At 45.6% G+C, this 461,373-nt stretch carries 463 protein-coding genes, 4 tRNA genes, 1 other RNA gene and 4 pseudogenes (2 of these 472 cut by a window edge); 306 read left to right on the top strand and 166 right to left on the bottom strand.

Going from position 1 to position 461,373, the window contains the following annotated elements; all coding sequences use genetic code 11:
• The 9 genes from VC159_RS09380 to VC159_RS09340 form a co-directional block, all read left to right on the top strand.
• Nucleotides 1–135, top strand: partial view of an MAPEG family protein gene (locus VC159_RS09380; protein WP_216264140.1) — the end only. 237 nt of this gene lie to the left of the window's left edge; only the last 135 of its 372 coding nucleotides appear in the window; its start codon lies off the left edge, out of view; its stop codon occupies nt 133–135.
• A gap of 50 nt (nt 136–185) precedes the next feature.
• Nucleotides 186–938 carry a GTP cyclohydrolase I gene (gene folE / locus VC159_RS09375; RefSeq protein WP_323473402.1) on the top strand — a complete coding sequence of 251 codons (753 nt, stop codon included), beginning with the start codon at nt 186–188 and terminating at the stop codon, nt 936–938.
• Between the two features lie 4 nt (nt 939–942).
• Nucleotides 943–1,881 carry a hypothetical protein gene (locus VC159_RS09370; protein ID WP_323473401.1) on the top strand — a complete coding sequence of 313 codons (939 nt, stop codon included), beginning with the start codon at nt 943–945 and terminating at the stop codon, nt 1,879–1,881.
• Complete coding sequence (locus VC159_RS09365) at nt 1,878–2,105, top strand: hypothetical protein (protein ID WP_323473400.1); 228 nt, start codon at nt 1,878–1,880, stop codon at nt 2,103–2,105. Before VC159_RS09370 ends, VC159_RS09365 begins: the two co-directional genes overlap by 4 nt.
• Before the next feature lie 174 nt (nt 2,106–2,279).
• Nucleotides 2,280–2,879, top strand: a complete 600-nt coding sequence (locus VC159_RS09360) for an outer membrane beta-barrel protein (protein WP_323473399.1) — start codon at nt 2,280–2,282, stop codon at nt 2,877–2,879.
• A 259-nt stretch (nt 2,880–3,138) separates the two neighbouring features.
• The gene (locus VC159_RS09355; RefSeq protein ID WP_323473398.1) at nt 3,139–3,447 is read left to right on the top strand and encodes a high-potential iron-sulfur protein; all 309 of its coding nucleotides are present in this window, start codon (nt 3,139–3,141) and stop codon (nt 3,445–3,447) included.
• A 127-nt stretch (nt 3,448–3,574) separates the two neighbouring features.
• Nucleotides 3,575–4,189, top strand: a complete 615-nt coding sequence (locus VC159_RS09350; protein ID WP_323473397.1) for a helix-turn-helix domain-containing protein — start codon at nt 3,575–3,577, stop codon at nt 4,187–4,189.
• Between the two features lie 4 nt (nt 4,190–4,193).
• A complete protein-coding gene (locus VC159_RS09345) occupies nt 4,194–4,778 on the top strand; it encodes a PIN domain-containing protein (RefSeq protein WP_323473396.1) in 585 nt (194 codons plus the stop codon).
• Nucleotides 4,779–4,843: 65 nt separating this feature from the next.
• Nucleotides 4,844–5,386, top strand: a complete 543-nt coding sequence (locus VC159_RS09340) for an HPP family protein (protein WP_323473395.1) — start codon at nt 4,844–4,846, stop codon at nt 5,384–5,386.
• A 27-nt stretch (nt 5,387–5,413) separates the two neighbouring features.
• Here the strand turns inward: VC159_RS09340 and VC159_RS09335 are convergent, their stop codons facing one another.
• Nucleotides 5,414–5,563 carry a hypothetical protein gene (locus tag VC159_RS09335; protein WP_216264144.1) on the bottom strand — a complete coding sequence of 50 codons (150 nt, stop codon included), beginning with the start codon at nt 5,561–5,563 and terminating at the stop codon, nt 5,414–5,416.
• 248 nt (nt 5,564–5,811) lie between these two features.
• Between VC159_RS09335 and VC159_RS09330 the strand changes: the two genes are divergently transcribed.
• The 17 genes from VC159_RS09330 to VC159_RS09250 all read left to right on the top strand — a co-directional run bounded on the left by VC159_RS09330 (nt 5,812) and on the right by VC159_RS09250 (nt 24,052).
• On the top strand, nt 5,812–7,326 hold the full coding sequence (locus tag VC159_RS09330; protein WP_323473394.1) for a mannose-1-phosphate guanylyltransferase/mannose-6-phosphate isomerase: 1,515 nt from the start codon (nt 5,812–5,814) through the stop codon (nt 7,324–7,326).
• A gap of 32 nt (nt 7,327–7,358) precedes the next feature.
• Entirely contained in the window at nt 7,359–8,339 is a 981-nt protein-coding gene (locus VC159_RS09325) for a GDP-mannose 4,6-dehydratase (RefSeq protein ID WP_323473393.1), read from the top strand.
• A 27-nt stretch (nt 8,340–8,366) separates the two neighbouring features.
• Entirely contained in the window at nt 8,367–9,497 is a 1,131-nt protein-coding gene (gene gmd, locus VC159_RS09320; protein WP_323473392.1) for a GDP-mannose 4,6-dehydratase, read from the top strand.
• 28 nt (nt 9,498–9,525) lie between these two features.
• Nucleotides 9,526–10,506 (top strand): GDP-L-fucose synthase, encoded by a 981-nt coding sequence (gene fcl / locus VC159_RS09315; protein ID WP_323473391.1) that lies wholly within the window; start codon nt 9,526–9,528, stop codon nt 10,504–10,506.
• Nucleotides 10,499–11,389 (top strand): DUF6492 family protein, encoded by an 891-nt coding sequence (locus tag VC159_RS09310; protein WP_323473390.1) that lies wholly within the window; start codon nt 10,499–10,501, stop codon nt 11,387–11,389. The genes fcl and VC159_RS09310 overlap by 8 nt, the downstream gene beginning before the upstream one ends.
• Before the next feature lie 243 nt (nt 11,390–11,632).
• Entirely contained in the window at nt 11,633–13,033 is a 1,401-nt protein-coding gene (locus VC159_RS09305; RefSeq protein ID WP_323473389.1) for an O-antigen ligase family protein, read from the top strand.
• Between the two features lie 205 nt (nt 13,034–13,238).
• A complete protein-coding gene (locus VC159_RS09300) occupies nt 13,239–14,075 on the top strand; it encodes a Wzz/FepE/Etk N-terminal domain-containing protein (RefSeq protein ID WP_323473388.1) in 837 nt (278 codons plus the stop codon).
• 115 nt (nt 14,076–14,190) lie between these two features.
• Nucleotides 14,191–15,357 (top strand): nucleotide sugar dehydrogenase, encoded by a 1,167-nt coding sequence (locus VC159_RS09295; RefSeq protein WP_323473387.1) that lies wholly within the window; start codon nt 14,191–14,193, stop codon nt 15,355–15,357.
• A 26-nt stretch (nt 15,358–15,383) separates the two neighbouring features.
• Complete coding sequence (locus VC159_RS09290) at nt 15,384–16,346, top strand: UDP-glucuronic acid decarboxylase family protein (protein ID WP_323473386.1); 963 nt, start codon at nt 15,384–15,386, stop codon at nt 16,344–16,346.
• Nucleotides 16,339–17,643: a flippase gene (locus tag VC159_RS09285; protein ID WP_323473385.1), complete on the top strand. Its 1,305-nt coding sequence runs from the start codon at nt 16,339–16,341 to the stop codon at nt 17,641–17,643. The genes VC159_RS09290 and VC159_RS09285 overlap by 8 nt, the downstream gene beginning before the upstream one ends.
• Nucleotides 17,644–17,651: 8 nt before the next feature.
• Complete coding sequence (locus VC159_RS09280; RefSeq protein ID WP_323473384.1) at nt 17,652–18,704, top strand: hypothetical protein; 1,053 nt, start codon at nt 17,652–17,654, stop codon at nt 18,702–18,704.
• A 336-nt stretch (nt 18,705–19,040) separates the two neighbouring features.
• Nucleotides 19,041–19,862, top strand: a complete 822-nt coding sequence (locus VC159_RS09275) for a hypothetical protein (protein ID WP_323473383.1) — start codon at nt 19,041–19,043, stop codon at nt 19,860–19,862.
• A 106-nt stretch (nt 19,863–19,968) separates the two neighbouring features.
• Nucleotides 19,969–20,415 (top strand): hypothetical protein, encoded by a 447-nt coding sequence (locus VC159_RS09270; protein WP_323473382.1) that lies wholly within the window; start codon nt 19,969–19,971, stop codon nt 20,413–20,415.
• Nucleotides 20,415–21,272, top strand: a complete 858-nt coding sequence (locus tag VC159_RS09265) for a hypothetical protein (RefSeq protein WP_323473381.1) — start codon at nt 20,415–20,417, stop codon at nt 21,270–21,272. Before VC159_RS09270 ends, VC159_RS09265 begins: the two co-directional genes overlap by 1 nt.
• 3 nt (nt 21,273–21,275) lie before the next feature.
• A complete protein-coding gene (locus VC159_RS09260) occupies nt 21,276–22,097 on the top strand; it encodes an EpsG family protein (protein ID WP_323473380.1) in 822 nt (273 codons plus the stop codon).
• Nucleotides 22,094–23,041, top strand: a complete 948-nt coding sequence (locus VC159_RS09255; RefSeq protein WP_323473379.1) for a hypothetical protein — start codon at nt 22,094–22,096, stop codon at nt 23,039–23,041. Before VC159_RS09260 ends, VC159_RS09255 begins: the two co-directional genes overlap by 4 nt.
• Nucleotides 23,042–23,230: 189 nt before the next feature.
• Nucleotides 23,231–24,052: a glycosyltransferase family 2 protein gene (locus tag VC159_RS09250; RefSeq protein ID WP_323473378.1), complete on the top strand. Its 822-nt coding sequence runs from the start codon at nt 23,231–23,233 to the stop codon at nt 24,050–24,052.
• Nucleotides 24,053–24,145: 93 nt separating this feature from the next.
• Here VC159_RS09250 and VC159_RS09245 read toward each other — a convergent pair whose 3' ends face one another.
• Nucleotides 24,146–25,225 carry a glycosyltransferase gene (locus tag VC159_RS09245; protein WP_323473377.1) on the bottom strand — a complete coding sequence of 360 codons (1,080 nt, stop codon included), beginning with the start codon at nt 25,223–25,225 and terminating at the stop codon, nt 24,146–24,148.
• A gap of 313 nt (nt 25,226–25,538) precedes the next feature.
• Here VC159_RS09245 and VC159_RS09240 point away from each other — a divergent pair, with 313 nt between their 5' ends.
• Nucleotides 25,539–25,844, top strand: a complete 306-nt coding sequence (locus VC159_RS09240; RefSeq protein ID WP_323473376.1) for a hypothetical protein — start codon at nt 25,539–25,541, stop codon at nt 25,842–25,844.
• Between the two features lie 16 nt (nt 25,845–25,860).
• Here VC159_RS09240 and VC159_RS09235 read toward each other — a convergent pair whose 3' ends face one another.
• Complete coding sequence (locus tag VC159_RS09235) at nt 25,861–26,373, bottom strand: hypothetical protein (RefSeq protein ID WP_323473375.1); 513 nt, start codon at nt 26,371–26,373, stop codon at nt 25,861–25,863.
• A gap of 32 nt (nt 26,374–26,405) precedes the next feature.
• Nucleotides 26,406–27,029: a hypothetical protein gene (locus VC159_RS09230; protein WP_323473374.1), complete on the bottom strand. Its 624-nt coding sequence runs from the start codon at nt 27,027–27,029 to the stop codon at nt 26,406–26,408.
• A 92-nt stretch (nt 27,030–27,121) separates the two neighbouring features.
• Between VC159_RS09230 and gspG the strand changes: the two genes are divergently transcribed.
• From gspG to VC159_RS09145, 17 genes are all read left to right on the top strand, one after another.
• Nucleotides 27,122–27,628, top strand: a complete 507-nt coding sequence (gspG, locus tag VC159_RS09225) for a type II secretion system major pseudopilin GspG (protein ID WP_416350445.1) — start codon at nt 27,122–27,124, stop codon at nt 27,626–27,628.
• Entirely contained in the window at nt 27,555–28,277 is a 723-nt protein-coding gene (locus tag VC159_RS09220; protein ID WP_323473373.1) for a prepilin-type N-terminal cleavage/methylation domain-containing protein, read from the top strand. The genes gspG and VC159_RS09220 overlap by 74 nt, the downstream gene beginning before the upstream one ends.
• Nucleotides 28,274–28,702, top strand: coding sequence for a type II secretion system minor pseudopilin GspI (gene gspI / locus VC159_RS09215; protein ID WP_323473372.1), 429 nt, complete (start codon nt 28,274–28,276; stop codon nt 28,700–28,702). The genes VC159_RS09220 and gspI overlap by 4 nt, the downstream gene beginning before the upstream one ends.
• Before the next feature lie 214 nt (nt 28,703–28,916).
• Nucleotides 28,917–29,561 (top strand): DUF6088 family protein, encoded by a 645-nt coding sequence (locus VC159_RS09210; protein ID WP_323473371.1) that lies wholly within the window; start codon nt 28,917–28,919, stop codon nt 29,559–29,561.
• On the top strand, nt 29,561–30,502 hold the full coding sequence (locus VC159_RS09205; RefSeq protein ID WP_323473370.1) for a nucleotidyl transferase AbiEii/AbiGii toxin family protein: 942 nt from the start codon (nt 29,561–29,563) through the stop codon (nt 30,500–30,502). The genes VC159_RS09210 and VC159_RS09205 overlap by 1 nt, the downstream gene beginning before the upstream one ends.
• Nucleotides 30,503–30,604: 102 nt before the next feature.
• A complete protein-coding gene (locus VC159_RS09200; RefSeq protein ID WP_323473369.1) occupies nt 30,605–30,838 on the top strand; it encodes a hypothetical protein in 234 nt (77 codons plus the stop codon).
• Between the two features lie 203 nt (nt 30,839–31,041).
• Nucleotides 31,042–31,821 (top strand): PulJ/GspJ family protein, encoded by a 780-nt coding sequence (locus VC159_RS09195; RefSeq protein WP_323473580.1) that lies wholly within the window; start codon nt 31,042–31,044, stop codon nt 31,819–31,821.
• On the top strand, nt 31,818–32,792 hold the full coding sequence (gspK, locus tag VC159_RS09190) for a type II secretion system minor pseudopilin GspK (RefSeq protein ID WP_323473368.1): 975 nt from the start codon (nt 31,818–31,820) through the stop codon (nt 32,790–32,792). Before VC159_RS09195 ends, gspK begins: the two co-directional genes overlap by 4 nt.
• A 145-nt stretch (nt 32,793–32,937) precedes the next feature.
• Nucleotides 32,938–33,912 carry a hypothetical protein gene (locus VC159_RS09185; RefSeq protein WP_323473367.1) on the top strand — a complete coding sequence of 325 codons (975 nt, stop codon included), beginning with the start codon at nt 32,938–32,940 and terminating at the stop codon, nt 33,910–33,912.
• A gap of 13 nt (nt 33,913–33,925) precedes the next feature.
• Complete coding sequence (locus VC159_RS09180; protein WP_323473366.1) at nt 33,926–35,329, top strand: type II secretion system protein GspL; 1,404 nt, start codon at nt 33,926–33,928, stop codon at nt 35,327–35,329.
• Nucleotides 35,326–36,072, top strand: coding sequence for a hypothetical protein (locus VC159_RS09175; RefSeq protein WP_323473365.1), 747 nt, complete (start codon nt 35,326–35,328; stop codon nt 36,070–36,072). Before VC159_RS09180 ends, VC159_RS09175 begins: the two co-directional genes overlap by 4 nt.
• Before the next feature lie 11 nt (nt 36,073–36,083).
• Entirely contained in the window at nt 36,084–36,914 is an 831-nt protein-coding gene (gene gspN / locus VC159_RS09170; protein ID WP_323473364.1) for a type II secretion system protein N, read from the top strand.
• Between the two features lie 8 nt (nt 36,915–36,922).
• On the top strand, nt 36,923–39,256 hold the full coding sequence (gene gspD / locus VC159_RS09165) for a type II secretion system secretin GspD (RefSeq protein WP_323473363.1): 2,334 nt from the start codon (nt 36,923–36,925) through the stop codon (nt 39,254–39,256).
• A 46-nt stretch (nt 39,257–39,302) separates the two neighbouring features.
• The gene (locus VC159_RS09160; RefSeq protein WP_323473362.1) at nt 39,303–40,730 is read left to right on the top strand and encodes a GspE/PulE family protein; all 1,428 of its coding nucleotides are present in this window, start codon (nt 39,303–39,305) and stop codon (nt 40,728–40,730) included.
• A gap of 33 nt (nt 40,731–40,763) precedes the next feature.
• On the top strand, nt 40,764–41,984 hold the full coding sequence (gene gspF, locus VC159_RS09155) for a type II secretion system inner membrane protein GspF (RefSeq protein ID WP_323473361.1): 1,221 nt from the start codon (nt 40,764–40,766) through the stop codon (nt 41,982–41,984).
• Between the two features lie 20 nt (nt 41,985–42,004).
• Nucleotides 42,005–42,919, top strand: a complete 915-nt coding sequence (locus VC159_RS09150; RefSeq protein WP_158009037.1) for a M23 family metallopeptidase — start codon at nt 42,005–42,007, stop codon at nt 42,917–42,919.
• Nucleotides 42,920–42,923: 4 nt separating this feature from the next.
• Nucleotides 42,924–43,739 (top strand): hypothetical protein, encoded by an 816-nt coding sequence (locus tag VC159_RS09145; RefSeq protein WP_323473360.1) that lies wholly within the window; start codon nt 42,924–42,926, stop codon nt 43,737–43,739.
• Between the two features lie 15 nt (nt 43,740–43,754).
• Here VC159_RS09145 and VC159_RS09140 read toward each other — a convergent pair whose 3' ends face one another.
• Nucleotides 43,755–44,774: a calcium:proton antiporter gene (locus VC159_RS09140; protein ID WP_216263915.1), complete on the bottom strand. Its 1,020-nt coding sequence runs from the start codon at nt 44,772–44,774 to the stop codon at nt 43,755–43,757.
• Nucleotides 44,775–44,844: 70 nt separating this feature from the next.
• Between VC159_RS09140 and VC159_RS09135 the strand changes: the two genes are divergently transcribed.
• From VC159_RS09135 to VC159_RS09125, 3 genes are all read left to right on the top strand, one after another.
• Nucleotides 44,845–45,213, top strand: coding sequence for a CbiX/SirB N-terminal domain-containing protein (locus VC159_RS09135; protein ID WP_323473359.1), 369 nt, complete (start codon nt 44,845–44,847; stop codon nt 45,211–45,213).
• Nucleotides 45,214–45,275: 62 nt separating this feature from the next.
• Complete coding sequence (locus tag VC159_RS09130; protein ID WP_323473358.1) at nt 45,276–45,617, top strand: toxin-antitoxin system TumE family protein; 342 nt, start codon at nt 45,276–45,278, stop codon at nt 45,615–45,617.
• Nucleotides 45,614–45,988: a hypothetical protein gene (locus VC159_RS09125; RefSeq protein WP_072583222.1), complete on the top strand. Its 375-nt coding sequence runs from the start codon at nt 45,614–45,616 to the stop codon at nt 45,986–45,988. Before VC159_RS09130 ends, VC159_RS09125 begins: the two co-directional genes overlap by 4 nt.
• A 5-nt stretch (nt 45,989–45,993) precedes the next feature.
• Here the strand turns inward: VC159_RS09125 and cobA are convergent, their stop codons facing one another.
• Genes cobA through VC159_RS09110 form a run of 3 tightly spaced genes read right to left on the bottom strand, consistent with a single transcriptional unit; the run spans nt 45,994 to nt 49,094 of the window.
• Nucleotides 45,994–46,809, bottom strand: coding sequence for a uroporphyrinogen-III C-methyltransferase (cobA, locus tag VC159_RS09120; protein WP_323473357.1), 816 nt, complete (start codon nt 46,807–46,809; stop codon nt 45,994–45,996).
• An 18-nt stretch (nt 46,810–46,827) separates the two neighbouring features.
• The gene (locus VC159_RS09115) at nt 46,828–47,394 is read right to left on the bottom strand and encodes a DUF934 domain-containing protein (protein WP_323473356.1); all 567 of its coding nucleotides are present in this window, start codon (nt 47,392–47,394) and stop codon (nt 46,828–46,830) included.
• Nucleotides 47,391–49,094 carry a nitrite/sulfite reductase gene (locus VC159_RS09110; RefSeq protein WP_323473355.1) on the bottom strand — a complete coding sequence of 568 codons (1,704 nt, stop codon included), beginning with the start codon at nt 49,092–49,094 and terminating at the stop codon, nt 47,391–47,393. The genes VC159_RS09115 and VC159_RS09110 overlap by 4 nt, the downstream gene beginning before the upstream one ends.
• Nucleotides 49,095–49,273: 179 nt before the next feature.
• On the opposite strand from VC159_RS09110, the gene VC159_RS09105 reads away from it, so the two are divergent.
• The 3 genes from VC159_RS09105 to VC159_RS09095 all read left to right on the top strand — a co-directional run bounded on the left by VC159_RS09105 (nt 49,274) and on the right by VC159_RS09095 (nt 51,276).
• Complete coding sequence (locus tag VC159_RS09105; protein ID WP_323473354.1) at nt 49,274–50,551, top strand: serine hydrolase domain-containing protein; 1,278 nt, start codon at nt 49,274–49,276, stop codon at nt 50,549–50,551.
• A 133-nt stretch (nt 50,552–50,684) separates the two neighbouring features.
• Entirely contained in the window at nt 50,685–50,963 is a 279-nt protein-coding gene (locus VC159_RS09100) for a type II toxin-antitoxin system RelE/ParE family toxin (RefSeq protein ID WP_323473353.1), read from the top strand.
• 10 nt (nt 50,964–50,973) lie between these two features.
• Complete coding sequence (locus tag VC159_RS09095) at nt 50,974–51,276, top strand: HigA family addiction module antitoxin (protein WP_323473352.1); 303 nt, start codon at nt 50,974–50,976, stop codon at nt 51,274–51,276.
• Between the two features lie 80 nt (nt 51,277–51,356).
• Here VC159_RS09095 and VC159_RS09090 read toward each other — a convergent pair whose 3' ends face one another.
• Genes VC159_RS09090 through VC159_RS09075 form a run of 4 tightly spaced genes read right to left on the bottom strand, consistent with a single transcriptional unit; the run spans nt 51,357 to nt 53,916 of the window.
• Nucleotides 51,357–51,728: a hypothetical protein gene (locus VC159_RS09090; RefSeq protein WP_323473351.1), complete on the bottom strand. Its 372-nt coding sequence runs from the start codon at nt 51,726–51,728 to the stop codon at nt 51,357–51,359.
• 2 nt (nt 51,729–51,730) lie between these two features.
• Nucleotides 51,731–51,955 carry a hypothetical protein gene (locus VC159_RS09085; RefSeq protein ID WP_215362693.1) on the bottom strand — a complete coding sequence of 75 codons (225 nt, stop codon included), beginning with the start codon at nt 51,953–51,955 and terminating at the stop codon, nt 51,731–51,733.
• Between the two features lie 49 nt (nt 51,956–52,004).
• On the bottom strand, nt 52,005–52,934 hold the full coding sequence (locus VC159_RS09080; protein ID WP_323473350.1) for an amidohydrolase family protein: 930 nt from the start codon (nt 52,932–52,934) through the stop codon (nt 52,005–52,007).
• Nucleotides 52,921–53,916 (bottom strand): tripartite tricarboxylate transporter substrate binding protein, encoded by a 996-nt coding sequence (locus VC159_RS09075; RefSeq protein WP_323473349.1) that lies wholly within the window; start codon nt 53,914–53,916, stop codon nt 52,921–52,923. Before VC159_RS09075 ends, VC159_RS09080 begins: the two co-directional genes overlap by 14 nt.
• A gap of 90 nt (nt 53,917–54,006) precedes the next feature.
• Here VC159_RS09075 and pcaD point away from each other — a divergent pair, with 90 nt between their 5' ends.
• The 7 genes from pcaD (at nt 54,007) to VC159_RS09040 (ending at nt 60,942) form a co-directional block, all read left to right on the top strand.
• On the top strand, nt 54,007–54,822 hold the full coding sequence (pcaD, locus tag VC159_RS09070) for a 3-oxoadipate enol-lactonase (RefSeq protein WP_323473348.1): 816 nt from the start codon (nt 54,007–54,009) through the stop codon (nt 54,820–54,822).
• A 57-nt stretch (nt 54,823–54,879) separates the two neighbouring features.
• Nucleotides 54,880–55,458, top strand: a complete 579-nt coding sequence (locus VC159_RS09065) for an HdeD family acid-resistance protein (RefSeq protein ID WP_323473347.1) — start codon at nt 54,880–54,882, stop codon at nt 55,456–55,458.
• 49 nt (nt 55,459–55,507) lie between these two features.
• Nucleotides 55,508–55,678 carry a hypothetical protein gene (locus tag VC159_RS09060; RefSeq protein WP_323473346.1) on the top strand — a complete coding sequence of 57 codons (171 nt, stop codon included), beginning with the start codon at nt 55,508–55,510 and terminating at the stop codon, nt 55,676–55,678.
• A 61-nt stretch (nt 55,679–55,739) separates the two neighbouring features.
• A complete protein-coding gene (locus VC159_RS09055; protein ID WP_323473345.1) occupies nt 55,740–57,869 on the top strand; it encodes a TonB-dependent receptor in 2,130 nt (709 codons plus the stop codon).
• Between the two features lie 109 nt (nt 57,870–57,978).
• On the top strand, nt 57,979–59,217 hold the full coding sequence (locus VC159_RS09050; protein WP_323473344.1) for a PQQ-dependent sugar dehydrogenase: 1,239 nt from the start codon (nt 57,979–57,981) through the stop codon (nt 59,215–59,217).
• Nucleotides 59,214–59,813 (top strand): c-type cytochrome, encoded by a 600-nt coding sequence (locus VC159_RS09045; RefSeq protein WP_323473343.1) that lies wholly within the window; start codon nt 59,214–59,216, stop codon nt 59,811–59,813. The genes VC159_RS09050 and VC159_RS09045 overlap by 4 nt, the downstream gene beginning before the upstream one ends.
• A gap of 40 nt (nt 59,814–59,853) precedes the next feature.
• Nucleotides 59,854–60,942, top strand: a complete 1,089-nt coding sequence (locus tag VC159_RS09040; protein ID WP_323473342.1) for an acyltransferase — start codon at nt 59,854–59,856, stop codon at nt 60,940–60,942.
• Here VC159_RS09040 and yjgA read toward each other — a convergent pair.
• Nucleotides 60,939–61,466 carry a ribosome biogenesis factor YjgA gene (gene yjgA, locus VC159_RS09035; protein WP_323473341.1) on the bottom strand — a complete coding sequence of 176 codons (528 nt, stop codon included), beginning with the start codon at nt 61,464–61,466 and terminating at the stop codon, nt 60,939–60,941. The genes VC159_RS09040 and yjgA overlap by 4 nt on opposite strands.
• Before the next feature lie 129 nt (nt 61,467–61,595).
• On the opposite strand from yjgA, the gene VC159_RS09030 reads away from it, so the two are divergent.
• The 6 genes from VC159_RS09030 (at nt 61,596) to VC159_RS09005 (ending at nt 69,161) form a co-directional block, all read left to right on the top strand.
• On the top strand, nt 61,596–63,221 hold the full coding sequence (locus VC159_RS09030; protein WP_323473340.1) for a GMC family oxidoreductase: 1,626 nt from the start codon (nt 61,596–61,598) through the stop codon (nt 63,219–63,221).
• On the top strand, nt 63,214–64,131 hold the full coding sequence (locus tag VC159_RS09025) for an EamA family transporter (RefSeq protein WP_215359279.1): 918 nt from the start codon (nt 63,214–63,216) through the stop codon (nt 64,129–64,131). Before VC159_RS09030 ends, VC159_RS09025 begins: the two co-directional genes overlap by 8 nt.
• Nucleotides 64,132–64,266: 135 nt before the next feature.
• Nucleotides 64,267–65,451: an ABC transporter substrate-binding protein gene (locus VC159_RS09020; protein WP_323473339.1), complete on the top strand. Its 1,185-nt coding sequence runs from the start codon at nt 64,267–64,269 to the stop codon at nt 65,449–65,451.
• Between the two features lie 141 nt (nt 65,452–65,592).
• Complete coding sequence (locus VC159_RS09015; protein WP_215359283.1) at nt 65,593–66,471, top strand: branched-chain amino acid ABC transporter permease; 879 nt, start codon at nt 65,593–65,595, stop codon at nt 66,469–66,471.
• Between the two features lie 2 nt (nt 66,472–66,473).
• Entirely contained in the window at nt 66,474–68,402 is a 1,929-nt protein-coding gene (locus VC159_RS09010) for an ABC transporter permease subunit (protein WP_215360301.1), read from the top strand.
• 30 nt (nt 68,403–68,432) lie between these two features.
• Complete coding sequence (locus VC159_RS09005; protein ID WP_215359285.1) at nt 68,433–69,161, top strand: ABC transporter ATP-binding protein; 729 nt, start codon at nt 68,433–68,435, stop codon at nt 69,159–69,161.
• Between the two features lie 161 nt (nt 69,162–69,322).
• Here VC159_RS09005 and VC159_RS09000 read toward each other — a convergent pair whose 3' ends face one another.
• Nucleotides 69,323–70,138: a sulfite exporter TauE/SafE family protein gene (locus tag VC159_RS09000; RefSeq protein WP_215359287.1), complete on the bottom strand. Its 816-nt coding sequence runs from the start codon at nt 70,136–70,138 to the stop codon at nt 69,323–69,325.
• Between the two features lie 3 nt (nt 70,139–70,141).
• The gene (locus VC159_RS08995) at nt 70,142–71,386 is read right to left on the bottom strand and encodes an NAD(P)/FAD-dependent oxidoreductase (protein ID WP_215359289.1); all 1,245 of its coding nucleotides are present in this window, start codon (nt 71,384–71,386) and stop codon (nt 70,142–70,144) included.
• Nucleotides 71,387–71,532: 146 nt separating this feature from the next.
• On the opposite strand from VC159_RS08995, the gene VC159_RS08990 reads away from it, so the two are divergent.
• Together VC159_RS08990 and VC159_RS08985 are read left to right on the top strand one after the other, a co-directional pair.
• Nucleotides 71,533–72,393 (top strand): MBL fold metallo-hydrolase, encoded by an 861-nt coding sequence (locus tag VC159_RS08990; protein ID WP_323473338.1) that lies wholly within the window; start codon nt 71,533–71,535, stop codon nt 72,391–72,393.
• A gap of 5 nt (nt 72,394–72,398) precedes the next feature.
• The gene (locus VC159_RS08985; RefSeq protein ID WP_215359293.1) at nt 72,399–72,719 is read left to right on the top strand and encodes an ArsR/SmtB family transcription factor; all 321 of its coding nucleotides are present in this window, start codon (nt 72,399–72,401) and stop codon (nt 72,717–72,719) included.
• A 24-nt stretch (nt 72,720–72,743) separates the two neighbouring features.
• Here the strand turns inward: VC159_RS08985 and VC159_RS08980 are convergent, their stop codons facing one another.
• Genes VC159_RS08980 through VC159_RS08960 form a run of 5 tightly spaced genes read right to left on the bottom strand, consistent with a single transcriptional unit; the run spans nt 72,744 to nt 75,677 of the window.
• A complete protein-coding gene (locus VC159_RS08980; RefSeq protein WP_323473337.1) occupies nt 72,744–73,169 on the bottom strand; it encodes a hypothetical protein in 426 nt (141 codons plus the stop codon).
• Entirely contained in the window at nt 73,166–73,987 is an 822-nt protein-coding gene (locus VC159_RS08975; RefSeq protein ID WP_215359297.1) for an FAD:protein FMN transferase, read from the bottom strand. Before VC159_RS08975 ends, VC159_RS08980 begins: the two co-directional genes overlap by 4 nt.
• A 2-nt stretch (nt 73,988–73,989) precedes the next feature.
• Nucleotides 73,990–74,547, bottom strand: coding sequence for an FMN-binding protein (locus VC159_RS08970; protein ID WP_215359299.1), 558 nt, complete (start codon nt 74,545–74,547; stop codon nt 73,990–73,992).
• A gap of 23 nt (nt 74,548–74,570) precedes the next feature.
• Nucleotides 74,571–74,750, bottom strand: coding sequence for a hypothetical protein (locus tag VC159_RS08965; protein ID WP_215321555.1), 180 nt, complete (start codon nt 74,748–74,750; stop codon nt 74,571–74,573).
• Between the two features lie 12 nt (nt 74,751–74,762).
• Nucleotides 74,763–75,677, bottom strand: coding sequence for a DUF6662 family protein (locus VC159_RS08960; RefSeq protein ID WP_215359300.1), 915 nt, complete (start codon nt 75,675–75,677; stop codon nt 74,763–74,765).
• A gap of 151 nt (nt 75,678–75,828) precedes the next feature.
• Between VC159_RS08960 and VC159_RS08955 the strand changes: the two genes are divergently transcribed.
• Nucleotides 75,829–76,071 carry a DUF3820 family protein gene (locus VC159_RS08955; protein ID WP_215359302.1) on the top strand — a complete coding sequence of 81 codons (243 nt, stop codon included), beginning with the start codon at nt 75,829–75,831 and terminating at the stop codon, nt 76,069–76,071.
• On the opposite strand, the gene VC159_RS08950 is transcribed toward VC159_RS08955, so the two are convergent.
• Nucleotides 76,063–77,085: a DNA/RNA non-specific endonuclease gene (locus tag VC159_RS08950; RefSeq protein ID WP_323473336.1), complete on the bottom strand. Its 1,023-nt coding sequence runs from the start codon at nt 77,083–77,085 to the stop codon at nt 76,063–76,065. The genes VC159_RS08955 and VC159_RS08950 overlap by 9 nt on opposite strands.
• A gap of 509 nt (nt 77,086–77,594) precedes the next feature.
• Between VC159_RS08950 and VC159_RS08945 the strand changes: the two genes are divergently transcribed.
• Complete coding sequence (locus VC159_RS08945; protein ID WP_215359306.1) at nt 77,595–78,587, top strand: transglycosylase SLT domain-containing protein; 993 nt, start codon at nt 77,595–77,597, stop codon at nt 78,585–78,587.
• Between the two features lie 82 nt (nt 78,588–78,669).
• On the opposite strand, the gene VC159_RS08940 is transcribed toward VC159_RS08945, so the two are convergent.
• Complete coding sequence (locus VC159_RS08940; RefSeq protein WP_215359308.1) at nt 78,670–79,017, bottom strand: FKBP-type peptidyl-prolyl cis-trans isomerase; 348 nt, start codon at nt 79,015–79,017, stop codon at nt 78,670–78,672.
• An 87-nt stretch (nt 79,018–79,104) separates the two neighbouring features.
• Here VC159_RS08940 and VC159_RS08935 point away from each other — a divergent pair, with 87 nt between their 5' ends.
• Complete coding sequence (locus tag VC159_RS08935; RefSeq protein WP_215359310.1) at nt 79,105–80,121, top strand: DUF6352 family protein; 1,017 nt, start codon at nt 79,105–79,107, stop codon at nt 80,119–80,121.
• On the opposite strand, the gene VC159_RS08930 is transcribed toward VC159_RS08935, so the two are convergent.
• On the bottom strand, nt 80,118–81,314 hold the full coding sequence (locus VC159_RS08930; RefSeq protein WP_215359312.1) for an MFS transporter: 1,197 nt from the start codon (nt 81,312–81,314) through the stop codon (nt 80,118–80,120). The two genes, VC159_RS08935 and VC159_RS08930, sit on opposite strands and share 4 nt — an antisense overlap.
• Before the next feature lie 235 nt (nt 81,315–81,549).
• Here VC159_RS08930 and VC159_RS08925 point away from each other — a divergent pair, with 235 nt between their 5' ends.
• The 5 genes from VC159_RS08925 to VC159_RS08905 all read left to right on the top strand — a co-directional run bounded on the left by VC159_RS08925 (nt 81,550) and on the right by VC159_RS08905 (nt 86,816).
• Nucleotides 81,550–83,784 (top strand): NADP-dependent isocitrate dehydrogenase, encoded by a 2,235-nt coding sequence (locus VC159_RS08925; RefSeq protein WP_215359314.1) that lies wholly within the window; start codon nt 81,550–81,552, stop codon nt 83,782–83,784.
• A 100-nt stretch (nt 83,785–83,884) separates the two neighbouring features.
• Nucleotides 83,885–84,292, top strand: coding sequence for a BLUF domain-containing protein (locus VC159_RS08920; RefSeq protein ID WP_215359316.1), 408 nt, complete (start codon nt 83,885–83,887; stop codon nt 84,290–84,292).
• 56 nt (nt 84,293–84,348) lie between these two features.
• Nucleotides 84,349–85,311 carry a protein-methionine-sulfoxide reductase catalytic subunit MsrP gene (gene msrP / locus VC159_RS08915; protein ID WP_215359317.1) on the top strand — a complete coding sequence of 321 codons (963 nt, stop codon included), beginning with the start codon at nt 84,349–84,351 and terminating at the stop codon, nt 85,309–85,311.
• 44 nt (nt 85,312–85,355) lie between these two features.
• The gene (locus tag VC159_RS08910; RefSeq protein WP_323473335.1) at nt 85,356–85,874 is read left to right on the top strand and encodes a lipocalin family protein; all 519 of its coding nucleotides are present in this window, start codon (nt 85,356–85,358) and stop codon (nt 85,872–85,874) included.
• 18 nt (nt 85,875–85,892) lie between these two features.
• Entirely contained in the window at nt 85,893–86,816 is a 924-nt protein-coding gene (locus VC159_RS08905) for an MBL fold metallo-hydrolase (RefSeq protein ID WP_215359321.1), read from the top strand.
• An 18-nt stretch (nt 86,817–86,834) separates the two neighbouring features.
• Here VC159_RS08905 and VC159_RS08900 read toward each other — a convergent pair whose 3' ends face one another.
• Nucleotides 86,835–86,969 (bottom strand): hypothetical protein, encoded by a 135-nt coding sequence (locus VC159_RS08900; protein WP_323473334.1) that lies wholly within the window; start codon nt 86,967–86,969, stop codon nt 86,835–86,837.
• A gap of 57 nt (nt 86,970–87,026) precedes the next feature.
• Nucleotides 87,027–87,551: a hypothetical protein gene (locus VC159_RS08895; RefSeq protein WP_215359325.1), complete on the bottom strand. Its 525-nt coding sequence runs from the start codon at nt 87,549–87,551 to the stop codon at nt 87,027–87,029.
• Between the two features lie 137 nt (nt 87,552–87,688).
• Here VC159_RS08895 and VC159_RS08890 point away from each other — a divergent pair, with 137 nt between their 5' ends.
• Entirely contained in the window at nt 87,689–88,459 is a 771-nt protein-coding gene (locus VC159_RS08890) for an SDR family NAD(P)-dependent oxidoreductase (protein WP_215359327.1), read from the top strand.
• Here the strand turns inward: VC159_RS08890 and VC159_RS08885 are convergent.
• Nucleotides 88,456–88,998: a DUF2889 domain-containing protein gene (locus VC159_RS08885; RefSeq protein ID WP_215359329.1), complete on the bottom strand. Its 543-nt coding sequence runs from the start codon at nt 88,996–88,998 to the stop codon at nt 88,456–88,458. The two genes, VC159_RS08890 and VC159_RS08885, sit on opposite strands and share 4 nt — an antisense overlap.
• A 102-nt stretch (nt 88,999–89,100) precedes the next feature.
• On the opposite strand from VC159_RS08885, the gene VC159_RS08880 reads away from it, so the two are divergent.
• A complete protein-coding gene (locus tag VC159_RS08880) occupies nt 89,101–89,826 on the top strand; it encodes a pseudouridine synthase (protein ID WP_215359331.1) in 726 nt (241 codons plus the stop codon).
• A 15-nt stretch (nt 89,827–89,841) separates the two neighbouring features.
• Nucleotides 89,842–90,129, top strand: coding sequence for a 4a-hydroxytetrahydrobiopterin dehydratase (locus VC159_RS08875; RefSeq protein WP_215359333.1), 288 nt, complete (start codon nt 89,842–89,844; stop codon nt 90,127–90,129).
• Here the strand turns inward: VC159_RS08875 and VC159_RS08870 are convergent, their stop codons facing one another.
• The gene (locus VC159_RS08870) at nt 90,130–90,345 is read right to left on the bottom strand and encodes a hypothetical protein (RefSeq protein ID WP_068322043.1); all 216 of its coding nucleotides are present in this window, start codon (nt 90,343–90,345) and stop codon (nt 90,130–90,132) included.
• Nucleotides 90,346–90,488: 143 nt separating this feature from the next.
• On the opposite strand from VC159_RS08870, the gene VC159_RS08865 reads away from it, so the two are divergent.
• From VC159_RS08865 to VC159_RS08850, 4 genes are all read left to right on the top strand, one after another.
• Entirely contained in the window at nt 90,489–90,986 is a 498-nt protein-coding gene (locus tag VC159_RS08865; RefSeq protein ID WP_215359335.1) for a (2Fe-2S)-binding protein, read from the top strand.
• A 10-nt stretch (nt 90,987–90,996) separates the two neighbouring features.
• Nucleotides 90,997–93,228 carry a xanthine dehydrogenase family protein molybdopterin-binding subunit gene (locus VC159_RS08860; RefSeq protein WP_215359337.1) on the top strand — a complete coding sequence of 744 codons (2,232 nt, stop codon included), beginning with the start codon at nt 90,997–90,999 and terminating at the stop codon, nt 93,226–93,228.
• An 83-nt stretch (nt 93,229–93,311) separates the two neighbouring features.
• Nucleotides 93,312–93,917, top strand: a complete 606-nt coding sequence (locus VC159_RS08855; protein ID WP_215359339.1) for a sulfite oxidase heme-binding subunit YedZ — start codon at nt 93,312–93,314, stop codon at nt 93,915–93,917.
• 30 nt (nt 93,918–93,947) lie between these two features.
• Nucleotides 93,948–94,274: a hypothetical protein gene (locus tag VC159_RS08850; RefSeq protein ID WP_251367766.1), complete on the top strand. Its 327-nt coding sequence runs from the start codon at nt 93,948–93,950 to the stop codon at nt 94,272–94,274.
• Here the strand turns inward: VC159_RS08850 and VC159_RS08845 are convergent.
• Nucleotides 94,271–94,891, bottom strand: a complete 621-nt coding sequence (locus VC159_RS08845) for an SOS response-associated peptidase (RefSeq protein WP_215359341.1) — start codon at nt 94,889–94,891, stop codon at nt 94,271–94,273. The genes VC159_RS08850 and VC159_RS08845 overlap by 4 nt on opposite strands.
• Before the next feature lie 84 nt (nt 94,892–94,975).
• Here VC159_RS08845 and VC159_RS08840 point away from each other — a divergent pair, with 84 nt between their 5' ends.
• Nucleotides 94,976–95,818: a peptidylprolyl isomerase gene (locus tag VC159_RS08840; RefSeq protein ID WP_251367767.1), complete on the top strand. Its 843-nt coding sequence runs from the start codon at nt 94,976–94,978 to the stop codon at nt 95,816–95,818.
• A gap of 66 nt (nt 95,819–95,884) precedes the next feature.
• On the opposite strand, the pseudogene VC159_RS08835 reads toward VC159_RS08840, so the two are convergent.
• The 5 genes and pseudogenes from VC159_RS08835 to fdxA form a co-directional block, all read right to left on the bottom strand.
• Nucleotides 95,885–97,245: pseudogene (locus VC159_RS08835) on the bottom strand (IS3 family transposase).
• Between the two features lie 67 nt (nt 97,246–97,312).
• A complete protein-coding gene (locus VC159_RS08830; RefSeq protein WP_215359343.1) occupies nt 97,313–97,801 on the bottom strand; it encodes a dihydrofolate reductase in 489 nt (162 codons plus the stop codon).
• 11 nt (nt 97,802–97,812) lie between these two features.
• Nucleotides 97,813–98,607 (bottom strand): thymidylate synthase, encoded by a 795-nt coding sequence (locus tag VC159_RS08825; protein WP_215359345.1) that lies wholly within the window; start codon nt 98,605–98,607, stop codon nt 97,813–97,815.
• Nucleotides 98,608–98,652: 45 nt separating this feature from the next.
• Entirely contained in the window at nt 98,653–99,699 is a 1,047-nt protein-coding gene (locus VC159_RS08820) for an NAD(P)/FAD-dependent oxidoreductase (RefSeq protein ID WP_215359347.1), read from the bottom strand.
• A 20-nt stretch (nt 99,700–99,719) separates the two neighbouring features.
• Nucleotides 99,720–100,043: a ferredoxin FdxA gene (gene fdxA, locus VC159_RS08815; RefSeq protein ID WP_215359349.1), complete on the bottom strand. Its 324-nt coding sequence runs from the start codon at nt 100,041–100,043 to the stop codon at nt 99,720–99,722.
• Nucleotides 100,044–100,162: 119 nt separating this feature from the next.
• Between fdxA and VC159_RS08810 the strand changes: the two genes are divergently transcribed.
• Nucleotides 100,163–101,179 carry a 2-hydroxyacid dehydrogenase gene (locus VC159_RS08810; RefSeq protein ID WP_215359351.1) on the top strand — a complete coding sequence of 339 codons (1,017 nt, stop codon included), beginning with the start codon at nt 100,163–100,165 and terminating at the stop codon, nt 101,177–101,179.
• Nucleotides 101,180–101,241: 62 nt separating this feature from the next.
• Here the strand turns inward: VC159_RS08810 and VC159_RS08805 are convergent, their stop codons facing one another.
• From VC159_RS08805 to VC159_RS08785, 5 genes are all read right to left on the bottom strand, one after another.
• Nucleotides 101,242–101,535: a hypothetical protein gene (locus VC159_RS08805; RefSeq protein ID WP_072583151.1), complete on the bottom strand. Its 294-nt coding sequence runs from the start codon at nt 101,533–101,535 to the stop codon at nt 101,242–101,244.
• 12 nt (nt 101,536–101,547) lie between these two features.
• Nucleotides 101,548–102,864, bottom strand: coding sequence for a gephyrin-like molybdotransferase Glp (gene glp / locus VC159_RS08800; RefSeq protein ID WP_215359353.1), 1,317 nt, complete (start codon nt 102,862–102,864; stop codon nt 101,548–101,550).
• A complete protein-coding gene (gene mobA, locus VC159_RS08795) occupies nt 102,861–103,466 on the bottom strand; it encodes a molybdenum cofactor guanylyltransferase MobA (RefSeq protein ID WP_215359355.1) in 606 nt (201 codons plus the stop codon). The genes glp (VC159_RS08800) and mobA overlap by 4 nt, the downstream gene beginning before the upstream one ends.
• Nucleotides 103,466–104,593, bottom strand: a complete 1,128-nt coding sequence (gene moaA / locus VC159_RS08790) for a GTP 3',8-cyclase MoaA (protein WP_215359357.1) — start codon at nt 104,591–104,593, stop codon at nt 103,466–103,468. The genes mobA and moaA overlap by 1 nt, the downstream gene beginning before the upstream one ends.
• 93 nt (nt 104,594–104,686) lie before the next feature.
• Nucleotides 104,687–107,311 (bottom strand): Rne/Rng family ribonuclease, encoded by a 2,625-nt coding sequence (locus tag VC159_RS08785; RefSeq protein ID WP_215359359.1) that lies wholly within the window; start codon nt 107,309–107,311, stop codon nt 104,687–104,689.
• 464 nt (nt 107,312–107,775) lie between these two features.
• Here VC159_RS08785 and VC159_RS08780 point away from each other — a divergent pair, with 464 nt between their 5' ends.
• The 3 genes from VC159_RS08780 to sppA are packed head-to-tail and all read left to right on the top strand — an operon-like array spanning nt 107,776 to nt 110,441.
• The gene (locus VC159_RS08780; protein WP_215359361.1) at nt 107,776–108,792 is read left to right on the top strand and encodes an RluA family pseudouridine synthase; all 1,017 of its coding nucleotides are present in this window, start codon (nt 107,776–107,778) and stop codon (nt 108,790–108,792) included.
• Between the two features lie 8 nt (nt 108,793–108,800).
• Nucleotides 108,801–109,481, top strand: a complete 681-nt coding sequence (locus tag VC159_RS08775; RefSeq protein ID WP_215359363.1) for an HAD-IA family hydrolase — start codon at nt 108,801–108,803, stop codon at nt 109,479–109,481.
• Between the two features lie 12 nt (nt 109,482–109,493).
• A complete protein-coding gene (gene sppA, locus VC159_RS08770) occupies nt 109,494–110,441 on the top strand; it encodes a signal peptide peptidase SppA (protein ID WP_215359364.1) in 948 nt (315 codons plus the stop codon).
• 18 nt (nt 110,442–110,459) lie between these two features.
• On the opposite strand, the gene VC159_RS08765 is transcribed toward sppA, so the two are convergent.
• The gene (locus VC159_RS08765; protein ID WP_215359366.1) at nt 110,460–111,230 is read right to left on the bottom strand and encodes an SAM-dependent methyltransferase; all 771 of its coding nucleotides are present in this window, start codon (nt 111,228–111,230) and stop codon (nt 110,460–110,462) included.
• 41 nt (nt 111,231–111,271) lie between these two features.
• The gene (locus VC159_RS08760) at nt 111,272–111,880 is read right to left on the bottom strand and encodes a Maf family nucleotide pyrophosphatase (protein ID WP_215359368.1); all 609 of its coding nucleotides are present in this window, start codon (nt 111,878–111,880) and stop codon (nt 111,272–111,274) included.
• A gap of 42 nt (nt 111,881–111,922) precedes the next feature.
• Here VC159_RS08760 and VC159_RS08755 point away from each other — a divergent pair, with 42 nt between their 5' ends.
• The 17 genes from VC159_RS08755 (at nt 111,923) to nagZ (ending at nt 127,292) form a co-directional block, all read left to right on the top strand.
• Nucleotides 111,923–112,498, top strand: coding sequence for a DUF177 domain-containing protein (locus VC159_RS08755; protein ID WP_323473333.1), 576 nt, complete (start codon nt 111,923–111,925; stop codon nt 112,496–112,498).
• 105 nt (nt 112,499–112,603) lie between these two features.
• Entirely contained in the window at nt 112,604–112,783 is a 180-nt protein-coding gene (gene rpmF / locus VC159_RS08750) for a 50S ribosomal protein L32 (protein ID WP_011902241.1), read from the top strand.
• A gap of 83 nt (nt 112,784–112,866) precedes the next feature.
• Nucleotides 112,867–113,880 carry a phosphate acyltransferase PlsX gene (plsX, locus tag VC159_RS08745; protein ID WP_323473332.1) on the top strand — a complete coding sequence of 338 codons (1,014 nt, stop codon included), beginning with the start codon at nt 112,867–112,869 and terminating at the stop codon, nt 113,878–113,880.
• The gene (locus VC159_RS08740; RefSeq protein ID WP_323473331.1) at nt 113,877–114,863 is read left to right on the top strand and encodes a beta-ketoacyl-ACP synthase III; all 987 of its coding nucleotides are present in this window, start codon (nt 113,877–113,879) and stop codon (nt 114,861–114,863) included. The genes plsX and VC159_RS08740 overlap by 4 nt, the downstream gene beginning before the upstream one ends.
• 82 nt (nt 114,864–114,945) lie before the next feature.
• On the top strand, nt 114,946–115,881 hold the full coding sequence (gene fabD, locus VC159_RS08735; RefSeq protein WP_215359375.1) for an ACP S-malonyltransferase: 936 nt from the start codon (nt 114,946–114,948) through the stop codon (nt 115,879–115,881).
• Nucleotides 115,882–115,931: 50 nt separating this feature from the next.
• The gene (gene fabG, locus VC159_RS08730) at nt 115,932–116,675 is read left to right on the top strand and encodes a 3-oxoacyl-ACP reductase FabG (protein ID WP_215359376.1); all 744 of its coding nucleotides are present in this window, start codon (nt 115,932–115,934) and stop codon (nt 116,673–116,675) included.
• A 101-nt stretch (nt 116,676–116,776) separates the two neighbouring features.
• Nucleotides 116,777–117,016, top strand: a complete 240-nt coding sequence (gene acpP / locus VC159_RS08725; RefSeq protein ID WP_011902246.1) for an acyl carrier protein — start codon at nt 116,777–116,779, stop codon at nt 117,014–117,016.
• Nucleotides 117,017–117,037: 21 nt separating this feature from the next.
• The gene (gene fabF / locus VC159_RS08720) at nt 117,038–118,285 is read left to right on the top strand and encodes a beta-ketoacyl-ACP synthase II (protein ID WP_215359378.1); all 1,248 of its coding nucleotides are present in this window, start codon (nt 117,038–117,040) and stop codon (nt 118,283–118,285) included.
• Between the two features lie 50 nt (nt 118,286–118,335).
• On the top strand, nt 118,336–119,784 hold the full coding sequence (locus tag VC159_RS08715; protein WP_215359380.1) for a DegQ family serine endoprotease: 1,449 nt from the start codon (nt 118,336–118,338) through the stop codon (nt 119,782–119,784).
• A gap of 136 nt (nt 119,785–119,920) precedes the next feature.
• A complete protein-coding gene (lepA, locus tag VC159_RS08710; protein ID WP_215359382.1) occupies nt 119,921–121,726 on the top strand; it encodes a translation elongation factor 4 in 1,806 nt (601 codons plus the stop codon).
• Nucleotides 121,726–122,532, top strand: coding sequence for a signal peptidase I (gene lepB / locus VC159_RS08705; RefSeq protein WP_323473330.1), 807 nt, complete (start codon nt 121,726–121,728; stop codon nt 122,530–122,532). Before lepA ends, lepB begins: the two co-directional genes overlap by 1 nt.
• A gap of 5 nt (nt 122,533–122,537) precedes the next feature.
• Nucleotides 122,538–123,329 (top strand): ribonuclease III, encoded by a 792-nt coding sequence (gene rnc, locus VC159_RS08700; protein ID WP_215359385.1) that lies wholly within the window; start codon nt 122,538–122,540, stop codon nt 123,327–123,329.
• Between the two features lie 44 nt (nt 123,330–123,373).
• Nucleotides 123,374–124,267: a GTPase Era gene (gene era / locus VC159_RS08695; protein WP_251371595.1), complete on the top strand. Its 894-nt coding sequence runs from the start codon at nt 123,374–123,376 to the stop codon at nt 124,265–124,267.
• A 6-nt stretch (nt 124,268–124,273) separates the two neighbouring features.
• Nucleotides 124,274–125,008 (top strand): DNA repair protein RecO, encoded by a 735-nt coding sequence (gene recO, locus VC159_RS08690; RefSeq protein ID WP_215359390.1) that lies wholly within the window; start codon nt 124,274–124,276, stop codon nt 125,006–125,008.
• 12 nt (nt 125,009–125,020) lie between these two features.
• Nucleotides 125,021–125,764: a pyridoxine 5'-phosphate synthase gene (gene pdxJ / locus VC159_RS08685; RefSeq protein ID WP_323473329.1), complete on the top strand. Its 744-nt coding sequence runs from the start codon at nt 125,021–125,023 to the stop codon at nt 125,762–125,764.
• Between the two features lie 28 nt (nt 125,765–125,792).
• On the top strand, nt 125,793–126,185 hold the full coding sequence (gene acpS / locus VC159_RS08680) for a holo-ACP synthase (RefSeq protein ID WP_215359394.1): 393 nt from the start codon (nt 125,793–125,795) through the stop codon (nt 126,183–126,185).
• A 30-nt stretch (nt 126,186–126,215) separates the two neighbouring features.
• Nucleotides 126,216–127,292 (top strand): beta-N-acetylhexosaminidase, encoded by a 1,077-nt coding sequence (nagZ, locus tag VC159_RS08675; RefSeq protein ID WP_215359396.1) that lies wholly within the window; start codon nt 126,216–126,218, stop codon nt 127,290–127,292.
• 62 nt (nt 127,293–127,354) lie between these two features.
• On the opposite strand, the gene efp is transcribed toward nagZ, so the two are convergent.
• Together efp and earP are read right to left on the bottom strand one after the other, a co-directional pair.
• Nucleotides 127,355–127,915: an elongation factor P gene (gene efp, locus VC159_RS08670; protein WP_072583128.1), complete on the bottom strand. Its 561-nt coding sequence runs from the start codon at nt 127,913–127,915 to the stop codon at nt 127,355–127,357.
• Nucleotides 127,916–128,002: 87 nt separating this feature from the next.
• Complete coding sequence (earP, locus tag VC159_RS08665) at nt 128,003–129,073, bottom strand: elongation factor P maturation arginine rhamnosyltransferase EarP (protein WP_215359398.1); 1,071 nt, start codon at nt 129,071–129,073, stop codon at nt 128,003–128,005.
• Between earP and uvrC the strand changes: the two genes are divergently transcribed.
• From uvrC to VC159_RS08640, 5 genes are all read left to right on the top strand, one after another.
• Entirely contained in the window at nt 129,072–130,982 is a 1,911-nt protein-coding gene (uvrC, locus tag VC159_RS08660; RefSeq protein ID WP_323473328.1) for an excinuclease ABC subunit UvrC, read from the top strand. The two genes, earP and uvrC, sit on opposite strands and share 2 nt — an antisense overlap.
• Before the next feature lie 33 nt (nt 130,983–131,015).
• On the top strand, nt 131,016–131,591 hold the full coding sequence (pgsA, locus tag VC159_RS08655) for a CDP-diacylglycerol--glycerol-3-phosphate 3-phosphatidyltransferase (protein WP_215359402.1): 576 nt from the start codon (nt 131,016–131,018) through the stop codon (nt 131,589–131,591).
• Nucleotides 131,592–131,707: 116 nt separating this feature from the next.
• Nucleotides 131,708–131,783: transfer RNA gene (locus VC159_RS08650), tRNA-Gly, on the top strand.
• Nucleotides 131,784–131,832: 49 nt separating this feature from the next.
• A tRNA-Cys gene (locus tag VC159_RS08645) sits at nt 131,833–131,906 on the top strand.
• Nucleotides 131,907–131,999: 93 nt separating this feature from the next.
• Nucleotides 132,000–132,461: a hypothetical protein gene (locus VC159_RS08640; RefSeq protein WP_215359404.1), complete on the top strand. Its 462-nt coding sequence runs from the start codon at nt 132,000–132,002 to the stop codon at nt 132,459–132,461.
• A 68-nt stretch (nt 132,462–132,529) separates the two neighbouring features.
• Here the strand turns inward: VC159_RS08640 and lexA are convergent, their stop codons facing one another.
• Entirely contained in the window at nt 132,530–133,249 is a 720-nt protein-coding gene (gene lexA, locus VC159_RS08635) for a transcriptional repressor LexA (RefSeq protein ID WP_215359405.1), read from the bottom strand.
• 59 nt (nt 133,250–133,308) lie between these two features.
• Between lexA and VC159_RS08630 the strand changes: the two genes are divergently transcribed.
• The 6 genes from VC159_RS08630 to dnaB all read left to right on the top strand — a co-directional run bounded on the left by VC159_RS08630 (nt 133,309) and on the right by dnaB (nt 137,463).
• On the top strand, nt 133,309–134,385 hold the full coding sequence (locus VC159_RS08630; RefSeq protein ID WP_215359407.1) for an asparaginase: 1,077 nt from the start codon (nt 133,309–133,311) through the stop codon (nt 134,383–134,385).
• 134 nt (nt 134,386–134,519) lie between these two features.
• Complete coding sequence (gene rpsF, locus VC159_RS08625) at nt 134,520–134,894, top strand: 30S ribosomal protein S6 (protein WP_072583121.1); 375 nt, start codon at nt 134,520–134,522, stop codon at nt 134,892–134,894.
• A gap of 59 nt (nt 134,895–134,953) precedes the next feature.
• The gene (gene priB / locus VC159_RS08620; RefSeq protein ID WP_072583120.1) at nt 134,954–135,247 is read left to right on the top strand and encodes a primosomal replication protein N; all 294 of its coding nucleotides are present in this window, start codon (nt 134,954–134,956) and stop codon (nt 135,245–135,247) included.
• A 13-nt stretch (nt 135,248–135,260) separates the two neighbouring features.
• Nucleotides 135,261–135,533, top strand: a complete 273-nt coding sequence (rpsR, locus tag VC159_RS08615; protein ID WP_011902267.1) for a 30S ribosomal protein S18 — start codon at nt 135,261–135,263, stop codon at nt 135,531–135,533.
• Between the two features lie 13 nt (nt 135,534–135,546).
• Nucleotides 135,547–135,999 (top strand): 50S ribosomal protein L9, encoded by a 453-nt coding sequence (gene rplI / locus VC159_RS08610; RefSeq protein WP_072583119.1) that lies wholly within the window; start codon nt 135,547–135,549, stop codon nt 135,997–135,999.
• A 24-nt stretch (nt 136,000–136,023) separates the two neighbouring features.
• Nucleotides 136,024–137,463 carry a replicative DNA helicase gene (gene dnaB / locus VC159_RS08605; protein WP_416350434.1) on the top strand — a complete coding sequence of 480 codons (1,440 nt, stop codon included), beginning with the start codon at nt 136,024–136,026 and terminating at the stop codon, nt 137,461–137,463.
• A 94-nt stretch (nt 137,464–137,557) separates the two neighbouring features.
• Here dnaB and VC159_RS08600 read toward each other — a convergent pair whose 3' ends face one another.
• Nucleotides 137,558–137,824: a hypothetical protein gene (locus tag VC159_RS08600; protein WP_215360307.1), complete on the bottom strand. Its 267-nt coding sequence runs from the start codon at nt 137,822–137,824 to the stop codon at nt 137,558–137,560.
• Between the two features lie 191 nt (nt 137,825–138,015).
• Here VC159_RS08600 and VC159_RS08595 point away from each other — a divergent pair, with 191 nt between their 5' ends.
• A complete protein-coding gene (locus tag VC159_RS08595; RefSeq protein WP_323473327.1) occupies nt 138,016–141,258 on the top strand; it encodes an autotransporter outer membrane beta-barrel domain-containing protein in 3,243 nt (1,080 codons plus the stop codon).
• A 33-nt stretch (nt 141,259–141,291) separates the two neighbouring features.
• On the opposite strand, the pseudogene VC159_RS08590 reads toward VC159_RS08595, so the two are convergent.
• From VC159_RS08590 to VC159_RS08545, 10 genes and pseudogenes are all read right to left on the bottom strand, one after another.
• A pseudogene (locus VC159_RS08590) lies at nt 141,292–141,675 on the bottom strand (C40 family peptidase); the annotation flags it as partial.
• A 127-nt stretch (nt 141,676–141,802) separates the two neighbouring features.
• Nucleotides 141,803–143,464: a PhoH family protein gene (locus VC159_RS08585; protein WP_215359413.1), complete on the bottom strand. Its 1,662-nt coding sequence runs from the start codon at nt 143,462–143,464 to the stop codon at nt 141,803–141,805.
• 232 nt (nt 143,465–143,696) lie between these two features.
• Entirely contained in the window at nt 143,697–144,164 is a 468-nt protein-coding gene (locus tag VC159_RS08580; protein WP_215359415.1) for a peroxiredoxin, read from the bottom strand.
• Between the two features lie 32 nt (nt 144,165–144,196).
• Entirely contained in the window at nt 144,197–145,114 is a 918-nt protein-coding gene (locus VC159_RS08575; RefSeq protein WP_323473326.1) for a polysaccharide deacetylase family protein, read from the bottom strand.
• Nucleotides 145,115–145,133: 19 nt separating this feature from the next.
• Complete coding sequence (locus VC159_RS08570) at nt 145,134–146,180, bottom strand: bifunctional UDP-4-keto-pentose/UDP-xylose synthase (protein WP_323473325.1); 1,047 nt, start codon at nt 146,178–146,180, stop codon at nt 145,134–145,136.
• Between the two features lie 47 nt (nt 146,181–146,227).
• Nucleotides 146,228–147,097 carry a formyltransferase gene (locus tag VC159_RS08565; protein WP_216189348.1) on the bottom strand — a complete coding sequence of 290 codons (870 nt, stop codon included), beginning with the start codon at nt 147,095–147,097 and terminating at the stop codon, nt 146,228–146,230.
• The gene (locus VC159_RS08560; RefSeq protein ID WP_323473324.1) at nt 147,098–148,060 is read right to left on the bottom strand and encodes a glycosyltransferase; all 963 of its coding nucleotides are present in this window, start codon (nt 148,058–148,060) and stop codon (nt 147,098–147,100) included.
• 41 nt (nt 148,061–148,101) lie between these two features.
• Complete coding sequence (locus tag VC159_RS08555) at nt 148,102–149,256, bottom strand: DegT/DnrJ/EryC1/StrS aminotransferase family protein (RefSeq protein WP_323473323.1); 1,155 nt, start codon at nt 149,254–149,256, stop codon at nt 148,102–148,104.
• Nucleotides 149,257–149,267: 11 nt separating this feature from the next.
• Nucleotides 149,268–150,950, bottom strand: a complete 1,683-nt coding sequence (locus VC159_RS08550; protein ID WP_323473322.1) for a glycosyltransferase family 39 protein — start codon at nt 150,948–150,950, stop codon at nt 149,268–149,270.
• Nucleotides 150,950–151,327, bottom strand: coding sequence for an Mth938-like domain-containing protein (locus VC159_RS08545; RefSeq protein ID WP_323473321.1), 378 nt, complete (start codon nt 151,325–151,327; stop codon nt 150,950–150,952). The genes VC159_RS08550 and VC159_RS08545 overlap by 1 nt, the downstream gene beginning before the upstream one ends.
• 79 nt (nt 151,328–151,406) lie before the next feature.
• Here VC159_RS08545 and VC159_RS08540 point away from each other — a divergent pair, with 79 nt between their 5' ends.
• The 8 genes from VC159_RS08540 to oxlT all read left to right on the top strand — a co-directional run bounded on the left by VC159_RS08540 (nt 151,407) and on the right by oxlT (nt 159,501).
• Nucleotides 151,407–152,663: a pyridoxal phosphate-dependent aminotransferase gene (locus VC159_RS08540; RefSeq protein WP_215359429.1), complete on the top strand. Its 1,257-nt coding sequence runs from the start codon at nt 151,407–151,409 to the stop codon at nt 152,661–152,663.
• Nucleotides 152,660–153,970: a homoserine dehydrogenase gene (locus VC159_RS08535; RefSeq protein ID WP_323473320.1), complete on the top strand. Its 1,311-nt coding sequence runs from the start codon at nt 152,660–152,662 to the stop codon at nt 153,968–153,970. The genes VC159_RS08540 and VC159_RS08535 overlap by 4 nt, the downstream gene beginning before the upstream one ends.
• A gap of 19 nt (nt 153,971–153,989) precedes the next feature.
• Entirely contained in the window at nt 153,990–155,432 is a 1,443-nt protein-coding gene (gene thrC, locus VC159_RS08530; RefSeq protein ID WP_323473319.1) for a threonine synthase, read from the top strand.
• A gap of 38 nt (nt 155,433–155,470) precedes the next feature.
• Entirely contained in the window at nt 155,471–156,709 is a 1,239-nt protein-coding gene (gene glp, locus VC159_RS08525; RefSeq protein ID WP_323473318.1) for a gephyrin-like molybdotransferase Glp, read from the top strand.
• A gap of 18 nt (nt 156,710–156,727) precedes the next feature.
• Nucleotides 156,728–156,985, top strand: coding sequence for a molybdopterin converting factor subunit 1 (gene moaD, locus VC159_RS08520; protein WP_323473317.1), 258 nt, complete (start codon nt 156,728–156,730; stop codon nt 156,983–156,985).
• Nucleotide 156,986: 1 nt separating this feature from the next.
• Nucleotides 156,987–157,442, top strand: coding sequence for a molybdopterin synthase catalytic subunit MoaE (gene moaE, locus VC159_RS08515; RefSeq protein ID WP_323473316.1), 456 nt, complete (start codon nt 156,987–156,989; stop codon nt 157,440–157,442).
• A 41-nt stretch (nt 157,443–157,483) separates the two neighbouring features.
• A complete protein-coding gene (locus tag VC159_RS08510) occupies nt 157,484–158,020 on the top strand; it encodes a hypothetical protein (RefSeq protein ID WP_323473315.1) in 537 nt (178 codons plus the stop codon).
• A gap of 212 nt (nt 158,021–158,232) precedes the next feature.
• Nucleotides 158,233–159,501, top strand: a complete 1,269-nt coding sequence (gene oxlT, locus VC159_RS08505) for an oxalate/formate MFS antiporter (protein WP_323473314.1) — start codon at nt 158,233–158,235, stop codon at nt 159,499–159,501.
• 75 nt (nt 159,502–159,576) lie between these two features.
• On the opposite strand, the gene ggt is transcribed toward oxlT, so the two are convergent.
• Both ggt and VC159_RS08495 read right to left on the bottom strand, forming a co-directional pair.
• Entirely contained in the window at nt 159,577–161,175 is a 1,599-nt protein-coding gene (gene ggt / locus VC159_RS08500; RefSeq protein ID WP_323473313.1) for a gamma-glutamyltransferase, read from the bottom strand.
• A gap of 105 nt (nt 161,176–161,280) precedes the next feature.
• Nucleotides 161,281–161,532 (bottom strand): GIY-YIG nuclease family protein, encoded by a 252-nt coding sequence (locus VC159_RS08495; RefSeq protein WP_323473312.1) that lies wholly within the window; start codon nt 161,530–161,532, stop codon nt 161,281–161,283.
• Nucleotides 161,533–161,623: 91 nt separating this feature from the next.
• Here VC159_RS08495 and clpB point away from each other — a divergent pair, with 91 nt between their 5' ends.
• Together clpB and VC159_RS08485 are read left to right on the top strand one after the other, a co-directional pair.
• Nucleotides 161,624–164,227, top strand: a complete 2,604-nt coding sequence (gene clpB / locus VC159_RS08490) for an ATP-dependent chaperone ClpB (protein WP_323473311.1) — start codon at nt 161,624–161,626, stop codon at nt 164,225–164,227.
• A gap of 52 nt (nt 164,228–164,279) precedes the next feature.
• Nucleotides 164,280–165,512 (top strand): MFS transporter, encoded by a 1,233-nt coding sequence (locus tag VC159_RS08485; protein ID WP_323473310.1) that lies wholly within the window; start codon nt 164,280–164,282, stop codon nt 165,510–165,512.
• On the opposite strand, the gene VC159_RS08480 is transcribed toward VC159_RS08485, so the two are convergent.
• Both VC159_RS08480 and VC159_RS08475 read right to left on the bottom strand, forming a co-directional pair.
• Nucleotides 165,509–166,228: a 5-oxoprolinase subunit PxpA gene (locus tag VC159_RS08480; protein WP_323473309.1), complete on the bottom strand. Its 720-nt coding sequence runs from the start codon at nt 166,226–166,228 to the stop codon at nt 165,509–165,511. The two genes, VC159_RS08485 and VC159_RS08480, sit on opposite strands and share 4 nt — an antisense overlap.
• Nucleotides 166,228–167,970: an urea amidolyase family protein gene (locus VC159_RS08475; protein WP_323473308.1), complete on the bottom strand. Its 1,743-nt coding sequence runs from the start codon at nt 167,968–167,970 to the stop codon at nt 166,228–166,230. The genes VC159_RS08480 and VC159_RS08475 overlap by 1 nt, the downstream gene beginning before the upstream one ends.
• A 107-nt stretch (nt 167,971–168,077) precedes the next feature.
• On the opposite strand from VC159_RS08475, the gene VC159_RS08470 reads away from it, so the two are divergent.
• The 9 genes from VC159_RS08470 (at nt 168,078) to VC159_RS08430 (ending at nt 176,294) form a co-directional block, all read left to right on the top strand.
• Nucleotides 168,078–169,340: an MFS transporter gene (locus VC159_RS08470; protein ID WP_323473307.1), complete on the top strand. Its 1,263-nt coding sequence runs from the start codon at nt 168,078–168,080 to the stop codon at nt 169,338–169,340.
• Between the two features lie 10 nt (nt 169,341–169,350).
• Nucleotides 169,351–170,217 (top strand): amidohydrolase family protein, encoded by an 867-nt coding sequence (locus tag VC159_RS08465; protein WP_251367769.1) that lies wholly within the window; start codon nt 169,351–169,353, stop codon nt 170,215–170,217.
• A gap of 260 nt (nt 170,218–170,477) precedes the next feature.
• A complete protein-coding gene (aceA, locus tag VC159_RS08460; RefSeq protein WP_215359457.1) occupies nt 170,478–171,776 on the top strand; it encodes an isocitrate lyase in 1,299 nt (432 codons plus the stop codon).
• A 103-nt stretch (nt 171,777–171,879) separates the two neighbouring features.
• Entirely contained in the window at nt 171,880–172,320 is a 441-nt protein-coding gene (locus VC159_RS08455) for an HIT family protein (protein WP_215359459.1), read from the top strand.
• A 62-nt stretch (nt 172,321–172,382) separates the two neighbouring features.
• Nucleotides 172,383–173,054 (top strand): 3-oxoacid CoA-transferase subunit A, encoded by a 672-nt coding sequence (locus tag VC159_RS08450; protein WP_215359461.1) that lies wholly within the window; start codon nt 172,383–172,385, stop codon nt 173,052–173,054.
• Nucleotides 173,051–173,713 carry a 3-oxoacid CoA-transferase subunit B gene (locus tag VC159_RS08445; protein ID WP_215359463.1) on the top strand — a complete coding sequence of 221 codons (663 nt, stop codon included), beginning with the start codon at nt 173,051–173,053 and terminating at the stop codon, nt 173,711–173,713. Before VC159_RS08450 ends, VC159_RS08445 begins: the two co-directional genes overlap by 4 nt.
• Nucleotides 173,710–174,693 carry a tripartite tricarboxylate transporter substrate binding protein gene (locus tag VC159_RS08440; RefSeq protein WP_215359465.1) on the top strand — a complete coding sequence of 328 codons (984 nt, stop codon included), beginning with the start codon at nt 173,710–173,712 and terminating at the stop codon, nt 174,691–174,693. The genes VC159_RS08445 and VC159_RS08440 overlap by 4 nt, the downstream gene beginning before the upstream one ends.
• Before the next feature lie 24 nt (nt 174,694–174,717).
• Nucleotides 174,718–175,887, top strand: a complete 1,170-nt coding sequence (locus VC159_RS08435; protein ID WP_215359467.1) for a thiolase domain-containing protein — start codon at nt 174,718–174,720, stop codon at nt 175,885–175,887.
• Nucleotides 175,887–176,294 carry a Zn-ribbon domain-containing OB-fold protein gene (locus tag VC159_RS08430; RefSeq protein WP_215359469.1) on the top strand — a complete coding sequence of 136 codons (408 nt, stop codon included), beginning with the start codon at nt 175,887–175,889 and terminating at the stop codon, nt 176,292–176,294. Before VC159_RS08435 ends, VC159_RS08430 begins: the two co-directional genes overlap by 1 nt.
• Before the next feature lie 101 nt (nt 176,295–176,395).
• On the opposite strand, the gene VC159_RS08425 is transcribed toward VC159_RS08430, so the two are convergent.
• Nucleotides 176,396–177,385 carry a tripartite tricarboxylate transporter substrate binding protein gene (locus tag VC159_RS08425; RefSeq protein WP_323473306.1) on the bottom strand — a complete coding sequence of 330 codons (990 nt, stop codon included), beginning with the start codon at nt 177,383–177,385 and terminating at the stop codon, nt 176,396–176,398.
• A 472-nt stretch (nt 177,386–177,857) separates the two neighbouring features.
• Between VC159_RS08425 and VC159_RS08420 the strand changes: the two genes are divergently transcribed.
• Nucleotides 177,858–178,643, top strand: a complete 786-nt coding sequence (locus VC159_RS08420) for a substrate-binding domain-containing protein (RefSeq protein WP_323473305.1) — start codon at nt 177,858–177,860, stop codon at nt 178,641–178,643.
• Nucleotides 178,644–178,659: 16 nt separating this feature from the next.
• A complete protein-coding gene (locus tag VC159_RS08415; RefSeq protein WP_215359475.1) occupies nt 178,660–179,622 on the top strand; it encodes a Bug family tripartite tricarboxylate transporter substrate binding protein in 963 nt (320 codons plus the stop codon).
• Here the strand turns inward: VC159_RS08415 and VC159_RS08410 are convergent.
• Genes VC159_RS08410 through VC159_RS08390 form a run of 5 tightly spaced genes read right to left on the bottom strand, consistent with a single transcriptional unit; the run spans nt 179,619 to nt 183,945 of the window.
• On the bottom strand, nt 179,619–180,044 hold the full coding sequence (locus VC159_RS08410) for a DUF1841 family protein (protein WP_215360314.1): 426 nt from the start codon (nt 180,042–180,044) through the stop codon (nt 179,619–179,621). The genes VC159_RS08415 and VC159_RS08410 overlap by 4 nt on opposite strands.
• Nucleotides 180,037–180,693, bottom strand: a complete 657-nt coding sequence (gene nth, locus VC159_RS08405) for an endonuclease III (RefSeq protein ID WP_323473578.1) — start codon at nt 180,691–180,693, stop codon at nt 180,037–180,039. Before nth ends, VC159_RS08410 begins: the two co-directional genes overlap by 8 nt.
• A complete protein-coding gene (gene rsxB / locus VC159_RS08400; protein WP_215360316.1) occupies nt 180,693–181,379 on the bottom strand; it encodes an electron transport complex subunit RsxB in 687 nt (228 codons plus the stop codon). The genes nth and rsxB overlap by 1 nt, the downstream gene beginning before the upstream one ends.
• 54 nt (nt 181,380–181,433) lie before the next feature.
• Complete coding sequence (locus VC159_RS08395; RefSeq protein WP_215359477.1) at nt 181,434–182,714, bottom strand: polyhydroxyalkanoate depolymerase; 1,281 nt, start codon at nt 182,712–182,714, stop codon at nt 181,434–181,436.
• Nucleotides 182,715–182,745: 31 nt separating this feature from the next.
• The gene (locus tag VC159_RS08390; protein WP_323473304.1) at nt 182,746–183,945 is read right to left on the bottom strand and encodes an amino acid aminotransferase; all 1,200 of its coding nucleotides are present in this window, start codon (nt 183,943–183,945) and stop codon (nt 182,746–182,748) included.
• A 168-nt stretch (nt 183,946–184,113) separates the two neighbouring features.
• Here VC159_RS08390 and uvrB point away from each other — a divergent pair, with 168 nt between their 5' ends.
• From uvrB to fdx, 8 genes are all read left to right on the top strand, one after another.
• Complete coding sequence (gene uvrB / locus VC159_RS08385; protein WP_416350433.1) at nt 184,114–186,267, top strand: excinuclease ABC subunit UvrB; 2,154 nt, start codon at nt 184,114–184,116, stop codon at nt 186,265–186,267.
• 151 nt (nt 186,268–186,418) lie between these two features.
• On the top strand, nt 186,419–186,988 hold the full coding sequence (locus tag VC159_RS08380) for a Fe-S cluster assembly transcription factor (RefSeq protein ID WP_215321639.1): 570 nt from the start codon (nt 186,419–186,421) through the stop codon (nt 186,986–186,988).
• A gap of 28 nt (nt 186,989–187,016) precedes the next feature.
• On the top strand, nt 187,017–188,276 hold the full coding sequence (locus VC159_RS08375) for an IscS subfamily cysteine desulfurase (protein ID WP_371743864.1): 1,260 nt from the start codon (nt 187,017–187,019) through the stop codon (nt 188,274–188,276).
• Between the two features lie 37 nt (nt 188,277–188,313).
• Nucleotides 188,314–188,700: a Fe-S cluster assembly scaffold IscU gene (gene iscU, locus VC159_RS08370; RefSeq protein ID WP_068322308.1), complete on the top strand. Its 387-nt coding sequence runs from the start codon at nt 188,314–188,316 to the stop codon at nt 188,698–188,700.
• Between the two features lie 29 nt (nt 188,701–188,729).
• Nucleotides 188,730–189,053 carry an iron-sulfur cluster assembly protein IscA gene (gene iscA / locus VC159_RS08365; protein WP_215359479.1) on the top strand — a complete coding sequence of 108 codons (324 nt, stop codon included), beginning with the start codon at nt 188,730–188,732 and terminating at the stop codon, nt 189,051–189,053.
• Nucleotides 189,031–189,558: a Fe-S protein assembly co-chaperone HscB gene (hscB, locus tag VC159_RS08360; RefSeq protein ID WP_323473302.1), complete on the top strand. Its 528-nt coding sequence runs from the start codon at nt 189,031–189,033 to the stop codon at nt 189,556–189,558. The genes iscA and hscB overlap by 23 nt, the downstream gene beginning before the upstream one ends.
• A 27-nt stretch (nt 189,559–189,585) precedes the next feature.
• A complete protein-coding gene (hscA, locus tag VC159_RS08355; RefSeq protein ID WP_323473301.1) occupies nt 189,586–191,451 on the top strand; it encodes a Fe-S protein assembly chaperone HscA in 1,866 nt (621 codons plus the stop codon).
• A gap of 59 nt (nt 191,452–191,510) precedes the next feature.
• Complete coding sequence (fdx, locus tag VC159_RS08350) at nt 191,511–191,849, top strand: ISC system 2Fe-2S type ferredoxin (RefSeq protein ID WP_215348652.1); 339 nt, start codon at nt 191,511–191,513, stop codon at nt 191,847–191,849.
• A 207-nt stretch (nt 191,850–192,056) separates the two neighbouring features.
• On the opposite strand, the gene VC159_RS08345 is transcribed toward fdx, so the two are convergent.
• The 6 genes from VC159_RS08345 to VC159_RS08320 form a co-directional block, all read right to left on the bottom strand.
• Nucleotides 192,057–193,400 (bottom strand): sulfate adenylyltransferase subunit 1, encoded by a 1,344-nt coding sequence (locus VC159_RS08345; protein WP_416350432.1) that lies wholly within the window; start codon nt 193,398–193,400, stop codon nt 192,057–192,059.
• The gene (gene cysD, locus VC159_RS08340; RefSeq protein ID WP_215359485.1) at nt 193,400–194,323 is read right to left on the bottom strand and encodes a sulfate adenylyltransferase subunit CysD; all 924 of its coding nucleotides are present in this window, start codon (nt 194,321–194,323) and stop codon (nt 193,400–193,402) included. Before cysD ends, VC159_RS08345 begins: the two co-directional genes overlap by 1 nt.
• Nucleotides 194,324–194,364: 41 nt before the next feature.
• Nucleotides 194,365–195,093, bottom strand: coding sequence for a phosphoadenylyl-sulfate reductase (locus VC159_RS08335; RefSeq protein ID WP_323473300.1), 729 nt, complete (start codon nt 195,091–195,093; stop codon nt 194,365–194,367).
• The gene (locus VC159_RS08330; RefSeq protein WP_216189379.1) at nt 195,090–195,884 is read right to left on the bottom strand and encodes a sulfite exporter TauE/SafE family protein; all 795 of its coding nucleotides are present in this window, start codon (nt 195,882–195,884) and stop codon (nt 195,090–195,092) included. The genes VC159_RS08335 and VC159_RS08330 overlap by 4 nt, the downstream gene beginning before the upstream one ends.
• A gap of 15 nt (nt 195,885–195,899) precedes the next feature.
• A complete protein-coding gene (locus tag VC159_RS08325; protein WP_215360502.1) occupies nt 195,900–196,064 on the bottom strand; it encodes a hypothetical protein in 165 nt (54 codons plus the stop codon).
• A 112-nt stretch (nt 196,065–196,176) separates the two neighbouring features.
• Nucleotides 196,177–196,953 (bottom strand): ferredoxin--NADP reductase, encoded by a 777-nt coding sequence (locus VC159_RS08320; RefSeq protein WP_215359491.1) that lies wholly within the window; start codon nt 196,951–196,953, stop codon nt 196,177–196,179.
• A 168-nt stretch (nt 196,954–197,121) separates the two neighbouring features.
• Between VC159_RS08320 and VC159_RS08315 the strand changes: the two genes are divergently transcribed.
• On the top strand, nt 197,122–197,598 hold the full coding sequence (locus tag VC159_RS08315) for a disulfide bond formation protein B (protein WP_323473299.1): 477 nt from the start codon (nt 197,122–197,124) through the stop codon (nt 197,596–197,598).
• 106 nt (nt 197,599–197,704) lie between these two features.
• A complete protein-coding gene (cysK, locus tag VC159_RS08310) occupies nt 197,705–198,676 on the top strand; it encodes a cysteine synthase A (protein ID WP_323473298.1) in 972 nt (323 codons plus the stop codon).
• An 83-nt stretch (nt 198,677–198,759) separates the two neighbouring features.
• Here cysK and lysS read toward each other — a convergent pair whose 3' ends face one another.
• From lysS to VC159_RS08290, 4 genes are all read right to left on the bottom strand, one after another.
• Entirely contained in the window at nt 198,760–200,310 is a 1,551-nt protein-coding gene (gene lysS / locus VC159_RS08305; RefSeq protein WP_215359497.1) for a lysine--tRNA ligase, read from the bottom strand.
• Between the two features lie 31 nt (nt 200,311–200,341).
• A protein-coding gene (gene prfB / locus VC159_RS08300) for a peptide chain release factor 2 (RefSeq protein ID WP_323473297.1) occupies nt 200,342–201,446 on the bottom strand; the annotation gives its coding sequence in 2 pieces (ribosomal slippage) (nt 200,342–201,373 and nt 201,375–201,446; 1,104 coding nt in all).
• A gap of 45 nt (nt 201,447–201,491) precedes the next feature.
• Nucleotides 201,492–203,252 (bottom strand): single-stranded-DNA-specific exonuclease RecJ, encoded by a 1,761-nt coding sequence (gene recJ / locus VC159_RS08295; protein ID WP_215359500.1) that lies wholly within the window; start codon nt 203,250–203,252, stop codon nt 201,492–201,494.
• An 18-nt stretch (nt 203,253–203,270) separates the two neighbouring features.
• Nucleotides 203,271–204,230: a hypothetical protein gene (locus tag VC159_RS08290; protein ID WP_323473296.1), complete on the bottom strand. Its 960-nt coding sequence runs from the start codon at nt 204,228–204,230 to the stop codon at nt 203,271–203,273.
• A 67-nt stretch (nt 204,231–204,297) separates the two neighbouring features.
• On the opposite strand from VC159_RS08290, the gene VC159_RS08285 reads away from it, so the two are divergent.
• From VC159_RS08285 to VC159_RS08265, 5 genes are read left to right on the top strand one after another with little or no spacing between them, the layout of a single operon-like run.
• Nucleotides 204,298–205,560 carry a lipoprotein-releasing ABC transporter permease subunit gene (locus VC159_RS08285; protein ID WP_323473295.1) on the top strand — a complete coding sequence of 421 codons (1,263 nt, stop codon included), beginning with the start codon at nt 204,298–204,300 and terminating at the stop codon, nt 205,558–205,560.
• Complete coding sequence (locus VC159_RS08280) at nt 205,553–206,263, top strand: ABC transporter ATP-binding protein (protein WP_323473294.1); 711 nt, start codon at nt 205,553–205,555, stop codon at nt 206,261–206,263. The genes VC159_RS08285 and VC159_RS08280 overlap by 8 nt, the downstream gene beginning before the upstream one ends.
• 11 nt (nt 206,264–206,274) lie before the next feature.
• Complete coding sequence (locus VC159_RS08275) at nt 206,275–207,111, top strand: TatD family hydrolase (RefSeq protein WP_215360324.1); 837 nt, start codon at nt 206,275–206,277, stop codon at nt 207,109–207,111.
• Between the two features lie 55 nt (nt 207,112–207,166).
• Nucleotides 207,167–209,590 carry a DNA internalization-related competence protein ComEC/Rec2 gene (locus VC159_RS08270; protein WP_323473292.1) on the top strand — a complete coding sequence of 808 codons (2,424 nt, stop codon included), beginning with the start codon at nt 207,167–207,169 and terminating at the stop codon, nt 209,588–209,590.
• Nucleotides 209,591–209,613: 23 nt separating this feature from the next.
• Nucleotides 209,614–209,985 carry a glycine zipper family protein gene (locus tag VC159_RS08265; RefSeq protein ID WP_215359508.1) on the top strand — a complete coding sequence of 124 codons (372 nt, stop codon included), beginning with the start codon at nt 209,614–209,616 and terminating at the stop codon, nt 209,983–209,985.
• A gap of 98 nt (nt 209,986–210,083) precedes the next feature.
• On the opposite strand, the gene VC159_RS08260 is transcribed toward VC159_RS08265, so the two are convergent.
• A tRNA-Met gene (locus tag VC159_RS08260) sits at nt 210,084–210,160 on the bottom strand.
• Nucleotides 210,161–210,417: 257 nt separating this feature from the next.
• Between VC159_RS08260 and VC159_RS08255 the strand changes: the two genes are divergently transcribed.
• The 3 genes from VC159_RS08255 to radA are packed head-to-tail and all read left to right on the top strand — an operon-like array spanning nt 210,418 to nt 214,169.
• The gene (locus VC159_RS08255) at nt 210,418–212,259 is read left to right on the top strand and encodes a potassium transporter Kup (RefSeq protein WP_416350444.1); all 1,842 of its coding nucleotides are present in this window, start codon (nt 210,418–210,420) and stop codon (nt 212,257–212,259) included.
• A 44-nt stretch (nt 212,260–212,303) separates the two neighbouring features.
• Nucleotides 212,304–212,765 carry a hypothetical protein gene (locus VC159_RS08250; protein WP_251367773.1) on the top strand — a complete coding sequence of 154 codons (462 nt, stop codon included), beginning with the start codon at nt 212,304–212,306 and terminating at the stop codon, nt 212,763–212,765.
• Between the two features lie 39 nt (nt 212,766–212,804).
• Nucleotides 212,805–214,169, top strand: coding sequence for a DNA repair protein RadA (radA, locus tag VC159_RS08245; protein WP_215359514.1), 1,365 nt, complete (start codon nt 212,805–212,807; stop codon nt 214,167–214,169).
• Between the two features lie 24 nt (nt 214,170–214,193).
• On the opposite strand, the gene prmB is transcribed toward radA, so the two are convergent.
• The 3 genes from prmB to dapD all read right to left on the bottom strand — a co-directional run bounded on the left by prmB (nt 214,194) and on the right by dapD (nt 217,140).
• Nucleotides 214,194–215,090 (bottom strand): 50S ribosomal protein L3 N(5)-glutamine methyltransferase, encoded by an 897-nt coding sequence (prmB, locus tag VC159_RS08240; RefSeq protein ID WP_215359516.1) that lies wholly within the window; start codon nt 215,088–215,090, stop codon nt 214,194–214,196.
• Between the two features lie 61 nt (nt 215,091–215,151).
• Nucleotides 215,152–216,303, bottom strand: a complete 1,152-nt coding sequence (dapE, locus tag VC159_RS08235; protein ID WP_323473291.1) for a succinyl-diaminopimelate desuccinylase — start codon at nt 216,301–216,303, stop codon at nt 215,152–215,154.
• Nucleotides 216,304–216,312: 9 nt separating this feature from the next.
• Nucleotides 216,313–217,140 carry a 2,3,4,5-tetrahydropyridine-2,6-dicarboxylate N-succinyltransferase gene (dapD, locus tag VC159_RS08230; protein WP_216189393.1) on the bottom strand — a complete coding sequence of 276 codons (828 nt, stop codon included), beginning with the start codon at nt 217,138–217,140 and terminating at the stop codon, nt 216,313–216,315.
• Nucleotides 217,141–217,314: 174 nt separating this feature from the next.
• On the opposite strand from dapD, the gene smc reads away from it, so the two are divergent.
• The 5 genes from smc to VC159_RS08205 are packed head-to-tail and all read left to right on the top strand — an operon-like array spanning nt 217,315 to nt 225,641.
• A complete protein-coding gene (smc, locus tag VC159_RS08225) occupies nt 217,315–220,836 on the top strand; it encodes a chromosome segregation protein SMC (protein ID WP_323473290.1) in 3,522 nt (1,173 codons plus the stop codon).
• On the top strand, nt 220,837–221,907 hold the full coding sequence (locus tag VC159_RS08220; protein WP_323473289.1) for a cell division protein ZipA C-terminal FtsZ-binding domain-containing protein: 1,071 nt from the start codon (nt 220,837–220,839) through the stop codon (nt 221,905–221,907).
• A gap of 9 nt (nt 221,908–221,916) precedes the next feature.
• Complete coding sequence (gene ligA, locus VC159_RS08215; protein ID WP_323473288.1) at nt 221,917–223,932, top strand: NAD-dependent DNA ligase LigA; 2,016 nt, start codon at nt 221,917–221,919, stop codon at nt 223,930–223,932.
• 20 nt (nt 223,933–223,952) lie between these two features.
• Nucleotides 223,953–225,137, top strand: a complete 1,185-nt coding sequence (locus VC159_RS08210) for a hypothetical protein (RefSeq protein ID WP_323473287.1) — start codon at nt 223,953–223,955, stop codon at nt 225,135–225,137.
• Between the two features lie 6 nt (nt 225,138–225,143).
• Nucleotides 225,144–225,641: an NUDIX hydrolase gene (locus VC159_RS08205; RefSeq protein WP_323473286.1), complete on the top strand. Its 498-nt coding sequence runs from the start codon at nt 225,144–225,146 to the stop codon at nt 225,639–225,641.
• Here the strand turns inward: VC159_RS08205 and VC159_RS08200 are convergent.
• Together VC159_RS08200 and map are read right to left on the bottom strand one after the other, a co-directional pair.
• Nucleotides 225,638–228,235 carry a [protein-PII] uridylyltransferase gene (locus VC159_RS08200; RefSeq protein ID WP_323473285.1) on the bottom strand — a complete coding sequence of 866 codons (2,598 nt, stop codon included), beginning with the start codon at nt 228,233–228,235 and terminating at the stop codon, nt 225,638–225,640. The two genes, VC159_RS08205 and VC159_RS08200, sit on opposite strands and share 4 nt — an antisense overlap.
• A gap of 4 nt (nt 228,236–228,239) precedes the next feature.
• A complete protein-coding gene (gene map, locus VC159_RS08195; protein WP_323473576.1) occupies nt 228,240–229,139 on the bottom strand; it encodes a type I methionyl aminopeptidase in 900 nt (299 codons plus the stop codon).
• A gap of 205 nt (nt 229,140–229,344) precedes the next feature.
• Between map and rpsB the strand changes: the two genes are divergently transcribed.
• The 17 genes from rpsB to VC159_RS08110 all read left to right on the top strand — a co-directional run bounded on the left by rpsB (nt 229,345) and on the right by VC159_RS08110 (nt 246,220).
• Entirely contained in the window at nt 229,345–230,094 is a 750-nt protein-coding gene (gene rpsB / locus VC159_RS08190) for a 30S ribosomal protein S2 (RefSeq protein ID WP_215359531.1), read from the top strand.
• Nucleotides 230,094–230,978 (top strand): translation elongation factor Ts, encoded by an 885-nt coding sequence (gene tsf, locus VC159_RS08185; protein WP_323473284.1) that lies wholly within the window; start codon nt 230,094–230,096, stop codon nt 230,976–230,978. The genes rpsB and tsf overlap by 1 nt, the downstream gene beginning before the upstream one ends.
• A 185-nt stretch (nt 230,979–231,163) precedes the next feature.
• The gene (gene pyrH, locus VC159_RS08180; RefSeq protein WP_215359535.1) at nt 231,164–231,874 is read left to right on the top strand and encodes a UMP kinase; all 711 of its coding nucleotides are present in this window, start codon (nt 231,164–231,166) and stop codon (nt 231,872–231,874) included.
• A 24-nt stretch (nt 231,875–231,898) separates the two neighbouring features.
• Complete coding sequence (frr, locus tag VC159_RS08175; RefSeq protein ID WP_215359537.1) at nt 231,899–232,459, top strand: ribosome recycling factor; 561 nt, start codon at nt 231,899–231,901, stop codon at nt 232,457–232,459.
• A 25-nt stretch (nt 232,460–232,484) separates the two neighbouring features.
• The gene (locus tag VC159_RS08170; RefSeq protein ID WP_215359539.1) at nt 232,485–233,258 is read left to right on the top strand and encodes an isoprenyl transferase; all 774 of its coding nucleotides are present in this window, start codon (nt 232,485–232,487) and stop codon (nt 233,256–233,258) included.
• Nucleotides 233,259–233,286: 28 nt separating this feature from the next.
• Nucleotides 233,287–234,114 carry a phosphatidate cytidylyltransferase gene (locus VC159_RS08165; RefSeq protein ID WP_323473283.1) on the top strand — a complete coding sequence of 276 codons (828 nt, stop codon included), beginning with the start codon at nt 233,287–233,289 and terminating at the stop codon, nt 234,112–234,114.
• The gene (gene ispC / locus VC159_RS08160) at nt 234,114–235,310 is read left to right on the top strand and encodes a 1-deoxy-D-xylulose-5-phosphate reductoisomerase (RefSeq protein WP_323473282.1); all 1,197 of its coding nucleotides are present in this window, start codon (nt 234,114–234,116) and stop codon (nt 235,308–235,310) included. Before VC159_RS08165 ends, ispC begins: the two co-directional genes overlap by 1 nt.
• Nucleotides 235,298–236,431 carry a M50 family metallopeptidase gene (locus VC159_RS08155; RefSeq protein ID WP_323473281.1) on the top strand — a complete coding sequence of 378 codons (1,134 nt, stop codon included), beginning with the start codon at nt 235,298–235,300 and terminating at the stop codon, nt 236,429–236,431. Before ispC ends, VC159_RS08155 begins: the two co-directional genes overlap by 13 nt.
• Nucleotides 236,428–238,776, top strand: a complete 2,349-nt coding sequence (gene bamA / locus VC159_RS08150; RefSeq protein ID WP_371743866.1) for an outer membrane protein assembly factor BamA — start codon at nt 236,428–236,430, stop codon at nt 238,774–238,776. The genes VC159_RS08155 and bamA overlap by 4 nt, the downstream gene beginning before the upstream one ends.
• Before the next feature lie 18 nt (nt 238,777–238,794).
• On the top strand, nt 238,795–239,322 hold the full coding sequence (locus tag VC159_RS08145) for an OmpH family outer membrane protein (protein ID WP_215359547.1): 528 nt from the start codon (nt 238,795–238,797) through the stop codon (nt 239,320–239,322).
• Between the two features lie 5 nt (nt 239,323–239,327).
• Entirely contained in the window at nt 239,328–240,395 is a 1,068-nt protein-coding gene (lpxD, locus tag VC159_RS08140; protein WP_323473280.1) for a UDP-3-O-(3-hydroxymyristoyl)glucosamine N-acyltransferase, read from the top strand.
• A gap of 46 nt (nt 240,396–240,441) precedes the next feature.
• Complete coding sequence (fabZ, locus tag VC159_RS08135) at nt 240,442–240,891, top strand: 3-hydroxyacyl-ACP dehydratase FabZ (RefSeq protein WP_072583028.1); 450 nt, start codon at nt 240,442–240,444, stop codon at nt 240,889–240,891.
• Nucleotides 240,891–241,688 (top strand): acyl-ACP--UDP-N-acetylglucosamine O-acyltransferase, encoded by a 798-nt coding sequence (gene lpxA, locus VC159_RS08130; RefSeq protein WP_323473279.1) that lies wholly within the window; start codon nt 240,891–240,893, stop codon nt 241,686–241,688. Before fabZ ends, lpxA begins: the two co-directional genes overlap by 1 nt.
• Nucleotides 241,648–242,904 carry a lipid-A-disaccharide synthase gene (gene lpxB, locus VC159_RS08125; protein WP_323473278.1) on the top strand — a complete coding sequence of 419 codons (1,257 nt, stop codon included), beginning with the start codon at nt 241,648–241,650 and terminating at the stop codon, nt 242,902–242,904. Before lpxA ends, lpxB begins: the two co-directional genes overlap by 41 nt.
• Nucleotides 242,901–243,494: a ribonuclease HII gene (rnhB, locus tag VC159_RS08120; RefSeq protein ID WP_323473277.1), complete on the top strand. Its 594-nt coding sequence runs from the start codon at nt 242,901–242,903 to the stop codon at nt 243,492–243,494. Before lpxB ends, rnhB begins: the two co-directional genes overlap by 4 nt.
• Nucleotides 243,495–243,497: 3 nt before the next feature.
• Nucleotides 243,498–244,322, top strand: a complete 825-nt coding sequence (locus VC159_RS08115) for an RNA methyltransferase (RefSeq protein WP_323473276.1) — start codon at nt 243,498–243,500, stop codon at nt 244,320–244,322.
• Between the two features lie 149 nt (nt 244,323–244,471).
• Complete coding sequence (locus tag VC159_RS08110; protein ID WP_323473275.1) at nt 244,472–246,220, top strand: hypothetical protein; 1,749 nt, start codon at nt 244,472–244,474, stop codon at nt 246,218–246,220.
• A gap of 57 nt (nt 246,221–246,277) precedes the next feature.
• Here VC159_RS08110 and VC159_RS08105 read toward each other — a convergent pair whose 3' ends face one another.
• Nucleotides 246,278–247,105 carry a pyruvate, water dikinase regulatory protein gene (locus VC159_RS08105; RefSeq protein WP_072583021.1) on the bottom strand — a complete coding sequence of 276 codons (828 nt, stop codon included), beginning with the start codon at nt 247,103–247,105 and terminating at the stop codon, nt 246,278–246,280.
• 106 nt (nt 247,106–247,211) lie between these two features.
• Here VC159_RS08105 and ppsA point away from each other — a divergent pair, with 106 nt between their 5' ends.
• Nucleotides 247,212–249,617 (top strand): phosphoenolpyruvate synthase, encoded by a 2,406-nt coding sequence (gene ppsA / locus VC159_RS08100; protein ID WP_323473274.1) that lies wholly within the window; start codon nt 247,212–247,214, stop codon nt 249,615–249,617.
• An 89-nt stretch (nt 249,618–249,706) separates the two neighbouring features.
• Here the strand turns inward: ppsA and VC159_RS08095 are convergent, their stop codons facing one another.
• From VC159_RS08095 to smpB, 5 genes are all read right to left on the bottom strand, one after another.
• Nucleotides 249,707–250,603: a peptidase gene (locus tag VC159_RS08095; RefSeq protein WP_323473273.1), complete on the bottom strand. Its 897-nt coding sequence runs from the start codon at nt 250,601–250,603 to the stop codon at nt 249,707–249,709.
• Between the two features lie 56 nt (nt 250,604–250,659).
• Entirely contained in the window at nt 250,660–251,457 is a 798-nt protein-coding gene (locus VC159_RS08090; protein ID WP_323473272.1) for a transglutaminase family protein, read from the bottom strand.
• 12 nt (nt 251,458–251,469) lie between these two features.
• Nucleotides 251,470–252,447, bottom strand: a complete 978-nt coding sequence (locus VC159_RS08085; RefSeq protein ID WP_215359565.1) for an alpha-E domain-containing protein — start codon at nt 252,445–252,447, stop codon at nt 251,470–251,472.
• A gap of 26 nt (nt 252,448–252,473) precedes the next feature.
• Nucleotides 252,474–253,886 carry a circularly permuted type 2 ATP-grasp protein gene (locus tag VC159_RS08080; protein WP_215359567.1) on the bottom strand — a complete coding sequence of 471 codons (1,413 nt, stop codon included), beginning with the start codon at nt 253,884–253,886 and terminating at the stop codon, nt 252,474–252,476.
• 132 nt (nt 253,887–254,018) lie between these two features.
• Complete coding sequence (gene smpB / locus VC159_RS08075; protein ID WP_046330447.1) at nt 254,019–254,471, bottom strand: SsrA-binding protein SmpB; 453 nt, start codon at nt 254,469–254,471, stop codon at nt 254,019–254,021.
• Nucleotides 254,472–254,496: 25 nt separating this feature from the next.
• Here smpB and VC159_RS08070 point away from each other — a divergent pair, with 25 nt between their 5' ends.
• From VC159_RS08070 to VC159_RS08050, 5 genes are all read left to right on the top strand, one after another.
• Nucleotides 254,497–254,928, top strand: coding sequence for a type II toxin-antitoxin system RatA family toxin (locus tag VC159_RS08070; RefSeq protein ID WP_215359568.1), 432 nt, complete (start codon nt 254,497–254,499; stop codon nt 254,926–254,928).
• On the top strand, nt 254,921–255,271 hold the full coding sequence (locus VC159_RS08065) for an RnfH family protein (protein ID WP_215359570.1): 351 nt from the start codon (nt 254,921–254,923) through the stop codon (nt 255,269–255,271). The genes VC159_RS08070 and VC159_RS08065 overlap by 8 nt, the downstream gene beginning before the upstream one ends.
• A gap of 26 nt (nt 255,272–255,297) precedes the next feature.
• A complete protein-coding gene (gene guaB / locus VC159_RS08060) occupies nt 255,298–256,761 on the top strand; it encodes an IMP dehydrogenase (protein WP_323473271.1) in 1,464 nt (487 codons plus the stop codon).
• A gap of 25 nt (nt 256,762–256,786) precedes the next feature.
• The gene (guaA, locus tag VC159_RS08055) at nt 256,787–258,394 is read left to right on the top strand and encodes a glutamine-hydrolyzing GMP synthase (protein ID WP_323473270.1); all 1,608 of its coding nucleotides are present in this window, start codon (nt 256,787–256,789) and stop codon (nt 258,392–258,394) included.
• Nucleotides 258,395–258,555: 161 nt separating this feature from the next.
• Nucleotides 258,556–259,836, top strand: a complete 1,281-nt coding sequence (locus tag VC159_RS08050; protein WP_323473269.1) for a tyrosine-type recombinase/integrase — start codon at nt 258,556–258,558, stop codon at nt 259,834–259,836.
• Between the two features lie 192 nt (nt 259,837–260,028).
• Here VC159_RS08050 and VC159_RS08045 read toward each other — a convergent pair whose 3' ends face one another.
• Together VC159_RS08045 and VC159_RS08040 are read right to left on the bottom strand one after the other, a co-directional pair.
• Nucleotides 260,029–260,211, bottom strand: a complete 183-nt coding sequence (locus VC159_RS08045) for a hypothetical protein (protein ID WP_323473268.1) — start codon at nt 260,209–260,211, stop codon at nt 260,029–260,031.
• Nucleotides 260,212–260,382: 171 nt separating this feature from the next.
• Nucleotides 260,383–260,829, bottom strand: a complete 447-nt coding sequence (locus VC159_RS08040; RefSeq protein WP_323473267.1) for a DUF6641 family protein — start codon at nt 260,827–260,829, stop codon at nt 260,383–260,385.
• A gap of 1,002 nt (nt 260,830–261,831) precedes the next feature.
• On the opposite strand from VC159_RS08040, the gene VC159_RS08035 reads away from it, so the two are divergent.
• The gene (locus VC159_RS08035; protein ID WP_323473266.1) at nt 261,832–262,413 is read left to right on the top strand and encodes a site-specific integrase; all 582 of its coding nucleotides are present in this window, start codon (nt 261,832–261,834) and stop codon (nt 262,411–262,413) included.
• 6 nt (nt 262,414–262,419) lie between these two features.
• Here the strand turns inward: VC159_RS08035 and VC159_RS08030 are convergent, their stop codons facing one another.
• The 3 genes from VC159_RS08030 to VC159_RS08020 are packed head-to-tail and all read right to left on the bottom strand — an operon-like array spanning nt 262,420 to nt 263,365.
• Complete coding sequence (locus VC159_RS08030; protein ID WP_323473265.1) at nt 262,420–262,635, bottom strand: hypothetical protein; 216 nt, start codon at nt 262,633–262,635, stop codon at nt 262,420–262,422.
• A gap of 36 nt (nt 262,636–262,671) precedes the next feature.
• Complete coding sequence (locus tag VC159_RS08025; RefSeq protein WP_323473264.1) at nt 262,672–263,100, bottom strand: N-6 DNA methylase; 429 nt, start codon at nt 263,098–263,100, stop codon at nt 262,672–262,674.
• Nucleotides 263,081–263,365, bottom strand: coding sequence for a hypothetical protein (locus tag VC159_RS08020; RefSeq protein WP_323473263.1), 285 nt, complete (start codon nt 263,363–263,365; stop codon nt 263,081–263,083). Before VC159_RS08020 ends, VC159_RS08025 begins: the two co-directional genes overlap by 20 nt.
• 129 nt (nt 263,366–263,494) lie before the next feature.
• Between VC159_RS08020 and VC159_RS08015 the strand changes: the two genes are divergently transcribed.
• The 10 genes from VC159_RS08015 to VC159_RS07970 all read left to right on the top strand — a co-directional run bounded on the left by VC159_RS08015 (nt 263,495) and on the right by VC159_RS07970 (nt 273,775).
• Entirely contained in the window at nt 263,495–266,308 is a 2,814-nt protein-coding gene (locus VC159_RS08015; RefSeq protein ID WP_323473262.1) for a DNA methyltransferase, read from the top strand.
• A gap of 9 nt (nt 266,309–266,317) precedes the next feature.
• Complete coding sequence (locus tag VC159_RS08010) at nt 266,318–267,184, top strand: hypothetical protein (RefSeq protein WP_323473261.1); 867 nt, start codon at nt 266,318–266,320, stop codon at nt 267,182–267,184.
• Nucleotides 267,185–267,472: 288 nt separating this feature from the next.
• Nucleotides 267,473–268,270, top strand: coding sequence for a ferritin-like domain-containing protein (locus tag VC159_RS08005; RefSeq protein WP_323473260.1), 798 nt, complete (start codon nt 267,473–267,475; stop codon nt 268,268–268,270).
• Nucleotides 268,271–268,278: 8 nt separating this feature from the next.
• Nucleotides 268,279–270,177 (top strand): B12-binding domain-containing radical SAM protein, encoded by a 1,899-nt coding sequence (locus tag VC159_RS08000; RefSeq protein ID WP_323473575.1) that lies wholly within the window; start codon nt 268,279–268,281, stop codon nt 270,175–270,177.
• Between the two features lie 108 nt (nt 270,178–270,285).
• Nucleotides 270,286–270,546, top strand: coding sequence for a hypothetical protein (locus VC159_RS07995; protein ID WP_215359578.1), 261 nt, complete (start codon nt 270,286–270,288; stop codon nt 270,544–270,546).
• 28 nt (nt 270,547–270,574) lie between these two features.
• The gene (gene queE, locus VC159_RS07990) at nt 270,575–271,228 is read left to right on the top strand and encodes a 7-carboxy-7-deazaguanine synthase (RefSeq protein WP_323473259.1); all 654 of its coding nucleotides are present in this window, start codon (nt 270,575–270,577) and stop codon (nt 271,226–271,228) included.
• A 35-nt stretch (nt 271,229–271,263) separates the two neighbouring features.
• Complete coding sequence (queD, locus tag VC159_RS07985) at nt 271,264–271,728, top strand: 6-carboxytetrahydropterin synthase QueD (protein WP_216232852.1); 465 nt, start codon at nt 271,264–271,266, stop codon at nt 271,726–271,728.
• Nucleotides 271,729–272,187, top strand: a complete 459-nt coding sequence (tadA, locus tag VC159_RS07980) for a tRNA adenosine(34) deaminase TadA (RefSeq protein ID WP_323473258.1) — start codon at nt 271,729–271,731, stop codon at nt 272,185–272,187.
• The gene (locus VC159_RS07975) at nt 272,184–273,128 is read left to right on the top strand and encodes an LD-carboxypeptidase (protein WP_323473257.1); all 945 of its coding nucleotides are present in this window, start codon (nt 272,184–272,186) and stop codon (nt 273,126–273,128) included. The genes tadA and VC159_RS07975 overlap by 4 nt, the downstream gene beginning before the upstream one ends.
• On the top strand, nt 273,128–273,775 hold the full coding sequence (locus VC159_RS07970; protein WP_323473256.1) for a heme-binding protein: 648 nt from the start codon (nt 273,128–273,130) through the stop codon (nt 273,773–273,775). Before VC159_RS07975 ends, VC159_RS07970 begins: the two co-directional genes overlap by 1 nt.
• Here the strand turns inward: VC159_RS07970 and VC159_RS07965 are convergent.
• The 5 genes from VC159_RS07965 to VC159_RS07945 are packed head-to-tail and all read right to left on the bottom strand — an operon-like array spanning nt 273,772 to nt 279,329.
• Nucleotides 273,772–274,659 carry a 23S rRNA (adenine(2030)-N(6))-methyltransferase RlmJ gene (locus VC159_RS07965; protein ID WP_323473255.1) on the bottom strand — a complete coding sequence of 296 codons (888 nt, stop codon included), beginning with the start codon at nt 274,657–274,659 and terminating at the stop codon, nt 273,772–273,774. The genes VC159_RS07970 and VC159_RS07965 overlap by 4 nt on opposite strands.
• Nucleotides 274,660–274,665: 6 nt before the next feature.
• A complete protein-coding gene (locus tag VC159_RS07960) occupies nt 274,666–275,457 on the bottom strand; it encodes a phosphatase PAP2 family protein (protein ID WP_323473254.1) in 792 nt (263 codons plus the stop codon).
• A gap of 5 nt (nt 275,458–275,462) precedes the next feature.
• Complete coding sequence (locus VC159_RS07955) at nt 275,463–276,722, bottom strand: glycosyltransferase family 9 protein (protein WP_323473253.1); 1,260 nt, start codon at nt 276,720–276,722, stop codon at nt 275,463–275,465.
• Nucleotides 276,723–276,739: 17 nt separating this feature from the next.
• Nucleotides 276,740–277,783 (bottom strand): lysylphosphatidylglycerol synthase transmembrane domain-containing protein, encoded by a 1,044-nt coding sequence (locus tag VC159_RS07950; RefSeq protein WP_323473252.1) that lies wholly within the window; start codon nt 277,781–277,783, stop codon nt 276,740–276,742.
• A gap of 49 nt (nt 277,784–277,832) precedes the next feature.
• A complete protein-coding gene (locus VC159_RS07945) occupies nt 277,833–279,329 on the bottom strand; it encodes a glycosyltransferase family 39 protein (protein WP_323473251.1) in 1,497 nt (498 codons plus the stop codon).
• A 47-nt stretch (nt 279,330–279,376) separates the two neighbouring features.
• On the opposite strand from VC159_RS07945, the gene VC159_RS07940 reads away from it, so the two are divergent.
• Nucleotides 279,377–280,174, top strand: a complete 798-nt coding sequence (locus VC159_RS07940; protein ID WP_323473250.1) for a DUF3047 domain-containing protein — start codon at nt 279,377–279,379, stop codon at nt 280,172–280,174.
• 50 nt (nt 280,175–280,224) lie between these two features.
• On the opposite strand, the gene VC159_RS07935 is transcribed toward VC159_RS07940, so the two are convergent.
• Nucleotides 280,225–282,492, bottom strand: coding sequence for a heavy metal translocating P-type ATPase (locus VC159_RS07935; protein ID WP_323473249.1), 2,268 nt, complete (start codon nt 282,490–282,492; stop codon nt 280,225–280,227).
• 51 nt (nt 282,493–282,543) lie between these two features.
• Here VC159_RS07935 and VC159_RS07930 point away from each other — a divergent pair, with 51 nt between their 5' ends.
• The 14 genes from VC159_RS07930 to VC159_RS07865 all read left to right on the top strand — a co-directional run bounded on the left by VC159_RS07930 (nt 282,544) and on the right by VC159_RS07865 (nt 295,263).
• The gene (locus VC159_RS07930; protein WP_215359601.1) at nt 282,544–282,738 is read left to right on the top strand and encodes a heavy-metal-associated domain-containing protein; all 195 of its coding nucleotides are present in this window, start codon (nt 282,544–282,546) and stop codon (nt 282,736–282,738) included.
• A 67-nt stretch (nt 282,739–282,805) separates the two neighbouring features.
• Nucleotides 282,806–283,453: a DUF47 domain-containing protein gene (locus VC159_RS07925; RefSeq protein ID WP_215359603.1), complete on the top strand. Its 648-nt coding sequence runs from the start codon at nt 282,806–282,808 to the stop codon at nt 283,451–283,453.
• Between the two features lie 80 nt (nt 283,454–283,533).
• Nucleotides 283,534–284,475 carry an inorganic phosphate transporter gene (locus VC159_RS07920; protein WP_370623997.1) on the top strand — a complete coding sequence of 314 codons (942 nt, stop codon included), beginning with the start codon at nt 283,534–283,536 and terminating at the stop codon, nt 284,473–284,475.
• A gap of 130 nt (nt 284,476–284,605) precedes the next feature.
• Entirely contained in the window at nt 284,606–285,694 is a 1,089-nt protein-coding gene (apbC, locus tag VC159_RS07915) for an iron-sulfur cluster carrier protein ApbC (protein ID WP_323473248.1), read from the top strand.
• Between the two features lie 32 nt (nt 285,695–285,726).
• On the top strand, nt 285,727–286,242 hold the full coding sequence (locus tag VC159_RS07910) for a DUF3305 domain-containing protein (RefSeq protein WP_251367778.1): 516 nt from the start codon (nt 285,727–285,729) through the stop codon (nt 286,240–286,242).
• The gene (locus tag VC159_RS07905; protein WP_323473247.1) at nt 286,242–286,808 is read left to right on the top strand and encodes a DUF3306 domain-containing protein; all 567 of its coding nucleotides are present in this window, start codon (nt 286,242–286,244) and stop codon (nt 286,806–286,808) included. The genes VC159_RS07910 and VC159_RS07905 overlap by 1 nt, the downstream gene beginning before the upstream one ends.
• 11 nt (nt 286,809–286,819) lie before the next feature.
• Nucleotides 286,820–288,910, top strand: coding sequence for a 4Fe-4S binding protein (locus VC159_RS07900; protein ID WP_323473246.1), 2,091 nt, complete (start codon nt 286,820–286,822; stop codon nt 288,908–288,910).
• Complete coding sequence (locus tag VC159_RS07895) at nt 288,907–289,557, top strand: molecular chaperone TorD family protein (protein ID WP_323473245.1); 651 nt, start codon at nt 288,907–288,909, stop codon at nt 289,555–289,557. The genes VC159_RS07900 and VC159_RS07895 overlap by 4 nt, the downstream gene beginning before the upstream one ends.
• Nucleotides 289,558–289,672: 115 nt before the next feature.
• Nucleotides 289,673–289,894, top strand: a complete 222-nt coding sequence (locus VC159_RS07890) for a hypothetical protein (RefSeq protein ID WP_216263680.1) — start codon at nt 289,673–289,675, stop codon at nt 289,892–289,894.
• A gap of 66 nt (nt 289,895–289,960) precedes the next feature.
• Complete coding sequence (locus tag VC159_RS07885) at nt 289,961–292,939, top strand: formate dehydrogenase subunit alpha (protein WP_323473244.1); 2,979 nt, start codon at nt 289,961–289,963, stop codon at nt 292,937–292,939.
• A 27-nt stretch (nt 292,940–292,966) separates the two neighbouring features.
• A complete protein-coding gene (gene fdh3B, locus VC159_RS07880; protein ID WP_072582988.1) occupies nt 292,967–293,623 on the top strand; it encodes a formate dehydrogenase FDH3 subunit beta in 657 nt (218 codons plus the stop codon).
• A complete protein-coding gene (locus tag VC159_RS07875) occupies nt 293,623–293,859 on the top strand; it encodes a hypothetical protein (RefSeq protein WP_323473243.1) in 237 nt (78 codons plus the stop codon). The genes fdh3B and VC159_RS07875 overlap by 1 nt, the downstream gene beginning before the upstream one ends.
• A gap of 47 nt (nt 293,860–293,906) precedes the next feature.
• Entirely contained in the window at nt 293,907–294,962 is a 1,056-nt protein-coding gene (locus VC159_RS07870; protein ID WP_323473242.1) for a formate dehydrogenase subunit gamma, read from the top strand.
• Nucleotides 294,963–294,972: 10 nt separating this feature from the next.
• Entirely contained in the window at nt 294,973–295,263 is a 291-nt protein-coding gene (locus VC159_RS07865) for a hypothetical protein (RefSeq protein WP_215359625.1), read from the top strand.
• Here the strand turns inward: VC159_RS07865 and VC159_RS07860 are convergent, their stop codons facing one another.
• Nucleotides 295,264–295,959 carry an ATP-binding cassette domain-containing protein gene (locus tag VC159_RS07860; RefSeq protein WP_323473241.1) on the bottom strand — a complete coding sequence of 232 codons (696 nt, stop codon included), beginning with the start codon at nt 295,957–295,959 and terminating at the stop codon, nt 295,264–295,266.
• A 4-nt stretch (nt 295,960–295,963) separates the two neighbouring features.
• Nucleotides 295,964–296,659 (bottom strand): ABC transporter permease, encoded by a 696-nt coding sequence (locus tag VC159_RS07855; protein WP_215359629.1) that lies wholly within the window; start codon nt 296,657–296,659, stop codon nt 295,964–295,966.
• Between the two features lie 66 nt (nt 296,660–296,725).
• On the opposite strand from VC159_RS07855, the gene VC159_RS07850 reads away from it, so the two are divergent.
• The 3 genes from VC159_RS07850 to cls are packed head-to-tail and all read left to right on the top strand — an operon-like array spanning nt 296,726 to nt 299,153.
• Nucleotides 296,726–296,926 (top strand): hypothetical protein, encoded by a 201-nt coding sequence (locus VC159_RS07850; protein ID WP_323473240.1) that lies wholly within the window; start codon nt 296,726–296,728, stop codon nt 296,924–296,926.
• Nucleotides 296,926–297,678 (top strand): endonuclease/exonuclease/phosphatase family protein, encoded by a 753-nt coding sequence (locus VC159_RS07845; protein WP_323473239.1) that lies wholly within the window; start codon nt 296,926–296,928, stop codon nt 297,676–297,678. The genes VC159_RS07850 and VC159_RS07845 overlap by 1 nt, the downstream gene beginning before the upstream one ends.
• A complete protein-coding gene (cls, locus tag VC159_RS07840; protein ID WP_323473238.1) occupies nt 297,675–299,153 on the top strand; it encodes a cardiolipin synthase in 1,479 nt (492 codons plus the stop codon). The genes VC159_RS07845 and cls overlap by 4 nt, the downstream gene beginning before the upstream one ends.
• Here cls and VC159_RS07835 read toward each other — a convergent pair.
• Nucleotides 299,150–300,334, bottom strand: coding sequence for a CaiB/BaiF CoA transferase family protein (locus tag VC159_RS07835; protein ID WP_215359638.1), 1,185 nt, complete (start codon nt 300,332–300,334; stop codon nt 299,150–299,152). The genes cls and VC159_RS07835 overlap by 4 nt on opposite strands.
• Before the next feature lie 12 nt (nt 300,335–300,346).
• Complete coding sequence (locus tag VC159_RS07830) at nt 300,347–301,516, bottom strand: acyl-CoA dehydrogenase family protein (RefSeq protein WP_215359640.1); 1,170 nt, start codon at nt 301,514–301,516, stop codon at nt 300,347–300,349.
• A gap of 160 nt (nt 301,517–301,676) precedes the next feature.
• Here VC159_RS07830 and VC159_RS07825 point away from each other — a divergent pair, with 160 nt between their 5' ends.
• A complete protein-coding gene (locus VC159_RS07825) occupies nt 301,677–302,180 on the top strand; it encodes a YqaA family protein (RefSeq protein WP_323473237.1) in 504 nt (167 codons plus the stop codon).
• Here the strand turns inward: VC159_RS07825 and VC159_RS07820 are convergent.
• The 8 genes from VC159_RS07820 to VC159_RS07785 all read right to left on the bottom strand — a co-directional run bounded on the left by VC159_RS07820 (nt 302,177) and on the right by VC159_RS07785 (nt 309,324).
• Nucleotides 302,177–302,881 (bottom strand): ABC transporter ATP-binding protein, encoded by a 705-nt coding sequence (locus VC159_RS07820; RefSeq protein ID WP_216263696.1) that lies wholly within the window; start codon nt 302,879–302,881, stop codon nt 302,177–302,179. The two genes, VC159_RS07825 and VC159_RS07820, sit on opposite strands and share 4 nt — an antisense overlap.
• A 14-nt stretch (nt 302,882–302,895) precedes the next feature.
• Nucleotides 302,896–303,651 (bottom strand): ABC transporter ATP-binding protein, encoded by a 756-nt coding sequence (locus VC159_RS07815; RefSeq protein WP_215292728.1) that lies wholly within the window; start codon nt 303,649–303,651, stop codon nt 302,896–302,898.
• Complete coding sequence (locus VC159_RS07810; RefSeq protein ID WP_323473236.1) at nt 303,651–304,610, bottom strand: branched-chain amino acid ABC transporter permease; 960 nt, start codon at nt 304,608–304,610, stop codon at nt 303,651–303,653. The genes VC159_RS07815 and VC159_RS07810 overlap by 1 nt, the downstream gene beginning before the upstream one ends.
• A 14-nt stretch (nt 304,611–304,624) precedes the next feature.
• The gene (locus tag VC159_RS07805; protein ID WP_215359648.1) at nt 304,625–305,509 is read right to left on the bottom strand and encodes a branched-chain amino acid ABC transporter permease; all 885 of its coding nucleotides are present in this window, start codon (nt 305,507–305,509) and stop codon (nt 304,625–304,627) included.
• Nucleotides 305,510–305,596: 87 nt separating this feature from the next.
• Nucleotides 305,597–306,832, bottom strand: a complete 1,236-nt coding sequence (locus tag VC159_RS07800; protein WP_251367780.1) for an ABC transporter substrate-binding protein — start codon at nt 306,830–306,832, stop codon at nt 305,597–305,599.
• A 75-nt stretch (nt 306,833–306,907) separates the two neighbouring features.
• Nucleotides 306,908–308,149 (bottom strand): FAD binding domain-containing protein, encoded by a 1,242-nt coding sequence (locus VC159_RS07795; RefSeq protein ID WP_323473235.1) that lies wholly within the window; start codon nt 308,147–308,149, stop codon nt 306,908–306,910.
• 9 nt (nt 308,150–308,158) lie between these two features.
• Entirely contained in the window at nt 308,159–308,617 is a 459-nt protein-coding gene (locus tag VC159_RS07790) for a VOC family protein (RefSeq protein ID WP_323473234.1), read from the bottom strand.
• A gap of 14 nt (nt 308,618–308,631) precedes the next feature.
• On the bottom strand, nt 308,632–309,324 hold the full coding sequence (locus VC159_RS07785) for a TetR/AcrR family transcriptional regulator (RefSeq protein ID WP_323473233.1): 693 nt from the start codon (nt 309,322–309,324) through the stop codon (nt 308,632–308,634).
• A gap of 112 nt (nt 309,325–309,436) precedes the next feature.
• Here VC159_RS07785 and VC159_RS07780 point away from each other — a divergent pair, with 112 nt between their 5' ends.
• The 6 genes from VC159_RS07780 to VC159_RS07755 all read left to right on the top strand — a co-directional run bounded on the left by VC159_RS07780 (nt 309,437) and on the right by VC159_RS07755 (nt 315,420).
• On the top strand, nt 309,437–309,913 hold the full coding sequence (locus VC159_RS07780) for a CoxG family protein (RefSeq protein ID WP_072582970.1): 477 nt from the start codon (nt 309,437–309,439) through the stop codon (nt 309,911–309,913).
• Between the two features lie 76 nt (nt 309,914–309,989).
• Complete coding sequence (locus VC159_RS07775; protein WP_215359656.1) at nt 309,990–310,844, top strand: FAD binding domain-containing protein; 855 nt, start codon at nt 309,990–309,992, stop codon at nt 310,842–310,844.
• A gap of 42 nt (nt 310,845–310,886) precedes the next feature.
• Nucleotides 310,887–311,396 (top strand): (2Fe-2S)-binding protein, encoded by a 510-nt coding sequence (locus VC159_RS07770; RefSeq protein WP_323473232.1) that lies wholly within the window; start codon nt 310,887–310,889, stop codon nt 311,394–311,396.
• Between the two features lie 20 nt (nt 311,397–311,416).
• Entirely contained in the window at nt 311,417–313,813 is a 2,397-nt protein-coding gene (locus VC159_RS07765; RefSeq protein WP_215359660.1) for a xanthine dehydrogenase family protein molybdopterin-binding subunit, read from the top strand.
• Between the two features lie 129 nt (nt 313,814–313,942).
• Nucleotides 313,943–314,719 carry a 3-hydroxybutyrate dehydrogenase gene (locus VC159_RS07760; protein WP_216265030.1) on the top strand — a complete coding sequence of 259 codons (777 nt, stop codon included), beginning with the start codon at nt 313,943–313,945 and terminating at the stop codon, nt 314,717–314,719.
• A 107-nt stretch (nt 314,720–314,826) separates the two neighbouring features.
• On the top strand, nt 314,827–315,420 hold the full coding sequence (locus VC159_RS07755; protein ID WP_215359664.1) for a urate hydroxylase PuuD: 594 nt from the start codon (nt 314,827–314,829) through the stop codon (nt 315,418–315,420).
• Nucleotides 315,421–315,496: 76 nt separating this feature from the next.
• Here VC159_RS07755 and VC159_RS07750 read toward each other — a convergent pair whose 3' ends face one another.
• From VC159_RS07750 to VC159_RS07740, 3 genes are read right to left on the bottom strand one after another with little or no spacing between them, the layout of a single operon-like run.
• Nucleotides 315,497–316,666, bottom strand: a complete 1,170-nt coding sequence (locus VC159_RS07750; RefSeq protein WP_323473231.1) for an NAD(P)/FAD-dependent oxidoreductase — start codon at nt 316,664–316,666, stop codon at nt 315,497–315,499.
• Between the two features lie 53 nt (nt 316,667–316,719).
• Entirely contained in the window at nt 316,720–316,887 is a 168-nt protein-coding gene (locus VC159_RS07745; protein WP_068321654.1) for a rubredoxin, read from the bottom strand.
• A 60-nt stretch (nt 316,888–316,947) separates the two neighbouring features.
• Nucleotides 316,948–317,493: a rubrerythrin family protein gene (locus VC159_RS07740; RefSeq protein ID WP_416350431.1), complete on the bottom strand. Its 546-nt coding sequence runs from the start codon at nt 317,491–317,493 to the stop codon at nt 316,948–316,950.
• A gap of 84 nt (nt 317,494–317,577) precedes the next feature.
• Here VC159_RS07740 and VC159_RS07735 point away from each other — a divergent pair, with 84 nt between their 5' ends.
• Nucleotides 317,578–318,483, top strand: a complete 906-nt coding sequence (locus VC159_RS07735) for a hydrogen peroxide-inducible genes activator (RefSeq protein ID WP_215321764.1) — start codon at nt 317,578–317,580, stop codon at nt 318,481–318,483.
• 71 nt (nt 318,484–318,554) lie between these two features.
• Nucleotides 318,555–319,655 (top strand): alkene reductase, encoded by a 1,101-nt coding sequence (locus VC159_RS07730; protein WP_215359672.1) that lies wholly within the window; start codon nt 318,555–318,557, stop codon nt 319,653–319,655.
• A 56-nt stretch (nt 319,656–319,711) separates the two neighbouring features.
• Here VC159_RS07730 and VC159_RS07725 read toward each other — a convergent pair whose 3' ends face one another.
• From VC159_RS07725 to VC159_RS07705, 5 genes are all read right to left on the bottom strand, one after another.
• Nucleotides 319,712–319,888 (bottom strand): hypothetical protein, encoded by a 177-nt coding sequence (locus VC159_RS07725; RefSeq protein ID WP_215359674.1) that lies wholly within the window; start codon nt 319,886–319,888, stop codon nt 319,712–319,714.
• A 1-nt stretch (nt 319,889) separates the two neighbouring features.
• Complete coding sequence (locus tag VC159_RS07720) at nt 319,890–320,426, bottom strand: cytochrome b (RefSeq protein ID WP_215359676.1); 537 nt, start codon at nt 320,424–320,426, stop codon at nt 319,890–319,892.
• 95 nt (nt 320,427–320,521) lie between these two features.
• A complete protein-coding gene (locus VC159_RS07715; RefSeq protein ID WP_215359678.1) occupies nt 320,522–320,713 on the bottom strand; it encodes a hypothetical protein in 192 nt (63 codons plus the stop codon).
• Between the two features lie 23 nt (nt 320,714–320,736).
• The gene (locus tag VC159_RS07710; RefSeq protein ID WP_251367781.1) at nt 320,737–321,489 is read right to left on the bottom strand and encodes a hypothetical protein; all 753 of its coding nucleotides are present in this window, start codon (nt 321,487–321,489) and stop codon (nt 320,737–320,739) included.
• A gap of 48 nt (nt 321,490–321,537) precedes the next feature.
• Nucleotides 321,538–322,683 (bottom strand): alpha-hydroxy acid oxidase, encoded by a 1,146-nt coding sequence (locus VC159_RS07705; RefSeq protein WP_072582955.1) that lies wholly within the window; start codon nt 322,681–322,683, stop codon nt 321,538–321,540.
• 148 nt (nt 322,684–322,831) lie between these two features.
• Between VC159_RS07705 and VC159_RS07700 the strand changes: the two genes are divergently transcribed.
• Together VC159_RS07700 and VC159_RS07695 are read left to right on the top strand one after the other, a co-directional pair.
• Nucleotides 322,832–323,734 (top strand): DMT family transporter, encoded by a 903-nt coding sequence (locus VC159_RS07700; RefSeq protein WP_323473230.1) that lies wholly within the window; start codon nt 322,832–322,834, stop codon nt 323,732–323,734.
• A gap of 115 nt (nt 323,735–323,849) precedes the next feature.
• Complete coding sequence (locus VC159_RS07695; protein WP_323473229.1) at nt 323,850–324,998, top strand: aminotransferase class V-fold PLP-dependent enzyme; 1,149 nt, start codon at nt 323,850–323,852, stop codon at nt 324,996–324,998.
• Between the two features lie 78 nt (nt 324,999–325,076).
• Here the strand turns inward: VC159_RS07695 and VC159_RS07690 are convergent, their stop codons facing one another.
• Nucleotides 325,077–325,706: an FABP family protein gene (locus tag VC159_RS07690; RefSeq protein WP_323473228.1), complete on the bottom strand. Its 630-nt coding sequence runs from the start codon at nt 325,704–325,706 to the stop codon at nt 325,077–325,079.
• Between the two features lie 81 nt (nt 325,707–325,787).
• On the opposite strand from VC159_RS07690, the gene VC159_RS07685 reads away from it, so the two are divergent.
• Nucleotides 325,788–326,066, top strand: a complete 279-nt coding sequence (locus tag VC159_RS07685) for a protein tyrosine phosphatase (RefSeq protein ID WP_323473227.1) — start codon at nt 325,788–325,790, stop codon at nt 326,064–326,066.
• A gap of 20 nt (nt 326,067–326,086) precedes the next feature.
• Here the strand turns inward: VC159_RS07685 and VC159_RS07680 are convergent, their stop codons facing one another.
• Together VC159_RS07680 and VC159_RS07675 are read right to left on the bottom strand one after the other, a co-directional pair.
• Nucleotides 326,087–327,064: a DMT family transporter gene (locus VC159_RS07680; protein WP_323473226.1), complete on the bottom strand. Its 978-nt coding sequence runs from the start codon at nt 327,062–327,064 to the stop codon at nt 326,087–326,089.
• A gap of 6 nt (nt 327,065–327,070) precedes the next feature.
• Nucleotides 327,071–327,955 carry an NAD(P)H-hydrate dehydratase gene (locus VC159_RS07675; RefSeq protein ID WP_323473225.1) on the bottom strand — a complete coding sequence of 295 codons (885 nt, stop codon included), beginning with the start codon at nt 327,953–327,955 and terminating at the stop codon, nt 327,071–327,073.
• Nucleotides 327,956–328,019: 64 nt separating this feature from the next.
• On the opposite strand from VC159_RS07675, the gene VC159_RS07670 reads away from it, so the two are divergent.
• Nucleotides 328,020–329,435, top strand: coding sequence for an MBL fold metallo-hydrolase (locus tag VC159_RS07670; RefSeq protein ID WP_323473224.1), 1,416 nt, complete (start codon nt 328,020–328,022; stop codon nt 329,433–329,435).
• Between the two features lie 14 nt (nt 329,436–329,449).
• Here the strand turns inward: VC159_RS07670 and VC159_RS07665 are convergent, their stop codons facing one another.
• Both VC159_RS07665 and VC159_RS07660 read right to left on the bottom strand, forming a co-directional pair.
• Nucleotides 329,450–330,187: an ABC transporter substrate-binding protein gene (locus VC159_RS07665; RefSeq protein ID WP_323473223.1), complete on the bottom strand. Its 738-nt coding sequence runs from the start codon at nt 330,185–330,187 to the stop codon at nt 329,450–329,452.
• A gap of 139 nt (nt 330,188–330,326) precedes the next feature.
• The gene (locus VC159_RS07660; protein ID WP_323473222.1) at nt 330,327–330,521 is read right to left on the bottom strand and encodes a hypothetical protein; all 195 of its coding nucleotides are present in this window, start codon (nt 330,519–330,521) and stop codon (nt 330,327–330,329) included.
• A gap of 166 nt (nt 330,522–330,687) precedes the next feature.
• Here VC159_RS07660 and VC159_RS07655 point away from each other — a divergent pair, with 166 nt between their 5' ends.
• From VC159_RS07655 to VC159_RS07645, 3 genes are read left to right on the top strand one after another with little or no spacing between them, the layout of a single operon-like run.
• Nucleotides 330,688–331,545: an LOG family protein gene (locus tag VC159_RS07655; RefSeq protein ID WP_323473221.1), complete on the top strand. Its 858-nt coding sequence runs from the start codon at nt 330,688–330,690 to the stop codon at nt 331,543–331,545.
• Nucleotides 331,546–331,571: 26 nt separating this feature from the next.
• Entirely contained in the window at nt 331,572–332,084 is a 513-nt protein-coding gene (locus VC159_RS07650) for a hypothetical protein (RefSeq protein WP_323473220.1), read from the top strand.
• A 3-nt stretch (nt 332,085–332,087) separates the two neighbouring features.
• Nucleotides 332,088–333,305: an NAD(P)/FAD-dependent oxidoreductase gene (locus VC159_RS07645; RefSeq protein ID WP_323473219.1), complete on the top strand. Its 1,218-nt coding sequence runs from the start codon at nt 332,088–332,090 to the stop codon at nt 333,303–333,305.
• Nucleotides 333,306–333,325: 20 nt separating this feature from the next.
• On the opposite strand, the gene VC159_RS07640 is transcribed toward VC159_RS07645, so the two are convergent.
• Together VC159_RS07640 and VC159_RS07635 are read right to left on the bottom strand one after the other, a co-directional pair.
• Nucleotides 333,326–334,087, bottom strand: a complete 762-nt coding sequence (locus VC159_RS07640) for a TerC family protein (RefSeq protein ID WP_323473218.1) — start codon at nt 334,085–334,087, stop codon at nt 333,326–333,328.
• 80 nt (nt 334,088–334,167) lie between these two features.
• Nucleotides 334,168–334,557, bottom strand: a complete 390-nt coding sequence (locus VC159_RS07635; protein ID WP_323473217.1) for a group II truncated hemoglobin — start codon at nt 334,555–334,557, stop codon at nt 334,168–334,170.
• A 104-nt stretch (nt 334,558–334,661) separates the two neighbouring features.
• Between VC159_RS07635 and VC159_RS07630 the strand changes: the two genes are divergently transcribed.
• Complete coding sequence (locus VC159_RS07630) at nt 334,662–335,189, top strand: hypothetical protein (RefSeq protein WP_323473216.1); 528 nt, start codon at nt 334,662–334,664, stop codon at nt 335,187–335,189.
• Nucleotides 335,190–335,240: 51 nt separating this feature from the next.
• Here the strand turns inward: VC159_RS07630 and VC159_RS07625 are convergent, their stop codons facing one another.
• On the bottom strand, nt 335,241–335,462 hold the full coding sequence (locus VC159_RS07625) for a TIGR02450 family Trp-rich protein (RefSeq protein ID WP_215359706.1): 222 nt from the start codon (nt 335,460–335,462) through the stop codon (nt 335,241–335,243).
• 473 nt (nt 335,463–335,935) lie between these two features.
• Between VC159_RS07625 and VC159_RS07620 the strand changes: the two genes are divergently transcribed.
• Complete coding sequence (locus VC159_RS07620; RefSeq protein WP_323473215.1) at nt 335,936–336,985, top strand: fumarylacetoacetate hydrolase family protein; 1,050 nt, start codon at nt 335,936–335,938, stop codon at nt 336,983–336,985.
• A gap of 39 nt (nt 336,986–337,024) precedes the next feature.
• Here the strand turns inward: VC159_RS07620 and VC159_RS07615 are convergent.
• A pseudogene (locus VC159_RS07615) lies at nt 337,025–338,613 on the bottom strand (rhodanese homology domain-containing protein).
• A 360-nt stretch (nt 338,614–338,973) separates the two neighbouring features.
• Here VC159_RS07615 and VC159_RS07610 point away from each other — a divergent pair.
• Nucleotides 338,974–339,162, top strand: a complete 189-nt coding sequence (locus VC159_RS07610; protein WP_072582937.1) for a hypothetical protein — start codon at nt 338,974–338,976, stop codon at nt 339,160–339,162.
• 81 nt (nt 339,163–339,243) lie between these two features.
• Here the strand turns inward: VC159_RS07610 and VC159_RS07605 are convergent, their stop codons facing one another.
• Nucleotides 339,244–339,537 (bottom strand): DUF1330 domain-containing protein, encoded by a 294-nt coding sequence (locus tag VC159_RS07605; protein ID WP_251367782.1) that lies wholly within the window; start codon nt 339,535–339,537, stop codon nt 339,244–339,246.
• A 57-nt stretch (nt 339,538–339,594) separates the two neighbouring features.
• Between VC159_RS07605 and VC159_RS07600 the strand changes: the two genes are divergently transcribed.
• Together VC159_RS07600 and mmsB are read left to right on the top strand one after the other, a co-directional pair.
• Nucleotides 339,595–339,864, top strand: a complete 270-nt coding sequence (locus tag VC159_RS07600; RefSeq protein ID WP_215359714.1) for a cupin — start codon at nt 339,595–339,597, stop codon at nt 339,862–339,864.
• Nucleotides 339,865–339,889: 25 nt separating this feature from the next.
• Nucleotides 339,890–340,768 (top strand): 3-hydroxyisobutyrate dehydrogenase, encoded by an 879-nt coding sequence (gene mmsB / locus VC159_RS07595; protein WP_416350430.1) that lies wholly within the window; start codon nt 339,890–339,892, stop codon nt 340,766–340,768.
• A 13-nt stretch (nt 340,769–340,781) separates the two neighbouring features.
• Here the strand turns inward: mmsB and selD are convergent, their stop codons facing one another.
• The 7 genes from selD to VC159_RS07560 form a co-directional block, all read right to left on the bottom strand.
• Complete coding sequence (gene selD / locus VC159_RS07590) at nt 340,782–341,852, bottom strand: selenide, water dikinase SelD (protein WP_323473213.1); 1,071 nt, start codon at nt 341,850–341,852, stop codon at nt 340,782–340,784.
• 34 nt (nt 341,853–341,886) lie between these two features.
• Entirely contained in the window at nt 341,887–342,438 is a 552-nt protein-coding gene (locus VC159_RS07585; protein WP_323473212.1) for a TlpA disulfide reductase family protein, read from the bottom strand.
• 19 nt (nt 342,439–342,457) lie between these two features.
• A complete protein-coding gene (locus VC159_RS07580) occupies nt 342,458–343,567 on the bottom strand; it encodes a transglutaminase-like domain-containing protein (RefSeq protein ID WP_323473211.1) in 1,110 nt (369 codons plus the stop codon).
• A 53-nt stretch (nt 343,568–343,620) separates the two neighbouring features.
• Nucleotides 343,621–344,901: a DEAD/DEAH box helicase gene (locus tag VC159_RS07575; protein WP_323473210.1), complete on the bottom strand. Its 1,281-nt coding sequence runs from the start codon at nt 344,899–344,901 to the stop codon at nt 343,621–343,623.
• Nucleotides 344,902–345,036: 135 nt separating this feature from the next.
• Nucleotides 345,037–345,615, bottom strand: coding sequence for a hypothetical protein (locus tag VC159_RS07570; protein WP_323473209.1), 579 nt, complete (start codon nt 345,613–345,615; stop codon nt 345,037–345,039).
• A gap of 20 nt (nt 345,616–345,635) precedes the next feature.
• Nucleotides 345,636–346,070: a YbgC/FadM family acyl-CoA thioesterase gene (locus tag VC159_RS07565; protein WP_215359727.1), complete on the bottom strand. Its 435-nt coding sequence runs from the start codon at nt 346,068–346,070 to the stop codon at nt 345,636–345,638.
• Between the two features lie 11 nt (nt 346,071–346,081).
• Nucleotides 346,082–346,513 (bottom strand): GNAT family N-acetyltransferase, encoded by a 432-nt coding sequence (locus VC159_RS07560; protein ID WP_251367784.1) that lies wholly within the window; start codon nt 346,511–346,513, stop codon nt 346,082–346,084.
• A 162-nt stretch (nt 346,514–346,675) separates the two neighbouring features.
• Here VC159_RS07560 and VC159_RS07555 point away from each other — a divergent pair, with 162 nt between their 5' ends.
• Nucleotides 346,676–347,257: a hypothetical protein gene (locus VC159_RS07555; RefSeq protein ID WP_251367785.1), complete on the top strand. Its 582-nt coding sequence runs from the start codon at nt 346,676–346,678 to the stop codon at nt 347,255–347,257.
• A gap of 85 nt (nt 347,258–347,342) precedes the next feature.
• Here VC159_RS07555 and VC159_RS07550 read toward each other — a convergent pair whose 3' ends face one another.
• Nucleotides 347,343–348,158, bottom strand: a complete 816-nt coding sequence (locus VC159_RS07550; RefSeq protein WP_371743887.1) for a substrate-binding domain-containing protein — start codon at nt 348,156–348,158, stop codon at nt 347,343–347,345.
• Between the two features lie 85 nt (nt 348,159–348,243).
• Here VC159_RS07550 and VC159_RS07545 point away from each other — a divergent pair, with 85 nt between their 5' ends.
• Together VC159_RS07545 and modA are read left to right on the top strand one after the other, a co-directional pair.
• Nucleotides 348,244–349,266: a substrate-binding domain-containing protein gene (locus VC159_RS07545; protein ID WP_215359732.1), complete on the top strand. Its 1,023-nt coding sequence runs from the start codon at nt 348,244–348,246 to the stop codon at nt 349,264–349,266.
• A 49-nt stretch (nt 349,267–349,315) separates the two neighbouring features.
• Nucleotides 349,316–350,074, top strand: coding sequence for a molybdate ABC transporter substrate-binding protein (gene modA, locus VC159_RS07540; protein ID WP_215359734.1), 759 nt, complete (start codon nt 349,316–349,318; stop codon nt 350,072–350,074).
• A gap of 7 nt (nt 350,075–350,081) precedes the next feature.
• Here the strand turns inward: modA and VC159_RS07535 are convergent, their stop codons facing one another.
• The 3 genes from VC159_RS07535 to VC159_RS07525 form a co-directional block, all read right to left on the bottom strand.
• Entirely contained in the window at nt 350,082–350,708 is a 627-nt protein-coding gene (locus tag VC159_RS07535; protein ID WP_215359736.1) for an FMN-binding negative transcriptional regulator, read from the bottom strand.
• A gap of 68 nt (nt 350,709–350,776) precedes the next feature.
• A complete protein-coding gene (locus tag VC159_RS07530; RefSeq protein ID WP_215359738.1) occupies nt 350,777–351,541 on the bottom strand; it encodes a hypothetical protein in 765 nt (254 codons plus the stop codon).
• Entirely contained in the window at nt 351,538–351,879 is a 342-nt protein-coding gene (locus VC159_RS07525; protein WP_215359740.1) for a cupredoxin domain-containing protein, read from the bottom strand. Before VC159_RS07525 ends, VC159_RS07530 begins: the two co-directional genes overlap by 4 nt.
• A gap of 91 nt (nt 351,880–351,970) precedes the next feature.
• On the opposite strand from VC159_RS07525, the gene VC159_RS07520 reads away from it, so the two are divergent.
• From VC159_RS07520 to VC159_RS07510, 3 genes are all read left to right on the top strand, one after another.
• The gene (locus tag VC159_RS07520) at nt 351,971–352,216 is read left to right on the top strand and encodes a FeoA family protein (protein ID WP_215359742.1); all 246 of its coding nucleotides are present in this window, start codon (nt 351,971–351,973) and stop codon (nt 352,214–352,216) included.
• The gene (feoB, locus tag VC159_RS07515) at nt 352,209–354,122 is read left to right on the top strand and encodes a ferrous iron transporter B (protein ID WP_323473208.1); all 1,914 of its coding nucleotides are present in this window, start codon (nt 352,209–352,211) and stop codon (nt 354,120–354,122) included. Before VC159_RS07520 ends, feoB begins: the two co-directional genes overlap by 8 nt.
• A gap of 97 nt (nt 354,123–354,219) precedes the next feature.
• Nucleotides 354,220–355,263 (top strand): fumarylacetoacetate hydrolase family protein, encoded by a 1,044-nt coding sequence (locus VC159_RS07510; RefSeq protein WP_323473207.1) that lies wholly within the window; start codon nt 354,220–354,222, stop codon nt 355,261–355,263.
• 52 nt (nt 355,264–355,315) lie between these two features.
• On the opposite strand, the gene VC159_RS07505 is transcribed toward VC159_RS07510, so the two are convergent.
• Entirely contained in the window at nt 355,316–356,203 is an 888-nt protein-coding gene (locus VC159_RS07505) for a fumarylacetoacetate hydrolase family protein (protein WP_215359747.1), read from the bottom strand.
• A 113-nt stretch (nt 356,204–356,316) separates the two neighbouring features.
• Here VC159_RS07505 and VC159_RS07500 point away from each other — a divergent pair, with 113 nt between their 5' ends.
• The 3 genes from VC159_RS07500 to VC159_RS07490 are packed head-to-tail and all read left to right on the top strand — an operon-like array spanning nt 356,317 to nt 358,919.
• The gene (locus VC159_RS07500) at nt 356,317–357,303 is read left to right on the top strand and encodes a tripartite tricarboxylate transporter substrate binding protein (protein WP_323473206.1); all 987 of its coding nucleotides are present in this window, start codon (nt 356,317–356,319) and stop codon (nt 357,301–357,303) included.
• Nucleotides 357,303–358,100 carry a class II aldolase/adducin family protein gene (locus VC159_RS07495; RefSeq protein WP_215359751.1) on the top strand — a complete coding sequence of 266 codons (798 nt, stop codon included), beginning with the start codon at nt 357,303–357,305 and terminating at the stop codon, nt 358,098–358,100. Before VC159_RS07500 ends, VC159_RS07495 begins: the two co-directional genes overlap by 1 nt.
• Nucleotides 358,101–358,121: 21 nt before the next feature.
• Entirely contained in the window at nt 358,122–358,919 is a 798-nt protein-coding gene (locus VC159_RS07490; protein ID WP_323473205.1) for a transporter, read from the top strand.
• Between the two features lie 12 nt (nt 358,920–358,931).
• On the opposite strand, the gene VC159_RS07485 is transcribed toward VC159_RS07490, so the two are convergent.
• From VC159_RS07485 to VC159_RS07465, 5 genes are all read right to left on the bottom strand, one after another.
• Nucleotides 358,932–359,363, bottom strand: a complete 432-nt coding sequence (locus tag VC159_RS07485; RefSeq protein ID WP_215359755.1) for a DUF6152 family protein — start codon at nt 359,361–359,363, stop codon at nt 358,932–358,934.
• Between the two features lie 33 nt (nt 359,364–359,396).
• Entirely contained in the window at nt 359,397–360,224 is an 828-nt protein-coding gene (locus VC159_RS07480) for a hypothetical protein (protein ID WP_323473204.1), read from the bottom strand.
• A 17-nt stretch (nt 360,225–360,241) separates the two neighbouring features.
• A complete protein-coding gene (locus tag VC159_RS07475; protein ID WP_215359759.1) occupies nt 360,242–360,748 on the bottom strand; it encodes a DUF6644 family protein in 507 nt (168 codons plus the stop codon).
• A gap of 33 nt (nt 360,749–360,781) precedes the next feature.
• Nucleotides 360,782–361,267, bottom strand: coding sequence for a DUF6644 family protein (locus VC159_RS07470; RefSeq protein WP_215359761.1), 486 nt, complete (start codon nt 361,265–361,267; stop codon nt 360,782–360,784).
• Nucleotides 361,268–361,542: 275 nt separating this feature from the next.
• Nucleotides 361,543–362,544, bottom strand: coding sequence for a Bug family tripartite tricarboxylate transporter substrate binding protein (locus VC159_RS07465; RefSeq protein ID WP_215359763.1), 1,002 nt, complete (start codon nt 362,542–362,544; stop codon nt 361,543–361,545).
• A gap of 106 nt (nt 362,545–362,650) precedes the next feature.
• Between VC159_RS07465 and VC159_RS07460 the strand changes: the two genes are divergently transcribed.
• From VC159_RS07460 to VC159_RS07450, 3 genes are read left to right on the top strand one after another with little or no spacing between them, the layout of a single operon-like run.
• Nucleotides 362,651–362,932 carry a SemiSWEET transporter gene (locus VC159_RS07460; protein ID WP_215359765.1) on the top strand — a complete coding sequence of 94 codons (282 nt, stop codon included), beginning with the start codon at nt 362,651–362,653 and terminating at the stop codon, nt 362,930–362,932.
• A 35-nt stretch (nt 362,933–362,967) separates the two neighbouring features.
• On the top strand, nt 362,968–363,660 hold the full coding sequence (locus VC159_RS07455) for a fumarylacetoacetate hydrolase family protein (protein WP_323473203.1): 693 nt from the start codon (nt 362,968–362,970) through the stop codon (nt 363,658–363,660).
• 21 nt (nt 363,661–363,681) lie between these two features.
• Entirely contained in the window at nt 363,682–364,731 is a 1,050-nt protein-coding gene (locus tag VC159_RS07450; protein ID WP_323473202.1) for an alpha/beta hydrolase, read from the top strand.
• A gap of 14 nt (nt 364,732–364,745) precedes the next feature.
• On the opposite strand, the gene VC159_RS07445 is transcribed toward VC159_RS07450, so the two are convergent.
• Nucleotides 364,746–365,525, bottom strand: coding sequence for an enoyl-CoA hydratase/isomerase family protein (locus VC159_RS07445; RefSeq protein ID WP_323473201.1), 780 nt, complete (start codon nt 365,523–365,525; stop codon nt 364,746–364,748).
• Between the two features lie 87 nt (nt 365,526–365,612).
• Between VC159_RS07445 and VC159_RS07440 the strand changes: the two genes are divergently transcribed.
• The 7 genes from VC159_RS07440 (at nt 365,613) to VC159_RS07410 (ending at nt 371,362) form a co-directional block, all read left to right on the top strand.
• Entirely contained in the window at nt 365,613–365,771 is a 159-nt protein-coding gene (locus VC159_RS07440) for a DUF5993 family protein (protein WP_158009030.1), read from the top strand.
• Between the two features lie 6 nt (nt 365,772–365,777).
• Nucleotides 365,778–366,341: a disulfide bond formation protein B gene (locus tag VC159_RS07435; protein ID WP_323473200.1), complete on the top strand. Its 564-nt coding sequence runs from the start codon at nt 365,778–365,780 to the stop codon at nt 366,339–366,341.
• A 34-nt stretch (nt 366,342–366,375) separates the two neighbouring features.
• Nucleotides 366,376–367,374 (top strand): tripartite tricarboxylate transporter substrate binding protein, encoded by a 999-nt coding sequence (locus VC159_RS07430; protein ID WP_323473199.1) that lies wholly within the window; start codon nt 366,376–366,378, stop codon nt 367,372–367,374.
• Nucleotides 367,375–367,466: 92 nt separating this feature from the next.
• A complete protein-coding gene (locus tag VC159_RS07425; RefSeq protein WP_323473198.1) occupies nt 367,467–369,278 on the top strand; it encodes a hypothetical protein in 1,812 nt (603 codons plus the stop codon).
• 11 nt (nt 369,279–369,289) lie between these two features.
• Nucleotides 369,290–369,646, top strand: coding sequence for a YcfL family protein (locus VC159_RS07420; protein ID WP_215359777.1), 357 nt, complete (start codon nt 369,290–369,292; stop codon nt 369,644–369,646).
• A gap of 46 nt (nt 369,647–369,692) precedes the next feature.
• A complete protein-coding gene (gene lpoB / locus VC159_RS07415; RefSeq protein ID WP_323473197.1) occupies nt 369,693–370,283 on the top strand; it encodes a penicillin-binding protein activator LpoB in 591 nt (196 codons plus the stop codon).
• 35 nt (nt 370,284–370,318) lie between these two features.
• On the top strand, nt 370,319–371,362 hold the full coding sequence (locus tag VC159_RS07410; RefSeq protein ID WP_323473196.1) for a hypothetical protein: 1,044 nt from the start codon (nt 370,319–370,321) through the stop codon (nt 371,360–371,362).
• A 20-nt stretch (nt 371,363–371,382) separates the two neighbouring features.
• On the opposite strand, the gene VC159_RS07405 is transcribed toward VC159_RS07410, so the two are convergent.
• From VC159_RS07405 to trxA, 5 genes are all read right to left on the bottom strand, one after another.
• A complete protein-coding gene (locus VC159_RS07405) occupies nt 371,383–372,774 on the bottom strand; it encodes an MATE family efflux transporter (RefSeq protein WP_323473195.1) in 1,392 nt (463 codons plus the stop codon).
• Nucleotides 372,775–372,777: 3 nt separating this feature from the next.
• Entirely contained in the window at nt 372,778–374,496 is a 1,719-nt protein-coding gene (locus VC159_RS07400; protein ID WP_323473194.1) for a hypothetical protein, read from the bottom strand.
• Between the two features lie 89 nt (nt 374,497–374,585).
• A complete protein-coding gene (locus VC159_RS07395) occupies nt 374,586–374,933 on the bottom strand; it encodes a type B 50S ribosomal protein L31 (protein WP_072582141.1) in 348 nt (115 codons plus the stop codon).
• Nucleotides 374,934–375,089: 156 nt separating this feature from the next.
• Nucleotides 375,090–376,352: a transcription termination factor Rho gene (rho, locus tag VC159_RS07390; protein WP_011903147.1), complete on the bottom strand. Its 1,263-nt coding sequence runs from the start codon at nt 376,350–376,352 to the stop codon at nt 375,090–375,092.
• A gap of 234 nt (nt 376,353–376,586) precedes the next feature.
• On the bottom strand, nt 376,587–376,913 hold the full coding sequence (gene trxA / locus VC159_RS07385; RefSeq protein WP_062309025.1) for a thioredoxin TrxA: 327 nt from the start codon (nt 376,911–376,913) through the stop codon (nt 376,587–376,589).
• Nucleotides 376,914–377,023: 110 nt separating this feature from the next.
• On the opposite strand from trxA, the gene VC159_RS07380 reads away from it, so the two are divergent.
• Nucleotides 377,024–379,990 carry a PD-(D/E)XK nuclease family protein gene (locus tag VC159_RS07380; protein WP_323473193.1) on the top strand — a complete coding sequence of 989 codons (2,967 nt, stop codon included), beginning with the start codon at nt 377,024–377,026 and terminating at the stop codon, nt 379,988–379,990.
• Complete coding sequence (locus VC159_RS07375) at nt 379,987–383,520, top strand: UvrD-helicase domain-containing protein (RefSeq protein ID WP_323473192.1); 3,534 nt, start codon at nt 379,987–379,989, stop codon at nt 383,518–383,520. Before VC159_RS07380 ends, VC159_RS07375 begins: the two co-directional genes overlap by 4 nt.
• Nucleotides 383,521–383,524: 4 nt before the next feature.
• On the opposite strand, the gene VC159_RS07370 is transcribed toward VC159_RS07375, so the two are convergent.
• The 4 genes from VC159_RS07370 to VC159_RS07355 all read right to left on the bottom strand — a co-directional run bounded on the left by VC159_RS07370 (nt 383,525) and on the right by VC159_RS07355 (nt 386,464).
• Nucleotides 383,525–383,872 (bottom strand): BrnA antitoxin family protein, encoded by a 348-nt coding sequence (locus VC159_RS07370; protein ID WP_215359789.1) that lies wholly within the window; start codon nt 383,870–383,872, stop codon nt 383,525–383,527.
• On the bottom strand, nt 383,853–384,125 hold the full coding sequence (locus VC159_RS07365; protein WP_215359791.1) for a BrnT family toxin: 273 nt from the start codon (nt 384,123–384,125) through the stop codon (nt 383,853–383,855). The genes VC159_RS07370 and VC159_RS07365 overlap by 20 nt, the downstream gene beginning before the upstream one ends.
• A 312-nt stretch (nt 384,126–384,437) precedes the next feature.
• Nucleotides 384,438–385,400 carry a tripartite tricarboxylate transporter substrate binding protein gene (locus tag VC159_RS07360; RefSeq protein WP_215359794.1) on the bottom strand — a complete coding sequence of 321 codons (963 nt, stop codon included), beginning with the start codon at nt 385,398–385,400 and terminating at the stop codon, nt 384,438–384,440.
• Nucleotides 385,397–386,464, bottom strand: a complete 1,068-nt coding sequence (locus VC159_RS07355) for a tartrate dehydrogenase (RefSeq protein ID WP_323473191.1) — start codon at nt 386,462–386,464, stop codon at nt 385,397–385,399. The genes VC159_RS07360 and VC159_RS07355 overlap by 4 nt, the downstream gene beginning before the upstream one ends.
• Before the next feature lie 230 nt (nt 386,465–386,694).
• On the opposite strand from VC159_RS07355, the gene VC159_RS07350 reads away from it, so the two are divergent.
• The 3 genes from VC159_RS07350 to VC159_RS07340 are packed head-to-tail and all read left to right on the top strand — an operon-like array spanning nt 386,695 to nt 388,695.
• Complete coding sequence (locus tag VC159_RS07350) at nt 386,695–387,186, top strand: LexA family protein (protein ID WP_215359798.1); 492 nt, start codon at nt 386,695–386,697, stop codon at nt 387,184–387,186.
• Nucleotide 387,187: 1 nt separating this feature from the next.
• On the top strand, nt 387,188–388,504 hold the full coding sequence (locus tag VC159_RS07345) for a Y-family DNA polymerase (RefSeq protein ID WP_323473190.1): 1,317 nt from the start codon (nt 387,188–387,190) through the stop codon (nt 388,502–388,504).
• Nucleotides 388,505–388,563: 59 nt separating this feature from the next.
• Entirely contained in the window at nt 388,564–388,695 is a 132-nt protein-coding gene (locus tag VC159_RS07340; protein ID WP_255407106.1) for a hypothetical protein, read from the top strand.
• A gap of 67 nt (nt 388,696–388,762) precedes the next feature.
• On the opposite strand, the gene VC159_RS07335 is transcribed toward VC159_RS07340, so the two are convergent.
• Together VC159_RS07335 and ffs are read right to left on the bottom strand one after the other, a co-directional pair.
• Nucleotides 388,763–389,422 (bottom strand): putative quorum-sensing-regulated virulence factor, encoded by a 660-nt coding sequence (locus tag VC159_RS07335; protein ID WP_323473189.1) that lies wholly within the window; start codon nt 389,420–389,422, stop codon nt 388,763–388,765.
• Between the two features lie 279 nt (nt 389,423–389,701).
• Nucleotides 389,702–389,800: signal recognition particle sRNA small type (gene ffs, locus VC159_RS07330), an RNA gene on the bottom strand.
• Between the two features lie 32 nt (nt 389,801–389,832).
• On the opposite strand from ffs, the gene dnaX reads away from it, so the two are divergent.
• The 14 genes and pseudogenes from dnaX (at nt 389,833) to rlmD (ending at nt 405,433) form a co-directional block, all read left to right on the top strand.
• Nucleotides 389,833–391,503 carry a DNA polymerase III subunit gamma/tau gene (gene dnaX / locus VC159_RS07325; RefSeq protein ID WP_323473188.1) on the top strand — a complete coding sequence of 557 codons (1,671 nt, stop codon included), beginning with the start codon at nt 389,833–389,835 and terminating at the stop codon, nt 391,501–391,503.
• 52 nt (nt 391,504–391,555) lie between these two features.
• Nucleotides 391,556–391,879 (top strand): YbaB/EbfC family nucleoid-associated protein, encoded by a 324-nt coding sequence (locus VC159_RS07320; RefSeq protein WP_323473187.1) that lies wholly within the window; start codon nt 391,556–391,558, stop codon nt 391,877–391,879.
• Nucleotides 391,880–391,912: 33 nt separating this feature from the next.
• A complete protein-coding gene (gene recR, locus VC159_RS07315; protein WP_323473186.1) occupies nt 391,913–392,527 on the top strand; it encodes a recombination mediator RecR in 615 nt (204 codons plus the stop codon).
• A gap of 128 nt (nt 392,528–392,655) precedes the next feature.
• A complete protein-coding gene (locus tag VC159_RS07310; protein ID WP_216264083.1) occupies nt 392,656–392,922 on the top strand; it encodes a type II toxin-antitoxin system RelB/DinJ family antitoxin in 267 nt (88 codons plus the stop codon).
• Complete coding sequence (locus VC159_RS07305; RefSeq protein ID WP_323473185.1) at nt 392,909–393,193, top strand: type II toxin-antitoxin system YafQ family toxin; 285 nt, start codon at nt 392,909–392,911, stop codon at nt 393,191–393,193. The genes VC159_RS07310 and VC159_RS07305 overlap by 14 nt, the downstream gene beginning before the upstream one ends.
• A 222-nt stretch (nt 393,194–393,415) precedes the next feature.
• Complete coding sequence (locus VC159_RS07300) at nt 393,416–394,831, top strand: carbohydrate porin (protein ID WP_323473184.1); 1,416 nt, start codon at nt 393,416–393,418, stop codon at nt 394,829–394,831.
• 186 nt (nt 394,832–395,017) lie between these two features.
• Nucleotides 395,018–396,547 (top strand): TolC family protein, encoded by a 1,530-nt coding sequence (locus VC159_RS07295; RefSeq protein ID WP_323473183.1) that lies wholly within the window; start codon nt 395,018–395,020, stop codon nt 396,545–396,547.
• A gap of 9 nt (nt 396,548–396,556) precedes the next feature.
• The gene (locus VC159_RS07290; RefSeq protein ID WP_323473182.1) at nt 396,557–397,828 is read left to right on the top strand and encodes an efflux RND transporter periplasmic adaptor subunit; all 1,272 of its coding nucleotides are present in this window, start codon (nt 396,557–396,559) and stop codon (nt 397,826–397,828) included.
• Nucleotides 397,829–400,915: a CusA/CzcA family heavy metal efflux RND transporter gene (locus VC159_RS07285; protein ID WP_323473181.1), complete on the top strand. Its 3,087-nt coding sequence runs from the start codon at nt 397,829–397,831 to the stop codon at nt 400,913–400,915.
• A gap of 11 nt (nt 400,916–400,926) precedes the next feature.
• On the top strand, nt 400,927–401,715 hold the full coding sequence (gene surE, locus VC159_RS07280; RefSeq protein WP_215363112.1) for a 5'/3'-nucleotidase SurE: 789 nt from the start codon (nt 400,927–400,929) through the stop codon (nt 401,713–401,715).
• Nucleotides 401,716–401,744: 29 nt separating this feature from the next.
• Nucleotides 401,745–402,368 (top strand): annotated as a pseudogene (locus VC159_RS07275) (protein-L-isoaspartate(D-aspartate) O-methyltransferase); the annotation flags it as partial.
• A 37-nt stretch (nt 402,369–402,405) separates the two neighbouring features.
• Nucleotides 402,406–403,167, top strand: coding sequence for a peptidoglycan DD-metalloendopeptidase family protein (locus VC159_RS07270; RefSeq protein ID WP_323473180.1), 762 nt, complete (start codon nt 402,406–402,408; stop codon nt 403,165–403,167).
• A gap of 24 nt (nt 403,168–403,191) precedes the next feature.
• The gene (locus VC159_RS07265; protein ID WP_323473179.1) at nt 403,192–404,013 is read left to right on the top strand and encodes a 3'-5' exonuclease; all 822 of its coding nucleotides are present in this window, start codon (nt 403,192–403,194) and stop codon (nt 404,011–404,013) included.
• Nucleotides 404,006–405,433, top strand: coding sequence for a 23S rRNA (uracil(1939)-C(5))-methyltransferase RlmD (gene rlmD, locus VC159_RS07260; protein WP_323473178.1), 1,428 nt, complete (start codon nt 404,006–404,008; stop codon nt 405,431–405,433). The genes VC159_RS07265 and rlmD overlap by 8 nt, the downstream gene beginning before the upstream one ends.
• A 349-nt stretch (nt 405,434–405,782) precedes the next feature.
• Here the strand turns inward: rlmD and VC159_RS07255 are convergent, their stop codons facing one another.
• Entirely contained in the window at nt 405,783–406,484 is a 702-nt protein-coding gene (locus VC159_RS07255) for a Bax inhibitor-1 family protein (RefSeq protein WP_323473177.1), read from the bottom strand.
• Between the two features lie 260 nt (nt 406,485–406,744).
• Between VC159_RS07255 and ndk the strand changes: the two genes are divergently transcribed.
• The 15 genes from ndk (at nt 406,745) to VC159_RS07180 (ending at nt 423,759) form a co-directional block, all read left to right on the top strand.
• On the top strand, nt 406,745–407,170 hold the full coding sequence (gene ndk, locus VC159_RS07250) for a nucleoside-diphosphate kinase (protein WP_071465494.1): 426 nt from the start codon (nt 406,745–406,747) through the stop codon (nt 407,168–407,170).
• A gap of 46 nt (nt 407,171–407,216) precedes the next feature.
• A complete protein-coding gene (rlmN, locus tag VC159_RS07245; protein WP_323473176.1) occupies nt 407,217–408,449 on the top strand; it encodes a 23S rRNA (adenine(2503)-C(2))-methyltransferase RlmN in 1,233 nt (410 codons plus the stop codon).
• 29 nt (nt 408,450–408,478) lie between these two features.
• Nucleotides 408,479–409,747: a flavodoxin-dependent (E)-4-hydroxy-3-methylbut-2-enyl-diphosphate synthase gene (ispG, locus tag VC159_RS07240; protein ID WP_323473175.1), complete on the top strand. Its 1,269-nt coding sequence runs from the start codon at nt 408,479–408,481 to the stop codon at nt 409,745–409,747.
• Between the two features lie 17 nt (nt 409,748–409,764).
• On the top strand, nt 409,765–411,093 hold the full coding sequence (gene hisS / locus VC159_RS07235) for a histidine--tRNA ligase (RefSeq protein ID WP_323473174.1): 1,329 nt from the start codon (nt 409,765–409,767) through the stop codon (nt 411,091–411,093).
• Nucleotides 411,094–411,141: 48 nt separating this feature from the next.
• Entirely contained in the window at nt 411,142–411,801 is a 660-nt protein-coding gene (locus tag VC159_RS07230) for a tetratricopeptide repeat protein (protein WP_323473173.1), read from the top strand.
• A complete protein-coding gene (bamB, locus tag VC159_RS07225) occupies nt 411,801–412,958 on the top strand; it encodes an outer membrane protein assembly factor BamB (RefSeq protein ID WP_323473172.1) in 1,158 nt (385 codons plus the stop codon). Before VC159_RS07230 ends, bamB begins: the two co-directional genes overlap by 1 nt.
• Nucleotides 412,955–414,319: a ribosome biogenesis GTPase Der gene (gene der / locus VC159_RS07220; protein ID WP_072582172.1), complete on the top strand. Its 1,365-nt coding sequence runs from the start codon at nt 412,955–412,957 to the stop codon at nt 414,317–414,319. Before bamB ends, der begins: the two co-directional genes overlap by 4 nt.
• Nucleotides 414,320–414,501: 182 nt before the next feature.
• Nucleotides 414,502–414,744 carry an RNA chaperone Hfq gene (gene hfq, locus VC159_RS07215; RefSeq protein WP_068321135.1) on the top strand — a complete coding sequence of 81 codons (243 nt, stop codon included), beginning with the start codon at nt 414,502–414,504 and terminating at the stop codon, nt 414,742–414,744.
• Nucleotides 414,704–415,978 (top strand): GTPase HflX, encoded by a 1,275-nt coding sequence (gene hflX, locus VC159_RS07210; protein WP_256441486.1) that lies wholly within the window; start codon nt 414,704–414,706, stop codon nt 415,976–415,978. The genes hfq and hflX overlap by 41 nt, the downstream gene beginning before the upstream one ends.
• Nucleotides 415,968–417,467 carry an FtsH protease activity modulator HflK gene (gene hflK, locus VC159_RS07205; protein ID WP_323473171.1) on the top strand — a complete coding sequence of 500 codons (1,500 nt, stop codon included), beginning with the start codon at nt 415,968–415,970 and terminating at the stop codon, nt 417,465–417,467. Before hflX ends, hflK begins: the two co-directional genes overlap by 11 nt.
• On the top strand, nt 417,467–418,336 hold the full coding sequence (gene hflC, locus VC159_RS07200) for a protease modulator HflC (protein ID WP_323473170.1): 870 nt from the start codon (nt 417,467–417,469) through the stop codon (nt 418,334–418,336). Before hflK ends, hflC begins: the two co-directional genes overlap by 1 nt.
• Before the next feature lie 20 nt (nt 418,337–418,356).
• Entirely contained in the window at nt 418,357–419,520 is a 1,164-nt protein-coding gene (locus tag VC159_RS07195; protein ID WP_323473169.1) for an ATP phosphoribosyltransferase regulatory subunit, read from the top strand.
• A gap of 60 nt (nt 419,521–419,580) precedes the next feature.
• Nucleotides 419,581–420,921, top strand: coding sequence for an adenylosuccinate synthase (locus VC159_RS07190; protein WP_215359848.1), 1,341 nt, complete (start codon nt 419,581–419,583; stop codon nt 420,919–420,921).
• Between the two features lie 60 nt (nt 420,922–420,981).
• Nucleotides 420,982–423,198 carry a malate synthase G gene (locus VC159_RS07185; RefSeq protein WP_323473168.1) on the top strand — a complete coding sequence of 739 codons (2,217 nt, stop codon included), beginning with the start codon at nt 420,982–420,984 and terminating at the stop codon, nt 423,196–423,198.
• Between the two features lie 69 nt (nt 423,199–423,267).
• Complete coding sequence (locus VC159_RS07180) at nt 423,268–423,759, top strand: hypothetical protein (RefSeq protein ID WP_215359851.1); 492 nt, start codon at nt 423,268–423,270, stop codon at nt 423,757–423,759.
• Here the strand turns inward: VC159_RS07180 and VC159_RS07175 are convergent.
• On the bottom strand, nt 423,746–424,120 hold the full coding sequence (locus VC159_RS07175) for a hypothetical protein (protein WP_323473167.1): 375 nt from the start codon (nt 424,118–424,120) through the stop codon (nt 423,746–423,748). The genes VC159_RS07180 and VC159_RS07175 overlap by 14 nt on opposite strands.
• A gap of 259 nt (nt 424,121–424,379) precedes the next feature.
• On the opposite strand from VC159_RS07175, the gene VC159_RS07170 reads away from it, so the two are divergent.
• From VC159_RS07170 to VC159_RS07155, 4 genes are read left to right on the top strand one after another with little or no spacing between them, the layout of a single operon-like run.
• Nucleotides 424,380–425,585, top strand: coding sequence for an MFS transporter (locus tag VC159_RS07170; protein ID WP_215360350.1), 1,206 nt, complete (start codon nt 424,380–424,382; stop codon nt 425,583–425,585).
• A gap of 25 nt (nt 425,586–425,610) precedes the next feature.
• Nucleotides 425,611–426,297, top strand: a complete 687-nt coding sequence (locus tag VC159_RS07165) for a dienelactone hydrolase family protein (RefSeq protein WP_323473166.1) — start codon at nt 425,611–425,613, stop codon at nt 426,295–426,297.
• A 5-nt stretch (nt 426,298–426,302) separates the two neighbouring features.
• Nucleotides 426,303–427,112, top strand: a complete 810-nt coding sequence (locus VC159_RS07160; RefSeq protein WP_323473165.1) for a hypothetical protein — start codon at nt 426,303–426,305, stop codon at nt 427,110–427,112.
• Nucleotides 427,113–427,129: 17 nt separating this feature from the next.
• Nucleotides 427,130–427,630, top strand: a complete 501-nt coding sequence (locus tag VC159_RS07155; protein WP_323473164.1) for a hypothetical protein — start codon at nt 427,130–427,132, stop codon at nt 427,628–427,630.
• Here VC159_RS07155 and VC159_RS07150 read toward each other — a convergent pair.
• Both VC159_RS07150 and VC159_RS07145 read right to left on the bottom strand, forming a co-directional pair.
• A complete protein-coding gene (locus VC159_RS07150) occupies nt 427,616–428,926 on the bottom strand; it encodes an APC family permease (RefSeq protein WP_323473163.1) in 1,311 nt (436 codons plus the stop codon). The two genes, VC159_RS07155 and VC159_RS07150, sit on opposite strands and share 15 nt — an antisense overlap.
• An 86-nt stretch (nt 428,927–429,012) precedes the next feature.
• Nucleotides 429,013–429,099 (bottom strand) — tRNA-Leu (locus VC159_RS07145).
• A 155-nt stretch (nt 429,100–429,254) separates the two neighbouring features.
• Between VC159_RS07145 and rnr the strand changes: the two genes are divergently transcribed.
• Genes rnr through VC159_RS07130 form a run of 3 tightly spaced genes read left to right on the top strand, consistent with a single transcriptional unit; the run spans nt 429,255 to nt 432,628 of the window.
• On the top strand, nt 429,255–431,639 hold the full coding sequence (gene rnr / locus VC159_RS07140) for a ribonuclease R (protein ID WP_323473162.1): 2,385 nt from the start codon (nt 429,255–429,257) through the stop codon (nt 431,637–431,639).
• Between the two features lie 20 nt (nt 431,640–431,659).
• The gene (rlmB, locus tag VC159_RS07135) at nt 431,660–432,427 is read left to right on the top strand and encodes a 23S rRNA (guanosine(2251)-2'-O)-methyltransferase RlmB (protein ID WP_323473161.1); all 768 of its coding nucleotides are present in this window, start codon (nt 431,660–431,662) and stop codon (nt 432,425–432,427) included.
• 15 nt (nt 432,428–432,442) lie between these two features.
• Nucleotides 432,443–432,628 (top strand): DUF2892 domain-containing protein, encoded by a 186-nt coding sequence (locus VC159_RS07130; RefSeq protein ID WP_323473160.1) that lies wholly within the window; start codon nt 432,443–432,445, stop codon nt 432,626–432,628.
• On the opposite strand, the gene tal is transcribed toward VC159_RS07130, so the two are convergent.
• Nucleotides 432,629–433,606, bottom strand: coding sequence for a transaldolase (gene tal, locus VC159_RS07125; protein ID WP_216191249.1), 978 nt, complete (start codon nt 433,604–433,606; stop codon nt 432,629–432,631).
• A 93-nt stretch (nt 433,607–433,699) separates the two neighbouring features.
• Here tal and rpiA point away from each other — a divergent pair, with 93 nt between their 5' ends.
• Complete coding sequence (gene rpiA, locus VC159_RS07120) at nt 433,700–434,410, top strand: ribose-5-phosphate isomerase RpiA (protein WP_323473159.1); 711 nt, start codon at nt 433,700–433,702, stop codon at nt 434,408–434,410.
• Nucleotides 434,411–434,682: 272 nt separating this feature from the next.
• Here rpiA and VC159_RS07115 read toward each other — a convergent pair whose 3' ends face one another.
• Both VC159_RS07115 and argA read right to left on the bottom strand, forming a co-directional pair.
• Nucleotides 434,683–434,955 (bottom strand): oxidative damage protection protein, encoded by a 273-nt coding sequence (locus VC159_RS07115; RefSeq protein ID WP_215359870.1) that lies wholly within the window; start codon nt 434,953–434,955, stop codon nt 434,683–434,685.
• Between the two features lie 41 nt (nt 434,956–434,996).
• Nucleotides 434,997–436,361, bottom strand: coding sequence for an amino-acid N-acetyltransferase (argA, locus tag VC159_RS07110; protein WP_323473158.1), 1,365 nt, complete (start codon nt 436,359–436,361; stop codon nt 434,997–434,999).
• 53 nt (nt 436,362–436,414) lie between these two features.
• Between argA and hrpA the strand changes: the two genes are divergently transcribed.
• The 14 genes from hrpA (at nt 436,415) to VC159_RS07040 (ending at nt 457,739) form a co-directional block, all read left to right on the top strand.
• Complete coding sequence (gene hrpA / locus VC159_RS07105) at nt 436,415–440,449, top strand: ATP-dependent RNA helicase HrpA (RefSeq protein ID WP_323473574.1); 4,035 nt, start codon at nt 436,415–436,417, stop codon at nt 440,447–440,449.
• 69 nt (nt 440,450–440,518) lie between these two features.
• Entirely contained in the window at nt 440,519–441,556 is a 1,038-nt protein-coding gene (locus tag VC159_RS07100; protein WP_323473157.1) for a cytochrome D1 domain-containing protein, read from the top strand.
• A gap of 8 nt (nt 441,557–441,564) precedes the next feature.
• Nucleotides 441,565–442,353 (top strand): polysaccharide deacetylase family protein, encoded by a 789-nt coding sequence (locus VC159_RS07095; protein ID WP_323473156.1) that lies wholly within the window; start codon nt 441,565–441,567, stop codon nt 442,351–442,353.
• 3 nt (nt 442,354–442,356) lie between these two features.
• A complete protein-coding gene (locus VC159_RS07090) occupies nt 442,357–443,328 on the top strand; it encodes a sterol desaturase family protein (protein WP_323473155.1) in 972 nt (323 codons plus the stop codon).
• A gap of 29 nt (nt 443,329–443,357) precedes the next feature.
• Nucleotides 443,358–444,227, top strand: a complete 870-nt coding sequence (locus tag VC159_RS07085; RefSeq protein WP_323473154.1) for an EI24 domain-containing protein — start codon at nt 443,358–443,360, stop codon at nt 444,225–444,227.
• Nucleotides 444,220–445,080: a competence/damage-inducible protein A gene (locus VC159_RS07080; RefSeq protein ID WP_323473153.1), complete on the top strand. Its 861-nt coding sequence runs from the start codon at nt 444,220–444,222 to the stop codon at nt 445,078–445,080. The genes VC159_RS07085 and VC159_RS07080 overlap by 8 nt, the downstream gene beginning before the upstream one ends.
• Nucleotides 445,081–445,279: 199 nt before the next feature.
• On the top strand, nt 445,280–446,695 hold the full coding sequence (glnA, locus tag VC159_RS07075; protein ID WP_216232696.1) for a type I glutamate--ammonia ligase: 1,416 nt from the start codon (nt 445,280–445,282) through the stop codon (nt 446,693–446,695).
• 26 nt (nt 446,696–446,721) lie between these two features.
• Entirely contained in the window at nt 446,722–447,843 is a 1,122-nt protein-coding gene (gene glnL / locus VC159_RS07070; RefSeq protein ID WP_416350443.1) for a nitrogen regulation protein NR(II), read from the top strand.
• A complete protein-coding gene (gene ntrC, locus VC159_RS07065) occupies nt 447,840–449,291 on the top strand; it encodes a nitrogen regulation protein NR(I) (RefSeq protein WP_323473151.1) in 1,452 nt (483 codons plus the stop codon). The genes glnL and ntrC overlap by 4 nt, the downstream gene beginning before the upstream one ends.
• Complete coding sequence (gene xth, locus VC159_RS07060) at nt 449,284–450,132, top strand: exodeoxyribonuclease III (protein WP_323473150.1); 849 nt, start codon at nt 449,284–449,286, stop codon at nt 450,130–450,132. Before ntrC ends, xth begins: the two co-directional genes overlap by 8 nt.
• 119 nt (nt 450,133–450,251) lie before the next feature.
• Nucleotides 450,252–451,928, top strand: coding sequence for an efflux transporter outer membrane subunit (locus VC159_RS07055; RefSeq protein WP_323473149.1), 1,677 nt, complete (start codon nt 450,252–450,254; stop codon nt 451,926–451,928).
• Complete coding sequence (locus tag VC159_RS07050; protein WP_323473148.1) at nt 451,925–453,178, top strand: efflux RND transporter periplasmic adaptor subunit; 1,254 nt, start codon at nt 451,925–451,927, stop codon at nt 453,176–453,178. The genes VC159_RS07055 and VC159_RS07050 overlap by 4 nt, the downstream gene beginning before the upstream one ends.
• 2 nt (nt 453,179–453,180) lie before the next feature.
• Entirely contained in the window at nt 453,181–456,312 is a 3,132-nt protein-coding gene (locus VC159_RS07045; RefSeq protein ID WP_323473147.1) for an efflux RND transporter permease subunit, read from the top strand.
• 110 nt (nt 456,313–456,422) lie between these two features.
• Nucleotides 456,423–457,739: a lipase family protein gene (locus tag VC159_RS07040; RefSeq protein WP_323473146.1), complete on the top strand. Its 1,317-nt coding sequence runs from the start codon at nt 456,423–456,425 to the stop codon at nt 457,737–457,739.
• Nucleotides 457,740–457,809: 70 nt separating this feature from the next.
• On the opposite strand, the gene VC159_RS07035 is transcribed toward VC159_RS07040, so the two are convergent.
• The 3 genes in view from VC159_RS07035 to VC159_RS07025 are tightly spaced (at most 52 nt apart) and all read right to left on the bottom strand, a layout consistent with a single transcriptional unit that may run on beyond the window.
• Nucleotides 457,810–459,936 (bottom strand): M3 family metallopeptidase, encoded by a 2,127-nt coding sequence (locus VC159_RS07035; protein ID WP_323473145.1) that lies wholly within the window; start codon nt 459,934–459,936, stop codon nt 457,810–457,812.
• 52 nt (nt 459,937–459,988) lie between these two features.
• A complete protein-coding gene (folD, locus tag VC159_RS07030; RefSeq protein ID WP_323473144.1) occupies nt 459,989–460,843 on the bottom strand; it encodes a bifunctional methylenetetrahydrofolate dehydrogenase/methenyltetrahydrofolate cyclohydrolase FolD in 855 nt (284 codons plus the stop codon).
• Between the two features lie 14 nt (nt 460,844–460,857).
• Nucleotides 460,858–461,373, bottom strand: the 3' portion of a protein-coding gene (locus VC159_RS07025; RefSeq protein ID WP_323473143.1) for a response regulator transcription factor. 132 nt of this gene lie beyond the right edge of the window; the window shows 516 of its 648 coding nt (coding positions 133–648); the start codon falls outside the window, past its right edge; it ends in the stop codon at nt 460,858–460,860.

The raw sequence follows: 461,373 nt of genomic DNA, 5'->3' as shown, positions 1-461,373 counted from the left end.
GATCTCCTGGCAATCGGCTTTGTGATTGCGCGTATTGCTTACCTAGCTTGCTATATCGCTGATTGGCCTACTACCCGCTCCACAGTTTGGCTATTTGGCATGATTTGCGTAGTAGCCTTGTTCTTCCAGATTTAATTACAAAAAATACAGAACTGATTCTGAAAATATTCGAGACAAAAATTTATATGCCCATTAAAAAAACACCATCCAAAAAAGTGGCTAGTAAAGCTGTGACGAAAAAAGTAAGCAGCAAAGAGGATGTGGGCACTCCACTATCAGTGGTGATTCGTCGTCGTATTGAGGCTCAAAAAGCGCGCTTTCATGCGAATGACAATATCTCTGCATTTATTAAGCCAGGTGAGTTGGAGGGTTTGGTGGATGAAGTTGCTGAGAAGATGCAGGCTGTTCTAGAAAGTCTCGTGATCGATACTGAAAATGATCACAACACTCAAAATACTAGTCGTCGTGTAGCAAAGATGTATGTCCAAGAGGTCTTTAGTGGCCGCTATGTAGATCAGCCAACCTTAACAAAATTCCCTAATGTGAGCCGTTTAAATGAGCTCATGATTATTGGGCCTATTACGGTCCGGAGCGCCTGTTCGCACCACTTATGCCCCATCATGGGTCGCATTTGGATTGGAGTATTACCTAGTAAAGACTCTGCTTTGATTGGGCTTTCTAAATACTCGCGCTTGACTGAGTGGGTAATGTGTCGCCCCCAGATCCAGGAAGAGGCAGTTGTAGAGCTGGCCGACATGCTCGAGAAAAAGATTAAACCGATTGGCGTTGCTGTTGTGATGGATGCTGATCACTTCTGTATGCAATGGCGTGGGGTTAAAGATCGCGACTCCAAGATGATCAACAGCGTCATGCGCGGTGCTTTCTTGAAAGACTCTAATTTGCGTCGTGAGTTCTTGGCCCTGATTGACCGAAAATAGGCCAATGAAAAAACTCCTCATTCTGTTAATCGTCTCGCTGGTTGGTTGCACAGTTGGCCCTCAGCGACAGGATTATCAAACGGCCATGAATGAAGAGGTGGAGTCGCCGTTCTTTTACATTCCGGCGCTGAATCAAAAAGATTTTGCAGATCGCACTTGGATTCTTTTGGTGGAATCGCAATCCAAAATCTGGTTTTATGACCCCTACACCTTAAGTGAGGATGAAGAGGGTATTGTTACTTTTGATGCATTCTTTTCTCCGCGAGAGAAAAATACTTTAGCTCCCTATAACGCTACTATCGTTGGCCCTTATCGCCAAAAGATAGATTGTTTCGCTAATTACCAGTGGTCAGAAACTCTCTATACCCAGAACATGATTTCTAAAACCCCTTTGGTGGGCGATACCAAGCCGGCAAATGGTTCTGGCTGGGTCAAGATCGCCCCAAGAACGGCAATGGCTTATATGCGCTCCCGAGTATGTGGCAGAAAATTTATTGATGATCAAAACATCAATTATTTTTTGTACCAAGATAGTTCATTGCCAGCCCCCACTGCAAAGAAAGCCCCTGTAGAGATATTTGATGAGAAGCTCAATAAGCAGATGGCACCTCTTATGGAAGATGTGGTCGTTGAATCGGTCGATACAAGGTCACCGCTTTTTTATGAAGTTATTAACAATGAAGTCACTATCGTTGATGCTAAGAAAGACATTCGCCAATTGAGGTTGAGCTCTTACTTATTAAACAAAGACTTTCCTAAGCAGGCAGACTATCTGTTCACAGCCAATTGTCAGGGTAATTCGTATTCAATTACCCCTCAGGTGGGCGGTGAAAAGTCCGGCAGCACATTAGGCGCAAAAGACTCTTTAGCAGCTGTGGCCTTTAATCGCGCCTGCGGAGATCATGGTGTCTATATGAAGTTATCTAGCAAGGGCGGTAGATGACAAAAGCATTATTCAGGACAACACAAACCTTCTTGATTATTTCAATACTGGGAACGCTGATCTCTTGCTCCAGCTTTCCTTCTGTAAACCAGGATCCCGCTAAGAACAATAAGGCGAGCTATAACAAGGACCTTAAAGACTGCCAAGAGGATTACCCGGAATCCGGTTCGGGCGTCCATATTCGTCAATGGATTAATTGCATGAATCTTAAGGGCTGGAAATAGCCTTTTATTGAGGTTTTAGCTTAATCAGGCCATTTTCCTTGGCTATTTAGCCATTTTTTGAATTAATTTCAGATAAATGTGTTGTTTACGCACTACTAATGTGCACAAATCCTTCTATTTTCTATATATTCTGCTCTGCCTTAAGGGGTAATTTATATATAAAGAGGATTAAACATGTCTAAAAAATTATTAGTTGCATCTTTGTTGTCAGTAGCTGCTACTGGCGCATTTGCACAAGCAAACGCATTCGAAGGTTTCTCTGCTGGCGTTAAAGTGAGCTCAGCTGGTTCAAGCACAACCCTCAATGACTCCACTCCAGGTAATAACTTTTCTGCAAACGTTGGTCAACAATCTATTGTTCCAACTGTTGAACTCGGTTACACATACGGCTTAAACAAAGAAATCGCTTTGGGCTTGACAGCTACTTATGACTTGGCTGAAACTAAGCTAGGTACTGTTGATAACTTGAACTTCAAAGGTTCTAACCACTACAGCTTGAACTTCAAGCCTGGTTATGTATTCAACAACACAACTATGATCTATGCAATTTTGGGTTACAACAGCATGACTGGTAAAGCCAATGCTAGCGGTTACTCAGCTTCCCATACATTCAATGGTTTTGGTGCTGGTGCTGGTGTTCAAGTATTGCTTACAAAGAACATCTATGTTCAAGCTGAAGCTCAACAAATTACTTACTCAGGTATTACTGACAAGACTTTGAAGTTCACTCCAAGTGAGACTTTGGGCACTATCGGTGTTGGCTACAAGTTCTAATTTAGTTTCCTTAAATTAGTTCTCATGGAAAGCCACTCTTCGGAGTGGCTTTTTTCTTTTTGAGGCGCTTATTTCGGCTTTCAATTACGAAGTAATCTTGCAATGCAATATTTGAGAATAATTCTCATCTATATCTTTATATAAATCATGTACTTACGGGGTGGGTAGCTTGATTAATCCTTCTCCACTATGATCACCTCTAGTTTTTAGGGTGCATTGTTATTGCACAACATTCGCTGTTTTATTTTTTGGAGAATCCATGAAAAATAGTCGTCGCCAATTTATGATTTTGTCTGCTGCTGGTGCTTGTACATTGGCTTTGAACGGTAAAGTTCAAGCTCAAGCTATGGTTGCAGAAACTGATCCACAAGCTGCTGCATTGGGCTACAAGGCTGATGCCTCCAAGGTAGATAAAGCAAAGTACGCAAAGTACGCTGCTGGACAGCAATGCAGCAACTGTGCATTGTTCCAAGGTAAAGCTGACGCAGCTGCAGGTGGTTGCTCCTTGTTTGCTGGCAAGCAAGTTGTTGGCAAAGGCTGGTGCTCTGCTTACGCTAAGAAGGCTTAATTCAAAGCTCTCAAAGCCAATCGGTATCCCGAGGATTAAAAATGACCGCTTAGGCGGTCTTTTTTTTGCCAAAAGGGACTTCATTTAAGCGGCACTATCGTCCAAGGGTAGTCGCAGCCTGTTTCTTGTGGTCATATTGAAAAACTATCCTTTAAGTACAGTTATTTCATTTGTTTCACTTATTACAGTAGTTGCATTACACTACATGCAGATCTTCAAAGAAAGATTGCAACTAGATACCCTCACATATGGAGTAAAAATGCCTGCAACATTGGATAGAAATATTGAAGAGCCAATATTGAATGATTCAGAGTCTGAGCTTGTGCGCTCTGCCACAAGATGCATGATGATGGCGCTTGATCACTCCAAAGCAAATAAGATTGCATTGCTTACTGAAAAAGAAAATTCTATCGGAGTGGATACACCCATCTTGGAGCTGCCGCCAAAAGTGTTGCGCTTAATAGCAAATGTGCTTGGCTCTATGGCGGAGAAAAAGCCTATTTTTCTAGTGCCTCAAGGCCACTTGTTAACGACTGTTGAGGCGGCTCAAATCTTAAATGTTTCTAGACCATTTCTTACCAAGCTTTTAAAAGATAAGAAAATAAGATTCACGATGGTGGGATCTCATAGAAGAGTGGCGTATGAGGATTTATTGGAATACAAATCTAAGATGAGGTTTGAGCAAGAGGTTGCCATGCAAGAAATGGCTGATCAAGCTCAAGAATTAAACTTAGGCTACTAAATCGATGGCGGGTACGGCGAGATACACGGCAATACTGGATGCAAATGTAATGTATCCAGTCAATGTGTTTGACATCCTTGCGCAGTTTTGTATTGAGGGTTTATTCACCGCAAAATGGTCTCAGGATATAGACGAAGAATGGACACGAAACCTGCTTCTCGATAGAGGTGATTTAACGCCAGAGCAGGTTCTTAAGAGGTGCAATAGACAGAGGGTGGCTATTCCCGACTGGGAAGTAGAAAAAGAAAAGTATCAATCTTTAATTGAGGCCCTTAATCTACCTGACATGGATGACAGACATGTTTTAGCTGCTGCAATTGCTGGGCATGCTGATAGCATTGTCACCTTCAATGTCAAAGATTTTCCAAGTCACTTATTGGATCAATACGATATTGAGGCAATTCATCCTGATGACTTTATTTGCCATCAATTGGACCTCATACCCTATCAAGCGTTAACTGCCATTAAACATATACGCTTAAGATTAAAAAATCCCCCATACTCTGCGCAAGAATTGCTCGATAGTTATGGGAGATCAGGTCTAACATCAACGGCAGCAAAACTAAAAGAAGCAATAGAGCTCATTTAAGCGCTCAAGAGTGTAGAAATTCAGTGTTTAATGAATTACAGAATTAAAAGGGTGAATGTAAAGAAATGAAAAATACCGTTCGGAATCTGGCGAGGCGCTATTCCTTTTATTTGGGTGGCGATCAACCGCCTGTGACCTGGTATGAGCGTTTTCGTTCAGCTATTGGGGCTTTTATAGGCCTGATGTTAGTGATCACTATTGCTATGTACCTTAGAGAGCTTAGTGGTATCGATGAATGGCTGATGGCCTCATTAGGAGCAAGCGCTTTATTGGTTTTTGTCTTGCCTGGCAGTCCAATGGCTCAGCCTTGGGCTGTTATTGCTGGCAATACCCTGTCTGCCATGGTTGGCGTGAGTTGTGCAATCTTGTTTTCAAGCCCATTACTGGCTCTACCAATGGCTGCTGCACTCTCTATTTTGGGAATGTTTATGCTGCGCTGCTTGCATCCGCCAGCGGCGGCAGTGGCTTTAATTGCAGTATTGGGAGGCATAACGCATTACCGCTATGCCTTTTTCCCGGTGATGGTGGATTCAGCGCTCTTGATATTGGCTGGGGCGGTTTACAGCAATCTGACCGGTAAACCTTACCCCAATAGGCCGCCTAAATAACAGGCAGCTCTAACTCAAGACAAGTCTTTATTTGCTGATTCTGCCGGCTGCGATTGAGGCTTTGCAGTCCTTAATGGCGTAGTTTTGGTATTTGCCGGCATTTTCTTTGCGAATGGATTGGCCGCATTCAGTCAAAGAGTTGCGTAAGTTGATTTTTGGGATATTGCCTGTTGTCATGATTGACTCCGTAATAAGTGGTTTTCATTGTGAATTTAAGCCCCAAGGACCCTCATTAAGATCTAGGCTTTGGGCTTAATAGCGCTATCTTGCGCTGCTGATAATTCTAGTGATTTTTTTGGGTTCAGGGGTAATCATGGGTTAAATGAAGTTAAATCCATTGTTAACCCCTAGTTTCATGAAAATAGCTGCTTAAAACCTTTAAAATCACCGGATATTTACAAAAAGCATAAATGCTTTGCTAATTGATGAGCTTAACCAAACTGTCAGCTAATACCGTTATCCCGGTCATCCTTTGTGGTGGATCTGGAACACGCCTATGGCCGTTATCTCGCGCAGGATTTCCGAAGCAGTTTTTGGTGTTGTCTGGTGATGACTCTGGCAAGAGCTTATTTCAGCAGGCGGTAGAGCGTTTAAATACGCTCTCTAAGAATGATATTGGACCCACTTTAATTGTGACCAATGAAGAGCATCGTTTCTTGGTGCTTGATCAATTAAGAGAAATGCCCAGCATTAAAGCAACTTTGCTTTTAGAACCAGAGGGGCGTAATACGGCACCAGCATTAAGCTTGGCCGCTTTGTACGCTAGCGAGCAAAAAGATGGCAGTGGCAACCCCATTGATCCGATCTTGGTCATTACACCGGCAGATCAAACCATCCAAAATGGTGCGGCGTTTACTAAAGCACTCAATGAATGTGTCGAAGTTGTAAAAGCGGATTCCAGCGCAAAGACGATTGCCATCTTAGGTATTACAGCAAGCGCCCCGGAAACGGGTTACGGCTATATCAAGAAAATGGGCCAACAAGGATCCCATGGTGAATACACCGTTGAGCAATTTGTAGAAAAACCGGATGCCAAGACTGCGCAAAGTTATTTGGATGATGGAAATTACTTTTGGAATGGCGGCATGTTTGTGCTGCGCGCCAGCACTTGGCTTGCTGCTTTGAAAGAATTTCGTTCCGATATTTATGGTGCAACCGAGACTGCTTGGGTTGCACGTAAGGTAGATCGCGCGGGTGATACCGAGTTTGTTCGTCCCGATAAAGATATCTTTAAAACAATTCCGAGTGAATCGATTGACTACGCAGTTATTGAAAAATGTCCCGGTAATGCAAGCAGTCAATTCAGCATCAAGATGGTCGAACTCAATGCGGGCTGGAATGATTTAGGTGCTTGGGATGCGGTATGGCAGGTAGGTAAAAAAGATGATCAAGGTAATGTTACCTCTGGCGATACCCTACTTAGCGATGCGAGTAACTCTTTGGTGCATGCGAGTAGTCGTTTAGTAAGTGCAGTGGGCGTGGATAACTTAGTCATTATTGAAACTGCCGATGCTGTATTGGTTGCGCACCGCTCTAATAGCCAAGATGTGAAACACATCGTTAATCAGCTAGAAAAACAAAAGCGTGAAGAGAAGAATCTTCACCGCAAGGTAGCAAGACCCTGGGGTTGGTATGACAGCGTGGATGAGGGTGAGCGCTTTAAGGTGAAGCGCATTCAGGTAAAACCAGGCGCTAGCTTGTCATTGCAGATGCATCACCATCGTGCCGAGCACTGGATTGTGGTTAAAGGTACTGCTGAAATTACCAATGGTGAAAAAGTCATTTTGCTCTCTGAAAATCAAAGTACCTACATACCGCAGGGCCAAACTCATCGCCTTGCCAATCCAGGAAAAACTCCATTGGAGATCATCGAGGTTCAGTCTGGTAGCTATTTGGGTGAAGACGATATTGTCCGCTTTGAAGATAACTACGGACGCTAAATAGCTCAGTCACTAAATCACCCACTAAGTCAATGAATCAATCAATCAATTCAACCCAAACAGGTAAGCGCGTTGCACTTATATGTGGGGTTAGCGGTCAGGATGGCAGTTATTTAGCCAAGCTACTACTAGATAAGGGTTATGAAGTCTTCGGCACTTCGCGTGATGCGCAAGGCTCATCTTTCGGCAACTTGAAAAAATTAGAAATAGCAGATCGTATTCAATATCTTTCTATGGTGCCTGAGGATTTTCGTAGTGTCTTGATGGCGTTACGAAAGAGTAATCCTGATGAGATCTATTACCTCGCAGGACAATCATCTGTTGGCTTATCTTTTGAGCAGCCTGCAGAAACGATTCAAAGTATTACGATAGGCACCCTCAATATTCTTGAGGGTTGTCGCATGATGGATAAGAAGATCAAGATCTATCACGCTGGTTCAGGCGAATGCTTTGGTGATACTAAGGGCGAGCCTGCAACTGAAACTACTCCGTTCTATCCGATGAGCCCCTATGCGGTTGCTAAAACTTCGGCATATTGGTTGGTAAATAACTATCGTGATGCTTATGGCTTATTTGCTTGCACGGGAATTCTGTTTAACCACGAATCCCCATTGCGCCCAGAGCGTTTTGTAACGCAAAAAATTATTCACTCAGTTAAGCGTATTGCACAAGGTGGCCAGGACAAGCTCAGCTTGGGGCGTTTGGATATTTCTAGAGATTGGGGCTGGGCCCCAGAATATGTAGAGGCAATGTGGCTCATGTTGCAACAAGATACGCCACAAGACTTTGTTATAGCCACTGGCACCACAATTACCTTGGAAGAGTTTGTAAAAGCAGCATTTGATCAGGCCGGCCTCAATTGGAAGGATCATGTAGTTCAAGATCCAAGCCTCTTCCGCCCAACAGATTTAGCGATCGGTCGCGCTGATCCAAGCAAGGCATTTAAAGAGTTTGGCTGGAAAGCGTCAACCACTGGAATTAATGTAGTAAAAAAAATGTATCAATCAATTTAATTAATAGAAACACTAATTCACGACACTATGAATACGAAATCAAAAGTTGCTCTCATTACAGGTATTACTGGACAGGATGGATCCTATCTTGCTGAGTTCTTATTAGAAAAGGGTTATATCGTTCATGGTATTAAACGCCGTGCATCATCGTTTAATACTGATCGTATCGACCATCTCTATCAAGATCCTCATATGAATCACCCAAATTTGATTTTGCATTATGGTGACTTAACTGACACCAGTAACTTAGTGCGCATCATTCAAGAGAGTCAGCCAGATGAAATTTATAACTTGGGCGCGCAGTCTCACGTTGCAGTTTCTTTTGAGTCTCCTGAGTACACGGCTGATGTAGATGCAATGGGGCCATTGCGTATCCTGGAAGCTATTCGTATTTTGGGTCTAGAAAAGAAAACCCGTTTCTATCAAGCATCTACTTCTGAGCTCTATGGCTTGGTTCAAGAAATTCCGCAAAAAGAGACCACACCTTTCTATCCAAGAAGCCCATATGCTGTTGCAAAGTTATACGCTTACTGGATTACCGTGAACTATCGCGAAGGTTATGGCATGTATGCCTGTAATGGTATTTTGTTTAATCATGAGTCTAAGCGTCGTGGTGAGACTTTTGTGACTCGCAAAGTGACTCGTGGTTTAGCTAACATTGCGCAAGGTCTTGAAAAATGCTTATTTATGGGCAATATTGATGCCCTGCGTGACTGGGGTCATGCTAAAGATTACGTACGCATGCAATGGTTGATGCTTCAGCAAGATAAGCCGGATGACTTTGTGATTGCCACTGGTGTGCAGTTCACAGTGCGTGAATTTATTACTCGTAGCGCTAAGCAACTTGGTATCACTATGCGTTTTGAGGGTGAAGCAGAAAAAGAAAAAGGTATCGTTGCAGCCATCGAAGGCGACAAAGCCCCGGCATTAAAAGTGGGTGATGTGATTGTGCAAATCGATCCACGCTACTACCGTCCTACAGAGGTTGAAACTCTGTTGGGTGATCCAACGAAGGCTAAAGAGAAATTAGGTTGGGTTCCAGAAATCACTCTGGATGAAATGATTGTGGAGATGGTGGCCAATGATTTGGATCAAGCCAAGCAACATGCTTTATTACAGAAACATGGCTACTCAGTAGCAGTTGGTAAAGAAAATTAATAGAAATAGTTTGTATGAGGTTTAACGTATGACTCTCGAAAGCAATCCGAAAATTTATGTAGCTGGACATCGCGGTATGGTGGGGTCTGCCATTCTGCGTGATTTAAAGGCTAAAGGATTAACAAATATTGTTACGCGTACTCATGCGGAGCTAGATCTTACGAACCAAGCAGCAGTCGCTGATTTCTTTGCTGCTGAAAAGCCTGATCAGGTCTATTTAGCTGCTGCAAAAGTAGGTGGTATTTACGCCAACAATACTTTTCCTGCGGAGTTTATTTATGACAACTTGATGGTGCAGAGCAATGTCATTCATCAAGCATTTTCAAATGGCGTGAAGAAGTTGTTGTTCTTGGGTTCAAGCTGTATTTATCCGAAATTAGCGCCTCAGCCGATGAATGAAGATGCTTTGTTAATGGGTAAGTTAGAGTCTACCAATGAGCCTTATGCCATTGCAAAAATTGCTGGCATCAAGATGTGTGAAAGTTATAACCGCCAGTATGGCCAGTCACATGGAGTGGACTACCGCTCAGTAATGCCTACTAACCTCTATGGTCCTGGCGATAACTACCATCCTGAAAATAGCCATGTGATTCCGGCTTTAATTAGAAGATTTCATGAGGCTAAAGTTGGCAATGCTCCAGAAGTATTGATTTGGGGTACTGGCACACCTAAGCGTGAGTTTTTGTATGTTGATGATATGGCTGCTGCATCGGTATTTGTCATGAATCTAGATAAACAGATTTACGATCAACATACCGAGCCGATGCAAAGTCATATTAATGTGGGTTTCGGTAGTGATATATCTATTGCTGAATTGGCAAATGCGTTAAGCCAGGCGGTTGGCTATCAAGGCAAGATTGGTTTTGATGTTACTAAGCCTGATGGCACTCCACGTAAGTGGATGGATTCATCCAGATTAAATGGTTTGGGCTGGGCTCCAAAAGTTCAGTTAACTGAAGGCCTAAAACAGGCTTACACAGAATTTTTGCTGGGACATAGGGATGCCTGAGGTATCTCCAGTGATGCCTCCTGTGGTTCCAGTAATCGATGAGGTAATTTCCGTCTGCTCAATTAAGGATATTGATGTTTGGACGGTTGCAGCAAAGAATATTGTGCGATTTATCTCAGCCAACCATTACACCGTTATTGTTCCCGATGCTCAAGTGCAGATGTTTACCGCCGTTACTAAGACGCCATACCAAGTTAAGGCAGAATCACGTTTTGTTGGCAATCTAAAAGAAAAAATAGCTCAGACCTTAACGCCAGAGAATCAAGATCGGGTGGGTTGGTATTTGCAGCAGTTTGTCAAAATATCCGCTGTATTGAAGCACGATGATCGAGATGTAGTGCTTATCTGGGATGCAGACACAGTGCCCCTAAAGAAGTTGGAATTTATAAACTCCAATGGGCAATTTTCTTATTACAAGGGTGATGAGTGTCGTAAGTCTTATTTCGACTTTATCGAACGCGCCTTAGGCCTAAAGCGCACGCAAAACTTTTCCTTTATTGCGCAGAGCTTAATTTTGAAGGTCAGTTGGGCACGTGAATTAACAAATGCATTAGCTCAAAGTGCTCAACTTCCTTGGATTGATGCGGTCTTATCATTTTTAGACAAGGCAGAACCCGCAGGCTTTGCTGAATTTGAAACCTTGGGAACCTGGATATGGAATCATCATAACGACGAAATAATGATTAGTGGGCGTCCTTGGTATCGTAATGGCTTAAGTTTGGTTGGAAATCCATTAAAACTATCACAATCCGTATGGAATGGTTTATCTAAATCTTATGATTTTATTAGTTTTGAAGGTTGGGATATGAAGGCTGGGATTCGAAATGGGATTAGGAGGGCATATCGAAGAATAAAACTAGGTCTAGAAGGTAAGTTCATCTGAAAGTATTTGGAGTATTGACTGCTTTTAATTAGGCGCTCTATGGGTGACCCATCAGAGTTACTTCTTAAAAATACCTCGCCACTCTTATTTAAAACCAGTTTTAGGAATAATGATTCTCATATAACCTTCAATAATGAGTTTAAATTTTTACGAATGCTATGAATATAGTTGTCTTAGGGTGGTATCGATCTCTAGCAAATAGCTTCTGTAATTCGGCGTTAATTTTGTTAAATAAATGAGTATATGGATAGCCAAATTTCTCAATCACATCCGCAGCGTACCATGCAAAAAATTCCTTACGGGATTGTTTTGATGATGTGTGTTTTATTCGCGCTTTTGTATGGTGTCTGGATACTTCCCCATACAGTCTTTATAAGACACTTTGCAATGGGATTGGGTAGTCTTTTAGGGCTTTGGGTGATTTACCAGAATCGTTTTTTGCTTTGGCAAAAAAGAGCATTGCCAACAGCATTAATCTTCTTATTATTAATTTGGGTCACTATTCACTTGTTTTGGATTGGAAGAGATTATCCACTACAAAGTTTGGAGTACGCCAAGATTTGGAAAAAAATCGCTCTTAGTTTGCCCTTTGCTCTTGGCCTTGGCCTTGCAATTGCCAGTAATTACTCTGATTTAAGAAAGTCTCGTCGGTATTGGCAAATTATCTACCTAGGATTTTGTTTGCCAACCATAATTTATTTTGGCAAGTTTGCCTACGCCAAATTGGCAGGTGCTTATGGCTACCCAATTCCCAGCTATCTATTGCTAGTTCCCTATGGAGGTGGTGAGCAACCTTTTGGTATCCCGCGGGCATGGTATGTGCTTTTCTGTTTGCCTGCCTTTGCCATTGCTCTGGGAAGAATTGTTCAGTTCATAGAGCAAGGTAATTTTGGCTTACGTAATAGTTGGTTTTATTTAGCGATCCTACCTCTGACGGTTGCCCTGTTCTTTATTGAGACAGATCGGTTTGGAATGGTGTATGTGATGATTTTCCTAGCCCTATCACTTGGCATCATTCTCTTCAAATATTTCAAACGGCTTTCTTGGAGTGGAGGGGTGATATTGCTATCGGTTGCTGCGGTGTCTTTGGGCTTGGTCAGTTTAAGTGTTAGCAAAAATCCCCAATGGCAAACGCTCGTAGCCGACTCAAAGGTTGCCGCCCAAATTGACCGCTACGACAACTGGAAAAATCGGAACAAGGGATATCCCATTAATGAGCTTGGCCAAGTTCCGTCAGACTCAAATTATAGTCGTCTTGCCTGGGCTACTGTGGGCTCACGCCTATTAATAGAAAACCCTTTGGGCTATGGATTGATGAGTCTTTCTTTTGCCGCCTTAGGTAAGGAAAAGTGGCCGGATTCTGACTTGAGTTGGACGCATAGCGCTTGGTTGGATTTTGGCTTGGGCTATGGGTTACCCGGTCTACTTCTTCTAGTGCTCGCTGTAATATCGGGATGGTTCTATAGCATTCACTCAAAAGCTCCATGGAGCTTGATTGGTCGCTGGGGGTTGGCTTCAATGGCCCTGGTGATGACCACAAAGGAGGTGTCAGCCGAATCTGGAATCAATGCCATTATTTTCCTGGTTCTTTGGGTAAGCGCATTAAGTATTAATAATAGCAACCCAGATGCTATCCCCAAGTAAGGATTTGGGGGATGGCTAGTGCCCATTTCTTTTAGGAAAATTAGTGTATTGCCTTAGAGTGTAGGGCGGTAAATAAAGTAGCAAGCAATACCCTATGAAATAAAGGGCATGCAGATCACAAAGTACCAAATTTTTTAGGCGTTTTGCTGGACCGAAACTGCTACAATGGGTTTGAATTTTATAGCTTTTTAGGGGTTATAGGCTTATGCAGCACTCTTACTTGCAGGAAGATGGGCAGAAAATTTCCCTGTTAGAAATAGTTGATTTTATTAAAAAGTCCTGGAAAATCATTGGATTATCATCTTTTTTGGGCCTAATTTGCGCTGTTAGTTATATTGTGGTGACTCCACCCATGTTTGAGGCCACTGCCCAGATTCGCATGGCGCAAATTTCACAAGTCAACCCCTCAAACCCCTTTGGCACAGCCGTAGAGGATCCTTTCTCCCTGATTTCAAGGATGCAGTTCCCCACCAATTATTCCCCGAAGGTCATTGGCGATTGCGGTTATCAAGATCAACCCCAAGCGGCTTTAGCCCTATCCAAAGGGGCTAAATTTTCGATCCCCAAGGGTGTTACTAATACAGTAGAGCTAAAGATTCTGGCGCCCAGCCCTGATCTGGCTGCAAGCTGTGCTCAGGCAATTTTTGTGCAAATTTCTCAGATGCAAGAGCGGCTTTCCAAAGTTTTTGTTGAAGAGGCCGAAAGCAAGCTTGCATCCGATAATGAGCATATTGAGGGCGCCAGAAAATTAATTGCAAAAGCAGATCAATCAGGAAGCGCCATGTCGGCAGCCTATTTATCTGCGCGCGATGAGTTGACCTATTTTTTAACGGATCGTGAAAAGATGGTCGATCTGATTAAATCGGTCAAAAGCAGGGGTACCCGCCTAGATTCACCGATTTATGTTTCAGAGCGACCCGTCTCACCTAAAAAGACAATGAGTTTAGCCGCAGGTTTGGTGGTAGGTTTTTCCCTGGGAATACTTTTCGCATTAGGTCGAAAATTTCTCCAGCAGTCAAATCTGGCGAAGGGGTCAAAATAATGGCGACCTTGAGATAATCATGGGCGCGAGATCGGGCGCTAGCGGGCTTAATACTTTATTGAGTATTTAATAAATTAAAAAAATAGCTATCAGCACTTATTCACAGAAAGTCCTCATGAAGATTGCAGTTGTTGGAACCGGATATGTTGGACTATCCAATGCAATTTTGCTCTCTCAATCGCATGAAGTTGTTTCTTTGGATATTGCTCCTGAGCGCGTTGATTTCCTAAGCCGCCGAGTGTCCCCCATTACAGATGTGGAGATCGAAGATTATCTTCAAACAAAAACTCTCAACTTAAAAGCTACCCTTAATAAAGAAGAAGCTTATATCGGAGCTGACTTTGTCATCATTGCGACACCTACTGATTACGATGAAGCTACGAACTATTTTAATACGGGTTCAGTTGAGGCGGTAGCGCGGGATGTGATAGCTATTAATCCCAAGGCGGTGATGATAATCAAATCAACTATTCCGGTTGGATATGTGGAGCAACTGCGCAAGAAACTCAATTGCCAAAGTATTATTTTTTCTCCTGAGTTTTTAAGGGAGGGTAAAGCGCTTTACGATAATTTGCACCCTTCACGGATCGTGGTGGGTGAGCGGTCCGAGCGAGCTAAAGTCTTTGCGGATCTTCTTAAAGAGGGTGCCATTAAGAAAGACATTCCAACGCTCTTTACGAACCCGACAGAAGCTGAGGCTATTAAGCTTTTTGCCAATACCTATTTAGCGATGCGGGTGGCTTACTTTAATGAGTTAGATACCTATGCGGCGATCCATGGTTTGGATACCCGGCAGATTATTGAGGGTGTAGGCTTGGATCCTCGCGTCGGATCCCACTACAACAACCCTTCCTTTGGTTATGGCGGCTATTGTTTGCCAAAGGATACTAAGCAGTTATTGGCCAACTATCAAGATGTGCCGCAGAACCTCATGCAAGCGATTGTGAATTCCAACTCAACGCGCAAGGATTTTATTGCGCAGGATATTTTGAAGCGAAAGCCTAAAGTAGTCGGAATCTACCGCCTCATCATGAAGGCGGGATCTGATAACTGGCGTGCCTCTAGTATTCAGGGGATTATGCAGCGACTCAAAGCGAAGGGCGTTGAGGTGATTGTGTATGAGCCTATTTTGGAGCAAAAGGAATTTTTTAACTCTGAAGTACTCGATAACTTGGTTGAATTCAAAAAGCGAGCCGATATTATCGTAGCTAACCGTTTAGTTGATGAATTAAATGATATGGCAGCTAAAGTTTATACGCGCGACTTATTTGGAGGGGATTGATCTCCCAAGTTCAAAAAATAAAAATTATGCAAAATTACAATCAAAGTAACAAAATCCTCATCACTGGTGGCGCAGGCTTTTTAGGTTCCCACCTCACTGAGAAGCTCCTCAAAGAGGGTAATGATGTCTTGGTAGTAGATAACTATTTCACAGGTACCAAAGAGAACCTGGCCCACTTACTCTCAAACCCTAAGCTAGAGCTCATGCGTCACGATGTAACCTTTCCGCTATATGTAGAAACCAATCAGATCTATAACCTCGCTTGCCCAGCATCTCCGGTCCACTATCAATATGACCCAGTGCAAACCACTAAAACGAGTGTGCATGGCGCCATTAATATGCTGGGCCTAGCCAAAAGAACTAGGGCTAGGATTTTGCAAGCCTCTACTAGTGAAGTCTATGGTGATCCAGAGGTGCATCCTCAGCCAGAAGAGTATTGGGGCAAGGTCAACCCTATTGGTATTCGGTCTTGCTACGATGAAGGCAAGCGCTGTGCTGAAACCCTCTTTTTTGATTACAACCGCCAGCACAATCTAGATATCAAAGTCGTACGTATCTTCAATACCTATGGTCCTCGTATGCACCCCAATGATGGCCGTGTTGTCAGCAACTTTATTGTTCAGGCATTACAAGGCAAAGACATCACGATTTATGGTGATGGTCAGCAAACTAGAAGCTTTTGCTATGTTGATGACTTGATTGATGCCATGGTCAAAATGATGAACTCAGAACCAGGCTTTACTGGGCCAGTCAACATTGGCAACCCTGGTGAGTTCACTATGCTGCAGTTGGCTGAAACAATTCTTAAGCTCTCTGATAGTAAATCAAAGATCGTTTATCAGCCTTTACCGTCTGATGATCCAAAGCAGCGTAAACCCAACATCGAATTAGCTAAGGACAAGCTGGGTTGGGAGCCAAAGGTAAATCTTGAGGATGGTCTTAAAGAGACTATTGCCTACTTTAAGAAGCAATTGCATAAAGATGTTTAATAATTTTTATTTTTTAAACAGAATTATTAATAAAAATAAATCAGTAATTAAGAATTCTTTTTGGTTATTTCTAGAGAAGTTAATAAGAGTCGTTTTTGGGCTCCTCGTCGGAGCGTGGGTTGCAAGATATCTGGGCCCCCTTGAATTTGGTGAATTAGCATACACATTGGCGTTGGTTAATTTACTCCAAGCAATTGCAATTATGGGATTAGAAGGGATAGTAGTTAGAGATATTGCTGTAGATAAGAGTAAAGCAGCAGAAATATTGGGAACTGCTGTTGCAGTGCGCTTTATATGCGGAGCTTCCATTTGGTTAGTTGCTATTTTGATAACCGCATACTTAGATGGTTTTGATAGCCGCTCAACAATCCTAATGGCATTGATAGGAACATCATTACTCTTTCAATCGGCGGATGTTATTGATTTATGGTTCCAAAGTCAAAGTCAAAATAAAAGAGGAGTTTTTTCAAGGATTACTGCACATATAGTGACGAATGGATTCAAAATAATCCTAATAATATTAAAATTTGAACTAATTATGTTTGCATGGTTGATTGCTTGTGAGAGCTTGATAATCGCTATGTTGCTAATATATGCTTACAAAAAGTATCCATGTAAATATACAATTTTCGCAACCATAAATATGGCTAAAAAATTAGTCAATGAGGGGTGGATATATATGGCAAGTGGTATATCAATAATAATTTATATGAGAATTGATCAACTAATTATTAAAAAATACTTAGGCACATATGAATTAGGGGTATATGCAGCCACAATTCAACTGGCAACCGCATGGCAGTTCTTTCCAATCGCCATTTCAGGAGTGCTTGCCCCATATTTAGCAAGCTTAAAAATAAATAGCGAAGAAGGGTATCGGTCGAGCATTAGAAAAATATTTTCAGCATTCTCACTTATGGGTTGGATAATAAGCATATTCGTGTGTTTGACATCAAGTATTATTGTTGAATTACTTTATGGAGCGAAGTATGAAAGTGGAATAAATGTTATTAGAATATATGCCTTTACAAATTTATTTATATGTCTTGGAGTTGCTCAAGGACTATGGATTATGAATGAAAGAAAGGCATTGATGGGATTGTATAAAACAATTATTGGTGCAACTATATGTATTGTTGGAAACATTATATTAATTCCTATGTATGGATTAATTGGTGTAGCAATAGTTGCCGTATTATCGCAGGCTGGATCTGCCATACTTTCAAATATAATATTTTCTAAGAAAATATTATATTTGCAATTAAAATCAATAATTGCCCCCTATAGATTTCTATAAAAAATTTTATGAAAAAAACACTAGTTATAATATTAGGCCAAGCAAGAGCTGATAAGTTGACATGGGATAACTTTAATAAATATGTTTTGAATGAATTAGATGCTGACTTAGCTTTATGTATTGGTGAGTCAGATTTAAATAGTGAAAAAAATAATTTTTGGAAAAATGCTGAATTTAAATGGGTTCATACAGAATATCAGGATTATGGAATTGCATATGATGAATTACAGAAAAAAATAATATCAGATACTAGTATAAATCTTCCGAATTGGAGGAGGTTGATGAGGATTGGCAGTGATTGGTTGGGGAGCATAAAAGATGTGAATGAGCAGCCCGGATCCTCTGGATTATTGTTATATTTCAAATGGCATTTAATGAACCATCTAATGGATGAGGAAATCCTTGAGAAATACGATTGGTTTGTTATTACTAGGTCAGATTTTATATGGGAGTTACCGCACCCTCCAATAGCCTTCTTTAAAAATCATGAAATTGGCTTGCCTTATGGAGAGCATTATGGAGGGTATTCCGACAGACATGTTGTAATGAAGAAAGAGACAATAAAAGGGTATTTTGGAATAATAGAGCCGATATTAAAAAACCCGGAAAAATTATACTCAGAAATGGAATTTTATAACAAGTGGAACCATGAAAAATATATATACCATAGAATAAAAACAGACTTAGCTATGCTTAAAATAAAATATATGCCCTACATGATGTATTCGGTTAGAGAGTTTGATACGCATACAACATGGTCTCATGGAAAATTTTCAGAGCATATGGGGTTATATATAAAATATGATTCTGAATATTACAGCGCGTCAACATCCAAAAAAATAATGAAAATTTGTAGAAATTGGAATAATTTATTTGCTACTATTTTATTTAGTAATATAATTATTAGGATAATATTTATAATTAATAGACCATATGAAGACCTTAGATTTAGAGTCTCATACTTCTTAAATAAAAAAAATAAAAAATATTTGAATATTTTTAATAAAATTTATAATTTAATACAAAAATTCTATCATTACTCAAAAAATTTAATCACATAATTAATATATGAAAATCCTTAATTATTTTTTAATTGCATCTAAAATTAATTAACTTAAGATTGCATTAATTTTATGTATAATTATATCAAAAAAAATTCACCTGAAAAAGCACTTGTTGAAGATAATTCTGATGATGGCAGTAGTTTAAAAATTCAAACCGCCCACCCAAATATTCGAATTAAAAAAATTAATAAAAAAATTGGGTTTGTTAGTAAAAATAATATACATCCCAATATATTTACTTTGAAGTTATGGAATAAGTGGTCAGAAGATAGTTACATGGAGTCCTACTTTAAAATTCGGAAGAGCGCATTTGAGGGCTTTAAATGGAGGTAAATGATGTTAGTTAAGCTTTTGAAGTATCTTCCCAAGGTATTTACAAAAATTGTTACGAGAGTAGATAGAGTGCGCTTTAGGTTCTTACGGCAATCTGCTCGTGGTGTTAGGGCAATAGACCCAAATAAAAAACTAACTATTTTTTATAGAATTAGCGACGCAGGCTACCCCAAATTAAAGGCAAGCTACATTAACAATGAAAATTGCTTGAAAAATGCCCTGCATACTTTTCCATTGATTAGATGTAATTGGAATGTTGTAGCTGATAATTGCTCAACGGAAACCTTGGGGATGATTCGGCGATATATTCCTGAAAAGTCAATAAAAGAGGTATCTATTGGGCATGGGGCAGGAACTTTTAATCTAACCTTGGATATGGCATCTAAATTAGATAATGAAGAACCAGTATACTTTTTGGAAAATGATTATATGCATAGGCCTGAATCTCTCGACGCAATTATCGAGGGTTTGACAATTGCAGATTACGTTACGTTATACGATCATCCTGATAGATATAATGTAAATTGCTTGATAAATTATCAGGCTAAGAGTCAAATATCGGTTACATCCAAATCCCATTGGAGAAAGATTTTTTCAACAACTATGACTTTCGCTACGCTCGCCGGTCAAGTGAAGGTTGATAAAGAGATTTTTTTAAAATGGACAAAATCTAAACATCCCTATGATGAAGAAATATTTAATGACTTAAACTTTCTAGGTAGAACTCTTGTATCCCCTATGCCATCTTTATCTACCCATGGTGATATTGATTACTTGGCCCCGTTAATTGATTGGGATAGCCACCATAAGAAAGTAGTATGAAAAGTTTAGCTAATGCGAATGATTTCAGGATTGTGATTATCGCTCCTCCCAAGATTGTTATCCCAGGCAGAAATATTGCAATTTATATCGGAATGTGGCTTCAATTATGATGTACTTGATGCTTCTGAGCTGCGAGCCTATTATCTTCAGTGAAAGAACGCGGGTTCAATATTTCTTTTCCATTGAGGGTGATGTCAGTTATCTTATTAAGTTTGCTGCTAATCTATTAGCAGCAGGAGGCTTTTTCAGCAATAGGCCAAATGAGAAATTGTTAGCAATTAATGAGCTTACTGAACTTATAGCTACAAAATTGAATATTGATCTGAAGCCCATCTTGGTGGATGGCATGACTCGAGTAATTAAATATGCAACAAACTCTGAAAATAAAATTAGAGATATATTCTGCTATAAAACATCTTTAACATTAGACGGAGCAATCGATCCAATGATTGACTATATTCAACATAGGAGGACTAGAAAATTTAATTACAACTTACCGATTGAAATTTTTTCAAGCAGAACTCCTAAAACTAGGTCACAAAAGATTTTCTAATGTTTTATTTTATCCATCAGCAAGTTGGCGAATACAGCGAACAAGTAAATTTAAAGTTTCTCTCTTGGATTGGTAATGAGTGCTTTAATGGTAATTTTAAAGTTATTATCACGGATAATACAATTCAAAAAAATATCACTAATCAAAATTATATAAAGCTAAGTTCAGGAAATGAATATCGCGAATTTAGTGGATGGATTACTGGGCTAGAATATTTAAAACTGAACACAAGTTCAAAAGAGATTTCTGGAATAGTTTTATCAAATCAAACCATGTTGAGCAATAGAGCGTTTGATATTCCAATGAGAAATGCAATTAGAGCCGGGATCTTTATGGCCCAGGAATTTGAAACCCCAGTTATGTTTGGTGATCTTGATTTAATACGCAGTCAAGGGCCTTACTTTTACAAATCTATTGATAGTTACTATATTTCCACTTATTTTATTTTTTTAAATAAATCAGCTTTAGACTTTATAAATGTATTAAACCCTGATGATAATTTATATAAATTATTTAATAAAACACCAAATTGTAGTAGCGTCTTATTAGGTGAGTATAAAGATATTGAATACTATAAAGTAATTGAGGGATGGTTGTACAAAAATCATGGTGGTCCAAAATGGTATTTGCATGAAAAATTATCACTAGAAAATTATAATTATTTTTCCAAAAAATTATTCTCCATATTAACGGAGCATGGTATATCTCAGAGGTTTGTTAATCGGGGAGGACGATTGATTGGCTATAAGCAATTTATAAATAGAACTATTATTGAAGAAATAATTTTTTTTATGAAAAGAGTTAAATATTCTTTAGGTTGGAGAATAAAAAAATATAAGAAATTTGGGTTTTTCTAAAAGATGATTTGGGTTGAAAAAAATCAAGACTATGAAGCCTATAGGGATCTATGGAATGGAAATAATTTAGGATATTTTGATCCAGCCTACCAGCTCCTTGTTGATGCTATAAAGTTTTTTACTGATAGTTTCGAGTATGGCTTTGTAGTAATGTCAATGCTTCCAATATTGGTATTGCTATGTTCAATTAAGAGACTGGGCGTTAATTGGTTTACCACCTTATTGATAATCGTTTCACTGATTCCTGCTTATGGATATGGTCCCGTGAGGCAGGCCTTAGCAAACTCTATTTTATTGCTAGCATTCTCGGTTAAACGTTTCTCATTTCTAATTGAGATAGTTTCAATATTAACCCACTGGACTGCAGGGTTACCTTCAGCTTTGCTTATGATAACCCATCTAAAGCCTAATTTAAAAGTCCTCGGATTGATACTCAGTATAGGCTTACTTTATTTGCTTGGAGTAGATTGGCTTGAAGCTCGCCTAAATATTTTTTTTGAGCCCGGGAGTTATATATCGTGGACTTCAATAATATTTAAATTGGCTATCTTAGCAGGATTAATGCATGCCAAAAAGAATAAAGTTATTAAATTTTATTTAATAACTAAGATTGCATTAATTTCTTCAATCATCATAAATTTCATGGGGTTTTTTGGATTCGGGCAAAATATTGTTCAGCGTATCGGCATGTCACTAGATATATTCGCAATATATGCATTATCGGTAATATTCATTTACTCTTCACCCTTTATTAAACGTTTTTGGGTTCTAGCATTATGCATTAAGTCAATAGTATCCTTCTATGCTCTTGGAGTAGCTCAATGAATATTGGCATTGGTTTATATCAAGGTTTTGGGGATTTATTTAGTTTAACTCTAATCTCTCAAGGCCTCAAATCTAAATTGCATGTTTACTCTTTTATTGAATGCCCGGAAATACTTACAAGGATATCGAAAAATAACTTAATTATTAGAAAGCTAGATAAAGCTGGTCTATTATCAGGCTCATATCGATTTATAAAGCAATTAAAAAATGATAAGCTTCAGGCTTACATTATTTCTGATTTTTCATGTACTAGATTTACCAAGTCAAAGCTTCTACAGTTAATAGCGTGTAGGGTTCTTGGAATAAAGGTTATAGGTTCTAGAGGCGATAAATTAGCGTTTCTTTATGATGAAAAATTAGAAGATTTGAGAGATGTTGAGCTTATAAAGAAAGACTACACCTGGATATCGGGAATTCTTCCTATTGAGCCATATGATCAATGTGTCAATGAATTTAAAGCTAATTTTCAGCCCGAATTTACTTCTCATAAATTTATTTTTCATGTTGGGGCATCAACCTTAAATAAAAAGTTTACGCCTAACCAGGTCATAAACTTTGTTAAGAGATTCGATAAGAGTGACATTTTAATAATTGGTTTGAAAAGTGATTTTTTAGGTCTTGAGATCCTTTCTGATGCAGGTTATATCCTTAAGGAGACTCTTTTTTCTGAAATGATTTCACTTATTGCTGGAGCTAAGCATTTGATATGTTTTGATAGCTTAGCAGCAAATGTCGCCAATGCTTTCGGTATCAACTGTAATATTATTTCTGGTCCAGTGATTACTGAATATTTTTTTAAGGAAAGTATTAGCATTTCCATCTTCAGGTCTACTTCTGATTGCACAAAATGTGGTTCTCCAGCTTGTATCAGAGGCGATGCTAAATGTATGAGTGATTTTGATATGAATACTTTATTTTTTCAAATTACAAAAATAAAAAATTGAAAATATTATTTAATTTTTCCTACAAGATTTTTTTAGGCTAGATGCCGAGGAGATAATTGTGAATACTGGGTTCAACATAGTTTATTTTAAGCAGAATACTGCAGCTAAAACTTTGAAAGTAAAGACGGCCATCTACCTTTCTTTGTTGGACGTCAATGTGTTTAAAAATATGTTTATTTGTAGTCTCAAATGAATCCAAGAATTTCTATCGGCTTGGTTCTTTATAAAACCCCGCTTGAGTTGGTTCAGCGTGTTTTGATAAATGTTCTTGAGTCTTCTGCTTGCGTTGAATGTATCGTCTTAGATAATTCTCCAACCCCAAACGATAGTCCTTTATTAAAATTAGAGCGTATCAGATATATTCATTCAGAAACGAATCTAGGTTTTGGTGGTGGACACAATAAAATATTTTTTGATTTTTGTAAAGATTCAGATTTTCATCTTATTTTGAACCCCGATATCAGTTTTTCTAGTCAGGTCTTAGGGGATCTTTTAAGTTATTTTGATGCCAAAAATAAAATCGTCGCTTTAATGCCATCGGTATTGAACCCGGATGGATCATCTCAGAACCTTTGTAAGCTTTTACCAACCCCTATCGATTTAATTGGTAGAAGATTTTTTCCTTCTAATTTTACGAATAAGTTTATCAATAGCAGTTATGTTTTGAGTGATCTACCAACCGACAGGCCATTAGAGGTGCCTATGCTTTCCGGATGTTTTTTGTTGGTTAGGTCCGCCAATTTTCGAGCTATTGGTGGTTTTGATGAGCGTTTCTTTATGTATATGGAAGATGTCGATCTCATTAGGCGGTTGAGTGAATTAGGCAGGGTGCTATATATACCAATGGTTAATGTTTTTCACGATTATGCTAAAGGTTCTTATAGAAATATGAAGTTACTAATTTTTCATATATTTTCAGCAATAATTTACTTTAATAAATGGGGATGGTTTTTTGATTCAAAGCGACATCGTAAGAATCATCAATTTTTAAAAACACTTAACCAGCAATAATTTTTCCTTAATGGAAAAATCGGTCGATAAAAGTAGCTTATCTAAGGTGTATGAATTAATACTACTGGCTTTTGGCACCTTTTAGAGTTGAACTTATGAGTCTATATGCATCCAGCTTGGTGTTTTGAATTTAACTATTCTAGAGTAAATCCAAACATATGAGATGACGAAAAGAAGGCATGCACCCATAAGCATGGGGGTAGAGTGCCACCATAAAATACTAGGCGCAATAGTCATTCCAGCTAGCACCCAGAGATATGGTGCCGTTCTAGCATTTGCAGAGAACCAGTTTTCATTTTGATGGTGAGGGCTAAGAATGCGGCGATAAATCAAGGTGTGGAAGTGTATGCCATCAGGTTGCCCAGGACTTTTTCCTTGATGAATTTTTCTTCTATAAATTGTAAAAAGTGTTTCAATAATAGGATAACCATTAATCAAGAGTGCAAACCAAGGCGATACTTCTTGATGTCTTGATATGAGAAGAATACTTGAGGCTGCAATCCAAAAACCAATAAGATACGCGCCTCCATCCCCCAGAAAAATTAAACCTCTAGGGTAATTCCATATAAAGAAGCCTAAGATAGCGCCTGCCATCACTAGGGCTAGGTAGATGATGGTAGTATCCATAAGGACATAGCCAATATAAGCAATTGCAAATAGGGTGATGATTCCTACCATGCTCGAAAGGCCATTAAAGCCATCAATGATGTTATAAGCATTGGCCAGGCCCGTTATAGCAAAAACCATAAAGACTACTCCAACCAAGGGGAAGGTAAATACATAATCTAGATAAGGGACGTCTAATCTAGATATGGAAACTTGTAGAAAATACGCGACCAATATCGCTGAAAGCAGTGTAAAAAATAAGCGCATGCGAACGCTAATTTTTTTTGTAAGATCCTCGGTCAGGCCGATGGCAAAAGTGGGGATTGAGCAAATTAAGAGCGTTAGCTCTAGCTTGGCATCAGGAATATTTTTGAGTCTAAATAAGATTGCAAAAAATAAACCAATTGCTATTGATAGCCCTCCTATTCTAGGAACAATTTTTTTATGGAATTTTTGCGGCCCAGAAAGGTCAAAATCTGATGATATGCGGCTATGCAAATGCTTTGATCTAATAATCAACAAGGTCACTAAAAATGATGAGAAGAAAGCAGCAAGTACACCAGACATAGGCCTATTGTAAAGGGAGCTATTAAATTCCGGTATTTTTAATGCTGGCAATTCCAGCCTTTTCTCAATTTAGAACACAAGCTAAGAGCCCTCACTGGTCTAGAAGGCATTTAGAGCTGGCCTGATTTGTAGTGATTTAATTTTGTCTAGATGTTGTGGACTTTAGGTTTTGCAAGCTTTTGGTTGATATCTAATGCGTTAAACGGTATTGGCGGCCTTAACCTGTATTTTTTGGCCAATCTAGCACTTTTTGACTTTCGAGTGAATACCCTGATGTAGGTGATTTTCAGTAGTTTCTGGGCGCCTTTTAGATATGTTATCGGTAGGCTATCAGTTTATTAGCCGCGATTTACCAGCTAAATCAATTGTTTTGCCGGTTACCGATGGCCGCTCCTTAAAGACCTACACTCTAGTTCGAGGTGAGCTTTGGGATTTTCCATTTGATGGTGGCAAGGTTAAGGCCGTTCGATATTACAAAACCACCTCTAGAGGCGATACTACCACCTTTGAGATTTGGTTTTCCGAAAAAGATCATATTCCTTTGCGTTCGGTTATTGGCCTTAACGCTCAGTACGGCGCGACTATTCAAGTGGATTTAAAAAAGATTCCAACCCTTTAAGTTTGGCCGTTTTAATTTAGTACCAGGTCTGATCAAATACTTTTACTTTTAGTTGTAGAGAAATAGCCCCATGTACTCGATCGCCAATCGTCGGAATCACAAAGATGTTTGCCCCAACCCAGTCGCCTTCCCAAGTTAGCGCGGGTAGCGCAGCTGCAAACCAACCGCCATTGTTCGTGGTGGGGTAACCATTGAAGCCTCCAATAACTGCACCAATCTTGATTGGGCCAATCGCTATAGGTTGGTAGTAGACGCCAGCATAGTTTGAATAAGCGCGATCACTGTTATAAAAGCGTCCCGCAGTTACTGATGCAACAGTATTGAATCGATACTCTAATCCCGCACCCCAATTGCCGTTGTTGAAATTCTTATCCTGCTGGAAGTGATAAGAGGCCATGCCTGGGTTGATCCAGAGTTGGCTCTTGGGTTCTTCTGGAACAATGCTGATTGGATTTCTGGTGTCCTCAGCAAAGCTGTTGACTGAATGGAGTAATCCACTTAGTGCAATGGCGCTAAATAGCGCCACCATAAGCTTTTTTCTAATACACACTCTCATGCAGATTACTTCTTGTTTGTTGTGTCTGCTTTAGTGCTGCCGGATTTATCGCCCTTATCTTTAGTGGGCTTGCTGAGTTTGAAACTCAGCTTCTGACCTTGATAGAGTAGGGTGGCAGATTCATCACCAATGCTTTGCAGGCTCAAGCCTTTGCCAATCGTTTCACCAACGCTAATTGCATTAGTAGGCTTGCCATCAATCTCAAAAATAGCAAAGCCATCAAGTGAGCCATCTGGATTTTTTGAGGTTGCCACAACGCCACGCAGATAAATATTCTCAGTTACCAGTGGCTTACTACCAAACAAAGCATAGCCAGCGGTTGCATCCTGGTTCGAATATAAAGTTTGGCCTTTAGAAATTCCATTAGCTGATTGAGCAGGCGTTCCTGGAATCTGCAGAATTCTCATCAACCAATAGGTGACTGAGATGGCGCATGCAAGCATCAGGAGATAGGTTATGAACTTCGTGAGATTGGCTGGGCTAGTAGGGATCAATCGGTTTAAGGAAATTGCCAAGGCACCTTGAGCATAGTTTGGCTTACCTGATTTTGAGGCAGCGTCAGGTTCTTGCTTCAGGGCCTGTTTAGAGCTCTTTAGCCTGTCCTGTATTCGTTTGATAAATTCGCTCAAAGTGACAAAATACCTATAAAATTTAATTCAGTTTAAATCATTGAAAGCGCCACCATATGTCTCATCACAGGTCTAACTTAGTTGCCCGCTTCATGTCTGCCAGTAAGCCTGCTTTTTTGACTCAAAAGTCTCCCTCAAAAGCCTCTGGAGCTATTCGTTTTGCTACCTCCGCACCGAAAAAGGGTGGAGATGCTGGATTTACCTTAATTGAGATCATGGTAGTGATTGCCATTATTGGTATCTTGGCGACCTTAATTGTTCCTAAGATCATGGGGCGTCCAGATGAGGCACGTGCAACCGCTGCTAAACATGATGTAGGTACCCTGGTGCAGGCATTCAAGCTCTATCGTCTTGATATTGGTCGATACCCAACAACCGAGCAAGGTATCAGAGCCTTGGTAGAAAAGCCCACTTCAGAACCCGTTCCGCAGAACTGGAAAGCCGGCGGTTATTTAGATTCCATTCCAAAAGATCCATGGGGTAATCCATATCAATATGCCAACCCAGGTACTCATGGCGAAATCGATGTCTTTAGCTATGGCTCAGATGGTAAGCCAGGCGGAACCGGAAACGATGCCGACATTGGCAATTGGCAGTAAGTCTTTAGTTGCGCCTAAGCTTATTCGGTTCAATGTAGAGGCGAAGAGTATGTTGGTAAGCTCTTCCTCAAAAATTCGAAGAGCTGCAGACGCTGGCTTTACCTTAATCGAGTTACTCGTCGCCATTGCCATCATGGCAGTGATGCTGGGTGTGGCTGTTCTCGCTATTCCAAATCATGATGAGCGTTATTGGAAAGACAATCTTGATCAACTCGTTTCATCACTCAATCTTGCGCAAGATGAGAGCGCCATGTCTGGTACTCCGATGATTGCGCAGATTGATTCAGCGGGTTGGCGATTTTTTGTTCCTAATACTAACGGCGCCTATGGTTCTCAGGGATCTGCAGGGTCTATGGGCTCTAGCTCTAACGCATCAGGCGGACAAGCTATTTCACTTGCTGGCAATGGAAGTAGCGGTGCTGTAAGTCCAGTCAACAATCCTTCAGGTCTAATGCCTGATGTCTATCGTCCTCAATCTTGGTACAAGCCTGTGGAGATTGCTCCTCTGCAACTCACTTTAGGTGGTGAGCAAGTGGCGCAAGTTTTTCAAATTCCGATTAAGCAAGTTACCGGTAGTGGCACTCAAGATACCAGGCAAGCAATATTGATCCGCAATCGTAATGGCCGGTTTAGTTGGACGAAGTTATGAGTGCATCTGATCGCACTCAGCAAGCTCTGCACCATCGCAATGGCTTTGCACTTATCGAAGTGTTAGTGGGTTTAGCAGTTTTAAGTATTGCCATGCTGGCAGGCTTGCGAGCAATAGCCAATGGTGCGGATACGCAACTTGCAGTCTCACAAAGAACAATGGCTTTATGGAGTGCTGACAATACCCTCATGGATTTACGTATGAGTCGCACTTGGCCAGAACTAGGAACATCTACGTTTAGCTGTCCTCAAGCGACGTATGTTTTTGTTTGTCAACGTAAAGTGCTTAGCACCCCCAATCCAGCCTTTCGAAGAATTGAAGTCACTGTCTACTTGTCTAGCCCGAGCAGCACAGATGTAGCCAGTGGCCCCCGTTTAGCTTGGTTGACCACCGTGGTCTCGAATCCGTCTGGTGGTGTGATGTAATCCTGCTAGCGCAGTAATTTGCCTTGTTGCAAATAAGATGCACCCCTATTGGGAAAGCTTTCTGTGGGTGAGAGAAGCATTACTTCCTAAAATCCTCCCTATAGTCTTAAAAAGCCGACCTCAGATGGTATTGGGTGATATATGGCTAGGGACAATCTTGGTTGCAGTTTTGTAGGTGATACGCTAAAATTGCATGAAATTTCAATAAAAAATCATGCAAAAAGAGCCGGTAAAACCCTCCTTGAGTGCCTCACCTGAGGTGCGCGATAGCCCATTGGGTAGACTTCGCTCGCATTTAAAGAGTGGCCATGTCTATAGAAGAGAAGACTTTTTAAGTGACTCTAATGCGGTTGATCGCCATTTAAAGCAATTAGTTGATGCGGGTGATTTAGAAAAGCTTGCCCAAGGACTGTATTACTCGCCCAAGTCCTCAGCGTTTGGTAGGGTGCCTCCAAAGGACGAAGATCTAGTCGAAGCTTTTTTAAAAGATGAGAACTTTTTATTGCTTTCACCCAATAGCTATAACTCTTTAGGTCTAGGAACAACCCAGCTCTATAACAAGACCGTGGTGTACAACCATAAGCGTCACGGCATCTTTAAATTAGGCAATAGAAGTTTTGAATTTCGAGTAAAGCCGCGCTTCCCCAAAAAAGTGGATAAAGAATTCCTGTTGGTAGATCTATTGAATAATCTAGATTCGCTTGCCGAGAATAAAAGTGACGTATTGGCTATGGCAGAGAAACAATTAAATAAGTTTGAAACTGCTAAGTTGCAAAAAATGGTTAGTACTTATGGTGCAGGCAGAACTAAGAAGCAGGTTTCATCTTGGTTGCGTGCCCCCCAGAAAGCGAGTACTTAATGCTATTGCATGACCACAAGGACTTCAGGGATCTGATTGCAGCAGTATCAGATGCTATGGGTATTGATCCTACATTGGTTGAAAAAGATTACTGGATCATGCATTGTCTGTGGGGAGTGCAGCAACAAGGGTTCGCATTTGAATTAAAAGGCGGAACTTCATTATCCAAAGGGTTTGGACTCATCCATCGCTTTTCCGAAGATATTGATATTCGTATTGAGCCGCCAGCAGGCATGGATGTTAAGACTGGAAAAAATCAAGATAAAGAAGTGCACATCAAATCTCGCGCAGACTATTACGATTGGGTTGCCAGTGAGCTTAAGATTTCTGGCATACAAGAAGTTATACGAGATCATGCATTCGATGATCAAGAAAAAATGCGCAGTGGTGGGATTCGCTTAAATTACCTATCTACAACACCATTGCTTAGTGGTTTAAAGGATGGCGTTTTATTGGAATTGGGTTTTGACGATACAGCACCAAATCAAGCGGTAGATATTTCATCATGGGCATACGATTATGCGATTAAGTACGTCAAAGGGCTTAATGACAATAGAGCTAAAGACGTCCTTTGCTACCTGCCAGAATATACATTTGTAGAGAAGCTGCAAACCATTACTACAAAGTATCGTCAATACAAAGAAGGGAAGATATTTCCTAAGAATTTCTTAAGACATTACTACGATCTATATTGCCTCTTAGACTGTCCATCAGTGTTAGGCTTTATTAAGACTGATAGGTATCAGACTAGAAAGATAGAGCGTTTTCCTAAGTCCGATTACTTAGTCATTTCTCAAAACCCAGCTTTTCTTCTGAGTGATTCACAAGATCGAAAGTTATTTGAATCTGAATATCTAAAGGTAGCTAGCCTGTATTACCAAGGGCAGCCAAGTTTTGGCGATCTACTAAATCGCATTGGCCAGCATATACATAGCCTCTAAACATCAGCTTTTTAAATCAAGGACTGCTAGCAAAAATAAGTTTGCGAAATTCCGCCATGCCTATCAAAGAAGATATCATTCATTTATCAAGAGGAGTAGATCATGGATGCAGCTCACATCTTTAAAACTGGCCAAAGCCAAGCGGTAAGTTTTTCCAAGGAATATCGCCTAACTGAATCAGAGGTCGCTGCTCAGCATTTTGGCGGTGGACTTCTCCTTTCGCCCAAAAGTAGCCTCTTTACATTTATTTCTGCTTCTTTAGCTAGTTTTGAGCCGGGCTTGCAATTAATACGCGAGCAGCCAGAGCAACAAGGCCAGTCGGAGATTGCCTCTTGATTTTGCTAGATACAAGTTTGGTATCTACATCACCGATCAAAAACTTTCCTCTGTTTTGGAGCGCTTTAAGGGATTAAGCTCTAGTCACTAATATCAAAAAGAGTTTTCAATAGTGCCAGGATTGAGACCGGAAAAATAGGTTTGAGAGAGGTGAAAATTATGTCAAATCAACTCAGTCTTGCTAGATTATTTTATTGCGCAATATGATTAATCTAAAGCCGAATAAACAAGGGCTAAATTCACAAGAGCATGGCTTCGCTTTACTAGAAGTCATCGTTGCGCTCGTCATCATGGCTTTAGTAGGCTTAATGGCATGGCGCGGTATGGATGCCATGATTCGGGGGCGTGAAGTGATTGATAGACGCGCAAATCAAGACGCGGATTACTCACAACTTGTACGCCAGTTTGAAAAAGATTGCCAATCCGTTTTAGTACGTGATGAGCTTAGTAGTTTGGCAAATTCTCAAGCGGGCGCTAATGCAAATGGTGGCGCTGTTTCTGCTGTGGCATCTGGCGCTAAAAACATTTGGTTCTTGCGTCGTTATCGTGCTGATAACGTAGACGCTTGGTTGATTGCTGGCTATGGCATGGGACCTACTGGGCTGCAACGCTGGACTAGTAAGCCTTTATTGCAAAGATCGGATGCTGGCGCATTGTGGTTTGGCATCTCTCGTGATCCTGATTTGGCATCAAGTGATTTGCTGTTAAGCCTGGAAGTCCCCACAGTAGTGCGCCAAGCCTTTCAAGTGCAGACTTCGGTGCTCAGTGGTGCCGGTACCAGTGGCATTAGTGCCTCTGGTACAGGAAGCCCTAACGCTACTACTAACACCTCTGCCACCACTTCCTCCACCAATCCTCCTGCTAACACTGCTCCCAATGTAAGCAATTTACTTCCTGAGCAACAGGGGGTTGTCATACAGTGGTGGATTAAAGATGTTGCCTTACCCATTACAAGATCATGTTTAATGGGAGGTGCGCTGTGACATCTTTAAGAATGCGTTCCTTACTTCCTATTTCCCCTGCACCTCATCATGAGCGTGGCTCAGCAACAGTGACTGCATTGATTGTGGTGGGTGTAGCTGCAGTACTTTTAGCTGGCTTGATGTGGCGTCAGCAAATTCAGATTCGGACTCTTGAGAATGCACGTGATCAAGTGCAAGCGCAGTGGTTGCAGCGTGCCGCAATTGATTTTGCACGTTTGGTCTTAGTTGAAGATCAACGCAACAGTCAGATTGACCATTTGGGTGAGGCTTGGGCATTGCCCCTTGCCGATGGAAAAGTAGCGGATTTCTTAAAAAATACTGATGTACCAGATGAGATAGCTGCAGTCACTTTGCAGGGGCAACTCATCGATGCTCAAAGTCAGTTCAATTTAGCCAATCTCTGGGATAAGAGCTTTAAAACAATCAATCCTCCTGGGGTCCAGGAGTATGGGCGCCTTTTAGACGCTTTAGGCTTAGATAAAAACTTGGCTCAGCAGACCGCCCAGGGTGTTTTGCAGCTGGATATGCCAATTTATGACCTAGAAGGCCTATTAAAGCTGCCATCCTATAGTCCTGCTATTTTGGAACAGATAAAGCCTTTTGTAACGATTTTACCGATTTTAACGACAGTTAACGTCAATACTGCCTCTGCAGAGGTATTAATGGCAGCTATTCCGGGGCTTTCTAGGTCGGCGGCGGGGGCTTTTGTGCAGCAAAGGGCTTCAACCCCCCTCAAAAGCGCTGATGAAATCACCACCCTCTTAAATAAGATGGGGGCAAGCCAAGGCATTACTTTGGACGCCTCCCTGGTAGATGTGCGCTCCCAATTTTGGCTCGCTCGTTCAGAAATACGCATGGGTAGGGGCTTATTTGTGAGTTCGGCCCTGATTCAGAGATCTCAAAACCCCTTGCCAAGTGGCAATTTCACGCAAGTGATCTGGAGTAAGACTGGGAAAGTGCTGGCCGACTAAGTGCTATTTTGGGCTGCGTGATCAAAACGTGGACAAATTGGGGCTTATTAGTATTCAGAAGCGATGCCTATGTCATTTATCATTGATTTTTAACATTGAGAGATCGTTTTCTTTGAAAAACCCCATCCGCATAGACCATCTCTTGATGCGACTCATTTTTGGTCGCCGATGGCGCGATAAGCTTTGGATTACTAAAAAAGACAAAGCAGAAATCGTCGGCCGAATTGCTATGGCTTCTGCAAAAGTCTTGACGGATGTGTACGACTTAAAGCCGCTCAAGATTGCTACAGTTGGGAAGAACCCATCAGTGAATCCCGGTTTACTCCAAACGGACACCGGTTATTTAATGATTGCGCGTTCATCGCGTCTGCGCTGCTATAACGATGTGGACTACATTGAAAACAAAGCGGGTATTGATGACATTAATTACCTCTATACATTAGATAAAGAGTTTCAGGTCATTTCTCATGCAGCCTTAGATGAAACCTTGTTGCGTGAAAAAGGCTATTGCATCCGGCATTGCATGAGCGATAGTCGACTGTTTTATTGGAATGAGCAGGTATGGGCAATTGGCGCAGCGCTTCGCCTTAAGGATGGTAAAGAAATTGTTTCGCAAATCATGTATCGCATTGAAGGTGCGGTAGTAGTCGATGCGATTGCATTTGACTCTCCTACAAAAGATATCCATGAGAAGAATTGGACTCCCGTATTAAAAGAGGGGGTCTTAAGATTTATCTATAGCTATCTTCCCCCAAATATATTGAGAGTAGATGGTCGCGATGTTGTTTTAGAGGGCCCGCTGCGCAAGATTCAAGGGCATGACGCTCGGGGCGGCACTCCTTTAGTGGAGTATGCCAATGGCTATCTCTGTTTGGTACATCAAGCGCCTAATATGTGGAATGGCAAACGCTCTTATACCCACAGTTTTGTTTACTTCAGCAAAGATCTGGAGTTGCTAGAAGTAAGCGAGCCTTTTTATTTGCAACGTCGTGGCCTAGAGTTTGCCGCAGGCATTGCCAAGGTTGATGGCGGAATTGTGGTTTCTTATGGTGTTGCTGACCGGGCTTGTATGGTTTTACAAATCCCTGACCGAGTCATGCAGCGCTATTTAATGCTTTAACTAAAAAGATATTTTGAGTTTATTAATCGTTCGCTGTCCGCTTAAGCCGTTTACTGGCGCTGGATCCACAGGGGATACTGCTCGTGAGTGGTCAGAGCTCAATTGCGCTGAACATTTTGAATGGTGCCTGGTTGACGGCGAGGATCTATCGAATGCTTCAATTGAAACGGGCATTGGCGCTCCTGAGTCGATGCCTTATGCGGATGAAGTATTGGTTTTGATGCCTACGATCGATGTGCGTCTTATTGAAGCAAAAGTGCCATTGGCGAACGCTAAAAAACTGCAGCAAATATTGCCAAACCTCATTGAAGAGTATGTACTCACTGGAGCTCAGTCTCTTGCAGTGCAAGCATTGCCACCGATGCCCGGCAAACCTGCAATGCAAAGGGTGATTGCCTTAATTGATCGAGCATGGTTTGCATGGCTTACTAAACAGCTAGAAGGTTTAATTAGTCAGAGAATTCGTCTCATTCCGGAATGCTTGCTCTTGGCAAACTCTGACATAGATGGTGAAGATTCTAAATTCCCCGCGATCGCATATCAGCGCAGTGAAGAGGCTCTGGTTATTACTCGACGAACTGGTGTTCAGTTGGGTGTAGCTTGGATTGAGAGGGCGGTAGATCAAGCTGGAGATACTGTTGCCTTACCTAAGGCATTGCAGAATTCATCAGTTGGAGAGTTTTCCTGGGATTGGTTGGCTCTTAGTGCAAAGCAGTTTTTAAAAGATAACGCATCATCCAAGTCAGCCAATTACTCTCTTAATTTACTACCTAAAACTTTTAGACGCGAAGCAGGAAAAGGTTTATCAAATCTATCTAATTACCTAAAGCGTCAACGCGTAGATGGAAGCCAAGCGGTTAGTGCTAGCGCAACTTGGATAGAACCAGCAATCTGGCGTCAGCCCGCACAGTGGTCAAAGTATTTAATCGTCAGCATTGTTGCTGGATATCTCTTGCACTTGGGTTGGTTGGTAGTGGACAACTGGCGGTGGGGTAACCAAATTGAAGTCTTGGCAGCCCAATCATTAACCCCATCTTCCATAGCAAAACTGAATCAAGACAAATCGCAAGATAAAGCCATAGGTATAAGCGGCTCATCTAGCAATGCCGTAATCACTGCGTTCACTCACCAAGTGACTCAAGACCAAAGGCGCCAAGGACTGGTATCTGATGCAGACTTTGCGTCAATGGCTGCCAAGCTACAGCAACTCAAGGCTGCCTTTGGGCCAGAGGTTTTGCAAAAGCTTGATTACGATGGCTACGCTATCGATTTTGAATTTAAGCCCGGCGTGCTGAAAGGATCAAATCAGCAGACCAGCGCTGAAGTCATGCAAAAAGCCCGCTCACTAGGCTTAATGGTTAAAGCACTAGGCGCTAATCGCTATCGCTTGGAACCGTATTCAGGGCTTGGACAATGAATCAAAGTCCACTAAATCAGTTCTCTCAAAAGTTATTTACTTTCTTGAAGAAGGTAAAGGCGCTATTGAGTAAAGATTATTCAATGCAAGATTTGAAGAATCTCAAATCTTTACCTAAAACACTACAGCAGAGGTTTTCTGAAGCACAGCATGGTCTGGGTAAAGCATCTACAAGTGCAGTGCTAGCTTCATCATCCTCAAAGTTTGATATCAAGCAATTGCCAGATCTAGCGCGTCGCTTTGTAATTGAGAAACGCAAAGCATTTGTAATACTGTTCGCGATGTTGATTTTGTTGCTTCTGAATTCTTTCGTGATCGCTCCTTATGGACAACGCGTCCAAAATCAATTGGATATGCGTCCTGCACAATGGTCGCAATTGCAAAGCTTAATTAAGCTGGCTAAATCCTCAAGCTCCTCCGCCTCTCAGGCACCATCCTATAGCCCTGGAGTTGCGACTGTAACTTTGCTGGATGACATGGAGCTGCAAAAGATTCGGAGCGTATTGACTGCGCGCGGCTTAAAGCCAAACATCCTTCGTTTAACAGCTGATAATCCGCCACGTATTGAGTTTCAATCAAGCGATGCCATGTTCTCAGTATTGCTTGATGCGCTAGATGAGTTGCGTACTACTTGGCGTTTATATCCAGAGCAACTGAATGTCATCTCCACTAGTGGGGCAGGTATGGTCAATATTAGCGGCGTATTAATGCAATACGGCGGTCAAGCGGGTATCGCTAGATAGATGACTATTTCATGAAACTCGTCCTCGACTTTACTCATCCTAAGTTGCCTAAGTTATTTTGGGCTGCTTTGGTATTTGCTTGCCTGGTGGTGATTGTTCGCCAAATGCCCATCAGTTGGGTGAGTGGATCTCTGGCATCCCAAACAGGTTGTCGCGTCATGTTGCAACAACCGATTGGAACGATTTGGCAAGGTAGTGCCGCATTGGCATTTTCTGAGCCCAATGCCACGGAAGGTGGATGCCGTGATCCTATGTCCGTTACCGAACGCTTCCATTGGTCTACTGGCTGTAAGCTCTTATCCATGACCTGCAATACCGAGCTGCAGTTTGCTGCCTTCGAGCAACCTCAATTGATTGGTTGGAGCTTGAGTAAAACCCAAATTGCCGCTAATGAAATCAAGCTGCCGGCCAATGTTTTGGAGGGCTTGGGTAACCCTTGGAGTACTTTACGCCCTCGCGGGGAGCTTGGGGCACGCTGGACCGATATCAATTTAGTGGGCTTAATGGCTAACTTACCGGTTTTCGGGGCTGGAAATACCCCATCTTCAGGAGTTATTCGAATTATCATAAGTAACCTGACAAGCCCAATTAGCCCTGTAAAACCGTTAGGTGGTTATGAAATATCGGCCAATATTGCTGATGGGGGTATGAATTGGACTCTATCGACCACGAGTGGCCCGCTCTTATTAAAAGGGCAGGGAGAATTTAGCAATAAGGCTGGTAGCAAAGCAATGCAATTTTCCGGTGAAGCAAGTGCCTCACCGGAGTCACAAGAATCCTTAATTGGGTTGTTGTCACTATTGGGTAAAAAAGAAGGTGATACGTATCGCCTGAAGTTTTAAGTTTTTAGATGAACTTACAAGTTAAAAATAGCGGTAATAAAGAAAACGGTATGCAAAAAGTATTCAGTCAACTGCAGATGAAACTGCAACTCAACTTTAAGAAGCGCTTAGCGCTCTTGGTTGTTATTTGCTTTGTCGGCGAGAGTGTCGTCATGCCTTTGGCTTACGCGCAAGCAAATCGCGCACCTTCTGTTAATGGCACTGTGCCTGATGAGGGCGCTGTTACTTTATCTTTCTCAAATGCCGATATTGAATCTGTTGCTAGCGTTTTAGCCAAGGCAACTGGCCAAACTATTTTGGTTGACCCTAAAGTTAAGGGCACTATTAACTTGATCAGTAATAGGCCGCTTACTAAGGCAAAAGCCATTGATGCCTTCTCTACGGCCCTGCGTACTTCAGGCTTTGCACTAGTAGATGTGAATGGCGTCTACCGCGTGGTGCCTGAGGCTGATGCCAAGTTGATCAGTAATTCGGTAACGACTGGTAAGAGTAAGCAAGAAGGTGACCAGATCATTACTCGTGTATTCAAGCTTAATTTTGAATCTGCCAATAATCTCTTGCCTGTATTGCGTCCATTGGTTTCACCAAATAACACTATCAACGCCTATCCAGGTAACAACACCATTGTGATTACTGACTACGCTAGCAATATTCAGCGTATTGGGCAGTTGATCGAATCGATAGATGCGCCAACATCCAGTGATGTACAAAGCATCAAACTCAACTACGCCATTGCTACTGATATGGCAACAATCTTAAGTAAGGTATTGGATACTGCTTCTACTGGTGGTGCAGATCCTTCACTCAAAACCATGATTTTGGCTGAGCCACGGAGCAACTCTATTTTGGTTCGTGGTGCTAGTGCAGAGCGGATTCGCCAAATTGGGGTATTGGTTGCGCGCCTTGATGTGCCTACTGCTAATAACGGCAACATTTGGGTGGTTCCCCTCAAGAATGCAGAAGCAGTTAAATTGGCGGTTACCTTACGTGCAATTGTGGCCGCCGATGCTTCTTTGTCAGCACAAGTAGGCAGCACTCCGGGTCAGCCAGGTGCCGTCAATCCTGCAGCCAATCTCAATCAGCAGACCGCTAATCAACAAGCCAGCACGGCTCCTGGTGCTTCAGGATCTTCTGCTGCTACTTCGGCTTTAACGAGTTCAAGCAACCCAACTACCGGCGGCATTATTCAGGCAGAGCCAGCTACCAATTCCATCATCATTACTGCTAGTGAGCCTTTGTATCGCAATCTGCGTCATGTGATTGAGCAACTAGATCGTCGTCGTACTCAGGTCTACATCGAGTCTTTGATTGCTGAAGTGAGTTCAACCAATGCTGAGGAGTTGGGTATTCAGTGGCAGGGCTTGGTTGGCTCTGGTAACCAAAACGTGGGCTTTGGTGGTACTAACTACACGAATGCTGCAGGGCAAGCAGGTTCCAATATTGTTGGTCTTGGATCAAACGTCAACAATATTCTCAATCCAAGTGGCGCAACAAATGTTGTTATTCCGCCTGCTCCTGGTTTGAACTTAGGTCTGCTTACCAAATTCAATGGCACTTATGGCATGTCAGCCTTGATTACTGCTTTGGCAACAACCCAAGGCACGAACATTCTGTCAACGCCAAACCTCATTACTTTGGACAACGAAGAAGCTCGTATTGTGGTGGGTCAGAACGTACCGATCATTACTGGTTCTTACGCGCAAACTGGCTCAACTAGCACCGTGACGCCATTCCAAACCTATACTCGTCAAGACGTAGGTCTCACATTGCGTGTGCGCCCACAAGTTTCTGATAACGGTATTGTGAAGATGCAGATTTATCAAGAAGTGTCTTCAATCTATAACCAAAACTTTGCTTCTGGCATTATTTTGAATAAACGCAACATAGAATCCAATGTATTGGTCGATGACGGCCAGATCATTGTGCTCGGTGGTTTGATTGAAGATAAGTACAACGACGGCTCCAATGGTGTGCCATTCTTAAAAGATATTCCGATTATTGGAGCGTTATTTAGGTCTGATGCAAAGACTCGCACCAAAACCAATTTACTCGTTTTCATGCGTCCTTATATCCTGCGTGATAAAGACCAAGCTGCCGACATCACTACGAATCGTTTGAATTTGGTCCAGCAAACTGAAACTGCATTTAAGCAAGCGCCAATGCTCTTGCCTAAAGAAGATTTGACGAAGATGTCAGATATTGAGCCGCCATTGATTCCACCAGGTAAACCAGTGAATCAGACACCAAACAATCTGCCGTCTTCTGGATTGACTAAGCCGATTCCAGTTCGTCCATCGAATGCACCGGCTTCTGCTGCACCAGTGCCCATCACAATTCAATAAGACGATTCAATAAGACTATCCAGTAAGAAGAACTTACACAGAAGCCATGCAGCATCTTCCTCGCGTTCCCTTTAGCTATGCCAAAGCAAATCAGATTTTGCTGATTAAGGGCGCGGTGAGCGAGGATGGCGAGGAAAGTGCTCCAACCTTAATTCATAGCGCTGAGACAGACCTTTCTGTCTTGCAAGAGATCTGCCGTTTAGTGGGCCCCATTCGTCGTATTGAGCAAACGAGCGAAGAAGTATTAGAAGCGCTGAATGCTGCTTACTCTGAAGGTGATCTCAATGCATCCCAAGTGGTGGATGAGGTAGAAGAGGCCGTAGACTTATCTCGCCTCTTACAAGAAATGCCTGTCTCTGAAGACTTGCTGGAGATGAATGATGATGCTCCAGTGATTCGGATGATTAATAGTTTGCTCAAGCAGGCTAGCCGTGATGGGGCATCGGATATTCATCTAGAAGCATTTGAGCGTAAGTCCGTTGTCCGCTTTCGGGTGGATGGCAATTTGCGCGACATCGTGGATATGCGCCGAGACCTCCATGCTGCCTTAGTTTCTCGTATCAAGATCATGGCCTCACTCGATATTGCTGAGAAGCGCATGCCACAGGACGGTCGCATCTCTTTGCGAGTCGGTGGACGCGCGATTGATGTGCGCGTATCAACCTTACCAACCTCACATGGTGAGCGAGTAGTGCTTCGTCTATTGGAGAAGAATTACGATCGTTTGGATCTGCGTGCTTTAGGTATGGCTGAGGACACGTTCAATCAGTTTGATCAACTCATTCATCGTCCGCACGGCATTGTTCTGGTGACCGGACCAACGGGTAGCGGCAAGACCACTACCTTATATGGCGCATTACTCCGTCTACGTAACAAGATTAATAACATCATGACGGTAGAAGACCCAATCGAGTACAACCTCGATGGCATTGGGCAAACCCAAGTCAACTCCCGTATTGATATGAACTTTGCCAGGGCCTTGCGCGCGATCTTGCGCCAAGATCCGGACATTGTGATGATTGGTGAGATTCGTGATTTAGAGACTGCGCAGATTGCTGTGCAAGCTTCTTTAACAGGCCATCTAGTATTAGCAACATTGCATACCAACGATGCCCCTTCAGCAGTTACGCGTTTGATTGATATGGGTATTGAGCCATTCTTACTCTCATCCACTTTGTTGGGTGTGCTTGGTCAGCGTCTCATTCGAATGAGTTGTTCGGCTTGTGGCGGCAAAGGTTGCCCAACCTGTGGTGACTCTGGTTACAGTGGCCGTGCCGGTATTTATGAGTTGATGACCACGAATGAAAAGATTCGGGAACTCATTCATCAGCATGCAGCTGAGAGTGATATTCGTAAGCAAGCCTTAGTAGGTGGCATGCGTACCTTAGCTGATGATGGCAAGCGCTGGGTAACTGAAGGCAAAACCACACCAGAAGAAATTCTGCGTGTTACCGGCACAGTAGAAATCGACTAAGCAAATCGACTAACTCAATCAAATTAATGAACCATGCCACGCTATCGATTTGAAGCCCTAACTTACGCAGGTAAGAGTGAGCGCGGTAGCGTTGAAGGTGAAAGCGTACGTGCAGTCCGTCAGGCATTGATGGCCAAGCAATTGGTGCCAGTCACGATTGATCTCGAAACCGAGTGGGGCAAACAACGTTTTTGGAATAAATGGTTTTCAGAGAACAAGCCACTCAGTCGGGCAGATCTCGCATTGATTACAAAGCAGGTAGCAATTTTGGTGAGATCTGGCGTACAGATCGATGAAGCACTCTCCGTATTGGCTGAAGAAGCAAGCCAAGCCCATGTCAAAACAGTTCTACAGGCGGTGGTTGCTGAGCTTCGTGCCGGCTTGCCTTTATCTAAAGCAATTGCAGGCCAACCACTTTCATTCGATCCTTTGTATCAAGGGGTGGTAGGCGCAGCAGAGCAGTCTGGCAAGATGGGGCAAGTGCTTACTCAGTTAGCTGATTTCTTGGAGAAGCGTCAAGCCCTCAAAAACAAGGCAATGGGTGCCTTGGCATACCCGGCCATGCTGACGGGTGTGGCATTCATGATCGTATTGTTCTTAATGACTTATGTAGTTCCGCAAATTGCGAGAGTGTTTCAGAGTACAAAGCAGGCACTACCATTTTCCACTCGCTTCATCTTGGGTTTATCCGAGTTCATTGTGAACTGGGGTTGGTTGTTGGTGATATTAGTTGCCGCCGCTATCTTTTATGGACGTCGTGCACTCGCTAAAGAAGATATTCGTTTAAAAGTGGATCGTGCCTTGCTGAATGCACCCTTATTAGGTCCGCTACTTTTGGGTTTTGAGACAGCGCGCTTTGCCAACACGATGGCAATGTTGGTTTCTGCCAATGTGCCTATCCTGACTGCCCTACACAGTGCTCGTAGCACCTTAGGTAACTCAGTCTTGCGTGCGGCGATTGATTCAACAGAAGTCAGATTACGTGAAGGTACGAGTCTTTCTAGGGCTTTAGGTAGCCAAGGGGTGTTCTCACCAATCTTGATCCACTTGATTCGTTCAGGTGAGGCATCTGGCAAGTTAGACGAGATGCTGAAGTACGGGGCTGAGAATGCCGAGCTCGAATCTGAGCAAAAAACCAAAATATTTACCAGTTTGCTCGAACCTTTATTAATATTGGCTATGGGCTTAATGGTTTTAGGAATCGTAATGGCAGTGATGCAACCAATCTTGGAAATGAATTCAGGGGTAAGGTAATAAAAATGCAAATATTAATAATGACTGGACCGCACAGCAAGGTAAGAGAGATTTCTCTTACGGCTCGCCATTTGGTTTTCGGTGGCGCACTCAGCTTAGCTTTGCTTGTAGGCGCAAACGTTGCTATTAACGACGTTACCAATGAGACCAAAGATATCTTGCATGCGATGGAGAAAAAAGATCTCTTGGAGAAGCGCTTCATTGCCAACTCAGAAGATGACTACGAGACCAAGCTCATGGAGCTTCAAGCTAGATTAGATGAAGCACAGCGTAACCTGGCTCAGCTAGACGATTTGCGTATGCAGTTAGCAAAAACCAATGGTGTGAATTTAGCTAGCAACTCAAGCAACTCAATTAACTACGGCAACAATGTAGTGGATCTCGGTAATGCTCAAGGTGGCCCACTTAGCCCAGCAAATGCGGTGATTAACTTAGGCAATCAAGGTGAGCAGTATGGCGCTCGCTTAGATCGCACCGTACAAGACTCCATCGCACTGAGCAATCGCGTGCAAGAAGTACAAAAATCCCTGACGCAAAGTTGGGATGTATCAAGCTCAATTCCTACGGCTTCACCATTGCCGCTCATGCCTCAAGCTTCCAGTGGCCTAGGCTATCGCATCGACCCTATTACGCAACAAACTGCTTGGCATGAAGGCACAGACTTTCCTGCGGCATATGGCACACCAATTCTAGCTACTGCCGAGGGTGTAGTAATCCGCGCAGCCTGGGATCAAGAATATGGCTATGTAGTAGACGTGCAGCATAAGAATGCAGTGGTAACAAGATACGCCCATGCTCAAGAGATCTTGGTAAAGCAGGGTGATTTTGTAAGGCAATCCCAAGCGATTGCTAAGGTAGGCTCAACCGGAAGATCGACTGGACCCCACTTGCACTATGAGGTCTTGAGGGACGGAGTAACGCTAGGTAAGAACTAATTTTATGAGCAAGTTGCCGTTTCTCCCTCTGACGATGCTTGCTCTTGCATGCAATGTTTATGCTCAAGATTCCTCGGTCAACATCGCGACCCAATCCGGTAACAGTCTCGGACTAACTCTATCTGGTTACCAATACAAAGAGCCCAGTCTGGATGTAGTGATCAATTCCGCTTTGGTTGGCATTGATTACACAGGTACTTATGCATTTGGCAACGATTGGTTTGTTCGGGCTGATGCACGTTATGCGTATGGTTCTGCTAAATATACCGGTAGCGGAACTCAAAGCAATATTCCTTATTCTTACTACGATCTGCGTGGCCTATTCGGCTACGACTTCAGTTTTTCTAAGTTAGGCGGTTTTGTTCTTGCCCCTTACGCTGGTATTGGATATCGCTATCTTTTTGACAATCAGGCGGGGCAAACTACATCAGGCGCTAATTCGTACAATCGCTCCAGTAATTATGTATATCTGCCGATTGGTATTACGCATCGCATGAAGATTAATGATGTTCACAAGCTTGAGACTGCTTTTGAGTACGATTATCTGATTCAGGGTACGCAGGTTTCACATCTTTCCCAAGCAGCGCCCTACCTGCCTGACGTAACCAATCAACAATTTCGAGGTTATGGTTTGCGCCTCTCATCTATGTACCAATTTAGTGAGTGGTCAGTCGGTCCCTACATCACTTACTGGAATATCCAGAACTCCAACGTAGTAACGCAACCAATTACTGTTGGAAAAACGGTTTATAGGCTCTCAGCGCAAGAGCCTGCTAACACAACTGTTGAGGCAGGCATCAAGGTCTCTTACTCTTTTTAATCCGCCCCTTATTTCTTAAGGAACTAAGCTTAAGAAGAGATACTCTAAGAAGATGATGATATGAACTACGCCTTGCAAGAGGGTAGTTCTACCAATCGCTAGAGTGAGTGCACCAATAAAGAATGACAAATACATCAATGTCATATTGAGATCGCTAATACCTAGGCTGAGCGGAAGATTGAAGAAAATCGCAATCGCCGCTACTGTTGGAATGGTTAAGCCAATGCTGGCTAAAGCAGAACCCAAAGCCAAGTTCAAGCTGCTTTGCAAGCGATTGGCCTTAGCCGCTCTCACAGCCGCAAAGCCCTCTGGCATTAATACCAACAGTGCAATCGCAATACCTACAATGGTTTTGGGTGCGCCTGCAGCCGCAACACCGCGCTCAATGGCCGGACTAAGAAGCTCTGCAAGACCCACTACAGTAATCAGGGATAGTAATAATAGAGCGCCACTAACTGCCGTCTTCAGCCCGCTAGGCTTTTGAGCATGAACATTACTATCTGTTTTCTTATCTTCCCTCTTCGGCAGGTAGTAATCGCGATGACTGACTGTTTGGAAGAATAAAAATGCAATGTAGAGTGCAAATGAAGCGATGCCTGCAAAGGCTAATTGACTCTTTGTGAAGTCAGGACCAGGTGTGCTGATAGTCACAATTGGCATGACCAAAATAAAAGTAGCCAATGCAGTTAATACTGCTAATGCCGAATTAGTTCCTTCATTACGAAAGCTCATTTCATGATGGGTTAAGCCACCCATAAAAATACAGAGGCCAATCACACCGTTGATCACAATCATGACCGTCGCAAACACTGCATCTCTGGCAATGAACTCAGATCCTTCATGACCAGTGAGCATCATCGAAATGATGAGGGATACTTCAATAATGGTGACGCTAATAGACAGTATCAAGGTGCCAAATGGTTCACCGGTTTTATGGGCAATCACTTCAGCATGGTGAACGGCTGAAAGAACTGCTCCAATCAGCGTGACGCTCATGAGTGCGATGAACCAAGTTTGGCTGAGTAAGTTAGTCATAGGCTATCTGATCTTCAAAATAAGGTTAAGCTATCGGTTAAAGCATATTAATGAGAGTGTATAGCCATCCATGAAAGCCATTATCTTATTTGGGCACGGTGCCCGTGATAGCCGCTGGCGTGAGCCTTTTGATCGCCTGGCTACCCTATGGCAAGAGCAGCATCCCAGCACACCTGTAGAGTTGGCTTTCTTGGAAATGATGCAGCCTTCACTAGAGGAGGCGGTTGCTAGCCTGAGCGCTAAAGGCGCTACTGAATTGACTATCGTGCCAGTTTTCTTTGGACAGGGTGGCCACTTACGAAATGACTTCCCAGTTTTACTGGAAGAGTGCCGGGGTAAATTCCCCAACGTTCAATTAAGCGCGACGCCTGCTGTTGGTGAGGATTTGGCGGTCTTGCAGGCTATTGTTGATTTTGGGAGTCGAAATATAGGGTTGTAGTCATTAGCCATGCTTGTAATACAGGTATGTAATATAATTACATACCTGTATTACAATGAGCCATGACAAAAAAAGTTAGGCCTAAACTTGAATCCTTAATTGAACGAGAAACATTTAAGTTAAAGGCAAGTAGCGGTGGCGGTGTTTTGAGCTTTGAAGTTTGGGGTTATATCAGTGAGGGTAAAACAGTAGTGACTCGCTATAACCTGGCATATATCAATCGGTTGATTTGCCAAAAAGATAATGGCAGAGTGCTTGGATTTGACAATGCTCATGACTATCACCACAAGCACTACATGGGTAAGGTGACCCCAGTATCTTTTGTAAGTTATGAAAAAACATTAGAACGTTTTGAAAAAGAGTGGCAAGAAATTATCAAGGAAGTAAAAAAGGGTAAAAAATGACAAAGATGATAATTCGTACCGATACCGTTGAAGGCTTCTTTGATCGCGCTAAAAAGGCCGCCCAAAAAAGTGATCGTGGAGAGGCGCTCAAGAAATCGGCCACCTTTTCGTTTGAAGACCCGCAAGAGATGTTTATGGTGCTATCTGAGGCGCGTAGACGTCTAATGCTGGAGGTGATGAATGAGCCCAAAACTATTACGCAATTAAGTCATAAATTGCACCGTGATCGCTCTGCTATCAATAAAGATATTGGGATGTTAGAAAAGATTGGCCTTTTGGTGTCACAAAAGATTAGTAACCCAGGGCATGGTATCGAAAAGATGGTTCAAACAGTTGCGCCCAAGATTGAGATGATTGCAACTTTAGGGTAACCCTTTTAGCCTGCTTTCTGCAGGCATTCATCAATTTTTTCCTCAGCAGTATCTGAGGCTAATGTGATAGAGGTTCTCAAAGCCTCACCAATCATAATAAGTGCAGGTGAGGCGCTATCAAACCATTGATCTGCTTTGCCAGCAGCCAACTCTTCCAGAGTGCTTGTCCATAAGCGCTCGCGTGCCGTGCTCACTGCTTCCAAGATTTGCACCGGCGTGTTGCTATGTTGATTGGGACTTTGTTCAATGAGTTGTTGCGCAATGCGCGCCGCATCTTTGCGACCCATGTAATACACCAGGGTGTCAGCGGAAGGATTTGAAATGGGCTGACCTGGAGCGACATTCTCAGCGCCTTGAGCTAAGGTGACAAACGCCACGCTACGGGATACTCCACGCAATGTCAGTGACTGCTGAATACTTGCTGCGCCAGCAAGGGCGGCAGTAATACCAGGCACAACCTGAACTTCAATCCCAGCGGCTTTGAGGGTCTGGATTTCTTCATCGGCACGACCAAAGAGCATCGGGTCGCCACCTTTGAGGCGCACAATCACTCGATGCTTTTGTGCGGCATCCACTAAGCGCTTATTAATAAACTGCTGTGCTGAAGACAGTTTGCCGCAACGTTTACCGACTTCGATCTTCTCGGCTTGTGGACATAGCGCCAGCATCTCAGGATCAACCAAGGCGTCATAGAAAACAATGTCCGCTTGTTCCAAAAGTTTGGCGCCACGAACTGTAATCAGATCCACGGCACCAGGTCCGGCACCCACTAAATACACTTTTCCAAGCGGATTGTTGTTATTGGTAGGTGTTGTTTTCATAGTCACGGAATCTATTTCCTAGGCGCTTAATGTTGAACGCTGATCACGCCAGCTATTTTGGGTGGTGACTGTATACAAATCAAACTGTTTTAAGGCGACATCCAGTTTTTGATCGGGACGTAAGCCAAAGCTATCAAAGCCAACACGAGCGCCCTGTAGGAGCTGATCAATCAACACATCACCAATAGCGCGGATCTCACCTTGCCAAGCAAAACGGTTACGCAATAAGGCGGCAGTGCTAAAGCTGCGACCATCTCTAAAAATGGGGAAGTGTGCTGCCACTAAGGGCCAGACCTGTTTGCCTGCTTCAATCACATCGGCGTGTTTCAGAATGTCATCATCAGTGGCAAACCACACACCAATCTGACCATTCTGGGTTTTACTAATCACATCTGCTTCATGATGATGTTCAAGCCACCATGTAAACGGCACCAATACTTTGTGGGCACCATGCTCCAAGTCAGGTAAACCACCTTCGTCTTGGCTGCCGCTCCATACTTGCCATTCATTTGGAGCGAGGGTGGGTTTGCCACCTTTAGGGAAATGCAAAATCTCTTGATGGGAGGTGATATTCAGTTGACTCATGCAACACCCCCTTCAGCCGCTCTCTCTTTTTTCTTAGCGTTCTTGTATGCTGCTTCTTTAAAGGGTGCTACTCCAATGCGACGATAGGTTTCAATAAATGGCTCATCGCCACTACGCTCGCCTACATAGGTATTGATCACATTAGTGATGACATCTGGGATTTCATCGGCGTAGAAAGAAGGGCCAATGACTTTACCAATTGAGGCATCACTGCCTTGCTCGCCACCCAATGTGATCTGATACCACTCTTCACCGTCTTTATCGACACCGAGCACGCCAATATTGCCCACGTGGTGGTGGCCACAGGAGTTAATGCAGCCAGAGATGTTCAGGCTGATGTTGCCCAAATCAAATAAATAATCCAAATCATCAAAGCGCTCTTGAATCGCTTTGGCAATCGGCAAGGACTTGGCATTTGCTAATGAGCAGAAGTCGCCGCCAGGACAGGCAATGATGTCAGTCAACAAGCCAATGTTTGGTAGGGCGACTTTTTGCTTCTTGGCCTCTTGCCAGAGTTCAAATAACTTGGCTTGCTCAACATCGGCTAATACTAAGTTTTGCTCATGGGTAGCACGCAGTTCACCAAAACTGTATTGATCTGAAAGGTCGGCAATAGCAAGCATCTGTGCGGTAGTAGCATCACCAGGTGCTACTGTGCCATGCGGTTTGAGTGACAGAATGACGCTGGCATAACCTGGGATCTGATGTGGCTTGACGTTACGTTCAATCCAACGAGCAAATGCAGCACGCTCTACTTCTGGGGCGCTAGCTAAAACTTGTTCAGCGCTCAATGCAGGCAAGCTCTTGTATACCGGCTTTGTGAAATGCTGCGCAACACGATCCCATTCCGCTTGAGTGAAGTTGTCATCGCTATTTCTGATGTGAGCCCATTCACCCTCGACTTGACGAGCGAATTCTTCTGGACCCAAGGCTTTGACCAAAATCTTGATACGAGCCTTGTAAAGATTATCTCTTCTGCCGAAACGGTTATAAACACGTAGCAGGGCGGTGAGATAGCTTGGTAGTACATTCCAAGGAAGTCCTTGTTTAATCAGGGATCCAAGGATCGGGGTGCGACCCATGCCGCCACCAGCATAGATGTCAGTAGTTAATTCTCCAGCAGTATTTTTCTTGAGCTCAATACCAACATCGTGGCAAAGCAATACAGTGCGATCTTCTTTGGCGCCATTGACTGCAAACTTAAATTTACGCGGTAAGTGTGCAAACTCTGGATGCAGGGTTGACCATTGGCGCAAGAGTTCACAAATGGGACGAGTGTCGACATACTCATCCGCAGCAACCCCAGCAAAGGCATCACTTGTAATGTTACGAATGCAGTTTCCAGAAGTTTGGATTGCATGCATTTCTACTTTAGCAAGCTCTGCCAAAATATCTGGAGTGTCTTCTAACGTTACCCAGTTGTATTGAATATTTTGACGTGTAGTGAAATGACCATATCCACGGTCATACTTTTCAGAGATGAGTGCCAGCGTGCGTAATTGCTTTGCACTAAATAAACCGTAAGGAATGGCAACGCGCAGCATGTAGGCATGCCGTTGGTGATACAAACCATTTTGGAGTCGTAGCGGACGGAATTCTTCTTCGGCAAGAGTGCCGTCTAAGCGACGAGCAACCTGGTCGCGGAATTGGGCAACCCGTTGATCTACAAGGGTTTGGTCAATGGCATCGTATTTATACATAAGGAGGCTATTGTCATATTTGACAGATATTTCTACAAATAATTAAAAGTTGATCCTATATATCTAAATACATATAAAGATGCTGAATTTGATCGTTATTTAAAAAGTCTGCTTCAATAGGCTCAGAGGGATAAAAAGCCCCAAGAATTGCATTAGATAAACAATAGCGGAGACAAAAGATGAAGAAATTAAGGGCGATCAGCCTTATTGCTGGATTATTAGCCAGTACAACCCTGTTTGCAGCGGATACCTCAAAAGCACCATTGCCTTTGAGCGCCACCCCAGGGCAAGGATTTAGCCAAGAAGGTCTCAAGAGAATCGATGCGTTCTTTGCGGATCAAATTGCCGCCAATAATATGGCTGGAGCCGTTCTAGCGGTCTCTAAAAATGGCAAGCTCACGATCTTTAAACCTTATGGCTATTTAGATAAGGCCAACAACAAGCCGATGACTACGGATGCTATTTTCAATTTGGCATCGATGACCAAAGTGATGTCCTCAGTGAGTGCCTTAACTTTTTACGAGGAAGGCAAACTTCCCTTAAATGCGCCGATCTCTAATTGGCTGCCGCAATTTAAGGATATGAAAGTAGGCCAAGTTGATAGCGATGGAAAGCTCAATTTAGTGCCAGCTAAAAATCCGATTACTGTCCAAGATCTCATGCGCCATACCAATGGCTTAACGTATGGCGGCCGTGGTGCTACACCAGTGCATAAGACATATCCAGCTGGCTCTGCGCCAGCAGCAGTGCAATACACAGCAGCAGAATTTATCGATAAGTTAGCAAGCAACCCATTGTTGTATGAGCCTGGTACTGCCTGGGATTATGGTTTTGGTTTAGATGTGCTTGGCATTATTGAAGAAAAAATTGCCAGCAAATCATTGGGCGCGATCATGCAAGAGCGAATTTGGAATAAGGTTGGTATGCCGAACACCACCTTTGATCTTGCCGAGAAAGACCGTCCGCGTTTAGCGCAGCCGCTCCCACTGGATCCATTGACTGGCAAGCCACAGAAGGTGGATATTCATTCGCAGAAAGTGAAGTTTGATTGCGGTGGTTCCTGCGCTTATTCCACTGCGGGTGATTACATTCGTTTTGGACAAATGTTGCTGAATGGCGGCAGCTTAGAGGGTAAGCGCGTGCTTGGCCCGCAGACTGTTGCGTTCATGACATCAAACCATCTCAATAAAGATATTAAGAACAATGTGAGTGGTACTGAGCCAGGACGTATGGGTTATGGATTCGGCTTGGGTGTAGCAGTGCGTACGGATAGAGGCTTATCAGCCATTAACGGTAACGTTGGCGACTTCACTTGGAACGGCGCTTACGGAACCATCTTCTGGGCTGATCCCAAAGAGCAGATGGTTGTTGTGATGATGGGTGTTGCACCAGGAGAAATTCGTAAGGTGCATCGTGAGCAACTTAACGCAGTAATTTATGGGGCGCTAGAGAAGTAATTCAGTCTCTCGCTTAAAGATAAAAAGCCCCAGTTGTTTGGGGCTTTTTTCTTGGGTGGTCTTGGAGCTGTAGGGCTAGTAAAGTGCTAAAAGTTCTATTTGACAGATTCTGTTATACGGAATAAAATAAGGCATGATCCGCTCATTTTCTTGTGAACTTACCAAGGATTTATTTGAAAGCAAGGCTACTAGAAGGTTTGTAAATATCGAGAGGGTGGCAAGGCGCAAGTTATTGCAGTTGCATGCTGTGGTTAGCTTATTGGACTTAAGAATACCCCCGGGGAATATGCTTGAGGCTTTGAGTGGAAAGCGCAAGGGGCAACATAGCATTCGAATTAATAATCAATGGCGCATTTGTTTCGTTTGGCGAGAAGATGGTGCTTATAACGTAGAGATTGTGGATTACCACTGAGGATATGACGATGACAAAATTACTTGATGAAATTCATCCTGGCGAAATATTGTTAGAGGATTTTATGAAGCCAATGGATATTACTGCCCGGCAATTAGCTGCTGATATTGACGTTTCGCCAAGCCGCATCAGTGAGATTGTGAATGGCGCTCGGCCAATTACTGCCGATACTGCATTACGCCTGGGATTATTCTTCTCTATGGAGCCGCGTTTTTGGCTTAACTTGCAGTCGGAATATGACATGCGAATTGCAAAAAGAACTTTACAGAAGGAAATTGAATCCCGTATTCGGGTATTTCAAACGGCTGCCTAAGCGCTTTACTCGAAAAATAAAAAAGCCCCAGTTGTTTGGGGCTTATTGTTTTGCTGAATTTGGTGGTAATGGCTATCTCATTACAGCCCATATTCCCGATAGTGTCTGTACAGATTAGCGATAGATGCAAAACCAAGAACCACAATCAGTACGGCAAATAAGTATTCAGTTGTGAGATAAGTAAAGATTCCCAGGTGAATCAAGATGGCTGCGCCTATAAAGGCGGTAATCGATCCAAATGCCACGAGTCTGAAATTGGGGATAAAGGCACCCAAGGTAATGGCGACAAATACTAAATAGAGTTCAGATACCAACTGATCGGCAGTTACAAAAATAGTATTGGTGAGCTCTGGGTTGGTAAATTTCCCTAAAACGGCGATGATCAAAATAGAAGCTAAGATCGCAAAGTTCAGTTGCGCTTTAACTAGGACTTCTTTCAGTTGGATGCTCATTTTTATGAAGCGCTACCATTAAATACAAGGCTCATACCAATCCACAAAATGACAAAGGCAACTAAAACGGTGGAGCCAATCTTCTTGAGAAAGTACTCGAGAGTATCCATGTAGGCTTCATCACCCCTGCCGAAGTAATGGTCAAAGCGTTTCCAGAAAAGGCGACCTACAACCAGAGGCAGAAGTATGGCAACAATGCCTAAGATAACGGTGAGGGTATTGTCCATATTTGTTTGTAATCTTTCTGACTAATTGCAAAAGTGGCGACCTGTATTTCTAAGGATTGAGGCTATTTGGCTTATTGAAAGCCGGGAAGTCATATAGGATACAGGGGTTATTGACCAAGATCGAATTTCTGAGGTTTTCATCATGCACCCACTCCCCAAGGAGGTCGCATAAGTCGGCGTCGTGCGGCATTTGCTTCTTGACCATAACATGGGGCCAGTCGCTTCCCCAGATGAGACGGCTAGGATTTGCATTAATCACGGCATCTGAGAATGGGCGCATATCAACATAAGGAAGATCGCCATCGCAGATACGATATGGCCCAGTCATCTTGACCCATGCGCGTTGGTTTTTCATTAACTCGATAAGTCCCTGAAACCCCTTATCGTTAACGCCATGTTTTGCATGGGCATAACCAAAGTGACCGAAAACCAAATCCACTGGAAAGTCTGCGAAAGTTTTAGCAAGACTGGGATACTCATTAACATGCATCAACAACTCTAAGTGCCACCCAAATGCCTTGATACGGTTCGCTAAATTTCGAAGTTGTTCAATGGGTAGTCCGGCAGACTTATCGGCGATATCGACAATGTTGCAACGTAAGCCGCGAACTCCGGCAGCATGTAAGTTAGCAAGGTCTTCATCAGTTACTGTCTTGGGGTCACTGGAAATAACAGCAACGCCACGAAACTTTTGTGGATGCGAATTCAGTGCGGCTAGCATCGCACTGTTATCTGTGCCATAAACGCTAGGTTGCACTAGAACAGCTCGGTCTACTTTCAGCATGCTTAAGAGCGCTTGATAACTTTCTAGCGTGGCATCCGGTGGCGTATAGATGCGTTCTTGTGAATAAGGAAACTGAGTGGCAGGTCCACAAACATGAGCATGGCAATCCACGGCCCCAGCCGGAAATTCGATCTGTGGAGACCGTATTTCCGAATTTGGCGCTTGGCAAAGGGGCGCTGTATTACTGGGGCTCAATTGCAGCTTCTTTAGCGATCTTTTGATACTTGCCCATCTCTTCACGGACAAACTTAGTAAATTCTGCTGGGCTCATTGGTGTTGCCTTAATACCTTTAGTCTCGTATGCAGTTTTGACTTCAGGATCTTGCATGGCTTGATTAATGTCTTTGTTAATCTTTTTTACAACTGCTGGCGGTGTTGCAGCGGGCGCCCAAACTCCAAACCACAAACCAATTTCAAAGTTGGCATAGCCTTGTTCGGCAACACTTGGGATGTCTGGGATAGCGGGATTACGAGTTTTACTGGTAACACCTAGGGCGCGGAGTTTGCCGCCTTTGAGTTGACCAATAGCGGTATCTAAAGGTGCCATATAAAAAGCGGTGCGGCCAGACATCGTATCCTGAATAGCTTCGGGCGATCCCTTGTAGGGAACATGAATGAGTTTGATGCCCATCATTTGATTGAAATATTCTGCTGCCAGATGTGTTGAGCTACCAACGCCAGCGGAGGCGAAAGTTATTTCATCAGGTTTAGATTTGGCAGCAAGCACTAGATCGCGAATAGATTGGTATGGACTATCTGCCGCGGTAATCATGACATAAGGCGTTTGACCCAAAATCGCAACATCAACCAAACTCTTGAGCGGGTCGTAAGGAAGCTTCTTATAAATTGCAGGGTTGGCTGCGTAGGAGGCTGACTGAACTAATAAGGTATATCCGTCTGGATCTGAGTTCACAACTACTCCGGTGCCAATCAGCCCACCAGCACCAGGCCGATTTTCAATAATGACTGGTTGTTTCCACGTTTCTGTGAGACTTTTTGCTACAACCCGTCCAGCAATATCGGCGCCAGAGCCTGTAGTGAGAGGGACAATCATTTTTACGGTGCGGTTGGGGTAGCTTTGTGCGAAAGCAAGGCTCACCCCAAAAGTAAGGCCAAAGGTGAGGATAAGGCGATTGAGCTTATGGGCACCTCGCCCACATCTGAGTGTTGTAAACATATTGTCTCCTGAGTATTTTTATAGTTTCGTTGGATAATCTAACATGCTCTGAGAAATAGATAAATAGAGTTTGAGATAAGGTGGAGATAAATGACTCAAATGCAGGATCAGAAAATTATTAAAGTAAACGGTGTCGATATTGCCTATCGTTTTGATGGCCCACAAGACGCCCCTGTTTTGCTGGTAGCAAATAGTTTGATGGCTAATGGCAGTATGTGGGATGGCAATATCCCTGCATTAGCAGACCGCTATCGCGTATTACGCTACGACAAAAGAGGGCACGGCGGTTCTGGCCTTAGTGCTGGCCCTTGCACCATTGCCCAATTAGCGGATGATGCAATCGGTCTATTGGATGCTCTTGGTATACAGAAGGCTCACTTTATGGGCCTATCTATTGGTGGCATGATTGGTCAGCAATTAGGAGCACGCTTCCCTGATCGAATTCTCTCATTGTCACTTTGCAATACCGCTTCAGAAATGCCACCACGGAGCTTATGGGAGGAGCGTTTTGAAATTGCCCGCTCACAAGGTATCGCCGGATTGGTTGATGGCACGATTAAGCGCTGGTTTACTGCGCCATTTATTGAACGCGCTCCTCAAGAAATCGAAAAGGTACGCCAAATGATTTTGGGTACCAGCGTTGACGGCTATATGGCTTGCGGCAGTGCAGTACGTGATATGACACAAAGTACAATGTTGCTAAAGATTAAGACTCCCACCCTAGTATTATCCGGGCGATCTGATCCAGCCTGTACTGTTGAGCAAGGCATTGTTTTAAATCGTTTAATAGATAACTCCAAAATGGTGATACTGGAGGAAGCGGCTCACTTATCGAATATTGAGCAGCCGGAAGCCTTTAATAAGACGGTACGACAATTCATCGATTCCGTTGCTGACACTTTGTAATTCGTTTGTATTATTTGGATGTATTAAAAGCATAGATTAAGAAAAGAAAGAACCTTTATGACCGAATTATCTAACGCTCAGATTCAAGAGCTCCGTGCAAAAGTATTGGGTGCAGCTGCTAAGGTTCCTGGCGCTTTAATTGGGCTTGGAATTTTATTCATCGTGCTTGGCATGATTGGTATCGCAGGTCAAACACTGTTTTCTTTTATCTCAGTCAATATTCTGGGCATCTTCTTGTTTGCTGGAGGTTTATTGCAAGGCGCCCATGCTTTAAAATCACATGGCTGGAAAAGTGTCGGAGTGCAACTTGTTTTGGCTGCCCTTTACATCGCAGCTGCAATATTTACCTGGGCCTTTCCAATTCCGGCGCTTGAAGCAATTACCTTATGGCTTGCTGCCATCTTTTTTGTAACGGGCGCTTTACGCTTAATCTCAGCATTTCAGCATCGTCATTTCCGTGAATGGTTCTGGTTAGTGCTGTCTTCAGCAATCTCTATCTTGATGGGCGTGCTGATTATGAATGGCTATCCAGAGTCTAGCCTTTGGCTTCCTGGCATGTTGATCGCCATTGAGCTTTTGCTGCAAGGTTGGTCATTGTTGTTTATGGGCTTAGCAGCTCGCTCATTAATTAAGTAATGCGCTAAGCTTAATTAGTGCGCTAGAGTAGAGAGTCCTAATTATGACCATGAAAAAAACAGACCTGTATAAAAACCTAGCTTTGGCAACTGCGCAGCAGATGAAGAACGCCGCCAAGACTCCTAAGCTAGGCGCAGCTGATAAGGCTAAATCCAAAAAAGAATTAGTAAGTGCTAATCCCTTGCTGGTTTCTTTGATGGGTAAGGCTAAATCTAAGTAGTTGTTTGCTTATGTGTAGAGAGACATTGGACATACGTCAGAGGGCGCCCCTCAAATCTTGCGTGTCGACACTGATTTTGCTTGCTGTATCCAGCGCAGTAGTTGCACAAATTCAACCTCCACCAGATTACGATCAAAAACTCAGCGATGTCGTAGTAAGCGCAACCCGCTCTGGCACACCTCTTGATCAGATGTCTTTGAATACAACGATTCTGACAAAAGAGGTTCTAGAGTCTTCGCCCGATCAAACCATTGATCAAGTCCTGAAGAATGTGCCCGGGGTTTTCTTAAACGACGTACCGTATTACCAAAAAGACCCAACAGGTCAGAGTATTAACGTGCGTGGCTTGGGCTATGGCCGCACCTTGGTGTTAATTGATGGCTTACCAGCGAATGATGCCTTCTATGGAACGGTGCAGTGGAATTTGGTTCCCATGTCATCGATTGAGTCAGTGGAATTTGTACGTGGTGGGGTTTCTAGCTTATGGGGAAACTATGGGATGGGCGGTGTGATTAATATCAACACCAAGACCCCTAAAAACAGTGGTCAAGATGTCTCGGCTAGTTATGGATCATTTTCTACAGGCAATGTCGCGGCTTCAAAGGACTTAATTGTTTCAGATGCGCTGCAGATGCGTTTCTCGGCAGACTACTTTTCTAGTGAAGGCTTTCAGAACTACGCCACGATATCTCCAGGATCTCCCAGCAATATTAAAAATGGCATGGGTACTGATGCCGTTAAGAATACTAATATCCGCCTCCAAAATTACTTTAAGCCCACGCAAGACACGAATGCTTTCTTGAGATTGGGCTACAGCACAATGGCGGATTTAAGCAATAACTATGCCATTGCGCCTAACTTAATTCAGATGGCAGACGTTGCGGGTGGATCTACTACTAATTTGGATGTAAATAAAAAAGTACAGGTTAATGTGTACTATCAGAACACTAATTTCTACAAGCAAACTGCAAACAATTTAAGTAAGGCGCCCAATAACCCTTATATCAATGCGAACTACACCGATCCTTATTCAACTGTAGGCGCCTCAGCGCAATACACCCATGACCTAAAAGTGGCAGGGATTGATCAGTACATCGTTGGGGTGGATGCCAGAAATATTTCAGCATCAAACCAAACCAATAATCTTGCTACTACTGGTGCCGTGAACTCTGTGAGTTATGCACAAGGTCAGCAAAATTTTTATGGCCTTCTTGGCCAAATCAAATCTAGTGCCAGCGCTATACCTCTGGAAGCAACATTGGGCGCGCGAGTTGATTCATGGAATAGCCAAACGCCAACATCCTATAACGCGGGCACGAATGGCGTAAATCCTCTGTATCAAGCCGTCCCCAATCAAAGTAAGACACAGTTGAGCCCATCCTTGGGGTTGCTTTATAAGGCAACGCAAAATTGGGATTTACGTAGTGCAGCCTATCAAGCCTTTCATGCACCCAGTATGAATAACACACTACGTAGTTATGGAAATTCAGTGAGTGGCTATTCTTTGGCTAATCCTAACTTAACGCCTGAGACGATGACGGGGTATGAAGTTGGAACAGACTATCGATGGAAGAGTGGTTTTGCGCAACTAACGGCTTTCAATAATTACATTCAGAACGCTATTGCGAGCTACAGAATCACCAATGCGAATGCTGCTTCCGCTACTAGCCTTTGTGCTACTGCGGGTATTTCGGGTTGTAGCGCAAGTACGGGTGGCTACACAAATGTTAGCTACTACACTAACCAGCAGAATCTCTTAAGTAGAGGTATTGAGCTGCAGTATCACCAAGATGTAAATGCGCAATGGGCTCTTGATAGCGGTTATAGCTATACAAATACCATCCTGACTTGGACCGCAACAACTGATCCAATTAATGCGCAGGTGGGCGGTGTTCCTAAACATATGGCCAATGCTGGAATAACTTATTACCCAGTTCCGCAGGCAAGCATAAGTACATCGGTTCGCTATGTAGGCAATTCCTGGATGTCGACTGGCTCATTGCCTGTGCCTGCTTATGCGATTGTTGGTCTTAGAGCTAATTACCAGTTGACACAGCAGGCCTCTGTTTTTGCATCGGTGGTGAACTTATTTAATCGTCAGTACGTTACCTTCAATATTGCCTCTCAAGCGTCAGCTTATCAAGCAGGCATGCCGCAAGCAATTACCGTGGGGGCGCGCCTTCAGTTTTAAGTAAGCGATTTGTTGCGCTGCAATAGATTGAATAGGTTAAATTAGATGTACAAAAATGCTATAGCATTGTCTTATTAATAAAAATAAACAAGATTATGGGAGATTCAGAATGAAGCAGAACATGAAGCACAACACACTTCAAGCACTAATGTTTGCTGCCGGCATGGCAGTCGTTAGTATTGCCGGCGCACAAGCTCCTGCTGCTGCACCAGCTAGCGGTATTCCACCAACCTGGGCACAAGGCAGAACTGCGGATGGCATGAATCCTTCATTGGCTCCCAATCCTCCTGGCATCTCTGCTATGCCTGCGGATGAGATTCCAGTAAGCAAGTTAAAAGTGCCGGCTGGATTTAAGGTAGAGCTGTGGGCATCCGGTATGCCTAATGGCCGCTCAATGACAGAGTCTCCAAGTGGCACTGTTTATGTAGGTACTCGCTTTACTGGCAATGTTTATGCGGTGGTGACTAAAGACGGCAAGCGCGAAGTGAAGACTATTGCCAAAGGCTTGCATCGTCCCAATGGCGTTGCCTTTGTGAATGGCTCGCTTTATGTGGCCGAACTCTCACGCATTATTCGTTATGACAATATTGAGAAGAATTTAGATAACCCACCAGCACCAGTGGTGGTGTTCGATGCGCTTCCTAAAGACGAGCCACATGGCTGGAAGTTCATGAAGCTGAGCCCTGATGGCCAATATTTGTATTTCCAAATTGGTACGCCTGCGAATATTGTTGTGCAACCAGTGACTCATGCCACGATCGTAAGACTGAACCTAAAAACCAATATTTTAGAAACAGTAGCATCTGGCGTACGTAATAGTGTGGGCATGGACTTCCAGCCCGGAAGCAAAGAGCTCTGGTTTACAAACAATGGACGTGACTGGGCTGCTGAAGATAAGCCAGGCGATACTTTGAACCGCTTGGTGCGCCCTAAAGGGATGAACTTTGGTTATCCGTTCTGCCATCAAGGCGACTTTTTGGATCCTGAGTTTGGTAAGGGTCGTTCATGCGAGGAGTTTGATAAGCCTGTGTACAACTTAGGCGCTCATGTAGCAGCATTGGGTATGCGTTTTTATAACGGCAAACAATTCCCGGCAGACTATAAAGGCAATATCTTTATTGCTGAACATGGCTCTTGGAATAAGACCCAGCGCGTAGGCTATCAAGTTGTTCGCGTGGTCTTAGATTCTCAGAATAAAGTTGTTAAGTCTGAGCCGTTTGTTACAGGCTGGCTTGAGGGTGATAAGTTCTGGGGTCGTCCAGTAGATGTGCAAATGCTCAAAGACGGTTCTATGTTGGTATCCGATGATGAGACCGGTGCAATCTTCCGCGTGTCTTACGGTAAATGAAATTTGTAATCAGCACTAAGGCCATCCTTGGGGTGGCCTTTTTTACTACCCTTTGTTTATCACCGGTTATCTATGCAGCACCTCCTGATGCAGCAGCTGGAAAAGTAAAAGCGCAAACTTGTTTTGCTTGTCATGGTGAGGATGGCATCTCCATATCACCAGATATCCCTAATCTTGCAGCGCAGCCACCGCTATCCATTACTTATCAGTTGATTCAGTTTAGAGGGCAGCAGCGTAAGGGTGGGGCAATGGAGGCTCTTGCGGCACCACTCAGTGATCAAGATATGCGAGACATCGCTGCTTACTTTGCTAGCTTGCCTGCGCCGCCTGCAAAATCAGGTAACGCTGATCAAATTGCCAAAGGCCAACAAATCTCTAGTACCCAGTATTGCAACTCCTGTCATGGTCCACAGCTTCAAGGACAGAAACACATTGCACGTTTGGCTGGGCAATCCAAGGAATATCTCATTACTCAGCTAAAGAATATTCGATCTGGTGCGCGAATTGATATGGATGGCACAATGGGTAGTGCAGCACGCGGCCTCAGCGATGATGATATTGATGCCTTGGCTGCCTATGCTGCTTCTTTGAAGTAGTTCAAGCGGCCCCCGATCAACCCTTTATTCAATATTTTCATTGCAGTCCAAAAACCATTTTCTTCTCGTCGATTTTTTAAAGACATTCGCAGCCTTAACAATTATTCTTCACCATTTTTCGAGTTATGGCCAAATTGCAGAAGATGTACGGCTGCTACTCCCGGGGGTAATGTCTTGGTTGTTTGAGTATGGTCGTTACGCAGTGCAAATCTTTTTAGTGATGGGTGGCTATTTGGCTGCCCAATCACTGACCCGTTCGACTGATCTGAAGAATGCCCGTAATGTGTTGAAAGTCATCTTTAATCGTTACTTGCGATTATTTGCGCCCTATGTAGTGGCGCTCATTCTTACGATTTTGTGTGCTTGGATTGCACGCTTTTGGGTTCAGGATGAATTTGTTGGTGAATCAGAAACCCTGGGTCAGTTCTTAGCCCATTTATTTTTTCTCCAAGGCATCTTAGGCTTAGATTCAATTTCTGCTGGCGTTTGGTATGTGGCGATTGATTGGCAGCTGTATGCCATTCTGGCAATCATGTTGGGGATGTTTCCTGGTTTTCGCTCCCTGATATGGATGCTGTTGGTACTCTGCGTTGCATCCTTGCTATTTTTTAATCGCTCTGGCGCTTATGAAAACTACTTCATTTACTTTATAGGAGCCTATGGACTGGGTGTGCTGGCACAACTCTGCAAGAATTATCCTGACTCCACGGTAAATCGATTTGCCAAAATCATGTTTGTAGGGATTGGTCTAGTCATTGTTGTTTCAAGCTTTCACCAAGTTTGGCTCAGAAACATATTGGCCTATTTAGTTGCCATTGCTCTCATTCTTTGGGGAGACTCGGCTTACAAAGATCAGAAGCAAGACCACAAACGCCCTCAACATCAGTCCAGAAAACACAAGCTGGTCAATGTCATTCTCTGGGGGAGCAGAAGATCGTACTGCGCTTTCCTAATCCATTTCTCGTTTGTATTGCTGGCAAATACGCTATATATCGCTTGGGGAATGAGCGGCTTGCATGATGGTGTCATGGCGCTTGCCTTGATGTTGGTTGCTGTAGTTGCTAGCTGGGTGACGGCAACCTATCTTTATCGCTGGGTAGAAGTGCCTGCTCGTAAGATCAAGCTTTAAAGACCCATATCTTTCAGAACGCGAAAAATTTCGCGGTAAGCCTTGGGTGGCTTGTTTTGTTCTTTCTCACGACGCGCGTTCCGAATTAAGGTGCGCATATTCTGAATATCCATATCGGGATATTGTTCAATCATCTTGGTGAAGGCTTCATCATTCGCAATAAGTCTATCGCGATAGCTTTCTAAGAAATGTAGCTTTGCAGTCTCGGCTTTGCTTATACCTTGAATCGCATCCAAGCGCTTTTGGATCGCGTCTAATTCTTCTTCATCTAAGAAGCGCATGAGTTTGCCAAGATATTGCTTATGGCGACGAATCGCTTCAAAACTCTTAATTTTGTTGGTTTCCGCAATAGCGGCTTTGATTGCCTCATCAAGAGGAATCGTTTTTAAGGCATCACTGCTCAAAGCCGCCAAAACTTCAGCCAATTTCTGGCGCTCAGTCATTTGGCGCTTTAACTCTGACTTGCTGGGCCCATCATCAGGGTCAGCTAGCTTGGGAGTGCGATTCTTCTCATTAATATGCATATGGCTATTTTAGACGGGTATTCAAGTAATTCCTGAAGATGCCTTATTTTCTAGTTTGGTAAATAATAGGCATCAACACTGGAGAATCACTGGTAATCATTGAATAACGCACTATTTGACTTAAAGAACATGACTCAAGCAAATACTTACGATTACATCATTATTGGAGCAGGTAGTGCTGGCTGCATGCTGGCTAAGCGCTTGACTGAGAACCCTAGTAAAAAAGTCCTGCTGATTGAAGCGGGTAAGAATGACAATTACATCTGGATCCATATTCCAGTTGGATACTTATATTGCATTGATAACCCAAGGGCAGATTGGCGTTTTAAAACAGCTGCTGAGAAAGGCTTAAACGGACGATCTTTGTTATATCCGCGTGGCCGTGTTTTGGGCGGATGTTCATCCATCAACGGCATGATTTATATGCGTGGTCAAGCGGGTGACTACGAGTCTTGGGTGCAGGCAACTGGTGACGATTCTTGGTCTTGGGAAAATGCGCTTAAGCGTTACAAGTCATTTGAGGATTACCATAGCGCTGCAAATGAGTGGCATGGTAAGGGTGGTGAGTGGACTGTTTCAAAGCAGCGCTTACGTTGGCCCATCATGGATCGGTTTAAAGAGGCTGCAGTTGAAGCAGGTATTCCGGCTTCAGAGGACTTTAATTGTGGTGATAACTTTGGCGTGGGTTACTTCGATGTCAGTCAGCGCGCTGGTTGGCGCTTAAATACTTCCAAAGCTTTTTTAAGGGATGCAGCAAAGCGACCCAATCTCACAGTATTAACTCAAGCCATTGTGACCAAGCTCAAAATTGATCCTGCCACTAAAAATTGTCTTGGAGTTGAATACATCAAGGATGGTCAACCCTGCGAGGCATTGTGTGCCATCGAGCAGGGTGGAGAAGTATTGCTCTGCGCTGGTGCAATTGGTAGCGTGCAAATTCTAGAGCGCTCCGGTGTTGGCGCTTCTGCACATCTCAATCAATTGGGCATCCCAGTTATCGCTGATCTCCCAGGCGTTGGCGAAAACTTACAGGATCATTTACAGCTGCGAATGGTTTACAAGGTGAATGGCATTAAGACCTTGAACACTAAAGCCAATACGCTTTTAGGAAAGATGATGATAGGCTTGGAGTATCTCTTCAAGCGATCTGGCCCAATGTCGATGGCGCCATCACAGTTAGGCGTATTTGCGTATAGCTCGCCAGAACAAAAGAGTGCCAACGTTGAGTATCACGTGCAACCTTTGTCTCTAGAAAAGTTTGGTGAAGATTTGCATTCATTTAACGCCTTCACAGCAAGTGTTTGTAATGTACGCCCTACCTCGCGGGGAAGTGTTCACATCAACTCGACCGATCCCGAGGCGCCACCAGTGATTAGTCCAAATTATTTGTCGACGGATGAAGATCGTAAGGTGGCAGTAGAGTCTTTACGCTTAACTCGTAAGATTGCCCGGCAGGCCGCACTGGGTCCTTATGCGCCAGAAGAATATAAACCAGGTATGCAATATCAAACGGATGATGAGTTGGTTAAAGCGGCAGGAGATATTGGAACTACCATCTTCCATCCGGTAGGTACATGCAAGATGGGGCGCGCAGATGATCCGATAGCCGTGCTTGATTCTGAATTGCGTGTGAGGGGCATTCATCATCTGCGTGTGGTTGACGCTTCGGCCATGCCTACGATTACCTCTGGCAATACTGCCGCTCCTACAATGATGATCGCTGAGCGTGTGGCGGAATTACTGACGCGTGCCTAAGACTTCACAGAAAAGCTATTCATTACCCGCTAGTCATTTATTGCTAGCGTTGGCTATTGTGGCGGTATGGGGCACGAACTTTGTAGTCATTAAATTGTCACTCGCAGCTTTTCCACCATTTTTGTTCGCTGCACTGAGGTATACCTTTGCATTTCTTCCTTTGGTCTTCTTTGTGCCAAGACCCAAAACATCTTGGGTCAATCTTTGTATTTATGGTTTGGCAGTAGGTGTGGGACAGTTCGGAGTTCTGTACTTTGCGATCGATGGCCGAATCTCCCCGGGCCTAGCTTCTCTGGTGATCCAAACTCAGGTATTTTTTACTATCGGCTTTGCAATGTTTTTTGCCAAAGAGCGTTTGCGTACTTACCAAATGCTGGCGGTATTGGTTGCTATGACCGGATTAGGGATTATTGCCCTGCATACAGATGCCACAACCACCTTCTTGGGGCTTGCCTTGGTGGTATTTACCGGCTTTTCTTGGGGGGTTGCCAATACGGTTAGTCGAAGGGCAGGTTCCATCAATATGCTGGCTTACGTGGTTTGGGCGAGCGCTTTTGCGATTCCTCCCTTATTTGCAATTTCCTTCCTTTTTGAGGGCGGGTGGGAGCATATGAGCACTTCTTTAACCTCAGCACCAGTAGGGGCATGGGCTGGTGTTCTTTGGCAGTCTTGGGGAAACACCATCTTTGGTTATTCGGCTTGGGCCTGGCTTCTTTCCAAGCATCCAGCGGCAGTGGTGGCACCTGCGCCTTTGCTGGTGCCTGTTTTTGGCATGGGGGCAGCAGCCTATTTCCTGGGGGAGTCTTTGCCTCTCTGGAAGATCCTGGCAGCAGGCTTGGTGATCGTTGGGCTAATCATCAACCTTTTTTGGCCAAACATTGAACGCAGCCTGAAACGGCAATTTTTATAAGCCTCTAGAGCTAATGTAAAACCCTAATACAAAGCCCTTTTTTTGCCTTTGTATTAACAGTAAGATAACTGTTCGTTTCGGTTTTACCTATAAAAAAGTATTTATTAATTAGCAATTTTTAGTCATGGAGACTTTATGAACATTCGTCATCACATTTTTGCAGTAGCCGCTGCTGCAATGTTTACAACCGGCGCTTATGCTGCCGATATCAAACTTGGTGTTGCAGGTCCGTTTACTGGTGGTTCATCCTCAATGGGTGTCAGTATGCGTGACGGTGTTCGCCTTGCTGCAAAAGAAATTAATGCTGCTGGTGGTATCAACGGCAACAAAATCGTTTTGGTTGAGCGCGATGATGAAGCGAAAAACGAGCGTGGTGTTCAAATTGCACAAGAATTGATTAACAACGAGAAAGTAGTTGCTACTTTGGGTTACATCAATACCGGTGTTGCATTGGCTTCACAACGATTTTATCAAGAAGCAAAGATTCCAGTATTTAACAACGTTGCAACTGGCACATTGATTACTCATCAATTCCCAAATGCTGCTGAAAACTATGTTTTCCGTAATGCTGCAGCTGACAATATTCAAGCGCCAATGATCGCTAAAGAAGCGGTTGAGAAGCGTGGCTTGAAGAAGGTAGCAATTTTGGCTGACTCCACTAACTACGGTCAGTTAGGCCGCGAGGACTTAGAGAAGGCATTGAAGGGTTATGGCGTTACTCCAGTTGCAACTGAGAAGTTCAATATTGGTGACGTGGATATGACTTCACAGTTGCTCAAAGCAAAAAATGCTGGTGCTGATGTTGTTTTGACATACGCAATTGGACCTGAGTTGGCACAAATTGCTAACGGTATGGCGAAGTTGGGTTGGAAAAAACCAATGATCGGTAGCTGGACATTATCTATGGCTAGCTTTATTGATACAGCCGGTAAAAATGGTGATGGCGCAACAATGCCAGAAACTTTCATTCAACAGCCTGCAACAACTCCAAAGCGCAAAGCTTTCGTTGAGGCTTACTTGAAAGACTTCAAACCTAAGAATGGCATCATTGCTTCCCCAGTTTCTGCTGCCCAAGGGTATGACTCTGTTTATTTGTTGGCTGCCGCTATCAAGCAGGCAAACAGCACAGAGGGACCAAAGATTTTGGCAGCATTGCAAGATCTCAAGACTCCAGTTGAAGGCGTTGTGATTACTTACAACAAGCCATTTACTGCAACTGACCATGATGCTATTAAGGCAAAAGACGTGGTTATGGGCGTAGTTGAAAGCGGTCGCGTCCAGTTCTTGAATGCTGAAGACGCAACAGCGAAAAAGAAGTAATTTAAGCTCTAGGGCAGGTAATCTAAATAATTATTTTGCACTGCAGCATTAGATAAAGCAAAACGCCGCCTACAAGCGGCGTTTTGCTTACAATGTCGGATTCGTTAATAAAACAGTTTTTAGAATATTTAGGCCAATAACATGGACATGTTTGCACAAATCCTCTCGAGCGGCATAGCGGTGGGGATGATCTACGCGGTCATCGCTTTCGGCTTTCAGCTCACATTTGCCACATCTGGCACCTTGAACTTCGGTCAGGGTGAGGCGCTGATGTTAGGTGCTCTTGTAGGTTTAACTTGCGTAGATACCTTTGGCATGAACTACTGGGTGATGATTCCAGTCGTTTGCTTATTCGGAATGATTCAAGGTAGCTTTGTTGAGCTGATCGGTGTGCGTCCTGCAATCAAGATTAAATCTGAGTTTGGTTGGATTATGTCTACTATCGCGCTCGGTATTATTTTCAAGAACGTGGCTGAAAATATTTGGGGTCGTGATGCATTGCCATTTCCATCGCCACTACCAATGGAGCCAATGAGTTTCTTGGGCGCAAATATTCTCCCAATGGAAATCTTGGTAGTCGTTGGCGCATTGGTGATGATGTTGTTGGTAGAGTTCTTTAACCGCAAAACTATTTACGGTAAGGCGGTTGTTGCTACAGCAAACGACCGTGATGCTGCTGGCTTGATGGGTATTAATACCAGCGTAGTCATTACCTTCTCTTATGCACTTTCTTCTTTAACAGCAGCGTTCGCGGGCGTATTGATTGCGCCGTTAACCTTGACTGGAGCAACCATGGGTGGTGCGCTAGGCTTGAAGGCTTTTGCTGTAGCGATTATTGGCGGCTTATCTAGCGGCCTTGGCATTATTGTTGGTGGCTTGATTCTCGGAATCGTAGAAACAGCAACTGGTTTTTATATCTCTACTGGTTACAAAGATGTGCCTGGTTTGATTTTGTTATTGCTCGTGTTGGCGTACAAACCATCTGGTCTCTTCGGCAAATCTGCGATTAAGAAAGTTTAATGATGAAATTGAAGTCTCTAGTACCTATATTGATTGCGATTGCGGGCCTGATTTGTTTGCCCCTCTTTGTTCATAACCCTTACTACATTCACTTAGTTGAAACAATTCTGATCTACACCATTTTGTTATATGGTTTGGATATCGTTGTAGGTTATGTTGGTCAAGTTTCATTGGGGCATGCAGCCTTATTCGGAATTGGATCGTATACCGCTGGTGTTTTGTATTTCCACTTTGGCATGCCAATCTGGGTCAATATCCCAGCCGCCATTATTGTTACCGCAATCTTCGGTGGAATCCTAGCGCTACCAGCCTTGAAAGTCATTGGCCCTTATTTGGCGATGGTGACCTTGGCGTTCGGTACGATTGCGCAGATTCTAATCAATGAGATGACTTGGTTAACCGAAGGTCCTTTGGGCATCAAGATTCCAAAGCCAGAGTTAATGGGTATTCCAATGACTAAGGCCGAATTCTTCTGGTTAGTTTCCGCAGTTTTGATCATTTCTCTGATCGTAGTCGATCGTTTTGTGAAGTCCCAAATTGGCCGAGCATTCGAAGCATTGCGTGATAGCCCAATTGCTTGTGACTGTATGGGGGTATCTGTATATCGCTTTAAGGTGATCGCATTTGTGATTAGCGCTGGCTTTGCTGGTTTGGCTGGTTGCCTATATGCCTATTCAGAGCAATACATTTCACCAAACACTTATAACAATGAATTGGCTGTTCTCTTCTTACTCGGCATCATCATGGGCGGACGTAAGTCTCGCTTGGGTGCATTGCTTGGTGCTGCCATCATCGTTTTGTTGCCAAAACTCTTGGACGATATCAATCTATTCCGCATCGTTGCCTCGATTATTGCTGTTGTGGTGGTGGTAGGTGCTGGTATGGCTTTGTCTAAACAGGTAACTACTCCAAGGCGTGTAGCTGTTCCGATTGCTGGTGTAGTCGGTTTGGCAGCATTTTCATTCTGGTTGAATAGCATCTCTGATTGGCGCCTCAGTATTTTTGGCTTTATGATTTTGTTGGTGGTGTACTACTTGCAAAACGGTATCGTTGGTTTTGCGAAGAGCTTCTATCAATCTATTGTTGGCAAAGCAAAAACTACTCGTGGCGGTGACGCTGAAGTGGTGGATGATTCCATTAGCTTCATTAGTACCGTTGCTAATCAAAATACGGGCGCTGAGCTCCTGAAAGTCGACTCTGTATTAATGCAGTTCGGTGGCTTAAAGGCATTGAACAATGTTGATCTCAGCATCAAGCGCGGCACTATTCATGGTCTGATCGGTCCTAATGGATCTGGTAAGAGCACGATGATGAACGTATTGACTGGTATTTACGTACCTACGGCTGGTAACGTTCTTTACTCTGGCGAAAGTGTTGTTGGTAAGACTTCTTCTGACATCGCACTATCAGGTATCGCACGTACTTTCCAAAACGTTCAGCTCTTCGGTGAGATGACTGCTATCCAAAACATTTTAGTTGGCTTGCATCACACTTTTAAATCAAACATGGTTGAGATTGCTTTGCATCTACCGCGTTACAAGAAGGAAGAGGCTGAAGCGCACGCTCGTGCGATGGCATTGCTCAAGTTCGTTGGCTTGGATGATTTGGCGAATGAAGAGGCGCGTAACTTGCCTTACGGCAAACAGCGTTTACTCGAGATTGCCCGTGCCTTGGCGTTAGATCCTGAGTTGCTCCTCTTGGATGAGCCAGCTGCAGGTTTGACAGCTCCTGATATTAAAGAGCTCTTGCGCATTATTCGTAAGATCCGCGATAGCGGTATTACCTTCATCCTGATTGAGCATCATATGGATGTGGTGATGTCAGTTTGCGATACCGTTTCTGTATTGGACTTTGGTCAGAAGATTGCAGAAGGTAAACCAGCTGAAGTTCAGGCAGACGAGAAGGTGATTCATGCCTACTTGGGTACTTAATCACTAGAACATATTGAATCGGTAAATACCATGTTATCTATTAAGAATCTTGAAGCAGGCTACGGCAAAGTTAAAGTCCTCCATGGCATCAATATTGATGTTCCCAAAGGCCAGGTGATTACTTTGATTGGCTCCAACGGTGCTGGCAAAACTACCACCATGCGCGCTATTACCGGCATGATTAAGCCAACAGCTGGCGAAGTCACATTAGGCGGCGAAAAAATTGACGGCTACGACTCTCATAAAATCGCCCGCCTAGGTTTGGCTCACAGCCCTGAGGGTCGCCGCGTGTTTACAACGATGTCCGTAACTGACAACTTGTTGCTTGGCGCGTTTCCACGCTTCACAGGTAGCCGCCCAAAAGGTGACATCAAGCATGACTTAGAAAAGTCTCTTGAAATGTTCCCACGTCTCAAGGAACGTCGCAATCAATTGGCTGGTACTTTGTCTGGTGGTGAGCAGCAAATGTTGGCAATGGCTCGTGCCGTGATGCTGAACCCAGAGATCATTCTTTTGGATGAGCCATCTATGGGCCTAGCCCCAATCTTAGTTGAGGAAGTATTTAGAATTATTTCTAACCTCAAGTCACAAGGCGTCACCATGTTGCTAGTTGAACAGTTTGCTGCTGCTGCTTTAAATGTAGCTGACTACGGTTATGTTCTAGAGAACGGCAAGATCGCTACTCACGGACCTGCTGCAAAGCTCAAGGACGATCCTGCTGTGAAAGCGGCTTACTTGGGTGGTGCTGGTGGTCACTAAGTAGTTTTCGAAGTTGAAGAAAATAAAAAAGCCCTTAGCAATAAGGGCTTTTTCTTCTGGAGATGTAAGCTACCCCGATTTAGTTTGATAAGCGCTTTATAGCCTCTCAAATCTTTAAGCACCGAGGCTGGAGGTCTTTTGAGTGCCGCCAAAATATGGCATCAATGATTTATTGTCTTGATCATTAAGCTCACGGCAATGATTAATGTAAAGACTGCAAATATTTGCTGAATTCTAGGGCCGCTTATTTTTTTCTCCAATACTTTTCCTAGCAGGAGTCCCAATAGTGAACCGCAGGCAAAAGGAATTGCAATGGTCGTATTCAGGGTTCCAGATGCAAGGGAGATAAAGGCGCCCCCAGCAGAAACAATTGCGAGCACACCAAGTGAGGTGGCAACAATTGATTTCATCGGCAAGTCAGTGAATTTATTTAAAGCAGGAACTAGAATAAACCCCCCGCCAACACCTAGTAGACCCGATAGAAATCCAGCAGTGGCCCCAGATATCATTAGTGCACGCGCACACGGTACTGTCCAAATCAGTTTTCCGATCGATGAGTCCAGTTGACAGGGCGGACTTTTAATTTGTGGAAGGGGTTTTCCAGAAAGATTTCTGGCTACCTGTAAAAGCATCCGAATAGAAACGTACATCAACACCAGGCTAAAGAGTATTAGTAGCGGAGTGTTCGGTACCTTCTGGGCTAGCCATAAACCAACCGGGGATAAGGCCAAGCCAAAAATCGCCATCAACATAGCTGCTTTATAGCGAAGTGCTTTGGCCTTGAATCCAATAACAGCGCCTGCAAAAGCCGAAATAGTAATTGCTGTTAATGCTATCGGCCCTGCCTCTGCCATTGGCAGATGCAGAAGAAACACCAGTAAGGGTACTGATAAGATGCCGCCCCCAGCTCCCGTCAGGCCCATTAAGACACCAACAAATGCACCAATTGCTAAGGTTAGGTAGGGCAAAAAGTCCATCAATTAATTTTCAAATGGACGCGCTAACCACTCTCTTCCCTTGAGCATTGCATTCCAGTAAAGCCAAGGAAGAACATCTTTCTTTAGAATCCAAGCGAGTCTTGTGGCTTTAAGTGGATTAATGAGCCAAGGAAAAGTGGGTAAGAGTTTTCCACCAAAACCAAACTCTGCCAAAACAATTTTTCCGTTTTCTACCGTCAGTGGGCATGAGCCATAACCATCGTATTTAGTTGGCAGTGGTTTGTTGTGTTTTGCTGCTAATAAGTTCTCTGCGACGACCACAATTTGTTTTCTGGCTGCAGCAGCAGTTTTAGAGTTTGGCGACGAACAGCAATCACCAAGTCCAAAGATATTCGGGTAGCGAGTATGTTGAAGGGTAAATTGGTCTACATCTACAAAGCCATCGGCATTGGAAACGGGGCTTCCCTTGAGGCAATCTTGAGGGCCTTGTGGGGGTACTACATGTAGCATGTCAAACGATTTTTCAACCTGCGTAACATTTCCATCTGCACCTTTGACTGCAAAAATCGCTTTTTTAGATGGACCATCTACGGAAATAAGATTGGTATTGAAATTGAGTTTGGCATTGTATTTTTTGACATATTCCATAAGCGGCGGGACAAAGTCGGCTACACCAAAGAGTGCGGCACCCGCATTGTCTAATTCAACCTCAATATTTTTTAGGCTACCTTGTTGCTGCCATTCATAACAGGATAGATACATTGCCTTCTGAGGTGCTCCAGGACACTTGATTGGCATAGGAGGTTGAGTAAAAATCGCTTTTCCAGACTTCAGGCCTTGAACAAGCTCCCAGGTATACGGAGAGTACTCATAACTATAGTTAGAGGTCACCCCATTTTTACCAAGTGTTTCCTTGAGCCCGGGTATAGCATCCCAGTTTGTCTTAATGCCTGTTGCAATTGCTAGTTGCTTATATTTAACTGCAGCACCATTACTAACCAGAACTTCATTGGCCTCTGGATTGAAGCCCACAATCTTCTCTTTAATCCAGCGCACTCCTGATGGAATGAGATCTTTAGTTTGACGACGACTATTTTTGACGTTAAATGCACCGCCGCCCACTAGCGTCCAAGAGGGTTGGTAATAGTGCTCTTCAGAGGGCTCAATGATTGCGATATTTAGAGAGTGGTCTCTGGATTTCAGGCTAGCAGCTAAGCCTATGCCAGCAGCGCCACCGCCTGCAATTACTACGTCAAATACATTGGAACTCGAGTTTGCTGAAGTCATGCTATCTCCACCTCTATGTTTTATTAGATCTAGGTCAATAAAATAGCTTGAATTATAGTGATTGGCTATCAGGGTTTATGATTAGTCTACATTTTTATATAGTATTTATCATAAAATAAATTATTTACAGCCAACTGGACAAATACATGAAACCGATTGTTAAGGGATTTTTTGACCCGGATACCTGGACCGTAACTTATGTGGTTTATGAGAAACCGGGTTCACCATGTTTAATCATTGATTCAGTGCTTAATTATGACCATAAGTCAGGGCGTACTAAAACGAAATCAGCCGATGAAGTGATTGAGTTCGTCAAGGCTAATAACCTAGCTACAGAATGGATTTTAGAAACCCACGCACATGCAGATCATGTTTCAGCAGCACCGTATCTAAAATCGAAATTAGGCGGCAAGATTGCCATAGGTGATCATATCTCGGTGGTGCAGGGGGTATTTAAAAAAGTGTTTAATTTGGAAGAGGCATTTAAAGCGGACGGCTCTCAGTTTGATGACTTGCTTAAAGATGGGGAAGAAATTCACTTTGGAAATCTAAGCTTTAAGTCCCTCTTTGTTCCCGGTCATACGCCAGCCTGCATGGCATATCAAGTAGGTGATGCCATTTTTGTAGGCGATACCATGTTTATGCCTGACGTTGGAACTGCCCGATGTGATTTTCCAGGCGGTGATGCACACACGCTTTATAAGTCGATGCAAAGGATTTTGAGTTTTCCTGGTGCGACTAGATTATTTATGTGCCACGACTATCCGCCAAATGGGCGTCCAGTAAATTACGAAACAACAGTGGCCGAGCAGAAGAAATCGAATATACATATGCATGATGGTATTACTGAGGATGAGTTTGTTCAGATGCGCAGTAAGCGTGACGCCACATTAGATATGCCGGTACTTATTTTGCCTTCGATCCAAATTAACATTCGCGCAGGTGATATGCCTCCGAAGGAAAGCAACGGGATTTCATATTTAAAGATTCCCCTTAACGCACTGTAATTTTCATGTTGAGCGAAAAAAAGCGAATTGCTGAGCTTAAGAAGATGCAGTCTTCTGCCACAAAGGCTTGCGAGTTCTTAAAAGTACTTTCAAACCCGAGTCGACTGATGTTGTTGTGTGAAATCGCTGTTGAGGAGCGGTGCGTTGGGGACCTGGAGGAATCAACCGGAATACATCAACCAACCTTATCGCAACAGCTGACAGTACTACGTACTAAAAAGTTGGTTAAGACACGCAGAGACGGTAAGCAAATTTATTATTCTCTTTCCAGTGACATAACGTTATCGGTCATGAACTTGCTCTACAGTCATTATTGTAAAAAATAAACCTGTTTTTACCGCTCTCACAATTTAGTTAACAATTGTTTTTGGCTTCCTAATGGCGGTTAGGTGTAATAAAAAGATAACAGCGAACAGCAGGCCAATAATCCAGTGGGTGCTAATTACTCCATCGCAGATTTCCTCTGGCCCGTAATAAAGCATTCCGCCGGTAATGAGAAGTGCAAATAGAAAGCCCAGTTGGCCAAAGCCACTCCACAACTGCTTTCTGGACTTATAGCCTGCCTTGATATGAAATGGCATTACTGATCCAAGAGCTAAGGTAGCCAGCATTGCAGCAATGCCATGAGCTGCGAGAATGCTATGGGTGCCAAGAGTAGATCTTTGGATCTGAAATTCATGCCCCAGAAGATACATCAGGCCAGTGATTGAACAAGCCATCATGCCGCAGATGACAAACGTTCTTTGCCAGCTGGACATCCTCCCAAGGCGGCTCATGCGACTATCCTCAGTGCTTGCGCTGAGAAATGGCTGAAGCACGGGTGATGCTCATTATTGGATAGGGCTAAAACCTTGGTGAGTGCATCAGCATAAACACACTCTTTTGCAAGAATGGAGAATGATCCAGCAATCTCCACATGAACCTCAGAAAAATTCTGGGCTAGAGGATTGATAATATGACTCTTCTGGCCATCTCTTTTTGCAAAGTAAAGACTGCTTGTGGCAATAGCCCCATCTTTCAAAGAACCAATATCAATTAACTCCCCAGATCTCTCAGGATGGCGCACTTGAATTGGGAGGGAGGTATTCCCAAATACCCGCAGGTCGCCACCAGCATTCACTGAACCGGATGCGATGCCTTCTGATATTAAGACTCTGACCGCCATATCTACTGCAAACCCCTTGGCGATTCCGCCCAGATCCAGGCAGACTGGGCGGGAAGACTGAATCAAGTCGGGCGCTAAGAAGTGCATATCTTCAACGCCACCAAGCTCATGATTAGAGAAGTTGATATGGCGGGGCAATAATCCTGCAGCAACCAGACGGTGACCGATTCCACAATTAAATAGGCCATCGGATTCAATATGAACTTCTTTCGCTATTCGGATAACTTGTGCAGTCCAAGGATGAATCTCAACTGCTTCCATGTGGGCACTTCGATTGATTTGGCTTAGCTCACTTTCAGGATCATGAAATCCCATGAGGTCATGAATATTTTGAATGGCTGCAAAAGCATTATCAACAGCCGCTTGCCCATCATCTTGATGTATGGAGATCTCTACAAAGGTGCCAAGAAGTGGTTTGCAACGAAGCATTGTTACTTTCCGAGGCTGGGTTTTGAATGGGTGTTCTTCAGGGCTAGGTCATATAAAACCGTTACCCGCTTCACTCCATCAGTAAGGTGTTTGCAAGAAAGTGTTGCGCCACCAATATTCTGAATATCTTGATTAAGCTTGATGGGGTCATTTACGGTCTTACCTACAAACTGTTTACGCCATTGCGCTTCTGCTACTTCATAACCATAAGATTCAATATATTCCAAAACTTCGATACCAGCGATGCCACCATTTGGGTTGATGGCAACGGCATAAGTAATCATTTCATGTTTTCCTATGACTTCGTCAACCACAAACCAGCTACCATCAGCTGCCCTCCAGATGCGCTCGCCCTGAAAGGGGTAACGAATGCTGGATGCGATACGCATCTTTTCTTGCAAATCATCCGTAATGATGACGGGATTCTTCGTCAGTATTTTGTTAGGGAAAAGAATTTTTAGAGCTTGCTCTGCAGAAACATAAATTTTTGCATGGGCAATGATTGGTGCGCTCATCATTGCTATGCCAATAAGAGCTAAGGGGTTAGGTTTCCAGATCATGGGGTGATATCTAGGTAATGTATTTAGGCAGTAAGTAATTCATTCGCTTCATTACAAAGTGCTTGAATTTCTGGGTTGATGCCTTGGACATTTGAGAGTTTGTCAAACATCATCAACGCTCTTTTCTTGGCTGTTTGACATTGGGTGGCTTGAAACTTCAGCAAATGAGCTAAAGCTGCAACTAATAGATTCTGAATTTCCATAATTTCTTTCGCTTAATTAAGTGGGAAGCCAACTTTGACAATGAATTCATTTACTGAGTGACTATCCCAGACGCGAGCATCTGAGCATTCGGCCTCTCCACCACCCATGCAGGAGCCGCCTGCAAGTTGATAGCGCCAAGCGCCAGTAACCCACCAGTCTTTGGCTGCGTAGTGCATATTGGGGCCTACAAAAGTGGCTCTTTGAACTTGATTGCGTAAATTGAGCTCTGAATAATCATTATGAAAGCGAGCCTCTACACCGGCTGACCATTTCGGGGCAAAGCGATAGCTAGCACCCACAAGGAAATCGAGCATCGATTCAGGAACATTGCCGTTCTCAATAAACTTTAAGCGCTCATTCGCGGCTACAACGTTACCTGCCAAAATCAATCGGTCATCAATAAAGTTCGATTGAAGTAAAAGTCTCGCCTCGATCTCATCTTTATTTCTTCCCCATGTCGGTTCTAAGTAAAGCCCTACACCCACAGGTGAAGTCACTGGATTAGTGATGCGATAAATCGCTTCTAGAGAGCCGCCTTCAATGCCACTTTTCTTATACGCTGTAGAGGGGTCATGCGAAGAAGGAACACCGTAACCGCCGGTACAGGTTGGGGTATCTCCGCATGCTTCTGGATTGGTGTAATTTTGATTTGCATTAGTGTAGTAAGAGTTGATATAGCCGGCAACTTGCAAGTCGTTAGTTAAACCGTATTCCAGTTCTGTCCTGGCAGTTAATGCATCGTAAGTTCCTGCTGCTTGCTGTTGATTGAGTTGCAGGCGCTGCTCAAACTCCAGCTTGCCCTTAGGCTGCAAATCTAAGGTGTAAATCCAGCCAAACACTCCCTCGCCTGCATGGGCTAAAGAAAAGTGAAGTGTGGCAACTAAGAAGAGGCTAAAGGCAAGAAGTCTATTAATGGTCAATTTCATGGTCCCTTGAGGTTGGTGGTTAGCAATCTAAATGAGAATGGTTCTCAATATAGCATTGGATGAGAATGATTCTCAACTAAATAAAATAACCATCACCTAAGAAGTGACGAAATCTATAGGCCTATTCTTTTTTACTTGTAAGATTTCCCCAATGAACGCTGAGTCCTTGGAAAAATTGGTTTTAATGAAGATGCCTTTTGGTAAGCACGCAGGGCGTGCCTTGGCTGACTTGCCGGGGAATTATTTGGCGTGGTTTGCTCGCGAAGGTTTTCCTAAAGGCGAGCTTGGTGAATTATTGGAATTAATGCATACCCTAGACCATAATGGTTTGCGTGGACTCTTGGCGCCAATCCAGCGGGCACACGGCCTACAAGCAAAATCTAAATTACTTTGAGCGAACAATCAGCGTAACGCGATTTCGTTCGTAAGTCACTGTTGACGATTCTGGAGGGCTACTTTGAATTGGGCTGACTTTTAACTTGGTCTGAGATTCAATTTGAGAGGCTATCTGTTTTGCAAGAGATTCATTGTGGTCATATTGAATTTGAATGCTCGCCACCTTGCCTGACTTGATGTTGTTGACGACATCATTGAGTTTATTTAGGGAGTAATCGTCAAAAAATATGGGATACCAACCACCTACGAGATTCTTTTGTCTCATGATTTCATGGGCCTCCGTCGATATGCTGCTCGTTTTATTGCCTTCACCTACGGGTAAGTGAAAGTCAATTCCTGTCTTTTGTATTAACTCTTGATAAGAGATGGGCGGGTTCATAGTTGCTTCATTGGTGTTTTCAATCCAATAGGCCCAAGCAGTATTTTTGTTGGAGTCATATACCAACTTGTATAAATGGCTGGGAATCGTTACGCGACTTTTGCCAATACTGCCGCGGTTTCCAATCGATCCCGTGAATACGTAAATGTCGCCAGCAGCTCTTTTGACATAAGCCCTCGTCGGCTCCTCGATATTCTTAGCCCAGATTCCCTGATTATTTTGCCTGGCCTGGGGCATCATATTGGCCAGTGAGAAAGATTGAGCCATTGAGCGTTCGTTACTCATGTCGCCTGCTGGGGCGTTATGACCCCTATCAAAGCCGCTTCCGCGGTAATCTGAGAGCAGAGCCCGTTCGGAGAAGGGTAGTCTGGCTTCTTCATAAAACTGATTACTTCTTCGAGGGTGTGTGGCAGAGAGCTGCTCCCGACTGAGCTTCTCAACGGTATAGATTGGCTTTTTATCCTGAGGGGAGTAGTAGATGGCAAAACTATCAAAACAAAGATCACGCCCCACTTGTGGACTTGTGGGTATTTGCTGGGCCGGGAACAGATCTTTGCATTCCTCAAAAGCCGCCTGCGCATTTAATGAGACTGAAACCGCTACAAGGGCAAGAAGGTGACGAAGAAATTTCATGGGCTCTTAGTGTATGGCCTTCGCTTTTCGAGCGCATCTCTTTTTATCTTGCGCTAGCTCCAGAGCTAATAAGAATCAGTGCCCCCTCAATGTTTTTCTGTCCATCAAAATGCATTTTTTCTTAAGGGATACTCTATTAATAGCGCTTGGCAATAAATACCGCCTTGCTACTACCCCTAGAAAATTACGGAGACGAAAGCACTAGATGTATGATTTTTTTTGGTTGAATTTTTGGCTAAAAACATAAAAAAGTCCCGTTTAAGCCAATTTTTTATAGAGTGAAATTAGTGCTTCCTAACTTCTATAAGATATTGATTTTATTGACTTATATATGCTTATGGAGATCCATATACGGGATCTCCCGGATTCCTAGATCAATAAGTTATTGATTTCCACTTCTTTATTCTTGACTTGATATAAGAAACTTCTTAGGATGACCCATGTTTTTTAGATATTGCAATGCAGCATAGAACGGTAGTCTAGTTTTTTTGAGGCCTTGCAAACAATGAATGAGTAAATGTTTAGCTAACAATTTGAGCGATATGCAGAATGCACAGTCAAGCACTTTGACTGCTAAAGAGCTGCTAGCTCACGCCATGGCTCCGGTCTATAGGGTCATCAATGGCCTACTCGTTTTAACTGTGTTCATGGTGGTTGGGTTTTGGCTTTCAGGCAACGGCACTAATGCTGGCGCCTTTGACCTTGCTCGTATCCTTGTTCCTGATGAAGCGCGTCACATGGTTTGGAGTAACGGCTTTGGGATGATCAATCAATATAAAGAGTCCAATGAAGTATCAGCTGCCCAGGCCGCTGATACTGAGATCGCCGCTGTGATCTATGGCAAGTCTAAGATTCCTGCTTCAGTTGGTTTGACTAGCGCCAAGCAGCAGACCGTGGCTTTGTTAATGCCCTCTGTGGCGCAAATGCAGGTGAAATCCATTTCTCATCTGTCTGATCGCATCCCCACATCTAAGATGGACCCTCAGGCTTTAGATAGCAACTTAATGGGCTCAATTCAGAATCAACGTGCCGTAGCTGACTTCTTTGAGAAGAAATACAGTCTCGATCGCTCAAAGATTGAAGAGTACGTTTCAAACACGATTTTGATTGCAAAAGAGGTCAACATCGACCCAGTGCTTTTGTTGGCAGTAATCTCGGTGGAATCTAATTTCAACCCAAACACTAAGAGTCACGCCGGTGCGGAAGGCCTCATGCAGGTGATGACTTCAGTACACAAAGATAAGTATGCAATCTTTGGCGGAACTTCTGAGGCCGCTAAGCCTGAAGTCAATATCCGTGTTGGCGCCTATATTTTGAAATACCTGATTGCTACGGCTGGTTCATTGCGTAATGGCCTGAAGTACTACGTTGGCGCTGCGAATGCTGAGGATGATGGCGGCTACGCGGACAAAGTGATGGCCGAAAGAAATCGCCTGATTGGGTTGTGTCAAAACCGTTCGTCTAATCGCTTGACATTGAACGGCAAGGATCTGCGCTCTTAAGTTTTTAGATCTTAAGTAGATCAAGCTATATAAAAAGCCACCCACAAGGGTGGCTTTTGTTTTGCTGCTGAATACGCGAGCCTTAGTTAACGCCGTGGAGCTCCACATCAAATACTAGGGTGGCATTTGGAGGAATAACACCCCCTGCACCGCGAGGGCCATAGCCCATCTCAGAAGGAATGATGAGGGTGCGTTTGCCACCAATTTTCATACCAGCCACGCCTTCATCCCAGCCTTTGATGACATGTCCAGCACCCAAAGGGAAACTAAAGAGTTGCCCGCGATCTAAGGAGCTATCAAACTTTTGACCTTTGTGATCAGTAGCCTTCTCGTCATAAAGCCAGCCGGTGTAATGCACGTCTACATGATTACCTGGTGCAGCTTCTTTTCCGTCGCCCACAACAGTATCGATTTTTTTGAGTTCACTCATGATGTTTTCCTATTTCACACAAATTGATTGGCTAGTATATTCTGAGCTCTGTAAATCTCTTCGGTAATGATGTTTTAGCTCAAACGTATGACAAATTATTGGCCAAATTCTGCATATAACACTCTGACAATCAGTTCTGATGATCAGTTGTTGGTGACAGACGACTTTTTGCGTACTTATATGCAGAGGCCTGAGCTCAAGCTGGTTCCTGAATCCTGCGCTATCGAACGTTCACTTCACCAGCGTTTAACTGACAACCCTCGTGCAGATGTTACTGATGATGAAATCTCGGCGATGGCTGATGAGGATATTCAGGAGAACTATCGGGTTTGGCTGCGCTACCGAAAGCGTTTATTAGCGGCCAGCTCCCTAGAGAACTTTTATATGAGTTTATTTAAAGGCGAGGGCGTGGACGTACCACCTTTATTTATTGCTCAACTCGCCCAAATTTTCATTAGACATATTCTGGGTAATGATTCGCATCCATTGGAAGTGCGAATGGGAGAACTTTTTTTCAGAACTCAAAAGATTACCGTTATTGATGATGGCATCGTCATGGGGGCGGACGATGAGGTGGTTGCTCGCAACGCCCAAGCCAGTGATACGGGAAACATCATGGATTTGCTCAAAGGCAGGTCAATGACGATGCGTTCAGCCGATCTGGATGTACTGCATGAAGACAACGCTGATACCTATTGGTCTCGCAACGAAGATTTTGATTTAGCAGTTCAGTTAAATTTTGGGCATGAGCCTATTAATCATTTTTGTCGCGTCTTAGAGAAATGGATAAAACATTTCCTCGGAGTTAGTGTGCGCATTACCCCCATGCAGCAAATTACCGATCCTAAGTGGTCATGGCATGTTGGCTTAGATGCAGTTGCTACTGAAATACTCAATAAGCTTTACAACCAAGAATTGGTTGAGGCAGATGAATTGCAGAAAGTGATTTGTTTATTTCGCCTAGACTTTATCGATGAGGCTGCTGTTGCTAAGGCCCAGGCTGGTAAGCCGGTATATATGGCTATTGCCATGAACGACCAGCATCAGCTGAAGTTAAAGCCACAAAACCTTTTGTTTAACTTGCCGCTAGCTAAAGCCTCTTAGGTCATCACTCGCGGTTGTCTCCGTTGCTGAGCAAGCCAGAAAATCGCAAGACCGCTTACTACAACGGGGATGAGTGATCCCCAATTGAGGATGCTCCAACCATGTGAGGTGACTAGGGCGCCTGACCCAAAAGAAGTGAAGGCCATAGTTCCGAAGACGAAGAAATTAATGGCAGCCTGTGCTTTGTCCCGCTCATTGGGTTGATAGGCAGTCATCGCCAAAGAGGTGGCGCCAGTAAATAAAAAGTTCCAGCCAACGCCGAGTAAAAATAAAGCGATAAAGAATTGATGGAGATCGGTTCCGGTAAGAGCGATTGCAATGCAGATGAAGTTCAGAAACACCCCGGTCCCCATTATCTTTAATACCCCATATCGTTGGATGAGTGATCCTGTAAAAAATCCAGGAGCAAACATGCCAATCACATGCCACTCCAGTACTAAAGCGGTGTCCGAAAATGGTAGCCCACAGATTTGCATTGCCAAAGGTGTGGCAGCCATGAGTAGATTCATAACCCCATACCCTAATGCTGCACCAATGATGGCAACCATAAAGACGGGTTGCTGGAGGATGACTTTTAAAGGGCGTCCATCGGTAAGTGCATGCTGCGCCTTGAGTTCTTGTGGAAAGCGAATGAACTGCATCACGAAGATGCCAATGAACCCGGCAATGGATAGAGTGAGATATGCCCCCAGAAAGGCGGTATCAAATAGATCTCGCGTCCAGGAGGCTAGATTGGGTCCAATGACTGCACCAAGAATGCCACCAGCAAGTACCCAAGAGATCGCCTTATCGCGTTGACTCTGGTCTGTCAGTTCTGCTGCAGCAAAGCGGTAGAGCTGCCCATTGGCGCTGTAATAACCCGCAATAAAGGTCCCCAAGACTAAAAGCCAAAAGTTTCTTGTAATGGCGGCGTACGCGCATAGAAGTGCTGAGAGCATTGCTACTAGCAAGCCTAGCTGGAAAGAGACTCTGCGCCCAAAGTAGTTTTGAGATTTGGCCACAATGGAGGTGGAAAAGGCGCCCCCGACAACATAGCCCATGACGGGTAGGGTGGCCATCCAGCTGGCTGGTGCTAGGCTAAGCCCTACCAACCCGTTGATAGCGATAAACGTCACGTTATTGGTGAGGAATAGTCCCTGACAAATGATCAGCAGCACCAGGTTTTTGTTGAGTAAAGGATGTTTGCGGGTCATAGCTTGCAGTGTACGGCGAATTTAGAGCCTCTGCAGCCTTGGTGGATTCCCTTAAATTGCCCTTTATCGGGCGCTTTAAGGTGCAAAACCGGCATTTTTGCCAAGTCCGATGATTTAAAATGGAGCTCTCGCCTCATTGGCAAAAGGTGCGCTAAAAGCGACTTGCAAAATGTGGATTTGAGGGCGGCAGGGTAAAAACCTGACTCTGTAATTTTTCAATATTGAGGAAACATTCATGGCTTCAGAGAAATCAAAGATTATTTATACGCTGACAGATGAGGCGCCACTTTTGGCCACTCGTGCATTTCTGCCAATTATTCGTACTTTTGCAGCTCCTGCTGGCGTGGAGATCGTGACGAGTGATATTTCAGTTGCAGCGCGTATCTTGGCTGAGTTTCCTGATTGCCTGACGCCTGAGCAGCAAGTTCCGAATAACTTGGCTGAGCTAGGCAAAATGACCTTATTGCCCGATACCAACATCATTAAGTTGCCCAATATCAGCGCCTCTGTGCCCCAGCTGCTCGCCGCCATTAAAGAGCTACAAACTAAAGGCTACAAGATTCCTGATTTTCCTGAAGATCCAAAAACAGATGAAGAAAAATCCATTCGGACCCGTTATTCCAAATGCTTGGGTAGCTCAGTAAACCCAGTATTGCGCGAGGGTAATTCCGACCGCCGCGCTCCTCCCGCTGTAAAACGTTACGCCCGCAAGAATCCACACTCAATGGGGGAGTGGAGTCAGGCGTCGCGCACCCACGTTTCTCATATGCATGGGGGTGATTTTTACGCTGGTGAGAAGTCGATGACGATGACTAAGGCCTGTGATGTGAAGATGGACTTGGTGACGAAGAGTGGCAAGACTATTGTTCTCAAACCCAAAGTCTCTTTATTGGCTGGCGAAATTATCGACAGTATGTACATGAGCAAAAAAGCATTGTGCGAGTTCTACGAGAAAGAAATCGAAGACGCTTATAAGACCGGCATGATGCTTTCCTTGCATGTCAAGGCAACGATGATGAAGGTTTCCCATCCAATTGTGTTTGGTCATGCGGTAAAGATTTTCTATAAAGACGCTTTTGCAAAGCACGCTAAGCTATTTGAAGAGCTGGGCGTGAATGCCAATAACGGAATGAGCAGTCTGTATGAAAAGATCAAAGCCTTGCCAGAATCTAAGCGCGAAGAAATCATTCAAGATCTGCATGCCTGCCACGAACATCGTCCAGCATTAGCGATGGTGGATTCTGCTAAAGGTATTACTAACCTCCATTCTCCAAGTGATGTGATCGTTGATGCTTCTATGCCGGCAATGATCCGTGTAGGCGGCAAGATGTGGGGTGCTGATGGTCGTTTGCATGATACGAAGGCGGTCATTCCTGAAAGTACCTTTGCCCGTATTTATCAAGAAATGATCAATTTCTGTAAGACGCACGGTAACTTTGATCCAACAACGATGGGTACAGTACCGAACGTCGGTTTGATGGCTCAACAGGCTGAAGAGTACGGTTCACATGACAAGACCTTTGAAATTCCTGAGGCTGGTGTGGCCCGTATCGTTGCTGATGATGGCACTGTATTGCTTGAGCAACATGTGGAAGAGGGCGATATCTGGCGTATGTGTCAGTGTAAAGATGCGCCAATTCGTGACTGGGTGAAGTTGGCTGTGAATCGCGCGCGTCTTTCCAATACTCCAGCAGTATTTTGGCTCGATGAGTACCGTCCACACGAAGCTGAATTAATTAAGAAGGTAAATACCTATCTCAAAGACTACGATCTGAAGGGTGTAGATATTCAGATCATGTCTCAGACACGTGCAATGCGTTACACCTTAGAGCGCGTGATTCGTGGCAAGGACACCATTTCTGTGACCGGTAATATCTTGCGTGACTACCTCACGGACTTATTTCCAATTATGGAGTTAGGTACTAGTGCGAAGATGTTATCCATCGTGCCTTTGATGGCTGGTGGCGGTCTGTTTGAAACGGGCGCGGGTGGTTCAGCCCCTAAACACGTTCAACAGTTGGTAGAAGAAAACCATTTACGTTGGGATTCACTTGGTGAGTTCATGGCTTTAGCCGTATCTCTTGAGGATATCGGTGATAAGACTGGCAACAATAAGGTGAAAATCTTAGCTCGCACTTTGGATGATGCGACTGGTAAGCTGTTAGATAACAATAAGTCACCTTCACCGCGCACTGGCGAGTTGGATAACCGTGGTAGCCAGTTCTACTTAGCAATGTACTGGGCTGAAGCGTTAGCCGCTCAAACGGAAGATAAAGAATTACAAGCGCACTTTGCTCCTTTGGCAAAATCTTTGATTGAGAATGAGCAAAAGATTGCAGCCGAACTCAAAGCGGTGCAAGGTAAGCCAGCAGATATTGGTGGTTACTTTATGCCTGATTCTGAGAAGTTTGAAGCAGTAATGCGTCCTAGTGCTACCTTGAATGCAGCTTTAAAGGCAGCAAACGCGTAATAGGTGTAAGCGATAAGTACCTAATTTTTTAGATTAGGTTTAGCATTCAAAGGCAAACTTTCGGGTTTGCCTTTTTTCATTTGCCTCACCTATTTTTTTTATGTCTAAACCAAAAGACCTGGTTGAATTGAGTTATCTGAGTGAAGCTCTCTCGGATATGTCTTTTCTTGGCTTAATGCGCTTGCTCGAGTCGGCGCGCGCGTTTAATCAAAAACATAGTGTTACCGGCATTCTCTTTTACGATAACCAGCAGTTTGCTCAGGTGATTGAAGGTGAGCGTGCCAATATTATGAAGGTATGGAAGAGAATCCAGGATGATAAACGGCATCATCGTATTGAATTATTAGAGATTAAAGAAATTTCCAATAGAAGCTATCCAGATTGGCTACTCCGCTTTTATGGCGGCGAATCTTTAGTTAGAGACTACCCAGACTTGGCTGAAATGGTTGGCGGCATGGATAAATATAATCTCGCTTTGATGAACCAGATGCGGGCAAGTCAGTTTTAAGCAAGAAATTACCATCGGTAGCAAAATAGGTTGATTACATTCCTTAGGGGCGCGTTATGGGTTTTACCGATAAGACCATCCTTGCTAGCGATATCACTCCAAAAGCGGTTTTTGAAAACCGTAGGACCATTATCAAAACTGCGGCTGCAGGGGGTTTTGGAATGGCGCTGGCTCCATGGTTCTCTAGAGAAGCCCTTGCCGCAAACCCAGAAAGGCTGGCAGCCACCCTAAACCCTGCTTTTGCAGATAAAGACGGTCTAACCCCGCTTAAGTTTGTCACCGGCTATAACAACTTTTATGAATTCGGTACGGATAAGGCGGATCCAGCTGCGCATGCTGATAGCTTGCAAACTCGTCCCTGGACAATATCGATTGAGGGTTTGGTCAAAAAACCAATAACACTGGATATTGATGCACTCCTTAAATTAGCACCAATGGAAGAGCGCATTTACCGGATGCGCTGTGTTGAAGGTTGGTCTATGGTGATTCCTTGGGATGGCTACTCACTCTCTAAGTTGATTAATAAAGTGGAGCCACTGAGCTCGGCTAAGTATGTGGAATTTATTTCCTTGGCAGATCGCAAACAAATGCCGGGGGTGAAGAGCAACATTATTGACTGGCCTTATCGTGAAGGTTTGCGTATGGACGAGGCTATGAATTCATTAACGCTTCTCACATTTGGCTTATATGGCGAAGTCCTGCCAAATCAAAATGGCGCTCCGGTCCGTCTCGTGGTGCCCTGGAAGTATGGTTTTAAGAGTGCCAAGTCGATTGTCAAAATTCGTTTTACAGAAGAGATGCCCAAGACCAGCTGGAATCAATTTGATGCCCGTGAATATGGTTTCTATTCCAATGTAAATCCTCAGGTAGATCACCCGCGTTGGAGTCAAGCAGTAGAGCGCCGTATTGGTGATCCCAAAGGAATGTTTGCGCCTAAGATTAAAACCCAAATGTTTAATGGCTATGGTGAACAAGTGGCTGGTATGTATGCAGGCATGGATCTGAAGAAGTACTATTAGTAATGAGGAAAATTTATCCAATATTTTTTAGCGCTTGCATTTTGTTGTTTAACTTTTCTGCATACGGGCAGGGAAGTGATGCGCCGGTAAAGACGATTCAATCCCTTGATGTGCAGCGCTATCTGGGAGTCTGGTATGAGATTGCCAAATACCCAAACTGGTTTCAGAGGAAGTGCATTAGCAATACGAAGGCGGTCTATTCGGCTAGGGCTGATGGCACTCTCAAAGTGCTCAATAGCTGCAAAACTGCCGAGGGCGAAATATCGGAGGCCGAGGGTACTGCAAAGCAGATTGGGGCAAAAGACTCACCTAAGCTTGAAGTGCGATTTGCGCCTGCGTGGCTGGCCTTTATCCCTTTGGTTTGGGGTGATTATTGGGTGATTGATCTGGATGCTCAGTATCAAGTGGCTGTAGTAAGCGATCCTCGTCGTGAATATCTGTGGATTTTGTCCAGAACTCCACAGATAGATAAAAAAGTATATGAAGACACCTTAACGCGCATACAGGCGCAACAGTTCGATACACGTAAGTTAGAGCTAACTCCACAAGCAACTACCAAGTAAACACAAAGCCACTCAGTCATGACTACGCATTTGCTACCTCCAGGGATTGAAGTCTTTGAAAGAGGCTGGCTCTCTGCCAATAATATTTTTCACTTTGGTGAAAATGATGTTTCTTTGGTGGATTCTGGATATTGTGCTCACCAAGATCTGACTATCGGTTTGGTTCAGAATGCATTGCAAAAGCATCGTCTATTGAAATTAAATAGGGTGGTTAATACCCATCTGCATTCAGACCACTGTGGTGGCAATGCGGCTTTGGTAAAAGCATTTCATAGCGAGGTATGTATTCCGGCTGCTGAAGCGATAGCAGTTCAAAACTGGGATAGCGCTTTATTAAGTTATGACAACTTGGGTCAAGAGTGCCCTCAGTTTCCGCATCACGGTGTATTGATCCCGGGTGAGGAAATACTGTTAGGAAGATATCTCTGGAAGATATTGGCAGCACCAGGACATGATCCGCACTCTGTTATGTTGTACCAGGCAGATCACCGTATATTGATTTCAGCTGACGCCCTATGGGAAGAGGGTTTCGGAGTGATTTTTCCTGAGCTTTGGGGTGAAGTGGGTTTTGAAGAGGTGGCACAAACCTTGGATTTGATTGAGACATTGCCAGTCAATCTGGTGATCCCTGGGCATGGCGCACCTTTTACGGATGTTTCCAAATCTCTTGCTACAGCAAGATCGAGATTAGATTATTTGGCCTCTGATCCAGATCGGAATGCCCGACATGGCGCTAAAGTATTGTTGAAATACCGCCTCTTAGAATGGCGCAGCCGTGACATTGCACATGTGAATGAATGGATTGCGAATACACCTGCATTAATTAGTGCAGCAAAACTGCTCAACATGAGTATGGATGAATTTACGCAGTGGTTGCCTAAAGCCTTGATCAAGTCGGGTGCAGCAAAACTGGATAATCAAATGTTGGTTGATCTTGCCTAATGTTTTTTATCACTTATTTTAAAAGCTCAGCACAATTTTTCCATACACAGACCAGTTAGAGAGTTGGTAGGTTTGAACAACTTGTTTCGCACCGCCAATCGCTACCAAAAGATTTTTATTGATTCGTTGGGTCACCATCGCATCAATCGGCACAAACCAGCCTCCACCCGCGGCGTTAAAGACCGCGCCGTTCTCATCCCAAAAGCGAATCTAGGTGCTGGGACTTAAGTTCAAGCCGATAGTTGGATAAAGCTCAAGCTGACTTGTAATAGGAGGTAAGCTGGTGCCAGCAGGCGCCTTTGGATTGAAACCAAACATATACCTGGCTAGCGGTGAAGTATCTGAAAGGATATTTTTCTCACTACCAGCGGGTTTAAAAGAAGTGCTCACTTGAGGGCCGGCTAACCACTGGCCTGAATTGCTTAGTGGGGCGTATACCCGAGCTCCAATATTACCCAGCCAGCCTACTTGACCACCCCAAATAGTGAGCATGGCATTGTTAGGTGAAAAGCCGTCTGTGCCTTGTGCCGATTGTTGGGGTCCATAGCTTGCGGTGTAGGCGGTATCGAGTCGCATAGTGCCGTGCCAGTCTCCCAGATTAAGTGGGTTGTAGTAACGCAACTTGAGGGTATCGAGATAATTCTGAGATCCCTGGTAGTTATGGTAGCCCCAGAATTTCAGTATGTGATCTTGAGATCTCTCTTGGGGGGTATTAATGAGCCCTAAAATAGACACGGGAGAATATTGCTCGGCGGTACACACCAAACTAGTAGGAATGCAAAAGAAGGACAAGGTCAGCGCGCGCAGGAATCCCATATAGGCATTAATATTAAATTACAAACCACTATTTACTTAAGATTTGAAGAGGAAGCATGGAACATACCGTATTAGTTACTGGCGCTACCGCAGGATTTGGAGAGGCAACTGCCCGACGATTTTTAGCTCATGGGCATAAGGTTGCAGCTGTTGGTAGAAGAGCTGAGCGTTTAGAGGCGCTAAAAAGTTCCTTGCCTGCTGAGCAGCAGAAAAAACTTCTCACCATGGTTGTGGATGTTTGCGATAGTGCTCAGGTTGACTCTTTGGCAAGTGCGCTGCCAGCAGAATTTTCAAAGATAACTGTTTTGGTAAACAATGCTGGGCTTGCTTTGGGCTTAGAGCCAGCTCATAAAGCATTTTTGAGTGATTGGGATCAAATGATTGATACCAATATTAAGGGACTTGTGCATATGAGTCGCGCCTTCTTGCCCGGTATGGTCGATCGTAAGTGTGGCCATATAATTAATTTAGGCTCTGTTGCTGCAAACTATCCTTACCCAGGCGGCAATGTGTATGGGGGCACCAAAGCATTTGTTAAGCAATTTAGTTTAAATTTACGCGCCGATCTGATTGGCACTCCAGTACGAGTAACTTGTATAGAGCCCGGTATGTGTGCTGGTACAGAATTCTCCAATGTTCGCTTTAAGGGTGATGATGACAAAGCGGGGAAGGTATATACCGGTGTTCAGGCCTTGAGTGCTGACGATGTTGCTGAAGCAATTTATTGGTCAGCCACTTTACCGAGTCATATGAATATCAATGTCTTAGAGGTGATGCCCGTTCAGCAAGCTTTCAATGCATTCAATGTGCATCGTGGCGAGTTTTAAGTTTTAGTTTTATTCCACTGATAAAACTTGGGATACACGCGCATCACTACAGGACCATCAAAGTCCCAAGATTTGCATGTACCCAAGTAAAGTGGTGGCTTATCACCAGCTGGATCGAAGAATGCTCCTGGAATGGATTGATAGGCGGCAGTAGCAAGGCTGGAGAGAAGCTCGCGCAAATGCGTGCAGCCTTTAATCCCGCCAAGGTGGGTGTCAATCGTCTTGCGCCAGCCCTTCCCTAGTCGCGACCCAATTAAAGCATCCATTGGTGGAAGCGCTGCCGTACATTCTGCATGGGGGTGTCCATCCATTGCCGCCTCAATGTCTTTGATGACAAAGTCGCGGTCTAGCGTGATACGCACCCACATGTCATGAAAGGCCTCGCCTGGTTGCCAAGTCTTTGCGCTCGTCTGAAAAGGATTTGTCTTGAAGTCCTTTAAATGGCCTTCGATATCCCACAAGCCATCTTCTCTTATGTAGCCCTGAAAAGTAATTTCTCGGGTATGTAAAAGAGAGCGTGATGTTGGGGTGGAGAGCATGGTGATAGAGCTATTTAGTAGTGAGTATTCTAATGATAATGAATTGCGGCATAGGACTGACTCACTCAAGGTGGGCTTGCTCTGTAGTATGCTCTGCAACATATGGCAAAACCCATCTCCCTCGAAAAAATTCTTTTTAGCCAAGGCTTTGGCACCCGTCGCTATTGCGGTGATTTAGTGTATGCCGAACTGGTAAAGGTGAATGGTGTGCTGGCTGAAGATCCAGAGGAGAGAGTTGCTACTGAAAGCCTGATCCTCAATATAGAAGGCAAAGACTGGGAGTATCACGAGAAGGCTTACCTTGCTTTTAATAAGCCGGCAAATTACGAATGCTCACATAAAACGACGCATCATCCTAGTGTTTATAGTTTGTTACCCAGCCCCTTTGTCGAGAGAGGGTTGCAATGTGTGGGCCGCCTAGACTACGACACTACTGGCTTACTCTTAATATCGGATGATGGTCAGTTTATTCATAAGATGACGACTCCGAAGAAAAACATTGGCAAGGTTTATGAAATCACTACACCTGAGCCCATTACGCAAAAACAAATCGATCATTTAATGAATGGTGTTGTGTTAGATGACGATCCTAAACCTTGCTTTGCTTCGGCATGTAAGCTAATTTCTGATCATGTGTTGGCGATGACGATTGTTGAAGGACGCTATCACCAGGTAAAACGCATGATGGCGGCAGTTGGTAATCATGTGGCTAAATTACACCGCACCGAAATTGGCGCATACCGTACGCCTGCAGATTTGAATGAAGGCGAATGGCGCTGGCTTTATCCAGAAGATTTAAAGCAACTTTCCCAAAGTGTTTCTTCTTAAAGGTAATCAATTTTGATGGTCGATAGCTTCGATTTGGAAAAAGAAGTTCCCTTATGGTCCTTGGACGCCAGTGGAAAAAGAATTGCGAGGGAGTTTGCCTTTGCAGACTTCAAACAGGCTTTTGAATTTATGACTCTTTGCGCTCAATATGCGGAAGAAATTAACCATCACCCGGATTGGTCAAACTCTTGGAATAAGGTCGCTGTGGAATTGAGCACACATTCAGCTGGTGCTTTAACTAAACTAGATATTCAGTTGGCAAAGGCAATGGATGCCTTTGCCTTCCAGGTGAAACAAGACTAATTAGTGCTCGTCGCCTTCATGTTCTTCTTCATTCATGCTCATGAGGATGGTGGCGAGCAAGCCATAAACCACCTCGGTGGAGATCATGCCATCTTCATCTAGCTCATCAATTAAGTCGTTTAATCGATCTTCTGTAGGTTCGTTGAGCAAGGTCATTGCACACTCGCACCCATAGTCAAAATCTTCATCGTTCTGGGTTTGGTTCTCTTCGGTCATATTTATCCTTAATTGAGCTTTCAGGATAGCAAATTACTGCCTAATTCGATAGGGTTTTGCCCTAGGCTGAGCCATTTATGTGCGAGCGCAAAAAGTCTAGAATGATTTATAGTCTTTTGAAAAGAAAAACCATAGGAGACAACATGCAATTAGATATTAATGGTCAGATTCAGAATATTGATGTGGAGCCCAATATGCCCTTGTTATGGGCTATTCGAGAAGTGGTCGGGCTCACTGGTACGAAGTACGGCTGTGGTGTCGCTCAATGTGGGGCGTGTACTGTCTACCTCAATGGCGAGCCAGTCCGTTCTTGTTCAATTCCAGTGTCTGCTATTGGTAGTGCCAAAATCACTACTATTGAAGCGCTCTCAAAAAATAGTACGCATCCAGTACAACAAGCTTGGATTGCACTTGATGTTCCTCAGTGTGGTTATTGCCAATCTGGTCAGATCATGGCCGCTGCAGCGCTGTTAAAGCGAAACCCAAAGCCTTCTGATGCTGATATCGATAATGCAATGGGTAATCTTTGTCGTTGCGGAACCTATCAAAAGATTCGTGATGGGATTCATGTTGCTTCCGGTCAAAAGAAATTGGCAGATGTCTTGGCGCAATACAACGCCACTCCTGCAACCCGTGGTTAAGGAGAAAAATATGACTATCAAAAATAAAGCCTCCCATTTAGATAATTCTTCCCGCCGTGATTTCATCATCAAGGGCACAATGCTTGGCGGTGGGTTGATGTTGGGTATAGGGGTCCTTCCGGATTCAGTATATGCACAGGCTGGCCCTAAATATGATCCTAATACACCAACGCAGATTGGCGAGGCGGAAGTAAATGCTTGGGTCAGCATTAAGCCGGACGATGCTGTCTATATCAGAATCGCTCGATCCGAGATGGGGCAAGGAACACGCACAGGCCTTGCTCAGTTGGTCACAGAAGAGCTTGAGTGCAATTGGAAGAAGGTTAAAACTCAGTCAGCTACACCAGGGCAAAGTTTGGCGCGTAAGCGCGTTTGGGGTGAGCATGGTACTGGTGGTAGTCGTGGCATCCGGATTTCTGAAGACTATGTGCGTCGTGGTGCAGCCGCCGCACGCATCATGCTCATGCAAGCAGCTGCCAATCAATGGAGTGTGCCCGTTTCAGAATTGACTGTAGATAAAGGTGTGATTACTCATGTATCAACAGGACGTAAAACAACCTACGGCAAAGTGGCTGAGTTAGCTTCTACCTTAACGCCCCCTGACCCAAAGTCGATTACCTTACGGGATCCAAGAAATTGGAAAGTTGCCGGACAACCATATGCACGCTTGGATACGGCAAACAAAGTGAACGGATCTAAAGTCTATGGTGTTGATTTGCAACTTCCTGGCATGCTTTGCGCATCCGTAAAAGCTTGCCCAGTCTTTGGCGGAAAATTAGTAAGCTATGACGAAGCCAAGATCAAGGGTATGCGTGGGGTGAAGGGTGTGGTCAAGATTGATGACAGCACCCTTGCAGTAGTTGCTGATACCTGGTGGCATGCTAATAGTGCGCTACATGCTATGCCGATTGTTTGGGATGAAGGCAAGGCTGCTAGCGTTTCACAAGATGGCATCAATAAAATGCTGCGTGACGGCTTAGACGAGCAAGGAGATTTTTGGCAGCGTAAGGAGGGCGATGCACCTGCAGCCATCAATAGTGCTACTAAGAAAGTAGAGGCCATTTATTACACGCCTTATCGTGCGCACGTCACGATGGAGCCTATGAACGCTACTGTCAAAATCACAGGCGATCGGGCGGAGGCATGGGTTCCCACCCAAAATGGTGAGGGCTCACATGCCGCCTTATCAGAAGCGACTGGATTGCCACTGGCTAATTGCGAGGTATATAAATTAGATTCGGGTTGCGGCTTAGGTCGTCGTGGATCTATGCAAGATTTCACGACCTATGCAGCTAAAGTTGCACAAAAATTTCCTGGGATACCAGTCAAGGTCATTTGGAGTCGTGAAGAAGACATGACTCATGATTATTACCATCCTATTGCGATGGCAAAAATGACTGCTGGTATTGATAGTTCTGGCAACGTAACTGGCATGCATATCAAGGTTGCAGGCCAGTCGATTAATGCCACGTTGGCACCGCAGGCCATTAAAGATGGCAAAGATGAGCGTCAGCTCCAGGGCTTCTACGAGAAGGGCCCCGATGCTCAACTCGGCTATACCTTCCCCACGCTCTTGACTGAGTATGTAATGAAAAATACCCATGTGCCGGTTGGCCCATGGCGTGGCGTAAACACGAACCAGAACGGCATCTTCATGGAATGCTTTATGGATGAGTGTGCTAAAGCAGCAGGCAAGGATCCTGTGAAATTTAGACAGGCACTCATGCAAAGTCATCCAAAACATTTGGGTGTTCTTAATGCTGCCGCAAAAAAAGCGGATTGGGATAAGCCGTTGCCAGCTGGAACGTACCGTGGTGTTGCCCAGTTTATGGGTTATGCCAGCTACTCCGCTTGCGTTGCTGAAGTAACCGTGCAGAATAATGTGGTGAAAGTTACTCGCTTAGTATTTGCCTTAAATTCTGGCCATGTTGTTAATCCTTACTTAACACGTGAGCAAATTGAAGGTTCTGTAGCAATGGCATTGGGAGCCATTTTCTTGCCAGAGATCTCTGTAGAAAATGGCCGCATCAAACAGCAGAATCTCGATACCTACCCATTACTAAAACTATCTGCAACTCCAAGAATTGAAACAGTCTTGGTTCCTAGCTTTGACTTTTGGGGTGGAGTAGGTGAGCCAACAATCTGTGTGGTTGGCCCTGCTGTTGCAAATGCAATTTCTGCCGCAATTGGCAGGCCAGTGCGGAACTTCCCGTTGAGTAAGGAAGGGCTGAGTTTGGCTTAGGCTTCGCTTAAGTTTTAATCTGGTTGCAGTTTATAAAATTGACCCCATTGATTCTGAATTAATGGGGTCGTTTAATATGTCTTATGAAGTTTATTAAGACAACTGTCTTTCTGTTATCTCTTATACCTCTAGGTCGCTTGATGTGGCTGGGGGCTTATGAGGGTTTGGGTGCCAATCCGATTGAATTTATCACCCGCTCTACCGGTACATGGGCGCTAGTTTTTCTGTGTATTACACTGGCGATGACTCCTTTGCGCTTAATGACAGGTTTGATGGTTTGGATCAAGCTGCGTCGCATGGTAGGGCTCTTTTGTTTTTTCTACGCTGCCATCCACTTTTCGATTTGGTTCTGGTTGGATCAGAACTTAGATATTTGGTTCATGTGGAGCGATGTTGTAAAGCGCCCTTTTATTACGATGGGCTTTCTAACTTTGGTATTACTAACGCCCTTAGCATTGACATCAAATCAGTGGGCCGCGCGTCACTTGGGTAAGCGTTGGACAATATTGCACAAGCTTGTGTACTTGATCGCATGTACTGCCATCGTTCACTATTGGTGGCATAAGGCAGGTAAAAATGATTTAGGAACAGTCTCGATTTATGGGGCAGTTATTTTTCTATTGCTGATGTGCCGTATCCCAGCAGTCAGAAATGTTCTCCAGAGTTACCGAAGGAATTCGCTTGGATGAAGTAATGACTGCTGCCATACAATGGGCCTTATGAATACATTCTTCTCGAGGTTAAGTTCAGTTCTGTTATTGATGGGTGTTTTGGCTTGTTCTCAAACCCCTCCCCAGCCCCCTGGGTCTGATACTTTTTCCCCATATACCCCCCAGCAGATCCAGGGCTTTAATAAGCAAGCTCTGTCGCCGGTAGAGGGGCCATTTGGCCCGGTCGATCCAAGAGCAGAAGATGCTCGTATAGCTAAAGAGCGTGCATCGGATGCGAAATTTTACAATCAACCACAGGGTGAAGAAGAGGCTGAGACGCTAGAAACGCAATCAGTCGACCCCAATCAAGCCACGAAACCAGTCATTACTTTCTAGGCTAGGGTTAGCTTGGGAATAGAGTCTATTTGCAATAGCACTTGCGCTTCTTCAGGCGTGGCATTGAGCCATGCATTGAAGAGTTCGGGCCGCAAGGGAACTACAGTGCGTTTTTCATCTTCCGGTTTATGCATATGTTGCATCAATGGATGATTGCTAGCATCAATAGTGAGCATGGAAAATGAAACGATCAGTTCACCAGTTTCCGATTCAGTCCAGGTGTCCCAGATAGAGGCAATCGCCATTGGTTCGTGATTAGCTTGCTTGATAGCGGTTCGGACTGCTTTACCAGATTCATAATAAGGCTCATAAAAAGTATCCGCCAAGGCTAAGGCGTAATGCCGCTTTGTCCAGGCAAGCTTATAAGAAGGCTTTTCGGCTACCGTTTCAACTCTAGCGTTATAGGTTTTTCTGCCGAAGGTTTCTTCTTTAGCCCATGACGGCAATAAGCCAAAGCGTGCCAAACCAATTGCGGTGCGATCAGTATTGTGACTTTTGAGGACGATGGGTCCTGGATAAGTTGGGAATACATCATGAGCCGTTGATATCGGTAAATCGAGATCAAAGTGAGTTTTTACCCAATCAGTATTTACGGTAGTGAGGTATTGAACGCACATAGGCCTATTTTACTGTGGCTTATTCCAAATTGACCCATGCCTGCTGGTACTATTGAGGCTAAATTTTAGAAAGATATCCCCCTTATGAAACCTTTTGCTTCTGTATTAAATCCAATGTTAGCGCGCTTTATTGTTGCTGGCATGTTAACAAGCGCGCTTGTAGGTGGTGCCTATGCGCAGCAAAGTGGTTTGCCAATTAATGCAGCGGCATCTGTGAACGGAACCATCATTACTAACGACATGGTGGAGCAAGGAATTAAGGTTGCCGTTTCTCAGGGGCAAAAGGATTCTTCAGAATTGCGCAAAGTAGTGATTGAGAAGTACATTGAAGTGCTCTTACTTTCGCAGCAAGCGGAAAAAGATGGTTTAGCAAATTCAGAAAAAGCCAATACTCAACTGATGATGATCCGTCAGAACTATTTGGCAGATCTCGAGCTATCAACTTATATGGCTAAAAACCCAATCACTGACGCAGATGTCCAAGCTGAATACAACAAAGAGGTGTCTTCCTTAGGTCCTCAAGGCATGATTGTCGAATACAAGTTGAGCGATATTGCAGTGGCTAGTGAGGCAGATGCTCAAGCAGCGTTAGCGCGCATTAAAAAAGGCGAGCCATTTGATAAGGTTGCCAAGAGCGTCTCCTTAGCTCCGAATAAGGTGCAGGGCGGTGCTGTAGGTTGGGTTCAGCCTGGTCAGGTGGCCCCAGAATTAGCCTCCGTGTTGATAACCCTTTCTAAAGGCCAGGTTTCACCTGCGCCAATTCAGATGCAGCAAGGCTGGTTTTTAATCAAGTTGGAGGACAAAAAATCGAGCAAGCCACCAGCATTCGAACAAGCCAAGGCTGCTATTCGTGCAGGCATGACACAAAGAAAGCAATACGAGTTCTTGGGTCAGATTGCAAAAGATGCAAAGATTGTCGTTCAGTAAAAGAACAATGCTTTCCTGTGAAAAAGGACTCTTAGTGAACTGCACCCCAAAAGTTGGACAGTTTGGTTAGGTTAGCACGAGGGATTGAGTTCGGTATTGCACTGGACTTAATCCCTTTTTTTTGCTTGATTCGATCGTGGTTGTAGTAGCGGATATATGCATGCAGCCCTTGTTTAAATGATTCAATGGTCTCAAACCTCTTCCGATAGAAGAACTCGGTTTTCATAATCCCAAACCAGTTCTCCATCACGGCGTTATCTAAGCAATTACCTTTTCTAGACATGCTTTGAGTAATGCCTTGCTTCTTTAGGGCTTGTTGATAAAACCCCATCTGATATTGCCAGCCCTGGTCTGAGTGCAGCAGCGGTTTATCAGCCTGCTTGAGATGCTTAAAAGCACTACTAAGCATGGTAGTCACCATACTCAGTTGAGGCTGATCACCAATCTCATACGAGACGATCTCTTGGTTGTAGAGGTCTAGGATGGGTGAGAGATAGACCTTTTGCCCTCTGATGCTGAACTCCGTCACATCAGTGACCCACTTTTGATTGGGCTTGCTAGCTGCAAAGTTGCGCTCTAACAAGTTGGGCGCTACTTTACCCACAGACCCCTTATACGAGCGATATCGCTTAGGGCGTACAGTCGATTTGAGTCCTAGTTGCCCCATGAGCTTTTGCACGGTCTTGTGGTTTAAGTATTCATGTTGATTGCGTAGCTCTAAGTGGACTCGCCGATAGCCATAGCGTCCTTGGTGAGCATTAAAGATGGCATTGATCTGGGTTTTGGTATCAGCATAGGGATCAGCCTGACTGCCGGCTTTTTGCCAGTAGTAATAGACGCTTTTAGGCATTTGGGCTGCAAGCAAAATAATTTGCAATGGATGGTGCTGCCTTAACTCAGTAATTACTTGGGCTTGTTCTTGCTTGCCAAGTGCTTTTGCTGGGCTAAGGCTTCGAGCTTTTTTAGATAAGCGTTCTCCACTTCTAAATACTGCGCTTTGCGCAGTAACTCTTCATGTGTGAGTGAAGTTAAGGGCTTGGCAAGCAAGGCCTTAATATCGCTAGGTTTTGACATGGGCGGCCGTCCCTTGGGCTTAGGTTCTAGGGCTGTGATACCGCCTTCATTGTAGAGGCGTTGCCATACTAGTACCGAGCTTGGGGCTGGGATATTAAAGTGGGCTGCAGTTTGGTTCACCGAGAGCTGGTGTTGCTCCATATGCTGCAAGACTGATAGCTTAAAACCACTTGAGTACTGGATGTAACTCTTATTGAGACTCTTTTGCCCATGGGCCTTAAAAAAGCATGAACCCATTTGCGAACGTAAGCGTATTTAACACCATACTGATCTGCAATGGCTTTAAAACCGCCTTTATCAGATAGATAATGCTCAATGACTGCTAGCTTGAACTCTTTGCTGTATTTGGACATGAAAACTGCACCTTAGAGGGTTGGACGAATGTCCAACTTTTGGGGTGCAGTTCATAGGAGTCCTTTTTTATTTGCGCTCTAGTGTAATGAAGCTAAAGGTAATATTACCTTCTGATCCAGGAGTGCGTTCTACTTCTTTCCAATCTGATGCATTGGGAACCGTAAAGAAAGTATCACCACCATCAATGTCCATATCAATCTCAGTAATATAGAGTCGGTCTGCTTTCGGAAAGGCCTGCGTGAAGAGTTGCTCACCACCAATGACAAAAACACGTGGGAACTCACTTAAGCTATTCAGGGCTTCATCGAGTGATCCAACTAATTCACCACCAGTAGCTTGATAGGTTGCATTGCGGCTCACTATGATGTTGCGACGTCCAGGAAGTGGGCGTCCAATGGATTCCCAAGTTTTACGACCCATGATTACTGGATGCCCCATGGTGACGCGCTTAAAGAACTGCAAATCAGCCGAGATCTTCCAAGGCATTTGATTGTCGCGGCCAATTACGTGATTGCGTGAGCGTGCAACAATCATAGAAATAGTAGGTTGAGTCATGATTACGATTCTTAAATGGCTACAGGAGCTTTAATGTGAGGATGAGATTCATAGCCGTCGATTTCGAAGTCTTCAAACTCGTAATCAAAGATTGAATCAGGCTTACGCAAAATATTAAGCTTAGGCAAAGAGAAAAAATCTCTCGATAGCTGAAGTTCTACTTGTTCAAGATGATTGCTATACAAGTGACAGTCACCACCAGTCCAAATGAAGTCTCCCACCTCCAGATTACATTGTTGCGCCATCATGTGCGTCAGTAAAGCGTAGCTAGCAATATTAAATGGCACGCCTAAAAAAATATCAGCGCTGCGTTGATAGAGTTGGCAGGACAATTTGCCATCGGCAACATAGAACTGAAAGAAAGCATGGCAAGGTGCTAAAGCCATGCGGGGAATATCTGCTACGTTCCACGCAGAAACAATAATGCGACGTGAGTCTGGATTCTTTTTGATCGTCTCAACCACCTCAGAGATTTGATCGATGTGCTGACCATTCGGCGCTGGCCATGAGCGCCACTGATAACCGTAGATAGGACCTAAATCACCATCGGGTGCTGCCCATTCGTTCCAGATAGATACGCCGCGCTCTTTCAGCCAGTTATTGTTCGTGCTGCCTTTGAGGAACCAGAGTAATTCATAGATGATGGACTTCAGGTGAAGCTTCTTGGTGGTTACCATGGGGAAACCATCGGCCAAGTTAAAGCGCATCTGGTGTCCAAATACGGAGACCGTGCCAGTTCCAGTTCTGTCGGACTTTTGAACCCCCTTGGCGAGGACTTCTTTCATGAGATCGTGATATTGATGCATATGGATTGGCTAAAAGTGGTTATGTATTAACGAATTAAGGATAGCTTACTCGAATGTGGGCGACTTCACCCCGAGAGCCTTGTGAAGCTTGGGGGAAGTAGTCGTATATTGCAGTTGAATCTGCTTTTCTGGGTTCAGGTACGAAGCTGCTGCAAAGGCAGCCAGGGCGGCCTCATGAAAGCCTGACAGAATTAGCTTCTTCTTGCCTGGGTAAACATTGATATCACCAACGGCATAAATTCCAGGGATGCTGGTTTGAAATTTTTCTGTATCAACACAGATTTGTTTGCGATCGATATTCAGGCCCCACTCTGCAATCGGACCCAGCTTAGGGGAGAGTCCGTAAAACACCAAAAGATCATCGAGTGGGATCTGTTTTGCTTCGCCATCAATATTGGTGAAGGTGATCTCAGAAAGCAGGCTATCTTTCGCTTCAAAAGCGCTCACCTGACCAATCAACAGTTGCATCTGGTTGCTAGCGCAAAGTTCACGCATTCTCGCAATCGATTTTGGCGCAGCCTTGAAGTCATCGCGACGATGAATCAATGTGACGCTAGAGGCAATCTCAGAAAAATGAATCGCCCAATCTAGTGCTGCATCGCCACCACCACAAATCACAATTCTTTTGTCTGTAAATTGCTCAGGATTTTTAGCGTGGTAGAAAACCTGCTTTCCCACAAAGGCATCAATGCCTTCAAGGTTGATGGTACGGGGCTGGAAGGCCCCTACGCCACCAGCAATAAAGACAGTTTTACTGAGGAAGTGATTGTCTAGTGAGGTGCAAACAAGAAAGCGTCCATCAGCCTGACGTTCAAGCTTGCTAACTTCTTGACCCAGATGAAATTGAGCGTTGAAGGGTTCAATCTGTTTGAGTAAATTATTGGTGAGTTCGCGTCCAGTGCACACTGGAATAGCAGGAATATCGTAGATGGGTTTATCTGGATAAAGTTCAATGCATTGACCACCAATCTCTGGGAGTGAATCAATGACATGCGTTTTAATTTCCAGGAGACCTAATTCAAAAACCTGAAAGAGACCCACGGGACCGGCGCCAATGATGACGGCATCAGTTTCTATGGGTGTATTCGACACAAATTTCTTTGGTTAGAAAATTACTTTACTAGCTGATCAAGTTTGTTTTTAACGTCTTTCCATTCTTCAGCATCTGGAAGAGCAGCTTTGGACTTGGTAATCGATGTCCAAGAAGGAGAGAGATCTGCGTTCAATTTGATAAATGTCTGTTGATCACCAGGTACGTCGTCTTCAGCATAAATTGCATTTACTGGGCACTCGGGTACACAAACCGCGCAGTCAATACATTCGTCTGGATCAATGACTAAAAAATTGGGGCCTTCGCGAAAGCAGTCAACTGGACAAACATCAACGCAGTCGGTGTATTTGCAACGGATACAAGCTTCGGTAACAACGTAAGTCATGGCGGTTTTGTTTCAAGAGCCCCAAAAAGCTGGGTGCTAAGTTATAAAAACTCAATTTTAGCTGAAATAGCCTATTTTTCAGGCGAAAGGGTCTATTTAGTTGAGGTAAAGTTCCCACTATGAATACCCAGTCAAATAAGCACGCTAGCAAGCAAAAACCCAGAATCCTGGTTGCAAGAGCCATTTTCCCAGAGGCTTTGGCTAAATTAGAGGAATCTTATCAGGTTCGGTCCAATCAAGAGGATAGGATTTTTAGTCCCGAAGAGTTGCAAAAAGAACTCTCTGGGGTTGTAGGGGCTTTAGTTGCTGGTAGCGAAAGAATTGATGCAAACGCCTTAATGCATGCCAAAGATCTAAAAATTGTGGCCAATATTTCTGTGGGCTATAACAATTTTGATGTGCCGGCAATTACTGCTGCAGGTGTGATGGCTACGAATACTCCGGATGTATTAACAGACACTACCGCTGATTTTGGTTTTGCGTTACTCATGGCAACAGCAAGACGTATTACTGAATCCGAGCATTGGGTGCGTGCAGGTCAGTGGGATAAGTGGTCGATTGTGAATAATCCACTTGGTATGGATTTGCATCACAGCACAGTGGGCATTATTGGTATGGGGCGTATTGGCCAAGGAATTGCTAAGCGTGCTTTAGGTTTCGGAATGAATGTGATTTATCACAATCGCAGCCATTTATCTGAGGCTGATGAAAAGGCCTGTGGCGCTAAATATGTTTCTAAAGAAGAATTACTTCGCACCGCTGATCACGTAGTTCTAGTGTTGCCTTATAGTGCCCAGAGTCATCATACAATTGGCGCTAAAGAAATTGCACTCATGAAGCCGACTGCAACCCTGATAAACATTGCCCGTGGTGGCATTGTGGATGATGCGGCGCTGGCTCAAGCTCTCAAGGAGAAGCGAATCTTTGCTGCTGGCTTAGACGTGTTCGAAGGAGAGCCTAAAGTACATCCCGAACTATTGAAATTGAGCAACGTTGTGCTTGCTCCACACATTGCTAGCGCCACAGAAAAAACACGTAGAGCAATGGTGGATTTAGCAGTGGATAATTTACGTACAGCGCTTGATGGAAAAAAACCACCTAGCCTCATTAATGCAGAAGTCTATGCAGTTAAGTAAAAAATAAAGCCGAGTCATACTCGGCTTTATTGCTTGAAGGTTAGCTTCGAATCTTGAGGCGCTTATTCAGCGTCAATTTCTTCTGGCAATTCGCGTAACGCTAATTCAATACCGCCAAATTTTCCAGCAACCCAGTTATAGACTTTGCAGGCAATCCACAACAACCCAAATCCGAGTAGGGCGTTAAGAATGAGTGCTGACAGCACAGTAAATCCAGGGATTGCGCCGTCACGTATGAAGGCTACAAAGAGGGCCAGCAACACGATTGGTACAGAGAAGCAGAGGTAAACCAAAACCAAGGTTTTGGCAGTGTGCATAGGGTCTAGAAAGACGAGTTCTTTTTTGCTAAGTTTCATGATGACGCAATCTTAAAGCAGTCCATCAAAAAGCGCTATATCTACCCAGTCTCCAGCGGCAACATTTCCTTGTTCATGACCTAGGATCACAAAGCAATTAGCCTCACTCATCGAGCGCAAAATTCCGGCACCTTGGCTGCCAGTTAGTCGTACTGTTGGCTTGCCATCAGCCCCACGCCCCAGAATAGCGCGTTGAAATTCTGTTCGACCTGGCTTTTTCCGAATAGGAGCTTCGGCAATAGCTTGGGTAAGAGGCGGTTCAGTTTGATTGGCGCCATTGAGCTGCAGAAGTGCTGCACGGACAAATTGATAGAAGGTCACCATCACTGCTACGGGATTCCCGGGCAGACCAAAGAAAAGGGTTTTACGAGCAGGGGAATTTCCAGCTACTGGCTTAAGAACTCCAAAGGCCATGGGACGTCCTGGGCGCATGGCGATTTTCCAAAAGCCGACATCGCCCAACTCTTGCATGATCTGTTTCGTGAAATCTGCTTCACCAACCGAAACGCCCCCAGAAGAAATCAATACATCTGCTTTGCTAGCTGCCTCGATAAAGGCTTGCTTCAAAGAGGCGGGGTCATCGCGCACAATGCCGCAGTCAATGATTTCTAAATTCAGGCGATTGAGTAAACCAGTAAGGCTGTAGCGGTTGCTGTCATATATGCTGCCTGCATCCAATGCTTGACCAAGCGCACGCAACTCATCACCTGAAGACAGAATAGCCACCTTAAGTTTGCGCCTTACGGGTAAGGGGGTAATACCCAGTGACGCGGCTAAGCCCAGATCAGAAGGGCGCAGTAAGCGTCCAGCGGCGATTGCAGGCTTACCTTTTTGAAGATCTTCGCCACGCAGACGACGATTCTCGCCAGGCTTTAATTGATCTTGCCTAAACTCAATCGTAAGCTCATCTTTTGTGGCTGTGAATTCTTGTGGAATGACGGTATCGCAACCAGTAGGCATCAGAGCGCCGGTCATGATCTTCAGGCATTCTCCAGCTCCAATACTGCCGTCATAAGGCTTGCCTGCAAGCGCTGTGCCAACCACTCTTAATGAAATAGATGGATTGCTTGTATCGAGGCATTTGCCATCAAATGCATAACCATCCATCGCAGAATTGTCGGCAGCCGGAACATCGATGGGTGAAAGTAAGTCAGCCGCCAATATCCGATTAATCGCCTGATCCAATGGAGCGGTTTCAATATCTGCGGAATCATTCATTGCTGCAGCTTCTTGAATGAGATCCTCTACTAATGCAGCAATTGCCTTACGCGCATCATCAACATGCAGCGACGAGGTCAAAAGAATTGGTTGGTTTGGGGAGCGACTCATGCCGATACTTCTTCTAAGGACTTTAGCTCTTCAGGTGTATTTACATTGGCAAAAGCTTGAGAGTCATCAAATATAACGGTGCTGCTCCGTAACTCTTTAAACCAGCGATCAATTTTGAGATCTTCTTTTTGGAGAAATTGATTCAATGCATCCTGTAAGTTACTCTGCATGAGGCAAAAAACAGGCTGCGCCCATACCTTGCCATTGATCTCTTTGGTGGAGGCGTACACCAACTGAAAATCACCCCGCTCCATCTCGGCAATTAATGACTCTGCGAGATGATTGGGTAGCAAAGGTGAGTCGCAAGGCGAGGTAAGGAGGTAAGATGTCTTGCAGGCCTTCAGGCCTGCGGAGAAGCCTGCTAGCGGCCCTGAAAAATCTGGCGTCTCATCCATGATCACTGGGTATCCATAGCTCGCATACTTTGTGATGTTGCGATTGGCATTAATCACAATGGTTTGCACCTGTGGCTTAAGCTTTGCAATAGCTGACTCAATGAGTGGTTTGCCGTGAAAAGGAATCAGTCCCTTATCAATGCCACCCATACGTTGCGCACGTCCGCCAGCAAGTATGAGTGCAGTGATGTCTTTAGTGGAAATCATTAACCACCAATATAAGACATTTCAACCTTGCGGTTGCCGGATAACAGATTCGCGGTATGTGAACCCCGAATTTCGGAATAGTGATCGTCGCGAGTGGACCAGGTATTCATTACCGCGTTGGCAATTTCTAAATCACTCATGCCAGAGCGTAATAAGGTTTTGAAATCAAAACCTTCATTGGCAAAGAGGCAGAGATACATTTGTCCATCAGTCGAGATACGAGCTCTAGAGCATTCATGACAGAAAGTTTGGGTAACGCTGGAGATCACGCCAATCTCACCTGAGCCATCGACATAACGCCAGCGCTGTGCGACTTCACCGGTGTAGTTAGCCTCTACTGGCTCTAAAGGAAAAGCTTCATGAATTCTGGCAATCACTTCTTTAGACGGAAGTACCTGTTCCATATTCCAGCCATTAGAGCTGCCCACATCCATAAATTCAATAAAACGCAGAATGACGCCACTGCCTTTAAAGTGCTTAGCCATCGCAACAATCTCATGATCGTTGGTACCTTTTTTCACCACCATATTGACTTTGATATTTTGGAAGCCCGCTTCTTGGGCTGCGGCAATGCCATCGAGCACATCGGCAACTGGGAAGTCAACATCATTCATTTTTTTGAAGATGGCGTCATCTAGACCATCGAGACTGACTGTCAATCTTTGCAGGCCGGCAGTTTTTAGTGCAGCAGCTTTCTTGCGCAAGATGCTGCCGTTAGTAGTGAGGGTGAGGTCGAGTGCTTTATCTTCTGGAGTGCGCACTTTGGCCAACATCTCAATAAGTACCTCTAAGTTCTTGCGCAGCAAAGGCTCGCCACCAGTCAGTCTAATTTTTTCAACGCCCAAAGCAGCGAAGATAGAGGTGAGGCGAGTAATTTCTTCAAAGCTCAGTAATTCTTTATGAGCTAGGTAGGGATAGTTTTGATCGAATACTTCCTTAGGCATGCAATAGGTGCAGCGAAAGTTGCAGCGATCGGTCACGGAGATACGCAGATCTCTTAGGGTGCGCCCCCGAGTATCTTTGGTATGACTATGCGGCGTGATGAGTTGGGCGCCAATAGATGGCGTCAGGCCTTTGCCTTCATCAATGCGTATCGGAATTACTTTAGGGTTTACTTTTTCAACCATGCTCTCAATTATGGCTGTGAAACGGGGTTTCTGCCAAACCGCCAAATATCCTTTTGGGATAAATGGCGGTCTGGAGAAAAGCTTAAATAAGCGTTAAACCGTTTTTTCTTGGCCGCCGGTTTCAACTAAAACCATTGGGCCATCAGGAAGGCTTGCAGCCGGTTTAGGTGCTCTGCCCAAGTTATGAGCAACAGGCTCTGCCTGAATCTGGCTTTGAGCGTCAGCATGCTTTGAAGAGTCGGTAGCGACCCAAATCATGCCGGCTGATTGCACAACGCTATGCAACGAAGTTTCTTCAAGCGCCTGGAAGGCAACTTTAGGAAGTTCTGGTGCAGGTTTAGCGATGACCTCTAACGGAGCAGCCGCAACAGCGACTGGAGCTGGAGCAGATGCAGGAGCAGAGTTTTGTGCGGGACGATTTGATTGACGTGGAGCACGTGGTGCGCGCTCTGGCCTTTCTTGTTTCTCTACTGCAGGTTTTGCGTTGCCAAAGCTGTTCGCGATGTTCTGAATTGGCATGCTTGCTGATGCGCCAGCCATTCCTACAGGAGGGCCTGCAAATGGACTTGCGGACACAGCAGTTGCAGGTGTGTTGGTAACATCATTGCCGCCTTCTGTGCGTTCACCACGTTGACCGCGACCACGACCGCGACGATTGCGACCACGACCGCGACGCTCTTCACCATCGGTGCCTGGAGTAGTTTCGCTACCAGGAGCGGCTTCAGTTGCAGGAGTTACTGCTGCTGGATTGGCTTGATTGCGGTTCCCATCTTGACGTTCTGGCTTTGGACCATTTTGATTGCCTTGATTGCGGTTGCCGTTTCGATTGTTGCGGTTACGGTTGTTGTTAGCGCCTTCTGCCGGAGCACCTTCGGCTGCAGCAACTGCTGGGCGCTCAGTACGCTCACCACGACGGTTGCGACCGCGATTGCGATCGTTGCCATTACGACCTTGATTACGGCCACGTGGATTGCTTGGCGCGGGCTTTTCTTCAACTGCTGGAGCTGAGGCGAAAAGCTTCTTAATAAATCCAAAGAAGCCGCCAGAACTTTCAGTCGCCACTTTTTCAGTACGTGCAGGACGTGGCTGGCTAACTGGCGCAGGTTGTGTTGGCGTGATTCCCTTGACCGCTGCTTCTGGACGTACTTTTACATCGGCATCTTTTTTGCTAACTGTCGTGTCTGTCTCGAGTTCGCGAGCAGCCTCTTCCGCCATCACATAACTAGCTTTTTGATCGTCAAGACGAGGATCGTCATGGCGCAAACGCTCAAGCTTGTAATGTGGAGTTTCTAAATGCTTGTTAGGAACCATCAAGACGTTCACTTTGAAGCGAGTCTCGATCTTGATGACTTCAGCACGTTTTTCATTCAAAAGGAAGGCAGCCACTTCGACTGGTACCTGTGTATGAATCGCTGCTGTGTTTTCCTTCATTGCTTCTTCTTGGATGATGCGCAGAACTTGCAATGCAGAAGATTCAGTATCGCGAATGTGACCAGTGCCGTTACAACGTGGGCAGGTTACATGGCTACCTTCAGACAATGCAGGGCGCAAACGCTGACGTGACATTTCCATCAAGCCAAACTTGGAGATCTTGCCCATCTGAACGCGCGCACGGTCATGACGCAGAGCATCACGCAAACGATTCTCAACATCTTTCTGTGCTTTGCTCGATTCCATATCAATGAAGTCGATCACGATCAAGCCACCCAAGTCACGTAAACGTGCTTGACGAGCGATTTCATCGGCAGCTTCTAAGTTGGTACGAGTAGCAGTCTCTTCAATATCAGAGCCACGGGTTGCGCGTGCCGAGTTAACGTCCACTGAAACCAAGGCTTCAGTGTGGTCGATCACGATTGCGCCGCCAGATGGCAGTGGCACAGTGCGTGAGTAAGCAGTTTCAATTTGATGCTCAATTTGGAAACGAGAGAACAAAGGCACATCATCTTGATAGCGCTTTACTCGTGGCAAATTGTCAGGCATCACTACAGACATAAATGCTGCAGCTTGTTCGTAGATGTCATCGGTATCGATGAGGATCTCACCAATATCAGGCTGGAAGTAATCGCGAATTGCGCGAATCACCAAGCTGGATTCGAGGTATATCAATAGTGGAGCAGAGTTGCCTTTGGCAGCTTCATCAATCGCTGTCCACAACTGCATGAGATAGCTTAAATCCCATTGCAATTCAGTAGCGTCGCGACCAATACCGGCTGTACGAGCAATGATGCTCATGCCATCTGGTACTTGTAATTGGGACATTGCTTCACGGAGTTCTTGACGGTCTTCACCTTCAATACGGCGGGAAACACCACCTCCACGTGGGTTATTTGGCATTAATACCAAATAACGGCCCGCTAAGGAGACAAAAGAGGTGAGGGCAGCGCCTTTTTGGCCGCGCTCTTCTTTTTCTACCTGAACAATGATTTCTTGGCCTTCGCGCAAAGCATCCTTGATGGAAGCATTGCGAACGTCAACACCTTCTTTAAAGTAGGTACGGGCAACTTCTTTAAATGGCAGGAAGCCATGGCGTTCTTCGCCGTAATTTACAAAGCAAGCTTCGAGCGAGGGCTCAATGCGAGTAATAACACCTTTGTAAATATTGCCTTTGCGTTGTTCACGACCGGCAGCTTCGATATCAATATCGATGAGTTTTTGACCATCGACGATGGCAACTCGCAACTCTTCTTGTTGAGTTGCATTAAACAACATGCGTTTCATAACACTCTCCTATGGGGGAGGGCGTCGTTGCGCGCTGCGTTAGGGGACAAGTTAGATGCCGCTTAGGACTAAGCCCAAGGCGGTATATGAGTGTGGATCATGCAAATCTAGGCATTTTTTGCCTAGTTCACCAGCTTAACTGTTGGTTAATTTGGTGCCACACTTGACGATCGCCGCAGAGACCTCCTTTAGGTCATCAATGCAGGCGCGCGCCTGAAAACTGTCTTCTAATCGCGGGTCGCGGCATACGGCACACCAACCCTGCGCCTCATTACAACGGGGGAGGGGCAACCCCGGGAGTCTTTTAAAGGGCGACTCCAAGCTCCACGATTCAAACCTGACTTCAGGTTGGTCTCGGGCCAATAAATTGGCTAGAGCGTTGATTATACGGCACAAGTTGCGTGACAATGGGGTATTGTTGAGTCCCTTGTCATCCCCTGGTGGGGTCACAAGAGAGATAAATCATGAAATCCGAACCCATTTCCAAGCCTTTAATGGTAAAAACGCCCTCTACTTCAGTGCCTGCTGCAGTGCATCTTCAGACCATTGGTCCCGAAGAGGCCGGTCAGCGCTTGGATAACTATCTATTACGCTGGGCCAAAGGGGTTCCTAAAAGCCACGTTTATCGAATCATTCGATCTGGCGAGGTTCGGGTCAATAAAAAGCGGGCTGAGCCAACCACCCGTCTGATTGAGGGTGATGTGGTCCGCCTCCCCCCAGTTCGAATTGCTGAACCAGCCCAAATGGCTGCGGTCAATAGTGCTCAAACTAAATCTCGGGCGCATGGCTATTCAGACAAAATGCCCATCCTTTTTGAGGACGAAGCCCTCTTAATAGTGAATAAGCCAGCAGGTTTAGCAGTGCATGGTGGCTCAGGTATCGCCCTTGGGGTAATTGAGACTCTGCGCATTACCCGCCCCGAACTCAAGTTTTTGGAATTGGTTCATCGTTTGGATCGTGATACGTCAGGAGTTTTACTCTTGGCTAAAAAACGGAGCGCTTTAGTGGAATTGCACCGTCAAATTCGTGAGGGACAAACTGACAAGCGCTATTACTTACTTGCACATGGCGAAATCGTGCAAGGCGCTCAAACCATGCAACTCAAATATCCATTGCATAAATACCTGCTGCCTAACGGCGAGCGCCGCGTTCGGGTTGATCCAGATGGCATACCAAGTCACACTTCTTTAAGGGTGACTAAAGCGCTCAAGCGTGAGGGCGCGTCAATCACGCTGGCTGAGGCGCAACTGAAGACAGGGCGCACTCACCAAATCCGAGTTCATTTGCAAAAGCTGGGTCACGCAATTTTGGGTGATGATAAATATGGCTTTGAGGATTTGGATAAGGTGGTTAAATCCAAACGCTTATATCTACACGCTCATTTGGCTGGTTTTACACACCCACGTACTGGCGAAAAGATGCGGATTGAATCGCCATTACCTGCAGAATTTGCGGCCATGATAAAAACCTTTGAGCAGTAAATATCAGAATGTCTCAAGTAAATAAATCAAATCGACCTTATGACCTGATTGTGTGGGATTGGGATGGAACCATCATGGATTCCACGCCAACCATCGTGCATTGTATTCAGCAAGCCTGTCGCGATTTAGGATTTAAGGCTCCTGATGACACGTTAGCCAGTTCAGTAATTGGTTTAGGAATTCAGGATTCATTGCGCAGAGCAGTGCCATGGATAGAGCCGGCCCATTTTCCAAAACTGACAGAGCGTTTTCGTTATCACTACTTAGCAAAAGATCATGAGCTTGATTTATTTGTTGGCATTCGAGAGCTCTTAGAAGAGCTGCATGCTAAACAATATTTATTGGCTGTTGCCACTGGGAAGTCGCGCGTCGGATTAGATCGCTCGCTCGGGCATCATCAGATCGGCCATCTCTTTCATGAGACTCGTACGGCTGACGAATCTTTTTCTAAGCCTCATCCAGCAATGTTGTTGGAGCTATCGGATGTCACCCAGGTGCCGACCCGTCGTATGCTCATGATTGGCGATACGACCCATGACTTAGATATGGCAGCGAATGCTGGAGTAGATGCGGTAGCGGTAACTTATGGTGCCCACCCGCCCGATACTTTAAAAGCCTCGCCATCATTGGCGCATGTGGATGATGTCGCGCAACTTTCTCAATGGCTTAAAAATAACCTGCAACACTAAGAAAGTAAAAAGATGGAAAACAACCCAAATCCCAATTGGGAACGTCAAGCTCTCGAACATCTCTTATTGGAGAATTTAAAGGAGACCCGTAAGGCACGTCGTTGGAAGGCGGTATTGCGAGTACTTACTTTGCTAGTCATTGTTGGTGCACTACTTTCAATATTTGACTTTCATCTTCCAGGCAAGGGCATGGGGGTTGAAAAACACACCGCCTTAGTAACTCTTGAGGGGGAAATTTCTTCCAGCTCGATGGCTAATGCGATGGATATCAATTCATCCCTACTATCTGCATTTGAAAATGAACATAGTGCCGGAGTTGTATTGCGCATCAATAGTCCTGGGGGCTCTCCAGTTCAAGCCGGCATGATCAATGATGAGATTCACCGCTTACGCAAGCTTTATCCCAAGAAGCCGTTTTATGTCGTAGTTGAAGACATTTGCGCGTCTGGAGGTTACTACGTTGCAGTAGCTGCAGACCAAATCTTGGTTGATAAAGCCAGTCTGGTGGGTTCGATTGGCGTGATTATGGAAGGCTTTGGTTTTACAGGCCTAATGGATAAGTTGGGTGTGACTCGTCGCATGATTACTTCGGGCTCTAATAAAGGCATGATGGATCCGTTTAGCAAAGAAAACCCAAAGCAGGTTGAAATGGTCAAGACCATGATTGATGAGATTCACCAGCAATTTATTGCGGTTGTGAAAGAGGGTCGTGGCGATCGCTTAAAAGACGTGCCGGATTTATTTTCTGGTCGCATCTGGAATGGCGAGCAAGCTGTGAAAATTGGCTTGGCCGATGGTTACGGTACTGTCGATACAGTTGCGCGCGATATCTTTAAAGCGCCCGATATTCTGGACTACACCATGAAAGAGAATTTCGCGGAGCGTGTTGCTAAACGCTTTGGTGCGGAGGCTGGTGCAGCTGCTGGTAAAGCTTTAGTGAAGACACCAGACTTAAAGTAAAAATAAAGTATTGAAAAGCTAGGCTAATAGTAGAAATACTGTTGGCCTATTTTGTAGTGAGGCACAAGCAGCTTCATTCGGGTAGCGTTTGCGCCAATCCGCAATCGAAAGGGTGACAATCATTTCTGATGGCAGACTAAGATCCACTCCAAGACAGAGCAGGCTTTGTGGCGCTAACGAATTGATACAAGCCATGAGCATGGCAGTATTTCGATAGGGCGTCTCAATCCAAATTTGAGTTTGTTGTAATTTACGAGACTCAATTTCGAGTTGCTTAAGTTTGGCAGTGCGCTCATGGGTGTCATGAGGCAAGTACCCCTGAAATGCAAAACGCTGACCATTGAGTCCACTTGCCATTAGGCCTAACAAGATCGAGCTCGGTCCAACGAGTGGCTTCACTTGGGCGCCTAGTTTGTGAGCTGCCAGCACCAACTCAGCGCCAGGATCCGCAACGCCTGGGACTCCTGCTTCAGACATCAAGCCCATATCATTTCCAGCAAGCAAAGGTTTGAGTAAATCAGCCGGTTTGACAGCATCGCCATACTTTGCATTGCGTGCAGCACCACGCCATTCACTCATTTGCATTTCTTGAATAGTGCATGCCAATGGAGAAGCAGAATCGATTGCTTTTAATAGTGCGCGCGCTGTTTTGGCGTCTTCCACAATCCAGTGCTTTAGCTTGGCTGTTTGCGCAATCGTTTCGGATGGAAGAACCCAAGGCAATTGCTCAGCGCGACCATCATCACCGAGAGTGTTTGGAACTAAATAAAGAGTACCGAGTTTGCTCATGAATTATTTTTTTTTAATGATGCTAGTTATTAATTTTCGTTTTATGTTTTTGCTGGAATTACAAACCCAGCATCGCGCAGTAAGCCGGCTAATGCAATGAGTGGTAAGCCAATTAAAGCGGTTGGGTCATTACTCTGGATGGACTCTAGTAGGCTAATACCAAGGCCTTCAGACTTAGCGCTGCCGGCACAGTCATAAGGCTCTTCGGCAAGTAAATAGGCCTCTAATGCGCTGTCTGGAAGTTTGCGAAAGGTGACTTCAGTGGGAACGCATAAAGTGGTTTGGGTGTCACCCTTCATCAAGCACAGTGCCGTTTGAAAAGTCACTATTTGACCGCGCATCAGTTGTAGTTGCACTAATGCCCTTTCAAAATTACCTGGCTTACCAATCGCTGCACCACAAAGATCGGCAACTTGATCAGAGCCAATGACCCAAGCATCAGGATGTTGTTTGGCAACTGCAGCTGCTTTGGCTTGAGCAAGTCGAAGCGCTAAAGCAAGAGTGCTCTCGCCGGTGAGTGGGGTTTCATCTACCTTTGGTGAGATGACTTCAAAGGGGATGCGTAGGCGCTCTAAAAGTTCACGGCGGTATACCGAAGTGGATGCCAAGATGAGTCTTGGATTTTGAGGTGTATTTGTGGAGGTACTCATTTTTGCTGTGCTTTCTAAGGCGCCTTCATTTAGACTGATGCCATGAATCGTAATCAAGTTTTACCTCAAGTCGAACTATCTTCCGAGCCTAGCGCCTTAAAGAGGGTAGATTTTTGTGCCCCCCAATCTTATGCGGGGTCTGGTTTTTTAAGCATGTCAGATATGCCAAGAGTGGCTGAGGAGGCTTCAACCGTCAATCCGGCCGACGGCTTCAATTGGTCGGTGAAGACCCATTTTCAGGATTCCCCAGGTAGTGAGCCTCATCAAATCCTCGAATTGGGTCTAAAGGGTCGTTTGCACCTGGTATGCCAACGCTGTTTACAAGATTGCGCGGTAGATTTGGATGAAAAACGCCGATTTATTCTGGTTTTGACGGATTTTGAGGCTGATGAATACCCTGTTGAGGATGAGGAGCAAGAGCCCCTGGTCGTAAATCAGCATTTCAACCTCTTAGAAACCATTGAGGATGAGGTTCTATTGTCTTTACCCCTGATTCCAAAGCATCCAGATGGGTTTTGTGAACCCCATGCATCTACCTTTGGGGATGGCGGTGATGAGGAGCCATCAAATGAGCGGGAAAATCCCTTTAACATATTGAAAAATATGAAGAAAAACTGAAATTAGGGGTCTTATTTCAGTTGTTGTTTTAAGTATCTTTTGTCAATAAATCAAGCGTTTAGGCTTATTTCCATGCTAGAATATCGCCTTGCTTAGGAGTTCAATATGGCCGTTCAACAAAACAAAAAATCACCTTCCAAACGTGGCATGCATCGTGCGCACGACTTCTTGACCGCACCTGCTACGGCTGTTGAAGCCACAACTGGTGAGGCTCATTTGCGCCACCACATTTCACCTAACGGCTACTATCGTGGTCGTAAAGTTGTTAAAACTAAAAACGACTAATTTTTTAGTCTAAACAGATAGAAGCGGCTCCAGTAAAAGCCGCTTTTTTCTTGGATAAATCACTTGCAGCAATCAATGAGCTTATGAGCGTTACTCTTGCTATTGATGCCATGGGCGGAGATCATGGAGTCGTCGTGACGGTTCCGGCTGCCTGCGATTTTTTAGAAAAACATGCTGATGTGAAGATCACCCTTGTTGGTGATTCTGATTTAATCAAGCAAGCATTGAGTAAATCTCCCAAAGCTCCGATGGAGCGAATTCAAATTATTCCCGCTAGTGAAGTTGTCTTGATGGATGATCCCATTGAGATTGCTCTGCGTCGCAAAAAAGATTCCTCTATGCGCGTTGCCATCATGCAAGTGAAGGAGGGCGCTGCTGATGCAGTGATCTCTTCTGGCAATACTGGCGCACTCATGGCAATCTCTCGCTACATTCTCAAAACGCTTGATGGCGTTGATCGCCCTGCGATTGCTACCGCCATACCCAATGAATTAGGGCGCGGGACAACTATGCTGGATCTTGGCGCAAATGCCGACTGCGAGCCAATGCACTTGGTGCAGTTTGCCCAGATGGCAAACGTGATGGTGCAAGTGGTGGATGGCAAACAAAACCCTTCAATTGGCCTTCTCAATATTGGTGAGGAAGTGATTAAAGGTAATGAGGTTGTTAAGCAAACCAGCGAGTTACTTCGCCAAACCTCTTTAAACTTTTACGGCAACGTAGAAGGTAATGATATTTTTAAGGGCACTACGGATATCGTGGTGTGCGATGGTTTTGTTGGCAACGTCGTTCTGAAAGCCAGTGAAGGTTTAGCAAAAATGATGAGTGGTTTGATTCGCCAAGAATTTAATCGCTCATGGCTTACCAAGTTGATGGCGATCTGTGCAATGGTGCCATTGCTAAGAGTTCGTAAGCGGGTTGATCATCGTCGTTATAACGGTGCAGTATTGTTGGGTTTACGTGGTTGTGTAATTAAGAGTCATGGTTCTGCTGATCGCTTTGCTTTTGGCTTTGCCTTGGATCGCGCCTATGAGGCAGCTAAGAACCGCATGGTAGAGCGCATTGCTGCAGCCTTTGTGGTGGAGACAAAAGTATGAGTATTTTTGCAAGAGTAGCGGGTACCGGAAGTTATCTTCCTGAGTTGCGCTTAACTAATCAAGACTTAGTGGAGCGTCTGGCTAAAACTGGCCTGGAGACCAGTGATGAGTGGATTAAAACGCGTAGCGGTATTTCTGCGCGCCACTTTGCTGCTGAGAACGAATTAACTAGTGATCTAGCAGTGAAGGCTGCACAAGCTGCTTTAACTAGCGCCGGTATTACCTCTGAAGATTTGGACCTCATCATTTTGGCCACTTCTACCCCAGATCATTTGGGCGGCTTTCCAAGTACTGCTTGCGTAGTACAAGACAAATTAGGCGCGCACACTGCTTGTGCGGCTTTTGATGTGCAAGCAGTCTGTGCTGGCTTTACTTATGCGCTTGCTATTGCAGATGCATTTATTCGTTGTGGCTCATACAGAAAAGTATTGGTCATTGGCGCAGAAACATTCTCCCGTATTCTGAATTTCCAAGACCGTGGCACTTGTGTCTTGTTTGGCGATGGTGCTGGAGCTGTTGTGCTGGAGGCTTCTCAAGAGGCGGGCATTCTCTCTACTGCATTACATGCTGATGGTAGTCAACGCGATATTTTGTGTGTTCCTGGGCGTGCTGGTAATGGCGAAGTGCATGGTTCCCCATTTATGACCATGGATGGTCCAGCTGTCTTTAAGCTTGCTGTGAAGGTTTTAGAACAAGTAGCTCACGAGGCACTCGAAAAAGCAAACCTCAAGGCTGAGCAAATCGACTGGCTAGTACCGCATCAAGCCAATATTCGCATTATGGAAGGCACGGCTAAGAAGATGGGTATGTCCATGGATAAAGTCATTGTTACTGTGCATGAGCATGGCAATACTTCGGCTGCATCCATTCCGTTGGCATTAGATGCTGGCGTGCGCTCTGGGCAGATTCAGCGTGGACAACATCTCTTGCTAGAGGGTGTTGGCGGCGGGTTCGCTTGGGGTGCGGTCACTATAAAGTATTAACGACGGGTAGAAATACGCCTCACAAAATCGATTCACTATTTCTATTCATTTCTTTAATTATTTAAATTAGCGAATTAATCACATGACATTTGCATTTGTATTTCCAGGTCAAGGCTCTCAATCCGTTGGCATGCTCAATTCCATTTCTGAGCGCCCGGAAGTGCGTGCAACATTGCAAGAGGCTTCTGAGGCATTAGGTGAGGACGTTGCAAAGCTGATTTCTGAAGGCCCTGCAGAGGCGCTGTCATTAACCACGAATACTCAGCCTGTGATGTTGACTGCGGGCGTTGCCTTTTATCGAGCCTGGTTGGCAGCAGGTGGATCTGCGCCCAAGGTAATGGCAGGTCATAGCCTTGGTGAGTACTCTGCCTTGGTTGCGTCTGGCGTTATTTCTTTTAAAGATGCTGTTCCATTGGTGCGCTTTCGTGCTGAAGCAATGCAAACTGCTGTACCGGTAGGTACAGGCGGTATGGCTGCGATTCTCGGCTTGGATGATGCAATCGTGATTCAGGTTTGTGCTGAAGCAAGCGCTGCTTCTGGCGGTGTTGTTGAGGCCGTCAACTTCAATGCCCCTGGTCAAGTAGTGATTGCTGGTGCAAGTGATGCCGTTACTAAAGCATGTGAATTATTGAAGGCTGCTGGCGCTAAGCGTGCCTTGCCGTTGCCAGTATCTGCACCATTCCATTCTTCTTTACTGCAACCAGCCTCTGAAAAACTCAAAGGCTACTTAGCCAATATTGAATTTAAAGCGCCAACCATTTCCGTTATCAATAATGTGGATGTTGAGGTATTGAATGACCCTGCAGCTATTAAAGATGCCTTAGTGCGTCAAGCTGCCAAGCCTGTTCGTTGGCAGGAAACCATTCAGGCTATCGCTTCTCAAGGTATTACTCAGGTAGTGGAGTGTGGTCCTGGCAAAGTATTAGCAGGCCTTACCAAGCGTATTAACGATCAAGTGACTGGTGTACCAGTATTTGACGAAGCTAGCTTGAATGAAGTTCTAGCAAGCCTGAAATAAAATCCAGATTAAATAAAATTAAGAAGTACTCAAAACAGCGGAAGACAAATATGAATCTCGACTTAAGCGGACAAATTGCTTTAGTAACTGGCGCCTCACGCGGTATTGGTCAGGCAATCGCGGATGAGCTAGTTAAGTGTGGCGCCAAGGTAATTGGAACGGCTACATCCGAGAGTGGAGCTAAAGCGATTGATGAGCGTTTAAAAGCTTCAGGCGGTGCTGGCAAAGTATTGAATGTGACTGCCCCAAATGCTTGTGAAGAAATTATTGATCTGATCGTCAAAGAGTATGGCGGCATCAATATCTTGGTGAATAACGCTGGCATCACTCGTGACAATTTAGCAATGCGCATGAAGTCTGAAGAGTGGACTGATGTGATTGATACCAACCTGAGTTCAGTCTTCCGTCTTTCTCAAGCAGTGATGCGTCCTATGATGAAGGCTCGTGGTGGCCGCATTATTAATATCACTTCAATTGTCGGCCATATGGGTAATCCTGGTCAGGCAAATTACGCTGCTGCAAAGGCGGGGGTTTCAGGTATGACTCGTGCTTTAGCCCGTGAGATCGGTAGCCGTAATATCACTGTGAATTGCGTAGCTCCTGGATTTATTGATACTGATATGACCCGTGCCTTGAGCGAAGAACAGCAAAATGCCCTAAAAGTGAACATTCCTTTGGCGCGTTTGGGTAGTCCTGAGGATGTCGCCCAAGCGGTGGCCTTTTTGGCCTCTCCAGCTGCTGGTTATATTACGGGTAATACCCTCCACGTCAATGGCGGACTCTATTTAGCCTAACGGCAAAGCCAGGATTTGGTCATTTTTAGGCGAATTTGCTAATTCGGTCCGCCAAACTGATAAAATCCTCTCATCGTTTTTTACAACCCCTGGGGAAATTAATGGACAACATCGAACAACGCGTTAAGAAAATCGTCGCCGAGCAATTGGGCGTCGCTGAAGGAGACATCAAGAATGAATCTTCTTTTGTGAACGACTTGGGCGCTGACTCTCTTGACACTGTTGAGCTGGTTATGGCTTTGGAAGATGAATTCGGCATCGAAATTCCTGATGAGGAAGCTGAAAAGATCACCACAGTTCAGCTCGCGATCGACTTCGCTACATCAAAAGCTCAGGGTTAATTCCCTAGCCTAGGTATTACTGTGTCAGCATCAAATGGCCGACGCCGGGTAGTAGTTACCGGCCTTGGTCTTATCTCACCTGTTGGTAATTCGGTTGATGTAGCTTGGTCTAATTTGCTTGCGGGCAAATCAGGTATTGCTACCATCACCAAGTTTGACCACACTCCGCTTAGCGTTCATTTCGCTGGAGAGGTGAAAGATTTCAATGTCGAGGAATATGTTTCTGCCAAAGAGGCGCGCCATATGGATACCTTTATCCATTACGGCATTGCCGCTGGTACGCAAGCCATTCGCGACAGTGGTTTAGAGATTACCGAACAAAACGCTGAGCGCATTGGCGTCATGGTTGGCTCCGGTATCGGTGGCTTGCCAATGATTGAGGCAACGGGTGCTGAGTTGTTGGCTCGCGGCCCCCGTCGTATTTCACCGTTCTTTGTTCCAGGCTCCATCATCAATATGATTTCTGGGCACCTCAGTATTTTGTTTGGCCTTAAAGGTCCAAACGTTGCTGCGGTAACTGCGTGTACTACTGGATTGCACAGCATCGGTTTAGCTGCTCGCTTAATTCAGTATGGCGACGCGGATGTGATGGTTGCTGGTGGTGCTGAATCAACTATCTCTGCATTAGGCGTTGGCGGCTTTGCTTCTGCAAGAGCGCTTTCTACCCGCAACGATGATCCTGCTACTGCGTCACGCCCTTGGGATAAAGACCGCGATGGTTTTGTTCTGGGTGAGGGCGCAGGTGTTGTTGTGATTGAAGAGTATGAGCACGCTAAAGCTCGCGGAGCAAAAATCTATTGCGAATTACTGGGCTTTGGTATGAGTGGTGATGCTTATCATATGACTGCACCAAATATGGATGGCCCCCGTCGTTGCATGGTGAATGCAATGCGTGATGCCAAACTCAATCCAGATCAAATTCAGTATTTAAATGCTCACGGAACTTCTACGCCTTTGGGCGACAAGAATGAAACCGAAGCGATTAAAGCGGCTTTGGGCGATCATGCCAAAAAGGCTTTAATAAACTCTACCAAGTCGATGACTGGCCACCTTTTGGGCGGCGCCGGTGGCTTGGAGTCTGTTTTCACGATTTTGGCCCTTCATAACCAAAAATCACCACCTACTATCAATATCTTCAATCAAGATCCTGAGTGCGACCTGGACTACTGCGCCAATACCGCTAGGGATGTGAAGATTGACCATGCAGTCAAAAACAATTTTGGCTTTGGGGGTACTAACGGTACCTTGATTTTTGGCAAACTGACCTAATATTCTTAATATCTTCTTTGTTGGTTTTCACCAAGTAGGTCTATAGCATTATGAAAAAGTATTTAATTGCGCTCTTGGCTATCTTTGGTCTGGGGCAAGTTGCGTTTATTCCACCTGCGTTAGCTCAAAATCCTCGAGTCACCATTCCTGACTTTGCGGATTTGGTTGAACGCGCTAGTCCTGCGGTCGTCAATATTCGTACTACTGAAAAAGTAGTAGTGCAGCAAGTGCAAGGTGGCATACCTGGGATGCCAGAAGATCAGGCGGAATTTTTCCGCCGTTTCTTTGGCGTACCTATTCCGGGAATTCCAAACGGACCTAAACCAGCGCAACCTAATCCAGGCAAGCCGCAAGAAGCAGATCGTGGCGTAGGCTCTGGTTTCATTATTGAATCCAATGGTTTGATTTTGACTAATGCTCATGTTGTTGAGGGCGCCACCACTATTTATGTAACCCTGACTGATAAGCGCGAGTTCAAAGCAAAGTTACTTGGCATGGATAAGCGTACCGATGTTGCAGTCGTCAAAATTGAAGCGCGTGATTTACCAAAGCTACCTTTAGGTGACTCATCCAAGGTGCGAGTAGGTGAGTGGGTCCTGGCAATTGGCTCCCCGTTCGGCCTTGAGAATACGGTGACTGCAGGTATTGTGTCGGCGAAGAGTCGCGATACAGGTGACTACTTACCCTTTATTCAGACTGACGTAGCTGTGAATCCTGGAAACTCTGGTGGCCCACTTTTAAATACTGCTGGTCAAGTGATTGGTATCAACTCACAAATATTTAGTCGCTCTGGTGGCTATATGGGGATCTCTTTTGCAATTCCGATTGATGAGGCAATGCGTGTTGCAGATCAATTGCGTACATCCGGAAAGATTTCTCGCGGGCGCATTGGTGTTGCTTTGGGTGAGATGACGAAAGAGGTAGCTGAGAGTTTAGGCTTAGGCAAACCACGTGGTGCTTATGTTCGTAACGTTGAACCAGGTGGCCCTGCAGCCGCCGGTGGAATTGAGGCGGGCGATGTGATTCTGAGCTTCAATGGCAAAGATATTTCTAAGTCCACCGATTTGCCTAGAGTCGTAGGTGAAACCAAGCCAGGCACTTCTGTGCCAGTACAAGTTTGGCGTAAAGGCGGAGCCCGTGATTTAACGGTCACTGTAACTGATACCGAATCTACTCAGGCGGCTAATAAAAAGGCAGATGCCCCTGCGGCAAATGGCAATAGCGCCAATACCCTGGGAGTTGTTGTTGGTGAACTATCGGATGCCAAAAAGAAGGATTTGAATATCAAGGGCGGGGTTGAGGTGACCGGGTTAGGGGATGGCCCTTTGGCAAAAGCGGGGATTCGACCAGGTGACGTCATTATTCGGGTGGCAGATGCCGATATTACGAGCGTTAAGCAGTTTGAGGCTCTAGTTAAGGGTTTGGACGCTAATAAGGCTGTACCGGTCTTTATCCGCCGCGCTGACAGCACTTTAGTCGTTCCTGTAAGGCCTAAATAACCCCATTTTGGGCCTAAAAAAGGGGTTTGGCGCCTTTTAGGCGCCACCCATTACAATCACTTTAAGACGACTTTTTGCAGCGCATCATCGTGGTGCGTTCTGACAAGGCGTTTTTTGAATGACCTATTAAGACGCTATGGATTTAATCCGCAATTTTTCTATCATCGCCCATATCGATCACGGCAAATCGACGCTTGCTGATCGCATTATTCAACTCTGCGGCGGTCTCTCTGATCGTGAAATGGAAGCACAAGTTCTAGACTCAATGGATATTGAGCGTGAGCGCGGCATCACTATTAAGGCGCAAACCGCAGCGTTAAATTACAAAGCCAAAGACGGCAAGATTTACCACATCAACCTGATTGACACCCCAGGACACGTTGACTTCTCTTATGAGGTCAGTCGCTCTTTGTCTGCCTGTGAAGGTGCCTTGTTAGTCGTAGATGCCAGTCAAGGTGTTGAAGCGCAAACAGTTGCCAACTGTTACATGGCGCTTGAGTTAGGTGTTGAGGTTGTACCAGTACTCAACAAGATAGACTTGCCGCAAGCCGATCCTGAGCGCGCCAAAAAAGAAATTGAAGACGTCATTGGTATCGATGCTTCTGAGGCCGTCACCTGCTCAGCCAAAACAGGTTTGGGTGTTGCGGATGTCATCGAGGAAATGATCGCCAGAGTGCCGCCGCCAAAGGGTAATGCAGAAGATCCATTGCAAGCCTTGATTATTGACTCCTGGTTTGACAATTACGTAGGCGTTGTCATGTTGGTGCGCGTTGTGAATGGCACTCTAAAACCAAAAGAAAAAATTACCTTGATGGCCAATGGTTCAAGCCATTTAGTCGAGCATGTAGGTGTGTTTAGTCCGAAGTCAGTAGATCGTCCAGAGTTATCTGCTGGTCAAGTGGGCTTTGTGATTGCCGGCATTAAAGAATTAAAAGCTGCCAAGGTTGGCGACACCGTGACACATACTCCCGGGCAGCAAGGGCGCGTTCCTGCGGCTGAGCCACTACCTGGTTTTAAAGAAGTGAAGCCCCAAGTTTTTGCTGGCCTATATCCAGTAGAAGCGAGTGAATACGATCAGTTGCGCGAATCCCTTGAGAAGCTCAAGCTAAATGATGCTTCACTCTTGTATGAGCCAGAGGTATCTCAGGCTCTTGGTTTTGGATTCCGCTGCGGCTTCTTAGGTTTGTTGCACATGGAGATTGTGCAAGAGCGTTTAGAGCGTCAGTACGGCATGAATCTCATCACGACTGCTCCAACGGTGGTGTATCAAGTGGAGCAGTCTGATGGCACGCTCATGATGGTGGATAACCCGTCGAAGATGCCTGAGGCCAGCAAGATCAATACGATTCTTGAACCTATCGTGACCGTTAATTTATACATGCCGCAAGAGTATGTGGGGGCGATGATTACCTTGTGCGTAGGTAAGCGTGGTATTCAGATGGATATGAACTACTTAGGTCGTCAGGTCAAACTCACTTACGAGTTGCCGATGGCCGAGATTGTTTTGGACTTCTTTGACAAAATGAAATCCATCTCACGCGGATATGCCTCAATGGATTACGAGTTCAAAGAATATCGCCCAGCAGATGTTGTTAAGGTCGATATCCTGATTAATAGTGAGCGGGTAGATGCCCTCTCTGTGATTGTTCACCGCAGTAATAGTCAACATCGTGGGCGCGAAGTGGTGGCCAAGATGCGCGGCATTATTCCTCGTCAAATGTTCGATGTGGCTATTCAGGCAGCGATTGGTAGCAATATTGTTGCGCGTGAAAACGTCAAGGCATTGCGCAAGAACGTGTTGGCAAAGTGCTACGGCGGTGACATCTCCCGTAAGCGTAAGTTATTAGAGAAGCAAAAAGAAGGTAAGAAACGTATGAAGCAAGTAGGTAACGTGGAAATTCCACAAGAAGCCTTCTTGGCTATTCTGCAGGTGGAGGATTAATGAACTTTGCTCTAGTCCTTTTTATTTTGGTGATTGTTTCTGGAATCGCTTGGGTTGCTGACAAATTGCACTTTGCCCCGCAAAGACGTTTGGCTGGTATTGACCGTATGCCTTTGTGGCTTGAATACACCGCAGGCTTCTTCCCAGTTATTTGTGCAGTATTTGTATTGCGCTCTTTTATTGCTGAGCCTTTCAAGATTCCTTCCGGCTCAATGATTCCTACATTACAAATCGGTGACTTCATTTTGGTAAATAAATTTACCTATGGAATTCGTTTGCCGGTGCTCAATCAAAAAGTCGTTGATTTGGGTTCGCCTAAGCGTGGCGATGTTGTCGTATTTCGCTACCCCCGTGATGAATCGGTGGATTACATCAAGCGTGTAGTGGCATTGCCAGGCGATGAAATCACTTATGAAAATAAGCGCTTGATTATTAATGGGCAGCCCTTGCAATATAGTGGCGGTGAGCCGTATCTCGATCCTGAGAATATGCGCTATGCCAAACGTTTCACAGAAACCTTCCCGGCAGATTTAGGTGGCAATCGTCATGACATCCTCAATGACCCAGATCGTCCAGCCACCGTATTTCCGACTGAGCGTTTTCCGGGTTCTGAGTTCTGCCAGTACCAACAGTCAGGCGTGACTTGCAAGGTGCCCGCAGGGCATTACTTTGCGATGGGTGATAACCGTGATAACAGCGCAGACTCACGTTACTGGGGCTTTGTACCGGATAAAAACATTGTTGGCAAAGCCTTCTTTGTTTGGCTTAATCTAGGCAATCTTGGCCGCATAGGCGGATTCGAGTAAATATTATGAATGCGCGCGCCGTTATCGAAACTGGACCGCTGCAAGAGCGCCTTGGCTACACCTTCAAGAAGTCGGAGCTACTAAATCAAGCATTGACTCATCGCAGTCATAGCAAGAAAAATAACGAGCGCTTGGAGTTTCTGGGTGACTCTATTCTGAATTGCGTTGTTGCGGAAATGCTCTATGAGCGTTATTCGGACCTAGATGAGGGCGACCTCTCTCGCGTACGTGCAAACTTAGTAAAGCAACAAGCTTTATACGAAATTGCCCAAACTTTATCCTTGTCTGATTACTTGCGCCTGGGCGAAGGTGAGTTGAAGAGCGGTGGCTTCCGTCGTCCCTCTATTCTTGCTGATACCTTAGAGGCAGTAACTGGTGCGATCTTTATGGATGGTGGTTTTGAAGCAGCTAAGGCCAGCTTACGTAAGCTGTATTCCATTATCTTGGCACACGTTGATCCTAAAACCTTAGGTAAGGACGACAAAACTTTATTGCAAGAATGCTTGCAAGGCTATCAATTGCCATTGCCGACCTATAACGTTACTGGCACTACTGGCGCTGCACACAACCAGCAGTTTGAAGTGGAGTGTTTGATCCCTAGCCATAAAGTGGCAGTCAAGGGTGAGGGTGCCTCGCGTCGTGCTGCTGAGCAAGCCGCAGCAAAGTTGGCTTTGATTGCAATGCTCAAGGCTTTGCCGCAAGAATCTCGTAAACCCAAGAAGACTCGGTCGGCCAAGAAGAAGGCGGCCAAAAAAGAAGTGACTGAAGAGCAGTTCAATCTTAAGCTGAAGGGCTAATCGTGTTTAGATGCGGCACCATCGCCATTGTTGGGCGTCCTAATATGGGTAAATCAACCCTTCTGAATGCGTTGGTTGGTCAGAAGATCAGCATTACCTCTCGCAAGGCTCAAACGACACGCCATCGTATTTTGGGTATTCAGAATCGCGAAGAAGCGCAGTTCATCTTTATCGATACCCCAGGCTTTCAGACGCGTTTAATGAATACTTTAAACAAGGCGTTAAATCGTACTGTCACTACCGCCTTGCAAGACGTGAATGTGGCTTGCTTTGTAGTTGAGGCAGGTTACTTTGGTGAAGATGACAAGAAGGTATTGAAGCTGCTGCCAGATGACCTACCGGTTGTACTGGTCCTAAATAAATTAGATTTATTTAACAGTCGTTTTCAGACGCCATCCGAGCGCGATCAAGCCCTACTGAGTTTCATTAAAGAAATGGCTCGCCCTTGGTGCGAACTAGGTGGTCACGAAGATCAGAAGTGTGAGTTTGCTGAGATCGTGCCAATGAGCGCTAAGAGTCCTGGCGATATTGAAAGATTACTGGATGTACTTGAGGGCTATTTACCTGAGGCGCCAGCTGTCTACGATGGTGATACCATCACTGACCGTAGTGAACGCTTCCTGGCTGCTGAGATTCTGCGTGAAAAAGTATTCCGCTTTACTGGTGAAGAACTGCCTTACACCAGCACGGTAGTCATCGACCAGTTCAAGATGGATGGCAAGATGCGTCGCATTGCCGCAACCATTTTGGTTGATCGCGATAGTCACAAGGCAATGATCATTGGTCAAAAGGGTGAGCGTCTCAAGAAGATTTCAACTGATGCTCGCATCGATATGGAAAAGCTCTTCGATGGCAAAGTTTTTTTAGAGACTTGGGTGAAAGTCAAACGTGGCTGGGCAGACGATCGTGCCGAACTTCGGGCCCAAGGACTGGAATAAGTTCCGATGGCCTCGATTCGCATTGCTGACGAGCCTGCTTTTGTATTGCATAGCATTCCCTATAAAGAGACCAGCTTAATTCTGGATGTCTTTACTCGGCAATATGGTCGTATGGCTTTGATTGCCAAGGGCGCCAAGCGTCCACACTCCACACTAAGACCAGTATTGCAGCGCTTTCAACCGCTGCTAGTCTCTTGGAGCGGTAAATCAGAGTTGCGTACCTTAACGAAGTCGGAGTGGGTGGGGGGTATGCCTTCTTTGGTTGGCGATGCTTTGCTCTGCGGCTTCTATCTCAATGAATTACTCGTCAAGTTTTTAGCGCGTGAAGATGATTACGAAAGGCTTTACGATCGCTATTCCGAGACTATTAATGCTTTATCAAATCTGGAGTTCGAGTCTAAGGGCTTAGAAGAGATTTTGCGTCCATTTGAATTGGCACTCTTGCAAGAGACGGGTTATGCGGCTGCCTTGGATCGCTGCGTTGAAACCAATGAAGCGCCCCTGGCTCAAGAGCAGTACATCTATCAACCAGAGCGGGGTGTTCGCCCAGTTCAAGTGGATGATCCAGGACATTGGCCCGTTCTCACTGGGAAATCTCTTTTAGCGATTGCGGCGGGGGATTTCTCTGATCCCGAGACATTGTCTGAGAGTAAGCAATTGATGCGCTTTCTGCTTGGCCTGCATTTACAGGATCAAGTCTTAACAACCCGCCAAATTTTGATTGATTTGAAGAAAATCTAGTAATCTACAGAGATGAGCAGCCATCCAAGCCTTGAACTGGGTATCAATATCGATCACGTTGCCACTTTGCGTAATGCACGCGGCACCGTCTATCCTGATCCATTAAGGGCGGCAGCTCTGGCTGAGGAGGCGGGAGCAGATCTCATTACCCTGCATTTACGAGAAGATCGTCGACATATTAAAGATGCGGATTTATTAGCACTGCGTCCACTAATTAAAACGCGCATGAACTTAGAGTGTGCGGTAACGCCCGAGATGATTGATATCGCATGTAAGGTTAAGCCACACGATGTTTGCTTAGTTCCGGAGAAACGGGAAGAGGTCACAACGGAAGGTGGACTGGATGTCTTGGGACATTTTGAGGCAGTGAAATCCGCTACAAAAAAATTAGTTGATGCTGGTATTCGGGTATCTCTATTTATTGATCCAGAAGAAAAACAAATCCAAGCAGCTAAAGAAGTTGGTGCAACCGTAGTGGAATTGCATACAGGTTGTTACGCCGATTTGTCTGGAGCTGAGCAAGCAAAAGAGTTGGAGCGTATTCGTAAGGCTGCGATATTTGGAAAAAGTATCGGCCTGAGAGTGAATGCGGGTCATGGCTTACATGAAGGTAATGTCAAACTAGTAGCTGCCATTACTGAATTATCTGAACTCAATATTGGCCATGCGATTGTTGCTGAGGCCTTATTTAAGGGCTGGCAAAAAGCAATCATCGACATGAAAGCCTTGATGGCTCAGGGCAGAGCCATCACTTAAGAGTCAATAATAAAAACTACTGACATCCATGATCATCGGCATCGGCACAGATATTCTGCAGATTGAGCGCTTACAAGCAGCTTACGATCGCACCAATGGCCGTCTAGCTGAAAAAATTCTGGGACCAGATGAAATGCTGGTATTTAAACATCGCCTTGCCAGAAATCATAAGCGCGGGATTGCATTCTTAGCTACGCGTTTTGCCGCTAAGGAGGCCTTTTCAAAAGCGATTGGGCTTGGTATGAGAATGCCGATGACCTGGCGTTCACTTCAAACCCTAAATGAGCCTAGTGGCAAACCAATCACTTCTTACTTAGGAGCTTTGGCACTATTTATGAAAGAAAAAAATTGGGAAGCTCACGTTACTGTGAGCGATGAACAAGATATGGCAATTGCGCATGTCATCGTTACTCAAAAGTAAGTAAAAAATACAGTTGAAATAGAGGAATAAATGAGTACTTTAACCATGGTCCCTGGCCCAGTCACCCTGGATGTTGTTGGTCTGGAATTAAATGTCGAGGATCGTCGACGCATCTTGCATCCCCTGACTGGCGGCGTCATTTTATTTGGTAGAAACTTCGCCAATCGTCAGCAACTCACCAAATTAACCGCTGCCATTAAGAAGCTGCGCCCCGATGTGCTTATATCCATTGATCATGAGGGCGGTCGAGTACAGCGCGCTAAATCCGATGGCTTTACCCATTTACCAGCAATGCGCAAATTGGGTGAATTGTGGGGAGCCAAAAATAAATCCACTCACGCTGCAGAATCTGCTGCTATCGCAATGGCTGCAGCAACAGCCTGTGGGTATGTGCTTGCCGCTGAGTTGCGTGCCTGTGGTGTTGACTTTAGTTTTACCCCGGTACTGGATTTAGATTTTGGTCGCAGTGGAGTGATTGGCGATCGATCTTTTAGTCGTGATCCACAAATAGTCTTTGCTCTAGCAAAAAGTTTAAATGAAGGTTTGCGTCTTGCTGGCATGGCCAACTGTGGCAAGCACTTCCCTGGACATGGCTGGGCTGAGGCGGATTCGCATGTAGCCATTCCGGTAGACGAGCGCTCCTTAAAAGAAATCTTGAATGATGATGCTAAGCCGTATGAGTGGTTGGATTTGAGTTTGGCTTCAGTCATGCCGGCACATGTGATTTATCCGAAGGTGGATAAGAACCCAGCAGGATTTTCAAAGATCTGGCTCCACTCCATTCTGCGTCAAGAATTAGGCTTTGAAGGTGTGATCTTTAGCGACGACCTATCCATGGAAGGCGCTAGTGTTGCTGGATCGGTAGTGAAGGGCGCAGAGATGGCGCTAGAGGCTGGTTGCGATGCGGTATTAATTTGTAATCGTCCTGATTTGGCAGATCAGCTACTCTCTAAATTGAAGGTATCAAAAGCCAAGCTCAGCGAATCTAAAGCTCGTTTAAATCGCTTGATGCCAACTGCTGTAGCGCCTAATTGGGAAGTCCTTCAAGGCGAAGTTGAATATCAACATGCAAAAGGCTTGCTTGAGCAGTTAAAGCTGATTGCATAAAATAATTGCTGCGATAAAAAAAGCCCGGCATGCCGGGCTTTTTAACTTTCGTAGTTCGCTAATTAGTTAGCGCGGCTACGGTATTCACCAGTGCGAGTATCGATCTCGATTTTGTCGCCAGTGTTGCAGAACAATGGAACTTGCAATTCATAGCCGGTAGCTAATTTTGCGTTCTTCAATACCTTGCCTGAGCTGGTATCACCTTTAACTGCTGGCTCTGTGTAAATGATTTCACGAACCAATGAGTTAGGCATTGCTACTGAGAGTGCTTTACCTTCGTAGAACACTACTTCGCATGGCATGCTTTCTTCGAGGTAGTTCAATGCATCACCCATGAACTCAGCTTCAACTTCGTACTGGTTGTATTCAGTATCCATAAATACATACATTGGATCTGCGAAGTAAGAGTAAGTACATTCTTTCTTATCGAGAATCACAACATCAAACTTGTCATCCGCTTTGTAAACGCCTTCGTTTGGCGCACCAGTTAACAAATTCTTAAATTTCATTTTCACAACAGAGGAGTTGCGGCCAGAGCGGCTGTATTCGGCCTTTAAAACGACCTGGGCATCAGTACCAATCATGACTACGTTACCAACGCGGAGTTCTTGTGCTGTTTTCATCTTGCTATTCCTGGGGGCAGAGCTAATTTTCTGCGGTTTTTATCAAAAACAAGATTGTAACCGCCCGCAAGCCTTTATTGCTTGGGATTAGGCGACAAAGCGGATTAAACGCGCTGGCAAGCCGCCATCCGCGTGTTTTTCCAGTAAATGGGTGCGCCAGTGCTTGGCATGTGTATTCCAACTGTTTAGGTCCTTAAACCATTCGCTGGGCATTGCCCAGGTCATGGCGGCAATCGTAGCTAGCCTTAACCCTTGGCTAGCCTCCTCCAGGTAGAGGTCCAGAAAAGCCGCTAATTTCACCTCATGGGCACGATCTTCTTGTGGGTAGATATGCCAAATGAATGGTTTTCCCGCAAGCTGAGCACGTACAAAAGAATCTTCTCCCCGCACAATGTTGAAGTCGCATTGCGATAGCACCCAGTCATATTCATCCTGAGATACGAATGGCATCGAGAGCAACTGGATATTGTTGGGCAGAGAGATCGGTTGCTCCCCATAAAGGCTGAGTTGCTCAGCATGACCATGGGCAAGCAAGACATCAACATCTTCACCAAGACGTCCTAAGTCAGCTAGCCATTTTTTGAGAGGAGCGCCGGGGTAGCAAAAGATGCTGATCCGTTTTGCACCAGGACGCAACTTGGACCATGTAGCCTTCAGGTCGCCAGGAATATTTTTTGCCACAAGATGATCTTCTGGTGGGATGGGATCCAGTAATAGCCCACCCACCTCATTCTGAAAGCCGGGAAAGAAAAAATATTTCGGAATGCCGTGTGACTGGGGTGACGCTTTGCCATGAAAATCAATTACCCAGGGCTCTGCGCTCAAGTATTCCAAGTTAATGATGATGGGTTTGATTGGAGCAATGAATAGGCCTGCCAAGTAACGTTCTGGCAATTCACAGCCAAAAGCCTCAATCACAACATCGGGCATTTGTACTGGGTGACGAGCGTTAGCGTAGCTAGCTTCCCATGGCTGGAAATCAATTTTTTGCTTTATGGATGGATCTACTCCTGATGCGAGTAAATTAAGGGTTGGCAGGTCATCGCAAAAAATACGGACCTCTTGCCCATGAATGCTTGATAAGCTTCGGGCTAGACGCCAGCAAACACCGGCATCACCATAGTTATCAACGATTTGGCAGAAAATATCCCAACGCATGAGTAATTCGCTTTTCGAAACCCTTCAGCAGGATGTTAAACGGCTACCCGGATTGCCGGGGGTATATCGCTTTTTTGATGAAGCGGGGCATATTCTGTATGTAGGCAAAGCTCGCAACCTCAAAAAGCGTGTCTCAAGTTATTTTCAGCGTACCCAGTTATCACCACGTATCGAACTGATGGTGGGCAAAATTGCCCGCTATGAGACAACGGTAACACGGACTGAAACTGAAGCTCTTATTCTAGAGAACAATCTCATTAAAGAGTTGGCTCCACCATTTAATATTTTGTTTCGTGATGACAAGTCTTATCCGTATGTCATGTTAACGGGGCACCAGTTCCCAAGATTGGCTTCATATCGCGGTAAGGTGGATAAGCGCAATCATTATTTTGGGCCATTTCCGAATAGTTGGGCAGTACGCAATAGCGTGCAGATACTTCAAAAAGTATTCCGCCTAAGAACTTGTGAGGATTCCGTATTCAAGAATCGCAGTCGTCCTTGTCTCTTGCATCAAATTCATCGCTGTAGTGCCCCTTGTGTCGGCCGTTTGAGTGTTGAGCAATATGGGCAAGACGTCGCTCAAGCTACTCGATTTTTAAAGGGTGATCATAGCCAGGTACTATCCGAACTTGAAAAAGAAATGCACAAGCATAGTGAGGCTATGGAGTTTGAAATGGCAGCGGTATTACGTGATCGCATTGCAGATTTATCTAGTGTGTTGCAGCAACAATCGATGGATACCGTTGCTGAAGGTGAGGGTGATGTGGATGTGATTGCATTAGCGCAAATGGAAGGTATGGTTTGCGTGAACTTAGCAATGATTCGCGGCGGTCGTCACCTGGGTGATAGAGCGTATTTCCCTAAAGGTTTGCGCTCTACCTCTGGTGAGTTGCCGTCTCCAGCAGAAATACTGGAAGCCTTTATTACTCAGCATTATTTAGAAGAGCATGCAGATGAGACTGCTGCCAATTTAATTCCACCAGTGCTGGTTCTCAATCATGCCCTGCAATCAGCAAGTGACGATCTTACTCAGCTTAATGAAGCTCCCCCAGAAGATTTATACGAGTTATTAAATGCACAAGCTGGTAGAAAAATTACCTTCCTGCATCAACCGCAAGGTCAAAGACGTCACTGGCTTGGGATGGCAGAAGGTAATGCCAAAATTGCTTTGACCAAGCGTTTGGTTGAGACGGGCGGGCAGTTAGCTAGGGCGCGTGCATTAGCTGATATCTTAAGTCTAGAACTAGAAAGTCTTGAGCAGTTGCGCGTTGAATGTTTTGATATTAGTCACACTTCTGGTGAAGCGACCCAAGCATCTTGTGTGGTGTACACCAAGAATGCCATGCAGTCGAGTGAGTATCGTCGCTTCAATATCAATGACATCACCCCAGGCGATGATTACGCAGCCATGCGCCAAGTCTTGCAGAGACGCTATGCCAACTTTCAAGAGTTGCCTGTAGAAAAAATTCCTCAAGTGATTTTGATTGATGGCGGCAAAGGCCAGGTTGAAATGGCAAGACAAGTTCTTACTGAATTTGGCATGGACATTGGATTGATTGTTGGTGTTGCCAAAGGTGAGGGGCGCAAGGTTGGACTGGAAACCCTCATTTTTGCGGATGGACGTAAGCCCTTGGAGTTGGGCATAGATAGTGCGGCATTGCTATTGGTAGCCCAAATACGGGATGAGGCGCACCGCTTCGCCATTACCGGCATGCGCGCTAAACGCGCTAAGGCTAGGACAATCTCCCGTCTAGAGGAGATTGAGGGCATTGGTGCCAAGCGTCGTCAAAAGTTGCTGGCTCGTTTTGGTGGCTTAAAGGGTGTCTCCAATGCCAGCATCGAAGAGATCGCTAGTGTTGAAGGCGTCTCTTTAACGCTCGCTGAGCAGATATATCGTCAGCTTCACTAGGAGCAATGACCGTTCTTGGTTTATGCTTATCGAATGCCTTTTAATCTACCGATCGCCCTAACCTGGTTGCGTGTTGCAGCGATTCCGCTGTTGGTAGCTATTTTTTACCTTCCCAATTCTTGGCTTACTCCGTTTGATAAGAATCTGATTGCCGCAATCATCTTTATCTCTGCCGCTATTACTGATTGGTTAGATGGTTTCTTGGCCCGCCGTTTAAAGCAAGAATCTGCATTTGGTCAGTTCTTGGATCCTGTTGCAGACAAGCTGATTGTTGCTGCCGCTTTATTGGTTTTATTAAACATGGATCGCGTCCAAGTTTGGGTTGCACTCATCATCATTGGTCGTGAAATCACGATCTCCGCCCTGAGAGAGTGGATGGCTTTATTGGGAGCCGGAAAAAGCGTGGCAGTTCATATGGTTGGCAAGCTCAAAACAACTGCTCAACTCGTGGCCATTCCCTTCTTATTGCTCAATGACACCTTATTTGGTTGGTTAAATTGTGCGCAAGTAGGTACCTGGTTAATTTGGATTGCCTCATTTTTAACGCTTTGGTCGATGTTCTATTACATGAAAAAGGCTTTGCCGCAGTTGGCTGGAAAAATCGATTAAGCGTTATAAAGCCCAGCCAGTTAAGCCTCTAGGGGCAATTGGATTCCCTCCATTTTTATGTTTTACAAGGAATAATGCTTTCTTCCCGATTGTTTGTTAAACTACTGCCCTGTTATGCGGGAATAGCTCAGCTGGTAGAGCGATACCTTGCCAAGGTATAGGTCGGGAGTTCGAACCTCCTTTCCCGCTCCAAGTTCGATGGGAAGCCCTCAAAAGCTTCCCATTTTTGATTCAAAAGTATGGCGCGTTGGCCGAGTGGTTAGGCAGGAGCCTGCAAAGCTTCGTACGGGGGTTCGATTCCCTCACGCGCCTCCAGTAATTTGTCTTGACGAATTAGGTGCATCACCTAAAATACTTTTAACTATCGTAAGTAAAAAGCGTCAACTACCTTAATCAAATGCTACACACATGATCACAATTCAAACTTTAAAAGTTAGTGCCCTCGCATTATTTTTAACAGCGCTCTTGGGTGCATGTGCCAGTTCAGGAGATTCTCCTACCGGTACAGCAGAAGAGATTCAGGAAGTGCAATCACAACTTTTGGGTGATATGCCTTTGCCGCAAGGTGCACGTCTGTCTGGTGGCGATTCCATCATTATTGGTCGTGGCAATGAGTGGGTTGGTAGAGCGGTTGTGAATGCACTGCAAGGCGCAACGGATGTCTACGCATTTTTCCAGTCAGAATATCCAAAGGGTGGCTGGACTACTGTTACTGCAGTGAAAGCAAAAACAAGTATTTTGGTTTTCACTAAAGGCGATAGAACTGCTACTGTTGAAATCGTTGATGGATCTCTCGGCGGTCCTAAGTCAGTCATCATCGTGACTTCTTCACCAAAGAATGCAAACGTAGTTGCCCCAACTCGTAAATAAGGTTACTGAGTAAAGTGGTAAATAAAAAAGGCCTCTAACAAGAGGCCTTTTGCTTGGGCGGCTCTAGACTAGAGCCCTTCAGCCCTGATCAAGCCAACTGCCTGGCCTTCAATTGCAAAGTTGGGTTGACGATCATCCACCAAAATGTTTTTGAAGTCTGGGTTCTCTGCTTGGAGTTCGATGACCATACCGCTCGCAGTTTTCTTTTGCTGCCAACGCTTCACAGTCACCTCATCATCAAGGCGAGCAACAACAATGTCACCGTTGCGAACTTCGGTTGTCTTTCTGACGGCTAAATAATCACCATCCAGGATGCCGGCATCGCGCATGCTCATGCCTTTTACTTTTAATAAGTAATCGGCACCTTTACTAAATAAATTGGGGTCAACCGGAACATGCTTTTCAATATGCTCCACTGCCATGATCGGAGATCCGGCGGCAACGCGACCAATCAATGGCAATGTGAGTTGTTGTAAGGCGCCTGACGGTAAAGATAGTTGGCGATATTTATTACTGTTGTGTGATTGATTGAATCTTTGTGGAATGCGAATGCCGCGTGAAGTGCCAGGCGTTAATTCGATATAACCTTTTTTGGCAAGTGCGCGCAAATGTTCTTCGGCGGCGTTGGCAGAAGCAAATCCGAGTTGGTTAGCGATCTCTGCACGAGTTGGCGGCAGGCCACTCTCATCGATGGCTTTAGTAATCAACTCCAAAATCTCATTCTGGCGTGGAGTGAGCTTGGGGAGGGCAGTCAGCTCCTCTGGAAAATCGACTGTGTTTATGTCCATACTGGGATTGTATACAGCAGTATTTGATAGATCAAGCTATTTAAGGGGGATAATGGGGTATGAGCTCTCAACAAAATACTCCTGAAACTTCACCCCATATCTTGGTGTTGGGTATGGGTGGCACGATTGCCGGTTTGGCGCCGAGCCCAGCTGAAAATCCTATGCAATATGAAGCTGGCCAGGTCGAAGTGGCCTCGTTGCTTGCCCATATTCAGTCCGCCGTTCCAGAAGGTATTCGCTTAGTTTCAAGGCAGGTTGCCAATATCAATAGCCGCAACCTGACAGAATCTTTATTGACCTTACTGGGCGAGACTGTAAGAGAGGCCCTTGCTAATTCCTTGGTCAAAGGAGTAGTGGTCACTCACGGAACTGACACGATTGAAGAAACGGGTGTCTTTTTGCAGTTGACTTGTGGCAAATATGCTCAAAATTTAGGCAAAAGAGTCATCTTGACTGGCGCTATGTTGCCGTCCAATGCCCCTAAGGCGGATGGCCCATCGAACTTGCTAGATGCCATTCGTTGGGCATCTACCCCGATAGATAACTGCCCGGGTGGCGTTTATGCGGTCATGGATGGCAGAGGCTGTTTGGCTATGGATCTGGCAAAACGCCATGGTAGCGCCCTCAATGCACCCATCCAAGCTTCTCCTAGTAGCTCAGTTGGGTTGATTAATCCATCTTGGCTGTCAGGTGTTAAGGCGGTTCAGGCCCTTTGGAGTGAAGATTTGCCCATTCCCAAAGAGGGTGAGTGGCCTTGGGTAGAGATATTGACTAGCCATGCTGGCGCTCGCTCAGAAACGATTACCCATTGGCTGAACTCCAAAGTAAAGGGCTTGGTCCTTGCGGGCTCTGGCATGGGAGGCTTTCATGATGCCTGGAGGGATTCTCTGGGTGCAGCGGTAAAGCATGGAATTGCCTTGGTCAGAACCACCAGAACCGGCGCGGGTGAAACCTTGCCCGATTTGCCTGAAAAGGACATTGGCGGTTGTTTAGCATCAGGCAGCCTTACTGCTCCTAGGGCAAGAATTGCACTCCAGCTAGCGCTGAATGCCGAAAAACAGTCTCAAATAGCTGGTAAATCCCTGACTTGGCAGGATTTTTTTGCTAGAATAGCGGTCTTACCTGTAATCCGGTAAGTGCTGAAAAGCAGCTGTAAAAGTGTTGTAAGCAGTACCTACAATTTGTTACTACCTTGTCACACTGGCGCTGAGTTCACAACCATCAGAACTTAGCAAGACGCCCAGGTGACTTAATCCTTAAGGAGTGTTAGATGCGTCATTATGAAATCGTCTTTATCGTCCATCCGGACCAAAGCGAGCAAGTGCCAGCGATGATCGATCGTTACAAAGCTACATTAGCAGCTGCGGGCGGCAAAATTCATCGTATGGAAGACTGGGGTCGTCGTCAGATGGCTTACATGATCGACAAGCTTGCTAAAGCCCATTACGTTTGCATGAACATTGAGTGCGACCAGAAAACTCTGGAAGAGCTTGAGCATGCGTTCAAATTTAACGATGCTGTTTTGCGTCACCTCATTATCAAGACTAAGAAAGCTGAAACAGAGCCTTCTATCATGATGAAAGAAGTGCAACGTGAAGAAGCGCGTAAATCTGCTCAAGCCGACGCTCCTGTAGCGACAGCCTAAGTTAGAAATTTGAAGAGGAATACACAGACTAGAAAACGTATCAGAGAAGCGGAGCGGCGTTGAATCATTTCACCCTCACTGCAATCTTGGTATCTAAAGACGCGATTCGATTTACACCAGCAGGAATACCGGTGATGCATTGTCAGCTAGAGCATAGCGGCCAAGCAAACGAGGTAGGAGTGGCAAGGAAAATTCAGATGAACGTTGAAGCCATCACAATCGGTCCGATACAAAAGGACTTAGAGCGAATGGATTTAGGAACTGAGGCAGTGTTTGAGGGATTCTTAGCACCCAAGACTCTACGTAATCAAAGACTTGTTTTCCATATTACCCATATTCAATTGAAAAATTAAAGAGGAAATCATCATGGCGTTTGGAAAGAAACCCGATTTCAAAAAGAAACCAGCTCAGAACCCATTGTTCAAGCGTAAGCGTTATTGCCGTTTCACTGTTGCTGGCGTAGAACAGATTGATTACAAAGATGTAGATACATTGAAGGACTTCATTGGCGAGAACGCCAAGATCACTCCTGCTCGTTTGACAGGCACAAAAGCAAAGTATCAGCGTCAATTAGACACTGCTATCAAGCGTGCTCGTTACTTGGCTTTATTGCCATTCTCCGATCAACATAAGAAATAATTGGGAGCCCTCAATGCAAATCATTCTTTTAGAAAAAGTAACTAACCTGGGCAACCTTGGCGACGTAGTTCGCGTTAAAGACGGTTTCGCTCGTAACTTTTTAATCCCACAACGCAAAGCCCGTCGTGCAACTGAAGCAGCGATTGCTGACTTCGCAGTTCGTCGTGCTGAGTTGGAAAAATTGGCTGCTGAGAAATTGGCTGCTGCTGAAGTAGTTGGCGCAAAGCTTAAGGACTTGGTTCTCGAAATCGGTCAAAAAGCGGGTGTTGACGGTCGTTTGTTTGGTTCTGTAACCAACCATGATATCGCTGATGCTTTGAAAGCTAAAGGCTTCACAATTGAGAAGTCTTCAGTTCGTATGCCTACTGGCCCATTGAAAATGGTTGGTGATCACCCTGTAGCGGTTGCTGTTCATACCGACGTAGTTGCAGACATCACTATTCGTGTAGTTGGCGAGCAAGCTTAAGTTTTAGATCTGTAAACTAGCCACATGGCTGAATCCCGTTCACGTTCCGTTACGCTGAATCCCGGCATGATGGGTTCTGGGGATGCAGTCGTGCAGGCTTTAAAAGTCCCGCCGCATTCTGTAGAAGCCGAGCAATCTTTGCTCGGCGGTCTACTGATCGATAACTCTTCTTGGGATAACCTGGGTGGAGTATTAAACGATAAAGATTTCTATCGCCCCGAACATGCTTTGATCTACAAAGCGATTGCCCGTTTGGTTGGCGACAATCATCCCGCTGACGTTATTACCGTTCATGATGCAATTAAATCAGAGCAAGGTGGCGACTTAGTTGGTATTGATTACCTAAATTCATTAGCGCAAAACACTCCCAGTGCAGCGAACATTAAAGGCTATGCTGATATTGTTCGTGACCGCAGTATTTTGCGTCGCTTGATTGAAGTGTCAGACAGCATTGTTAATTCTGCATTCGTTCCTGAGGGACGCACTGTTAGAACGCTGTTGGATGAAGCTGAGTCACGCATTCTTCAGATTGGTGAAGAAGGTAGTCGCAAAGCTGACTATCTTGAGATTGAGCCTTTGCTGAAAGCTGTTGTTGCCCGTATTGATGAGCTCTATAACCGCCAAGGCGGTAGCGACATCACTGGTATTGCAACTGGCTTCATAGATTTAGATAAGCAAACTAGTGGTCTGCAAAAAGGTGACTTAGTGATTGTTGCGGGAAGACCCTCAATGGGAAAGACCGCATTCGCATTAAATATTGCCGAGAACGTTGCGTTGGCTGAAGGTTTGCCTGTTGTGGTGTTCTCGATGGAGATGTCAGGCGAACAATTGGCTGCCCGTTTGCTGGGGTCAGTAGGGCGCGTAGACCAAGGTCGTATGCGTACCGGTAAGTTACAAGATGATGAGTGGCCACGTGTCACTGATGCAATTGCTCGCTTAAGCAATACCCAAATTTTGATTGACGAGACTGGTTCTTTATCAAGCTTAGAGTTACGCGCACGCGCGCGTCGTATCGCCAGAAACTTTGGCGGTACCCTTGGCTTAGTAGTAATTGACTACTTACAGTTGATGAGTGGTTCTGGTTCTGAAAACCGCGCAACCGAGATTTCTGAAATCTCACGCTCACTCAAATCACTTGCAAAAGAATTGCAGTGCCCTGTAGTGGCGCTCTCTCAGTTAAACCGTGGTCTTGAGCAACGCCCTAATAAGCGTCCGATCATGTCTGACTTGCGTGAGTCAGGCGCTATTGAGCAAGATGCCGACTTAATTATGTTCATCTATCGTGATGAGGTGTATCACCCTGATACCACTACCGATAAAGGTGTGGCAGAAATCATCATCGGTAAGCAGCGTAACGGTCCAATCGGTACAGTGCGCTTAAGCTGGCAAGGTCCATATACCAAGTTTGATAACTTAGCGATGGGCTCTGTTGGATATTCATCTGGTGGATACGAGCCGTTCTAAATAAAACAATAAACAGATAAAGAAAAAGCCTCACACTGTGAGGCTTTTTTAATGCAGAAAATTTATCGGATCAAAACAGAGGAAATAACTAATCTTATTTACCGCCTTCACATTTCTTAATTGAGGCTGCTTTAGCTGCACCATACAGTGGCTTACCATCTTTGCTAATTGCTTTAGCTTCACAATCGTTCGGCTTGGCATCACCCATGCACTTCTTAATGGAAGCATCTTTAGCTGCGCCATACAGCGGCTTTCCTTCTTTGCTCACTGCCTTGGCTTCACAGGCTGCTTGATCAGCAAAAGCGTAAGTAGGAAGCGCAAAGCTCAGGGCAATACTTAAAGCGATGATGATTTTTTTCATGCTCATTCTCCAGGTGGGTGATTAGGCTCAAGCTTACTTTAGTTCTCAAAACAATTATTGATGATTATGTAAGTTGGAAGTATTAGCCCTAAGGTTAATAGATATTAACTATATGGGTAATTATTATTAACCCTATTAATATCAGTGGCTTAGCCACTTCTTTTATATCTAAATCCGCTAGAGCAAGCCCAATGAAAAGCAAGATTCTGTTTCGCAGCCTATTAAGTTTTGGAGTTACTTACATGCTCCTAGGTTTCTCATCATTCTCGATCGCAGCAGGTAGCTGTGATAACTACACTCCGGATATAAACGGAACTGTAGTGACGTGTACTGGAGTCGGTAGCACATCAGCAGGCGTTATTTCGACTCAGTCAAATACAACAGTGGGCAATAGCGTTACTGTAAACATTAACTCTGGTACTTCATTAATCATCAATGGCTCTACAGTGGGCATTGGTAGTGCAGCCACAGTGGTTAATGATGGAAATTTAAATACCAGTGCATTTTATTTTGGCTATGGTATTTCATCAGGAGTTAACGGAAGATCTCAGGCAGGTGGCAGCAGCATTACTAACAACGGCACTATTTACACGGGTGGTACGAGCGCATCAGGCATTTACATCAGTGCAACTAATGCTGGTTCTGCGGCTAATACGATCATCAATACTGGCTCCATCACAACAGCGGGCTCTGGTGCAAATGGTATTCAGGTTGTTAATGGTGGAGCAATCACTGCCATTAATAACTCGGGAGTAATTTCTGCTCAAGGGGCTAATTCAAATGGAATTCAAGTAACGGGCGCAGCAAATATCACTAACTCAGGAACCATATGCCCATCAACGGTTGTTGGCAGCAATTGCGCTGCAAGTGGCGCGGGTAGTGGCAACGGCATCCAAATTGATAACAATGCCAATGCCAATCGCACTACCATCACCAATACATCATCCGGCTTAATAGGTGCTCCTACAGCAGCAAATTACGCAATCTACAGCGCTCAGCAACCTGGGGTGGATGTATATAACTACGGAAAAATTATTGCTGCAAGTGCTGCCGCTACTGCAATTAATTTTGCTGGCTCGACAACGGGCGGATCTAATAACACTGTTACTTTATATGGCGGCTCTACTTTGTTAGGCGGCATTAGTTTTAATAAGGGCAACACACAAGAAACCCTGAGCTTTAACGGGCTTTCAAATACAAACTTCAGTAATGCCGTAACTGGTCTGAATATCATCAACGCCACTAATAACTCTAACGTAGTGATGAATAGCTCCTCCGGATATGAATTAGTGTCTGGAAAAGTTGCTGTTGACGGTACTTCTAGCTTGGCTATCTCTGGGGTGATTCAGGATCAAACTAGCCCAAGCGCTGCTGCCTCTAGTATTGAGAAAAGTGGGGCTGGAGCTTTAGTTTTATCCGGTGCTAATACTTACACGGGTGGCACAGTGTTGAATGCGGGAACCATTGCGGTTGCCAATAATACAGCCCTCGGTACTGGTTCTGTAACGATGGCAGGTGGCACAACCCTGCAAGCAAACTCTTCAGTAAATCTTGCTAATAATGTTGCTTTATCTGGTGCGAGCACTATCAACACCAATGGAAATAACATGGGCCTGTCAGGGAATATGGCGGGATCTGGTGGATTTACAAAAATAGGTGCTGGCACCTTAACCCTCTCCGGTACCAATGCCTATAGTGGTGGTACTACCGTTTCAGCAGGCACGTTGGCCGGTAATACCTCAAGTATTCAAGGTAACGTAGTTAACAATGCAATCCTTAATTTCAATCAGTCTGCCAATGGCGCATATGCTGGCGTGATGAGTGGATCAGGTAGTCTGGTTAAAGATGGCTCTGGCACCGTAACAATTTCTAAGGTCAATACTTACACCGGCGATACAAACATTAATGCGGGTAGTCTCATAATAACTGGCTCGACTACATCAAATACTTCTATTGCTGCCAGTGCTAACTTGCAAGGCAGTGGTGTTATTAATGGCAACGTAACTAACTCAGGAACAATTACCCCATCATTTAACGGTACTGCAACCAACCTGACAGTTAACGGAAACTACGTTGGTAATAATGCTGCCTTTGTTGGTGGTGTATACGCTCCAGTTGCTTCACCTGTTGCAGATACCTTGACTGTAACTGGCAACACCACAGGTTCTACTGGACTCACTATTACTGATAAGGGTGGTCTCGGTAATCGCACAACTGGCAATGGTATTCCGGTGGTGATTGTGAATGGAGCTTCCACATCCAATGCCTTTGCATTAACTCAGCGTGTTGCAGCTGGTGCCTATGAATACCAGTTATACAAAGGTGGTACATCTGGAGTGGGAAATTCTTGGTACCTGTTTACTCAAGCACCAGCTCCAGCATCCACACCTGGCTCTGGCGGCTCAACGCCAGCTCCTGTTACTCCAGCCGTTCCTGCAGCCCCAGTCATCACTCCAGCGGCTGGTGAGCGTATCGAGGTTGCTGTTTATCCAGCTGTACCTTCATTAGTCCAGTTGTATGCGCAAACTGCGGTTGATACATTAGATCAACGTCGTGGCGATCTGAATTTGGTTGACCCGCAAAGCGGCTCTAAGAAGAGCTCAAATGATTGGGCGCGCATTATTGGTAAGACTGGTACATCTACTCCCTCGACTGTAGATAATGGTCCGAAGATGAGCTTCAATGCTTATGCCTTGCAACTTGGCGTTGATCTATATCAGAATGAAGAGCAGGGTGGATCAAGATCTTATGTCGGTCCTTACGTAACGATTGGTAGCGCTAATGCAAATACCTCCAGCCAGAGCGGCGGGATCTCTACTGGTAGCATCAATGGGATGCAAGCTTACTCTTTAGGTTTTTATGGAACTCATTTTGCAGCCAATGGCTTGTATGTAGATGCACTTGCTCAAGGTACTCGTTACCTCAATGCTGGCGCTAGTTCAGTCCAGGGCGCGCAGCTTAGAACCCAAGGGTCAGGCTTTACTGGATCCCTGGAGGGTGGCGGTCGCTGGAACTTCGATAAGTTCTTAATTTCTCCGCAAGCTCAAATCGTGTATGACGCCATTGGCATGAATAATGCTACTGATGCCTACGGTCAAGTGAACTTTAATAAAAGTGAGATGACTCGTGGCCGTTTAGGTTTATTAGCTGGTCATAAGGATGTTGTTGGTAGCACTCCCATCTTTGCGTATTTGCGTGCCAGCTATTGGAGTATCTTTAATGCAGGCACCAGCACGACTATGGCTTCGCTCTATGGTGTTAATCCGATCACTTTTCAGTCGCAAGCAAACTCACGCTGGATGACTGTAGATGCTGAATTAAATGCACGCATCACAAAAGACACTAATCTGTTTCTGAACTTAGCTGTTGATAACTCCTTAGTGGGAACTTATCAGGCTTACTCCGGAAGAATTGGTCTGCAGACTCGTTTCTAAAGCAGACCTGATATAACCCTTGCGCGATTACTGAGGTACTACGCGACGTGCTTCAGTAAACTTTGCCGCCCAATAGGGTGAAGTGATGTAATCGAGACGCACCGTTCCGCCTGCACTCGGGGCATGCACAAATCTGCCTTGCCCCACATAGATTCCAGCATGAGAATATTTCTCACCAGTGGTATTGAAGAATACTAAATCACCTGGTGCGGGAGGTTGCCCTTCAATGCTTCTACCTTTGGTGCTCATTAATTGAATAGTGCGCGGTAGTTTTACCCCGGCCGCTTTGTTATAGACATACATAATCAGCCCACTGCAATCAAAACCACCTTTTGGGGTATTGCCACCATATCGATAGGGCACGTCCACTAAGCCTACGGCTGCAATGGAGATATCTTCAGTGCCAACACTAGTATCTTGTTTGAATTGAGAAACTTTTGAAGAGGATCCTGATTTACCGCTGAATGTGCTGCATCCGCTTAGGATGAGTAAGCTACAAATAAAAATGCCGCACCCAAGAAGAGTGCGGCATGAGAGGGATTGCTTAGAGTGCGTCAGCAGCATGATCCGCAAGGCGTGAGCGCTCACCGCGAGCCAATGTCACATGACCGCCGTGACGCCAGCCTTTGAAGCGATCCACCACATAAGTTAAACCAGAGGAGCCTTCTGTTAGGTAAGGCGTATCAATCTGAGCGATATTACCCAAGCAAATGATTTTGGTTCCAGGACCTGCACGGGTTACCAAAGTCTTCATTTGTTTAGGGGTTAAGTTTTGCGCCTCATCAATGATGACAAACTTGCTGACAAAAGTTCTGCCGCGCATGAAGTTCATGCTCTTTACTTTAATACGGGAGCGAATCAACTCTTGGGTTGCAGCGCGACCCCATTCACCGGGACCGCCATCTTCGTTGCGCTGTAATACCTCGAGATTGTCGTCAAATGCACCCATCCAAGGTTGCATCTTTTCTTCTTCGGTACCAGGTAGGAAGCCAATATCTTCGCCTACAGGCACTGTGGCACGAGTAATGATGATTTCGTTATAGCGTTTGCTATCGAGAACCTGCTCAAGTCCGGCAGCCAATGCTAACAAGGTTTTACCAGTTCCTGCCTGACCCAATAAAGTCACAAAATCCACATCCGGATTCATGAGCAGATTCATGGCAAAGTTCTGCTCGCGGTTGCGTGCAGTAACACTCCAAACATTGTTCTTTTGATGAGAGAAGTCTCTGAGTGTTTGTAAGAGAGCAGTTTTGCCATTAATTTCTCTAACCTGTGCGTAGAAAGGCGTGGAGCCATCAGGATTTTCTTGATAGACAAACTGATTGACCAGCATGCTTTGTACGGATGGCCCGGTAACTCGATAAAACATCGTGCCGGATTTAGAATCAGCCCAGCTTTCCATATCCTTGCCATGTTTAGGCCAGAAGTCTGCATTCAGTTGCATGACTCCGGCATACATCAAGTCACGATCTTCTAAAACTTGGTCATTGAAATAGTCTTCAGCCGGTAAGCCAAGTGCGCGGGCTTTGATGCGCATATTGATATCTTTCGATACCAACACTACTTCTTGCCCTTTGCGAGTTTTTTGCAGCTCACTGACTACTGCCAAAATCATGTTGTCGCCCTTACCTTCGGGCAAGCCCTCCGGTAATGCTTGTGTGGAGAATTTAGTTTGGAAGAAGAGGCGACCGGTGACATCTTGGTTGCCTAACTTATTCAGTGGAATGCCTTCATCTAATGTGCCACTTGTTCCGGCAATCAGTTGATCCAATGATCTACTAACTGTACGAGCATTGCGGGCTACCTCGGTCATACCTTTTTTGTGATTGTCCAGCTCTTCAAGAGTGGTCATTGGCAGATAGAGATCGTGCTCGGAGAAACGGAATAGCGAGCTTGGATCATGCATCAATACGTTGGTATCGAGAACAAATAAGCTCGGCGGTCCAGTACGAATTACACGTTTAGGTTTTGCGGGTGTAGGTGCTTTACTTTCGTTTCGTGCGCTCGAAGTGGGGCGATGATCCGCTTTGATCTTTTCAAGAGCTACTTCTGCAGCAGATAAATCTTCCTCTGCGTCATTAGTCCAATCAACGGCTTCCACTACCACTGGTTTTGCTTGAGCAGGGCGTTTCTTTAAGTCGGGAGTATCTTTGCGACTGAGTTTGACTTGATCAGCAATTTGAGTGGGGATTGGGGGCAGTGGCATGGACTCTCCTAAAAGAAAAAACCACCAAGCGGATTGCATTGACGGTTTATTACGAAACTGGTTGTATTAAGGTCTGAAAAACGGAGGGGGTTGCTCCCCGTACCTGATCTGAGATATTCAGGTTTCTGATTCAAACGGATTGTCAGACTTTCCCGTCGTTTACGGTGCATATGAATCACTTTACCCCAAATTTTGGGGTTTGCAAGCACCTCAGATCAAATTGTTGTAAAAATTATTTAGTGGCTTGAGCAGCTTGTAATACCTCTGTCACATGACCCGGAACCTTCAGGCCGCGCCACTCTTTTGCGAGTTTGCCGGCGGAGTCAAATAGGAAGGTGCTGCGCTCGACGCCACGGACTTGTTTGCCATACATATTCTTCATCTTCATAACGCCAAAGATCTGGCAAAGCTTTTCTTCCGTGTCAGCAACTAGCTCAAACGGGAGTTCTAGTTTGCTCCGGAAATTGTCATGTGACTTGAGGCTATCTCGGGATACACCTACCACCAGAGTATTGGCTTTAGTGAATGCTTCAATGTTGTCTCTAAATTCTCCGGACTCAGCTGTGCAGCCTGGGGTCATATCTTTAGGGTAGAAGTAGAGGACCAGCTTTTTACCTTTTGCAGACGCAGGTGAAAACATTAATCCAGAAGTTGCTGGAATCGCGCACTGTGGCATAGGTTGACCGATGGCTACTGTCATGATGATCCTTTGTTGGTTATTGTCTCTGAGGTCTAGTTATTTTGAATGATTAAGTCGCCGCTGCGATTGGGTATTTCACCCCAAGTCAGTGGCAGTACCGCTATTTTATCGAGTTGCTTGGTAGCTTCCCAAGATTTGTGCAGGTCGCCCATAGTGACTAGGTCGTGACCTTGATCTAGCCATCCGGCTATTAGCTTCTCAAATGCAGGCAATAGCTTTTGTCCCTCTAGTTCAGCATGGAGCGTGAAGACTTGGTCATTTGGATTGCTTTGGGTGATCTCTAATAACTTTTTGACTACGCCAAATTCATCTGCGCCATCGATGCCAATAAGTTCATCAAAGGTCGGGAGTGTTGTTGGGTACTGAACATGCTTCGCTTTTCCTGAAGGCAGTGCAAGGCGATAAGGCATGAGATTGGGTTCAGCTCTACCGTCAGAGGAGTAAGCAATGCCCCATTGATCGAGTTGCTCAAAGGCGGCATCGTTCATTTGCCAACCAGCAGCACCATAAGTTACTGGCGCATGCCCAAAGATTTCTACAAAACGATCCCAACTTTTTTGCATCATCGTTTTTGTCCAAGGTGCATCTTGATTACGAACTGCGTCTTGCCAGGCAACGTGATCCCAAGTATGAATACCTGTTTCATGACCTGCTTTGTCAATTGCACGCATTTCTGCGGCAGCTTTTTTTCCAATGTCTGGCCCAGGAAGAAGGACTCCGTAAAGCAAAGTCTTAATGCCGTAATGCTCGACAACGGAAGTGCGGCTTACTTTCTTTAGAAAGCCTGGGCGAAAGACACGCTTTAAAGCCCAACCGGTGTGGTCAGGCCCAAGGCTAAACAGAAAGGTGGCTTTGAGGCCAAAACGCTCCAAGGTACGAGCAAGATTGGGTACGCCTTCTTTAGTGCCGCGTAAGGTATCTACATCAACCTTGAGAGCTATCTTAGCCATGTACCTTTGACTTGCTTACTTATTCTTTGTCGACTAGGTGACGTGCTTTTTCTACGTCTCCACGATAGGCTTCAAAAATATTCTTGAGCGCATCGGACATCGTAGTGGTTGGCTTCCAACCCAATTCACTCATCGTGTTGTCAATTGCAGGAACACGATTTTGTACGTCTTGGTAGCCTTCACCGTAGTAAGCGCCGGAAGTAGTCTCAACAATTTTCACTTCATTCGCATTCTTTGCATACTCAGGAATGCTGCGAGCGATTTCCAACATCTGATTAGCAAGTTCGCGAATAGAGTGATTGTTCTTTGGGTTGCCGATGTTGTAGATTTTGCCGTTGGCAACACCATCTTTGTTGTCGATGATGCGCATTAAAGCATCGATGCCATCGTCAATATAAGTAAAGGCGCGTTTCTGGGCGCCACCGTCAACAACGTTAATGGATTCACCACGAACGATGTGACCTAAGAACTGAGTCACAACGCGGGAAGAGCCTTCTTTTGGTGTGTAGATGCTATCTAAGCCAGGGCCAATCCAGTTAAATGGGCGGAAGAGGGTAAAGCGTAAGCCTTCCATGCCATAGCCCCAGATCACACGGTCCATCAATTGTTTAGAACAGGCGTAGATCCAGCGTGGCTTGTTGATTGGGCCGTAAACCATATTGGATTTAGACGGATCGAATTCGGCGTCTTCACACATTCCATATACTTCAGAAGTTGATGGGAATACCAAATGCTTTTTGTATTTCACTGCAGAGCGCACGATTGGTAGATTGGCTTCGAAATCGAGTTCAAATACTTTAAGTGGCTGCTGTACATAAGTAGCTGGAGTTGCAATCGCAACTAAAGGCAAGATGACATCGCATTTACGGATGTGATATTCAACCCATTCTTTATTGATGGTGATGTCACCTTCAAAGAAATGCATGCGCGGATGATTGATTAAGTCACCAAGACGATCGTTTTGCATATCCATGCCATAGACATCCCAATCGGTTGTCTCGAGAATACGCTTAGAAAGGTGGTGACCAATAAAACCGTTAACACCAAGAATGAGTACTTTTTTCATCTTTACTGCCTCGTTTTAATCTAATTAGATACTGCTCAATTCGTTACTTAGTTGCTTGCTGGAAACCATTCCAAGATTTCTACTGCTTGGTGGTCGCCGCAAATGCCGAATACCCGATTATCAACCACTTGGACGCCACAAACCTCAAGATTGAGCTGGGCTGGAAATGACCCTTTTAGGCTGGTGCGGGCCACAATCATGGCTTTGCCCTGATGATCCGTAAAGGCGCCTGGATAAGGGGGTGCAACCGCCCTAACTAGGTCATGGACCTGTTTAGCAGTCTGATTCCAATGAATTTGCCCGTCCGCAGGCTTGCGACCCCCAAAATAGCTCCCTTTTTGAAGTTCATTCGGTTGGCGGGGCACGATTCCCTGTAATAGGCTGGGTAAGACTTGGTCAATGACGCTTACAGCCGCATGACTTACTTTCCCAAAAACATCGGTAGCAGTTTCATCGGGGTCGATGCTCACGGCTACCTGCCCAACGATATCTCCCGCATCTGGTTTTGCTTCCATTACATGCAAAGTTGCGCCAGTTTCAGTTTCGCCATGCAGGATGGCCCAATTGACTGGCGCACGACCACGATACTTTGGCAGTAGTGAGCCGTGCATATTCAAAGCCGCAATTTTGGCGCAAGCCAAAACCTGCGCTGGAATCATGAATCGATAGTAGAAGGAGAAAATGTAATCGGGGGCCAGTGCTTGAATCTTGGGAATTAAACTCACCAACTCATTAGCTTTTGGCGTAATGAACGGAATATTTTTCTCTGCGCATAATTTAGCGACACTCCCAAACCAAACATTTTCGTTTGGATCATCTTCATGGGTAACAACTAAATCAATTTGGATGCCTGCGCTGATAAGTGCCTTGAGGCAGTTGACGCCAACGTCGTGATAAGCAAAGACGACTGCGTGCAATTATTTTTTCTCTAAAACGGTTTGCACTACATAGCGTGGGCGCTTGCGGATCTGTTGATAGATGCGGCCAATATACTCGCCTAAAAGACCGAGTCCAAAGAGCATGACGCCAATCAGGAAGAAGGTCAGAGCAAAGAGGGTGAATACACCCTCAACCTCAGCACCCAGAAGGAATCGACGCACTAGCAGGTAGACGAACAAGCTACCAGCAGCAAGGGATAGCAGCATGCCAAGTATTGAGAAGATCTGCAACGGCATGACGGAGAAACCAGTGACTAAGTCAAAGTTCAAGCGAATCAATTGGTACAAGCTGTATTTGGATTCACCAGCAAAACGCTCTTCGTGTTTGACGGTAATTTCTACTGGGTTTGCAGAAAAAGTATATGCCAGTGCCGGGATAAATGTATTGCTTTCATCACATTGGCGGACTAAGTCAACAATGCGACGGCTATATCCACGCAACATACAACCTTGATCAGTCATCGTGATGCGGGTAATGTTTTCGCGTAAGCGATTCATAGCCCGTGAAGCAAATTTTCTGAAGAAACTATCACGGCGATCGGCGCGAATAGTGCCTACGTAATCATGACCTTTTAATAGCTGCTCAGTCAATGCATCAATTTCTTCAGGAGGATTTTGTAGGTCTGCATCCAAAGTAATGATGTGTTCACCTTTGGCGTATTCAAAGCCAGCCATGATGGCCATATGTTGGCCAAAGTTACTGTGAAATAAAACTGCACGAGTTACATCAGGACGTAACTCCACTTGCTTGGAAAGAATGCCGGCAGAACGATCTTTGCTGCCGTCATTCACAAATACGATCTCGTAGGTGACCTTGCGTTTGGCAGCCAGGGCATCCAATGCCGGATAAAGGCGATCAAATAGAGCCTGAAGACCATCTTCCTCGTTGTAAACGGGAATAACAATGCTGAGTGTTGGGTTGGCAACTAAATTTGCAGTCATGCTGCAATTTTGCCTGATTCTTTGGGTTTAACCCAGGAACGCTAGTTTTTGCGGTATTTCTGCAGAATTCCGACCAATCCACTGGCTATACAGCCAATATCTTCATCTGCCATTGCCGGAAATAAGGGAAGAGTCAGAATGGATCGACCAATGCGTTCGGCTATCGGAGTGTCTGAAGTTTTGTAGCCCTGGTATTTATAGAGAGTGAACCCAGTGATTGCGGGGTAATGAACGCCAGTGCCAATACCAAGATCTTTTAATTCTGTCATCACTTGGGCGCGATCCGTGTTGAGCTGCTCAAGTGGCAGAACAACTTGAAACATATGCCAGTTACTATCGGTGAAGTTTTCTACTGGGAGTTCTAATTTCAAATCTTCCAATCCAGCAGATTTTAATTTGGCACGCAGCACATCAAAGTATTGGCGCGCGAGTTCAGCGCGACGTGTTTGATAAGAGGGAAGTTGCTTGAGCTGTTCAAGGCCGATAGCTGCATTCACATCGGTCAAGTTATCTTTGCCACCCAATACGTCTACATCCATGCCATCCATGCCTTGACGAGTTAATCCTTGGAGGCGGAATTTCTCAGCCAGTTTTGCTTCATCGAGATTATTGAGAACAAGGCAGCCACCCTCAACAGTGGTGAGGTTCTTGTTGGCCTGGAAGCTAAAGCTCACCAGGTCACCAAAGCTACCAATCTTCTTGCCTTGCCACTGTGAGCCAAAAGCCTGTGCTGCATCCTCAATCACGCGAAGTTTGTATTGTTTGGCTAATGCGTAGAGCTGATTCATATCAACGGGCAGACCTGCCAAATAGACAGGCATGATCGCGCGCGTCTTAGGTGTGATTGCGGCAGCAACTTTATTGAGATCAATATTGCGTGTAACGGGATCGATATCCACAAATACTGGTTTTGCACCAACACCCAAAATCACATTAGAAGTTGCCACCCAAGAAATTGGGGTGGTGATGACTTCGTCACCATTGCCAATGCCAGCAACTTGTAGGGCGATTTTCATGGTTGCGGTGCCATTGGCAAAACAGCGTACCGGACGACCGCCAAAGTATTGGCTTAAAGCAGCTTCAAACTCGGCCAATTTCGGTCCAGATGTCACCCATCCTGAACGCAATACCTCTGAAACAGCATCAATGGTTTCTTGATTGAAGCTAGGGCGCGTGAAGGGTATGAAGTTTGACATGGTGTCCTATATTACTGCGAGATATCTGGATGCTTGACGATGACCCTGCGTGAATCACGATCGACCTCCTGCATTGGGAAGCCCTGGGTCTTAAGCGCATCAAATTGCTCTGGAACCATGATGGCGTAGGCCGTTTGATCTTCTTGCCAGCGGGCAATAAAGGCATCCAGGGTTGGCATCCAGAGGTCTGGCTCTTGATTAACGCCAAACTCAAGTTCATCGGGTGATTCCACCATGATCATTGTTCTGCCTAAATAGAAAGGTACAGTGTGATCTAGAAGACGCACTGAATAGAAGTTCACTTTATCTGGAATAGAGGCTTTGATTCGCTCTACTAGATCGACACCAGAAACTGCGCGACCCAATGTCTCGTGACCTGTTCCCGCGATGATGGCACAGAGAAAGAACCCACCAGCAAAACTGACGATACTTTGAATGCCATTGCGTTTGCTTTGCCATGCTGCGTAAGCACTAAAGCTGACAAGCGCTACTAATGCAGCAATTACCCAATAGATATATTGCGCATAAGCTTCAATCTCATCAGGCCTTGCTTGTTTGCCGATGGCGTCTAAAAAGAAAAATCCAATACACCCTAAAATTGCAAAGCAAAGTGTCTGTAATTTCCATGGCAATGCCATGGTGTTGGTGTGACCAAGTAAGCGATCTAAACGATTGCCAATAATTAAAGCGAGCGCTGGGAAAACGGGGATGATGTAACCCGGTAGCTTGGAGTGCGATACGCTAAAGAATGCAAAGATCACGGCAAACCAGCAAACTAATAACCAGCCTGCTGAGAACTCACGACGGCGCTCGCTCCATGCTTGTGCAATGGCCCCGGGGACCTGTAGAAACCAGGGGAGTAAGCCAATCAGGAGTAACGGTACAAAGTAGTAAATCGGGCCAGTTCTGCTGTGATCATCTTGTGTGAAGCGCTGCAGATGTTCGTGAATAAAGAAGAACTCTAGAAACTCGGGATTGCGTTGCGCAACCAATACAAACCAAGGGGCAGTGATAGCTAAGAACAAAATAGTTCCGCTAAATAAACGTAAGCGCGCCCAGATTTTCCAGTCCCATGTACTGATGGAATAAGCAATAAAAACCATTGCAGGAATCGCTGCACCAATAACGCCTTTGGATAGCGTTGCTAGCGCCATAAAAATCCAGCAAGCCCACATCCAGTTGCGACAATTAATTTTGTTATGAGAAGTTTGTGCAAGCAAGAGACTACATAGGGCTCCCACTAAAAATGAGGACAAACCCATGTCGAGCGAATTGAGGTGACCACTGATAATCCACATTGGGCTCGATGCCAATACAACAGCAGCCAACCATCCTGCTCTCGGGTTGAAGATGCGCGCACCAGTAAAGCCGACCAAAAGAATAGTTAGGAAACCCGTTAGCGCTGTCCAAAGGCGTGCTTGCCAATCGCCAATACCAAATGCCTGAAATGCGGCGGCAGTTGCCCAAGCCTGAAGAGGGGGTTTTTCAAAATACTTGTAACCGTTGTAACGCGGGGTAATCCAATCGCCAGTAACCAGCATTTCCCGGGCTATTTCTGCATAGCGGCCTTCGTCGGATGGAATGAGGTGCCGGTAATTGAGGGTGCCAAACCAAAGCAAGCCATAAATAATGACCAGCAGCAAAATTTTGCCTGGGTGCAGTGCTGATGACTGCCGAATTTGGCCAAATTGCATTAAGTGGGTTCCACAATCAGGGCAAGCATGACCTGACGACCCTCGCCGACTAGGATGTTGTAGGTGCGGCAGGCGGCCTGGGAATCCATGATTTCAAAGCCAATTTTGGCTTCAATCAAGGACTTAAGGAGTTCTGGCTTGGGAAAGCGCTGGCGGCTACCGGTCCCGATGAGGATTAATTCCGGTTTTAAATCAACCATTTGCGCGAAATGACTGGCTTCTAAGCTATCAAATGTTTGCGCAGACCAGTTAGAGATGGCGCCGTCGGAGCTGAGTAAGACCGCATGGTCGTAAGGGATCTTATTGATCTCTACGTAGCCATCGCCATAGCCAGTGATCGTATTCGCTCCGGAATGGGGGTCAGATTGAAGCTTCAAGTGGACTCTCTGTCATAATTATGTGGATTATAGCTAGCTGTTTTTTCTCATATTTCAAGAACTTACCCTTAAATTTATTGTGAAACCGATCCTAAAGTCCCAAAAGCTCGATAACGTCTGTTATGACATACGTGGGCCGGTGCTTGAGCTTGCTCAGCGCATGGAGGAAGAGGGCCACAAAATCATCAAATTAAACATCGGAAACGTAGGGGTTTTCGGTTTTGATCCCCCTGAAGAGATTCAGTTGGACATGATTCGCAATTTAAGCAACGCGTCAGCTTATTCGGATTCCAAGGGAATTTTTGCTGCTCGCAAAGCCATCATGCAGTACTGCCAAGAAAAGGGCATTCAAGGCGTGACCCTGGATGATGTCTATACCGGCAATGGCGTGTCTGAGCTCATCGTTCTGTCGATGAATGCACTCTTAAATGATGGTGATGAGGTATTGGTCCCAACACCAGATTACCCGCTTTGGACTGCTGCAGTCAGTTTGTCGAGTGGCACACCAGTGCACTATCTTTGTGATGAATCCAAAGAGTGGGCGCCAGATTTAAGCGATCTTCGTAAAAAAATTACACCGCGTACCAAAGCGATTGTGGTGATTAATCCAAACAATCCTACTGGTGCGATTTACTCTAAAGAAGTATTGCTTGAGTTAACTCAAATTGCTCGTGAGCATGGTTTGATTTTGTTTGCGGATGAGATTTACGACAAGATGCTGTACGACGGCGAGAAGCATCTCTCATTAGCTTCTTTGTCTACCGATGTAGTCATTATTACCTTCAATGGCCTTTCTAAAAATTACCGTTCCTGCGGCTACCGTGCTGGCTGGATGGTGGTTTCAGGCGATAAAGAAATGGTCCGTGACTATATCGAGGGCCTCAATATGTTGGCCTCAATGCGCTTGTGTGCGAACGTGCCAGGTCAGTATGCGATTCAAACAGCATTGGGTGGTTACCAAAGTATTAATGATTTAGTGGGTGAGGGCGGTCGCCTTGCAAAGCAACGTGATCTTGCATGGAAACTCATAACTGATATTCCAGGCGTGACTTGCGTGAAACCAAAATCTGCTTTGTATTTATTTCCAAAGCTAGATCCTGAGGTTTATCCAATTGAAGATGATCAACAATTTGTTGCTGATCTTTTAAAAGAAGAAAAAGTATTGTTAGTGCAGGGCTCCGGTTTTAACTGGGGCAAACCTGATCACTTCCGTGTAGTGTTCTTGCCTCACGAAGATGTGCTCAAGGAGGCTATTAGCCGCCTTGCTCGTTTTCTGGAGCGTTATCGTAATAAGCACAGCCGTAAGGCTTCTTCAACTGCAGCAAAGGCATCATGAAACCGATTCAAGTAGGTCTGTTAGGTATTGGCACTGTTGGTGGTGGCGTATTCACTGTTCTCGAGCGTAACCAAGATGAAATTACTCGTCGTGCTGGGCGCGGCATTCGCATTAATACAGTTGCTGATTTAAATGTAGAACGTGCCAAAGAATTGGTTAAAGACCGCGCACAAGTGGTAAGTGATGCCCGTGCCGTGATCAATAACCCAGAGATCGACATCGTTGTTGAGCTTATTGGTGGTTATGGCGTCGCTAAAGACTTGGTTCTTGAGGCAATTGCCGCAGGTAAGCATGTAGTTACAGCTAATAAAGCATTGATTGCTGTTCACGGTAACGAAATCTTTAAGGCTGCGCATGCTAAAGGCGTGATGGTTGCCTTTGAAGCTGCTGTTGCAGGCGGTATTCCGATTATTAAAGCCTTACGTGAAGGCTTAACGGCTAACCGTATCGAATGGATTGCCGGCATTATTAACGGTACAACCAATTTCATCTTGTCAGAGATGCGCGACAAAGGTTTGGATTTCGCAACAGTACTTAAAGAAGCGCAACGCCTAGGCTATGCAGAAGCAGATCCGACTTTTGACATCGAAGGTGTTGATGCTGCTCATAAAGCGACCATCATGAGTGCGATTGCATTTGGTATTCCAATGCAGTTTGAAAAAGCACACATCGAAGGCATCACTAAATTAGATGCAATTGATATTAAGTATGCAGAGCAATTAGGCTATCGCATTAAGTTGCTTGGCATTGCCAAGAAAACATCAACTGGTGTTGAGTTGCGCGTGCACCCAACATTGATTCCTTCCAAGCGTTTGATCGCAAACGTTGAAGGTGCCATGAATGCCGTGCAAGTATTTGGCGATGCCGTTGGAACGACTTTGTATTACGGCAAAGGGGCAGGCTCTGAGCCAACTGCTTCTGCAGTGATTGCTGACTTGGTGGATATCACTCGTTTGCTAAGCGCTGACGCTGAACATCGCGTACCTTACTTGGCCTTCCAGCCAGATGCTGTCCATGACACACCAGTGCTCCCTATTGGCGAGATCACTACTAGTTACTATCTGCGCTTGCGTGTAGCTGATCAAGCTGGCGTATTAGCTGATATCACTAAAATTTTGGCTTCGCATGGCGTCTCCATTGATGCACTCTTGCAAAAAGAAGCTGATGAAGGTGAAAGTCAAACTGATTTAGTTGCCTTGACTCACGAGACCAAAGAAAAGAACATGCTTGCCGCGATTAAAGAGATTCAAGCGCTCAAAACCGTCGCTGGCGAAGTGGTGAAGATCCGTTTAGAAAACCTGTCTTAAGTAAAACTCAGCAAAATATATGCGTTACCAATCTACTCGTGGCAATAGTCCACAACAATCCTTCTTAGAAATTTTGTTGGGTGGATTGGCGCCTGATGGCGGCTTGTATTTACCTACTCAATACCCGCAAGTCACTGCAGCGCAACTAGATTCTTGGCGTGGCTTGTCATATGCAGATCTCGCTTATGAAGTATTGAGTCTGTATTGCGACGATATTCCCGAAGCAGATTTGCGTGCAATCTTGCGTAAAACGTATACCGAGCAGGTCTACTGCAATGGCCGTGCACAAGATGACGCTAAAGACATCACGCCTTTGCATTGGCTTGGCGAAGAGCAGGGAGCACGCATTGGGCTATTGAGTCTTTCAAATGGCCCAACGTTGGCTTTTAAAGACATGGCTATGCAATTGCTGGGTAATCTTTTTGAGTACGCCTTAAAGAAAAAAGGGCAGCAGCTCAATATTTTGGGTGCTACTTCTGGTGATACGGGTAGTGCTGCTGAGTATGCAATGCGTGGTAAAGAGGGTGTGAAAGTATTTATGCTGTCACCGCGTGGCAAGATGAGCGCCTTTCAGTCGGCGCAAATGTATTCCTTGCAAGACCCCAATATTTTTAACTTAGCAGTAGCTGGCGTCTTCGATGACTGCCAGGATATTGTTAAGGCAGTCAGCAATGACCATGCCTTTAAAGCGAAGAACCAAATTGGTACAGTGAACTCTATTAATTGGGGTCGTGTTGTGGCTCAGGTGGTGTACTACTTCCAAGGCCATCTATTGGCTACTAAGTCCAGCTCTGAAAAAGTCTCATTCACGGTGCCTTCCGGCAACTTCGGTAATGTCTGTGCTGGCCATATCGCCCGCATGATGGGTTTACCTATCGAGCATCTTATTGTTGCCACCAACGAAAATAATGTGTTGGATGAATTCTTCTCCACAGGCGTTTATCGTGCCCGCAAGTCCGCTGAGACATTGCATACTTCCAGCCCTTCGATGGACATCTCTAAAGCTAGTAACTTCGAGCGCTTCGTATTTGATTTCATGGGTCAAGATGGTAAAGCGACTGCTGCTATGTTTAAGCAGGTTGATGAAGCGGGTGGGTTTGATATCTCGAAAGAATCCATCTTTAAAGAGCTTGGTAAATACGGGTTCCAATCTGGTCGTAGCACGCATGAGAATCGCCTAGAAACGATTCGTGATATTGACAAGCGCTACGGTGTAATGATTGATACCCATACCGCTGATGGCGTAAAAGTGGCTCGTGAGCATTTGCAAGCCGGAATCCCGATGATCGTGCTCGAGACAGCGCTCCCCATAAAGTTCGAAGAAACGATTGAAATTGCTTTAGGCCGACCAGCTGAATGCCCACCAGCATTTAAAGATATCAAATCAAAGCCACAGCGCGTAGAGAATATCGATGCCGATGTAAATCAAGTTAAAGCTTTTATTACTAAACATCTAAGTTAATTTTTAACCTAGAAAATTCAGGCATTAAAAATAATCTTATGACAAAGCCACCAATGTTGACTGCGCAGCAGGCTTTAGATCATTTACTCTCGCATGCTCAAACTGTTGGTGAGAGTGAGAAGGTTGCCATGCAGGCTGCATTGGGCCGAGTGCTCGCTGAAAACGTCAATAGCCTAGTGGATGTACCTCCGCTCGATAACACTGCGATGGATGGATATGCGGTTCGCTCTGCTGATACCGCCACTCCAGGGAAAACACTCAAGATTGCTCAACGTATTCCGGCTGGATCGATGGGAGCCCCGTTGGAGTCCGGCACTACTGCCAGAATTTTTACGGGAGCCCCTGTGCCTCCAGGTGCTGATGCAGTCGTGATGCAAGAGGATTGTTCGCTAGAGGGTGAAGGCGGTCAAGTGATTATCAATATTACTCCAACAGCAGGTCAGTGGATTCGTCGCAAAGGCGAAGATCTCACGGCTGGAAAAACTGCTCTCACTGCAGGTGTTTTCTTGCGCCCACAGGAGTTGGGTGTGGCTGCTTCAGCAGGTTTGACTCACTTAAGCGTTAAACGTCGCGTTAAGGTGGCTGCCTTTTTTACGGGTGACGAGTTAGCTCTTCCGGGCGAGCCTCTAAAGCCAGGTGGCATTTACAACTCGAATCGAGATACCTTGTTGGCTTGCCTAAAATCCTTGGGATGCGATGCGACTGATTTAGGTATTGTCCCGGATCGCCTGGATGCGACACGTGATGCATTGCGTAAAGCTAGCAAAGATCACGATTTAATCATCACTTCTGGTGGTGTATCGGTTGGCGAAGAAGACCACATCAAGCCTGCAGTGACAGCTGAAGGAAGATTAGATTTATGGCAGATCGCTATCAAGCCTGGTAAGCCGCTCGCCTTTGGTGCGGTACGTAAATCAGATGACCCTAAAGATGGTGAGGCCTGGTTTATTGGTTTGCCAGGCAATCCTGTATCCAGCTTTGTCACCTTCTTGTTATTTGTACGCCCTTTTATTCTCAAATTGCAGGGACGCGAAGCCAGGCTTCCACAGTCCTACTTCATGCGAGCAGATTTTGATTGGTTGAAAGCTGATCGACGCAATGAGTTCTTACGCGTCAAATTGAATAGCAATGGGGGGCTTGATTTATTTCCTAATCAAAGCTCTGGCGTTCTCACTAGTGCTTCCTGGGGTGATGGCTTGGTGGATTGTCCGCCAAATCAGCCAATTAAAGCTGGTGATCTGGTGAAGTACATCCCTTTTGATGCGCTCCTCAAATAATCGGTTTACGATTAGTTTATGAAACTCGAATTACGATTCTTTGCCTCACTACGTGAAGCGCTTGGTGTCTCGCAAGAGAGCGTTACCATCCCGGTAACAGTAAAAACCATTGCTGATCTTAGGGTTCATCTGATAGGGCGCGGTAATCCTTGGGCCGAAGTATTGGCAGATGGCAAAGTATTGCGTTGCGCCTTAAACCAGCATATGGTTGATGCAAATACAGCATTGCAAGATAGTGCTGAAGTAGCTTTCTTTCCTCCGGTAACTGGGGGCTGATATGTCAATCAAAATCCAAGAGAGCGATTTTGATGTCAGTGCAGAAATATCGGTATTGCGTAAAGGTGATCCGCGAGTAGGTGCGGTAGTTTCTTTCTTGGGTACTGTACGGGATATGAATGACGGTAGCCAAGTAAAGGGTATGACGCTTGAGCATTACCCCGGTATGACTGAAAAAGCACTCCAAGAAATTCTGGATCAAGCTAAAGCGCGATGGGATATTTTCCAAACGCTAGTGATTCATCGTGTTGGGCCTTTGTTGCCCGAAGATCAAATCGTATTAGTGGCTGTTACCAGCGCACATCGCGGTGAGGCCTTCTCTGCCTGTGAATTCATCATGGACTACCTCAAGACTGCAGCCCCCTTCTGGAAAAAAGAAGATACCCCCGAAGGTTCTCGCTGGGTTGATGCCCGCGTGACTGATGAAGCGGCGCTATCTAAATGGAAAAAGCAATGAAAAAACATATAAGGAGAAACCTCTTTATTTGCCTATCAATAATGCTTATAGGCGGACTATCTGGTTGCGGTGCTGGTGATGGTGTGCAAGCGCAATCAACCCCATCCACTTTAGCAACCAAAGATCTTTCTGCTTTTGTGGATACCTATTGGTACGTGCCTACAGATTATTTGTTGGCCTATGCCTATAGTTCTTCCGGAAATCCAAAAACTAGCGCGGTCAACGATCAGACTATTTGGCATATCACTTCTGTAAATCAGGGGTTTTTATTGGGCTGCTCTTTTGCTAGCACTAACAATGGTGCCACTTGGTCTGCATCAACAATAGTCGGGTCCGTAACAGCCAATAATTCAGTGTCTATTGGTTTTTATGGGTCATCTCTAACCGTTGGCTCTGGGCAGTTAACTACATCTAGCGGCCAACCTGTATTTTTGATGCAGATGTCAACCGGCAATGGAGCAGCTGGCCTTACACACTGGGCTTATATGTTGCCTGTAACCTCATCTAATCCTGCCTGGTCCAGTTTGCCTGGTACCAATAGTGTGAGCGTTCCTACGGCAACTGCTTCGGGGTGCTAGATCAAAATTCGTTTTATATAAGCGGTCTCCTATTTGAAAAGATGAGCCACCTCCAGGGGTGGCTTTTTCTTTATTGGTGCATCCAGCAGCATCAAAATAAGCGCTTCTGCACCATCTTAGGGAATTCCTTAGTAATTACCCGCCAATTTAGATCAAAATGCATGTACAAAAGTATTTAGAAATTTTGATTCAATAACAAACCGGAGATTCGTATGACTTCAGCTGTAATGGGTGCGGAAAGCACCAGTAAGAACCCCCTAAAGTCGAAGTGGGTTCAATTGGCTTTAGGTGTCATTTGTATGATGTCCATTTCTAGTCCGCAATATGTATGGGCTTTATTTACCAAGCCAATCATGGGCCAACTTGGCGTTACTTTGACAGAGCTGCAAATCACATTTTCGATCCTGATTGTGTTGCAGACTTTCTTCTCGCCGTTTCAGGGTTACTTGGTTGATAAATTTGGCCCTCGTCTTTTGTTGTCCATTGGTACTATTCTGACGGGCGCAAGCTGGGTTCTGTCGGCTAACCTTACTACCGTATCCAATCTCTACCTCACCTACGGTGTGTTAGGCGGCTTGGGTACCGGCATTGTTTACATCGGCGTTGTTGGTTTGATGGTTCGCTGGTTTCCAAATAATCGTGGATTTGCTGTGGGCATGGTTGCTGCTGGTTATGGCATCGGTGCATTGCTAACTACTTTCCCAATTTCTACTAGTTTGACTGAGACCGGTATTCAGGGCACGTTGACATTCTTTGGTTACATCATTGGCGCTGTTGGTTTATTGGCTGCACAAGGTATTCGTGTGCCGCACGCTGACCGCGTGCAAACAGCCGATCAAAAAGAGGCCGCTGCATCGGGAGTTGCACCAAAGACAATGTTAAAGACACCAGTTTTTTGGCTCATGTTTTTGATGATGTCCATGATGTCTACATCAGGGTTGATGGTGATCTCTCAAATGGGTGCATTTGCAAAAGACTTTGGTATTACATCAGCCATGGTTTTTGGTATGGCCGCCTTGCCTTTGGCTTTAACAATTGATCGTGTTACTAACGGTTTAACTCGACCAATCTTTGGTTGGGTATCTGATCGTATCGGACGTGAATACACTATGACGATTGCTTTTGGTTTAGAGGCAGTTGCTATGTTTGCTTGGGTAATGACACGTTCAGATCCTGTCATGTTCGTATTGCTCTCAGGCATTGTGTTCTTTGGTTGGGGTGAGATTTTCTCTTTATTCCCATCTACTTTGACTGATACGTTTGGTCAAAAGCACGCCACTACAAACTATGGTTTCTTGTATATGGCTCAAGGCGTTGGTTCCATTATCGGCGCTCCAGTTGCAGCCTATATTCATGGTGTGACTGAAAGCTGGATACCTGTATTTGCCATCATGATCGTATTGGATGCTACTGCAGCCATCCTGGCATTCTTCGTACTACGCCCAATGCGTGCTAAGTATATGAAGACACTTGCTGCATAAGTTGTAAAAACCTGTATAGAAAAAAGGCTACCAATTCGGTAGCCTTTTTTAATGTCACAAGATAATGATTCAGAACTAGAACGAGCTCACCGCGCCATCGCTTCTAGGATCCCATCCCCCTTGCAATATTCCAGACGGATCACGAATAATGCAACCTGCATGACCAACGGTTTCATCAAAGGCGTCTAGCATTTCAATTTCATGGCCTAAAGCATGAAGTTCTTTTGCGACTTCTGTACCAAAGCGGGATTCTAGTTTTAAGCTATCACTCGTTTGTCCCCAGGTGCGACCAAGCAACCAGCGTGGGCGACTGATAGCGTCTTGCGGATTAAGGCCATAAGTTGCTGTACGGGTAAATACTGCGCACTGGGTTTGAGGTTGACCATCTCCACCCATCGTTCCATAAACCATTGAGCGACCATCTTTAAATAAAGCCATCGCTGGGTTAAGGGTGTGAAAAGGCTTACGATACGGCTCAAGGTGATTGAGTGTGTTTGGGTCGAGAGAAAAACTGCAGCCGCGGTTTTGCCAGTTGACACCTGAGGTGGGGAGGACGATGCCAGCGCCAAACTCATGATAGATGCTTTGAATGAAGGAAACGCAATTACCATCACCGTCAATGACGCCCATCCAAATGGTATCTGCAGGGCCTTTACCTTGACCCCATGGAAGCGCTTTATTAGGGTCAATATTCTTGGCTAACTTTTTAAGGAATGCAGGGTCCAAGAATGATTGCGCATTCTTTGTCATGTACGCGGGGTCTGTTACAAATTGATCGCGAATCTTAAATGCTTGCTTGGTGGCTTCAACGCAGTGATGAACGTATTCCGGACTATCCACTTTGAAGCGTTTTAAGTTCAGTTGATCTAGGATACCGATAATCATCAACGAGACAACGCCTTGTGTGGGTGGCGTCATGTTGTAGACATTGCCCGTACTATGTTTGAGCTCAAGAGGGTCTATGAGTTTTGCCTTGTGACGGTGTAGGTCATTTAATCTCAGCGGACTTCCCAGCTCGGCAAGTTCTTTTGCTAGTGATTCAGCGAGTTCCCCGCGGTAGTAATCATTTGTACCTTTTTTGGCAATTTGACGTAAGGTTTTGGCAAGACGTTCTTGCTTAAAGATACTGCCGACGGCGGGCGCTTTGCCATTCACTAAAAAAGTCTCTGCGAAGCCTGGGATTGGACTTAGCTCTTGGCGCTTCTTTTCTGTGAGGCTTGACTGGCTGAAGGTAACCGGTGTCCCGGCCTCTGCATAGTGAATCGCATCAGCTAATAGGCGTGAAAGTGGGAGTTTGCCGCCTAGTCCTTGCTTGGAAAGTTGGTGTGCTGCACCCCAGCCAGAAATGGTGCCGGCAACCGTATTGGCTGCTACAGCACCGCGAAATGGAATGGCTTTGGTAATACCACGTTCTGCGTACCATTGCTTTGTTGCTAAACCAGCGGCTGCGCCACAGGCATCGATTCCGCCCATAGCTTTACCTGGGGAGTGAATCACCCAGAAGGAGTCGCCGCCTATGGAGTTCATATGAGGGTAGACCACTGCAATAGTTGCAGCAGCAGCCACCATTGCTTCTAAGGCGTTGCCACCTTCTCGTAAAACAGCTAAAGCAGATTCTGATGCTAGAGAGTGTGGCGCTACCGCCATTCCTCTGGTTCCCCATTTTGGTTGCATGATTATTGTCCGGTTAAATGATAGGTTTTGTTATGGCTATATTGTATTGCTGGCCAAAATATTGTTCAGACTATCTATGCCCAATTTTGGTTGATATGGTGCGTATTACTTTGTGGTGATCTCAAAAAATGCTAGCTTTTCAGACCTCGGTAGACGTTTTAAGCGGAGCTCCGCTTTAGAGGCTTCAGAACGGTCGGGGTGTTCTTGTGTTGCTAAGAGGACAACTGGACTGCGTGATCTTGTATAACGAGCGCCTTGCCCCGAATTATGGGCGTCTAGGCGATGCTCTAAACGATTGGTAATGCCGGCATAGTAGGTGCCATCTGCACACTCAAGTAGGTATACAAGCCAGGTCAAAATAGATCAAATTTGGGTTAAAAGTGCGTTGGATGCTTGAAATTATCATTAATGCCCTTATATTCTATAGATAGATATATGGAGTGCAAAAATGAGAATAGATAAATTAACAACCAAGTTTCAGGAGGCCTTAAGTGAGGCCCAAAGCATCGCTTTAGCCAAAGATAATCAATATATTGAACCTGTCCACGTATTACTGGCAATGTTGCGTGATTCTGATGGTGGCGCCAAGAGTTTATTGACCCGAGCAGGGGTGAATGTCTCTGGTTTGGAAAAAGGCGTAGAGAAGATCATTGGCAATCTCCCTGAAGTGCAAGGCACCGGCGGAGAAGTGCAGGTCGGCCGTGATTTAAGTAACTGGCTCAACCTATGTGAAAAAGAAGCCAATAAGCGCAGTGATCAATTTATTGCAGGCGAATTGTTCTTGCTTGTAGTGGCTGATGATAAAGGCGAGCTCGGTAAAGTGGCTCGTGAAAATGGATTAAATCGTAAATCGTTAGAAGCGGCTATTGATTTAGTGCGCGGAGGAGAATCAGTGAATAGTGCAGATGCTGAAGGCCAACGTGAAGCCTTAAAGAAATACACAGTGGATTTAACTGAGCGTGCTCGTATGGGTAAACTCGATCCAGTAATAGGTCGCGATGATGAGATTCGTCGCACCATTCAAATTTTGCAGCGTCGTGGCAAAAACAATCCGGTGCTCATTGGAGAGCCTGGGGTAGGTAAGACCGCTATCGTTGAAGGCTTAGCGCAGCGCATCGTCAATGGTGAAGTTCCTGAGACCTTGAAAAATAAGCGTGTCTTGGTCTTGGATATGGCTTTGTTATTAGCTGGTGCCAAGTATCGCGGTGAATTCGAAGAGCGTCTCAAGGCTGTTCTGAGTGATGTCGCCAAAGATGAAGGTCAAACCATTATCTTTATCGACGAGATTCATACGATGGTTGGTGCAGGCAAGGGAGAGGGCGCGATGGATGCCGGCAATATGCTCAAGCCCGCCTTGGCTCGTGGTGAATTACATTGCATTGGTGCAACTACCTTAGATGAATATCGTAAGTACATCGAAAAAGATCCAGCGCTGGAACGTCGTTTCCAAAAAGTGATGGTGGAAGAGCCTACCGTCGAGGCAACTATTGCCATCTTGCGAGGCCTTAAAGAGCGCTATGAACTACATCATGGTATCGAAATTACTGATCCAGCTATTGTTGCGGCTGCTGAGTTATCGCATCGCTACATTACGGATCGTTTCTTGCCAGATAAGGCGATCGACCTAATTGACGAAGCGGGTTCGCGCATTCGGATGGAGATTGATTCTAAGCCTGAGGTGATGGATAGGCTGGAGCGTCGTCTGATTCAATTAAAGATTGAGCGCGAAGCGGTTAAGAAGGAGAAGGACGATGCTTCGCAAAAACGCCTAGGTCTCATTGAGGATGAAATTAAACGTCTAGGCGCTGAATATGCTGATTTAGAAGAGGTTTGGAAAGCGGAGAAGGGCGCTGTATTAGGCGCAGCTCAGCTGAAAGAGGAGATTGAGAAAGTAAGGGTAGATATTGCAAAGTTACAACGCGATGGCAAGTTGGAAAAAGTTGCGGAGTTGCAGTATGGTAAGTTGCCTGAGCTTGAGGCTAAGTTGAAGTCTGCTGCTGCAGCCGAAGCTAAGGGTGATAAAGATGGCGTAGTGAAGAACAAGTTACTTCGCACCCAAGTTGGCGCCGAAGAAATTGCTGAAGTGGTTTCTCGTGCGACAGGTATTCCGGTATCGAAGATGATGCAGGGCGAACGCGATAAATTACTCAAGATGGAAGAGTTGTTGCATAAGCGTGTGGTTGGTCAAGAGGAGGCGATTCGTGCGGTATCAGATGCTATCCGTCGTTCCCGTGCTGGTTTGGCTGAAGAGAATCGTCCTTATGGATCCTTCTTATTCCTTGGGCCTACAGGGGTCGGTAAAACCGAGCTCTGTAAAGCGCTGGCCGGCTTCTTATTTGATAGCGAAGATCACCTCATTCGTATTGATATGAGTGAGTTTATGGAGAAGCATAGCGTTGCGCGTTTAATCGGCGCGCCTCCTGGTTACGTTGGCTACGAAGAGGGTGGTTATTTAACCGAGCAAGTTCGTCGTCATCCATATAGCGTGATCTTGTTTGATGAAATCGAAAAAGCGCATCCAGACGTATTCAATGTGCTCTTACAGGTGCTTGATGATGGTCGCTTGACAGATGGTCAAGGTCGCACCGTGGACTTCAAGAATACCGTCATCGTCATGACCAGCAATATTGGTTCGCATTTAATTCAGTCAATGGTGGATAAGAAGCAAGCAGAAATTAAAGAAGCGGTATTTGAAGAGCTAAAGAATCATTTCCGCCCTGAGTTCTTAAACCGTATTGATGAAATCGTAGTGTTCCATGGTCTAGACAAGGGCAATATTGCGAGTATTGCGAAGATCTTGCTGAAGAACTTGTCAGATCGTTTGGCAAAAGTGGATATGCAGCTTGAGGTCAGTGATGCAGCCTTGAATAAGATTGCCGAGGTGGGTTTTGATCCAGTCTTTGGAGCAAGGCCACTTAAGCGGGCGATTCAGCAGCATATTGAAAACCCAGTATCTAAGATGATTTTGGAAGGTAAGTTTGGACCCATGGATGTAGTGCCTGTCGATGTTGATAAAGCCGGTGACTTTAGCTTTAGCCGTCAGGTCCATTAAGTAGTCAAAATATAGTTCAGCAGGAATATTCCTGCGCCAGTAAACTTGGTACATGACTGTTGCGCTTAGTAGGCGTGCCAGTGATGTCCGGGTTATTGGTCTCATTAGCCTAGCTCACGGCAGCTCCCATTTCTTTCATTTAGTGCTTCCTCCCATGTTCCCATGGTTGAAGGATGCTTTTGCATTGAGTTATGCCGAACTCGGTTTACTCATGTCGGTCTTCTTTGTTGTGTCTTGTGTAGCTCAGGCTACATCTGGTTTTTTAGTGGACCGTATTGGAGCTCGGCCAGTTTTATTTAGCGGCATAAGCATGCTTGTCATTGCAGCACTGGTGTATTCCCAAAGTAATGGTTATGCCATGCTCTTATTGGGGGCGGTCATTGCTGGTTGCGGTAACGGTATTTTTCATCCTGTTGACTACACACTCATCAATCACAAGGTGTCGCCACCCAATCTTCCATATGCCTATTCAATGCATGGTGTCACAGGGTACTTGGGGTGGGCAGCTGCGCCAGCCTTCATGGTGGCGATTGCTCAATTGGCCGATTGGCGTATTGCATTCTTATCTGCAGTACTACTGGAGGTTTGTGTCTTAGCGATTCTTTGGATCAATAGAAATTATCTTTTAGACAATGTTAAAGAGCGTCATGAGAATACGCATGCAAGTACTCAGGCTGCTAATCCTGGCATTGCTCAGGAGAGCCCATTCGCATTCTTGAGGTTGCCAGCTGTTTGGTTATGTTGGGCCTTCTTTTTCTTCAGTATGGCCTCCACCTCGAGCTTACAATCTTTTGCGCCAAGTGCACTTTTTAGTATTTATGAAGTTCCTTTAAATGTAGGTAGTTACTACATTACGCTTTTGGCATTGGGGAGTGCTGGAGGAGTTTTATTTGGGGGCTACTTGGCGGCAAAGTTGCAGGCACCAGAAAGAATTGTCTCCATATGCCTCTCTATTACGGTAGTAATGTGCTTGCTGTTATCTACAGGATTCATTTCAATTGATCTCATTCCTATCATCTTCTTTGCGCTGGGATTCGGGTATGGAGTGGTGGCACCTTCGCGAGATCTATTGGTGAAAAAGGCAACACCTCAAGGCGTAGCTGGACGCGTATATGGAATCGTCTATTCAGGAATTGATTTGGGTGCCGCAGTTGGCCCATTTATTTTTGGCTTCTTTATGGATGTTGGATTGCCAAAGGCGCTATTTCTTGGGATTGTCGTGTTCCAGCTCATGATTATTCCAACTGTCTTTAAGGTAACCTCAAAGAATCGGCAAGCAGCTTAAACTAGAGCCGCTTTAATCCTTTTTGCAAATTCAACCGCATGCGGATTATCACCATGAATGCATAAGGTGTCGGCCTGGAGTTTGATTTCACTGCCATCAATCCCGATGACCTTGCCATTCTTTGACATGCTAATCACTTGATTAAGTGCTTCCGCTTCATCTTCAATTACTGCACCCGCTTGAGTGCGCGGGACCAGAAAGCCTTCTTTGGTGTATCTGCGATCCGCGAATACCTCTTGCCAGACCGGAACATTTAGCTCTTTGGCAGCATCGATCAAGCAACTGCCTGCAAGGCCGTACAAAATAACTTCGGACCCTAAATCTTTTACAGCCTGTGCAATACCTCGTGCGAGTTTGATGTCTTTAGCTGCCTGGTTATATAGAGCTCCATGCGGTTTGACATGATGAAGCTTATTTCCAATTGCATCCACAAAAGCTTTTAATGCGCCAGCCTGGTAAAGAACATAATTGTAGGCATCTTGTTCTGATATGGCCATCTCACGTCGCCCAAAGCCTTCTAGATCTGGAAGGCCTGGATGTGCGCCAATATGAACCCCTTTTTTACTTGCCATTTCAACTAACTTTTTCATACGCGCTGGATCGCCAGCGTGCCACCCGCAGGCAATATTGGTCGATGTAATGTAGTCAAGCAATAACGCGTCATTGCCCATATCCCAGGCGCCAAAGCCTTCGCCCATATCGCTATTAATATCCATTACGAATTTCCACTGGTTTGAATAATTGTTTGAATTGAGTTAATTGTTGATTCTTCTAACTTTAATGCTTCTGCATTTAAACGGTCTGCCTCTTCAATATCTATTGGAATAAATCGTATTTTTGAGCCGGGTTTAACTTGTGCCAATTTAATGAGGTTGGAATGAATTACCTCGGCTAAGCGTGGGTATCCGCCAGTGGTTTGGTGCTCTGCAAGCATCACAATAGGTTCATGTGAGGGTGGAAATTGCACAGTTCCAAAAGTAATCGCTTGTGATGGAATATTAGGCAAATTCTTTTTAACCTTAAACTCGCCTTGTAGACGTAGACCCATACGATTGCTTTGGTTGCTCACAGTCCAAACGGTCGACCAAAATAACTCTCGCTCTTTAATCGATAAAAAGGGTAGGTGAGGCCCTGCCAAGCAATAGATTGGCGTGATTGCTGCCAATGGCGTGAAAGGTGACTTGATATGCCATTTTGCGAAACATGGCAAAGCATCTTCTTTAAGGAGTGACTTTAAGAAAGGCGACTGCAAAGGTGATTGGGGGTTGATGAGCGATAAGAGCTGCCCCTTTTCAAGGCGTTTTGGTCCCATATCAGCGCTGATGTGTGAGCCTGAGCGGCCCAAGATTTTAGGTAATTGCAGCCCGCCACCAATAGCCAAAAGCGCTCGAAACCCAGGATTAAGCGGCGAAAATTTGAGCACGCTGCCTTTTGCCAACCATACGGGTCTATTGCCTGGGATGCGTTGATCATCAACAATGCCGTCACAGTGTGCGCCAACCCAGGCTACACAAGTTGCTTGATGAAAGAGGAGGCTTGGACCGCTGGAGGTTATCTCTATGGCGGCCATGTCTACTGAGTTGCCTACCAAAGCATTTGCTAGATGAAGAGATGATAAGTCGCAGGCTCCACCAGGACCAACCGCCCAATGAGAAAGGCCAGATCTTGGCTCATCCTGAATAGTGCTAAAGGTTCCAGACTGTAATACTTCAATCGATGCTTTGTTATTAACCTTATCTAATGCGTGAATAATTTCTTGGTGAGCGTTCTTTTGATCTTGTTTGTAAAACTCATCCAATGTAATTTCTTCAATCTGCATTTGATCTCCAGCCATAAATAATCCTGGTGGTTGATTTTGGATGTCAAACATTTGATTGGGTGAGCGACCAATTAGATTCCATCCACCTGGCGTGGTTCGAGGGTAAATTGCAGTTTGTAATTCTGCAATCGCAACGCTACCTTTTGGGACTGCTGGTCGAGGAGAGGGTAGGCGAGGTAGGCGTAACTTAGGGTCAAGGCCACTAAAGTATGCAAACCCAGGCATAAAGCCCAGAATATCTGCCGTATAAAGATTTTTCTTATGAAGATGAATTGTCTCTTCAATAGACAGTTGGCAGGCCTTAGCAATGGCGTGTAGATCTAACGCAACATCAGGGTGATAACAAACTTGAATCCGGTGAATCTTAGCCGGATAAGTTGAGCGCTTCTTTTGTTTTGCCAGCTGATGCTGAATTTTCTCTAGTTCTGCAAATGCTTGTTGACGCGTTAGATTTGGTCCTTCATGCGTATATTGCAATTGGATGACCAGCGAATCTAGACCAGGAACGATTTCAGCGGCCCATAAGGGTTTGTTGGCTAACAGTAGCTTGCTTAGCTCATGAATATCTTTTAAGGCATCTGATGATTTGGAGAAATCAATCAATATGCTGTGGTCGCCAATTAGTGTGCAATGCATCATGATGGAGTCTTAGGGGTTTTCTCTAGTATGTGCTTTAGCGGGAATAATTGGGTTATAAAGATGGTACTCATTCATTAATTTAAAGCCTAAAAAATAAAGGAGACAAAATGAGTCAACAACAAGATACCAGTCTGACTGGTTTTTATAAGGTCATGAACCCCAGGGAAAAGAAAACTTTTTGGGGTTGTTTCTTAGGCTGGGCATTAGACGGCATGGACTTCATGATTTACCCCTTGGTGATTGGAACCATTATTGCAGTATGGCAGGTTGACCGTGGTATGGCCGGCCTGGCTGTAACAGGTACTTTATTGGCTTCTGCATTTGGTGGATGGTTTGCGGGTTATTTAGCTGATCGAATCGGTCGCGTACGCACTCTTCAGTTCACCATTCTTTGGTTCTCTAGCTTCAGTTTAATTTGCGCATTCACGCAAGACTTTAACCAGCTCATGATTGCTCGCGCACTCTTGGGTTTTGGTTTCGGTGGTGAGTGGGCAGCTGGTGCGGTACTGATGGGCGAGACGATTCGTGCTGAATATCGTGGTCGCGCTGTAGGAAGTGTGCAATCCGCGTGGGCGGTAGGTTGGGGCGCTGCTGTACTCCTGCAAGCTATTATGTTTAGCTTGCTTCCTGCTGATATGGCATGGCGCGCAATGTTTGTTGTGGGCTTCTTCCCTGCATTACTCTTACTCTACATCCGTCGTAATGTAGAGGAGCCTGAGATTGCGAAGATTGCTCGTGAAAAAGTTGTAGCAGCTGGTGACTCACCATCAATCTTTGAGATTTTCAAACCGGGTATCTTGAAAACCACAATCTTGGCATCTTTGTTAACCATGGGTGCGCAAGGTGGTTACTACGCAATTACTACTTGGGTACCAACCTTTCTAAAGGCTGAGCGTAAATTAACAGTGGTTGGCTCTACCGGTTATTTGGCATTCCTGATTGTTGGAAGCTTTGTTGGTTATCTAGTTGGTGCTTGGATGGCTGACCGCTTTGGTCGTCGAAAACTCTTTATGACTTTCTCGCTGGGTGCAATTGTTTTAGTCTTGGCATACACCCAGTTAGAAATTACGAACGAGATGATGATGTGGCTTGGCTTCCCCCTCGGTTTTTTTGCCAGCGGTTATTTCTCAGGCATGGGCGCATTCTTGACTGAACTCTTTCCAACTCGTTTGCGTGGATCTGGTCAGGGCTTTTGCTATAACTTTGGCCGCGGTATTGGTGCTTTATTCCCCGCTTTGGTTGGTTATTTCTCGGCTCAGTATGGATTAGCCATGGCGATTGCAATCTTTGCTGTGATTGCTTATGGTGTTTTCTTTATAGCTGCTGTGATTCTTCCTGAAACCAAAGGACGCGAATTGCAGGCTAATTAACGGCTTCTCTGTGTCACCAAAAGAAATTCCGTTTTGCCCAGGACCGCCCGATCATCAGGGTGGTCCCTTTTCTTTTAAGATGCCTTTCGGCGCAGTGGATACGCATGCGCATGTCATTAGCGCAGCCAGTTTTGTACCTGATCGTTCCTACACCTCTCCAGAGGCAACCGAAGAGCAATATATTCAAATGCTTGATGAGGTTGGTATGACCTACGGTGTGCTGATTCAAGTTAGCGTGAATGGCCAAGACAATGAGCCTATGCTTAAGGCGTTAAGGAATCATCCGCAGCGATTGCGTGGGGTTGCTGTGCCGCTCCTTGGTCAAGTAGATTCTTATTATCAAAAGATGAAGGATGCTGGTGTAGTTGGTGTTCGTATGAACCTCATGTTCTCTGGAGGTGGCTTAGATATTTCGAAGCTTGAAGAGTGCGATGCTCTAGCAAGAGATTGGGGTTGGCATATTCAATTTTTGTTAGATGCAAATGATCTTCCAATGCTAATGCCGCGTATGCAGAAGTTAAAGTCCATATTAATGATTGATCACATGGGCTACTTAAGAGCTTCTGTTGGTTTGGATTCGCCTGGTTTTAAAGCGCTCGTTGATTTGGTACGAGAGAGGGCATGGGTCAAAGTATCGGGCGCCTATCGTTTAACTGATCAAGCGCCTCCTTATGAAGATGTGGTTCCTTATGCACAAGCATTAATTGATGCCGCACCTGAGCGATGTGTATGGGGCTCCGATTGGCCGCATGTTGCTAATTGGGGTGTTATGCCATCAGTAGCGCAGCTACTTGAAAGTCTTGCGTTATATGCGCCCGCTGAAGCACTACGCAATCGAATTCTTTGCTCCAACCCACAAAATCTATATTTTTCATAATATGAAATGTCATTACGCTGCGTAAAATGCAGTGCAGTATGCGGTTGATCTTTTCATTCCAAGCAGTGAATAACTATTTCACATAGTAAAAATACAAATATAAGTTATTGAATTTAAATAACTAAATATTTTTAAAAATATCATAAATTTCCCTTGATTGCTTTTTTGAACTGTCTAAACTCTTATATAAGACATAAGACTTGAATGGGTCTTAAAGATCCTCAAATTTTGAAGTACTTGTTTAACTTAGGGAGAAAAACATGGCAGATCGCAAAGCAGAAATCGCAGCACTACAAAAAGACTGGGATACCAATCCACGCTGGAAAGGTATTACTCGTGGCTATACAGCCGAGGACGTAGTACGTCTTCGTGGTTCATTGAAGATTGAGCACACTTTAGCTAAGCATGGCGCTGAGCGTCTTTGGGAATTGGTAAACAACGAGGCCTACGTAAACTGTTTAGGTGCCTTGACTGGTGGTCAAGCAATGCAACAGGTTAAAGCTGGCGTACAAGCAATTTACTTGTCGGGTTGGCAAGTTGCTGCCGATGGTAACTCTTATGCAGCCATGTATCCAGACCAATCTTTGTATCCAGTAGATTCAGTTCCTAAAATGGTTGAGCGTATTAATAACTCATTCCAACGTGCTGATGAAATTCAAACAGCTAAAGGTATCAACAAAGGCGACGCTGGTTATATTGAATATTTTGCCCCAATCGTTGCTGACGCTGAAGCTGGTTTCGGTGGTGTATTGAATGCATTTGAATTAAGCAAAGCACTGATCAAGCAGGGCGCTGCTGGCGTTCACTTTGAAGATCAATTATCTTCCGTTAAGAAGTGTGGTCACTTAGGCGGTAAGGTATTGTTACCTACTGCTGAGTCAGTTCAGAAGTTGATCTCTGCACGTTTGGCTGCTGATGTGATGGGTGTTTCTACTATCATTTTGGCCCGTACTGATGCTGAAGCCGCTGACTTGTTGACTTCTGATTATGACGCGAATGACAAGCCATTCTTGACAGGCGAGCGCACACCAGAAGGTTTCTACAAAACACGCAAAGGCTTGGATCAAGCGATCTCACGTGGTTTGGCATATGCTGCTTACGCCGACATGGTTTGGTGTGAAACTGGTACCCCTGATCTTGATTTTGCTCGTCAATTTGCTGAAGCAATTCGTGCGAAGTTCCCAGGCAAGATGTTGGCCTACAACTGCTCACCTTCTTTCAACTGGAAGAAGAACTTAGATGACGCAACTATTGCTAAATTCCAACGTGAATTAGGTGCAATGGGTTACAAGTATCAGTTCATCACATTGGCCGGTATCCACTCTATGTGGTACAACATGTTCGACTTGGCTCAAGACTACATGCAGCGCGGCATGACTGCATACATCGAGAAAGTGCAAGAGCCAGAATTTGCTGCTCGTGACCGTGGTTACACATTCGTTTCACATCAGCAGGAAGTTGGTACTGGTTACTTCGATGATGTAACGACTGTTATCCAAGGTGGCAAGTCTTCTGTAACGGCATTAACGGGTTCTACTGAAGAAGAGCAGTTCCATTAAGAATCCCTAAGTAGTACGTTGTAAGCAGTGGCACCATACTGCCGCGGCACCTAAATGACCCCACAAGGGTGACTTAGGTGCCGTTTTCGTTTACATTCTTCAGATGACTAATTGCGTACTCTGTAAAGACAAACTCAAGCCCGAAGAGGGTCAACTCATATGGCGTGGAGATGACTGTCGAGTCATCTTGGTAAATGATGCTGATCTACCTGGATTCTGCAGGGTGATTTGGAATCGCCATGTGGCTGAGATGACCGACCTTACCCATGGCGAGCGGGAGCATTTAATGGCCCTTGTGTTTGCTGTAGAGGAGGTAATGCGCGACGTCATGCAGCCCGATAAGATTAATCTTGCTGCTCTTGGGAATGCGGTTCCACATATTCATTGGCATGTCATTCCGAGATATGTCGATGATGCCTTCTTTCCCGGGTCAATATGGTCAGTAAAAACGCAGCAAACATCAAATGTAATACTGGCTGCGAGAAGGCAAAGAGCGCTTGAATTGCCGCCGGCAATTCGGGTGGCAATTTCAGGATTATATTAAAGTGGTGATTTGGCTCAAAAGCCAAATAGCAGTACTTATAATAAAAATAGACGGAGACTTTTGTGATTCAAAAAATAATGCCTAGCGTAGTTGAGGCCTTGCGAGATATCGCTGATGGTTCGACTATCCTCGTTTCTGGATTTGGTGGTGCCGGCCTACCCATTTTTTTATTGGATGCGCTCCATGAACAAGGCGCTAAAGACTTGACCATAGTTAGTAATAACGCGGGTAACTCAGGAGTGGGAATTTCTAAATTGATAGGGGCTGGGCGCGTCAGAAAAATGGTGTGTTCTTTCCCTCGTCAGCCAGAGTCTGGTGCATTCGATGATCTCTATCGTGCTGGCAAGATTGAATTAGAGCTTGTTCCACAGGGAACTCTGGCCGAACGGATTCGTGCTGGTGGTGCTGGTATTGGTGGTTTTTATACGCCTACTGGTTTTGGTACTGAGCTGGCCAAGGATAAAGATATTCGTGAAATAGATAGCGTTAATCATATTTTTGAGAAGGCTATTAAGGCAGATTACGCATTAATTAAGGCCGATAAGGGTGATCGCTGGGGTAATCTCACTTACCATGCCACCGGCAGAAATTTCGGTCCAATTATGGCTACAGCGGCACTTTGCACTATTGCTCAGGTAAATCAAGTGATTGAGCTTGGAAAGCTTGATCCAGAAAACATTGTGACACCCGGAATCTTTGTGAAGCGTGTTGTGAAAGTGGAGGCGTCATCATGATTGATCTTTCTAAAATCAAAAAACGTTCAACAGCAGATATTGCTAAGAGGATTGTTCAGGATATTCCTGATGGCGCTAGCGTGAATTTAGGCATTGGCCAGCCAATGACTATTTCCAATTACTTGCCAGAGGATCGTGAGATCTTGTTGCATAGCGAGAATGGTTTGCTTGGGATGGGGCCCTTAGCTACTGGCGATGACATTGATGAGGAATTAGTGAATGCAGGTAAGCAGCCAGTAACCATGCTTCCTGGTGCGTCGATTTGTCACCACGCTGATTCGTTCGTAATGATTCGTGGTGGACATCTTGATATTTGTGTCTTAGGGGCTTTTCAGGTTTCGGTAAAGGGTGATATTGCTAACTGGCGAACTGGCGACCCAATGGCTATACCAGCAGTGGGCGGTGCCATGGATTTGGCTTTAGGTGCCAAGAAGTTGTTTGTGATGATGGAGCATCTGACTAAATCAGGTCATTCCAAGTTGGTTCAGGAATGCACATATCCGCTAACTGCCCTTGCTGCAGTAGATTGCATCTATACCGACTTAGCAACTATCGAAGTGACGCCAAGTGGATTGCGTGCAGTAGATTGGGTGGATGAATTGAGTTTTGAGGAGCTGCAAGAAATCAGCGGGGTCCCACTGTTGAATGCAAGGCAATGAGCCGAATCTTTATTTCTCTGATTTTGCAGTCGCTACTATTGGGTGTGAGTATTTCTACTCTCCATGCGGCGAATCAAGAGGGGGTATATCCCAGTAAGCCGATTCACCTAGTTGTTGGTTTTTCTCCCGGCGGTTCTGCTGATACTGTTGGTCGCGCTTTGGCGGAGGGGCTTTCCACTCGACTTGGACAACCTGTGATTGTTGAGAATAGAGCTGGGGCAAATGGAAACATTGCTGCAGAAATGGTCGCACGAGCTGCCCCCGATGGATACACGATTTATTTTCCATCGATTGGGCATGCGGTCAATGCATCTCTATATAAAAAATTGCCCTATGACCCAATTAAAGATTTCACGGCAATTGGCGGAGTATTTTCCGCCCCTAATATGTTAGTAGTGCCGCTGAATTCGCCTTATAAATCTGTTGCCGATGTCATTAGTGCGGCTAAAGCTAATCCGGGCAAGCTAACCTTTGCTTCTAGCGGTAGTGGTACCTCTGTGCATCTTTCGGCTGAGCTATTTGAAAAGATGGCTAAGATTGAGATGATTCACATACCTTATAAGGGGACTGGTAGTGCAATGCCTGATGTTATTTCGGGGCAGGTTGATATGAGTTTCCCAAATTTGCCGAGTGCTGTACCGCAGGTAAAGGCCGGTAATCTGCGTGCTTTAGGTGTTACCACTGCAAAGCGATCTGCTGCTGCCCCAGGTATCCCAACGATTGCTGAATCCGGTTTGCCTGGTTATGAAATGGCCACATGGTATGGATTACTAGCCCCGGCAAATTTACCGGTAGGCATCCGTAATCGCTTGAATAAAGAATTACAAAGTATTTTGGCGGATCCAAAATTTAAAGATAAATTAATTGCACAGGGCGCTGACCCAATGCCAGGAACGCCAGAGCAATTTTCTGGATTGATTAAAAGCGAAATTGAACGTTGGCAAAAATTAATTCTGCAATCAAAAATTACCATTGAGTAGTCTATTTATCCCTAAGGAAAGTCTATGTCTTTTTCTAAAAATGCCTGTATCGCTGGAATTTATGAGCATCCCCTTCGGGTTGCCCCCAATCATACGGTTGCTCAATTGCATGCTGAAGTTGCCCATGGCGCTCTACAAGATGCTGGTTTGACATTAAACGATGTTGATGGCTATTTTTGTGCGGGCGATGCTCCAGGAATGGGGCCTGTTTCAATGGCTGATTACTTGGGATTAAAGAACTTAAGTTACTTGGATTCAACTGATACAGGCGGATCGTCGTATTTAACTCATGTAAATCATGCGGCTCGAGCTATCAGTGCTGGGCAATGTCGTGTAGCCTTAATTACTTTGGCCGGCCGCCCAAAGTCAGAGGGCTCTAGTGGCACCCAAGTGCGTAGTCAATATGCTAGCGCTCCAGATTTTGCTTTTGAAAAACCGTATTCCCCGGCACCATTAAATACTTATGCCATGTGTGCCATGCGCCATATGTATGAATTCGGAACTACTAGTGAGCAACTGGCCTGGATTAAAGTGGCTGCTTCGCATCATGCACAGCACAATCCCAATGCGTTATTAAAAGACGTTTTAACTGTTGAAGATGTCTTGAATTCTCCAATGATTGCAGATCCATTACACCGTGCAGATTGTTGTGTGGTCACCGATAGTGGTGGTGCTCTAGTAGTGGTACATCCTGATATTGCTAAAACATTGAAGAAGCCTGTGATTACGATGATGGGCGCTGGCGAGTCCACCAAAGGCCAAATGGGTGGTAAGGTTGATTTAACCTATTCCGGTTTAGCATGGGCTGCCCCGCGTGCGTTTGAGGAGGCGAAGTTAACGCCTGACCAGATTCGATATGCATCCATTTACGATAGCTTCACTATTACCGTTCTGATTCAACTTGAGGATCTGGGGTTTTGTAAAAAAGGCGAGGGTGGTCGCTTTGTTGAGGATGGGCAGTTGATTTCCGGGAGGGGGAAGCTGGCTTTTAATACCGATGGCGGGGGCCTTTGCAATAACCACCCCGCAAATCGTGGCGGCATGACCAAGGTTATCGAGGCAGTAAGACAGCTCCGGGGTGAGGCTCATCCTGCGGTGCAGGTGCCTAATCTTGAATTTGCTTTGGCATCCGGTATTGGCGGCGCCCTAGGGACACGTCATGGTGCCGCAACTCTTATTATGGGGAGGTTGTAATGTTAAAAGGAAATCAAGTGGTTCATCGTCTGCCTAGTCCAATCATTAATCCAGAAAATCAGGCTTTTTGGCAAGCAGCCCAAGATGGTAGGCTGGTATTAAAAGCGTGCAACTCTTGCAAGGAAGTGCACTACTACCCCCGAACAATTTGCCCTCACTGCGGCGGTAATGACACTGCATGGCTTGATTCCGAAGGTGTTGGTGAAATCTATTCATACACGGTCATGAGGCGTGGAGTAGAAGTTCCTTTTGCAATGGCCTATGTTCTTCTTAAAGAAGGCATCTCTTTGCTGACGCACTTATGCAATTGTGATTTTGATGCAATTCGCATTGGGCAAAAGGTTCGGGTAGTATTCCAAGAAACTCAGGACGGTCAGAAGACACATCTATTTGAGCCCTTGGCTTAACTTAATAAGCTAGGAAAGCTGACTACATTCCCTCAGAAACCAATAGGGGGACCACTATGAGTCCCCCTATTGGTTTTTACCGCGGCTAAGTACAGTTCAAATTATTCAGCTTCAATTTTCGCCTGTTGAGCAACTAACTCCCACTTCTTCTTTTCTGCAGCAATAAAAATTTTGGTATTGGCTGGTGTATCACCCACAGCCCAGCCACCTAGATCTTTCCAGCGCTGCTTGATTTCTGGAGTTTCTAGCGCCTTCTTAACAGCTAGGTAGAGCTTATCAATGATAGGTTTGGGGGTGCCGGCAGGTGCGAATAGGCCGAACCAAGCGGTTACCTCAAAGTTGGGATAGCCTGATTGAATCATTGTGGGAACATCAGGCAACTCCGCAACGCGATTTTTGCTGGTAACCGCTAAAGCGCGTAATTTTCCAGCTTTAATGTATTGCATAGAGCTGGGTAGATTGTCTACCATCATACTAGTCTGGCCAGCCAGTAGATCTGCCAGTGCGGGGCCGGCTCCCTTATAGGGCACATGAATAATGTCAATGCCAGCCTGTGTTTTGAACAGCTCCCCGGACATATGGATTGACTGACCGCGGCCAGATGATGCAAACGAATACTTGCCGGGATTCGCTTTGGCTAATGCCACAAGCTCGGCTACCGTTTTAGCGGGAACCTCTGGATTAACTACCAATACATTTGGATTGGCAATCACAATCGTTATCGGCTCCATATCTTCCATTTTGTATGGGAGATTTTTATAGAGACTGTAGTTGATCGCATTTGGACCAATATTACCCATCGCTATCGTATAACCATCTGCTGGCGCGGAAAGTAGCGCTTGAATGCCAATAATGCCTGCTCCACCCGCTTTATTTTCCACAATCACGGTCTGACCAAGCTCTTTACCTAGAATATCAGACAGCGCACGCGAGGCAATGTCGGTCGTTCCGCCTGGAGCCGCAGTCACAATAATTTTGATCGGCTTATTAGGAAAGGGTTGGGCGAGGGCTGATTGACTCGCCAATATGGGGGCTACAAATAAGGCAGCACTAAATAAACATGCACGTCTAACAAAATTAAGTCTAAACATAGTCGTCTCCAACGCGGGTCGGTGTAATAGTAATAACGCGATCTTGAAAGCCCGCTAGCTCAATATTAAACACATATGGCTATTCATTCAATCCTCCGACAATATCTTTTCTAGGTGCGGCGGTAGAAAAATTACCTTAAGCACTATTGAGTCAGCGCTTCTCAGGCTGACTCAGTCCTCGCTGAAATGCATTATTTCCTAAAGATAGTTTTTGGACTGGCGACATTGTGGCATTGACCAATTCCATGTAATAAAACATATCTAGAATAGTTCAATCGTTGAGTGCTGTAATCTAGACCGCCGTTAAAACGCGTACCTAAGCAATAGGGAGGTTCATTGCTGGCAGAAAATCGATCATCCTAGAATTTTTGGGACTGGATTGGAAGATTTAATGGAGGCCTCAGAGGTAGTGCGTGCCAATGAACTACTATCCTCATTTAATGCTACGATTATTCTTTTTCATTTTAAATTCATGCGTAAATTATTTTGCACCTCTTTAATACTAGCAATTAATGTTTTGCTGGTGAGCCTTTCTTATGCGGCTGATATTCAGGTAATTACATCCGGTGCCTTTGCTGAAGCATTAAAAGATCTAGCCCCTGAATATGAAAAGCAATCCCCCAATAAAGTCATCATTTCATATGGGTCGTCAATGGGCGCTGCACCCGACTCAATTCCATCGAGACTGGCTAGAGGCGAGCAGTTTGATGTCTTAATTTTGGCTGCACCTGCATTGGATGGCTTTGTAAAGAGCGGGACTGTTCAATCGGGGACCAAGGCTGATTTAGTTGCTTCGGTCATGGGTGCGGTAGTCAAGGCAGGTGCACCAAAGCCTGATATCAGCACTATGAATGGATTGAAGTCGGCTCTATTAAACGCGAAGTCGGTTGCTTATTCAGCAAGTGCTAGCGGCGTTTATTTATCAACTGAACTTTTCCCAAAAATGGGAATCTCCGAGCAGATGGGTAAAACTGCACGAAAAATTTATAGCGAGAGAGTTGCCTCAGTTGTAGCCAGAGGAGATGCTGACTTGGGCTTTCAGCAAGTAAGTGAGTTGCTGCCTATTCCTGGGGTAGACTTTATTGGTGAGTTGCCGCCAGAAGCGCAAAAGACAGTGCTATTTTCTGCAGGCATTACTAGCGATACACAGAATCTCGCTGCATCAAAAGACTTGATCAAGTATTTAGCTTCAAAAAAAGCAGTTGCAACGATTCAAAAGGCTGGATTAAAACCGGTGTTGCCAGCATTACCTTGGTAGGATAAGGATTATATAAATGAAGTGTTTTGCTAAAGCTGTTCTGATTACATTCTTATCTTTAGTATTTGGATCGGCGTTTGCTGCGGATCCTTGGCCTAATCACCCCATTAAATTTGTAGTTGGGTTTGGTCCTGGCGGTGCTAACGATACTGTTGCTAGAGTGGTTGCTGAGGCTGCATCTAAGCAACTAGGTCAACCAATCATCGTAGAAAATAAACCAGGCGCTGGATCTATATTGGGCGCAGATTTTGTTGCAAAGAGCGCGCCAGATGGCTATACCTTCTTTGTAAGTGCCGGTGGAATCGTTACTAACCCAATGATTAAGCCATCCATGCCATACAAGGAAGGCGATTTAGTGCCCGTTGGGATGCTTGCTATAAGCCCATCTATTATTGTCGTTTCAGCAGACTCCAAAATTAATAATATGAAGGATTTGCTGGTGCTGGCCAAAGATCCTAAGGGGCTTAACTTTTCGACTGCCGGTACCGGGAGTACCCCGCACTTCGTAGCGGAGATGTTGAAAGTAAAAGCAGGCGGTAAATATGAAATCATTCCTTACAAGAGCGGTTCCGAAGGAATGGTAGCCGTTATCTCCAATCAAGTTGATGCAACCTCAGAGGCAAGCGTTGTTGTCATTCCGCAGATTCAAGGCGGCAAATTAAAAGCAATTGCTTCCACCTGGAATAAAAGAATTGCTGCTCTGCCTGATGTTCCAACAACCAAAGAGCAGGGATACCCCGAGGTTCTGATTGGACACTGGGCGGGCGTCTTTGCTCCTAAGGGAACGTCTGATGCTATCTTGGAGAAAATGAATCAAGCAATTAATGCAGGCCTGAAGACCGCTGCTGTTCAAAGCCGTCTAACGCCACAGGGCATTGAACCGTCACCTGGAACTCGAGCTGCTTTTACTAAATTCCTCGCGGATGAAAAAGCTAGACTAGAGCCAATAGTAAAGCGCGCCAATATGAAAGAGGATTAAGCTAATTTTTTAAGGGCTTCTAAATACTTCTCTGGGTTGAGTGGCTGACCTTCACGCTGCGCCTCCCACATCACTTGCCCTAGGCATTCCATCATGACGTGTTGTGCTTCATGTACTGAGCCGAGTTTTTGCGATAGTTTGTCTGCGATTTCTTTGATTCCTGGCGGCTGATTTATTGAGATCTGCTCACTGATTGACAGATGCATTGATAGATGCAGGAATGGATTGGTTTCGCCTCGTTCTGGCGTGTAATCTTGGCTTAGGGCGCCTTCTGGATCGGCAAGTAAGTCGTGATATTCAGGATGCTCAACCATCCAATCGCTTGCCAATGTCTCCATGGGGTCAAGGATATGATTCTCGGTCTTCTTTATCCAGGTATCGCAGAAAAAGCGACGCACTTCTTCACGGGTTGGATTAAATATCGCCACGAACTTTTCCTTTACCAGTCTTTTGTTTAAAGCCGCATAGGGGCTCTACGATGCATTGTGCGCAATCAGGGTTGCGTGCCTCACAAGTATATCGACCATGCAGAATTAGCCAGTGATGTGCATCTAACAGGTATTCTTTTGGCACACGCTTAAGTAATTGCTGTTCTACCTTGAGCACATCCTTGCCTGGCGCTAGGCCTGTTCGGTTAGATACTCTAAAAATGTGAGTATCCACAGCCATGGCGATTTGTCCAAAGGCGGTGTTGAGGATGACGTTGGCTGTTTTTCTGCCAACACCTGGAAGAGCTTCTAATTCTTCACGTGTTTGAGGAACTTCTCCCCCATGTTTTTCTAGGAGCAGTCGACAGGTTTCCTGAATATGTTTGCCTTTAGAGTTAAACAAGCCAATATGCTGAATATAGGGCCTGACACCTTCTTCGCCAAGATCTAAAAGGGCTTGCGGGGTATTGGCCACCTTGTAGAGCTTGCGCGTTCCCTTGTTGACTGAGATATCGGTTGCTTGTGCTGATAGTAATACTGCAATTAATAACTCAAATGGCGAGTTGTATTCCAACTCCGTTTTTGGGCTGGGGTTGTTTGCTTTGAGTTGCTCAAAAAAAGCACGACGCTTTTCTAGATTCATCATTTCTTTTGTTGGGCTCGCGCAATTGCTGCTGCAATGATGGCACGCTTACGCTCTTGTTCTTTTAACTCATCAGCAGATGAAGGGCTTTCTGCATTGACTGCAGTTAGTTTCGCGGCAGCCTTTTTGGCCAGGCGACCATCATTATCTTTTTGTTCTCTATCTAGTCTGATTTCTCGATCGTGATAGCGCTGACGGGAAATATCTGCCAACTCTTGGGACCAAGCATCCCAGCCAGTTTTATTTTTGGTGACATCAATCATGCTGATGCAATCAACCGGGCAGGGCGGAATGCAAAGATCGCAACCAGTACACCACTCAGTTAGAACCACATGCATTTGTTTAGAGGCGCCAACGATCGCATCAACAGGGCATGCCTGAATGCAGAGTGTGCAGCCAATACACTTTTGCGGGTCTATAAAAGCAACTGGTCTGGGGCGCTCAACTCCACACTCTGGATCTATGGTTGGATGAAGCTCAAATGCATCTTGGGGGTATATGGGTATCAGAACCTTGCTCAGGCGCTCAATACCCTCAACCCCACCAGGCGGGCAGCGATTTGGGAGCGCTTCACCAGAGGCCATTGCCTGGGCATATCCACGGCAATCTGGATAGCCGCATTTAGTGCATTGGGTTTGCGGAAGAATATCCTCAAGTTGGTCGATGAGGTTATTGGCTTGGCTCATGGAAATGGCTGATTGCATTCTTCTTAAAATTAAAGGCTCCGAAGAGCCCTTAATTTATGCAGACTTGGTAGTCCGTGTAGCAGTTTTCTTCGTGTTTTGATGCTCACGAATAAACGTCTTAATCTTTGGATAAACCTTCTCACGCCAACGACGACCAGCAAAGATGCCATAGTGACCTGCACCCATCACTTCGTAGTGATCCTTATCCTGCTTTGGGATGCCTGCGCACAAAGCATGTGCAGAGCGCGTCTGACCACTTCCAGAGATGTCATCAAGCTCGCCTTCAATGGTGAGGAGGGCAGTTTTTTTAATATCTTGTGGTTTTACAAGCTCACCAGAAACTTCCCAAGTGCCATTCGGCAATGAGTAGTCTTGGAAAACAGTCTTAATAGTGTCGAGATAAAACTTAGAGTCCAAATCCAATACTGCGTTGTACTCGTCGTAAAAACGAATATGTGATTCCGCATCTTGTTCGTCGCCACGCACTAAGTTTTGGAAGTAATCCCAATGAGACTGTAAGTGGTTCTGTGGGTTCATGGCGATAAAGCCAGTGTGTTGCAAGAAGCCTGGGTAAACACGACGACCAGTGCCTGGATAGTTAGGAGGCACGTTATAAATCACGTGACTCTCAAACCACTCAAAGGACTTCTGATCCGCTAGGTTATTTACCGCAGTTGGTGACTTGCGTGCATCAATTGGGCCGCCCATCATAATCATGGAGGCTGGCGTTGCTTCACCAGCAGAAGCCATCAATGAGATTGCGCCTAAAGTTGGAACGGTAGGTTGGCAAACGGAGATCACATGTAAATCTTTAGCGCCAATGGTGCGAATGAATTCTTGCACGTAATGAACATAGTCATCAAGACCAAAGTCACCATCTTCAATCGGTACCAAACGAGCATCAATCCAATCGGTGATGTAAACCTTATGGTCTTGCAAGAGGGTGCGTACTGTGTCACGCAGCAAAGTGGCATGGTGACCAGACATTGGAGCAACAACTAGTACGGTTGGGTCTTCTTTGAGGCTCTTGATGGTTTCGACATCATCAGAAAAGCGCTTAAAACGAATCAGATTACAGAAAGGTTTTGCGATGATCGTTCTTTCATGAATCGCAACTTCGTGACCATGTGCTTTAACAGAGCGAATACCAAACTCCGGTTTTTTATAGTCCTTACCTAAGCGATAAAGGAGTTCATAGCTAGCAGCCAATCGGTCTGAACCTGGCACCTTAGAGGCGGGGTTGGAAGAATTAATAAAAGCTTCTGAAGCAGCACGTGCCCAAGAACTAACTGGTTGAAGTAAGGCTTTTTGAAACTCATGTAACTGATATAGCATGGTACCTCCGGTAATTCAGTGTATCCGCTTATTACGCCAATACGCGGGCGATTGCTTTAGCCACTTTATCAATATTTTTGGTATTGAGGGCTGCAACACAAATGCGTCCAGTCGAGAGGGCATAAATGCCATCCTCTTTCTGTAAGCGATCAACTTGCTCAGCTGTTAAGCCTGAGTAAGAAAACATGCCACGTTGCTTCTCGATAAAAGCAAAATCTTGCTTTACACCAGCAGCAACGAGTTTTTCAACCAGGCCATGACGCATCGCTTTAATGCGGTCACGCATTTCTGCCAACTCATCTTCCCAAAGTTTGCGTAATTCTGGTGAATTCAAAACGGCCGCAGCAATGGCAGCGCCGTGAGTTGGAGGATTGGAATAGTTAGTGCGAATGACGCGCTTCAATTGTGAAAGCACGCGAGTCGATTCATCTTTGCTTTGTGTGACGATAGACAATGCACCAACACGCTCACCATAGAGCGAGAATGATTTCGAGAAAGAGCTGGATACGAAGAAAGACATCCCTGAATCAGCAAAGAGGCGAACTGCAATGCCGTCCTTCTCAATCCCATCAGCAAAGCCTTGGTAGGCCATATCTAAGAAGGGGATGAGGCCTTTGTTCTTGCAGATGTCAATCACTTGGCGCCATTGCGCTTCAGTAATATCTGCGCCGGTTGGGTTGTGGCAGCAAGCGTGCAACAACACGGTAGTGTTCTTTGGGAAGGACTCTAAAGACTTCACCATGCCGTCAAAATCTACACCACGAGTTTTACCATCGAAGTAGGTGTACTCGATAACATCAAAGCCAGCAGATTCAAAAATGCCGCGATGGTTTTCCCAGGTTGGGTTGCTAATCGCGCAAGGCGCATTGAGGTTCAAGCGCTTGATGAAGTCCGCACCAACGCGCAGTGCGCCGGTACCACCAAGACACTCGGCCGTTACAACGCGACCGTCTTTAATAAGTGCGGAGTCAGCGCCAAACAATAAATTTTGCACTGCACTGTTATATGGGTTTGGTCCTTCGATTGGAATGTAGCTACGTGGCGAGTGCTTTGCAACAATCGCCTCTTCAGCTTTAATCACAGCCTTAAGAAGTGGCACCTTGCCTTCGTCCGTGTAATACACGCCAACACCTAAATTTACTTTGTCAGCGCGCTGGTCTGCAACGTAGGCTTCTGTGAGGCCAAAAATAGGATCTTTAGGGGCTAGCTGGACTGAGGCAAACAGGGTCATTTGAGGTCGAAAGTGATGGTTAGAGGGTAATTGGGGGCGGTTTTATGGGTTGTTGACGTTAAATTCAGTTTAATTGTCGGTTTTGAAGCCAGAATCAACTATTTCCTAAGAAAAACGGCAAAATCATTGTTTGTACAAAATTCGCTGTGAAGAAGTCTCACAGGTGAAATGATAGCCGAGATGCCCCCTAAGTTGCCCAAAACTGGTTCAAAAGCCGAAGTAAAAGAAGTGCCAAAAACCCCTGTGGCAGATCCCTTGGGTGAGGCTGGCCACGACCTCGATCCAGCCAAATTTGTAACCTTCCCGGACTCCCCTTATCAGCTCTATCAGCCATTTCCTCCTGCTGGGGACCAACCTCAGGCTATTGATGCCCTGGTTGAGGGGGTTGAGGATGGATTGACCTTTCAGACGCTCCTGGGGGTTACGGGATCCGGTAAGACCTTCACGATGGCTAACGTCATCGCTAGAACAGGCCGTCCAGCAATCATTTTTGCCCCCAATAAGACCCTGGCTGCCCAACTTTATAGTGAATTTAGGGAGTTTTTCCCAAGAAACGCCGTTGAGTATTTCGTCAGCTACTACGACTACTACCAGCCAGAGGCCTATGTTCCTCAGCGCGATCTCTTCATCGAAAAAGATTCCTCTATTAACGAACACATCGAACAGATGCGTTTGTCTGCAACCAAGAGTTTATTAGAGCGTCGAGACGTCATTATTGTTGCGACCGTGTCTGCAATTTACGGCATTGGTAATCCTGGCGACTATCACAGCATGGTGATGACATTACGCCCTGGCGACAAGATGAGTCAGCGCGATATTTTGATGCGCCTCATTGCGATGCAGTATGACCGCAACGAAACCGATTTCAAGCGCGGTGTATTTCGAGTGCGTGGCGACACCATTGATATTTTCCCAGCTGAGCATAATGAGTTAGCAGTGCGCGTTGAACTCTTTGATGATGTGATTGAGAGTTTGCAATTTTTTGATCCGCTGACTGGAAAGATTCGCCAAAAGATTCCACGCTTTACTGTATACCCAAGCTCACATTACGTTACACCACGCGATACTGTTTTAAAGGCAATTGAAACCATCAAGACGGAGTTGCGTACTCGCTTAGATGAGTTTGTGAAGGATGGCAAACTGGTTGAGGCGCAACGCCTTGAGCAGCGCACGCGTTTTGATTTAGAGATGCTTAATGAGTTAGGTTTCTGCAAGGGCATTGAGAATTACTCTCGCCACCTCTCCGGAGCCGCTCCTGGCGAGGCACCGCCTACGTTAGTGGATTATCTGCCTAACGATGCTTTGATGTTCCTCGACGAGAGCCATGTACTGATTGGGCAGCTCAATGCCATGTATAACGGGGATAAATCTCGCAAACATACTTTGGTGGAATTTGGGTTCCGTTTGCCTTCGGCGATGGATAACCGTCCACTCAAATTTACTGAGTTTGAAACCAAAATGCGTCAAACCATTTTTGTTTCTGCAACGCCAGCTGATTATGAGAAAACACATCAAGGTCAAGTAGTCGAGCAAGTAGCAAGACCAACTGGTTTGGTTGATCCAGAAATTGAAGTATTACCAGCAAGTACACAGGTTGATGATTTGTTGGATCAAATTCATGCACGCGTCAAAGTACATGAGCGAGTTCTGGTTACCGTATTGACGAAACGAATGGCGGAGCAATTAACAGACTATCTTTCAGACAATGGCGTGAAGGTGCGTTATGTTCACTCCGATATCGATACTGTTGAGCGTGTAGAAATTTTGCGTGACTTACGTTTAGGGGTCTTTGACGTATTGGTCGGTATTAATTTATTGCGTGAAGGTTTGGATATTCCTGAGGTATCTCTCGTGGCCATTTTGGATGCCGATAAAGAAGGCTTCTTGCGTTCAGAGCGCAGTTTGATTCAAACCATTGGCCGTGCTGCTCGTAACGTTCGTGGCAAAGCGATTTTGTATGCCGATCGGATTACCGACTCCATGAAGCGCGCAATGGGGGAGACTGAAAGACGTAGAACTAAGCAGGTTGCCTTTAATAAGCTTCATGGGATTGAGCCTAAGGGAGTACAAAAGCGCATTAAGGACATCATTGATGGCGTCTATGACGTCAAAGAGAAGCGTCAGGAGATGCAGGTTGAGCAGGAGCGGGCTCACTATGAAGATATGGGTGAGAAGGACTTGGCGGCCGAAATTAAGCGTCTGGAGAAGCAAATGAACGCTGAAGCCAAGAATTTGGAGTTTGAAAAGGCTGCCGGCACCCGCGATAGGCTGACAAAGGTCAAGGAAATGGCCTTTGGGGCTAGGTCTAGGGACTCTGTCTAAGGATTGATCAGCTAATTCCTGGCTTGCATTGAGGTTTTTTGGGATAATTCCCGAGCAGTTTGCTAGGTTATATGGTAAAGTTGAGCGGAATGGTCGGGTATTACCCGCCCGACTGTTAGCTGTCCATAACAATCCATTACCAAGGTGACATATGAGACTTACAACCAAAGGTCGTTTTGCAGTAACCGCAATGATTGATTTAGCCCTGCGTGAAACGCATGGCCCCGTAACTTTGGCCGGAATTAGCCAAAGACAAAAGATTTCCCTTTCTTACCTCGAGCAATTGTTCGGCAAATTACGCCGTTTCAATATCGTGGAGAGCACACGTGGTCCTGGTGGTGGTTACACCTTGGCACGTCCGTCCTCTGAGGTGAGTGTGGCTGACATTATTGTTGCTGTTGATGAACCTCTCGATGCAACCCAATGTGGTGGCAAAGGTAACTGTCATACCGACGAAGAAAATCATGGCCGTTGTATGACGCATGATCTCTGGAGCAATCTCAATTCCAAAATGGTTGAGTACCTGAGTTCGGTGAGCTTAAAAGATTTAGTTCATCAGCAAGAAGGGCGCGGCATTGTGATTCAAGATATGCGTCAAAAGAAAATTAAAGTTGAAAGCTCTAAAGCAGATAAGCCTGCTACAGCACTTGCAGCTAAAAAAGAAGTAGCGCCCAAGGCGCCATTAGTGAATTCCGTATTCAATTTGGCGCGACAAAGTTAATAACGCATTACCTACCGATAAATAAACCATGAACGCACCACAAGACCTTCCAAAGCAACCGGTTCCAATGTTTAGCCCTAAGCACTTCCCGGTGTATATGGACTATTCAGCTACAACGCCGATTGATCCACGCGTGGTCGACAAAATGTTGCCTTATCTGCGTGAGCAGTTTGGTAACGCGGCTTCCCGTAGTCATGCTTATGGCTGGGCTGCAGAGGAAGCGGTTGAGTGGGCGCGTTCAGAAGTTGCTCAGTTGGTACATGCTGACCCTAGAGAAATTGTCTTTACTAGCGGCGCCACTGAAAGTATTAACTTAGCATTAAAAGGCGCAGCGCATTTTTACAAAGATCGTGGCAATCACATTATCACTGTTAAAATCGAGCACAAGGCAACTTTAGATACTTGTCGTGAATTAGAGCGCGAAGGTTACGAAGTAACTTACTTGGATGTGTTGCCAAATGGTTTGATTGATTTTGCTCAACTTGAGGCTGCAATGAAGCCAGGTACGATTTTGGCTTCAGTCATGTATGTCAACAATGAGATTGGTGTTGTGCAAGATATTCCTGCCATTGGTGAGCTGTGCCGTTCACGTGGCGTGATTTTGCATGTAGATGCAGCGCAAGCAACTGGCAAAGTAGATATTGACCTAGAAAAGATCAAGGTGGACTTGATGAGCTTTTCTGCGCACAAGACTTATGGCCCTAAAGGTATTGGCGCCTTGTTTGTACGTCGTAAGCCACGTATTCGTATTGAGGCACAGATTCATGGCGGTGGTCATGAGCGCGGTATGCGTTCTGGAACCTTGGCTGTTCACCAAATCGTTGGCATGGGCGAAGCTTTCCGCATTGCTCGTGTTGAGATGATCGAAGAGAATAATCGTATTCGTGGACTGCGTGATCGCTTACTCAATGGTTTGAAAGATATTGAAGAAGTCTATGTCAACGGTGATATGGATGATCGTGTTCCGCATAACCTCAACATTAGTTTTAACTATGTTGAAGGCGAGTCCATGTTGATGGCGTTGAAAGATTTAGCGATTTCTTCTGGTTCAGCCTGTACCTCAGCATCCTTAGAGCCTTCTTACGTATTGCGTGCCCTAGGTCGCAACGATGAGTTGGCGCATAGCTCTATTCGCTTTACCTTGGGTCGCTTTACGACTGAAGAAGAAGTAGACTTCACTATCAAGTTAGTAAAAGAAAAGATTGCTAAGTTGCGTGAGTTATCTCCGCTCTGGGAAATGTATAAAGACGGAATCGATATCAGCACGATTCAATGGGCTGCACACTAAAAATATTTAAAGATAAAGAAATTTAAGAGGAAATACCATGGCATATAGCGAAAAGGTCATCGACCACTACGAAAATCCCCGCAACGTTGGCTCATTTGAGAAGGGCGACGACAGCGTAGGTACCGGCATGGTTGGAGCCCCAGCCTGCGGCGACGTAATGAAATTACAGATTCGCGTGAATGATCAAGGCGTGATCGAAGATGCAAAGTTCAAGACTTATGGTTGTGGTTCTGCGATCGCTTCATCTTCTCTGGTAACAGAGTGGGTTAAGGGTAAGACATTGGATCAAGCGCTAGAGATTAAGAATTCACTCATTGCTGAAGAGTTGGCTTTGCCTCCTGTAAAAATTCACTGTTCTATCTTGGCTGAAGATGCCATCAAGGCAGCGGTGGCGGATTACAAAGAAAAGCATCCAGCGAAGTAAGAGTAAAAAAGAAAAAGAAGTAGATAACTATGGCAATTACCTTAACTGATAAAGCAGCTGCGCACGTAAATCGCAACCTAGAAAAGCGCGGCAAAGGTTGTGGCTTGCGCTTGGGTGTGCGCACAACAGGTTGCTCCGGCTTGGCTTATCAACTTGAATATGTTGATGAACCTGCAGCTGAGGACCAGGTATTTGAGTCCAATGGCATTAAGGTATTTATAGATCCAAAAAGCTTGGCTTACTTGGACGGTACAGAGCTAGACTTTGTGCGTGAGGGTTTGAACGAGGGATTTAAGTTTCAAAATCCAAACGTAAAAGATGAGTGTGGTTGTGGCGAATCCTTCCGCGTCTGACGATTACTTCCGCTTCTTTGGTTTAAATCAGCAATTCAAAATCGATTTGCCTGCTCTAGAGCAGGCATACCTGGCGATTCAAAAAGAAGTGCACCCTGATCGCCATGCTCGTGGCAGTGATGCAGAGCAACGCCTTGCGATGCAAATGGCAACCCTCGCCAATACTGCATTGCAAACTCTTAAGAACCCGATTCAGCGCGGCCTTTACATTTGCCAGCTTCATGGCGTGGATGCAAAATTAGAAACCAATACTGCAATGCCTGCCGCTTTTTTGATGAGGCAGATGGAGTGGCGTGAAAGTCTCGATGAACAAGCGGAAGATTTGCCCGCTTTAGAGGCTTTGATGGCCGAGGTAGAAGAATCAAAGGCAGATACCCTAGCTGAAATCGCCCAGGCTATTGATGGGGCTAAAAATTATCAGCGCGCAGCAGAATTGCTACGTGGTTTACTTTTCATTGATAAGTTTGCGGTTGAACTTGATGACACCATTGCGGCCTTAATCTAGTCTCAATCAAGCTAAACTCTATCTCCTATGGCCTTATTACAAATCTCTGAACCCGGTAAATCGTTAGCGCCCCATCAGCGCCGCATTGCCGTGGGCATTGATTTGGGAACTACGAATTCATTGGTAGCGATTGTGCGTGATGCCTTGCCTAAGGTCTTGCCAGATGCGCAGGGTAGAGAGCTACTTCCATCAGTCATCCGTTATCTGCCAAATGGCAGAACTCAAGCGGGCTTTGAGGCGCTTGAGAGCGTCGTAATTGATCCTAAGAACACGATTGTTTCCGTAAAGCGTTTCATGGGCCGTGGCTTGCTGGATGTGGAACATATTGAAAGTGCTCCCTATGACTTTGTTGATCAGCCAGGAATGCTTAAGCTGAGAACCGTTGCTGGCGATAAGAGTCCTATTGAAGTTTCCGCAGAAATTCTGGCGCGTTTACGTCAGTTGGCAGAAGATTCTGTCTCCGATGAAATCGTGGGAGCAGTAATTACTGTTCCCGCTTATTTTGATGATGCGCAACGTCAAGCCACAAAAGATGCTGCCAAGTTAGCAGGCATTGAAGTGCTGCGCTTACTGAATGAGCCTACAGCTGCCGCAATTGCTTATGGACTAGATAACGCCTCAGAAGGCGTCTATGCCGTCTATGACTTAGGTGGCGGAACATTTGATATCTCGATACTGCGTATGAGTCGCGGTGTCTTTGAAGTGCTTTCTACTGGTGGTGATTCCGCTTTAGGTGGTGATGACTTTGATCATCGTTTGTATTGTTGGGTAATTGAACAAGCCAAGCTTCCACCGCTATCGATTCATGATCATGCAACGCTCTTGCAGGCTTGTAAGCACGCCAAAGAGCAGTTGAGTCACAACCCTCTGGCGCGCGTTCATGAGACCCTTGCTGATGGCACGGTGGTCAATGTTGGCGTAAGCCAGGCACAGTTCTTTGAGATTACTCAGAATTTAGTAACCAAGACTTTGATGGCTTGTAAAAAAGCTTTGCGCGATGCAGGCTTAAAAGCCGAGGATGTTAAAGGCGTAGTAATGGTCGGTGGTTCAACACGTATGCCGAATGTACAGCGCGCAGTTGGTGAGCTCTTTGGCACACAGCCATTAAATAATTTAAATCCTGATCAGGTAGTCGCCTTAGGCGCTGCGATGCAAGCCGACCTGTTGGCCGGCAATCAAAGTAAAGATGATGAATGGTTGCTCTTGGACGTCATTCCGTTATCACTTGGTGTTGAAACCATGGGTGGCTTAGTAGAAAAAATCATTCCACGTAATACACCGATTCCAGTCGCTAGAGCACAGGATTTCACAACCTTTAAAGATGGTCAGACTGCGCTAGCAATACAAGTAGTCCAGGGTGAGCGTGAGTTGGCTCAAGACTGTCGGTCTTTAGGTAAGTTTGAGCTGCGCGGTATTCCGGCGATGGCCGCAGGTGCTGCGCGTATTCGAGTGACCTTCCAGGTGGATGCCGATGGATTGCTCTCAGTTAGCGCAACCGAGCAAGGCTCCGGCGTAAAAGCCTCGATTGATATCAAGCCTTCCTACGGTTTGACCGATGCCGAAATTACTCGCATGCTGCAAGATGGTTTTTCATCTGCAAAAGAAGATTTGCTTTCTAGATCATTGCGTGAAGAGCAGGTTAATGCACAGCGCCTTCTAGATGCGGTGCAGACCGCGCTTACAAGCGATCGTGCTTTATTGAGTGCAGATGAGCAGAAGGTCATTGATCAAGAGATGGCAACGCTTCAAAAGATCTTAAATGATGAAGCAGATAGCGCGGTGGTTCGTAAAGCAGTGGATCATGCAGCAAAAGCAACCGATGACTTTGCGCAAAAACGGATGAACGCTAGTATTCAGAAGGCTTTATCTGGCAAGAATGTTGCTGAGATTTAAAAATATATAACCCAAGAACGAATTCAAAAAATTCAAACTGAACCCAATAGAAAAGAATCATGACTCAAATCGTCGTACTACCGCATAGTGAGTATTGTCCTGAAGGCGCAGTGGTTGAGGTTGCTCCGGGCACGTCGATTTGTGAGGCTTTATTAGAGAATGACATTCCAATTGAACATGCTTGCGATATGGTGTGTGCTTGTACTACCTGCCACGTGATTGTGAAAGAGGGCTTTCAGAGTTTGAATCCTCCTGATGAGAATGAGGAAGATATGTTGGATCGTGCATGGGGGCTAAATCCTCAGTCTCGTTTGTCTTGCCAGGCTATTGTGGCAAAGCAGGATCTAGTGATTGAAATCCCCAAATACTCAATCAATCATGCCAAAGAGAACCATTAACGCACCAAAATGAAGCATTAATGCCTGCAATCATGCAAATGACACAAGGCAGAGGTTTCTAGAGGATTAATATGAATTCGTAGTTCATTCTTTAGGTAGTACCTCCAAAAAAATCTTTTAAGCCATCCTTCGGGGTGGCTTTTCTTTTTGGTAAATGAAAAGGCCCCGCATCGCGAGGCCTTTTGTTCCTTAATGCAGATTTAGCAATTACTGTGCTGTGGCCTCACGAATCATTCCGGCTGCCACTGTGTGATTGGTAGCTTCATCGATCAAGATAAAGGCACCAGTACGCTGGGATTGATCAAACAAGTCTGCAACAATTGGTTTTTGCAGAATGAAATCAACACGGCCAATCTCATTGGTGGAAAGTGCATGCACATCACTAGCTTGAGACAAGGTTTGAATATCTAAAACTTGTTGAATGTTCTTCACTTTTGCACTAACGGTATTGGTGGTGTGTCGTAAAGCATATTTACGACTCAATGAGAGTGGTTCGCTATCTAACCAGCATAAATCAGCAGAAAGTTGCTTGCTCAATACTGGTGGATGACTATCTTCAGCGCTAATAAATAAAGAGCCGCGCGATATATCAATATCTTCAGATAATTGAATAGCTACCGCTTGACCCGTTTCAGCAGATTCCACCGCATTGTTTCCATTGGTTTGCTTGTCGCTTGAGCGATTGCCTAAATAAATCTCGGTAACAGTTGCCTCAGAACCGCTTGGCAGAACTTTAATCTTTTGGCCCTTGCGGATGCTGCCGGACTCTATTTCTCCAAGGTAGCCACGGAAGTCATCGGAAGCACTGCCATCTTGGCGTGCAACATACTGGACTGGGAAGCGGAGCGCTAGCTTTTCGGACTCGGGGCTGGTATCTAAACTCTCAAGCCACTCTAAAAGAGTAGGCCCTTTATACCAAGGTGTATTTTTGCTGGCAGTAACAACATTCGCGCCGAGCAAAGCTGAGATTGGAATCAAAGTTGGCTTTGGTAACCCAATTTTTTGAGTCAGATCTTCAATCGCAATCTTGATGGTATTGAAGACTTTCTCGTCAAACTCATATAAGTCCATCTTATTGACGGCAAATACCACATGACGCAGACCCAATAAATGCACAATCGCCGCATGACGTTTGGTTTGCGCCAATAGAGTGGCTGGAGTGGTGTTGAGATCAACGCGTGTTGCATCAACCAAAATGACTGCAACATCAGATTGAGATGCACCAGTTACTAAGTTGCGAGTGTATTGCTCGTGACCTGGAGCATCAGCAACAATAAATTTACGCTTTGGCGTAGAAAAGTAGCGGTAAGCCACATCAATCGTAATGCCTTGCTCGCGTTCAGCTTCTAAGCCATCGGTGAGGAGAGCCAAATCAACGCCTGCATCAGATGAGGTGACGCGTGCATGTTTCGTTTTGGAGAGTGACTCCAATTGGTCCACCAAAATGGATTTGGTGTCATAGAGTAAACGTCCAATTAAAGTGCTCTTGCCGTCATCTACGCTACCTGCAGTGATAAAGCGAACAACGTTTTGATTTTGATTGATAGTCATCAGAAGTAACCTTCTTTCTTGCGGCGCTCCATGGAGGCCTCATTAGTTTGGTCGTCCATACGGGTTGCACCGCGCTCAGTGATTTCGGTAATGGCGGTTTCGGCAATGATCTCTAGTGGAGTTGCAGCAGTGCTTAAGACTGGGCAGGTACAGCTGATATCACCAACGGTACGGAATCGAACACTCAGAACTTCACTAACATCCCCGGGTGCCTTAGGTGTTACATCCGTTACTGGAACGAGTAAGCTATTTTTCTTCACTACTTCACGCTGGTGTGTGTAGTAGATGCTTGGTAGCTCCAATTTCTCACGTGAGATGTATTGCCAGATATCGAGTTCTGTCCAGTTAGAAATTGGGAATACGCGCATGTTCTCGCCTTTGGCGATGCGGGCGTTATAGAGGTTCCAGAGTTCAGGGCGCTGAGCCTTAGGATCCCATTGGCCAAATTCATCGCGGAAGGAGAAGATACGCTCTTTAGCGCGGGCTTTTTCTTCATCGCGACGTGCACCACCCATCAGAGCATCAAATTCATGCTCTGCGATGGCTTCTAGCAAGGTAACGGCTTGAGCAGCATTGCGTGAATCTGTTTCTTTACGTAAACGTACAGTCCCCTTTTTGATGGAGTCTTCAACGTGACCCACAATCAACTTCACACCAGTTTTCTCTACAACAGCATCGCGATAGGCGATTACTTCTGGGTAGTTGTGGCCTGTATCAATATGCAAAATTGGGAAAGGCAATTTCACCGGGCGATCTCCAAATTGAAATGCCTTGCGCGCCAAATGGAACATCACAATGGAGTCTTTGCCGCCAGAAAACAGCATGGCCGGGTTAGAGCACTGGGCTACCACTTCACGAATGATGTAGATCGATTCGGCTTCAAGCCAATCTAAGTGATCATCAAGTAATTTTTGTTCTGACATTCTGTAAGTTATTTCTACTAAGTATTGATATTGAATTCGAATTATTTATTAACGTGCAAGCCACATTCTTTACTATCGCTTTGCAACCACCACCAGCGACCAGCGCGAATGTCCTCACCCTTCTTCACCTGACGGGTGCAGGGCTCGCAGCCAATGCTGGGGTAGCCCTTAAGGTGCAGAGGATGAATAGGAACGTTTTCTTGTTTGATATAGGCCCAGATATCAGCTTCAGTCCAATCGAACAGGGGGTTGAATTTGGCGATACCTCTTGCATCGTCCAACTCTTCTAAATTAAGTTCAGTGCGTGTAGTAGATTGTTCACGACGCTGGCCGGTGATCCATGCATCCGCACCAAGTAATGCGGCATTAAGCGGTTTAATCTTGCGCGCGCCACAACAAGCCTTCTTGGGCTCTTCACCATCGTAAAAACCATTCATGCCATATTGCTCAATAAAAGCTTGAACATCGCCTTCTTGAGGGTAGACCTTTTCAATCGAAACGCTATAGCGATCTTCAGTGGTCTTCACCATATCTACAGTCTCTTGGTGTAAGCGACCGGTCGCTAATGTAAATAACTTAATCTTGGCGCCAGCCTTAGCAATAGCATCGGTAACCACCATGTCTTCTGCAGCGAGGCTGGTTGCAAAGCGAACATCAGAGAAGCGTGAGGAAATGTCAGCTAAACGCTGCTTTAAAACGGCAGACTTTTCGGCAAGCTCCGCAGGAGTAAGGGTGCTTAATGGAGTGGACCAAAATTCTGGAGTAATCATGATGAAACTAACTTGATTCCAACCAAAAATAGGGTTACGGCAAGGGTATTTCTAGTTGTTCGCTCTGAAAGAGTGCTTGAGAGTCTTGCGCCCAGCCAGATGGCGGGAACGGATCCCAGCAAGAGGCCAAAAAGCAAGTCAAAGTGAACATTACCAAGCCACCAATGCCCTATTCCAGCAAGAGCAGTAAGAGGAACGGCATAGGCAATATCGGTACCAGCCACTTCTGCAGGTTTGAGATGTGGATACAGAATCAATATCAAGGTTGCGCCAATTGCACCTGCACCGATTGAGGATACTGTTACTAGAACGCCAATTACAGCACCTACAACAATGGTTGCTGCTTTTAAGTTTGAGCCGCTGGGTAAAAAATTTGGGTTTGCTTGAACCCATTTCAAGATCTTTGCTCTAAACAGTAACGAAACAGCAGTTAATAGAACGGAAACGCCAATGGAGATGCTAATAAAGTGATTAAAGTTTTTTGAAACGGGGCCAATGATCTTTAGTGCCAATATAGAAATAATGGCAGTAGTAATGCTGCCAATGCAAAGTAATTTGACGATATCCCAGCGTACGTTCCCATGTAGGCGGTGTGCTGCAGTACCAAAGCCTTTTGTAATAGCAGCAAATGCCAAATCAGTTCCGACCGCCGTTGTTGGAGCGACGCCAAAAATAATTGTTAACAAAGGAGTCATCAACGATCCTCCGCCAACGCCTGTCATTCCAACCAGCAAACCCACTAAGGCGCCAGAAATAATAAATTGGGAAGAGTCTTGAAAAAATTGCAACATGATCTATATCCCTAATTAGGCGAATGACTGCTCAAACTCTTCGAGTTTGATGGCGTTCATGAGAAATAGAATTTGACGCTGAAAGCTTTTGCGCTCTGCGACCTTTTCGTGGGGGAGTCGGTCATGCTCACGCAATAATTGGGTGATTACAGGGTTGTAATGCTCTCGAACGGGGGACATCAAAATTCCTTGGTAAATATCTCGTTAAGGCGAATTTACCAAGCCGCCTATATATCCACAAGGAATATATAGCGATATCTAAATGACTTTTAGATATATAGAACTAAACTGATTATTTTTCTACGAAAGCGCGTTCAAAGACATAGTCACCCATTTGACCAAGGCTTGGTGAGACTTTAAAGCCTTTGGCATCAAGCATCTCAGAGGTTTCTTTTAGCATAGAAGGGCTACCGCAAATCATGGCGCGATCCACTGCTGGATCAAGCGGTGGCAAGCCAATATCTTTAAAGAGTTGACCAGATTCAATCGCAGTAGTGAGGCGGCCTGTGTGTTTGAAAGCCTCACGTGTCACTGTTGGGTAATAGATGAGTTTTTCACGAATGAGCTCGCCCAAGAATTCATCTTGAGTGAGTTCATCGCGAATGTAATCTGCATAAGCTAACTCGCTTACTAGACGCACTCCATGAATCAACACAACCTTCTCGAACTTTTCATAAGTCTCTGGATCACGAATGATGCTCATAAAGGGGGCTAGGCCAGTACCGGTACTAAACAAGTAAAGATGCTTACCTGGATTTAAGTCATCCAACACCAGGGTGCCAACAGACTTCTCGCTGACGAGAATCGGATCGCCAACCTGAATCTTCTGTAGGCGTGAAGTTAAAGGACCATCTTGAACCTTGATACTTAAAAACTCGAGATGCTCTTCATAGTTTGGGCTGGCAACGCTATAAGCACGAACCAATGGCTTACCTTCAACTTCTAGACCAATCATCAAGAAGTGACCGCTACGAAAGCGTAAGCCTTTGTTGCGAGTAGTAGTAAAGCTAAATAGAGTGTCGTTCCAGTGGTGAACGGTGAGGACTGTTTCGGTGTTGTATGCGGCCATAAAAGCGTATTAATTAGGTGATAGCAAAAGGGTGATTATCCCATTCTTAGGGCGCTAAATTGAGGCTAATCCCTCAAAAAATAGGACTCTGTAGTGATATAGATCAGACTTTTAGTAATAAAGAAGCGACTTACTAGCTCAGTTATGCCTATTAGCTATCATCTAGATATGAAAAAAAGCCATTACTTACTTTTATCGCTTCTAAGCTTTGGCTTGGTGGCGTTTGCTGTTGTTCTTCAGCAGGTAGGGTATCAGGGGGTCAGTTTTTTGCCATGCCCACTCTGTGTTTTGCAAAGAGTGGGTTATTTAGGTGTCGCTATTTCATGTCTTTTAGCTGCCGGCATTCCTCCGTTGAGAAAGTGGTTTCATAGTCTGGCAATATTACCTGCTGGATATGGGGTGGCAGTAGCCGGGCATCATGTTTGGCTTTTATCTCATCCAAGTGAATCTTGTGGAATAGACCCTTTAGAAACCTGGATTAATCAGTTTCAATTTGTACAAAACCTACCTTGGTTATTTAAGGCAGACGGCTTATGTTCTGCAAAGCTCCCAGCTATTTTGGGTCTGCAAGTTCCGGAATGGTCCTTGTTATGGTTTGTGGCGCTCACACTAGTATTGTTGGTAACCTTTTTTAAGAAACCCTAATCTATAGACGCTGAGATTGTTAGTAAATAACAATTACATCTTTTACAAGTCCCGCCTTAACCCATAAGATCTCTATCAAACCCATTTTTTGCACTAAGGAATATTGATGACTTACTTTGCTGATAACTCACTAACCATTGGTAAGACACCATTGGTGCGTCTTAACCGCGTAACCGACGGTGCAAAGGCGACCGTTCTGGCCAAGATTGAAGGCCGCAATCCTGCTTATTCGGTTAAGTGCCGTATTGGCGTTGCGATGATTAATGATGCTCAAGAAAAAGGGCTCTTAGGTCCTGGTAAAGAGCTTGTTGAGCCTACCAGTGGTAATACCGGTATTGCTTTGGCCTTCGTGGCGGCAGCTCGTGGTATTCCGCTGACGCTCACCATGCCGGAGACTATGAGTATGGAGCGTCGTAAGTTACTCACGGCTTTGGGTGCCAAGATTGTGTTGACCGAAGGCCCCAAGGGTATGAATGGCGCAGTTGCTAAAGCGAAAGAGATAGCTGAATCTGACTCTAAATATGTTTTGCTTCAGCAATTTAGTAATCCATCCAATCCGGCGATTCATGAAAAGACAACTGGCCCAGAAATTTGGGAAGACACCGATGGCAAGATTGATGTGTTTGTTGCCGGCGTAGGAACTGGTGGAACAATCTCTGGTGTTGCTCGTTACATTAAGAACGTTAAGAAAAAGAATATTGAAGTGGTTGCGGTTGAGCCAACTACTAGTCCTGTGATCACACAGAAGTTAAATGGCGAAGAAATTAAACCTGCCCCACATAAGATTCAAGGTATTGGCGCTGGGTTTATTCCGGATAACCTCGATTTATCGGTGGTGGATAAGGTGGAGCAAGTCAGCAACGAAGAAGCAATTGAGTTTGCCCGCCGTATTGCCAAGGAAGAGGGTATTTTGGTGGGCATTTCCTGTGGTGCAGCTGCTGCAGTAGCGGTACGTCTGGCTAAGAAGCCTGAGTACGCTGGAAAAACCATCGTGGTGGTTCTACCTGATACTGCTGAGCGTTACTTGAGCTCTGCCTTATTCGAGGGAGTGTTCGATGAAAAAGGTTTGCCAGCATAAGCGCCGTTATAAGCACAGCTACTTTTAAATAGGTTGGCAATAAAAAAGGCACCCTAGGGTGCCTTTTGATATTTCGAGAATGCTTACTCTTCTTCGCGACGCAAATGCGGAAAGAGAATCACATCACGAATGTTGGGTGCATCAGTAAGTAGCATTACTAAGCGATCGATACCAATGCCGCAGCCGCCAGTTGGAGGCATGCCGTACTCGAGGGCACGGATGAAGTCATGGTCAAAGTACATCGCTTCTTCGTCGCCCGCTTCTTTTTGCTCTACTTGCTTGCGGAAGCGATTTGCTTGGTCTTCCGCATCGTTTAATTCTGAGAAACCATTAGCGATTTCGCGACCGGTGATAAAGAGCTCAAAACGCTCAGTAATGCCTGGGCGGGTATCGGACTCTCTAGCGAGTGGGCTGACTTCGATTGGGTAATCAATGATGTAAGTTGGCTCCCACAGATGTTCTTCAGCAACCAATTCAAAGAGGGCGAGTTGGAGTGCACCAATGCCGGCATTCTTAAGGGTAGGGGCATCTGGATTTTCGCCGCCCTTTTTCAATTCAGCGCGAATGAAGTTGATGTCATCCAATTGAGCGGCTTCATAGTTCTTGCCTGACTGACCGCAGTACTTGAGGATTGCCTCCGTAATAGTCAAACGCTGGAATGGTTTGCTCAGATCGAGTTCGCGACCTTGATGTGTCAATACCGCAGTACCTTGGGCATCAATAGCTGCCGCACGAATCAAGCCTTCTGTGAAATCCATTAGCCAACGATAGTCTGTATATGCCGCATAAAACTCCATCATTGTGAATTCTGGATTGTGACGTGGGCTTACACCTTCGTTGCGGAAGTTGCGATTGATTTCAAAGACACGCTCAAAACCACCAACCACTAAACGCTTGAGATAGAGCTCAGGTGCAATACGCAAGAACATTTGCATATCAAGTGCGTTATGGTGAGTGATGAACGGCTTAGCTGCTGCGCCACCAGGAATCGGATGGAGCATCGGTGTTTCCACTTCCATGAAGTCGGCATCCAACATATGGCGACGTAAGGATGCGATTGCGTTACTACGTGCCTTGAAGGTATTGCGACTTTCTGGATTAACAATGAGGTCCACATAACGCTGGCGATACTTAGTCTCTAAGTCTGATAGACCGTGGAACTTATCTGGTAATGGGCGCAATGACTTACTAAGGAGGCGCAAGTTGCTGCACTCAACAGACAGCTCGCCTTTATTGGTCTTGAACAGGTTACCTTCAGCAGAGATAAAGTCACCCATATCCCAATGCTTAAAGGCGCCATGCACATCAGCACCGCTAAGTTCGTCATTGATGTAGAACTGAATCTGGCCACTACGGTCTTGAATGGTTGCGAAGCTTGCTTTACCCATCACACGCTTAAGTACCATACGTCCAGCTACTTTGACGTGAACTTTCTTGGCGGCTAATTCTTCTTTAGTAAGACTGTCATAGTGAGCATGTAAATCTGCTGCCAAATGTGTTGGCACAAAATCATTTGGGAATGCGACTCCGCCAGCACGAAGCTTGGCAAGTTTTTCACGGCGCTCTGCAATGATGTGATTCTCATCAACTACTTCAGTAGCTGGGGCTGTGTCTAAATTGGTTTTATCGTTCATATCTATAGTGACGCGGTAATGGGTGTTAGTTTTATACGCCTTGTTTCAGGCTAGCTTCAATAAAGGCATCGAGATCGCCATCCAATACTTTTTGGGTATTCGAAATCTCAACGTTAGTGCGTAAATCTTTAATACGGCTTTGATCCAATACATAGGAGCGGATTTGATGACCCCAGCCCACATCAGTCTTGCTGGCTTCTAGTTTGTCCTGCTCAGCGCGACGCTTTTGCATCTCGTGTTCGTAGAGACGTGACTTAAGCATGCTCATTGCTTCAGCGCGGTTACGGTGTTGACTGCGGTCATTCTGACACTGCACCACAATCCCAGTGGGGATGTGGGTTAAACGAACTGCAGAGTCGGTTTTATTAATGTGCTGACCACCCGCACCAGAGGCGCGGTAGGTGTCGGTGCGAATATCGGCTGGATTAACGTCGATCTCAATTGAGTCATCAATCTCTGGGTAGACGTAGATAGAGGCAAATGAAGTATGGCGTCCATTTGAAGAGTCAAAAGGTGATTTACGTACTAAGCGGTGCACACCAGTTTCTGAGCGGAGGTGGCCGTAAGCATATTCACCATCCACTTTAATGGTTGCACTCTTAATGCCAGCAACGTCACCATCAGATTCTTCAAGAATTTCAGTTTTATAGCCTTTGCGTTCGCAATACTTGAGGTATTGACGATAGAGCATGCTGGCCCAGTCGCAGGCTTCAGTACCGCCAGCGCCTGCTTGAATATCAATAAAGCAATTGCACGAGTCCATCTCATTGTGGAACATGCGGCGGAACTCGAGGTCGCCAACAATCTTGCTGTAGTTCTCAACATCCTGCTCGATAGCAGCGATTGTTTCAAAATCGCTTTCTTCTTTAGCCATGTCAAACAGCTCAAGAGCGCTAGTAATGTTGGTATTGAGATCAGTAAGAGTGGCAACTACGCCATCGAGCAATTTCTTTTCTTTGCCGAGTGCTTGTGCTTTCTTTTGATCATCCCAAATCGTGGGATCTTCCAGAATTGAATTAACTTCAGTAAGGCGACGTGACTTTACTTCGAAGTCAAAGATACCCCCGAAGAGCTTGCTCACGAGTGAGCAGGTCGGACAAGGTATTTGAAATAGTGTTTAGTTGTTCAGCTTCCATCCCCTAATTATAAGGGGGTTATTGTCCCGAACCCTTAGGCGCTGCTCAGTTGCCAGGACCCTCATCATGGGCTTCAATCATCAGCTGCACGCGGGCTTGACCTTGGTAGCGGTCAGTCACGAGGCGGTAGGCCAGCCTGGCTTTGGCGGGCAGGCTTTGTGTGCGGTTAAACCAAACAGCGGTGATTGGTTTATTGCTCGCTTTGAGCTCAGAATCGCCGATCGGGCGGACCATGAGACGCAAATGCTTTTCTTTCATGAGGCTTTGCTGGGCAATCTCAAATTCCCCATAGAAAACCGGCTGAGGGAAGCCTTGGCCCCAGATTTCTTCGGCTAGTAAGTCACCAATTTCAGGGGTGAATTCAGAAAGCTCCAATGCGCCGTCATGTGCATGGCGACGTTCAAGTAATTCATCTGTGAGTAGACTGCTCGCTACTTCCTGAAAGCAGGTATCAAACTTTTCAAAATCACTTTTACGTATGGTTAAGCCTGCAGCCATTGCATGACCGCCAAATTTGAGAATGAGCCCAGGCTCACGTTTAGAAACAAGATCTAAAGCATCTCTCAAATGAAAGCCAGTGAGTGAACGACCGGAGCCCCGTAATTCTTCGCCCGTGCTGCCATCGGCAGGCGCAAACACAATCGCTGGACGATTGAAGCGTTCCTTTAAGCGTGAAGCAACAATACCAACGACTCCTTGATGCCACTCTGGATTCCATAAGCAAATACTGGTGCGCTCTGCCATAGTGCCCGCTAATTGATCTTCAGCAAGATGAGAGAGGGCGGTTTCCTGCATGCCTGTTTCAATTACACGGCGTTCGCGATTAATGCGGTCGAGTTCGTGAGCTAAATTTAAGGCTTCATCAGCGTTATCAGTAAGAAGTAAGCGAATACCTAAGGTCATATCCGCTAGACGCCCAGCAGCATTGAGTCTGGGGCCAATCGCAAAACCTAAATCAAATGTATTAGCCTTGCGTGGATCTCGGGTTGCCGCCTGAAACAGCGCTTGAATACCGGGCTGTGAGATACCTGCGCGAATGCGTTTTAAACCATTGGAAACTAATACGCGATTATTGCGATCAAGTTGAGCAACGTCCGCAACTGTTCCTAAAGCAACGAGGTCGAGAAGATTTTCTACCTTAGGCTGAGTCTCATTGGTAAATTTTCCGCGCTTACGAAGTTCTGCACGCAATGCAACGAGCATATAAAACATCACGCCAACACCAGCAAGTGCTTTACTAGGAAAGCTGCAGCCTGGTTGATTGGGATTAACGATTGCTAAAGCCTTGGGTAAGCTATCTCCGGGCAGGTGATGGTCGGTCACAATGACTTCCATTCCTAACTCACGGGCGCGATCAACACCAGCTTCACTGGCAATCCCGTTATCTACGGTAATGAGGTATTTCGGTTTTGGGTTTTGTTGTGCAGCTAGCTCCACTACCTCTGGCGTCAGACCATAGCCCATCGTGAAGCGGTTTGGAACTAGAAACTGAATTGGGGTCTCAGGCCCGCCCAGCATGCGTAAGCCCCGTACGCCAACGGCGCAGGCAGTCGCACCATCGCAGTCGTAGTCCGCAACGATGAGCATTGGCTCTTTTTTCTCCAGAATATCTGCAAGCAGTGTTGCCGTGCTGATGCAATTTTTGAGCTCAACAGGTGAAAGTAGTTGCTTTAAATCGAGCGAGAGTTCTTCAGGAGATTGCAGACCCCTTGCGGCATAGAGTCGAGCTAGTAATGGATGTAATCCACTCTGTGCTAACCAAGTGGCAGTGCGTTCTGAGAAAGGGCGTTGAGAAAATAGACTCATATAAAGCTCATGCACCACTCATAGCTGAGTAATTTCTTTCCAAGTTAGCAGCTCTGCTTTTTTCCAGAAGGCCCAAGATTTTTTGGAAAGGTTTTTAGCGGTAAATGTTCGCTCACGCACTTTACCTTTTGGAAAGTCGATGATGACTACTTCATCTAGCTGTTTATCAAGCAGGGCTGCGCTTAATTGTGGCCAAGCCAGTTGAGGCTGCTCCAGCCACGCAAAGGCGCCGACTAAGTTTTTCTCATCTAAAGTGATTTCATGGGGAAGGCTTAATAGCTTTGCCAGGCCAGCTAGCATAGGATGCGGGCCAAAGAGGCGCTGCGATTGCTTTAATGGTGTTGGAACTTGCACATCATTGAGTTTGCCAATGCCGCTAATCCAAAGTGAGTTAATGCTGGGCATTCTACGCTCTGCTCGTTCTTCATTAACCGAACCAATATGCCAAAGCATTTGGATTTCATTTTGAAGTTTTCGCCATCGTTTGGCGATACCTTCTTCTTTGGAATCGCGTGGCATCCACCAGTCAATATTACGACCATGGGCTTGATCAACGCTGTAACTTTCTAAGCTCGCAAAAGGTCCTGCAGGAATAAACCAATAGTGTTGATTCTGAAATAAAACAACACTCTGAAAATCTTCTTCGATAAAAGGAAGGGCTGCGTTAAGAAGTTCGGATGACTCTTTTTCCGTCAGATCAATCTGACTTTGTCCCATCAAAATGAGGTGATCACGTGTGGCATGCAGATGAACTGGCTGTAGGCAGGCAATTATTTCATTTGGGTTGACTGCTAGATTGGATTGCCCCAGAAGTAAAACGGGGGCAAGCGGCACCTTTTCTCCCAGCAGAAAACGTTCATGAGGAAGTCCTTGCTGAGGGCTATCTCTGGTTTCAAGCTCATCTAAGGCATCTTCCCCAGATAGCATCAGGGTAAAGCGGCGCGGCAAAGCTCTAGAAGGGGTGGAATTGACAGTCATTCCCCTGATTTTAGGTGGCATTTGGGTAATCCGCCCGCATGCCTGTGTGATTCACTAAACTGTGAGTATGTTGAGACTTCCTATTGAGCTAGAAATTGGCCTGCGCTACACCCGATCTAAGCGTCGCAAGACGGTAGGTAAGCGCGATGGCTTCCTTTCCTTTATTTCTGGTATTTCCACTGCGGGCATCGCTTTAGGCGTTGCCTCGCTAATTGTGGTGCTTTCTGTCATGAATGGCTTTCAGAAGGAGGTACGTGATCGCATGTTGTCCGTCCTTTCTCATGTGGAAATCATTTCTCCAGATGGGTTGGTAAATTGGGAGCCGCTGGCACTGAAAGTGGCGCAGCAACCACACGTCGTTGGTGTAGCACCAATGGTGAGTTCACAAGGTTTGTTAAGTCGCGACAACATGATGCGTGGCGTATCTATTCGGGGCATCTTACCAAGTGAGGAAGGCAGGGTTTCCGATCTGCCTAAACAATTTGTTGCGGGAAGTATTGAAGACTTAAAGCCTGGAAGCTTTGGTGTTGCCCTAGGAGCACAACTTGCTGCGATTGTTGGCGCACACGTTGGCGATCGCATTAACTTGATTGTTCCTGAAAGTGACTTAACGCCAGCGGGTGCAATGCCGCGTATGCGTATGCTTCAGGTAGTGGGCATTGTCGATAGCGGTCATTATGAATATGACAGTTCTTTAGCCATCATGCATTGGAAAGATGCTGCAGCCTTACTACGCTTGCGTGACCCGTCTGGCCTACGTGTCAAGGTGGATGATATGCAGCGGGCCCCTGAGGTTGCTAATGAGTTAGCGGCAATTGTTCCTCAGGCACTTTGGGTGACTGATTGGTCAAGATCAAATCGCAATTGGTTTGCAGCTGTTCAGACCGAAAAGAAAATGATGTTCATCATTTTGACTTTGATTATTGCGGTGGCTGCTTTTAACTTGGTCTCTACCTTGGTGATGACAGTCAATGAGAAACAGGCTGACATAGCGATTTTGAGAACGATGGGTGCGAGCCCTGGACTCATTCAGAGAATATTTTTAATTCAGGGGCTGGCAATTGGTTTATTAGGTTCTTTAGCTGGAGTGCTGCTGGGTTTATTGATTGCACTCAACATTGATGTGATTGTTCCAGTGATTGAAGCGATCTTCCGTGTGCAGTTTTTGCCACGTGAGGTGTATTTCATTAGTGAGTTGCCATCCGACGTGAGGGCAAATGACGTGCTGACAGTGGGTTTAATGGCTTTTGGCCTCTCAGTATTAGCTACGCTGTATCCAAGTCGTCGTGCCGCTAAGGTGCAACCAGCGGAGGCCTTGCGCTATGAATAACTTAGATACGAATAATTTAGATAAGTTAGTGCTTAAGGCCAGAGGCCTTGCTAAGACTTATGGTCAAGGACCTACTGCGGTTGAGGTTCTGAAAGCGATTGATTTGGATGTAGCTCCCTCAGAAAAGGTGGCTATTGTTGGGTCATCTGGATCCGGCAAGAGCACCTTACTTCATTTATTAGGCGGCCTAGATAGTCCAAGTGCTGGTTCAGTCATTTTGGCTGGCTCTAATTTGAGTGACTTGTCAGTAAAAAAATTGGATCAACTACGCAACCATAGTCTTGGCTTTATTTATCAGTTTCATCACCTCTTGGATGAATTTAGTGCTGCAGAAAATGTAGCATTGCCCTTACGTATCCGTGGCCTTAGTAATGATGAGTCTATGGATCGTGCTAGCAATATGCTTAAAGCGGTAGGCTTGGCTGCACGCGAGTTGCATACTCCTGGCGAGCTCTCCGGCGGAGAGCGTCAGCGTGTTGCGGTAGCCCGCGCCTTAGTTGGTAATCCAGCTTGCGTTCTAGCGGATGAGCCAACGGGTAACCTCGATACTGAAACTGCCGATGGTGTATTTGATTTGATGCTTGATATCGCTCGTGATCAAGGTACCGCCTTTGTGATCGTGACGCATGATCCAATTCGCGCTAAACGTTGTGATCGTATTTTGCATTTAGAGCGTGGAGTATTAAAGACATTTTCAGCATGAGTGGGCATCCCATGTGGATCGATACCCATTGCCATCTAGATGCTCCTGAGTTTGAAGGCTCGCTGGATGCAGTTATCCAAAGAGCTTCAGATAAGTACGTCAAGGCTATTCTGTTGCCGGCTGTAAAAGCGGCAGACTGCGCTTCCGTCAAAGCACTATCTCATCAATACAGTCAGCAAATTCCTGGCCTGGTCTACACCCTCGGAATACATCCGCTATATACCAATCAAGCTCAAGAAGGTGACATCCAAATCCTGGAGAATCATATTGTTGATTCACTTTCTGACTCTCGCTTTGTTGGTGTTGGTGAAATTGGCCTAGATTATTTTGTAGAAGACTTAGATCCCCATCGGCAAGAATACTTTTTCAATGCGCAATTAGATTTGGCCCAGAAATACCAGCTACCCGTAATCTTGCATGTTCGTAGATCGCAAGATGCCATTCTGAAAGCGTTGCGTCGTCGTAATATCCCCAGTGGAATAGCGCATGCTTTTAATGGCAGCTTTCAGCAGGCAGAGCAATTTATCGAGCTTGGTTTTAAGTTAGGCTTTGGTGGTGCAGCGACTTATGAGCGTGCGCTGCAAATCCGTAGGCTACTTAAAGAGTTGCCGCTCGATAGCATCGTTACCGAAACAGATTCGCCGGATATCCCGCCAGCATGGCTCAGGGGAGAAGGCATTGTATTTAATGAGCCTGCTTTTCTACCTCGGGTTGTCAAGGAGCTTGCCTTAGTTCGAGGCATTAGTGATGCTGAGTTTGCTTCAGCCGTATGGCGTAACGCCATGCAAGTATTGCCGCGTTGGTCTGCATTATGTGCAGACATTCCTAGCCACAACCTAGCCCCTTAATTCATTGCGCTTAGCTATTACGGCGTTTATCGCCGGGGGATCGCTCCTTTTCTTTTTGCCGAAAGTTCCCGAATATTGGTTATATGCCTGCATAGCTACAGCTGTAGTGTATTTATTCACAATTTGTTTTTCTCGTAACTATGGCATTTCTAAAAAACTGGCAATCATTGGCTTGCTGTTTACGATGGGCTTTGCATGGAATGCGCGCTATGCCGAAAATCGCCTAGAGAATATTCTTCTTATAGACCTAGAGGGTAAAGAATTTTCTCTTGAGGGTAGGGTAGCTGCACTACCGCAAAGTAATTCATCTGGTGCCAAGTTTGCATTTGAGGTGGATCGTGCTAGCGCGGGTAGAGAAAATCTTGATCGCTTTCCAAAGCGTATTTATTTAAGTTGGCAGCCCGCCTGGAGAAATCCTCAAGACATTCCCGAAGTCATTCCTGGTCAGCGTTGGAGGTTTAAGGCAAAGCTCAAGCGACCCTATGGCTCTCTAAACCCTCATACGTTTGATTTTGAGCGCTGGTCTTTTCATCAAGACTTTGGCTCTAGTGGTTCAGTCCGATCGGGTGAGTTATTGATCGATAGAGATATTGCTTGGGATGAGTTTGAATTGCGTATGGAGCTTGCGCGCTGGCACTTGCGCAAAAAGATACGGTCAATGTTGTCGGAGGATGCGAGATATGTAGGTGTATTGATTGCATTGGTGATGGGGGATCAAAATGCGATTAATCAAGATGACTGGCAAGTATTTAATGCAACAGGAATTGGACATCTCATTTCAATATCGGGACTACATGTAACCATGTTGGCAGGTATTGGTGCTTCATTAGCTGCTTTTATTTGGCGTCGGCGTACATGGCCCCTCATTGCGCCAGTGAGCAAGGTAGCGGCGGTATCGGGATTTGCGACAGCATTTATTTATGCGTGGTTAGCGGGTTTTCAGATTCCGGCACAAAGAACAATGTATATGGTTGGCGTAGTGGCATTTGCATTGTGGACCGGCAGAAATCCAAGATCTTTTGATATTTGGTGGTGGGCCTTAGCTTTTGTATTGTTGATTGATCCAATGGCTCCCTATACACCAGGCTTTTGGTTATCTTTTGGCGCAGTGGCTGCCATCCTTTATGCCATGGGCGACTCCTCTGGCTTATTGGGCATCCCCAATGGGAAAGAGCTGGAAGTGCATTGGATGCAGCGCATGTCGCATGCTTTGCGAGAGGCATGCCGTGTACAAACCGTTGTTACATTGGCATTGTTACCGTTTACTTTATTTTGGTTTTATCAAGTCTCCATTGTTTCGCCATTGGCTAATGCATTTGCTATTCCGCTAGTGAGTTATATCGTGACGCCACTCGCAATCGCTGGAGCCTTGCTCCCTGAATTTATTGGACGTTGGTTGTTATTGCCGGCTCATGCATCCATGGAATATCTGGCTGCCATCCTGGAGTGGATGGCGGGCTGGAGTTGGTCGGTAATTTGGTCAAGGCAACCAGCGTGGTGGATGTTGGTGATATCTGGGTGTGGAATTGTGTATGCCATTCGCCCTGGTGATATTGGTGAAACATGGAAGTGGAGATTGCTTGCCATCACCTTATTAGTGCCTTTATTTGTTTGGCCAACTCAACTCAATTCAACTCTTAATCAAGGGGAATTTAGGGCGATTGTTTTGGATATTGGACAAGGCACTGCAGTACTTATTGAAACTGCCAATAGAAGATTGCTCTATGACACGGGGCCCATTCAAGGCAAGAAAGATGATGCAGGGCAACGAGTGATTCTTCCTTATTTACGTGGACGAGGAATCGATCGCATTGATCGCATGGTGATCAGTCATAGTGATAGCGATCACATTGGCGGTGCTGCAAGCTTGCTAAAACAGATTCAGTTTGATTCTATGATGGGTTCATTACCCAGTACCAATCCGCTGCTCCAGAATTTGCAAGCAAGGAAAATACCCGCTATCCCATGTCGTTTTGGTCAGCGCTGGGAGTGGGATGGTGTGGAATTTGTAATTTGGCATCCCCATGAAGAAACTATATTTGCCGATCAATACCCTGGTAAACCGAACGAGATGAGTTGCGTACTTGAGGTGCGCAATCAGCAAAGCTCCCTTTGGTTAACAGGCGATGTTGAGAGGCAGGGTGAAGCTGAAATTACTGAGCGCTTAGATGAAAAAATGTTGCAAGAAATTGGCGCCAGGGAGTTGATTTTTATGTCACCACATCATGGCAGCAAAACATCCTCTTCTTTGGCGCTTCTAAAGCAACTAGAGCCCAATCAGGCATTTGCCCAAAATGGCTATCGTAATCGCTATGGCCATCCACATCCAGATGTGACGGCACGTTATCGAGGTCTTGGAATTCCGTTTTATCAGACTCCAGAAACAGGTGCCCAGACTTGGTTGTTTAAAAATAACGCAAAGTCTTCGACACAGTTTTTGAGGCATGATATAAAACGACTATGGCATCGGTTGATGTGAAATTGAAGGAAAGGATTCTGCAAATGAATAAGCTACTTACTCTATGTACTCTGGTTGTCGCCATCACAGTTGGTTGCGCCGGTGCGAACGTGCGCCCCCTGGTGGACATGAAGGGTGTCAATGAGTCTGCATATGAAAAGGATTTAAGTGAGTGCCAGGCTTATGCCCAACAACAATCGGGTATGGGTGAGACTGCTGCTAAGGGTGCTGGTGCTGGAGCAGTGGTGGGTGGCTTGTTGGGACTTGTCACTGGCGGGAATAAAACGGGCATTGTGCAGGCCGCTGGTGCAGGTGCTGTGATTGGCGGTGCTGGCGGTGCTTTTACCGGTAATCAAGCACAAGAGGCTGTTGTAAAGAGGTGTTTGAGTGGTCGTGGATACAGGGTTTTGAACTAAACCCACTCGGAAATAGCTAAAAAGCCCGAGAAATCGGGCTTTTTTAATTCCCAGAAAAGCAAAAAGCCCTTAAAAATAAGGGCTTAGAGCATCAATCTTGGTTGCGGGGGCAGGATTTGAACCTACGACCTTCGGGTTATGAGCCCGACGAGCTGCCAGACTGCTCCACCCCGCGTCTGAAGCTGAAATTCTACCATTTTTTGGGGGTCTCTGTCGAGGTATTCATGCAAATAACGCATAAATAAGGCGTTTTATTGAAGAAATTCTCGTTTTAATGAGTGCCGGCAAGGAGTAACATATTGCCACGCAACATCACGTTAAGGCTTATTAATGTCAGTTAGCAATCCAGAGTTTTCAGAGTCATCCTTACTAAGGCCCGTAGAGATTTCTCGAGAGGACCATCCGCATAAGAAGGGTGCCTCTATCTCTCTTATGTTCGCGGCGATTGGCGTGGTCTTTGGCGATATTGGTACCAGCCCTCTATATGCATTAAAAGAATGTTTTAGCCCTGAGCATGGCATCCCCTTTTCTCCTGATGCAGTTTATGGCGTTATCTCAATGGTGTTTTGGGCTTTTGCGATTGTGGTTTCACTGAAGTATGTTTTATTCGTGATGCGCGCAAACAATCATGGCGAGGGCGGTATTTTGGCTCTGATGGCACTTGCATTAAGAACTGCGCCTGCAAATTCAAAGCGTTCCTTGTTGATCATCATGGCCGGTGTATTTGGCGCATGCATGTTCTACGGCGACGCAATCATCACCCCTGCGATTTCAGTTTTATCTGCGGTTGAAGGTCTTGAAGTGATATCAAGCGACTTAACCCGTTTTGTCATACCAATCACGATTTTTATTTTGGTGATTCTCTTTTTTATTCAGAAGACAGGCACCGATCTAGTGGGAAAGCTATTTGGTCCAATCATGATGGTCTGGTTTATTGCTATCGGGCTCATGGGCGTGCATCAAGTCATTCAGAACCCTGCTATTTTTGCAGCCATTAATCCACTGCATGCTATTCAATTCTTAATTGAACATTCCTTGCAGGGCTTTATTGTTTTGGGTGCAGTCTTCTTGGTATTGACTGGTGCTGAAGCTCTGTATGCTGATATGGGTCACTTTGGACTTAAGCCAATACGTATGGGTTGGTTTTTTATTGTGATGCCTTGTTTGCTCTTGAACTATTTCGGTCAGGGGGCAATGTTCTTAAGTAACCCTGAAACCATCACTAATCCATTCTTTTTGATGGTGCCCGAATTTTTAGTATTTCCTTTGGTTATATTGGCTACAGCGGCAACGGTTATTGCCTCTCAAGCAGTGATCTCAGGCGCTTTTTCAATGACGAGCCAAGCAATTTTGTTGGGCTTTGTACCGCGCATGAAGATTCGCCATACATCTGATAGAGAAATTGGCCAGATCTATATGCCGCTTGTGAATTGGGTGCTGTTGGTTCTCGTTATCGCCGTTGTTTTAGCATTTAAAAAGTCTGAGAACCTGGCGGCTGCCTACGGTATCGCGGTTACTACCACCATGATTGTGACTACATTCTTGGCGGCAATCGTCATGCGTGTGGTGTGGCGCTGGAATACTCTCTTTGTAACCTTAGTAATAAGCGCATTCTTGATTGTGGACTTGGCTTTCTTGACGGCTAATCTTTTAAAGATCATGGAAGGTGGATGGTTCCCATTACTTTTGGGTGCTGTTTGCTTCATGTTCTTAATGACTTGGTTCCAAGGGCGCAAGATACTGCGTCAAAATGCCATGAACAATGGTATTGAGCTAAAGAGTTTCATCGATTCATTGATGATGCATCCTCCGCATCGCGTAGAGGGCACAGCCATATTCTTGACGGCACACGTAGATTATTTGCCGGTCTCATTCCTGCACAACCTTAAACATAACCATGTACTGCATGAGAGGGTATTTTTCTTAAAGGTCAGTATTTGGGATGTGCCTTACGTAAAAGATAGTGAGCGTATTACTTTGCGTGACCTTGGTAATGGCATTTATGTAGTTCGTGCTGTGTATGGATTTAATGAAACCCCAGATATGGGACAGATTATTGAGTTGATTGAGAAGTCATCCGATCTAAAGTTTGATTTGATGAATACCTCATTCTTCTTATCGCGTGACACGATTGTTTCTACCGAGATTCCGGGGATGGCCTTGTGGCGTGAAAAATTATTCTGCTGGATGTATCAAAATGCTGGACGTCAGTCGGATTTCTTCAAGATTCCTGCAAATCGTTTGGTTGAATTAGGCGCAAAGGTCGAGATTTGAGAAATAGTCTCTCTCTTCGCTCAAAGATATTCATTTCAATATTTTTGTTGGTCACTTCCTTGAGTGGGGTTGCGTTAGCTACTCCCGCGGAAGAGGCTGAGCTCGAGCAATTAGATAGGATTGAGCAAGAGTTAGAGCTTCAGCGCGAGTGGTCTAAGTATCGCTGGGGTAAAGCATCTTCTGAGTGCTACCAAAATTATTGGGTTAATAGTTGTATTAAGGATGCGCGAGCCCAATATCGAAAAGAAATCGATCCTATTCGTGAGCAAGAGGTGGCTTTGCATGAAGTGCAGCGCAAACTACGTGAAAGCCTCAAGAATCAAGAAGATATTAAGCGTGCAGCCGAGCGTGCTTCACCAGAAAAAGCTGCTGAGCGAGAGGCTAACCAGCGAGAGTATGAGCAAAAGCAAAAAGATGCAGCAGCAAGAGCGGCAGACTTAGAGCAGCGTCGTAAGGATGCCCCTAAGCGCGCTCAAGAAAATAAAGCGGGCACACAGCTCGATTAATTTTTCTCCAATTTACTTTTTTATTTAATTAGGCAATCCTTGGCTAAAGTCAAAACGGTTTATATCTGCCAGTCATGTGGCGGCACTTCTGCTAAATGGCAGGGACAATGCCCATCTTGTCAGGCTTGGAATACCTTAGAAGAAGGTTTACCAGAAACCACTTCTAATTCTCGTTTTCAGGGTTTGGCGCAATCTCTACCAAGACAAAAGTTATCTGCGATTACTGCAGAGGATTTACCTAGATTTAGTACGGGTGTTGAAGAGTTTGATCGGGTGCTCGGCGGAGGCTTGGTGCCGGGTGGTGTTGTGTTACTCGGCGGCGATCCCGGCATTGGCAAATCCACATTGCTATTACAGGCCTTGGCTGAGATGAGTGCTGCTGGTATGAACGTGCTCTATAGCAGCGGTGAAGAGTCTGCTGCGCAAATTGCATTACGTGCAAAACGGATTGCACTGGATGCCCCGCAACTTGAAGTGCTAGCAGAGATCCAATTAGAAAAGCTCATTTCTATTATGGATACCGTCAAGCCACAAGTATTGGTGGTGGATTCGATCCAGACTTTGTATTCAGAAGTGTTGAGTTCCGCTCCAGGCTCAGTGGCTCAGGTGCGTGAATGTGCTGCGCAATTAACTAGAGCCGCAAAATCCAGTGGAATCTGCGTATTGATGGTCGGCCACGTCACTAAAGACGGACATTTGGCTGGCCCTCGAGTGCTCGAGCATATTGTGGATACCGTTTTGTATTTTGAGGGCGACACCCATTCTTCTTTCCGTCTAGTGCGCTCCATTAAGAATCGTTTTGGTGCAGTCAATGAGTTGGGTGTATTTGCGATGACCGAGAAGGGTCTTCGTGGCGTTACTAATCCTTCCGCAATATTCTTGTCGCAACACGAGCAAATGGTTCCAGGTGCCTGCGTATTGGTTACGCAAGAAGGCAGCAGACCTCTCTTGGTTGAAATTCAAGCGCTAGTTGATACGGCGCACGTGCCAAATCCACGTCGCTTAGCCGTTGGTTTGGAGCAGGCACGTCTAGCAATGCTCTTGGCTGTTTTGCACCGCCATGCTGGCGTCGCTTGTTTTGATCAAGATGTTTTCTTAAATGCTGTTGGTGGCGTCAAAATTTCTGAGCCTGCTGCTGACTTAGCTGTTTTGCTAGCCATACAGTCTTCAATTCGTAATCGTGCATTGCCAAAAGAGTTGATAGTCTTTGGTGAGGTTGGTTTGGCGGGAGAGATTCGTCCTTGTCCGCGCGGTCAAGAGCGGTTGAAAGAGGCGGCTAAGTTAGGCTTTACAGTAGCCATCATTCCGAAGGCAAATATGCCCAAGACCAAGATTCCAGGGTTGAAAGTAATTCCGGTGGAGCGAATTGATCAGGCAATCGCAGCTGCGGCCGAACTGAGTTAATTTCTTAGCTAAGTTTTCACTTGCTTAGCGCAAGTCTTCAGCTTGAATCAGCAAGACTTGCTCTTCGCCGGCAGATACTTCCATCCAGATTGCTGGAATTTGCGGGAAAGCCTTTTTGAAGTTCTCATACTCATTGCCAATCTCAAGCAAGATAGCGCCACGCTCGGATAGGTAGTCTGGCGCTGAAGCAATGATGCGTCTAATGATATCCATGCCATCGTCACCACCAGCCAAGGCAAGTTCTGGCTCAGCATGATATTCCGCTGGTAATGCATTCATTGAAGTGGCATTTACATATGGTGGGTTGCAGATGATGAGATCAAAGAGGTTATCTTCATTAGGTTCTGGCAATGCATCCCAAAGATCGCCATTCAATAGCTCAACTTGAGAGTTCAGGCTATGACGATCCACGTTGCGTGCCGCTACGGACAGTGCAGGCATGCTGATATCGCAAGCACTCACATGAATATCTGGACATGAAAGAGCTAGGAGAATAGCTAAGGAACCGTTGCCGGTACAAAGATCCAGTGCTTTGCCATCAGCTGGTAGCCAAGGCTCTAGCGAGCCATCAACAATAAGCTCTGCAATCCAAGAGCGAGGAACAATGCTTTGCTCGCTGCAGAAAAAAGGCACGCCCATGAGCCAGGCTTCACCTAGGATGTATGCAAGTGGCTTGCGAGTAGAGATTCTGATATCTGCAACGACTGCTGCTTGTTGTTGGAGCTCTGCTGAAATAGTGTCATCTAAGTGATCAAGGGCTTCTGTAGGGCTGAGATCAAGTTGTTTGCTGACAAGCCACAAGGCTTCGCTTTGCGCATCAATTGCCCCATGGCCGTAATGCAGATTAGCTGCGTCAAGCTTTTGTGCAATCTGATCGATGCACTGGTTAACTGTAATTTGTTGCTGAGGCTCAGGGTCCATGATGGAAGAGGTCTTTTGAGAAAAGGGCGGCACGCAATTAAGCGACTAGGCAACTAAGTGCTTAGGCAATTAACTGCTCGAGAGTCTTGCGATAGATATTTTTGAGTGGCACTACATCATTGACGATCACACACTCATCGATTTTGTGGCTAGTCGCATTAAGCGGCCCAAACTCCACAACTTCTTTGCAGATCTTGGCGATGAAGCGGCCATCACTCGTACCGCCAGTGGTGGAGAGCTCTGTATCAATCTTGGTTTCTGCTTTGATTGCTGTGCGGAGTGCACCAGCTAATGCGCCGTCGCCTGTAATGAATGGGCTGCCACCCAATACCCAGTCAATCTCAAAGTCGAGACCAGCATTTTTGAGGATGTCCTCAAGACGCTCGCGAAGCTGTTCTGGCTTGCTCTCGGTAGAGAAGCGAAAGTTAAAGTCAATTGTCAATTCACCAGGAATGACGTTATTCGCGCCAGTGCCAGCATGTACATTCGAAATCTGAAAGCTTGTAGGTTGGAAATATTCATTGCCTTTATCCCACTCGGTTTCTACTAATGCAGAAATTGCTGGTGCAGAAAGATGAATTGGGTTCTTGCCTAGGTGAGGGTAGGCGATATGCGCCTGAATACCTTTTACCTTGAGCTTGCCAGACAGAGATCCACGACGACCGTTTTTAATCATGTCGCCTAGTTGATCGACTGAAGTTGGTTCACCGATCACGCAGTAATCCAAGCGCTGACCTTGTTTTTGCAGGCGGTCGCACATGATCATTGTGCCATCATTAGCAGGACCTTCTTCATCACTGGTAATCAAGAATGCAATAGAGCCTTCGTGATCTGGGTGTGCGGTTACAAATTCTTCCGTCGCCACTACAAAGCCAGCGAGTGAGGTTTTCATATCCGCAGCGCCACGACCGTAGAGCATGCCATCACGAATGGTTGGTGTAAAAGGATTATTTGTCCATTTCTCTAGTGGGCCTGTGGGCACCACATCGGTATGACCAGCAAATACTAAGACCTTGCCTTGATCGCCTGCTTTACCTTTTTTGATTGCCCACAAGTTGGTTACCTGGAAATTTTCAGGGCCACTCACCACACTCTCAGTATGAAAGCCAATCGCTTGTAGGCGCTTAGCGATTAAATCTTGGCAGCCACCATCAGCCGGGGTTACGGAATGACAGGAGATGAGAGCTTCGGTGAGCTCAAGTGTGGCGCTCATGAATTTAACTTAGTCGCGGAGTAATTCGTTAATCGCTGTCTTAGCTCTAGTTTGAGCATCAACCTTCTTCACAATGATTGCTGCATAAAGGCTGTACTTGCCACAAGCAGAAGGAAGTGAGCCTGGAACAACAACTGATCCAGCTGGAACGCGACCATAGTGAACCTCACCAGTTTCGCGATCGTAAATCTTGGTGCTTTGGCCAATGTAGACGCCCATGGACAAAACAGCGTTTTCTTCGATGACAACACCTTCAACCACCTCAGAGCGGGCGCCGATGAAGCAGTTATCTTCAATAATGACCGGACCAGCTTGGATTGGCTCCAATACACCGCCAATGCCAACGCCGCCAGAAAGGTGAACGTTTTTGCCGATCTGAGCACAAGAACCTACTGTTGCCCAGGTATCTACCATGGAGCCTTCGCCTACATAAGCGCCAATATTGACGTATGAAGGCATTAAAACAGCGTTTTTGCCAATAAATGACCCACGGCGGGCTACTGCAGGGGGTACAACGCGGAATCCACCGGCAGCAAAGTCAGCTGCAGTGTAGTTTTCGAACTTGCTAGGAACCTTGTCGTAGAACTGGGTATAGCCCCCAGCGCTCATAGGTTTATTGTCTTCCAGGCGGAAAGAGAGCAAAACAGCCTTCTTAACCCATTGATTTACCTCCCACTTACCGACATCGCGGCGCTCAGCCACGCGAATCGTGCCGGCATTAAGGCCTTCTAAGACCGCATTCACGGCATTACGGACATCGCCAGGGGCGCTATCTGGAGACAGGTTTGCGCGGTTTTCCCAGGCTTGTTCAATGATGTTTTGTGGTGATTGGCTCATGCTTTTTAGTTAACTATCAGATTGTTAAGGGATTTTGTCCCTGAGGGTAGATTTATCATTATATAGATGGGGCAAAAACGCGTCTAAGGACCGTTAAGCTTGCTATCATCTTCCCACTTTAGCTTTAATTTTTACCCCTTTATTTGAACCTCTTTTTTCCCTGCAAAGTACGCCGTGCAACTGAAATCCATCAAACTTTCCGGCTTTAAGTCTTTCGTAGACCCAACCCATTTTGAAATGCCTGGCCAATTAATTGGCGTTGTGGGTCCTAACGGTTGCGGAAAGTCGAACATTATTGACGCCGTCCGCTGGGTTTTGGGTGAATCTCGCGCTAGCGAACTGCGTGGCGAATCCATGCAAGACGTTATTTTTAATGGTTCTGGTTTACGTAAACCATCTGGCCGCGCCAGTGTTGAACTCATTTTTGATAACACTGAAGGACGTGCTCAAGGTCAGTGGAGTGCATTTACAGAATTGGGTATCAAACGCGTTCTCACTCGCGATGGAAATTCGAGTTACTACGTGAATAACCAAGTGGTTCGTCGTAAAGATATTCAAGATATTTTCTTGGGCACCGGTATGGGTCCAAGAGGTTACGCCATTATTGGTCAGGGCACGATCAACCGAATCTTGGAAGCAAAGCCAGAAGAGTTGCGTGTGTTCTTGGAAGAGGCTGCTGGTGTTTCTAAATATAAAGAGCGTCGCAAAGAAACTGCATCGCGCTTAGAAGACACTGTAGAAAATTTAACGCGTGTTGAAGACATCTTGCGTGAACTTGATCAACAGTTAACCCGCTTAGAAAAACAAGCGACTGTTGCTGAGCGTCATGCCGAGCTTTCTACCCAAATGAAATCACAACAACAACTGTTGTGGTTTGTACGTCAAACCGAGGCTGGTAAAGAGCAAGAGCGTCATGCCAATGGTATCCGTGATACACAAGTTAACTTAGAAGAGCAGACCGCTAAGCTACGTCACGCCGAGGCTGAACTTGAAACTATGCGTACGCAGCAGTACGCATTGCAGGACAAGGTTTCACAAGCGCAAGGTGATCTGTATCAAACCAACTCTGATGTGAGTCAGGTTGAGGCGCAGATTCATTATGTGCAAGAAGCGCGTCAACGTTTACAACAGCAAACCCAAGACTTGCAAGCGCAATTGCAACGTTGGACTGTGCAAGAAACGGATGCAGCGCAAGCGCAACGCACTACCGAGCATGAATTATCTTTGGCTGCAGAAAAAGAACAAACCTTATTGGCTGACTTAAATGGCTTGCAAGAGCAAATGCCAAGCCGCGAAGAGACTTATCAAAATGCTTCACGTGATTTAAATAATGCGCGTGACTCTTTGGCGACAATTGAACAACGTCTCGCCAGTTTGGGTGAGCGTCTGCGTTCAATCTCAGCACAATCGGATGAATTAAAAGGGCGCGAGAATCGACTGACTATTGAGTTGGATGGTTTGCGTCGTCCTGATGCTGAAGCTTTGCAAATGGCGATTGATCGTCAGGCTATGGCTGCTCGTAAAGTTGAAGAGGCTAAGCAGCGCGCAGGCGAGACTCAACAACGCGTGCCAGCGGCTGATGAGGCGCGCAATGCTGCCCAGCAAAAAATACAAGAAGCCAATCAGAATTTGGCACAGACCGAAGCCAAGCTCACTGCGTTGACTGCCCTGCAGGCCAGCGTTCAGGCGCAAGGCAAGATTGGTCCTTGGTTAGAGAGTAAGGGTCTTAAAGAGAGCAAACGCCTCTGGCAAGAGCTCAAAGTTGAGAGTGGCTGGGAAGCTGCTTTGGAATCCGTATTACGTGAGCGTTTAGCTGCTGTTACGGCAAAGAGCGTGCAAGAAACATTGGCTTTAGCTAATGATGCGCCTCCAAGTCGCTTGGCTATTTTGCTTACTGAAGAAATTACTCCAGCACATACCTCTGCTCCAGCTGATTTCACGCCGTTACTAAGTCGCGTGCAAAGTGCTGGTGCGCCAAGACTCACTTCAGTATTACAAGAATGGTTAGACAATATTTACATTGCTAGCAGCCTTGAAGATGCTTTGCATCGCCGTGAAAAATTACCAGCTGGTGGCGCATTTGTGACTCAACAAGGCCACTTAGTAAGTCGTGTTGGGGTACAGCTTTATGCTGCTGACTCTGAGCAAGCTGGTATGTTAGCCCGTGCTCAAGAGATGGAAAGTCTCGAGAAGCAATTGCGCGCTCAACAACTTATGCAAAGCGAACTCAAAGGTGAGTTGGATCAGTGTGTAGCGAACTACCAGGCAGCGCATCAAGCGGCTGAGCAGGCTCGTGAGAATGCTGAACATGCAGTGCAAGAGGCGCATGGTTTTGAAGTAGAAAGAATGCAATTGACTCAAGCTGAAGAGCAATACAGTCAACGTGCAGCGCAGATTCAGGGTGAGTTAAGCGAGTTGCGTCAGCAGATGGAGCAAATGACCCAAACTCAAGAGCAATCGGCTGCAGAGTTAAATGAGTCTGAAGAGTCAAAACAAGGCTTGCAAGAAGCCTTGCAAGTAGCTCAAGAAAAATTAGAGCGATCTACTGAAGAGCGTGATCGTTTACGTGAATCACTCCGCGCGGCTGAGATGGCTGCACAAGAAGCGGCTTTTGCAACGCGCTCCCTACAACAGCGTATTGCTGATTTACAGCGTGATCAAAGTACTGCTCGCACTCAGATCATGGAGATTCAGGATAAACATGATTCCGCATCTCAAGAGTTGGAGACTCTGAGTGATGAAGAGGCGCAAGATAAATTACAGGGCTTATTGTTAGCTCGCAGTGCTCGCGAAGCCGCTTTAGCAAATGCGCGCACCGAGCAAGATGCTTTATTGCATCAATTGCGTGAAGCGGATGAGTTACGTATGCAGGTTGAGCGTAGTTTGCAGCCAATGCGTGACAAAGTAGTTGACTTGCAATTGCGTGAGCAAGCTGCGCGTTTGAACTTTGAGCAATTTGCCACATTGTTATCTGATGCAGAGGCTGATCTCACGGCACTCGAGGCAAACTTCAGTGCAGATCTAAAGGTTGGCGCTTTGCAAACTGAAGTTAACCGTCTGAGTGCCGAGATTGCATCTCTAGGCCCAGTCAATATGGCTGCGTTAGATGAGTTATCAAGTTCTCGTGAGCGTAAGCAGTTCTTGGATGCTCAATCAGCTGACTTGAACGAAGCAATGCAGACTTTGACAGATGCGATTGCTAAGATTGATGCGGAAACTCGCGATCTCTTGCAAGGTACCTTTGATCAGGTCAATACCCACTTTGGCAAACTCTTCCCAGAATTGTTCGGTGGTGGTCATGCTGAGTTAGTAATGACTGGCGAAGAGATTTTGGATTCTGGAGTGCAGGTAATGGCTCAGCCTCCTGGCAAGAAGAACAGCTCTATTTACCTCCTCTCTGGTGGTGAAAAGGCATTGACTGCAATTGCCTTGGTGTTCTCACTCTTCCTTTTGAACCCAGCCCCATTCTGCTTACTTGATGAGGTTGACGCTCCTTTGGACGATGCAAATACCTTGCGTTATGCAAATCTAGTTGCCAAAATGTCTGATAAGACACAGTTTTTGTTTATCTCACACAACAAGATCACCATGGAAATCGCCAATCAATTAATTGGGGTCACGATGCAAGAGCAGGGCGTTTCCCGCATTGTTGCGGTGGACATTTCTTCTGCTGTTTCAATGGTAGAGGCTGCCTAAATGTATGTAGAACAAATCATGACGATGTTGGGTTTGTCTGATTTGCAATTGGCATTGGCGGTTATTGGGCTGCTGATCTTGATATCGGTGGCCGTCATCAATATCAAATACTCGCGCGCACGTCGTAAAGCGAAAGAGCTGAGTGAGTATTCTTTGGATGATCGTTTTGCACGTGAGCCTAGCTTTGGCCATGGATTTGCTGATGGTGATGCCGGGCGCGCTGAACCTAGTTTCGGTGAGACGATCACAACAATCTCCGCCCCAGAAAAGTTTGCTATTGATCCTCGTATTGATTGCGTCATTACGCTACGCTTTGATGAGGCTATCAGTGGCGCAGAGATTCTGGAAGAAATTCATGCTTGGACTGATCTAGAAGCTCAATCGACTGCGCGCTGGATGTGCGAAGGTTTGAATGCTGATATTGACGCAGCCGAAGACTGGGAAGAAATTAAGGCTGAAGGTTCTTATTCAGAATTACAACTCGCGATCCAGTTGGCAAGCCGTAAGGGCCCAATTGGCGTTTTAGAGCTATCTGATTTTTGCTCCCGCGCTCAGGCGCTTGCTGAGACCTTGGGCTCACAAATCGATATGCCTAGTGTGAGCACCATGCTCGATAGCGCTAAAGAATTAGATGTAATGGCAGCAGAGAGTGATATTCAGTTGAGTATTAATGTGCTTTTTGATGAGCCATGCCCTTGGGGCAACTTCGATGCGCTGATGCGTCAACGTGGTTTCAAGCTGGCTCGCAATGGTCGTCAGTACGAATATCAAAGCAAGGGTCTGGTGCTGTTCAATAGCAGCGACTTGGATCCTAATAAGTCTGTTACTCAAGTCACTCTATTGCTAGAAGTTCCTTTGGTCCCGCAAGAAGAGCGTGCATTTGAAAGAATGCTGGCTGAGGGAGTTGAGATTGCGCAAGCAGCTCATGGTCGCTTGGTTGATGACAATGGCATTAATTTAAGTGAAGCTGCAGTCATCAGCATTCGTCAGCACCTCGATATTCTCTATGCCAATCTTGAGAAATCTGGTATTCCTGCCGGATCTTCTACAGCTAGCAGACTATTTAGCTAGGAAATCACTTTGTCGTCTACTGGTCCGACAAATTTAGCGGAGCGTTACGCATTCTTGCAGGCAGAGCTTGCTCGCTTAGAGCATGCTTATTACGTTCTTGATAATCCGCTGCTACCCGATATTGAATATGATCGCCTCTATCGAGAATTGCTCGATATTGAGGCTGCTCATCCCGAGTGGATCACTCCAGAATCTTTATCCCAACGCGTAGGTGGGACAGCGCTAAAAGAGTTTGATTCCGTTACCCATGCGGTGCCCATGCTCTCTTTAAATAATGCCTTTGAAGATGCTGAACTCATTGCTTTTGATCGTCGTTGCCGTGAAGCGCTCAATACAGATCATGTGACTTATGCTGGCGAGCTCAAGTTTGATGGCCTAGCAATCTCCCTTCGTTATGAAAACGGATCACTGGTAACGGCAGCAACACGTGGTGATGGTGCAAGCGGTGAAGATGTCACTGCTAATATCAAAACCATTCGCGCTATTCCGCTCAAGCTCACAGGTAAAAACATTCCACAAGTCTTAGAGGTTCGTGGTGAGGTGTTTATGTACCTCAAAGACTTCGAGAAGATGAATCGACAGGCTGCAGAGCTGGGTGAAAAAGAATTTGCCAACCCACGTAATGCCGCAGCAGGCAGCCTTCGTCAACTGGATTCGAAGATCACCGCAAAAAGACCACTGTCTTTCTTTGCTTATGGCTTGGGCGCCCTAGAGCCGCAGTCTTGGTTGCCAAAAACCCATGAAGAATTGCTCAACGCATATGCAGACTTAGGCTTGCCAGTTTGCTCGGAGCGTAAGGTACTGCATTCTGTCGAAGAGATTCTGGATTTCTATAACGAGATTGGCGCTAAGCGGGATTCACTGCCGTATGACATTGATGGCGTTGTTTATAAAGTGAACTCATTTGCTGAACAAGCTAAGTTAGGTTTTGTTTCAAGAGCACCTAGATTTGCTCTGGCACACAAGTATCCAGCACAGGAAGCGCTTACAACAGTATTGGGCATTGATGTGCAAGTAGGGCGCACAGGTGCGATTACACCAGTAGCGCGGCTAGCTTCGGTAGAGGTTGGTGGCGTCACAGTTACTAACGCTACTTTGCATAATGAAGATGAAGTTAAACGTAAAGACGTACGTATTGGTGATACCGTTTCAGTACGTAGAGCAGGTGATGTGATTCCAGAAGTAGTTTCAGTCATCAAGGATCGTCGCCCCGCTAATGCCCAAGAGTTTCAAATGCCAACCCGCTGCCCTGTATGCGATTCACATATCGAGCGCTTGGCAGATGAAGCAGTGGCACGTTGTAGCGGAGGACTTTTCTGCGGCGCACAGCGTAAGCAGGCATTAATTCATTTTGCTCATAGAAGGGCACTCGATATTGAAGGTCTAGGCGAGAAAATTGTGGATCAACTCGTAGATCACAACCTCGTTAGAACTCCCGCAGATCTATACAGGCTGGGTTTCACAGCGCTAGCCAATCTTGAGCGCATGGGTGAGAAGTCTGCGGATAACCTCATTCAAGCAATTAACCAATCGAGAAACACCACCTTAGCTAGATTTATCTTTGCTTTAGGTATTCGTCATGTGGGCGAGACCACCGCAAAAGATTTGGCGAATCACTATCAGTCGATGCATGCATTAATGGATGCCGGCATGGAGGATCTGCTGACAGTAAAAGATGTTGGTCCCGTAGTGGCCGACTCCATAACTAGCTTCATGCAAGAGGCGCATAACCGCGAAGTCATTGAGCAACTCTTGGCCTCAGGCATGCAACTTGCCGTAGAAGAAAAAGTCATTAGTGCAGCTGTTGCAGGCAAAACTTTTGTTCTGACGGGTACATTCCCGACGATGACAAGAGACGAAGCAAAAGATCTCCTGGAGAAAGCTGGTGCAAAAGTAGCTGGATCAGTCTCTAAGAAAACTGACTATGTGGTTGCTGGCACCGATGCCGGTAGCAAGCTCACGAAAGCTGAAGAGTTAGGTGTGCCGGTTATAGATGAGGCTTCAATGTTGGGGTTGTTGAAGTAAAAATTCTCTACCCACCCCTTATGAAAAAACGTTTACTCACATTGATCTCAGTGATTGCCCTTGGGATGTCCTTGATGTCCTGCGGTGGAGGTAGTGGTAACGGGGGTAGTGGGGGCAGTAGTAATAGCTCAAATCCTCAGACCCTTACACCCTGGAACGGTTTATATGATGGACTAAACACCATATACCTTCCTTATGCTAACGGCCAAATTACTACCGCATCAGTTCCAACCATATATGCCAAGATAGGTGATCATCCAAGTGCTGTGGCTTTTGGGATGGACACTGGATCAACTGGTACTGTTGTATCTCCAGAGTATTTCATTCGGGGCACGGGGGATACCCTTCAAGGTCTTGGTAGCGTTACATACAGCAGCAGCGGCATTGTCTGGAGCGGTGAAGTCTGGCGCACTAAGGTTTCCTTGATGTCTAGCTCGACGGAAATTGTGGCCGAATCTTCGGTTGATGTCCTTATAGTTTCTGAGCAGACATGCCTTGATCATGCAAGAGATTGCACACCAAAGCATTCTCCAACAGGAATTCATTTTATGGGAATTGGATTTAATTCTGGAACTGGATTTACTTGGCCTGCAAGCGTTGTGTCTGCGGCTACCAACAACCCTTTTACTAACTTAACTTACGCAAAAAATGTTCCTTTAAGCACCGTTAGAAGGGGATGGCTACTAACCAATCAGGGTGTTTATCTGGGCATGTCTAGTGAGTTAACTAAAAATTTTGCATTTGTTAAGTTAGAGCAAAATCCAGCTACTGCAGGCTCTTTAATTCCTCTGTGGCAAAGTGCGCCTGCGGCTGTTGGGGTTAATGGGGTCGTTAAGCAAGGTGTTTCATTAGTGGATACTGGTGTTGGGGAGATGTTGATATCACCAGTTGCTGCCAACGGTTATCCATCTGGGAATATGCCGCTAGGCGTTTCAGTGGAAGTTTTATTTCCAATTCAATCACAACCGCAGCCTGCCTATTACAAATTTGTAGTTACCAGCCCATCAAATCCTGGATCAAATCCAATGACGCCTGGAACAGTCATAATTTCTGAAGATCCTTCTGGCATTGTCTTTATTAATACCGGAAGAAATTTCTTGCAAGGGTTTAATTATTTATATGATGGCGTCTCCGGTTATGTGGGTTATGGAGATAACGGGAACGGCGCCGCTAACCTTTATAGAGCGATTGTCCCAACACAATAGATGTCAATGTCTCAAGGTATTTTCGATTCTATTGCTATTGAGGTGCTTAATACTAAGCATCAATGGCAATGCAACCAAATACTGGAATCTTCAGATCCATTTTCTCGTAGAACAAGTCAGGGTCACATTACCGCAAGCGGTTTGGTGATTAAGGATGGCCAAGTCCTGCTAATTTTTCATCCGTATATTAAGCGTTGGTTTCAACCGGGTGGACATATTGAAGAAGGCGATTCTCCAATTGACGCTGCAATTAGGGAGGTTTACGAAGAAACCGGTTATGTTTGTGAGTTAGACACTGACAATCAAGACCCAATTGATATTGATATTCACGAGATCCCTGAAAACCTCAAAAAGGGTGAGGGCGCTCATTTGCACATTGATTTACTTTATCGATTACGAGTGTTGCGACAAGAGCAATCTACGGAAGACATTGAATGCAAGTGGGTTACTTTTAGCGATATTGAAAGCATCCGCATTCAACGCGCTTTAGCTAAGTTAGTTTAAGCCCCCAAAGCCTCAAGTAATTCCGTCTCAAGCTGTATTTGTAACTTTGGATTCTTACCCAAGTTAGCAGCATCAAGAAGTAGTACGTCTTCCACTCGCTCACCAAGAGTATTGATGCGTGCCGTATGAATCGATACCTGATGTTTCGCTAATACTCTGGAGATCGTATAGAGAAGGCCGGTACGGTCACTTGCAGAGAGTGCCAGTGTGTAATAGCGGCCACGATCGTCTGGAACCATGTGCACTCGTGGCTGAATTGGGAATGTACGGGATTGTCTTGAGAGGCGACCCATACTTGGGTTGGGCAGCGGCTCACTATTTGTGAGTGCGGCTGTGAGTTCAAACTCCACCAATTGAATGATGTCGCGATAGCTGCCACCTTCGTCTACCAAGTTACTGCCAGAAATCTGGAAGGTATCTAGAGCGTAGCCATGACGGGTTGTATGAATGCGAGCATCCCAAATCGAGAAACCATGTCTTTCAAAGTAAGCACAGATTCTGGCAAACAGATCTTCTTGGTCTTTTACGTAGACGGCTACTTGAAGGCCTTCGCCAATCGGAGAGAGTCTTGCTCTCACAATCGGCTGTTCACTATTTACCTTGTTAAATAGATGGCGGGTGAGCCAGGCAATATCGGAAGAATCTTGCCTTAAGAAGAAAGCAACATCTAATTGCTTCCACAAGTCTTCGTAAGCATCATCATTAATGCCGTAGAGGCGTAATTTAGCTCTAGACTCTTCTTGATGCTGCGCCAACTCCGAAGAGGCATCTGGTTTTGCGCCACCCAATACTCGAAGTGTTGCACGATACAAATCTTCTAAGAGCTTGCCTTTCCAGGCATTCCAAACTTTAGGGCTGGTACCACGCACATCAGCTACTGTTAATAGGTAAAGCGCAGTGAGGTGGCGCTCGTCACCTACTTTTTTGGCAAATGCTTTCACTACATCAGGGTCAGTGATGTCTTGTTTCTGAGCTGTTTGGCTCATATTCAGATGTTCAGCCACCAGCCATACCAATAACTCGGTATCTTTCTTGTCCAGACCATGCTCTTTAGCAAACTTACGCATGTCTGCTCTGCCAAGTTGTGAATGATCGCCGCCACGTCCTTTAGCAATGTCATGGAAGAGCGCTGCAATGACGAGTAACCAAGGTTTCTCGAAGTGGGCAATGAGGCTACTGCAGAAGGGGAATTCATGGGTATGCTCAACGACCATGAAACGGCGTACATTACGAAGCACCATGAGGATGTGTTGATCAACCGTGTATACGTGAAACAAGTCATGCTGCATCTGTCCGACAATTCTTCTGAAGGCAGGAAGATAACGACCCAATACGCTACTGCGATTCATGAGATGGAAGGCGCGACTCACGCCTTCAGGTTGCTTCAATATCTCAATAAAGAGCGCCCTATTAACTGGGTCAGAACGCCACTTACCATCCATCTTGGTCCTGGCGTTATACAGTGCTCTAAAGATGGTTGCCGATAGACTTTTGACATTCGATGTTTGAGCAAATACTAAGAAGGTTCTCAGAATCTGTTCTGGATGTTTCTGAAAGAGCTGTGGGTCGGTAATGTCCAATACACCTTGGCGCTCAATGAAATGCTCGTTTCCTTCACCTGGAATGGCGAGGATAGTTTTGGACTCTTGTGGAAAGAGGAGGGCCTCAATGTTTTGCAAGAGAACGTCATTCAACTGTGTAACCGCTTTAGCTGCCCAGTAGTAGCGACGCATGATTGCTTCGCTGGCTTGACGTGAGGACTCTTCTGTAATGCCCATCGACGCTGCCAATGCCGCTTGCAAGTCAAAGGCCAGAACATCTTGCCTGCGCCCCGCCAACAAATGTAAGTTAGCACGTAGAGTTTCTAGGAAACGTTGATTGCGGTTAAGTTCAGTGAGCTCACGTTGAGTAACTAGACCTGCTTGATTAAGATCTTTAAAGGTGTCGCCCAATAGCGCCGCCTTACTAACCCAAGAAATCACCTGTAAATCACGCAATCCGCCAGGGCTCTCTTTGCAATTGGGCTCTAGAGAGTAGGGGGTGTTCTGATATTTGTAGTGACGCTGAATCTGTTCAGCTTGTTTTGCTTGGAAGAAGGCTTTTGGATCCATCGCAGATTCAAAAGCATTGGCAAAGTCTTTAAATAATGCCTTCTTGCCGCAGAGGAATCGTGCCTCTAAAAGAGAGGTGCGTACGGTAATATCTTGCTCAGACTCAGACATGCACTCCGCAACAGTTCTTACTGAGGAGCCGATTTCTAATCCAGTATCCCAGCAGCTTGCAACAAATTGCTCAACTTGTTTGGATAAGGCTCTGGCTTTTTCTTCTTCTGCTGGCAGCAGAATCAGAATATCAATATCGGAGTAGGGAAATAAAGCGCCTCTACCAAAACCGCCAACTGCTACTAAAGTAGCTTCGTTATTTAGGCCACAACTATTCCATAGGTGACTGAGAAGCTGGTCACTCAGCTTGGAAAGTTGCTTAGTTAACTTACCAACTGCTTGTGTATTACGAAACTCAGCGTAAGCGATCTCGCGAGCAGCACGTAGGCTAGCTGCATCAATAATTTTGCTGGCTGCCTGCGTATTGCTCATGGATTTAAGCGCTTGCTACTGAAGGTCTAAATGAAAGGCCTTTAACGCAATCCGGAGGAGGATTACTTCCCTCTGACCAAGTCAGTACTTCAACACCAGTTTGTGTAACTAAAAGCGTGTGTTCCCACTGGGCTGAGAGGCTGCGATCCTTTGTCTTCACAGTCCATTGATCGGGCATGGTGCGAATATCGCGCTTGCCAGCGTTAATCATCGGCTCGATTGTGAATGTCATACCCGCTTCTAGTTTTTCACCGGTGCCAGGTTTTCCATAGTGAAGAATTTGTGGATCTTGGTGAAACACTTTGCCAATACCATGTCCGCAATATTCGCGTACAACTGAGTAACCTGCTTTTTCAGCATGCGTCTGAATCACGTGACCAATGTCACCTAGTGATGCACCTGGTTTAACTTGGGCAATGCCAAGCCACATGCATTCAAAGGTAATTTGTGTGAGACGTTTTGCCATGACGGAAACTTCACCCACCATGAACATACGACTGGTATCGCCGTAGTAACCATCGGGAGTGATGACGGTGATATCCAAATTCACTACATCACCTGTCTTGAGAATTTTGTCGCCTGGAATGCCGTGACAAATCACATCATTCACTGAGGTACAGATTGATGCTGGAAAAGGAGGGTAGCCAGGAGGTTGATAGTTCAACGGGGCAGGAATGGTCTTTTGGACATCGCGCATATATTCATAGCAAATCCGATCCAATTCACCCGTAGTGACTCCGGCTTTAACGTGGGGAGCCACATGATCGATCACTTCGCTGGCTAAGCGGCCGGCTTCACGCATCCCGTGGATGTCTTTTTCTGCGGTAAATACACTATTCATGCCTTGATTATCAACGACTTGGGCAGTTTTGGTTTGCTTGAATTGCCTAAAATTTAGGCAAATATCCCATTTTTGGGGCTTCTAGTGGCTATTTTGAGGGTTGACCCCCTTTATTGTTTGGGGGTGAAGGTGGCTAGAGCATTGATATTTAAGCTATAATTTTGCACTCGGGTCCATTTTGGACTTGAAATCGCGAGTTGAGCCTTCCAGGGTGGCGTTTTTTAGCGCAGCTAGGACTCAACTTTAGAAACAACCCTTAGGAGAAGTTATGTCAGTAACTATGCGTCAAATGCTGGAAGCCGGTTGCCATTTTGGTCACCAAACCCGTTTCTGGTCCCCAAGAATGGCCCCTTACATTTTCGGCCATCGCAACAAAATCCACATCATCAACCTGGAAAAAACATTGCCAATGTTTCAGGACGCCCTGAAATTTGCAAAACAAGTTGCTTCTAATCGTGGCACTATTTTATTTGTTGGTACTAAGCGTCAATCACGCGAGATCATTGCTGAAGAAGCTGCTCGTGCTGGTATGCCTTATATCGACAGCCGTTGGTTGGGTGGCACACTCACCAACTTCAAAACTGTTAAAGGTTCCCTCAAGCGTTTGAAAGACATGGCAGTTGCTAAAGAAGCTGGCGACTGGGAAAAGCTTTCAAAGAAAGAGGCTTTGACTAACGACCGTGATCTCGACAAATTGCAAAAAGCACTTGGCGGTATTCAAGATTTGAACGGTGTTCCTGATGCGATTTTCGTAGTTGACGTTGGCTATCACAAGATTGCTATTACTGAAGCCAACAAGCTTGGTATTCCAGTGATCGCTGTTGTAGATACCAACCACTCACCAGAAGGTGTTGATTACATCATCCCTGGTAACGATGACTCCAGCAAAGCGGTTCTCCTTTATGCGCGTGGCATTGCTGACGCAATCCTCGAAGGCAAAGCTAACTCTGTTCAAGAAATCTTGACAGCAGTTAAAGAAGGCGAAGAAGAGTTTGTTGAAGAAGGGAAAGCTGAATAATGGCCGCTATTACCGCTGCAATGGTTGGCGAGTTACGCGCCAAAACTGATGCTCCGATGATGGAGTGCAAAAAAGCTTTGACTGAGGCTGATGGTGATATGGCTCGTGCAGAAGAAATTCTGCGTGTAAAGCTGGGTAGCAAAGCTGGTAAAGCCGCCTCTCGTGTAACGGCTGAAGGTATCGTTGCTACTTCTATCAATGGCACTACCGGTGCTTTGTTGGAAGTGAACTGCGAAACTGACTTCGTTTCTAAGAATGATGATTTCTTGGCATTTGTAAATGACTGCGTGAAGTTGGTTGCTGAAAAGAACCCAGCTGACGTTGCTGCATTGTTAGCATTGCCATTGAATGGTCAAACTGTTGATGAAGTTCGTAGCGCATTGATCGGTAAGATCGGCGAGAACATCATGCCGCGTCGCTTCAAGCGTTTCGCTGGTAGCAACAAGTTGGTTTCCTACCTCCACGGCACCCGTATTGGTGTCATGGTTGAGTTCGAAGGTGACGAAACTGCTGCTAAAGACGTTGCAATGCACATTGCTGCAATGAAGCCAGTAGCTTTGTCGATGGCTGACGTTCCTGCAGAAGCAATTGCTGTAGAGCGTAGTGTTGCTGTTCAAAAAGCTGCTGAATCTGGTAAACCACCAGAAATCGTTGAAAAGATGGTTGAAGGTTCTATTCAGAAGTACCTCAAAGAGGTTTCTTTGTTGAACCAGACTTTCGTTAAAAACGACAAGCAAACTGTAGAGCAAATGCTCAAGGCTGCAAATACAACAATCAAGGGTTTCACCATGTTTGTTGTAGGCGAGGGCATTGAGAAGCGTCAAGACGACTTTGCAGCTGAAGTAGCTGCACAAGTGGCCGCCGCCTCTAAAGCAACAGCTTAATAGGTCAGTTTGGGGCTTGCCCCACTGCTTGGTAATACCCAAAAGGGCATAGAAACCTTAGTTTCTGTGCCCTTTTCTTTGATCCCTCCCAAGCCCTTTATAATTTGGCGGAGATATTAAAAAGTGCTTAAAGATCAATAAGCTAAGTAAGTTAATTACTTGGCAAATTACGGAAAATAAAAAACATGCCAGCCTACAAACGAGTCCTCCTAAAACTATCTGGTGAAGCCCTTATGGGCGATGATGCTTTTGGCATCAATCCAGTCACTATCGATTCCATGGTTAAAGAAATCGCCGATATTGTGAATATCGGAGTAGAGCTAGCGATTGTGATTGGTGGCGGAAATATTTTCCGTGGGGTTGCAGGTGGTGCCGCTGGTATGGATCGCGCAACTGCCGATTACATGGGTATGTTGGCAACCATGATGAATTCTTTAGCATTGCAAGATGCGTTGCGTCAAAAAGGTGTTGAAGCGCGCGTGCAATCTGCTCTTCGCATGGATCAAGTGGTTGAGCCTTACATTCGTCCACGTGCAATTCGCGCGATGGGTGAGGGGAAGGTCGTTATTTTCGCAGCGGGTACGGGCAATCCATTCTTCACTACTGATACTGCTGCCGCTCTGCGTGGGGCTGAGATGGGTGTTGAGATTATGCTCAAAGCAACCAAGGTGGATGGTATTTATAGTGCTGATCCAGTAAAAGATCCAACTGCCACTTTATATAAAACCATTACGTTTGACGAAGCGTTAATCAAGAATCTACAAGTCATGGATGCAACTGCATTTGCATTGTGCCGTGATCGCAAATTACCAATCAAAGTATTTTCAATTCTCAAGCCAGGCGCATTAATGCGTGTAGTGCAAGGTGAACCTGAAGGTACTTTAGTACACGTTTAAGGTACATGTTTAATAGGAGGCCTGATGTCTGCAGCAGAAATTAAAACCAATACTGATCAAAAGATGCAAAAGTCTATTGAGGCTTTGAAAACCAATTTAGCCAAGATTCGCTCTGGCCGTGCTAACCCAGGAATTCTGGAGCACATTCAGGTGGATTATTACGGTAACCCAACGCCATTAAGTCAGGTTGCTAGCCTAGGCTTAGCGGATGCACGCACCATTAACGTTCAACCATTTGAAAAAACGATGGTTGCGGTGATTGAAAAAGCAATTCGTGATTCTGATCTTGGCTTAAACCCAGCATCTCAAGGCACTGTAATCCGCGTACCAATGCCTGCCTTGACTGAAGAGCGCCGCCGCGACCTCACTAAGGTTGTGAAGAATGAAGGTGAAGAAACTAAGATTGCTGTTCGTAATTTGCGTCGCGACGCAAATGAGCATTTAAAGCGCCTTACTAAAGATAAAGAAATTTCCGAGGATGAAGAGCGCCGCGCTACTGATGACATTCAGAAGATGACGGATAAAGCAGTGATTGATGTTGATAAGATCGTTTCTGAAAAAGAAAAAGAGATCATGACGGTTTAAAACCGCCTTGAATTTTTAGCCTCTCATGACTCAACACTCTAGTTCAACCCTAGCCATCCCCGAGGTAAGTGCTATACCTCGCCATGTGGCAATCATCATGGATGGCAATGGGCGTTGGGCTAGTAAGCGCATGATGCCTCGTGTTGCTGGGCACTCAGAGGGTTTGAGTGCTGTGCGAAAAATCGTTGAAGAGTGCCGCAAGCTTGGTGTTGAATATCTCACTGTATTTGCCTTTAGCTCAGAGAACTGGCGTCGCCCACCAGAAGAAGTAGGCTTCTTGATGAAGTTATTTCTGAAGTCACTCAAGGGTGAAGTTTCTCGTCTGGCAGAAAACGATATTGCTTTGCGTTTAATTGGCGACTTGAGCCGTTTTGATTCTGCCATCCAGGAGATGGTGCAATTCTCTGAGCAAAAAACTGCTGGGTGCAAAGGATTAACTTTTACGATTGCCGCTAACTATGGTGGTCGCTGGGATATCTTGCAGGCAATGCGCCAATGTCTTTCCGCTAATCCTAATTTGAAGCCAGAGCAGGTTACTGAAGAATTGCTTCAGCCTCATCTTTCAATGGCTTACGCACCAGAGCCAGATTTGTTTATCCGCACTGGTGGCGAGCAGCGCGTAAGTAATTTCTTGTTATGGCAACTGGCATACACTGAGTTGTACTTCACGGATGTTTTGTGGCCTGACTTTGATGAGAAAGAATTGCACAAGGCATTTGACTGGTTTAGCCAGCGTGAGCGCCGTTTTGGTCGTACCAGTGCTCAGCTTGCATCTCAAGCAATGAGTGATGCAGTTTGACGCTGCCAATTACTAAGCTCAATCCCTCATGTTAAAAACCCGAGTTATTACCGCCCTTGTTCTATTGACGGTATTGCTGCCTATTCTGTTTTTACTCCCGGCAATGTATGTTGGTGTATTCTTTTTGGTGGCATTGTTGGCTGCCGCTTGGGAATGGAGTCGCTTACTAGCACCTGAGGCAGGGCGTGCAGCCTGGCTATACGCATTATTTTGCTTGGCCATTATTTTGTTTCTGTTGGGGATGCAAAATGCCTCCTGGCAATTTGCCTTATTACTACTAGCTGTCATTTTCTGGTTCTTCGTTGCGCCATTTATATTGGCTAAAGGCATGAATTTGTCGCTGGAAAAGCTACGACCTTTCTATGTTGTGCTCGGCTTAATTTTGTTGCCAGCCACCTGGTTTGCATTAGTGTTTTTGCGCGAGTTAGGGCTGATCTTTTTACTTAGCAGCATGGCTCTAGTATGGGTTGCCGATATTGGTGCTTACTTTGTCGGCAAGGCGTTTGGTAAACGTAAGCTTGCTGTGCAAATTAGTCCAGGTAAATCGATTGAAGGTGCTATTGGCGGTTTAATACTCTGCTATGTTTATGCGTTCTTATGCGTTTACTTCTTGCCCTTTGAATCGACTTTGTTTGGAGCATGGGCTATCCGCTTTGGTTGGGTTCCCATGTTCCTGATGGTGACCGTATTAACAGCCTTCAGTATTTTTGGGGACTTATTTGAATCTCAGTTAAAGCGTTTAGCTGGCGTTAAAGATTCCAGTCATTTATTACCAGGTCATGGCGGAGTGTTGGATCGGGTGGATGCCTTGATCCCAGCAATGCCCATCGCAGCGCTCTTAGCGGGATTTGTGTAATGTCAGTCAAGAAGGTCGCGATCCTAGGCTCAACTGGCTCCATTGGCGTTAACACGCTCGATGTGATTCGTGCCCACCCAGATCGCTTCAAGGTGGTTGCGCTTACCGCAGCAAAGCAGGTAGATTTACTGGCTGAGCAGTGTGCCGAATTTAAGCCAACCATTGCGGTAGTGGCGGATGCCGATGGTGCCGCTCGTTTAAGCAAGATTTTGCTCGAGAAAAAAATAAATACGCAGGTCTTGTATGGACCGCAAGCTTTAGTCAAGGCCGTTACTGAATCTGATTGCGATACTGTCATGGCTGCCATTGTGGGTGCTGCAGGATTAGTGCCCGCCTTAGCTGCTGCAAAAGCTGGCAAAAGAGTGCTACTCGCAAATAAAGAAGCCTTAGTAATGTCTGGCGATTTATTTATGCAGGCGATGAAGGTCGGTGGTGGCGAATTATTGCCAATCGATAGTGAGCACAATGCCATTTTTCAATGCCTACCTAGTCAATTTTCTAAAGCCCCCAATCCTAGCCTAGGGGTTGAAGAGCTATGGTTAACTGCTTCAGGAGGCCCATTCAGAAATACACCGCTTGATCAATTGGCTGACATTACTCCTGAACAAGCATGCGCACATCCTAACTGGGTGATGGGTAGAAAAATTTCAGTTGATTCTGCGACGATGATGAACAAAGGCCTTGAAGTGATTGAGGCGTTTTGGTTATTTGGTTTGCCTTTAGAAAAAATTAAAGTATTAATTCACCCGCAAAGCGTTGTGCATTCGATGGTGCGTTATCGTGATGGTTCTGTGCTTGCGCAATTGGGTCAGCCTGATATGCGAACCCCTATTGCTTACGGCCTGGCGTGGCCGGAGCGTATTGAGGCGGGTGTAGCTCCATTGAGTTTGACGCAGTTGGCGAATTTAAGTTTTGCTGATCCAGAGTTAGAGCGCTTTCCTTGTCTCTCGTTGGCGTTTGCTGCCGCTAAAGCAGGAGGTACTGCACCAGCAGTTCTGAACGCCGCCAATGAAGTTGCAGTAGCAGCCTTCTTAGATGAAGGCCTACCGTATTTGCAAATCCCCCATGTGGTGGAGAGTGTGTTGAGCACTATTTCTTCCGTTAATGCAGACTCGCTAGAGTTAATTTTGGATGTTGATGCTCGCGCTCGTCAAGCAGCGCAAGTAGTGGTGAAGGAAATTCTTTGCAGGCATTGATTACTCTTGCAGCTTTTTTGTTAACCCTGGGCGTGTTGGTTAGCTTTCATGAGTTTGGGCATTTCTTTGCTGCTCGTTGTTGTGGCGTTCGAGTCCTTCGCTTCGCAATTGGCTTTGGTAAACCGCTATTTACTTACCATGCAAAAAATAATACAGAGTGGGTATTAGCTTCAATTCCGTTGGGCGGCTATGTGAAATTACTTGATGGTCGAGATCGTCAGCAAGTGATTACTGCGGCCGATGAATCTGAGGCGTTTGATAAAAAGCCGCTATGGCAGAGATCATTGATCGTGGCCGCGGGCCCATTAGCCAATTTCTTTTTAGCGATTGTCTTTTTTGCCCTGATCTATATTTCGGGCGCCCCACAATTACCTGCCGTTTTACAAAATCCCGCTGAAAATTCTGTCGCTGCCAAGCTGGGGGTAATAGCGGGTGATCGGGTGATTGGCTGGCAGAATTTGGGTTCCGAGGAGGGTGGTGCGCCCCTTTTAGGGGATTTTGACCCTGTACCGAGTTGGAATGCCTTGCGCTGGAATTTGATGGATGCACTTACTGGAGAGAGTGGATTCGCTCTAGAACTAGCCACAGCCACTGGTGGAAGCTCAATAAAGTCCTTTTATGCCAAGGATTTACCCAAAATCAGTCCTAATCAGGATCCGATGTTGGCTCTAGGTATTCTGCCGGTATTAACGCCCTTGGGGCAGTGGCAGGACCTGAAGTTGGGGCCAATAGATGCGCTCATTTTTGCCTCAAAGAGGGTGTGGGTAATTACCAAGGTTTCTGCAAGGCTAATGGCAGGATTATTCACCGGAAATACCTCCTTAAAACAGCTGGGCGGACCCCTCAGTATTGCGGACATGGCGGGGAAATCAGCCCAGGTAGGGTGGCAGCCATTTTTAGCCTTTTTGGCGCTTATGAGTATTAGCATTGGTTTGCTGAATTTGCTCCCTTTTCCAATGCTTGATGGGGGTCAGCTACTGTATGATGCATGGGAGTTGGTAGCCGGTAAGCGGATTTCGACATCAATGCAGGAGCGGCTCCAAAAAGTGGGCTTTATTTTGCTGATTTCTATGTCATTACTGGCCTTGTTTAACGATTTACAACGCTATATTTCGCCTTGAATCCTCTGACACATTCTTTCCGTATTTTTGCCCGTTTCATTACCCTTCTCTTGGTATTTTCTGCGCTTGGGTTGAGTTTGAATGCTTCTGCGGCCGAGTCTTTTGTAGTGAAAGATATTCGTGTTGAAGGTTTGCAGCGTGTAGAGCCTGGAACGGTATTTAGTTATTTACCTGTTCAAGTAGGCGACACCTTTAATGAAGAAAAGGGTGCGGAATCGATTAAGGCCTTGTATAGCACTGGGTTCTTCAGGGACGTGCAAATCCAAGAGCAGGGCAATGTTCTTATTGTGATTGTGGAAGAGCGCCCAACGATCTCTCGTATTGAGTTTACTGGGATGAAAGAGTTTGATCCTGAGGTTGTTCGCAAGTCCTTAAAAACAGTGGGCGTTGCTGAAGCGCGTTTTTATGACAAAGCACTCATTGATAAAGCAGAGCAAGAATTAAAGCGTCAATACGTTGGTAAGGGTATGTATGCAGCGGAGGTTGTTGCTACAGTGACCCCGGTTGAGCGCAACCAGGTAGCCGTCTATTTCAATATCGACGAGGGCCCTGTTGCTAAAATTCAAGAGATTAATTTCATTGGCAACGAAGTGTTCAGTGAAGGTACTTTAAAAAGCGAGATGCAGTTAAAAACTGGAGGTTGGCTATCTTGGTACAGTAAAGACAATCTTTATTCAAAGCAAAAACTCACTGCCGACTTAGAGTCCATTCGATCTTATTATCTCAATCGTGGTTATCTTGAGTTTGTGATTGAGTCCACTCAAGTATCGATTACCCCTGATAAAAAGGGTATCTACCTCACCATTAGCATTCGCGAAGGTAAAAAATTCACCGTCAAGGATGTGCGTTTAGCAGGTGAAACCTTAGGTAAAGAAGCTGAGTTAATGCAGTTGATTGTGTTGAAGCCTGGAGACACTTTCTCATCAGCGCGCTTGACTGAAAGCACCAAGGCAATTGCTGAGGTCCTGGGTTCTTATGGTTACGCATTTGCAACGATTAACCCTCAGCCAGATATCCGTCGTGACATAGCTGAGGTGGACCTTACCTTGGTTGTAGATCCTGGCCGTCGTATTTATGTGCGCCAAGTAGCTATTTCTGGAAATGCAAAAACTCGCGATATGGTGATTCGCCGCGAAATACGCCAGTTTGAAAGCTCTTGGTTTGATAGTGACAAGATCGATTTATCTAAAAAGCGTTTAGGTCGCTTGGGTTACTTTACTGAGACTGACATCACTACAGAGGATGTCCCTGGATCTCCTGACCAAGTTGATGTCAATGTCAAAGTAGCTGAGAAGCCAACAGGAGCAATTACCGTTGGTGCAGGTTTCTCCTCAACCGAGAAGTTGATTTTGTCTGCAGGTATTAATCAAGACAATGCCTTTGGTACCGGTACATCCGTTGGATTAAATGCCTCTCTCGGTAAGATCACTCAAAATCTAACCCTCTCTAACTATGACCCATACTTCACTGAAGATGGCATTAGTCGCTACACCGATCTGTACTATCGATCATCTAAGCCTTTGTACTACGCTGGCGACCCTGATTATCAGATTAAGTCTGTTGGATCGAATATTAAATTTGGTGTGCCGTATACAGAAGTGGATAGAGTATTTTTTGGAACCGGTCTAGAGGCCTTTCAAATTAAAACTTCTGTAAATACTCCAATACCATATCTAAATTATGCGATGAGTTATGGGGTGCCTTCACCAGGTTACCCTGGTACCGCAACAACTTATAACGTTCCTATAACTGTTGGTTGGGCGCGTGATGGTCGCGATAGCTCATTAATTCCTTCAACAGGTTCTTTGGAGCAACTCTCAGGCGAAGTTGGAACTCCTGTTGGAGATCTCACTTTTTACCGTATTTATGGCCAGTATCAGAAATACCATTCCTTTTCAAAAGGCAATATTTTGTCCTTTAATGGTGAGGTTGGTTATGGGCAGGCGTATGGCAACAATCCATTTCCAATTACTAAAAACTACTATGTAGGCGGTATTGGTTCCGTACGCGGTTATTCTCCTGGCTCTTTGGGTCCGCAGTACTACAACACATATATTGGCGCTTACCAGCCAACAGGCGGACAGTCTAAGATTGTTAGTAACGTGGAATACACCTTCCCCGTACCTGGCTCTGGGGTGGATAAAACCCTTCGCCTATTCACCTTCGTGGACGGCGGTAATGCATTTGGGCAAAACATCAATTTAGTTTTGAGATACTCCTACGGATTGGGTTTATCATGGATATCACCGCTTGGGCCATTGAAATTCAGCTATGGTATTCCGTATAAGTCACAACCAACGGACAATATCCAGCGTTTGCAGTTCCAAGTGGGCACGTCGTTTTAATTGTTTAAGGAAAGTTTTATGAAGCTTTATCAATCTACTAAATGGATTCGAGTTGGCCTGATTGCTGCTATGACAGTAATCGCAACTCCTCAAGTTTTTGCTCAAGATGCAGGAACGCGCGTTGCAGTTGTGAACTCTGAGAAAGTCTTCAATGAGTCCAACTTAGCAAAAGCAATGCAAACTCGCTTGCAGAACGAATTTACTAAGCGCCAAAACGATTTGCGTGACAGCGCTCAAAAAATTAAATCTGCTGCTGAAAAGTTAGATCGTGATGCTGCCGTGATGAACGAAGCTGAGCGTGTTCGTCGCCAACGTGAGTTGGCTGATCAAGATCGTGAACTGCAACGTAAGCAACGCGAATTTACTGAAGATCTCAATCAGCGTACTTTCGAAGAGCGCGCCAAGATTGCAGAGAAAGCAAATGCAGTGTTGAAGCAAATTGCAGAACAAAGAAAAATTGATGTCATTGTTCAAGAAGCAGCTTATGTCAGCCCTAAGGCAGATGTAACCGATGACGTTATCAAGGCTTTAAATAGCCAGAAGTAAGCTTTATGCCGACCGCCATTGAGCTGGCCGAACAGTTTCAAGCAAGCTTGGTGGGGGAGGCTTCCCACGGATTTACTGGCCTCGCTCCTTTGGAGCGAGCGCAGCCAGATCAGATATCCTTCCTATCCAATCCCCTTTATAGACAGCAAGCAAACGATAGCGCTGCTGGGGCTTTGATTGTTGGCGAGTCTGATTTAGAGTTTTTGCAGGCAAATCCTAGTGCGCATTCTGCAAAGCGGGTGTACTTTGTTTCTAAAAATCCATATGCTACATTCGCAAGAATGGCGCAACACTTTGCAAAAGCAAGTAGCCCAATCTACGCTCCCGGAATTCATCCTAGTGCAGTCATTGATTCCACTGCAAGCGTTCCATCTTCCTGTCACATTGGACCATTTGTTCAGATTGGCGCAGGCGTAAAGTTAGGCGAACGTGTTTCGATTCTGGGAAATGCCACCATTGCCAAAGATAGTGTTATTGCCAGCGATACCTTGATCTATCCATCGGTTTCCATTTACTACAATACTCAAATTGGCGAGCGTTGCATTATTCATAGCGGCGCAGTCATTGGTGCTGATGGTTTTGGTTTTGCCCCTGATTTTTCTACAACGGGTGGTGAGTGGGTCAAGATTCCCCAGACAGGGCGAGTGGTTATTGGCAATGATGTGGAGATTGGCGCCTCAACCACGATTGATCGTGGTGCAATGAGTGACACGGTTATTGGCGCAGGAACAAAAATTGATAATCAGGTGCAAATCGCGCATAACGTAGTGATAGGTAATTGCTGCGTTGTCGCTGGATGTGCTGCTATTTCTGGAAGTACAAAAATCGGTAACTTCTGCATCATAGGTGGCGCCGCAAACTTTGCAGGCCATCTCACGATTGCCGACAGAACGACGGTGTCTGGTAATACTTCCATTATTCGGTCTATTACAGAGCCTGGGCAGCATTACACAGGTGTTTATCCATCAATGCTTCACGGTGCTTGGGAGAAAAACGCGGCTATTTTGCGTGGGCTAGATAAAATACGTCAGCGCTTGCGCTTGTTAGATAAAAACAAAAACACAGAGTCTTGAGATTCTGTAAAACCAAAATTATTATTTACTTTTTAGCGGGTTATTTATGAGTACACCAATCGCAATCGACATCAATAAGATTCTTCAATTGCTACCGCATCGCTACCCATTTCTATTGGTAGATCGCGTATTAGAAATTACTCCGCGTGAAAGCATCACCGCATTAAAAAACGTCACCATGAATGAGCCTTTCTTTCAGGGCCATTTCCCAGATTTTCCAGTCATGCCTGGTGTATTAATTATTGAGGCTTTAGCTCAAACCGCTGCTTTGCTCACATTCTCTGAAGAGCGCGCGGAAGATGCAATCTATTACTTTGCCGGTATTGATGGCGCGCGCTTTAAAAAGCCTGTTCTGCCTGGCGATCAGTTAATCATGACCGCCACACTAGAGCGAGGTCGTGCTGGTATTTACAAGTTTGCTGTCAAGGCAACCGTAGATGGTGAGATTGCTGCAGAGGCTAATATTACTTGTGCGGTTCGTACGAAAGGCGCGTAATGACTCTGATTCATGCATCCGCTGTAGTGGACAGCAAGGCTGAGCTGGCTAGTGATGTTGAGATTGGCCCGTATTCTGTCATTGGTCCTAATGTAAAGATCGGCGCCGCTACCAAAGTAGGTTCTCATACAGTGATTGAGGGTTACACCACCATCGGCGCTCAAAATACCTTTGCTCACTTTGCAGCTATTGGTGGTCCACCGCAGGATATGAAATACCGTGGCGAGCCAACGCAGTTGATTATTGGTGATCGCAACACGGTTCGTGAGTTCACAACGATTCATACAGGCACATCGCAAGACGAAGGCATTACTCGCATTGGTAACGACAACTGGATCATGGCGTATGTGCATATTGCGCATGACTGTCAGGTCGGTAATCACACGATTTTTTCAAGCAATGCACAAATAGCTGGCCATGTTCAGGTTGAAGATTGGGCCATCATGGGAGGCATGTCTGGTGTGCATCAATTTGTTCGCATCGGTCAGCATGCGATGTTGGGCGGTGCTTCTGCGCTAGTGCAAGATATCCCACCATTCGTAATTGCTGCCGGAGACAAGGCCTCTCCTCATGGTATTAACGTTGAGGGTTTAAAGCGCCGCGGTTTCTCAAACGAAACTATCTCTGCCTTGCGCCAAGCCTACAAGGTGCTCTATAAGGATGGCCTCAGTTTTGAGGACGCTAAATTAGAGATTCAGAAGATGGTTGTAGCATCATCTGCTGATGCCGCTACTGCCGAAAAATTAGCACAGTTCCATGACTTTATTGCCGCCTCCACACGCGGCATTATTCGGTAACGGAAATACTTTGCCAAAGTTAGCTTGTGTAGCTGGCGAACCTTCTGGCGATCTACTAGCGGCGCCAGTACTTAGTGCGCTAAATCAAATTCCGGATATGGCCGGTCTTGAGGTTTATGGAATCGGGGGTCCTCGCATGCAAGCCGAGGGTATGCGCTCCGATTGGCCTATGGAAACCTTAAGTGTGCGAGGTTATGTAGAGGCTATTAAGCAGCTTCCAGCTATTCTGAAACTGCGTAAAGAATTGATTCAAAACCTCCTGAATGAGGGTCGCCCAGACGTTTATCTGGGTATTGATGCCCCGGATTTTAATTTGGGTGTCGAACTGCAATTACGCAAAGCAGGTATCCCCACTTTGCATTTAGTCTCGCCTTCTATTTGGGCATGGCGAGCAGGACGCATCAAGAAGATCTCCCAAGCGGTAGAGCGCATGCTGTGCATCTTCCCCTTTGAAACTGAAATTTATGACAAAGCTGGTGTAGCATCGACTTATGTTGGTCATCCACTGGCTAGTGAAATTCCGCTTGAACCTAATATTGAGCAAGCGCGAGAAAAATTAAGTAAACACCTTAAAATTCCTACTACCTCCCTTGAAGGATTGGTAATTGCTGTCTTACCTGGAAGCCGTGGATCAGAGATTGAGCTCATGGCCCCCGTCTTTTTTGAAACCATGCAGATCCTATCGGAGAGATTAAAAGGTCAGAGGCTTCACTTTTTAATTCCGGTAGCGACACCACGATTACGTGAGCCTCTTGAGCAGCTTTTACTCAAGACAAAAAATAGCAATCCAGAGATACAGATTCATCTTCTGGATGGGATGGCCGATGCGGTGCTAGAGGCATCGGATGTTGTACTAATTGCTAGTGGTACAGCCACTTTGCAAGCTGCCCTATGGAAAAAACCAATGGTGATTTCTTATAAGGTGCCTTGGCTAACTGCTCAAATTATGAAACGCCAAGGCTACATGCCCTATGTAGGTTTGCCAAACATCTTATGCGGCGAGTTTGTTGTACCTGAACTCCTGCAAGATGATGCCACTCCAGAAAAATTGGCTAATGCCGTACAAGCCTGGTTGGAGAATCCGGCTAAAGTTGCCAAACTGAAAGAACGTTTTGCGCAGATGCATGAAACTTTGCGTCGTCCTACGGGTTTATTGGTTGCGCAAGCGATAGCTCAGACGATCGCCAATAATCGCAAGAACAAAACAAGCGTATGAGTCTTATTTGGGTCTGCGGTGTCGATGAAGCAGGGCGTGGGCCACTGGTTGGTGCAGTAGTTGCTGGTGCTGTAGTACTCGATCCTAATAATCTAATTGAGGGCTTAAAAGACTCCAAGAAGTTAACTGCTGTTCGTCGCGAATATCTCTATGAGCAGATCATGGAAAAGGCAAAAGCCTGGGGCGTTGGTGAAGCTAGCCCAGCTGAAATTGATAGCATTAATATTTTGCAGGCCACGATGCTGGCAATGCGCAGGGCAATCGAAGATCTCACCACTCGCTTAGGCGCTTGGCCTGATAAAGCATTGATTGATGGCAACCGTTGTCCGGAGTTACCGATTGCTGCAGAAGCGATTGTGAAGGGTGATGCTAAGGAGCCTGCAATTTCAGCGGCATCGATAGTTGCCAAAGTCACTCGTGATCGCCAGATGCAGATATTGCATGAACGCCATCCAGAATATGGATTTGCTCAACATATGGGTTATCCAACGGAAGCCCATTTTGCTGCGCTTAAACAATACGGCGCATGCGATCAACACAGAAGAAGTTTTTCGCCGGTACGAAAAGTTTTAGAAAATCAAAACCACTAATCTATGAACTTCGATCTCATCACCTCCAAAGAGAATCCTTTGTTTAAAGAGATTCGTAACCTACAGGTCACTGGATCTAAGGGGCAGAAGGCTAGGCTCGCTAGCGGCCAAGCATTATTGGAGGGTATTCATCTGGTTCAGACTTGGGTGGGTGATCCAGCCTTAAAGACATTGCTTACTTCAGAAATTGGTTTGAAGAATGCTGAAATCTCACAAGCCGTCTACGAACATCTCGAGATCTGTCCGGAAACTAAGGTAGTTCAGTTAGATAGTGTTCTCTGGGACTTGCTTTCTGATTTAGTGAATGCACCGCATATTGCTGGTTTACTTGATCTTCCAAAATCTACTCTCATAACACCTCAATCTATTGCAAACTTTGGTGGTGACGTGGTGATACTGGACCGAGTGCAAGATGCGGGTAACGTTGGCTCTATTCTGCGCACTGCGGCAGCCGCAGGCTTTACCCAAGTCATCGCTTTATCAGGCTGCGCTCATCTGTGGTCTACAAAAGTATTGCGCGCAGGTATGGGCGCTCACAAACTTCTAGATTTATATGAGGGCTGGTCCAATCAGCAATTGCTGAGTGCAGTTACGGCCCCATTACTTGCAGCTACAGCAGATGCAAAGCAAGATCTTTATTCCCTGAAAAAAGAGTTACTCCACCCAGTCGCCTGGGTAATGGGTAGCGAAGGGCAGGGCGTATCAGACGATTTGCTTGCTCAAGCCAAAGGAGTGTCAATCCCGATTGATCCAAGAGTGGAATCTCTGAATGTCTCTACAGCCGCAGCGGTCTGCCTATTTGAGACCTTACGAGTAAGGCAAGGGTAAATACTAGACCCCGATTTTTGCTTGAACACTTCAGGTCAAGAGTGCCTAGGTATTTTTTTTTGATTAAGTTCTACAGCTTATTGCAGTGCATGATTGCTACTTCTAAAAATTATTATTAATATTTGCAAATACTTATTAGTGGGGTAGCCATGAAATTCAGAGTATTTATGACAATCGCTGCATTTTTGTCAGCTGCAATCTTGATTTCCTGTGGTGGTGGAGGTGGCGGATCGAGTTCTGGTTCGAGTAGTACAGCAACTACATCTACAGTGCAACTCAGTTCAACGGTAATGGATCTGAGTTCCTATAAAAATACATTTGCCGATACTACAAAAGTTGACGGTACGGTTGTTAGCAACGCTTCATTCTTTGATAAGTTGATATATGGCATGGGTCGCATTAATCCTTTCTCGAATGCATATGCCGATAATCTGCAAGCATGTAATGACAATACAAAGCCTGTAGCAATTTCCACAGGTTCTTCTGTTGATAGCTATAAGGTTGTTCAAATAACTGGTAGTGTGGATGACAAACCGTGCTTTACGAGCTCACAAGAAGTCGGAAACTACATTGCTGTACAGGCTAAGAATTTATACCAAGGTGATAAGCAGTGTGACATTGCCATGATTCCAAAGGCTGGCGGTAAGATTTATTGCCTCTCGCTGGGCATTCCAGTAGACATTCTGGCTAAAGCAGGCAAACCTAATCTAAAGTTTAATCAGGCATTTGCTGGCATCGCTAGTCTGAAATCCCTGGGGGGAAAAATAACCCAAAATGGTAAATACTTTTTCATTGCTTTTGGTGATGATTATTCCAAGTCTGGTGGCTATGACGGTGTATATAGAATTGATCTATCGGGTACTGAACCGGTTGGCCTGCTTGCATACCTAAAAGAATCCGTGAACCCAAGAACACTAGGGTTTGATGGGTATCAGCAACTGGAAAATGGTGACATGATTGTCACGCATGCGGAGTTGGCGGGACAGGTTGGATCTCGAAGACTATATACCTACTATGTCGGCGTGGCCCCAACATTTCCAGGTATAAGCGGCCAACAAGTGGTATTGGTTAATAGCGCGATATCCTATGGATATGATGAGGCTAATTCGCCTTTATTTAAATGGGCTAAGGCTAACTTATCTGTGGGCGGTGAAACTATTACGGATGGCGGATCTCAAAACATTATTTTTTCAGGATCCCAAAGTTCTTCTACGAAATCTTTCTATATTATTGCAAGCGTCAATCGCTACCAAAGCTTTGCAGGCCAATACTACGGTAGCCTATTAATTAAGGGTATTGTCTCAGGCGGTGCAGTGTCTTTTGAGGATTACGGCCCAACGAGTATTTCATTTTTTGGTACAGCCGGCATTAGTGATGACTTGTCTACTATTTATTGGATCAAGGATTGGCCGGGTAGTTCAGATCGAGGTAATTTAATTACGAGAAGTACGCAAAAATTAATTAATGCAAGTGATAGAAATTACAACCCCGATGTTGAGGTAGTAACAAATCTTTTGCCAGTGGCTGGCTATAGCCCAACCTTGGTGTATGAGACTAAGAATAAGGTTTTTGTATCAATAGTGAAGTCTGACTTCTATGACACTAGCGGCCTAATGAATCTCAGGCTATATGCGATCGATAAAGTATCGGGAGGTGTTGGTTGGGTTAATAGGGCTACTAATTTCGTGGAAATTCCTCTGACTGGATTTACTGGGACTGGATATAGGATGACGTCAGTAATTCCAAGTCTGGTGGCGGATAAGCTATCTTTCAGAATTACACAGCTATCAAATAGTGGTGAATATAACTTGGATGTAACCAGCTCTGGATTCAATTCTGTATCGTTGGGCGCCAAGGGTGCTATATCTAGCACTCATGCAGTTGTTTCGGGTAGGTAGCTGTAATGCAAAAAACCACCCCTAGGTGGTTTTTGTATCTCTCAGTCGCTAGATTTGTTAACCCAGTATCGTCTTATCGGACTTGATTGCCTGCAGAACAGTAGTAGCAATCTCTTCAATGGATTTGCTGGTAGTAAGCACCCAAGGGATGGATTGCTTTTTCATCATTGCCGTTGCTTCATTGATTTCATAGCGACAGTTTTCTAACTTGGCGTAATTGCTACCGGGTCTGCGTTCATTGCGAATCTCCGAGAGTCTTTCAGCATCAATCATCAGGCCAAAGATTTTTTGGCGATATGGGACTAAATCCTTCGGAAGTTGTCCTCGTTCGAAATCTTCCGGTATCAGGGGGTAGTTAGCCGCCTTGAGTCCATATTGCATTGCCAGGTAGAGGCTGGTTGGCGTTTTGCCCACCCGGGAGATGCCAATCAGAATGACATCGGCTTCAGCCAGGTTTTGATTGGACTGGCCATCGTCATGGGCCAGGGAATAGTTGATGGCCTCAATCCGGTTCTTGTAGGCCTCGGTATCGGCATTATGGTGAAGGCGGTTCATGGCATGGGTGGATTTCATGCCTAAGGCCTCTTCCAGAGGGGCTACAAAGGTCTGGAACATGTCCAAAATCAGCCCATTCGCCTTGGCCACGATTGCATTGAGCTCAGAGTTCACCAAAGTAGTGAAAACGATGGGTTGCACCCCATATTTAGCAGCCGCCTGATTGACGCTGCTTACGGCATCGTGGGCCTTATCCACACTATCCACAAAAGGCACCCGAATATGCTTAAAAGTGGCCTCAAATTGGGCCAAAATCGACTGGCTGAAGTTCTCGGCAGTAATGCCGGTGCCGTCAGAGACAATAAAAACAATGCGGGTTTCGTTAGACATGGATTTGGCTTAAAAGTCAGGGTCAGCACTACAATAGAATCATATTAAAGCATGCCCTCTTTAGGGTGGCCGCTACACCAGTTTCCTTATCTTTTGAGAGTATTTTATGTCCAACCAACAGCAACAAAATAGCAGTATGGCTGATGCCTATGTTTTGCCTTTTGAACAACTCCGCATGACTGATGTTGAATCAGTTGGCGGTAAGAATGCGTCATTAGGAGAGATGATTTCTCAGTTAGCTTCTACTGGGGTTCGAGTTCCTACAGGTTTTGCAACGACTTCGTTAGCATTCCGTGACTTTCTAAAGTACAACAATTTGACTGAGCGCATTCAGCAGCGTTTAGAAGGTTTGAATATTGATGATGTGCGTGCATTGGCGCAAGCTGGTGCGGAAATCCGTAACTGGATCGAAACAGCGCCATTTCAGCCAAAGTTGGATGAAGAAATTCGTAAAGCATTTGCAGTGTTGGATGATTCTGGCAAAGGCTCATTTGCGGTTCGTTCATCAGCGACTGCCGAAGACTTACCAGACGCTTCCTTTGCAGGTCAGCAAGAAACTTTCTTGAACGTAGAAGGTATTGATGATGTTCTCAAGAAAATTCGTGAAGTATTTGCTTCTTTGTATAACGATCGTGCGATCTCCTATCGTGTTCACAAGGGCTTCGCCCACGCTGAAGTAGCCTTATCTGCCGGTATTCAGCGCATGGTCCGCTCTGACTTGGGCGCTGCTGGCGTAATGTTTACTCTGGATACCGAGTCTGGATTTGAGGATGTGGTTTTCATTACCTCTAGCTATGGCTTGGGTGAGACTGTTGTTCAGGGTGCAGTGAACCCGGACGAGTTTTATGTATTCAAAACCACTTTGGCTCAAGATAAGAAGGCGATCATTCGCCGCTCCTTGGGTTCAAAGTTAATTCAAATGCAATTTGCCCCCAAAGGCTCTGCAGAAAAAGTACAAACTGTTGATGTCACCCCAGAAAAGCGTAACCGCTTCTCTTTGGAGGATGCCGATATCACTGAGTTGGCTAAATATGCAGTGATCATTGAGAAACACTACGGTCGTCCAATGGACATCGAGTGGGGTAAGGATGGTCAAGATGGTCGTATCTATATCTTGCAAGCCCGCCCTGAGACTGTAAAGAGTCAGGCTGCCGGCCAAGTAGAGATGCGCTACAAGTTGAAGGGCAGCTCAAAGGTATTGGCAAAAGGTCGTGCGATTGGTCAAAAGATTGGCGCTGGTCCTGTACGCATTATTCGTGACCCAAGCGAGATGGATCGAGTTCAACCAGGCGATGTCTTGGTTGCCGATATGACTGACCCGAACTGGGAACCAGTCATGAAGCGTGCTTCAGCGATTGTGACTAATCGTGGCGGACGTACCTGTCACGCAGCGATTATTGCCCGTGAATTAGGCGTACCTGCAGTGGTTGGTTGCGGCGATGCGACTGAGCATTTACAAGACGGCATGATGGTGACCGTTTCTTGCGCCGAAGGTGATGAAGGTCATATTTATGATGGCTTGATCGAAACTGAAGTCACTGAAGTATCCCGCGGTGTGTTGCCTGAGATTCCAGTGAAGATCACGATGAATATCGGCAATCCTCAGTTGGCATTTGATTTCTGTCAGATTCCAAATGCTGGCGTTGGCTTGGCTCGTCTTGAGTTCATCATCAATAACTACATTGGCGTGCATCCACGTGCTGTATTGGAATATCCAAATATTGATCCTGACCTCAAGCGCGCCGTAGAGAGTGTTGCTCGTGGCTATGCTAGCCCGCGTCAGTTCTATGAAGATAAGTTGGTTGAAGGTGTAGCAACGATTGCCGCTGCTTTCTATCCAAAACCAGTGATCGTTCGTTTGTCAGACTTCAAATCCAATGAATATAAGAAGTTAATTGGCGGTTCACGTTACGAGCCTGATGAAGAAAACCCAATGTTGGGCTTCCGCGGTGCATCACGTTATGTATCTGAAGATTTCGGCGAGGCTTTTGCTCTCGAGTGCGCTGCAATGAAGCGTGTTCGTGAAGATATGGGCTTGGACAACGTAGAAATCATGGTTCCATTTGTGCGCACTATCAATCAGGCTAAGCGCGTGATCGACATGATGGAGAAGTTTGGTCTCAAGCGTGGTGTGAATGGTTTGCGTCTGATCATGATGTGTGAGATCCCATCTAATGCGATTTTGGCTGATCAGTTCCTTGAGTACTTTGATGGTTTCTCAATCGGCTCAAACGACATGACTCAATTAACTCTGGGCCTAGATCGTGACTCCGGTATGGAATTGTTGGCTATCGACTTTGATGAGCGCGATCCAGCGGTTGAGTTCATGATTGCACGTTCAATTGATGCTTGCCGCAAGCAAAATAAATATGTCGGTATTTGCGGTCAAGGCCCTTCAGATCATCCAGACTTTGCTCGTTGGTTGGTTGAGAAGGGAATCACTTCAATCTCATTAAATCCAGATAGCGTAGTGGCTACCTGGGAGATGTTAGGTAAGAACTTAAAAGCCTAAACCATAGCGGATAGCATTAAAGCACAAGGCCTAGATTTTTTCTAGGCCTTTTTGTTTACCAATGCATCCAACGCTTCAATATTGGAAACTTACTTTTTCTTTGCAGTCGCCTTCTTCGGCAAAACTTTCTTTGCCGCCTTATTTACGGGAGTGGCCTTAGTTGTTCTTGTGGCCTTTTGAGCTCTTGCCTTAGATGGCGGATGATTGATAGGAACAATCCCCATTTTTTTAGCGGGAGTGGAGATATCGCTCGATTTATGAGCGCCGCTCCAACTGGGTTCCGCTATGGAATTAAAGGCCTCGCGTAGTTTCTCGCCCCATGCTTGATGGATCATTGCGAAATAGGGGTTTGCATCATCTAGAGTGACGAGCTTCGTGGCTTTCAGAGAATTTTTTTCATAAACCAGCATATCCAGAGGCAACCCAACCGAAATATTACTTTTCAGAGTGGAGTCCATCGAGATGAGGGCGCATTTGGTTGCCAGGTTAAGTGGCGTATTAAAATTCAGCACGCGATCCAAGATGGGCTTGCCGTACTTGGATTCACCAATCTGGAAATAGCAAGTCTCGGGAGTAGCCTCAATAAAGTTCCCTGCCGAGTAAATATTAAATAGGCGGGGTTTCTCGCCTTTCACTTGACCACCAAAAATCATATTGCAGTTAAATTCAAGCCCCGATTTTTCAAGTGCAGCATGATCGCGTTCATAGACTTGTTTAATGGCGTCACCCACAACAACTGCGGCTTCGTATGAGTTTTTGGCTATCCAAAGGTTCTTGCCCTTAAAAAGCTGTCCTTGAAGCAGGATTTCTTTAACGGACTGAGTAATGGCGAGATTGCCGGCACTCATTAATGTAAAGAAGCGATCCTTGTCTTGAAACAAAGACATCTTTCTAAAGGTGCCAACTTGGTCTACGCCGGCATTTGTCCGGGTATCAGATAAGAAAACAAGACCATCTTTAAGGCAAAGACCAACGCAATACGTCATACACAGACCCTCTTCATTATTTCCTGGAATTATCTCTTAAATATCCCAGAGGGTTGCTATGGCAACTGTTGAATCGAAATGTTAGCGCTAAGTTCTTCTCCGCCGCCGCCAGAGCGCACCCCTTTAACAGGAGCGGCGGAATAATAATCTCTACCAATGGCAAGGCGAATATGACGTGAGTCAACTAAGCAGGCGTGGGTGATATCTACGCCGGTCCAGATACCTTTATCGATATCACTGCAGAAGTCGATCCAGGCATGGCTAGCAAGATTAGGGGACTCTTCTGCAAAGAAGTAGCCGCTGACATATCTTGCGGGTACGCCAGAAGCTCGACAAAGAGCTAACATGATGTGGGCATGGTCTTGGCATACGCCAGATTTCATGGCGAAGGATTGAGCTGCAGTCGTAGCAAAGTTCGTTTGGCCAGGAGAGTACACAATCAAGCCTTGAACTGCCTCAGCGAGTTTTAGTACTTGATCAACTGAATTTTTCTTTGGAATACCATAAGAGAAATAATCCAACATTTCATCTGTAGGTTCAGTGAGATTAGTTTGCTGTAAAAGATAGTAGGGCGAAACTGCTTTAGCCTCATCAATAAATTCAAATGCATCTTGCGTATGCACTTCGCCTTCTGCCTCAATCATCATCGAGGTGTAAGGACTCTCTTGGACGAATACGCTACAGGCATTCCCGAATGTATCTATTGAATTCGAGGCTTTAATTGGCGTGCTGATCTTCCATTTATCAACCTGCTGTCCTGCAACGGTTGGCGGGGTCAAGCGCAACTCTTGTATGGAATAACGCACCGGGGCTTCATAGCGATATTCTGTGCGATGGCGAATTTTAAGATGCATATAGTTGATTTCTTAGGCAACAGCTAGTGGTATGAGGTAAGCACTACTGAACTCATCAGCCACATGATTGATGCGCTCCAAGAAGCTCTCAATGAATTCTTCTAGGCCTTGTTCGAAAACCTCATCAATGTCTGAATAATCTAGGCTGGCCTTGAGTTTGCCAAGTAAACGTTCTATTTCCTTTGATTGTTGATTCTTTACTTCCGAAATAAGGGGAATGAGTTCATTGACGCAGCACACTAAGGATCGCGGCATCTGTTTATTGAAGATCAGTAGTTGTGCGACTTGTTTTGGTGTAACTTGATCAGAATAGATTTGACGATAGATTTCAAATGCGGAGACGGAGCGCAGTAAAGCTGCCCAGTGATAGAAGTCAAAGAATTCACCATCAGTGCCATCTTCCGAGGATTTCTTGGCGCCAAGAACCCGCAGTGCTGCTGGGTCTTCATATTTAGTTTCCAGAATACGTGCGGTGTTGTCGGCGCGCTCTAGCAAGGTTCCCACGTTGATAAAGTAGAAAGCTTCATTCTTGAGCATCGTGCCATAGAGGACGCCTCTAAACAGATGGCAGCGGTGCTTTACCCATTCCAAAAGGCGGCTAGGATCCGCCTGATGCCTTGCTTCTAAGATACGTTGCAGCTCAAGCCAGGTGGTGTTCTGGGTTTCCCAAACCTCAGAGGTAATCTTGCCGCGAATAACGCGGGCATTCTCACGCGCAGCAAACAGGCAAGAAACGATACTAGAGGGATTGCTGGTTTCATAAATCATGAAGTCCAAAACATTCTCACGATTAACGACATCGTATTTGCTGAGGAAAGCTTCCTCCAGCTTAGAAATCGTGAGTAATTTTTTCCAGCTCTGCTCTAAAAACTCTGCAGGCTGTGGAAGTAGGGATGTTTGATGGTTTACATCGAGCATGCGGGCAGTATTTTCTGCGCGCTCTGTATAACGGGCCATCCAATAAAGACAATCAGCGGTACGACTCAACATATTTTCTTATTCCCCATACTCTTCATTCACTCTTCCAATACCCAGGTATCTTTAGTTCCGCCACCTTGGGAGGAGTTCACTACTAAAGAACCTTCTTTGAGTGCAACCCTAGTCAATCCACCGGGAACCATCTTGATGGTTTTGCCTGAAAGAACAAAAGGCCTTAAGTCGATATGTCTTGGTGCAACGCCTGACTCAACAAAGGTGGGGCAGGTGGATAACGCTAATGTAGGTTGCGCGATATATTTATCTGGATTGGCGATAAGGTGAGTTCTAAATTCTTCAATCTCTGCTTTGGTTGATGCTGGACCGACTAACATGCCATAACCACCAGCACCATGGGTCAGCTTCACCACCAGCTTATCTAGATTAGCTAATGTGTAAGCTAAGTCATCTGCCTTACGGCACTGGAATGTAGGAACGTTATTGAGAATCGGTTTCTCACCAAGATAAAACTCAATCATCTCGGGAACGTATGGGTAGATGGATTTGTCGTCGGCAATACCGGTACCAATTGCATTTGCCAGTGTCACGTTACCAGCACGGTGTGCAGATAAGAGGCCCGCGACGCCTAAAGTGGAATCAGAGCGAAATGCCAATGGATCCAAGAAGTCATCATCAACGCGACGATAGATCACATCAACGCGCTCAGGTCCTTGAGTGGTGCGCATAAAGACTTGCTCATTCTTTACAAATAAGTCTTTGCCTTCTACCAACTCAACCCCCATCTGCTGCGCGAGGTAGCTGTGCTCAAAGTAAGCCGAGTTATACATACCAGGAGTCAACACAACAACGTTTGGTTTTTTAACGTCATCCGGCTTCACAGACTTGAGGCATTCCAATAAAAGATCTGGATAGTGCTCTACAGGAGCAATGCGATATTTCTGAAAGAGATCTGGAAAGAGTCGCATCATCATCTTGCGGTCTTCAACCATGTAAGACACGCCAGAAGGAACGCGCAAGTTATCTTCTAAAACGTAAAACTCACCTTCACCGGCGCGAACGATATCGATTCCAGCAATTTGCGCGTAGATGTCGCGCGGTATGTTGACGTTGCGCATCTCAGGGCGATATTGCGCATTGTTATAAATCTGTTCGGCTGGAACAATGCCTGCTTTAATAATGTCTTCATCGTGATACACGTCGTAGATAAAGCGATTGAGTGCTTTGACACGTTGACGTAATCCCGCTTCAAGTTGCTCCCATTCTTTGGCGGTAAAGATGCGCGGCACTTGATCAAATGGAATCGTTCTTTCCGACCCCAGGTCATCTCCGTAGACGGCAAAGGTAATGCCTACGCGCCTAAAGATCAGGTCTGCTTCAGCGCGCTTGAGACCCATGAGGGTGTCACTTTGCTGCTTCAGCCAGTTGTGAAAGATTTGGTAGTGGGGACGCGCTTTGCCTGCGGCGTCGAGCATTTCGTCAAAAGGCAATTTCATAGTTACCAAACTAATGCCTTTATAAAAGCTGGAAGGAACGATTTGAAGCGGCTTGGTGCTGAAATGCACCATTAAAGTGCATAAATGCTTAAATCTTTGCCCTAAGGCTAGTCTACCCCAGTTTTTATGGGATTAAGCGTTTAAATCGCCTCTGGCAATGCGACCTTTTTGCACTTCCCACTCACGTTCTTTAGTGGCTGCGCGTTTGTCATGCTGCTTTTTACCTCTAGCGAGGCCAATCTCGCATTTCACATTGCCTTTGGAGAAATGTAGGTTTAGCGGCACCAGGGTGTAGCCCTTTTGCTCTACTTTGCCAATGAGTTTTTTAATTTCGATCGCATTCAGAAGGAGCTTGCGAGTACGAGTACTGTCTGGAACGATATGGGTAGAGGCTGACAGCAGGGGGGTGATATGGCAGCCGATCAAAAATAGCTCCGCCTGGCGAATGACAACATACGCTTCTTTGACGTGCACGCGACCTGCGCGGATGGCTTTCACTTCCCAGCCTTCCAACACAAGCCCTGCCTCAAAGCGCTCCTCGATAAAATAATCAAAGAAGGCTTTTTTGTTATCGACGATACTCATATTTATTTAGCTCTCAAGAACGATTATGGCAGACGTCTACAAGACCGTTTTAATTGGCCAATCAGCCGACCGTATGTACGGCTTAGTGACCGATGTCGCCCGCTATCCTGAGTTCTTGCCTTGGTGTGGTGGCGTGGAAATTTTTGAGCAGACTGAAACAGTGCTCGACGCCAAAATCAATATTCATTTCAAAGGCATTACCCAGTATTTTCATACGCGGAATGTGAATCACCGCCCTGAAACGATTGATATGGTCTTTGTAGATGGCCCTTTTAAGCACTTTTCTGGGCAATGGAACTTTATCCCCTTGCGGGAAGATGCTTGTAAGGTGGAGTTCAAGCTGCACTGGGAGTTTAAGAGCGTCATTCTGGACAAGATTATTGGCCCAGTATTTGGCCATATAGCCGGCACCTTTGTGGATTGCTTTGTAAAACGTGCCGAAGATCTCTATGGCTGAGCGCTCACTTGATCTCATGCTCTGTGATGCCAGGCAGGGTGAGCCAGAGCTGAAGCCGTTCAAGCTCCTTCTGTCAGCGGACGAGTTGCCTACAGTTGGCCTAGCCCTCATTAGGGCTGGGATCGCAGTTGGCCCAGATGACCCTGTTTTGGCCAGAAAAGGCTGCTTTGGGGTCTTTGGCAAGCGTAAGGATTGGGATAGCCCCATTTATGCTGGGGATCGCCTAGAGCTCTATTCCTCGCTATTAATTGACCCTAAAACAGTTCGACGGAAAAAGGCCAATCAGAACCAGGACGCCAAATTCCAGGCTGCCGCAGCTAAAAGAAAGGCTAGGAGGCTATAATCTGTTTTTGCGACTAGGGGTTTTGCATGCGACTCATTCAAAAAGCACTCACTTTTGACGATGTGCTCCTCGTACCGGCTTATTCATCGGTACTCCCTCGAGATGCCAGCTTGGCAAGTAAGTTAACTCGAGATATTTCACTCAATACACCATTGGTGTCCGCAGCTATGGATACCGTCACTGAAGGTCGTTTGGCAATCGCCATGGCTAGTGAAGGTGGCATTGGCATCGTTCATAAAAACTTAAAGCCTGCTGAGCAAGCGCGTGAAGTGGCTAAAGTAAAACGGTATGAATCTGGCGTACTACGTGATCCAATCACGATTAGTCCAGATGTGACTTTGCGTCAGGTGATCCAACTTTCTCGTGAACATGGTTTCTCAGGATTCCCAGTTCTGGTTGGTAAAGAGGTTGTTGGCATTATTACGAATCGCGATTTGCGTTTCGAAGAAGACTTAGATGCTCCAGTAAAAACCAAGATGACTTCGCGTGAGCGTTTGATTACTGTGAAAGAGGGTTGCTCATTAGAAGAAGCAAAGCGTTTAATGAGTCAGCATCGTTTAGAGCGCGTACTCGTTGTCAATGACAAGTTTGAACTGCGCGGCCTCATTACTGTTAAAGACATTCTCAAGGCAACTGAACACCCGAATGCTTGTAAAGATAGCGAAGGTAAATTACGCGTTGGTGCCGCAGTAGGCGTTGGCCCTGATAACGATGAGCGCATTGAGTTATTGGTGCGCGCTGGTGTCGATGTGATCGTTGTAGATACTGCTCATGGCCATAGCCAAGGCGTATTGGATCGAGTGAAATGGGTTAAGAAAAACTACCCCCATGTGCAAGTGATTGGTGGCAACATTGCTACTGGTGATGCTGCTAAGGCATTGGCTGATCATGGTGCTGATGGTGTCAAGGTGGGTATTGGTCCTGGCTCAATCTGTACAACACGTATTGTTGCTGGCGTTGGCGTTCCACAAATCACTGCGATTGTGAATGTGGCAACTGCACTTAAGGGCACTGGTATTCCATTAATTGCTGATGGTGGCATACGTTACTCCGGTGACGTTGCAAAAGCATTAGCGGCTGGCGCTAGTTCGGTCATGATGGGTGGCATGTTCGCTGGCACTGAAGAAGCTCCAGGCGAAGTGTTCTTATACCAAGGACGTTCTTACAAGAGCTATCGCGGTATGGGCTCTTTGGGCGCGATGGCGGATGGCTCTGCTGATCGTTACTTCCAGAGCGATATTGTTGCGAATGCAGAAAAGTTAGTACCAGAAGGTATTGAAGGTCAGGTGCCATACAAAGGTAGCGTGTTGGCAATCTTGCATCAACTCACTGGCGGTATTCGTTCTTCTATGGGCTATCTCGGTTGCAAGACCATTGATGAGCTCCATGAAAAAGCTAACTTCGTAGAAATCACTTCAGCTGGCGTGCGTGAGTCGCACGTTCATGATGTGAAGATCACTAAAGAAGCGCCAAATTACCATATTGATTAAGACTTAAATTAGGGCTGTTCCTTTCGTGCACGACAAAATACTGATTCTCGACTTTGGTTCGCAAGTAACTCAACTCATTGCTCGGCGTGTACGTGATGGACGCGTGTATTCAGAGATCCATCCCTACGATTGCGATCCTGAATTCATTCGTAAGTTTGTTCAGGAACAGGGTGGTAAAGGCATTATTCTTTCTGGCGGCCCAAGTTCCGTCACTGAAGACGGTAGTCCCCGTGCACCCCAAATCGTTTTTGAGCTTGGCGTGCCTGTTTTGGGGATTTGCTACGGCATGCAAACCATGGCTACCCAATTAGGTGGCACAGTTGCTTCCGCAGAGTCTTTGGGTAAAGCGCGTGAGTTTGGTTACTCCGAAGTGCGCGCTCATGGGCACACAAATTTGCTTAAAGGCATTCAGGACTTCTCCACCAGTGAAGGTCATGGGATTTTGAAGGTATGGATGAGTCATGGTGACTCAGTCACCTCAATGCCACCTACATTTAAGTTAATGGCCTCTACTGAGTCTTGCCCAATTGCCGGCATGGCGGATGAAGAGCGTCGCTTCTATGCATTTCAGTTTCATCCAGAAGTCACTCATACCATTCAAGGCACTGCAATCATTGAGCGCTTTGTGCACGAGATTTGCCAATGCAAACCGGACTGGGTAATGGGTGATTACATTGCAGAAGCGGTTGAGAATATTCGCAAACAAGTCGGCAATGAAGAAGTCATTCTAGGCTTGTCTGGCGGCGTTGACTCTAGTGTTGCTGCGGCCTTAATTCATCGTGCGATTGGCGATCAGCTCACATGCGTATTTGTGGATCATGGCCTGCTTCGTCTGAATGAAGGCGACATGGTGATGGAAATGTTCGCGCGGAATTTGGGTGTGAAGGTAATTCGTGTCGATGCTAAAGAGAAATTCATGGGTGAGTTGGCTGGTGTTGCTGATCCAGAAGCCAAGCGCAAGATCATCGGTAAAGAATTTGTAGAAATTTTTCAGACTGAGTCTGGGAAGATTCACAATGCCAAATGGCTAGCTCAAGGAACCATTTATCCGGACGTGATTGAGTCTGCTGGCAAGGGCAAGAAGGGCGCTCACACCATTAAGAGTCACCATAACGTTGGCGGCTTGCCTGAAGACATGCATCTCAAATTGCTCGAGCCCTTGCGTGAGCTCTTCAAGGATGAGGTCCGCGAACTTGGAGTGGCCTTAGGTCTTCCCCGCGAGATGGTATATCGCCATCCATTCCCAGGCCCAGGTCTTGGCGTGCGCATACTAGGTGAAGTTAAGGCAGAATTTGCTAGCTTGTTGCAACGTGCTGATGCCATTTTCATTGAAGAGCTGCGCAATACGATTGATGAAGCTAGTCAAAAATCTTGGTATGACCTTACTAGTCAAGCGTTCGCTGTTTTTTTGCCAGTGAAGTCTGTCGGTGTCATGGGCGACGGCAGAACATATGAATATGTTGTTGCTCTCAGGGCGGTTCAAACCCAAGACTTTATGACTGCGCATTGGGCTCACTTGCCGCATGAGTTGTTAGGTAAGGTTTCCAACCGCATCATCAATGAAGTGCGCGGCATCAATCGAGTTGTATATGACATCAGCGGAAAACCGCCTGCAACGATTGAATGGGAGTGAGAATTTTAATCTAAGTAGTTGATTTATATAGATATTTTACTTACACAAAAGTTTCACAAAAATCATTAAGTCATTGTTTTTCTTAGCTTAATAATTTACAGTTACACATAAAGCTACACAGCACCGTAGCTATTCAAAACTGTAGTTACTCAAAGCTCACAATGCCGTCCAAAAAAATTAAATTTAACGAAGACGAAATAGCGATATTTGACGACGCTGTTATTTACAAGCGTGGAAATTATTGGCAATTTAGGATTTGGCTTGCTAAAGAACGCAAATACGCACGTTTTAGCTTAAAGACTAAAAGCAGAAGTACAGCAGAAGATAAAGCTAAGTTGCACTATCACGAACTTATGGCTTTGCAAATGCAGGGTAAAAGTTACTTTTCCAAAACAACAAAAGATGGTGTTGCTATGTATTTGGAGCAAAGACAAAAAGACGTAGAAGCAGAACTGATTGTTAAAGGTAGATACAGCACAATTAGCACACACTTAGAGCATTGGCTTAATCACGTTAAAAAAGATACAAAACTTAAAGAATTAGAGCGCACAGATTGCGAAAATTACTTTGCTGAACGAACTAAGACTAAGAAGGGTTTAAAAATAAGCCAGACTACAGTTGAGAATGAGCAAAGCACGATTAATGCAATGATGGCTTGGTTGTATAAGCGTAAAGAAACTTATATAGATGGGTTTGATTTTAAGAAATTACCTAAATTAGATAGAGGTAAAGAGGAAAATAGAAGAGACTTATTTACAGATGCTGAATTTAAGGCTATTGCTGATGAATTAGATAGCTACATTGAGGACGCAGAAAAAGACTTAAGTAATGATGAAAATTTAGTACAAGCTATAACAGGCTATTACTTAGGATTTAACTCAATTACAGGCTTACGACGTGGAGAACAGTTACAACTACGTTGGAGTGATATTGAAGAGATGGAGCATAAAGAAGCACGTAATAAGAAATTTGACTTACTAAAAATAACTATAAGAGGTGAGACAAGTAAGGTTAGAAAAACAAGAAAAGTCGTTATTAAAGATACTGGCTACTTTGCTGGGTTACTTAAGTTACAGATTGGCAGGCTTGGTGAGGATGTAAAAGAAAAGGATATGCAAATGCGTTTGGGTGATAACCTAATGTTTAGTGCTAATAATAAAAATCCTATAACTCCCCGTGCAATTGGCTATCACTTTGATAAATTATTGAAACTTGCAAAAATAAAGAATTTAGAAACACGTGATTTAGTGCCCTATAGTTTTAGACACTACTTTATTACAAAGCGTGTGAATAGTAATTTACCTCCTGCCGCAGTTGCAGAGATGTGTGGCACAAGTATTACGCAAATTGAAAAGACTTATTACCATACAACAGAAGAGAAGATGGTGAGTAATGCGTTAGCTGACTACGAATACAAAGATGGTTTACTAATTCCAAAATAGCATTTCAACTATGCCTGTCATCCCCATCTCAAATTAATTAAATTTACCCAGTAAATCACCAAAAACCACCACTATTTGCGTCAAATTTAATAAATCTCGTAATAAGAGTTATTAAGAATAAGGGGTGGGGATTAGATTATAACTGGTGGGGGTAAGGTTTTGCGTGGTGTTTGAAAACTGCGCTACAAATTTTTAGTGAGTAGCTTTGTAAATCTGTTGCTGTGCTTTAGCTATAGTCTGCCTATCTTTTTCATCTTTGTATGCTTTCTTAGCGTTGTCAGCATTACGCTTCAAACTTACTACACGAGCTTGTTGGGGGTTAAGTGGTTTGATAGGCTTAACAGGTTTGATTGTTTGTATTTCATAAAATCGCATACAAGTATTTAACCCCCAACTAAAGCATTACTCATACTTCCGTATAGTTCAGCACATTTCCCAAGCCATACATATGCTCACCTAACTGCTTTGCTGTGTAAGAATTATCAGCGTAAACAATAGTATTAGCTGTTTGTAAGTTGTTTATGCGTACCCATAGTCTGTATTGCTTCATTTACCAAATCCCTCACGTGTAGCATTACTTACTTCAGAAATAGCCTCATCTAATGCACCATTAAGCACATCAGCTTTAAGTGCTTTTAATGTTGCAATTAACTCATCACCACTGTTAAGTTCGATACAGTTAGCTTTAGTCTTTTTATTAAGCGTGAGTGTCTTAGCGCCGTACTTAATTGCCAAGTTAATCTTTCCGCTATCGCTAATCCAAAACCATTCCTTTACACGTTTAACAGTTTCAACAGCTATACGCTCGCCAGTTTGCTTATTTGTAATGGTTTTTAAGCGTTTTGGAGCATACGTATTGCCAGCTTGCTTAGCTTCGCATAATTCAATTTGTTCGTGTAGCTTAGCTACTAACTTATTACGTCTATGCACTATAGGACTAACAGTTTGATGACGCTTACTTACTACTAATTTCAAGTTATTCAATGTACTCATTACGCACTCCTTTTGTTATTGGAGTAATAACTGTAGTTTCAGATTGTCTGTTTTCCTACCAATTTGCCTATTTTTTGAGCATCGTAACTCATTGAAATATATGGATTTATTGGAAATTTATTGGTTTTATTTGATTCTGCTAAATATCTATACAAATGAGATATAAAAGTTGGCACGCTGAATACAATAGTGCTGTTAAATCCGTTCTGATATGTGACGGTACGCAATTGAATTGCTCATTATTCGCTGTATTGCACTACCTAGCTATATGCTAGATGCCTTAAATGCCACACCTTTTGTGTAGAAGCGTTTGCGATACTGTAATGGTTGGTAACATAGTGATATGTGAATAAAGTGAGTGGGACTGCCACAATTAAACCCACAAACACTCCACAAAGCTACTGATATAGGCTGTGGAGGTGTTGCGTTAGACGAGCACATAAAAGGGGATAGCAAAACCTACCTTTCTTGTTAAATCAAGTTGTGTGTATATCAGTTGTTAATCCTCAGTAAAAAGATTAGCTATAAGCCACGCTTGTAAAAAGAAGCGTGGCTTGTGCTTCCTAGTAAAAATCAAAAAAATATCAATAAAAATAAAGAGAAGAAAAATGTGTGAGCGAAAGCGTTAGCTTTTGCGATACACAAGCAAACGTAGTTTGCTTCATAGTTATAAAAAGTATTATTAGTAATGCTTAATACATCAAATCAACGCTATAAGCACTCAAAAAACAAAGCTGAACACAGCACAGCTTAAGCACAACAAAATAGCGCATAGGGCTTATATGCACGTCTATTAATAATGTGGCTTATTGACTACAGAATACTTAAATAGCTATATGTAAGGAAATATACAAATCATTACATTTATGCACTTAGATAGCGTAACTGTTTGATTTATGGAAAGAAAAAGTATTACTGAAGTAACACTTAAAAGAGGTAGGAATTTTGAAACAAAGAAAACATACTAAAGACATACAAAACACTATATATGAGGTGGAAATTATGTCAAAGCAAGCAAAAACACTTACAACAACAGAATTACGTAGGGTTTTAGATTACACAGCTACACGCAAGCATAGCGCACGCAATAGGGCGTTACTAATGACTACGCATTTAAGTGGTATGCGTGTAGGTGAAGTTGCGAGTTTACGTAACAGCGACGTATTAGATGCAGATGGCAATATACGCAATGAAATACGCTTAAGTGCAGAACAAACAAAGGGTAATGAAGCAAGAGTTGTATTTGTTAACGATAAGCTACGCAAGGAGCTGGAGCTATATACACAATTTATTGATAAAACTGCAATTAATCCAGCACTTAAGTTCTTTTACAGTCAAAAACGTAAAAGTGATGGCTTTACAGCTAATACACTTACACAATTCTTCCACTACTTATATAAACGAGCTGGTGTTGATGGTGCCAGTAGTCATAGTGGTAGACGTACTTTTATTACAAACTTAGCAAGTAAAGGTGTTGGGGTGCGTGTACTAATGAGTTTAGCTGGACACAAAAATATTAGTACAACGCAGGCTTACATAGATGTTAACGATGATATGAAGCGTAAGGCTGTTGAATTAGTTTAAGTTTTATTATTTTAACTGGAACACATAATCTGAAATTTTATGTCTGTGCTCGTTAGGTTTTTTATCTCCTGCGCTGTAAGTAATAAAGTATTCTCCTTCTATCCTTTCCACGGCTCCGCAAGCTGTAGTTGTATGCAAAATAACACCTGCATTTTTACTCGGATTTTTTTCTAACTGCATCGCAAAAGATCCAACTTCTGGTATTGATGAGATTATTGGCATTTTATTTCCTTAGCGTGTTTTATTTAAAGATACAACTTAATTCCAAATATCGTAATTGAATGTCAGTGCATCTCCACAAACAATATTACGTTCAACAATATGTCTGTATTGCTCCTGTCCGCATAACAATCGTTCACGACAAATATCAATGTTATCTAACATAATATCAATGCCATAAATTGTGCTTAATGCATCCTCAAAGCTAATATTGTTTTGTAATTTTCTAATTAATACTTCACTCAAAAATTGACCATTACCACAGCAAGGGTCAATTACAGTTTTATCTTTATCAACAAATACACGACTGTTATTAGATTCTAAATTGTCCAGAATTTGATTTACTAATTCAGTTGGAGTAAAGATCTCGCCAGTCTTTTTAATACGCTCATTCTCACGTACTACGTAATCTTTATCCCAGTTACGTAATAACGCAATTAATTCTGCGTTACTTAGACTTCTTTGCACGTAGCTTAGGCTCCGTTTGCGTTACAGATAAGCGTTTAATACCTACAGCTTTACCTATTGCTGATAAGATTTGCAAGTCACTAACACCTTTTGTATTTGCCTGTATTACTTTAAATGAAGATACGATGTTTTGCTTTTTAATCAATTCTTCCAATTCACTTGCATAGGCTTTTTCTTCTAATGCTTTAAGTGCTTCTTTAGCTTTAGCCAATTTTGCTTTGTAGTCATCTGTACTAAGTGATTTACGTGGTGCTCTTGTAGCCATAGTCAATTCTCCAAATAGTTATGTTTAACAGAATAGTAGTAAAACCTATTGTCATTAACTTTATATGCCTATATTCTGCTTAAAGTCATTAGTGTTTATCCTTAGTCCAATACGGTTAATATGTAATTTATGGCAGATATAACAATTAACGAAGTTCGCAGACGCTTACAGCTATTTGCGAAAGAGCACGAGAGCGACAGGGAAGAGAAACAGTACGCACAGCAATTTATGCGTGATTTCTATGCTTGCTTTGGATTAAGCAAGAGTTCTGCGTCAATGTTCGAAAAGAAGGTTATCAAGTTTGGCAATGCACGGGGTTATATAGATAGCTTTATACCTGGCGTGTTATTGGTTGAGCAAAAGACAACTGGCGAGGATTTGTATAAGGCATACGAACAGGCAACTGATTATGCAATGGCGATTACAAATGAGTTTGAAAAGCCGCAGTACATATTAATTTGTGATTTCCTAACATTTCACCTATATAACCTACACAGCTTAGATAAAGAGCCACTTATATGTAGCTTAAGTGAGATTAGTAAGAAGGCTGATTGGTTTATGTTTTTGGTTGATAAGCGAGTTATTGCTTACAGCGAGGAATTACCAATTAATCGTAAAGCAGTAGAGCAAATTGCCAAGCTACACGATGCATTGCTTAGAGCTAACTACACAGGTAGGGATTTAGAGAGCTTCTTAACTAGATTGCTGTTTTGCTTGTTTGCGGACGATACAGGGATATTTGGTGAGGATGGACAGTTTAAGAAGCTGGTAGCTAAGACTAAGGAGGATGGCAGCGACTTAGGAATGGCTATTGCTATGCTATTTCAAGTGCTTAATACAGCACACGATAAACGGCAAACTAACTTAGATGAAGCACTTAAGGCTTTTGAGTACGTTAATGGTGGACTGTTTGCAGAGCAAATATCTATCCCTAGCTTTGACTTTGACTTAAGAACAATATTAGTTAAGTGTTCAGAATTAGATTGGAGTGGAATTTCGCCAGCTATTTTTGGAGCAATGTTTCAAAGTGTATTAGAGGCTGGTGCTACTGATACAGCACATCGCAAAGAGAGTAGAAGAGAGTTAGGAGCACATTACACAAGCGAACGCAACATTCTTAAAGTAATACAGCCGTTATTTTTAGATGAATTGCATCAGGAATTTGAGCAAGCAATTACTAAGCCTAAATTACAGGCACTTTACGATAAGTTACATACACTTAAGTTCTTTGATCCAGCTTGCGGTTGCGGTAACTTCTTAGTTATTGCCTATAGAGAGTTAAGGCGCATTGAGAATGACGTTATTGCCAAGCTGTACTTTAAAGGTGAACAAGGTGGCTTATTAGACGTTAAAGAGTATTGCAAAGTAAGCATTGAACAGTTTTATGGAATTGAGATTGATGAAGCGGCTGTACATATTGCACGTGTCGCAATGTACATAACAGATCATCAACTTAATTTAGAGAGCGGTAATAGATTTGGTGAAACACGTGCAACAGTTCCGTTGGTAGCAACTCCGCACATACATTGCGGTAACGCTTTACGGATGGATTGGAATAGCGTAGTTAAGGCAGAGGATTGCAATTACGTGTTCGGCAACCCGCCCTTTATTGGTGCCGCATTAAAAAATACAGAACAACAAAGTGAGATGGATAGTGTTTTTTATAATGTCGATGGCGCAGGTAAATTAGATTATGTTTGTGCCTGGTACGTAAAGGCAGCCTACTACACTGACATAAACAGAGATATTAAATGTGCCTTTGTATCAACAAATAGCATTGCACAAGGTGAGCAACCTGCTATTTTGTGGAAAGAATTATTCAAACACGGCATTTCTATTAATTTTGCACATAGAACATTTAGGTGGAGTAATGAGGGTAGAGGAGTTGCCGCTGTTCATTGTGTAATTATTGGCTTTAGCAAATATAGTGGTGGAGCTAAGAAATTATTTACGTATGAAAATTTAAAAGCAGATCCAATTCTTATAATAGCAAGTCAAATTAACCCATATCTTGTTGATGCCGCCAATATATTGATCGAGAATAAATCGAATGTCCTTTGCCCAAATTTACCAGACTTAATTAGAGGTAGCATCCCTTACGATGACGGCAATTTATTGTTATCCGAAGATGAAAAGAATGCGATATTAAGTGCCGACAGGAGCTTGGAAAAGTATATTAAGAAGTACGGTGGAGCTAAGGAAATGTTAAGCAATGAGTGGCGCTATTGCTTTTGGCTTAAGGATGCCACACCAACAGAAATTGTTAGTAATAAGGTAATAAGAAATAGAGTTGAAGCTGTAAGGGAATTTCGCGAAAAGAGTAAGACAAGTTCTGTGCATTCGAAAAAAGACATTCCCGCTTTGTTTGGCGATATCCGGCAGCCTAACGCAGATTATTTGCTTATTCCACGACATTCTTCTGAAAATAGAAAATTCATTCCAATTGCTTATGTTAGTAAGGATGTCATTTGTGCTGATAGTGCATACGCCTTACCAAATGCCTCGCTCTATCATTTCGGTATATTAAGTAGCTCTTTGCACAATGCTTGGATGAGAACTGTTTGTGGACGATTAAAGAGTGACTATAGATATTCGGGCGGTATTGTTTACAACAATTTTGTTTGGGTTAGTAATTTAGATGATGCATTACGTGCCAACATAGAAAAGTGCGCCCAAGAAGTGCTGGACATTAGAGCCAACTTAAAGGACACAACCGTAGGTGATGCTTATAAGGTAATAGCGATGCCTGCGGAGCTTGTTAAGGCACACAAAGACTTAGACAGGGCTGTAGATGAAGCATATGGCTACAAAGGTGGCGATGATGATGCAAGCAGAGTTGCATTCTTGTTTAAGCGTTATGAAGAGTTAACAAGTTTATTGCCTCCAACAGTAGTTAAGAAGAAGCCTGTAAAGAGGCAGGATGATGGTGGTTTACTAATTTAAGGCTATGTTATGAAGATTGCAGAGGGCAAACTTAAGACGGATTTACGTGGCATTGGTGGCTGGCTGAAATTCCTTATCTTTCAGTATATGTTTCTAGCTCCGCTATTTGGTTTTAGTGCAATGGCTGTTAACGACTCTCGTTACCCACCAGAAATCAAAAGCTATATAAACTTAATATTACTTCTTAATATTTTTGTAAATATTTGGCTTGGGAATAGATTGAGAACGGAGTTCAATTGGACGACTATAAGAATAGTATTTCATTCTTTATGGCTTATGCCTTTATTTTTTGCATTGCTTGATACGATAACTATCTTCTCGTTTACACAAAACCCAGCAATTATTTTTCTTATCATCCCTCCTACGTTAATGATATTAATTGTTAACTTATTTTGGATGTCTTATTTATTGCGTTCAAAAAGAATACGCAACACATACTTTGGAACCTCATCTGCTAGTAAATCATCTCCAGTACGATCCAAAAATGCTACTTTATTGCTCAAACTTATCTTTGTAGCCTTTGCTATTTGGTATTGGGCTTATTGGGTATATGCAGTTAATTGGTGGAACAATTCAGATGGCGAGCAGTTCTACTTAACTATTGGTTTTTTTATTTCTATATTCGTAGGGTGGATACTTTGTAAGTCTGGTTATCGTTACCTGATAAATGGAACTAAATTTAATCGTATTTTTGGACTAATATTTGTTTTTTCTATTTTTATTACAACATTCGTTGGACATTTCTCAATGCAAGATAGTGGTTTACTATTTGCTAATTCTTTCTTGCTCTTACTTTCAGCAATTTCAGGTTTGCTAGCATTTACCAATCTATTTCCATCTTTACTTAAGTGGGTAAGAGGCAATACGTCAGATTGAATTGGCTAGATATGCTTAATCATTAAGAATTACTTACTTAGTTGCGGTTCAATCATTAAGTTGTAACTGTTAAAATAGCCTTACACAGCGTGTAACCGCAATCTTCTTAAGTTATTGAAATTGCGTTAATTTATAGATGCACGTAGCTATTGGGTTTGCTGTTCGTAGTTACACAAAAGTTACACACCACTAATTTTGGAGACGTAAGTGATTGATTATAATAAGAAAAAAACTTACGTTGTTATTGAGTGGGAATAAGGGGTAGGCGATTTAAGCCTGCCAATATTCATGCTTGAGTTACGCGAAGCTTCACTCGCAATCCTAGCAAGCACTGATGCACAAAACAAAGTAAGTCAGTTACTCGGTTTGTTTGATAGCTATCACAAACAACAAATTACTCTGGATATTGCCCATAAGATAGATGCTCAAGGCCTTTCTCTACCTGGGCGTCCGCTAAAGCCAGAATTGGTACTTCCTAAGCTAGTTCCCAAAAGAAGAATGGATACGCCTGAGGGAAGGGCGGGCTTATTACATTCGCTTGCCCATATTGAATTTAATGCGATGAACCTTGCACTAGATGCCATCTGGCGTTTCCCAGATATGCCTAAGGAATACTATGAGGACTGGTTAAAGGTTGCTAAAGAAGAGGCCTATCACTTCAGCCTGGTAAACGAACATTTGCATGTGCTTGGGTTTGCTTATGGAGATTTCCCTGCTCATAATAGTTTGTGGGAGATGGTCGAGAGAACAACGGATTCGGTGATTGCCAGAATGGCCTTGGTACCCAGAACAATGGAAGCAAGAGGCTTAGATGCGGTGCCAGCGATTCGAGATCGCTTCAAGCAAATTAAAGAAGTTCGTGCGGTGGAGATATTGGAAATTATTCTCAATGATGAAATTGGTCATGTGTTGATTGGCAATCGTTGGTTTAATTTCTTGTGCGCCCAAGATAATATTTCTCCAATCACTGCTTATCGAGAGTTGGCTGCCAAATATCGTGCGCCTGTTTTAAAGCCCCCATTCAATATGGAGGCCCGCAAGCAAGCTGGCTTTACAACTGAAGAGCTAGCTCTTCTTGGTGCATAGTAAATATGATGAAGGTATTAAGTCTCATTCCACCCATGACTCAGCTGAATACGCCATATCCTTCTACGGCTTATCTCACTGGGTTCTTGAGGTCTCGTAGTGTTGACGCTGTTCAAGAGGATCTTGCCTTAGCTTTGGTGCTCAGTTTCTTTACTCCAGGGGGTATGGCTGAGATTCATGCCGAAGCGCTCACTGTTCCTGAAGAGAGCCGCAGTGCGAGCGTTAATTTTTTCCTAGACTACTTTGATGCCTATCAATCCACTATTGCTCCTACCATTGGCTTCTTGCAGGGGCGCGATAGCACTTTAAGTCATCGTATCAATACCCGTGATTTTTTGCCTGAGGGGCCACGCTTTGCTTCTCTTGATGCATTTGATGACGAGGAGGCCGGTGATTCTTTGTCTTGGGCCTTTGGTGCTCTGGGGTCGCAAGACAGGGCGCGACATCTAGCCACCCTTTATCTCAATGATTTATCCGATGTATTGCGTGATGCTGTTGATGATCGCTTTGAATTCGTGCGCTATGCAGAATCCTTAGCAAGTAGTCAACCTACGTTTACGCCTTTGGCCGATGCGCTACAAGCTAAACCAACGCTTATGGATCAGCATTTACAAGTATTAGCTAGTAAAGCAATTGAGCATCACCAGCCAGACTTAGTGCTCCTATCTGTGCCTTTCCCAGGGGCAATGTATGCGGCCTTGCGTATCGCCCAGGTGATTAAAAAATCACATCCAGAAATCAAGATTGCTTTGGGTGGTGGTTATGTCAATACTGAGCTTCGAGAGCTATCTGATGCTCGTATTTTTGATTATGTAGATTTCATTACGCTAGATTCTGGCGAGAGGCCGTTGCTTGCCTTGCTTGAGCACCTTGGTGGCAAGCGTTCCGCGGAGAGGCTGGTACGCACCTTTATTCGCAATTCCAAAAACCAAGTGCAATATCTGAATTGGCAAGAGCTTGATGTGCCTTTTGAAGAGGTTGGAACTGCTACTTGGGATGGATTACCGCTGGATTCTTATTTATCTCTTTTGGATATGCTTAATCCGATGCATCGCCTATGGAGTGACGGCCGCTGGAATAAGTTAACTGTTGCGCATGGCTGTTATTGGAAAAAGTGTAGCTTCTGCGATGTATCTCTTGATTACATCTCTCGTTATGAAACTGCGTCAGCCAGTTTATTGGTGGACCGTATTGAGCAAATTGTTCATGAGACTGGGCAGACAGGATTTCATTTTGTGGATGAAGCTGCGCCACCTAAGATATTAAAAGCACTGGCTGAGGAGCTCATTCGCCGTAAGATCGTGATCTCTTGGTGGGGTAATATTCGCTTTGAGAAAACCTTCACACCTGAATTGGCGGAGCTTTTAGCAAAAAGTGGATGTATTGCGATGTCTGGAGGTCTTGAAGTAGCCTCTGATCGTCTGCTCAATCTCATGAAAAAGGGTGTATCAGTAGAGCAGGTCGCTCAAGTTACCAAAGGTTTCTCGGATGCAGGAATCTTGGTTCATGCTTATTTAATGTATGGTTTCCCTACGCAAACCGTCCAGGAGACGGTGGATGCCCTGGAATATGTAAGGCAGCTTTTTGAGAATGGCTGTATACAAAGCGGCTTCTTTCATCGTTTTATCTGTACCGTGCATTCTCCTGTGGGTCTGAATCCGCAAGAGTACGGAATTGAACTCATTCCATTGCCGGAAATTACTTTCGCTAAGAATGATGTCGCCTTTATTGATCCAACCGGGGTTGATCATGATGTGCTCGGTCAAGGGCTAAAAAAGGCCATCTATAACTATATGCATGGCGTAGGCTTTGAGATCAAAACTAAGTCTTGGTTTGATGGTTTGGGCATTGCCGTACCAAAGACAACTATCCCTAAGAATTTCATACAAAACGCTTTATATCGCTAGCCCATGCCTATGTAGCCACTGGAATTACAGACTGGCTGGAATGAATTTTTTACAACCCAATACCAAGTGCCCGCATACCCCGATGGAAGTTACTAATGTGGGCTTAGTATGACTGCATCGCAATGGGAGCGGATTAATACCCCCGCTGGGCAATTTTTAGTGTTGCGGATTCATAGCGAAACACCGAATTTTGTAAGTAATGACTTATTTAGGGTTGGCAATCAACGGCAAGAGGGCTTGCGGTTTACGCCAGAAATCGGACGTTGGGTTATTCGGCGCAGTTCGGGGCGCTACATCACTGCTGGCGTTTATTGGGCTAATGCCTACTGGGAAGACTACCTGGAGTGGGAGTTAATCTCCTGGAAATAAGCAAAGCGCTTAAAATAGACTCATTGCTATGTATACCGTAAAAGAACTATTTCCCACACTCCAAGGCGAAGGCACCCACACTGGTAGGGCGGCCGTATTTTGTCGTTTTGCTGGATGCAATCTTTGGAGCGGTCGTGAAGAGGATCGCGCAACAGCTATTTGCCAGTTTTGCGATACCGATTTTGTAGGTAGCGATGGTGCTGGGGGTGGCAAGTTTGAAACTGCCGCTTTACTTGCTGATGCCATCGAGGCTTCATGGCGTAGCACCTTAGCCGGTCCCCAGCAGCGTTATGTGGTTTTCACGGGCGGAGAGCCGCTCCTGCAATTGGATGAGGAGTTAATTGCAGCACTTCATCAAAAAGGTTTTGAAGTAGCGATTGAAACGAACGGCACTATTAAAGTTCCTAAGGGGGTTGATTGGGTTTGCGTAAGTCCAAAGGCTGGCTCTGAGCTGATTGTTCTTCAAGCAGATGAGTTAAAGCTAGTGATTCCGCAAAATAACCATCAAGCATTAGAGAAGTTGATGGCCCGCTTTGAGGGAATGGATTATCGCAATCGTTTCTTGCAACCCATGGATGGGCAAAACCTCAAAAGCAATACTGAGTTAGCAGTAAGCTTATGCCAAAAGCGTCCTTTGTGGAGATTGAGTCTGCAATCTCATAAACTGATTGGGATTCGATAGTTGACTAAGCTCAAACAGGATTAAATAAGCACCTAATGACAAATAAACAACCTGCCATCTCCATTACCCGCCGCCTTGAGTTTGACTCCGGGCATCGTATTCCTAATCATGATGGCCAATGTCGCCATCTGCACGGACATCGTTATGCAATTGAAGTCACGCTGACTGGCCAGGTAGCCGATCATCCTGGTAAAGCAGATGATGGCATGGTGCTCGACTTTGGTGATATCAAGCGCTTAACAAACCAACACGTAGTCGATCTTTGGGATCATGCATTTTTAGTGGCCAAAGAGGATGAAGGTTTAGTCGCTTTTTTGTCGACCTTGCCTGGTCACAAAACAGTCGTCATGGAACACGTTCCTACTGTTGAGAACTTAGCTAACGCTGCCTTTGCAATATTGAAACCCGTTTTCAGCAAAGCTTTTAGTGGCCGCTTAGAGCTCTCTTCCATTCGTCTTTATGAGACGCCCAATTGCTGGGCTGATGTGCATCCTGTTTAAATGACGCAAACAGAGCTTGATCAGCAATATATGTGCATGGCAATTGAGCAAGCTCAGTTGGCAGCGCAATCAGGCGAGGTTCCTGTAGGTGCGGTGCTAGTTCGGGATGGTCAGGTAATCTCGAGGGCATTTAATAAGCCGATTGCAAATCATGATCCGAGCGCCCATGCTGAAATGTTGGCCTTGCGACAAGCCGCTCTAGCCGAAGAAAATTACCGCATCCCTGGTAGCACCCTATATGTCACCCTTGAGCCCTGTGCAATGTGTTCTGGAGCCATGCTTCATGCTAGGATTGATCGAGTGGTTTACGGGGCGCCAGATCCTAAAACTGGCGCGGCTGGCAGCGTATTAGATGTATTCTCTTCAAAACAGATTAATCACCAGACAAGTGTTGAGGGTGGCATCATGAGTGAAGAGTGCGGTCAATTGCTACGTGATTTTTTTAAGGGGCGACGTTGAAATCCATTCACCTCATTGCTCCTTCCGGAGCAAGCTTAGATAGCAAAAGTTCATTGGCCGGTATTGACTGGTTAGGACGCCAAGGTATCGCCATCCATAATGCGGATTGCGTACATCGTGCCTATGAGCGCTTTGCTGGTAGTGATGACGAACGTCTTGCTGAGTTAAATCACTTAAGTAAATTAGGGTCTCAGACTATAGTTATGGCTATGCGCGGGGGCTATGGGCTCCATCGCTTGCTGCCAGGTATTGAGTGGGATGCAATTGCAAAGGCCATTCAAAATGGTTTGCAAGTATGTGGTCACAGTGACTTCACCGTCTTTCAGTTGGGATTATTAGCGAAAACTGGCGCCATCACTTTGGCTGGTCCGATGCTGAACTACGACTTTGGAAGGTTGGGTGATGATGGTGCTCCGGTAGTGCCAGATGAATTTATGTGGAAGCATTTCCAGGATGCTATTCAGAATCGCAAACTGGAATGTCAGGTATCAACTCCACAGTCCTTCCTTGGTAAAGCTATAGAAAATTCACCCACGGGCTTATTGTGGGGCGGTAACTTAACGGTTCTAGCTGGTTTGGTTGGTACGTCATATCTTCCAAGTGCCAAGCAAACGCAGGGCGGCATCTTGTTTTTAGAGGATGTGAATGAGCATCCTTATCGAATTGAAAGAATGTTGATGCAACTGTTGGATGCTGGCATTCTTTCAAATCAAGCGGCTATATTGTTAGGCGGTTTTTCCGCTTATCGTCTTTATGATAACGATAAGGGGTATTCGCTCGAGCGTGCAATTGAAGTGATTCGCAAACGTTTACCAGAAGCAATTCCAATCTTGACTGGGCTGCCATTCGGACATCAGGCTAATAAATTAACTTTGCCTATTGGCGCCAAAGCTAGTTTACATTTCAATTCAAATGGATTTGAACTTATAGCGCAGTGGTAATGTTTATTGAAGTCCGTATGGACAGCTCTTTCTTTAAAAGTGTTTTATTTTTCATTGCACTTACCTTTACAGGAGCAGTCATGGCAACCGAAGAGCCAAAATATACTGTTCTCGAAAAAGAGCCCCCTTTTGAAATTCGCTCTTATGCGCCAATGATTGTGGCTGAGGTGCAGGTTGAAGGTGATTTAGATGAAGCCTCGAGCCAAGGGTTTCGTTTGATTGCGGCATATATTTTTGGTCAGAATCAAGTGAGTGAAAAAATCGCTATGACTGCGCCTGTGACGATTGAAGATCAATCAGTAAAGAGCGCAAAGATTGCAATGACTGCACCTGTAGGAATTGAGTCAAATGCGGGCAAATGGATGGTGTCATTTGTGATGCCGGCTGAATATACGATGGAATCAATACCCAAGCCCATGAATTCAAAGGTGCAATTGCGCCAAATTTCCGCGGTAAAAAAGGCAGTGATTAGCTTTAGCGGTTTTTATAACACCCAGAAAGTGGCCGAGAAAACGCTAGAACTAGAGCAGTGGATGAAGTCTCGTAATTTGCACGGTGTGGGAAGTCCTAATTTCGCGCGTTACAACCCGCCTTGGACTTTGCCCTTCATGCGTCGCAATGAAGTCATGCTCACTTTGCGTGACTAGTTCTTAGCTTCGAAGCTCTTCAATAAAAATTGGCCGCCGCCATTGATGCCTAAAGCCTTCGTCAAGGTCGGTAGTGCCTGCGCTAGATGTTTTTCTAGAGTCCATGGTGGGTTGATGATGAACATCCCGCTAGCTTGCAAACGGCGTTCGCCAGGCGCATTTTCAACGCGTAATTCTGCATGTAACCAAGAGCGTTTATGTGCGGTGGCAATTTTCTTTAGACGATCAGGCAGCGCCGCCGATTCTCTTCTGGATAGCATCGGATACCAAATCGCATAGCAGCCAGTGGCAAAGCGTTGCAGCGCCTCTTCCATGGCGAGCTCAAGATAACGATAGTCTTGCTTGTCTTCGTAAGAAGGATCTATTAATACTAGGCCGCGACGACTAGGAGGGGGTAGCAGTCCTTTTAGTCTGGCAAAGCTATCCTCAGCATAAATATCAATCTGTTTAGACTGCTTTAGTTCACCAATATTGTGGCGCAGAATATCAATCTCTTTGGGGTGCAGCTCAAATAGCTTAAGTCGATCTTGTGGACGCAGCAGGCGCGCCAGAATAAAGGGGGAGCCAGGATAGGTATTCAATTGCCCTTCAGTATTCTCGGCATCAATGCACTTCAGGTACCCTTGAATACTCTCGGGGATTGGAGTGTTTGCGTGATGGCAAGTTTCTACATATTGCTTGAGGCGGAAGATTCCACCATCAGCTTCTTTGCTCACTGTAGAAAAGCCATCTTGTAAACTATAGATGCCAGCACCTGCGTGGGTATCAACAAAGGTAATGGCAACAGGCTTCTCTTGAAGGTATTGAACCAAGTGAATTAAGGTCAGGTGCTTCAGGATGTCTGCGTGACTTCCCGCATGAAATGCATGTCGATAACTAAACATCTTGAATTATTCTGCCTTGCGAGGCGCTTGAGTAAATTGCGCCCTTACATAAAATACTAGGGTGAAAGCCACAATGGCTATGGAGAGATACTGCAATGGCAGATTTAACTCCAGATCCATGATTTGAGTAAGGTGGGCGTACATTGCGATAACGCCCCCAAGCACAATGAGATGCGACCAGATTTTTCTTGGCCCCAGTTGGGTTTCTGGAAATTGATTAGCTGCTAAGGCTCCGAGCATTCCACACCAAATGCCTATACCTGCACCACCTAAAACGTCTGTGAGCCAGTGAGCTCCGACGGCGCTTCGGGATAGGCCTACTAATGTTGCAAGCAAAAATAGCAGCATCAAGGGTGTGCGTTTTTCTTTAGCTGCGGAAAAATACAGGGCGCTTGCAATAGCAAATGCAGTGAGAGTATGTCCAGACGGGAATGCTCTATAGAGTAACGCTTCACCAATGCGATAAAAGCTGCCATCGGTTAGTACACCTGCAGGTCGTGGCAAATCAAAGAAGCCTTTTAATACTGTGCTTGCTAATGCGGCTATCCCACCAGCAAAAATTCCAGCAGTCAGCATTCTTGGCGCAAGCAACAGCAGTGGAAAGGCAAATGCAAAGACCCCCCAGCCATTGCCTAAAAACGTAAGCCAAGCCCAAAGGGTGTCTGGCAGTAATTGCGTAAAGCGGTTAACGAATAAAAAAGTACTGCTTTGAAACTCGCCAAAGTAGATTGCGCAAGCGAGCGCAAGAGGGGCTAGCGGAATGAACCAAGCAAAGGTAGGAATTGCTTTTTTGCTCATCCAGCTTAGCGAGCCTTTACCTTATCGGCGTCTTGCAATTGCTTGATTACTTTGTCTAGGACTTGTGGAACAGTGATGGCCTGCATGCACACGTTATCCTGACAAGGGGTTTTACGGTGATTGGCAGCACTTACGCAGGGCGAGCAAGCAAGATTGGCGGTGATCGCGATAGAATTGCCAACAGAGCCATAAAGTGCTGGAGTCTCCGGTCCAAAGAGAACGACTGTTCTTAATGGTGTGACTGCTGAAAAGTGACCAGGACCAGAGTCGTTAGTAACCATGACATCTGATAGTGTGTACAACGGGGGCAGCTCAGCAAAGTCGACCTGTCCAGCAAAATTCAATGCATTTTTAACATTGGCAACAGCGCGAACTTTTTCAACATACACAAACTCAGTAGGTGAGCCGGTAATCAAGATGAGATCGTTTGGATATTGCTGATGGATTGCTTGAATCAGCTCAGAAAAACGTTGTTGCGCCCAACGTCGCTGTGGAAGTAGATCGCTTGCATTCGGGTTGATCAGAATGAGTCGATCTTTTCCGGGGGTGTAATTGATGCGCGCCTCTTTAGCCTTTTTTTCAATACGCTCGCGCACCTTTTCTAGAGCGCTTGGATTGATGATGGCTTGCTCTAGTCGTACTTCAGAGTCTGGAATCTCAATCTTGCTAAATGGAACTTCAATCTGTTGGGCAAATGCTGCATGAATTAAAGATAGGAAATTCTTGGTAATGTGAATATGAGGGTTGTAATGCACCTTGCGAGTGAGCATAAAGCCGCGCCACAATCCTTCACCATGAAAAATGTGATACCCCACGCGACGACGAGCGCCACACATGCCAGTCAGTAGGGCAGTAAATCGAGAGAACAACTCTAGGTCAATAACGGTATCAATACGGTGCTTGCGAGCAAGTATCAGAAAGCGCAGCGTATCTTTAATTAAGCCACCTAAGCTAGATGAGTCAATTGTGAAGATATTTTCTGGTTTAACGGTATTGAGTAAAGTCAGGCTGGCGCGATTGCTTTTGAAGATCAAGAAAAACAATTCTGCTCCACGAGCTTTTGCATTACGCATTGCAGGGTCTACCAGAATGGCGCTGCCCATTTCCGAGAGTTCAATAAAGAGTAATTTTTTTGGAGTCTCTGGGCCGTGATTGAATATATTTTTTATGCGATCAATCAAAGCGATAAATGGGCTAACGATTGCACAAAGAGGTACACCGACCCAATGATCAATCGCACGCATAGTGTTGACACTAATAGTCATAGTTTGGCTCTAAAAAATTATTTTCGTTTTAATAAAAAATAGGCGCCTGGTAGCACCGATAAAACAGTAATTGCTCCGTAGCTAATAGAGGCTAATACTGTTAGCGAGGGGTTAACACCCCATAAGGCCAGGACCGACGAAAGGGTGGCTTCACGCAAGCCCCATCCCGAAATGCTAATTGGCAACATGAGCAACAGGCTGAGCGCAGGTAAGCCAATCATTAGGCCTTCGATGGGTGCATCTACACCGTAAGCCTTAAGACAAAAGAGTAGTGTCAAAATAGTGAGGAAATGAATGCCAATCGCCAGGCATGCTTGAGCAATATTGTTAGGCCACGCAAACGCTAGCTGGATACCAGGCATGGCGTTGTTCATATTGAAGCGTTCTAAGAGCTTTTGCAGGAGTTGCTTGCTCGGCCCCCAGGCAAGGATGAGGGCAATTGCTACGCCAGCAAGCAGCATTACCGCCATTACTGCGTAGCCCAAATCTTGACCCCAGGCTGCGAGTGTAGCGCCGCCCAATATCAAGCCAATCCCGCCTAGTAAATTGTTACCCGCTAAACCAAGAAGGCGATCTACCAACACCATCGAAAAACTTAAACGCAATTTAGGTGTGGCGTGCTCAAGGTCTACTGAGTGATGAAGTTCATCATCTAATTCTTTGGTTTCCGAGAGGTTGCCGGTGCTGGTTAAATGCGTTGCAGTAATGGCGCGATAACTATCACCACCCAAGGTGCTAGGCAGACCTTGGTTAATGAGACCACCTGCAAAGTAGAGGCCGATATAAGAGCGAATACGGCGGGGAAATCCCACTCTTTGCATAAACAAGCCCCAGCGATATCCGCCACAAATAAAGGCCAACATCATGCTTGCTAGAGCCGCCAAGAACCATAGAGGCTGCATCTGAATATGGGTATCAAATAGTGAGCGCCAATCAATTCCACTCGTTGCTTTCCAAAGCAGAGCAACGGAGAGTAGAACGCGAATAGTAGGCCAAGCCTTCTTGAGAATGGATTTCCACCCCGATTGGGTCTTTGGGGTGGGTTGGGCTTGTGAACTCATAAGCGTAAGGATAATGCCTCGGGCGCCTAAGGTCTTGAATTTGGGGGAATTACTCCGATTGACCAGGGCCTTGCCAATGACTGCAAAGACTAAAGTCAAATTTGGATAGAACTCGGCCAAATCGGATGATTTCAAGGCTATCCAAGGGCTCGCAGGCTTGAAATGCTGATTTATTACCTACTGGCAGAGGGTATGGCATGCCAGACCAGTTAATCAGGAGTACATTTGCTCCCTTTGGTAAATCCCCAAACCAGAGATCAAACTGATCCTGTCTTTGGTCTAAAACAAAAACTGGCGTAGGTGAGGCGTACCAAGCAGCTCGACTTCCTAAGGTCCAGTTTTGAACAGCAATGCCATTGGCTTTAGTGGCCTTAGCAAGGTCTGCTGCTTTTTGACCCGCCACTTTCCAGCCATACAAATCAGCAATCGGATTCGATTTAATTGAGGCCGAACTAATGCCACCTGACAATACATACCCAAAGCCGATACAACATAAAGCAATTTGAATAAAAAATAAAATGCGAATCCAGTAACGATGTTGTGTAGCCCAAGCTTTTGCTAAGCCAATTCCGGCAAATGGTGCGAGACAGAACCATGCCGGCGAAGTCCAGTGAGGGAGTCCACCTCCGCCAGAGAGGCTGACAAAAATTGCAAATGGAATCAAAAAGAATCCAAAGAGCGCAAGTAATGACAGTTTTGTAGCGTGCATGCAGTCTTTTAAAAACACAACAGACCCCAAGATGAAAAGAGGACCAAAGACCAGTATTTGAATACCAATATAAGCGCCCAGCTTGCGCCAGAGCCATTCTCCACCGCCGCCATGGGCGAGCTGGTATTTAAATGAAATCCAATCGTTAGTCCAATTCCAATACAGGACGGGAGTGATCAGCAGCAGGGCGATTAGCGCAGCAATCCAAAAACCCACTTTCGTTATCCATGGTTTTCTTGGTGTACTCAGAAATACCAATAGCAATGCAAGTGCAGTAAAAGCGGCTGTGTATTTACTTAAGCCGGCTAGACCTAATAAGACGCCAGTAATAACCCAATCGCCAATACTAAATTGATCTTTACTCAACCAACGTAAAGCCATCCACATTAGACCAAGACTTAAGGGTGCAAGTAAGGTATCCGGTAATAAACCAATTGCCAGAATGTGCAACATGGGTGCAGCGATAATGGTTAAGACTGCCATTAGTCCACATAAGTTTGCTGATGGCAGTGCACTTGTCAGATAGCCAGCGTTGCGCCCACGAATAAAGTGGTGTACTTCAACCGTGACTTCATAAACTAAGTAAGAAGAGAGAATCCACAGCAACTCTGGAATGAGGCGAATGATGCCTTCCGAGGGGGTGAGCGTCACCAAGGGCCACTGAATCCAACCCACCAACGGTGGGTGATCAAAATAACTCCAGGCTAAATGTTGGGCATAGAGCGCGTAGTGGGCCTCATCAACTGAAAACTCTATTGAAAAGCCCAGAGCCAGGTGCACTACCGCGGCAATGAGGATGCAGATTGCAGCGCAGCTGGAAGGTGATTGTTGACGCATGTGATGATTTTAGACTCACAGAGACCATTCTTTGGGACAATTAAGACATGCTTAAGCAAGCCCTCCCACATTTAATCCTTGGCGCAGTCGTATTTTTGACTGGATGTGCTGGGCTGAGCGGAGAATCTGTGCAAAACGAGGCAGGACAGGCATTTAATGTCGATCAATTGCCAGCGCAAGAAGAGCTGCCCAAATTCTCAGCTGAAACAGCGCGTGCTGGCATGCCTAATGGTTGGAATTTTTACCGCATAGCACCCTTTAAAAAGAATACGGTATATCGCTTAGAAAACTATCAAGGCAAAACGGTGCTTAGCGCTAATTCCAAAACATCTGCCTCTGGCTTGGCTGTTAAGTTGCGCCCTCGTCAGGCAAATAATTTGTGGCTGCAATGGGAGTGGAAGGCCATCAACCCAATTGTGAATGCTGATAATGCGGATGCTTACGCAGATGATGCTCCGCTACGTATCTTGGTTGCATTTGACGGCAATAAGTCAAAATTACCTTTAAAAGAAAAAATGACTTTTGAAATGGCTAATCTTATTAGTGGTCAAGAAATGCCATATGCCACATTGATGTACATCTGGTCTGGAAAGTCCCCTGTGGATGCCATCATTCCAAATGCGCATACCTCTCGCATCAAAATGATTGTGGTGGATTCTGGTTGGGATGGTTTGGATCAGTGGCACAAGCATCAGCGTGATTTAGCGGCCGACTATAAGCGTGCCTACGGTGAGAGCCCTGGCCAAGTCATTGGTATTGCCTTACTTACTGATACAGACAATACCAAATCAGAAGTGCGTGCGTATTACGGTGACATTGAACTCATTCGCAAGAAGCCAAAATAACTTACTTCCAAATAAGCAACAATCTGCAAGCAAGCAACGCTTGTTATGAATTAATGTGCAGGACGCCAGCGCTTGAGTAGTAGGGCGTTGCTAAGAACACAGAAGCTCGATAAGGCCATGGCGCTGCCAGCTAGCATGGGTGACAGATACCCAAGTGCTGCCAATGGAATCCCGGTGGCATTAAAGATAAAAGCCCAGAATAAATTTTGCTGAATCTTTTTCCAGGTCCGCTTAGAGATATCGATAGCATTCGCAACCAGAGTGGGATCGCCTCGCATTAAGGTAATGCCGGCGGCTTGCATGGCTACATCAGTGCCCGTAGACATTGCCATACCCACATCTGCAGTTGCCAAAGCAGGCGCATCATTCACGCCATCTCCTACCATTGCAACAAATTGACGTTCACCATCTTTCGATTGGAGTTGGCGAATAATTTCTGCTTTATTACTAGGCATAATTTGTGCAAACACTTCTTGAATGCCAATAGTTTTGGCAACACGATTGGCGGCGGCAATATTGTCACCAGAAAGCATTACTGCGCGAATATGCAACTTATGTAGTGAAGTAACCGCCTCTTGAGCGTTATCTTTGAGTTCATCTCCAAAGGCAATGATCGCAATGGGCGAGGAAGGATTTTCATTGCTCATTAATACGGAGACAGTTTGACCGGCATCAAAACAGGCTTGCGCCTTTGCAAGTATTACGGAGTAGTGGGGATTGCCTTCTAACGATGCAATGCTTTGTAGGTTCAGACTAAGGCCCAGGAAAACGCCAGCGCTTGGCCTGCCGCTAATACCAATGCCAGGCAGGGCTTTGCTGTCTGTTGGTGTGATGGGATTTAAGCCTCTTTGTTTAGCGGTATCTAACAGTGCTTTTGCAAGAGGGTGCTCACTACCAAGTTGTAAACCTGCTGCACTTTCGAGAATGTCATCTAGCGCATACGAATCACCAAAAGGAATAATCTCTAGCAGTCTTGGTTTGCCAATAGTGAGGGTGCCTGTTTTATCGAAGGCCACTACGTTTAAGCGATGCGCCAACTCTAATACCTGTGGATCTTTAATGAGGATTCCAAAGCGTGCTGCAACGCCAGTGCCTGCCATGATGGCTGCAGGTGTTGCAAGACCCAGCGCACATGGACATGCAATAACGAGAACTGAGACTGCACGCAGTATGGCGACAGATGCAGAGTCTAAATAAAACCAGTTCGCTAATCCAGTAATGAATGCAATCACAATCACGCTAGGGACAAAAATGGCACTCACTTGATCAACTAATTTTTGTATAGGTGCTTTTTGGGTTTGCGCATCCTCTACTAAAGAAATAATTTTTGAGAGAACGCTCTCAACGCCTACCGCCTGAGCCTCAATCACCAATAGGCCTTCACCATTAAGGGAGCCGCCAATTACTTTTTCACCAAGATGCTTCTTGACGGGATCGCTTTCTCCGGTGAGGAGGGATTCATCAACATGGCTATTGCCAAGTAAGATGATTCCATCTACCGGTATACGTTCACCTGGCAACACTAAGATGCGATCTTTAGGGAATACCTGATCTAGAGGAAGATCTCGAAATTGGTCTAATGCAGAGTCCTCACTGATCACAATATTGCGCTCAATGACTTTGGCATGCTCAGGCCATAGCTTTTGCAAGGCGCGTATTGCTTCACTAGTTTGTTGCTTGGCTCTGGCTTCCAGCCATTTACCAAGCATGACCATGCAGATAATGACGGCTGATCCTTCAAAATAGAGTTCATGACTTGCATGCGGTGATGCAATCATTTGATACACACTTAATCCGTAGGCTGCACTTGTGCCGAGCGCGACTAACAAATCCATATTGCCAACACCCGACATCAGAGATTTGAAGCCTGCTTTATAAAAGCGCCATCCTAAAAAGAATTGCACTGGAGTTGCAAGCAATAGTTGCCATGTCGGTGACAGTGACCAATGAATGCCAAAAGGCATGAGGAACATGGGCAGAAAGAGTGGGGCTGAAAGACTGAAACCTAGAATGACACGACCCAGACCATCAGTCCCCCAGAACAATTTAGAGGGGGCTAACTCTGGAATGCCGTGGGGCGCACTGATTTTGGCTGAATAACCTGTTTTTTGTACTAAAGCGATGATGTCATCGATTTTGACCCTGGAATCAGCGTTTACGCGAATTTTGGCTTGCTCAGTTGCTAAATTCACACTGGCTGCTTCCACCCCTGGAATCTTGTCTAAAGCCTTTTCAACCCTGCCAACACAAGAGGCACAGGTCATCCCGCCGATATCTAGAGTAAATAGCTCTGAATTAGTGTCTTTTTGGGGATCCATATAGAAGATAATCTACTCTATACAAGCCATATTCACATCAAAAGGGCCAATATGTTGAGTTTAAAAGTTTCCGGAATGACCTGTGGGGGCTGTATTAATGCCGTCACTCGGGCAGTGCAGGCCCAAGATCCTCAGGCTAAAGTTCAGGCGGATTTGGCAAGTCAGACCATCACTCTCGAAACCACCCTATCTGCCGCGCAAGCGAGCCAGCTCATTACAGATGCCGGCTTTCCAGTTGTTCAATAGCAATTGTTTAGAATGTCGGCAAACCTAACAAATCCCCGTAGTTTTTGTTCCTAAAGGATCGTGATCTATGTTCTTCAGTAAGTTAATGCCTCACGATGGTAATTTCTTCGAGCTATTTAATGAGCACGCTAGCAATATCGTTTCCGCCTCCGAATCTTTTTTGAAGTTCGTTGAGTATTACGGCGATGAAGCATTACGCGCTAAATACACCCAAGAGGTTGATAAAGCAGAGCATGCATGTGACGATGTTGTGAAAGAGGTGCATCGTCGTTTGCATAAGACCTTCATCACACCTATAGATCGCGACCAAATTTTTTCACTCATCAATACGATGGATGACGTAGCTGATTTATTGCAAAACGGCACTGAAGCAATGCATTTGTATGACGTGAAGCAAATGACGCCAGAGATGTTGCAAATGGCAGAGCTTTGTAATCAGTGCTGCATCAGCATGAAGAATGCTGTTGCTACATTAAAAGATATCTCTGATCCAGAAGTAGCTAAAGCGGCGTTAAAGACTTGCGATGAAATAGATCACTTAGAGTCTGGGGCTGATCGCCTTCTATCTACTGCTATTACTAGGTTGTTCCGTGAAGACATCGAAGTGCGTGAGCTGATTAAGTGCCAGCGCATTTATGAGTTGCTCGAGGAAGTTACCGATAAATGTGAAGACGTTGCCAACTTGGTTGAAGGCATTGTTCTTGAAAACTCTTAAGGCGAATTAAGTTGCCGGCGACAGAAGTAGCCTTTTGGGTTGTAGCGCTATTAGTAGTGCTAGCTCTTGCATTTGATTTCATGAACGGCTTTCATGATGCTGCTAACTCTATTGCGACGGTGGTTTCTACTGGCGTTTTAAAACCGCAACAGGCGGTGGTGTTTGCCGCCTTCTTTAACTTTCTTGCCATCTTCATTTTCCATTTAAGTGTCGCTGCTACTGTGGGCAAGGGAATTGTGCTTCCTGCCGCAGTGGATCTCCACGTGATCTTTGGCGCATTGGTTGGCGCCATCATCTGGAACTTGGTGACTTGGTTCTATGGCATTCCATCAAGCTCTTCTCATGCTTTGATTGGCGGCTTGCTAGGAGCGGCGTTGCCTAAGGCGGGACTTGCCGGTTTAGTTTGGGCAGGTATTATCAAAACCGTTGCTTTTATCTTCATCTCCCCATTAGTTGGATTTCTTTTGGGCTCCTTGATGATGTTGCTGGTGTCATGGGTTTGCCGAAATGTCACGCTCTCTAAAACCGATCGCTGGTTCCGCCGTCTGCAATTGGTTTCTGCTGGCGCATATAGCCTTGGACACGGCGGTAATGACTCACAAAAAACGATTGGCATTATTTGGCTGCTACTCATCATTACTGGCTATACAGATGCCAGCGCAAGTATGCCGCCAATATGGACCATTGTTTGCTGCTATATCGCCATTGCGATGGGCACGATGTTTGGTGGTTGGCGGATTGTAAAAACCATGGGTCAAAAGCTGACAAAACTCAAGCCAGTAGGAGGCTTTTGTGCTGAAACTGGTGGCGCCATTACTTTATTTGCAGCAACAGCCTTGGGTGTTCCTGTTTCGACTACCCACACAATTACTGGGGCTATTGTCGGTGTTGGCTCAACTCAGAGAGCCAGCGCGGTGCGCTGGGGTGTCGCTGGAAACATCGTTTGGGCCTGGATCTTCACCATCCCAGCCACGGCTTTGATGTCGATGGCAGTCTATTACCTGAGTTTGCTGATTTTCTAATGTGATAGATAGAAGGTGCTCAAGGGCGCTTTCAGCAAATATTGGCGGCTACGAGTAAGCTAGCGCTAATTAAGAAAATACTAAAAAACTTAGAAGTCCATTCTAAGGTTATCCATATTAGGAGAATGTAGTGTCGGTTACACCAGAGTTGGTACAAGCAGCGCTAAAAAACTTAGTTGATCCCAATACGAAGATCGATTTTGTCTCAGCAAGAAATATCAAAAATCTCCGCGTAGAAGGCAGCGATATTTCTTTAGATATTGTGCTGGGGTATCCCGCTAAAAGCCAGTTCGATTCGATTCGTAAATCGGTAATCAATGCCTTGCGTGAATTATCAGGCGTCAAAAATGTGAGCGTCAATATCTCTAGTCAAATCGTTGCGCATGCAGTGCAGCGTGGAGTGAAGTTATTGCCCGGTGTAAAAAATATTATTGCAGTGGCTAGCGGTAAGGGTGGAGTAGGGAAGTCCACAACAGCCGTAAATCTCGCCCTAGCTCTTGCTGCGGAGGGTGCACAGGTCGGTATTTTGGATGCGGATATTTATGGCCCAAGTCAGCCAATGATGTTGGGTATTACCGGTAGACCGGACTCTATTGAAGAAAATACAATTGAGCCAATGGAAGCCTATGGTTTACAGGCAAGCTCAATTGGTTTTTTGATTGATGACGACGCACCCATGGTATGGCGTGGACCGATGGTGACTTCAGCCCTTGAGCAGTTGCTCCGCCAAACCCGCTGGCGCGATCTTGACTACCTGATCGTAGATATGCCGCCTGGCACGGGCGATATTCAATTGACCTTGGCGCAAAAGGTTCCTGTTACAGGATCAGTCATTGTTACCACACCTCAAGATATTGCTTTGCTAGATGCTCGTAAGGGCCTCAAGATGTTTGAGAAGGTGGGTGTACCCATCATTGGCATTATTGAAAACATGAGTACTTACGTTTGCACTAAATGTGGACACGAAGAGCACGTATTCGGTACTGGCGGCGGTGAAAAAATGTGTAAAGAGTACGCCGTAGATTTCTTGGGCTCCTTGCCCTTAAACCTTTCGATTCGTGAGCAGGCTGATGCCGGGCGCCCAACAGTAGTGGCTGATCCAGATGGCGCTATTAGTGCTATCTATAAAGGTATTGCTAGACAGGTAGCCATCCGTGTTGCTACTCTATCTAAAGATATGAGCAGTAAATTTCCGAACATTGTGGTTCAAAACACCTGAGGCCCTGAACATTTATGCGCTTTGCAGTACTAATGCGTAAACAGAATATTGATAACCCATGGGTCTCGTTCCGCTGGGTGCCTCAGGAAGTGTTGCCTGATTTTGGGCAATTCAATAGTCAACAAAGTAAATCCATTGCGGGTCAGTTTCTTGGGCGTGATGCCGATGGTGAATCCTGGTTATTCACAGGTTATGAACTTGATCTCTTTCCGGACGAGGCTGAGGGCTACTATCTCAATGTTTCTGCTACAACACCCGCATGGTTTGTTATGTGGCGCTTGGAAGAAGATATTGAGCGTTATATCGATGAGCAATCACTTCCCTTGGCAAAGTCTGAGACTTCGTTTGCAGTGCCCCATCGTATTTGTGTCAGTTATAACGAAGCCGCTCGATTGCTCGATGGTGGTGAGTCGGTTGATACGATACCGCTGAGTGAGCAGCATGCCTCATGGTTACAAGAGTATGTCAATGACAACTATCGGCCGGAACCCAAAAAACGCCATAAGCCAGCTTCATTCAAGGGTGCGCAACGCCCTATGGAGGAATAATGGCCGATGGATTTCTGGAGCGTTGGTCCAGGCGTAAAGCTGGTAAAGAAGATGTCTCACCAGAAAAAAAAGTAGAGGTTCCTAAAGAGGCTGATCAGGCTCCACTCGTTGAGGGTGCTCAAGAGGCTGCACCTCCGCCAGCTACCCTAGAGGATGTAGTCAAGATCGATCGTTTCGATCCAGACTTTTCTGCTTTTATGAAACCGGATGTAGATCCCGCTGTTCAGCAGGCTGCTCTAAAGAAAATGTTTACCGATCCCCATTTCAACATCATGGATGGGTTGGATATTTATATTGATGACTACAGTAAGCCGGATCCGCTACCGCCTGGGATGCTGGAGAGGATGGTGCAGAGCGATATGCTCAACCTTTTCCGCAAATCGAGCGAAGAGCTTGCTCCAGAATCCCAGCAAAGCGTAAACCCAGTGCCTGAACCGCATCTTGAGGGCCGCACATTGGCAGCCGAACAGCAAACTGATTTAACATCCACACAACAAAAACCTGCAGATCAGTTGGAAGAAGTGCCCAATAAGGTATCAATAGAGTCTGAACAGAAAAAAACCTAAGAAGATAGCGCATGAGTCAAAAATTAGTCTGCAACTGTAATGGCACCATGCCTTTGGATGCAAAAGCTATCGGTGCTCCGATTCATCAATCCTTATGCAGGCAGGAGGTCGGCTCTTTTTTAAAGGCGCTAGATGGTTCTGATTCTCTAGTGATCGCGTGTACGCAAGAGGGTGCACTTTTTAGTGAGCTCGCTGACCAAGCTGAAAAGCCATTGGTTGCGCCACTACGTTTTGTCAATATTCGTGAAGTAGCTGGTTGGACTCAAGAGGCTAAAACATCCGGACCTAAAATTGCTGCGTTGTTGGCTTTAGCTGATATGCCTGAGGCTGAACCTGTCCCTGTCGTGAGTTACGAAAGCCAGGGTAGGTTGTTAATTATCGGTGCTGGTTCTCAAGCTATTTCTTGGGCTGAAAAATTAAGCCCATCGTTAGATGTTTCTGTCTTGTGTACCCAGCCTGGCGATTTACCGCTGACCCGTAGCTACCCCATTTTTACCGGCGCAGTCACCAAGTTAGATGGTTATCTAGGAAACTTTTCAGTAAATTGGGAATTGCAAAATCCGATTGACCCGGAGATGTGTACTCGCTGTGGTGCCTGCGTTGAAGTATGTCCTGAAGGTGCCATTGATCTTTCCTTCCAGATTGACTTAAGTAAATGTAAATCCCATCGTGACTGCGTTACTGCATGTGCCAGCATTGGTGCCATTTCTTTTGATCGCAAAGAGCGTGAACGTAATTCAGAATTCGATTTAATTTTGGACCTACGTGTAGATCCCAAGATGCGCATGAGTCAAACGCCGCAGGGGTACTTCGCTCCTGGCATTGATCCCCTTGAGCAGGCGCTGGCAGTTAATCAACTCTCCGAGATGGTGGGGGAGTTTGAAAAGCCTAAATATTTTGCTTATAACGAAAAAATTTGTGCTCATGGTCGTAATGGCAAAGTAGGTTGCAGCGCTTGTATTGATGTTTGTTCAACAGGCGCTATTGGTTCAATCTTTAAAAATGGCCAAGGTTCTGTAGAGGTCAATCCAAATCTTTGTATGGGTTGCGGAGCTTGTGCAACTGCATGCCCTTCCGGGGCAATGCGTTACAACTACCCAAGCATTGCTCATCAAGGTAAAGAGCTCAAAACGGTAGCGAGCGTCTTTACCGCCGAAGCTAAAAAGATCAATCAGGCGATGGCTCCCAGCTTACTTTTGCATACCCTAAAAGCAGGTACGCAAATGATTGATGGCTTGGGCAGATCGGCGCATGTCATGCCAAAGCAATTCGAAGGTCTCCCTGCATTTGTGATTCCTTATGGCATTGAGCATATTGCCTCTACTGGTTTGGACTTATGGCTGGGTGCGCTGACGTATGGTTTTGCGGAAGTGACTTTGTTATTAAGTGGAGACGAGGATCCTGCATATCGCGCAGTACTTGAAGAACAGGTAGTTTTAGCAAACAGCATTCTGAATGCGTATGGCTTTGACGATCGCATTCATCTGATCTTGGCTAGTTCTGCTGAAGATATAGCGGCTGTATCTAAAGCAATGGGCGTATTACGTCAGCGTGGATCACTCGGCCCGATCTGTACTCCTGCAAGCATTGGCTTATCGAATCAGAAACGCGAAACGCTTGAGGCAGCTTTAGAGCATTTGCAAAAACAAGCGAAGACTCCATTGCCGGAGATGGGTGTTGTGCTTCCAAAGTCTTCATTGTTAGGTGGTCTGACAATAAATAAAGATGCTTGTACCTTGTGCATGTCTTGTGTCAGCGGCTGTCCTGAAGGTGCGCTTTTAGACAATCCTGACGAGCCTATTCTTTCGTTTATTGAGAAGCAGTGTGTACAGTGCGGCATCTGTGTGCAAACCTGTCCCGAGAAGGCTTTAACTCTTGCACCTCGTTTGCAAACAGTTGAGCAACGCAAGCAACGGACTACCCTGAACGAAACCCAGGCCTTCCATTGCATTAGTTGTGGCAAGCCTTTCGGAACACTCAAGATGGTTGATTTGATGCTCAGCAAGCTTGGATCGCATGGTGCTTTTGCTGGGGCTGCAATGGATCGATTGAAGATGTGTAGTGATTGTCGAGTGGTAGATATGGTGAAAAAAGAAACATGAGCGAAATTGCGAAAGAAGTAGCGAAAGAGAATCTATCTGCCGAAGTAGGCGATGTAGGCTTGCCTGAGGATTTGGCTAGGGCAGATTTATATGGCTTGATTGCCCGCTTTTTTCAGATGCCGCCTGATGAAGAGCTTTTAGATCAAATTGCCGCTACCGCTGATCAGCAAGATGCTGCAGATGAGGCGCCCTTGGCTAAGGTTTGGATGGATGTAGTGGAGGTTGCTAAAAATAACCCCGCCAAAGCTTGGCATGATGAGTTTGATTTGAATTTCATTAGCGTTGGTAAGCCAAATGTCGTTTTGAATGGCTCCTTTTACATGGCGGGCCATCTAAACGAAAAGCCTTTGGTAAACATTCGTAAGGTTTTAGAAGGTTTTGGACTTGAGGCAGCAGAAGAGGTCACTGAAACTGAGGACCATATCTCGGCCCTATGCGAGGTCATGCGTTACCTCATTGCGGGGGATGATGTGGAGATCTCAAACCTTACAAATCAAAGGGTTTTTTTCAATGAGCATATTCGCCCTTGGTATGACGAATTTTGCGATGCAATAGAAGGCATTCCTGAAATGCATTTGTATCACCCAGTCGCCGCCTTAACCAGAGAATTCCTAGCAATTGAAGGCCAAGGCTTCGACATGATTTGATGTTGCATCGCAATATGAATATTGCCCTAATAACTAATAGTTACACCAATATGTCAAAAATGCGATTTCCTATTACACTTGACGCAGATCAAGAATAATTCCATAGGAGCATGCAATGACCGTCAAATCCAAGGTTGCTTTAAGCGAAGAAAATAAGCCATCGCGCCGCAAGTTCTTTATTGGTGCAGGCGCTGCAGTTGGAGCTGTCGCTGTAGTGAGTCAAACCCCAATTGGCAAAGCGGTTATCCAGGAAATTAGTGGAGCCAAAGCCGTGCAAGATGTTGGTCAAACGATGACTGCTCACATGCGCAAGTACTACGAATCCACTTTGATTTAACCATCTTCTCTTCACTATTGCTTTCACTGTTTCTAAATAAATAAAAAACTTTCTCAGGGACATCATATGAGTCTGACTCGTAAATCCAATACCCCACAAAGCAGTCGTTCCACATCGCGCCTGATCGGTAGTCTTTCACGCGGCTTAAAAGCGGCTGTTCCAACGATGGATCGCCGCGCATTCCTCAAGCGCTCAGGCGTGGGAGTTGGCGCTGGTATCGCTGCTAGTCAATTAAGTTTTGTTCAAAAAGCATCTGCTGAGCAAAGCAAGGCAATGCTAGACGGCAAGGGCAAGATTGAAGTTAAGAGATCTATTTGTACTCACTGTTCCGTAGGTTGTGCAGTAGATGCCACCGTTGAGAATGGTGTATGGGTTCGTCAAGATCCGGTATTTGATTCCCCAATTAATATGGGGGCTCATTGCGCTAAAGGCGCTGCCTTGCGTGAGCACGGACACGGTGACTATCGTTTGCGTTACCCAATGAAGTTGGTTGATGGAAAGTACCAACGCATTTCTTGGGATCAGGCCTTAACTGAAATTACTGCACAGATGAAGAGCATTCGAGAGAAATACTCTCCGGATGCGATGTTCTTCATCGGCTCCTCCAAACACAATAATGAACAGTCCTACTTACTCCGTAAGTGGGTCTCTTTCTTTGGCACAAACAATACAGACCATCAAGCTCGTATTTGTCACTCCACAACAGTAGCGGGTGTTGCAAACACCTGGGGCTATGGTGCGATGACCAATAGCTACAACGACATGATGAATGCCAAGGCTGCTTTGTACATTGGTTCAAATGCGGCTGAAGCTCACCCAGTTTCAATGTTGATGCTCTTGCATGCAAAAGAAAATGGTTGCAAGGTAGTTGTAGTGGATCCGCGCTACACACGTACTGCTGCTAAGTCAGACCAGTACATCCGCATTCGCTCTGGTACTGATATTCCGTTCTTATTCGGCATGCTGTATCACATCTTTAAAAATGGTTGGGAAGATAAGAAGTACATCAACGACCGTGTTTATGGCATGGAAGAGATTCGTAAAGAAGTGATGGAGAAGTGGACGCCTGCTGCAGTTGAGGAGGCTTGTGGTGTGCCTGAGGCTCAGGTTTACCAAGCTGCTAAAACTATGGCAATGAATCGTCCTAGTACCGTTGTTTGGTGTATGGGCCAAACCCAGCACACTATCGGTAATGCGATTGTGCGCGCCTCTTGTATTTTGCAATTAGCTTTAGGTAACGTAGGTAAATCTGGTGGCGGCACCAATATTTTCCGCGGTCACGATAACGTCCAGGGTGCAACTGACGTTGGCCCTAACCCAGACTCATTGCCTGGTTACTATGGTTTGGCTGCTGGCTCATGGAAGCACTTCTCAACAGTTTGGGGTGTTGACTACGAGTGGATTAAGGGTCGCTATGCGCCCGACATGATGGAGAAATCCGGCACTACTGTGTCTCGTTGGGTTGATGCTGTTCTCGAGAAGAATGACATGATCGACCAGCAGACTAACGTAAAAGGCTTATTCTTCTGGGGCCATGCTCCGAACTCACAAACTCGCGGCCTCGACATGAAGCGTGCGATGGATAAGTTAGACCTCTTAGTGGTAGTGGATCCTTATCCAAGTGCTACTGCTGCAATGGCTGCAATGCCTGCTGCAGAAGGTCAAGCGGTGAATAAGAATCGCAATGTGTACTTATTGCCTGCTGCAACACAGTTTGAAACTTGTGGCACAGCGACAGCATCCAATCGCTCATTGCAGTGGCGCGAGAAGGTAATCGATCCATTGTTTGAGTCTGTTCCTGACCACGTGATCATGCAGGCTTTTGCTGATCGCTTAGGTTTCGGCGAAGAGTTGTCTAAGAACTACAAAATGCTCAGTTCCAAATTTGCTGGTAAGCAATGGAAAGAGCCGCAAATTGAAGATATCCTGCGCGAGATTAATCGTTCTTGCTGGACAATTGGATACACAGGCCAAACACCTGAGCGCCTCAAGGCTCACATGAGAATGGTGGCAACCTTTGATCCGAAGACATTGAAGTCTCGCGGCGGTGTTGATCCAGTAACTGGATATGACACTACTGGTGACTACTATGGCTTGCCTTGGCCTTGCTACGGTACAGCAGCTATTAAACATCCGGGCTCACCTAATCTGTATGACACAAGCAAGAGCGTGATGGAGGGCGGCGGTAACTTCCGCGCTAACTTCGGTGTTGAGCGTGATGGCGTCAGCTTGCTTGCTGCCGATGGATCCCACTCTAAGGGTGCCGCAATTACTACCGGCTACCCAGAGTTTGATCACGTGTTTATGAAGAAACTGGGTTGGTGGGATCAGTTAACTGACGACGAGAAAAAACTCGCAGAGGGTAAAAACTGGAAGACTGACTTATCTGGCGGTATTCAGCGCGTGGTAATGAAGAATGGCTGTCATCCGTTTGGTAACGCCAAAGCGCGTGCAGTGGTTTGGAACTTCCCAGACCCAGTTCCAATTCACCGTGAAGCACTTTACAGTACAAACGCCCCAATGATGCGTAAGTACCCAACAGCTGCCGATAAGAAAAACTTCTGGCGCTTGCCAACCCTCTACAAGACGGTTCAAGATCAAAACTTGAATCAGAAGTTATATGAGAAGTTCCCAATCATTCTGACTTCAGGTCGTTTGGTTGAGTACGAGGGTGGTGGTGATGAGACTCGTTCCAACCCATGGTTAGCAGAACTCCAACAAGAAAACTTTGTGGAGATTAATCCTAAGGCTGCAGCAGATCGTGGCATTAAGAACTGGGATTACGTTTGGGTGAAGTCGCCAACTGGTGCCAAGATCAAAGTACGCGCATTAGTGACTGAGCGCGTAGATCAAGGAACTGCTTTCGTACCATTCCACTTTGCTGGCTGGTGGCAGGGCGAAAATATTCGGAAGTATTACCCAGAAGGTGCCGCCCCAGTAGTGCAGGGTGAAGCGGTTAATACTGCAACTACCTATGGTTATGACATGGTGACGATGATGCAAGAAACGAAAACTACAATGTGTCAAATCGAGAAATTTGCCTAAGTCAAAAAATAAGGTCAGGAGAACACAATGGCAAGAATGAAATTTATTTGCGACACAGAGCGATGCATTGAGTGCAACGGTTGTGTCACAGCCTGTAAGAACGAAAACGAAGTACCTTGGGGTGTTAACCGTCGTCGCGTTGTAACGGTGAATGACGGCATCATTGGCCAAGAAAAATCTGTCTCAGTTGCTTGTATGCACTGTAGCGATGCTCCTTGTATGGCCGTATGCCCAGTAGATTGTTTCTACCGTACGGATGAGGGTGTTGTGCTGCACGATAAAGATATCTGTATCGGTTGCGGTTACTGCTCTTTTGCTTGCCCATTTGGCGCGCCACAGTTCCTCAGCAAGGGTGCCTTCGGCTCCCGCAGCAAAATGGATAAGTGCACATTCTGTAGTGGTGGCCCAGAAGAAAACGGTAGCGTTGCAGAGTTTGAAAAGTATGGTCGCAATCGTTTGGCAGAAGGCAAGTTACCGCTTTGCGCTGAAATGTGCTCTACCAAGGCATTGATTGGCGGCGACAGTGATGTCATTAGCGGCATCTTTAATAATCGCGTTGCCACCCGTGAGAAGAATGGTAAGTACCCAGGATCCAAAGCTTTTGGTTGGAATACTGCTTATGGTGGACCGGATGCACCAGCGCCTACACCAACGCCTGCAGCAAAAATTCCAGGAGCTCAATAATGAAAGTCAATTTCAAAACTCTCGGTATGTGTTTTGCAGCAGCAGCTTTGTTGGGGGCTTGCTCTGAGCCTCCAGAAATTGCTGCTAAAGCTGCTAAGCGTCCAGATGTTGCCCCTTATATGGGTGCTAATAATGGATTTATGACTAAGAATTGGACGCCAGGCAATCAGGCTAGTTGGACCGAATCGATTGACAAGCGCAATCAAGCTCAAAACGAATACAGTCGCGTTAAGTGATCAACTAAATAACAATAAATAAAACGAAAACGTTTAAGGACATTTGTATGAAACGATCATTTTCTAAAGTTCTACGCACTTTGGTAGTGGCTGCAGGTTTGTCACTAACTCTAGCGAGTGGTATGAGCTTTGCTGAGCGTGCACCGATGGCGCCTTTGCCTTCTCCTAGTGGAGTAGACGTGCCTCCTGCATCTGTGCCGGCAAATCCTAACGCTTTGGCCAATGGCACTCAAGCACAGGCTCAGCCTGCAAACCCATCGATCTTCATGGCGCCAAACAGTGACCCACAAAACTACGTCAGTATTCCGGATAAGCAGGCAGGTGTTTTGATCCAACGTGCCGGTCAAGAATGGCGTGTAATTCGTAACGGCATCATTACCGTTTACGGTGGCTGGTTATTGGCGATTGCCTTCTTTGGCATTATTGCGATGTACACCATTAAAGGCTCAATCAAGCTGCATGAGCCATTGTCAGGCATTAAGGTAAAGCGCTTTAGTGCATTTGACCGCATCACTCACTGGGTGATGGCGTTCAGCTTCTTGGCCCTCGCATTTACAGGTCTATTGATTCTGTACGGCAAATATTTTGCAATGCCTCTAATGGGTGGTGTTGCTTACGGCTCTTTCTTAATGGTTTGTAAAAATATTCATAATTTCACTGGCCCATTATTTACTCTGAGTATCGTGATCTTCTTCTTGCTCTTTGTGGGCAAAAATATTCCCGGAAAAGGCGACCTCAATTGGTTGTTAACTTTTGGTGGAATGTTTAGCGGCAAGCATGTGCCAGCTGGCTTCTTCAATATGGGTGAGAAATTTTGGTTCTGGTTTGGTATGACTTTCTTAGGCTTAGTAATTTCTGCCTCAGGATTCGTGCTCGACATGATCGTGCCGTTTATGCAGATAGAGTACCTCCGTGGCACGATGCAAATCGCCAACATCATTCATAGTAGTGCTGCAATCTTGATGACTACCATGGCTATGGGCCACATTTATATCGGCACCATTGGTATGCAGGGCTCAATCGACGGTATGAAGACCGGCTATGTAGATGCTACTTGGGCTAAAGAGCACCATGAGCTCTGGTATGACAAACTGAATAAATAAGGATAAGGCCATGAAAAGAATCATTGCTCTTACGTTTTGCGCATTTGCTGCCTCCTCGGTAATGGCGACATTGCCACCATTGAGCCCAGAGGCACAAGAAGCTGCTAATTTGGCTAAAGCAAAAACTGCCTACGGCGATAAGGTTGGTGCATATCAACTCTGTCAGGCTCAAAACCGGGTTGCTGATCGATTTAAGGTTTCTGGAACTGCTGCTCCAGCAGCCTGTACTGCACCACCACCATTTGTTCCACCAGTTGCAGCAGCTGCTCCTGCCGCTCCAGCGGCACCCGCTGCCAAGTAATTAGTCGGCGAGTAGCTCTTGTTGTAAGTAGCGTTTAGCTGCTGGTGTTTGAGGATTGTTAAAGAAGGGGCCTACGGGTCCCTTTTCTTTTATTTCCCCTTGGTCAATGAAGATAATGTGCTCAGCCAGTCTTTGCACTTGGGCAAGTTGATGGGATGAAAAAATCACATCTACTCCCTGACGATCAAATTGACGAATCAGTTCTTCAACCTGTTCGGTGGTATTAGGATCAAGGTTTGCGGTAGGTTCATCTAGTAAAACTAAATTGGGTTTTTGAAGAATAGCTCTTCCAAGGCAAACCTTTTGTCTTTCACCTGCAGATAATTTATGCGCTGGGCTATTGGCAAGCCCGCTTAAACCTACTTGCTCAATCACTCGGTCTACATCAGCATTTTTAATGGACTCATCCGCATCACAAACCATTGCGATATTGGTTTTAGCTGATGCTTTGATCATCGGCGTGTGATGCAAAACCAAAGCCGTTTTTGTTTTAAACGAGTAATTCACTGTTCCGCTATCTGGCTTAACGAGCCCATCTAGAAGTTTTAGAAGAGTTGTTTTGCCAGCGCCATTAGGGCCAATACAGGCGGTAATTCTGTCTGCTGGAATGAGGGCGTGCGGGATATTCAGAATGGTTCTGCCATTGCTTTTGACAATGATGTCTTTGAGCTCAATGAACTTTTCAAAATTTTCCATTGCATTAACCATAGCGGTGCTCCGCAATTTGGCGAACTGCAAAGGTAAATAAATTGGCCAGAAGAACAATGGTAAGCAAGACGATGCCAAGGGCGAGAGCTAAAGGCAGGTCACCTTTGCTAGTCTCTAGCGCAATCGCCGTTGTCATTGTTCTGGTGGAATGATCAATATTACCGCCAACAATCATGACCGCTCCAACCTCGGATATGGCTCTAGCTAGGCCGGCAAGCACGGCAATAGTCAGCGAGAAGCGGCAATCCCATATCAGCCATTTAAAGCGGGAAAGGGGTGGCAATTTGAGGCTCAGAAAGGAATCGCGATGTATTTTCCAAGAGTCCTCCAGTATTTGGCGGCTAAGGGCGGCGATTAAGGGGGTTGTGAGCAATGTTTGAGCCACAATCATCCCTTTCACTGTAAATAGCCAGCCCCACATGCCAAGGGGCCCTGTACGTGACAGCATGAGGTATACCAGCACACCAACTATGACTGTAGGCACACCCATGAGGGTGTTCAGGGTCACAATGATGGTCCTTTTCCCTGCAAAACGTTCAGTGGCCAGAAGGGCGCCAATAGGTAGGCCCAAAAGCGTTCCAACTAGAAGGGCTGTAAGGCTGACCTGTAGAGAAACCCAGACAATCCCCATTACGCCGCCATCTAAGTGGGCGAGCAAGGAAAGGGCGTCTTGAAAAGCTTTTAACATGCGCTTGATTCTATCAAGGCAATGGCAAAATGACTGTAATGAGATTGATTCCCCTATTTTTGACCTATGGCTGAAGTGGTTTGCCTCTGCAATGAGGTCCTCGACGTGGATTTGCGCGAATATTTAGATGTCCACCCGATAGACTCGATTGATGAGTTACGGGAGCAGGCATCTATTTGCAATAAATGCATGCAGTGTCAAGATTTAGTCGAGGGTGAAATTTACTTAGCGCGCGTTCGACGCCAACGTGCTGCAGGTCAGTTTTGATGAGCTCTATTAAAACTGCTCGTTTCACAGTATTGAGTATGAATGTCCATAAAGGGTTATCTCCTTTGCATAGACATTCCACCATTTACCAACTGCGTGAAAAAATGCGCAGCCAACATCCAGATCTTCTTTTCTTGCAAGAACTACAACAGGAGCATCGGGGTAGAGTGCGTCGTTTTAGTCAATGGCCGTTAGCAGAGTTGACCCACTTCCTTTCGGAAGACTTTTGGCGCGATTGGCATTATGGAAAAAATGTCGAGTATCGCGATGGACATCATGGCAATGCCATTCTCTCTAAGCACTCCCAGCAAAAAGGAAGTAACTACGATATTTCAGCATACCGCTTTGAGAGTCGCGGCCTGCTACATAGCGTTACTACTTTGGATGGCATGGATCAACCCATTCATTGTTTCTGTGTACATTTGGCGCTTTTTGAACGTGGCAGAGAGAGGCAGTTGGAGGCCATCATTAAGCATATTCAGGATTTAACTCAAAATGGACCCACCATCGTGGCGGGCGACTTCAACGATTGGCGTAATCGGGTGAGCGCCCCCATGAAGGCTGCTGGTTTCGATGAGGTATTTGAATTACTGACCGGCTCCCCAGCAAAAACATTTCCCAGTGTGAAGCCCTTGCTTGCGATGGATAGAATTTATGTTCGCGGAATAAAAGTACATTCAGCTGAAATTTTGCATGAATGGTTAAATCTGTCAGATCACCTGGGCATTACTGCTGAATTGGAACTTAAATGAATCCCTTATTAAATATATTTCTGAATCAAACTTTTGAGTTTAATTTTAATTGGCTATTAGTCACTCATTTTTTATTGGTTACCTACTTTATTGGCGTCATCATTTCTGTGAGAAGGCCAGTAGGCGTTGCCTTTGCCTGGATTTTTATTGTGATGACTTTTCCGCTAATGGGAATTGCCCTTTACGTACTGATTGGAGAACGTCCGGTAGGTCGTAGTTTGACGCGAAAAATTAAACGTATGAATCTAGAGTATTCGCAAATTACCCAACAGTTATGTCAAGAGTTTGCAGGTGAGAGACAGAAGTTACCTATTGAGTCTAGAGCCATAAGTCTATTGGCTGAATCCAATAATGGCACTCCAGTAGTGGATGGAAACAAAGTGGAGCTGCATACAAATTCACTGGAAATTCTGCAGCTCTTAATTGATGAGATCAATCAGGCAAAAAAAAGCCTGAATCTAGAGTTCTATATTTGGGCTCTGGGTGGTGATGCCGATCGAGTGGGTGAGGCTGTCATTGCCGCCTCAAAGCGCGGTGTAGATTGTCGCGTTTTATTAGACTCTTTAGGTAGTAAGGACTGGTTTAAGTCATCCTGGCCTGCCCGGTTCCGAAACGCAGGCATTCAAGTGACTGAAGCATTGCCGATTCAGATTGGCCGCTTTCAGTTCCGCCGCGCAGATCTGCGCTTGCATCGAAAAATATTTGTAGTGGATGGTTCCGTGGTGTGGACTGGAAGTATGAATATGGTCGACCCTCGTACTTTTAAGCAGAACTCAGGAGTTGGGGAGTGGGTTGACGCAATGGTTCGTATTGAGGGGCCGGTTGCAGCGCAGTTCGAACTGACCTTTGCGTTCGACTGGAGTGTTGATAATCCTAAGATTACCCATTTTAATGATCGCTCACCTCCAGTGGCGCCAAGGGAGGGCGGGGTCATTGCCCAGGAATTTGCTTCTGGGCCGGTATATCGTGACGATATTTTGTATCAACTAATGCTTTCGGCCATTATCGATGCGCGGGAGGAACTTACTATAACCACCCCTTACTTTGGTCCGGACGATGGCCTGATGCAAGCATTGATGGCTTCTGCAAGGCGCGGCGTGAAGGTCACCTTGATTGTGCCAAAGCTGAATGACTCCACTTTGGTTGCGTGGAGTAGCAAAAGCTTCTATCAGGATTTATTAACTTCTGGAGTCAAGATTGCTGAGTTTAAGGGTGGCCTCTTACATACCAAGAGCTTGTTGATTGATCAGCGAGTTGCAATCTTTGGTTCAGTGAATTTTGATCAACGTAGTTTGCGACTGAACTTTGAAATTAGCTTGATTGTGTATGACGATGATTTCTGCGCCAATCTTGAGAGGCTGATTCAGTCCTACTTAGCGCAATCAGATTATGTTGATCCTAAGGCCTGGGCGAAGCGCCCGCGCTGGCATCGCTATCTTGAAAACGCAGCACATCTCACTTCACCACTGCTTTAAATTGCGCCGCTTGCCCTCATGCCAGCAATATCAGACTCGCCTAGTCCCAATTCTTTAAGGATGGAGTCTGTATGGTCTCCTACCGCTGGGATGGGGTCCATGCGATAGTCATAGCTGCTATTTAAGCCGGGGGGCAGTAAGGCTGCAATTGCACCGTTGGGGGTATCCACCTCAGTCCAGCGATTACGCGCTTTAAGCTGCTCATGCTTCCAAAGACCCTCCATATCATTGAGGTGAGCATTTGCAATTTGCGCTTTTTCTAGTCTTGCAATTAATTGCTCAGAAGTCAGTTGCCCAAAGCAAGAGTCAATAATTTCTAAAAGTTCAGTGCGCTTTTTATTGCGCTTGAAGTTACGATCAAAGCGTTCATCTTGTGCAAGTGCAGGGTTTTCTAAGACGGTTTCGCAAAATTGCACCCACTCACGTTCATTCTGTAAGCCCAGCATGACCGTCTTACCATCACCCGCCTTAAAGGGGCCGTATGGATAGATGGTGGCATGAGAGGCGCCATTGCGTGGTGGCGGTTCTGCGCCTTTGTAGGCGTAGTACAGAGGAAAACTCATCCATTCAGTGAGGGACTCGAGCATAGAGATATCGATGACTGAGCCTTTACCTGTTTTTCCTCTTTGCAAGAGGGCCGCTAAGATATTGGTATAGGCATACATTCCAGCTGCAATATCAGCAATTGAGTTTCCAGCTTTGCTAGGGGTTTCCGGTGTGCCCGTGACCGATAAGAATCCAGCCTCACTCTGAATAAGTAAGTCGTAAGCTTTTTTATCACGATAAGGGCCGTCATTTCCATAGCCAGAGATATCGCACAGAATCAGCTTTGGATTGTCTTTCTGCAAAATCTCGGCTGTAAGTCCCATGCGAGCAGCTGCTCCTGGCGCGAGGTTTTGTACTAAGACATCTGCCGTCTTTAGTAATGTCTTGAGTGCTGCAATTGCTGATGGCTGCTTAAGATCTAAGGTCAAACTTTCCTTAGAGCGATTGACCCAAACGAAGTGAGAGCAAAGCCCATCTACCTGCGTGTCATACCCTCTAGCAAAGTCACCGCCACCAGGCCTCTCAACCTTAATGACTCTTGCCCCTAAGTCTGCTAATTGGCGTGTGCAGAAAGGTGCTGCTATAGCATGCTCTAAAGAAACAACGGTAATCCCATCCAGTGGACGAATGCTCATATTAATGTCTTCTTAGAAAGATCTTGGAAGGCCAAGAACATGTTCAGCAATGTAGGAATAAATTAAATTCGTTGAAATAGGCGCCACTTGATAGAGGCGAGTTTCCCTAAATTTACGCTCAACATCGTATTCATTAGCAAAGCCGAAGCCACCATGGGTTTGTAAGCAGACGTTTGCTGCTTCCCAAGATGCTTTAGCCGCCAGGTATTTGGCCATATTGGCCTCTGGACCACAGGGTTGGTGATTGTCAAATAACTCGCATGCTTTAAAGCGCATGAGATTTGCGGCTTCGGTTTCAATATAGCTATCAGCAATCGGAAATTGAATCCCTTGGTTTTTACCAATTGGACGATCAAAAACGACTCGGTCATTGGCATAGCGGCGGGCGCGATCAATAAACCAGTAAGCATCACCAATACATTCAGCAGCAATCAAGACTCGCTCGGCATTTAAGCCATCCAAAATGTATTTAAATCCTTGACCTTCGGTGCCAATGAGATTCTCTGCGGGGATTTCTAAGTTATCAAAAAATACTTCGTTGGTTTCATGGTTCACCATATTGGCAATGGGCCGTACTTCCATGCCTTTGCCAATGGCATCAGCAAGATTGACGATAAAGATCGACATGCCTTCTGACTTGCGTTGTACTTCACTAAGTGGAGTGGTGCGCGCCAGCAAAATCATTAAGTCAGAGTGCTGAATTCTGGAGATCCATACCTTTTGACCATTCACTACGTACTTGTCACCTTTTTTAACTGCGGTGGTTTTCAGCTTGGTCGTATCTGTTCCGGTTGTTGGCTCAGTGACTGCCATACTTTGAAGTCGAAGTTCGCCCGTTGCAATTTTCGGGAGATACATTTTTTTCTGAGCTTCGGATCCATGACGCAATAAAGTACCCATGTTGTACATCTGGCCGTGGCACGAACCTGAGTTACCCCCAGAAAAATTAATCTCTTCCATGATTACGGAGGCTTCCGCTAGGCCCAAACCAGAGCCACCATATTCTTCTGGAATTAAGGCAGCCAACCAACCGGCTTTAGTCATGGCATCTACAAAAGCTTCTGGATAGCCTCGTTCGTGGTCAATCTTTTGCCAGTAGGCGGAATCAAAAGAGCCGCAGAGATCACGCAATGCTTCACGCATTTCTTGGTATTGGTCTGGCTTGGGAATAGGGTGATTCATGAAAGTCTCAATTTATAGGTTTTATGGTGTATTTACCGTTTCAGGCATTAGTTTAAGCAAGATTTGAAATTCATGGAGATTGGCCAAAACAAGGCAAAATAGGCTTGATGAGATCCAAAGAAATTCACTCGTATGACAGCACCTTAGAGGCCATGGCTTAATGGACCCGATGTTCGAGCACTTTTTTGGATGGTTTGAAATGCCTTCGGTTGGCTTGCCGGCGGTATTTATTAGCGCCTTTATTTCTGCAACATTAATACCAGCTGGTTCTGAACCTATTCTGTTTGGCTATATCACCCTTAACCCTGACTTATTTTGGGCGGCAATTGCCGTTGCCACAGTTGGTAATACATTAGGCGGAATGTTGGATTGGTGGCTGGGAGCAATAGCGCGAAACCGGTTTAAGGTAATGGATGAGCCGCGCAATACTCGCCTCAAGCGTTGGCTTGAAGAGTGGGGGCCTAAGTTGCTGCTGCTGTCTTGGTTACCTGGATTGGGAGACCCCTTGTGTCTAGCGGCGGGATGGTTAAAACTCCCATGGCAGCCATGCTTGATTTATATGTTTATTGGCAAGCTCTTGCGCTTTACTATGCTTACCTGGTTGCTTACTTTGGTGCCAAACAGTTTTTGGCACCAGTTAGGTCACTGGCTGCATCTCATCTAAACGGCGCAATACTTCTGCTGAATTTCATCATTGTTTAAGAGATTTTGTGCGGTGTCATGAAAAACAATCTCACCTTGATCGAGGATATAGGCCCGGTCAGAAATTTTCAGAGCTTGTTGAACGTTTTGCTCCACCAGCAGAATGGTTAGACCTTCTTGCTTTAGTTTGGCAAAAAGCTCAAACATCTCCTCAACCAAGACTGGCATGATGCCTTCTGAAGGCTCATCAAGCAGAATGACTTTAGGTTTGCCAATCATTGCTCTGGCAATGGCAAGCATTTGTTGCTCACCTCCGGACATCGAGGTGCCATCTTGATGTAAGCGCTCTTTCAGTCTGGGGAAGGTTTCAGCGATTTCATCCACTAGAGCGCTCATATCGCCAGAATTCTTCTTGGCGATCACCCCAAGCTCTAAGTTTTCTTTGACAGTTAGCCCAGGAACAATGCGACGATCCTCTGGAACATATGCCAGACCTAAATGAAAGCGTTCATGAGCGGGTAAATCTAAAAATGAAGTGCCATCAATGGATGCTTTACCTTGGCGTTTAGATAGCAGGCCCATTAGAGAGCGTAGGGTAGTCGTTTTGCCAGCGCCATTACGACCCATCAAAGTAACGATCTCTCCTTTATTCACCTCAAGTGAGACACCCTGTAATACGTGACTACGGTCATACCAAGCGTTTAAGTTTTCAACACGCAACATAGTTTGCTTTCTGTTTAACCTTGACCTAGGTACACACGACGTACCTCGGCATTATTTTGGATTTCTTCTGGAGTACCTTCCGCCAAGAACTCGCCATGGTGCAGAACGATGATGCGCTTGCAAAGACCCATGATGAGTTTCATCTTGTGCTCAACCAAAATCACCGTCCGCTCGCTAGCGAGCGTGCGAATCAATTCCATCATGACCAAAGTTTCTTCTGGTGACATGCCAGCAGTGGGCTCATCTAGCAAAAGTAGGCTCGGGTTGCAGGCCAATGCCATCGCAATTTCAAGGGCGCGCTGCTGACCATGCGCTAGATCGCCCGTTTTTTTATTACGTAAGTGCTCTAGATTCACTCGATGCAGCAATTCATCGGCTATCTCAATTGGCTTTGGATAGCTTTGTGCATTTCGGAGGAAGTTATAACGCGCTGTTTCCATCTGTGCGGCCACCCGGACATTCTCATGAACGCTGAGTTGCTTAAACACATTGGTGATCTGAAAGCTTTTAGAGATTCCTATGCGAGCAAATTCATGCTGCTGCATACCAGTGATATCTTTGCCATTAAATAGAATTTGACCGCTCGATGGTGGGAACGCGCCACTCAAGACGTTAAAAAAGGTACTTTTGCCTGCGCCATTAGGACCAATAATTGCCGTAAGTGTTCCAGGCATAAAGCTAGTGGATACGTCCTGTAATGCCTTGAACTTACCAAAGCTCTTGCTGACATGACGTGCTTCAAGAATAGGGGTTGTAGTTGCACTATTCATTATTTCGAATCCTGATTAATTTGTAGCTTGCTCAGAATGGTTCCCCAGATGCCTTTAGGGAAGAACAGTACAAAGAACATGAACACTAAACCAACGACAGCCATCCAATGCTTAGTGAAGGTGGTGACCACGTCTTCCAAGTAGAGCATGACTGCTGCACCGATGAATGGGCCAAAGAAGGTGCCCATTCCACCGAGAATGCTCATCATGACTGCTTGGCCAGACTGTAGATAGTGCAGAGAATCAATTGGCACAATAGAGAGGTGGAGGGCGCGTAATGAACCTGCTAAGCCACAAATCGCCGCTGATAATACGAAAACCAATAGTTTGGTACGGGCTACGTCAAATCCACAAGCTGCTGCGCGCTTCTCATTCTCGCGAATTGCTTCCATCACAGCGCCTAAGGGCGAACTTAGGATGCGGGAAATAAGCCAAATGGCAATCACCACAAAGAAAAGAATGATGTAGTACTTCACCAATGGATTTAAGAAGTCAACTGGGATGCCTAAGATGTTGAATTCATCTACGCGGACACCTCGTAAACCATTTTCACCACCAGTAAGACTCTCTGCTTTATAGAAGATGTAGTACACAATTTGACCAAGTGCTAAGGTCACCATGGAGAAGTAGATGCCACGAGTACGAATAGCAAGGTAGCCCATGATCAGGCCACCAATAGCGGCACCAATAATGCCAACCAAAATAGCGGCACCCCAAGGTACGCCATAGTGAACAATGGCAATACCGGTGATGTAGCTGCCAATACCTAAAAAGGCTGCATGACCAAACGATAGAAGACCCATGTAACCAAACAGTAAGTTAAAGCCCATGGCAAATAAACCAAAGATCAAAATATTGATCGCCAGCGCTTCATACGGCATGATGAATGGGAAGACTGCCAAGAATAGCGTACTAGCTAGTACGCGATGACGTGCAATGAGTTGGAAAAATGAATTCATAAATATTCGGAGCCTTAGCCCATCGCTCCTGCTTTACCAAATAAACCCTGTGGGCGAATTAACAGCACTACAGCCATCAGTACAAAAATGGAAAGCTCTGCTAAGTCGGGGAAGAAGAGGGAGGTCATGCTGTAGACCACACCCACTAACAAGCCAGCGACCACTGCGCCAACGGGTGAGCCCATGCCGCCAACAACAGTCACTACAAATGATTCTGCCAGAATGGGAATGCCCATTTCTGGATTGACTGAGCGCGTTGGTGAGGCCAGGATTCCTGAAAGACCGGCAATTGCGCAGCCCAAGCCAAAGACCAAAAGCCACACCTTGGCAATATCAACACCAAGCACTTTCACGATCTCTTGATCGGCAGCGCCAGCTTTAATGATGAGGCCGTAACGCGTCTTTTGAATGAAGAACCAAACGCCCAAAATAACGACGGCAGTTGCTGCAATGAGGAAGAGGCGATATTTAGGGAAGTAACCAATGCCTACATTGACCGTTCCGCCAAGACCCTCTGGGGTGATTGAAGGTAAGCCTTCGATGCCAAAGGTAACACGCATTACTTCAATCAGGACGTATGAAAGCCCAAAGGTAAGTAGCAAAGGGTAGTCCAAGCCGCGGCCATAGAGTGGCCTGACTAAAAAGCGCTCAGTGACAAGCCCTATGCCGCCTGTAAGCAATGGCGTTAGTACTAGGCTGAACCAAAAACTTCCAGTGATGCCTAAGAAGTACACGCCTAAAAATGCGCCCACCATAAAGAAGGCGCCATGTGCAAAGTTCACTACGTTAAGCATGCCAAAAATAAGGCATAGGCCAAGGGCTAAAAGTGCATAAATGCTGCCCAAGGCGATGCCCGTAAGCAGTTGCATGCAGAGAAGTTCGAATGAAAGACCGGTCATAAATGTACTCAGAAAAAACTCCCCTTTACCAAACGGTGCGGGGGAGTGGATCAGGGTGAATGTGTCATCCACCCTGAAATTTTAAAATTAGGCTTTGTGACCTAGTTCCGCGCATGAACGCATATTTTTCTCAGTAGTAGGTTCAATCGTCAAAATATTGAAGACGTCATACTTGTCTTTCATATTCTTAGATTTAGACTCTACGATGATGACGGTTTGCACGGCCTGATGGTCGCACTTACGATAGTACTCAGGCCCCTTGTACCAGTCGTACTTCATATTCTCCATTGCTGTAACCACTTTTAGGGTGTCAGTAGATTTTGCAATCTTCACCCCAGCCAAGACGCTCTTCACTCCAGCGTAGCCTAGTGCGCCGTAGTCAGACGGTACGGAGCCGTTATACATTTTGCGGAAAGCATCGTTAAATGTTTTTGCAGTTGGGATACGATCTTCTAGACCCCAGTAATAAGATGTGCCACCAATAATGCCTTCGAAGGCTTCAGGGCCACCAGCAAGACGAGAGGTATAGAGGAGTACTGGCGTAACAATCTTCATACTGGATTTAAGGCCAAAGTCAGTACATTGTTTTGCTGCATTGACCAAGTCGCGACCAAAGTTACAGAGCACCAAAATATCTGGATTCAAAGCTTTGATACGTGGTAAGAAGGCGGAGTAATCGGATGCGCCTAATGGGTGACGGATGTCAGCCAGAGTAGTAGCACCCATTTCTTTGCCAGCACGCTCAAACGCACGCACCATTTCATGGCCGTAAGCATAGTCAGCTGTTAAGAACACAATTTTTTTACCAAAACGGGGGATGGAGTAACGCGCTACAGCGCCAGCCGTCATCGTTGGGTTCAGGGCTTCGTGGAATGTATAGACGCTCCAGTCTTTAGCTTCGTTAATTGCATCAGATTGGCTGATGGAGTTAAAGAGAACCTTACGCTCCTTACAAACAGCATTGATCGAGAGTTGTGTCGCGGCAGAAAGTGAGCCAACTACAAAGTTCACTTTGTCTTTTTCAATTAATTCCAATGTACGTGTTGCTGCTTCGCCAGGATTAAGTTTGTCGTCACGCACTAAGAGTTCTGCTTTGCGCCCATTAAAGCCGCCTGCATCATTAAATTCTTTAATGGCTAATTCAGCAGCTTTCACCTGATCCTGAGCTTCTGCTGAGAAGGGCCCTGTCAACGGCGTCGGAAAGCCGATCTTGATAGTGTCAGCCTGAGCATTTGCTACGTTTAACCAAAGTGGGGTGCTTGCTGCTGCGGCTCCACCAATCAACATCTTGCGTCTCGTTTGATTCGTTACTTTTTGTTTCATGGTTGTCTCCTCCATATAAAACTTTGTTAAATAAGAATACTTTTTATTTTTTTAAATCTTAACTGAATGCGCTTTTTAATGGGCGGATTCAGGCACTGCTTTCCCTTGAGCTAATAGATCGCTGATATCAATCGCGGTTTCCGCCATCACAGTATCGGCATTTCTTTTTAACTTCTCGTTATCCCTATTACCCTTGCTTCCTTGGGCTTGCATATAGCGACCCAAATACTGGGCTCTAGCCACTACTTGTTGACCTAGCTTTAAGCGCTCTTCACTATATGCATTGAGTGCTGCTGGAGTAGCGCCATGCGCGGCAATATGCTTGGCTATCACAATAGCTTCATCACCAGCCTTAGTGACGCCCATTCCTACGTGCGGTCTACCAACAAAAGCAGCATCACCCATGAGTGCGATTCTGCCAAAGACAATTTGTTCGGAGCGTACGTCATAAATGGCTTGTAAAAATGGGGCAGCTGTTTTTTCTAATATTTCTGCGTACTGTGGCGCCAAGATCTCCTGTGCGACTTTACGCATGTGGGCAATATGCTTCCATGACACCTTGAGGGGCGGAATGCCGGTGGGGTAATAATGGCCATCATCGTCTGTGAGAAGGCTTATTAATTCTTCATGCTCTGAAGCTGGGCGATACCAAACAAAGTTATAGCGACGCTTTCCTGGGCGCGTGTCATTGCCAGAGCCAGCAACTGGGTAACCCAGCATTTGCTCGCCATTGGGCAAACAAAAGCCAAAGCGATTAAATAGAGTGTCTAAGGTATTCCTTGATAAGCAGGCTTCATCACACACGCCACGCCAAGCTATATAGCCGGCATATTCAGGTTGAATCTGTGGTGCGACTTGCGCTCGCACTGCAGAGCGTATGCCATCGGATGCAATGAGCAATTCAGCATCATATTGGCTGCCGTCTTCGCAAAGTACCTGTACAGCGTGCGAATCTTGCGTAACCGACTTCACTGTCTTACCTTGAAGGTAGCGCTCGCTTGGAAAGCTTTCTTTGAGCATGTGATACAGGCGACTCCAAGAGGTTAATACTTGAGGTAATTCCATTTCACCTAAGCTTTGACCGTCAGCGCCCAAAGTAACACGCTTAGTCACGGGTACGCCGAGTGTTTCATCAACAGTCACTCCAGCAGCGCGTAGCGCTTCAGCTAAAGCATCATGGGTCACAATGCCGGCGCCACGTCCGTCCAAGGATCCAACAGTCTTTTCTAGCAAAGTAACGTCATGGCCTTGGCGCAGCAAAATATTTGCCACAAATAAACCACCAAGAGAGCCGCCGACAACTAGAATTTTTGCCATCAATAACCCCTATGCCGCTTTTGCATCTAGGGCGGTTTTTTCTGCTGCTGGATAGTTCAACTCAATAACAATGCCGTTAGGATCATCCAAAAATATTTGATGGAGCCCTATGACTGGTACGGTTCGTTCGCGATAGGAAATATTTAATTTTTTGAGAAGCGCAATTTTTTCTTCCAGGCCGGTTGCAAAAAAAGCAATGTGATCAACAGCGCCAGATCCATGAAGCGAACTAGGGTCGCGCTCACCTAAATATTTTTTCAGTCCGTTCGGATCATTTTTGTCAATAGCAATAAGGTGCAAGACTGCATTAGCCCAGCTACTCTCATCGCCGTTATAAAGCCAGACACCAGGGAACGGGAACTCCGGTCTAGGCCCCACTGTAAGGCCAAGTAGCTTGCTATAGAAGTCAGTAGTTTTTTCGATCTCTAGACTGCGGATCGAGAAGTGATTCAGGCTTAAGTTAGACATGGATACCTTTTGAATTAAGCAAACAGTGATTTAGCAGAGTGAAGGTAAGACTGCACTCGGTCGCGAATGATTTCTTGTTCTGTATTGGGGCTTTCGGCGGCATATATGGCTTGTCCATAGATCCAGCGCCTCATGCCGATATAGAAAATGCCACCATGCAGTCCCATGAGAAATTCAAGCTCACGCTGGGTGGGCTTTGATGTATCAGACCTACCGCAATACTTGCGAGTTTCGCGAATGAGTCTTGGTAATAAGCGCGTGCGCAAGAGCTCGAAGAAGCGATCGCTAATAGAGTGATCACTTAAGCCAGAAAAAATTAAAATGCGCACAAAGTCATAAGTTAAGACTGTGTTGGAGTAGTCCAAATAGAACGCATTGAATTTTTCTTCGGGAGTAAGGGAGTCATCATCCAGCAGCTCTTCCCACTCTGGCTTCCAGCGAGATTCAAAGACTTCTTTATAAACCTCCTGAATCAGCGCATCTTTGGTGGGGAAGTAGTGATAGAGCAGGGTATGAGTGATGCCCAACTCTTTGGATAAATTTCTTAATTGGCCATCGATACCATTTCTAGCGAAGAACTGAATGGCGCTGTCCAGTATTTGGCGTTTACGCTCGGCTGTCCCCATTCTTTTTCTAGTGGGCGCCATGGATCCTTCTGAAATTTCAGCAGTATTTGGGCTAGTAACGCTATCTTCAGTAAAACGCATGGATTCTCAGGGTTTATCCGAATTTGGACTTATTGACCAAAAGTTAAATAATGGTACATTGTTGAACAATTGGTAGATAAGACTCTATTCGTACAAACCCCAAGGAGATCAAATGGAATTAAATGGCGAGCAACTCATATCCGCTCCAATCCCTGAAGTATGGAAGGGTTTGAACGATATTGATGTGTTGGCCAAGTCCATTCCAGGCTGCGAGGAGATCAGTCGCATCTCCCCAGAAGAGATTCATGCCAAGGTGATGTTCAAAATTGGGCCGGTTAGAGCCCGTTTTGCAGGGAAATTGCTTCTAAGTGACATCATCCCGGACCAGTCTTGCTCTATGGCCTTTGAAGGGTCTGGTGGGGCGGCAGGGTTTGCCAAAGGTAAGTCACGAGTGGAGCTGAAGCAAGCCGAAGGAGGTACTTTGGTCTCTTATACAACGGAAGCCTCGATTGGTGGCAAGTTAGGTCAAATTGGCGGTCGCTTAATTAGCGCATCGGCAAAAAAGATTGCAGATGATTTTTTTCAGAAATTTGCAAAAGAATTAGGCGGGGAGACAGTGGCGTTGGAGTCAGACGCTGGTGGTAAATAAAAAAGCGGTAACAAAAAAGTAGCGCAAAAAATATAAAGCTAGAAAAGCTTAATACATTGGTGGTGGAGGAGACTTAATGAAATCTGCAGCATTCGATTATGTAAAGCCCAAGGCCTTACAAGAGGCCTTGTCTTTGCTTGAGCAGGGCGGCGATGATGCGCAATTAATTGCGGGTGGGCAAACTTTATTGGCCACTTTGAATATGCGTTTGTCTGAGCCCACAGTGTTAATCGATATCACCGATATCGCTGAGCTCAAAGGTATTTCTGTTGTTGGCGATAGTTTGCGTATTGGCGCTCTAGTGACTCATACTGAAATTGAAGATTCAGAATTAGTCGCAAAACATGCCCCACTTTTAAAAGCAGCAGCCCCGCATATTGCCCATCGCGCCATTCGTAATCTAGGAACCTGGGGTGGCTCACTGGCATATGGTGACCCAGCGGCTGAATGGCCCGCTTGCAGCTTGACTTTACGGGCGACGATGATCATTCATGGTCCAGCGGGCGAGCGCCGAATTTCTGCAAACGATTTTTTCATTGACCTGTATACGACCTCATTAGAGCCCGATGAAATTCTCGTGGCGACTGAGATTCCATTGGCAAGCAAGCAAGAAGTTTTCTATTTTCATGAGCTGGCTAGACGTCATGGCGATTACGCAGTCGCTGGTTTAGCTGCAGTTGCACAGAAGCAAGGTGATGTTTTGACTCACTGCGCCTTTACATTCTTCTCTGTTGGTGCCACGCCAGTAATGGCAACTAAAGCGCAGGATTTAATCAACGGCCAAAAACTCAACGATGAGTTAATTGCTAAGGCCGTAGCCGAAGCGCGTAATGAAATCGAAGCTATTGCAGACATTACTAATAGCGCAGAAGCGAAACAACATTTAATTGGTGTATTGCTTGAGCGTGGACTCAAGCACATGATTGCTTAATACTCAAACAGCAAGCATAGGCAAAAGAATTCGGAGATCAAAATGAGTTTGAAGAAAAAAATTTCAATGACCGTGAATGGTCGACTCGTCAACGCAGAGATTGAGCCACGCAGACACCTGGTGGATTTTTTACGCGAAGATTTACATTTAAAAGGCCCTCACTTGGGTTGTGAGCAGGGCGCGTGTGGAGCTTGTACCGTCAAGGTGGATGGGCAAATCATTCGCGGATGCCTATTTCTGGCAGTACAGGCGGATGGTAGCGTGGTGGAAACGGTCGAAGGTCTCACCAAAAACGGTACTTTGACAGATCTACAAGAATCTTTCATGCGCCACAACGCTATGCAGTGTGGTTTCTGCTCCTCTGGCATGTTGTTAGCTGCAGCAGAGTTGATTGAGAAACAACCAAAAGCAACGCGCGAACAAGTGCGCGAATGGATCTCAGGTAATTACTGTCGTTGCACTGGTTACCACTCCATTGTCGATGCGATCGTCGACGTATTGGATGCTCGTGCCAAGGGCCAAAAAATTAAACCTGTCCTTGCTAACGTCTAAGGTATTAAGGAAAACGCGTTATGAATAAGCCAAGTGATTTAAAAGGAATGGTGCTTGATCCGGTAACAAATGATCAGCGTTATATTGGTCACAGTGAACCAAGACATGGTGCTCGACGCCTGCTTGAAGGCCAGGGCACTTACATCGATGATATTCAATTGCCTCGTATGGCGCATGTGGTGTTCTGGCGCTCCCCAGTAGCGCACATGAAAATCGGCAAAATTCATACAGAGTATGCTAGCAAGATGCCCGGTGTTCTTGCGGTTGTAGATGGCGTGCAAATGGCGAAAATTTGTAAGCCTTGGGTAGCCACTTTAGGTCACCTAGCTGGTATGAAGTCTGCCCCTCAACACGCCTTAGCAATTGATCGTGCTTGTTGGCAGGGTGAGCCGGTGGTGGCGGTCGTTGCAGAAACTAGAGCGCAGGCGGAAGATGCTTTGCAGCATATCGATGTTGAGTGGGAAGAGTTGCCGGCAGTCGTTTCCATGGAAACCGCGCTTGATGCAGATACTCCGGTTATTCATCCCGACCTTGGTGATAATTTATGTTTTACCCGTAGCCTCGATGTCGGTAATGTAGATGAAGTATTTGCAACTGCCGACGTAGTTGCAGAAGCTACTTTTGGATTTGGGCGTCACACAGGGGTAACGCTCGAGCCGCGCTGTCAAATTGCAGATTACAACCCAGGTGATCGTCGCCTTACTGTGTACCACTCGCAACAAGCGCCACACATGATGCAAGATTTGTATTGCCGTCAGTTTGGGCTTTCAGAATCAGATGTGCATGTCATTTGCAAGGATGTGGGCGGATCTTTTGGTATTAAGGTTCACGCCTATCCAGATGATTTCGCTACCGTAGGGCTAGCCATGATGCTTGAGCGCCCCGTGAAGTTTGTTGCAGACCGTCTTGAATCATTCACTAGTGATATTCATGCGCGTGAGCATCGCATTAAAGGACGTATAGCCGCCAATAAGGCGGGCGATATCTTGGCCTTTGAGATCGATGATCTGACTGCAATTGGTCCATACTCCATGTTCCCTAGAACTAGTGCTATTGAAGGCAATCAAGTCGTGAACTTGGTCGGTGGTCCTTATAAGCATCAAAACTATCGCGCTAAGCTGAATGTCGTTTTTCAGAATAAAACACCAACCTGTCAGTATCGTGGCGTAGGCCATCCGATTGCTTGTGCTGTGACCGAAGGCTTGGTAGATTTGGCTGCGCAAAAATTGCAAATGGATCCACTCGAGTTCCGTAAGCGCAATGTGATTCCGGATGACGCTTATCCCTGCTCCGGAATTTCTGGCATTAAGTTAGAAGTTCTCTCGCATGAGCAATGTTTGCGAACTATCGAAAAAATGATGGACTATTCCGCCCTGCGCAAAGAGCAGGCTGAGTTGCGCAAAAAAGGAATCTATCGCGGCATTGGATTTGCAACATTGATTGAGTTAACTAATCCAAGTCCCGCTTTTTATGGAGTGGGTGGCGCACGTATTGCCTCGCAGGATGGCGCTACTGTTCGCATGGATCCTAGCGGTGTGGTTTCGGTATTGATTGGTGTTGGTGAACAAGGTCAAGGTACTGAAGGTATCTATACCCAGATTGCTGCCGATGCTGTTGGGGTTCCAATCGATCAAGTACGTGTTATTACTGGTGATACCGATGTCACTCCTTATGGTGGAGGTACCTGGGCATCACGTGGAGCTGGTGTTGGCGGTGAAGCAGTTCTCTTGGCTTCTCAAGCCCTGCAAGAAAACATCATTAAACTTGCGGGCGCTATTTTGAATCGACCTGTTGCTGAATTAACTGCTCGTCGTGGATATATCCTTGATAAAGCGACTGGTGAGCAATTATTGCCCTTTAGTGAAGTGGGTAGAGTAGGTTATTTCCGTACAGATACTTTGCCGGCTGGATTTTCTGCTGATCTCATGGTGACGCGTCACTACACACAAAAAGAATATCCATTCATCTTTACGAATGGAGTGCAAGCGTCTTACGTTGAGGTTGATCCAGATACCGGCTTCGTGAAGCTATTGAAGCATTGGGCGGTAGAGGACTGTGGTCGCGTTATCAATCCAATGTTAGTCAACGAACAAGTGCGCGGTGCAATCGTTCAGGGTATTGGCGGCGTTCTGTTCGAAGAGTGCCTCTATGACGAAAGTGGTTTGTTGCGCAATGGCAGCATGGCGGATTACTTAGTGCCGATGGCTAATGAGATGCCGGATATTGAGGTTGCTCACGTCGAGACGCCTACCCAATCTTCCAAATTGGGTGCTAAAGGGGCGGGTGAGGCTGGTACAGCCGGAGCGCCAGGTGCAGTTCAAAACGCTATTAATGATGCCTTGGCACCATTAAATGCATCCGTCTTTGATCAGCCCATCACCTGTGAAAAGATCCTGCGGGCTCTCAAGAAAATCTAGCTTTAAATAGGCTTTGACCACCCTGGTGCATCACCTCCGGGGGTGGTTCAGCACATCCTGTAACATCAAGTTTTGGGGCCCATAAAGCAGTCTGCAGCCCTTTTTAGTTAACTTGATACGGTAAATGATATGTCCACATTAAAAGGTAAAACAGCCCTAGTTACTGGCTCTACTAGCGGTATTGGCTTAGGAATGGCTATTGCATTGGCTAAACAAGGCGTTAACATCATGGTCAATGGTTTTGGTGAGAAAGATGAAGCCATTGCTCAAATTAAAGCCTGTGGTGTAGAGGTTGATTACCATGGCGCTGATATGAGTAAGCCCGCGGAGATTGAAGACCTGATCAAGCAAACAGAGAAGCGTTTTGGCTCACTTGATATCTTGATTAATAACGCCGGCATTCAGTACACCGCGAACATTGAAGAGTTTCCAACAGATAAGTGGGATGCCATCATTGCTATTAATTTAAGTTCGGCATTTCACACAACACACCATGCCTTGCCTGGTATGAAAAAACGCAACTGGGGCCGCATTATTAATATCGCCTCAGTACATGGCTTAGTAGCTTCTACTCAGAAGGCTGCCTATGTTGCTGCTAAGCATGGCATTGTTGGATTGACTAAAGTGACGGCTTTGGAAAATGCGCGCACTGGTATTACTTGCAATGCAATTTGCCCGGGTTGGGTATTAACCCCGTTAGTTCAGAAACAGGTAGATGCTCGTGCAGAACGCGAAGGCATTTCTAATGAGGCCGCTAAGACTGCCTTGGTATCTGAAAAGCAGCCCTCTGGAGAGTTTGTGAGTCCAGAGCAATTGGCAGCCTTAGCGGTTTTCCTCTGTGGGCCAGACGCCTCTGAAGTTCGTGGAGTAGCTTGGAATATGGATGGCGGTTGGACAGCTCAATAAGAGCTAAGTCATTATTTTTAGTCAGAATTCTGGATTTCGGCCTGCACAAACAAAATCAGCAGAATCGTTTATAGTTAGACCCATTATTACTCATAGGAGATCCTTTCATGGCATCAATCTTGACCTCTTTAGGACGTACCGTTTTTGCGGGTTTTGTCCTCCTCGCCCTTATTATTTTGGCTTTAGGCGGTAACTTTAGTTCTGCCGAACTCCCATTTATTTTCCGTTGGTTGCACGTGATGTTTGGTGTGATGTGGATTGGTTTGCTCTGGTACTTTAACTTTGTGCAAATTCCATCAATGCCAAAGATTCCTGATGAGCAAAAGCCAGCTATTGGAAAAGTGATTGCTCCAGCAGCATTGTTCTGGTTCCGTTACGCAGCTTTGTTTACTGTGCTAACCGGTTTGATTGTTGCCGCTTTAAATGGTTACCTACACCAAGCATTTACATTGCAAGCTCCATTCCGCGCAATTGGTTTAGGTATGTGGATTGCTTTAGTAATGGCCTTTAACGTTTGGTTCATTATTTGGCCAAATCAAAAACGCGCTCTTGGCATCGTTGCTGTTGAAGCTGACGTTAAGGCAAAATCTGCTCGCGTTGCGATGTTGACATCCCGTTTAAATACATTGTTATCCGTACCAATGTTGTTCTTGATGGTTGCTCAATCACACAACACTACATGGTTTGTGATCGTTTCTTAATCACTACCAGTTGTAAAAATAAAAGGCCCGCATCGCGGGCCTTTTTGTTTGATCAATCAAATAAATTTCAGGGGATTTAAGCCAGAATAGCTGGCAGCTCCTTGGTGAGGGGGCCACGTTGTGCGGTAGCGGTACCCATCAATACAAAGCCCAACAACTTGCCGTCAGCCGATTCAAAACGAGACTCTAGACCACCTTCAACGGAGGTTGTCGTCCAATTGCCTTCGGCACCTTTAGCTGGCGGAGAAACGATGGTAGCCAAAGCGGGGGTTTTGACCATCACCGGCATCGCTGGATAGGTGAGTGCAGTAGTTTGTCCGATTAAGGTTGGCGCCAACGCTCTTGCTGCTTGCATGATGGGCATTACGTAAGGCAGGACTAAGCCGTCCACCTCTGCGCAATCTCCAATAGCAAAGATGTTTTTAATATTGGTTTCGAGTTCGCGGTTTACCTGAATGCCGGTTCCTGTGTTAATGCCACATGCTTTAGCTAATTCAATTCTAGGCTTCAGACCAACAGCCGATAAAAATACGTCGCAAGAGATTGTGTTGCCATTAGCTAGCGTGACCTGCAAAGAGTCTCCGTGACGATCAATTGCTTGCACGGTTGTAGAAAGGTGCCAACGCACGCCAGCCGCACTGAGCTTCTCCTGCAGCTCTAGAGCTGCAGCTTCAGGTAAGAGGCGACCCAGAGCTTGTGGAGCTAAGTCAATCACATCTACTTCATAACCGCCCAGTACTAGATCGTTGGCAAATTCACAGCCAATCAGGCCTGCACCCAGAATAGCAATCTTCTTTTTTCCATTAATTGCATTGCGAAAGCGTGCATAGTCTTCTAGATCATTTACTGTGATGACTTCGTTGGCAGCGCTCCCTTGTAGCGGGAGGCGAATTTGATCGGCACCCAATGCCATTACCAGTTTTCCATAAGGTACTTCACCTTTACTGGTATGAATGGTTTGCGCACTAGGATTAATTGAGATGACATCACACTCACCCAAGACAGTCATCTCTAGTTGCGTTGCCATGCCATCAGCTGGCGTAGAGATTAATTGTGCCGCTTCTTTCTTGCTTGCTAGAGCGGTGGAAAGCATGGGCTTTGAATAAAAATAACCAGGCTCACGCGTTACCAGGGTAATTGGAACTGCTTTATCCAATTTTCGGATTTCACGGATAACGGTGTAGCCAGCCAATCCGCTGCCAATGATGACGATTGCGGATTGGGATGGGGGGGTGGTTTGATCCAAAGCTGGGCTCCAAATAACGAATAGGTAAAGGGGGTAAAGGGTGCTGAAGTGGCTTAGCTTACTTGAACCATCTCAAAGTCTGCCTTTGCAACGCCGCAATCAGGGCATTCCCAATCTTCTGGCACATCAGCCCAGAGAGTTCCAGCTGGAATACCATCTTCGGGAATTCCTTTGGCTTCGTCATAAATATAGCCGCACACGATACATTGGTAAGTTTTCATTTTGATTCCTTAAATAGTCTATTGATTTTAAATTTAATTTCTAATTATTTCTGGATTCGTTTAATGAGCTGCAAAAACCTTAGCTTTTTCCAAAGCCTGCTTGTAATGGTTTGCATGACGCTCTTCAACGTTTGCTAACGCAGCGAAGCGTTTTGCTGCTTTTGCCAATACCGCCTGAAATTGCTCAGCATGCTCTTTAGATTCCGCAATTTGCTCATCAATTTCTTGTATGGCCGCAGCATTGCCTTCTTCGACTGCCGTTTTCCGAAAGGATGGGTACATCTCGGTGTATTCATAGGTTTCGCCTTCAATGGCAATCTCTAGGGCGCGTGCAGGAGTAATGGTGCCGGCAGGGTAGAGTAAGTCTAAGTGGCCAAAGGCGTGCATCACTTCTTGGTCAGCGGTAGCTTCAAAGATCTTTGCGGTTTCTTCGTCGCCAGCAGCGCGAGCTAATTTTGCAAAATAACGATATTTGATATGAGCCATAGATTCACCGGCAAAGGCGGACTCTAAGTTTTGGATGGTTTTGATTTCTGGGCGTGCCATTTTGATTCCTTTATTAAGACATACGGTTTGTTGAGTATTTTTTGCTGCTTTCTCAACCATGAATGCAGTGTGCGCCTTATTTATTGATCAGTCTAATGAATCATTATGATAGTATTTATCTAATTATTCGATAATGGAGGGGAAATGGCTTATTTACCGTCTTTAAGGCAGCTGGGGTATTTCGTTGCATTGGCGAAAGAGCTCAATTTCACACGCGCAGCTCAAGCCTGTTTTGTTGGCCAGTCGACTTTAAGTGCTGGTCTGAAGGAGTTGGAGGATGCATTGGGGATCCATTTGGTGGAACGCGATCGACAGAACGTATCCATCACTCCAATAGGTTTGGAGGTTCTTGAGCGTGCCAAGCTAATCTTGGCGGCATCTGAAGATTTAGTGGAGTATGCAGGCGCAACTGGTAAACCCATGACTGCCACAATTCGTTTGGGCGTCATACCAACTATCGCACCATTTCTATTGCCAACAGTGCTTCCGGAAATTCGTAGTCGTTTTCCAGAACTTAAAATTACACTCAGAGAAGATCTCACTGCTAATCTGCTCTCTAGATTAGCAGAGCATAAATTGGATTTTGCTTTGATAGCACTTCCATATGATGTTGAGGGTCTTCTCGTTCAGGAATTATTTGACGACCATTTTTGGTTGGTTGCCAAGGAGGGGGATCCCGCCTTGAAGGGAAAAGAAGTGACCTTACCTGCCAAGATGGCCGAACGCCTCTTGCTGCTTGAAGAGGGGCATTGTCTACGAGAGCATAGTTTGCAAGCGTGCAAGCGCACTGACATTCGTAAGGCTGAGGGGATGGAAGCTACTAGCTTGTTGACCTTGTTGCAAATGGTGGAGTCTGGACTTGGTATTGCCCTGCTTCCTGGAATGGCCGTAAAAAGTAGTCTATTGAATAACTCTGAGTTAGTCGCAAAAGAGCTAGCCTCACCAGCACCCAAAAGAGTGATTGCTTTGGTTGCGCGACCCTCTACCGCACATACTCAAGAATTTAACGCGCTAGCAGATTGCATACGCGAACAATTTGGAACTGCATAATCACATCCTAAGCAATATTTGCTAATCCTTGTTACAGTCAACCCTCTTTTTACTTATTTAAAAGGCAGCAAATGTCAGGCAAAGAAATCATGTTCACTCCGGTAAATCTGGGGGCACTTCATTTAAAAAACCGTTTAGTGATGGCACCGCTCACGCGAATGCGTGCAGTTGATGGTGATGTTCCTAATCCATTAGCTAAAACCTATTACGCACAACGTGCGAGTGCCGGACTCATTATTACCGAGGCAACACAGATTTCTCCATTGGGTAAGGGTTACCCAGCGACGCCTGGAATCTATTCGGTGGAACAAACCGCTGCATGGAAAGAGATTATTGGGGCAGTTCATGCCAAGGGTGGTTCGATTGTTGCGCAGCTGTGGCACGTGGGCCGCATCTCCCATTCTTCCTTGCATCCAGAGCAGGGTGTACCTGAGGCGCCCTCTGCAATTGCTGCGGCTGGTCAAACGTATGGCGCAGATTGGAAGTTGCATGATTATGAGACTCCAACGGCAATGAGTTTGGAAGATATCGCTCGCTTGCTCAAAGAGTTTGAGGCGGCAGCGCAGAATGCAAAAGCTGCAGGCTTTGATGGTATTGAAATTCACTCGGCCAATGGCTACTTGCTGGATCAGTTCTTGCAAGACAAAACTAATCAACGTACGGATGAATATGGCGGCTCGATTGATAATCGCCTGCGCCTATTGGGTCAAGTGATCGAGGCTGTAAGCAAAGTATTCCCGAGCGATAAAGTGGGAGTTCGCCTGTCACCATACGGCACTTTTAACGATATGGGTGATAGCGATCCGGTAGCATTGTTCACTGCTGCAATTAAGAAGCTCAATGGCTATAACTTAGCTTACGTGCATATGATTGAGCCTCGCTCAACCAGTGCTGGCGGTGGCGATCAAGTCTTTGAAGATGCTCCTATTACCTCAGAGATGTTCCGTGCTGCTTATCAGGGAAAATTCATCACCGCTGGTGGCTACGATCAGGCAATGGGTGAGAAGGTGTTAGAAGATGATTTGGCTGATGCAGTTGCTTATGGCCGTCTCTATATTTCTAATCCAGATTTAGCGGAGAGATTTCAGCAGGGTGCCAAACTAAATCCATACAACCGCGCTACTTTTTATGGTGGTGAAGAGGTGGGCTATACAGACTATCCAACTCTGTAATAGAAACCCCAGAGTCTTGGGGTGCTGAATAAATAATCCCACCCAAAGAGGTGGGATTATTTTTTGTCTTCTGGGTCTTTAAGAAGGCCGTATTGGTTTGCTACAAGTAAAAAGGCAAGAGACGCGCAACCCATAGCAAAAAATTGCCATTGATGCAGCATCGCGGTGCCCACCACCGTCATTAAGACGGTCCAGCCTATTGCCATCTTGGCTTTTTTAGAGAGAGGTTTCATTTTAGGGATTAACTTTATTCAACATACGACGAAGTGTATCGTCCTTTACAACGTAATGTTGCCATAAGCCTGCTAAAGCATGAATACCAATCAAAAAGTAGAGCGAGTTTCCTAAAAATTCATGGATCCCTTCAACTACTTTCTTCATCTCTGGATTAGGGGTGACTAGCTGAGGCCACACCAAGCCAAAGAAGTGGATATCTTTGCCGCCATACTGAAAATATAAGATGCCAAAGATGGGCGATATCAAGAGTAGGGCATACAGCAGCCAATGCATTACCTTGGCTAATGAAATGAATAAAGCCTTTGGGTTTGTGGGCTCAGGAACGCCATAAGTCAAACGGATGATGAGGCGAAGAGCCATAGCTATAAAAATGAGCTGCCCAATAACGCCATGGATTGATTTGCATAGCTCACGAGGCTCGCTGCCTTTGGGAAACTGTCCTTTGAGCTCAATCACTACAAAAGCAGCGACCACCAGGAAGAAAACAAGCCAATGAAAGAAGATGGAGGCAGGGTGGTATTTGGTTTTCGGCATTGCATATGGATGTTAAGTGAATTCATCACAAATAATAATGAATCTCATTAACATTATTAATGCCGGGGACTTTAACCCCTAGGGGGTATTTAAATCTAGTTATTGAGTCTAACCTTGGCGCTGAGCTCATTTACTAGGCCACGCTTATCTATTTGTGAGAGCCTAAGAGCCTCAACTTCAAAATCTAGCTGACCAGGATGGAATTCCTCATCATTCTGCAGATCGATGACATAAGTCCACACCAGTTCGCGACCACGGTTTTTAAAAACATCTACTACTCGTTTCATCTGGACCGCCTTTATGGTAAAGCTTATTGATTGCCGATGGATGGATTGGCAATTTTCATCTGTTGGCTTAGGTTGTTTTTTAGCGCCACTAAGTTTCTCGCTTCAATCCGAATGACTCCACCCCTTGGGCTATCAATGTCAGCAATCAAAAAGAAAGATACCGAGATAACAAAAGGGAAGATCATGAATAGACCGACGTTCTTCTCAAAATTCCGCGCGCCAAATCCAACCAAAAGATTTGCGCAAATAGCGATTGCTGCCATCAATGCCCAAGCCGTAAGAGGGATGCGATTCCACCAAGCTGCTTGTACATAGCCTTGAGAATTCAAAACATCATTCATACCTGAGGCAACTAATGCAATAGAGGCGGTGTGTTGCGTGCGAACATTGGGCAAAATCTCATTCCAAAGGGCGGTTTGCAGTTGATCTGTTTTACTGCGAATCTCTTCAATCTTTTCGGAGGGCTGCTTGGAATAAAACAAAATACGTTGATCTACATATTGAAGTAAGAGGTCCTTGGTTGCCGCTGCAGCCTTTGGGGGTAGTAGATCAGCCCTTAAGAATTCGGTGCCAATGGCATTCGCCTCGCCTTCCTCAAAGATCTCGCGCTGATCATGGCGATTAATGGCCATTGAGAAGGTAAAGCCAATAATTAATGCCAGCAAGGTTAGGGTGGCAGTCTGAATAATGCCGAGATCTGCAGATGTCTCAGTATCTTTTGTACGGTAGCGACTCAGTGCGGCATATCCAAACCAAACAGAGAAGGCAAATACCATAAGTGAGACACCAAAGACAGCAAGAGGGTAGTTGAGGATAGGGAAAATTTAAAAGGTTCCTGGATACAAAATATCTTTAGTCACATTCTGAATATCGCGATGGCCTGTGAATGCCATGGTGATATCCAACTCATTGTGAATTAACTCTAAACACTTGGTGACACCAGCCTCACCCATGGCTCCTAAGCCATATAGGAAAGGGCGACCAATCATCGTGCCGCGTGCGCCTAAGGCCCATGCTTTTAAAACATCTTGACCTGAGCGAATACCACCATCCATCCATACTTCAATATCTTTACCAACAGCATCCACAATTCCAGGTAAAGCCTGAATGCTAGAAATCGCCCCATCTAATTGACGGCCGCCATGGTTAGAGACAATTAAAGCATCAGCGCCTGAATTTGCTGCCAAGCGCGCATCACCTTCATCTAAGATGCCTTTGATAATGAGCTTTCCACCCCAGAGTTTTTTAATCCATTCCACATCACCCCAGTTGAGGCCCGGATCAAATTGTTCTGCAGTCCAAGAGGACAGTGAAGACATATTGCCAACACCAGTAGCGTGACCGACAATATTGCGAAAGGTTCTGCGTGGCGTCATAGCCATACCCAAGCACCAGCGTGGCTTAGTCGCCATATTAATCATATTGGCAATCGTCAGTTTAGGAGGGGCGGAGAGACCATTCTTTAGATCCTTGTGACGTTGACCTAAGATTTGCAAATCCAGAGTCAAAACCAGTGCGGAACATTTGGCGGCTTTAGCGCGCTCAATCAAGCGCTCAATAAAACCGCGATCTTTCATGACGTAGAGTTGGAACCAAAATGGTTTTGTGGTGTGCTCCGCCACATCTTCAATTGAGCAAATGCTCATAGTAGATAAGCAAAATGGCACACCAAACTTTTCAGCAGCCTTGGCTGCCAAAATTTCACCATCGGCATGTTGCATGCCAGTAAGGCCTGTAGGTGCCAGCGCTACTGGCATTGCAACCTCTTGGCCAATCATGGTTGTCTTGGTGGTGCGGTTAGTCATATTGACCGCTACACGCTGACGCAATTTAATCTTTTGAAAATCGGATTCATTGGCGCGATATGTTGACTCGGTCCATGATCCAGAGTCTGCATAGTCGTAGAACATCTTAGGGGTGCGCTTTTGATGGAGGACCCGCAAGTCTTCTATATTGGTAATGATTGCCACAATGTATCCTTCTTTTTGATGCTATTTTGTAGAAGCAAAATCTTAATTTAAGCTCTATCTTAGCAATACCGGGGATTTGTTTCTACAATGCTAGGGTATCCCTTGCTTGGGGACCTCAAATAACTACTTCCCCATTAAGCCCCTCTGTATGTACCAACTGAATTTCGCCACCATTGCCTACTTGCTCACAGCTACCGCTTTATGGGCAGGCAATGCAATCGCTGGGCGAGTATTGGTTGGAAGCATCTCCCCAATTACCTTAAGCGCAGTCCGCTGGGGATTGGCTGCCTTACTGTTACTTCCTTTGGGTTGGCGTGTATTCATGCCGGGAAGTGCCTTATGGCAAAACAAGAAACGTTTCCTCCTTTTGGGTTTATTTGGGGTTGGTAGTTACAACGTACTGTTATATCTCGCCCTGCAAACATCTACCGCTATTAACGTCACCTTGATCGGCGCTAGTATGCCCATTTGGATGCTGTTCATTGGTGCAGTGTTTTATCAAGTAAAGCCCAGCATCTTGCAGATGATTGGCGCAGTAGTGAGTTTGCTGGGTGTTGGCATTGTGCTTACCCGTGGAGACCTGTCGGCCTTGCTGTCTATGCAAATGGTAGTAGGCGATCTTTTAATAATGTTAGCCACTATCTTGTGGGCCTTTTATAGTTGGATGTTAAGTCGTCCAGGCACCAGCACAGAACGCCAATGGCCATGGGCTGAATTTTTAATGGCGCAGGTGACGGTGGGTTTATTGTGGACAGGATTTTTTGATGGTTTTGAAATCGCGGCTGGTCATGCTTTTCTGGATCTCAATTGGTGGACCGCCTCCTTAATTGTCTTTGTCGCCATTGGTCCCTCCTTAATTGCTTATCGCTGCTGGGGTCTGGGCGTGAATGGAGCAGGGCCTACGGTTGCCGCTTTTTTTGCTAATTTCATACCCTTATTTACTGCGCTTTTATCGGCCGCCATGCTAGGTGAGCCTCCCCAACTATTTCATGGGCTTGCCTTTGGTCTGATTGTGGCGGGTATTGTTATTTCCTCGAAAAAGAAAAAGTAAAACTCCCAAAACTGGCAAAAACGCCCTTTTAAGCAGGGTTTTGGACCGCAGTCCCCAAAAAAGACTTAAATCGGTATCATTTAGGGCTAATCACAGAAATCCCTAGGAAATTACTATGCCAGGCTTACTCCCCAATGTTGATCCAGATGGTTTATTAGAGTTCTCGGTTGTTTATACCGACCGCTCCTTGAATCACATGTCTGAAGAGTTCAAGCGCGTGATGGTGGACATTTCGAGTGTCCTTAAGGATGCTTACAACGCTAGCTCTGCAGTCATCGTTCCCGGTAGTGGAACTTTTGGCATGGAAGCAGTAGCCCGCCAATTTGCCAACAATGAAAAATGCTTGGTCTTACGTAATGGTTGGTTTAGCTATCGCTGGACGCAAATCTTTGATTTGGCCAACATCACTAAAGACGTGACGGTTATCAAAGGTCATCAGCTAGAAGACTCAACACAGGGCGTATTTGCACCAGCTCCAATCGAAGAAGTAGTTGCCTTCATCAAGAAAGAAAAACCAGCGGTGGTATTTGCGCCGCACGTGGAAACTTCTGCCGGCATTATTCTTCCAGATGACTACCTCAAAGCAGTCGGTGAGGCAGTGCGCTCTGTAAACGGTTTGTTTGTGTTGGATTGCATTGCTTCTGGCGCAATGTGGGTTGATATGAAGGCTTGTAATGTTGATGTATTAATTACTGCACCTCAAAAAGGTTGGAGTAGTTCCCCATGCTGCGCATTGATCGCTCTAGGCGACCGCGCACGTGAGCACATTGATGCAACCCAAAGCAGTAGCTTTTCTATGGATCTCAAAAAGTGGCTTCAGATTATGGAAGCATATGAAAAGGGTGGTCATGTGTATCACACCACTATGCCTACTGATGCTTTAAAGATTTTGCGCAATGTAATGAAGGAAACTCAGTCACTTGGCTTCGCAGCGTTAAAGGAAAAGCAAATAGAGTTGGGCACGAAAGTTCGTAACCTATTGGTTTCTCAAGGATATAGCTCAGTATCCGCTAAGGGCTTTCAGGCCCCTGGCGTGGTCGTAAGCTATACCAAAGATCCTGATATTCAGTCTGGTAAGAAGTTCATTGCTTTAGGTTTGCAAACTGCAGCGGGCGTACCACTGCAGTGCGATGAAAGACCGGACTTCCGTACTTTCCGTATCGGTTTGTTTGGCCTAGAAAAATTGGCGCACGTAGATCGTACTGTTGGTCTTCTTGCTACCGCATTAGAAAAAATTACCGAGACTGAAGCGCAGCCTGCGTAAACAAGTAAAGTAGTTCAGCATTAAGAAATAAAGGCCATCATCTGATGGCCTTTATTGCATTCTAAGGTGATGCTGCACCTATCTAGCTAGGGGATTGGGAGTGGCTTCCCCGATCTTGTGCAGGGTGTTGTTATCAACATGATGAAATAGCGCTGCTTGATCTTTAATCTTCATCACCGTATCTTGTTCATAAGACCAAGTGCCATCATCATTGATCGATACCTGAATACGAAACTCAACCGTTCTGAAGGCGTAATCTAAAAATGGATTGGATGAGATACCCGCACAGCGATCATCTTCTTTTGCGTGCAATTCAAATTGCCTAGCATTTGCAGCAGCGTTACCAGAAGCCATCGTAATCATGCCTCGAGGAATGGTCAGTGTATGAATGATGTTGCCAGTTGCGGGCTCCCATAGCCAATATCCTACTTGGTCATGATAGGTCTTTACTTGATCGGGTTTGGTGATGTGGGTGTGGTATCTCAAACCATAAAATAGCTGAGGGCCATTCGTTTGGGGGTCAATTGGTTGAAGCTCAATTCTCTCCACATAAGCTTGCTTCTTTGGTCCTTCGGCTTTGGGCTTTACATCAAGGCCGCGAACACCTTCCCAGATTCCAGCCATACCAGTCAAAGGCCCAAGCTGCTCCAGGGTGTTGACTGAGTAGCCTTGGGGCTCGGTAAAGATGTCATCCGAAAAATCACTCATAAGCAACCTTTTAAAAATGAAGCATTTTTCTCAAATATTTGAGTATTATTAAATTATCCACAAACTATCTTGGAGAATTACATGATTTCTCGTATCGCGCGCTTGAGCCTGGCAACCCTGATTTCTGCTGCTATCGGTATCACACCTATCTCCGTGATGGCTGCTGATCCAGCTCCTGCACCTGCACCAGTGGCCGCACCTGCTGCCCCTCCAGTAGCTGCACCTGCCGCCACTCCGGCTGAGAAGTCTGCTGAGAAAAAAGCAAAGAAAAAAGCAAAGAAAGAAAAGAAAGCTGAGAAAAAAGCTAAAAAGAAATCCAAAAAGAAAGCTAAAGCAGCAGCTGACGCTGCAGCTCAGTAAGCTACAGAAATCACCCCCTCTTAATTGAGGGGTTCTGCACCATCGAAGTCATCAGATCTTTTGGGGTCTGGTGACTTTTTTGTAGGTGCATCATTGCGCACTAACAGCCACATTGCGGCCATCACCAAAGTCATGCCGCTAATTTGCGTCCAAGTGATTGGCTCGGCCAGAATGAGATATCCCATAAAGATAGTGGAGACTGGGCCAAGTATCCCGGCTTGAGCCACTAGTGGAGATCCGATGCGGTTAATGGCGATCATAATCAGCAGCATTGGAATAACGGTGCATAAGCTGGCATTCAGTAAGCTAAACCAATAAATAGGTAGGGGCTGCTCAAATATGGCTATTGGGTTGTGGATGGTTGACTGCGCGATGCTTAAGAAAGCCGAGGCTGAGCTGGCATAGACGACTAAGCGCACGCTACCAATACGCTTTACCATTTCTCCGGCGCCAATCATGTAGGCCGCATAGGAGCAGGCGCTGCCGAACACGAGAGCCATGCCTAACCAGGCATCAATGCCGGTGGAACTCGCATCTTGAATAAAGACGATAAACACTCCAATGTAGCCAACGATAAGTGAGAACCACTGTAGTTGAGATACGGGTTTCCTTAAAACAAAATACGAGATTAATAAAACAATAGTTGGCGTGAGGTAAAGAACAATTCTTTCTAGGCCAACTGAGATGTATTGCAGCCCTAAGAAATCAATGTAGCTGGATAAAAAGTAACCTAAAAATCCCAGGAAAAATAATTTAGTGCGATCGAGCCAGGTGATCGGGCTCATCGCACTACGGCGCGACTCCCACCAGAAAATTCCCCAAAACAGGGGAAGTGCCATAAGCATGCGTAACGCCAAAAGAGTCTCCGCATTTGCACCATAACCAAAAGCAAGCTTGACCAAAATCGCTTTGCCAGAAAACAGCATAGAGCCTACTCCGGCCATCAAAATGCCATAGAGGTAACGTCGGTGATGATGTGCTGCGCTTGCTGAATGCATAACGATTTATAACAGCTTATTGAGTAGCGCTCGCATTTCTAAAATGGTCTCAGAGGGGGTTAGACCTATCGGGCCAATCCCCTTGTTCACTAAGCTATCTGCAGCGCTAGCGTGTAGCTCAACTGCAATCCCAGTAGCTTGCCATAAATTCAGTTGATGTCGAATTCCTTGAGCGGCGATAGCGGCAATGCTTCCCGTCAGAATATCCCCCATGCCTCCAGTGCCCATTCCGGGATTTCCAGCAAGGCATTGAACCGGAGGATGTTGTGGGGAGGCAATCAAAGTATGTTGTCCTTTAAGAACCACAATCGATTGCGTGAGCTCAACCAATTGTTTAATTGCGCTCACACGATCTGATTGCACAATTTCTGTTGTGGTCTTCAAAAGTTTTGCGGCCTCGCCAGGGTGAGGGGCAAGTACAGCAAACTCTGGAAGTGCTTGATTACGACTTTGTAGTTTCTCAAGTAGTTCAGTGGATTCGCTGATTAAGTTGAGGGCATCAGCATCAATTACCAGTGGAATGTCGGGATATAAAAGTGTTGCACCTAGGCATTGAATTGCTAAAGCGGATTTTCCAAGGCCTGGGCCAATAGCAATAACATCAGGCTGTGTGGCATTCAGTGTTTCATGAATATTATCTGTAGCAAGGCGAATCATGAGTTCGGGGTGATCAATATTTACACGTGCTGAAGCAGGATCTAAAATTTCTAAGATCGTCCAGCCGGCACCTAGATGTAAGCATGCATTGCCCGCCAAAATCAGGGCGCCAGCCATTCCTGGTGCACCGCCCATTAAAACGACTTTGCCTGCGCTACCTTTATGTTCTGACGGTTGGCGCCGCAGCAGTTTCACAAGCTTGAGGGTGTCTAAGGTCACAGGTTGCGGATTCATTCATATAGTATCGCTCTGATTTCAGGGGTATTGAGCTAATTATAGGAAAGAGTATCCTAAACCCATGAAGATCCAATTTTTTGGTGCAGCAGGAGAGGTAACAGGCTCACGCCATTCGGTTGAGGTCATGCTGTCTGGAAAGCTAAGACATTTCATGGTTGACTATGGAATGTTTCAAGGTGGGCGCGAAGCAACAAATAAGAATCTCGAGCCATTACCATTCTCGCCAAAGGATATTGATTTCGTGGTGCTAACGCATGCGCATATCGACCATAGCGGTTTATTACCCCGCCTATGTGCTCAAGGTTTTTCGGGAGCTATCTACTGTACAAATGCCACCTTTGAACTATTGAAAATTCTTTTACTGGATAGCGCCCATTTACAGCGTGCAGATGTAGAGAGGGCGGAGAGGAGGATAAAGGCAGGAAAGTGGCATGGAGAGGTTCCTGTTGCCTTGTATTCCAGGGAAGAGGTCGAAATAACCTTGAATCAGTTTCAGTCGCTCGATTATGGACAAGTGACGGAATTAGCGCCGGGAGTATCCCTAGAGTTTCGTAATGCAGGTCATATATTAGGTTCTGCTATCGCCATAATGAATATTTCAGAGGATGGCGTGAAGAAAAAGTGTTGCGTCTTCTCCGGTGATATTGGCATGAAGGGTAAGGTCTTAATGCCTGACCCCGATTTGATTAAAGATGCTGATGTAGTTGTTGTGGAATCGACCTATGGCGACCGCCTGCACCGTAGTTTGCAAGATACTGAAGACGAGTTAGTTGAGGTAGTTTCCTCAACTATGACCGCACACGGTAATGTAGTGATGCCTGCCTTTGCGGTAGGGCGTACCCAAGAGATTTTATTTCTCTTGATTGACTTAGTTAAAAGAGGGCGTTTACCTCATTTAAGTATTTGGGTGGACTCACCAATGGCTACTGCAGCCACTCATTTAACCCAACATTTTTTCTCGCAATTGGATGGGAACTCGCAGGCAACTTTTACTTGGTTTAAAAACAACCAAGATGCGGTAGATCTTCGCTTCATTGCAGACGTGGAAGAGTCAAAGGCTCTGAATAAGGTTAAGGGTGGTGCAATCATTATTTCAGCGAGCGGTATGTGTGATGCTGGTCGCATAGTTCATCACTTAGCTAGTAATTTACCTCGCACGCAAAATGCTATTGTGATCACTGGATTCCAGGCATATGGGAGTCTCGGTAGGCGTTTAGTGGACAAAGCGCAGAAAGTACGATTGTTTGGTGAGGATGTTCCTGTTAAGGCCTCAATACATACGATTGGTGGATTATCTGCCCATGCTGATCAAGCAGGCTTGTTAGATTGGCTTAGAGGATTTGAGCGGTCGCCAAAAACCGTTTTTGTAGTGCACGGTGAGCCTGAATCATCTTCTGTATTGGCTAAATGCATCAGGGATGAATTACATTGGGAAAACGTCATCATCCCTGAGCGTTTGCATACTTATCAGTGCTAATTTAATTAGCTTATTTAGTCGGCTACTTTTGCGCCTTGGATATTGTGCCGTTTCATGGCATCCGCTATAAAGCCAGATTGCTTTAACTCTGTAATAACATTGCTTAAGTAGGCGCTAGTAATTTGGTAGTTGGGCCTAGCCTTCGGTATGCCAATCGCTTGATTAATCACCATGAAACGACCGGGTAGCATGCGTAAGCCCTCATAGCGCTTGGCATCACTTTCTAGCTGTTGTTTTACGCCCGCTGCGACATTTCCTGCTCCAGACATGAAGTCATCAAGCACTGCTTGTGAGCTTGCGGCTCTGAGTAGGGCGGCATTCTTAATCTCACGCGTAAGGTAGAGATCATAGGCGCTGCCTTTGCCAACTACGATTTCATTACCAGCGGCATCCACTTCATCATTCAGATTTAATGGGGATGAGACTTTCACCATATAGGCCCCTTCAATTTGAATATAGGCTGGGGTATAGCTAATATCAGCGCCACGAACTGGATCGATCGCCACAAATACTAAATCGATTTCACCGGTCTTTACGGCATCGACTGTTGCCCCCGCCGTTTTGAAGGGAATCAATTGCACAGGCAATGAAGTGCGCTTCCCGATCTCACTAGCGATATCAATCGTTACGCCATATAAATTTTTTGAGATTAGATCTTCATTGGCAAGAATTGGATTGCCTAAATTAATGCCAACCCGCAGAATACCAGTTGGTGCAAAGGAAGACAGAGTGGCCTGATCAATAGTTTTCATGGTCTTAGATGATTGGCTAATAGCAAGTTGCGATACGCACAAAAGTGCAAAATATAGGAGCGAGGAAAATATCAACTTCATTAAAATATGGAGATAAAAAAACCGCGGCGGTCCGCGGTTTGATAAGCAAAAGAAGAGATTACTTCTTAGCGTCAGCCGCAGCAGGCGCTACTGGAGCGGCTGCAGGAGCATCTTTCTTAGCTTCTTCCATATGAGCAGCTTCTGCACCATGCTTTTCGCCGCCCATATCAACGTTGCCGTCGCCTTTGAGGAGTAAGTAGGCAGTGGCACCAATTAAGACTAGTACCATAATGATGATTGAACGGTTGCTCATTGCTTTTCCTTCGATTTAGTTGAGATTCTGGCAATAGTAACTCGACTTTAGCACCAGGTAAATCCCAATAATCCCTAGAGTACCTTATCTTCGATAGAACTAGGTATTAACACTAGCTTAGTGTGCAGGTTAAGATTAGCCTATAGATACCCTCGAAGGTTGGAATATGAGTCCGAAACTCCCTATTAACAACTCACAGACGATTACTGAGTTTTTAAATTTACACAAGAGTCAAATAGCAGAAGAAGATTCAGAGGATTCTTATAAGTTTGCTTTTGGTGACGAAGCCTTTTTAGCTCGAAGAGAGACTATGGGTATTCGTTTTGAGTTGGAGTTACTCAAGCCTAATGTTCTGCTGAATGAGCAGGGCATTGAACATACGATTACTGTCTTTGGTTCAACTCGGTTTATTAGTCATGTTGAGGCATTGACTCTGAAGGAAAAGGCAAAGACTCCAGAGGAGATTGAGGCTGCTAACAAAGCGTTATTACACAGCAGCTACTACGAGTCAGCCCGAGAGTTCGGGTCATTAGTGGCTCACTACAACGCTACTCAGGAGAGCAACGCTAATAAGCTTCATATTTGCACTGGAGGCGGCCCTGGAATTATGGAGGCTGCTAATCGAGGTGCATTTGAGGTGGGCGATAAAACAATTGGCTTTAATATCAGCCTGCCTAGAGAGCAGCACCCTAATCAGTACATTAGCCCAGGACTCAGTTTTCGCTTTCATTACTTCGCACTGCGCAAGATGCACTTTATGTTGCGCGCTAGGGCGATCGTTGTTTACCCCGGGGGTTTTGGGTCCTTTGATGAGATGTTTGAGGTGCTCACCCTCATGCAGACCAAGAAAGTGGTCCGTATCCCGGTGATATTAGTGGGCAAGGCCTACTGGAATGACGTGATTAACTTTAATCATATGGTGGAATTCGGCGTGATTGATGAGGAAGATATGCAAACCATTCACTTCTCAGAGACTGCCCAGGAGGCTTGGCAGGTGATTCGGGATTGGTATCAATTGGGTTAACAAGTACTCGCCTGTAAAATCCCACTATGAATCCTTCGCAAACCAGCATCGCTACAGCTCTAGATCTTCCGGGTTATATCTTGGGTGGAACCATGCTCTTATTGGTTATGGTTTTTCATGGGGTGGTGCTGCTACAGATTGCTAAGCGCTATGAAGTAAAAACTTTTCTATATTTGGCTGAGAAAAAATACTCTGCTGTAGCTTTCTGTTTTTACGTAAGTGTCTTCTGTTTATTCTTAACCCATATCGCTGAAATACTGATTTGGGGTATTGCTTTGTACGCATTCAAGTTGCTGCCCGCTCTGGGGCAAAGCATTTTATTTAGTGGCAGCACATATACCGCAATGGGGTTCATGGAAGATATTCTTCCCGATGGCTGGAAGATGCTGGCAGTCATCATCGCTTTTTCTGGAATGTTTTCCTTTGCATGGACCGCATCAGTCATGATTTCCATGACGAAGAACTTCCGCCAAGCCTATACCAAGCTTCATATGAGAAAACTTAACATCTCATCTGACATCATTGATCGTTTTGAGTAATCGATGAGTAAAACTTGGGATGCCATCGTTATCGGCGGCGGCGCAGCTGGTTTATTTTGCGCAGGAGTTGCTGGCCAGTTAGGTAAAAAAGTACTTGTGCTGGATCATGCTGAGGTATTGGGCGAGAAGATTCGTATTAGCGGCGGTGGCCGTTGCAACTTCACCAATCTCCATAGCAGCCCAGCTAACTTCTTATCTCTCAATCAGCATTTTGTAAAAAGTGCACTCGCTAGATACCCCTCAACAGAATTTATCAAACTGGTGACATCCCATGGTATTCGTTACCATGAAAAACATCAGGGCCAATTATTTTGCGATGATTCTGCCAAACAAATCATTGAGCTATTGTTTGCAGAGTGCGCCAAAGGAAATGTGACCATACGTCATCCAGTCTCCGTGCAATCAATTGAGCAAGAGGATGATCGATGGCTCATCCAAACGAATGCTGGCACCGAAAAAACCAAGTCACTAGTCATGGCAACAGGTGGTTTACCAGTGCCCGCCATTGGAGCTACTGCTTATTCCTTGGATGTTGCAAAGCAGTTTGGATTAAATGTGGTTGATCCTAGGCCTGCTTTAGTACCACTCTCATTTACTGCAGATAACTTCGGTGATCTCAGTGAGTTGGCCGGTCTAGCTGTACCAGTCAGAATTGCCTCCGGTTCAAAGGGCCATCGTTATGGCGCCTGTAGATTCAATGAGGATTTGCTGCTAACTCACAAAGGCTTATCAGGTCCTGCGGTTCTTCAAGCAAGCAGTTATTGGGAAGAGGGCGAACCTATTCACATCGATTGGCTTGGCGCAATTGAGCGTCCTGGAGGATTTAATTGTGATGAACTCTTTAACAATGAAGAGAATCGCTTAAAGCTTACCGAAACGATTTTGGCTTCTGTTCTTCCTCAGCGCTTAGCTAAAGCATTTGCAGAGCAGCGCAATCTAATGGGTCGCAAATGGGCCGAAGTCTCTAAAAAAGACCGTCAAGCTCTTAAGGAGCTGCTAACGAACTGGTCTGTAAAGCCAGCAGGTACCTTAGGTTGGAAAAAAGCTGAGGTGATGTTGGGTGGCGTAGATACCAAAGAGCTCGATGGACAAACAATGATGTCGCGTAAATATCCGGGGCTATTCTTCATTGGTGAGTGCGTGGACGTCACTGGCCATTTGGGTGGACATAATTTCCAGTGGGCATGGGCCAGCGGCTACGCTTGTGCGCAATCCCTATAAATTTCTCATCACACCAGGGCTTACTTCAGTTTTTTCTTCTTTTCACGCGAGCGGATATTTAAAAGCTCAACCGATAAAGAAAATGCCATAGCAACGTAGACATAGCCTTTAGGAATATGAACGCCCATTCCTTCTGCGATCAGTACTACGCCTACAACCGTTAGAAACGATAAGGCCAATACTTTGATAGAGGGATGGCGCTGAACAAAATCCCCAATAGGCTTAGCGGCAATGAGCATGATGAGGACTGAAGCAAGGACTGCTGCGATCATCACGCTAATTTGATCCACCATACCCACTGCCGTAATGACGCTATCCAGAGAAAAAATAATATCTAGTAAGCCAATCTGTAGCACAGAGCCAATAAATAAAGAGAGCATTGACTTGGCGCGGCCTTTTCCTTGGGGGTCAATTAGTTCATCGCCATGCTCACCAACCTCTACTTCAATATAAATTTCCTTAGAGGCCTTCCAGATTAGGAAGAAGCCACCGAGCAATAAGATTAAATCTCTGCCGCTAATCAGGTGGTCGGAGATACTGAAGAGGGGGGTTGTGAGACCCATTACCCACGATAGACTTAGCAATAAAAGAATTCGGGTGACAAGCGCAAACAAAAGACCGAAGCGGCGAACCTTCCCCCGAATTTCAGAAGGGAGTCTGTTGGCGATAACGCTAATAAAAATGATGTTATCAATGCCGAGAATAATCTCAAGGGCAGAGAGCGTTAGAAAGGCAATCCAAGCATTGGGATCACTCAGGAGCTGCATCGTGCTTTCAATCATTTTCTACTTTATGAGTGGAACTATTAATTAGAGTTTAGCCAATAACGCCAAATCACTATTTCCGCTTAATGACCACATCATTAGTTGGGTTGATTTCTCATCCAATCCGCGGTGTTCAGAAAAGACTCTTCAAGTTGTTTCGCGGCATCACCAGTTATTCCGCACTCTTCCATAGCCTTATACATACAAGCTAGCCATTGATCCCGTTCTTTTAAACCAATCTTGAATGGCAGATGTCGAGCCCTTAGCATGGGGTGACCATATTTGGGTGAGTAGATATCAGGACCTCCCATCCAGCCGGCGAGGAAGAACTTGAGTTTTTCCCTGGAGCTGGAAAGGTCCTGAGGGTGCATGGACCTTAGATCCTCAAAATGGGGTTCTAAGGCCATTAAATCGTAAAAACGGTCTACTAATGCGTCAATTTGGTCTATGCCGCCTATAGACTCATAAATGGATATTTTTTCACTCATTTTGTCATTTTAATGCGGTAAATTCGGGGAATTGGCAGTTCGTCTATTTCGGTATAGAGTTAAATGCTAAAGCTTTATTAACCCTTGTTTATAGGAGTGTAAAAATGGATGCAAAAGAACTTCAAAAATGGCAGCGTGAAAAAGCAAAAGAATTATTTGATTACTCACATACTTTGCTTGAGGCAGCAAAAAAATTAAGTGAGCATCATATGGCAGAGATTGAGTGGGGCATGAAAAATGCTCTCGACAGTGCAAAGTCAGCCGCCAAAAATGATTTGGGTAAATTAAAAGACTTGCAAGAAGAAGCTGCAAAAGAAACTGCGAAACGTGCAGCTGCATATCAAAAGAAGGTAAAAGCAGTTTTAAAAGATCTCGGCGAAGGTGCTGCTGATGAAACTGAAAAGCATCTTGAGAAGGTTCGTAGCTCTTTGGTAACTTGGCTTGAGGACGCTGAAAATAAAATTCCAGCGCATGCTGACAAGCTATCTAAGGTAGTTCATGAAATGTCAACGACTGGTCAGAATATGTTTAAAGAAGGGCGCCGCATTGTGAACCAAGTGGCCGAGACTGCCGAAAAGAATATTGATGACCTGGTTAAAAAATCCGGGGGCAAGAAGAAGTCTGATGAATAGATCTGATTAGACTAGGCTAAAACAAAACCGCCTCAGAACTGGGGCGGTTTTTTATTTCCAGCCTTGTAACCATAGCTCACTATTGGTGAGATCACGCCATGCAATTTGCGTAGTTTGCTTCGAGTAGACCGCCTCAATTTCGACGAACTCAATTTTCTCGTTTGGTGGTTCTGGCAGGATTACTTTGCTCACCAAGAAATGCTTTTGTTTAGCAATCGGTTGAACTGCGGTCCATTTGGTGAGGAGTAATTTCTTGGGGCTGAGTCGATTCATCAGTAATGCATTCCGATTCTTTTTATAAGGCAGTGCACTGGAATTCTTGACCATTGATCAAAAGCAATCCTGAGGAGGGAGAAAATACGGTCTTCGATTGATTGGTTTGACCTGAGCATTTTTCATCAAAGTAGCTTTGGGTACCCAAACTACCGCAATAATCCAGTACCGCCCCCTTAAATTCCATTTGGGCCTTTCGGAGCACCATGGAAATTTTAGACTCGGAAGGGGAGCTACAACTCCAAGTGGTGTATGTCTCTCGACCGCAGGCACTGAGCCCGAGAAGGATCACAAGGCAGATGGCTAGGCCAATTGGGTGTGGGGTCTTCAAGAGATACATTACTAGAGGATAGCGATATTTCCAAAATTTCGCCTAAGAAACAGGTTTGGTATTAATATTTATGGCAGATTGTTTAATAAACAACAAATAAGTCTTAATAAGACATTTAAAACAAAATATTGAAGGAGATGCTGTGGATACAAATCGGAGAGATGCGCTTAAATTGGGTGCATCTGCTGCTATTAGCAGTATGTTTATTTCCAATGCAATTGCTGCTACTGATAGTCAGCCGCCGATTGTGGTGGAGCCATTGACTGGTAAAGCGGGCCTTAGAATTGCAAACTATTTGCCTAAAATGGGTGCCACCTCAAGATTAGGTTTGGTTACCAATGACGGTATGGTGGTTGATATTCCTACAGAAGCGGCTCGTCAAAAAGTACAGCTCTCATTTGATCCTACCTCAATGATTTCATTGGCTGCCTCTGGCAACAAAGGTTTACTAGAGTTGGCAACATTATTTAAAGGTCGCGGAAGTAATTTAGCGAATGTGAATAATGTGGTTTTGCTATCACCTATTCCTAAGCCACAAAGCAATATTTATTGCGTGGGCTGGAATTACCTAGACCATTTTGAAGAGGGCCTCAAGCATCGTGCTGATACTGCTGTAAAAGAGTATCCAAAGGTTCCTGTGCTTTTTACTAAAGGCACGCAAACCATGAATGGCCCGTTCGACAACATCCCTTATGATGCTGGCATCTCCACCATGATTGACTGGGAGGCTGAGTTAGCAGTGGTAATTGGTAAAAAGGGTAAGAATATTTCTGAAGAGAATGCAATGGACTATGTCTTTGGCTATTCTGCCTATAACGACACTACGGCGCGTGATATTCAGCAAAAACGTCAGTCCGGTCAATGGTTTAAAGGCAAGAGCTTAGATGGTCACGGTCCGATGGGTCCCTGGGTTGTTACTGCAGGTGGCGTCAATTTAGATGACGCGCGCATTATTTGCCGTGTGAATGGCGTAGAAAAGCAAAACGCTAGTTACAAGCAAATGTATTTCAAGATCCCAGCAATTATTGCCGAGCTATCGCGTGGCTTAACATTACTGCCGGGCGACATTATTGCAACCGGCACTCCTTCTGGGGTTGGCGCAGGTAGAACTCCTCAGGAGTTTATGAAGCCAGGTGATGTTATGGAAACAAACATCACTGGCATCGGCATTATCCGTAACAAGATTGTTTAACCGATCAACTCGTTAAGCTTTTAGAACAACAGCAAGGACCTAGAGCACCCAGAAGTGATGGGTTCCGTCCTTGCCTAGTTGTTCCACTAAACCAAACTCCCAATCAAGATATGCCTGCATCGCTGCAGGATCTACGCTCGTGCCTTCATAGGGGCGCTTATAGCGATCCAGAGGAGGCGAGGCTAAATGACTCGGGCCTTTCTCCAGCTCAAACCCTGCTTTTACCCAGGCAGCATTGCCGCCCTCCAAAACGAGGACCTCGGCTTTAGTCAAAGCTTGCACTTCCTGAGCAGCAAAGAGGCTTAATTCAGGTGGTGTGCTGGTAATGACATAGCGATCTACCTGGGGAATTTTTTCATTGCTTCTGCTAGTTGGGATCGAAGGGCATACCAACTTCCAGGGATGTGTCCTTTAACGTAGTTAGCATGGGTGCTGAAATCAATGGCAATCGTATTGCTATCACTCTTAAGCCAGTTGGAAACGGTCGCGGCATCTACGCTTTCAATTGTTGGAAGAGCGGGTAGGGGTGCCTTCCATATACCTTTTTCTGTGAGATCGGAGGTAATTACTCCATCAAGAACATAAATATCCCAAGCCATTTGGGCCAACCAAGATGCTGGCATATTGGCGCGTACTCCACCGCCACTGGGGTCTGCCAACACTACACGTGCACCACGAACCGGAGCAACCATCTCCGTTTCTTGTACAAGCTGTCCACCTGGTACCGATCTAAAGCCGGGAAGATGACCTGCTTCATATTCTTCCGGAGTGCGCGTATCAAAGAAATAAGTTGTTCGATCAGATTGCGCTTTCCATGTCTGTACATCGCCCAGGCTAGCGCGCTTAACCCCTGCACGATCAGCAACGCTGCGAGCGCGAATTGCCGCCTCGTTTCTTGTATCGTCACTCACTTCCTGAAACTTTCTGCTTTGCCCTTTATCCAATTCTTGACCAGCAAGCGTCCAGCCAATCGTGCCATTACGTAGTGCATTGACTTCATTTGGAATGCCAGCATTAATTAGTGACTGCGTGCCAATAATGCTACGAGTTCTGCCAGCGCAGTTCACAATCACTTTTGTCTTTGGGTTAGGCGCTAATTCTGGGAGACGCAAAACTAGCTCTGCGCCCGGAACACTAATACCGGTTGGAATACTCATGGTGTTGTATTCATCAAAGCGGCGCACATCAACAACAACGACATCTTCTTTGTTATCGATTAATTGCTTTACTTCTTGCGCTGATAAAGAGGGGGTATGGGCTTTGGATTCTACAAACTCACCAAATGATTTGCTGGGAACGTTTACATCTTTGAATACTTCACCGCCAGCTACTTTCCAACCTTGAACACCTCCCTCAAAAACTGATACATCGGTGTACCCAAGATTGATTAAACGTTGCGCAGCTAATTGAGCAAAACCTTCACCATCATCAAGAGTGACGATGGGTACGTTTTTCTTTGGTAGCTTTGCGTAAGCATCAATCTCTACTCTGGAAAGAGGGAGGTTTGCGGCAAAGAGGGGATGCTCTTGCGCATGAGGATCCTCCTCGCGCACATCTAAAAATGCAATTTCTTCTTTATTAAGAAGTTTATTGCGAACGAATGAATGATTTTTGGTTTGCATGGTCATACTGTCTCTCGGATCTTTTATGGAGTCATTATCTTTTAATCTGACCCTGCATTGAATTATTGGAGGCCAGAAGGTCTTTCCTAAAGACTGTCCGTGGAGAGCCGTAGACCAGTTAAAAGAAAGGCCAAGCGCTCATTTTGGGGTGAGCGGAGAACCCAATAAGGCGGCAAATAGGCAATAAAGGCGATTTTCCGGGGATTTTTTATCCTTTTTGGGCAATTTTGGTTCATTAAGGCTATTTTGAATTAACCCGCAAATATAAGAGTTATCCCTGATTTGGGGGGCGATTTTCTATGGTTTTTATGGGGATATACTGACTTCGCTGTCAGTATAAATATTCATTTGTTAATAGGAGACGAGATGTCACAACACGATACATTGTTGGCTGCTTTTGAAGCTTACAAAGCTGAAAACGAAAAATTTATTGAAAAAGGTATTAAGGCATCTGCTGCTCGCGCACGTAAGGCCTTGCAAGAAATCGCCGGTGCCTGCAAAGAGCGCCGCAAAGAAATCACTGCTGCTAAAGAGGCGATGGAAGCTAAGAAGTAATTCTCACTCCAGACTGATTGATAAGCCTAGCTTTTACGAGCTAGGCTTTTTTATTGGTGACTTGCACTTTCAGTGCTGTGCTTAGATAGCAATGCTAAACAAAGTGAGTTTCATTGCCTGGCTGCGGATGTGCACTAGCGTTTGGTATTCAGGGCTATTGGCCCAGGCATGAGCATCCTGTATTTCAGTAAACTCAAGCTCTACGAAAGTGCTAAAGGGTGCGATCCCCAGTTCATTCCAAAAGAGCTCTGCAACGGAACCCCGATTTTTGATGGAGCCTTTATAGAGCTCAACCGTTTGCCCAACTTGAGAGCGGTATTGTTCAAAAGCGCTTTGATCTATTAGCTCCATCAGCCCAATGACTTTCACCATCATGACTCCTTATATAAATTACCTTATGCTAAGAGAGTATATCCACGCTATAGTTAGACCATGAATACAGAGCAATTTCAACTGTTGCTTGAGAAGGAAGGATTTCCTGAGCCGGTAGAGGTTCAGCAAGTTCCTAATGGTCAACTTGGTCAGCATGAGCATCCATTTGAAGTGAAGGCTTTAGTAGTTGAGGGCAGTATCGATATCGTCTTACATGGGGAAAGCAGAACCTATAACACTGGCGATGTATTTGAACTGGGTTATAAAGAAGTGCATTCCGAGTCCTATGGGTCTGAAGGCGTCAAATATCTCGCCTCTAGAAAACAATAAACAATATTCAGAAATTTGGAGTGATATGAAAATCGGATTTATTGGGCTTGGCAACATGGGATTACCAATGGCCCTGAACTTATTAAAAGCAGGGCATCAAGTTACAGGCTTCGATTTGGTAAAAAGCCAGATTGATGCCTTTGCAGCTGCAGGAGGTAGCGTTGCAGCAAATGCAAACGACACCGCAAAAGATGTCGATGTTTTGATCAGCATGCTGCCAGCCTCTCGTCATGTGGAGGGCTTGTATCTTGGCGATGCCGGTTTGTTGGCAAGCGCGAACCATAAAACATTGCTTATTGATTGCTCAACGATTTCACCAAAGGTAGCGCAAGCCGTTGCTGCTGCCGCCAAAGCAAAAGGGTTTGCCATGATTGATGCGCCAGTCTCGGGTGGGACTGCAGGTGCGCAAGCGGGCACTTTAACGTTTATGGTCGGTGGCGAAACAAGTGCTGTTGAGTGCGCACGTCCTTTATTGGAGACGATGGGTAAGAATATCTTTCACGCTGGGGGCAATGGAGCGGGGCAGACTGTCAAAGTCTGCAACAACATGATGTTAGGTATTCAGATGTTGGGAACGAGTGAGGCACTGCGATTAGGAATCGCCAATGGTATGGATCCTAAAGTGCTATCTGACATCATGTCTAAGAGTTCAGGGCGCAACTGGGCTTTGGAGTTATATAACCCCTGTCCGGGTGTCATGGAAAATGTGCCTTCCTCAAAAGGCTATGCTGGCGGTTTTGGTGTAGATCTCATGCTCAAAGACATGGGGCTGGCAGTGGAGAATGCAGAAGATCTAGATGCTAGTGTTCCTCTTGGGAAATTAGCGCAGCAACTCTATGAGAGTCACAGCAAAGCTGGTAATGGCCAACTGGATTTCTCAAGCGTCTTTAATTTAAAAAAATAAATTACTAAGCTTCCTAAGAAATAACCAGCGGCTTTCCTTGGCGCTTGCTCATTTGGCCAATGACGCGGGCACCTAGGAAATGATGTTGATTAAATATATCCAACACTTCTTTAACGCTCTCAGGACTGCAGGATACTAATAGGCCACCACTGGTTTGTGGGTCGGTCAATAAAGCGCGTTGAGCTGGTGTGAAGTCTGCGGGAGTCCCAACTTCATCGCCATAGCTAAGCCAGTTACGATCTGATGCGCCGGTAATAACGCCCTCATCAGCCAGCGTTTGTACATTAGATAGCAGGGGCACTTGGCTCCAATCAATATGCGCTGTGCAGTTGGAGGCTCGTGAGAGTTCTAAAGTATGGCCAGCCAATCCAAAGCCAGTCACATCTGTTAATGCATGTACGCCAGCTAGTTTGGCTAAATCAGGGCCGGCAGAATTCAGCTTAGTGGTATTGGAGATCATCTCTCGATAGCCATCTGGCCCCAAAAGATCTTTTTTCAGCGCGGCAGATAAAACACCGACACCCAATGGTTTGCCGAGAATGAGTACGTCTCCCGGTTTGGCGCTAGCATTACTCTTCACGCGCTTAGGATCCACGATGCCAATAGCTACTAGTCCATAGATAGGCTCTACAGAATCAATCGTATGACCACCAGCAATAGGAATACCGGCGCCACGACAAGCTTCAGCGCCACCCTCTAGAATTCGGGCAATGGTTTTATTAGATAAGACCTTAATTGGCATTCCGACTAAGGCAAGTGCGAATAGGGGTGTGCCACCCATTGCATAGATATCGCTGATCGCATTCGTAGCGGCAATTTTCCCGAAATCAAACGGATCATCCACAATCGGCATGAAAAAATCCGTTGTGGCTACGATTGCTTGAGACTCATTGATTTGATAAACAGCGGCATCATCAGAGGTTTCAATGCCAATGAGCAACTCTTTTGGAAATGGCAGCTGAGGTACGTTCTGAAGGATTTCAGAAAGAACACCGGGGGCAATTTTGCAGCCGCAGCCTCCTCCGTGAGAGAGGGAGGTAAGGCGTGGTTCGGTAGGGGAATTTGCTGTGTTCACGGTATTCATATAGCGAGAGTATCAGATGCAGAACGGAGTTTGTTTATTGGCGTAGCAGGGATTCTATTTTCCCCTTGACCTCGTTGCTATCAACGTTCTCGATAGCACCAATCCAAACCCCTTCAATCTTGCCGCTTTTACTAACAAGAAAGGTGGTGGGTAATCCACGGGCTTTCCAGGACTTATAGGCGGTGCTATTGCGATCAAACAAGATTTCAAGACTGTTTTCAGGAAAGCCATTGCCTTTTAAAAACTGCATGACACGCGGTTTCATTTCAGCAAGATTCACTGCTAAAACGACGAGGCCTTTTGAGCTGTAGTTTTCCTGTAACTGGGCAAGCTCTTCAAATTCTTCGCGGCAAGGTTCACACCAACTGGCCCAAAAGTTCACCACAACAACCTTACCCTTGAGGCTGGATAGATCTACTGATTTACCAGATAGATTATTAAGCTGTAGAGATGGAGCTATTGATGGGAGCCCAAGCTGAGCTGGCATACGCCACTCTGCTCTAGCTGAAAGGCTAAATAAGGTCAGAAAAGAAAAAACCAGCACAAGAGAAAATTCTCGAGCTGGCTTATACACAAATGACTTCATCCAATTTCTCAATGAAGAATTAGCCAATACGTCTGCTAGTAATTTTGTACTTGAAGTTATCCGGATCAAGAGAGTCAAACCGGCCTTCATTATTTTCGGCTTGGGGATACATTAAGAATGGAATGTCACCTTTACTGCCGAGCTTGGAGCCTGGCAATGCGATGTCATGGTCATAGTTATAGGCCATCCAGTTCATTTCCCAATTACCAAAGAGGTAATCACGAATGGCGATCACTTTTGGATCAGTCACAGCTAGACCACCAGTTTCTTCAAGGATTACTTTACGAACGTCTGCTGGATCAACGGGTACCCAGCCATAACCTGATGCATAAAACTCAGCACGGCAATGTTGCGCTTTAGTAATATCGCCTGACTTACCTAAGCTCTTATAGCCGCGCGCAGAATCGGCAATACGAATGCCGTAGACGTCACGCGCTGGTAAGCCGGCTGAACGCGCTAGCGCTACAAAAACGGCGTTGATATCAGCGCACTTGCCACCAAGGTTATTGGTTTCGAGCATGAGCTTGACATCGCCTTGACCGCAACCACGTGTTTTTGGGTCACGATGGGTGTTATCTACCACCCAGTTATAGATTGCTTTGGCTTTATCAACATCACTAGCGTTGGCTGGCAATTTGGCAAGTGCCTCTTGCGCTTTGGCTTTCACAATGCCATCGGTGGGGAGGTATTTAGTAGGGCGAGTCCAAAAGCTTTGGTCAGCTTTGGAGAGCTTGAGCGCGGGATCTGGTGCTGAGAGCTCTAGGTTGCGATTACGAGTGCTTACCAAGATAGAAACTTTGACGCTATGAGTGGTTGCTGCAGCATCCCATTTGGTCCATACCATGCGCGCTTGCTTATCCGGAGTCTCATACATTTGGGTTGTCGCTTTAGGATCGCTTGCTTCTGAACGGATAGCGATAGTGCGAAAATAACCCGTATCCAAAACGAGAGGCAATGGAATCCAGCTCTGTGCGATGCCTTTAGGTGACTCTAAATTCACCTCAGTCACGATTTCGTATGTATTCCACTCGAGTGAAGATTGAGCAAATGCAGAGGCAATTGGGCTGAGCGTTGGCAATGCTAATGCGCCAACAATGGTTTTGATGGCTGAGCGGCGTGATGGAGTCATATTAGATTAACGGGGTAGTAATAAAAAATAAGCTTAGTATTTTAAAGAATTAATTAACGATTAAAAATTCTTTTAGGTGGGCTGCTACGCTTGGCAGGAGCCTTCTTCGCTGGAGCTCCAGCTGTCCCAGCAGGCCTTGGCTTGCGAGATTGCTGGTGTTGCTGACTGCGCAACTGAATCGGTTGCGCCACGGCATTTGGATCTGGTTCAAAACCGGCAATCACTTCTTGCGGCAATTTTTGTTTAATAAGTTTTTCAATATCTCTGAGCATTTGATGTTCATCAACGCACACCAAAGAAACTGCTACGCCATTTGAGCCTGCGCGACCAGTACGTCCAATGCGATGTACATAATCTTCAGAAACGTTTGGAAGATCGTAGTTCACTACGTGAGGGAGCTGGTCAATGTCGATACCGCGTGCAGCAATATCAGTGGCAACTAATGCAGTTAACTTACCGGCTTTGAAATCAGCTAATGCTTTGGTACGAGCGCTTTGGCTTTTATTGCCATGAATGGCCATGCTGGTGATGCCATCCTTTTCCAGCTGAGTAACTAACTTATTCGCGCCATGCTTGGTACGTGTAAAAACCAGCACCTGCTTCCAGTCGTTAGTCTTTATGAGATGGGCTAGCAGAGGATGCTTCTTCGTTCTATCAACCGGATGAATCAACTGGGCAATTGCTTCGTTGGTGCTATTACTACGAGCCACCTCAATCAACTCAGGCGAATTGAGCAAGCCGTCTGCTAATTGTTTAATTTCGGTAGAGAAAGTTGCTGAGAACAAAAGATTCTGACGCTTCTTAGGTAAGGCAGCCAAGATCTTTTTAATGTCTCGTAAGAAGCCCATATCAAGCATGCGATCAGCTTCATCTAAAACCAAAGTCTCAATGTCGTTTAGCGATACGCAATTTTGTGACATGAGGTCAAGCAGTCGACCTGGTGTAGCTACCAATATATCGAGACCGCCAGCAATGGCTTTGATTTGCGGATTAGCGCCAACTCCGCCAAAAATTACTGTAGATTTCAAGCCAGTATATTTTCCATAAGTCACAACAGACTCTTGGACTTGAGCAGCTAACTCACGAGTGGGAGTCAAAATTAGTACTCGCAATAATCTTTTGCCACCAGATTTAGGGGCGCTACTTAAACGTTGCAGAATTGGAAGCGTAAAGCCAGCCGTTTTTCCTGTGCCGGTTTGAGCGGCAGCCAAAAGGTCACCACCTTTTAAGACGGCAGGAATCGATTTTGCTTGAATTGGGGTGGGGCTGGTGTAGCCTTCTTCAGCAATAGCGCGAAGAATGGGTTCTGATAAACCAAGATCTGTAAATAACATAGGGACCAATAAAGTATTGACCCGTATTCAATTAAACGACTATCCCGGCCAATGGGGTGAGCTGCCACGCTAGAGCGTTTGCAGTAAGAGCCTTTATTTTAAGTCATCAACCCCAAAAGTCAGGTAATTAGAGAATTACGCCGGATTCCAGAGGTTGGGCACGACAGTATTGGCATAACCGGATACAAATGACTTTTCTGCACCAGTTGCAGGATCAAATACCGAGCGATGAATGCGGCCGATATTGCCACCATACACGTGAATGCTGATCGAAGTTTTATCACTCAAGCTGTTCTCGACTACATGAATGTCATGCGTATCGGGTGATACGGTATCAACGTGCCCAGGCAGGCTGACACATGCATGGCCTGCCTTGAAACTGGAATCTGCTTGGCGATAGTAGGGGGTGCCCGTTTCTTCACCACGTAATTGACCAATCATTCCCCAAACGGTGTGATTGTGTAGTGGTGTTTTTTGCCCTGGCCCCCACACGAAACTCACTACAGAGAATCGATCTAATGGGTCTGCATAGAGAAGATATTGCTGGTAGTACTGCGGGTGCGGTTTAGTGAACTCTTCTGGCAGCCAATCATCTGCTGCAATCAGTTTCTCTAGTATTTTCTTGCCTTTACTAAAGACGATCTCTTCACTTGGCTTTTGTTCAAGCAGCAAGCTAAGCTCTTTCACGAAGGTCAGTAATTTACCGTCAGACATTTTTTGCTCCATTACATACATTACTCGTCTTGGAATACACAATCAGGCCATGCCTTAGGCTTAAGTGTGTTCGTATCAACACAAACGATATGTAGCACGGCGCTTGCAATCACTTGGAATTCTTCGCTATCAGGGAGCTTTCTTTGCGCAGTCTGTTTAACACTCACCTGAGTGCGTCCACGATGTTCAATTACTTGATCTATGTAAAGCAAGTCATCTAGACGCCCTGGTTTATAGAAGTTCATTGTGAGTTCGCGCAACGGCATCACCATATTAAATTCATTCTCGAGTTTGGTAGGGCTTAAGCCTTTTTGGGCAAGCCATTCTGCGCGACTACGTTCAAAAATCTCGAGATAACGTCCGTGATAGACAAAACCCGCTGCATCTGTATCGGAGTAACAGACTCGATGGGTATAAGTAAATACAGCAGGGTTTGGGTTGTGGGTAGTTGTCATCGATTGGTAAGCTAGTTTGGCAATATAAGAATCATATTACGGTGGGGCATACCTACCTCATCATATATGGGGCCTTCAGGTTTAAAGCCTAGCTTTTCATAGAAGGGGATGGCAACCACTTGGGAGTGCAACACAATCGATTTTGCCCCTTGGGTTTTGGCCAGGACCACCAATTTCTCTAGAATTTGCAGTCCTATGCCCTGATTTCTGAATGGGGCCAAGATGGCCATGCGTCCAATTTGATATAGCCCGCCGCCCAGATCTACCAGTCTTCCAGTGCCAATACAACGTGCCTCTAGATAGGTTAGGGCATGTGCTGCAGAGGGGTCAAATTCGTCTAATTCAAGCTCTGCTGGAACCTTTTGCTCCCGTATGAATACCTCCTGGCGCACCAAAAAGGCGTCTACCTCAGCTTCTTTCCAGGGTTTTATCAATATTTCCAAGATTCCCAATACCTCCAAGTGCTAATTCCCATCCAATTTACCAAATAAAGGTGAGTATGAGCACGGTTCGAAGCCGTACAAAAGTGCCCCATTCCATGGTTACAATGAATCGTGGCTCTGTATTGGGCCCATCCGTAACCTTTTACTCAACTAGGAGTTATCTTGAAGAAATCTTTATTAGCTGGTTTGTTTGCTGCAGTAGGCGTTACCTTTGCAAGCTCTGTTTTTGCTCAGCTCCCTGCAAAGATGTTGCCTTTAGCCGCTGACGTTGTTGTTTTGAGCGCAACCGTTGATTCAGTAGATGCAAAGAAGCGTATCGTTGTATTGAAAGATGCTAATGGTAATTTGGCGCAGATGAACGTTGCTAAATCTATTAATGATTTGGATAAGGTTAAAAAGGGCGACGTGTTCTTGGTTGAGCATGCACAGGCAGTTGCTGTTGGCTTAACTGCTGTTGGTAAAGATCAAAAACCAGGTGTTTCAGGCGTACGCTCTGTAGTGATCGCTGGCAAAGGCGCTGCTAAGCCATTTGAAGAGACAACAGAAACTGTTTATGCAACTGTAAAGATTTCAACCATTGATCAAAAGACACGTATCGTGACTTTCACATTGCCAAGCGGCGAGAAGCAAAAAGTTAAAGTAGATCCGGCTGTTCTTGGTCTTGAGAAGTTCAAAGCTGGTGATGACGTGATGGTTGAGTTTGTTGACGACACAGCAATTGGCTTTGTAACACCTAAGAAGTAAGTATGAAATAAGCAGTAAATAACTAGGCTTTACGCTAGTTGTAAAAAAGCCCGCAGATGCGGGCTTTTTGCTTAATGGGGCTAGATTATTTTTTAGCGTTCGGAAAGAATAGTTGCTCGCCATCAATCCTGTAGCTAGCAATGACGTCCTGCCCATTCTTGGAGATGAGCCAATCAATAAATTCTTGACCCTGCACCTTTTTCACATGAGGGAACTTGGCTGGATTAACCAACATCACACCATATTGGTTAAATAGCTTTGGGTCGCCTTGCACAAGGATCACAAGATCGCCACGATTCTTAAAGCTGAGCCAGGTGCCGCGGTCAGCCAATATATAGCCATTCATAGCAGAGGCGGTATTGAGGGCAGGGCCCATACCTGAGCCTGTTTCTTTGTACCAAGACTGACTTGAAGAAGGTGTGATGCCCGCACCTTTCCAGTAGCGAAGCTCTGCAGCATGTGTGCCACTTTTATCTGCGCGTGATACAAAAGGAGCTTGTGCAGTAGCAATTTTTTGGAGTGCAACTTGAATATCTTTGCCACCACTGATTTTTGCGGGATCTGATTTAGGTCCGATGAGAATGAAGTCGTTGTACATCACTTCGTAACGCTTAGTAGAAAAGCCTTCTTCAACAAACTTCTCTTCAGCTGGCTTGTCATGAACAAAAACAACATCTGCATCACCACGGCGGCCAATATCTAATGCCTGCCCAGTTCCAACGGCTACAACCTTAACCTCAATACCAGTCTTTATTTTAAAGATGGGGAGCATGTAATTGAACAGGCCAGATTGCTCAGTAGAGGTAGTGGAGGAGACCACAATGCTTTTTTCTTGGGCGCAAACCTGGGTGGCGAATATGGAGAGGGCTATTGAAATAGCGGGGAGAAGTCTGCGAATCATTTTATTCATGGTCAAGCTCAAAGGGGTTGATTAAAGTCGTATGATCGCATACATTAATACTTATTGAATATGCAAAAGATTACATATGCAAATTGAAGTGCGACCAACCCTCATCGTTAAAACCAGGGCTGATGGAAAAAGCTCCATTGACCTGATATGGCTATCTCAGTTGTTAAAAGATATTGGTCGGGGCAGCTCCTTGGTGGTTGCCAGCAAAAAATCAGGCACCTCATATAGGGGTGCCTGGGGCAAGCTGAATCAAGCCGAAGAAACTTTGGGTATGCCACTGATTGTTAGGACCAAGGGACATGGATCAATATTGACTAAGTTTGGTGAATTTTTGATTCAGTTTATTGAGGATATGCAAGCAGGATATTTAAAGCATGATGCTCAATACCATGACATGTTGCTGAAAGAAATTAAGAAAATACAAAAGTCAGAAAGTCTTCGCTGGAAATTCTTCTCCAGTAGTGATTCAGTGATTCAAAAAGCAGTTAGTGAAGTAAGCGGGATAGACCTAAAAATTGCTGGCTCAGGAGAATCTTTAGAGAGGCTGCTGAATAATGAAGCACACATTGCTGGATATCATGTCTCAGATCAGAAGAGTTCCAAAGCAATTTATCAGCGCTTATCAAAAAATGACATTGAGATCTATCCTGTGATGAAGCGAACTCAGGGATTGATTGTGAAGAAGGGAAATCCTCTGCATATTCGATCTATAGAAGATTTGGTTGGCAAAAAAATACGTTTTATTAATCGCCAGATTGGTTCTGGTACCAGACTCCTATTAGATACCCTGCTCATGGAGGAGGGTATTGACCCCACTCAGATTAATGGATACCTGGCTGAAGAATTTACTCACTCTGCTGTCGCCAATGCCATTTTGGCTGGGAAGGCAGATGTAGGTTTGGGGGTAAAGAATATCGCCCTAGAAAATGGCCTGGGTTTTGTGCCACTCAAGGATGAAATTTTCTTTATCGCTATGAATAAAGAGATGGCGGCGCAATCAGAATCCTCCAGGTTAATCCGGAAAATACGAAGCACTTCTGGAGAGACCCCGGGATACAAGGCGGTAAGTTTAAATAGACAAATTCAGGATTGGCTATAGCCTTCTTTTTAAACCATCAAGCAAGTGCGAATCCACTAGAATGGATTTCATGAGCACCATGCGCCTACTGGCTTTAGTTTCAGCATTCTTATTTTCCATTGGCACTGCCTTTGCGCAGACATCCACTATTGCCGTGGCTGCCAATATGAAAGATGCTTTCAACGAGATTGCGATTGTTTTTAAGGCTGGTGGTAAACCAGAGATAAGAGTGGTCTATGGTTCATCGGGCAACTTCGCCACACAAATCATGAATGGGGCACCATTTAATTTATTTATTGCCGCTGATGAGCAATTTCCGCTTGAGCTTTTTAGAAGCGGCAGAACAATAGATGAGGGGGCAATTTATGCTATTGGTAAGTTGGCCGTCATCACTAAGAACTCTTCCGGGATTTTCTTGCTTGATGGCAAAGCAAATATAGCTAAGGCTATTATTAAGGCGAATAAGATAGCTATCGCAAAGCCTGAGCTTGCGCCCTATGGTAGGGCGGCAGTCCAGTATTTAAAGGCAGAGGGGCTTTGGGATCTCGCTAAAGATAAGCTTGTTTATGCCGACAATATTGGGGGTGCTACAACTTATGTAATGAGCGGCGCAGCGGATATTGGTTTTACTGCACTTTCTCTGGCGAAGTCGCCTGAGGTGACAAAGCAAACGAGCTTCTTATTGGTTGATACAAAACTATATGAACCCATTAAACAGCGCATGGTGTTAATCAAGGGCGCGCCTCAAGAGTCAGTGGACTTGTATCGCTTTATGCAGGGGCCTCAGGCTAAATCCATTCTGCAAAAGTATGGATACACCACGCCTTAGTTGCTAATTACTTGGGTGCTCTCATGAACTTCAGCATCTCTTGTAAAGCTTCTTGCGGCGACTTCTCTAGTTGCTCTACTACAGCTTCATAGTCTTCGGCCGGGCGGTTCTGGCTTAGCTTAAATTTACCAACCAAGCTACTGATCTCAATCTCGATACCAATAATAGCCTTGAGCATCATTTGCACGTACTCTTCTGGGGCATCGTCTAACTTCCAGTTAGATTGATAGGTTGGTTCGTGAATATTGGTCATTTGCGATACATGACTTCTTAGCCACTGTGCATCCTCAATCAACTTAATGCTACCTTCGGCATGAACCGCAGCATAGTTCCACGTAGGCACCACTTTTCCACTCTCTTGTTTTGATGGATACCAAGAAGGGGTCACATACGCATTTGGTCCATTAAAGATTGCTGTAACAGATGTATTGTTACCGCTCGCAACTTTAACGAGTGGATTCATTCTGGCGACATGTCCGTAAAGCTTGGTTTTGTCGGAGCTCAGCATGAGCGGTAGGTGGTTGATTTCAAAACGACCATCCAGATTTGCAACAATAGTCGCTAGCGGGTATTCAGAAATCAGCTGGGCTAATACTGCTTGATCTTCAACTAAAAAATGTTTTGGTAGGTACATAAGAGGCTAAGCAGAATGGGTAAATGGTTGTATTTAATAAGAACATAGCAGAGATTGAGCTCTTGTTCTTAAAATTCGTACTCCACCTGCATTCTGATGGTGTTTTTTGGTGATGCGGTGGTGGTTCCCCAGAGGTAGGCTACGTTGTATTTCAAAGCTTCCTTGCGGCCCAGTTTGGTTTTTCCAAAAATGGCTGGCCCCGCACTAGATTGTTGTTGTTCATTGGTGTTCCAGTGATTAACCTGTCCTAGCCATGAGTAGATCTGGGCTCCAAGTTCCAGCTCTGGCTGAAGGCGATATTTAACCTGACCTTGATAGCCAAAATAAGTACCCTGATTTTCAGTGCCCGTGTAATGTCCTTGCATCAAGACGTTGAGATTGGCAACCCACTTTTTCCATTCACTTTGAAATAAGAATCCATATTTGGCTTCATATCCTTCATTGCGATTTTGAGGACGTTCTAACTCAAGCAAGAAGCCGATATCAACTGGATATTTTCCAGTTTCCGTTAGTTGAAATTTATTTTCCCATTCCACTGCATCAAATTGGGAGTTGGTGCCATCCCAAATAACTTTTCCATAAATCTCAGTGAACCACCAGGAGTTCACGCCATAACCGAAACCAATAGAGGCGCCTGATTGTCTATTGTCTTCACCGCTTCTGGGTGTCTGGGTTCCAAACTTAGTATCTATCTCCCTTTCGCCTTCTTCCACTCTTGGGGTGTAGATGTAATCTGCTGGCCCACTTAAGTACTCACCAGCATGAATCAAGGGGCTAGCAGAGAGAAGGGCGAGGCAACACAAGCCTTGCATTAAATTATTCCTCATCATCATTTAACCCTCACTACACCTTGAGCAGTTTCCGGACTAAATTCACCTTCAAATTTATAGACACCAGGACTTAAAGGTCCGATGTAGAAAGAGGCCTTGCTTTTGGCTTTAATTAATACCTCTCTGTTGAGGTCGTAACTTTCAAATTCCTCTGCAGTGTCATCTAGGTTTTCAATCGTAAGTTTTACTTTGGTATCGGCCGGGATATCAATTTCTGATGGTAAAAATCGCCCATTTTTAATTGAAATCTGGATATCGTTGCTTGCTCCGTGGGCAATATTTATCAAATTTAACAACAAGAAAATGCTGATAAGTAACTGTTTTGTATAAGTATTATTCATAAATGAGTGTATATGTAAATGAGAACTATTCTCAAGTATAAGGTATATAATGAGAATCGTTCCTATTTATTGATAAAAGTGACAATCCTCCATGCATTTGGACCAGGTTGATTTGGAAGTTCTTTACCGAGTGAGCGCGGTTAACGCGCCTAAGGGCGCCCCTCAAATTAAAGGGCAGCTGGAAGACATTGGGTTTTTACCTGGTGAGCAGGTGACTGTTCTGCGTAAAGGTTTGCTTGGTAAGGGTCCGTATATGGTTCGCGTCGGAGCCTCCACATTCGCATTGCGTCAAGCCGAAGCTCGCATGATCACGGTCGATGCCATTTCACATGTCTGAATCTAAAGTTCACTTTTTCTCGAGTGAGCCACTCGTCGCCTTATTGGGTAATCCCAATTGTGGCAAAACGGCATTATTCAATTTGCTGACTGGCAGTCGTCAAAAGGTAGCGAACTATTCAGGCGTTACTGTAGAGCGCAAAGAAGGGCGCCTATCTCTTGAGTCTGGCAAAAATATCCGCATACTAGATTTGCCTGGAGCCTATAGCTTGTATCCAAGATCCTTGGATGAGCGTGTTACCTGCAATGTACTGCTTGGTCGAGCTGAAGGTGAAAAACGTCCTGACCTAGTAATTTGCGTATTGAGTGCCATGAATTTGCGTCGTAACTTGCGTTTAGTGCTTGCTGCAAAGCGCTTGGGGCTGCCTTGTATCGTAGTACTCAACATGCTTGATATTGCTAAGCGTCAAGGCCTGCATATAGACACTGCCGCACTTTCAAGTGAATTGGGTTTGCCGGTCCTCACTAGCATTGGTATTCAGTCTAATGGCGCTGATGAAATCAAGCAGTTCTTATCGAATCTGGACTGGCGCAATCTCAATGGATTGCGCACAGGTACTAGTGATGCGACCCTAGAGAATGTTGCCTCTCATATTGCCCATACTGAATCTGACAATGTTCAAGTTCAACGAATTCTGCAAAACCTCAAGCTAGATCAAATCATTCCCGATCAATTGAGCGATCGCTTAGATGCCGTATTACTTCATCCAGTTTTTGGCCCCATCATTTTGGTGGCCTTACTCTTTTGTATTTTTCAGGCCGTGTTCAGTTGGGCTACGGTACCCATGGACCTGATTAAATCCGCGGTGGACTTTCTGGGTGCCCAGATCGTCGAAGTATTGCCCAATGGATGGATACGTAGTTTATTGATCAATGGAATTTTGGCAGGTTTAGGTGGTGTGGTGATTTTCTTGCCGCAAATTCTGATTTTGTTTTTCTTTATTCTTTTACTGGAGGAGTCTGGCTATCTTCCAAGGGCTGCTTATTTGCTAGATAGAGTGATGGGCTCTGTCGGCTTATCCGGTAGATCCTTCATTCCACTCCTCTCCAGCTTTGCTTGCGCCATCCCCGGAATTATGGCCACCAGAAGTATCTCTAATGCGCGTGATCGCATGGTGACGATTCTGATTGCACCCATGATGACTTGTTCTGCGCGACTGCCGGTATATGCCTTATTGATATCAGCATTCATTCCAGAGCAAAAGCTATGGGCGGGCATCGATTTACAGGGCCTGGTTTTATTCTTGCTGTATCTCGCTGGAATTTTGGGCGCGATGGCAGTGGCCTGGATTCTGAAGCGCTTTACGAGTGAGCAATTTAGGATGAACGCGCTCATGATGGAGTTGCCAAGTTATCACTTGCCTCGCCTAGGTAATCTAGCAATTAGCTTGTGGCAAAGAGCAGAAATCTTTTTGCGCCGTGTTGGCGGAATTATTTTGCTGATGACTATTGGTTTGTGGGTGTTATCTAGCTTTCCGTTTCCACCCGAGGGCGCAACAGGATCGCCGATTCAATACAGTTTTGCTGGAATGATGGGGCAGGCCTTGGCCCATGTGTTCTCGCCGATTGGATTTAACTGGCAAATCAGTATTGCTCTAGTGCCAGGTATGGCAGCTCGTGAGGTTGTGGTGAGCTCATTGGCAACGGTTTATGCGCTATCTAGCTCGAGTGTCGATGCGGCTGATGCGCTGATTCCCTTAATCTCAAATGGCTGGTCTTTAGCTACGGCTTTATCCCTGTTGGCCTGGTTTGTATTTGCCCCCCAGTGCCTATCTACCATTGCTGCAGTAAAGCGCGAGACAGGTGGCTGGAAGATTCCGATCATCATGCTGAGTTACTTATTCGGCTTGGCCTATATCGCCTCCTTTATTACCTATCACTTAGCCATTTATCTAGGTCTAGGTTAAATCTACTGACATCTATATTTGCTGCGGCACCGCATAAAAGGGTGCGGTAGTATTCCCTTTGTAGTTAAAAAATAGATAACAACACAAGGAGATATAGATGAGTTCACGTCGCCAATTTATGAAGACTGCTTCAGCTGCTGGAGCCGGTTTAGTAGCTGCCTCTACTATGGGTGTAATGAAGGAGGCTTCAGCTCATCCCACCTCAGTATGGGGAGGGGAGGTTTACACCGGTCCACGTGAGATGGTGAAAAACAGCAAAATTCTCTCGATCCAAAATGCGGATGGAACAGAAACCTTGGGTGTGGTTACCCCAAAAGGTGTTATCGATATTCGTGCTGTAGCTAAGAAAATGAAGATTGCAGCACCGACTACCTTGGATCAATTATTGCAGGAGGGTAATGCTGCGGGATTTAATAAGGTTGTGGCAAGCGCCGATAAATCTGGCGTGCCTTACTTAAAGGAATCGGACATTACTTTCGGGCGCCTGTTTAAAAACCCTGGAAAGATTGTTTGCGTTGGATTAAATTACCGTGCGCATGCGGATGAAGTTGGTATGGCTCATCCACGAGTACCGCCGCTATTCAATAAGTACAACAATAGTCTTACGGCTCACAACTGTTTATTGCAAATTCCACCGCCATCAGTTTCTTATAAACTAGATTATGAAACTGAGTTGTTGATTGTTGTTGGTAAGCAGATGCGCAATATTCCTGAATCGGCTGCTTTGGATTATGTGGCAGGTTATTGCACCTCAAATGATTTCTCATCACGTGATTTGCAGCTGGAATTGCCGAGTGGGCAATGGATGATTGGCAAGACCTTAGACCAATATGCACCAATTGGACCTTATTTTGTTACTTCTGACTTAGTAGGTGATCCTAATAAGCTTCAGGTAAAGACTTGGGTTAATGGCGAGTTACGTCAGAACTCAAATACTTCCGACTTCATTCATAACACTCAAAAAATGTTGTCTTACATCAGCACCTACTGGACATTAGAGCCGGGAGATATTGTTTTCACTGGTACACCGCAAGGCGTTATTGCTGGTATGCCGAAAGATAAGCAGGTGTGGTTGAAGAAGGGCGATAAGATTGTGAGCTCAGTCGAAAAACTCGGAGAATTGAAGTTCACTTTAGCTTGATCATTTCTCAAATGAGTTTCAAAAAGAAAGCCACCCTAGGGTGGCTTTTCTTCTATTGAGCAATAAAAGTGTTTTCTAACTTGCCAATGCCACCCATCTCTACAACGACTACATCGCCATTGACTAAATACTTGGGGGGCTTAAAGCCAATACCAACACCAACTGGAGTGCCAGTAGCAATCAGATCACCCGGGTAGAGTGTGATGCCTGCAGAGACCGTGGCGATCATATTGGGGATGTCAAAAATCAGATCTTTGGTATTGGAGTTTTGGCGTAATTCGCCATTGACCCAGCACTTAACCGCGATATCTTCGGCATCGACTTCATCTGCCGTAACGACCCATGGGCCCATAGGGCAGAAGGTATCAAAGCTTTTTCCTAAGAACCATTGCTTATGTCTTTGCTGCCAATCGCGTGCGGTTACATCATTGATAGCGGTGTAGCCCCAGACATGTTTCATGGCATCCGCTTCGCTAATGCCTTTACCGCCTTTGCCAATCACAATTGTGAGTTCCGCTTCGTAATCAATGCAGGTTGATACAGCAGTAGGAATAATGACGTTAGTGTTGGGTCCAGTTACAGACTCAGGTGGCTTCGTAAAGAAGATCGCATGACTCGGAATATCTTCACCAGGTTTAGCGCTGCCATCAAATCCGCTATTGGAAAATTCTTTAGCATGCTCATGGTAATTTTTTCCAACACAGAAAATATTGCGGCGCGGTCTAGGTACTGGGGCAAGTAAGCGAATGTCGCCAAATGCATGCGTAGAAGTAGGTTTTGGTAACTTACCCGCCAGGTCAGATTTAAGGATGGCAACAATGCCATCTTCACTAACATCCACACCTAAATCAAGCTCTTGAACTGTCGTGCCATCAGCAGACACAATTCCGACGCGAGTTTTGGCGGGTTCTTTGGCTAAAACAAATGCGGCATATCTCATGATTACTATCTCCGGCTGGGGTTTTGTCTACGCTAGCCCCTGTTTATTGTGATGAATCTTGTAGTAGGATAAAGAGCATAAATAATAACTAATTTACGTATTCGAGACAAAAAATGAGGCAAAAATATTCATTTGTTGCAGCCTTGGGCCTTCTATGCGCTTGCTTGGTCTCTACGGGTGCTTTTGCGCAGACGCCAGAAGCCTGGCCCACGAAACCCATCACCATGGTTGTGCCATTTCCACCGGGTGGGGTTGCTGATACTGTTGGTAGGCCGGTGGCAGAGGCGCTATCTCGTAGCTTGGGTCAGCCAGTGATTGTAGAAAATAAAGCTGGGGCTGGTGGTGGCATTGGCATGGCAGCAGTAGCCAGGGCAAAGCCTGATGGCTATACGATTTTGATGGCCTTATCGTCTATTTCAATTATTCCAGAGGCAGATAAAGTGGTGGGAAGAGAGCAATCTTTTCAACTCAATCAACTCAAGCCCATTGCACGTTTTACTGCGGATCCAACAGTTTTAGTGGTCAGGGCGGATAGCCCATGGAAAGATTACAAAGCTTTTGTTGCAGCAATGCGCGCTAATCCGGGTAAATACAATTTTGGTTCATCAGGAAACTATGGAACGATGCATGTGCCGATGGAGATGCTCAAGTCTTCCGAGAAGTTCTATATGGTTCACATTCCGTATACGGGTGCAGGACCGGCGATTGTAGGTTTATTAGGAGGGCAGGTAGATGCGATTGCTACAGGACCTTCCTCTATCGTTCAGCAAATTAAGGCGGGCAAAGTGCGCGCCTTGGCTCATTGGGGTGATGGTAGGTTGGCCAGCATGCCTGAGGTGCCTAGCTTTAAAGAAATGGGCGTCAAGATCGAGTTCTCTCAATGGGCTGGATTATTTGTACCCAGCGCAACCCCTGATTACATCACCAATAAGTTACGTGAGGCTGCTAAACAGGCTGCCAATGATGAGCGAGTGCGGGCTGTGATCAATGGGGCAGGAAGTCCAATTCAATATATGGATGCGCCTGAATTTAAGGCTTACTGGGATAAGGAATCGGCTCAGATGGGCGAGGTTGTTAAAAAGATTGGCAAGGTTGAATAATGAAAAAACAATTACTTTCCCCTTTGTTTGCATTGCTTTTTACTCAGGCACATGCTGCAACCGTTCAGGAGCAGATGGATCAAAATATGGCAGTCAAGACAGCTGTTGAAGAACTTGTTCTTGCGAATCATATTTTGTATGACCAAAATGCTGTTGATGGCTATGGCCATATTAGTGTTCGTAACCCAGCCAATCCTAATACATTCTTTCTGGCAAGAAGTGTCGCGCCATCAGTTGTCAAAATTGAAGACATCATGGAATTCGATATGAATGGCAAAGCTTTAAATGGCGATACACGAGTGGCTTATGGTGAGAGATATATTCATAGTGGTGTTCTAAAAAATCGCCCCGATATTAATTCGGTAATCCATGGTCATGCTGCACCCATACTGCCATATGGACTTACAGGTACCACTCTCAAACCTGTGTATCACATGAGTGCATTCTTAGGGGATGGCGCGCCTATTTTTGAGATCCGCAATTTTGCTAAGCCCAATCCAGATACGGATATGTTTATTAGTAATGTTGAGCTAGGTGATGCCCTATCTAAAACTATGGGTTTGCAGTATTTTGTTTTGATGCGGGGCCATGGATATGCTTCAGGGGCAGACTCCATTAAGAAGGCAGTCTTTAGAACGGTGTATGCAATTCAAAATGCAAGCATTCAGTCTGAGGCAATGAAGATGGGTCAGGTGCAATACCTTACCCCCGGCGAAGCTGTTACTGCGCAGGAAACCATTGAGAAGACCATTGGACGCCCATGGCAGCTTTGGAGTGAGCGCGTCAAAAAACCGTAATCATTGTTAAACTCTTGCCTCATGCAGATGCAAGCCCACTCCCTCGCCAAAGCCTTTTTACAGGGATTAGTGTCAGTATCCTTACTGCTGCTGCCATCGGTCAGCATGGCGGTCCTGCAGGATGAAATTCAGGTTTACGATGACGAAATTAATGCCAAGGGTGAAGCCAGTCTTGAGGTGCATTTAAACAGTACTCCCCGAGGCATTCAAAGCCCCTCCTATCCGGGTGAGGTGATGAACAATAACGGTGTACGAGTGACTCCTGAGTTTGCCTATGGCTTAGGCCATGATCTCGAAGCAGGTTTGTATATCTCTTATGTGAACTATGACAACAAGTTTCAGTATGCGGCAACCAAAGTGCGTATGAAATGGTTGCCAATTCGCGAAGATAAAGGCGACTCCTTTTTCGCAGGCGCAAATCTAGAGTTATCCAACGTACAACCCCAGTTTGATGAGTCTAGATACAACGGTGAAATGCGTTTTATTATTGGCAAGCATTTTGATGAGTGGCTTTTCTCATTTAACCCTATTGTGGATATGCCACTCTCCCAGCCTTACGTGCATCAGTCACCATATTTTTCTACGGCTACTCGCTTATCTAGGGAAGTAACACCTGAGCTGGCGCTCGGGGTGGAGTATTACTCCAACCTGAATCAACTTGGTCAGCCTATCAACTATCAAAACACCCAACAGTTGGGTTTCTTAATGATGTACTACGATGGCAAACCACTTTCTTTTCAGGCTGGGGTAGGTAAGGGCTTCTCTAACAGTACGGACTCATTAACGCTTAAAGCGATTTTTTCCATTCCATTAAATTAAATTTAAAACAAACTATTTCTGCTCGCGTTCTTCTAGGTTAGGGCTTTCTTGAGCGCGAATATCAGCAGTGTAGAACTTTCCGGTATCAGTTAGCGTTACTTTCTTAAGGTATCCACCTTTATTGCCGTTGCGTAATGGCCAAAATTCCACTGATACTTTATCTCCTGCTTTTACAGCGTTTCTAGTCCAGCCGCCTGCACGAGTCAGATTTCCCGGACTTGAAACTTCGAGTATCCAAAGGGCAGGTGCATCGCCATCCTTGAGTGTGCCAGTTACAAATATGCCAACGTGTGGGTTGGTCCACTGAACTTCTTTAACTACCCCAGTGATAGTAAATACTTTATCTCTATCAAACATGGTGGTGGCATGGTGTGCAAACGCTAGGGCTGACACTGATAATGCAATAGCGAATGAGGCTACTCTTGTGAATGTGGTGAGTTTCAAAATACTATCTCCTTGATGTGACCTAGATATAAATTATTGGGGTGGAATGCGATTGCCGCCCACATCGTATTGAACGGGAACGTAAATATCATTACCGCGATTATCTTTTCCTGGAGCAAAAGAGCCCTCTAAACAAACTCCTTCGACAATATCGAATTTACGAGCGCGTTGACGGAAATAAATACGGGTTGTTTTCCAGGGCTTGGTTAGCACATTGGGGGCAATGATCTCAATATCGTCATGCAATTCATCTTTACCCGCTAAATGAATTCGTTCGATGATGCGCATATCACCATTATTGGGAACGCCGGCAGCTTCGCTGATAGCAATATAAGCCTGAGGCACTACGCCTACCGTATCCACCACAAGCGTATCGCCCTCCCACTTACCAATAGAGTGGCCATGAAAAGTCGGGTCTGGATCTTCCGGATGGGGGCGACCATCGGTATAGATACGTCGCAAACGATTGCCATCAGACTCACCAAGCAAGGTCACTCTGCCTGGCGTAAAAAGGATTTCCATTGCGTTATGGGTAACCAACATCCACGCAGGCATCGCTTCAGGCAGGCAATTCACGAAGAGTGGAGGGGGTCTCCCAGCCTTTTCCTCAGCCAGTTGAAATTGAATGAGTTCGTTGGCGGCGGGGGTCCAAGGTGGCATATTGGTTTTGGCTTGTTTATCTTGATCCGAGATTTTAGGATTCCACACGCCACCCCAATCAGGCAGCTTAGCAAGGTTGCCCCAGTCTTTAGCCGTAGGTGGGGGATTGATGATAGGCTTGGTTGATTGGGCCACTGTATTTTGTGCAAGGCCTATTCCTAAACCCGCAGCCATTAATAGACAGATTAGTTTTCTTTTCATATCCCCTCTTTTTTTATTCATGATGTTGCTGATACTAGTTCGAGCGTAAAGCCAATCCAGCGACCGCAAAAAATAATACTTATCCAAAGCGTTAGTGAAATGGCTCCGGCACTTCGGGCCGCTATTGGCAATTGTTGGTAGTGATTCCAGCTATCAAGATTTTTGCCAATAATAAATTGAAAGCACATCATATTGATGCCTGCCAAGCCAAGTAAAATAATTTTAGAGATGAAGTAAAAATTTTGACTATAACTTAGCGCATTCGAGGTGAAAAGAATCGCGCCTGTAATAGCGGCAGCTAAAAAAGCCATCCAGGTAATCGGCAGAAGCTCTTTGCTGATATTACTAATTGCTCGATTTAACGCGCGTACCCCAATCAAGCGCAGATCCACCAATGCAATTGAGCCAATGACCAATGTGACTGCAAGAACATGGATGGCTTCAATCCAGGGAAATAGTAATTCATTTTCGCGAATCGTTTGCGCTAGGGGATTGCTATAAATGAAAATCAGAATGTCGTTCATATCTTTTTGTAATTAATTGTTATGAATTTTTGATTAGGCGTAGGCAATCCAGCGGCCAGCAGCAACAATGCCAACCCACAAAGCTAGCGACAAAATTGCCAGCAAACGGTTTGCAGTATTTACTGGAGTAAAAGAGTTATTGCTATGCCACTTTTTCTGAAACAGTAGGGTGATCATGATCACCACAAGCAACATCAGCATTTTTAGTTGAAAGGCTGGATTGGTTAAAGATCTTGCGGGTTCTCCTACGATCATGATGCAGCCGGTAATCAGTAGCACTGGAAGTGCAAGCCAGATTAAAGACTGATATCGATTAATTACAGCTGCAATTGGTTCACTTTGCCCGTGAATACCTAAGATTCTGAGATTGATCAGAAGGGCGCCTACCAGAATGGACGCTATAGCTAGAATATGGATGCTCTGCAAAAAGGGCACTACCCAGAAATTATTTTGTATTGCTGCATTGAGAGGAGTGCTCTCCAGGTAATAGCAGAATTGGAGTAATGCAGAATTTTGCATAGTTTTAGTAATAACTGAGTATTGGTGGGAAGAGTTTATATGAATTAAATCATTCAAAAAACGAGCTTAGCAAGTTATGGCGATTCAAGTTCTTTATGGCGGGTATTTGAGAATTTTTGCTGCAGTTGCAGCATTTTTATTGCCTCCCAAAACGAATTAGATCATCGCAAGGAAAGAGTCCGAAATAATTAAATGAGGTAAGGTCATTAAGAAAGGTCATTAAGAAATAAGGGGTCTCAAAGAAACCCCTTATCGCATTTGAGAGTGGTAAGCGTTCAATCTGCTTTTACGTTTGCATCTTTAATGACTTTGCTCCACATAGTCATTTCACGTGAAATTCGCTTGCTAGAATCCGCGGGCGAAAGGTAGTTCACATAAACGCCAGCTGCCAACATGCGTTCCTGTACTTCAGGGCGCTGCAAAATAATTTTGATGTCACCACTGAGTTTGTCGATGATCGGCTTAGGTGTTCCTGCTGGAGCCAAAATACCAAACATGCTTACTACATCAAAGTTAGGCAGGCCGGTGGCTTCGGTTATGGTAGGAACATCTGGTAGTTGACTAATGCGTTTAGCGGTTGTTACAGCTAGAGGTCTTAATTGACCTGCTTGAATAAATTGCAGGGCTGCTGGAACTGTTTCAGACATCGTGAGCACTTGACCGCCTACTAGATCAGTCATAGCGGGGCCGCTACCTTTATAAGGTACATGCAATAGATCTAAACCAAGTTGATAGCGAAACATTTCCATTGCAAGGCGTTGTGGGGCGCCAGCTCCAGATGAGGCGAAAGTAAGTTTGCCTGGATTCGCTTTTGCGTAAGCAATGAACTCTTTCATATTCTTTACAGGGACTGAAGGATTCACTACAAATACCAGAGGCACTACTCCTACCACGTCAACTGGTGTGAAATCTTTTTCGAGGTTGTATCGAATCTTATCTTTATCAAGATTCGCGTTGATAGAGTGTGAAGTGAGAGCCCCCATTAAAAGCGTATAGCCATCAGCAGGGGACTTTGCAACCATATCCGCACCAATATTGCCGCTATCGCCTGCGCGATTATCAGGAACTACCTGTTGGTTAAGTGACTTAGATAGCTCTTGCGCCATGATGCGACCAATCACATCAGTTGCACCACCTGGTGGGTATGGAATAACAAGCCTAATAGGCTTGTCAGGATAGTTTTTAATAGCGGAGCTACTGGTTTGCGCCAACAGTGGAGCGGTGATCAGGCTACTGCAAAGGAGTAGGCCAAAGCCTCGAATTAGATGTTGTCTCATTTTGTATTTTTAATGGTGGGTTGAGTTACGATTTTCTATTATCTACAGATTAAAAATTCATGCGCTGCGTCAATGAACTGCAAATTTCTCTTATTACAATGAATAAATGAACCTTGAGCCCCATCAAATCGAGATTATTGGATATTGCGCCGCATTCTTGACTACCATTGCCTTTTTACCGCAGGCGATACAGTCTTGGCGCACCAGGGACCTATCGGGCATCTCCTTGGGGATGTACTCCTTATTTACTGCGGGGGTGGGTTTGTGGCTGGTTTATGGCCTCATTATTGAAAAGTGGCCTCTCATTTTGGCCAACGCCCTCACCTTTGCCCTGGCGCTCAGCATCTTATTGTTGAAATTGCGTCATACTTCTAAACATCAGAAATAAAGCACTTATTCATTAAAATTCTTAGAAAGGTTTTTATGTCTTCAGCATTCGTGATTGATCCCCCAGCAGTAATTTCATTGCCTGTGACTGGCGATACTCGTCGCTTCGCCGTGAATCGTATTTACTGCGTTGGTAGAAACTATGCCGATCATGCACGCGAGATGGGTCATGATCCTGATCGAGAGCCACCATTCTTCTTTATGAAGCCTGCTAACTCGATTGTGACTGATGGTAAAGATATGGCTTACCCAAATTTATCAAAGGATGTTCACCACGAAATTGAAATGGTGGTCGCTATTGGTAAAGGCGGCGCAAATATTTCTGCAGAAAAAGCCTTAGAGTATGTCTATGGTTACGGAGTTGGTCTGGATATGACTCGGCGCGATCTTCAAGGTGAGGCTAAGAAGATGGGGCGTCCTTGGGATACCGGTAAAGCATTTGATCAATCTGCCCCTTGCGGTGAGATCACGCCAGCTAGTCAGTGTGGTCATCCTGCCAAGGGCGCCGTTAAGCTCTTAGTGAATGGTGAAGTTCGTCAAGAGGGCGATCTTAACCAGTTGATTTGGAATGTTCCTGACACGATTGCTTATCTATCTACCTTATTTACCTTGGAACCAGGTGACTTAATTTTCTCCGGTACGCCAGCAGGTGTTGGCCCAGTTAAAAAAGGGGATGTACTTGAAGGTAGTGTTGCCGGTTTACCAAACTTAAAAACAAAAATTCTCTAAATCAAAAAGAAGGTCAGATTGATGACAAGTTTTCTCAAGAAAGTATTGCTGATTGGTGCAGCGTTAGTTGCACCTGTTTTTTTGGTTTCATGCGCCAATACTGAGAAGACCTCATCAACTCCACCTGTCAGTCTTTATGCTGATGCAGCCCCTTTAGATTTGCGAATCAGCAAATGGCCTTACCCATACCCACTCAAGGAATTTAAAACTTCTTTACAGGGGCAAGCAGCAAGCATGATGTATATGGATGTTGGGGCCTTAGGCAAGCAAAAGGGTGTGGTGGTGTTATTTCATGGCAAGAATTTCTCCAGTGATTATTGGTCCTTCACTATTGCAGGCCTTTCAAAGGCCGGCTATCGTGTGATTGCTCCTGATCAGATTGGCTTCGGAAAGTCTTCTAAGCCAGATGTGGCATACCACTTTGATGATTTAGCTGCCAATACGCAAGACTTACTGAAGTCTCTCAATATCAAGCAGGTTTCAGTCATAGCGAACTCCATGGGCGGCATGGTGGGTATTCGTTTTGCGCGCTTATATCCACAAACCGTCCAAAAGCTCGTATTGGAGAACCCCTTAGGACTTGAGGATTACAGCAAAGACATCCCTCCGCAACAGAATGGCGATTTGCTCAAGCTAGAGATGGCTCAGACTGAAACGAGCTATCGCCGCTTTCTGCAAAGTTATTTTCCAAACTGGCAGCCTGCTTATGAAAAGTTTGTAGAGGTCTATGTGCGCGTACAAAAAGGTCCGGACTATCCGGCCTATGCGAAGACTTCAGTGTTGACATACCAAATGATTGCTGAAAAACCAGTAGTCAATGATTTGCCACAATTAAAGATGCCGGTGTTATTGGTGATTGGTCAAAAGGACCGTACGGTATTTGGTAGACGTTTTGCACCGCCAGAGGCAGTGAGGTCTTTAGGTAACTTTCCGGAGTTAGGTAAGAAAGCGCAAGCAGCCATTCCGAATGCAAAGCTAGTGCCAGTTGAAAATGTGGGACACGTACCTCACGTTGAGGTGCCCGATCAGTTCCTGAAAATCGTGGTGGAGTTTTTAAACTCTAAAGGCTAGTTGAGCAGCCTTACTTATTTCCCAATCCACTGAGGTGGGCGACCTTCTAAGAAGGCGTTCACCCCCTCTCTAAAGTCCTTGCTGTTATAGGTTTCTCGCATCAGATCTGTGCAGTCTGGAAGATTGCTTTGGAGTAAGCGTGCCAATGTCAGCTTGCTGGCCTTTTGCGTGATGGGAGCAAGGGTCTCTAATTTTTGAGCGAGCGCATTGGTAACGGATTCGATTTCTGCGGACTCTGCCGTTTGATAGAGGTAGCCTGAAGCTAATAATTCTGGTGCCCTAATAAGTTCCGCAGTCAGAAGCATCTTTTTCACTGCTGGAGCTCCTAGGTGAGCCGCAAGCCAAGACAAATTGCTTGGTGATAAACAATTTCCTAAGGTCTTGGCTACCGGTATACCGAAACGCGCATCCGGCGTGGAGATTCGAAAGTCACAGAAAGTGGCCATCAAGAGACCGCTGCCGACTGCTAAACCTTCAATCATGGCAATAGTCGGCATCGGCAGTTGTTGCAGTGAGGAGAAAATATGATCAACCGCAACTTCATATGCTTCATTTTCTTTGAGTGCAAAAAACTGTTGAATGTCGCTTCCTGAAACAAATGCTTTATCTCCTGCCCCTCGCAAGATGACTACTCGAATTTCAGGATTGTTAGCTAAGGAGTCGCAAATCCTTTTGAGCTCTTCATACATTGGCCAAGTGAGGGCATTGCGAGCGGCGGGGTGATTAAAAATAACCCGTGCCATATTCCCATCAATCTGTAGATCTAAGCAGGGAGGAGAGGGGCTGGTAGTCATAAGCCCATTCTAAACAAAAGCCCTTTCCAAAAGCCCTGAATTTATAGAATTACCCCCACTCTAAGAGTCCTGCGCTAGAATTCCCTTATGTATATGTTTCTACCTTTTCTGACGGCTTTTATCGGACTTGTTTTAGTCTGGTTTGAGAAGCGTCTTGCAGGTTTGACAGTTTTGGCGATTACCGTTGCAATCCTTCTGGTTTGGTTCCGTTTTCATGCAACTGACCATCTCAATATCAGTCTGTAATTGATTGTGAGTAAACATTCTCTACCCTCCCTAGCCGCGCTTGGCAATCAGCTTGCATTGCTAGCTGTTGTCGGTATGTTGTCATATGCCTTTGTAGATCAGCTCTACTTTGGTGAGTTGCCTTGCCCTTTGTGCTTAATGCAGCGCGTTGGATTTGTGATTATTGGTTTTGCTTTGGTACTCAATATTCGTTGTGGTGCTTATTCATCCCACTACGGATGGGGCATCATTGGCGGCTTGGTTGGGATGATGGTTTCTCTTCGTCAGGTGTTCTTGCATATTCTGCCGGGCGACAAAGGATTTGGAAAAACATTTTTAGAGTTGCATTTCTATACCTGGGCATATGTTGGGTATACCGGTTTGTTAATGGGTCTTGCAGTGCTGTTAATGCTACCTAACCGTGAAGTTCGCTCTCGCTCATGGTTTGCTAATGCCCTTGTCATTGCATTCGTTCTCTTGGTTTTGGGTAATCTCGTATCTACACTCTTGGAATGCGGTATCGGCCCCTGCGCTGATGACCCAGTGAAGTATGAGGGCTGGTTGTGGCTACGCTCTCGCTTTGGTTTTTAACCTAGACCTTCCGGTCTAGTTCTACATTTTGAGCATGCCATTCTCTAAAGTTCTGAAGAACTTTCTCTTTATGTCTGTGTTGTGGGCCATTGGCTTTAGTGTTCATGCGCAAAGTACATCCCAGAAAATCGCTACCTGGCCAAAACAAGCCATTCGCATCGTTGTAACCTTTACCCCCGGTGGGGCTCCAGATATATTGGCGCGCGTTTTAGCGGAAGATTGGCAGCAAAACTTGGGTGTACCAGTACTAGTCGAGAATCGCCCAGGCTATGGCGGCAATATTGGCGCTGATCTTGTTGCTAAGAGCGATCCAGATGGCTATACCTTATTAATTGGTACGGTAGGCATTCATGCGATTAATGGCGCGCTGTATGAAAAGATTTCATACGATCCTGTGAAAGATTTCACACCCATTAGTTTTTTAGCAAGCACACCAAATGTATTAATTGTGAATAAGAAATTAGGCGTTAACAATCTTCATGAGTTAATTGAATTGGCAAAAGCAAAACCAGATCAACTCACTTTTGGTTCATCAGGTGTTGGCACTTCTTTGCACATGTCAGGTGAATTGTTTAAACAAATAGCAGGCGTTCAAATCCGTCACATTCCTTATAAGGGACGAGCACAATCTTTGCCTGACTTACTCAGTGGTCGTATCTCTATGCTCTTTGATAACCTTTCTTCTTCCTTAGCTTTGATTAAGGCGGGAGAGGTTCAAGCCTTAGGGGTGACTACGCTGAAGCGCTCACATGCTGCCCCTGAGATTCCTACCCTAGCCGAGCAAGGTTTGACCGGTTTTGAGGCTGTATCTTGGTTTTCATTGATGGCACCGGCAAACCTTCCACCTGATATTCAAAAACGCCTAAATCAAATGGTGCGCCAAACTTTGAACAACCCCAATGTCAAATCCAGGCTCTTAGCTGGTGGCCTGGACCCCGCTCCAGGTAGCCCCAAAGACCTTTCTAAGTTGATTGCCTCCGAAGCAAGCAAATGGGGTAAGGTAGTACAGCAATCAGGTGCAAAATTAGAGTAATAAACCCTTATTTTCTTGTCAGCCCAAGCCTATTTTTAAGCGTTAAAGGTATGTGGCCTTCATTTTTCCCTCTTTTTCATAAACCCCTCAATTTGCCTAAATTTTCAGCATTAGACATTTCTAAATTCGGCGTGACTTTGGCTGTCTGTTTGTTGGTGGGTTGCGCTACGCAGACTCAGCAAATCAAGATGAATGAGTCCAAAGAGCAGTTTAAAAATGGTGATCTGCAAAATACAACAGCGGCCATTCAGAGTGCCTTTAAGGATAAAAATACCCTGTATTACATGGAGCTGGGCGAGGTACAAAGACTGCAAGGTCCCACCCAGATTCCCAATAGCACCCAAAACTTATTAGCTGCAGATCAATTAGTCAGTCGTTGGGAGGTAACTACCAGTGACAAACTCAGACGCTCTTTTTCAGGAGCAAGCGGCTACGTTTTGTCTGAAGGTTTTAGTAGCGAGTATGACCCTAAGCCTTATGAAGTGAGTTTATTAAGTCAGACTATCGCTTTAAACCACATCTCTCAAGGGCGCTGGAATGACGCTATGGTGGAAGCCAAAAAAATGGCGCAGCGTGAAAAGGTGATTGAGGAGTTAATACAGAGTAGGGTGGCCGCAGTCTCCAAGGTAGAGCAGGAGCAGCAAAATAATCCCAATACTCAAGGTGCATCTAGCCGTATTGAAAGTATTAGCGGTTACCCAATCAATCTATTGGATGACGAGGAAACGCGTAGCCTTAAGAACTCCTATCAGAACCCCGCAGCATATTACCTGTCTGGTTTTATTCACGAGTCACAAGGAGAGGCAAGTCTAGCTGCGCCAGGTTATCGCTTGGCAATTGAGTTACGACCACAAGTCAACTTCTTTAAAACCAGTATTGCTAAGTTGGACTCCAATATTGCCAATCAAGGTAGAAAAACGTTTGCTGATACCTTGATCATTATTGATACGGGTTACATGCCCAAAATTATTCCTTATCAAATTAGCCAGTCTTTTAATCTGGGCGGTAATCCAAAGTTAGTGACTTTAACCTTTCCGGTGATCGAAAAATCTACTGAGCGTTTCAGGCCAACCATGGTTCAGTTAGGCGATAAAGTGGCTAATCCAGAGTTGGTTGCCAATATTGATGCTATGGCTCGCAAGAACTTGCGTGATGAGATGCCAGCCTATGTTTTAAGAGCATCCTCTAGAGCCTTAGTCTCTTTGGCTGCACAATATGCGGCGGATCGAGCTGCCCAGCAAGCGGCTAACAAGCGAAGCCAGAGCAATCAGAACAATCAGAACAATGGTAGCGCTGCTCTGATTGGCGCGATTGCAGGAATGATTACGGGATATAGCTTGCAAGCAATCAATGTGACTGATGTGCGTCATTGGTCAACTTTGCCCGCGCAAACATACATGGCCAGAATGGGTCTGCCGATTGGACCAACTGTTCTGAAATACACTTTGCCATCGGGCGTAACCGCATCTCAAACTGTTAACTTAGTAGGCGGGTACAACGTGGTTTATATCCGCATGTTTAGAAATAGGGCAACTGTACTGACCTCGAATGACCCTACTGGGCTTCCTCCCAAAGATCCTGTTGTTGGTACTCCAATAGTCGCATCTCCAGCCGCCATCTCGCCAGCAAGCCCACAACCTGCTCTCGTTGAACCTAAACCATCTGAGGGTGCATTTGCAGGTTTTAAGAAACTATGGGGAGGCTTTCAGGATCCGCTGCCCGAAGAGTCTGCCTCAGCCGTGGTAACAACTACCCCAGTAGCACAAACTAGCCCTGTGCTTCCTGCCCCTATTTCAACCCCCAATCCCACCCCCAACAATATCCCTGCTAGCGGTAATATGGAAGGGGTGAGGCCTTATGAGCCACCCAATCTGTTGAATAGCTTTCAGCAGCTTTTTAATTAGGAAAGACCCAGATGAAAAAATACCTTGCAATCCTGATGACAGCACTTGCTCTTGTTGCATGTAGCTCAACGCCATCCATGAAGGACATGACGGTACGCATGGGTGATACGGATAGCATTCAAATTACTGATATGCGTAGTTTGATGCGCAATGGCGTATTAACAGCGCAGGTAACCATACAGAATGACAGCAAATCCAATCTCGTATCTTATCGATTTAAATGGATTGGTAAAAACGGTATGGCTGTAACAGATGAAGAGCCATGGAAGCCTGTAACGGTAGGTAAGGGGCAGTCGACCGTTATCATGGGAATTGCCCCAACGCCGGATGCTACTGACTTTCGTTTTGAATTAAATCAATACAAATAAAAATCAATTAACTATTTAATATTAAAAAGATTTAGGCTTATTAAGGATGATCATGAACACTAAAACTATTCGCTTGTCTGCTATTGCATTATCAGTAGTAGCGCTTGCTGCATGCTCAGGACCACAGGTTCGTTACGGTGATGCGAAGGCGGTAGAGACCGTTAATGCAAACTACGGATCAACTGATCTACAGATGATTGCCGAGGCAATGACAAGATCACTGCTCCAGTCTAAGGCCATCTCTGGAAGCAAAGATGCGCCTATTGTGACGCTTGCAGACGTGAAGAATAAGACTTCTGAATATATCGATACGCGTGTGATTACCGATAAGATCCGCACGCAGTTAATGAAGAGCGGTCAAGTGCGATTTGCAGTGAGCGTTTCTGAAATGCAAAATCAGACTGAAGAGCTCAAGCGTCAAAATCAGTCAGGTTTATATAAGAACAGCACGATTGCTAAGACCGGCAATATGCAGGGCGCTCAGTATCGTATCGAAGGATCGATCGCTTCTATTGTCAAAAACACCAAGGATGTGAAAGACGTTTATTACGTATTTAATCTCAATCTCATTAACAACGAATCCGGTTTGCTCGAGTGGGCTGATGAAAAAGAGATTCGTAAGACTGCTACGCGCTAATACGCAACTCAACACCATAAAGAATTGAGCAATACATGAAAAAAATATTATTAGCTTGTACGGGGATGAGCCTGGTTCTTTTGGCTGGCTGTGCTAGCAAGCCGCCTGCTCCCGTGGAATCTGCGTATATTGGCCAAGTGCCAGCAGACCCACCTAAAAATCCCGTCATCAGTGCTGAGGCCTTAAAGGCCGATTCCAAGTCAATTGCAGTCACTGATATCTACTTTAAGAAAGAAGGTAAGAACTTAACATTCATCGAAGAAACCAGAGCAACTACTGGTAATAGCATCACCTCTGTGATTACGCCCAAGACAATTGAAGTGGATGCCGATAAAGCAAATGCCTCTGCCATTACTGGTGGTGCAAATTCATCTGCGTTCCCAGTAAAGTTCACTGATTTATCTGATCCAAAAGCTACCAGCTCAGGAACAACCTCACCGCCCGTGCCTGTTGTTGATGCTGGGATACCAAGTAATAGCTCTTCAAGTACCAATGCTGAAAGTATGAAGAGGTCTGGCTATCAAAGTAATTATGAGTATGGTGAGTTACGTTATTTAGCTAACCCGATTCGTGGCTTACTCATCAAGTCTGGTTATAAAGTGGTCCAGGCTAAATCCACTCCTGCAGCTCCTAATCAAGGTGACGAGTACTTCGATATTGTGAAACGTATTAAGGCTGGGGATTTCGGTGATGCAGACTATGTTTTATATGGTGTGTTGGCAGAAGTCTCTAGCACGGATAATGTATCTGATATTCCTGGAACCAAATCTACCTCGCAACAGATGACGCTTGAAGTAACGGTGGACTTTAATATTGTCGACACCAAGACAACGCAAATCGTTGCATCGTTTGTAGCTTCTGGTGAAGGTAAGGACGTCCAAATCGATGGCAGAGACACTGGATATAAACCGAGTAATGCCAAGTTAATGAAGTTGGCTTCATTGGATTTGGCTGAAGATGTACGCAAGCATTTGGCTGATCAAAACTTTATTACTAACAACCCTGGTTCGGCAGGGCAGTTGCGTAACCTCAAAACCCGTTTAAATGACGATGCTTCTACTTTGAAGGTTTATAAGTAAGAGACTCAAAGTAGTTTGTCTTAAACCTGTACCGGCGGATGCGTCTTCTCATAGCGCTCCGCCGTTCTTCTAAAGAGATAGAGCAAAAAGCACGCAGCTAAGCCCAGACTTAAGCTGTTGCCAGCCCAAAAGCCATTGGCGCCTTGTAGGAATTCTGGCGTATTGCCAAATACATTAAAACCCATGAGGTAGCCGCCACCAAGGCCTACGCCCCAAAGTGAGCCTGCATAAATCAACATCGGCCAAAAAGCAATGCGATAGGCCCGCAGAATAAATGCTGCGGTAACTTGAAGGGCATCAAATACTTGATAGAAGGCTATAAATAAGAAGAGGGGGATAGAGAACACCTTCACCTCTGCTGGTGGATCGTATAAATCCAATAGCTGTATTCTGAAAATCCAAACCGCGATACCAATAATGATGCACAGCGTGGTGGTAAAAAAGACGGATGACCAACCGATCTCTTCGGCACGCTCGGGTTTGTTAGCACCAATAGATTGTGACACTAAGGTCATGGTCGCAATGGAGAGGGATAGCGGCACCATGTAGATGACAGTTCCCATATTGGCTACGATTTGATGGCCTGCTAATGCCGTGGTTCCGAGGCGGGCAATAAATAGCGACATAAACGTGAAAGAAGTTACTTCAATCAAGTAACTAAAGCCAATAGGTGCGCCAAGTTTTAATAATGTCCAGATACGATGCCAATCGGGCATGCTAAAGCGAGCAAAGATCTTAAATGGTTTATAAAATCGATCAAATAAAACAAAGCCTAGAGTCATGAGTAGCCAAGACCAGTTAATGATGACGGTAGCTACAGCGCAGCCTGGCCCACCCATGCCCTCTATGCCTAAGCCTCCATAAATAAAAAGTAGGTTTAAGGGTAGCTTAAGTCCTAAGCCAATAATTTGTACAACCGTGATGACGGTGGGGCGTGAGACAGCATTGTGCAGCGCCATCAACACGCGCATAGCCATGCTGGCTGGTAAGCCAATTGCCAGAATGTTCAGATATAACTTCGCTTTACCTTCAATAGCATCATTGACTCGGGAAATAGCTAGCAAGTGATCTGCATTGAGCAAAATGAAGCAGCCCAAAATCGTGAGACCTAAAGCAAGCCAAGCTGCTTGCCGCACTTCTTCACCGATTTCTCCAAAACGTTTAGCGCCAAAGAGTTGTCCTGCAATTGGTGCAAGCGCCGAGATCACTCCAGTGAGGCCTACGTAAATGCTGATGAAGATAGCTGATGCCATTGCCAGCGCCGCTAAATCATCGGCTGAATAACGAGCCGTCATCGCAGTATCAAGCACGCCAAATGCGATTACAGCAAGCTGACCAACTAAAAGAGGTCCAGCTAGTTTTAGTAAAGAGGGGATGTCCTCGCGAAGGCGCGATAGTTTAAAGTGCAGCACGAATTATTCCGGGATAACTTCGTAGAGACGCAGGCGTTCATCGCGGTCAGCAGCGCGACGATCTTCCCAGAGCAGTGTGAGCTTTTTATTATTTAGCTCTGCATATGCCTTTGCTTCGGATTGGCTGTGGGTCAGCATCCATGGGCAATTGGGGTCATCTCGCAAATTGAGCTTGGAGAAGTATTCAAAAGAGGCGAGCTGTGCAGGCCCTAGATTGCTAGTGTCTATGCAGCCGCCACCAGCGGGGATTACTTGCGCCAATCGCGCAGAAACCTGACGATAGGTTTTCGCATAGTTAATGGTAGGGAGCCATAAAGACATCAGTAGCACCCACATTAAAGTGGTGCCGGATGCTGAGATGATGAGACAGCGCCAAATTTCTTTCGGGGCCCGAGAAGTTCTCCAGCGAACTACTGCAAGCCAAACACCCGTAGTAGCAAGAGCCACGATAAAGGCTAAGACATTAAATTGACCAGTAAATCCAGGAAGTAGGCGTGCAATATTGGCAGCTGTAGATTCTGGATAGCCAGTCACTTTGGCGAGCCAAATAATCCAAATGGCCAGCGCGATCAGCGTAAAGCTAAACATTGCAAACCAGTCAATAAAGCTAATGACGCTTCGCTTGAGAACGGGCAGACTAAATGCGGCAATAATCGAAAGACTTGGAATTAAGATCATTAAGTCATGTTCGTTAGCTTCGAGGCGGAACAAAACATAAATTAAGCTACCGATGAATAAGCTCAGAGGAATGCAAAGATGGGGCGCGCGCCATGTGCCTGATTCTTTAATGCGACCCCAGTGCGCAAGGGAAACGATTGCGAGCGGCCAGACAGGCCAAGCGTAAGCCCAGAAGTTCACACTCAAGAAACCCAGTGATTCAATGGATGGAGTAGCGCGCATTTCCGGTACATTGCGCCAGCCCTCTTCAGCGATGTGACGCCATTGCACTGGCAGATCAGCTAGATACCAAATCAGAGGCCAAATCGCAAAACCGATCAAACCTAAAACGGTACTAGTCAGCGTCCAGCGAAAGCGCAACTTCGCATTGCTAGCAATGACCGCAATGATGGTAGAGGTAACAATGATTAAGCTGAGTGTGAGATTGCTTGATAGGGCGACGATGGCAATACCAAGGCCAGTCCAGAAACCACCTTGCCAAGGTTTATCTAAGCCGCGGACTGTACCGTAAAGAACGATGCTGATACCCATGAGCTGCGCCATCATTGGCGTTGTTTCATGGGCGCGTTGCGCTAGACCTACGCACGCCAAGAAAATGAGCAGCGCACCATCAGCCAAGGTCATGCCGTAGCTCTTTAAATCAGGCTGACCACCAACGGCCAATGCCATCGGCTGCACTTCACGACGACGACCTAATAAATAGGTGGCATACCAAATTGCTAATGCAGCAGAGAAGAAGCAGATGGCTGCGTATAAGCGTGCAGCGTTAGCGGCGCCAATGAATGGACCAAACCACTCAATGAGTGTGGCGCCCATCCAATAAGGTAAGGGTGCGCCCAGAGAGATGTCGCGTCCAGCTAAATGAGGAACTATCCAGTCTAAGGAGTTACCACGAAAAAGTGTCCACATGCCACCAAAGCCTATGGCATCTTCATTCTTCCAGGGATCCCTAAAGAAGAGACCGGCGAAACCATAAACTAAGGTCAGCGCAAAAATAATAATGCGCGGAATAGATTTAGTGGCGGCGGCGGTAAGTTTGACCATGGGTGAAGTTCAAAATAAAAAAGGCAGCAAACGCTGCCTTGATTATCTCGCAGAGCAGGTATTTAACATACCCCGCGAATAGAAGTGGTTTAAGCCTTCTTCTTAGCTGGCTTTTCAGCAGCTTTAGCTTCTGCAGCAGCAGCTTTTTTCTCAGCTGTTTTAGCAGCGCCATCACCGGTAGCTTTAGCAACAGCCTTAGTACCGAATTTCTGACGGAATTTCTCAACACGACCAGCGGTATCCATAATTTTCTGGGTACCAGTGTAGAAAGGGTGTGATTCAGATGAAGTCTCAATCTTGGCTAATGGATATTCATTGCCATCTTCCCACTTGATTGTCTCTCTAGTAGACATAGTGGAGCGAGTCTTGAAGCTGAAGTTATTGGAAACGTCTACAAAGACGATTTCACGATATTCGGGGTGAATGCCAGGTTTCATGTTGAGTCCTATGAGCGGGGAGCCGTTTGAGCCAAATTGGCTGAAATACTTTCCCAGGTTTTAAAAGCGGTAAAGGCGAAATTATGCCATGAAATCAACAACAAAGCGCTGTTTAGGTGTCCAAAAAGGGCTGAAACAGCCCTCTAGACCCCTAAATTAGCCTCCGCGACGCATTAAGTCGAAGAATTCACCATTATTTTTGGTCGATTTGAGCTTATCTACGATGAAGTTCATCGCCTCGATATCGTCCATATCGGCCAGCAATTTACGCAATACCCAGATCTTCTGGAGGTTCTCAGCTTTAACCAAGAGCTCCTCACGGCGGGTGCCAGACTTATTGAGGTTAATCGATGGGTAAACACGACGCTCAGCCAAACGACGCTCAAGGTGAACTTCCATATTGCCGGTGCCTTTGAACTCCTCATAGATGAGGTCATCCATACGGCTACCAGTTTCAATCAGAGCGGTTGCGATGATGGTTAATGAACCGCCTTCTTCAATATTACGGGCGGCACCAAAGAAACGTTTTGGACGTTGCAATGCATTGGCATCTACACCACCAGAGAGTACTTTGCCTGATGAAGGAACAACAGTGTTGTATGCGCGTGCAAGACGAGTAATCGAATCTAACAAGATGATCACATCTTTGCCCATCTCAACCAAGCGCTTGGCTTTTTCAATCACCATCTCGGCAACTTGAACGTGACGTACTGCTGGCTCATCAAAGGTGGAGGCAACAACTTCACCGCGAACGGAGCGTTGCATCTCAGTTACTTCTTCAGGACGCTCGTCAACGAGCAACACAATCAAAATCGCTTCAGGATTATTGGCGGCAATGGCATGAGCAATGTGCTGCATCATCACGGTCTTACCTGATTTTGGTGAGGCCACGATCAAGCCACGTTGGCCGTAACCAATCGGGGAGATCATGTCGATGATGCGGCCAGTAAGGTTCTCTTCGGCCTTGATATCACGCTCTAAGCTGATCACGCGATTCGGGTGTAACGGCGTTAAGTTCTCGAACATGATGCGGTTCTTGAGGGCTTCTGGAGCTAAACCGTTGATCTTGTCTACCTTTACCAAAGCAAAGTAACGCTCACCATCTTTAGGTGTACGTACTTCACCTTCAACGCTGTCTCCAGTGTGCAAGTTAAAGCGACGAATCTGCGCAGGGGAGATATAAATATCGTCAGGAGAAGCCATGTAAGAGGCTTCAGGAGAGCGTAAGAAACCAAAGCCATCAGGCAGTACTTCCAAAGTGCCATCGCCGAAAACAGTTTCGCCAGCCTTCGCACGTTTTTTCAGAATGGCAAACATTAATTCTTGTTTGCGCATCCGTTGTGTATTTTCAATCTCCAAGCTAGCTGCCATTTCAAGCAGAGCGGATACGTGGAGGACTTTGAGTTCAGTTAATTGCATGTGGTTCTCGGGTGTTGATGAATTTGTTTTGGGGTATCGCTGCGCTGATTTAGATCACGCAGATGTGGAAAAACAGAATTTTGGAATTTGCTAAAAGAAGGGGGAGGTAAATTGCTGAAAATCGGAGCACTGATTAGTGCGTTTGAGTAATACTACACCAAAAAATGGGTGTGACAAGCGTTTAAAGCGGTAAAAGCCACAGGCTCAGCTGGTGAACCTGTGGTCCGAGACTATTTACAGATGACTATCAATAAATGCAGTCAACTGAGATTTGGCCAAAGCGCCTACTTTTTGAGCAGCCACAGTGCCATTTTTGAAGAGGATTAGGGTAGGAATACCGCGAATATTGAACTGGGCAGGTACGCCTTGGTTCTCATCTACGTTCATTTTTGCGATCTGTATCTTGTCGCCATACTCGCCAGCGAGCTCTTCCAGGATCGGACCAATCATTTTGCAAGGACCGCACCACTCAGCCCAGAAGTCGAGCAGAACAGGTTTATCGGACTTGAGGACGTCTTGTTCGAAAGAGGCGTCAGTTACATATTTAATGCCGGCACTCATGAAAATTCCTTATTTAGACTTATTTAGCGAGTTATTTAATTATGTCGTTACAACGCTTATATTAGCAATAAGCGGAACGTTCTGCTCAAAATAGATAAATTACCCAATTAATGTCCCAGCCGTTCCCAATTCTTTCTGACCAAAAGCAGCCACAGGCTTGGGCAATTACGCCCAATAGCCAAGCGCTTACCCAATTGGCAAAAGGCATCTGGGATTGTGCAGTGCAAACCAATCAGCGCCCCCTAGTGGTTCTGAGTACTGCGGGACCCTTAATCGGGGTTAGGGCAGCTCTTGAATTAAACCGACCCAAAGATCTTCGAGGCAACATCGCATTCTTACCTCAAGTCATCAGCTTTACAGATTGGTTGGAAGCTGCGCCAGGCGCATGGAAATTTCCAAAGAAGCAAAGTGATTTAGAGAGATGGTTGGGGGTATATGCCACTTTGCGCAAACACGAAGATCTGCAGTCATGGTTTAAAGCCGAAACAGAATCTGGTGCGTGGGGTCTAGCGCAGGCAATCGTTGAAGCATGTGACACCTTATCAACTGCAGTGAGTCCACAACTGCAAAAACAAATTCATGAATTCATTCAAAATAATCGGAATGAGAAAAGTACTCTCGGCGAGATCTGTCTGAGTCGGGCGCAGGATTTACTCGACAGTACTGTTGCTAAAGTCTACTCAGGAATGGCACGTAAGGTTGTTGATCAAGAGACTAAGGTCTTGCTCACATTTTGGCGCTACACCGCGAGTGTGAGCGATCCAGCATTTCGTGATCATTTTGCAATGGCGGCTCATCTCGAGGCTGCTAAGAATGCAAATCCCGCAAGACCTCTAATATGGGTAGAGACTGCTGATCCGACTCCCATCGATCAAGAGATCATCGGAACTCTGCTGGCCGAGTATGCCCAATATGCCCCTGTGGTAGAGGCAAGGATGAGCTGGAGTGATGTGGGCTTATGGGCAGAGACAATTGGTATTAGTGATGCGCAGGCAGAGGCGCTCAGGAATGTTAAGCAAGCCCATAGCAAGGGTTGGCGGCTGATTGCAGCTAAACGCTTCGAGGAGCTGGCGTGGGCTGCTGCCAAAACAATAGAGCAACATCTGATTGATGGAAAAACTCAGTTGGCACTGGTTGCGCAAGATCGCTTGGTGGCCAGAAGGGTGCGTGCCCTGCTTTCAAGATTAGGCCCAGCACTCAACATTCGAGACGAAACTGGTTGGAAGTTATCCACTACGCGTGCCGCAGCTGCACTCAATAGTTGGTTAGAACTCATTAAAGCGCCAAAAGATGGGCCTAGTGCAAAAGCCTTGCTTGAGTTTTTACAGAATCCTTTTTTAGATCTTGGAAAGATTTTGAATCGAGATGCAGAGGTCTGCATCGGACTCATTGCAGAGCTTGAAGATATCCTGGTAGGCAGTAAGGCAGAGTCTGGTTGGAAAACCTTTCACCTAGCTATAGAGGGCGCGCAAGAGAACGCAGTAAAAACATCTAGCGCATTACCTAGTGCTGCATTATTTGAGTTATTACAGTTTGTCAGAGAGCGCCATCATGAGTGGTTAACACTCAAGTTTGATTGCAGTAAAGCGTACGCTCACCTGCAGGCCAATCTCCAGGCGACTGGCATGGTTCAAAGCCTTGAGAAAGATTCGGCTGGCAAGCAATTGCTAGATGTCCTCAAGACATTTGATTTAAGTAAGGCGCAGTATCAGGAGGCGCCTATTCGCTTGAGTGAGTGGCTTAGTTTGCTTAAAACCGTCATTGAGGGTGCTAGTTATCAAGAGGCTGGCAAAGAGGCTAAAGCGACGCTGAGTATTTTGCCGCTGAGTTCTACGCGTATGCGTAACTTCGAAGCGGTAGTGGTAGTGGGTTGCGATGAACAACAGTTACCAGCGTATTCCGAGCCACCATTATTTTTTTCAGATGCACTAAATCAGCTATTAAAGACCTCGACGATAGCAATGCAGTTTGTACAGCAGGCCAGGGATCTCTCACAACTTCTGGTGTCATGCACCAATGTCGATTTACTCTGGCAAAGTAAAAGCAATAATGGTGAGCCGCTGAGACCTTCCGCTTGGATACAGCGTTTGCAAAATCAAATTGAGTGGGAAGCGAAAACAACTCAATTAAGCAAGCGCGCTTTTGAAGCTGCGCCAATGAAGATGGCGGTTGCGCATTTTGAAGAAGATCTACCCATGCCGCTATCGATGAGTCCCAGCGCCTATAAGGCTCTGCGGGATTGCCCATATCGATATTACGTCCGCAGTCTGCTAGGCTTACGTAAGAATAAAGAGTTTGATGAGGGCTTTGACGCTTCGTTGGCAGGACAGACATTGCATAAATTGCTCAAGCGTTTCTACCAAGCACTCAAAACCCAAGAGCATACCAATCCCGCTCTAAAAACCAATTCAGATCAAAGACGTGCTTGGATGGAACAAGTCTTAAGCGTTTATTCAGAGCAAGAGTTTGCTTCTTTGATTGAGGGTGATGCAAGAGTGATGGGTGCGTTAAGGGATTGGCAAAAACAAATTCCTAGTTTTGTAGATTGGCAGTTGCAACGTGAGTTAGCAGGTTGGCAATATTTCGATGGCGAAGTCAAAGTTGGCTTTGATTTGCCATTTAAAGATGTAGATGGCAATCCCAAGATCATTCGTATTGAAGGTTATGCCGATCGTTACGACGTCAATGTAGATAACAACAAGTTTGCCTCAGTGATCGACTATAAAAATCAACGTTTTGAGAGAGTCAAAGTAAGGGCTGAGCATATTCTGGATGATCCACAGCTATTGATCTACGCTCAGGCCGCCAATGAGGGTCAAGAAAGCCATAAGCTGAGTGGACATCAGGTACAGCAAGCCGAATGGGTGGCCTTGAAGGCGGATATCTCTAAAGGCGAGCAAAAAGCGCTGCGCAGCCAAGAGGTAGTTGATATGCCAGAAATGATGCAACAGTTTTCTGAGCAAATTACAGAAGATGTAGAGCAGCTTTGGGCTAAAAAGCCCATGCAAGCATTTGCTCCAGATGGGGTGTGCCAATACTGCGAAGCAAGAGGCATTTGCAGGAAGGGGATTTGGTGAGCGATCAGATTAACGCGTTGCCAGAGAAGCAGCCTTATTCAGAGAGGCTTGCTTGTGATCCACAGCGTTCGGTCGTTGTGTCGGCTTGCGCAGGCAGTGGCAAGACTTGGTTATTGGTGGCCCGGATGGTGCGGCTGTTGCTCGATGATGTGAAGCCACAAGAGATACTCGCACTCACGTTTACACGCAAAGCGGCGCAAGAAATGCGTGACCGCCTATATGGATTGCTCGAACAATTTTCAAAAAGTGATGATGTCTCTTTGATGAAAGAGCTAACCACTCGGGGTATAGAAAAAGAGCAGACTGAAAAATACCTGCCCAAGGCTAAAGCACTTTATGAACAGGTGCTGGCAAACCCACAACCAATTGTGATTGATACCTTTCATGGTTGGTTTGGCAGGTTGCTGGGCGCAGCTCCAGTATCAATGGGCATTCAGCCAGGGTTTAAGTTGCGTGAAGATGCTAAGCGACTGCAAGAGGAGTGTCTTGATGATTGGTGGGGTGATCTCACTCCAGAATTGAAAGCGCATTACGACGTTTTGCTGAATCATTTGGGCTCACATGAAACCCAAAAACTCTTAATGGGTAAAAGTAGTCTCTTTAAACAAAGAGGTGCATGGACTTTTTTTGCAAAGCAATGCGAGCAAGCGGGTATCACCCCAATAGGGCATCTAAAGCAATCCCTAAATAAACTGAATTTACCTAATCCATTGCTAGCTCAGTGGAATGCGCCTAATGCGCTGGCAGACTTACAGTTTTTAGCACGCTGTTTTGAAAATAGCAGCGTAAAAGATAGTGATCTTCTGAAATACTTGCTTCCCGCAATTGCCTGTAAAGAGAATTCTGGCGACGTGTCTGAGGTCGCAGTTAATTTTCAAACTACCTTCTTAACCAAGGAGCCAAAATACCGTAGCAATAACGACAAGGCTTTAGGTGAAGCGAAGAAATATCTTGAGAAGATGGGTGAGGCTCATCGTATTGATGAGCACATCGCCATTAAGCAAAATTGGGGCCATGCTTTTGAGGAATATCTGCTATGGCAAGCAGAGCGGGATATCTTCGCAATCAATGAAGCCTGGTTTGCTCTAAATCAATCCATGATGGCGCACGCCAACGCTCAAAAAGAAAATATGCGCGTGCGTGATTTCGATGACTTAGAGCTTGGTGTCAGTTTGCTGATGAGCGATGCCGCTAATGCTGCCTATCTTCAATCTCGCTTGGATGCTAAATACAAGCAAATATTGGTTGATGAGTTCCAGGATACCAATCCGCTGCAATGGCAAATTCTGCGAGCTTGGTTGGCGGGTTATAGCGAGGGTGATGAGAGGCCAAAAGTCTTTATTGTGGGTGATCCCAAACAGTCGATTTATCGCTTCCGTCGCGCTGATCCGAGATTATTTGTAAGTGCAGCCCAGTTTTTGCATCAATACCATGCCGCCGTTTACATTGAGCAGGATAAAACGCGCCGTAATGCAGGTGAAATCAATAAAGCAGTAAATGTAATCTTTCAGGGTGAGCAAGTTCCCCCCGATTACCCATACTCAGAACAGCAAACGCTTTGGACTGCTCCTGTTGAGGGCAAGCCCTCCGACGTTTATGCCCAACAAGGCGAAATTTATTTACTACCGCTGATTCCTTATGTGGAACAGACTCAAGAGTTGCGAGAAGGTAGCGCTTTTGATGGTGCCATTGCGGATTCAAGTGAAACTGTTGGAGTGATTCAGCGTCAGCATGAGGGTGAGTTGGTAGCACGGCTCATTCAAGAAGTGATTGCAACCCGAAAAGTTGCCGATAAAGAGGGTGGCAAGGAAATATGGCGAGACGCCAGAGCAAGTGATTTTTTATTACTCGTCAAGCGGCGTAAATATCTACCCCAATACGAAAGGGCTTTGCGTGATGTGAAGCTTGCCTATGAGAGTCCTCGCCTAGGCGGTCTACTCAATACTCTTGAGATAGACGACCTGATTGCTTTGCTGACTGTACTAGTAACCCCTCGCCATGACTTGCCATTGGCGCAGGTGCTCAGAACCCCGATTTTTGGTTTTACAGAAAAACAAATGCAGCAATTGGCAGTGGCGATGACTTCTGGCCATTACCGCTCCTGGTGGGATGCATTGCAAGACAGTAGGGATGCCAAGCTACAAGTGGCTGCGCGTTACTTAAAGCATTGGCATCTTTTAGGTGAGCGCTTGCCAGTGCATGACCTGCTTGATCGTATTTACCAAGAGGGAGATGTGCGCCTGAAATACGCTGCGGTCTGTCAGGACCTCGATCGACCTCAGGTCTTGGCAAATTTAGATGCATTCTTAGAGGTGGCACTCAATCAAGATGGAGGTCAGTACCCAAGCTTGAGTCGCTTTATTCAGGAAATGAACATTAAGCGCCGCGGGGACGATGATGAAACTCCCGATGAAGGTGATGTAGATGCGGCAAGTGATGAGAACTTGGCTGATGTGAATGAAGAGAGTGAGATGTCAGAAGAGGATCGTCATAAGCGTGTGCGCTTGATGACTATTCATGGTGCCAAGGGCTTGGAATCACCTTTTGTCATCATTCTCGATGCAAACAATACCGATACTAATGTGGATTACAGCGGAGTATTGATAGACTGGTCTCCGCAAGAAGAGGGGCCATCACATCTATCGTTGTTTACGTCTAAAACATTGACTAGCCCTCGCGCTGAGATCAATGAGGCTGAGAAACAAATTGGTGAAAAAGAAAACTGGAACTTGCTTTATGTTGCAATGACCCGTGCACGCCAGGGTTTATGGATTGGTGGTGATGCTCAAAAACCAACTGCCAATAATCCTAGCGGCTTAGATAAAGCCTCTTGGTATGGCAAGGCGAGCAATGCAGGGTTGACTGTATATCAGGTCAACCACCAGGTTGCAGCTACAGAAGAGGCTGAGGCTATAAAACCTAGTCAAGAAAACGTGGTCGAGGATTTTGTCTTGGACTGGAATCCCGCACAAGAAAGTCATATGCAAATGCTGTCTGATATTGAAAGCGGCGTCACAGTTGAAGTATTTGCGGGCGAGGGCGAGTGGGTAGAGGAGCTCGATCCAGAAATCTTAGAAGACGGCACGAACCTCCATAAGTTACTTGAGTTCCTTACTCCAGACTCCAGTAATCAAATAAAGCCACCCATGCCAAGCGAGCAAGAGCTGATGAATTGGCTAGGGGTAGATGAGGAGCATGCAAAAACGCTGATCGCTCGCACAAAAACAGTGCTAGAGGCTCCCGAACTTAAGCGCTATCTTGCCTCGCGTGAATGGCTACAAGCGTGGAATGAACTAGATATCTCTAGCAAGGATGGCAAGAGATATCGCATGGATCGCTTGGTGGAGTTTGGCGACCATTTGGCCATCATCGATTACAAGCTCACTATCCCAGAGCTGGGTAGCGAGAAATATGAAAAGTACCGCAAGCAGTTACAGGGCTACCAGGCTGAGTTAACCCGAATTAGAAAAGACAAGCCAAACAAGGCTTACTTGATTTCGTCCAAGGGTGAGATAGTCGAAGTAAGGTAAATCCTTAAGCTGCAGCCTTGAATTTGTTGGTCATTAAAGCGCCTTTGCTCAACTTCTTTTCAACAGTAGATATTGATTTGGATTCTCTTTTCACTTCACCAAGGACTTGATTGATAAAAGTTTGCCAGCCTTCCCCCTTGGATTTATAAAAATCTAAAGTTTCCTTATCAATTCTTAGGGTAACCTGCTCTTTAGCTCCACTGCCTAAGGGTCTCCCTCTGCCCCGAACCGCTCGGTGTTTAATTTCATTCCACTCTTCTTCTGTGATGGGCAGGTTGTCAGGATCGGATAGGGCTGCCTTGGTAATTGCAGCATCCTCTTTGGCACTCGGTCTAATTAGTTTTTTCTTCATAAAAATTTACCTCACGGGCGTTTGCTTTTCTTAGGCTAATAATTCTGATTACTATTTTTGATTCAACATAAACCACGCAATACACGCGTTGATTATTTGGAATCAGGGCAATGCGCCTTTCTTCACCATAATCTTTTCTTTGGTCGACCCAGCTATAGGCGGCATTCCAATCAAGTAGCTTTGCATCTGAAAGGGGTAGGCCATGTTTTGAAAGGTTTGAATCATTTTTTGCCGAATCATAAGTGAATTTCATCGGAAATATTGTAGTTACGTTAAATCATAACATCAATGAATTAATATAACTACAAAAATTATGGGAATTCCAATAAAGGAGTGGTTAGGAAGGGCATGAAGCACTATCATTGGAATATGGAACGTTTCCCCTTCATTCTCGAGCTAGTAGAAGTTGCGCAGCCCTGGCTCTTCCGAGCCAGTGTTTACCTATCCAATGCTTTTCTAGACGATCCGGCAATTCTCGCTTTTGCTTTTTGCTAAAACAGAAAGCAAGCAGCCAATAAAAAACCACCGAACATGCGGTGGTTTTTTATTTAAGGAAGTTAAAGTCTTACTTAATCATCCCAGCATTCTTAGCATCATCCATGGCTTGAGCTGTTTTCTCTTTCATGAATGCCGGCATCTTTGCTAGAGGAACATCCACAATCACAAAGCCAGCATCTTCCAATTTCTTTTTAGTCTCGGGATCGGCATTGAGCTGTGCGAAGTAATCAGACATTTTTTGCTGCAATATCAGCGGGGTTGCTTTGGGCACGGCAACGCCACGATAAGCGCCGTCTACCCAGTTCAACCCCAGCTCTTTAAAGGTCGGTACGTCTGGTAGAGCGGGATTACGTTTCTCAGTAGCAATTGCTAGCGTACGCACTTTCCCTTTTTGTTGAATGGCTAAAGGCAGATAACCCATAGCACCATCAACGTGCATTCCAATCAGGGCGGTAATTAAATCACCCGTGCCTTTAAAGGGAACGTAAGTAATTTTGACGCCAGCAAGTTTATTGAGCCGCTCGACTGCCATATGGTTAGCTGAGAACTGTGCGGATCCAGCAAGCGTCATCTTGCCGGGATCTTTTTTGGCGGCCGCAATAAATTCTTGATAGGTCTTGTAAGGACTATCCGCGGAAACCATCAAAGCATCAGGGGTGAAGTGGTAGTAGTAGATCGCATTAATGTCTTCAGTCTTGTACTGAATCCCCTCCTGTAGCGGCTGTAAGATAGTGTGGGGGATATTCACGCCCACTACCGTTGTACCGTCAGCGGGATAGGTATTCATGGTGCTCCATACCAATGCACCACCAGCACCAGCACGGTTCATAACTACCATCGGCTGTTTGAATTTCTTAGCTGAGATGTCGGCTTGATAGCGCGCTACCAGGTCAGACTCACCAGCAGGTGGGAAGGGGATGATGTACTGAATGGTTCTATCGGGGAAAGGTTGAGCATGCGCGCCGGATAGCAAGCCAAGTGAGACTAGGCCAATACTCAGCAATCTACTTAGTAATTTAAACGGCTTCATTTAGAAATCTCCTCAATGACTGCATTAGTAACATCACTCATCATGGCTGTGCCGCCTAAATCACGCGTATGTAACTTTGGATTGGCGGTCACTTTTTCAATGGCTGCCATTAACTTTACACCGAGCGCTTTTTCACCCAGGAAGTCGAGCATCATCACTGCTGACCAAAAGGTGCCAATTGGATTGGCAAGACCTTTACCCATAATGTCAAAAGCAGAACCATGAATCGGTTCAAACATGGATGGATAGCGACGCTCTGGATCGAGGTTTCCGGTAGGTGCAATACCTAGGCTACCGGCTAATGCAGCCGCCAAATCACTGAGGACGTCTGCATGTAAGTTGGTGGCAACGATGGTGTCTAAAGATTCTGGGCGATTGACCATACGCGCAGTAGCGGCATCAACCAATTCTTTATCCCAAGTGACATCCGGAAAATCTTTGGCAACGATATTGGCGATCTCATCCCACATCACCATGCCATGGCGCTGCGCATTAGATTTAGTGATGACAGTCAGGTGCTTGCGAGGGCGTGACTGCGCCAACTTAAAGGCGAAGCGCTGTACGCGTTCTACTCCAACGCGAGTCATGATGCTCATATCTGAAGCTACTTCGATGGGGTGACCCTGGTGTGCTCGGCCGCCTACACCAGAGTATTCGCCTTCAGAGTTCTCGCGCACGATCACCCAATCCAGCTGATCTGGTTTGCAATTACGTAGTGGCGTTTCAATGCCAGGAAGAATGCGCGTAGGGCGTACGTTTGCATATTGATCAAAGCCCTGACAAATTTTGAGACGCAAGCCCCACAAAGTAATGTGATCTGGAATCTTAGGGTCGCCAGCTGAGCCGAACAAAATCGCATCTTTAGAGCGCAAAGGTTCAAGACCATCCTCGGGCATCATGATGCCGTGCTTGCGGTAGTAATCGCCACCCCAATCAAAGTGCTCGAATTGGAAAGCGACTTCAGGATGTTTTTTGCTTAAGGCATTCAATACCTTCTCGCATTCTGGGACGACTTCTTTGCCAATGCCGTCACCTGGAATGGATGCGATCTTATACGTCTTCATATGTCTCCTACTGTTCTTTTTATATGAGCTATTTCAGGGATAACTTCCTGAATAACTTCTAGGATCATTATGCAATTCCTAGGTCCCAATACAACCATGGGGTACTCGGGGTTTATGGCTAGGGAGGTCGAGAAAACAGAGGGGGTGGGAGGGACTCATAGCCCCAAAACAACAAAAATAAGGCCATTTTTGCGGTTTTTACATATACTGTATAAACATACAGTATATTAATGACTATGACGCAAGTAATGAACCCCGCAAAAGTAACTCTAAGCCAGGCACCACAAGCCTTGGCAGGCCATTTTGCCGCCTATGAGCTCAAGCTCCTAAGTCACCGGATGTCAGCTGGATTCCCTAGTCCAGCGGCAGATTACGCCGAAGACGGCCTCGATCTGAACCATTACCTCGTCCAGAACAAGCCAGCTACTTTCATGTTCACCGTGAAGGGGGATTCCATGCTGGGCGCGGGGATTTGTGATGGCGACAAGGTCGTCGTTGATAAAGCCCTTAAGCCAAAACATAAAGACATCGTGGTTGCCGTAGTGGATAGCGAGTACACCATCAAGCGCCTTTATCAGTTGCGCGGTCGTATTGAGCTCCAACCAGAAAACCCAAACTATCAGCCTATTACTTTTAACGAAGGCAGCGAGCTGCAAATCTGGGGTGTAGTGGTTGGGGTAGTGCGTAAGTACAGCAATGCCAGTGGCAGAAATGGGAAGTGAGATGAACTCCAATTCACAAACCACATCAACTCCGCTCTTCGCGCTCGTGGATGTAAATAACTTCTACGTTTCTTGTGAGCGTGTATTCCAGCCTAAGTTAGAGGAGGTGCCGATGGTGGTGCTATCCAATAACGATGGCTGTGCTGTAGCACGTAGTGCTGAAGTCAAAGCACTTGGCGTGAAGATGGGAACGCCTTGGTTTCAGATGAAGGATCTCGCTAAGAAGCATGGTATTCAGGCGTACTCGTCTAATTACACCTTGTATGGCGACATGAGTAGTCGTGTAGTTCAGGTGCTGAGAGCGTTCACGCCAAACCTAGAGGTTTACAGCATCGACGAGAGCTTTTTACAAATCGAGACAGTCTTAAGGCAATATCAAGACACGATTGAATTAGGTCAAAAGATTAAACAGGAAGTGAAAGATACCACCGGCTTACCAGTCTGTGTGGGCATTGGTGCCAGCAAGACTTTGGCTAAGCTAGCCAATCACTTGGCGAAGAAACATAAGCAGTTTGTTGGTGTGTGCGATGTCAACGCCATGGCCAAAGAAGAGCTCTATCAGTGGATGAGCGAGACTGAAGTGGGTGAGGTTTGGGGGGTTGGTAAACAAATCGCCAAGAAACTCAAAGCCCAAAACATTCAGAGCGTATTGGATCTTTTGCAAGCCTCACCACAAGCTATGCGTCAACAGTTTGGCGTGGTGATGGAGCGCCTCTGTTATGAGCTGCGTGGCACATCTTGCTTGCAGCTAGAAGAAGTAGCGCCAGCCAAACAACAAATTATCGCCTCGCGCAGTTTTGGTAAGTTGGTGACTAGCCAGGTAGAGCTTGCAGAATCGGTTGCTACCCATGTAGCGCGTGCAGCTGAAAAGCTCAGAACGCAAAACAGTACTACGGGCGCGCTCACCGTATTTATTCAGACCAATCCGTTTAAGCAAAACGAGCCACAGTATCACCAAAGCGTCACGATTCCATTGGCGGATCCAACGGATAACACGTTGACCTTAACCAATGCAGCATTGGCAGGCCTCAAGCAAATCTATCAAGCGAACTTCCGCTACAAGAAGGCGGGCGTCATTCTCAATCTGATTAGCGACAAGCCAACAGCTCAGCAATCCTTGTTTGAGGATATCGAGACTAAAGGTAAGTCTGCTCATTTGATGAAAGCGGTAGATGAGATCAACACGCGCTTTGGCAATGCATTCATCAGATCTGCAGCCGCAGGAACCAATGGCACTAAAGAAGAGTGGCAGATGAGATCAAGCAATCGGTCGCCGAACTACACCACGAGGTGGGATGAGTTACCGGTAGCTAGGTAAAAAATTCAGTAACAAATTAATTAGCAAATAACACGCAATAACGCATAAAGGAGAAGCAAATGGACTTACTAAACAACTTCAACGGAATTTCTCTCGTAGCCATCATGGTTTTGTCTTACTGCGCAGTATTGAAAAATACTAAGCGTCATGAAAGCGCAACAAAACAAGTCTTTAATCGTAAATATCAGTAAAGAACAAGCAGTAGGCCTGGAAGGGGAATAAGGAAATCACGGATTCCTTATTCCCTAGTAAAGGCTGTTACTTGACTTCTAAAGCTTTGCGCAAATAACCAGAGACATTGTCTTGGCGTAGTAGCCATTGCTTGTAATCACTGGGTACTTGGCTAATGAGCTCACCCTTATGTTTGCCATAAGGCATGGTCTTTGGAATTCTGGCTTTCTCGGACATCTCCCATAAAGCATCCAAAGAAATGGGGTGTAACTTATCGATAATTTGAGCAACAATTTTTGAGCAGATCCATACATCGGCTAAGGCGCTATGCGCATTGCGCAGTTGATCTCTAGCGGTATCGCGTTCAAAGTAATAGAGCAGAGCGCTTTGCGTGTGACTATCTAAATCAGGCCATAGACTACGCGCAAGCGCCAAAGTGCAAATGCGCTTGACCTCAGGGCTGCCAATCGCAACCCAATCAAAATCAATATTGTGGCCAATGAGATATTTGGTTCCGGCTGGCAATCTAAAAGAGCTGCTTGCGGGACAGTTGATCAATTCCTCATCCATGATGTGATGGGTAGCAAGAGCACCCAAGCTAATAGTCTTACCTGGGTTGTAACGTTGCACCCAAGGATTGCCAACTTCAAATGGATTAAGGGAGGTGACATCGAGTGAGGCAGCTTCAATAATGACAGCATCGTTTTTATCGGTCGCTTCTACATCGAAAATAATGGCTTGGGGCATAAGGACTTTTATGGGTTGTATAGATCTATTGTGCCTTGAGTATCAATTCGCTTACACCCAAATCATCCGCACTCTCTATTCATCGCCATCTAAAACCTCTACGCTGAATCTTTCTACATAGAGGGGATCAGCTTTGCGAGTGTCTATTGAGTGTTCCCATAAACAGCTGCAGTTATTCAGAATCTCGCTGGATGCGCGAACTGTTCTGGTTTTGCTGATTATTTGGATAATTTGGGGACTTTTCAGGATTCTGAAGATCTTCTGAATTCCTGGGGGAGGGTGGATGAGCCAAACCCCCGGCACTGGCAGAAATTGGGTTTGGCTGCTTCGTTCCCGACCTGACCAGGTTATCCAACCCACCATGCGGGGAGGCCCATCCAATTCCATTTTAGCTTGTTAGAATGTAAGACATGACAGCATTGGCATTAGCCCGTTCGTGGCGCCCCAAAACCTTCTCTGAATTAGTAGGCCAAGACCATGTGGTTAAGGCCTTAACCCATGCTTTGGATCAGGGTCGCCTGCACCACGCATGGCTCTTTACGGGTACCCGTGGAGTAGGTAAGACCACAATTGCCCGGATTATGGCTAAGGCTCTCAATTGCACGGGATCTGATGGTTCCGGCAAGATGACTTCAGAGCCTTGCGGAAAATGCCCAGCCTGCATGGAAATCGATGCGGGCCGTTTTGTCGACTATATAGAGATGGATGCTGCAAGTAATCGTGGTGTTGACGATATTGCTGCTCTCCTAGAAAAGGCGGCTTACGCACCTAGCAATGCGCGTTATAAGGTCTACATGATTGACGAGGTGCACATGCTCACCAATCATGCTTTTAATGCCATGCTTAAAACATTGGAAGAGCCGCCAGAGCACGTTAAATTTATTCTGGCGACTACTGATCCTCAAAAGATCCCAGTAACCATCTTGTCTCGCTGCTTGCAGTTCAACCTCAAGCAAATGCCAGTACCACTCATTGTTGAGCATCTAGAGAAAGTACTCGCTGCTGAGAAGGTGGAATGCGAAGTCAATGCCTTGCGTGTTCTTGCCAAGGCAGCTCAAGGTTCAATGCGCGATGCTTTATCGCTAACTGATCAGGCTATTGCCTATGCGGCTGGCAAAGTTAGCGAAGAATCCGTGCGCGGCATGCTTGGCACATTAGATGATGCTTATCTCATCCGTATTTTGGATTGCTTGATTGCTAAAGATGGTGCAAGCCTGCTTGCAGTCGCAAACGAAATGGGTGAGCGTAGTATGTCTTTCTCATTGGCATTGCAAGATCTTTCAAGCCTGTTGCAAAAAATTGCAGCAGCGCAAATAGTTCCGGAATCCGTTTTAGAAGATTGGCCAGAAGCAGGCGAGATTCGTCGCTTGGCAGGCCAGCTCACAAAAGAAGAAGCGCAACTCTTCTATCAAATCACGATTACAAGTCGTCCAGATTTATCGCTGGCACCGGATGAGCAAACTGGCTTTGCCATGACGCTGTTGCGTATGTTGGCGTTTCGTCCAGGCAGCGGTGGAGGAGGTAATTCTTCTCCAGCACCGTCATCACCCTCGGCTCCTCCAGTCAATACTGCTCGTCCCATAGCGGCCGCTCCTAAAGCATCTGCACCAGCACCTGCTGCTAGAACATCTGCGCCTGCCACTCCAGCGTCAACACCGTCAGCTACAGCTGCACAAATTTCCGTGGCCAGTTCTGCCGAGCGTCCTGATTGGCATGCCTTGATGCGTCAGTTACCCGTTAAAGGGATGGTGCAGCAGTTAGCATTTCAGACGGAGTTACAAGATTGGAATGATTCACCTGCTGGGGTGCGTGCAACTATCCTCACGCCGATGCCGCAGCTCGCTTCTGACGCTTCTGTTGGTCGCTTGGCTGACGCGCTCACCGCTCACTTTGGCAAGCCCGTTAAGATCGTGATTGAAAAGGGTGAAGTGGAAGGCAAGACAGTAGCTAAGGTGGATGCCCAGATTCATCAAGAGAAAAGAATGAATGCGGAGCAAATGATTGCTGCCGATCCATTTATTCAGCAATTAGAAAAAGAGTTTGGCGCCAAAGTAGTCGGCGGTTCTGTTAAGCCTCTTTAATTCAATATCAATATTCATAAATCATAAGTAATACCACTAAGGAAATAAAGCGATGATGAAAGGTGGACTTGCTGGCCTTATGAAACAGGCTCAGCAGATGCAAGAGAAGATGAAAACTGCGCAAGCTGAGTTGGCTGCGTTGGAAGTAACTGGCCAAGCTGCCGGTGGCTTAGTAAAAGTAGCTATCTCTGGCAAATACGAACTCAAACGTGTGCAGATTGATCCAGGTGCCATGGATGATCGTGAGATGTTGGAAGACCTCATCGTGACTGCTTATACAGAAGCATTCAAACAAGTGGAAGCGGCAAGTGCCCAGATGATGTCTGGCGCCACTGCTGGTATGCCAATGCCACCAGGCTTTAAGTTGCCGTTCTAATTCAATCTTTCTAAATACGAACCTGAATATTTAATGGCGCGCATAGAAGCACCTCAAGATGCACTCGGTCGATTGATCGAGGCATTACGCGTTCTGCCTGGGGTAGGCCCCAAGTCAGCGCAGCGCATGGCGTTCTATTTATTGCAGCATGACCGTAATGGTGCGGCAGTACTCGCTCAATCATTGGGTGAGGCAGTTGAAACAGTAGGACACTGCGCGCGTTGCAATACCTTTTCAGAGACGCAGGTTTGTAGTACTTGTTCCGATGGCCGCCGTGATCCTTCGTTGCTTTGCATAGTAGAAACGCCTGCTGACCAAGTGATGGTGGAGCAGACGCTCAGTTTTAAGGGTAATTACTTTGTATTGATGGGTCGTCTCTCACCACTCGATGGCATGGGTCCAAACGAAATCGGCTTTGATCGATTGCTCAATCGCATTGAGACTCCCGATACCGGAGTGGCTATACGAGAAGTGGTGCTGGCAACCAATTTCACGAGTGAAGGTGAGGCCACTGCCCACTATATTGGTGAAGTACTTAAAGCCAAGGGCATCAAAGTTACTCGTATAGCAAGAGGCATCCCAGTTGGTGGCGAGCTTGAGTATGTGGATGCTGGCACCTTGGCTCGCGCCTTAATGGATCGCCGTTAGACCATCGTTTACCTACAAAGTATTCTGTAAAAAGGGGCATTGAGCCCCTTTTTTATTTTCCATTTTCTGTTAAAATGTAGTCACATTGAGACTACATAATAATTCAATGTTTTTAGTGGGAGAGTTGTATGACTATTGCAGATACATATGTTCGCGCCAGAATAGATATGGCAACCAAAAATCGCGCATCTGATGCACTTGAGGCAATGGGCCTATCCATCTCAGATGCTATTCGTATGTTGATGTTGCGAATAGCAGATGAAAAGCAATTACCTTTTTCAGTGAAGGTTCCTAACGCTAAAACAAAAAAAGCCATAGCAGAGCTAGAGGCGGGCAAAGGAAAGCGTTTTAAAAACAGCAAGGATTTAATGGCGGATCTGCATGCGGGAGATTGAAAGATCTTCAGTATTTAAAAAAGACTTTAGGCGTATATATTCAAACCCCCGGCATAAGAAGGATATTGAAGAGCTTCTATTGATGACCATTGATCTATTGGTGCTTGATAAGACGTTGCCATTCAATTTACGAGATCATGATCTGATCGGCCGCTGGCGTGGACACCGTGAATGCCATGTCAAGCCAGATGTTTTGCTAATCTACAAAAAGCCTGATCCTCTGCTATTGCACCTTGCTCGCCTAGGCAGCCATAGTGATTTATTTGGATAAGTTGTTTTCAGGGCACACCCAAGGACTAATGCGAGCCCAATCTATCAGCGATTGCTCCCTGATCTGTCATCTCTAGGACATAAAGACTAGGTAAATTGCCTCTTTTTAGGGATAATTCGGTCTGCACCACCCTTGAGCTTCAATCTCAAGCTGTGTTTGCCTAGTTTTCTCCATCGGCATGTTGCCATTGCATTGCAGTGGCAACCCCATTAGAAATTGTGAATGACCCGCAAGATTTATCTACTCCTCCTGTTGAGCATTATTTGCACAGTCTTCGGAGCAACTGCGTTCGCGCAGAGGGCGGGGTCAGGCGCTGACCAAATTGCAGGTTTTGCGGAAGCGATTCAAGGCCTGCCAACAGAAGGGGAGTTGTTTGGTTTGCCAGTAAACGTTCATGGTCAAACTACTTACATCAATCAGCGTTACAACAATTTCACGTCCAGTTATTCTGGTCAAAATAGTATGTCTGCGCTCAAGTCAATGAGCTACACCTGGTCGGGCACTTTATTCTTTGGCGCTCGTTTAGCTCCCAACACTGATATTTATTTCAATCCAGAAGTTATTTCCGGCGTACCTTTTTCTGGGCTTACTGGTCTTGGTGGATTTACCAACGGTGAAGCGACTAAAGCAAACGGTGCTCAAGCGAAGTTTTATTCTGCCCGCGCATTCTTACGTCAGACAATCAATCAAGAGGGCGATAAGATTGTTCTTGAAAACGAAGCTAATCAAATTACCCAAACTGTGAGCAGTAATCGCGTAGTGATCACCGCTGGCCAGTTTTCTACTTTAGATATTTTTGATGACAGTCGTTACGCTAAAGATCCCCGTGTGCAATTTATGAACTGGGGCAATATGACCTATTTAGCATATGACTATGCAGCCGATGCGCGCGGGTACAGCACAGGCTTGGCGGGCGAGTGGTACCTCGGCAATTGGGTGATGAGAGCATCTCGTATGCTTGCTCCAAAAACCCCGAATAGCCGTGATTTGAACTGGCAGATTTTTAATACTTATGGCGATCAGGTTGAAGTAGAACGTCAGCATCATATTGGTGACTTGCCTGGCAAAGTAAGCGTACTTGCTTATCGCAACAAAATGATCTTGGCACGCTTTCAGGATGCGACAAACTATGTAGTAGCCAATAATGCACAGGGCACTCAAGCCATTAACAATGTGCGTAACAACTATCAATACAAAACTGGTATTGGTGTGAATGGCGAACAGGCTTTAACCAAGGATCTTGGTATCTATGGGCGCGCCTTTACATCTGATGGCCATACTGAGACGATGTCTTTTACTGAGGCAGACAATTCCTTATCAATAGGCATGGGTCTAAATGGGACAAGTTGGAGTCGTCCAAAAGATACGATTGGTATCTCGATGATGCAAAACGGTTTATCAAGCTATCGAAAAAATTATTTACAGTCGGGTGGGGTGTCTTACTTTATTGGCGACTATGCCGGTCCAGGTCAGACAATTTCTTATCGTCCAGAGCGTATTGGTGAGGTGTATTACAACGCGACTGTGATTAAAAATGTTCTGGCAGGTTTGAACTTCCAGCACATCAACAATCCAGCCTATAACGCAGCCCGTGGACCCGTAAACATCCTCTCTTTTAGGATCCACGCCGAGTTTTAGGGGTTTTACTGACTTTAGCCATAATTATTATCTTTAGAATCAATAAGATAGCAATTGTCAATAATTAGACTTTTGGCTTTTGTACCCTATAATCCTTAAAACCCCCAGAAACGGCTTTGGACTGCTTCTAAATCCACATCTGGGGCTATAAAAACAGCATTTTTATTGATTTAGAGGCAGCCGCTTTTGTTGATTCTCGGCAAACACAAAATTAGCGTAGCGACACCGCTCAAAAGAGTGACTCCATTTGCAATGGCAGCCTTTGTTGTTTGCGCCTCCACTCTTTCTGTTTCAACGTTTGCTCAGCCATCCGTGGATAACGCTTCCGGAAGCGTTACTGTTCAGACTGGTGATACTTCATTGGCAGCGCCACCATCAATCGGAGCGCAACTTGGCGCTAGTACTAAGGCGGCCGAAATGTTTGCCCCAGTAACCAAAGCAAACACACCAAAAATTTATACCAAGCCTATTTCATCCGGGCCAACCGAGATGGATTTGCGCCAGCTTTGGAATGAGCTCAAAGTGAACAATCCGCAATTATCTTCATTGCGTGAGTCGTATTTATCTGCCAAGGCGACTGTTCCACAAATTAATGCACCAGCTAATCCACAGGTCGGATTGGTGTGGTCAGGTATGCCGGTGAATTCTCCACTTGCTTTAGGTGGGGCAAATGCACCATCACAGCAATATCCTGGAGGCATCAGTAGTAACAACGCAATTTCTGTAGCGCAACCTTTTCAGTTTCCAGGTAAGAAGAGTCTTGCGGCAGATATCGCGGATACCAATGCTGAAGCGCTCTTGGCAAGCTCAGAGTCCACTTATTTACAGTTAGGCGCTCAGCTCTCAACCTTGTACTACAACGCCCTTGCTGCTCAAAAGCAGTTGCAAGTGCTTAAAGAATCTGTCATCCGCCTAGAGATGATCAAGAATGTAGCTAAGGCGCGTTACGCTAATAACACTGCAGCTTATGTAGAGTTCTTAAATGCTCAAGTCGCACAAAGTGCAGCACAGGCAGATCAGTTCAATGTGGAGCGCCAGCTCAATGTTGCTTTGAATAACATTAACACCTTGGTCGGCCGGCACTCTCGTGAAAAGCTGGTTTTACGTGGGGATGTTCGTCGCGCGATCAATGGAGTTCCAACCTTAATTGAATTAGAGGACTACGCCGAAAGTAGTCATCCATCATTGAAGAGTTCTGCATTGCAATTGGATGCTGCACGCAAAGGCGTGGACCTTGCAAAGAAAGCTTATTTGCCAGACTTCCAAGTGATTGGCTCATCCTACACACCGCGTGGTCCATTTTCTGCAAACAATGGCGCACTGTTCTACCAATTAGAGCTAGATCTCATTATTCCTTTGTACTTCTTTACTAAAGAGCGTTATGGAGTAGAGCAGGCACAGCGTAATCAAGCGGCTGCTGAGGCAGGCAATATTTCTAATCGTCAGCAAATCGTGTTGGCTGTGAACACTGCCTATGCTGCTTATGAGCAGGCCAAGAATCAAACCCAGTTTTTGAAAGATCGCCAAGTACCACAGGCTGATGCTGCCTATAAGGTAGGCCTTACTCAGTATTCAAATAATGGCCAAGGCTTTAATGATTTATTGACTGCGCAAACGCAATTGCGTAATTTAGAGATTGCATTAGCTCAGGCTGAAAGCAATCTATTGCAGGCTCAAGCGATATTAATGGTTTCAGCGGGCAAAGAACCCTTTTAAGGAGTAGTTTTGAAAGACAAAATTCTTTCGTTTCTAAAGCATTGGTATGAAAAGGCAAAGCCTATTTTGCATAAGGGCGCACATCATGGTGCAAGCCATGCCAAAGTAGCCGCTGCTGGTTTAGCGGGTTTGTATTGGAACCTTTCACCACAGAATCGCCATCGCGTTCGTCTTGCTGCTTTTGCTTTTGCCATTCTTTCCCTAGGAATTATGGTGGGCCGTCTCACCAATGTGAATCGAGCGGTGAAGATTGAATCTTCTGATAAGAATTTGAAGGTACAGACGAGCGGCGTGTTGGAGTTAAGTCTCCCAGGTATTTCGCTTAATCCCGAAATCTATGTATTCCAATCTGCGGAAAAAGTTCAAGTACCCGTCAACATTAAAGTGCCGGGACGTTTAGCATTCAACGCGGAGAAATCGAAAGTTCTGTCAGCACGCGCTCCCGGAAGGGTTGAGCGGATCTACGCTTTTGATGGCGCCCCAGTGGATATTGGATCACCTATCGTAGAAATGTATAGTCCTGAGTTCTTGTCAGCGCAACAAGAGTATTTGCTTTCTTCTAAGACAGCAAAAGTTCTCGAGACAAGTAAAACAATGAGTGATTTGTTGGGCGATGCCCGCATTACTCAACAAGCTGCTGCTAATCGCATGAGAAACTTAGGTGCGGGCGAAGGTGATATCAGGAGTATTGAAAACACAGGTAAAACTACGAGTAACTTAATCATGCGCTCCCCTTTGAAGGGTGTAGTGGTGAAGCGTAATGTGGAGCCGGGTTCAGCCGTCAACTCGGGTGATGTGATTGCTACACTAGCAGATCCAAAGCAACTGTGGTTTTTGGGTAATGTGTTTGAGCAAGACTTTAGGATGATTAAGCAGGGGCAAAAAATGGTTCTGCATCTGGAAGCCTATCCTGAAAAAGAATTTGTGGCGTATGCAAACTATATCGCCCCTACTATTGACCCACAAACCCGTGCATTATTAATTCGTGCGGATGTGGAGAATACTGATGATTTATTACGTCCTGATATGTTCGCATCTGGTTTATTAACCACTGGCATCACTGATGCTGTTGTGGTTCCTCAGACAGCAATCGTCAGGGTCCGTGAAAGCCGTTATGCCATCATCAAAGTTGGACCTGAAACGTACCGTCGTGTTCCTGTTAAGGGCTATGACCTCAACAGTAAAAGCTTTGCTATTACTTCCGGCATAGAGCAGGGCTGGCAAGTATTGGCTCAAGGCGCGGTATTGTTAAACGATCGCTTTGCTAAGCAGGAGGATTAAGTGAGCGTTTTCACCTCCTTTATTCGAGGGGTAGTTGAGAAGCGCGCGCTTGTCATATTTGCTTCGATCGTATTGTTAGGGCTTGGGATATTTAGCCTGAGTAAGTTGCCTATTCAGCCTTATCCGGGAGTGGCTCCTTTAACGATTCAGGCAATTTCTCAGTGGCCTGGTCGCAGCACTGCCGAAGTTGAGCAGCAGGTCACTATTCCAGTTGAGAATGCTTTGGCTGGTATTCCAGGATTGCAGGCTTTCCGTTCCGTATCTCTATTCGGTCTTTCTGTTGTCACACTTAAATTTACTGAGACAACTGATCCGTTTAAAGCGCGGCAAATATTTATTAGCAATTTAAATGGCGTGAATTTTCCGCCCGGCGTCTCATCCAGTATTAGCCCGGATTCTGATGCTATTGGTGAAATCATGCGTTATGAGGTTCGCTCTGACTACGCCACCTCTACCCAGTTAAAAACGTTACAGAACTATGAGATCTATAAGGAGCTCAAGCAAACCCCCGGAGTAGCCGACGTTTCATCCTTTGGCGGCAAGGTTCGTCAGTATCAAGTGATTGTGAGCCCGGAGGGCCTCCAGGCGAAGGGTGTCACTGTTAACCAGTTGATTGATGCCTTAACAAACGCCAATAGCAACACTGGCGGTGGACTGCTCCCAAGTGGAGAGCAGCAGTTTGTGGTGCGTGGTGTTGGCTTGTTAAAAAATATTGATGACATTAAGCAGGTGGTGATTGCTATCAATAAAGACGTGCCTATTCGTATTGGGGATGTGGCAAAGGTCGAAATTGGCAATGCTCCTCGTCTTGGAATGTTCCAGTTCAATGACAACCCAGACTCTATAGAGGGCATTGTGTATTTACGTCGCGGTGAAAATGCGACAGAGGTATTGGCGCGTGTTCGCAGCTCTATAGAAAATATTAATAAGCATGTATTGCCGCCCGGTATTGAAGTAAAGCCTTTTTACGATCGACAGGCTTTATTGGATATTACGATTGGTACCGTTAAACATACTTTGTTTATAGGGATTTTGTTAGTTCTTGTTGTCTTGTATTTGTTTTTAGGAAATCTGCGCGCTGCAGCAGTAGTTGCGGCAATTATTCCTTTGTCGCTTTGTGTTTCGTTTATTCAAATGCATTTGTGGAGCGTGCCAGCCAATTTGATTTCCTTGGGTGCAATTGACTTCGGTGTGATTGTTGATGCCGCGGTTATCTTGTGTGAAAACGTCATGCGTCACCTTGAGGAGGGCGGAAAGCGCCTGAATCAAAGTATTATTCTTGCAACCAGCGAAGTGCAGCGCGCTATGATTTATTCCACGGGCATCATCATCGTGGCCTATTCCCCATTGTTCTTTATGGGCGGCGTTGAGGGCATTATCTTTAGGCCAATGGCATTCACAATGGGCTTTGCTTTGCTTGCAGCGATGATATTGAGCTTAACTTTTTTGCCTGCGATGGTTTCATTGGTCTTTGGTGAAAATCTACATCACAAGCCGCCAGCGTTTATTACTAAATTGATTGCGAGCTATAAACCATTGCTGCGCAGGTTAATGGACCGTCCATTAACGGTATTTTCAGTCACTGTTTTTGTATTGGCTATTACGCTTCTGAGTATGACCCGCTTGGGAACCGCCTTCTTGCCAACCCTTGAGGAAAATAATATTTGGTTGCGCGTCACGCTACCAAATACTGTTGACCTGGATTACTCAATTAAGATTGCCAATCAGTTACGTCAAAATTTTGTGAATCGTGCTGAAATTGATCGGGTAGCTGTTCAGATTGGACGCCCTGATGACGGTACTGACTCTACTGGTGTATTCAATCAGGAGTATGGTCTTTATCTCAAGAGTCCAGACAAGATGCCTTCAGGCTCATCTAAAAAAGAGTTAATTACTAAGCTTGAAAAGGAGCTCGATACCATTCCTGGAATTAGCTATAGCTTCTCTCAATACATTGAAGATAACGTTAACGAAGCATTATCCGGGGTAAAGGGTGAGAACTCTGTGAAGATTTATGGCTCTGATTTGGATGTTCTGGATCAGAAGGCCCACGAAGTCGTTGCTCAGCTTAAAAAAGTTCGCGGGATTGCGGATGAAGGCGTGCTTAAAGAGTTAGGTCAGCCCACGTTGAATATTCAGATTGATCGTGATCGTGCTGCACGATACGGAATTAATGTGAACGATATTCAGACGGTAGTTGCCAATGCGATTGGCGGTGCGGCGGTAACAAACTTACTAGAAGATGAAAAGACTTTTGGTATTGCGATACGCCTTAACGAAGGTAGTCGCAATGATGTGGCGGATATTGGCAGTCTATTGGTCGACTCTCCAAATGACACTAAGATTCCATTGTCAATGGTTGCAACTGTAAAGTTAACTGATGGCCCATTTTTCATCTATCGTGAAGCAGGCAAGCGGTATATTGCAATTAAGTTTAGTGTACGCAATAGAGACTTGGGTAGCGCCGTTGAAGATGCTCAGTACTTGGTGGAAAAAAATATTACTTTGCCGCCAAATTACTCTATTAGCTGGGATGGGCAGTTCAATCAAATGAAGCAAGCCCACAAAAAGTTGATGGTCATTGTGCCTTTGGCTTTAACGGGAATATTTTTGTTGTTAGTAAGTGCATTCGGTAATTTCCGTGATGCCTTTATTGTGATGATTAATGTGCCATTTGCTGCTATTGGCGGTGTGATTGCATTGCACTTGGCGGGTGAGACTTTAAGTATCTCAGCATTCTTCGGATTCTTATCGCTCTTCGGCATTGCGATTCAGGATGGTGTGATCTTAATTTCCTTCATCAATAAAACGACTGCTACTGAGCATGGTGAGATGAAAGATACGATGGTTGATGGGGCAGCGCTGCGGGTTAGACCAGTGTTGATGACCGCAATTCTTGCTGGCCTAGGACTTTTGCCTGCCGCTTTATCGCATTCGATTGGATCTGAAGCCCAGCGTCCTTTAGCACTTGTGATTGTTGGTGGAATGGTCTCGACCATTATTTTGACGCTTCTAGTTTTACCAGTGATTTATAGCTGGTTTAGAGGCCGCGCCTTAACTGCAATACAAAATCCTCAAAACCTATAAAGCCAATTCCTATGAGCAATCGTCAACCTCACATCTTGGTCTCCAATGATGATGGCTATTTGGCTCCTGGCTTGTTGGCCTTAGTCAATGCAGTGCGCCCTTTGGGACGCATTACCGTGATTGCTCCTGAGCAGAACCATAGCGGTGCCTCGAATTCACTCACGTTATCTAGACCATTGTCGATACATCGCGTTGCTGGTGGCGAGCGGGATGGCTTTTTCTTTGTCAATGGCACACCAACCGATTGCGTGCACGTTGCCATGACCGGATTTTTGGATGAGAAACCTGACCTAGTGATCTCTGGCATCAATCAAGGTGAGAACATGGGCGAAGATACGCTTTACTCTGGCACGGTCGCTGCCGCAGTTGAGGGCGTGATGTTTGGTGTGCCAGGTATTGCTTTCTCACAAATTGATCGTGGCTGGAATCGCATTGAAGATGCCGCTAAAGCAGCGCATGATGTAGTGGCCCAAATGTTGGTTTCTGCCTTGGCTCGTACTGAGGGTACAGCAACGCTATTGAACGTCAACATCCCTAATCGTCCTTATGCTGATTTATATCGCTGGCGTGTAACGCGTCTTGGCAATCGTCATCACTCTCAACCAGTAGTGGTGCAAGACAGTCCACGTGGTGAGAAGATCTACTGGATCGGCGCTGCGGGCGATGTGAAAGAGGGTTCGGAGGGTACGGACTTTCATGCGATTGCTGAAGGATGTATTTCGATTACGCCAATGCAACTCGATTTAACGCACCATGCTCGTTTAGCAGCGATGCGCGCAAATGGTTGGGATCGCGGTTGAAAGCTCCAACCGAACGCTTTGCTGCTTATCGGCAGGCCCTTGCAGCAAAAGTACATGCTGGCGGAGTAAAGCACGGTAAAACATTAGAGGCGATTGCTACTGTTCCTCGGCACGCTTTTATGGATGCTGGATTGCATGCACAAGCCTACGAAGATACTGCTCTACCAATTGGGCATGAGCAGACTATCTCTAAGCCATCAGTAGTAGCACGCATGATTGAGTTGCTTCATAAACCCAAACATAAACTTGGCAAAGTATTAGAGATTGGCACTGGTTGTGGTTACCAAGCGGCGGTACTGAGTTTATTGGCGGATGAGGTTTACTCCATAGAGCGTATTCGTCCGCTGCATGACATGGCAAGAGCTAAGTTGCGCCCATTTCGCATTAACAACCTTCGTTTGATCTATGGCGACGGTATTTTAGGTTTGCCTCAGGCCGCTCCATTTGATGGGATTATTTTGGCTGCAGCTGGCTTGGGTATTCCGGACGCCTTGCTAGATCAGTTGTCGATAGGTGGGCGCCTAGTAGCCCCAGTCGCCAAAAATGACAAAGAGCAGCAGCTGGTAATGGTTGAAAGAATGAGTTCCCAGCGCTATCAAAGAACTGTACTGGACGGGGTCTTTTTTGTACCCTTACAATCAGGGGTAGTATGAGATTTATGATGAATTCACCAATTCAGAACCCAATTTGATGCCATCCACTTCATTAAAACTTTTCCTCGTTGCACTCATATCCTCATCTTTGATGTTGATAGTTGGATGCTCTACACCTCGCACTAAGCCTGCTAGCGTGACTGATCGTAGTGGTGGCTCAAGTGAGCCTGCGCCCCCTGGTTACTATCGCGTTAAAAAAGGTGACACCTTGGCGCGCATTGCCTTGGACCACGGTCAGGCGCCGCGTGATGTAGTTCAATGGAATAAAGCAGCTAATCCTAGCTTTAATCCGAATGTGATTGAAGTGGGTGACTTGATTATGGTTAAAGCACCAGCAGGAACTAAGCCTGCAAAAGTGGCTGAGAAAAAACCATCTTCTGAAAAATCAGATTCAGTAGCTTCTACTCCTGAGCCAGCAAAAAACGAGGTAGTTGCTGAGCCAGGTATTCATTTATCTTGGCCTGCAAAAGGCAAGGTTACTGGTGAGTTCAGTGAAACTAACAAAGGTATCGATATTGCCGGCAAGGTCGGCGAGCCAGTTCTTGCCGCCTCTGATGGCAAAGTAGTCTACGCAGGTAATAGTTTGCGTGGCTATGGCAATCTGGTGATTGTTAAGCACGACAACACCTATCTCACTGCTTATGCCCACAACAGTAAGCTCTTGGTAAAAGAGGGCGATACCGTGCGTAAGGGTCAGAGGATTGCTGAGATGGGCGATACGGACACTACTGTAGCCAAGCTTCATTTCGAGTTACGCGTTAACGGCAAACCAGTTAATCCAACGCCGTACCTGCAGTAATGTTGTTGGTCTAGGGTAGGCGCCATGGCGACCGTTCTTGTATTTGATATTGAAACCATTCCAGATGTCGCTGGATTGCGTCGTCTGGAAGATTTTCCAGACTCCATGAGTGATGCCGAGGTTGCTAGCAAAGTGATGGCTGAGCGCGCAGAAAAGACCGGTAGTGAATTTCTACCCTTGTTTCTGCAAAAAATTGTTGCTATCTCTTGTGTGATCCGCAGGACTACTAAAGAAGGTTTGCCACAAATTAAAGTGGGCACTCTAGGGACTCCGCAGGATGATGAGAAGGTCTTAATACAAGCTTTCTTTGATCTCATCGAAAAATACACCCCTCAACTCGTTTCTTGGAATGGCAGCGGGTTTGATTTGCCCGTGCTGCACTATCGCGCCTTAGCCAATCATGTTCAAGCTCCGCGCTACTGGGAGATGGGTGAGAGTCAAGATTCTGATAGCCGAGAATTTAAGTGGAATAACTACATCAGTCGTTATCACATGCGCCATCTCGACATGATGGATCTATTGGCTAAATTCAATGGTCGTGCGAATGCACCATTAGATGGATTGGCAAAGCTGTGTGGTTTCCCGGGCAAAATGGGCATGGACGGCAGCCAAGTATGGCCCGCGTATCAGGATGGCAAGATTAATGACATCCGCCGTTACTGCGAGACCGATGTGGTCAATACTTATCTCATGTACTGTCGTTTTCAATTGCTGCGTGGCGGCTTTTCTGATGCTGAATATCAAGAAGAAATTGATTTCGTGAAGGCTTATTTAGAAAAAGAATCTAAAGAGCCTAACGGCGGTCAGTGGCAAGAATATCTCCAAGGTTTTTCTGCGGATGCGTAGAGGGGATAAGCCAGTCAATATTGAGGTGACTGAGCCAATTAAAGTCGAAGCGCTGGATTTAGATGCCCAGGGGATTGCACGCCTAGCCCCTAATGAAGAGGAGGCCGCCCAAGGTCAAAGCGGTAAGGTGATCTTTATTAAAGGTGCGCTGCCAACTGAATTAGTAACCTACACCATCACAAGCAATAAAGCGCGTTTTAGCAAAGCCAAAGTACGTGACATTCTGAAGCCTGCAGTTTTTAGGGCGGAACCTAAGTGCAAAGCCTTTGGTGTGTGTGGCGGCTGCACCATGCAGCATCTCGATATCAGGGCGCAAGTAGCGATGAAGCAGCGTGTACTTGAAGATGACTTGCAGCATATTGCCAAAGTAAAGCCTGAAGAAATTCTGCGCCCGATGGGCGGACCTACTTGGGAATATCGCCACCGAGCACGTCTAAGCGTTGTAAATCGCTCCATTAAAAAAGGTACGGTACTGATTGGTTTTCATGAGGGCAAGAGTGGCTATGTAGCTGACATGCTAGCTTGTGAAATTTTGCCTAAGCACGTATCAGACTTATTACCCGAGATGCGCAAGTTGGTGATGGGGTTATCGATCGTTGACCGTATGCCACAGATTGAGATTGCAGTTGGCGAGCCAGAGGATGCGCAATCAGATGACCCTAAAAAATCAAAGCCAGTTACCGCTTTAGTGTTTCGTAATCTCAAACCTTTAACTGTTGAGGATGAACAACTTCTCCGACAGTTTGCTGATCAGCACCAGGTTTGGATATGGCTCCAGCCTAAGGGCATTGAGACTGTTGCACCGTTTTACCCTGAGACCGGCAAGCTTTGTTATCGCCTACCTGAGTTTGAGGTCGAGATGCCATTTAAGCCTGCGGATTTCACACAGGTAAATCACATGATGAACCGTGCATTGGTGAGCAGGGCGATTCGATTGCTTGAAGTCAAAGAAACAGATCGAGTATTGGATCTCTTTTGCGGTATTGGCAACTTCACATTACCTCTTGCCAGAAAAGCAAAACAGGTTTTAGGGATCGAGGGTTTAGAGAGTTTGACGACTCGAGCTAAAGCCAACGCAAAACATAACAGACTCGTTGATAAAGCCAGCTTTATGCAGAGTGACTTATTTGAAGTCACAACAGAAACAATTGCATCGTGGGGCAAAGCAGAGCGCTGGTTAATGGATCCCCCGCGCGAGGGTGCGATGGAGATTTGTAAAGCGCTTGAAGAGTTGCAAATTGCGCAAAGTGAATTGTTACCACAACGCATTGTTTACGTATCGTGCAATCCTAAAACTTTGGCGAGGGATGTGGAAATCTTGTGTCATCAAGCGGGCTACACCTTAAGCAGTGCGGGCATTATTAATATGTTCCCCCATACCTCCCATGTGGAGTCTATGGCCGTATTTGATCGTCTATAGCCCCACAAACTCCTAATTTAGTTCTATTTTCCGCAAGTATTGCCCATATTTAGTGCATTTAGCCTGATGCTGGTGCGGCGCCCTAAAAATCATGTCTTATAGAAGAGTAGATTGGGCTTGTGCAGTGATGTGTTGCTGCTCAACTTTTTATCTTCGGGAGAGTGTCATGAAGGCCTCAGATAGTTTTGCAATCTTATTGATTTTGGTTGCGCTATCCTATGCTGTCAGTATGTTTGTAGCGACTTAATTATTTAGCTAAACAAACAGACTAAATAGCAGCAGTAAAAAAGGCGCCCGCAGGCGCCTGATGAGAACAACACACTAAAGTTTTAGCGTGTCTTAATCTCCCTTAATCTCGATTGCCACCAACAATACCCAAGAGGGCAAGTAAGTTGGTGAAGACGTTATACACATCTAAATAAATAGCTAAAGTAGCCATGATGTAATTAGTCTCGCCGCCATTGATAACGCGTTGCACGTCAACCAAGATGAAGGCTGAGAAGATGGCGATGGCTAACACCATCACAGTCAACATCAAAGCTGGCAATTGCAACCAGATGTTTGCCAATGAGGCAACGATGAGGAGTAACACGCCAACCATAAGCCATTTGCCCATACCAGCAAAGTCACTCTTGCTTACAGTGGCAATGGTTGCCATCGTGGCAAAGATGGCGGCGGTGCCACCAAAGGACAGCATGATGAGGGTCGCACCATTGCTATAGCTATTAAGCGTGAACCCGATCAAGCGGGACATCATGATGCCCATGAAGAAGGTGAAGCCCAGGAGCAAGAGAACACCAACGCCGGAATCTTTATTCTTTTCAATTGCCCAGAAGAAGCCAAAGGCTACCGCCATGAAGACGATGAAGCCAATAAAGGGGCTGCCTGAGAATAGGTCAAGACCCATAGCAACTCCAAGCCAGGCGCCAATTACAGTTGGAACCATGGAGAGCGCCAAGAGGGCATAAGTATTACGGAGAACGCGGTTGCGCACCTGGACATTGCTAATTGAGCCGGTTTGGCCAAAGCCGTAAGAGTTCAGATCACTCATATTGACTCCTTCTTTTTCATAGTTAATACAAGAGCCCATGAAGGGCTGTTGAGCTTAAGTATAGACAAAACACCCTAATTTCAAGCCCCCACAGAAAAGACCTACAAATTAAAGGCTTATGCCCTGTAAATTCAAGGGCTTAGCCCTACAGACATAGGGGTAAATACGGTCAGGCAATGTATAATTCGGGGGTCGCTGGAGTGGGGCGGCTTATTGACCTCACCTAGCAAATACCTTTGAAATCACTATTGGAGTCTTGCATGGCAATTGAACGCACCCTTTCTATTATCAAACCTGATGCTGTCGCTAAAAACGTCATCGGCAAAATCTATGACCGTTTTGAATCCGCTGGTTTGAAGATCATTGCTTCCAGAATGGCGCATTTGTCACAAAATGAAGCTGAGCAGTTCTATGGCGTTCATAAAGACCGTCCTTTCTTCAAAGATTTGGTGAGCTTCATGATTTCTGGTCCTGTGATGATTCAAGTATTGCAAGGCGAAGGTGCTATTGCTAAGAATCGTGACTTGATGGGCGCGACTGATCCGAAGAAGGCAGAAAAAGGCACAATCCGTGCTGACTTTGCTGACAGCATTGATGCAAATGCAGTTCATGGTTCTGATGCTCCTGAAACAGCTGCTGTGGAAGTTGCATTCTTCTTCCCTGGTATGAATGTTTTCAATCGTTAATCAACGATTGAAAACGAACAACCTATTTAATTTATAAGTAGGCGCAGTGACCTCCCCGCGCGTAAATCTCTTAGATTTTGACGCTGACCAAATGGCAGCGTATGTCGCGGGGTTGAATGAAAAGCCCTTCAGGGCAAAGCAACTCATGCAGTGGATACACCAACGCGGTGTAGCTGACATTAATGATATGAGTGATTTAGCAAAAAGCTTTAGAGCAACTTTGTTAGATAAAGCGGAAGTACTTTCCCTCCCTGTTATCAAAGATGAGCACGCCAATGACGGCACACGCAAGTGGCTATTGGATGTGGGCGCTGGTAATGCAGTCGAGTCTGTGTTTATTCCTGAGGATGATCGAGGCACCTTGTGTATCTCTTCTCAGGCTGGCTGTGCAGTCAATTGCCGTTTTTGCTCAACTGGGCATCAAGGCTTCTCACGCAATCTGACTTCCGGTGAAATCATTGGCCAACTCTGGTTTGCTGAACATCTTTTGCGTAATGACCCTGATGCTATTCGCAGAATAGAAAAGTTTCCAACGCCAGGTTGGGAGCACACTGGTCGTGTGATTTCTAATGTGGTGATGATGGGCATGGGTGAGCCCTTGCTCAACTATGACAATGTGGTTTCTGCATTGCGCTTGATGCTGGATGACAGAGCGTACGGTTTATCACGCCGTCGTGTGACAGTTTCTACATCGGGTGTAGTGCCGATGATTGATCGTCTCGCACAAGATTGCCCAGTAGCATTGGCAGTTTCATTACATGCGCCCAATGACGCATTACGCGATCAATTGGTACCACTCAATCAAAAATATCCTCTACGTGAATTGCTTGATGCGTGCGAACGTTACCTGCCATTTGCACCAAGAGATTTCTTGACCTTTGAATATTGCATGCTCGATGGTGTGAATGACTCCGATATCCAGGCAAAAGAATTAGTACGCTTACTCAGAAACATTAAGTGCAAAATTAATCTCATTCCATTTAACCCTTTCCCAGAGTCCGGTCTCAAGCGCTCATCAGCCCAACGCGTCAATGCTTTTGCCGGCATCCTTTTAGATGCGGGCATGGTGGCTACTGTACGGAAGACGCGCGGTGATGATATTGCTGCCGCCTGTGGACAGCTAGCAGGGGATGTAGTCGACCGTACTCGTGTGCGTGAACGCGCTGTTCACAATGCTGAGATCGAGCTCACAGAGCTTGAGTCGGATGAAGAGCTTGACGAAGATACCAATCTGGGACCAAACGAGCATCCCATCGAGTGGCTCAAAAAGCTTAAGTAAAAAAATTAGAACCCAATCCATAGATCCTAATGAGCTCTAATCAATCATTGCCACCACTTCCGCTAGGCCCATCCCCTAAGCGTGCAACGCGTCAAGCAACCGTTGCCTGGAAAACCAACATCATTACCGTTGGCGGAGATGCGCCAGTGCGCGTACAGTCAATGACGAACACCGATACTGCGGATGCAGTGGGTACTGCAATTCAGGTAAAGGAATTAGCTCGCGCTGGTTCAGAGATGGTGCGTATCACTGTCAATACTCCAGAGGCGGCTGCCGCAGTTCCCTATATTCGTGAGCAGTTAGACAAGATGGATGTTTTGGTACCGTTGATTGGCGACTTCCACTACAACGGCCATACTTTATTAAATGATTTTCCGGAGTGCGCCAAAGCGCTCTCGAAGTACCGCATCAACCCAGGCAATGTGGGTAAGGGCGCCAAGCGCGATCCACAATTTGCACAAATGATAGAAGCTGCTTGCAAGTACGATAAGCCTATTCGAATTGGTGTGAACTGGGGTAGCTTGGATCAAGAGCTTCTGGCTTCGATCATGGATAGCAATGCAGCCCTAACAAATCCAAAAACTGCTCAAGAAGTGATGATTGAGGCTTTGATTCAGTCGGCTTTGCAGTCGGCCGAAAAAGCAGTTGAGTTTGGTATGAACCCCGATCAAATTTTGCTTTCTTGCAAAGTCAGCAATGTTCAAGATTTAGTTGCTGTGTATCGTGATCTGTCTCGTCGCTCCGACTATCCGCTGCACTTAGGTCTAACTGAAGCAGGTATGGGCAGTAAAGGTATCGTGTCTTCAACAGCGGCAATGGGTATTTTGTTGCAAGAAGGTATTGGCGATACAATCCGCGTTTCATTGACGCCTGATCCAGGTGCTCCTCGTGAAAATGAAGTCATTGTTGCCCAAGAAATATTACAAACCATGGGCTTGCGTAATTTCACTCCGATGGTGATTGCATGCCCAGGTTGCGGCAGAACTACTAGTACTACCTTCCAAGAGTTGGCGGCGAATATCCAGTCTTATTTGCGTCAACAGATGCCTGTATGGAAGAAAACCCATCCTGGTGTAGAGAATATGAACGTCGCCGTGATGGGCTGTATCGTGAATGGCCCAGGCGAGAGTAAGCATGCCAATATTGGTATTTCATTGCCTGGAACGGGTGAAACCCCTGCTGCCCCAGTGTTTGTCGATGGAATTAAAGTCAAAACGCTGCGTGGTGAGAAAATTGCCGAAGAGTTTCAGGTGATCGTAGATGACTATGTCAAACAAAACTACGCTGCCAAGCTTTAACAAGAAGAATAATAAAAATGACTGACGAGAACAAGCAAACCAAAGTCCAGAAAATGCAAAAGATAAATGGCGTGCGCGGTATGAATGATTTACTGCCAGCAGATGCTGCGCAGTGGGCTCATCTTGAGCATGTATTACGTGATTTGACTCGTGCTTACGGCTATGAGTTTTTGCGAACACCCATTGTTGAGGCAACTGCAGTATTTCAGCGTGGTATCGGAGAAGTTACTGATATTGTTGAAAAAGAGATGTACTCGTTCGAGGATCGCTTAAACGGCGAGCAACTCACCTTACGTCCTGAAGGCACTGCAGCTTTAGTGCGTTCTGTAATTGAAAACAATTTGTTATACGAGGGACCTAAACGTCTTTGGTATACCGGACCGATGTTCCGTCATGAGCGCCCACAGCGTGGTCGCTATCGCCAGTTCCACCAGTTTGGTATTGAGGCCTTAGGCTTTGCCGGACCTGATATTGATGCTGAAATCATTCTGATGGGTCAGCGCTTATGGGATGAGTTAGGGTTGAAGGGCGTTCGTTTAGAAATAAACTCCCTAGGCCAGGCTCCTGAGCGTGCCGAGCACCGCGCCGCATTGGTAACTTACTTTGAGAAAAATCAAGCGCAGCTCGATGAAGATTCACAGCGCCGTCTCATTACCAATCCTTTGCGTATTTTGGATTCTAAAAATCCAGAGATGCAGGCATTGATTGAAGGTGCACCAAAACTATTGGATTTCTTGGGCGAAGAGTCGCTAAAGCATTTCAATGCAGTGCAGGCATTAATTAAAGCAAATAACATCCCCTGCAAAATTAATCCTCGTTTAGTTCGCGGTCTTGATTACTACAACCTCACTGTATTTGAGTGGGTGACTGATGAATTAGGTGCTCAAGGCACTATTGCTGGCGGTGGACGCTATGACCCATTAATTGAGCGTATGGGTGGCAAAGCTGCGCCAGCTTGTGGTTGGGCCATGGGTATGGAGCGGGTTCTAGAATTAATGAAGGTTTCCGGATCATTGCCAGAAGCTCAGGCTCAATGCGATATTTTTGTATTGCATCAAGGTGGCGAGACTTTGACTGCCGCCATGATCATCGCTGAACGCTTGCGGAGCGCTGGAATCGATACCATCCTATTCTGTCCTCCTGACGGTCAATCGGCCAGCTTTAAGTCCCAAATGAAGAAGGCTGATAGTAGTGGGGCTGCCTTTGCGGTCATTATTGGGCCTGATGAATTAGCCAAGAATGAGGCGCAACTCAAGGACTTGCGCGGTACGGGTGAGCAGAAGTCCGTGCCTCTGGATGATGTCTTGGGGGCGGCAATTGATGCCCTAGTAGGCGCCTCCGAATAGAATTAAGCTAATACACACTAATTACCTATTAAATGAGTTTGGATTCACATGCCTTTAGATCTAGAAGAACAAGAACAATTAGACCAATTCAAAGCGTTTTGGCAAAAGTACCGCAACCTTATTACTGGGGTCGTTACAGTTGCGTTGTTTGCTTATGCTGCTTACAGTGGCTATCAATGGTGGCGCAATAGTCAGGCACTCGAAGCGTCTAAGCTCTATGAAACGATGGTAGGTGCCATTGCTAAAGGCGATAAAGACCAGACTCTGCGCGCAACAGATGACTTGCAAAAAGATTTTGGCCGTACACCTTACGCAGCAATGTCTAGTTTGATTGCTGCACGAATTGCATCAGATGCAGGCGATAGCGCAAAAGCTTTGGAGTATTTGCGTTGGGCGGCAAAAAATGCATCTAATGATGGTTATCTTGGATTGGCGAAATTACGCTTAGTAACTCAATTAATTGAGCAGGGCAGTGAAAAAGATTTTGCAGAGGCAGATCAAATCTTGAATGAGAAACCGATTGCTGGTTTTGAATCTTTATGGCTTGAGCGTCGTGGGGATTGGTATTTAGCGCAAAAGAAAAATGAGCAAGCTAAAGTAAGCTATCAAGAAGCCTGGAAAAAATTAGACCAAGCAAAAGAATTTCCTGAAGAAGCGCGCCGCCTTCTCAAGGTTAAATTAGATGCTGTTGGAGGAGTTGCTCAGTGATGACTAAAGAAATGAAGCGTTTACCGATGCGCTTAGGCTCCGCCTTGGTATTGGGTGCCGTGGTAATTGCTTTAGCCGCATGCTCTGGTAGCTCCAGAGTAAGGAAGCCCGCTGATTTAGTGACCGTTACCAATCAATTTGATTTGCAGCCTGTCTGGTCAACTAGCATTGGTTCATCTGAATCCTTTAACTTTCATCCTATTGTTGCTGGCGATGCGGTGTACGCTGCTTCTCATAGTGGGAACTTGGCGAAGATTGATTTAGCAACCGGCAATAAGCTCTGGTCTGTATCTGTTCCTGAGCGTTTGTCTATTGGTCCTGGCTCTGATGGCCGGACTACTGTAGCGGTAAGCACCAAAGGTATGGTCTACGCCTATGACGATACTGGCAAGCCGATGTGGAATGTCAGTGTTGGTAGCGAAGTATTAAGTGAGCCAGTAGTAGCCGGTGGCGTTGTTGTAGTGCGTGCGCTAGACAATCGCTTCATTGGACTGGATGCGCTAACTGGCGCTAAAAAATGGACTTATCAGCGTCAACAGGCCGCATTGTCATTGCGTGTCGGCTACGGCATGCTGGCTATTGGCAATGAAGTCATTGTTACTGGTTTCACCGGTGGTCGCTTTGGCATGATTGCCATTGCTAATGGTGGCTTAGTTTGGGAGACGCCCGTTTCTTTTCCTAAGGGCTTCTCAGAGATTGAGCGCTTAAATGATGTCACCGCTAAGCCAAGTATGGAAGGCGATATCCTCTGCGCAGTCTCTTATCAAGGACGCATTGGTTGCGGGCAGGCTCGTACAGGTAACCTTTTATGGTTCAAAGACTATTCAAGTTATACCGGTACCTCACAAAGCACCGACATGGTTTTTTCAGCAAACGATAAGTCTTATGTCACCGCCTTTGCAACTAAAGATGGCACTCAAGTTTGGGAAAACACGCAGCTGACATTCCGTGATGTTGGTGAGTCGCTTGCGGTGGGCAGAGTGCTGCTCATGGGTGATGCTCAAGGTTATATCCATGCATTTTCACAGGCGAATGGCGAGATGGTTGCGCGTATTCGTCACGACAGTAGTCCAATCTCGGCTGCCCCCATTGCGGTAGGTGGCCTCATCTTGGTTCAATCTCAAGGTGGAAAAATAGCGGCGTACAGTCCAAAATGAATCCAGTCATCACTATCGTCGGCCGTCCCAATGTGGGAAAGTCGACTCTCTTTAATCGCTTAACGCGTTCACGTGATGCATTGGTGGCGGACTTTTCTGGATTAACCAGAGATCGACACTACGGCAAAGGTCGTATTGGTGAGCGTGCTTTTATTTGTGTAGACACCGGCGGTTTTGAGCCAGTAGCCAAAACCGGCATTGTTGCTGAGATGGCAAAGCAGACTAAGCAAGCCGTTGCTGAATCTGACATTGTGATTTTCTTAGTTGACGGTCGCCTCGGTATGGCGCCACAAGATCGCGTCATCGCCGATTTCTTACGTAAGACTGGCCGACCAGTCATCCTCGCAGTTAATAAAACAGAAGGCATGCAGGCTGGCGTTGTCACAGCTGACTTCCATGAGCTTGGTTTAGGCGAGCCGTTCCCAATTTCTTCAGCGCATGGTGATGGTGTGCGTGGCTTGATCGACGACGCATTGGATTCTCTGGGCATTGCAGAGCCAGATGAAGATGAATTAGCTAACGATCCAAATCGTCCAATGAAGATCGCCGTAGTAGGGCGCCCTAACGTTGGTAAGTCAACATTGATTAATAAATTAATCGGTGAAGAGCGTGTCATTGCATTTGATATGCCAGGCACAACTCGTGATGCGATCGAAGTTCCGTTTGAGCGCAATGGCAAGCCTTACATCTTGGTTGATACCGCAGGCTTGCGTCGCCGTGGAAAAGTTTTTGAAGCGATTGAAAAGTTTTCTGTTGTTAAAACATTGCAAGCGATTGCTGACTGTAATGTGGTGATCTTGATGTTAGATGCTCAGCAAGATATTTCTGAGCAAGATGCGCACATCGCTGGATTTATTGTGGAAGCTGGCCGCGCTTTAGTGGTTGCAGTGAACAAGTGGGATGGCTTGGATGCGTATGTAAAAGAGCGTGCTCGATTGGAGATTGCACAAAAGCTACGCTTCCTCGATTTTGCAAATGTGCACCCAATCTCCGCTAAAAAGGGTACAGGCCTTAAGGAACTCTTTAAGGATGTGGATTCTGCATATGCAGCAGCAATGGCAAAACTACCAACCCCACGCTTAACCCGGATTTTGCAAGAGGCAATTGAGCATCAACAGCCTAAACGCGTTGGTATGGGCCGTCCTAAATTGCGTTATGCCCACCAAGGGGGCATGAATCCTCCAATTGTGGTCATTCATGGCACATCCTTGAGTGGGGTGACGGATAGCTACAAGCGATACTTAGAAGGTCGCTTTAGGGATGTCTTTAAATTACGCGGTACTCCTCTGCGCATTCAGATGAATACCGCTAAAAACCCCTACGTAGAAGCGGATAAGGGTAAAAAAGGCAAAAAGCGTTAATTTGAGCTGAGTTTTATCCTTCATTCGAAATGGGCTTGATTTTTTCAAAAATCAGCCCAATATAGAGGACTGATTGAGTAGTTCGTAATAAATGGTTTGTAGTGAAGGTTTGCAGTGAACTGGTATTTAAAAAAAGCAAGACTCCCAAAAAAGTAGCTAACAAAAGATAAATAAGGGGCAGTATGAATAACAAACAAATTCAATTACTTCAGGATCCTTTCCTCAATGCATTACGCAAAGAGCATGTTCCTGTTTCAATCTATCTCGTAAATGGCATTAAGCTGCAGGGCAATATTGAATCGTTTGATCAATATGTTGTCCTCTTGCGAAATACCGTGACACAGATGGTTTACAAACATGCAATCTCCACGATCGTTCCCGCTCGTGCGATTGATTTCCGTTTGGAAGAAGCTAGCCCTGTATAAAACTGGAGTAGATGCGGCGCGCGCCGTTCTGGTTGGAGTAGATACAGGACGCGAGGATTTTGCGGATAGCATGGCTGAGCTCAGTCTTTTGGCTGACAGCGCCGGCTCTATCCCTGCAGCCAGCGTTATTGCACGTAAAGGCAAAACCGACCCCGCCTTATTTATTGGTTCTGGCAAGGCTAATGAACTCAAGAGGGTGATGGAGGAGCAAGGCGCAGAGCTTGCCATTTTTAATCACCCACTTTCCCCAACTCAGCAACGTAATCTAGAGCGTCACATTGGCTTTCATGTGATGGATCGCACGGGCTTGATTTTGGATATCTTTAGTCAAAGAGCGCAAAGTCATATTGGTAAGACTCAAGTTGAGCTTGCACAAGTCCGCTATCGCATGTCACGCTTAGTGAGGGCTTGGAGTCACTTGGAGCGTCAACGCGGCGGTATTGGTGTGCGTGGCGGTCCTGGCGAAACTCAAATGGAGTTAGATCGTCGGATGCTAGCTACCAAAGCAAAGCGCTTGGAAAATGAGCTTGAAAAGCTGCAGCGTCAGCAAAGAACCCAAAGACGTTCCCGAAATCGTCGGGATGTGTTTTCAGTCTCTTTAGTTGGATATACCAATGCCGGTAAATCGACATTATTTAATGCCCTAACCAAAGCTGGAACTTATGCAGCTGACCAGTTATTTGCCACCCTGGATACCACCTCTAGAAGGGTCCATTTGGAGGGGGTTGGTTCCATTGTCGTCTCTGACACGGTTGGATTTATCCGGGATTTGCCTCACCAGTTAGTGGAGGCTTTTAGGGCTACTTTGGATGAAACCATCCATGCCGACCTGATTTTGCATGTTATTGATGCCTGTAGCCCTGTGGCCAGGGAGCAAAAAGCGGAAGTTGAGGCGGTTTTGGAGGAAATCGGGGCAGATGACATCCCCCGTATCGAGGTTATGAATAAGATCGACCAGATGCCTCAAACCTTCACCCGTGGGGCTGTTTTAGAGCGCGATGGGGAGGGTATTCCGAGCCAGGTTTTCCTGTCAGCCAAGACGGGCTTGGGCCTTGATTTACTCCGTTCAGCCTTGGCCGAATGCTCCCAAATGACTGATAGAATAAGGGTCGAGCACAACCGTGCCAAGAAGCAATTGGCCCCGGATGAGTTTTTAGAGCCTTTACCCGAACGACCAGAAACTTCTGAATTTAATCCGATTGCCAAGCGAAGCTATTTTTCAAATGATGCGTAAATTTCTCGACCTGTTTTCGGTCAATGATCCAGGTTGGGGCAATAGCCACAATTCCAGTGGATCCAAAGATGCCAAAGATGGGCAGGGAAATGAACAAGCTCCCAAGGCAGATCCAGAAACCAATAAACCGGTAGAAACTCAACCAACGAATCAGCCAGCGAAGCCAGATGGCCCACCAGACTTGGACGAGCTATGGCGCCACTTCAATGACAGAATTGCCGGCATCTTTGGTGGCAAGAAAACACCAGGTGCAACAGGTAGCCCTACTGGCAAGCCAACGAATAAACCAAACAGCACTGATATTCCTCCACCTTCGCAACGCGGAAATGGCGGTAGCGGCGGCATCAATACTCCTAACTTTAATTTCAGCAATCCATTTGGATCGAAAGCGAGCATTCTGGTTGCTGGGGCGCTGGTCTTCTTTGTGTGGATCTGCAGTGGCTTCTTCATTATTCAAGAAGGGCAGGCCGGCGTTATTCTGACTTTTGGTAAATACGATTACACCGCTAAGCCGGGTATTAATTGGCATATGCCTTGGCCGATTCAGGCTGAAGAGACTGTCAATCTCTCAGGCGTTCGCTCGGTAGAGGTCGGTCGCCCTGTGTTGATCAAGGCTACCAATCAAAAAGATTCCTCCATGCTCACAGAAGATGAAAACATCATCGATGTGCGCTTTGCTGTGCAATACCGCCTCAAGGATCCTACGGATTATTTATTTAATAACCGTGATCCTGATACTGCGGTTGTGCAAGCGGCAGAAACTGCAGTACGGGAGATTGTTGCCCGCAGCAAAATGGATACCGTGTTGTATGAAGGGCGCGAAAAGATTGGTATTGATTTAGCCAACTCAATTCAGAAGATTTTGGATAGCTACAAAACGGGCATATATGTGACCAGTGTGACTGTGCAAAACGTTCAACCGCCTGAACAAGTTCAAGCAGCGTTTGACGATGCAGTCAAAGCAGGCCAAGACCAGGAGCGCTTGAAGAGTGAGGGTCAGGCTTATGCCAATGACATTATTCCCCGTGCCAAAGGTACTGCAGCCCGCCTCATTCAGGAGGCTGAGGGCTACAAGGCTCGTGTAGTTGCTACTGCAGAGGGTGATGCCACGCGCTTTAAGCAAATTTTGGTGGAGTACTCAAAGGCACCACAAGTAACGCGTGATCGTATGTATATCGATAGCATGCGTGAGATGTATAACAACGTGACCAAAATCTTGGTTGATACCACCAAGAGCAATAGTCTCTTATATCTCCCGCTTGATAAGATCGTTGCACAGGTGAGTGCTGAAAGTGCTCAAGCGGCAAACACACAGACAAATCAGTCTGGTACCAACACTCCAACTGGTAGCGTGACAGTTGGTGGTGCCACTGGAGTAAATACTCCAGCCCCAACTTCCAGTGCTACTCCCGTAACCCCAGCGTCAGCTGTGAATAACTCTACCGATAAACGTGATGGTCTCCGTAGTCGTGATCGGGAGTCAAGATAATGAATGCCAATCGTTTAATCGCAGCAGGTATTGGCTTTATTGCGCTGATTTATATTCTGTCTTCTAGTATTTTTGTCGTTGATCAACGTAAGTTCGCCGTGGTGTTCTCATTTGGACAGATTGTTCGCGTGATTGAGAAGCCGGGCATACAAATAAAGTTTCCAGCGCCATTTGAAAACGTGCGTTTCTTTGATCGCCGTATTTTGACAATCGATAATCCAGAAGCAGAGCGTTTTATTACTGCTGAGAAGAAAAACTTATTAGTAGATTCTTATGTGAAGTGGCGCATTGTCGATCCACGGAAGTTCTTTATTAGCTTCAAAGGCGATGAGCGCTTAGCTCAGGACCGCTTAACTCAATTAGTTCGTTCCGCCCTGAATGAAGAGTTTACGAAACGCACTGTGCGTGAGTTAATTTCTGATCAGCGTGAAGAGGTGATGCAGGGTATTCGTAAAAAAGTCGCTGATGATGCTGCTGATATCGGTGTAGAGATTGTTGATGTGCGCTTGAAGCGTGTTGATCTCTTAGCGGAAATCAGTGATTCTGTTTATCGTCGTATGGAAGCAGAGCGTAAGCGTGTAGCGAATGAGCTCCGATCTACTGGTGCTGCAGAGTCCGACAAGATTCGCGCGAATGCAGAGCGTCAACGCGATACGATCTTGGCAGAGGCCTATCGCGATGCCCAAAAGATTAAAGGCGCTGGCGATGCTAAAGCAACAGCACTCTATGCAGAAGCATTTGGGCGCGATCCTCAGTTTGCCCAGTTCTATCAAAGCCTAGAGGCCTATAGAAGTTCTTTCAAGGATAAGAAAGACATTATGGTGGTTGAGCCCAATGGCGAGTTCTTCAAGTTCCTGCACAAAAAATAAGAAAGCGAATAGTCCACATCATGAATCGCTGGTTACTTCCTGAAGATATTGCAGACGTTTTGCCTGCGCAGGCTCGCAAAGTGGAGTCATTGCGTCGTGCCATTTTGGATTTGTATCAATCCTATGGCTATGAGTTGGTTGCGCCTCCGATTCTGGAGTTTTTAGACTCTCTATTGACCGGTACTGGTTCCGATCTTAATCTGCAGACCTTCAAATTAGTAGATCAACTCTCTGGCCGTACTTTAGGCCTACGTGCTGATATAACCCCGCAAGTAGCCCGCATTGATGCGCACCTATTAAATCGTGATGGCGTTACTCGTCTTTGCTATGCCGGATCTGTTGCGCACGCTCGCACACCAGTTGGGAGCTCAGCGCGCGAAGAGTTGCAGTTGGGCGCCGAGATTTATGGTTGTGCGACTTGGGAAGCGGATCTAGAAGCTATTACCTTATTGCTCAAAACGCTTTCAGTTGCGGGTTTAAAGAAAGTTTATCTCGATTTATCGCACGCCGGCATTCTGACAGGCATCTTAGATGGTCAGAGCTTAGATAAAGAAACCATTGAGACCTTATATGGATTGTTGCAAAGTAAAGATCGCCCTCGTTTAAGTCAGTGGGCGGCGTGTTTACCTGCAAATGTTACTAAATCACTGATGGCCTTGACCGAGTTAAATGGCCCTTGCGCTGAAGTGTTGGCAAAGGCTAAGAAAGGCCTGCCTAAGCACGTAGCAATTGACCAAGCTTTGGCAGACCTGGAGCGTTTGGTTTTGGCTGCGGCGAAGTTATCTGTCAACTTAGAGCTCAGTATTGATTTGGCCGATCTTCGTGGCTATCAATATCACAGTGGTGTGATGTTCGCGGCTTATGTTGATCAATTGCCTCAGCCCATTGCCAGAGGTGGTCGTTACGATCATGTAGGTCAGGCCTTTGGTCGTCCTCGTCCTGCAACTGGGTTCTCATTAGATCTTTTGACTCTAGCAAACTTGTCACCCGTGAATGTGCGCAAGACGGCAATCATTGCTCCTTGGGTTGAGGATGCTGAGTTAAGCAGGGCAATCGCCACTTTGAGAAGTCAGGGCGAAGTAGTGATACAGATTCCAGTGGGAGCGGTAGCTCAAGCTGCCGAGTATGAATGTGATCGAGAGCTGGTGAAGCAGGGCAGTTCTTGGGAAGTAAAAAAGAAGTAAAGCAATCAATTTGGCGTTAAGTAGTTAACTTATTTTGTAATTATCTTTTTGGATTTCATTATGTCTTCAAAGCAGCAAACCAAAGGTCGTAACGTAGTTGTCATTGGCACCCAGTGGGGTGATGAAGGCAAAGGTAAGGTGGTGGATTGGTTGACTGACCATGCACAAGCAGTAGTTCGCTTTCAAGGTGGACACAATGCTGGCCATACCTTAATCATCGGCGACAAGAAGACCATTCTGCGCTTGATTCCTTCTGGAATCATGCATAAAAACGTGATTTGCTATATCGGTAATGGCGTGGTGCTTTCACCAGAGGCGCTCTTTAAAGAGATCGGCGAGCTCGAGGCTGCTGGTTTAGATGTTCAGTCTCGACTCAAGATTTCTGAGGCAACCACTTTAATTCTGCCTTATCACGTAGCTATTGACCATGCTCGCGAGAAGAAGCGCGGCGAGGCAAAGATTGGCACAACAGGTCGTGGCATCGGACCTGCGTATGAAGATAAAGTAGCTCGCCGTGCTTTGCGTGTGCAAGACTTGTTCTACCCAGAAAAATTTGCAGAGCAGTTGCGTGAGAACTTGGAATATCACAATTTCATGCTCACTAACTACTATGGTGCTGAGCCAGTCAGCTATGAGAAGACTTTAGCCGAAGCGATGTCTTATGCAGAGCGTCTCAAGCCAATGGTGGTGGATGTATCCAGTGCTTTGTATGCTGCCGAGCAATCTGGTCAAAACTTGTTATTCGAAGGTGCGCAGGGCACATTGCTCGATATTGATCACGGCACCTATCCCTATGTAACCTCCAGTAACTGTGTGGCAGGTAATGCTGCTGCAGGTTCAGGAGTTGGACCAGACTCCTTGCAATACATTCTAGGTATTACGAAGGCGTATTGCACACGCGTTGGTGCAGGTCCATTCCCAAGTGAGCTGTATGACCATGACAATCCAGCAAGACAAGATCCGATTGGCGTGCGTTTGGCTGAAGTGGGTAAAGAATTTGGTTCTGTCACTGGCCGCCCACGTCGTACTGGCTGGCTAGATGCTGCTGCATTGAAGCGCTCGATTCAGATTAACGGCTTATCTGGTCTTTGCATTACTAAGTTAGATGTCCTTGATGGCTTTGAAACTATCCGCTTATGCGTTGGTTATAACCTTGATGGCAAGAAGTTAGATGTATTGCCACGTGGTGCAGAATCAGTTGCCCGTTGCGAGCCAATTTATGAGGATTTCTCGGGCTGGAAGGGTACAACCTTTGGCATCCGCGAGTGGGATAAGTTGCCTGCTGAAGCCCAAAAGTTCCTCCGTCGTATCGAGGAAGTGGCTGGTAAGCCGATTGCAATGGTATCAACAGGCCCAGAGCGTGATGAAACCATTCTCCTCCAGCATCCTTTCCAGGATTGATGGAAAATATTTAATTAACCATATTTATTAACTTTCGCTTTAGAGACAAAGGTTCACAACATGACTGCGCGCACTACTTGCAATAGCCTCCAGGTGGCAACTCCCTTATATCGATTCATCGAAGACAAAGTACTTCCAGGTACCGGTATTAAGAGTGCCGATTTTTGGAAAGGTTTTGATGAGATCGTGAAAGACCTCACACCAAAAAATGATGCCTTGCTCGCAAAGCGCGACCGCATTCAGTTGGATTTGGACAAATGGCACCAAGCCAATCCAGGCCCAATCAAGGATATGCCTGCATACCGTAAGTTTTTGAAAGAGATCGACTACTTAGTTGATGTCCCAGGAAAAATTACTGCAACCACCAAGAATGTAGATGATGAGTTGGCTCTGCAAGCTGGTCCTCAATTAGTGGTCCCGGTACTTAATGCACGCTATGCCTTAAATGCTGCTAATGCACGTTGGGGCTCTTTATACGATGCCCTCTATGGCACTGATGTTCTCTCAGAAGAAGATGGCGCAACCAAGACTGGCGCTTACAACCCAATTCGTGGCGCAAAAGTAGTTGCATACGCTCGTAATTTCTTGGATCAGGCTGCGCCTTTGGCAAAAGGTTCACACCGTGATTCAGTTGCTTATTCTGTTGATGGTAATAAGCTGTCCGTTAAATTAAAAGACGGCACTACAACAGGTTTGGCTGATGAGAAGCAATTTGTTGGTTACCAAGGTGAGGCAGCAACACCAAGCTCTATCTTGTTGCGCAATAACGGTGTTCATATTGATATTGAAATCAATAAGACAAAAACGATTGGTGCTAGCGATCCTGCAGGCATCAATGATGTTGTGCTTGAGGCTGCGCTCTCCACTATCTTGGATTTGGAAGACTCGATTGCTGCCGTTGACGGTGACGACAAGGTTCTTGCTTATGAAAACTGGCTAGGCATCTTAAAAGGTACTTTAGTTGAGGAAGTGAAGAAGGGCGATAAGACGATTACTCGCTCACTAAACCCAGATCGTAAGTACAAGGCCGGTATCGGCGCTGTTGATGCAAAAGACGGTGTGGTAACTTTGCATGGCCGTTCACTCTTGTTCCTGCGTAATGTTGGTCATTTAATGACAAACCCAGCCATCATTACTGGCGAAGGTAAAGAAATCTACGAAGGTATCTTGGATGCGGTAGTGACTGTATTGATTGCTTTATACGACATCAATCGTCCAGCAAGCCAAACCATTGGTAATACTCGCAAGGGTTCTGTTTATATCGTGAAGCCAAAAATGCATAGCCCAGAAGAAGTGGCTTTTGCAGGCGAGCTCTTTGGGCGTGTTGAGAAATTACTCGGCTTACCAGCAGACACTGTGAAACTGGGCATCATGGATGAAGAGCGTCGTATGAGCGCCAATATCAAAGCAGCTATTGCTGCTGCTGGCGCGCGCGTAGCCTTCATCAATACTGGCTTCCTGGACCGTACTGGTGATGAAATGCACACAGCGATGTATGCAGGTCCAATGATGCGTAAAGGTGATATGAAAACCAGCAAGTGGTTATCCGCTTACGAGCGTCGTAACGTATTTGCAGGATTGGATTGTGGCTTGCGTGGCCGTGCTCAAATCGGTAAAGGTATGTGGGCAATGCCAGACATGATGAAGGCCATGGTTGAGCAGAAGATTGTTCACCCTAAAGCGGGCGCAAATACCGCTTGGGTACCATCGCCAACGGCAGCAACCTTGCATGCGCTTCACTACCATCAAGTAAACGTAGCTGAACTCCAAAAAGAAATGGAAAAGCTCGATACAGCAGCTGAAGCTGAAGCGTTAATTAACGACTTGTTGACTATTCCAGTAGTTGAGAATGCTAACTGGTCTAAGGAAGAGATTCAGCAAGAATTAGATAACAACTGCCAAGGTATCTTGGGTTATGTGGTTCGTTGGATTGACCAAGGTGTTGGTTGCTCTAAGGTTCCTGATATTCATAACGTAGGCTTGATGGAAGACCGTGCGACTTTGCGTATCTCCAGCCAGCACATCGCTAACTGGTTGCTCAATGGCATTGTGACTGCTGATCAAGTCAACGAGAGTTTGCAACGTATGGCTAAAGTGGTTGACGGTCAAAATGCCGGTGATTCTTTGTATCAGCCAATGATGCCTAACTACCAAGATTCATATGCCTATAAAGCGGCGAGTGACCTGATTTTCAAAGGTCTTGAGCAGCCTAATGGCTATACAGAACCTTTGTTGCATGCATGGCGCTTAGAGGTTAAGAAGGCTCAAGCTAAGTAAGTACGCTAAGCCTCTAAAAAGAATGGATTTGCCCATAAAGCAAATCCATTTTTTATTGGGCACAATCAAATGTTTGGATTTCTAAACCCCTTCTCTAAATCTTCTCAGTTTCCATTTCAATTGAATGATGGCGGTAGGGAGGCGGCTGGCTTTAAAGGCGGCGCAGGAGATTGCGTTGTGAGATCCATTGCCATTGCCGCAAGCCTGCCTTATATGCAGGTCTATGAGGATTTAAGACTGGCAAATGAGAGTTACGCCCAACTAAAAAATGACCGCCTTGCTAAAAGGCTCAATGTCAAAGGTTCATCACCCAGGAATGGCAATCATCGGAATGTATTTCATGATTACATTGTGGGTTTAGGTTTTGAATGGGTGCCCACCATGAAAGTAGGGGCGGGCTGTCAGGTACATCTACGCCCTGAGGAGCTGCCCAAAGCAATACTAATTGCTAAAGTTTCCAAGCATCTCACGGCAATTATTGATGGCGTGATTCACGATACACACAACCCATCCAGGGGCGGTAATCGTTGTGTCTATGGGTACTACATTAAGAAGCGGTAGGATCGTTTTGATGGTGCTTGAGGTTCCAGGCTGCCTTATAAGAGCTAGTCATTCCAATCATGCCTGAAGTTGTCCATGCAATGGAGAATAGTCCGGAGAAGGAAATAAAGAAAGCCAGACTTTTCCAGCCTGCCGGCAGGACATCCGGAACAAAGCCTACGGTGGTGTAGCAACTCCCCGCAAACATTAAGGCCTGTATGCCACTGTCAATTAAACCTATCTGCGTAATGTAAACCGCCCAGATAACAATCTCTATGAGATGAATAATGGCAATGAAGAGAAATGATAGGTAGAAATGAAAAAATACCCAGTCATATTGTTTTTTCTTGAGGTTTTGATTGGTAAATTTTTCAAAACGCATGATGACAAAATTAATGCCGCTGCCATGAAAAAATAGAATAATGATCAGACCCGCTATTCCATAAAAAGTATCCCTAATTAGTGGGAGAAGGGGGATCCCCACGAGGGTTGATTGGGTTATAGCGTCGGGGGTGATTAGCATAAATTTATGGGGATATTAATCAAGTTCAGATCAGCAAATATTCTTACCAGGGTTGATAATGGCATATCAAATAACCCAAGTAAAGTAGCCCTTGAATAACGCCCCCCACACAGCCGAAATGAAGAAGCAAGAACGCTTCTTTTTATTTTCATTGGCGGGTATTCAGTTCACCCATATCCTGGATTTCATGATCATGATGCCATTGGGCCCTGATTTCATTCGGGAGCTCAATATCAATACGCATCAATTTGGTCTGCTGCTGTCTTCTTACACTTTTGCCGCTGCGATCGCAGGTGTATTTGCCACCTATTACATTGATCGATTTGAGCGGAGGCAGTTGCTTCTGCGTTTGTATATTTGCTTCATTATTGCAACGATAGCTTGTGGGTTTGCTCCAAACTATCACATGCTATTTATCGCCCGTGCATGCGCAGGTGCCTTTGGAGGCATTCTAGGATCTTTGGTGCAAACGATTGTGGCTGATAGCATTCCTTTTGAACGCAGAGGTAAGGCGCTGGGTACGGTCATGGCTGCTTTCTCCGTTTCAACTGTTGCAGGCGTACCTTTGAGTTTGTTCTTGGCCAACCACATTAGCTTTTTAGGCTGGCGCGCTCCGTTTATGTTTATTGGACTCATCTCGATATTGATTCTATTGATTGGATATCGCTATATCCCTAAAATTTCTGGACATTTGCATCACGTCCAGGAGGGTAGTCGCTTCAAGCAAATCTACGAAGTCTTTGTTGCCCATCGCCATCTTCGCGCCTTTCTGTTTGTAGGGCTAATTATGCTGACTGGATTTACTGTCATTCCTTATATTGCTCTCTATCTCACCGCTAACGTTGGGATCGAAAATTCCTACATTTCCCTGATCTATCTTTGTGGCGGTTTGGCGACTTTGATGAGCTCAAGATTTATTGGACACATGGCGGATAAATATGGCAAGGTCAAAGTATTTCGCATACTAGCCATCATTAGTTTGATACCGATCTTAGTAACAACCAATTTAATACCGGTTCCTTTATGGGTGGTACTTGTTAATCAGACCGCTTTCTTTGTCTTGATTTCTGGCCGAATGATTCCGGCCATGGCTATTGTGAGCCAAATGGTAGAGCCCAAAATTCGGGGAACCTTTATGAGCTTAATTGGCTCAGTTCAGATGTTAGCTTCCGGCATAGCATCAGTAGTAGCAGGCCTAGTGGTCACAATTACAACTAATGGCAGGATGGAGCATTACAACCTAGTTGGTTATGGGGCTGCTATTTGTGGCTTGCTCACTTTTTGGGTTGTGGGATATATTCATTCGGATACGAAAAAAGCGTAAGAACTAAAGAACATAAGGAGACCTCATGATTGAATTTAAAAGACCCGATGGACAGACGGTACAGGGTTACTTGGCTGAGCCAGTTGATAAAGCAACCGCTCCTGGCGTGGTCGTTATTCAGGAGTGGTGGGGTCTTGATGATGAGGTGAAGGCGGTTGCTGATCGCCTTGCTAAAGCAGGGTATCGCGCATTAGTTCCGGATTTATATCGTGGCAAGTTGGCGATTGAAGCCAATGAAGCTGAGCATTTAATGGGCAACCTAAACTTTGGTGATGCGGCTGGTCAAGATATTCGAGGTGCAGTTCAGTACTTAAAAGCTACTGGTAGCGCAAAGGTAGCAGTAACCGGATTTTGTATGGGTGGTGCGCTGACCATTTTGGCTGCTTGCAATGTGCCGGAGCTCGATGCCTCTATAGTTTGGTACGGCAATCCTCCTTTGGAATATGTCAATGCGGATGCTATTAGCAAGCCAATGTTAGGCCACTGGGCTATGCATGATGAGTTCTTCCCAATTGCTGGTGTAGACCAGTTGGAGCAAAAGCTAAAACAAGCAGGCGTGGATTATGAATTTCACCGCTACGATACAAAGCATGCCTTTGCAAACCCCAAATCGGATGCACGCGGATTGGCTCTCCTAAAGTACAACGCTGAAGCAGCACAGCTGGCCTGGGAGCGTACGCTCAATTTTCTACAAAAAAATATTAATAGCTAGGTCTTATGAATAAAAGTACTCGTGAAGATGCATTCTTTAATTGGATATACAAGAAAAGTAATGTCCAGATTCTTTTAATCTTAATTCTCTTCTTTGTTGCCTTGTTGGATCTGATGCCACGTGTACTACAAACCATCCCGATCTTTGCACCTACACAAGATAGCACTCGATTGGGTTTGGGTCTTTTTGGATCCATCATCACGCTTAGCGGCTTGTTGATTGGTTTTTTGCTCAATCAAGCACAAAGCAATTTTCGCGAGGTGCAAACACTAGTATCGCAAGAGGCTGGACGCATTAATAACCTAGATCGTCTCCTCACCCGATTTGGCGATCCATCCATTGCGCCTATTCGTGTTGAGCTATTTGACTATATGAACTCGATTGTGAATGACGAGTGGGCTCTATTGCAAAAGGGTGAAGGCAGCTCCAAGACCCATATGTTGTGGCGCGGGATTTCTAGACAATTGATGTCAATTGAACCCCAAACTAATCGTCAAACGGCAATGTATACCGATATCATCAAAAAATCTGAAGAGGTTGCTGAGAGTAGAGAGGCTCGCATTGAGCGCTCCAATATCCGCTTGCCGGGTTTATTTTGGATAGTCATTTTGATCTGTATGTTCGCCTTAATGGGCATCAATACTCTCTTCTTGCCTTCAGATTCATTCTTCTTGGGATTAAAGATCTTGCCTATTACTATGGGTGCGCTGATATCTTTGTTGGTGATAACCGATCAGCCGTTTAAGGGTCAGAATTCCGTTCAGCCCGACTCTTTCTATAAAATTATCGAATCTATTAAAACTCGTAAAGAGTAATATTTTCCTGAATCAATATGCACTTATTTTCTGAAAATCTTGCCGTAGAAATTTCTTCCTATTACCGTAATTTAGCTTTGGGGCATGGTGTTGTTCCAAAGGTATTTACTTTGGTAAATAGCGAGGGAGATCAATACCTATTCTTTATTGATGATCTCCCCATGAAGAGTGACGATGAGCAGAATCAATTTCTTGCATACATCGTGCAAGCACATGAGGCCGTTTGCTATGCCCGCGGGACCTTGGTTATTGTTGAAAAGAATCAACAATTTATTGAGTTTGCAGTCATTGATCGGGATGATGCAGATGCGATTGTTTGCTCAGCCCAGCTCACTAGGGATATGGACGATAAGCCGATATCCTTGGGTGAGTTTGATAAGACCTTGGTGAAGAAGGGCTCCATCATCTTTGGCGGTCTTTTTGAGCCGATTCAGCTATCAGAAGACAAGACTGAAGATTTTGAAAGCCTGTGGGTGGAGATGAAGTCTAAAATCTTGCACCGCTCAATGGGGCTTTAATTTCTTCCTCAGAAATTTACGAGAAGTTGCTTCAATTGCAAAAGATCCGATTAGGGCGATCACTAGAGCAATTGCACTATTTGGCGCAGTCTCGATCACATTGATAAATAGGGTAGTAAACAAACTCAGGTTGATGATGATTGCGGCCCAGAGCGGCCATAGTTTTGCGCCAGTTTGTTTGCGTACGCGAATGTGTCCGTAAGTAATAGCGGCATACACCAATAAAAAAGCAAGACTCGCCATTTTGCCCACAACATCTAGCGGAAATGCCAAGACCAAAGCAATCACTAAGAATGCAGACACAGTTAAAGCTCGGAACTCTGTTTTTAGGACTGAGTCACCTAAAGCCTTAGAAACAGAATTTTTGTGTGCCATATCAGCTGCAATATTGGATGCGGCAAAAATAGTGGCGTTAAGCGCAGCGGCACAGGCTAGAAGGGCAGAGGCGCCAATCACAATAAAGCCTGTTTTCCCAGATACGATTTGAGCTGCATCGGCCAATACGTGACCGTTGTATAGCGCCATTTGAGTAGGGGAAAGTAGCAGTATCACTGCGGTACTAACTAGTACATAAGCAATTGTTACTAAAATCAGTGCTGAGAACATGGCAAGAGGCAGCTCTTTTTGGGGTTCTCGCATGGCGTTGGAGGAGTTAGTCACAACTCCAAAGCCTTGGTAGTTGATATACAAGATACCGGTGGCGATCGCAATGCCATTGAGAGACCAGCCAGAAAACTGAAATGCGCCAACATTGGCTACATGAATGCCTTCAACAGAAAACAGTAGCAGGGCAATTGTGACAAAGCCAATCGCCAACATTTCGGCCTTGCCAACAATGTTGGGGCCCAATAAGTTAATGCCGGTACAAAGAATGACAATAACGGCGCCAACTATTTTTACCTCTAGTGAAGTTAGATTTCCGCCTAGTAAAGTGTTTGCGTATTCCGAGAAGCCGGCAGCGTAAAGAGCGGCTGCAATGAGATAGGCAATGTATTGGAATATATTCAGACCACCAGAAATGACCCCAGGACCAAAGCTCATCACCGTGAATGTCGCGGCGCCTCCGCTGCTGGGAAAAGTGGCGCCTAATTTGGCGTAAGAGTAGACCGAAAACGAGGCAGCTATAGCACCAACTAAAAAGGCTAGGGGAATATGCGATCCCGCATGGGCGCCAGCGGTACCCAGAAGGGAAAACAACCCAGCACCCATCATTCCGCCAATGCCTAGAGCGGTAGCCGAAAAAAGACTAATTCGATTGCTTGTCTGGCTCGAATTCTTGAGTAGAGTGGGGTTCAATTGGCTTTAAGCGTTTGTTTATTGGCGGGATGCAACAATAGAAGGAAACCTCATGTTAAGGGTCTTAGGGGTGACTTTAAGCTATTTGGTGCCCAGGAAGGGACTCGAACCCCCACAACCTTACGATCGCCAGCACCTGAAGCTGGTGCGTCTACCAATTTCGCCACCTGGGCATGCCTTTATTATAGAGGGATGAGCATTTCTTGGTCATTTCTGGCCTGATTTGGCTTTTTCCCTTCAGACTTGGTGGTTTGATACAGTAGCCTTATTCATAACAAAAATAGATATCAGCAGATATATACAGGGCATGTATTGCCGAAGGAATTAAATGCGTAAAGCAAAAGACTTGGTGCCACGTGAGGCTGACCGTTTGGGAACAGTTCAGGGGCATCGAGATGGATTTGGATTTGTCATTCCCGATGATGGTGGCGAAGATATCTTTCTATCCGAAAGAGAAATGTCTCGCGTCATGCACGGAGATAGAGTCAACGTCAGAGTATTGGGAACAGATCGACGTGGTCGTCCAGAAGGGCAGATTGTTGAAGTAGTTCTGCACGCTAATAAAGTAGTGATTGGCCGCCTCTTAAATGAAAACGGTGTTCTGATTGTTGCGCCTGAAGATAAGCGCATTGGTCATGACATTTTGATTCCGCCTAAGGGTCAAGGACAGGCGAAGCTAGGTCAGGTTGTCAGCGTAGAGATTATTGATTACCCAGATAGTTATCGTCAGGCAGTTGGACGTGTAGTTGAAGTATTGGGTGAGATTGACGATCCCGGTATGGAAATTGAAATCGCTGTACGTAAGTATGGCGTCCCCCATGAATTTTCTGCTGCCGCCATGAAAGAGGCTGCGGCATTGCCAGACACAGTCCAGCAATCTGATCTAGAAGGCCGCGTTGATTTACGTGATGTGCCTTTGGTCACCATTGACGGTGCTGATGCACGTGACTTTGATGATGCTGTCTATTGTGAGCCGGTCATGTATGGCCAGACCAAAGCCTGGCGCCTGATCGTGGCGATTGCTGACGTATCTCATTACGTCAAACCAGGTCAGCCATTGGATGACGAGGGATTACTGCGTGCTACTTCAGTCTACTTCCCAAGACGCGTTATCCCAATGCTTCCAGAGAAGATCTCCAATGGTCTTTGCTCACTCAATCCAGGCGTAGACCGCCTGTGTATGGTGTGTGATTCTGTCGTAGATAACAACGGTATTGTGTTGGCTTACCAGTTTTACCCAGCGGTAATGCACTCAGCACAACGTTTTACTTATGACACTGTTTGGGAAATTCTTTCTAACAGCAAGGGTCCAGAGGCAACACGCTTTGCTCAGTTCCGCCCATTGCTGGGTAACCTATATTCGCTTTATAAGATTCTATTGGCTGCTCGTGAGAAGCGGGGTGCTATTGAGTTTGAAACTACCGAGACTCAAATTATTAGCAATGAGCTTGGCAAGATTCTCCGTATTGAGCCACGTCTTCGTAATGATGCCCACCGCTTAATTGAAGAGTGCATGTTGACTGCAAACGTTTGTGCAGCTGACTTTATTGAAAAAAATAAGCACCTTAGTCTGTATCGTGTGCATGGTGAGCCATCAGAAGAGAAGTTGGTTACTTTGCGTCAAGTTCTGAGAACTTCAGGTCTGTCATTAGGCGGTGGCGATAAACCTAAGCCACGTGACTACGCTAAATTGATGCGTGAAATCAAGGAGCGCCCCGATGCCAATATGCTGCAGTCAGTGGTATTGCGCTCCATGCAACAAGCGATGTACCAGCCCGACAATGAAGGCCACTTTGGCTTGGCTTACCCAGCTTACTCACATTTCACAAGCCCGATCCGCCGTTATCCTGATTTGCTAACGCATCGCGTGATCAAATCGATTCTGCAGAAAAAGCCTTACGTTCCAGTATTGCCGCCGATGGTGCCTCTCAACTTAACTTTGCCCCGTAAGGGCAAAGGTCGTGAGAATGCAGTCAATGCCAAGAAATCTCAAAGTGATGCCAAAGCAGGGGTAGCTAAGGGTGCCAAGCCTCCTAAGGGTGCCAACGCCGCATTGCCAATCTGGGGCCAATTGGGCGTTCATTGCTCATCCAATGAGCGTCGTGCTGATGAAGCTTCACGTGATGTAGAAGCTTGGCTCAAGTGCTACTACATGCGTGACCATTTAGGTCAAGAATATGCTGGTACTGTCACCGGCGTTGCAAACTTTGGTTTATTTATTCAGCTAGAGAATCTCTTTGTCGAAGGTATGGTGCATGTCACTGAGCTTGGCGGAGATTACTTCCAATATGACGAAGCGCGCCAAGAATTGCGTGGAGAACGTACTGGTATTCGCTATCGCTTAGGTGATCGTTTGCATGTGTTGGTCAGTCGCGTTGACTTAGATGCGCGCAAGATTGAATTTAGTCTTGTCAAATCTGTTGGCGCAGAACCCGGCGGATCTTCCAATCGCCGCCAAGTTTTATTGGCAACAGATACAGGCAGACCAAATAAAAAAGCAGCCCCTCAAAGAGGTCGCTCAGACAACAAGGTGCCACAAAAGACTAGCGGCATTAATGTCAATGCAGCTAAATCTGCTGGAACTTTAGGGGCTAATCAGTCTAAGAGTAAAGCTACCCGAAAAAATGGTAAATCCGCTAAGCCGGGTAGATCTGTTGGTAAACCAGCGGGCACTAAGCCCCCAGTTCGCAGTACTAAAGCGCGCCGTAAATAAAGATCGATTAGAAAAATAAGATGAAACAAATATTAGTAGGTTTTCATGCGGTACAAGCGCGCTTAAGGGTGGATCCAGATAGCTTGAAGTCTGTGTACTTTGACTCCGGCCGTCGCGATAGACGCATGGGGGATTTTTTAAAGCAGGCAGAAGAGACTTTAGGTGAACGTTTGCATGCCGCTGACGCTGAGCGCCTACATAAGCTGACAGGCCATGATCGCCACCAAGGTGTTGTTGCTTTGGCTGAAAAAATGACTGTGGCACGCACCGTCACTGAAGTGGTTGAAGATGCTGAGAGTGCTCAGAAAAAACCATTATTTCTGGTTTTAGATGGCATTACTGATCCCCATAACTTTGGCGCTTGTTTGCGTGTTGCAGATGGCTCTGGCGTAGATGCCGTAGTGGTTCCTAAAGATCGCTCAGCATCTATTAATGCAACTGTTAGTAAAGTGTCTAGTGGTGCATCAGAAGTGATACCAGTCATTACGGTTACCAACCTCGTTCGTAGTATGAAAGAGATGCAGGAGGCGGGTGTTTGGTTGATCGGTACCGATGACGAGGCCACCAAATCAATCTATGACCTCGATCTCACGGGCCCGATTGCGATTGTGATGGGGGCTGAAGGTGAGGGTATGCGCCGTCTGACAAAAGAAACCTGTGATGAGTTGGTACGCATTCCTATGCAAGGAGCTGTCTCAAGTTTGAATGTATCCGTTGCAAGTGGCGTATGCTTGTATGAGGCATTACGACAGCGCCTAGCCAAAACAAACGACAAAGCTGCCAAGTAAAACAAGGAGCTTCATATGAAATGCAATATCGGACATACTGATCGCGTTCTACGAATGACTGTTGGCGTCACGCTGATGGGCTTAGCTGGTTTTGGCATTACTGGCCCATGGGCTTGGATTGGCGTCATTCCCCTCATCACGGGAATGATTGGTAATTGCCCTGCTTATTCAATACTAGGCATTAATACCGCCAAGAAGTAATTACTTAGCTAGTAGCGCTTCCAACTTCTCAGTATCTACGCAGAAGTTCCGAATCCCTTCAGCCAGTTTCTCGGTAGCCATTGCATCATTGTTGAGCTGCAGGCGGAAACTAGATTCATCAAGCTTTAAGGGTGTTATACCCTCTGTCTGAAGCGCGGCTTGGGCATTAGCGGGAATTAGCTTTATCTCAACTGATGCATTTCTGCTTTGAAGTTCAGCCAATAGCTCTGGGCTAATAGTCAAAAGATCACAACCAGCTAACTCTAGTATCTGACTGGTATTTCTGAAGCTAGCCCCCATGATTTCAGTAGGGATACCAAAGTGCTTGTAATAGTGAAAAATTCTCTTAACGGAAGTCACGCCAGGATCATTCGCTCCACCATTTGCGCTATCACTCCAGTTGGTACCTAACTTGGCTTTATTCCAATCGGTAATACGACCCACAAATGGAGAAATAAGTTTCGCATTGGCGGCTCCACATGCAGCAGCTTGTATGAGGGAAAAAAGTAATGTCATATTGCAATGAATGCCTTGCGCCTCTAATTCCTTGGCAGCAGCAATACCTTCCCATGTGCCAGCTAATTTAATCAAAATGCGTTTGCGATCGATGCCATGAGACTCATAAAGGGCAATTAAATGCTTGGCTTTAACAACCGTTCCTTTTGTATCGAAGGAAAGTCTGGCATCCACCTCAGTAGAAACGCGACCCGGCACAATTTTCAAAATCTCTAAGCCAAATGCAACCAAAATGTAATCGACTAAGTCGGTTGGGTTCATGCCTGGATGGGCTGCTTTGACTGACTGCACTAAATCCTGGTAATTGGTTTGCTGTGCAGCCTTCAGGATCAGCGAAGGGTTGGTAGTCGCATCTTGCGGCTGAAAAGCCTGCATGCGCTCAAAATCGCCTGTATCAGCCACAACCGTGGTCAGTTTCTTGAGTTGCTCAAGTTGGCTTAGTGAAGAAGGGGTGCTATTCATGGGCTTACTCGCTGCTCTAGGATGGTTTTCTGATAGATATCATATGATAGATGGATTAATTACTCAGTTCTAGTAAAGGCATTTGATAGCTATATGACTCAAGATCAACTAAAGCAAATGGTAGGCGAGGCGGCTAGAGACGAAGTGCTTAAGCTTCCTGCAGGACAGGTCTTGGGCGTAGGAACAGGCTCGACCGCAAACTGTTTTATTGATGCGCTAGCCCCACACAAGGATCATTTTGCAGGTACGGTATCAAGCTCTAATGCCACCACTGAGCGCTTACTTAAGCATGGCTTTAAGGTTCTTGATCCAAATGATGTGCAAGGTCTGCCTGCTTATGTGGATGGTGCAGATGAAATCGATCCTTTGGGACATATGATTAAGGGCGGCGGCGGAGCGCTTACCAGAGAAAAAATTATTGCCTCCATGGCAAAGCAATTCATTTGCATTTGCGATTCATCAAAACAAGTGCCGGTGCTAGGCAACTTTGCATTACCAGTAGAAATCATTCCTCTTGCAAAAGGCGTTGTGAGTCGTGAGTTGGAAAAATTAGGCGGTAAAGTCACCCTACGTCTGGCAAAGAGCACTAGAGCCGATCTCAATCAAACTCCGAGTGAGCCTTTTGTAAGTGATAACGGTGGTTGGATTTTGGATGTGGCAGGCCTAAAGATCTCCAATCCACTGCAGATGGAGGAGCAAATCAATCAAATTGCTGGAGTGATCACCGTCGGACTGTTTGCAAAAGAAAAGGCCAATATTTTGTTGGTTAGCAACGCTGCTGGTGTAGATAGAATTGCGCTGTAGAAATTAAAAAACCCGACGGGGTATGCCCATCGGGTTTGTCTGCCATGGTATGCATGGCGCAGATAATCGGAAGGTAATTAGTTCCGATATCTATGAGTGCACAGATGCACTCATCTTAAGTGGCTTTCGCCAATGTGAGTGGGACACTACTTCTGTCTCACCACAGCTTCATCCTACGCTTATCGTTGGCAGTGTCAACAGCAATTCAAAATATATTTTTCAATAAATCACATGCTGCAACACGGCAAACTTTATTTGCAAACTATATTTACTTAGTCTGCAGGCGGAACGTAACCTTGAGCCATATCAGCACCACCCTCAAAGAAGTACTTTTCTACCTGCTTTAGGAGGTACTGGCGTGCGCGGGGGTCTGCCATATTGAGGCGGTTTTCATTAATGAGCATGGTTTGGTGCTTTAACCAAGCTGCCCAAGCTTCCTTAGAGACTTGATTCCAAACCTTTTTACCTAGCTCGCCTGGAAGCGGGGCAAAATCCATTCCCTCAGCTTCTTTATTGAGTTTGATACATTGAACCATGCGTGCCATCTGTAATACCTTTCTAGTATTTCTTCAGTTTCTTAAATTACTTATAGATCTTTAGTTAAAACCATGGACTTGCGGTCCCAGTTATAAATTTGTTTTCTTTCTTCAGGCAGATCATCGACCGTTGCCCGTTTAAAGCCACGCTTTAAGAACCAGTGCTCAGTTCTAGTAGTGAGAACAAATAATTTTTTTATACCTTCTTGCTTAGCGCGCATTTCAACACGCTTGAGTAGACGCTCGCCATCACCCGACCCTTGAACATCTGGATCAACAGCAAGACAGGCTAATTCACCAACGCCATTTGGAAATGGGAAGAGGGCGGCACAACCAAAGAGAACGCGGTCATGCTCTATCACTGAGAAGCGCTGAATATCACGTTCAATCACGTCTTGTCCACGAGCCGCCAAGATGCCTTCATCTTCCAAAGGCATCGTCAACTGCAAAATACCGCCAACATCATCTTGATTGGCTTCACGTAAGTTCTCGATATCAGATGAGGCTAGCATCATACCAATGCCATCATGGGTAAAGAGCTCTTCGAGGAGCGCTCCATCCTGATTGCAGGGCAAAAAGTGTACCCGGCTAACGCCTGCCCGTATTGCTCTGCCAGAGATACTGAGCAAACTCTTCATGCCGAGATCCATGTCTTTGTTCTGGGCAACATACTCTTGCAACTGAGGCATAGATAGTTCAGTGATGAAATCACCTTCATTATCTTTAAGGCCTGCATATGGACTCAGGAAGATTAACTTATCCGCCTTAAGGGCAGCAGCAGTGGATGCAGCTACGTCTTCGTATGCCAGATTAAATGCTTGGCCTGTTGGTGAGAAACCTAAAGGTGATAACAACACAATCTTGTTGCTATCCAAAGACTGCCTAATAGAACCAGAGTCTACTTTGCGGACCAATCCGGTATGGATGTAGTCAGTACCCTCTACAACACCTACTGGCATTGCAGTAATGAAGTTGCCAGAGATCACAGAAATGCGTGAGCCAGCCATTGGGGTGTTTGGTAATCCGCGACTAAATGCTGCCTCAATATCAAGACGCAATTCACCGGCGGCCTCTTTAACGCACTCTAGTGCAGCTGCATCGGTAATCCGATAGCTATGCAGGGCGCTCTTGCCAAACTTACTTTTAATGTTCCGGAGCATGAGCTGCTCTTCAATCTGTGGGCGGATACCGTGAACCAGAACAATTCGCATGCCCATCGCATGGAGCATGGCGATATCTTCAATCAGGTTCTCAAGACCGATTTCTTGGACGAGTTCACCTGCAAAGGCGATAACGAAGGTCTTCTCACGGAAGCTATGAATGTAGGGCGCAACATCGCGCAACCACCCCACGAAAGGGAAGTTGGAGGTCGTTTCTTCGGCCATTAAGGCCTGGTTCGGTGCATTTGTTGGCATAGTGAGAAAATTATAGGGTGCAAGAGCCTATAAACCAACAAAAACCCAAAGCAATGCCACAGCCTGTGCCTGCTTCCAACACCTCACGTAAGCTAGAAATTCGCTTTCCAGAGGAATTGCCGGTCTCTGGTCAGCGTCAGCTGATCAAGGATGCCCTGCAGAGCCACCAGGTGGTGATTGTGTGCGGTGAGACTGGTTCGGGCAAGACCACCCAGCTTCCGAAGATCTGTTTGGATCTGGGGCGAGGCACGATTAATGGCGGCAAGCTCATTGGCCATACTCAACCACGCCGGATTGCAGCCACCGCTACGGCCAAGCGCATCGCCCAGGAGCTAGGTTCGCCCATTGGCCAAGATGTGGGCTACCAAGTTCGCTTTGCTGATAAGACTAGTCATACCGCTTCTATCAAACTGATGACCGACGGTATCTTGCTAGCAGAGACTCAGCGCGACCCTCAGTTACGTACTTATGACACGCTCATCATTGACGAAGCGCATGAACGTAGTCTGAACATTGATTTCTTATTGGGTTATCTGAGGCAGCTACTCCCAAAGCGACCAGATCTCAAGCTGATTATTACCTCGGCAACCATCGATGCCCAGCGTTTTGCCGAACACTTTGCCATTAATGGCAAGGTGGCACCCGTTATCGAAGTCAGCGGTAGATTGTTTCCGGTAGAGCAACGTTATGCACCGCTGGAGCCGGATGCCAAGCCGGATGGCAAAAAAGAATCCAAAACCGCCAAGGAAATCCCGGATGCGGTGACGGAAGAGATCGCCAGCTTATGGCGAGAAGGAGCAGCGGGCGCAGGAGACGTATTGGTCTTCTTGCCGGGCGAGCGTGAGATACGCGATTGCGCAGAAGCCTTGCGTAAAGACCATGTCTTGCAGCAACGCTTTCATCCCGAGATTCTGAGTTTATTTGCTCGTCAATCCGTCGCTGAGCAAGAGAGGGTCTTTAGCCCAGGCAATGGGCGACGAATTATTCTGACAACCAACGTTGCGGAGACCTCGTTAACAGTACCGAACATTCGGTATGTGATCGATAGTGGTCTAGCGAGAGTCAAACGCTACTCCTATCGCAATAAGGTAGAGCAGCTACAAATTGAACCCATCTCGCAAGCTGCTGCCAATCAAAGGGCAGGGCGTTGCGGACGTGTATCCGATGGCATCTGTGTTCGCTTATATGGCGAGCAAGATTATCTAGGACGGCCTAAATTTACTGATCCAGAGATATTGCGTAGCTCATTAGCTGCAGTGCTGTTGCGCATGAGCTCCTTACGCTTACCCAAGATCCAGCATTTCCCCTTCATTGATAAACCCTTGGGTAGAGCGATTGCCGATGGCGTGCAACTTCTAGACGAATTAGGCGCAATTGAATTTGATGAATCAGAGCCTGCAGATGGCAAGGATATTAATAACAGCTTTAAGCTCACGGCCATTGGCAAACAATTAGCAGACTTACCCCTTGATCCGCGCATTGGCAGAATGCTCTTAGCTGCTAAAGAGCAGAATGCCTTAAAAGAAGTCACCATCATCGCATCCGCTTTGGCTACGCAAGATCCGCGTGATCGTCCCATGGATCAGGCTGCCGCAGCTGATCAAGCCCACCTTCAGTTTGCTGATGAGCGCTCTGAGTTTCTGAGTTTCGTCAAACTCTGGAATTGGTATCAAGATGCCTTACAACACAAACATAGCAATCGACAACTTGAGAATCTGTGCAAAAGTAAATTTCTGTCACCACGTCGCTTGCGTGAATGGCGCGATGTTCATGGTCAACTGCACACCATGCTGGGCGAGAAGGGCTGGAAAGAAAATTCTTTGGCCGCAACATATGAGCAGGTACACCTTTCTTTATTAACAGGCCTGCTCGGATATGTGGCCAAAAAAGAAGAGGACGAGAAATCTCAAGATCGCAATAGCAAAACAGGTGGTTACGTAGGCGCGCGTGGTATTCGTCCATTCATTTGGCCTGGTTCTACTATTGGCAAAAAGGCAGGCGCCTGGATCCTAGCTGGAGAGCTGCAAGAAACGAATCGCATGTATGCCAGAACGATTGCGAAGATTGAGCCGCAATGGGTGGAGCGTGTTGCTGCGCATCGTCTGATTAAATCCCTTAGTGATCCTTTCTGGGATAACCGTCAGGGTGAGGTGATGGCTTTTGAGCGGGGCACTTTGTATGGCTTGCCGATTTATCATGGCCGTAGGGTTCGATATGAACCACACAATCCCGAGGAAACTAGGGAGTTATTTATTGGCCAAGCCCTGGTGCAGGAAGAAATGTTTGGGCGCATGGATACCCCCGCGCTCCAGCGTGAAACAGAAGCTGATGCCAAGAAAAAATATCCTAATGTGTTTGGATTCTTTTGGCATAACCGCCGCTTGATTAAAGAAATCGAAGCTTTAGAGCATCGCTCTCGTCGGCCCGATGTATTGGTAGATGATGAGTTGCTATTCGCTTTTTATGAATCTCGAATACCTAAGGAAGTGCGTAGTCGTGAAAGTCTTAAAGCATGGCTAACGAAAGACAGAAATACCGAAAAAGATCTTGATACTCAACTTCGCCTAGAAAAAGCGGACTTGATGCGCCATGAAGCCGCTGGTATCACAGTGGATCGCTATCCAAAGACGATGTTGGTCGGTGGTGCACAGCTGAGTCTCACCTATCACTTCGAGCCTGGCAGCCCAAAGGACGGCGTGACTCTGGTTGTTCCTTTAACCCAGCTTAATCAAGTGGATGGGCGTCGTTGCGAATGGCTTGTCCCTGGTATGTGTGAAGAGAAGGTATTGCTCCTCCTTAAATCACTTCCGCAGAAATTAAGGCGCCATTGCGTGCCGTTGCCAGATTATGCAAAGTCCTTTCTTGAGCGTAAGTTAGAAGAAAAGCAATTTGGCGTTGGGGACTTTCTGGATAGTCTGATCGGTGATATTCGCAAAGAGCGCGGCTTAGAAATTAAACGCACAGACTTTAGGCCAGAGGCATTGCCACTCCATTCCTCGATGAATTTCCGTTTGATTGACGAACATGGACGCCAGCTCGAGGTAGAGCGCAACTTGGCTCGCTTACGTTCAGAGTATGGGCAGACCGCCCGTAATGCCTTCCAGGCCATTGCCCAAGAGACTGCTCAGGTCGAGTTGGGAATGGAGTTACCTCTAGGTGAAAAATCTAAACCCAATGCAAACGGAGGTGCCAATACCGCCGATACCACTCGTAAGGTCGAGCAGGGTGGCTACCGCGCTTGGGAGTTTGGTGAGTTGCCAGAAACTTTAGAGATCCAAAAGGGGAATAAAACTCTGTTTGGTTACCCCGCCCTAGTAGATCGCATTGACTTTTGTGATCTTGAGGTATTTGATGATTTAGAGGAGGCTCGCAAACAGCATGCTTTAGGACTACGTCGCTTATTTGCGCTGAGTAATAAAGATACGCTCAAAGCCCTGCAAAAACAATTGCCCGGTATACGTGAATTGGGTTTGCTATTTATCAATGTGGGATCGGTAGAGGGCTTGATTGATCAGATTCTGAATATTGCCCTTGAGCGTGCTTTTATGGCTGAGCAACTTCCAGTGAATGCAGAGCAATTCGCCGAGCGCCTTCAAGCCGGAAAACCGAGATTGGCACTTATTGCCCAAGAGATTTCTCGCCACGCATTAAATGCATTGCAAGCCCATGCAGATTTGCAGAAAAAGATTGCTAGTGCAAAAGCGGCTTCGCCAAGTGCCTATACCGATATACAGGTTCAGATGCAGGGATTAATCTTTCCTAAGTTTGTGGCGGAGATACCGTACTCCCAATTGGTGCATGTGCCACGCTACTTAAAAGCAATTGCGATGCGGATTGATAAATTACGATCAAATCCTAGTCGTGATGCCCAATGCCAAAAAGATTGGGAATCGGTTGCTCGTCCGTGGCAAAAACTGATGCAAGGGAATAAGGGGTCTGCCTCTTATGCGATGGCTGAGGATCAAGCTTTAACGGATTTTCGTTGGCAGTTGGAAGAGTTGAGGGTGGCTTTGTATGCTCAAGAGCTCAAAACCCCAACCCCCATGTCCTTAAAGCGGCTCGAAAAGGTTTTAACAAGCTTGCGCTAGGTCAATTCCAAGGCATATCCACTGGATTTAGAGGCCTATTCAGTCTCCCCAATTGCTTACAATGGAGGGATGTACAAATTTATCAAGATTAGAGGTTTTCGCACAATCGCGGCCTCTGCATTATTGGCGCTTCTGCTTGCCAATCAAACCGCTTTTGGACAAACCACTAGCCCCGTAGCCTCAGCAACTCCTGCAAATCAACCTAAGTTGGCGGTGATTCTGAATTCAGGTTCTGCATCTGTCAGTTTGATCGATATGAACACACGTGAGGTTATTAAAACAATCCCGGTTGGCAAGGAACCTCATCACCTCATGATGACCCCTGATCAAAAATCGTTATTGATTGCCAATGCTGCTGGTAATGATGTTGTATTGATGAATCCAACTACGGGTGAGTTGACTGGCAAGATTCCGAACATTATTGATCCATACCAAATCGGTTACTCCCCAAACCACAAATGGTTTATAGCTAATGGCAATCGCTTGGATCGAGTGGATATTTATGCTGCCGACAGTGCAAATCTTAAATTGGCTAAGACCGTAAAGCTAGGTAAGACACCTAGTCATATTGCTTTTACATCGGATAGCAAAATTGCATTTATTACTTTGCAAGACTCTAGTGAACTTGCCGCAATAGATCTTGAAACACAAAATGTATTGTGGGTCATGCCCACGGGTAAAGTGCCTGCTGGTTTGTGGATGACGCCTGGTGATCAATTCCTCTTAGTGGGTATTACGGGCGAAGACTATGTACAAGTAATTGATTGGAAAAATCGCAAAGAAGTAAAGCGTATCCCTACAGGGAAGGGTGCCCATAACTTCCGTCCTTTAGGGGACAAAAAGCATGTATTTGTAAGCAACCGTATTGCTTCTACGATCAGCTTGATCAATATGCAAACCTTGGAGAAGGTGGGCGACATCACAGGACTGCCAGCTGGCCCAGACGATATGGAAATTACTCCAGATGGTAAAACGATGTGGGTCACTTTCCGCTTTTCTAAAAAGGTTGGGGTAATTGATATCCCAACAATGAAGTTGGTAACGGTGATTCCGGTTGGTAAGTCACCACATGGTGTGTTTTTCACTCCAAGGGCTGGATGGGAGTAACCCTCAGCATGAGCCGCCAAAGTCATAAGGTATTCATCCGTATCGCAGCCGTGCTTATGCTCGGCTGTTTTTCAATGGGCGTTATTGCCCAATCTGCTCAATGCAGCAAGCAGGTTTATCTCACCTTTGATACTGGCAATATGTCAGTGGCTGAAAAAGTGGCTGAGATTCTCAAGCGGCAAAACGTAAAGGCTACTTTTTTCCTGGCCAATGAAAAAACTTACCGCGGCGACTTTGCTTTAGATGATTCTTGGAAACCCTTTTGGCAGCAATTAGCAAAGGAAGGCAATCATTTTGGTAGTCATACTTACGACCATGATTACTTTGTAAAGGATGGCCCTAAGGGACAGGTTTTTGAGAAGCCGCAATTTGGTCCAAAGGCGGGAGAAACTGTCTTGTATAACGAGGCAGCAATGTGTAAACAGATACGTCGAGTTGACCAGCGCTTTCAAGAAATGACAAATCAGCCGCTGCAGAAAATCTGGCGTGCGCCCGGAGGTAAAACTTCGCCTACCCTGATTCGAATGGGTGGTATGTGTGGTTATCAGCATATTGGCTGGGCACCTGCTGGTTTCTTGGGGGATGAGTTGAACTCCGAGAAGCATCCCAATCATCTTCTGTTGGACAAAGCGAGTAGAGATCTAAAGGATGGCGATATCACCATGGCTCACTTGGGTATTTGGTCTAGAAAAGATCCATGGGCACCTGCGGTTTTGGAGCAGTTGATTGTTAACCTGAAGGGCCGTGGTTTCTGTTTTGGACTACTACCCAAAGATTCAGCAAATCAGTCAAAATAAAGCATGGACCTCACTACCGTCACTTCCCTGATTGCGAATGCTTATGCCAGTGTTCAGGAGTTTTTGTTTTCGAATGTAGTAGGTCCGATTTTGTACCAATTTGATTTAATGTCTTGGGCCGAGGACGTATTTGATGGGATCGATTGGTTCTTGTTTGGTTGGGTTCAGCTCTTCTTAATTCTGGTTGTATTAAGAACGTGGGAGCGCCTAGCCCCAGCAGAAAAGCAAGAGCGTTTTTCAAAGTCGAGTAGGGCAGATGTTCTGTACACCTTATTTCATCGTCTGGGAATATTTCATGGCTTGATTTTTATATGCTTGTCTGGCTTCTTTTTTGAGATGGATTCCATCCTGCATGATTTCCGTTTTGATCGCCTGAATGTAGAGTCCTGGTGGCCAGGCGTGACCTCAGTTCCCGTCGTTAGCTTCGTGATTTACCTCATCATTCTGGATTTTGTCGATTTTCTTTATCACCGCGCATCCCATGCTTTTAACTGGTGGTGGCAATTGCATGCCTTGCATCATAGTCAAACAGTCATGACTGCCTGGTCAGATAATCGCAATAACATCCTCGACGACATCATGCGTGCAACCTTCATGGCTTTCTTTGCGCTATTGTTTGGTGTATCCCCAGGGCAATTCATCATGTTGATTGCGCTAAGCCAATTTATTCAAAGTTGGCAGCACGCCAATATTAGGGTTCACTTAGGATCTGCTAAATACTTATTGGTATCCCCAATGTTTCACCGTATGCATCATGCTGTGGGTTATGGGCATGAAGCAAGAGGTAAACCTGGAGTATTAGGCGGTTGTAATTTTGGTATTTTATTTCCGTGGTGGGATATGTTATTCGGAACGGCCATCTTCACTAAAGAGGTCTATCCTACGGGAGTCAGAAATTTAACTGTTTCAGAAAATATTCTCGCTCAACAATGGCAAAGCTTGGTGCGTGCCATTAAAGAATTCAAGCCTAAGTAGACTGCAAGTCTGCCGGCAATAGGAGTTGTATGGTCGGATTACCGCAAGTATTTAAATCGTTTGGCATGGCATTAGTTGGAACCATGCATCCGCGAATGTTATGGCTTAGCTTCAGGCCATTTTTGATCGTCTCAGTTTTATGGGGTTGCCTCATTTGGCTCACATGGACGCCAGCCTTAGAAACATTAAGCATTTTTCTAACAACCTCCGTCTTTACGAGCTGGATCCAAGAGGGTTTGGTTTGGGCGGGCTTTGAAAATGCTAGAGCATGGATTGCGCCATTATTTTTTGTCATGCTCATGATTCCCTTGATTACGATTAGCTTACTAGTCTTCATCGCATTTTCAACGGTACCCTCGATTGTGAAGATTGCCTCTAGGCAGTCACAATTTCAGGATCTAGAGTGCAAGAAGGGCGGCGGTTTCTTTGGCAGTTTGATCTATAGCCTATGGTCAGCCCTCATTTGTCTTGCGTTGGTGATGCTCACCCTACCTGTGTGGTGGGTTCCTCCACTGGTGGCTGTCTTGCCTCCATTGTTATGGGGATGGTTAACGATGCGCCTGATGTCATATGACGTTCTAGCAAAGCATGCCAGTTCAGAAGAGCGCGACCTTCTGCTTCAAAAATATCGCTGGCCTTTATTCTGTATGGGTATAGCCTCAGGCATGTTGGGCGCAGTGCCAACTTTCTTCTGGGCTACCTCTGCATTGGCTTTAGTGTTATTTCCAATAGTGAGCTTTATAGCCCTTTGGATTTATTCTCTGATTTTTGTGTTTGCTGCTTTATGGTTTAGCTACTTCTTATTAGATGCGCTCAAGCAATTGAGAGAAGAAGAGTTGGATCAAGCGCTCACAGTGCAATCTCGCGTTGTTGATATGGAACTGCCTTACCATGGTTGATGCAATTAAAAAAGTTGAAATAGAAGTGCCAAACAAAGCCCAACGTCGCTTCGGTTTAATCGTAATTGGTGATGAGATTTTGTCTGGTCGTCGTCAAGATAAGCACATGAGTAAGCTTATCGAGTTGCTCAATGAGCGCGGCCTCAGTCTTGCATGGGCTAAATACGTTGCTGATGATCCCGAGCAAATTACTGCAACACTCAAAGACAGTTTTGCAAGTGGTGATGTTGTGTTTAGTACTGGCGGCATTGGCGCGACACCGGATGATCACACCCGTCAATGCGCGGCACTTGCTCTGGGTACAAAAACTGAGTTACATCCAACTGCGCAAGAATTAATTGCTGGTCGCATTCAGTCGATGGCAGAAGGCGATCCAATCAAGTCGGATTTAAGTACTCCGGAAAATCAGCATCGCTTCAAGATGGGGGAGTTTCCGATTGGTAGTGAAATTATTCCAAACCCATACAACCAAATTCCAGGATTTCGGATTCAAGAGCATCACTTTGTTCCTGGCTTTCCGGTAATGGCCGCGCCGATGATGGCTTGGTGCTTAGATACTTATTACAAGGATCTATTCCATCAAGAAAATTGGGCAGAGCAAAGCTTCATCGTTCCCAAGGGAGTTGAATCTACCTTGACCCCCTTAATGGAGCGCATAGAGGCTAATTTTCCGGGGGTGAAGGTCTTTAGTCTCCCCTCTGTCGGTGACGCCTCTAAGGGGGGTGTTTATGCCCAGCGTCATATTGAGCTGGGGATTAAGGGCAATGCCAACCTTCTAGAAAGCGCTTGGATTGCCTTGAGAACAGGCACCCAAGAGCTGGGTTACGAAATCCACGACATCAGCCAGTCTTAGTTGCACTAAAAAGGTGCAAATAGGGGTATTTAGGCTTGTATGAGGGGTATTTCAGCACTTAAACAGTGCAATAATGAGAGTTCCCATTTGTTTGCTTCAGTAAATTACATACATCCAGTAGGCATGTTTGGTGCCTGGAATGAACAAGGGTGTATGCCTTAAGTTTTGATTCCGAATTTAGTTAATAGAGGAGATTTGCATGACGAAGACCGTCGCTGATGTGATGAAGTTGGTTAAAGAGAAAGAATGTACTTTCGTTGATTTCCGCTTTGTGGATACAAAGGGTAAAGAACAACACACGACAGTGCCTATCTCTGCTTTTGACGAAGATAAATTTGAGAGCGGTCATGCATTTGACGGTTCCTCTATCGCTGGTTGGAAAGGTATTGAAGCTTCAGATATGTTGCTCAAACCAGATCCAACGGCTGCTTACATTGATCCATTCTATGAAGAGCCAACCTTGGTTCTCACATGTGACGTTATTGAGCCAGCTGATGGCAAAGGTTACGATCGCGATCCACGTTCTATCGCTAAGCGCGCTGAAGCGTATTTGAAGAGCACCGGCTTAGGTGACGCTGCTTACTTTGGTCCAGAGCCAGAGTTCTTCATTTTTGATGGCGTGCGTTGGGGTGCCGATATGCAGGGTTGCTTCGTGAAGATTGATTCCGAAGAAGCTCCATGGTCATCTGGCGCTGAAATCGAAGGTGGTAATACTGGTCACCGTCCAGGTAAAAAAGGCGGTTACTTCCCAGTTGCTCCTGTAGATACATTCCAAGATATGCGTTCTGAAATGTGCTTGATTCTTGAATCATTGGGCATTCCAGTTGAAGTTCATCACCATGAAGTTGCTGGTCAAGGCCAAAACGAATTGGGTACAAAGTTCAGCACATTGGTACAACGCGCTGACTGGACTATCTGGCAAAAGTACGTTATTCAAAACGTTGCTCATGCTTATGGAAAAACAGCAACATTCATGCCTAAGCCAGTAGTTGGCGATAACGGTTCTGGTATGCACGTTCACCAATCTATTTGGAAAAACGGCGAGAACTTGTTTGCTGGTAACGGCTACGCAGGTTTGTCTGAGTTTGCATTGTTCTACATTGGCGGCATCATTAAGCACGCTAAAGCATTGAATGCAATTACAAACCCAGGTACAAACTCATACAAGCGTTTGGTTCCAGGCTTTGAGGCTCCGGTGAAGTTGGCTTACTCAGCACGTAACCGTTCTGCTTCAATTCGTATTCCACACGTTCCTAATCCTAAGGGTCGTCGTATTGAAACTCGTTTCCCAGATCCATTGGCTAACCCATACCTCTGCTTCTCTGCATTGATGATGGCTGGTTTGGACGGTGTTCAGAACAAGATTCATCCTGGCGAAGCTGCTGACAAGAACTTGTATGACTTGCCGCCAGAAGAAGATGCAAAGATCCCAACCGTTTGCGCAAGCTTGGAAGAGGCATTGGACGCATTGAAGAAAGATCACGAGTTCTTAACTCGCGGTGGAGTATTTACTGAATCTATGATTGATGCATATATCAATTTGAAGATGGAAGATGTCACACGTTTCCGTATGACTACCCATCCAATCGAATTTGATATGTACTACTCCCTGTAAGCGAAGGAGAGAACTTGAGCGCAGGTCTGTTGCGCAATTCGTTCAAGGGAGCAGCTACGGCTGCTCCTTTTTTTCCGACATTGCTTGATCAGATGCCCAATGCCATCGTGGTATTTGAGGCTGAGAACCAACAATTGGTGTACGTGAACCCGGCTGCCGAGTCAGCCTTGGACCTCTCGCGTAAATCACTTGAGGGTCAATCTGTGCACAACTTATTTGGTGACAACTTAGCATTAAGTGACATGATTTCTGAGGTGAAACAGGGTCATGTATTGGCCCAACGCCAAGAAATGGTTTTGCATTCATTGCCGGGCAGCATTCATCAAGACTCCATTCCAGCGCATGTAGTGGTTGCAGCTTTAGAGGATCCCGCACTGATCATGATGGAGTGGTTTCCGATTGATCAACAGTTGCGGAGTGAGCGCGATGAACGCGTGACACAGCAAGTTGAAGCAAATAAACACTTAATGCGTAACTTGGCGCATGAGATTAAAAACCCATTGGGTGGTATTCGTGGGGCAGCACAGCTTTTGGAGTTTGAGTTACCAGACAAAGGCTTGCGCGAGTATACGCAAGTCATTATTAAAGAGTCAGATCGCCTGCAGACTTTGGTTGATCGTCTCTTGGCACCGCATCGCAAGGCGCACGTGATGGAATCTTTCAATGTGCACGAAGCATTAGAGCGCGTGCGTAGTCTAGTCTTGGCAGAGTTTCCAAAAGGTTTACGAATTATTCGTAACTACGATACAAGTCTGCCCGATGTCTTGGGCGACCGAGAGCAATTGATTCAGGCAACCTTAAATATTGTGCATAACGCTGCACAAGCGCTTTCTGAAGAGATTAGCAGCGGTACTGCGCAAATTGAACTGAAGACCCGTGTGGCACGTTCCGTCACGATTGCAAAGCATCGCTACAAATTGGCGATGGATCTGCATGTGATTGACAACGGCCCCGGCATTCCGGAAGAAATTATTGAGCGCATCTTTTTCCCATTGGTTTCGGGAAGAGAGGGTGGTAGTGGGCTTGGTCTGACCCTTGCGCAAACCTTTGTACAGCAGCATCAGGGATCTATTGCTTGTAATAGCCGTCCAGGGCGCACCGATTTTCATATTCAAATTCCATACCGTAGGCAGGAGAAAGCATCATGAAACCAATTTGGATCGTTGACGATGATCAATCTATTCGTTGGGTCTTAGAGAAAGCGCTAGCGCGTGAAAATATTCCGCATAAGAGCTTCTCTAATCCAAATGATGTGCTCAATGCCCTCGAAAAAGAATCCCCTCAGGTGCTGATTTCTGATATCCGTATGCCGCGTGGCAACGGCTTGGATTTATTGCAGCACGTGAAAGCAAGTCATCCGAATTTACCAGTCATCATCATGACAGCGTATTCTGATTTGGACTCCGCTGTCTCTTCATTTCAAGGTGGTGCATTTGAATACCTCACCAAACCTTTTGATGTCGAAAAGGCGATTGAATTAATTCATCGTGCGGTAGAGCAGGGTATCCGTAATGACTCTGGTGCGAAAGAGTTAACTGCGTGGAGACAAGACGCCACTGAGATTATTGGTCAAGCACCAGCAATGCAGGAAATTTTTCGTGCCATTGGGCGCTTAGCGCAATCTAACGCCACAGTCCTGATTACTGGAGAGTCCGGCACTGGTAAAGAGTTGGTTGCCCACGCCCTGCATAAGCACAGTCCATGCGCCAAAGGGCCATTTGTCTCCTTAAGTACTTCGGCTGTGCCAAAGGATTTATTGGAGTCGGAGTTATTTGGTCATGAGCGCGGTGCTTTCCCAGGTGCGCAGACTTTGCGTCGAGGCCGTTTTGAACAAGCTGATGGAGGTACTCTATTCTTGGGTGAGGTAGGTGACTTACCTTTTGATCTACAAACCCGTTTACTCCGCGTTCTAACTGACGGACATTTTTATCGCATCGGTGGACAAGACCCGATTAAGGCAAATGTTCGAATCATTGCTTCGACACATCAAAATCTAGATGCAAGAGTCGCTGCTGGGTTCTTCCGTGAAGACTTGTTGCATCGCTTGAATGTGATTCGTTTGCGCATGCCTTCATTGCGTGAGCGTAGTGAAGACATTCCAATGTTAGCTAGACATTTTATGCTGAGCTGCGCTAAGTCTTTGGGCGTTGAACCTAAAAAATTGTCTGATGAAGTTTTAAAAGAAATGAGCGCAATGCCATTTCCAGGGAACGTGCGTCAATTAGAGAACTTATGTCACTGGTTAACAGTAATGACGTCTGCAAACGTGATCGGCGTGAGCGATCTTCCGGCTGACATTATTGCTGAAGCAAGTGAACAGCCTATCATTATTCACGGCGAGTCTTCGCCAAGTAATCCCGTTGCTGCCAAAGTTGCTGTAGGTGACTGGGAGAGTGGTTTGGGGCGTCTGGCTGTCAAGATGTTGCAAGATGGCGATAAAGAAGTTTTTGATGCCTTGACCGCACGTTTTGAAAAGGCAGTATTGCAGGCAGCTCTAGAAGTTACTCGCGGCAGAAGAGTAGAGGCTGCCCAGCGTCTAGGTATTGGCCGTAATACGATTACCCGTAAGTTGCAAGAGCTCGGTATTGATGACTGATTCGGTTCGAATAGCTGCGTGGAATGTGAACTCCTTAAAGGTTCGCCTTCCACAAGTGCTTCGTTGGTTGCAAGATCAAGAAAGCAAGAAACAACCGATTGATGCGCTCTGCTTGCAAGAGCTTAAGCTCACGGATGATAAGTACCCCCATAAAGAGCTGGAAGATGCGGGTTACCTCAGTTTGGCTGCTGGTCAAAAGACTTATAACGGCGTTGCGATCATCTTACGTAAAGCGGCTCTCGCACCTATTGCTTCAGATATAGAAACAGCCTTTCTGAAGCCCGCTAGAAACATACCCAACTACGAAGATGAGCAGCAGCGCATTCTTGCGGCGACAGTGTGCTTTGCTGGTACGAAACCGATGAGACTGGTATCAGCCTATTTTCCAAATGGGCAATCGCCCGATAGCGACAAGTTTCAATACAAACTAGGTTGGTTGAAGGCATTACAAACTTGGTTAACAGAAGAGCTCCAGCAGAACGAACGCTTGGCACTTTTAGGTGACTTTAATATTGCTCCAGCAGATGAAGATGTGCATGACCCTAAGGCATGGGAAGGGCAGAACCTCGTTTCACCACCAGAGCGTGAAGCGTTTCAAGATCTGATTAAGCTTGGCCTCCACGACTCATTCAGAATGTTTGAGCAGGCGCCGAAAACTTTTAGTTGGTGGGATTACCGCATGATGGGTTTCAGAAGAAATGCCGGCATGCGCATTGATCACATTTTGCTGAGTGAGGCGCTCAAGGGAAGATGTAGTGCTAGCACGGTAGATAAAGTGCCTAGAGCCTGGGAGCAGCCTTCGGACCACGCTCCAGTGATCGCGCAGATCCAAAAGTCTTAATCCGTATAAGCCTAGGGCTTACACTAGCCCTGCATTCTGAATCTTGCTTTATCCTTATGATTAGTATCGATAATTTCCGCCCTTAGACAAGGCAATCAGTTTAAAAATTAAGCACTTGAATGCCATTACCTAGAAACACGATTACCCATGCACTCATAATTTCCGGCACCTTGATGCTTGCTGGTTGCATGATGGTTGGCCCAGATTTTGCAAGACCGCCTGTTAAGGCAGTAGATCAATATAAATCAACAGCTCAAACTGAATTTACCGAATCTTTGGGTGAAAACTCAAACAAGATTCTGGACCCAGTAGAGTGGTGGAAAAGCTTTAATGACCCGACGCTCAATGCCTTGCTAAAGCAAGCTACTGCGCAAAACCTTACTTTGCAACAAACTGCGCTGCGGATATACCAACTGCAGGCCCAACTTGGCGTGAGCGATGCCGCATTATTGCCATCCGCCAATTTAAGTGCTTCGTATTCCAATAACCGCAATAGCGCAATTCAAGAAGCGATTAATGATTCCAATAATTTGGTCTCTAAAAATGCTTTGGTGCAGGTGAGTTGGGAGCTAGATTTTTGGGGAAAGAATCGCCGTGGAATTCAGAGCTCGTTAAGCTCCTATTTGTCTGGGGTTGCAGCCTTCTACTCGGCAGATGTGTCTTTAACTGCGGATGTTGCAAATACTTACATCAATATCCGCAACTATGAAGAGCTGATCATGGTTGCTAAAACCAATCTAGCTTTGCAAAAAGAAAGTTTACGTATTGCAGGTGCGCGCTTTAAATACGGTGCCACCTCGATGTTAGATCTGAGTCAGGCGCAAGCCCAGTATGAGCAGACGAAGGCCCAGATTCCGGCTTTGATCGCGAATTTAAAGAAAAACCAGCATGCCATGAGTATTTTGCTGGGCGAGCCTCCTGAGTACTATGAAAAGACTTACGGCAACACTAAGGGAAGTCTGAGACCTCCATCTGAGCTTGGCGTTGGTATGCCAAGAGATTTATTACGTCGCCGCCCAGATGTTCTGCAGGCCGAATTTGATGCTGCCTCTAAGTCCGCCTTGATTGGTGTAAGCAAGGCGCAACTGTTTCCCACTTTTACCTTGGGCGGCCTCTTTGGTTATGCCACCTCAAATTACGGAACCTTATCCTCCGCTAATTTATTTAGTTGGGGCAATAACTCTTCTGGGGTAAACGCTGGAATTTCCTTGCCGCTGTTTTATAGAGGCGCAATTGTGGATCAAGTCCGCGTGCAGGATGCTATTTTCCAGCAGAGTTTGTTGGCCTATCAAAATCAAGTCTTGAATGCTCAGAAGGAAGTTGAAGACTCGCTCATTACTATCTCTACCACTAAAAGTTCAAAAGAGGATTTAACTCGCGGTGTCATTGCGGCGCAAAGTGCTGCAGATTTAGCTCTTGAGCGTTATAAGGCGGGGCAGAATGATTACACCACGGTGATCACTGCACAGCAGAATCTATTAAATATCCAAAACTCCCTAGTCCAAACTTCATCAAACGAACTCATCGGATATGTAGGCGCATTTAAAGCGCTTGGTGGCGGTTGGACTGCGGACATGACTCCTCCTAAGTTGCCAGATCAGATGGTTGCCGATATGACTGATCGCACTGATTGGGGTTCTGTTCTCACTAAGGCGGGCGATCCCTTAACGGTTAAAGTCGGAAAATTTTTGGTAGACGCTCCAGACCCATCAAAGCCCATTCAAGCTATGCCGCCAACTAAATTAGATACACCCAATACAACGACTCCGCCGACCCAGGGAAGTGCTGCGCCATGAAAGATCTATTAATAAAAGCCAAACTTTTGCTGATGCCCTTGTGGGGCAAGCTTGTGACTCTATGGGGCTCGCTCTTAGGAAAATGGAATGCATTCCTAGTAAAGCTAAGCACGGTTGAGATTCCTATTCTTAAGAAGAAACTTTCACCACGCACAATTGGGGTTTCTTTATTAGTGCTCATTGCTTTGGTTGCGTTGATTTGTTTGAAGTCTTGTGGCAAAGAGATTAAGCAGACCCCAATTCCAGTGACAACCGCTCAACCACTGTCTCAAGAGATTCGCAGTTTTGCAACCTTTGACGGTCTGGTTGATCCATACCTCACAGTGAACTTGGATGCACGCGTTAAGGGCTACCTTACTAAGATTGGTTTTGCTGACGGAGCGATGGTGAAGAAGGGCGATCTTCTGTTTGTCATTGAGCAAGACCAATACATACAAGAGGTGAAATTAAAGCAGGCAATTTATACCGAAGCTAAGCTTGAGTATGGTCGTCAAAAATCTTTGCTCAAAGAGAATGCAACCTCGCAAGCAGCCGTTGATAAAGCTTTATCGCAATACCAGCAAGCGGAGGCTAATTTAACGCTCGCAAAGATTAATTTGGGCTATACCGAAATCAGAGCGCCTTTTGATGGCCTCATGGGAAGGCACTTATTGGATGTCGGAACCTATTTGGATAGCACTACCAAAGGTGTACAACTCTCCACTATTCAGCAGATCTCGCCAATTTATGTTTACTTCTCTATTAATGAGCGTGAGTACTTAAAGTTTCAAAAAAGCCAAGATCCAAATGCAGAACGTAAGTCTGAAGTAAATACACTGCCTATCTATGCAGGTCTTCAAGGTGAAGTCGGATATCCTTTTGAGGGCGTCCTTGATTACGCTGCCAATTTGATTTCCACAGAGACTGGGTCCTTGCAATTGCGGGCAATCTTCAAAAATGAGAAGTACGAGTTAATTCCTGGTTTATATGCTCGAGTTATGGCTCAGTATGGTGCGCCAAGACAGGCTTTGCTCCTACCCAAGACCGCTGTAATGACGGATCAAGTGGGTGATTATGTTTTTGTTTTGGATAATGCTATGCGAGCACAACGTCAAGACATTAGCCTGGGTCAGCGCTTTGAGAAGTATGTCGAGATTAGCAAGGGTTTGACTGCCACCAGTAAGGTAGTCATTAATGGATTTATTAATCTGAGTATTAATCAAGTTGCCCAGCCAACAGAGGTCACGCTTGAGGCAATGCCTGCTCGATAATCATGCTCTCTAAATTTTTTATCGAACGGCCGGTACTGGCAAATGTGATTGCCCTAGTCATGCTATTGATTGGGGCGGTTTCCATTAATAGCTTGCCGATTGCTCAGTACCCCAATATTGTTCCACCCACGATTCAGGTAACAGCACGCTATCCAGGTGCAAGCGCCACTCTTGTCCAGCAATTAGTAGCTAGCAATATTGAGACTCAGGTCAATGGTGTAGATGGGATGCTTTATATGGAGTCTGCATCCACCAATGATGGAAACTACACTCTAACGGTTACCTTTAAGGTCGGAACAGATCCTAATTTAGCGCAGGTCAACGTACAAAATCGGGTAGCGATTGCGCTCCCTTCCTTGCCGCAGGCAGTTCAAAAGCAGGGCGTCACTACTAAGACACAATCGACTGCCATCCTGCAGTTCGTAACCCTGACTTCATCCAATCCCGAGTATGACGGCTTATTTTTAAGTAACTTAGCAAACCTCAAGTTACAGCAACGCTTAGCACGATTACCGGGCGTAGCTGCTGCCAACGTCTTTGGTGTGGGCAATTACAGTATGCGAGTTTGGCTTGACCCAGCCCAACTCAAGATGCGCAATCTGACGCCAAGTGATGTCATTGCCGTTATTAATAAGCAAAACGTCTTGCTCACGGCGGGTCAAATTGGTGCTCCGCCCACACCGATGGGCCAAGATTTTCAGCTGACACTCAATGTCACCAGCGCTATGACAACCCCTGAGCAGTTCGGCAGAATTGTTGTCAAGGCTGGCAACAAGGCTGAAATCACGTACTTGCGTGATATCGCCAGAATAGAAATGGGCAGTCAGAACTACAGTCAATTCTTCAAGATTGATGACAAGCCTGCAGGTGGCATAGCCATTTACCAAATGCCGGGTGCCAATGCGATTGCTACCGCACAAGCAGTTCAGGATGAGATGAAGAGTATTGCCAAGACTCTTCCAAAAGAAGTTACTTGGGCTATTCCGTTTGATACCACGATGTTTGTGAAGGCCTCTATTCATGAGGTCTATAAAACGCTTTACGAGGCGGGCATCCTAGTGCTTCTCGTAATCATGATTTTCTTGCAGAACTGGCGTGCCACGCTGGTGCCTGCTACAACAGTGCCTGTCACGATTATTGGCGCATTTGCTTGTATGGCCGCCTTGGGCTTCTCTATCAACTTACTAACCTTGTTTGCAATCGTTCTATGTATCGGTATTGTGGTGGATGATGCGATTGTGGTGGTTGAAGCGGTCTCCAAGAAGGTGGAAGAGGGTGAAGATCCCAAGCAGGGTGCAATTGATGCCATGACTGCTTTGATGGGTCCGATTATTGGTATTACCTTAGTCTTGATGGCCGTGTTTATTCCAGCCTCGTTTATTGCTGGTATCACCGGACAAATGTATCGGCAGTTTGCTTTGGTGATTGCAGCAACTGCTTTGATTAGCGGTATCAATGCGATTACTCTGAAGCCAACCCAGTCAGCGCAGTATCTCAAGCCGATTGACCCTAACAAGGTTAAAAATAAGCTCTATCAAAAATTTGATTTGTATTTCAATCGCTTGGCCACTTGGTATGGACACAAGATTGAAGGCTTGATGAGGAATCGAGCTAAAGCATCGATGGTGGGGATTGCGATTATTGCCGCCTCTCTCATTGGCTTGATGTTTGTGCCATCTGGCTTTATTCCAAACGAAGACCAAGGCTATTTGGTGGTTTCAACTACCTTGCCTGATGCGGCCTCTTTGCAGCGTACCGAGAGTGGCATGAAAAAAGCAGTTGATGTCATCAAGAAGGTTCCTGGTGTTGACACGGTTGTGGTGATCGGCGGCATTAACTTACTGAACAACAGTAGCTCCCAATCCAATGCGGGCGGCTTATACGTCATCATGAAGAAATGGGAAGAGCGGGGCAAAGGTGAGGGCCTGCGTGATATCTATAACAATATGAATCAAGGCCTGAAGCAAGTTCAAGAACTGAAGTCCTTTGTGCTCTTACCACCAGCCATTCCGGGCTTGGGTCTATCGGGTGGTTTTGAGATGAGACTGATGCTGACGGATGGCAGTAATAATTTTGCTAAGTTAGATGCTGCCGCTAAGACCTTTATTGCTGAGGCGCAAAAGCATCCAGAGATCATGATGATCTTTACGCCATTTCAGAATAATGTTCCTCAACTCCAGCTTAGCTTTAATGTGGGTAGGGCTGAAACTTTTGGTGTCGATATCGGTGATGCTTATGACGTACTGCAATCCTATCTTGGATCTTCTTACGTCAATCAATTCTTCAAATACGGACAAACCTACCAAGTGTATGTGCAGGCTGATGGTAAATACCGCAACGCTGTAGAGCAGATCAATCGCCTGTATGTAAAAAATAAGAGTGGCAATATGGTTCCGCTCGGATCATTCATTGATGTCAAAGATACTACTGGACCAGCGTTTGCATCACAGTTTCAGCTCTATCCTTCTGCTGCCGTCTTAGGTGCGGCTAATGATGGCTATAGCTCTGGACAAGCAATGAAGGTGCTCGCGCAGGTGGCTGCTAAGACTTTGCCGGATGGTATTGCTTATCAGTGGGCCGGCATGTCTTATCAAGAAGATTTGGTCGGAAACACGGTGATCTTGATCTTTGCTTTATCAATCTTGTTGGTCTACTTAGTGCTCGCAGCGCAATATGAAACTTGGATAGCGCCGCTAGCAGTTCTCACCGCAGTGCCACTTTCTTTATCAGGAACGGTATTGGCTTTATTGCTTACGGGCCTACCAAACAACATTTATGTTCAGATTGGTCTGGTGTTGATGATCGCTCTTTCTTGTAAGAACTCTATTTTGATTGTTGAGGTCGCTATTGAGTGCAGACATAAAGGCATGAGTTTTGTTGATGCCGCACTAGAGGCTTCTAGAGAGCGCTTTAGACCAATCGTCATGACATCGATTGCCTTTATTTTGGGCGTCATGCCTTTGCTTTTATCTACTGGTGCAGGTGCTGCAGCACGTATCTCCCTAGGTATTACGGTATTCAGCGGCATGATCGCTTCTACCTGCCTTGCAGTGGCATTGGTGCCGGTATTCTATGTTGAAATCGAAACCTTCTTTGAGCGCCGTGCAAACAAGAAAGCTACCAAGAGTCAGTAATAAAGAGTCAGTAATATAAACGAAGCAAACAGGATTTATTGATGACCGCGGGATCTTAGTGTTTAATGATATTTTTGGATCCTAACTTACCCATTTAAGCGATGAAAAAAATGACTCCTATTTCTACTTTGGTTTTAGCGCTTGGTACAGCCCTAAGCATTCTATCTTCTGCTGTGTATGCCGATCCGCCTGTTCCTCCTTTTTATGAGGAAGTTATCAAAATGAGTCCTGACGGCAAGCTTGGGCAAATTCTGAAGAAAGAAAAAATCAAGACATCTGTTAAGGGTGCTCAAGCCTGGAAGATTGCTTATATCACTTCTGATGTTGGCGGACGCAAGCATCTTGCGACCGGCTTGGTAGTGGCCCCCATCGGTACTCCGCCTAAGGAAGGTAGACCAATCATGGCTTGGGGGCATGGGACAACTGGTGCAGCTCAAAATTGCGGCCCTTCACAAGTCCTTAATCCAACAGTGCCTCTCAATGAATACTTTTTAGTTGGTGGAAATTCTTGGACGGATTACGGCATCCCAAGTGTTGAAGAATTTATCAAAGACGGATATGTAGTAGTTGCAACGGATTACCAAGGCCTGGGTGGTGGAGGCGAGCATCAATATGCTTTAGCAGCAACTAATGCTATGGATATGATTGATTCGGCTAGAGCTGCTAGCGCTTTAAAGGAGGCTGGCGCTGGTAAGAAGACGATTATCTATGGTTGGTCGCAAGGTGGTGGCGCTGTGGTCGCCGCAGCAAGCATGCCAGAATACATCGCCAAAACAGGAACGATTGCTGATGGTATTGAACTCGTTGGCGTGGTTGCCTTGGCTCCAGATGATATTGCCATCATGATGCCCAATTCCACTGTAGATGAAGTAAGCGCACAAAAATCATTGAGCGGAATCGTTAAGATGTTTACTGGCAATGTTTTTGATTTTTCACACATGGCAATGAGTATGTGGGGTGTAATGGCCGGCAACCCAAACCTTAAACTCACCGATATCTTTACGAGTGACGGCGCTAAGGTGCTAGATGAGATTATCCGAAACAAGTGTATGCATGCTGTTGCGGATACACTGAATTTCAATTACAGCAGCCAATACAAAACATTATTAAAAGATCAATTTACCAATTCTCTTGAGTGGACAAAAGCCATGGTTAAGGGCAGCGTGAATCCTGTGAAACCCATTGCACCGGTGGTTATCTATTGGGGAAATAAGGACACCACAAATCCCCCAATCATGGGTAAGCTCTACCAGGAGCAGATGTGTAAATTAGGAGGCAATGTGAATCGGATTCAGTTGCCAGGAGATCAGTCTCATTTCACAACTCCTGGAGCCTCTGCACCCCTATATCAGGCCTGGATTAAAGATAGACTAGCAGGTAAGCCGGCACTAAATAATTGTCAGCTAGCAGCCCAGCTCCCAAGTTAATTCAGGAGCTTACTAATAAAAAACCCATCTATAGCGATGGGTTTTTTATTTAGAGCTTTAGATTTAACTCTTATGCTAATCCGCCATGACGCAATAAGGCATCAATGCTTGGCTCTCTACCCCTAAAGGCTTTAAAAGATTCAGCAGCAGGGCGACTGCCACCAACCTCTAAAATCTCTTCACGATAACGAGCACCTGTTTTCTCATCTAAGACACTGCCAGTGATTTTTGCTGCTTCCTCAAAAGCTGAGTAGACATCAGCAGATAACACTTCCGCCCACTTATAGCTGTAATAGCCAGCTGCATAACCACCAGCAAAGATATGGCTAAAGGTATTGATCCAACGAGAGATGGCTGGTTGTGGAATGACGTTAAATTGATCGGCAATCGCTCTGGATAGGTCTAATACTGCGTGACCTTGAGCATTCTTCGCATCAAAGCTCGCATGTAAGCGCCAGTCGGTGAGAGACATGACGATCTGACGCAGCGTCATATAACCGTTCTGGAAATTCTTGGCGGCGAGGATCTTATCAAAGAGCTCACGCGGTAAAGGTTTGCCGGCTTCAGCATGCGCTGTCATTTTCTCCAACACTTCCCACTCCCAGCAGAAGTTTTCCATAAACTGGCTTGGTAACTCTACCGCATCCCACTCAACGCCATTGATGCCTGAAACGCCTAAAGCGCTAACTTGAGTTAGTAGGTGGTGCAAACCATGGCCGCTCTCATGGAATAGTGTGATGACATCATCGTGAGTAATGGTAGGTTGACGTAACACGCCGTCTACCTTCACGGGAGGTGCAAAGTTGCAGACTAAATAAGCAACGGGTACTTGAATTTCACCATTGGGCAAGACCCTTCGACCGCGTGCGTCGTCCATCCAGGCGCCGCCTCGTTTGCCAGGGCGAGCATAGGGGTCTAGGTAAAAATAAGCCACGATATTGCCCTTGGTGTTCTTAACGGAGAAGGATTGCACGTCAGTATGCCAAGTGGGTAAATCTGCCGACTCAATTTTCACGCCAAACAAAGTCTGAATGACTTGGAAGAGCCCATCTAATACTTTAGGCAGGGGGAAGTATTGCTTGAGCTCATTCTCTGAAAAGGAATAGCGTTCTTGCTTCAATCTTTCGGAAGCAAAAGCAACATCCCACGGCTCCAATCCATCAACAATAGATAGCTCTGTCTTGGCAAAATCAGAAAGCTCCTTCCAATCCTTTAATGCAAATGGTTTTGCTTTCTGTGCGAAGTTGGTCAGGAATGAATCAACCTCATCAACACTGCTAGCCATCTTCGGAGCTAAACTCAGGGCGGCATAGTTTTTGAAACCCAGCATACGCGCTTCTTCGTCGCGCAGTCTTAATTGGTCAAGCATATTCTGAGCGTTGTCCCAATCCAATTTACCCTTGGCGTATTGAGGCGCAAGCTCTGAAGCTCGCGTGACATAGGCCTCATACATCAAGCGACGCAGCGCTCGGTTTTCTGAATACTGCATAACGGGGTAATAAGAGGGGAAGTGCAGAGTAAAGGCCCAGCCCTGGAGGCTCTTCTGCTGAGCAGTATCTGCAGCAGCTGCAATAGCGTCCTCAGGCAAACCTATCAAATCAGCTTTATCAGTGATGAGGTGAATAAAGCCATCGGTAGCATCTAGAACATGATCTGAAAAGGCTTTACCTAAGCTTGCTTGCTCATCTTGAATTTGTGAAAAGCGCGGCTTGTCTGCATCACTCAACTCAGCTCCACCCAGACGAAAGTCTCGTAAAGAGTTTTCAATCACTTTCTTCTGCGCAGTACTCAGTTTTGTAAAGTCAGGAGCTTTACTGAGTTCTTTAAACTTTTTGTAGAGCTCTAAATTTTGCCCAAGACTCGAAAAGAAGGCAGTGACCTTGGGTAGCATCTCGCCATAGGCAGCGCGCAACTCCGGAGTATCAGCAACGCTATTGAGGTGAGAGATCACCCCCCATGACCTACCAAAAAACTCAGTAGCATCTTCTAGAGGCTCGGCCAATGCGTCCCAAGTCGAAGGAGTGCTTGGATTGACTGCTATATCTACTGCATCTTGTGCATGCTTGAGCAAATACTCTATCGCAGGTGCAATATGCTCAGGCTTCACTTCTGAGTAAGCTGCAATGCCACGACCAAAAGTCACTAAAGGGTTATTTTGTAATTCTGCTGGGAGAGAGCTGGAGAGGGATGTAGTCATCCCTCTAGCTTAATGGACTGAGGGTAATTTTGCCAAAAGTCCCAGTAATTCCTTAGTGCTTGGCGGCTTTTTCAGCGGCTTCTAAGGTATTCATTAAGAGCATCGTGATGGTCATCGGGCCTACACCACCTGGAACCGGGGTAATCCAGCCAGCAACATACTTGGCAGTATCAAAATCCACGTCGCCGCAGAGCTTGCCATCAGGTAGGCGATTAATGCCCACATCAATGACAACGGCACCGTTCTTGACCATATCACCAGTAATCATTTTAGGTTTGCCAGTGGCAACCACCAAAATATCGGCATCTTTTGTGTGATGAGCAAGGTCACGCGTTTTGCTATTACAGATGGTGACGGTTGCACCGGCTTGTAATAACAACATAGCCATTGGCTTGCCCACAATATTGGAGGCGCCCACAATAACAGCGCGAGCACCGCGGATAGGGTACTCAATGCTTTCAAGAATCTTCATGCAACCATAAGGCGTGCAAGGTTTGAATTCTGGTTGACCAACCATCAGGGCGCCAGCATTAGCCACATGAAAGCCATCCACATCTTTTTCTGGAGCAATCGCTTCTAGTACGCGCTCAGAGGCAATGTGTTCTGGAAGCGGGAGTTGCACCAAGATCCCGTGTATTGCAGGATCCGCATTGAGGGTGGCAATACGAGCGAGTAATTCTTCTTCGCCAAGTTCTACAGAATAGCGCTCTAAAACAGAATGAAAGCCAACGTCTTCACAGGCCTTTACCTTATTGCGCACATATACCGCGCTAGCAGGGTTGTCGCCAACCACGATGACTGCTAAACCAGGTCTAGTACCTTTGGCGGTGACAATTGCACCACGTGCGGCAATTTCCGTACGTAGTTTTTTAGAAAGGGCGTTTCCGTCTAATAATTGAGCTGGCATAGAAAACCCCGGTATTAATTAGGCTGAGGGTCGGATAAAGCCAAGCGGAGCAGGTCGGCTACCGTATTGACGTTGAGCTTCTCCATGATATTGGCGCGGTGTGCTTCAACAGTCTTTATTGAGATGCCGAGGTCATCAGCAATTTGTTTATTCAAGCGGCCCGCAACGATGCGCTCGAGAACTTGGCGCTCACGACCAGTTAACTTGCTGAGTAAGCTCTGGGTAATTTTGCGTTGACTAGCTTGTGAATAATCGATGCGCGCTTTAGCGAGCATACGATCCACTAAACCGCAAAGATCATTTTCTTTAAAAGGCTTTTCAATGAAATCCACTGCGCCACGCTTCATCGTGGAGACCGCCATCGATACATCACCATGGCCAGTAATAAAAGCAACTGGCATTGGCAGATTTTCACTAGTAAGACGCTCTTGCAATTCAAGGCCTGACATACCAGGCATACGCACATCCAAAATGGCGCAAGAGATGGTGGACTTATCGGTACTTTGCAAAGACTGTAAGAAACGTTCTGC

The organism is Polynucleobacter sp. JS-JIR-II-c23 (assembly GCF_035011225.1).
Taxonomy (GTDB): Bacteria; Pseudomonadota; Gammaproteobacteria; order Burkholderiales; family Burkholderiaceae; genus Polynucleobacter.
This window is presented reverse-complemented; position numbering and strand designations above follow the sequence as displayed.

Bases quoted from the DNA above. Each gene is read 5' to 3' on its own strand.
- VC159_RS07820 (WP_216263696.1), bottom strand. From the start codon at position 302,881: ATGTTGCGTGTTGAAAACTTAAACGCTTGGTATGACCGTAGTCACGTA.
- VC159_RS09175 (WP_323473365.1), top strand. From the start codon at position 35,326: ATGAATCAAAGTCCACTAAATCAGTTCTCTCAAAAGTTATTTACTTTC.
- VC159_RS08550 (WP_323473322.1), bottom strand. From the start codon at position 150,950: ATGCAATTTGGCCAAATTCGGCAGTCATCAGCACTGCACCCAGGCAAA.
- VC159_RS07675 (WP_323473225.1), bottom strand. From the start codon at position 327,955: ATGAATCCGCAACCTGTGACCTTAGACACCCTCAAGCTTGTGAAACTG.
- VC159_RS09330 (WP_323473394.1), top strand. From the start codon at position 5,812: ATGAGCTTAACCAAACTGTCAGCTAATACCGTTATCCCGGTCATCCTT.
- VC159_RS08855 (WP_215359339.1), top strand. From the start codon at position 93,312: ATGAAGTTTATTAAGACAACTGTCTTTCTGTTATCTCTTATACCTCTA.
- sppA (WP_215359364.1), top strand. From the start codon at position 109,494: ATGGAAAACAACCCAAATCCCAATTGGGAACGTCAAGCTCTCGAACAT.
- VC159_RS07950 (WP_323473252.1), bottom strand. From the start codon at position 277,783: ATGAGTTCACAAGCCCAACCCACCCCAAAGACCCAATCGGGGTGGAAA.
- VC159_RS07700 (WP_323473230.1), top strand. From the start codon at position 322,832: ATGTACCAACTGAATTTCGCCACCATTGCCTACTTGCTCACAGCTACC.
- VC159_RS08325 (WP_215360502.1), bottom strand. From the start codon at position 196,064: ATGTCCCCCGTTCGAGAGCATTACAACCCTGTAATCACCCAATTATTG.
- VC159_RS08080 (WP_215359567.1), bottom strand. From the start codon at position 253,886: ATGAAATTGCCTTTTGACGAAATGCTCGACGCCGCAGGCAAAGCGCGT.
- VC159_RS08905 (WP_215359321.1), top strand. From the start codon at position 85,893: ATGACTACGCATTTGCTACCTCCAGGGATTGAAGTCTTTGAAAGAGGC.
- earP (WP_215359398.1), bottom strand. From the start codon at position 129,073: ATGCGTTGGGATATTTTCTGCCAAATCGTTGATAACTATGGTGATGCC.
- VC159_RS08420 (WP_323473305.1), top strand. From the start codon at position 177,858: ATGCGTAAATTATTTTGCACCTCTTTAATACTAGCAATTAATGTTTTG.
- VC159_RS08975 (WP_215359297.1), bottom strand. From the start codon at position 73,987: ATGCTTCGTTGCAAACCACTTCTTGGCACCTTTGTAGAGATCTCCATA.
- VC159_RS07165 (WP_323473166.1), top strand. From the start codon at position 425,611: ATGATTGAATTTAAAAGACCCGATGGACAGACGGTACAGGGTTACTTG.
- VC159_RS07740 (WP_416350431.1), bottom strand. From the start codon at position 317,493: ATGGTTGAGAAAGCAGCAAAAAATACTCAACAAACCGTATGTCTTAAT.
- VC159_RS09100 (WP_323473353.1), top strand. From the start codon at position 50,685: ATGATCCGCTCATTTTCTTGTGAACTTACCAAGGATTTATTTGAAAGC.
- VC159_RS07730 (WP_215359672.1), top strand. From the start codon at position 318,555: ATGTCAGGCAAAGAAATCATGTTCACTCCGGTAAATCTGGGGGCACTT.
- VC159_RS09010 (WP_215360301.1), top strand. From the start codon at position 66,474: ATGAAATTGAAGTCTCTAGTACCTATATTGATTGCGATTGCGGGCCTG.
- VC159_RS08995 (WP_215359289.1), bottom strand. From the start codon at position 71,386: ATGACTTCAGCAAACTCGAGTTCCAATGTATTTGACGTAGTAATTGCA.
- VC159_RS07050 (WP_323473148.1), top strand. From the start codon at position 451,925: ATGAAAGATCTATTAATAAAAGCCAAACTTTTGCTGATGCCCTTGTGG.
- VC159_RS07095 (WP_323473156.1), top strand. From the start codon at position 441,565: ATGAGCCGCCAAAGTCATAAGGTATTCATCCGTATCGCAGCCGTGCTT.
- rplI (WP_072583119.1), top strand. From the start codon at position 135,547: ATGCAAATCATTCTTTTAGAAAAAGTAACTAACCTGGGCAACCTTGGC.
- VC159_RS07920 (WP_370623997.1), top strand. From the start codon at position 283,534: ATGAACGGCTTTCATGATGCTGCTAACTCTATTGCGACGGTGGTTTCT.
- VC159_RS07420 (WP_215359777.1), top strand. From the start codon at position 369,290: ATGAAAAAATACCTTGCAATCCTGATGACAGCACTTGCTCTTGTTGCA.
- VC159_RS07525 (WP_215359740.1), bottom strand. From the start codon at position 351,879: ATGAATAATACTTATACAAAACAGTTACTTATCAGCATTTTCTTGTTG.
- VC159_RS08020 (WP_323473263.1), bottom strand. From the start codon at position 263,365: ATGGCTACAAGAGCACCACGTAAATCACTTAGTACAGATGACTACAAA.
- VC159_RS09295 (WP_323473387.1), top strand. From the start codon at position 14,191: ATGAAGATTGCAGTTGTTGGAACCGGATATGTTGGACTATCCAATGCA.
- queE (WP_323473259.1), top strand. From the start codon at position 270,575: ATGTATACCGTAAAAGAACTATTTCCCACACTCCAAGGCGAAGGCACC.
- VC159_RS07530 (WP_215359738.1), bottom strand. From the start codon at position 351,541: ATGATGATGAGGAATAATTTAATGCAAGGCTTGTGTTGCCTCGCCCTT.
- VC159_RS09195 (WP_323473580.1), top strand. From the start codon at position 31,042: ATGATTAATCTAAAGCCGAATAAACAAGGGCTAAATTCACAAGAGCAT.
- VC159_RS07045 (WP_323473147.1), top strand. From the start codon at position 453,181: ATGCTCTCTAAATTTTTTATCGAACGGCCGGTACTGGCAAATGTGATT.
- VC159_RS09305 (WP_323473389.1), top strand. From the start codon at position 11,633: ATGGATAGCCAAATTTCTCAATCACATCCGCAGCGTACCATGCAAAAA.
- VC159_RS07270 (WP_323473180.1), top strand. From the start codon at position 402,406: ATGCCATCCACTTCATTAAAACTTTTCCTCGTTGCACTCATATCCTCA.
- VC159_RS07660 (WP_323473222.1), bottom strand. From the start codon at position 330,521: ATGAGCAACCGTTCAATCATCATTATGGTACTAGTCTTAATTGGTGCC.
- VC159_RS08825 (WP_215359345.1), bottom strand. From the start codon at position 98,607: ATGCATCAATATCACGATCTCATGAAAGAAGTCCTCGCCAAGGGGGTT.
- VC159_RS08925 (WP_215359314.1), top strand. From the start codon at position 81,550: ATGGCTTCAGAGAAATCAAAGATTATTTATACGCTGACAGATGAGGCG.
- VC159_RS08445 (WP_215359463.1), top strand. From the start codon at position 173,051: ATGATTGATCTTTCTAAAATCAAAAAACGTTCAACAGCAGATATTGCT.
- VC159_RS07925 (WP_215359603.1), top strand. From the start codon at position 282,806: ATGTTCTTCAGTAAGTTAATGCCTCACGATGGTAATTTCTTCGAGCTA.
- VC159_RS08810 (WP_215359351.1), top strand. From the start codon at position 100,163: ATGAATACCCAGTCAAATAAGCACGCTAGCAAGCAAAAACCCAGAATC.
- VC159_RS08265 (WP_215359508.1), top strand. From the start codon at position 209,614: ATGAATAAGCTACTTACTCTATGTACTCTGGTTGTCGCCATCACAGTT.
- lpxB (WP_323473278.1), top strand. From the start codon at position 241,648: ATGACTTTATTGCCGCCTCCACACGCGGCATTATTCGGTAACGGAAAT.
- VC159_RS07440 (WP_158009030.1), top strand. From the start codon at position 365,613: ATGTATATGTTTCTACCTTTTCTGACGGCTTTTATCGGACTTGTTTTA.
- gspD (WP_323473363.1), top strand. From the start codon at position 36,923: ATGAACTTACAAGTTAAAAATAGCGGTAATAAAGAAAACGGTATGCAA.
- recO (WP_215359390.1), top strand. From the start codon at position 124,274: ATGGCCTCGATTCGCATTGCTGACGAGCCTGCTTTTGTATTGCATAGC.
- pyrH (WP_215359535.1), top strand. From the start codon at position 231,164: ATGCCAGCCTACAAACGAGTCCTCCTAAAACTATCTGGTGAAGCCCTT.
- VC159_RS09160 (WP_323473362.1), top strand. From the start codon at position 39,303: ATGCAGCATCTTCCTCGCGTTCCCTTTAGCTATGCCAAAGCAAATCAG.
- VC159_RS07810 (WP_323473236.1), bottom strand. From the start codon at position 304,610: ATGAATTCATTTTTCCAACTCATTGCACGTCATCGCGTACTAGCTAGT.
- cysD (WP_215359485.1), bottom strand. From the start codon at position 194,323: ATGTCAGAACAAAAATTACTTGATGATCACTTAGATTGGCTTGAAGCC.
- VC159_RS08740 (WP_323473331.1), top strand. From the start codon at position 113,877: ATGAGTATTTTTGCAAGAGTAGCGGGTACCGGAAGTTATCTTCCTGAG.
- VC159_RS07955 (WP_323473253.1), bottom strand. From the start codon at position 276,722: ATGACTATTAGTGTCAACACTATGCGTGCGATTGATCATTGGGTCGGT.
- VC159_RS08840 (WP_251367767.1), top strand. From the start codon at position 94,976: ATGAAACCTTTTGCTTCTGTATTAAATCCAATGTTAGCGCGCTTTATT.
- VC159_RS08345 (WP_416350432.1), bottom strand. From the start codon at position 193,400: ATGACTATCAATCAAAATCAAAACGTTGTTCGCTTTATCACTGCAGGT.
- VC159_RS07760 (WP_216265030.1), top strand. From the start codon at position 313,943: ATGTCCACATTAAAAGGTAAAACAGCCCTAGTTACTGGCTCTACTAGC.
- VC159_RS08430 (WP_215359469.1), top strand. From the start codon at position 175,887: ATGTTAAAAGGAAATCAAGTGGTTCATCGTCTGCCTAGTCCAATCATT.
- VC159_RS07550 (WP_371743887.1), bottom strand. From the start codon at position 348,158: ATGATTCGCAGACTTCTCCCCGCTATTTCAATAGCCCTCTCCATATTC.
- fdh3B (WP_072582988.1), top strand. From the start codon at position 292,967: ATGGCAAGAATGAAATTTATTTGCGACACAGAGCGATGCATTGAGTGC.
- lepA (WP_215359382.1), top strand. From the start codon at position 119,921: ATGGATTTAATCCGCAATTTTTCTATCATCGCCCATATCGATCACGGC.
- VC159_RS08255 (WP_416350444.1), top strand. From the start codon at position 210,418: ATGTTCGCGGCGATTGGCGTGGTCTTTGGCGATATTGGTACCAGCCCT.
- VC159_RS09310 (WP_323473390.1), top strand. From the start codon at position 10,499: ATGCCTGAGGTATCTCCAGTGATGCCTCCTGTGGTTCCAGTAATCGAT.
- VC159_RS07035 (WP_323473145.1), bottom strand. From the start codon at position 459,936: ATGACTACATCCCTCTCCAGCTCTCTCCCAGCAGAATTACAAAATAAC.
- ggt (WP_323473313.1), bottom strand. From the start codon at position 161,175: ATGCAACCAAAATGGGGAACCAGAGGAATGGCGGTAGCGCCACACTCT.
- VC159_RS09280 (WP_323473384.1), top strand. From the start codon at position 17,652: ATGAAAAAAACACTAGTTATAATATTAGGCCAAGCAAGAGCTGATAAG.
- VC159_RS08005 (WP_323473260.1), top strand. From the start codon at position 267,473: ATGCTTGAGTTACGCGAAGCTTCACTCGCAATCCTAGCAAGCACTGAT.
- VC159_RS07170 (WP_215360350.1), top strand. From the start codon at position 424,380: ATGAAGAAGCAAGAACGCTTCTTTTTATTTTCATTGGCGGGTATTCAG.
- VC159_RS07720 (WP_215359676.1), bottom strand. From the start codon at position 320,426: ATGCCGAAAACCAAATACCACCCTGCCTCCATCTTCTTTCATTGGCTT.
- VC159_RS07845 (WP_323473239.1), top strand. From the start codon at position 296,926: ATGAGCTCTATTAAAACTGCTCGTTTCACAGTATTGAGTATGAATGTC.
- pdxJ (WP_323473329.1), top strand. From the start codon at position 125,021: ATGAGCAGCCATCCAAGCCTTGAACTGGGTATCAATATCGATCACGTT.
- VC159_RS08935 (WP_215359310.1), top strand. From the start codon at position 79,105: ATGACAAATTATTGGCCAAATTCTGCATATAACACTCTGACAATCAGT.
- VC159_RS07875 (WP_323473243.1), top strand. From the start codon at position 293,623: ATGAAAGTCAATTTCAAAACTCTCGGTATGTGTTTTGCAGCAGCAGCT.
- cysK (WP_323473298.1), top strand. From the start codon at position 197,705: ATGACTTACTTTGCTGATAACTCACTAACCATTGGTAAGACACCATTG.
- moaA (WP_215359357.1), bottom strand. From the start codon at position 104,593: ATGGTTGAAAAAGTAAACCCTAAAGTAATTCCGATACGCATTGATGAA.
- VC159_RS08200 (WP_323473285.1), bottom strand. From the start codon at position 228,235: ATGAGCAATACGCAGGCAGCCAGCAAAATTATTGATGCAGCTAGCCTA.
- VC159_RS08885 (WP_215359329.1), bottom strand. From the start codon at position 88,998: ATGCTCTCCACCCCAACATCACGCTCTCTTTTACATACCCGAGAAATT.
- gmd (WP_323473392.1), top strand. From the start codon at position 8,367: ATGAATACGAAATCAAAAGTTGCTCTCATTACAGGTATTACTGGACAG.
- VC159_RS08570 (WP_323473325.1), bottom strand. From the start codon at position 146,180: ATGAAAAAAGTACTCATTCTTGGTGTTAACGGTTTTATTGGTCACCAC.
- VC159_RS08090 (WP_323473272.1), bottom strand. From the start codon at position 251,457: ATGCATCTTAAAATTCGCCATCGCACAGAATATCGCTATGAAGCCCCG.
- VC159_RS07685 (WP_323473227.1), top strand. From the start codon at position 325,788: ATGATTTCTCGTATCGCGCGCTTGAGCCTGGCAACCCTGATTTCTGCT.
- VC159_RS07630 (WP_323473216.1), top strand. From the start codon at position 334,662: ATGGATGCAAAAGAACTTCAAAAATGGCAGCGTGAAAAAGCAAAAGAA.
- trxA (WP_062309025.1), bottom strand. From the start codon at position 376,913: ATGAGTGCCGGCATTAAATATGTAACTGACGCCTCTTTCGAACAAGAC.
- VC159_RS07355 (WP_323473191.1), bottom strand. From the start codon at position 386,464: ATGAAGACGTATAAGATCGCATCCATTCCAGGTGACGGCATTGGCAAA.
- VC159_RS07865 (WP_215359625.1), top strand. From the start codon at position 294,973: ATGAAAAGAATCATTGCTCTTACGTTTTGCGCATTTGCTGCCTCCTCG.
- VC159_RS08630 (WP_215359407.1), top strand. From the start codon at position 133,309: ATGAGCTCTCAACAAAATACTCCTGAAACTTCACCCCATATCTTGGTG.
- VC159_RS08860 (WP_215359337.1), top strand. From the start codon at position 90,997: ATGACTATCAAAAATAAAGCCTCCCATTTAGATAATTCTTCCCGCCGT.
- lpxD (WP_323473280.1), top strand. From the start codon at position 239,328: ATGCCGACCGCCATTGAGCTGGCCGAACAGTTTCAAGCAAGCTTGGTG.
- der (WP_072582172.1), top strand. From the start codon at position 412,955: ATGAATCCAGTCATCACTATCGTCGGCCGTCCCAATGTGGGAAAGTCG.
- VC159_RS09130 (WP_323473358.1), top strand. From the start codon at position 45,276: ATGACAAAAAAAGTTAGGCCTAAACTTGAATCCTTAATTGAACGAGAA.
- VC159_RS08105 (WP_072583021.1), bottom strand. From the start codon at position 247,105: ATGTCTAACGAAACCCGCATTGTTTTTATTGTCTCTGACGGCACCGGC.
- VC159_RS09265 (WP_323473381.1), top strand. From the start codon at position 20,415: ATGTTTTATTTTATCCATCAGCAAGTTGGCGAATACAGCGAACAAGTA.
- tsf (WP_323473284.1), top strand. From the start codon at position 230,094: ATGGCCGCTATTACCGCTGCAATGGTTGGCGAGTTACGCGCCAAAACT.
- VC159_RS08425 (WP_323473306.1), bottom strand. From the start codon at position 177,385: ATGTTTAGACTTAATTTTGTTAGACGTGCATGTTTATTTAGTGCTGCC.
- VC159_RS08165 (WP_323473283.1), top strand. From the start codon at position 233,287: ATGTTAAAAACCCGAGTTATTACCGCCCTTGTTCTATTGACGGTATTG.
- recR (WP_323473186.1), top strand. From the start codon at position 391,913: ATGGCGCGCATAGAAGCACCTCAAGATGCACTCGGTCGATTGATCGAG.
- VC159_RS07155 (WP_323473164.1), top strand. From the start codon at position 427,130: ATGCACTTATTTTCTGAAAATCTTGCCGTAGAAATTTCTTCCTATTAC.
- VC159_RS07860 (WP_323473241.1), bottom strand. From the start codon at position 295,959: ATGGAAAATTTTGAAAAGTTCATTGAGCTCAAAGACATCATTGTCAAA.
- VC159_RS08755 (WP_323473333.1), top strand. From the start codon at position 111,923: ATGAATCGTAATCAAGTTTTACCTCAAGTCGAACTATCTTCCGAGCCT.
- lysS (WP_215359497.1), bottom strand. From the start codon at position 200,310: ATGAACGATAAAACCAATTTAGACACAGCCCCAGCTACTGAAGTAGTT.
- nth (WP_323473578.1), bottom strand. From the start codon at position 180,693: ATGAATCTAGAAAAGCGTCGTGCTTTTTTTGAGCAACTCAAAGCAAAC.
- VC159_RS07370 (WP_215359789.1), bottom strand. From the start codon at position 383,872: ATGAAGAAAAAACTAATTAGACCGAGTGCCAAAGAGGATGCTGCAATT.
- VC159_RS08205 (WP_323473286.1), top strand. From the start codon at position 225,144: ATGTCTCAAGGTATTTTCGATTCTATTGCTATTGAGGTGCTTAATACT.
- VC159_RS08315 (WP_323473299.1), top strand. From the start codon at position 197,122: ATGAAAAAAAGCCATTACTTACTTTTATCGCTTCTAAGCTTTGGCTTG.
- VC159_RS07645 (WP_323473219.1), top strand. From the start codon at position 332,088: ATGAGTAAAACTTGGGATGCCATCGTTATCGGCGGCGGCGCAGCTGGT.
- VC159_RS07300 (WP_323473184.1), top strand. From the start codon at position 393,416: ATGACCCGCAAGATTTATCTACTCCTCCTGTTGAGCATTATTTGCACA.
- VC159_RS07565 (WP_215359727.1), bottom strand. From the start codon at position 346,070: ATGACAACTACCCACAACCCAAACCCTGCTGTATTTACTTATACCCAT.
- VC159_RS07895 (WP_323473245.1), top strand. From the start codon at position 288,907: ATGAGCGAAATTGCGAAAGAAGTAGCGAAAGAGAATCTATCTGCCGAA.
- VC159_RS08970 (WP_215359299.1), bottom strand. From the start codon at position 74,547: ATGATCTGGAAACCTAACCCCTTAGCTCTTATTGGCATAGCAATGATG.
- VC159_RS08830 (WP_215359343.1), bottom strand. From the start codon at position 97,801: ATGACTCAACCTACTATTTCTATGATTGTTGCACGCTCACGCAATCAC.
- VC159_RS09085 (WP_215362693.1), bottom strand. From the start codon at position 51,955: ATGGACAATACCCTCACCGTTATCTTAGGCATTGTTGCCATACTTCTG.
- VC159_RS07850 (WP_323473240.1), top strand. From the start codon at position 296,726: ATGGCTGAAGTGGTTTGCCTCTGCAATGAGGTCCTCGACGTGGATTTG.
- VC159_RS07570 (WP_323473209.1), bottom strand. From the start codon at position 345,615: ATGTCTGACGGTAAATTACTGACCTTCGTGAAAGAGCTTAGCTTGCTG.
- VC159_RS07470 (WP_215359761.1), bottom strand. From the start codon at position 361,267: ATGCAAAATTCTGCATTACTCCAATTCTGCTATTACCTGGAGAGCACT.
- VC159_RS08015 (WP_323473262.1), top strand. From the start codon at position 263,495: ATGGCAGATATAACAATTAACGAAGTTCGCAGACGCTTACAGCTATTT.
- VC159_RS07575 (WP_323473210.1), bottom strand. From the start codon at position 344,901: ATGTTATTTACAGATCTTGGTTTATCAGAACCCATTCTTCGCGCTATT.
- VC159_RS08220 (WP_323473289.1), top strand. From the start codon at position 220,837: ATGTATGTAGAACAAATCATGACGATGTTGGGTTTGTCTGATTTGCAA.
- rpsR (WP_011902267.1), top strand. From the start codon at position 135,261: ATGGCGTTTGGAAAGAAACCCGATTTCAAAAAGAAACCAGCTCAGAAC.
- VC159_RS09270 (WP_323473382.1), top strand. From the start codon at position 19,969: ATGATGTACTTGATGCTTCTGAGCTGCGAGCCTATTATCTTCAGTGAA.
- VC159_RS08380 (WP_215321639.1), top strand. From the start codon at position 186,419: ATGAGACTTACAACCAAAGGTCGTTTTGCAGTAACCGCAATGATTGAT.
- VC159_RS07410 (WP_323473196.1), top strand. From the start codon at position 370,319: ATGAAAAAAATATTATTAGCTTGTACGGGGATGAGCCTGGTTCTTTTG.
- VC159_RS08990 (WP_323473338.1), top strand. From the start codon at position 71,533: ATGAAACCGATTGTTAAGGGATTTTTTGACCCGGATACCTGGACCGTA.
- VC159_RS07650 (WP_323473220.1), top strand. From the start codon at position 331,572: ATGAATCCTTCGCAAACCAGCATCGCTACAGCTCTAGATCTTCCGGGT.
- VC159_RS08455 (WP_215359459.1), top strand. From the start codon at position 171,880: ATGACTAATTGCGTACTCTGTAAAGACAAACTCAAGCCCGAAGAGGGT.
- VC159_RS07610 (WP_072582937.1), top strand. From the start codon at position 338,974: ATGTCACAACACGATACATTGTTGGCTGCTTTTGAAGCTTACAAAGCT.
- VC159_RS07835 (WP_215359638.1), bottom strand. From the start codon at position 300,334: ATGAGCATTCGTCCACTGGATGGGATTACCGTTGTTTCTTTAGAGCAT.
- VC159_RS08480 (WP_323473309.1), bottom strand. From the start codon at position 166,228: ATGGATATTAATAGCGATATGGGCGAAGGCTTTGGCGCCTGGGATATG.
- VC159_RS07770 (WP_323473232.1), top strand. From the start codon at position 310,887: ATGAGTTTGAAGAAAAAAATTTCAATGACCGTGAATGGTCGACTCGTC.
- pgsA (WP_215359402.1), top strand. From the start codon at position 131,016: ATGCCTTTTAATCTACCGATCGCCCTAACCTGGTTGCGTGTTGCAGCG.
- VC159_RS08395 (WP_215359477.1), bottom strand. From the start codon at position 182,714: ATGCTATATCAGTTACATGAGTTTCAAAAAGCCTTACTTCAACCAGTT.
- VC159_RS08475 (WP_323473308.1), bottom strand. From the start codon at position 167,970: ATGATGCATTGCACACTAATTGGCGACCACAGCATATTGATTGATTTC.
- VC159_RS09345 (WP_323473396.1), top strand. From the start codon at position 4,194: ATGGCGGGTACGGCGAGATACACGGCAATACTGGATGCAAATGTAATG.
- VC159_RS08375 (WP_371743864.1), top strand. From the start codon at position 187,017: ATGAACGCACCACAAGACCTTCCAAAGCAACCGGTTCCAATGTTTAGC.
- dnaX (WP_323473188.1), top strand. From the start codon at position 389,833: ATGACAGCATTGGCATTAGCCCGTTCGTGGCGCCCCAAAACCTTCTCT.
- VC159_RS09110 (WP_323473355.1), bottom strand. From the start codon at position 49,094: ATGTATAAATACGATGCCATTGACCAAACCCTTGTAGATCAACGGGTT.
- VC159_RS07445 (WP_323473201.1), bottom strand. From the start codon at position 365,525: ATGACTACCAGCCCCTCTCCTCCCTGCTTAGATCTACAGATTGATGGG.
- VC159_RS07380 (WP_323473193.1), top strand. From the start codon at position 377,024: ATGTCCCAGCCGTTCCCAATTCTTTCTGACCAAAAGCAGCCACAGGCT.
- VC159_RS08390 (WP_323473304.1), bottom strand. From the start codon at position 183,945: ATGACCCTGTTTGCCTCAGTCCAGCTAGCCCCTAAAGATCCTATTTTT.
- VC159_RS09365 (WP_323473400.1), top strand. From the start codon at position 1,878: ATGACAAAAGCATTATTCAGGACAACACAAACCTTCTTGATTATTTCA.
- VC159_RS07480 (WP_323473204.1), bottom strand. From the start codon at position 360,224: ATGAAAAGAAAACTAATCTGTCTATTAATGGCTGCGGGTTTAGGAATA.
- rsxB (WP_215360316.1), bottom strand. From the start codon at position 181,379: ATGAGCCAAGCCAATAACCTCATCGACCAACTTGAGGATATTCTTCCG.
- VC159_RS07180 (WP_215359851.1), top strand. From the start codon at position 423,268: ATGTTTGGATTTCTAAACCCCTTCTCTAAATCTTCTCAGTTTCCATTT.
- VC159_RS09240 (WP_323473376.1), top strand. From the start codon at position 25,539: ATGTTATCGGTAGGCTATCAGTTTATTAGCCGCGATTTACCAGCTAAA.
- VC159_RS08875 (WP_215359333.1), top strand. From the start codon at position 89,842: ATGGTCGATAGCTTCGATTTGGAAAAAGAAGTTCCCTTATGGTCCTTG.
- aceA (WP_215359457.1), top strand. From the start codon at position 170,478: ATGGCAGATCGCAAAGCAGAAATCGCAGCACTACAAAAAGACTGGGAT.
- VC159_RS08640 (WP_215359404.1), top strand. From the start codon at position 132,000: ATGATCACAATTCAAACTTTAAAAGTTAGTGCCCTCGCATTATTTTTA.
- rnhB (WP_323473277.1), top strand. From the start codon at position 242,901: ATGAGTCTTATTTGGGTCTGCGGTGTCGATGAAGCAGGGCGTGGGCCA.
- lepB (WP_323473330.1), top strand. From the start codon at position 121,726: ATGAACTTTGCTCTAGTCCTTTTTATTTTGGTGATTGTTTCTGGAATC.
- VC159_RS09205 (WP_323473370.1), top strand. From the start codon at position 29,561: ATGCTATTGCATGACCACAAGGACTTCAGGGATCTGATTGCAGCAGTA.
- VC159_RS07305 (WP_323473185.1), top strand. From the start codon at position 392,909: ATGCGGGAGATTGAAAGATCTTCAGTATTTAAAAAAGACTTTAGGCGT.
- VC159_RS07910 (WP_251367778.1), top strand. From the start codon at position 285,727: ATGCGTAAACAGAATATTGATAACCCATGGGTCTCGTTCCGCTGGGTG.
- VC159_RS07460 (WP_215359765.1), top strand. From the start codon at position 362,651: ATGAACCTTGAGCCCCATCAAATCGAGATTATTGGATATTGCGCCGCA.
- VC159_RS08320 (WP_215359491.1), bottom strand. From the start codon at position 196,953: ATGGCCGCATACAACACCGAAACAGTCCTCACCGTTCACCACTGGAAC.
- VC159_RS08040 (WP_323473267.1), bottom strand. From the start codon at position 260,829: ATGAGTACATTGAATAACTTGAAATTAGTAGTAAGTAAGCGTCATCAA.
- VC159_RS07635 (WP_323473217.1), bottom strand. From the start codon at position 334,557: ATGAGTGAAAAAATATCCATTTATGAGTCTATAGGCGGCATAGACCAA.
- VC159_RS08890 (WP_215359327.1), top strand. From the start codon at position 87,689: ATGGAACATACCGTATTAGTTACTGGCGCTACCGCAGGATTTGGAGAG.
- glnA (WP_216232696.1), top strand. From the start codon at position 445,280: ATGACGAAGACCGTCGCTGATGTGATGAAGTTGGTTAAAGAGAAAGAA.
- hrpA (WP_323473574.1), top strand. From the start codon at position 436,415: ATGCCACAGCCTGTGCCTGCTTCCAACACCTCACGTAAGCTAGAAATT.
- VC159_RS09145 (WP_323473360.1), top strand. From the start codon at position 42,924: ATGAGCAAGTTGCCGTTTCTCCCTCTGACGATGCTTGCTCTTGCATGC.
- pcaD (WP_323473348.1), top strand. From the start codon at position 54,007: ATGACTCAAATGCAGGATCAGAAAATTATTAAAGTAAACGGTGTCGAT.
- folD (WP_323473144.1), bottom strand. From the start codon at position 460,843: ATGCCAGCTCAATTATTAGACGGAAACGCCCTTTCTAAAAAACTACGT.
- surE (WP_215363112.1), top strand. From the start codon at position 400,927: ATGAGCAATCGTCAACCTCACATCTTGGTCTCCAATGATGATGGCTAT.
- VC159_RS07430 (WP_323473199.1), top strand. From the start codon at position 366,376: ATGCCATTCTCTAAAGTTCTGAAGAACTTTCTCTTTATGTCTGTGTTG.
- VC159_RS09005 (WP_215359285.1), top strand. From the start codon at position 68,433: ATGTTATCTATTAAGAATCTTGAAGCAGGCTACGGCAAAGTTAAAGTC.
- gspN (WP_323473364.1), top strand. From the start codon at position 36,084: ATGAAACTCGTCCTCGACTTTACTCATCCTAAGTTGCCTAAGTTATTT.
- VC159_RS09235 (WP_323473375.1), bottom strand. From the start codon at position 26,373: ATGGTGGCGCTATTTAGCGCCATTGCACTAAGTGGATTACTCCATTCA.
- guaB (WP_323473271.1), top strand. From the start codon at position 255,298: ATGCGACTCATTCAAAAAGCACTCACTTTTGACGATGTGCTCCTCGTA.
- VC159_RS07600 (WP_215359714.1), top strand. From the start codon at position 339,595: ATGAATACAGAGCAATTTCAACTGTTGCTTGAGAAGGAAGGATTTCCT.
- VC159_RS07800 (WP_251367780.1), bottom strand. From the start codon at position 306,832: ATGAAACAAAAAGTAACGAATCAAACGAGACGCAAGATGTTGATTGGT.
- hflC (WP_323473170.1), top strand. From the start codon at position 417,467: ATGAATGCCAATCGTTTAATCGCAGCAGGTATTGGCTTTATTGCGCTG.
- lpxA (WP_323473279.1), top strand. From the start codon at position 240,891: ATGACTCTGATTCATGCATCCGCTGTAGTGGACAGCAAGGCTGAGCTG.
- VC159_RS07795 (WP_323473235.1), bottom strand. From the start codon at position 308,149: ATGGCAAAAATTCTAGTTGTCGGCGGCTCTCTTGGTGGTTTATTTGTG.
- VC159_RS07905 (WP_323473247.1), top strand. From the start codon at position 286,242: ATGGCCGATGGATTTCTGGAGCGTTGGTCCAGGCGTAAAGCTGGTAAA.
- VC159_RS07490 (WP_323473205.1), top strand. From the start codon at position 358,122: ATGCAGATGCAAGCCCACTCCCTCGCCAAAGCCTTTTTACAGGGATTA.
- xth (WP_323473150.1), top strand. From the start codon at position 449,284: ATGACTGATTCGGTTCGAATAGCTGCGTGGAATGTGAACTCCTTAAAG.
- VC159_RS07190 (WP_215359848.1), top strand. From the start codon at position 419,581: ATGTCTTCAAAGCAGCAAACCAAAGGTCGTAACGTAGTTGTCATTGGC.
- VC159_RS07085 (WP_323473154.1), top strand. From the start codon at position 443,358: ATGGTCGGATTACCGCAAGTATTTAAATCGTTTGGCATGGCATTAGTT.
- ispG (WP_323473175.1), top strand. From the start codon at position 408,479: ATGAGCTCTAATCAATCATTGCCACCACTTCCGCTAGGCCCATCCCCT.
- VC159_RS07255 (WP_323473177.1), bottom strand. From the start codon at position 406,484: ATGAGTGATCTGAACTCTTACGGCTTTGGCCAAACCGGCTCAATTAGC.
- msrP (WP_215359317.1), top strand. From the start codon at position 84,349: ATGGGTTTTACCGATAAGACCATCCTTGCTAGCGATATCACTCCAAAA.
- VC159_RS07090 (WP_323473155.1), top strand. From the start codon at position 442,357: ATGGACCTCACTACCGTCACTTCCCTGATTGCGAATGCTTATGCCAGT.
- VC159_RS09015 (WP_215359283.1), top strand. From the start codon at position 65,593: ATGGACATGTTTGCACAAATCCTCTCGAGCGGCATAGCGGTGGGGATG.
- VC159_RS07755 (WP_215359664.1), top strand. From the start codon at position 314,827: ATGGCATCAATCTTGACCTCTTTAGGACGTACCGTTTTTGCGGGTTTT.
- VC159_RS07500 (WP_323473206.1), top strand. From the start codon at position 356,317: ATGAGGCAAAAATATTCATTTGTTGCAGCCTTGGGCCTTCTATGCGCT.
- acpS (WP_215359394.1), top strand. From the start codon at position 125,793: ATGATCATCGGCATCGGCACAGATATTCTGCAGATTGAGCGCTTACAA.
- VC159_RS07745 (WP_068321654.1), bottom strand. From the start codon at position 316,887: ATGAAAACTTACCAATGTATCGTGTGCGGCTATATTTATGACGAAGCC.
- VC159_RS07545 (WP_215359732.1), top strand. From the start codon at position 348,244: ATGCAAATTGAAGTGCGACCAACCCTCATCGTTAAAACCAGGGCTGAT.
- VC159_RS08965 (WP_215321555.1), bottom strand. From the start codon at position 74,750: ATGGAAATTCAGAATCTATTAGTTGCAGCTTTAGCTCATTTGCTGAAG.
- rpsF (WP_072583121.1), top strand. From the start codon at position 134,520: ATGCGTCATTATGAAATCGTCTTTATCGTCCATCCGGACCAAAGCGAG.
- VC159_RS08780 (WP_215359361.1), top strand. From the start codon at position 107,776: ATGAAATCCGAACCCATTTCCAAGCCTTTAATGGTAAAAACGCCCTCT.
- VC159_RS08555 (WP_323473323.1), bottom strand. From the start codon at position 149,256: ATGTCAAACTTCATACCCTTCACGCGCCCTAGCTTCAATCAAGAAACC.
- VC159_RS07690 (WP_323473228.1), bottom strand. From the start codon at position 325,706: ATGAGTGATTTTTCGGATGACATCTTTACCGAGCCCCAAGGCTACTCA.
- nagZ (WP_215359396.1), top strand. From the start codon at position 126,216: ATGAGTACTTTAACCATGGTCCCTGGCCCAGTCACCCTGGATGTTGTT.
- VC159_RS08000 (WP_323473575.1), top strand. From the start codon at position 268,279: ATGAAGGTATTAAGTCTCATTCCACCCATGACTCAGCTGAATACGCCA.
- VC159_RS09020 (WP_323473339.1), top strand. From the start codon at position 64,267: ATGAACATTCGTCATCACATTTTTGCAGTAGCCGCTGCTGCAATGTTT.
- tal (WP_216191249.1), bottom strand. From the start codon at position 433,606: ATGAATAGCACCCCTTCTTCACTAAGCCAACTTGAGCAACTCAAGAAA.
- argA (WP_323473158.1), bottom strand. From the start codon at position 436,361: ATGCCAACAAATGCACCGAACCAGGCCTTAATGGCCGAAGAAACGACC.
- VC159_RS07830 (WP_215359640.1), bottom strand. From the start codon at position 301,516: ATGAATCACCCTATTCCCAAGCCAGACCAATACCAAGAAATGCGTGAA.
- uvrB (WP_416350433.1), top strand. From the start codon at position 184,114: ATGATAGCCGAGATGCCCCCTAAGTTGCCCAAAACTGGTTCAAAAGCC.
- VC159_RS08110 (WP_323473275.1), top strand. From the start codon at position 244,472: ATGAAATTCAGAGTATTTATGACAATCGCTGCATTTTTGTCAGCTGCA.
- gspG (WP_416350445.1), top strand. From the start codon at position 27,122: ATGTCTGCCAGTAAGCCTGCTTTTTTGACTCAAAAGTCTCCCTCAAAA.
- fdxA (WP_215359349.1), bottom strand. From the start codon at position 100,043: ATGACTTACGTTGTTACCGAAGCTTGTATCCGTTGCAAATACACCGAC.
- lpoB (WP_323473197.1), top strand. From the start codon at position 369,693: ATGATCATGAACACTAAAACTATTCGCTTGTCTGCTATTGCATTATCA.
- fabD (WP_215359375.1), top strand. From the start codon at position 114,946: ATGACATTTGCATTTGTATTTCCAGGTCAAGGCTCTCAATCCGTTGGC.
- VC159_RS09260 (WP_323473380.1), top strand. From the start codon at position 21,276: ATGATTTGGGTTGAAAAAAATCAAGACTATGAAGCCTATAGGGATCTA.
- ndk (WP_071465494.1), top strand. From the start codon at position 406,745: ATGGCAATTGAACGCACCCTTTCTATTATCAAACCTGATGCTGTCGCT.
- glp (WP_215359353.1), bottom strand. From the start codon at position 102,864: ATGAGTCGCTCCCCAAACCAACCAATTCTTTTGACCTCGTCGCTGCAT.
- VC159_RS07775 (WP_215359656.1), top strand. From the start codon at position 309,990: ATGAAATCTGCAGCATTCGATTATGTAAAGCCCAAGGCCTTACAAGAG.
- VC159_RS07765 (WP_215359660.1), top strand. From the start codon at position 311,417: ATGAATAAGCCAAGTGATTTAAAAGGAATGGTGCTTGATCCGGTAACA.
- VC159_RS08765 (WP_215359366.1), bottom strand. From the start codon at position 111,230: ATGAGCAAACTCGGTACTCTTTATTTAGTTCCAAACACTCTCGGTGAT.
- iscU (WP_068322308.1), top strand. From the start codon at position 188,314: ATGGCATATAGCGAAAAGGTCATCGACCACTACGAAAATCCCCGCAAC.
- gspF (WP_323473361.1), top strand. From the start codon at position 40,764: ATGCCACGCTATCGATTTGAAGCCCTAACTTACGCAGGTAAGAGTGAG.
- thrC (WP_323473319.1), top strand. From the start codon at position 153,990: ATGCGTTACCAATCTACTCGTGGCAATAGTCCACAACAATCCTTCTTA.
- VC159_RS08980 (WP_323473337.1), bottom strand. From the start codon at position 73,169: ATGAGCCGCCTTGGGAGGATGTCCAGCTGGCAAAGAACGTTTGTCATC.
- acpP (WP_011902246.1), top strand. From the start codon at position 116,777: ATGGACAACATCGAACAACGCGTTAAGAAAATCGTCGCCGAGCAATTG.
- VC159_RS09140 (WP_216263915.1), bottom strand. From the start codon at position 44,774: ATGACTAACTTACTCAGCCAAACTTGGTTCATCGCACTCATGAGCGTC.
- era (WP_251371595.1), top strand. From the start codon at position 123,374: ATGGGTAAATCAACCCTTCTGAATGCGTTGGTTGGTCAGAAGATCAGC.
- cobA (WP_323473357.1), bottom strand. From the start codon at position 46,809: ATGAAAACAACACCTACCAATAACAACAATCCGCTTGGAAAAGTGTAT.
- VC159_RS08510 (WP_323473315.1), top strand. From the start codon at position 157,484: ATGCTTATAGGCGGACTATCTGGTTGCGGTGCTGGTGATGGTGTGCAA.
- VC159_RS08335 (WP_323473300.1), bottom strand. From the start codon at position 195,093: ATGATTACTCCAGAATTTTGGTCCACTCCATTAAGCACCCTTACTCCT.
- VC159_RS07360 (WP_215359794.1), bottom strand. From the start codon at position 385,400: ATGAAGCCGTTTAAATTACTAAGTAGATTGCTGAGTATTGGCCTAGTC.
- VC159_RS07885 (WP_323473244.1), top strand. From the start codon at position 289,961: ATGAGTCTGACTCGTAAATCCAATACCCCACAAAGCAGTCGTTCCACA.
- VC159_RS08950 (WP_323473336.1), bottom strand. From the start codon at position 77,085: ATGAAATTTCTTCGTCACCTTCTTGCCCTTGTAGCGGTTTCAGTCTCA.
- VC159_RS09290 (WP_323473386.1), top strand. From the start codon at position 15,384: ATGCAAAATTACAATCAAAGTAACAAAATCCTCATCACTGGTGGCGCA.
- modA (WP_215359734.1), top strand. From the start codon at position 349,316: ATGAGCACCATGCGCCTACTGGCTTTAGTTTCAGCATTCTTATTTTCC.
- VC159_RS09300 (WP_323473388.1), top strand. From the start codon at position 13,239: ATGCAGCACTCTTACTTGCAGGAAGATGGGCAGAAAATTTCCCTGTTA.
- VC159_RS09250 (WP_323473378.1), top strand. From the start codon at position 23,231: ATGAATCCAAGAATTTCTATCGGCTTGGTTCTTTATAAAACCCCGCTT.
- frr (WP_215359537.1), top strand. From the start codon at position 231,899: ATGTCTGCAGCAGAAATTAAAACCAATACTGATCAAAAGATGCAAAAG.
- VC159_RS07900 (WP_323473246.1), top strand. From the start codon at position 286,820: ATGAGTCAAAAATTAGTCTGCAACTGTAATGGCACCATGCCTTTGGAT.
- recJ (WP_215359500.1), bottom strand. From the start codon at position 203,252: ATGAGTCTATTTTCTCAACGCCCTTTCTCAGAACGCACTGCCACTTGG.
- VC159_RS09275 (WP_323473383.1), top strand. From the start codon at position 19,041: ATGATGTTAGTTAAGCTTTTGAAGTATCTTCCCAAGGTATTTACAAAA.
- VC159_RS07475 (WP_215359759.1), bottom strand. From the start codon at position 360,748: ATGAACGACATTCTGATTTTCATTTATAGCAATCCCCTAGCGCAAACG.
- VC159_RS07585 (WP_323473212.1), bottom strand. From the start codon at position 342,438: ATGAAGTCATTTGTGTATAAGCCAGCTCGAGAATTTTCTCTTGTGCTG.
- moaD (WP_323473317.1), top strand. From the start codon at position 156,728: ATGAAACTCGAATTACGATTCTTTGCCTCACTACGTGAAGCGCTTGGT.
- VC159_RS08145 (WP_215359547.1), top strand. From the start codon at position 238,795: ATGAAGCTTTATCAATCTACTAAATGGATTCGAGTTGGCCTGATTGCT.
- VC159_RS07175 (WP_323473167.1), bottom strand. From the start codon at position 424,120: ATGCGTTTTGAAAAATTTACCAATCAAAACCTCAAGAAAAAACAATAT.
- VC159_RS09105 (WP_323473354.1), top strand. From the start codon at position 49,274: ATGAAGAAATTAAGGGCGATCAGCCTTATTGCTGGATTATTAGCCAGT.
- VC159_RS09045 (WP_323473343.1), top strand. From the start codon at position 59,214: ATGAAATTTGTAATCAGCACTAAGGCCATCCTTGGGGTGGCCTTTTTT.
- VC159_RS07195 (WP_323473169.1), top strand. From the start codon at position 418,357: ATGAATCGCTGGTTACTTCCTGAAGATATTGCAGACGTTTTGCCTGCG.
- VC159_RS08945 (WP_215359306.1), top strand. From the start codon at position 77,595: ATGAGTAAATGTTTAGCTAACAATTTGAGCGATATGCAGAATGCACAG.
- hisS (WP_323473174.1), top strand. From the start codon at position 409,765: ATGACTGACGAGAACAAGCAAACCAAAGTCCAGAAAATGCAAAAGATA.
- smpB (WP_046330447.1), bottom strand. From the start codon at position 254,471: ATGAGTATCGTCGATAACAAAAAAGCCTTCTTTGATTATTTTATCGAG.
- VC159_RS07930 (WP_215359601.1), top strand. From the start codon at position 282,544: ATGTTGAGTTTAAAAGTTTCCGGAATGACCTGTGGGGGCTGTATTAAT.
- VC159_RS08030 (WP_323473265.1), bottom strand. From the start codon at position 262,635: ATGCCAATAATCTCATCAATACCAGAAGTTGGATCTTTTGCGATGCAG.
- VC159_RS08415 (WP_215359475.1), top strand. From the start codon at position 178,660: ATGAAGTGTTTTGCTAAAGCTGTTCTGATTACATTCTTATCTTTAGTA.
- VC159_RS08275 (WP_215360324.1), top strand. From the start codon at position 206,275: ATGTGGATCGATACCCATTGCCATCTAGATGCTCCTGAGTTTGAAGGC.
- rlmB (WP_323473161.1), top strand. From the start codon at position 431,660: ATGAAACAAATATTAGTAGGTTTTCATGCGGTACAAGCGCGCTTAAGG.
- VC159_RS09115 (WP_323473356.1), bottom strand. From the start codon at position 47,394: ATGAGTCAACTGAATATCACCTCCCATCAAGAGATTTTGCATTTCCCT.
- tadA (WP_323473258.1), top strand. From the start codon at position 271,729: ATGACGCAAACAGAGCTTGATCAGCAATATATGTGCATGGCAATTGAG.
- VC159_RS08560 (WP_323473324.1), bottom strand. From the start codon at position 148,060: ATGACTGCAAATTTAGTTGCCAACCCAACACTCAGCATTGTTATTCCC.
- VC159_RS09125 (WP_072583222.1), top strand. From the start codon at position 45,614: ATGACAAAGATGATAATTCGTACCGATACCGTTGAAGGCTTCTTTGAT.
- VC159_RS07780 (WP_072582970.1), top strand. From the start codon at position 309,437: ATGGAATTAAATGGCGAGCAACTCATATCCGCTCCAATCCCTGAAGTA.
- VC159_RS07695 (WP_323473229.1), top strand. From the start codon at position 323,850: ATGCCAGGCTTACTCCCCAATGTTGATCCAGATGGTTTATTAGAGTTC.
- VC159_RS07080 (WP_323473153.1), top strand. From the start codon at position 444,220: ATGGTTGATGCAATTAAAAAAGTTGAAATAGAAGTGCCAAACAAAGCC.
- VC159_RS09000 (WP_215359287.1), bottom strand. From the start codon at position 70,138: ATGGACTTTTTGCCCTACCTAACCTTAGCAATTGGTGCATTTGTTGGT.
- VC159_RS07055 (WP_323473149.1), top strand. From the start codon at position 450,252: ATGCCATTACCTAGAAACACGATTACCCATGCACTCATAATTTCCGGC.
- VC159_RS08760 (WP_215359368.1), bottom strand. From the start codon at position 111,880: ATGAGTACCTCCACAAATACACCTCAAAATCCAAGACTCATCTTGGCA.
- VC159_RS07450 (WP_323473202.1), top strand. From the start codon at position 363,682: ATGACAAGTTTTCTCAAGAAAGTATTGCTGATTGGTGCAGCGTTAGTT.
- VC159_RS08850 (WP_251367766.1), top strand. From the start codon at position 93,948: ATGAATACATTCTTCTCGAGGTTAAGTTCAGTTCTGTTATTGATGGGT.
- VC159_RS07960 (WP_323473254.1), bottom strand. From the start codon at position 275,457: ATGAGCAAAAAAGCAATTCCTACCTTTGCTTGGTTCATTCCGCTAGCC.
- VC159_RS08330 (WP_216189379.1), bottom strand. From the start codon at position 195,884: ATGTTGCAATTTTTTCAAGACTCTTCCCAATTTATTATTTCTGGCGCC.
- VC159_RS07725 (WP_215359674.1), bottom strand. From the start codon at position 319,888: ATGAAACCTCTCTCTAAAAAAGCCAAGATGGCAATAGGCTGGACCGTC.
- VC159_RS07115 (WP_215359870.1), bottom strand. From the start codon at position 434,955: ATGGCACGCATGGTTCAATGTATCAAACTCAATAAAGAAGCTGAGGGA.
- VC159_RS07520 (WP_215359742.1), top strand. From the start codon at position 351,971: ATGCATTTGGACCAGGTTGATTTGGAAGTTCTTTACCGAGTGAGCGCG.
- VC159_RS07465 (WP_215359763.1), bottom strand. From the start codon at position 362,544: ATGAGACAACATCTAATTCGAGGCTTTGGCCTACTCCTTTGCAGTAGC.
- VC159_RS08485 (WP_323473310.1), top strand. From the start codon at position 164,280: ATGACTGTTGCGCTTAGTAGGCGTGCCAGTGATGTCCGGGTTATTGGT.
- efp (WP_072583128.1), bottom strand. From the start codon at position 127,915: ATGAAAACAGCACAAGAACTCCGCGTTGGTAACGTAGTCATGATTGGT.
- fcl (WP_323473391.1), top strand. From the start codon at position 9,526: ATGACTCTCGAAAGCAATCCGAAAATTTATGTAGCTGGACATCGCGGT.
- VC159_RS07995 (WP_215359578.1), top strand. From the start codon at position 270,286: ATGACTGCATCGCAATGGGAGCGGATTAATACCCCCGCTGGGCAATTT.
- rnc (WP_215359385.1), top strand. From the start codon at position 122,538: ATGAATGCGCGCGCCGTTATCGAAACTGGACCGCTGCAAGAGCGCCTT.
- oxlT (WP_323473314.1), top strand. From the start codon at position 158,233: ATGACTTCAGCTGTAATGGGTGCGGAAAGCACCAGTAAGAACCCCCTA.
- VC159_RS08435 (WP_215359467.1), top strand. From the start codon at position 174,718: ATGTCTTTTTCTAAAAATGCCTGTATCGCTGGAATTTATGAGCATCCC.
- VC159_RS08440 (WP_215359465.1), top strand. From the start codon at position 173,710: ATGAGCCGAATCTTTATTTCTCTGATTTTGCAGTCGCTACTATTGGGT.
- VC159_RS07935 (WP_323473249.1), bottom strand. From the start codon at position 282,492: ATGGATCCCCAAAAAGACACTAATTCAGAGCTATTTACTCTAGATATC.
- hscA (WP_323473301.1), top strand. From the start codon at position 189,586: ATGGCCTTATTACAAATCTCTGAACCCGGTAAATCGTTAGCGCCCCAT.
- VC159_RS08715 (WP_215359380.1), top strand. From the start codon at position 118,336: ATGAAAAAGTATTTAATTGCGCTCTTGGCTATCTTTGGTCTGGGGCAA.
- VC159_RS09200 (WP_323473369.1), top strand. From the start codon at position 30,605: ATGGATGCAGCTCACATCTTTAAAACTGGCCAAAGCCAAGCGGTAAGT.
- VC159_RS07320 (WP_323473187.1), top strand. From the start codon at position 391,556: ATGATGAAAGGTGGACTTGCTGGCCTTATGAAACAGGCTCAGCAGATG.
- VC159_RS07365 (WP_215359791.1), bottom strand. From the start codon at position 384,125: ATGAAATTCACTTATGATTCGGCAAAAAATGATTCAAACCTTTCAAAA.
- VC159_RS07185 (WP_323473168.1), top strand. From the start codon at position 420,982: ATGACTGCGCGCACTACTTGCAATAGCCTCCAGGTGGCAACTCCCTTA.
- VC159_RS07870 (WP_323473242.1), top strand. From the start codon at position 293,907: ATGAAACGATCATTTTCTAAAGTTCTACGCACTTTGGTAGTGGCTGCA.
- dnaB (WP_416350434.1), top strand. From the start codon at position 136,024: ATGGCTGAATCCCGTTCACGTTCCGTTACGCTGAATCCCGGCATGATG.
- ppsA (WP_323473274.1), top strand. From the start codon at position 247,212: ATGTCCAACCAACAGCAACAAAATAGCAGTATGGCTGATGCCTATGTT.
- VC159_RS07535 (WP_215359736.1), bottom strand. From the start codon at position 350,708: ATGTACCTACCAAAACATTTTTTAGTTGAAGATCAAGCAGTATTAGCC.
- VC159_RS08865 (WP_215359335.1), top strand. From the start codon at position 90,489: ATGCAATTAGATATTAATGGTCAGATTCAGAATATTGATGTGGAGCCC.
- VC159_RS08785 (WP_215359359.1), bottom strand. From the start codon at position 107,311: ATGAAACGCATGTTGTTTAATGCAACTCAACAAGAAGAGTTGCGAGTT.
- VC159_RS09050 (WP_323473344.1), top strand. From the start codon at position 57,979: ATGAAGCAGAACATGAAGCACAACACACTTCAAGCACTAATGTTTGCT.
- uvrC (WP_323473328.1), top strand. From the start codon at position 129,072: ATGAGTAATTCGCTTTTCGAAACCCTTCAGCAGGATGTTAAACGGCTA.
- VC159_RS09245 (WP_323473377.1), bottom strand. From the start codon at position 25,225: ATGTCTGGTGTACTTGCTGCTTTCTTCTCATCATTTTTAGTGACCTTG.
- VC159_RS07805 (WP_215359648.1), bottom strand. From the start codon at position 305,509: ATGACCGGTCTTTCATTCGAACTTCTCTGCATGCAACTGCTTACGGGC.
- VC159_RS08940 (WP_215359308.1), bottom strand. From the start codon at position 79,017: ATGAGTGAACTCAAAAAAATCGATACTGTTGTGGGCGACGGAAAAGAA.
- VC159_RS09340 (WP_323473395.1), top strand. From the start codon at position 4,844: ATGAAAAATACCGTTCGGAATCTGGCGAGGCGCTATTCCTTTTATTTG.
- rpsB (WP_215359531.1), top strand. From the start codon at position 229,345: ATGTCAGTAACTATGCGTCAAATGCTGGAAGCCGGTTGCCATTTTGGT.
- hflK (WP_323473171.1), top strand. From the start codon at position 415,968: ATGATGCGTAAATTTCTCGACCTGTTTTCGGTCAATGATCCAGGTTGG.
- VC159_RS07345 (WP_323473190.1), top strand. From the start codon at position 387,188: ATGAACTCCAATTCACAAACCACATCAACTCCGCTCTTCGCGCTCGTG.
- prmB (WP_215359516.1), bottom strand. From the start codon at position 215,090: ATGGACCCTGAGCCTCAGCAACAAATTACAGTTAACCAGTGCATCGAT.
- bamB (WP_323473172.1), top strand. From the start codon at position 411,801: ATGACTAAAGAAATGAAGCGTTTACCGATGCGCTTAGGCTCCGCCTTG.
- VC159_RS08095 (WP_323473273.1), bottom strand. From the start codon at position 250,603: ATGACGTATTGCGTTGGTCTTTGCCTTAAAGATGGTCTTGTTTTCTTA.
- VC159_RS09255 (WP_323473379.1), top strand. From the start codon at position 22,094: ATGAATATTGGCATTGGTTTATATCAAGGTTTTGGGGATTTATTTAGT.
- VC159_RS09135 (WP_323473359.1), top strand. From the start codon at position 44,845: ATGAAAGCCATTATCTTATTTGGGCACGGTGCCCGTGATAGCCGCTGG.
- fdx (WP_215348652.1), top strand. From the start codon at position 191,511: ATGACTCAAATCGTCGTACTACCGCATAGTGAGTATTGTCCTGAAGGC.
- cls (WP_323473238.1), top strand. From the start codon at position 297,675: ATGAATCCCTTATTAAATATATTTCTGAATCAAACTTTTGAGTTTAAT.
- VC159_RS07100 (WP_323473157.1), top strand. From the start codon at position 440,519: ATGTACAAATTTATCAAGATTAGAGGTTTTCGCACAATCGCGGCCTCT.
- VC159_RS08985 (WP_215359293.1), top strand. From the start codon at position 72,399: ATGTTGAGCGAAAAAAAGCGAATTGCTGAGCTTAAGAAGATGCAGTCT.
- rlmD (WP_323473178.1), top strand. From the start codon at position 404,006: ATGCGTAGAGGGGATAAGCCAGTCAATATTGAGGTGACTGAGCCAATT.
- VC159_RS07815 (WP_215292728.1), bottom strand. From the start codon at position 303,651: ATGAATAGTGCAACTACAACCCCTATTCTTGAAGCACGTCATGTCAGC.
- VC159_RS08960 (WP_215359300.1), bottom strand. From the start codon at position 75,677: ATGAAATTGACCATTAATAGACTTCTTGCCTTTAGCCTCTTCTTAGTT.
- VC159_RS07580 (WP_323473211.1), bottom strand. From the start codon at position 343,567: ATGACTCCATCACGCCGCTCAGCCATCAAAACCATTGTTGGCGCATTA.
- VC159_RS07970 (WP_323473256.1), top strand. From the start codon at position 273,128: ATGTTTATTGAAGTCCGTATGGACAGCTCTTTCTTTAAAAGTGTTTTA.
- VC159_RS07040 (WP_323473146.1), top strand. From the start codon at position 456,423: ATGACTCCTATTTCTACTTTGGTTTTAGCGCTTGGTACAGCCCTAAGC.
- VC159_RS07670 (WP_323473224.1), top strand. From the start codon at position 328,020: ATGAAGATCCAATTTTTTGGTGCAGCAGGAGAGGTAACAGGCTCACGC.
- VC159_RS07680 (WP_323473226.1), bottom strand. From the start codon at position 327,064: ATGCATTCAGCAAGCGCAGCACATCATCACCGACGTTACCTCTATGGC.
- VC159_RS09030 (WP_323473340.1), top strand. From the start codon at position 61,596: ATGACTCAAGCAAATACTTACGATTACATCATTATTGGAGCAGGTAGT.
- VC159_RS09325 (WP_323473393.1), top strand. From the start codon at position 7,359: ATGAATCAATCAATCAATTCAACCCAAACAGGTAAGCGCGTTGCACTT.
- folE (WP_323473402.1), top strand. From the start codon at position 186: ATGCCCATTAAAAAAACACCATCCAAAAAAGTGGCTAGTAAAGCTGTG.
- VC159_RS07395 (WP_072582141.1), bottom strand. From the start codon at position 374,933: ATGAAACCTGGCATTCACCCCGAATATCGTGAAATCGTCTTTGTAGAC.
- dapD (WP_216189393.1), bottom strand. From the start codon at position 217,140: ATGAGCCAATCACCACAAAACATCATTGAACAAGCCTGGGAAAACCGC.
- VC159_RS08930 (WP_215359312.1), bottom strand. From the start codon at position 81,314: ATGACCCGCAAACATCCTTTACTCAACAAAAACCTGGTGCTGCTGATC.
- VC159_RS08805 (WP_072583151.1), bottom strand. From the start codon at position 101,535: ATGAAACTTAGCAAAAAAGAACTCGTCTTTCTAGACCCTATGCACACT.
- VC159_RS08575 (WP_323473326.1), bottom strand. From the start codon at position 145,114: ATGGCTAAGATAGCTCTCAAGGTTGATGTAGATACCTTACGCGGCACT.
- VC159_RS08870 (WP_068322043.1), bottom strand. From the start codon at position 90,345: ATGACCGAAGAGAACCAAACCCAGAACGATGAAGATTTTGACTATGGG.
- mmsB (WP_416350430.1), top strand. From the start codon at position 339,890: ATGAAAATCGGATTTATTGGGCTTGGCAACATGGGATTACCAATGGCC.
- VC159_RS07965 (WP_323473255.1), bottom strand. From the start codon at position 274,659: ATGTTTAGTTATCGACATGCATTTCATGCGGGAAGTCACGCAGACATC.
- VC159_RS09220 (WP_323473373.1), top strand. From the start codon at position 27,555: ATGTCTTTAGCTATGGCTCAGATGGTAAGCCAGGCGGAACCGGAAACG.
- glp (WP_323473318.1), top strand. From the start codon at position 155,471: ATGACAAAGCCACCAATGTTGACTGCGCAGCAGGCTTTAGATCATTTA.
- VC159_RS08115 (WP_323473276.1), top strand. From the start codon at position 243,498: ATGAACTTCGATCTCATCACCTCCAAAGAGAATCCTTTGTTTAAAGAG.
- VC159_RS08070 (WP_215359568.1), top strand. From the start codon at position 254,497: ATGGCAGACGTCTACAAGACCGTTTTAATTGGCCAATCAGCCGACCGT.
- gspI (WP_323473372.1), top strand. From the start codon at position 28,274: ATGAGTGCATCTGATCGCACTCAGCAAGCTCTGCACCATCGCAATGGC.
- VC159_RS09285 (WP_323473385.1), top strand. From the start codon at position 16,339: ATGTTTAATAATTTTTATTTTTTAAACAGAATTATTAATAAAAATAAA.
- VC159_RS08955 (WP_215359302.1), top strand. From the start codon at position 75,829: ATGAACGCTGAGTCCTTGGAAAAATTGGTTTTAATGAAGATGCCTTTT.
- moaE (WP_323473316.1), top strand. From the start codon at position 156,987: ATGTCAATCAAAATCCAAGAGAGCGATTTTGATGTCAGTGCAGAAATA.
- VC159_RS09090 (WP_323473351.1), bottom strand. From the start codon at position 51,728: ATGAGCATCCAACTGAAAGAAGTCCTAGTTAAAGCGCAACTGAACTTT.
- VC159_RS09060 (WP_323473346.1), top strand. From the start codon at position 55,508: ATGAAAAAAACAGACCTGTATAAAAACCTAGCTTTGGCAACTGCGCAG.
- VC159_RS08035 (WP_323473266.1), top strand. From the start codon at position 261,832: ATGTCAAAGCAAGCAAAAACACTTACAACAACAGAATTACGTAGGGTT.
- VC159_RS07890 (WP_216263680.1), top strand. From the start codon at position 289,673: ATGACCGTCAAATCCAAGGTTGCTTTAAGCGAAGAAAATAAGCCATCG.
- rpmF (WP_011902241.1), top strand. From the start codon at position 112,604: ATGGCCGTTCAACAAAACAAAAAATCACCTTCCAAACGTGGCATGCAT.
- rnr (WP_323473162.1), top strand. From the start codon at position 429,255: ATGCGTAAAGCAAAAGACTTGGTGCCACGTGAGGCTGACCGTTTGGGA.
- yjgA (WP_323473341.1), bottom strand. From the start codon at position 61,466: ATGCATATTAATGAGAAGAATCGCACTCCCAAGCTAGCTGACCCTGAT.
- VC159_RS08085 (WP_215359565.1), bottom strand. From the start codon at position 252,447: ATGTTGAGTCGTACCGCTGATTGTCTTTATTGGATGGCCCGTTATACA.
- VC159_RS09150 (WP_158009037.1), top strand. From the start codon at position 42,005: ATGACTGGACCGCACAGCAAGGTAAGAGAGATTTCTCTTACGGCTCGC.
- VC159_RS07495 (WP_215359751.1), top strand. From the start codon at position 357,303: ATGAAAAAACAATTACTTTCCCCTTTGTTTGCATTGCTTTTTACTCAG.
- VC159_RS07510 (WP_323473207.1), top strand. From the start codon at position 354,220: ATGAGTTCACGTCGCCAATTTATGAAGACTGCTTCAGCTGCTGGAGCC.
- lexA (WP_215359405.1), bottom strand. From the start codon at position 133,249: ATGGACATAAACACAGTCGATTTTCCAGAGGAGCTGACTGCCCTCCCC.
- VC159_RS07265 (WP_323473179.1), top strand. From the start codon at position 403,192: ATGGCGACCGTTCTTGTATTTGATATTGAAACCATTCCAGATGTCGCT.
- VC159_RS09335 (WP_216264144.1), bottom strand. From the start codon at position 5,563: ATGACAACAGGCAATATCCCAAAAATCAACTTACGCAACTCTTTGACT.
- VC159_RS07605 (WP_251367782.1), bottom strand. From the start codon at position 339,537: ATGATGGTGAAAGTCATTGGGCTGATGGAGCTAATAGATCAAAGCGCT.
- dapE (WP_323473291.1), bottom strand. From the start codon at position 216,303: ATGAGCGCCACACTTGAGCTCACCGAAGCTCTCATCTCCTGTCATTCC.
- VC159_RS08845 (WP_215359341.1), bottom strand. From the start codon at position 94,891: ATGTGCGTTCAATACCTCACTACCGTAAATACTGATTGGGTAAAAACT.
- VC159_RS07310 (WP_216264083.1), top strand. From the start codon at position 392,656: ATGACTATTGCAGATACATATGTTCGCGCCAGAATAGATATGGCAACC.
- VC159_RS07340 (WP_255407106.1), top strand. From the start codon at position 388,564: ATGGACTTACTAAACAACTTCAACGGAATTTCTCTCGTAGCCATCATG.
- VC159_RS07710 (WP_251367781.1), bottom strand. From the start codon at position 321,489: ATGGTATTTGCCTTCTCTGTTTGGTTTGGATATGCCGCACTGAGTCGC.
- iscA (WP_215359479.1), top strand. From the start codon at position 188,730: ATGGCAATTACCTTAACTGATAAAGCAGCTGCGCACGTAAATCGCAAC.
- ispC (WP_323473282.1), top strand. From the start codon at position 234,114: ATGTCAGTCAAGAAGGTCGCGATCCTAGGCTCAACTGGCTCCATTGGC.
- plsX (WP_323473332.1), top strand. From the start codon at position 112,867: ATGAGCGTTACTCTTGCTATTGATGCCATGGGCGGAGATCATGGAGTC.
- VC159_RS09370 (WP_323473401.1), top strand. From the start codon at position 943: ATGAAAAAACTCCTCATTCTGTTAATCGTCTCGCTGGTTGGTTGCACA.
- VC159_RS08535 (WP_323473320.1), top strand. From the start codon at position 152,660: ATGAAACCGATTCAAGTAGGTCTGTTAGGTATTGGCACTGTTGGTGGT.
- VC159_RS07655 (WP_323473221.1), top strand. From the start codon at position 330,688: ATGAGTCCGAAACTCCCTATTAACAACTCACAGACGATTACTGAGTTT.
- VC159_RS08065 (WP_215359570.1), top strand. From the start codon at position 254,921: ATGGCTGAGCGCTCACTTGATCTCATGCTCTGTGATGCCAGGCAGGGT.
- VC159_RS08280 (WP_323473294.1), top strand. From the start codon at position 205,553: ATGAATAACTTAGATACGAATAATTTAGATAAGTTAGTGCTTAAGGCC.
- VC159_RS08210 (WP_323473287.1), top strand. From the start codon at position 223,953: ATGAAAAAACGTTTACTCACATTGATCTCAGTGATTGCCCTTGGGATG.
- fabZ (WP_072583028.1), top strand. From the start codon at position 240,442: ATGAGTACACCAATCGCAATCGACATCAATAAGATTCTTCAATTGCTA.
- VC159_RS07230 (WP_323473173.1), top strand. From the start codon at position 411,142: ATGCCTTTAGATCTAGAAGAACAAGAACAATTAGACCAATTCAAAGCG.
- VC159_RS07130 (WP_323473160.1), top strand. From the start codon at position 432,443: ATGAAATGCAATATCGGACATACTGATCGCGTTCTACGAATGACTGTT.
- VC159_RS07855 (WP_215359629.1), bottom strand. From the start codon at position 296,659: ATGTTAAAAGCTTTTCAAGACGCCCTTTCCTTGCTCGCCCACTTAGAT.
- VC159_RS07665 (WP_323473223.1), bottom strand. From the start codon at position 330,187: ATGAAAACTATTGATCAGGCCACTCTGTCTTCCTTTGCACCAACTGGT.
- VC159_RS09065 (WP_323473347.1), top strand. From the start codon at position 54,880: ATGACCGAATTATCTAACGCTCAGATTCAAGAGCTCCGTGCAAAAGTA.
- VC159_RS07335 (WP_323473189.1), bottom strand. From the start codon at position 389,422: ATGCCCCAAGCCATTATTTTCGATGTAGAAGCGACCGATAAAAACGAT.
- clpB (WP_323473311.1), top strand. From the start codon at position 161,624: ATGAGAATAGATAAATTAACAACCAAGTTTCAGGAGGCCTTAAGTGAG.
- mobA (WP_215359355.1), bottom strand. From the start codon at position 103,466: ATGATTTCCACTAAAGACATCACTGCACTCATACTTGCTGGCGGACGT.
- VC159_RS09210 (WP_323473371.1), top strand. From the start codon at position 28,917: ATGCAAAAAGAGCCGGTAAAACCCTCCTTGAGTGCCTCACCTGAGGTG.
- VC159_RS07625 (WP_215359706.1), bottom strand. From the start codon at position 335,462: ATGAATCGACTCAGCCCCAAGAAATTACTCCTCACCAAATGGACCGCA.
- queD (WP_216232852.1), top strand. From the start codon at position 271,264: ATGACAAATAAACAACCTGCCATCTCCATTACCCGCCGCCTTGAGTTT.
- VC159_RS08600 (WP_215360307.1), bottom strand. From the start codon at position 137,824: ATGAAAAAAATCATCATCGCTTTAAGTATTGCCCTGAGCTTTGCGCTT.
- VC159_RS09185 (WP_323473367.1), top strand. From the start codon at position 32,938: ATGCGACTCATTTTTGGTCGCCGATGGCGCGATAAGCTTTGGATTACT.
- VC159_RS07640 (WP_323473218.1), bottom strand. From the start codon at position 334,087: ATGATTGAAAGCACGATGCAGCTCCTGAGTGATCCCAATGCTTGGATT.
- rho (WP_011903147.1), bottom strand. From the start codon at position 376,352: ATGCAATTAACTGAACTCAAAGTCCTCCACGTATCCGCTCTGCTTGAA.
- VC159_RS07735 (WP_215321764.1), top strand. From the start codon at position 317,578: ATGGCTTATTTACCGTCTTTAAGGCAGCTGGGGTATTTCGTTGCATTG.
- VC159_RS09075 (WP_323473349.1), bottom strand. From the start codon at position 53,916: ATGTTTACAACACTCAGATGTGGGCGAGGTGCCCATAAGCTCAATCGC.
- VC159_RS07350 (WP_215359798.1), top strand. From the start codon at position 386,695: ATGACTATGACGCAAGTAATGAACCCCGCAAAAGTAACTCTAAGCCAG.
- fabG (WP_215359376.1), top strand. From the start codon at position 115,932: ATGAATCTCGACTTAAGCGGACAAATTGCTTTAGTAACTGGCGCCTCA.
- feoB (WP_323473208.1), top strand. From the start codon at position 352,209: ATGTCTGAATCTAAAGTTCACTTTTTCTCGAGTGAGCCACTCGTCGCC.
- VC159_RS08880 (WP_215359331.1), top strand. From the start codon at position 89,101: ATGGCAAAACCCATCTCCCTCGAAAAAATTCTTTTTAGCCAAGGCTTT.
- VC159_RS08920 (WP_215359316.1), top strand. From the start codon at position 83,885: ATGTCTAAACCAAAAGACCTGGTTGAATTGAGTTATCTGAGTGAAGCT.
- hfq (WP_068321135.1), top strand. From the start codon at position 414,502: ATGAATAACAAACAAATTCAATTACTTCAGGATCCTTTCCTCAATGCA.
- VC159_RS07455 (WP_323473203.1), top strand. From the start codon at position 362,968: ATGTCTTCAGCATTCGTGATTGATCCCCCAGCAGTAATTTCATTGCCT.
- VC159_RS08595 (WP_323473327.1), top strand. From the start codon at position 138,016: ATGAAAAGCAAGATTCTGTTTCGCAGCCTATTAAGTTTTGGAGTTACT.
- VC159_RS08585 (WP_215359413.1), bottom strand. From the start codon at position 143,464: ATGCCACTGCCCCCAATCCCCACTCAAATTGCTGATCAAGTCAAACTC.
- VC159_RS08010 (WP_323473261.1), top strand. From the start codon at position 266,318: ATGAAGATTGCAGAGGGCAAACTTAAGACGGATTTACGTGGCATTGGT.
- VC159_RS08170 (WP_215359539.1), top strand. From the start codon at position 232,485: ATGACTCAACACTCTAGTTCAACCCTAGCCATCCCCGAGGTAAGTGCT.
- VC159_RS09355 (WP_323473398.1), top strand. From the start codon at position 3,139: ATGAAAAATAGTCGTCGCCAATTTATGATTTTGTCTGCTGCTGGTGCT.
- VC159_RS08045 (WP_323473268.1), bottom strand. From the start codon at position 260,211: ATGCGATTTTATGAAATACAAACAATCAAACCTGTTAAGCCTATCAAA.
- VC159_RS08290 (WP_323473296.1), bottom strand. From the start codon at position 204,230: ATGACTGTCAATTCCACCCCTTCTAGAGCTTTGCCGCGCCGCTTTACC.
- VC159_RS07505 (WP_215359747.1), bottom strand. From the start codon at position 356,203: ATGAGATATGCCGCATTTGTTTTAGCCAAAGAACCCGCCAAAACTCGC.
- VC159_RS07715 (WP_215359678.1), bottom strand. From the start codon at position 320,713: ATGAAACGAGTAGTAGATGTTTTTAAAAACCGTGGTCGCGAACTGGTG.
- VC159_RS07160 (WP_323473165.1), top strand. From the start codon at position 426,303: ATGAATAAAAGTACTCGTGAAGATGCATTCTTTAATTGGATATACAAG.
- VC159_RS08470 (WP_323473307.1), top strand. From the start codon at position 168,078: ATGAGTCAACAACAAGATACCAGTCTGACTGGTTTTTATAAGGTCATG.
- VC159_RS07785 (WP_323473233.1), bottom strand. From the start codon at position 309,324: ATGCGTTTTACTGAAGATAGCGTTACTAGCCCAAATACTGCTGAAATT.
- VC159_RS08285 (WP_323473295.1), top strand. From the start codon at position 204,298: ATGTTGAGACTTCCTATTGAGCTAGAAATTGGCCTGCGCTACACCCGA.
- VC159_RS07790 (WP_323473234.1), bottom strand. From the start codon at position 308,617: ATGTCTAACTTAAGCCTGAATCACTTCTCGATCCGCAGTCTAGAGATC.
- VC159_RS08775 (WP_215359363.1), top strand. From the start codon at position 108,801: ATGTCTCAAGTAAATAAATCAAATCGACCTTATGACCTGATTGTGTGG.
- selD (WP_323473213.1), bottom strand. From the start codon at position 341,852: ATGAATACCGTGAACACAGCAAATTCCCCTACCGAACCACGCCTTACC.
- VC159_RS07400 (WP_323473194.1), bottom strand. From the start codon at position 374,496: ATGGTCAAACTTACCGCCGCCGCCACTAAATCTATTCCGCGCATTATT.
- VC159_RS08050 (WP_323473269.1), top strand. From the start codon at position 258,556: ATGCCGTCCAAAAAAATTAAATTTAACGAAGACGAAATAGCGATATTT.
- VC159_RS07825 (WP_323473237.1), top strand. From the start codon at position 301,677: ATGGACCCGATGTTCGAGCACTTTTTTGGATGGTTTGAAATGCCTTCG.
- VC159_RS09095 (WP_323473352.1), top strand. From the start codon at position 50,974: ATGACAAAATTACTTGATGAAATTCATCCTGGCGAAATATTGTTAGAG.
- VC159_RS09360 (WP_323473399.1), top strand. From the start codon at position 2,280: ATGTCTAAAAAATTATTAGTTGCATCTTTGTTGTCAGTAGCTGCTACT.
- ntrC (WP_323473151.1), top strand. From the start codon at position 447,840: ATGAAACCAATTTGGATCGTTGACGATGATCAATCTATTCGTTGGGTC.
- VC159_RS08580 (WP_215359415.1), bottom strand. From the start codon at position 144,164: ATGACAGTAGCCATCGGTCAACCTATGCCACAGTGCGCGATTCCAGCA.
- rpiA (WP_323473159.1), top strand. From the start codon at position 433,700: ATGACTCAAGATCAACTAAAGCAAATGGTAGGCGAGGCGGCTAGAGAC.
- VC159_RS07940 (WP_323473250.1), top strand. From the start codon at position 279,377: ATGCTTAAGCAAGCCCTCCCACATTTAATCCTTGGCGCAGTCGTATTT.
- VC159_RS07945 (WP_323473251.1), bottom strand. From the start codon at position 279,329: ATGCGTCAACAATCACCTTCCAGCTGCGCTGCAATCTGCATCCTCATT.